This window comes from Pseudomonas sp. Z3-8 (genome assembly GCF_051131975.1).
In the GTDB taxonomy this organism is placed as follows: domain Bacteria; phylum Pseudomonadota; class Gammaproteobacteria; order Pseudomonadales; family Pseudomonadaceae; genus Aquipseudomonas.
Genome location: NZ_CP071643.1, coordinates 2,759,594 through 3,220,966, shown reverse-complemented (window position 1 = coordinate 3,220,966; position 461,373 = coordinate 2,759,594). Strand labels below are relative to the sequence as shown.

Annotated in this window: 385 protein-coding genes and 6 pseudogenes (2 of these 391 only partly in view); 197 read left to right on the top strand and 194 right to left on the bottom strand. The window is 61.2% G+C overall.

All coding sequences use genetic code 11. The features are described from left to right. On the bottom strand, positions 1-345 hold the 5' end (the start) of the coding sequence (locus tag J3P94_RS14730) for a CheR family methyltransferase (protein ID WP_434568532.1). 3,801 nt of this gene lie to the left of the window's left edge; 345 of the gene's 4,146 nt are visible here — the first part of the coding sequence; its start codon is at positions 343-345; the stop codon falls past the left edge of the window. Between the two features lie 155 nt (positions 346-500). Beyond that, positions 501-1,112, bottom strand: a complete 612-nt coding sequence (locus J3P94_RS14725; protein ID WP_434568531.1) for a Yip1 family protein — start codon at positions 1,110-1,112, stop codon at positions 501-503. A 167-nt stretch (positions 1,113-1,279) separates the two neighbouring features. Between J3P94_RS14725 and J3P94_RS14720 the strand changes: the two genes are divergently transcribed. Genes J3P94_RS14720 through J3P94_RS14710 form a run of 3 tightly spaced genes read left to right on the top strand, consistent with a single transcriptional unit; the run spans position 1,280 to position 2,760 of the window. After that, the gene (locus J3P94_RS14720; protein ID WP_434568530.1) at positions 1,280-1,780 is read left to right on the top strand and encodes a CinA family protein; all 501 of its coding nucleotides are present in this window, start codon (positions 1,280-1,282) and stop codon (positions 1,778-1,780) included. 10 nt (positions 1,781-1,790) lie between these two features. Next, the gene (locus J3P94_RS14715; protein WP_434568529.1) at positions 1,791-2,309 is read left to right on the top strand and encodes a hypothetical protein; all 519 of its coding nucleotides are present in this window, start codon (positions 1,791-1,793) and stop codon (positions 2,307-2,309) included. A 7-nt stretch (positions 2,310-2,316) separates the two neighbouring features. Further along, complete coding sequence (locus J3P94_RS14710) at positions 2,317-2,760, top strand: DUF421 domain-containing protein (protein ID WP_434568528.1); 444 nt, start codon at positions 2,317-2,319, stop codon at positions 2,758-2,760. Positions 2,761-2,980: 220 nt separating this feature from the next. Here J3P94_RS14710 and J3P94_RS14705 read toward each other — a convergent pair whose 3' ends face one another. Continuing rightward, positions 2,981-3,838, bottom strand: a complete 858-nt coding sequence (locus J3P94_RS14705) for an SDR family oxidoreductase (protein WP_434568527.1) — start codon at positions 3,836-3,838, stop codon at positions 2,981-2,983. 186 nt (positions 3,839-4,024) lie between these two features. On the opposite strand from J3P94_RS14705, the gene J3P94_RS14700 reads away from it, so the two are divergent. Beyond that, positions 4,025-4,429 carry a VOC family protein gene (locus J3P94_RS14700; RefSeq protein WP_434568526.1) on the top strand — a complete coding sequence of 135 codons (405 nt, stop codon included), beginning with the start codon at positions 4,025-4,027 and terminating at the stop codon, positions 4,427-4,429. A 192-nt stretch (positions 4,430-4,621) separates the two neighbouring features. Here the strand turns inward: J3P94_RS14700 and J3P94_RS14695 are convergent, their stop codons facing one another. After that, positions 4,622-5,770, bottom strand: a complete 1,149-nt coding sequence (locus tag J3P94_RS14695) for a MalY/PatB family protein (RefSeq protein ID WP_434568525.1) — start codon at positions 5,768-5,770, stop codon at positions 4,622-4,624. A gap of 168 nt (positions 5,771-5,938) precedes the next feature. Here J3P94_RS14695 and J3P94_RS14690 point away from each other — a divergent pair, with 168 nt between their 5' ends. Beyond that, on the top strand, positions 5,939-7,459 hold the full coding sequence (locus J3P94_RS14690) for a methyl-accepting chemotaxis protein (protein ID WP_434568524.1): 1,521 nt from the start codon (positions 5,939-5,941) through the stop codon (positions 7,457-7,459). A 164-nt stretch (positions 7,460-7,623) separates the two neighbouring features. Continuing rightward, positions 7,624-7,887, top strand: a complete 264-nt coding sequence (locus J3P94_RS14685; protein WP_434568523.1) for a DUF2790 domain-containing protein — start codon at positions 7,624-7,626, stop codon at positions 7,885-7,887. A 130-nt stretch (positions 7,888-8,017) separates the two neighbouring features. Here J3P94_RS14685 and J3P94_RS14680 read toward each other — a convergent pair whose 3' ends face one another. Both J3P94_RS14680 and J3P94_RS14675 read right to left on the bottom strand, forming a co-directional pair. After that, positions 8,018-10,258: a molybdopterin cofactor-binding domain-containing protein gene (locus J3P94_RS14680; protein WP_434568522.1), complete on the bottom strand. Its 2,241-nt coding sequence runs from the start codon at positions 10,256-10,258 to the stop codon at positions 8,018-8,020. 12 nt (positions 10,259-10,270) lie between these two features. Further along, positions 10,271-10,744 carry a (2Fe-2S)-binding protein gene (locus J3P94_RS14675; protein WP_305494711.1) on the bottom strand — a complete coding sequence of 158 codons (474 nt, stop codon included), beginning with the start codon at positions 10,742-10,744 and terminating at the stop codon, positions 10,271-10,273. 260 nt (positions 10,745-11,004) lie between these two features. Here J3P94_RS14675 and J3P94_RS14670 point away from each other — a divergent pair, with 260 nt between their 5' ends. Next, complete coding sequence (locus J3P94_RS14670; protein ID WP_434568521.1) at positions 11,005-11,940, top strand: MBL fold metallo-hydrolase; 936 nt, start codon at positions 11,005-11,007, stop codon at positions 11,938-11,940. Between the two features lie 982 nt (positions 11,941-12,922). Here J3P94_RS14670 and J3P94_RS14665 read toward each other — a convergent pair. From J3P94_RS14665 to J3P94_RS14655, 3 genes are read right to left on the bottom strand one after another with little or no spacing between them, the layout of a single operon-like run. Further along, the gene (locus J3P94_RS14665; protein ID WP_434568520.1) at positions 12,923-14,287 is read right to left on the bottom strand and encodes a sensor histidine kinase; all 1,365 of its coding nucleotides are present in this window, start codon (positions 14,285-14,287) and stop codon (positions 12,923-12,925) included. Next, complete coding sequence (locus tag J3P94_RS14660; protein ID WP_434568519.1) at positions 14,256-14,942, bottom strand: response regulator transcription factor; 687 nt, start codon at positions 14,940-14,942, stop codon at positions 14,256-14,258. The genes J3P94_RS14665 and J3P94_RS14660 overlap by 32 nt, the downstream gene beginning before the upstream one ends. After that, positions 14,942-15,742: a MipA/OmpV family protein gene (locus tag J3P94_RS14655; RefSeq protein ID WP_434568518.1), complete on the bottom strand. Its 801-nt coding sequence runs from the start codon at positions 15,740-15,742 to the stop codon at positions 14,942-14,944. Before J3P94_RS14655 ends, J3P94_RS14660 begins: the two co-directional genes overlap by 1 nt. A gap of 176 nt (positions 15,743-15,918) precedes the next feature. On the opposite strand from J3P94_RS14655, the gene J3P94_RS14650 reads away from it, so the two are divergent. From J3P94_RS14650 to J3P94_RS14640, 3 genes are all read left to right on the top strand, one after another. Continuing rightward, entirely contained in the window at positions 15,919-17,061 is a 1,143-nt protein-coding gene (locus J3P94_RS14650) for an efflux RND transporter periplasmic adaptor subunit (protein ID WP_434568517.1), read from the top strand. Further along, on the top strand, positions 17,058-20,147 hold the full coding sequence (locus tag J3P94_RS14645; protein ID WP_434568516.1) for an efflux RND transporter permease subunit: 3,090 nt from the start codon (positions 17,058-17,060) through the stop codon (positions 20,145-20,147). The genes J3P94_RS14650 and J3P94_RS14645 overlap by 4 nt, the downstream gene beginning before the upstream one ends. 133 nt (positions 20,148-20,280) lie before the next feature. Further along, positions 20,281-21,378, top strand: a complete 1,098-nt coding sequence (locus tag J3P94_RS14640) for an alpha/beta hydrolase (RefSeq protein WP_434568515.1) — start codon at positions 20,281-20,283, stop codon at positions 21,376-21,378. A gap of 6 nt (positions 21,379-21,384) precedes the next feature. On the opposite strand, the gene J3P94_RS14635 is transcribed toward J3P94_RS14640, so the two are convergent. Further along, complete coding sequence (locus tag J3P94_RS14635) at positions 21,385-22,260, bottom strand: LysR family transcriptional regulator (protein WP_434568514.1); 876 nt, start codon at positions 22,258-22,260, stop codon at positions 21,385-21,387. Positions 22,261-22,359: 99 nt separating this feature from the next. Between J3P94_RS14635 and J3P94_RS14630 the strand changes: the two genes are divergently transcribed. Together J3P94_RS14630 and dctA are read left to right on the top strand one after the other, a co-directional pair. After that, positions 22,360-23,529 (top strand): mandelate racemase/muconate lactonizing enzyme family protein, encoded by a 1,170-nt coding sequence (locus tag J3P94_RS14630; RefSeq protein ID WP_434568513.1) that lies wholly within the window; start codon positions 22,360-22,362, stop codon positions 23,527-23,529. Positions 23,530-23,626: 97 nt separating this feature from the next. Next, on the top strand, positions 23,627-24,934 hold the full coding sequence (gene dctA, locus J3P94_RS14625) for a C4-dicarboxylate transporter DctA (protein WP_434568512.1): 1,308 nt from the start codon (positions 23,627-23,629) through the stop codon (positions 24,932-24,934). Between the two features lie 21 nt (positions 24,935-24,955). Here dctA and J3P94_RS14620 read toward each other — a convergent pair whose 3' ends face one another. From J3P94_RS14620 to tssB, 18 genes are all read right to left on the bottom strand, one after another. Beyond that, the gene (locus J3P94_RS14620; protein WP_434568511.1) at positions 24,956-25,750 is read right to left on the bottom strand and encodes an SDR family NAD(P)-dependent oxidoreductase; all 795 of its coding nucleotides are present in this window, start codon (positions 25,748-25,750) and stop codon (positions 24,956-24,958) included. A 172-nt stretch (positions 25,751-25,922) separates the two neighbouring features. Beyond that, on the bottom strand, positions 25,923-26,723 hold the full coding sequence (locus J3P94_RS14615) for a DUF6708 domain-containing protein (RefSeq protein WP_434568510.1): 801 nt from the start codon (positions 26,721-26,723) through the stop codon (positions 25,923-25,925). A gap of 160 nt (positions 26,724-26,883) precedes the next feature. After that, positions 26,884-27,033 (bottom strand): hypothetical protein, encoded by a 150-nt coding sequence (locus J3P94_RS14610; RefSeq protein WP_434568509.1) that lies wholly within the window; start codon positions 27,031-27,033, stop codon positions 26,884-26,886. Positions 27,034-27,348: 315 nt separating this feature from the next. Next, positions 27,349-28,332, bottom strand: a complete 984-nt coding sequence (locus J3P94_RS14605) for a hypothetical protein (protein ID WP_434568508.1) — start codon at positions 28,330-28,332, stop codon at positions 27,349-27,351. A 3-nt stretch (positions 28,333-28,335) separates the two neighbouring features. Then, the gene (locus tag J3P94_RS14600) at positions 28,336-29,427 is read right to left on the bottom strand and encodes a hypothetical protein (protein WP_434568507.1); all 1,092 of its coding nucleotides are present in this window, start codon (positions 29,425-29,427) and stop codon (positions 28,336-28,338) included. A 3-nt stretch (positions 29,428-29,430) separates the two neighbouring features. After that, positions 29,431-29,787 (bottom strand): DUF4150 domain-containing protein, encoded by a 357-nt coding sequence (locus J3P94_RS14595; protein WP_434568506.1) that lies wholly within the window; start codon positions 29,785-29,787, stop codon positions 29,431-29,433. Position 29,788: 1 nt separating this feature from the next. Further along, a complete protein-coding gene (locus J3P94_RS14590; protein ID WP_434568505.1) occupies positions 29,789-31,138 on the bottom strand; it encodes a DUF2169 family type VI secretion system accessory protein in 1,350 nt (449 codons plus the stop codon). A 9-nt stretch (positions 31,139-31,147) separates the two neighbouring features. After that, on the bottom strand, positions 31,148-33,160 hold the full coding sequence (locus J3P94_RS14585; RefSeq protein WP_434568504.1) for a type VI secretion system Vgr family protein: 2,013 nt from the start codon (positions 33,158-33,160) through the stop codon (positions 31,148-31,150). Positions 33,161-33,187: 27 nt separating this feature from the next. Then, positions 33,188-33,445 (bottom strand): PAAR domain-containing protein, encoded by a 258-nt coding sequence (locus J3P94_RS14580; RefSeq protein ID WP_434568503.1) that lies wholly within the window; start codon positions 33,443-33,445, stop codon positions 33,188-33,190. Between the two features lie 70 nt (positions 33,446-33,515). Further along, the gene (locus J3P94_RS14575; RefSeq protein WP_305494694.1) at positions 33,516-34,028 is read right to left on the bottom strand and encodes an Hcp family type VI secretion system effector; all 513 of its coding nucleotides are present in this window, start codon (positions 34,026-34,028) and stop codon (positions 33,516-33,518) included. 103 nt (positions 34,029-34,131) lie between these two features. Then, positions 34,132-34,977 carry a type IVB secretion system protein IcmH/DotU gene (gene icmH / locus J3P94_RS14570; protein ID WP_434568502.1) on the bottom strand — a complete coding sequence of 282 codons (846 nt, stop codon included), beginning with the start codon at positions 34,975-34,977 and terminating at the stop codon, positions 34,132-34,134. Further along, positions 34,970-36,316 carry a type VI secretion system baseplate subunit TssK gene (gene tssK, locus J3P94_RS14565; RefSeq protein WP_434568501.1) on the bottom strand — a complete coding sequence of 449 codons (1,347 nt, stop codon included), beginning with the start codon at positions 36,314-36,316 and terminating at the stop codon, positions 34,970-34,972. Before tssK ends, icmH begins: the two co-directional genes overlap by 8 nt. Before the next feature lie 37 nt (positions 36,317-36,353). Beyond that, positions 36,354-37,703 carry a type VI secretion system lipoprotein TssJ gene (gene tssJ / locus J3P94_RS14560; protein WP_434568500.1) on the bottom strand — a complete coding sequence of 450 codons (1,350 nt, stop codon included), beginning with the start codon at positions 37,701-37,703 and terminating at the stop codon, positions 36,354-36,356. After that, positions 37,700-38,722 (bottom strand): type VI secretion system baseplate subunit TssG, encoded by a 1,023-nt coding sequence (gene tssG, locus J3P94_RS14555; protein ID WP_434568499.1) that lies wholly within the window; start codon positions 38,720-38,722, stop codon positions 37,700-37,702. Before tssG ends, tssJ begins: the two co-directional genes overlap by 4 nt. Further along, on the bottom strand, positions 38,686-40,452 hold the full coding sequence (tssF, locus tag J3P94_RS14550) for a type VI secretion system baseplate subunit TssF (protein WP_434568498.1): 1,767 nt from the start codon (positions 40,450-40,452) through the stop codon (positions 38,686-38,688). The genes tssG and tssF overlap by 37 nt, the downstream gene beginning before the upstream one ends. A 7-nt stretch (positions 40,453-40,459) precedes the next feature. After that, positions 40,460-40,873 (bottom strand): type VI secretion system baseplate subunit TssE, encoded by a 414-nt coding sequence (gene tssE / locus J3P94_RS14545; protein ID WP_434568497.1) that lies wholly within the window; start codon positions 40,871-40,873, stop codon positions 40,460-40,462. After that, positions 40,874-42,346 carry a type VI secretion system contractile sheath large subunit gene (gene tssC / locus J3P94_RS14540; RefSeq protein ID WP_434574177.1) on the bottom strand — a complete coding sequence of 491 codons (1,473 nt, stop codon included), beginning with the start codon at positions 42,344-42,346 and terminating at the stop codon, positions 40,874-40,876. A gap of 37 nt (positions 42,347-42,383) precedes the next feature. Beyond that, positions 42,384-42,887 (bottom strand): type VI secretion system contractile sheath small subunit, encoded by a 504-nt coding sequence (gene tssB, locus J3P94_RS14535; protein ID WP_434568496.1) that lies wholly within the window; start codon positions 42,885-42,887, stop codon positions 42,384-42,386. A gap of 270 nt (positions 42,888-43,157) precedes the next feature. Between tssB and vasI the strand changes: the two genes are divergently transcribed. The 3 genes from vasI to tssM are packed head-to-tail and all read left to right on the top strand — an operon-like array spanning position 43,158 to position 48,895. Next, on the top strand, positions 43,158-43,820 hold the full coding sequence (gene vasI / locus J3P94_RS14530; protein WP_434568495.1) for a type VI secretion system-associated protein VasI: 663 nt from the start codon (positions 43,158-43,160) through the stop codon (positions 43,818-43,820). Beyond that, positions 43,808-45,244, top strand: a complete 1,437-nt coding sequence (gene tssA / locus J3P94_RS14525) for a type VI secretion system protein TssA (RefSeq protein ID WP_434568494.1) — start codon at positions 43,808-43,810, stop codon at positions 45,242-45,244. The genes vasI and tssA overlap by 13 nt, the downstream gene beginning before the upstream one ends. A 9-nt stretch (positions 45,245-45,253) precedes the next feature. After that, complete coding sequence (tssM, locus tag J3P94_RS14520; RefSeq protein WP_434568493.1) at positions 45,254-48,895, top strand: type VI secretion system membrane subunit TssM; 3,642 nt, start codon at positions 45,254-45,256, stop codon at positions 48,893-48,895. 36 nt (positions 48,896-48,931) lie between these two features. Here tssM and J3P94_RS14515 read toward each other — a convergent pair whose 3' ends face one another. Further along, positions 48,932-49,822, bottom strand: coding sequence for a LysR family transcriptional regulator (locus J3P94_RS14515; protein ID WP_024777250.1), 891 nt, complete (start codon positions 49,820-49,822; stop codon positions 48,932-48,934). Positions 49,823-49,990: 168 nt separating this feature from the next. Here J3P94_RS14515 and J3P94_RS14510 point away from each other — a divergent pair, with 168 nt between their 5' ends. From J3P94_RS14510 to J3P94_RS14495, 4 genes are all read left to right on the top strand, one after another. After that, positions 49,991-51,073, top strand: coding sequence for a 4-oxalomesaconate tautomerase (locus J3P94_RS14510; protein WP_434568492.1), 1,083 nt, complete (start codon positions 49,991-49,993; stop codon positions 51,071-51,073). Positions 51,074-51,129: 56 nt separating this feature from the next. Continuing rightward, positions 51,130-52,434, top strand: coding sequence for a CitMHS family transporter (locus J3P94_RS14505; RefSeq protein ID WP_305494673.1), 1,305 nt, complete (start codon positions 51,130-51,132; stop codon positions 52,432-52,434). A gap of 90 nt (positions 52,435-52,524) precedes the next feature. Further along, a complete protein-coding gene (locus J3P94_RS14500) occupies positions 52,525-53,778 on the top strand; it encodes an OprD family porin (protein ID WP_434568491.1) in 1,254 nt (417 codons plus the stop codon). 148 nt (positions 53,779-53,926) lie between these two features. Next, positions 53,927-54,619 (top strand): type 1 glutamine amidotransferase domain-containing protein, encoded by a 693-nt coding sequence (locus tag J3P94_RS14495; RefSeq protein ID WP_434568490.1) that lies wholly within the window; start codon positions 53,927-53,929, stop codon positions 54,617-54,619. A 223-nt stretch (positions 54,620-54,842) separates the two neighbouring features. Here the strand turns inward: J3P94_RS14495 and J3P94_RS14490 are convergent, their stop codons facing one another. Further along, a complete protein-coding gene (locus tag J3P94_RS14490; protein ID WP_434568489.1) occupies positions 54,843-56,303 on the bottom strand; it encodes an aldehyde dehydrogenase family protein in 1,461 nt (486 codons plus the stop codon). A gap of 318 nt (positions 56,304-56,621) precedes the next feature. Between J3P94_RS14490 and J3P94_RS14485 the strand changes: the two genes are divergently transcribed. The 10 genes from J3P94_RS14485 to J3P94_RS14440 all read left to right on the top strand — a co-directional run bounded on the left by J3P94_RS14485 (position 56,622) and on the right by J3P94_RS14440 (position 69,786). Further along, the gene (locus J3P94_RS14485; RefSeq protein ID WP_434568488.1) at positions 56,622-57,947 is read left to right on the top strand and encodes an NAD(P)/FAD-dependent oxidoreductase; all 1,326 of its coding nucleotides are present in this window, start codon (positions 56,622-56,624) and stop codon (positions 57,945-57,947) included. Between the two features lie 356 nt (positions 57,948-58,303). After that, complete coding sequence (locus tag J3P94_RS14480; protein ID WP_305494668.1) at positions 58,304-58,972, top strand: haloacid dehalogenase type II; 669 nt, start codon at positions 58,304-58,306, stop codon at positions 58,970-58,972. Between the two features lie 36 nt (positions 58,973-59,008). Next, a complete protein-coding gene (locus tag J3P94_RS14475) occupies positions 59,009-60,283 on the top strand; it encodes an NAD(P)/FAD-dependent oxidoreductase (RefSeq protein ID WP_434568487.1) in 1,275 nt (424 codons plus the stop codon). 83 nt (positions 60,284-60,366) lie between these two features. Continuing rightward, positions 60,367-62,013, top strand: coding sequence for an ABC transporter substrate-binding protein (locus J3P94_RS14470; RefSeq protein ID WP_434568486.1), 1,647 nt, complete (start codon positions 60,367-60,369; stop codon positions 62,011-62,013). A 39-nt stretch (positions 62,014-62,052) separates the two neighbouring features. Beyond that, positions 62,053-63,009, top strand: a complete 957-nt coding sequence (locus tag J3P94_RS14465; protein WP_434574175.1) for an ABC transporter permease — start codon at positions 62,053-62,055, stop codon at positions 63,007-63,009. After that, entirely contained in the window at positions 63,006-63,881 is an 876-nt protein-coding gene (locus J3P94_RS14460; protein WP_434568485.1) for an ABC transporter permease, read from the top strand. The genes J3P94_RS14465 and J3P94_RS14460 overlap by 4 nt, the downstream gene beginning before the upstream one ends. Before the next feature lies 1 nt (position 63,882). Further along, the gene (locus J3P94_RS14455) at positions 63,883-65,724 is read left to right on the top strand and encodes an ABC transporter ATP-binding protein (protein WP_434568484.1); all 1,842 of its coding nucleotides are present in this window, start codon (positions 63,883-63,885) and stop codon (positions 65,722-65,724) included. Next, on the top strand, positions 65,721-66,878 hold the full coding sequence (argE, locus tag J3P94_RS14450) for an acetylornithine deacetylase (RefSeq protein WP_434568483.1): 1,158 nt from the start codon (positions 65,721-65,723) through the stop codon (positions 66,876-66,878). The genes J3P94_RS14455 and argE overlap by 4 nt, the downstream gene beginning before the upstream one ends. 337 nt (positions 66,879-67,215) lie before the next feature. Further along, on the top strand, positions 67,216-68,673 hold the full coding sequence (locus J3P94_RS14445) for an NAD-dependent succinate-semialdehyde dehydrogenase (RefSeq protein ID WP_434568482.1): 1,458 nt from the start codon (positions 67,216-67,218) through the stop codon (positions 68,671-68,673). Between the two features lie 33 nt (positions 68,674-68,706). Then, on the top strand, positions 68,707-69,786 hold the full coding sequence (locus tag J3P94_RS14440) for a tartrate dehydrogenase (protein ID WP_434568481.1): 1,080 nt from the start codon (positions 68,707-68,709) through the stop codon (positions 69,784-69,786). A gap of 1,131 nt (positions 69,787-70,917) precedes the next feature. On the opposite strand, the gene J3P94_RS14435 is transcribed toward J3P94_RS14440, so the two are convergent. From J3P94_RS14435 to J3P94_RS14425, 3 genes are all read right to left on the bottom strand, one after another. Then, entirely contained in the window at positions 70,918-71,625 is a 708-nt protein-coding gene (locus tag J3P94_RS14435; protein WP_434568480.1) for a cupin domain-containing protein, read from the bottom strand. Between the two features lie 49 nt (positions 71,626-71,674). Further along, a complete protein-coding gene (locus tag J3P94_RS14430) occupies positions 71,675-72,532 on the bottom strand; it encodes a GNAT family N-acetyltransferase (RefSeq protein ID WP_434568479.1) in 858 nt (285 codons plus the stop codon). A 225-nt stretch (positions 72,533-72,757) separates the two neighbouring features. After that, positions 72,758-73,684, bottom strand: a complete 927-nt coding sequence (locus J3P94_RS14425) for a 2-hydroxyacid dehydrogenase (protein ID WP_434568478.1) — start codon at positions 73,682-73,684, stop codon at positions 72,758-72,760. Between the two features lie 286 nt (positions 73,685-73,970). Here J3P94_RS14425 and gabT point away from each other — a divergent pair, with 286 nt between their 5' ends. The 3 genes from gabT to J3P94_RS14410 all read left to right on the top strand — a co-directional run bounded on the left by gabT (position 73,971) and on the right by J3P94_RS14410 (position 76,542). Then, positions 73,971-75,263: a 4-aminobutyrate--2-oxoglutarate transaminase gene (gene gabT / locus J3P94_RS14420; RefSeq protein ID WP_434568477.1), complete on the top strand. Its 1,293-nt coding sequence runs from the start codon at positions 73,971-73,973 to the stop codon at positions 75,261-75,263. Positions 75,264-75,350: 87 nt separating this feature from the next. Next, entirely contained in the window at positions 75,351-76,007 is a 657-nt protein-coding gene (locus J3P94_RS14415) for an HAD family hydrolase (RefSeq protein WP_434568476.1), read from the top strand. Positions 76,008-76,053: 46 nt separating this feature from the next. Then, the gene (locus J3P94_RS14410) at positions 76,054-76,542 is read left to right on the top strand and encodes an Lrp/AsnC family transcriptional regulator (protein ID WP_008146530.1); all 489 of its coding nucleotides are present in this window, start codon (positions 76,054-76,056) and stop codon (positions 76,540-76,542) included. A gap of 120 nt (positions 76,543-76,662) precedes the next feature. Here J3P94_RS14410 and J3P94_RS14405 read toward each other — a convergent pair whose 3' ends face one another. Next, positions 76,663-77,418: an SDR family NAD(P)-dependent oxidoreductase gene (locus J3P94_RS14405; protein ID WP_434568475.1), complete on the bottom strand. Its 756-nt coding sequence runs from the start codon at positions 77,416-77,418 to the stop codon at positions 76,663-76,665. A 203-nt stretch (positions 77,419-77,621) separates the two neighbouring features. On the opposite strand from J3P94_RS14405, the gene J3P94_RS14400 reads away from it, so the two are divergent. After that, positions 77,622-78,536, top strand: coding sequence for a LysR family transcriptional regulator (locus J3P94_RS14400; RefSeq protein WP_434568474.1), 915 nt, complete (start codon positions 77,622-77,624; stop codon positions 78,534-78,536). Between the two features lie 48 nt (positions 78,537-78,584). Continuing rightward, the gene (locus tag J3P94_RS14395; protein WP_434568473.1) at positions 78,585-79,016 is read left to right on the top strand and encodes a DUF1810 domain-containing protein; all 432 of its coding nucleotides are present in this window, start codon (positions 78,585-78,587) and stop codon (positions 79,014-79,016) included. A 38-nt stretch (positions 79,017-79,054) separates the two neighbouring features. Here J3P94_RS14395 and J3P94_RS14390 read toward each other — a convergent pair whose 3' ends face one another. From J3P94_RS14390 to J3P94_RS14360, 7 genes are all read right to left on the bottom strand, one after another. Next, positions 79,055-80,278, bottom strand: coding sequence for an MFS transporter (locus J3P94_RS14390; RefSeq protein WP_434568472.1), 1,224 nt, complete (start codon positions 80,276-80,278; stop codon positions 79,055-79,057). A 48-nt stretch (positions 80,279-80,326) separates the two neighbouring features. Further along, entirely contained in the window at positions 80,327-80,713 is a 387-nt protein-coding gene (locus J3P94_RS14385) for an ectoine synthase (RefSeq protein WP_305501143.1), read from the bottom strand. 37 nt (positions 80,714-80,750) lie between these two features. Beyond that, the gene (locus J3P94_RS14380; RefSeq protein WP_434568471.1) at positions 80,751-81,932 is read right to left on the bottom strand and encodes a hypothetical protein; all 1,182 of its coding nucleotides are present in this window, start codon (positions 81,930-81,932) and stop codon (positions 80,751-80,753) included. Further along, a complete protein-coding gene (locus J3P94_RS14375) occupies positions 81,925-82,953 on the bottom strand; it encodes a class I SAM-dependent methyltransferase (protein WP_434568470.1) in 1,029 nt (342 codons plus the stop codon). The genes J3P94_RS14380 and J3P94_RS14375 overlap by 8 nt, the downstream gene beginning before the upstream one ends. 16 nt (positions 82,954-82,969) lie before the next feature. Next, positions 82,970-84,511: a class I adenylate-forming enzyme family protein gene (locus tag J3P94_RS14370; protein ID WP_434568469.1), complete on the bottom strand. Its 1,542-nt coding sequence runs from the start codon at positions 84,509-84,511 to the stop codon at positions 82,970-82,972. Between the two features lie 35 nt (positions 84,512-84,546). Next, positions 84,547-85,227 (bottom strand): class I SAM-dependent methyltransferase, encoded by a 681-nt coding sequence (locus J3P94_RS14365; RefSeq protein WP_434568468.1) that lies wholly within the window; start codon positions 85,225-85,227, stop codon positions 84,547-84,549. A 335-nt stretch (positions 85,228-85,562) separates the two neighbouring features. Beyond that, the gene (locus J3P94_RS14360) at positions 85,563-86,177 is read right to left on the bottom strand and encodes a TetR/AcrR family transcriptional regulator (protein WP_434568467.1); all 615 of its coding nucleotides are present in this window, start codon (positions 86,175-86,177) and stop codon (positions 85,563-85,565) included. 111 nt (positions 86,178-86,288) lie between these two features. On the opposite strand from J3P94_RS14360, the gene J3P94_RS14355 reads away from it, so the two are divergent. Then, positions 86,289-87,290, top strand: a complete 1,002-nt coding sequence (locus tag J3P94_RS14355; protein WP_434568466.1) for an NAD(P)-dependent oxidoreductase — start codon at positions 86,289-86,291, stop codon at positions 87,288-87,290. A 28-nt stretch (positions 87,291-87,318) separates the two neighbouring features. Here the strand turns inward: J3P94_RS14355 and J3P94_RS14350 are convergent, their stop codons facing one another. From J3P94_RS14350 to J3P94_RS14315, 8 genes are all read right to left on the bottom strand, one after another. Further along, positions 87,319-88,566: a TIGR02270 family protein gene (locus J3P94_RS14350; protein WP_434568465.1), complete on the bottom strand. Its 1,248-nt coding sequence runs from the start codon at positions 88,564-88,566 to the stop codon at positions 87,319-87,321. 33 nt (positions 88,567-88,599) lie between these two features. Continuing rightward, a complete protein-coding gene (locus J3P94_RS14345) occupies positions 88,600-89,526 on the bottom strand; it encodes a hypothetical protein (protein ID WP_434568464.1) in 927 nt (308 codons plus the stop codon). A gap of 21 nt (positions 89,527-89,547) precedes the next feature. Continuing rightward, positions 89,548-90,738 carry a PAAR-like domain-containing protein gene (locus J3P94_RS14340; protein ID WP_434568463.1) on the bottom strand — a complete coding sequence of 397 codons (1,191 nt, stop codon included), beginning with the start codon at positions 90,736-90,738 and terminating at the stop codon, positions 89,548-89,550. After that, entirely contained in the window at positions 90,738-91,775 is a 1,038-nt protein-coding gene (locus tag J3P94_RS14335) for a hypothetical protein (protein WP_434568462.1), read from the bottom strand. The genes J3P94_RS14340 and J3P94_RS14335 overlap by 1 nt, the downstream gene beginning before the upstream one ends. Continuing rightward, complete coding sequence (locus J3P94_RS14330; RefSeq protein WP_434568461.1) at positions 91,775-92,887, bottom strand: DUF2169 family type VI secretion system accessory protein; 1,113 nt, start codon at positions 92,885-92,887, stop codon at positions 91,775-91,777. The genes J3P94_RS14335 and J3P94_RS14330 overlap by 1 nt, the downstream gene beginning before the upstream one ends. A gap of 15 nt (positions 92,888-92,902) precedes the next feature. Continuing rightward, entirely contained in the window at positions 92,903-93,361 is a 459-nt protein-coding gene (locus tag J3P94_RS14325) for a DUF6484 domain-containing protein (protein ID WP_434568460.1), read from the bottom strand. Between the two features lie 17 nt (positions 93,362-93,378). Then, the gene (locus tag J3P94_RS14320) at positions 93,379-95,556 is read right to left on the bottom strand and encodes a type VI secretion system Vgr family protein (protein WP_434568459.1); all 2,178 of its coding nucleotides are present in this window, start codon (positions 95,554-95,556) and stop codon (positions 93,379-93,381) included. Between the two features lie 367 nt (positions 95,557-95,923). After that, positions 95,924-96,265, bottom strand: coding sequence for a hypothetical protein (locus J3P94_RS14315; RefSeq protein ID WP_434568458.1), 342 nt, complete (start codon positions 96,263-96,265; stop codon positions 95,924-95,926). A gap of 204 nt (positions 96,266-96,469) precedes the next feature. Between J3P94_RS14315 and J3P94_RS14310 the strand changes: the two genes are divergently transcribed. The 3 genes from J3P94_RS14310 to J3P94_RS14300 are packed head-to-tail and all read left to right on the top strand — an operon-like array spanning position 96,470 to position 98,623. Beyond that, complete coding sequence (locus J3P94_RS14310; RefSeq protein ID WP_434568457.1) at positions 96,470-97,102, top strand: TonB C-terminal domain-containing protein; 633 nt, start codon at positions 96,470-96,472, stop codon at positions 97,100-97,102. Further along, positions 97,099-97,644, top strand: a complete 546-nt coding sequence (locus tag J3P94_RS14305) for a sigma-70 family RNA polymerase sigma factor (protein ID WP_434568456.1) — start codon at positions 97,099-97,101, stop codon at positions 97,642-97,644. The genes J3P94_RS14310 and J3P94_RS14305 overlap by 4 nt, the downstream gene beginning before the upstream one ends. A 37-nt stretch (positions 97,645-97,681) precedes the next feature. Further along, the gene (locus J3P94_RS14300; protein WP_434574173.1) at positions 97,682-98,623 is read left to right on the top strand and encodes a FecR family protein; all 942 of its coding nucleotides are present in this window, start codon (positions 97,682-97,684) and stop codon (positions 98,621-98,623) included. Between the two features lie 82 nt (positions 98,624-98,705). Here J3P94_RS14300 and J3P94_RS14295 read toward each other — a convergent pair whose 3' ends face one another. The 3 genes from J3P94_RS14295 to gspH form a co-directional block, all read right to left on the bottom strand. Further along, complete coding sequence (locus tag J3P94_RS14295; RefSeq protein WP_434574332.1) at positions 98,706-98,873, bottom strand: hypothetical protein; 168 nt, start codon at positions 98,871-98,873, stop codon at positions 98,706-98,708. A 266-nt stretch (positions 98,874-99,139) separates the two neighbouring features. After that, the gene (locus J3P94_RS14290; protein ID WP_434568455.1) at positions 99,140-99,751 is read right to left on the bottom strand and encodes a type II secretion system protein GspJ; all 612 of its coding nucleotides are present in this window, start codon (positions 99,749-99,751) and stop codon (positions 99,140-99,142) included. Next, entirely contained in the window at positions 99,748-100,197 is a 450-nt protein-coding gene (gspH, locus tag J3P94_RS14285; protein ID WP_434568454.1) for a type II secretion system minor pseudopilin GspH, read from the bottom strand. Before gspH ends, J3P94_RS14290 begins: the two co-directional genes overlap by 4 nt. Before the next feature lie 120 nt (positions 100,198-100,317). Between gspH and J3P94_RS14280 the strand changes: the two genes are divergently transcribed. After that, on the top strand, positions 100,318-100,746 hold the full coding sequence (locus J3P94_RS14280; protein WP_434568453.1) for a type II secretion system protein N: 429 nt from the start codon (positions 100,318-100,320) through the stop codon (positions 100,744-100,746). Between the two features lie 145 nt (positions 100,747-100,891). Here J3P94_RS14280 and gspI read toward each other — a convergent pair whose 3' ends face one another. Then, the gene (gene gspI, locus J3P94_RS14275) at positions 100,892-101,266 is read right to left on the bottom strand and encodes a type II secretion system minor pseudopilin GspI (protein ID WP_434568452.1); all 375 of its coding nucleotides are present in this window, start codon (positions 101,264-101,266) and stop codon (positions 100,892-100,894) included. Between the two features lie 148 nt (positions 101,267-101,414). Between gspI and gspG the strand changes: the two genes are divergently transcribed. The 20 genes and pseudogenes from gspG to J3P94_RS14175 all read left to right on the top strand — a co-directional run bounded on the left by gspG (position 101,415) and on the right by J3P94_RS14175 (position 136,614). Beyond that, positions 101,415-101,864 (top strand): type II secretion system major pseudopilin GspG, encoded by a 450-nt coding sequence (gene gspG, locus J3P94_RS14270; protein WP_434568451.1) that lies wholly within the window; start codon positions 101,415-101,417, stop codon positions 101,862-101,864. An 8-nt stretch (positions 101,865-101,872) separates the two neighbouring features. Further along, positions 101,873-102,856: a type II secretion system minor pseudopilin GspK gene (gene gspK / locus J3P94_RS14265; RefSeq protein ID WP_434568450.1), complete on the top strand. Its 984-nt coding sequence runs from the start codon at positions 101,873-101,875 to the stop codon at positions 102,854-102,856. Further along, entirely contained in the window at positions 102,853-104,034 is a 1,182-nt protein-coding gene (gene gspL, locus J3P94_RS14260) for a type II secretion system protein GspL (RefSeq protein WP_434568449.1), read from the top strand. Before gspK ends, gspL begins: the two co-directional genes overlap by 4 nt. Continuing rightward, positions 104,027-104,572, top strand: a complete 546-nt coding sequence (gene gspM / locus J3P94_RS14255) for a type II secretion system protein GspM (RefSeq protein WP_434568448.1) — start codon at positions 104,027-104,029, stop codon at positions 104,570-104,572. Before gspL ends, gspM begins: the two co-directional genes overlap by 8 nt. Next, the gene (gene gspD, locus J3P94_RS14250; protein ID WP_434568447.1) at positions 104,569-106,929 is read left to right on the top strand and encodes a type II secretion system secretin GspD; all 2,361 of its coding nucleotides are present in this window, start codon (positions 104,569-104,571) and stop codon (positions 106,927-106,929) included. The genes gspM and gspD overlap by 4 nt, the downstream gene beginning before the upstream one ends. Positions 106,930-107,200: 271 nt before the next feature. After that, a pseudogene (gspE, locus tag J3P94_RS14245) lies at positions 107,201-108,620 on the top strand (type II secretion system ATPase GspE). Further along, a complete protein-coding gene (gene gspF, locus J3P94_RS14240; protein WP_434568446.1) occupies positions 108,620-109,831 on the top strand; it encodes a type II secretion system inner membrane protein GspF in 1,212 nt (403 codons plus the stop codon). The pseudogene gspE and the gene gspF overlap by 1 nt, the downstream one beginning before the upstream one ends. Positions 109,832-110,205: 374 nt before the next feature. Next, the gene (locus tag J3P94_RS14235) at positions 110,206-111,372 is read left to right on the top strand and encodes a substrate-binding domain-containing protein (protein ID WP_434568445.1); all 1,167 of its coding nucleotides are present in this window, start codon (positions 110,206-110,208) and stop codon (positions 111,370-111,372) included. A gap of 213 nt (positions 111,373-111,585) precedes the next feature. Beyond that, positions 111,586-124,206, top strand: coding sequence for a filamentous haemagglutinin family protein (locus J3P94_RS14230; RefSeq protein WP_434568444.1), 12,621 nt, complete (start codon positions 111,586-111,588; stop codon positions 124,204-124,206). Between the two features lie 355 nt (positions 124,207-124,561). Continuing rightward, complete coding sequence (locus tag J3P94_RS14225) at positions 124,562-125,164, top strand: transposase (RefSeq protein WP_370871120.1); 603 nt, start codon at positions 124,562-124,564, stop codon at positions 125,162-125,164. 26 nt (positions 125,165-125,190) lie between these two features. Continuing rightward, positions 125,191-126,795, top strand: coding sequence for a ShlB/FhaC/HecB family hemolysin secretion/activation protein (locus J3P94_RS14220; protein WP_434568443.1), 1,605 nt, complete (start codon positions 125,191-125,193; stop codon positions 126,793-126,795). 17 nt (positions 126,796-126,812) lie between these two features. Beyond that, positions 126,813-128,612: a DUF2341 domain-containing protein gene (locus J3P94_RS14215; protein WP_434568442.1), complete on the top strand. Its 1,800-nt coding sequence runs from the start codon at positions 126,813-126,815 to the stop codon at positions 128,610-128,612. Between the two features lie 11 nt (positions 128,613-128,623). Further along, positions 128,624-129,049: an ExbD/TolR family protein gene (locus J3P94_RS14210; RefSeq protein ID WP_434568441.1), complete on the top strand. Its 426-nt coding sequence runs from the start codon at positions 128,624-128,626 to the stop codon at positions 129,047-129,049. A gap of 2 nt (positions 129,050-129,051) precedes the next feature. Next, positions 129,052-129,756: a TonB family protein gene (locus J3P94_RS14205; RefSeq protein WP_434568440.1), complete on the top strand. Its 705-nt coding sequence runs from the start codon at positions 129,052-129,054 to the stop codon at positions 129,754-129,756. Positions 129,757-129,796: 40 nt separating this feature from the next. Then, entirely contained in the window at positions 129,797-131,488 is a 1,692-nt protein-coding gene (locus J3P94_RS14200; RefSeq protein WP_434568439.1) for a putative porin, read from the top strand. A 15-nt stretch (positions 131,489-131,503) separates the two neighbouring features. Continuing rightward, entirely contained in the window at positions 131,504-132,160 is a 657-nt protein-coding gene (locus J3P94_RS14195) for a DNA repair protein (RefSeq protein ID WP_434568438.1), read from the top strand. A 20-nt stretch (positions 132,161-132,180) separates the two neighbouring features. Further along, positions 132,181-132,660, top strand: a complete 480-nt coding sequence (locus tag J3P94_RS14190; RefSeq protein WP_434568437.1) for a YbjN domain-containing protein — start codon at positions 132,181-132,183, stop codon at positions 132,658-132,660. Further along, a complete protein-coding gene (locus J3P94_RS14185; RefSeq protein WP_434568436.1) occupies positions 132,657-133,601 on the top strand; it encodes a peptidylprolyl isomerase in 945 nt (314 codons plus the stop codon). Before J3P94_RS14190 ends, J3P94_RS14185 begins: the two co-directional genes overlap by 4 nt. A gap of 85 nt (positions 133,602-133,686) precedes the next feature. After that, positions 133,687-134,667, top strand: coding sequence for a LysR substrate-binding domain-containing protein (locus J3P94_RS14180; protein WP_434568435.1), 981 nt, complete (start codon positions 133,687-133,689; stop codon positions 134,665-134,667). 246 nt (positions 134,668-134,913) lie between these two features. Continuing rightward, positions 134,914-136,614, top strand: coding sequence for a diguanylate cyclase (locus J3P94_RS14175; RefSeq protein ID WP_434568434.1), 1,701 nt, complete (start codon positions 134,914-134,916; stop codon positions 136,612-136,614). Between the two features lie 28 nt (positions 136,615-136,642). Here the strand turns inward: J3P94_RS14175 and J3P94_RS14170 are convergent, their stop codons facing one another. Both J3P94_RS14170 and J3P94_RS14165 read right to left on the bottom strand, forming a co-directional pair. Beyond that, on the bottom strand, positions 136,643-138,202 hold the full coding sequence (locus J3P94_RS14170) for a GMC family oxidoreductase (RefSeq protein WP_434568433.1): 1,560 nt from the start codon (positions 138,200-138,202) through the stop codon (positions 136,643-136,645). Positions 138,203-138,259: 57 nt separating this feature from the next. Next, a complete protein-coding gene (locus J3P94_RS14165) occupies positions 138,260-139,021 on the bottom strand; it encodes an alpha/beta hydrolase (protein WP_434568432.1) in 762 nt (253 codons plus the stop codon). A 111-nt stretch (positions 139,022-139,132) separates the two neighbouring features. On the opposite strand from J3P94_RS14165, the gene J3P94_RS14160 reads away from it, so the two are divergent. Then, positions 139,133-140,566: an HD domain-containing phosphohydrolase gene (locus J3P94_RS14160; RefSeq protein WP_434568431.1), complete on the top strand. Its 1,434-nt coding sequence runs from the start codon at positions 139,133-139,135 to the stop codon at positions 140,564-140,566. 13 nt (positions 140,567-140,579) lie between these two features. Here the strand turns inward: J3P94_RS14160 and J3P94_RS14155 are convergent, their stop codons facing one another. Together J3P94_RS14155 and ppk2 are read right to left on the bottom strand one after the other, a co-directional pair. Next, the gene (locus J3P94_RS14155; protein WP_434568430.1) at positions 140,580-141,338 is read right to left on the bottom strand and encodes a hypothetical protein; all 759 of its coding nucleotides are present in this window, start codon (positions 141,336-141,338) and stop codon (positions 140,580-140,582) included. Positions 141,339-141,647: 309 nt separating this feature from the next. Next, entirely contained in the window at positions 141,648-142,565 is a 918-nt protein-coding gene (gene ppk2, locus J3P94_RS14150) for a polyphosphate kinase 2 (RefSeq protein ID WP_434568429.1), read from the bottom strand. Positions 142,566-142,753: 188 nt separating this feature from the next. Here ppk2 and pstS point away from each other — a divergent pair, with 188 nt between their 5' ends. The 6 genes from pstS to J3P94_RS14120 all read left to right on the top strand — a co-directional run bounded on the left by pstS (position 142,754) and on the right by J3P94_RS14120 (position 147,987). Beyond that, positions 142,754-143,785 carry a phosphate ABC transporter substrate-binding protein PstS gene (gene pstS / locus J3P94_RS14145; protein WP_305501067.1) on the top strand — a complete coding sequence of 344 codons (1,032 nt, stop codon included), beginning with the start codon at positions 142,754-142,756 and terminating at the stop codon, positions 143,783-143,785. 74 nt (positions 143,786-143,859) lie between these two features. Next, the gene (gene pstC, locus J3P94_RS14140; protein ID WP_434568428.1) at positions 143,860-144,825 is read left to right on the top strand and encodes a phosphate ABC transporter permease subunit PstC; all 966 of its coding nucleotides are present in this window, start codon (positions 143,860-143,862) and stop codon (positions 144,823-144,825) included. Further along, entirely contained in the window at positions 144,825-145,736 is a 912-nt protein-coding gene (gene pstA / locus J3P94_RS14135) for a phosphate ABC transporter permease PstA (RefSeq protein ID WP_305501065.1), read from the top strand. The genes pstC and pstA overlap by 1 nt, the downstream gene beginning before the upstream one ends. A 75-nt stretch (positions 145,737-145,811) precedes the next feature. Continuing rightward, the gene (pstB, locus tag J3P94_RS14130; protein WP_025214260.1) at positions 145,812-146,573 is read left to right on the top strand and encodes a phosphate ABC transporter ATP-binding protein PstB; all 762 of its coding nucleotides are present in this window, start codon (positions 145,812-145,814) and stop codon (positions 146,571-146,573) included. Positions 146,574-146,668: 95 nt separating this feature from the next. Further along, positions 146,669-147,367: a hypothetical protein gene (locus J3P94_RS14125; RefSeq protein ID WP_305501063.1), complete on the top strand. Its 699-nt coding sequence runs from the start codon at positions 146,669-146,671 to the stop codon at positions 147,365-147,367. Further along, entirely contained in the window at positions 147,367-147,987 is a 621-nt protein-coding gene (locus J3P94_RS14120) for a hypothetical protein (RefSeq protein ID WP_434568427.1), read from the top strand. Before J3P94_RS14125 ends, J3P94_RS14120 begins: the two co-directional genes overlap by 1 nt. 31 nt (positions 147,988-148,018) lie before the next feature. Here J3P94_RS14120 and J3P94_RS14115 read toward each other — a convergent pair whose 3' ends face one another. Together J3P94_RS14115 and J3P94_RS14110 are read right to left on the bottom strand one after the other, a co-directional pair. After that, entirely contained in the window at positions 148,019-148,753 is a 735-nt protein-coding gene (locus J3P94_RS14115) for an NADPH-dependent F420 reductase (RefSeq protein WP_434568426.1), read from the bottom strand. A 37-nt stretch (positions 148,754-148,790) separates the two neighbouring features. Next, complete coding sequence (locus J3P94_RS14110) at positions 148,791-149,549, bottom strand: SDR family oxidoreductase (protein ID WP_434568425.1); 759 nt, start codon at positions 149,547-149,549, stop codon at positions 148,791-148,793. Positions 149,550-149,649: 100 nt separating this feature from the next. Between J3P94_RS14110 and J3P94_RS14105 the strand changes: the two genes are divergently transcribed. Beyond that, complete coding sequence (locus J3P94_RS14105) at positions 149,650-150,240, top strand: TetR/AcrR family transcriptional regulator (RefSeq protein WP_434568424.1); 591 nt, start codon at positions 149,650-149,652, stop codon at positions 150,238-150,240. Positions 150,241-150,378: 138 nt separating this feature from the next. Here J3P94_RS14105 and J3P94_RS14100 read toward each other — a convergent pair whose 3' ends face one another. The 3 genes from J3P94_RS14100 to J3P94_RS14090 form a co-directional block, all read right to left on the bottom strand. Further along, positions 150,379-151,539: an alkene reductase gene (locus tag J3P94_RS14100; protein ID WP_434568423.1), complete on the bottom strand. Its 1,161-nt coding sequence runs from the start codon at positions 151,537-151,539 to the stop codon at positions 150,379-150,381. Positions 151,540-151,613: 74 nt separating this feature from the next. Continuing rightward, complete coding sequence (locus tag J3P94_RS14095; RefSeq protein WP_434568422.1) at positions 151,614-152,297, bottom strand: type 1 glutamine amidotransferase domain-containing protein; 684 nt, start codon at positions 152,295-152,297, stop codon at positions 151,614-151,616. A 269-nt stretch (positions 152,298-152,566) separates the two neighbouring features. Continuing rightward, the gene (locus J3P94_RS14090) at positions 152,567-153,169 is read right to left on the bottom strand and encodes a TetR/AcrR family transcriptional regulator (protein WP_434568421.1); all 603 of its coding nucleotides are present in this window, start codon (positions 153,167-153,169) and stop codon (positions 152,567-152,569) included. A gap of 46 nt (positions 153,170-153,215) precedes the next feature. On the opposite strand from J3P94_RS14090, the pseudogene J3P94_RS14085 reads away from it, so the two are divergent. After that, positions 153,216-153,467, top strand: a pseudogene (locus tag J3P94_RS14085) (MFS transporter); the annotation flags it as partial. Positions 153,468-153,534: 67 nt separating this feature from the next. Here the strand turns inward: J3P94_RS14085 and J3P94_RS14080 are convergent. Together J3P94_RS14080 and feaR are read right to left on the bottom strand one after the other, a co-directional pair. Next, positions 153,535-154,347 (bottom strand): molybdenum cofactor biosynthesis F family protein, encoded by an 813-nt coding sequence (locus tag J3P94_RS14080; protein WP_434568420.1) that lies wholly within the window; start codon positions 154,345-154,347, stop codon positions 153,535-153,537. A 123-nt stretch (positions 154,348-154,470) separates the two neighbouring features. Next, complete coding sequence (gene feaR / locus J3P94_RS14075) at positions 154,471-155,436, bottom strand: transcriptional regulator FeaR (RefSeq protein ID WP_434568419.1); 966 nt, start codon at positions 155,434-155,436, stop codon at positions 154,471-154,473. 225 nt (positions 155,437-155,661) lie between these two features. Between feaR and J3P94_RS14070 the strand changes: the two genes are divergently transcribed. The 3 genes from J3P94_RS14070 (at position 155,662) to J3P94_RS14060 (ending at position 159,840) form a co-directional block, all read left to right on the top strand. Continuing rightward, positions 155,662-157,101 carry an APC family permease gene (locus J3P94_RS14070; RefSeq protein ID WP_434568418.1) on the top strand — a complete coding sequence of 480 codons (1,440 nt, stop codon included), beginning with the start codon at positions 155,662-155,664 and terminating at the stop codon, positions 157,099-157,101. Between the two features lie 43 nt (positions 157,102-157,144). Continuing rightward, positions 157,145-158,446 (top strand): NAD(P)/FAD-dependent oxidoreductase, encoded by a 1,302-nt coding sequence (locus J3P94_RS14065; protein ID WP_434568417.1) that lies wholly within the window; start codon positions 157,145-157,147, stop codon positions 158,444-158,446. Between the two features lie 77 nt (positions 158,447-158,523). Next, positions 158,524-159,840: a hypothetical protein gene (locus J3P94_RS14060; protein WP_434568416.1), complete on the top strand. Its 1,317-nt coding sequence runs from the start codon at positions 158,524-158,526 to the stop codon at positions 159,838-159,840. Positions 159,841-159,861: 21 nt separating this feature from the next. Here J3P94_RS14060 and J3P94_RS14055 read toward each other — a convergent pair whose 3' ends face one another. After that, positions 159,862-161,034, bottom strand: a complete 1,173-nt coding sequence (locus J3P94_RS14055; RefSeq protein WP_434568415.1) for a zinc-dependent alcohol dehydrogenase — start codon at positions 161,032-161,034, stop codon at positions 159,862-159,864. A 309-nt stretch (positions 161,035-161,343) separates the two neighbouring features. Between J3P94_RS14055 and J3P94_RS14050 the strand changes: the two genes are divergently transcribed. Then, positions 161,344-163,350, top strand: a complete 2,007-nt coding sequence (locus J3P94_RS14050) for a M10 family metallopeptidase C-terminal domain-containing protein (protein WP_434568414.1) — start codon at positions 161,344-161,346, stop codon at positions 163,348-163,350. Positions 163,351-163,599: 249 nt separating this feature from the next. Then, positions 163,600-165,453 (top strand): ABC transporter ATP-binding protein, encoded by a 1,854-nt coding sequence (locus tag J3P94_RS14045; RefSeq protein ID WP_434568413.1) that lies wholly within the window; start codon positions 163,600-163,602, stop codon positions 165,451-165,453. Between the two features lie 37 nt (positions 165,454-165,490). Here the strand turns inward: J3P94_RS14045 and J3P94_RS14040 are convergent, their stop codons facing one another. The 7 genes from J3P94_RS14040 to argH form a co-directional block, all read right to left on the bottom strand. After that, positions 165,491-166,663 carry an MFS transporter gene (locus tag J3P94_RS14040; RefSeq protein ID WP_434574170.1) on the bottom strand — a complete coding sequence of 391 codons (1,173 nt, stop codon included), beginning with the start codon at positions 166,661-166,663 and terminating at the stop codon, positions 165,491-165,493. A gap of 16 nt (positions 166,664-166,679) precedes the next feature. After that, entirely contained in the window at positions 166,680-167,573 is an 894-nt protein-coding gene (locus J3P94_RS14035; RefSeq protein WP_434568412.1) for a polysaccharide deacetylase family protein, read from the bottom strand. After that, positions 167,566-168,414, bottom strand: a complete 849-nt coding sequence (locus J3P94_RS14030) for a polysaccharide deacetylase family protein (RefSeq protein WP_434568411.1) — start codon at positions 168,412-168,414, stop codon at positions 167,566-167,568. The genes J3P94_RS14035 and J3P94_RS14030 overlap by 8 nt, the downstream gene beginning before the upstream one ends. Positions 168,415-168,565: 151 nt before the next feature. Continuing rightward, on the bottom strand, positions 168,566-169,390 hold the full coding sequence (locus J3P94_RS14025) for an ABC transporter substrate-binding protein (RefSeq protein ID WP_434568410.1): 825 nt from the start codon (positions 169,388-169,390) through the stop codon (positions 168,566-168,568). Between the two features lie 39 nt (positions 169,391-169,429). Then, positions 169,430-170,194, bottom strand: a complete 765-nt coding sequence (locus J3P94_RS14020) for an amino acid ABC transporter ATP-binding protein (RefSeq protein WP_434568409.1) — start codon at positions 170,192-170,194, stop codon at positions 169,430-169,432. A 10-nt stretch (positions 170,195-170,204) separates the two neighbouring features. Beyond that, positions 170,205-171,083: an amino acid ABC transporter permease gene (locus J3P94_RS14015; protein ID WP_434568408.1), complete on the bottom strand. Its 879-nt coding sequence runs from the start codon at positions 171,081-171,083 to the stop codon at positions 170,205-170,207. Between the two features lie 138 nt (positions 171,084-171,221). Further along, positions 171,222-172,649, bottom strand: coding sequence for an argininosuccinate lyase (gene argH, locus J3P94_RS14010; RefSeq protein WP_434568407.1), 1,428 nt, complete (start codon positions 172,647-172,649; stop codon positions 171,222-171,224). A 293-nt stretch (positions 172,650-172,942) separates the two neighbouring features. Between argH and J3P94_RS14005 the strand changes: the two genes are divergently transcribed. Continuing rightward, positions 172,943-173,908: a LysR family transcriptional regulator gene (locus tag J3P94_RS14005; protein WP_434568406.1), complete on the top strand. Its 966-nt coding sequence runs from the start codon at positions 172,943-172,945 to the stop codon at positions 173,906-173,908. 5 nt (positions 173,909-173,913) lie between these two features. Here the strand turns inward: J3P94_RS14005 and J3P94_RS14000 are convergent, their stop codons facing one another. Next, complete coding sequence (locus J3P94_RS14000; protein ID WP_434568405.1) at positions 173,914-175,164, bottom strand: MFS transporter; 1,251 nt, start codon at positions 175,162-175,164, stop codon at positions 173,914-173,916. 486 nt (positions 175,165-175,650) lie between these two features. On the opposite strand from J3P94_RS14000, the gene J3P94_RS13995 reads away from it, so the two are divergent. Next, positions 175,651-176,454, top strand: a complete 804-nt coding sequence (locus tag J3P94_RS13995; protein ID WP_434568404.1) for a hypothetical protein — start codon at positions 175,651-175,653, stop codon at positions 176,452-176,454. 765 nt (positions 176,455-177,219) lie between these two features. On the opposite strand, the gene J3P94_RS13990 is transcribed toward J3P94_RS13995, so the two are convergent. Beyond that, positions 177,220-178,026 (bottom strand): HNH endonuclease, encoded by an 807-nt coding sequence (locus tag J3P94_RS13990; protein WP_434568403.1) that lies wholly within the window; start codon positions 178,024-178,026, stop codon positions 177,220-177,222. Beyond that, the gene (locus J3P94_RS13985; protein WP_434568402.1) at positions 178,019-180,226 is read right to left on the bottom strand and encodes an AAA family ATPase; all 2,208 of its coding nucleotides are present in this window, start codon (positions 180,224-180,226) and stop codon (positions 178,019-178,021) included. Before J3P94_RS13985 ends, J3P94_RS13990 begins: the two co-directional genes overlap by 8 nt. Positions 180,227-180,501: 275 nt before the next feature. On the opposite strand from J3P94_RS13985, the gene J3P94_RS13980 reads away from it, so the two are divergent. Then, positions 180,502-181,521, top strand: coding sequence for a hypothetical protein (locus J3P94_RS13980; RefSeq protein ID WP_434568401.1), 1,020 nt, complete (start codon positions 180,502-180,504; stop codon positions 181,519-181,521). A gap of 865 nt (positions 181,522-182,386) precedes the next feature. Here the strand turns inward: J3P94_RS13980 and J3P94_RS13975 are convergent. Further along, entirely contained in the window at positions 182,387-186,376 is a 3,990-nt protein-coding gene (locus J3P94_RS13975) for an NACHT domain-containing protein (RefSeq protein WP_434568400.1), read from the bottom strand. A gap of 506 nt (positions 186,377-186,882) precedes the next feature. Between J3P94_RS13975 and J3P94_RS13970 the strand changes: the two genes are divergently transcribed. The 4 genes from J3P94_RS13970 to J3P94_RS13955 are packed head-to-tail and all read left to right on the top strand — an operon-like array spanning position 186,883 to position 192,851. Continuing rightward, on the top strand, positions 186,883-187,938 hold the full coding sequence (locus J3P94_RS13970) for a ComEC/Rec2 family competence protein (RefSeq protein ID WP_434568399.1): 1,056 nt from the start codon (positions 186,883-186,885) through the stop codon (positions 187,936-187,938). Next, positions 187,939-189,225: an ABC-three component system protein gene (locus J3P94_RS13965; RefSeq protein WP_434568398.1), complete on the top strand. Its 1,287-nt coding sequence runs from the start codon at positions 187,939-187,941 to the stop codon at positions 189,223-189,225. It abuts the gene before it with no gap. Further along, positions 189,200-189,748, top strand: a complete 549-nt coding sequence (locus tag J3P94_RS13960; protein WP_330804124.1) for an ABC-three component system middle component 1 — start codon at positions 189,200-189,202, stop codon at positions 189,746-189,748. Before J3P94_RS13965 ends, J3P94_RS13960 begins: the two co-directional genes overlap by 26 nt. Further along, positions 189,729-192,851 carry a hypothetical protein gene (locus J3P94_RS13955; protein WP_434568397.1) on the top strand — a complete coding sequence of 1,041 codons (3,123 nt, stop codon included), beginning with the start codon at positions 189,729-189,731 and terminating at the stop codon, positions 192,849-192,851. The genes J3P94_RS13960 and J3P94_RS13955 overlap by 20 nt, the downstream gene beginning before the upstream one ends. A gap of 758 nt (positions 192,852-193,609) precedes the next feature. On the opposite strand, the gene J3P94_RS13950 is transcribed toward J3P94_RS13955, so the two are convergent. From J3P94_RS13950 to J3P94_RS13935, 4 genes are all read right to left on the bottom strand, one after another. Further along, entirely contained in the window at positions 193,610-194,962 is a 1,353-nt protein-coding gene (locus J3P94_RS13950; RefSeq protein ID WP_434568396.1) for a chemotaxis protein, read from the bottom strand. After that, positions 194,959-196,719: a hypothetical protein gene (locus tag J3P94_RS13945; RefSeq protein ID WP_434568395.1), complete on the bottom strand. Its 1,761-nt coding sequence runs from the start codon at positions 196,717-196,719 to the stop codon at positions 194,959-194,961. Before J3P94_RS13945 ends, J3P94_RS13950 begins: the two co-directional genes overlap by 4 nt. A 687-nt stretch (positions 196,720-197,406) precedes the next feature. After that, positions 197,407-197,613, bottom strand: coding sequence for a hypothetical protein (locus tag J3P94_RS13940; RefSeq protein ID WP_434568394.1), 207 nt, complete (start codon positions 197,611-197,613; stop codon positions 197,407-197,409). Between the two features lie 409 nt (positions 197,614-198,022). Further along, positions 198,023-198,619, bottom strand: coding sequence for a TetR/AcrR family transcriptional regulator (locus tag J3P94_RS13935; RefSeq protein ID WP_434568393.1), 597 nt, complete (start codon positions 198,617-198,619; stop codon positions 198,023-198,025). Between the two features lie 444 nt (positions 198,620-199,063). Between J3P94_RS13935 and J3P94_RS13930 the strand changes: the two genes are divergently transcribed. From J3P94_RS13930 to J3P94_RS13895, 8 genes are all read left to right on the top strand, one after another. Next, positions 199,064-200,080: an SDR family oxidoreductase gene (locus J3P94_RS13930; protein ID WP_434568392.1), complete on the top strand. Its 1,017-nt coding sequence runs from the start codon at positions 199,064-199,066 to the stop codon at positions 200,078-200,080. 67 nt (positions 200,081-200,147) lie between these two features. Further along, entirely contained in the window at positions 200,148-201,653 is a 1,506-nt protein-coding gene (locus J3P94_RS13925; RefSeq protein ID WP_434568391.1) for a class I adenylate-forming enzyme family protein, read from the top strand. Next, entirely contained in the window at positions 201,643-202,254 is a 612-nt protein-coding gene (locus tag J3P94_RS13920) for an HAD-IB family hydrolase (RefSeq protein ID WP_434568390.1), read from the top strand. Before J3P94_RS13925 ends, J3P94_RS13920 begins: the two co-directional genes overlap by 11 nt. Positions 202,255-202,257: 3 nt before the next feature. Continuing rightward, positions 202,258-204,039: an FAD-dependent monooxygenase gene (locus tag J3P94_RS13915; protein WP_434568389.1), complete on the top strand. Its 1,782-nt coding sequence runs from the start codon at positions 202,258-202,260 to the stop codon at positions 204,037-204,039. Between the two features lie 82 nt (positions 204,040-204,121). After that, positions 204,122-204,955, top strand: a complete 834-nt coding sequence (locus J3P94_RS13910; RefSeq protein ID WP_434568388.1) for an acyl carrier protein — start codon at positions 204,122-204,124, stop codon at positions 204,953-204,955. Positions 204,956-205,042: 87 nt separating this feature from the next. Then, the gene (locus J3P94_RS13905; protein ID WP_434568387.1) at positions 205,043-208,456 is read left to right on the top strand and encodes a beta-ketoacyl synthase N-terminal-like domain-containing protein; all 3,414 of its coding nucleotides are present in this window, start codon (positions 205,043-205,045) and stop codon (positions 208,454-208,456) included. Between the two features lie 59 nt (positions 208,457-208,515). Continuing rightward, on the top strand, positions 208,516-208,992 hold the full coding sequence (locus J3P94_RS13900; RefSeq protein WP_434568386.1) for an SRPBCC family protein: 477 nt from the start codon (positions 208,516-208,518) through the stop codon (positions 208,990-208,992). A gap of 71 nt (positions 208,993-209,063) precedes the next feature. Then, positions 209,064-209,762: an outer membrane protein gene (locus tag J3P94_RS13895; protein ID WP_434568385.1), complete on the top strand. Its 699-nt coding sequence runs from the start codon at positions 209,064-209,066 to the stop codon at positions 209,760-209,762. A gap of 52 nt (positions 209,763-209,814) precedes the next feature. Here the strand turns inward: J3P94_RS13895 and J3P94_RS13890 are convergent, their stop codons facing one another. The 6 genes from J3P94_RS13890 to J3P94_RS13865 all read right to left on the bottom strand — a co-directional run bounded on the left by J3P94_RS13890 (position 209,815) and on the right by J3P94_RS13865 (position 216,699). Next, entirely contained in the window at positions 209,815-210,972 is a 1,158-nt protein-coding gene (locus tag J3P94_RS13890; RefSeq protein ID WP_434568384.1) for a TIGR03364 family FAD-dependent oxidoreductase, read from the bottom strand. Between the two features lie 76 nt (positions 210,973-211,048). Next, positions 211,049-212,068: a putative 2-aminoethylphosphonate ABC transporter substrate-binding protein gene (locus J3P94_RS13885; RefSeq protein WP_434568383.1), complete on the bottom strand. Its 1,020-nt coding sequence runs from the start codon at positions 212,066-212,068 to the stop codon at positions 211,049-211,051. Between the two features lie 31 nt (positions 212,069-212,099). Beyond that, the gene (gene phnX, locus J3P94_RS13880; protein WP_434568382.1) at positions 212,100-212,927 is read right to left on the bottom strand and encodes a phosphonoacetaldehyde hydrolase; all 828 of its coding nucleotides are present in this window, start codon (positions 212,925-212,927) and stop codon (positions 212,100-212,102) included. 19 nt (positions 212,928-212,946) lie between these two features. Next, complete coding sequence (locus J3P94_RS13875; protein WP_434568381.1) at positions 212,947-214,662, bottom strand: putative 2-aminoethylphosphonate ABC transporter permease subunit; 1,716 nt, start codon at positions 214,660-214,662, stop codon at positions 212,947-212,949. A gap of 1 nt (position 214,663) precedes the next feature. Then, positions 214,664-215,716, bottom strand: coding sequence for a putative 2-aminoethylphosphonate ABC transporter ATP-binding protein (locus J3P94_RS13870; protein WP_434568380.1), 1,053 nt, complete (start codon positions 215,714-215,716; stop codon positions 214,664-214,666). A 119-nt stretch (positions 215,717-215,835) separates the two neighbouring features. Then, complete coding sequence (locus J3P94_RS13865; protein ID WP_434568379.1) at positions 215,836-216,699, bottom strand: LysR substrate-binding domain-containing protein; 864 nt, start codon at positions 216,697-216,699, stop codon at positions 215,836-215,838. Positions 216,700-217,102: 403 nt separating this feature from the next. Here J3P94_RS13865 and J3P94_RS13860 point away from each other — a divergent pair, with 403 nt between their 5' ends. From J3P94_RS13860 to phnE, 4 genes are read left to right on the top strand one after another with little or no spacing between them, the layout of a single operon-like run. After that, positions 217,103-217,954, top strand: coding sequence for a putative selenate ABC transporter substrate-binding protein (locus J3P94_RS13860; protein WP_434568378.1), 852 nt, complete (start codon positions 217,103-217,105; stop codon positions 217,952-217,954). Then, the gene (locus tag J3P94_RS13855; protein ID WP_434568377.1) at positions 217,951-218,748 is read left to right on the top strand and encodes a phosphonate ABC transporter ATP-binding protein; all 798 of its coding nucleotides are present in this window, start codon (positions 217,951-217,953) and stop codon (positions 218,746-218,748) included. The genes J3P94_RS13860 and J3P94_RS13855 overlap by 4 nt, the downstream gene beginning before the upstream one ends. Beyond that, positions 218,742-219,569, top strand: coding sequence for a PhnE/PtxC family ABC transporter permease (locus J3P94_RS13850; RefSeq protein ID WP_434568376.1), 828 nt, complete (start codon positions 218,742-218,744; stop codon positions 219,567-219,569). Before J3P94_RS13855 ends, J3P94_RS13850 begins: the two co-directional genes overlap by 7 nt. Further along, positions 219,566-220,333, top strand: coding sequence for a phosphonate ABC transporter, permease protein PhnE (phnE, locus tag J3P94_RS13845; RefSeq protein ID WP_434568375.1), 768 nt, complete (start codon positions 219,566-219,568; stop codon positions 220,331-220,333). The genes J3P94_RS13850 and phnE overlap by 4 nt, the downstream gene beginning before the upstream one ends. An 18-nt stretch (positions 220,334-220,351) precedes the next feature. Here phnE and J3P94_RS13840 read toward each other — a convergent pair whose 3' ends face one another. Then, a complete protein-coding gene (locus J3P94_RS13840; protein ID WP_434568374.1) occupies positions 220,352-221,593 on the bottom strand; it encodes an OprD family porin in 1,242 nt (413 codons plus the stop codon). A 480-nt stretch (positions 221,594-222,073) separates the two neighbouring features. Between J3P94_RS13840 and J3P94_RS13835 the strand changes: the two genes are divergently transcribed. The 7 genes from J3P94_RS13835 to J3P94_RS13805 all read left to right on the top strand — a co-directional run bounded on the left by J3P94_RS13835 (position 222,074) and on the right by J3P94_RS13805 (position 229,190). Continuing rightward, a complete protein-coding gene (locus J3P94_RS13835; protein WP_434568373.1) occupies positions 222,074-222,877 on the top strand; it encodes a putative hydro-lyase in 804 nt (267 codons plus the stop codon). A gap of 24 nt (positions 222,878-222,901) precedes the next feature. Then, positions 222,902-223,450, top strand: a complete 549-nt coding sequence (locus J3P94_RS13830; protein ID WP_434568372.1) for a hypothetical protein — start codon at positions 222,902-222,904, stop codon at positions 223,448-223,450. A 59-nt stretch (positions 223,451-223,509) separates the two neighbouring features. Then, positions 223,510-224,451 carry a LysR family transcriptional regulator gene (locus J3P94_RS13825; RefSeq protein WP_434568371.1) on the top strand — a complete coding sequence of 314 codons (942 nt, stop codon included), beginning with the start codon at positions 223,510-223,512 and terminating at the stop codon, positions 224,449-224,451. An 87-nt stretch (positions 224,452-224,538) separates the two neighbouring features. Further along, positions 224,539-225,915, top strand: a complete 1,377-nt coding sequence (locus J3P94_RS13820) for a UDP-glucose dehydrogenase family protein (protein WP_434568370.1) — start codon at positions 224,539-224,541, stop codon at positions 225,913-225,915. A 172-nt stretch (positions 225,916-226,087) separates the two neighbouring features. Then, the gene (locus J3P94_RS13815; protein ID WP_434568369.1) at positions 226,088-226,795 is read left to right on the top strand and encodes an HPP family protein; all 708 of its coding nucleotides are present in this window, start codon (positions 226,088-226,090) and stop codon (positions 226,793-226,795) included. 134 nt (positions 226,796-226,929) lie between these two features. Further along, a complete protein-coding gene (locus J3P94_RS13810; RefSeq protein ID WP_434568368.1) occupies positions 226,930-228,036 on the top strand; it encodes an enoyl-CoA hydratase/isomerase family protein in 1,107 nt (368 codons plus the stop codon). A gap of 2 nt (positions 228,037-228,038) precedes the next feature. Beyond that, complete coding sequence (locus J3P94_RS13805) at positions 228,039-229,190, top strand: acyl-CoA dehydrogenase family protein (protein ID WP_434568367.1); 1,152 nt, start codon at positions 228,039-228,041, stop codon at positions 229,188-229,190. Positions 229,191-229,313: 123 nt separating this feature from the next. Here the strand turns inward: J3P94_RS13805 and J3P94_RS13800 are convergent, their stop codons facing one another. The 7 genes from J3P94_RS13800 to pssA form a co-directional block, all read right to left on the bottom strand. After that, positions 229,314-230,087: an enoyl-CoA hydratase gene (locus J3P94_RS13800; protein WP_434568366.1), complete on the bottom strand. Its 774-nt coding sequence runs from the start codon at positions 230,085-230,087 to the stop codon at positions 229,314-229,316. A 13-nt stretch (positions 230,088-230,100) separates the two neighbouring features. Further along, positions 230,101-231,228: an acyl-CoA dehydrogenase gene (locus tag J3P94_RS13795; RefSeq protein ID WP_434568365.1), complete on the bottom strand. Its 1,128-nt coding sequence runs from the start codon at positions 231,226-231,228 to the stop codon at positions 230,101-230,103. A 9-nt stretch (positions 231,229-231,237) separates the two neighbouring features. After that, positions 231,238-232,425 (bottom strand): acetyl-CoA C-acyltransferase, encoded by a 1,188-nt coding sequence (locus J3P94_RS13790; RefSeq protein ID WP_434568364.1) that lies wholly within the window; start codon positions 232,423-232,425, stop codon positions 231,238-231,240. A gap of 10 nt (positions 232,426-232,435) precedes the next feature. After that, on the bottom strand, positions 232,436-233,197 hold the full coding sequence (locus J3P94_RS13785) for an SDR family NAD(P)-dependent oxidoreductase (protein WP_434568363.1): 762 nt from the start codon (positions 233,195-233,197) through the stop codon (positions 232,436-232,438). Between the two features lie 16 nt (positions 233,198-233,213). Further along, positions 233,214-234,878, bottom strand: coding sequence for an AMP-binding protein (locus tag J3P94_RS13780; RefSeq protein WP_434568362.1), 1,665 nt, complete (start codon positions 234,876-234,878; stop codon positions 233,214-233,216). Between the two features lie 251 nt (positions 234,879-235,129). Beyond that, positions 235,130-236,146 (bottom strand): AraC family transcriptional regulator, encoded by a 1,017-nt coding sequence (locus tag J3P94_RS13775; protein WP_434568361.1) that lies wholly within the window; start codon positions 236,144-236,146, stop codon positions 235,130-235,132. 11 nt (positions 236,147-236,157) lie between these two features. Continuing rightward, entirely contained in the window at positions 236,158-237,501 is a 1,344-nt protein-coding gene (gene pssA / locus J3P94_RS13770; RefSeq protein WP_434568360.1) for a CDP-diacylglycerol--serine O-phosphatidyltransferase, read from the bottom strand. Positions 237,502-237,625: 124 nt separating this feature from the next. On the opposite strand from pssA, the gene J3P94_RS13765 reads away from it, so the two are divergent. Together J3P94_RS13765 and J3P94_RS13760 are read left to right on the top strand one after the other, a co-directional pair. Then, on the top strand, positions 237,626-238,192 hold the full coding sequence (locus tag J3P94_RS13765; protein WP_434568359.1) for a TetR/AcrR family transcriptional regulator: 567 nt from the start codon (positions 237,626-237,628) through the stop codon (positions 238,190-238,192). Positions 238,193-238,284: 92 nt separating this feature from the next. Continuing rightward, on the top strand, positions 238,285-238,764 hold the full coding sequence (locus J3P94_RS13760) for a DUF1348 family protein (RefSeq protein WP_434568358.1): 480 nt from the start codon (positions 238,285-238,287) through the stop codon (positions 238,762-238,764). 100 nt (positions 238,765-238,864) lie between these two features. Here J3P94_RS13760 and J3P94_RS13755 read toward each other — a convergent pair whose 3' ends face one another. Then, positions 238,865-239,935 carry a M42 family metallopeptidase gene (locus J3P94_RS13755; protein WP_434568357.1) on the bottom strand — a complete coding sequence of 357 codons (1,071 nt, stop codon included), beginning with the start codon at positions 239,933-239,935 and terminating at the stop codon, positions 238,865-238,867. 248 nt (positions 239,936-240,183) lie between these two features. Here J3P94_RS13755 and J3P94_RS13750 point away from each other — a divergent pair, with 248 nt between their 5' ends. Further along, positions 240,184-240,585: a hypothetical protein gene (locus J3P94_RS13750; RefSeq protein WP_434568356.1), complete on the top strand. Its 402-nt coding sequence runs from the start codon at positions 240,184-240,186 to the stop codon at positions 240,583-240,585. 227 nt (positions 240,586-240,812) lie between these two features. Here J3P94_RS13750 and J3P94_RS13745 read toward each other — a convergent pair whose 3' ends face one another. The 4 genes from J3P94_RS13745 to J3P94_RS13730 form a co-directional block, all read right to left on the bottom strand. Next, positions 240,813-243,236: a TonB-dependent siderophore receptor gene (locus J3P94_RS13745; RefSeq protein WP_434568355.1), complete on the bottom strand. Its 2,424-nt coding sequence runs from the start codon at positions 243,234-243,236 to the stop codon at positions 240,813-240,815. Positions 243,237-243,303: 67 nt separating this feature from the next. Further along, positions 243,304-244,245, bottom strand: a complete 942-nt coding sequence (locus J3P94_RS13740) for a FecR domain-containing protein (protein WP_434568354.1) — start codon at positions 244,243-244,245, stop codon at positions 243,304-243,306. Beyond that, a complete protein-coding gene (locus tag J3P94_RS13735; RefSeq protein ID WP_434568353.1) occupies positions 244,245-244,754 on the bottom strand; it encodes a sigma-70 family RNA polymerase sigma factor in 510 nt (169 codons plus the stop codon). Before J3P94_RS13735 ends, J3P94_RS13740 begins: the two co-directional genes overlap by 1 nt. A 150-nt stretch (positions 244,755-244,904) precedes the next feature. Then, a complete protein-coding gene (locus J3P94_RS13730) occupies positions 244,905-245,426 on the bottom strand; it encodes an SgcJ/EcaC family oxidoreductase (RefSeq protein ID WP_434568352.1) in 522 nt (173 codons plus the stop codon). A 175-nt stretch (positions 245,427-245,601) separates the two neighbouring features. On the opposite strand from J3P94_RS13730, the gene J3P94_RS13725 reads away from it, so the two are divergent. Genes J3P94_RS13725 through J3P94_RS13710 form a run of 4 tightly spaced genes read left to right on the top strand, consistent with a single transcriptional unit; the run spans position 245,602 to position 250,239 of the window. After that, entirely contained in the window at positions 245,602-246,786 is a 1,185-nt protein-coding gene (locus J3P94_RS13725) for a sensor histidine kinase (RefSeq protein ID WP_434568351.1), read from the top strand. Continuing rightward, complete coding sequence (locus J3P94_RS13720) at positions 246,783-247,451, top strand: response regulator (protein WP_434568350.1); 669 nt, start codon at positions 246,783-246,785, stop codon at positions 247,449-247,451. The genes J3P94_RS13725 and J3P94_RS13720 overlap by 4 nt, the downstream gene beginning before the upstream one ends. Continuing rightward, positions 247,448-249,760, top strand: a complete 2,313-nt coding sequence (locus J3P94_RS13715) for an ATP-binding protein (protein WP_434568349.1) — start codon at positions 247,448-247,450, stop codon at positions 249,758-249,760. Before J3P94_RS13720 ends, J3P94_RS13715 begins: the two co-directional genes overlap by 4 nt. Beyond that, complete coding sequence (locus J3P94_RS13710) at positions 249,757-250,239, top strand: response regulator (RefSeq protein ID WP_434568348.1); 483 nt, start codon at positions 249,757-249,759, stop codon at positions 250,237-250,239. The genes J3P94_RS13715 and J3P94_RS13710 overlap by 4 nt, the downstream gene beginning before the upstream one ends. Positions 250,240-250,379: 140 nt before the next feature. On the opposite strand, the gene J3P94_RS13705 is transcribed toward J3P94_RS13710, so the two are convergent. The 3 genes from J3P94_RS13705 to nirB form a co-directional block, all read right to left on the bottom strand. Continuing rightward, a complete protein-coding gene (locus tag J3P94_RS13705; RefSeq protein ID WP_434568347.1) occupies positions 250,380-250,820 on the bottom strand; it encodes a CBS domain-containing protein in 441 nt (146 codons plus the stop codon). A 191-nt stretch (positions 250,821-251,011) separates the two neighbouring features. Beyond that, the gene (gene nirD / locus J3P94_RS13700; RefSeq protein WP_434568346.1) at positions 251,012-251,383 is read right to left on the bottom strand and encodes a nitrite reductase small subunit NirD; all 372 of its coding nucleotides are present in this window, start codon (positions 251,381-251,383) and stop codon (positions 251,012-251,014) included. Continuing rightward, positions 251,383-253,944, bottom strand: coding sequence for a nitrite reductase large subunit NirB (gene nirB, locus J3P94_RS13695; protein WP_434568345.1), 2,562 nt, complete (start codon positions 253,942-253,944; stop codon positions 251,383-251,385). Before nirB ends, nirD begins: the two co-directional genes overlap by 1 nt. Before the next feature lie 560 nt (positions 253,945-254,504). On the opposite strand from nirB, the gene J3P94_RS13690 reads away from it, so the two are divergent. Both J3P94_RS13690 and J3P94_RS13685 read left to right on the top strand, forming a co-directional pair. Further along, the gene (locus tag J3P94_RS13690; protein ID WP_434568344.1) at positions 254,505-254,918 is read left to right on the top strand and encodes a CBS domain-containing protein; all 414 of its coding nucleotides are present in this window, start codon (positions 254,505-254,507) and stop codon (positions 254,916-254,918) included. A gap of 29 nt (positions 254,919-254,947) precedes the next feature. Beyond that, entirely contained in the window at positions 254,948-255,931 is a 984-nt protein-coding gene (locus J3P94_RS13685) for an SDR family oxidoreductase (RefSeq protein WP_434568343.1), read from the top strand. Here the strand turns inward: J3P94_RS13685 and J3P94_RS13680 are convergent. The 3 genes from J3P94_RS13680 to J3P94_RS13670 form a co-directional block, all read right to left on the bottom strand. After that, entirely contained in the window at positions 255,920-257,527 is a 1,608-nt protein-coding gene (locus tag J3P94_RS13680) for an alpha-amylase family protein (RefSeq protein WP_434568342.1), read from the bottom strand. The two genes, J3P94_RS13685 and J3P94_RS13680, sit on opposite strands and share 12 nt — an antisense overlap. Before the next feature lie 10 nt (positions 257,528-257,537). Further along, complete coding sequence (locus J3P94_RS13675; RefSeq protein WP_434568341.1) at positions 257,538-259,064, bottom strand: alpha-amylase family glycosyl hydrolase; 1,527 nt, start codon at positions 259,062-259,064, stop codon at positions 257,538-257,540. 455 nt (positions 259,065-259,519) lie between these two features. Next, complete coding sequence (locus tag J3P94_RS13670; protein ID WP_434568340.1) at positions 259,520-260,149, bottom strand: TetR/AcrR family transcriptional regulator; 630 nt, start codon at positions 260,147-260,149, stop codon at positions 259,520-259,522. A gap of 86 nt (positions 260,150-260,235) precedes the next feature. Between J3P94_RS13670 and J3P94_RS13665 the strand changes: the two genes are divergently transcribed. Next, positions 260,236-260,868, top strand: a complete 633-nt coding sequence (locus J3P94_RS13665; RefSeq protein WP_434568339.1) for an NAD(P)H-dependent oxidoreductase — start codon at positions 260,236-260,238, stop codon at positions 260,866-260,868. On the opposite strand, the gene J3P94_RS13660 is transcribed toward J3P94_RS13665, so the two are convergent. Next, positions 260,869-262,431 (bottom strand): L,D-transpeptidase family protein, encoded by a 1,563-nt coding sequence (locus tag J3P94_RS13660; protein ID WP_434568338.1) that lies wholly within the window; start codon positions 262,429-262,431, stop codon positions 260,869-260,871. Between the two features lie 162 nt (positions 262,432-262,593). Here J3P94_RS13660 and J3P94_RS13655 point away from each other — a divergent pair, with 162 nt between their 5' ends. The 3 genes from J3P94_RS13655 to J3P94_RS13645 all read left to right on the top strand — a co-directional run bounded on the left by J3P94_RS13655 (position 262,594) and on the right by J3P94_RS13645 (position 264,431). Continuing rightward, entirely contained in the window at positions 262,594-263,274 is a 681-nt protein-coding gene (locus tag J3P94_RS13655) for a murein L,D-transpeptidase catalytic domain family protein (RefSeq protein ID WP_434574169.1), read from the top strand. Between the two features lie 70 nt (positions 263,275-263,344). Next, positions 263,345-264,298, top strand: a complete 954-nt coding sequence (locus J3P94_RS13650) for a class I SAM-dependent methyltransferase (protein ID WP_434568337.1) — start codon at positions 263,345-263,347, stop codon at positions 264,296-264,298. A 7-nt stretch (positions 264,299-264,305) separates the two neighbouring features. Then, positions 264,306-264,431, top strand: a complete 126-nt coding sequence (locus J3P94_RS13645) for a hypothetical protein (protein WP_434568336.1) — start codon at positions 264,306-264,308, stop codon at positions 264,429-264,431. A gap of 24 nt (positions 264,432-264,455) precedes the next feature. On the opposite strand, the gene J3P94_RS13640 is transcribed toward J3P94_RS13645, so the two are convergent. From J3P94_RS13640 to J3P94_RS13600, 9 genes are all read right to left on the bottom strand, one after another. Then, positions 264,456-264,782 carry a four-helix bundle copper-binding protein gene (locus J3P94_RS13640; protein ID WP_181288801.1) on the bottom strand — a complete coding sequence of 109 codons (327 nt, stop codon included), beginning with the start codon at positions 264,780-264,782 and terminating at the stop codon, positions 264,456-264,458. 154 nt (positions 264,783-264,936) lie between these two features. Next, positions 264,937-265,536: a LysE family translocator gene (locus J3P94_RS13635; protein ID WP_434568335.1), complete on the bottom strand. Its 600-nt coding sequence runs from the start codon at positions 265,534-265,536 to the stop codon at positions 264,937-264,939. Positions 265,537-265,589: 53 nt separating this feature from the next. Next, positions 265,590-266,426 (bottom strand): AraC family transcriptional regulator, encoded by an 837-nt coding sequence (locus tag J3P94_RS13630; RefSeq protein WP_434568334.1) that lies wholly within the window; start codon positions 266,424-266,426, stop codon positions 265,590-265,592. Positions 266,427-266,746: 320 nt separating this feature from the next. Next, complete coding sequence (locus J3P94_RS13625; RefSeq protein ID WP_434568333.1) at positions 266,747-267,172, bottom strand: GlcG/HbpS family heme-binding protein; 426 nt, start codon at positions 267,170-267,172, stop codon at positions 266,747-266,749. 67 nt (positions 267,173-267,239) lie between these two features. After that, positions 267,240-268,022: an ABC transporter substrate-binding protein gene (locus J3P94_RS13620; RefSeq protein ID WP_434568332.1), complete on the bottom strand. Its 783-nt coding sequence runs from the start codon at positions 268,020-268,022 to the stop codon at positions 267,240-267,242. A gap of 141 nt (positions 268,023-268,163) precedes the next feature. Further along, positions 268,164-268,514 carry a RidA family protein gene (locus J3P94_RS13615; protein ID WP_434568331.1) on the bottom strand — a complete coding sequence of 117 codons (351 nt, stop codon included), beginning with the start codon at positions 268,512-268,514 and terminating at the stop codon, positions 268,164-268,166. Further along, positions 268,511-269,884, bottom strand: coding sequence for an FAD-dependent oxidoreductase (locus J3P94_RS13610; protein WP_434568330.1), 1,374 nt, complete (start codon positions 269,882-269,884; stop codon positions 268,511-268,513). Before J3P94_RS13610 ends, J3P94_RS13615 begins: the two co-directional genes overlap by 4 nt. Further along, positions 269,877-270,206: a (2Fe-2S)-binding protein gene (locus J3P94_RS13605; RefSeq protein ID WP_434568329.1), complete on the bottom strand. Its 330-nt coding sequence runs from the start codon at positions 270,204-270,206 to the stop codon at positions 269,877-269,879. The genes J3P94_RS13610 and J3P94_RS13605 overlap by 8 nt, the downstream gene beginning before the upstream one ends. Then, a complete protein-coding gene (locus J3P94_RS13600) occupies positions 270,196-271,320 on the bottom strand; it encodes an NAD(P)/FAD-dependent oxidoreductase (protein WP_434568328.1) in 1,125 nt (374 codons plus the stop codon). Before J3P94_RS13600 ends, J3P94_RS13605 begins: the two co-directional genes overlap by 11 nt. Positions 271,321-271,476: 156 nt before the next feature. On the opposite strand from J3P94_RS13600, the gene J3P94_RS13595 reads away from it, so the two are divergent. The 3 genes from J3P94_RS13595 (at position 271,477) to J3P94_RS13585 (ending at position 274,542) form a co-directional block, all read left to right on the top strand. Continuing rightward, on the top strand, positions 271,477-272,382 hold the full coding sequence (locus tag J3P94_RS13595; protein ID WP_434568327.1) for a LysR substrate-binding domain-containing protein: 906 nt from the start codon (positions 271,477-271,479) through the stop codon (positions 272,380-272,382). A 127-nt stretch (positions 272,383-272,509) separates the two neighbouring features. Then, positions 272,510-273,595, top strand: a complete 1,086-nt coding sequence (locus tag J3P94_RS13590) for a Rieske 2Fe-2S domain-containing protein (protein WP_434568326.1) — start codon at positions 272,510-272,512, stop codon at positions 273,593-273,595. Next, the gene (locus tag J3P94_RS13585; protein WP_434568325.1) at positions 273,592-274,542 is read left to right on the top strand and encodes a PDR/VanB family oxidoreductase; all 951 of its coding nucleotides are present in this window, start codon (positions 273,592-273,594) and stop codon (positions 274,540-274,542) included. The genes J3P94_RS13590 and J3P94_RS13585 overlap by 4 nt, the downstream gene beginning before the upstream one ends. A gap of 139 nt (positions 274,543-274,681) precedes the next feature. On the opposite strand, the gene J3P94_RS13580 is transcribed toward J3P94_RS13585, so the two are convergent. The 4 genes from J3P94_RS13580 to J3P94_RS13565 form a co-directional block, all read right to left on the bottom strand. Next, positions 274,682-275,395, bottom strand: coding sequence for a GntR family transcriptional regulator (locus J3P94_RS13580; RefSeq protein ID WP_434568324.1), 714 nt, complete (start codon positions 275,393-275,395; stop codon positions 274,682-274,684). 149 nt (positions 275,396-275,544) lie between these two features. After that, positions 275,545-277,416 carry a feruloyl-CoA synthase gene (locus tag J3P94_RS13575; protein WP_434574064.1) on the bottom strand — a complete coding sequence of 624 codons (1,872 nt, stop codon included), beginning with the start codon at positions 277,414-277,416 and terminating at the stop codon, positions 275,545-275,547. Positions 277,417-277,560: 144 nt separating this feature from the next. Next, complete coding sequence (locus tag J3P94_RS13570) at positions 277,561-279,009, bottom strand: aldehyde dehydrogenase (protein ID WP_434574062.1); 1,449 nt, start codon at positions 279,007-279,009, stop codon at positions 277,561-277,563. Positions 279,010-279,114: 105 nt separating this feature from the next. Then, positions 279,115-279,945 carry a p-hydroxycinnamoyl CoA hydratase/lyase gene (locus J3P94_RS13565; RefSeq protein WP_305500902.1) on the bottom strand — a complete coding sequence of 277 codons (831 nt, stop codon included), beginning with the start codon at positions 279,943-279,945 and terminating at the stop codon, positions 279,115-279,117. Between the two features lie 214 nt (positions 279,946-280,159). Here J3P94_RS13565 and J3P94_RS13560 point away from each other — a divergent pair, with 214 nt between their 5' ends. Then, the gene (locus tag J3P94_RS13560; protein WP_434574059.1) at positions 280,160-280,648 is read left to right on the top strand and encodes a MarR family winged helix-turn-helix transcriptional regulator; all 489 of its coding nucleotides are present in this window, start codon (positions 280,160-280,162) and stop codon (positions 280,646-280,648) included. A gap of 177 nt (positions 280,649-280,825) precedes the next feature. On the opposite strand, the gene J3P94_RS13555 is transcribed toward J3P94_RS13560, so the two are convergent. Beyond that, on the bottom strand, positions 280,826-282,133 hold the full coding sequence (locus J3P94_RS13555; RefSeq protein ID WP_434574058.1) for an OprD family porin: 1,308 nt from the start codon (positions 282,131-282,133) through the stop codon (positions 280,826-280,828). A 311-nt stretch (positions 282,134-282,444) separates the two neighbouring features. On the opposite strand from J3P94_RS13555, the gene mhpT reads away from it, so the two are divergent. Further along, on the top strand, positions 282,445-283,671 hold the full coding sequence (gene mhpT / locus J3P94_RS13550) for a 3-(3-hydroxy-phenyl)propionate transporter MhpT (RefSeq protein ID WP_434574056.1): 1,227 nt from the start codon (positions 282,445-282,447) through the stop codon (positions 283,669-283,671). Positions 283,672-283,836: 165 nt separating this feature from the next. On the opposite strand, the gene J3P94_RS13545 is transcribed toward mhpT, so the two are convergent. From J3P94_RS13545 to J3P94_RS13520, 6 genes are all read right to left on the bottom strand, one after another. Next, positions 283,837-286,257, bottom strand: coding sequence for an efflux RND transporter permease subunit (locus tag J3P94_RS13545; protein WP_434574054.1), 2,421 nt, complete (start codon positions 286,255-286,257; stop codon positions 283,837-283,839). Between the two features lie 52 nt (positions 286,258-286,309). After that, complete coding sequence (locus J3P94_RS13540) at positions 286,310-287,413, bottom strand: WD40/YVTN/BNR-like repeat-containing protein (protein ID WP_434574052.1); 1,104 nt, start codon at positions 287,411-287,413, stop codon at positions 286,310-286,312. 66 nt (positions 287,414-287,479) lie between these two features. Then, the gene (locus J3P94_RS13535) at positions 287,480-288,841 is read right to left on the bottom strand and encodes a DUF1329 domain-containing protein (protein ID WP_434574051.1); all 1,362 of its coding nucleotides are present in this window, start codon (positions 288,839-288,841) and stop codon (positions 287,480-287,482) included. A gap of 15 nt (positions 288,842-288,856) precedes the next feature. Continuing rightward, a complete protein-coding gene (locus J3P94_RS13530; RefSeq protein WP_434574050.1) occupies positions 288,857-290,506 on the bottom strand; it encodes a DUF1302 domain-containing protein in 1,650 nt (549 codons plus the stop codon). Between the two features lie 70 nt (positions 290,507-290,576). Continuing rightward, positions 290,577-291,344 carry a coniferyl-alcohol dehydrogenase gene (locus tag J3P94_RS13525; RefSeq protein WP_434574049.1) on the bottom strand — a complete coding sequence of 256 codons (768 nt, stop codon included), beginning with the start codon at positions 291,342-291,344 and terminating at the stop codon, positions 290,577-290,579. Positions 291,345-291,390: 46 nt separating this feature from the next. Further along, the gene (locus J3P94_RS13520) at positions 291,391-292,863 is read right to left on the bottom strand and encodes a benzaldehyde dehydrogenase (protein ID WP_434574047.1); all 1,473 of its coding nucleotides are present in this window, start codon (positions 292,861-292,863) and stop codon (positions 291,391-291,393) included. Between the two features lie 283 nt (positions 292,864-293,146). Here J3P94_RS13520 and J3P94_RS13515 point away from each other — a divergent pair, with 283 nt between their 5' ends. Next, complete coding sequence (locus tag J3P94_RS13515) at positions 293,147-294,919, top strand: sigma 54-interacting transcriptional regulator (RefSeq protein ID WP_434574046.1); 1,773 nt, start codon at positions 293,147-293,149, stop codon at positions 294,917-294,919. A 188-nt stretch (positions 294,920-295,107) separates the two neighbouring features. On the opposite strand, the gene J3P94_RS13510 is transcribed toward J3P94_RS13515, so the two are convergent. From J3P94_RS13510 to J3P94_RS13500, 3 genes are all read right to left on the bottom strand, one after another. Continuing rightward, on the bottom strand, positions 295,108-295,743 hold the full coding sequence (locus J3P94_RS13510) for a hypothetical protein (protein ID WP_434574044.1): 636 nt from the start codon (positions 295,741-295,743) through the stop codon (positions 295,108-295,110). A gap of 10 nt (positions 295,744-295,753) precedes the next feature. Then, complete coding sequence (locus J3P94_RS13505; protein ID WP_434574043.1) at positions 295,754-296,980, bottom strand: RtcB family protein; 1,227 nt, start codon at positions 296,978-296,980, stop codon at positions 295,754-295,756. A 75-nt stretch (positions 296,981-297,055) separates the two neighbouring features. Beyond that, positions 297,056-297,997 (bottom strand): AraC family transcriptional regulator, encoded by a 942-nt coding sequence (locus tag J3P94_RS13500; RefSeq protein ID WP_434574041.1) that lies wholly within the window; start codon positions 297,995-297,997, stop codon positions 297,056-297,058. A 396-nt stretch (positions 297,998-298,393) separates the two neighbouring features. Here J3P94_RS13500 and J3P94_RS13495 point away from each other — a divergent pair, with 396 nt between their 5' ends. Further along, complete coding sequence (locus tag J3P94_RS13495; protein ID WP_434574039.1) at positions 298,394-299,167, top strand: L-iditol 2-dehydrogenase; 774 nt, start codon at positions 298,394-298,396, stop codon at positions 299,165-299,167. Positions 299,168-299,361: 194 nt separating this feature from the next. Further along, the gene (locus J3P94_RS13490) at positions 299,362-300,213 is read left to right on the top strand and encodes a CAP domain-containing protein (RefSeq protein ID WP_305500875.1); all 852 of its coding nucleotides are present in this window, start codon (positions 299,362-299,364) and stop codon (positions 300,211-300,213) included. 131 nt (positions 300,214-300,344) lie between these two features. Here J3P94_RS13490 and J3P94_RS13485 read toward each other — a convergent pair whose 3' ends face one another. Then, positions 300,345-301,235 carry a LysR family transcriptional regulator gene (locus J3P94_RS13485; RefSeq protein WP_434574037.1) on the bottom strand — a complete coding sequence of 297 codons (891 nt, stop codon included), beginning with the start codon at positions 301,233-301,235 and terminating at the stop codon, positions 300,345-300,347. Between the two features lie 101 nt (positions 301,236-301,336). Between J3P94_RS13485 and J3P94_RS13480 the strand changes: the two genes are divergently transcribed. From J3P94_RS13480 to J3P94_RS13470, 3 genes are read left to right on the top strand one after another with little or no spacing between them, the layout of a single operon-like run. Then, entirely contained in the window at positions 301,337-302,686 is a 1,350-nt protein-coding gene (locus J3P94_RS13480; RefSeq protein WP_434574035.1) for an acyclic terpene utilization AtuA family protein, read from the top strand. Beyond that, complete coding sequence (locus J3P94_RS13475; RefSeq protein WP_434574033.1) at positions 302,686-303,009, top strand: AtuA-related protein; 324 nt, start codon at positions 302,686-302,688, stop codon at positions 303,007-303,009. The genes J3P94_RS13480 and J3P94_RS13475 overlap by 1 nt, the downstream gene beginning before the upstream one ends. Positions 303,010-303,062: 53 nt before the next feature. Next, a complete protein-coding gene (locus tag J3P94_RS13470; protein WP_434574031.1) occupies positions 303,063-304,370 on the top strand; it encodes a CitMHS family transporter in 1,308 nt (435 codons plus the stop codon). A 3-nt stretch (positions 304,371-304,373) separates the two neighbouring features. Here J3P94_RS13470 and J3P94_RS13465 read toward each other — a convergent pair whose 3' ends face one another. Further along, complete coding sequence (locus J3P94_RS13465; protein ID WP_434574029.1) at positions 304,374-305,273, bottom strand: NAD(P)/FAD-dependent oxidoreductase; 900 nt, start codon at positions 305,271-305,273, stop codon at positions 304,374-304,376. A gap of 144 nt (positions 305,274-305,417) precedes the next feature. Here J3P94_RS13465 and J3P94_RS13460 point away from each other — a divergent pair, with 144 nt between their 5' ends. Beyond that, entirely contained in the window at positions 305,418-305,867 is a 450-nt protein-coding gene (locus J3P94_RS13460; RefSeq protein WP_434574027.1) for an Rrf2 family transcriptional regulator, read from the top strand. A gap of 164 nt (positions 305,868-306,031) precedes the next feature. Here J3P94_RS13460 and mqo read toward each other — a convergent pair whose 3' ends face one another. The 11 genes from mqo to pedF all read right to left on the bottom strand — a co-directional run bounded on the left by mqo (position 306,032) and on the right by pedF (position 319,362). After that, positions 306,032-307,675 (bottom strand): malate dehydrogenase (quinone), encoded by a 1,644-nt coding sequence (mqo, locus tag J3P94_RS13455; protein ID WP_434574026.1) that lies wholly within the window; start codon positions 307,673-307,675, stop codon positions 306,032-306,034. A gap of 378 nt (positions 307,676-308,053) precedes the next feature. Then, positions 308,054-309,259 carry a DUF1624 domain-containing protein gene (locus tag J3P94_RS13450; protein ID WP_434574024.1) on the bottom strand — a complete coding sequence of 402 codons (1,206 nt, stop codon included), beginning with the start codon at positions 309,257-309,259 and terminating at the stop codon, positions 308,054-308,056. A 212-nt stretch (positions 309,260-309,471) separates the two neighbouring features. Continuing rightward, positions 309,472-310,842: an ATP-binding response regulator gene (locus J3P94_RS13445; protein ID WP_434574022.1), complete on the bottom strand. Its 1,371-nt coding sequence runs from the start codon at positions 310,840-310,842 to the stop codon at positions 309,472-309,474. Next, positions 310,826-311,983 (bottom strand): alcohol dehydrogenase-like regulatory protein ErcA, encoded by a 1,158-nt coding sequence (gene ercA / locus J3P94_RS13440; protein WP_434574167.1) that lies wholly within the window; start codon positions 311,981-311,983, stop codon positions 310,826-310,828. The genes J3P94_RS13445 and ercA overlap by 17 nt, the downstream gene beginning before the upstream one ends. Positions 311,984-312,112: 129 nt before the next feature. Next, positions 312,113-312,184 (bottom strand): pyrroloquinoline quinone precursor peptide PqqA, encoded by a 72-nt coding sequence (gene pqqA / locus J3P94_RS13435; RefSeq protein WP_003243383.1) that lies wholly within the window; start codon positions 312,182-312,184, stop codon positions 312,113-312,115. A 278-nt stretch (positions 312,185-312,462) separates the two neighbouring features. After that, complete coding sequence (exaC, locus tag J3P94_RS13430) at positions 312,463-313,983, bottom strand: acetaldehyde dehydrogenase ExaC (RefSeq protein WP_434574020.1); 1,521 nt, start codon at positions 313,981-313,983, stop codon at positions 312,463-312,465. A gap of 273 nt (positions 313,984-314,256) precedes the next feature. Then, positions 314,257-316,032 carry a PQQ-dependent methanol/ethanol family dehydrogenase gene (locus tag J3P94_RS13425; RefSeq protein WP_434574018.1) on the bottom strand — a complete coding sequence of 592 codons (1,776 nt, stop codon included), beginning with the start codon at positions 316,030-316,032 and terminating at the stop codon, positions 314,257-314,259. Positions 316,033-316,298: 266 nt separating this feature from the next. Further along, positions 316,299-317,237, bottom strand: a complete 939-nt coding sequence (locus tag J3P94_RS13420; RefSeq protein ID WP_434574017.1) for a quinoprotein relay system zinc metallohydrolase 1 — start codon at positions 317,235-317,237, stop codon at positions 316,299-316,301. A 16-nt stretch (positions 317,238-317,253) separates the two neighbouring features. After that, positions 317,254-318,009, bottom strand: a complete 756-nt coding sequence (locus tag J3P94_RS13415) for a quinoprotein dehydrogenase-associated SoxYZ-like carrier (protein WP_434574015.1) — start codon at positions 318,007-318,009, stop codon at positions 317,254-317,256. Between the two features lie 10 nt (positions 318,010-318,019). Further along, positions 318,020-318,895, bottom strand: a complete 876-nt coding sequence (locus J3P94_RS13410; RefSeq protein WP_434574014.1) for a substrate-binding periplasmic protein — start codon at positions 318,893-318,895, stop codon at positions 318,020-318,022. A 5-nt stretch (positions 318,896-318,900) separates the two neighbouring features. After that, on the bottom strand, positions 318,901-319,362 hold the full coding sequence (gene pedF / locus J3P94_RS13405; RefSeq protein WP_434574013.1) for a cytochrome c-550 PedF: 462 nt from the start codon (positions 319,360-319,362) through the stop codon (positions 318,901-318,903). A gap of 252 nt (positions 319,363-319,614) precedes the next feature. Here pedF and exaA point away from each other — a divergent pair, with 252 nt between their 5' ends. Further along, complete coding sequence (gene exaA, locus J3P94_RS13400; RefSeq protein WP_434574012.1) at positions 319,615-321,471, top strand: quinoprotein ethanol dehydrogenase; 1,857 nt, start codon at positions 319,615-319,617, stop codon at positions 321,469-321,471. Positions 321,472-321,616: 145 nt separating this feature from the next. Further along, positions 321,617-322,255, top strand: a complete 639-nt coding sequence (locus J3P94_RS13395; RefSeq protein ID WP_434574011.1) for a pentapeptide repeat-containing protein — start codon at positions 321,617-321,619, stop codon at positions 322,253-322,255. 147 nt (positions 322,256-322,402) lie between these two features. Here J3P94_RS13395 and J3P94_RS13390 read toward each other — a convergent pair whose 3' ends face one another. Then, positions 322,403-323,041, bottom strand: coding sequence for a response regulator (locus tag J3P94_RS13390; protein ID WP_434574010.1), 639 nt, complete (start codon positions 323,039-323,041; stop codon positions 322,403-322,405). Next, complete coding sequence (locus J3P94_RS13385) at positions 323,038-324,294, bottom strand: histidine kinase (RefSeq protein WP_434574009.1); 1,257 nt, start codon at positions 324,292-324,294, stop codon at positions 323,038-323,040. Before J3P94_RS13385 ends, J3P94_RS13390 begins: the two co-directional genes overlap by 4 nt. 398 nt (positions 324,295-324,692) lie before the next feature. Between J3P94_RS13385 and J3P94_RS13380 the strand changes: the two genes are divergently transcribed. From J3P94_RS13380 to J3P94_RS13365, 4 genes are read left to right on the top strand one after another with little or no spacing between them, the layout of a single operon-like run. Then, positions 324,693-325,859, top strand: coding sequence for an ABC transporter substrate-binding protein (locus J3P94_RS13380; RefSeq protein WP_434574008.1), 1,167 nt, complete (start codon positions 324,693-324,695; stop codon positions 325,857-325,859). Positions 325,860-325,885: 26 nt separating this feature from the next. Further along, positions 325,886-326,860, top strand: a complete 975-nt coding sequence (locus J3P94_RS13375; protein ID WP_434574007.1) for a YVTN family beta-propeller repeat protein — start codon at positions 325,886-325,888, stop codon at positions 326,858-326,860. Continuing rightward, entirely contained in the window at positions 326,857-327,588 is a 732-nt protein-coding gene (locus J3P94_RS13370; protein WP_434574006.1) for an ABC transporter ATP-binding protein, read from the top strand. Before J3P94_RS13375 ends, J3P94_RS13370 begins: the two co-directional genes overlap by 4 nt. Beyond that, entirely contained in the window at positions 327,585-328,376 is a 792-nt protein-coding gene (locus J3P94_RS13365; protein ID WP_434574004.1) for an ABC transporter permease, read from the top strand. The genes J3P94_RS13370 and J3P94_RS13365 overlap by 4 nt, the downstream gene beginning before the upstream one ends. A 51-nt stretch (positions 328,377-328,427) precedes the next feature. Here the strand turns inward: J3P94_RS13365 and J3P94_RS13360 are convergent, their stop codons facing one another. Beyond that, positions 328,428-329,375 (bottom strand): IS110 family transposase, encoded by a 948-nt coding sequence (locus tag J3P94_RS13360; RefSeq protein WP_434568586.1) that lies wholly within the window; start codon positions 329,373-329,375, stop codon positions 328,428-328,430. Between the two features lie 413 nt (positions 329,376-329,788). Here J3P94_RS13360 and J3P94_RS13355 point away from each other — a divergent pair, with 413 nt between their 5' ends. Beyond that, positions 329,789-330,322: a PQQ-dependent catabolism-associated CXXCW motif protein gene (locus tag J3P94_RS13355; RefSeq protein WP_434574002.1), complete on the top strand. Its 534-nt coding sequence runs from the start codon at positions 329,789-329,791 to the stop codon at positions 330,320-330,322. Positions 330,323-330,375: 53 nt separating this feature from the next. Further along, positions 330,376-331,041 (top strand): response regulator transcription factor, encoded by a 666-nt coding sequence (locus J3P94_RS13350; RefSeq protein WP_305500841.1) that lies wholly within the window; start codon positions 330,376-330,378, stop codon positions 331,039-331,041. A 169-nt stretch (positions 331,042-331,210) separates the two neighbouring features. On the opposite strand, the gene nahK is transcribed toward J3P94_RS13350, so the two are convergent. From nahK to J3P94_RS13325, 5 genes are all read right to left on the bottom strand, one after another. Further along, the gene (gene nahK / locus J3P94_RS13345) at positions 331,211-333,853 is read right to left on the bottom strand and encodes a hybrid sensor histidine kinase/response regulator NahK/ErcS' (RefSeq protein ID WP_434574000.1); all 2,643 of its coding nucleotides are present in this window, start codon (positions 333,851-333,853) and stop codon (positions 331,211-331,213) included. Beyond that, a complete protein-coding gene (nosP, locus tag J3P94_RS13340; protein ID WP_434573998.1) occupies positions 333,783-334,946 on the bottom strand; it encodes a nitric oxide-sensing protein NosP in 1,164 nt (387 codons plus the stop codon). Before nosP ends, nahK begins: the two co-directional genes overlap by 71 nt. A 262-nt stretch (positions 334,947-335,208) precedes the next feature. Further along, positions 335,209-336,393: a porin gene (locus tag J3P94_RS13335; RefSeq protein ID WP_305500837.1), complete on the bottom strand. Its 1,185-nt coding sequence runs from the start codon at positions 336,391-336,393 to the stop codon at positions 335,209-335,211. Between the two features lie 364 nt (positions 336,394-336,757). Next, entirely contained in the window at positions 336,758-338,032 is a 1,275-nt protein-coding gene (locus J3P94_RS13330; RefSeq protein ID WP_434573996.1) for a glucarate dehydratase family protein, read from the bottom strand. Then, positions 338,029-339,336 carry an MFS transporter gene (locus tag J3P94_RS13325; RefSeq protein WP_434574164.1) on the bottom strand — a complete coding sequence of 436 codons (1,308 nt, stop codon included), beginning with the start codon at positions 339,334-339,336 and terminating at the stop codon, positions 338,029-338,031. The genes J3P94_RS13330 and J3P94_RS13325 overlap by 4 nt, the downstream gene beginning before the upstream one ends. 202 nt (positions 339,337-339,538) lie before the next feature. On the opposite strand from J3P94_RS13325, the gene J3P94_RS13320 reads away from it, so the two are divergent. After that, positions 339,539-340,435: a LysR substrate-binding domain-containing protein gene (locus J3P94_RS13320; RefSeq protein WP_434573994.1), complete on the top strand. Its 897-nt coding sequence runs from the start codon at positions 339,539-339,541 to the stop codon at positions 340,433-340,435. A gap of 110 nt (positions 340,436-340,545) precedes the next feature. Next, positions 340,546-340,977, top strand: coding sequence for a nuclear transport factor 2 family protein (locus J3P94_RS13315; protein WP_305500832.1), 432 nt, complete (start codon positions 340,546-340,548; stop codon positions 340,975-340,977). Between the two features lie 170 nt (positions 340,978-341,147). Here J3P94_RS13315 and J3P94_RS13310 read toward each other — a convergent pair whose 3' ends face one another. Next, on the bottom strand, positions 341,148-342,071 hold the full coding sequence (locus J3P94_RS13310; RefSeq protein WP_434573993.1) for a LysR family transcriptional regulator: 924 nt from the start codon (positions 342,069-342,071) through the stop codon (positions 341,148-341,150). Positions 342,072-342,196: 125 nt separating this feature from the next. On the opposite strand from J3P94_RS13310, the gene J3P94_RS13305 reads away from it, so the two are divergent. Together J3P94_RS13305 and J3P94_RS13300 are read left to right on the top strand one after the other, a co-directional pair. After that, positions 342,197-342,403, top strand: a complete 207-nt coding sequence (locus tag J3P94_RS13305) for a tautomerase family protein (RefSeq protein ID WP_434573991.1) — start codon at positions 342,197-342,199, stop codon at positions 342,401-342,403. Positions 342,404-342,713: 310 nt separating this feature from the next. Continuing rightward, entirely contained in the window at positions 342,714-343,448 is a 735-nt protein-coding gene (locus tag J3P94_RS13300; RefSeq protein WP_434573990.1) for an SDR family NAD(P)-dependent oxidoreductase, read from the top strand. A gap of 49 nt (positions 343,449-343,497) precedes the next feature. Here the strand turns inward: J3P94_RS13300 and J3P94_RS13295 are convergent, their stop codons facing one another. Continuing rightward, positions 343,498-345,639 (bottom strand): TonB-dependent siderophore receptor, encoded by a 2,142-nt coding sequence (locus J3P94_RS13295; protein ID WP_434573989.1) that lies wholly within the window; start codon positions 345,637-345,639, stop codon positions 343,498-343,500. A 77-nt stretch (positions 345,640-345,716) separates the two neighbouring features. Beyond that, positions 345,717-347,129, bottom strand: a complete 1,413-nt coding sequence (locus J3P94_RS13290; protein WP_434573987.1) for a PLP-dependent aminotransferase family protein — start codon at positions 347,127-347,129, stop codon at positions 345,717-345,719. Positions 347,130-347,261: 132 nt separating this feature from the next. Here J3P94_RS13290 and J3P94_RS13285 point away from each other — a divergent pair, with 132 nt between their 5' ends. The 7 genes from J3P94_RS13285 (at position 347,262) to J3P94_RS13255 (ending at position 353,329) form a co-directional block, all read left to right on the top strand. Continuing rightward, the gene (locus tag J3P94_RS13285; protein ID WP_434573986.1) at positions 347,262-348,428 is read left to right on the top strand and encodes an MFS transporter; all 1,167 of its coding nucleotides are present in this window, start codon (positions 347,262-347,264) and stop codon (positions 348,426-348,428) included. An 80-nt stretch (positions 348,429-348,508) separates the two neighbouring features. Further along, positions 348,509-349,180 (top strand): GntR family transcriptional regulator, encoded by a 672-nt coding sequence (locus J3P94_RS13280; RefSeq protein ID WP_305500821.1) that lies wholly within the window; start codon positions 348,509-348,511, stop codon positions 349,178-349,180. A gap of 109 nt (positions 349,181-349,289) precedes the next feature. After that, positions 349,290-350,222 (top strand): 4-hydroxyproline epimerase, encoded by a 933-nt coding sequence (locus tag J3P94_RS13275; RefSeq protein WP_434573983.1) that lies wholly within the window; start codon positions 349,290-349,292, stop codon positions 350,220-350,222. Next, positions 350,219-351,334 carry an NAD(P)/FAD-dependent oxidoreductase gene (locus J3P94_RS13270; protein WP_434573981.1) on the top strand — a complete coding sequence of 372 codons (1,116 nt, stop codon included), beginning with the start codon at positions 350,219-350,221 and terminating at the stop codon, positions 351,332-351,334. The genes J3P94_RS13275 and J3P94_RS13270 overlap by 4 nt, the downstream gene beginning before the upstream one ends. 193 nt (positions 351,335-351,527) lie before the next feature. Beyond that, positions 351,528-351,764 carry a 2Fe-2S iron-sulfur cluster-binding protein gene (locus tag J3P94_RS13265; RefSeq protein ID WP_434573980.1) on the top strand — a complete coding sequence of 79 codons (237 nt, stop codon included), beginning with the start codon at positions 351,528-351,530 and terminating at the stop codon, positions 351,762-351,764. After that, positions 351,761-353,017 (top strand): FAD-dependent oxidoreductase, encoded by a 1,257-nt coding sequence (locus tag J3P94_RS13260; protein ID WP_434573978.1) that lies wholly within the window; start codon positions 351,761-351,763, stop codon positions 353,015-353,017. Before J3P94_RS13265 ends, J3P94_RS13260 begins: the two co-directional genes overlap by 4 nt. An 81-nt stretch (positions 353,018-353,098) precedes the next feature. Next, positions 353,099-353,329 (top strand): hypothetical protein, encoded by a 231-nt coding sequence (locus J3P94_RS13255; protein WP_305500811.1) that lies wholly within the window; start codon positions 353,099-353,101, stop codon positions 353,327-353,329. A gap of 67 nt (positions 353,330-353,396) precedes the next feature. On the opposite strand, the gene J3P94_RS13250 is transcribed toward J3P94_RS13255, so the two are convergent. From J3P94_RS13250 to J3P94_RS13240, 3 genes are all read right to left on the bottom strand, one after another. After that, positions 353,397-355,331 (bottom strand): PAS domain S-box protein, encoded by a 1,935-nt coding sequence (locus J3P94_RS13250; RefSeq protein ID WP_434573976.1) that lies wholly within the window; start codon positions 355,329-355,331, stop codon positions 353,397-353,399. 126 nt (positions 355,332-355,457) lie between these two features. Then, positions 355,458-357,785 carry a helicase C-terminal domain-containing protein gene (locus tag J3P94_RS13245; protein WP_434574163.1) on the bottom strand — a complete coding sequence of 776 codons (2,328 nt, stop codon included), beginning with the start codon at positions 357,783-357,785 and terminating at the stop codon, positions 355,458-355,460. A gap of 5 nt (positions 357,786-357,790) precedes the next feature. Next, the gene (locus J3P94_RS13240) at positions 357,791-359,443 is read right to left on the bottom strand and encodes a VRR-NUC domain-containing protein (RefSeq protein ID WP_434573975.1); all 1,653 of its coding nucleotides are present in this window, start codon (positions 359,441-359,443) and stop codon (positions 357,791-357,793) included. 220 nt (positions 359,444-359,663) lie between these two features. Here J3P94_RS13240 and J3P94_RS13235 point away from each other — a divergent pair, with 220 nt between their 5' ends. Beyond that, entirely contained in the window at positions 359,664-359,888 is a 225-nt protein-coding gene (locus tag J3P94_RS13235) for a YgdI/YgdR family lipoprotein (RefSeq protein WP_434573973.1), read from the top strand. 16 nt (positions 359,889-359,904) lie between these two features. On the opposite strand, the gene J3P94_RS13230 is transcribed toward J3P94_RS13235, so the two are convergent. Beyond that, positions 359,905-360,825: a LysR family transcriptional regulator gene (locus J3P94_RS13230; protein WP_434573971.1), complete on the bottom strand. Its 921-nt coding sequence runs from the start codon at positions 360,823-360,825 to the stop codon at positions 359,905-359,907. A gap of 129 nt (positions 360,826-360,954) precedes the next feature. On the opposite strand from J3P94_RS13230, the gene J3P94_RS13225 reads away from it, so the two are divergent. Together J3P94_RS13225 and J3P94_RS13220 are read left to right on the top strand one after the other, a co-directional pair. Then, the gene (locus tag J3P94_RS13225) at positions 360,955-362,397 is read left to right on the top strand and encodes an MFS transporter (protein ID WP_434573969.1); all 1,443 of its coding nucleotides are present in this window, start codon (positions 360,955-360,957) and stop codon (positions 362,395-362,397) included. A gap of 209 nt (positions 362,398-362,606) precedes the next feature. Then, positions 362,607-362,885 carry a DUF1652 domain-containing protein gene (locus tag J3P94_RS13220; protein WP_003201764.1) on the top strand — a complete coding sequence of 93 codons (279 nt, stop codon included), beginning with the start codon at positions 362,607-362,609 and terminating at the stop codon, positions 362,883-362,885. A gap of 216 nt (positions 362,886-363,101) precedes the next feature. On the opposite strand, the gene J3P94_RS13215 is transcribed toward J3P94_RS13220, so the two are convergent. From J3P94_RS13215 to J3P94_RS13195, 5 genes are all read right to left on the bottom strand, one after another. Continuing rightward, a complete protein-coding gene (locus tag J3P94_RS13215; RefSeq protein ID WP_434573967.1) occupies positions 363,102-365,570 on the bottom strand; it encodes a UvrD-helicase domain-containing protein in 2,469 nt (822 codons plus the stop codon). A 220-nt stretch (positions 365,571-365,790) separates the two neighbouring features. Then, positions 365,791-367,437, bottom strand: a complete 1,647-nt coding sequence (gene pgm, locus J3P94_RS13210; RefSeq protein ID WP_434573965.1) for a phosphoglucomutase (alpha-D-glucose-1,6-bisphosphate-dependent) — start codon at positions 367,435-367,437, stop codon at positions 365,791-365,793. Positions 367,438-367,529: 92 nt separating this feature from the next. Next, on the bottom strand, positions 367,530-368,927 hold the full coding sequence (locus tag J3P94_RS13205) for a PLP-dependent aminotransferase family protein (RefSeq protein WP_434573964.1): 1,398 nt from the start codon (positions 368,925-368,927) through the stop codon (positions 367,530-367,532). A gap of 75 nt (positions 368,928-369,002) precedes the next feature. Beyond that, positions 369,003-370,487 (bottom strand): hypothetical protein, encoded by a 1,485-nt coding sequence (locus J3P94_RS13200; RefSeq protein ID WP_434573962.1) that lies wholly within the window; start codon positions 370,485-370,487, stop codon positions 369,003-369,005. A gap of 675 nt (positions 370,488-371,162) precedes the next feature. Then, positions 371,163-372,188 (bottom strand): zinc-dependent alcohol dehydrogenase family protein, encoded by a 1,026-nt coding sequence (locus tag J3P94_RS13195; RefSeq protein WP_305500796.1) that lies wholly within the window; start codon positions 372,186-372,188, stop codon positions 371,163-371,165. 257 nt (positions 372,189-372,445) lie between these two features. Between J3P94_RS13195 and J3P94_RS13190 the strand changes: the two genes are divergently transcribed. Next, the gene (locus J3P94_RS13190; RefSeq protein ID WP_305500794.1) at positions 372,446-373,360 is read left to right on the top strand and encodes a LysR family transcriptional regulator; all 915 of its coding nucleotides are present in this window, start codon (positions 372,446-372,448) and stop codon (positions 373,358-373,360) included. 12 nt (positions 373,361-373,372) lie between these two features. Here J3P94_RS13190 and J3P94_RS13185 read toward each other — a convergent pair whose 3' ends face one another. The 6 genes and pseudogenes from J3P94_RS13185 to J3P94_RS13160 all read right to left on the bottom strand — a co-directional run bounded on the left by J3P94_RS13185 (position 373,373) and on the right by J3P94_RS13160 (position 378,059). Then, positions 373,373-373,927, bottom strand: coding sequence for a hypothetical protein (locus tag J3P94_RS13185; RefSeq protein ID WP_434573959.1), 555 nt, complete (start codon positions 373,925-373,927; stop codon positions 373,373-373,375). A gap of 103 nt (positions 373,928-374,030) precedes the next feature. Beyond that, positions 374,031-374,212 (bottom strand): annotated as a pseudogene (locus J3P94_RS13180) (Arm DNA-binding domain-containing protein); the annotation flags it as partial. 108 nt (positions 374,213-374,320) lie between these two features. After that, positions 374,321-375,394 carry a polyamine ABC transporter substrate-binding protein gene (locus tag J3P94_RS13175; RefSeq protein WP_434573958.1) on the bottom strand — a complete coding sequence of 358 codons (1,074 nt, stop codon included), beginning with the start codon at positions 375,392-375,394 and terminating at the stop codon, positions 374,321-374,323. A gap of 44 nt (positions 375,395-375,438) precedes the next feature. After that, positions 375,439-375,780: a cupin domain-containing protein gene (locus tag J3P94_RS13170; protein ID WP_434573956.1), complete on the bottom strand. Its 342-nt coding sequence runs from the start codon at positions 375,778-375,780 to the stop codon at positions 375,439-375,441. Next, a complete protein-coding gene (locus tag J3P94_RS13165; RefSeq protein WP_434573955.1) occupies positions 375,777-377,201 on the bottom strand; it encodes an NAD(P)/FAD-dependent oxidoreductase in 1,425 nt (474 codons plus the stop codon). The genes J3P94_RS13170 and J3P94_RS13165 overlap by 4 nt, the downstream gene beginning before the upstream one ends. Positions 377,202-377,258: 57 nt before the next feature. Further along, positions 377,259-378,059, bottom strand: a complete 801-nt coding sequence (locus J3P94_RS13160; protein WP_434573954.1) for a helix-turn-helix domain-containing protein — start codon at positions 378,057-378,059, stop codon at positions 377,259-377,261. A gap of 349 nt (positions 378,060-378,408) precedes the next feature. Between J3P94_RS13160 and paoA the strand changes: the two genes are divergently transcribed. From paoA to J3P94_RS13140, 4 genes are read left to right on the top strand one after another with little or no spacing between them, the layout of a single operon-like run. Then, the gene (paoA, locus tag J3P94_RS13155; RefSeq protein ID WP_434573953.1) at positions 378,409-379,077 is read left to right on the top strand and encodes an aldehyde dehydrogenase iron-sulfur subunit PaoA; all 669 of its coding nucleotides are present in this window, start codon (positions 378,409-378,411) and stop codon (positions 379,075-379,077) included. Then, on the top strand, positions 379,074-380,024 hold the full coding sequence (locus tag J3P94_RS13150; protein WP_434573951.1) for an FAD binding domain-containing protein: 951 nt from the start codon (positions 379,074-379,076) through the stop codon (positions 380,022-380,024). Before paoA ends, J3P94_RS13150 begins: the two co-directional genes overlap by 4 nt. A gap of 52 nt (positions 380,025-380,076) precedes the next feature. Beyond that, on the top strand, positions 380,077-382,287 hold the full coding sequence (gene paoC / locus J3P94_RS13145; RefSeq protein WP_434573949.1) for an aldehyde oxidoreductase molybdenum-binding subunit PaoC: 2,211 nt from the start codon (positions 380,077-380,079) through the stop codon (positions 382,285-382,287). 29 nt (positions 382,288-382,316) lie between these two features. Next, entirely contained in the window at positions 382,317-383,231 is a 915-nt protein-coding gene (locus J3P94_RS13140) for a LysR family transcriptional regulator (protein WP_434573948.1), read from the top strand. Between the two features lie 4 nt (positions 383,232-383,235). Here the strand turns inward: J3P94_RS13140 and J3P94_RS13135 are convergent. The 3 genes and pseudogenes from J3P94_RS13135 to J3P94_RS13125 form a co-directional block, all read right to left on the bottom strand. Continuing rightward, positions 383,236-384,023 (bottom strand): annotated as a pseudogene (locus J3P94_RS13135) (carboxymuconolactone decarboxylase family protein). Next, positions 384,020-384,508 (bottom strand): (R)-mandelonitrile lyase, encoded by a 489-nt coding sequence (locus tag J3P94_RS13130; protein WP_434573946.1) that lies wholly within the window; start codon positions 384,506-384,508, stop codon positions 384,020-384,022. The pseudogene J3P94_RS13135 and the gene J3P94_RS13130 overlap by 4 nt, the downstream one beginning before the upstream one ends. Before the next feature lie 293 nt (positions 384,509-384,801). Further along, complete coding sequence (locus J3P94_RS13125) at positions 384,802-385,833, bottom strand: amidohydrolase family protein (protein ID WP_434573944.1); 1,032 nt, start codon at positions 385,831-385,833, stop codon at positions 384,802-384,804. A gap of 299 nt (positions 385,834-386,132) precedes the next feature. Between J3P94_RS13125 and J3P94_RS13120 the strand changes: the two genes are divergently transcribed. After that, entirely contained in the window at positions 386,133-386,873 is a 741-nt protein-coding gene (locus tag J3P94_RS13120; RefSeq protein WP_434573942.1) for an SDR family oxidoreductase, read from the top strand. A gap of 111 nt (positions 386,874-386,984) precedes the next feature. Here J3P94_RS13120 and J3P94_RS13115 read toward each other — a convergent pair whose 3' ends face one another. The 3 genes and pseudogenes from J3P94_RS13115 to J3P94_RS13105 form a co-directional block, all read right to left on the bottom strand. Beyond that, positions 386,985-387,674 carry a type 1 glutamine amidotransferase domain-containing protein gene (locus J3P94_RS13115; RefSeq protein WP_434573940.1) on the bottom strand — a complete coding sequence of 230 codons (690 nt, stop codon included), beginning with the start codon at positions 387,672-387,674 and terminating at the stop codon, positions 386,985-386,987. Positions 387,675-387,685: 11 nt separating this feature from the next. Then, positions 387,686-387,835, bottom strand: a pseudogene (locus J3P94_RS13110) (NAD(P)-dependent alcohol dehydrogenase); the annotation flags it as partial. 64 nt (positions 387,836-387,899) lie between these two features. Then, positions 387,900-388,199, bottom strand: a complete 300-nt coding sequence (locus J3P94_RS13105) for a superoxide dismutase (RefSeq protein ID WP_434573938.1) — start codon at positions 388,197-388,199, stop codon at positions 387,900-387,902. Positions 388,200-388,505: 306 nt separating this feature from the next. Here J3P94_RS13105 and J3P94_RS13100 point away from each other — a divergent pair, with 306 nt between their 5' ends. From J3P94_RS13100 to J3P94_RS13085, 4 genes are all read left to right on the top strand, one after another. Beyond that, on the top strand, positions 388,506-389,390 hold the full coding sequence (locus J3P94_RS13100; protein WP_434573936.1) for a LysR family transcriptional regulator: 885 nt from the start codon (positions 388,506-388,508) through the stop codon (positions 389,388-389,390). Positions 389,391-389,462: 72 nt separating this feature from the next. Continuing rightward, on the top strand, positions 389,463-389,876 hold the full coding sequence (locus tag J3P94_RS13095) for a putative quinol monooxygenase (RefSeq protein ID WP_434573934.1): 414 nt from the start codon (positions 389,463-389,465) through the stop codon (positions 389,874-389,876). Positions 389,877-389,915: 39 nt separating this feature from the next. Then, the gene (locus tag J3P94_RS13090; RefSeq protein WP_434573932.1) at positions 389,916-390,326 is read left to right on the top strand and encodes a DUF1330 domain-containing protein; all 411 of its coding nucleotides are present in this window, start codon (positions 389,916-389,918) and stop codon (positions 390,324-390,326) included. A 76-nt stretch (positions 390,327-390,402) separates the two neighbouring features. Next, entirely contained in the window at positions 390,403-390,705 is a 303-nt protein-coding gene (locus J3P94_RS13085; RefSeq protein ID WP_434573930.1) for a putative quinol monooxygenase, read from the top strand. On the opposite strand, the pseudogene J3P94_RS13080 reads toward J3P94_RS13085, so the two are convergent. Further along, positions 390,698-390,817 (bottom strand): annotated as a pseudogene (locus J3P94_RS13080) (LysR family transcriptional regulator); the annotation flags it as partial. The gene J3P94_RS13085 and the pseudogene J3P94_RS13080 overlap by 8 nt on opposite strands. Before the next feature lie 340 nt (positions 390,818-391,157). Between J3P94_RS13080 and J3P94_RS13075 the strand changes: the two are divergent. The 3 genes from J3P94_RS13075 (at position 391,158) to J3P94_RS13065 (ending at position 393,175) form a co-directional block, all read left to right on the top strand. Further along, positions 391,158-392,090, top strand: a complete 933-nt coding sequence (locus J3P94_RS13075; RefSeq protein ID WP_434573928.1) for an NAD(P)-dependent alcohol dehydrogenase — start codon at positions 391,158-391,160, stop codon at positions 392,088-392,090. Positions 392,091-392,092: 2 nt separating this feature from the next. Next, on the top strand, positions 392,093-392,797 hold the full coding sequence (locus tag J3P94_RS13070) for a helix-turn-helix transcriptional regulator (RefSeq protein ID WP_434573926.1): 705 nt from the start codon (positions 392,093-392,095) through the stop codon (positions 392,795-392,797). Between the two features lie 171 nt (positions 392,798-392,968). Next, positions 392,969-393,175: a hypothetical protein gene (locus J3P94_RS13065; protein WP_434573925.1), complete on the top strand. Its 207-nt coding sequence runs from the start codon at positions 392,969-392,971 to the stop codon at positions 393,173-393,175. On the opposite strand, the gene J3P94_RS13060 is transcribed toward J3P94_RS13065, so the two are convergent. Then, positions 393,106-394,074 carry a helix-turn-helix domain-containing protein gene (locus J3P94_RS13060; protein WP_434573923.1) on the bottom strand — a complete coding sequence of 323 codons (969 nt, stop codon included), beginning with the start codon at positions 394,072-394,074 and terminating at the stop codon, positions 393,106-393,108. The genes J3P94_RS13065 and J3P94_RS13060 overlap by 70 nt on opposite strands. 216 nt (positions 394,075-394,290) lie before the next feature. Here J3P94_RS13060 and J3P94_RS13055 point away from each other — a divergent pair, with 216 nt between their 5' ends. The 3 genes from J3P94_RS13055 to J3P94_RS13045 all read left to right on the top strand — a co-directional run bounded on the left by J3P94_RS13055 (position 394,291) and on the right by J3P94_RS13045 (position 397,805). After that, entirely contained in the window at positions 394,291-395,664 is a 1,374-nt protein-coding gene (locus tag J3P94_RS13055; protein WP_434573921.1) for an aspartate aminotransferase family protein, read from the top strand. A 31-nt stretch (positions 395,665-395,695) separates the two neighbouring features. Continuing rightward, positions 395,696-397,150 (top strand): aldehyde dehydrogenase family protein, encoded by a 1,455-nt coding sequence (locus J3P94_RS13050; protein WP_434573919.1) that lies wholly within the window; start codon positions 395,696-395,698, stop codon positions 397,148-397,150. Positions 397,151-397,241: 91 nt separating this feature from the next. After that, positions 397,242-397,805: a cytochrome b gene (locus J3P94_RS13045; protein ID WP_434573917.1), complete on the top strand. Its 564-nt coding sequence runs from the start codon at positions 397,242-397,244 to the stop codon at positions 397,803-397,805. Positions 397,806-397,845: 40 nt separating this feature from the next. Here J3P94_RS13045 and acuI read toward each other — a convergent pair whose 3' ends face one another. Continuing rightward, on the bottom strand, positions 397,846-398,832 hold the full coding sequence (gene acuI / locus J3P94_RS13040) for an acrylyl-CoA reductase (NADPH) (protein ID WP_434573915.1): 987 nt from the start codon (positions 398,830-398,832) through the stop codon (positions 397,846-397,848). A 72-nt stretch (positions 398,833-398,904) separates the two neighbouring features. Continuing rightward, positions 398,905-399,717 carry an oxidoreductase gene (locus tag J3P94_RS13035; RefSeq protein WP_434573913.1) on the bottom strand — a complete coding sequence of 271 codons (813 nt, stop codon included), beginning with the start codon at positions 399,715-399,717 and terminating at the stop codon, positions 398,905-398,907. A gap of 331 nt (positions 399,718-400,048) precedes the next feature. Here J3P94_RS13035 and J3P94_RS13030 point away from each other — a divergent pair, with 331 nt between their 5' ends. The 7 genes from J3P94_RS13030 to J3P94_RS13000 all read left to right on the top strand — a co-directional run bounded on the left by J3P94_RS13030 (position 400,049) and on the right by J3P94_RS13000 (position 411,671). After that, a complete protein-coding gene (locus tag J3P94_RS13030; protein WP_434573912.1) occupies positions 400,049-400,813 on the top strand; it encodes a substrate-binding periplasmic protein in 765 nt (254 codons plus the stop codon). A gap of 162 nt (positions 400,814-400,975) precedes the next feature. Then, positions 400,976-402,229, top strand: coding sequence for a multidrug efflux RND transporter periplasmic adaptor subunit MexE (mexE, locus tag J3P94_RS13025; protein WP_305500743.1), 1,254 nt, complete (start codon positions 400,976-400,978; stop codon positions 402,227-402,229). 15 nt (positions 402,230-402,244) lie between these two features. Next, complete coding sequence (locus J3P94_RS13020) at positions 402,245-405,424, top strand: efflux RND transporter permease subunit (protein ID WP_305500741.1); 3,180 nt, start codon at positions 402,245-402,247, stop codon at positions 405,422-405,424. Further along, positions 405,421-406,845: an efflux transporter outer membrane subunit gene (locus J3P94_RS13015; protein ID WP_434573910.1), complete on the top strand. Its 1,425-nt coding sequence runs from the start codon at positions 405,421-405,423 to the stop codon at positions 406,843-406,845. Before J3P94_RS13020 ends, J3P94_RS13015 begins: the two co-directional genes overlap by 4 nt. Positions 406,846-407,292: 447 nt before the next feature. Beyond that, positions 407,293-408,348 carry a hypothetical protein gene (locus J3P94_RS13010; protein WP_434573908.1) on the top strand — a complete coding sequence of 352 codons (1,056 nt, stop codon included), beginning with the start codon at positions 407,293-407,295 and terminating at the stop codon, positions 408,346-408,348. A gap of 138 nt (positions 408,349-408,486) precedes the next feature. Then, complete coding sequence (locus J3P94_RS13005; protein ID WP_434573906.1) at positions 408,487-410,004, top strand: ATPase domain-containing protein; 1,518 nt, start codon at positions 408,487-408,489, stop codon at positions 410,002-410,004. After that, entirely contained in the window at positions 410,001-411,671 is a 1,671-nt protein-coding gene (locus J3P94_RS13000; protein WP_434573904.1) for a response regulator, read from the top strand. The genes J3P94_RS13005 and J3P94_RS13000 overlap by 4 nt, the downstream gene beginning before the upstream one ends. A 1,406-nt stretch (positions 411,672-413,077) precedes the next feature. Here J3P94_RS13000 and J3P94_RS12995 read toward each other — a convergent pair. From J3P94_RS12995 to J3P94_RS12975, 5 genes are read right to left on the bottom strand one after another with little or no spacing between them, the layout of a single operon-like run. Continuing rightward, entirely contained in the window at positions 413,078-413,455 is a 378-nt protein-coding gene (locus J3P94_RS12995) for a response regulator (RefSeq protein ID WP_434573902.1), read from the bottom strand. Continuing rightward, positions 413,448-414,713, bottom strand: coding sequence for a hybrid sensor histidine kinase/response regulator (locus tag J3P94_RS12990; RefSeq protein ID WP_434573900.1), 1,266 nt, complete (start codon positions 414,711-414,713; stop codon positions 413,448-413,450). Before J3P94_RS12990 ends, J3P94_RS12995 begins: the two co-directional genes overlap by 8 nt. A gap of 5 nt (positions 414,714-414,718) precedes the next feature. Continuing rightward, the gene (locus tag J3P94_RS12985; protein WP_434573898.1) at positions 414,719-415,306 is read right to left on the bottom strand and encodes a chemotaxis protein CheB; all 588 of its coding nucleotides are present in this window, start codon (positions 415,304-415,306) and stop codon (positions 414,719-414,721) included. After that, on the bottom strand, positions 415,303-416,118 hold the full coding sequence (locus J3P94_RS12980) for a CheR family methyltransferase (protein ID WP_434573896.1): 816 nt from the start codon (positions 416,116-416,118) through the stop codon (positions 415,303-415,305). Before J3P94_RS12980 ends, J3P94_RS12985 begins: the two co-directional genes overlap by 4 nt. Beyond that, positions 416,118-419,588 (bottom strand): response regulator, encoded by a 3,471-nt coding sequence (locus tag J3P94_RS12975; RefSeq protein ID WP_434573894.1) that lies wholly within the window; start codon positions 419,586-419,588, stop codon positions 416,118-416,120. Before J3P94_RS12975 ends, J3P94_RS12980 begins: the two co-directional genes overlap by 1 nt. A 257-nt stretch (positions 419,589-419,845) precedes the next feature. On the opposite strand from J3P94_RS12975, the gene J3P94_RS12970 reads away from it, so the two are divergent. The 10 genes from J3P94_RS12970 (at position 419,846) to J3P94_RS12925 (ending at position 431,303) form a co-directional block, all read left to right on the top strand. Next, positions 419,846-420,217 (top strand): response regulator, encoded by a 372-nt coding sequence (locus tag J3P94_RS12970; protein WP_434573892.1) that lies wholly within the window; start codon positions 419,846-419,848, stop codon positions 420,215-420,217. A 75-nt stretch (positions 420,218-420,292) separates the two neighbouring features. Next, the gene (locus J3P94_RS12965; protein WP_434573889.1) at positions 420,293-421,585 is read left to right on the top strand and encodes a glycosyltransferase; all 1,293 of its coding nucleotides are present in this window, start codon (positions 420,293-420,295) and stop codon (positions 421,583-421,585) included. 80 nt (positions 421,586-421,665) lie between these two features. Beyond that, positions 421,666-422,571: an AraC family transcriptional regulator gene (locus J3P94_RS12960; protein ID WP_434573887.1), complete on the top strand. Its 906-nt coding sequence runs from the start codon at positions 421,666-421,668 to the stop codon at positions 422,569-422,571. Between the two features lie 196 nt (positions 422,572-422,767). Beyond that, a complete protein-coding gene (locus J3P94_RS12955) occupies positions 422,768-424,078 on the top strand; it encodes an ABC transporter substrate-binding protein (RefSeq protein WP_434573885.1) in 1,311 nt (436 codons plus the stop codon). 163 nt (positions 424,079-424,241) lie between these two features. Continuing rightward, positions 424,242-425,177: a carbohydrate ABC transporter permease gene (locus J3P94_RS12950; protein ID WP_434573883.1), complete on the top strand. Its 936-nt coding sequence runs from the start codon at positions 424,242-424,244 to the stop codon at positions 425,175-425,177. Positions 425,178-425,187: 10 nt separating this feature from the next. Then, positions 425,188-426,018 (top strand): carbohydrate ABC transporter permease, encoded by an 831-nt coding sequence (locus J3P94_RS12945; RefSeq protein WP_014338173.1) that lies wholly within the window; start codon positions 425,188-425,190, stop codon positions 426,016-426,018. Between the two features lie 39 nt (positions 426,019-426,057). Beyond that, positions 426,058-427,161 (top strand): ABC transporter ATP-binding protein, encoded by a 1,104-nt coding sequence (locus J3P94_RS12940; RefSeq protein WP_434573882.1) that lies wholly within the window; start codon positions 426,058-426,060, stop codon positions 427,159-427,161. 15 nt (positions 427,162-427,176) lie between these two features. Continuing rightward, positions 427,177-428,658 (top strand): mannitol dehydrogenase family protein, encoded by a 1,482-nt coding sequence (locus tag J3P94_RS12935; protein ID WP_434573880.1) that lies wholly within the window; start codon positions 427,177-427,179, stop codon positions 428,656-428,658. Between the two features lie 206 nt (positions 428,659-428,864). Continuing rightward, on the top strand, positions 428,865-430,352 hold the full coding sequence (gene xylB / locus J3P94_RS12930; RefSeq protein WP_434573878.1) for a xylulokinase: 1,488 nt from the start codon (positions 428,865-428,867) through the stop codon (positions 430,350-430,352). A gap of 12 nt (positions 430,353-430,364) precedes the next feature. Then, positions 430,365-431,303, top strand: a complete 939-nt coding sequence (locus tag J3P94_RS12925) for a carbohydrate kinase family protein (RefSeq protein WP_434573877.1) — start codon at positions 430,365-430,367, stop codon at positions 431,301-431,303. A gap of 74 nt (positions 431,304-431,377) precedes the next feature. Here J3P94_RS12925 and J3P94_RS12920 read toward each other — a convergent pair whose 3' ends face one another. The 4 genes from J3P94_RS12920 to J3P94_RS12905 all read right to left on the bottom strand — a co-directional run bounded on the left by J3P94_RS12920 (position 431,378) and on the right by J3P94_RS12905 (position 434,951). Further along, entirely contained in the window at positions 431,378-431,662 is a 285-nt protein-coding gene (locus J3P94_RS12920) for a DUF1652 domain-containing protein (protein ID WP_434574161.1), read from the bottom strand. Between the two features lie 377 nt (positions 431,663-432,039). Further along, on the bottom strand, positions 432,040-433,047 hold the full coding sequence (gene ilvA / locus J3P94_RS12915) for a threonine ammonia-lyase, biosynthetic (protein WP_434573875.1): 1,008 nt from the start codon (positions 433,045-433,047) through the stop codon (positions 432,040-432,042). 370 nt (positions 433,048-433,417) lie between these two features. Continuing rightward, on the bottom strand, positions 433,418-434,569 hold the full coding sequence (locus J3P94_RS12910) for a PQQ-dependent sugar dehydrogenase (RefSeq protein WP_434573873.1): 1,152 nt from the start codon (positions 434,567-434,569) through the stop codon (positions 433,418-433,420). Between the two features lie 40 nt (positions 434,570-434,609). Beyond that, entirely contained in the window at positions 434,610-434,951 is a 342-nt protein-coding gene (locus tag J3P94_RS12905) for a hypothetical protein (protein ID WP_434573871.1), read from the bottom strand. Positions 434,952-435,175: 224 nt separating this feature from the next. On the opposite strand from J3P94_RS12905, the gene J3P94_RS12900 reads away from it, so the two are divergent. Beyond that, on the top strand, positions 435,176-436,066 hold the full coding sequence (locus J3P94_RS12900; RefSeq protein ID WP_434573869.1) for a Ku protein: 891 nt from the start codon (positions 435,176-435,178) through the stop codon (positions 436,064-436,066). 33 nt (positions 436,067-436,099) lie between these two features. Then, complete coding sequence (ligD, locus tag J3P94_RS12895; RefSeq protein ID WP_434573867.1) at positions 436,100-438,088, top strand: DNA ligase D; 1,989 nt, start codon at positions 436,100-436,102, stop codon at positions 438,086-438,088. A 5-nt stretch (positions 438,089-438,093) separates the two neighbouring features. On the opposite strand, the gene lpxO is transcribed toward ligD, so the two are convergent. Further along, positions 438,094-438,993 (bottom strand): lipid A hydroxylase LpxO, encoded by a 900-nt coding sequence (lpxO, locus tag J3P94_RS12890; protein ID WP_434573865.1) that lies wholly within the window; start codon positions 438,991-438,993, stop codon positions 438,094-438,096. 407 nt (positions 438,994-439,400) lie between these two features. Here lpxO and J3P94_RS12885 point away from each other — a divergent pair, with 407 nt between their 5' ends. Together J3P94_RS12885 and J3P94_RS12880 are read left to right on the top strand one after the other, a co-directional pair. Then, the gene (locus J3P94_RS12885; RefSeq protein ID WP_215005954.1) at positions 439,401-440,990 is read left to right on the top strand and encodes an ABC-F family ATPase; all 1,590 of its coding nucleotides are present in this window, start codon (positions 439,401-439,403) and stop codon (positions 440,988-440,990) included. 307 nt (positions 440,991-441,297) lie between these two features. Beyond that, positions 441,298-442,491, top strand: coding sequence for an MFS transporter (locus J3P94_RS12880; protein WP_434573863.1), 1,194 nt, complete (start codon positions 441,298-441,300; stop codon positions 442,489-442,491). Here the strand turns inward: J3P94_RS12880 and J3P94_RS12875 are convergent. After that, entirely contained in the window at positions 442,485-443,522 is a 1,038-nt protein-coding gene (locus tag J3P94_RS12875; RefSeq protein WP_434573861.1) for an alpha/beta hydrolase family protein, read from the bottom strand. The two genes, J3P94_RS12880 and J3P94_RS12875, sit on opposite strands and share 7 nt — an antisense overlap. 183 nt (positions 443,523-443,705) lie before the next feature. Next, positions 443,706-444,314, bottom strand: coding sequence for an FMN-dependent NADH-azoreductase (locus J3P94_RS12870; protein ID WP_434573860.1), 609 nt, complete (start codon positions 444,312-444,314; stop codon positions 443,706-443,708). 128 nt (positions 444,315-444,442) lie between these two features. Between J3P94_RS12870 and J3P94_RS12865 the strand changes: the two genes are divergently transcribed. After that, positions 444,443-445,351, top strand: a complete 909-nt coding sequence (locus tag J3P94_RS12865; protein WP_434573858.1) for a LysR substrate-binding domain-containing protein — start codon at positions 444,443-444,445, stop codon at positions 445,349-445,351. Further along, the gene (locus tag J3P94_RS12860; protein ID WP_434573856.1) at positions 445,348-445,698 is read left to right on the top strand and encodes an MmcQ/YjbR family DNA-binding protein; all 351 of its coding nucleotides are present in this window, start codon (positions 445,348-445,350) and stop codon (positions 445,696-445,698) included. Before J3P94_RS12865 ends, J3P94_RS12860 begins: the two co-directional genes overlap by 4 nt. Before the next feature lie 138 nt (positions 445,699-445,836). Here the strand turns inward: J3P94_RS12860 and J3P94_RS12855 are convergent, their stop codons facing one another. Both J3P94_RS12855 and J3P94_RS12850 read right to left on the bottom strand, forming a co-directional pair. Then, positions 445,837-446,259: a DUF1294 domain-containing protein gene (locus tag J3P94_RS12855; protein ID WP_434573854.1), complete on the bottom strand. Its 423-nt coding sequence runs from the start codon at positions 446,257-446,259 to the stop codon at positions 445,837-445,839. After that, positions 446,256-447,086 (bottom strand): undecaprenyl-diphosphate phosphatase, encoded by an 831-nt coding sequence (locus tag J3P94_RS12850; RefSeq protein WP_305500687.1) that lies wholly within the window; start codon positions 447,084-447,086, stop codon positions 446,256-446,258. Before J3P94_RS12850 ends, J3P94_RS12855 begins: the two co-directional genes overlap by 4 nt. Positions 447,087-447,355: 269 nt before the next feature. On the opposite strand from J3P94_RS12850, the gene J3P94_RS12845 reads away from it, so the two are divergent. From J3P94_RS12845 to J3P94_RS12805, 9 genes are all read left to right on the top strand, one after another. Then, positions 447,356-448,990: a methyl-accepting chemotaxis protein gene (locus J3P94_RS12845; RefSeq protein ID WP_434573853.1), complete on the top strand. Its 1,635-nt coding sequence runs from the start codon at positions 447,356-447,358 to the stop codon at positions 448,988-448,990. Between the two features lie 448 nt (positions 448,991-449,438). Then, entirely contained in the window at positions 449,439-450,002 is a 564-nt protein-coding gene (pnuC, locus tag J3P94_RS12840) for a nicotinamide riboside transporter PnuC (protein WP_434573851.1), read from the top strand. Beyond that, positions 449,999-450,526 (top strand): AAA family ATPase, encoded by a 528-nt coding sequence (locus J3P94_RS12835; protein WP_434573849.1) that lies wholly within the window; start codon positions 449,999-450,001, stop codon positions 450,524-450,526. Before pnuC ends, J3P94_RS12835 begins: the two co-directional genes overlap by 4 nt. Before the next feature lie 306 nt (positions 450,527-450,832). Continuing rightward, positions 450,833-451,279 (top strand): hypothetical protein, encoded by a 447-nt coding sequence (locus J3P94_RS12830; RefSeq protein WP_434573847.1) that lies wholly within the window; start codon positions 450,833-450,835, stop codon positions 451,277-451,279. 1 nt (position 451,280) lies between these two features. Further along, positions 451,281-451,859, top strand: a complete 579-nt coding sequence (locus J3P94_RS12825) for an adhesin (RefSeq protein WP_434573846.1) — start codon at positions 451,281-451,283, stop codon at positions 451,857-451,859. 60 nt (positions 451,860-451,919) lie between these two features. Next, complete coding sequence (locus J3P94_RS12820) at positions 451,920-452,891, top strand: heme utilization protein (RefSeq protein WP_305500678.1); 972 nt, start codon at positions 451,920-451,922, stop codon at positions 452,889-452,891. A gap of 137 nt (positions 452,892-453,028) precedes the next feature. Next, a complete protein-coding gene (locus tag J3P94_RS12815) occupies positions 453,029-453,709 on the top strand; it encodes a C39 family peptidase (RefSeq protein ID WP_434573844.1) in 681 nt (226 codons plus the stop codon). Positions 453,710-453,766: 57 nt separating this feature from the next. Continuing rightward, on the top strand, positions 453,767-454,513 hold the full coding sequence (locus J3P94_RS12810; RefSeq protein ID WP_434573843.1) for a hypothetical protein: 747 nt from the start codon (positions 453,767-453,769) through the stop codon (positions 454,511-454,513). A 47-nt stretch (positions 454,514-454,560) separates the two neighbouring features. After that, positions 454,561-455,844, top strand: coding sequence for a hypothetical protein (locus tag J3P94_RS12805; RefSeq protein WP_434573842.1), 1,284 nt, complete (start codon positions 454,561-454,563; stop codon positions 455,842-455,844). A gap of 121 nt (positions 455,845-455,965) precedes the next feature. Here J3P94_RS12805 and J3P94_RS12800 read toward each other — a convergent pair whose 3' ends face one another. Then, a complete protein-coding gene (locus J3P94_RS12800; RefSeq protein ID WP_434573840.1) occupies positions 455,966-457,291 on the bottom strand; it encodes a sigma 54-interacting transcriptional regulator in 1,326 nt (441 codons plus the stop codon). Positions 457,292-457,636: 345 nt separating this feature from the next. On the opposite strand from J3P94_RS12800, the gene J3P94_RS12795 reads away from it, so the two are divergent. The 3 genes from J3P94_RS12795 to nhaB all read left to right on the top strand — a co-directional run bounded on the left by J3P94_RS12795 (position 457,637) and on the right by nhaB (position 460,978). Continuing rightward, a complete protein-coding gene (locus J3P94_RS12795) occupies positions 457,637-457,903 on the top strand; it encodes a hypothetical protein (protein WP_030142711.1) in 267 nt (88 codons plus the stop codon). 188 nt (positions 457,904-458,091) lie between these two features. Continuing rightward, positions 458,092-459,381: a hypothetical protein gene (locus J3P94_RS12790; protein WP_434573838.1), complete on the top strand. Its 1,290-nt coding sequence runs from the start codon at positions 458,092-458,094 to the stop codon at positions 459,379-459,381. Positions 459,382-459,475: 94 nt separating this feature from the next. Next, a complete protein-coding gene (nhaB, locus tag J3P94_RS12785; RefSeq protein WP_434573836.1) occupies positions 459,476-460,978 on the top strand; it encodes a sodium/proton antiporter NhaB in 1,503 nt (500 codons plus the stop codon). 149 nt (positions 460,979-461,127) lie between these two features. Here the strand turns inward: nhaB and J3P94_RS12780 are convergent, their stop codons facing one another. Then, positions 461,128-461,373, bottom strand: the 3' portion of a protein-coding gene (locus J3P94_RS12780) for an HAD family hydrolase (protein WP_434573835.1). The gene runs 576 nt beyond the window's last position; only the last 246 of its 822 coding nucleotides appear in the window; its start codon lies beyond the right edge, outside the window; it ends in the stop codon at positions 461,128-461,130.

Genomic DNA, 461,373 nt, shown 5'->3' with positions numbered 1-461,373 from the left:
GGCCGGCTTGACCTTCAGATATCCGTCGTTCATCGACAAATGGTGGGCGGGGGAAATGACATAGACATGGTTTTTCTGGATAGCGACCGTCTCGCTCACCTGGAGCACCGGCATCTTGGTCGATTCCTGGATGATCTTGTCGGCGATGCTTTGATGGTCTGGAGCCAGGTGCAGGACGATCACGAACGCCATGCCATTGTCCTTGGGCATGTGTTCAAAAAACTGCTTGATGGCCTGCAGCCCGCCCGCGGAGGCGCCGATTCCTACTACCGGAAACTCGAGGCTGCTGGGGCTCAGCTCTCGTCGCTGTGGCACGTTGGGAGAGCGTTTGCTTGGTGAAGACATATGACATTGGCCTTAGGAAGGGCGGCGGAGCGGTCCAGCGCTGCCGCCTCGATGTTCAGGGTGCAAAAACTCGCAGGATAGTCGGGTTAGGCGAAGATTGCGAAGTGGATGTTCGCCTGACCGCGGCTTCCGTCATTGTGCGCCTCGACGCGGGCTCAGCCCACCGGCACGCGAAGGTATTCCGGTTGCAGGTAGTTGAACCACAGCAGGATCATTTCCACCAGGATCGTGACCAGCACCAGTAAACCGACGCCCCAGACGCTCGCTGAATACAATAGCCCTTGTTCTTTCTTCAGGCCCATGAACTTGGGTAGACCGACGAACAGCAGGAATGTCGAGTAGACCGAGGCGAGCAACAGGACCACCACCGCCAGCCAGCGGCTGGGGTACAGCCCGAAGATGCCGGCCAGGAAGTACGGGGTTGCGGTGTAGGCGGCAAAACCGATGCACTGGTTGACCGTGGGCCGAGCCTCGAAGGTGCGCGACATCCAGCGGATGAACAGCCCCATCAGCGAGACGCCGATCACGATGGTCAGGTAGAGCAGGGCGCACAGTTGCAAGGCGCTGGCCTGACTCAACCTCACGGTCTCGTTTTCGGCCAGGCTCCAGCCGGTCCAGGTGGTACCGATGAACAGGCACACCGCCGGAATCAGCGCCAGCAACAGCAGATGGGCCAGGTAATGGTGAGGGTGAGCCTGCTCCTGCTCGCGAATGTCCCCCCAGGCAAATTCCGGATGGGTGAACAGCTTGACGAAAAGCACAGACATGACGACCTCCTGATCAGGACAGCCTCTGCATGAGGCTCATACCGTTATGAGGTACAGGATCGGCCAGGGGTTTCATTTATTTGGCATGTCCGGGCGACGGCGCGATAAAGGGAATGATTCGAAACCGCGGGGGTCAACCCATCAGCATCCATGAAGGACTGAATGCCATGACTGTTGCCCAATCCCTGGTTGATTATCTGCAAGACCATGAACTGCGCCTGACCACCGCCGAATCCTGTACCGCCGGGCTGATCGTCACCCTGTTGGCCGAAGTGCCGGGCAGTGGATCGCTGATCGAAAGCGGCTATGTGGTGTATTCCCCCGAAGCCAAGCAGCGCTTGCTCGGCGTCAAGCCGCGCACCATCGATACCTTCAATCTCACCAGCCGCGAAGTCGCCGAGGAAATGGCCCTGGGCGCGCTGCGCGACGCCGACGCCAACGTCGCGGTCGCTACCACCGGCCTGCTCGGGCCGGACGACAAGGACGGCATACCTGCTGGCACGGTCTGTTTTGCCTGGGCGTTCGAGGTAAACGGCCAGCGTGCGCTGTTCAGCCGCCAGGAGCGGTTCTTTGGCGACCGGCGCCAGGTGCAGTTGCTCTCCAGCGAGTACGCCTTGCGGCAATTGCCCGGCTATCACCAGCGCGCTTTGGCCGGTGAACTTCGATAGGAGGGGCCCCATGATCGATCAGCGTGAACAGGACGACCACCGCAGCCGCCAGTTCCCGGTGGAAGAGGACATGGCATTCCAGCACAAGGTCTGGCGCTTCGAGCGGGTCGGCTGGTACGTATTGGTGCTGTTGGTGATCCTGACCCTGCTCGGGCTGTTTTCCCGTGGTCCGCTGAGCAGCCGCGAAGCGCAAAGCGCGGACGGCAGCATTGGCGTCGAATACGAGATGTTCCATCGCAACGGCTCGGTCAATCCGCTGGTCGTCCGTCTGCAAGGCGCGTCCAACGCGGTGCTGGAGGTGGAGCTCGGCGGCGATTGGCTGGAGGGGTTCGATGTGCAGAGCGTGCAACCGCAGCCAGTGCGTTCGGCCGCCGCGGGGCAGGGTATGAAGGTCTGGGTCCAGGCCGACGGGCAGGGGCGGGCCAACCTGCACCTGTCACTGCTCGGTGAAGGCCTCGGTAACTATAAAAGCCGCATCGCAACGCCCAATGGCGCCGAGGTCAGGTTCAATCAATTCATCTTTCCGTAGGTGACGTATGGATTCGGTATTGCGAGCCGCCGCGATGTACGCGGTATTGTTGGTGTTGTTCAAGATCGCCGGGCGACGTTCGCTGGCGGAGATCACCACCTTCGATTTCGTCCTGTTGATGATCATTGGCGAGGCTACCCAGCAGGCATTGTTGGGGGACGATTTCTCGATGACCAATTCGTTCATGGTCATCGTCACGCTGATTGCCATCGATGTCGGGTTTTCGCTGCTCAAGCTGCGCTCCGACTGGGTTTCGCGGCTGATCGATGGTGGTCCGACCATCATCGTCGAGGATGGGCGTATCTTGCAGGGGCGCATGCGTCACGCCCGGCTGATAGAGGCAGACATCATGGAAGCGGCGCGCTCGAGCCAGGGCATCGAGACCCTGGATCAGATCAAGTTCGCGATCATCGAACGCAACGGGAAGATTTCGGTGATTGCCAAGGAGTGATCCTTGGTAGTGGCGGGGAGTGATCTTCAGCAGTGGCGGAAGTGCTGTTGTGGCGAGGGAGCTTGCTCCCGCTCGGTTGCGTAGCGACCGCAAGATTTCAGGGCCGCTTCGCAGCCCAGCGGGAGCAAGCTCCCTCGCCACAGAGTCAAAAGCACAGAGCCCGGAGCCCATAGCCGAGGGGGAGCATAGGGTCCATAGGTCCGCGGGATTGCGACGAGCTTTAAAGGATCGGCTTGCCCCCGGTCACCGCATACCGCGAGCCGGAAATGTAGCTGGACTCATCCGAGGCCAGCAGCACGAAGATCGGCGCCACTTCCACGGGCTGGCCGGGGCGCCCCAGTGGTGTCTGCGAACCGAAGTTCTGCACTTCTTCCTCGGGCATGGTGGCAACGATCAGCGGTGTCCAGATCGGCCCTGGCGCGACGCTGTTCACCCGGATGCCCTTGGGCCCGAGCATCTGCGCCAGGCCGCCGGTGAAGTTGGCGATGGCGCCTTTGGTCGTGGCATAGGCCAGCAACGTCGGCTTGGGCATGTCCGAGTTGACCGAGGTGGTGTTGATGATCGATCCGCCGGCCTTCATGTGCGGTACCGCGGCCTGGCAGATCCTGAACATTGCGGTGATGTTGATATCGAACGTGCGCACCCATTCTTCGTCCGGAATCTCTTCCAGGGTTTCGTGAGTCATCTGGAACGCGGCGTTGTTGACGAGGACGTCGATGCGGCCGAAGCGCGCCACGGTTTCATCGACGACCTTGCGGCATTGGGCCTTGTCCGCCAGGTCGCCGGGCAGCAACAGGCATTGCCGGCCGGCCTGTTCGACCCAGCGAGCGGTCTCCTTGGCATCCTCGTGCTCGTTCAGGTAGGAAATGGCCACGTCAGCGCCTTCGCGGGCGAAGGCAATGGCTACCGCGCGCCCGATGCCGCTGTCGGCGCCGGTGATCAGGGCAATCTTGTTCGCCAGGCGACCGGAACCCTTGTAGCTTTGTTCACCGCAGTCCGGATACGGGTCCATTTTCTGCTGGCTGCCGGGGACGGGCTGGCTTTGTTTGGGGAAGGGTGGGGTTGGGTAATCGGCCATTTTCGTTCTCCATGGCAGGTGGTTGCGATGGAGGGTGGACTGTGGCGTTTCAGGCAGAGTTCGGTCGGATTTTCCCATCGGTCGATGAGCGTGACCGCTAGCGTTTCGTCGAGCGGGCCCAAGGTCGGCTGAACGGCGACGCGGGCGTACTCTCCAATGCAAACAACGCTTCATAAGGAGAAGGGCATGTTCAGTCACATTCAGATTGGTGCGCGGGATCTACCGAAAATGGTCGCGTTCTACGATGCCGTCCTGGGGTGCCTGGGGTTGGTGCGCATGGACAGCGAAGACGACTCGGGCCCGCCCGGGGAAGGCTGGCATCAACCCGGCAGGCATTGGCCGCAGGTGTTCGTCCAGGTGCCGATCAATGGCCTGCCCGCAACCTGGGGCAATGGCATGCAAGTGAGCTTCGCCGCCGATTCGCCGCAGACCGTGCGAGCCGCCTGGGACATGGCCCTGGCGATGGGCGGTTTCGACGAAGGCGCGCCGGGCCCGAGGCCCCAGTATTCTAAGGATTACTTCGGGGCCTATTGCCGGGACCCGGAGGGCAATAAGTTGTGCTTTGTGCATACGCCGGATATGTATGATTGACCCGATCTTGAGGTGATCTGCTCCTGGGGTGATCCGCTCGTGAGGTCATCCGCTCTTGAGATGATCCGCTGTTGTGGCGAGGGAGCTTGCTCCCGCTGGGCCGGTCCGACGCTTCGGGCGTAGCAGCCCCAAAATCTTGCGGTCGCTACGCAACCGAGCGGGAGCAAGCTCCCTCGCCACGGGGGGGTCTGCTCAGCCTCGGGCCTTCAGGCTCCGCTCCATCCGCGCAAGACCTTCCTCCAGCAACGCCCTCGGGCAACCGAAGTTCAGCCGCACGAATTGCCCGGCATCATCGCCAAAATCCATCCCTGCGCTCAAGCCGACCTTGGCTTCCTTCAGGAAAAACGCTTGCGGATCGTCCAGCCCCAGCGCGGAGCAATCCAGCCAAGCCAGGTAGGTCCCCTGGGGCACGGTCATGGTCACGCCCGGCAAGCGGTTCTTCACCGCGTCGACCAGGTAATCCCGGTTGGCTTGCAGGTAGGCCTTCAATGCCTCAAGCCACGGACCCGCTTCGCTGTAGGCGGCACGAGTCGCCTCCAGGCCCAGGGCATTGACGCTGTCGACCATGCCCGCCCTGGCGCTGTTGACCCGCTCGCGCAGCCTGGCGTTCTGGATGATCGCAAAGGAGGTTTTCAGCCCCGCGATGTTGTAGGCCTTGCTGGCCGACATCAGCGTGATGGTGCGCTCGGCAATCTCCGCGCCGAGGCTGGCGGTGGGGATGTGCACGCGGCCATCGAAGCACAGTTCGGCATGGATCTCGTCGGAAATGATCCAGGCGTCCTGCTCGATACAAATGTCCGCCACGGCCTTGAGTTCATCGCGCCCGAACACCTTGCCCAGCGGGTTGTGTGGATTGCTCAGCAGCAGCGCGCCGCCGCCCTGCAAGGCGTCGCGCAATGCGCCCAGGGGCGTGTGGAACTCTCCGTCGAGCGGGGTGAAGGGCAGCTCCACCTTGTTCAGGTTCCAATGGCCCGGCGCATGACGCAGCGGCGGGTAGTTGGGCACCTGCACCACAACGTTCTGCTGCGGCTCGACCAACGCATGCAAAGCCATGTTGAAACCTGGCTCGACCCCCGGCAGGAACAGGATCTGCTGGGGCTCGACGCGCCAGCCATACTTGCTCCAGAGATCGGCGACGATGGCGGCGCGCAGGCTGTCCTGGGCCACGCTGTAGCCCAGCATCGGATGCTCCAGGCGCTTGTGCAGCGCATCGATCACCATTGGCGGGGCGGCAAAATCCATGTCGGCCACCCACATCGGCAGTACCTCGGCCGGGTAACGGCTCCATTTGGTGCTGCCGGTGCCTTGGCGTTCGAACACCTGGTCGAAATCGAAAGTCATGGTGGTTCCATCAGTCAGGGATACAGAATCGGGCCATCATAAAGCAAAGAGGCTGTACAAAAAGATTGGTAGCTAATTGCCATTAATTTGTTGCAATGCGCTACAGTTTCGTTCCGAGACGTCGATACGCCGCCGACGGACGCCCCGTTCATGACAAGGACAGCCCAGATGAAATCGCCCCTGCGCTTTAACGATCACTACCGCAAAGCCGATCGCATCATGCTCGGGCTGCTCTGGCTCACGCTCCTTTATTCGCTGGGCCTGGCATTTCTTCATTCGACCTTCACTCAGGCGCTGCTGATCGGCGCACCAACGTGCCTGCTGGCTACGCTGCTCTACCGGGGCATCGGCGGCACCCGTGCGATGCGCTGCATCATCGCCATGGCGCTGATGGTCATGGCCGCGCTGCACATCAACCAGACCCGAGGCGTGATCGAGTTCCACTTCGGCATCTTCGTGCTGCTGGCGGTGTTGACGTTCTATCGCGACTGGCTGCCGATCGTCGTGGCCGCCGGTACCATCGCCGTTCACCACGTCGGGTTTCATTGGCTCCAGCATCAGGGCTACCCGGTGTTCGTGATGGATGCCCACGGCGGGTGGACGATGATTTTTGTGCATGCCTTTTATGTTGTCGTCGAAAGCGTGATTCTGATCTACCTGGCGAACCAGAGCCTGGCTGATGCAACGGACAACCAGGACGTGCTCGACAAGGTGCTGGCCGCCGCCGCGCAGTTGAGTCGTGACACCGACACACAACGCAGCCAGGGCGTGAAAGTCTCATCCGGCGAGCGTTTCGACCATTTCCTCCTGCAAGTGACCAACCTGGTGGACGGTGTGGTGCGCGACACCCGTGACCTGTCGGACCTCGGCCAAGACCTGTCCCAAGTCGGCCAGACCCTGGAAAACGGTGCCCGGCACCAGTTGGACGAAGTGGCGCAGATGAGCGGCGCGATCGGCCAGCTGATGCAGGCCATGGAGAGTATTACCGGCCACGTCGGCCAGACGCTGCAACGCGCCGGGCAGGCCAACGAGCAAGTCAACCGGGGGCGCACCACGGTTGACCAGACCCGGGAAGAAATTCTCGAACTGGCGGGACGGATCAACCTGACCAATGAAACCGTGCAACTGCTGGCCGAGCAGGCGCAGCAGATCGGCCAGGTACTGGACGTGATCAACAGCATCGCCGAACAGACCAACCTGCTGGCCCTCAATGCGGCCATCGAGGCGGCCCGGGCCGGCGAGCAGGGGCGTGGGTTCGCCGTGGTGGCCGACGAGGTCCGGACGCTGTCCCAACGGACCTCGACTTCCACCACGGAAATCCAGCAGATTATCGCCAAGCTGCAACAGGGCAGCCGTCAGGCTGCGATCGCCATGCAAGACAGCCGTGAAGGGGTCGAGCGTTGCGTGTCCGCCAGCCAGCAGGCCTCGCAACTGTTGCATGCCGTCGTCGAAGACATCGCCGTGATCAACCATTTCAACGACCTGATCGCCAGCACGACCCAGCAACAGTGCGCGGCGTCGATGGGTATCAATGAGCGCTTGCAAACGGTCCAGGCCGTGGCCGAGCGCAACGCCGACAACATCGGCGTGCTGACCCGCAGCAGCCAATGCCTGCCGCCTTTGGCGGAGCGGCTGGCGGCGCTGGGGCAGGCGTTTCATGGGACCGACCGGCAGCTTCAGCGAAAATAGCCTCGATACAAATGTATCGCTGTGTATCCAGCCCCGCCGTCGATACGAACTGATTCCTTCAAGCCCGTTGCTGACACACCCGGGATACCTCGCCGGCGTCAAATGAGCCCATCGAGACAGCACAAGCCGTCTCAGGACCTCACTCAAACGCCGGAGACATCGCCATGTACCTGAAGAACCTCAGCCTCGCTTCACTGTTTGCCGTCCTCAGCCTCGGCGCCCTGACCGCCAACGCCCAGGACAGCGTCAAGCCACACACCTACATGTATGGCGATCACCTGGACATCGCCAAGGTGCTGTCGGTCAAGCAAGGGGCGGGCTCGGGCTGCGGCGTCGTCGAATCGCGCATGACCTATCTGGACTCCACCGGGACGATCCGGGCGCTGGACTACAGCGCTCTGGCCCAGGGGTGCGACCAGGATAATTGATCGCCGATCACCGCTAACTGTGGCGAGGGAGCTTGCTCCCGCTCGGTTGCGCAGCGACCGCAAAACTTGGGGCCGCTACGCAGCCCAGCGGGAGCAAGCTCCCTCGCCACGGGCTGTCACTTGCTGGCGGTTACGCCAGGTTGAACGGCAACTGCCGCAGCGGTTTGCCCGTCAGGCTGGCAATTGCATTGGCAAACGCCGGGGCGAGGGCGGGCAGGCCGGGTTCGCCCATGCCGGTTGGCGGTTCGGCGCTGGGAACGATGTGCACGGCGATCTGTGGCATGTCGGTGATGCGCGGCACGCTGAAGTCGGCGAAGTTGCTCTGCTGCACGACACCGTCTTTCAGCGTGACGGCACCGCCCGGCAGGCACATCGACAGGCCCATCAGGGCCGCGCCTTGAACCTGGGCTTCGACGCTCCGCGGATTGACCACCAGGTTGCAATGGACCCCGGCGGTCACGTTGTGCAGCACCGCACGCCCATCCTGCACCGAGGCCTCCACCACATAAGCCACCACCGAACTGAACGACTCGTGGACCGCCACGCCCCAGGCCTGGCCGGCGGGCAGTTGACGCTTGCCGTATTCGCTCTTGTCCACCGCCAGTTGCAGCGCGGCGCGATGGCGTGGGCTTTGATCGCCGAACAGGTTCATGCGATACGCCACCGGGTCCTGTTTCGTCGCGCGGGCGATTTCGTCGATCAGCGTTTCCATCACAAAGGCCGTATGGGTGGAACCCACGCTGCGCCACCACAACACCGGCACGTTGAGCTTGGGATGATGCACGGACAATCGCATCGGCAGCGGGTAGGGATCGCGCATGCCTTCGGTCGCGGTGGGGTCGATGCCATTTTTCATCTGCCCACCGAACAGCGTGCCGGTGAGGATGGATTGCCCGACCAGAGCGTGGTCCCAGGCCAGGACTTTGCCGCTGTCGTCAAAACCGATGCGCGCACGGTGCAGGTGCATCGGGCGGTAGTAGCCACCCTTGATGTCATCTTCTCGACTCCACAGCGTGCGCACCGGCGCATCGATGCCGGCAGCACGGGCGGCCTTGGCCACTTCACAAGCCTGCACGACGAAATCGTTGCTGGGCACACCACGCCGGCCGAAGCCGCCGCCCGCCGTCTGTACATTGACCTGGACTTGCTCGGGCTTGAGATTCAGCACCTTGGCCGCCGCCGCACCATCGCCGCCGGGGAATTGCGTGCCGACCCACAACTGGGCGCGACCTTCGGACAACTGGACGGTGCAGTTCAGCGGTTCCATGGGCGCGTGGGCCAGGTAAGGGAAAATGAACTCGGCCTCCAGCTGATGCGGCGCCGTGGCGAGTGGTTTCATGTCGGCATCAAAGTGGACCAGGCCGGGCTTGCCGGCCAGTTCCCGGTACTGAGCCAGCTGTTTTTCCGTGTCCACTTTCTCGACTTTGGCCACCTCCCACTCGACTTTAAGCGCATCGCGCCCCAGCTTCGCCGGCCAGTAACCGTCGGCAACCACCGCAACGCCTTCGGCGCCGCCGTCCAGCGGCACGCGCAAAACCGCTTTCACGCCTTTGGTCGCCCGTGCGGCGCTGTCGTCCAGGGACGCGATCCGGGCACCGAACACCGGTGGCCGGGCGACCACGGCGGTCAGTTGCCCCGGTAGATTCACATCAATGCCGAAATCCTGCTGGCCGCTGCTCTTGGCCTTCGCATCGAGGCGGGTGGTGGCCTGGCCGATGATGCGAAAATCCTTCGGATCCTTGAGCGTGACCTTCTCCGGAACGGGCAATGCCATGGCCGCTTCGGCGAGCTCGCCGTAACTGGCCTTGCGGCCGCCAGGCCCCAACACCGTGCCGTTTTGCGTGGTCAGGCTCGCCGCATCGACGTTCCAGCGCGCGGCGGCAGCGCTGAGCAGCATGGCGCGGGCGCGGGCGCCCAGTTCGCGGTATTGCGTGTAGCTGTTCTTGATCGAATTGGAGCCACCGGTGAGGTGAATGCCAAACGCCGGGTCCATGTAGGCCGAGTCGTTGCTGCCGTTACGCGTGCGCACCAGGCTCCAGTCGGCGTCGAGCTCTTCGGCGAGGATCATCGGCAGGCCGGTCTGGACACCCTGGCCGAACTCCAGGCGGTTGATCGTTACGGTGACTTCGCCATTCGGCGCGATCTGCACGAAGGCCGAAGGTTGTTGAGTCGGCTTGAGCGCGCCGTCGCCAGCGCCGTTGGCCTGTTGCCCCAAGGCCAGGTGAGGAAACGCGCCCAAGGCCAGGCCGCCGATACCGACGATCTTGAGAAAGCTGCGCCGGGGCAGGGTGGCGGGGCCGTCGTTGTCGTCGCGTTCAAGCAGGTGCTGCAAGGCGCGCGGAAGCTCGTTGGGAAAAATCTCGTTCAGCATGGCGAGCTCCTGTCAGGCGAGGGTCTTGGCGGCATCGGCCACCGCGGCGCGAATGCGGGCGTAGGTGCCGCAGCGGCAGATATTGCCGGCCATGGCCGAGTCGATCTCGGCTGGCGTGGGTTGCTTGCCCTTTGGCTGCGCCTTGAGGAACGCCGTGGCGCTCATGATCTGGCCGCTCTGGCAGTAACCGCATTGCGCCACGTCATGTTTGACCCAGGCGTCATGCACGGCACTGCCCACCGGGTCGCTGCCGTCGGTGGCCGCCTCGATGGTGGTGATCTTCTTGCCAAGCGCCGCGGCCACCGGGGTCACGCAGGAGCGAATGGCCTGGCCGTCCAGGTGGACGGTACAGGCGCCACACAGGGCTGCGCCGCAGCCGAACTTGGTGCCGGTCATGCCCAGCGTGTCGCGCAGGGCCCAGAGAATCGGGGTGCCGGGATCTACGTCAACCGTGTGTTCACGGCCATTGATATTGAGGGCGCTCATAGTCGGACCAGCTCCAGATGGTTTGGCACCGATTACTATAGAAAGCATCGGCGGGGAAAGCTTGCACGATCCGGTCCGATGATTGCCCAATCTTGCAAATCCACCGTCCTTTCGTTTGAAACGCCCACGCCAAGATGTATGCCGGCCATACCCCCGTATGGTATCGAGCGCGCTGCGCCGCGATGCACACTCGTTCTCCAGGTGATCAGCTGTTTCGTATTGAACAGCGCGATCGCCTCATCGAAAACAGGAGAGCGAGCATGACTATGGTTCTGCAACAGACTGCGCAGAAAGACCCGACAAACCTGAGCAGGTCAGCGACCGAGGAACTGGTGCCTTCGCGCTATGCGCTCAAGGTCGGCGACATCGATGTGCTGGTGGTCAGCGATGGCGTGCTGCCGCTGCCGACCTCGACCATGTCGACCAATGCCGACCCTGCCGCCCGTGCCACCTGGTTCAAGGATATGTACCTCGGCCCGGATGCGTTCGATTGGGCGTTGAACGTGCTGGTGGTGCGCAGCGGCGAGCAGACGTTGCTGGTCGATGCCGGACTGGGCGGGCAGTTCCCCGGTTTCCCGCGTGCCGGGCAGTTCCCCCGGCGATTGGAGGCTGCCGGGATCGAGCTGTCGTCCATCACCGATGTGGTGATCACCCACATGCACATGGACCACATCGGCGGACTGCTTGTCGAGGATGTGAAAAACCGCTTGAGTCCCGACGTGCGGATCCACGTCTGCGCGACCGAAGTCGCGTTCTGGGCGGCGCCGGATTTCTCGCGCACCGACATGCCCGCGCCGGTCCCGGACGTGCTGCGGACAACCGCCCGGCAGTTCATGGACGTCTACCGCGACAGATTGCAGACCTTTGAACAGGCGCACGAAGTCGCGCCGGGCGTCGTGGTCAAGCGCACTGGTGGGCATACCCCGGGGCACAGCGTGGTTTACGTGACATCCGGCAACGAAAAGCTGACGTTTGCCGGCGATGCCCTGTTTCCGGTGGCCTTCGACCATCCCGACTGGCAAAACGGCTTCGAGCACGATCCGGAAGAGGCCGTGCGCGTTCGCGTACGTTTGCTGCGAGAGGCTGCCGCGAGTGGCGAATGGTTCGTCGCGACCCACCTGTCGTTTCCCTCCGTGGGGCGCGTGGCGGTGGACGGGGACGCGTTTCGTTGGGTGGCGGGCTCCTGGGATTATTGATCGGCGGCTATCCCGGCATTCGACAGCCGCAGATTTCAGGGTTCACATGGAACCCTGTGGGAGCGAGCTTGCTCGCGAAGGGGCCCGTCCATTCAGCCTCTTCATCGGCAGACACACCGCCATCGCGAGCAAGCTCGCTCCCACACTAGATCCTCGACAGTCGCAGATTTCAGGACTCACATGGAACCCTGTGGGAGCGAGCCTGCTCGCGAAGAGGCCAGTAAATTCAACATTCTCATCGACTGATATACCGCCTTCGCGAGCAGGCTCGCTCCCACACTGGATCCTCGACAGCCGCAGATTTCAGGATTCACCTAGAGCCCCTGTGGGAGCGAGCCTGCTCGCGAAGAGGCTAGTAATTCAACATTCTCATCGACTGATATACCGCCTTCGCGAGCAGGCTCGCTCCCACACTGGATCCTCGACAGCCGCAGATTTCAGGATTCACATGGAGCCCCTGTGGGAGCGAGCTTGCTCGCGAAGAGGCCAGTAAATTCAACATTTTCATCGACTGATATACCGCCTTCGCGAGCAGGCTCGCTCCCACACTGGATCCTCGACAGCCGCAGATTTCACGGCACATAAAGACCCCTTGTGGGAGCGAGCCTGCTCGCGAAGGGGCCAGTCCATTCAACCTTTTCATCGGCAGACACACCGCCTTCGCGAGCAGGCTCGCTCCCACACTGGACCCCCGACAGCCGCAGATTTCAGGATTCACATGGAACCCTGTGGGAGCGAGCTTGCTCGCGAAGAGGCCAGTAAATTCAACATTTTCATCGACTGATATACCGCCTTCGCGAGCAGGCTCGCTCCCACATTGGATCCCCGATAGCCGAAGATTTCAGGACTCACATGGAACCCTGTGGGAGCGAGCTTGCTCGCGAAGGGGCCAGTAAATTCAACATTTTCATCGACTGATATACCGCTATCGCGAGCAGGCTCGCTCCCACACTGGACCCTCGGCAGCCGCAGATTTCACGGTTCAGCGAGACAAAAAAAACGACAACCCGGGCTCCGCTCTTTGTGCAATCAAGCTCCACCCGTGGGCCCGGGCAATTTCCTGGCAGATCGTCAGGCCCAGCCCGGCGCCATGATCGCGGCGATGAGCTCCGCGCCAGAAACGGGTGAATATCTGCACCATTTGCTCCTGCGTCACGCCAGGGCCCCAGTCGCGCACAGTCAGCGCATCGCCGCTGAGCTCCAACAATACTTGCGTACCACGAGGCGCGTGCTGAATGGCATTTTCCAGGAGGTTTTTCAGCAGGGTAAACAAGGCGCTGCGGTCGGCCTGCCAGGGCGCCGCCACAGCCGTCGGGCCAGCCAGGACGAGGCGCACATCGGCCGCGTCGGCCATGCGTTGCAGATAACCTGCCGCTTGCCGCGCAACCTCCATGACATCCACGGCGGCGAAGCTGTAGTTATGCGCCTCGCTGGTCTCGGCCAGCAGCAACAGTTGCTGGACCTGCCGCGTCATGTGCTCGGCATCGTTGAGCAGCGAGTCGCGGCCCTTGTCTGGCGCCATCAGTTCGAGCTGTGCGCGGATCAGCGCCAGCGGCGTCTTCAGTTCGTGCGCGGCGGTTGCGAGAAATTCCTGCTGGACCCGGTAGCCGTGTTCCAGGCGCTCAAGCGCGCTGTTGAAGCTGGTCACCAGCGGCGCTACCTCGGACGGCACGGTTTTGACATCCAGCCGTGAGTGCAGGGAGCGAGGGGAGATGGCGGCCGCCGACTCCGAGACCTCGCGCAGCGGTTTGAGCGTGTAGCCCAGCGTGAAATAGGCGCAGGTGCCAAAGACGAAGAGCAGCACCAGGCTGAACAGGACGATCCCGGCGCCCATGAAAGGCCAGGCAAAGCCCTTGTGCAGCAGGTCCATCAGGCGTTCGCTGACCGCGAATTGCAGGTACAAGGTGTGGTCGACCTGCTCCACCGGAGCGGTCGCGGCGTACATCGTGATGCCTTTGCGCTCGAACTTGAAGCGCCCCTGTTCCGCGGGGCGAACCGTTGCGGCCGAAGCCCAGAAAGCCTCGTCAGTGGAAGCCAGGAGGACGTTTGCCTCTGAATCCAGCACCCGATAGCCGATTTCCTCGCCCAGGCTGTTGAAGGTCCAGACGCGATCGCCCTCGCTGTTGTCGAACCCGGTGGGTCGGCCCGCCGCGTCGAACTGCAGCTTGCCGGCCAGCTCATGGGTGCGCTCGGCGACGTCGGTGGTCAGCAGGATATCGCTCTTGGACGTGATGAGCGCGAACGCGCCCAGTGCAATCAGAAGGATGCTCAAGCCCACGCCCGCGACGTAGGCGACCAGTACCTTGAAGCTTATGCTATTGCGCCAGATCGTCTTGCCGAAGGGCATAACCCAGGCCTCTGAGGTTGACTATCCGTTGGTGGGAACCGATCGCCAGCAGCTTGCGGCGAATCCGATGCAGGGCCACGTCCAGGGCGTTCGGCGTCACGGCTTCACTCAGGCCCCATGCCGCCGCCTCGATGGCGCTGCGCCGGACGATTTCGCCAGGTTTGCGCAGCAGCAACAGCATGATCTGCATCTCCGCCGGCGCTAGCGGAATGCTACCTTCGACGCTGCACATGAGGCCTGTGTCGGGCTGCACACTGAGGTCGCCATGGGAAGGCGCCAACGAACGCCGCTCTGCGGGGCGACGCAGCAGGGCTCGCACGCGCGCGACCATCTCGTCCATGGCGAACGGCTTGGGCAGGTAATCATCCGCCCCGGCGTCGAGGCCTTCGATCCGGTCATGCAGCGCGTCACGCGCGGTCAGGACCAGGCACGGCAGGCCCAGCCCGGCGTTACGCAAACGCGCCAGCAACAACAGCCCATCGCCATCCGGCAGGCCGCGATCAAGCACCAGCGCCTGGTAAGGCACTTGCTGGATTGCCGCCCACGCCGCGTCGATGCGGCTGATCACATCGACGGCGATGCCGGCGCTCGCCAGGCCTTTGCACACCAGTTGCGCGAGGCGTTCGTGGTCCTCGACCAGCAGGATGCGGCTCATCAGAAACGGTACAGGTAGCCGAACAGCACGCTGTTCTCGCTGGACTGGTCGACCAGCGGGCTGTCCTTGATTTCATTGGCAAGGCTCGTCGCCTTGAGGTCCAGGAACACGGAGTGATGGTCATCGAACATATAGTTTCCACGTACGCCAAATTCGGTGTTGATGCCGGACTTGCCATCATAGGCCGCCCGATCGATGCGAGCTTCATTTTCCCGAACGCCAAAGTAGTAATCGATGTATTTTTCGTCCTGCCAGATGGCCGCCAGCCGTGGCGTCAGCATGATGTGTTCGCCGATCCGCCAGGATCGCTCCAGGCCCAGGGTGAAACGCTGGCCCTTGCTGTTGCCCGAAACGTCGCCCAGCCACTCGGCGCTGACATCGGCCAGGTCATTGCGCCATTCAACCTTGGCACCCGCCCAGAATCCGCCTTTGCGATCGCTCATGCCCTCCAGGATTCGTGCGTCGTCGTCATCGTAGCCACTGAAATCGTATTCGCCGACGAGGCTGAAATCGATCTGCTGGGTGTCGCTGATCTCCAGGCCCGGCAGCTTGATTTCGGCGGTGGGGCCGAAGACACGAAGGTATTCATTCTCGAAATAGATCAGCGGCAGGACCTCGCTGTCACGGTCGATGCCTTCGTACGGCTGTTGGCTGCTGACCGCACCCACGCCGAGCCCCCAGGCGGAGCCTTCAGGCTGGTCGGCACTGGCCGCCATCGACGCGCACACGCCCAGCACGAACGCCGTGCCGGCGGTGGTCAACCGGATCGCAATTGCAGTTTTCGAAATGGACAGGGGCATGGAAGTCTCCGGATCAATGGGATGAAAGCGTCCCTATCGTTGAGAACTTCTTCTTACTGAACACTTACGGTTCGGCCTGGGTAAGCGCCTTTTTGCCGGTAAGACTTGCGCAAGGTTTCCTGGCGGATAGTTGCCGCCTCAAGCAAAGCGGCTTCTTGCGCAGGAGTACGAACCCTATGAAAAGAAAAACACGGCATGTCGTGCTGTTTGTCGTGACCATGGCCTGCGCCATCGCCGTCGGGATGATTGCTGTTTCGCCCGGCCCTCGCCAGGCCGAGGTCGAGGTGCCCGCCAGGCCGGCATTGACGGTGGCCGTCACCCGACTGCAATCGTCCATGTTGCCGATCCGTATCCAGGCGAACGGCAACATTGTCGCCTGGCAGGAAGCCAGTGTCGGCACCGAGGCCGATGGCCTGCGGTTGGCCGAGGTCATGGTCAACGTGGGCGATGTCGTCCGGCGCGGCCAGGTACTTGCCACGTTCAGCGCCGAGACGATGGCCGCTGAACTCGCCCAGCGTCGCGCCGCCACCGCCGAAGCGCAAGCGACGCTTGCCGAGGCGCGAGCCAATGCGCAGCGCGCCCGTCAATTGCAGTCGAGCGGGGCGCTGTCGAAGCAGGAGGTTCATCAACAGCTGACGGCCGAACGCACGGCTCAGGCGCGGCTGGAGGCGGGCAGGGCGCTCGAGCGTATCCAGCACCTGCGTCTGGCCCAGACCCAGGTCCTGGCCCCCGACGACGGGGTGATTTCGGCGCGCAGTGCCACGGTGGGCGCGGTACTGCCCGCTGGCCAGGAGCTGTTTCGCTTGATTCGCAACGGACGGCTCGAATGGCGCGCCGAAGTCGCGGCCCCCGACCTTGTCAGATTCAGCCCCAGCCAGCTCGCGCAGGTAACTCCGGTCAATGGCGGGACGATAGAGGGCCGGGTGCGCAGGGTTGCGCCGACGGTCGACCTGCAGACTCGCAACGGCCTGGTCTATGTCGATTTGCCCGCGGGCACGGCGGCGCGTGCCGGGATGTTTGCCCGTGGCGAGTTCGAAGTGGCCGCCGAGCGGATGAAGACGCTGCCCCAGAGCGCGGTGCTGCAGCGTGACGGCTTCGATTACGTGCTGCAGGTAGGACCGCACTTGAAGGTGAGCCAGGTCAAGGTGACGGTCGGCCGCCGCGTTGGCGACCGTATCGAGATAACCGCGGGTATCGACGCTGGCGCCGCAGTGGTCGAAACCGGAGGCGGTTTTCTTGCTGAGGGTGACCTCGTCCGGGTTGTCCAGGCGCGCACCGACCCAATGAACAACCCCCCAGCACGCGGGAGCGCGCAATGAGCCTCAACTTGTCGTCCTGGTCGATCCGCAATCCGACGCCTTCGGTCCTGTTGTTCATCCTGCTGACCTTCGCTGGCTTGATGGGCTTCTGGAAGATGAAGGTGCAGAACTTCCCTGACGTCGATCTGCCTATGGTCAGCGTGTCGGCCGAGCTGCCCGGGGCTTCGCCCGCGCAACTGGAAAATGACGTGGCCCGCAAGCTCGAGGACTCGCTCGCAACCGTGCAAGGCGTCAAGCATATCCAGAGCATCCTGACCGACGGAAACGCCGCTATCTCGATCGAGTTCCACCTCGACAAGCCCACGCAGGAAGCGCTTGATGACGTGCGTGATGCGGTCTCCCGGGTCCGGGCCGACCTGCCCGCCGACTTGCGCGACCCGGTGGTCCGCAAGATCGAACTCGCCGGTTCGCCGATCCTGACCTACACGGTTTCGGCCAAGCGGATGGACGACGAAGCGCTGTCCTGGTTTGTCGATAATAACGTCAGCAAGGCCTTGCTGGCGGTGCCTGGCGTGGGGGCCGTCACTCGGGTCGGTGGGGTGGCCCGGGAAATCCGCATCGACCTCGATCCCGCGCGTCTGTTGGCGCTGAACACCTCGGCCCTGGACGTCTCCCGCCAGCTGCGCCTGATCCAGCAAGAGGCATCGGGCGGACGTGTGGACCTTGGCGGCGCCGAGCAGACGGTGCGCACCCTCGCCACGGTGCAGTCGGCCGCGGAAATCGCCTTGCTTGACGTGACCTTGAGCGACGGCCGGCGTGTCCGGCTCGACCAGCTGGCCACGGTCTCCGATACCGTCGGCGAACCCCGCTCGGCGGCGTTCCTCGACGGTAAGCCAGTGGTCGGCTTTGAAATCACCCGGGCCAGAGGGGCCGGGGAAATCGAGGTGGATGAAGGCGTACGCGCCGCCCTGGAGTCGCTCAAGACCCGTCATCCCGAAATCACCGTCACCCAGGCTTTCAACTTCGTCGACCCAGTGATCGAGAATTACCGGGGCTCCATGCACCTGCTTTATGAAGGCGCGGCGCTCGCGGTGCTGGTGGTATTCCTGTTTCTGCCGGATTGGCGCGCGACCTTCGTTTCGGCCGTCGCGTTGCCGCTGTCGGCGATACCGACGTTCGCCGTGATGCACTGGATGGGGTTCACCCTCAACACCGTGACGTTATTATCGCTGTCACTGGTCATCGGCGTGCTGGTGGACGACGCCATCGTCGAGGTCGAAAACATCGGGCGCCATTTGCAGATGGGCAAGAAACCTTATCAAGCCGCCATGGATGCTTCCGATGAAATCGGCCTGGCGGTGGTCGCCACGGCATTCACGCTGGTCGCGGTGTTCCTGCCCACGGCTTTCATGAGCGGTACGGTTGGTAAGTTCTTCGTTCAGTTTGGCTGGACGGCCGCAACCGCAGTGTTTTTCTCCCTCGTCGTCGCCCGCTTGCTGACGCCCATGATGGCGGCCTACCTGATGCGCGCGCCGAAAAGGCCGGCCCGGGATGCCCCAGGGTGGATAAACCGCTACCTGTCCTGGGCGCGCTGGTGCCTGCGCCATCGCGTGGTGACCACCCTCGGCGCGGTGGCTTTTTTCGCCGGGGGGCTGATGCTCGCCACCGTTTTGCCGGGCACCTTCATCCCGCCGGATGACGACTGGCAGACCCAGGTCACCCTCACGCTTGCGCCAGGCAGCAAACTGGGCGACACGTTGGCGTTGGCTGAGCAAGCGCGACAGATAGTCACGCAAAATCAGCACGTCAGAAAGGTCTACACCGCGGTGGGGGATGGCAGCGCCGGCGCGGACCTGATCGAACCGGCCGGCAGTGATGTCGCGAATGTCCGCACGGCGGTGCTGACGCTTAACCTGACGCACCGCAACGAGCGTCCCGGACTGACCCGGCAGCAGCTCGAAAACCAGCTGCGCGAAGCGCTCGCCGTGTTGCCTGGCGCGCGTATCAAGGTCGGTATGGGAGAGTCGGAAAGCTACGTGCTGGTGCTCGCGGGTGAGGACGCTAGCTTGCTCACTCGGCATGCGCAGCAGGTGGAACGAGAGCTGCGTAGCGTGCCAGGCGTGGGGGCGGTGATCTCGACCGCCAGCCTGATGCGCCCCGAACTGGTGGTTCGGCCGGATTTCGCCAGGGCCGCCGACATGGGCGTGACCGCGAGCGCGATTGCCGACACGCTCCGCGTGGCCACCCTGGGAGATTACGACCAGGAGCTTGCCAAGCTCAATTTCAGCGACCGCCAGGTGCCTATCGTTGTGCGGCTGAGCGACACCGCCCGCGCGGACTTCGAGACGCTGAAACGTCTGCCGGTGCCCGGTGCGCGTGGTCCGGTAGCGCTGGAAAACCTGGCGACGCTGGAGATCACCAGTGGCCCGGCGCAAATCGAACGGTTCGACCGGATGCGCAATGTCAACATCGAGATCGAGACGAACGGCCAACCGCTGGGCGACATCGAGCAGGCTGTTCTGGCCTTGCCAGGCTTGCAGAATCTGCCGCCAGGCCTGGTGCGAACATCGGTAGGCGATGCCGAGGCCATGGGCGAACTGGCTTCCGGATTCGGCGTGGCGATGTTGACCGGAGTGTTATGCATCTACATGGTCCTGGTGCTGTTGCTCAAGGATTTCCTGCAACCGCTGACGATCCTCGCCGCCCTGGTGCTCTCGGTGCCTGGGGCCTTCGTGGCGCTGTTCGTGACGGGCTCGACATTGTCCATGCCCTCGATGATCGGCCTGATCATGCTGATGGGCATCGCGACGAAAAATTCGATCCTGCTGGTCGACTACATCATCCTCGCGCGTCGACGCGACGGCCTGAGCCGCCAGGAAGCGATCCTCGACGCCTGCGGCAAACGCGCTCGGCCGATTGTCATGACGACAATCGCGATGGGCGCAGGCATGATGCCAATCGCCCTGGGTCTGGGGGCCGACCCGAGCTTTCGCGCACCGATGGCCATCGTCCTGATTGGCGGGCTTGTCACGTCAACGCTGTTGAGCCTGCTGGTCATACCCGTGGTGTTTTCCTATGTGGACGATGGGGCGCAGTGGTTGTACAAACGCACCGGTAACGTTTCTCGCAGCGAAGCGCTGGAGTGATCAATTGATGATGTCAGCAAAAATCAGGAATGTGCCGTCGCCTTGGCGCCGGCTCATGCTGGGAGTCGTCGCGACCTTGGCATGCCTTGTAACGGCGGCAGGCTGCGCGCGGCAACCCAGCGCGGCCGATGCCATGACCGAAGCTGAAAATTTCCAGGCGTATGCCCAGGCATCTCGGGCCTGGATCGAGGAAAAGCGCCTGTTCCAGACCGAGAATCACGCCGATGAGCTGGCTTGGAACGCACCTTATGAAGTGCGCCCCGATGTTCCTTCCACCAAGGCCATTCTCTTGCTCCATGGCTTGGGGGACTCACCCTGGTCCTTCGTCGATATCGCCCGGGATCTGGCCGCGCAAGGCTACGTGGTGCGCGTCGCATTGCTGCCCGGGCATGGCACCAAGCCGGCCGACCTGATCGATGTGCAACTGGAACAGTGGCAACAGTTGGTCGAGCAGCAGGTTGCGTTGCTGCACAAGGAGTTCGCGAACGTCTACCTGGGCGGTTTCTCGACCGGCGCCAATCTGGCGCTGGCCTATGCCGCCGGGGACCCGGACATCAAGGGCCTGGTGCTGTTTTCCCCGGCCTTTCGCTCGAGCGAGTCCTACGACTGGGCCACGCCCTGGCTGGCGCATTTCAAGACCTGGATCCTTGCGCCCGACAATTCCCGGCCGCAGCAGTCGCCCGTGCGCTATCACAACGTACCCACCAACGGCTTTGCCCAGTTCTACCGCAGCAGCGTAGCGGTTCGCCGGCTCATCGAGCAGCAAGACTTCGATCGGCCGGTGGTTATCGTGCTGACCGAGCAGGATTCAGTCGTCGACGTGCGCTACGTGCGGGAGCTGTTCCAACGGCGCTTCACCCATGCCGCGAGCCGATTGATCTGGTATGGCCAGGCGCAGCCGACCGGTGACAAGGGCGCTGCGCAGGAGCGGCGCATCCTGACGCGCAGCGACCGCATCGCCGATGAACGCATCAGCCAGTTTTCCCACATGGGCATCCTCTTCTCGCCAGCCAACCCGCTCTACGGTCGTTCGGGCACCTTGCGGTTCTGCCGCAACAGCCGCAATGCCGACGAAGTGGCCCGGTGCGAAGCGGGGGAAGAGGTCTGGTATTCGGACTGGGGGTACAGCGAGCCGGGGAAGATCCACGCACGGCTGACCTACAATCCTTATTTCGAATGGCAGTCCGGGGTGATTCGTGGGGTTTTACAAGTGGCAGAGCAGGGCAGTTGAATCGCCCTAACCCTTCAGCCTGTTCCAGAACTCCTCTGCCGCTGCGCTGATCGGCGCGGTTGGGCGGGTGAGATGGATTTCCAATGGAATATCCCAGCTCTCATCCAGGGCCCGGACCAGGCGCCCGTCGGCCATTTCCTGTTCTGTCAGGCTCTTGGGCAGCCAGGCGACGCCTTTGCTTTCCAGTGCCATGGACATCAGCACCGCGGCGAGATGGCTGCTGAAAAGCGGCTTGAGGTGCAGGTATTCCTCCTTGCCGTGGAGTCGGTGAGCGACGATACGCCCGAGTCCCGATTCCTGGGTGTAGGCCAGGTAGGGCAACGTCGCCGGTGACGTACCGAAATTGGCCGAGGCACTCGCCAAGGGTATGAGGACGTCCTCGCCGACTTTTTTCCCGCTGAATTGATCAGGCGCCAACAGTGGCGGTACGTCGGGGTGCCGATGGCAGAGCAGGAACTGCACCTGGCCGTGAATCAGCATCTGTTCGCACACCGCCATGCTGTCGGAGTGCAGGCGCACGGCATCTATCGGCGCGCCATGCTCGGCGCTTCTCAGCCAGCGCGGAAAAAACGTGAACGACAGCGAATGCGTGGCTGCAAATTGCAGCGTCTTGGCGGCCACTCCGGCGACTTCCTGGGCCTCGGTGCGCAGCCTGTAGAGGCGCCTCGCAGCCTCCTGGGCGCCAGGCAGAATCTGCCTTCCAGCCTCGGTCAGCGTCGCGCCTTGAGGCGTGCGCACAAACAGATCCACGCCCATCCAGTTTTCCAGCGAACGGACCCTGCGACTGAAAGCCGGCTGCGTAACGTGGCGCGCTTCGGCGGCGCGAACGAAGCTGCCGTACTCTGCAAGCGCTGAAAAATCTTCTAGCCAGACGAGTTCCAAGGGCAATGCCTCCTGTGCATAGGGCGCGGCATTAATAGCATTGGGCGGGTTTCGTCGCAAAGCATAACGTGGGGTCAACCACAACAAGAGGAACCCCTCATGCGTATCGTCGACATCCGCGAAAAAACCGTTTCCATCGCCTCTCCGATTGCCAATGCCTATATCGATTTTTCGAAAATGACCTGCTCGGTCGTGGCGGTTGTCACCGATGTGATTCGCGATGGCAAACCGGTGATTGGTTACGGTTTCAACTCCAACGGTCGCTACGGCCAGGGCGCGCTGATGCGTGATCGATTCCTGGCGCGAGTCACCGAGGCCGACCCGGAAACGCTGATCGACAAGGAACACGCCAACCTGGATCCGTTCGCCATCTGGAAAACCCTGATGACCAACGAGAAACCGGGTGGCCACGGTGAGCGTTCAGTGGCCGTCGGCACCATCGACATGGCCGTGTGGGACGCTGTCGCCAAGATCGAAGGCAAGCCGCTGTACCGCCTGTTGGCCGACCGTTATCGCGGTGGCGTGGCGGATGACAAGGTCTGGGTCTATGCGGCGGGTGGTTATTACTATCCCGGCAAGGACCAGAGCAAGCTCAAGGCAGAAATGCAGGGTTATCTGGATCGTGGTTATGACGTGGTCAAGATGAAGATCGGCGCGGTGCCACTGGACGAAGATATCCGGCGCATCGAAGCGGTACTTGAAGTGGTAGGGGACGGGGGGCGACTGGCGGTTGATGCCAACGGCCGCTTCGATCTGGAGACCGGTATCGCCTACGCCGAAGCCATCAAGCAGTACAACCTCTTCTGGTACGAGGAAGTCGGCGATCCGTTGGACTACGCGCTCCAGGCCGAGCTCGCCAATCACTATGAACTGCCGATGGCGACCGGTGAGAACCTGTTCTCCCACCAGGACGCGCGCAACCTGCTGCGGCACGGCGGCATGCGTCCGGATCGCGATTACCTGCAGTTCGATTGCGCCCTGTCCTACGGGCTCGTGGAGTACATGCGCACCCTGAAAGTCATGGAAGAGATGGGTTGGTCTTCGCGCCGCGTGGTGCCCCATGGGGGCCATCAGATGTCCCTGAACATCGCCGCCGGTTTGCACCTGGGCGGCAACGAATCGTACCCCGATGTGTTCCAGCCGTTCGGTGGTTTTGCCGACGGCATCCGCGTGGAAAACAGCTACGTCGGCCTGCCGGATATTCCTGGCGTCGGTTTCGAAGCCAAGTCCGCCCTGTACGCGGTCATGCGCGAGCTGGGCGAGGGCTGATCGTCCTCATCGCCGCGGCCTCCAACGAGGCTGCGGCATCGGGCGTCGCGCAGACGCCTGCCACATGCCCATCACAACAATAAAATGAGGTGCTCTCGTGGAAATCTCCAAGTCTCGCTGGTATAGCCAGTTGTACGTGCAAGTGCTGATCGGCATCGTGATCGGCGCAGCGATCGGTTACTTCATCCCGAATGTCGGGGCCAAGCTCCAGCCCTTCGCCGATGGCTTTATCAAACTCATCAAGATGCTGTTGGCGCCGATCATCTTCGGCACGGTGGTCGTGGGTATCGCCAAGATGGGCAGCATCAAGGAGGTCGGAAGGATTGGTGTGAAGGCGTTGATCTACTTCGAGATCCTTTCGACCATTGCGCTGGTCGTCGGCCTGGTCGTGGTGAACGTCGTGAAGCCTGGCGTCGGGATGAACATCAATGCCAACTCCCTGGATGGCAGCTCCATCAGCAAGTACAGCCAGGTGGCGAGTGAGCAGGGCGGTACCGTCGAGTTCTTTCTCAACATCATCCCGCAGACGTTTGTCGGCGCGTTCTCCAATGGCGTCATGCTCCAGGTGATTCTGCTGTCGGTGCTGATGGGTGTCGCCCTGGTGCAAATGGGCGAAACCAGCAAGCCGCTGATCAACACCATCGATCTGTTCCTGCAGGGGCTGTTCAGGATAGTCGCAATGGTCATGCGCCTGGCGCCAATCGGCGCGGGCGCCGGCATGGCGTTTACCATCGGCAAATACGGCATCGGCACTTTGCTGTCGCTGGGCCAGTTGCTGGTCGCTCTGTATGTCACGACGCTGATTTTCATCGTCGTCGTGCTGGGCGCGGTCGCCCGATGGTCGGGGATGCCGCTGATGCAGTTCCTTCGTTATTTCAAGGACGAGATCCTCATCACGCTGGGGACCTGCTCGACCGAAGCGGTGCTTCCGCGAATGATGGTCAAGCTTGAAAAACTCGGCTGCAGAAAGTCAGTCGTGGGCATGGTCTTGCCCACCGGGTACACCTTCAATGCCGATGGCACCTGCATCTACCTGACGATGGCGGCGATCTTCATCGCCCAGGCCACCAATACGCCGCTGACGTTCATAGACCAGATGATCCTGCTGGGTGTGTTCCTGCTCACATCAAAAGGTTCGGCGGGTGTCGCCGGTGCCGGTTTCGTGACCCTCGCCGCGACACTCACCACGATTCATTCCATCCCCTTGGTCGGGCTGGTGTTGCTGCTCGGCATCGACCGATTCCTCAATGAAGCACGGGCCGTTACCAACCTGATCGGCAATGGCATCGGCACCATCGCCATCGCCAAGTGGGACAATTCCTTCGACGTGCAAGCCTGCGAGCGTGAGATCGCGGCGATGAAACAAGAGAAGGCCGATCGAAAGACGCTGTTGGCGCCTAAATGACGACGCCGACCGGTCATGCGGTCAGTCCAGTGACCGGTCCGGCGCCTTGTTCTCGACCAGGCAGTTGCCGCCGTCCACAACCATTACTTCCCCGGTGATGTAGCTCGCCTCGGCAGAGGCGAGGAAGGCGACCAGCGCGGCGACTTCCTCCGGGCGACCGGCCCGGCGCATCGGTGTATAGCGTGCGGCATTGGCTTCCTCGGCGGTGGTCGAGCCGGTGGCGATCCAGCCGGGTGCGACGCAGTTCACCGTGACTCCCTGCCGGGCCACTTCCAGCGCCAGGCCCATGCTCATGCCCACCATGGCGGCCTTCGCGGCGCTGTAGGCCGCCTCGCCAGGATTGCTGCACCGGGTGCCAGTGGTGGAACTGATATTGACGATGCGCCCGTAATTGCGCGACTGCATGCCGGGCAGGACGGCGCGGGTCAGCAGGAAAGCCGTGGTCACATTTCGCGCCAGCGACAGGTTCCACAGCGCCAGGTCCATGGTTGCCACCTCGGAGAAAGACTCCGGACTGCCTTGCATGGCCATGCCGGCGTTGTTCACCAGGATGTCGATCCGGCCCCAGACGGACTCCGCCCACGACCCAAACTCGCGTACCTGTTTTTCATCGGTGAGGTCGAGGGGCCGTCCCGCGACTTCAAACCCTTCGGCGCGCAGTTCCTCGATGCGCGCTTCGATGCGCGCGCTGCTGGCGGTAACGATCAGCCTGGCGCCGGCGGCACCGAGCCTGCGGGCGATCGCCATGCCGATGCCCGTCTCGCTGCCAACGCCACTGACGAGCGCCACTGGGTTAAGTCCGATTGCGTTTGGCATGGCAGTCTTCCAAGAGTGGTGGTTGGTCAGTATGGCATCGATTTACCGGGGCAAAGAGCGCTCTACTGCGGCCACTGCTCCAGCAGGATTGAGACGAACTCCTATACGGGAGGCAGCAGAGGTGGCGAAGGGCAAGTGTCGTATATGAGCTGCTTCGGTTGATGACTTGTATTCAGGGCGCGGTGCGTGACTCCAGGTCTATTTCCGTTGGCCATCGCACCTTGGGTGCCAAGCGGCGCGCGAGGTTTAAGGTCACGTCTTCGTTGTTCCAGTCGCGAGGTGGGCGGGAGAAGGTCGGCAGGGCTTGCGGGCCTTGCTGCATGAAGAGTTGGGCCATGGCCCAGTACATTTCGCCTTGTTGGATCTCGTGGGCGAAATGAAAGCGATCGATCACGTGGTGGGTGCCAGGTTTCACCACGGCAAGAGTGACAGTTTCGATGAGGCCGCCACTGCCCATGGGGCCGTATACGCTGCAAGCTTCGGCGCGCAGATCATCCCAGTCATAGACTTCGGTCCGTACGCCCCAGGCGCAGCGGCTGAAGGGCCTGAGGCCGTCGTGGTGGAAGCGGTAGACATAGACTTTGCGCCGCAAGCGGTTGAAGCGGATGGGTTCGTCGCGGGGGGCGGCGGTGTCCATTCTCCAGAAATAGATACCTGCCCACAGGGCAACAATAAAACCCAAGAGTAAAAAAAAGCTAGGAATGAAAGGGGGCGTACCCTCCTTCAATATGTATGCGATCAAAGTGAAGGGGGCGATCTGAGAAAGCAAGAACATAAAAGGAGTTAACCAAACACCAACCCCACGCATTCTCATCGTGGCGCGTGCCAGTTCGAGATACGCGTTGCTAACATGGTTGGGTGGATTCGAGAGTACTGAAGGGTACGGTTCAATAGAGGGCGACTCGTTTGGTCCCGGCAGATCGTGCTTCCAGCCAGGAGCAGGTTTGTCGAGAAGAGGTGCTGTGAATAACATGATGGAGAGTTCCAGTTCGGGGTGAGAGCTGTTTGTGATTTTTGGCTTGTCGAGCGGGCAGCAGGTAACCAGTAGGTGGACTCACTGTTGGTGACGAGCAGCGATGGTTGCCATAAAAAAGTTGACGAATGAGTACGCCAGTTGCGCCATCGGCTGTGGTTTACAAACTGTCCATCAAGATGAGCTCTGCATAGGCATCGTGAATGTCGCGATCGGGCCAATAGGTCACAGACAAGGTGGCCGCTTCAATGTTGTGCCGACGGCTGTCGGGCAACAGCACCACGGCGCCTTTGATGTCCTTGACCTGCAAGGTACGGGCGTCGGCCAGCGAGACGGTGCGTACTTCCTGTTGGGGTAGGGTGCTGTCGGCTTGGTAAGCCGGCTTTATCTAAAGATTTTAAGTATAGCTTTGTGACTCCTTTTAAAATTCAACGATCATTTTCAGTCTCAGCATTTTTTTGAGTTTAACGTTCGTTTTTTCTTCTCCGTCCCATCTTTGTCCAGGCGGCGGAGACTTCCAGTTCTGCGCTACCACCCATAACGAGTTCGAGCTCCGAGCCGTGCATTTCATCGAGGCTCTAGTGGGCCTTTATGGGTACGGTTTTGGCTATTTTTTTGTGCGAGGTTAGTTATCGATATGTTTGAACTCTTCCCAGATACTGCCATCGAAGCGTATTAATTTGTATGCCGAGAGAGCCCAGAGCACGCCGTCGGTTGAATCTACTGAGGAAACATGTTGGGCTGTTATCGGTTCTTTTTCAATGTTTAGGTTTGTCATTCTATAAATGCCATCGCTGGCACCGATATAGAAACTGCCATTGAACTCGGTAATTGCATGGAAATCCACATCAAGCGTTTTTCTTGTTATTGCTCTAAATCCTATGATGTGGTTGCCGGATAATATGGTTCCTCGGCTCCCGACTATCCATGACATATTGTTTTTGTCTATGTATATGGCGTGCAGGTCGGCCGCAGTGATTTGTTTTAGTTTATTCCACATTCCTCCGTTGTAATGAGCAATGAACCCGGTGGTTCCTACGGTATATATGTTGTCTTTGCTGCTTCCGGTTATATCAGAAAGACTGGTGACGTGATTTATGTACAGATTGAATTTATCTTCTATAGTAAGATTTTCGGCTTCGGTCGGCGATGGAGTGACTTGGAGAATATCATGGTCGATATGCTCCCAATTGGTGAAGGTTTTTCTATAAATTTGGCACTGGTGTCCACAAACATAAAGAGCACCATCTATGTATTTTATCTTGTTGACGTATCCGTAAAGCATGCTTGTTGGCAGAAGCCCGGCGTCTTTGATTTTGTCTATTGTTGTTTTTGCCCTACTCAATATCTCCACGTCTCCTTCTTCGCTTAATGCATATACCATCCGTGGCTTATCGTTAGTTTCGGGTTGAAAGCAGGTTGAAACCACTCGCCATTCGGGTCTGTCATGGTAGAACCATTTGTCCTTGGTTTTATGCTGGTAAAAAAAGAGTCTTGAGTATGACTCGTCTATGGAAAAGTCACTAAAGGAGCAGGACATGTAGTACATGTCTTTGTTTATTGCACAGCCTGTGGTCATTATAATGTCGTTTTTTGAATGTTTTTTCATGATTTAAAACTCACCATTTGAGAGCTTTCCCAGTGAACCTGGAGGCGATTTGCGTGCTAGATTTCCATTTTTGTCAGCGCGCACTTTGAAGCTGTGGTCCAGCTCTTGAAGTTCGTGGTATGCACGAAGTTGAGCTTGAAGCAAGCCCTTATTGCATCCTGTGAATTTTGAGGCCGCTCCCGAACCCAATATTTCAAGTTCCAACAGACTTGCAGTGCCTTGGGGGGTTTTTGAAAGACCAAGAACTGTTTCAGCCTTGTCGTAAAAACTGTGAATTTTGTTGTGCTGAGTTGGGTTCACGCAAATAACCAGACCTTCTGCTTCAGAGAGTCCGCCGGGTATTTGATTTCGTATTTTCTTTTCGCGCCCTCCCAATCTGAATGCACGATCAGGTACAACGTGGTGTCCTGCTAATCCTTTGGCACATTTGTTTGGTCGATATGGGCGTAGTAGGCATTTTTCATTACCGAAAACTTTCCCTCCGTTCGTATCTTTTTTTGCGGTGCCTGCGACGTTGATTTTTTGTGCGGGCACGCCTGTTTTTTTTCCCGCCTTTGCTATTAGCAAACTTCCTTTTATTGCATCTCCGGCAAAGGGTATAGCTGCTGTCGCAGACAGGCCTGCATTGATCGCATCACCCTCAGCCGCATAGATCCCGGCGTTGATCAGATCCGGGATAACCCCCACTCCAGGCACGAAGCCCAACACATCGAAGCCGCCGTGAACCCACGGGCTTGCGCTATTCCACCAGCCTTTTTCTGTATCCGTTTCGGCCTTTATCGGCGGATTGGCCTGCGAGGCGGGGACCGTAGCGGGTGCTGTCTCTCCTACTACTCGGCCGATGGTATTGCCGTTTGCGTTCGTCCCACCGGGAGTTCTATTCAGGCGTGGGTCAGGGTAGTCTGGCAGCGGAACAGGCAGTGCTTCTTTCTGCAACGCCACATACTCGGCATAGGTCATTTCCTGCTGGGTCAGAAGCGTCTCTCCTTCATAGACCTGAACAGTCACGCCCCAGCCGTTCTCAAAACTAGCGAAGACCTTTCCGCCATAAGGCACGAAGGATTTGTTGATGCTGATGTTTAGTGGCTCGGTCATGGACTAGCTCCCGTTCATCCAGAACATGTCGCCATGACGCACCAACAATTTGCCTTCGGCGCGGACGCTGCTGCTCTTCGCCAACGGGTAGCACTTGCCGCCCACGGTGTTGCTCTTGATGCCTTTAGCGGCGCCAGCACCATCGCCGTTGGTGCTGGGCACCAGGCTTTTGTTGAACACCACCAGCGGTTTACCGTTGGCCCTTACCGACTTGGCCACGCCGGTGGCAGTTTTCAGTTCGGCAGTCACCGGGTAAGGCACGGGCGGGATGGCGCTGCCCATCGGGGTTTTGCATACATCCGGGACGATGCTGATGACCTTCCATTTGTCCTGCTGGCGGGCGATCACGTTATCGGCCATGTCAGAGCACCTCCTTGGCTGTGCGCTTGATCAGCGGTGCGCTCGGATCGGTCTCGAAGCGCGCTTCAAGGACGCGGATGCCCAGGTGGTTGGGCAGGCTGATGCGGTGGGTCAGCGCCAAGGTCATGGCTTCGGTGTCGATGCGTAGGGTGTCGGTGAGCATGGGCAGCGGCAGCATGGCGCCGTTGCGTAGGCGCAACAGTACAAAGGGGCGGTGGCCGGGCAGTTCGACGCACAACGTGCCGTCGGGCGTTAGCGTCGGATCAGTCAGGTTGGACAGTTCCAGGCGAAACACAGGCGGCGGGAATTCGATCTGTTGGTCGATCGGCGCGCCGTTCCAGTAGGCAAAGTCGAAATCCCGTGGCAAGCCCGGCCAGCGTTCGCGCTGCCAGGTTTCGTCATAGCACCCGGCCAAGGGCAGGCGCGGAGCCCAGGTACGGCCCACCACGCCAAATCCGGCGGGCTGATTTTTGTAGCTGGCCGCGACCTGCGCCATGCCGTTGGCGTCGAGTTCGCCCTCGGGATGTTTGGCCCGCTCGAGGCGCCACACCGGTTGGTCGATGAGTTCGATCTGCGGCGCAGGCAATTCGCGTAGTGGTTTGTCCAGTTGATAGCCCAGATCTTCCTGGCGCTTTTCGATCCAGCCCCGGCCCAGCGGGTTGCTGTAGCACACCTCGTTGAGCAGGTAGGGTGGCGTGTTTTCATCAACCGCATGTTCGGGGTTGATGACTACGCTGCTGCCCCCGAAGGCATATTCCCAGCGCAGAGACACCAAGGTGGCCGGTTGCGGTTCGGTCAGTTGCCAGCCACCAAACAGGCTGTGGTTGAACTGCCGAGGGCCAGTGAATTTCAGGTACTTGTCCAACAAGTTATGGCGTGTCGGCGCTTCGGCCCGGCGCTTAAAAGCTTCTTGCCGGGCGGTTTGCCACGCGGCCAGTTGATACTCGGTTAACCGTTCGCCGGGGCTCAGCGGCGTCGGCAGCGGCACGTCCACATGGGGCAGTGGTGGCACTGGCGCACTGATGCGCAGGCCAGCAGTCCAGCGTGCGGTCGGTTGGCCTTGGGGCGCATAGGCATTGCCGACCACGATCACATCACAACGAGGTTTGAACGGCGCCAGGTCGCTTTCCTCGCAGACGCTGCTTGACCCTTCCTCGCCGTAGTAGCGATCAGCGGTGCACAGCGCCAGTGGATCCTCATCCATCACTTCGGCGCGAAATTGCCCCGGTTGCCCGTCTATAGGCAACAACCGATAGCCCACTTTCATGACCAGCACCGGGTACTCTTGATCGTCCATGCCCAGCGCGCTAAAGCACAACGCATCGAAGGGCGTCAGATTACGAAACTCCATGTCCGCCCCTCAGTTGATATCGACGTCTTTGCCGTTGATCTGCACGGCGCCGCTGGCGCTGAAATCGAAGGTACGGCCGTTGATCAGCACGGTGCCGTCGGACTTCATCACCAGCGTGGATTTGCCCACCGTGACCTTGAATTCATCCCCGGCGTCGATGGTGAATGTCTTGCCCACCGCCACTGATTTGTGGATGCCGATCTGCTCGCTCTGGCTCAGGCCCACGGTGGTGTTCATGGCGGCGCCGACGCTGGTCTGGTACGCCGCGCCAATGGTCAGCGCCTTGGCCAAACCAATGGTTTCTGCTTTAGCCAGCTTGATGGTCTCGGCCTTGTTGCCGCCGATGGTCACGCTGCGATTGGCACCGATGCTGATGGTTTCGTTCTGGCCGACGTCCTCGGTGCGGTGGTCGCCGATGGACACGGTTTCGTTGTGCTCAACCCGTTCCTTACGGTCGTTGCCGACGAAGATGCCGTTGTTGTTTTTGATGTGGACGTTCTTGTCTTTCTCGGCGTGGATGAACACTTCCTGGTGGCCCAGCTCATCCTCAAAACGCAGCTCATTGAAGCCAGAACCCTTATGGGTGCGGCTTTTGATGGTCATCCGCGTTTTGTGTTTGGGCAGCTCGTACGGCGGTAAATTGGTTTGGCGGTAGGTCCGTCCCGTGGCGATCGGTTGGTCAGGATCGCCATCCAAAAAGCTGATGATCAGTTCCTGATTTATCCGAGGCACGGCCATGGCACCCCAGGTCGCACCGGCCCAGCCTTGGGCCACTCGAATCCAGCACGAACTCTGGTCGTTGTTTTTATCCGAACGATCCCACGGGAACTGCACCTTGACCCGGCCCCATTCATCGCAATAAATCTCTTCTCCCGGCGGCCCGACCACTGTGGCGATCTGCGGGCCGTCGATGCAGGGTTTGTCGCGCAGCGGTGCTTTCCAATCCGAGGTCCAGCGGATGGCGCTGGCCTTCAACGTGTAAGAGGTACCGAGGCCGCTCCCAAACGATTCGTCCTGCAAGCTGGTGTGCTGTTTGCCTTCATGCTTGATGGCAATGGTGCGCCAGCGATCATTGAAGTCCTCACGGGGATGATCGTTGAGGTCGAACGCCAATCCCGGTTGCAGGCGTTCATCGTCGCCTTCCACATGGGCCAGCTTGGCGTCGTTGCGCAGCGCCGCCAGGCGGGTCTTGGTGAAGGGCTTGCCGGCGATGTCGCGCTTATAGCGCCCGGGGTAGTCGTAGCGTTCGTAGTCTTTGTGCTGGTTGTTCAGGTCCTGGTTGCCGGTGGCGGTGTGCTGCTGGTTGTAGCGCGGGTGGGTGAAGGTGTAGTCGCGCTGTACCTGCACGGCAGTGCGTACTTGTTCGGTGTAGTGGAAGCGGGTCAGTGCCGGTTCCAGGGCGTCGCCGCCACTCATCGATTGGTAAGTCACTGGGCAATCGGTGTGAGTACCGATGGTGCCGAGGCCGCCGACGCGGTCGGTGAGCCACAGCGTATGGCCGTCGGCCCGGTGTTCGAAGGTGTAGACCAAGCCTTCTTCGGCGGCGAGGCGGGTGATGAAATCGAGGTCTGTTTCGCCGGCCTGTACGCAGTATTCGCGGGGTTGGTGCTCGAAGCAGATTTCAGTGCGGATGTCGGTCAGCTTTTGCTCCGCCAGCACGCTGGTGATGATGTCGGGCACCGTCTGGCCCTGAAAAATACGCCAGTTGGAACGCAGATTGAAACGCGCCAATGTCGGTTCGACTACGGCGCTGTAGCGGGTGCGGCGAAAGCCGGTGTCGCCCTGTTGGAACAGGCTGACCAAACCGTGGACGTAGCGCACCGGGGTGTCGTTGCGCCAAATGGTAAATAACGCGGCCAGATCGAGCATGCGGAAGAAGTCGATAGCCGGGTGGTGGCTGACCAGTTCCAGTTCCAGTTTGAACGGCTGGGAGAGGCCTTCTTCAAGGGTGAAAGAAACCACTTCGAAGGGATCGCCCCGCAGCGGTTCGAAGGTGTAGCGAAGGTCGCTTTGACGGGGCATGGGGCCTCCTTGTCGAGAGTGTAAATGTCAGTCGATCAACCAGCTGATATCACCGTTTTCCAATTTTCCATCGTGATCGGTGGTATCGCCGACACGGGCTACTGGCTGCCCATTGACGGTCATCAAGGGCGAGCCGCTGGTGATCACGGCGCCGCAGCTGAGCGTGTCGCCAACACGGGCGATGGCTCGCCCATTGACTTTGAAATTCTCCGATCCACTTTCCACAGTGGTGGGTCCACACAATGGGCAATCATGGTCGTGACCGACCAGAACGACGGCAGGCATAGGGCCTCCTCATAAATATTGATTCAGTGAACACTCCGCCGCCTGTGCGGCGAAACGTGTCGGTTGGCGCTTAAGCCGGCTTGCGCCAGTCATCCGAAGCTTCGGTACCGGCCACCACATGGCTCCAACTGACCTTGCGATAAGCCAGGCTGGTCTTGATCAGTTGGGTGTAGTTGGCGTTGTCGCTGTCCTGCGCATGGGGCAGCACGGTGTGGATTTCGACGACAGTGGCGTCTTCGAGCTTGGTGGTGAAGAAGTGCTCCTGCTTGCCGTCGCCCGAGGTGCGGAACCACTTCACTTCAACGGTTGGCAGCATTTCGCCGGTGGCCAGTGCCTGGTAGAGCATGGGCGAGGCTTTGCTCAGGGCGCTGGTAAAAATCAGCGGTTTATGCACGCGCTGGCCGGCAGGCTGACCGCTTTGCGGGTCGGTAGGCGTGGTGATCTGATGGTCGATTTCCTGGGCTAGGATTTCGTCTTCGTGGCCTTCCACATAGACGTTGCCCACCGAGTCGGCGGTGAACGCACCCTTGGTGATGTGGCCCTGACTCTGGCCGTGGATGCTGATGTACGCAGGTGTTGGCATGACAAACTCCTTGTCGCGATCAATGAACGACCCCATGAGGTCGCGGGTTATGGCCAACCGGCCATGGCTTTGCAGGCGCTCGGATGAGCGCGCTGAAAATCGGTTACAGGTTGAGAATCCGTTCCAGGGAGGCGAGCACTTCCTGGGTGATGCGGTTCAGGCGCATGGAATAGATCGTGTAGGCGCAAGTCAGCACGACAGCGGCCAATGCCCATGGCATCCACAACGGCCAGGCGCGCTTGATCCGGTAGTTGCGAGGGGCGACGTTTTTCAGCGGGTCGGTCAGGCGCTTGGGTGTTTCGCCGCGCAAGGGGCGCAACAGGCCGTGCAGTTGGGTAATGATCTTCTGTATTTCTTCATCGCCCTTGGTATGGGCGCCGTATTTGCCCTTGAGACCGGAGACCAGGCACTGGTACATGAACTCCAGCACATGCTGATACCGGGGCGCTTCGAGGATCATGTTGTTCATCACGGTGAAAAATCTTTCGCCGCCTTGGGTTTCGCCGTGGAACTGGCTGAGCAACGAGCGTGCGCTCCAGCTGGAGAGCCTGCCCCAGGTGGTGCGCATGACCACCTCGTCAATCAATAGGCACAGGCTGTAGGAGTAGGCCTTGAGCATGCCGGCGTCGTAGTCGAGCTGACTGACTTCTTCCATGATCGTGGTGATCTGGTTGCTGACGCTTTTGTACAGCGCGGGCACGTCGTCGTGCTGGTCCAGACGGCGTAGGCGGATGACCAGGCCGATCAGCGGCGTGGCGGCATCGCACAACGGGTTCCAGGCCGCGCCGCGGATGTCGAATTCAGGGTCGGCGAGCAGCACGGGTGGCTTTGGCTTGGCCTGCTCTTCAACGGGTTCAGGTTCTTTGCTGCCGGTCGCCTGTTGCAAATAACCCAAGAGCTGATTGGTATTCGCAGGTGGCGTGGTTTCGGTGGACGTTGCTTCATTCATTTCTCTCACTCCTGATCGCCCAGAACTGCAACTCCAGCTCCGGGAATTCGCCGGCGATATGAAAACCAAACCCGCTGCCGCTGCTCAGGCTTTGCCAGGCGGAATGGTGGCGGTCGAGTTCGAAATAGCTGAAGCCGGCATGGAACGGCAGGTGCCGCGGCGCCACCGGCAGCGGCCGTAGTGGAATACCCGATAGTTGCAGGCTGACCAGTTGCTCCAGCCCTTCGGTGGAGGTGATCTTGATCTGCTTGGGCAGTTGCTGACACAGGGTCTCCGCCGGCAGTTCGGCGCGCACGGCAAGGATGAATTCGGCGTTGTCCAGCAGGCACTTGTCGTTCAACGCAGCGGTGCGTACGCCGTACTGTTGAACGACAATCGGCAGCGAAACCGCGCGCGGTTGCAGCACGGTGCCCAGGGCACGGCGCAGGGTGTGTTCCAGAAGCTGGAAGGATTCGCGCAGGTTGTCGTGCTGGTAGGCCGGGTATTCCTGGGGCAGGTGACCTTCATCGGTGAAGGTCACCAGTTCGCCGCAGGCCTGGGCCAGTGCGATGTAAAGCCGTTCCGGGTGAACCTGACGTTGGCGGGCCAGGTGCTGGAACAACGGGAACAAGCGATTGAGGGTTTGCAGCAGGTTGAAGTCGCTGACGTCAGCCACCCCCGACTGACCCGGTGAACCGATACGCTGGGCCAGATTTTTAGCTCGCTCGCGCATCAACCCGGCCACCTCACCGAGATAGCCATGCAGCGCCGGCACCGCTTGCAGGGACAGGCTGGTGGGGTAGAAATGCTCGTCCATCACCAGGCTGCCATCCGGGCGCTTGTCTTTGATCTTGCCCAGGGCGACGCCGGTGAAGGCACTGCGGTCGCTGCGTTCGAGCATCAATTGCAGGTTGGGCACGGCCAGGTCCATGCCGACCTGATCGCCGTCATCGCTGTGGGTATCACGAACTTCTTCCCGGCGGGCGATGTAGCGGCTGTTGCCGTACTGGTCGGGCCAGCGCACTTCGAGTGCGCCGCTGGAGCGCAGCGGCAGGGCCAGGTAGACGATTTGGCCGACGGCGCTGCCGTCAGCGATCTCCAGCGGGGAGGGCGGTGCCAGGTCGTGGGGAATGTCGAAGACACTGCCGTCAGGCATGATCCCGCGTGCCCGGGTAATGGCGATTTTGCCGAAGCTCAGGTACTCGTCGTTCAACGCCAGCTCGCTGAAGCCATGGAGGGCGTCGTTCAGGCTGTGCAAGCGCTGGTGCACGGCGGCTTCGGCGGCGCGGGCCTGTTGCTGGAAGTGCTGGGGCTTGACGAACAGACCTTCATGCCAGATGACGGGGTTGCGTGAACTCATCGGTAATTACTCTGGGCAATAGCGGCTGGAAAGGGCGTCATCGGGTTTCTCCCTTGAGGCTGACCTGGGCGGCATCCAACTGCACCAGCACGGCGTACTGGCGGCCCTTGGGCTCGACGCGAAGACGCTGTTTCCACTGGCCGACCTCGCTGCTGTGGTAGTTGGCGATCACCGCGATAAAGCGGGTGTCTTCATCCAGGGCGCGCAGATCGACGAACTTGAATTGTCCGGGCTGGAGCAGGTAGTCGTCGGCGCGGATGTAGGTGCTGCCCAAGGTCTTTTTCAGGTCCTCGGCCATGGCTTGGGGGCTTGCGTTGACCAGCAGCGAATCGTCGGTCAACTGTAAAACCTTGAAGGCGATCGGCGTGGCGACGTGCTGCATGGCCGGGTTGCCCCAGGGGGTGGTCAGGCGCACGTCTTGGGCGTCGTAGTCGCCCAGCAGCGTGTCTTCTACGGGCGACATCGGCACGAGGGGCGTTAGTTCTTCGCTCAGTGGCGACTGGGCCGGCACGTTTTCGTAGAGGTGATTGAGCAGGGTTTGCACCTTGTCCGTCAGCGCTTGGGGGCTGGTGGCTTGCACGTGGAGGGTGTAAGGCGAACGGCTCGCGCCTTCATCCGGTGCAGTGCCGGTGCTGGTCAGGCGTGGGTTGACGTCGTCGCTGGCGTGCAGGCTCAGGGAGTAGCGACTGGGCAGGTCGTCGGGGCCGCCGACTGGGATCGACGGCGTCCAGATCACCTGGCCGATTTTGCCGAGCATGGTGCAGCCGCCGAGGGTCATGCAGGCGAGCAACAGGGTGCCCAGGCGCAGGGTGCTGAACAGGCTGACGGTGCGCTTGGGTGCAGGCGCGCAACGGTCAGCCAGCGGTTCGGGTGGCGGCGTTTCATTCATCGCTCGCAGCGGGTCGCCTTGCTCGGATAAATCCACGGCTTGGCAAAGGCGCTCGAATTCTGAGCAAGTGGCTGGTCGTCTATCCGTCGGCGGCCGACTCGGCAGGTCTTCCTGGCGCCACACGTACATGCCCTCGGGGTGGCCGCCGAGAAGCTCATCGAGCGAATGCTGTCCTGGGGTGTGCTCACCCAGCTGAACCGCGACCTTATACGCACCGATCTGCAACCGATCACCGTCGTTGAGGCTTATTGCAACATGACGCTCAAGCGGCAGGTCGTGACCGTTGACGTAGGTTCTGCCGCTGCGGTCGATCACGCAGAACCGTCCTTCGATGACACGGATGTCGCAGTGGTTGGGCCGCACGCTGTTGTGGCGATCTTCCAGGCGCCAATCCACCGCGGCACTGCCGATGCTGCCGCCCTGTGGGCCAAATTGATGAGCGGGCAGATAGCCGTGCAACAGCTGTGCAGGATTGCTGATAACCAGGCTCAGCTTCATGCGCGCCCCCGAATCCGCACCACGGCGGGAAGACGTTGTTCCTGGTGTTGGATGAAGCTGGTCCAGCCCAAGTGACTGCCGCTGTCGCGGAGCAGGTTGAAGGGCGGGACATCTTCTTCGCGCAACCCCAGTTCCAGGTCGTAGGCGGTGGCATCGCGCAGCAGAAAATCTATCAACTGGCGCAACCGCCCGAACTGCTCGCCGCTGGGCAAAAACTGCCGAAAGCACGCCTGAGTCAGATTCGGAATTACCAGGGTGAACTTGCTGGCGCGGGTCTTGCTGCGGTCACCCACCACAAAGTCGTTGCCCAAGGTGCCGTTGGCCTTGCCCAACGCCATACGCTGACGCTGCGGCAAGCTCACCGAACGCGCCTCGAATTCACGGATGTACACACCATGCAGGTCGAAGCAATGTTCAACAATGCCGGACACCACCGAGGGTGAGCGGCTGCGGCTGGCGATCAGGCCGGCAAAACTCAGCAGACGGCCCCAAGGCAGTGGTGTGGCGCCGCGTAGGTCGTTGTCGTTCAACCCGATCAGGGAAAATACATAACGCGAAAACCGGTCGCTGGCCTCGGCCTGAAAGCGAATGTAGTAGCGGTACTTGCGCCAGCTGCTGTGCAGGAGGGTCAGCAAACGGTGATTGAAGAAATCCATAAACGCTGGGCGAATCCCGCGCTCCTGGGCCTGTTCGTAGGCCAGGCGATCCAGGTAATAACCGGGCAGCGGCGAGTCGGTGCCGTGCAGGCCGAAGAAACTGGTCTGCAAGCGGTAGCGCACTTCTTCGCCATCCTCTTCCACCCGCGCGGCCAATACCACGTCGGAAGCCGGAAAGCCCAACCCCGCATGGCTTTGCAGGCGTACCCGACGGTGCGCCGCAGCACTCAAGGGCTGCGCCTCCAAGTCATCACCATGCAAAGCGTGCAAATGCTCCAGCAGACGGTGAAACGAGTAGTTTCGCGCGTCGGCCAGCAGCACATCGGCTAGATCACGGGTTGTCTGCCGGTCAACAGTGGCCATTCATAACGCTCGTTGTTGGTGGTATTGATCACTTCCAGGCGATGGAAGGAATTGATGCTCGCGTACAGGGCGAAGAAGTGCGAAAGCACGCTGGCGAACAGGTACAGCTCGCCCTCGCAGAGAAAAGCGTTCTGGTCCAGTTGCAAGCGGGTCTGCACACCGCGCACCGGCTGGCCTTTCATCAGCCAGTCGATGGGGGTGGTCACCGCATCCTGGATGCCATTGAGGCGCTTGCGGGTGGCACGGGCCTGTTGCAGATCGTGCAGGGCGGCAAAGTCATAGGCGCGGATCACCGCCTTCAGCGGCTCGGCCGACAGCAGCGACAGGTAGTTCAGCGACAGGTTGGAAATCAGCGTCCAGTGCAGGCTGCTGTCCAGCACGGGCCGATAGCTGCGAGTCGGTGCGATCAGGTTGGTGTAGGTGGCAAACGACGGCGTGACTTCGGTGGACAGTGATACATCCCCCACGCCCAGAAGTTGGGGCAGATCGCGATTGGTGCAGGTCAGTTCGATGGACGCTGTTTCATGTTCGCCGATGTACAAGCTTTCATCGCCGCGCACGAAGGCGATGCGATGACGCAAGCCCTCGCGGCCATGGGATTCTTCGATATGCGTGCGAAAGTACAGCGCGGTGCGGCCCCGTGCATGTTCGATTTCATGCTGGAACGACTCGAACGGGGTAAAGCGCCGCAACGGATCGCCCTTGCGCTCCTTGTCGGCGGCATCCCAGCCGGCCACGTCGTCGACGCTGAAAATTTCATAGGCCTGCGGGTGATTGCCGCTGGGGCTGATCCGCTGTTCCGGGCTGCGGCCGTCCAGGGCTATCGGGTTGGCATCGTGACGGAACAGGTTGACCGCCGGCGCACAGAACAAGTGAAGGTCTGTTGTGCGCAGGTGCGTATTGGCCGGCATCGGTCGGGAGAAATGAAATTCGAAGCGAATCTGTCCAGCACTGACGGCCGGCCAGACCTTGGCAAGCCGGGTCAGGCTGAAAAAGTGGAATCGCTGTGGGAACACAAAGTATTCCTGCAGGATCCGATAGCCATCGAACACGTTGCGCGGGTAGGGCAGCAGTGCCTCGTCGGGGGTGAAACCGGGAAAGCCCAGCTCGTCGGGGTTCAGGCGATAAGGCGTGTTGTCGACGTACAGCGTGAAGCTTTTGAGGTAGTGGGCCAGCCACAGGTACAGCGTCAGTGCGGTGGCATTGTCGCCGCCGAGGTGAAAATCCAACTGATCGCACTCAAGGCTGTCGAGTGGTTGTTGGGTCAATACGTTGAGGTCGATGCGCAGCGTCGAGGCTTCGCGGCTGTGGGCATCGCTGACGGCCTGCAACGCCAACGGGTACAGATTAACGTCGGTGCAGGTGCGAAACTCGCAGGAGATACCATCCACCGGTTTTGCAAACAACGGCGTGCCCTTGGGAATTGTCTGGCGTTGGCTGATCGCATCGGGCAGTGGTGCAAAGCGAATGATGGTCGCGCTGGGCAGGGGCCGCAGGTAGTTGGGCCAAAGCATCTGCAACAGCGGACGGGTCAGCTCCGGCAAATCGTCGTCGATCTTCATGCCGAGTTTGGCGGTGAGGAAGGCAAAACCCTCCAGCAGCCGCTCCACATCCGGATCGCCGGCCTGATCGCCGAGAAACTGCGCCAGCTGCGGGTTGTCCTCGGCGAACTCGCGGCCGAGTTCGCGCAGGTAGCGCAGCTCCTCGGCAAAGCGTTGTTTCAAGTCCATCGCATCCTCATCTCACTCGGGTGTAGCCGTCGTGGCCATGCATGGCCACCTCGATCTGCACCTGTTCTTCCTTGTGGTTGACCCGCACCTGGCAATCGAGGCGAAAGTTCAGCTCCAGCGGCACGTCCGGATCGGGCTGATAGCGCACGCCCGTGACCTTGATGCGCGGTTCAAACGCCGCCACCGAGCGCCGGATATCGGCGCTGATGGCCACCACCAGATCACTGCTGGCCTGGGTGACGCCGTTGAAATCGCGCAGGCCCAGTTCAGGGCTGCTTTGCGAGCAGCCCTGACGTGAGTTGAGCACCTGTTCCAAGTGTCGTTTGATCGCCTCGACGCGCTGGCGCGCCTGCTCATCCGCGCGGCCAGGGTGGTGGCGCGGTGCATCGGGTTCCAGGCGTTCGAACAGGCTGCCGCCCACTTATTGAGTCTCCAGCCGACCGACCAGCGAGATCTCGAAGTTGGCGCCCATGTACTTGAAGTGCGGGCGCACCGCCAACGACACCTGGTACCAGCCCGGGTCGCCGGCCACGTCCTGCACGACGATTTGTGCGGCCCGCAAAGGGCGACGGCTGCGTACATCGGAGGAAGGGTTTTCCTGATCGGCGATGTACTGCTTGAGCCAGGTGTTGAGTTCGCGCTCCAGGTCCTGGCGTTCCTTCCAACTGCCGATCTGTTCGCGTTGCAGCACCTTGATGTAGTGGGCCAGGCGGTTGACGATGAACAGGTACGGCAACTGGGTGCCGAGCTTGTAGTTGGTCTGCGCTTCCTGGCCTTCGCGGGTCTTGGGGAAGTTCTTCGGTTTTTGCACCGAGTTGGCGGAGAAGAACGCCGCGTTGTCGCTGTCCTTGCGCATGGTCAGCGGGATGAAGCCGGCTTCGGCCAGCTCGAATTCCTTGCGGTCGGAAATCAGCACTTCGGTGGGGATCTTGGCCTGCAGTTGGCCGAGGGATTCGTACAGGTGCACCGGCAGGTCGTCCACCGCGCCGCCGGATTGTGGGCCGATGATGTTCGGGCACCAGCGGTAGCGGGCGAAACTGTCGGTGATGCGTGAGGCCATCAGGAACGCGGTGTTGCCCCATAGGTAGTTATCGTGGTTGCCATCGACGGCTTCGTTGTAGCCGAAGCTGCGAATCGGGTTCTCCAGCCCGTCGTACGGCGAGCGCAGCAAAAAGCGCGGCAGCGTTGCGGCAATGTATTTGGAGTCTTCCATCTCGCGCAGGCTGCGCCATTTGGTGTGGCCGGGGCCTTCAAAGATATCGCTGACTTCCTTGAGCGACGGCAGATCCTGATAGCTCTTGAGGTTGAAGAACTCAGGGCCGGCAGCCATCACGAACGGTGCATGGGCCATGGCCCCCACGGAGGCGACGTAGCTCAACAGCTTCATGTCCGGGGACGACGGGCCGAAGGTGTAATTGCCAATCATCGCCGCGATCGGCTCACCACCGAACTGGCCGTAGCCGGCGGTGTAGGCGTGCTTGTACAAGCCGCTGCGGGTGATGTCACCGGCGTTGTCGAAGTCGTCAAGCAGTTCTTCCTTGGTGACGTGCAACACCTCCAGCTTGATGTTCTCGCGAAAATCGGTGCGATCCACCAGCAGCTTCAGCCCACGCCACGCCGACTCCAGTTGCTGGAACTGCGGCTGGTGCAGGATTAAATCCATTTGCTTGCTCAAGGCGCGGTCGATTTCGGCAATCATCTGGTCAACCCGGTGCTTGTTCACCGGTTGCTGGTGATCACCGCTTTGCAGAATCTCGCAGATGAACGCGGCCACGCCTTGGCGGGCGACCGCGTAGCCTTCCTGCGAGGGCCGGATAGTGGTGTTGGCCAGCAGTTGGTCGAGCAATGACGGGGTTTCGTCAGCCACCAATACTTGGGCGGCGGCGCTTTCCATGGGCATGGGAAATACTCCGTTGAGAAGGGCGTTCAAATCAGTTGTTGGGCGCGTCGAGCACCAGGTTCAGCTCGCTGGCCAGACGCTGACGGGCGGTTTCATCGGTCAGCAGACTTTGCAGGTGTTTGCGGAAGGCCGGGACATTGCCCATCGGGCCTTTGAGTGCAATCAGGGCCTCGCGTAATTCCAACAACTTATTCAATTCCGGTACTTGGCGGGCGACGGCGTCGGGGCCGAAGTCGTTGATGTTTTTGAATCGCAGCTGCACATTTAAATCGGTGTCATGGTCGTTGTTCAAAACAGACGGAACTGTCATGTCTACGGATACTTCTGCTTTGCTCAGCACGTCATTAAAAGTGTCTTTGTCAATTCGGGTGGATTGCCGATCCTCAAGGGCGGTCAGTTCGCCATGACCTCTGAAGTCTCCGGTAATCAATAACTTCAGCGGTAGTTCCACTTCCGCTGTCTGGTCGCCTGTGGCCGGGACATATTTGATATTGATGCGCTCTTTGGGCGCGACAGAACCCTGAGTTTTCGACATGGGAAAGTCCTTTTCGTGAAATTCTCTTATTAAAAGCACCTATTTAAAGGTTTGTCATGTAGGAAAAAGTCTATAAGCCGTGGATGTAGGAAAAGTCGCAGTTTCTACGTGGGTTTATTTCCCGGCATACTATTTGGCTTGCGTCTGACGGACGGCTCTTTAAATTGTAATTTGGAAGGAAAGTCGGTCGCCTTTACTTGCCTATCAATTAGAACTTGGGTGACGCTTGTAAGGTTGGAGAATGCAACTTTCGGGTATCAGGAGATATGGATGCGCAACAAGCGGTTGGGATGGAAGTCAGGGTTCTGCTTGACGATTGTTGTGTTCATGGACTTGCAGGCAGCGACTCAAGATTGCCCGGCCATCGTCTCGCCCTTGAAGCGGCTGGAGTGTTTTGATTTGGCCGCTGGTACGCCCATTCATCACGCACCAGCGGCACCACGTGCCCTGGGCCGGGTGCTGCCGATTGTCGATCTGGTCCAACGCAATGAAGTCAAGCGTCCACCCGATGATCAGCGTTTCCTGCTGTCGTCATTCCCGGAGCCGGACAACGACCAACAACCCCGCTTGGTGATTTCCGCCCCGGCCCTGGGCGCGTTGCCGCCTCGGCCCTATCTGGCCATCAGTTGCGAGTCGAAGATCTCCCGCCTGCAGCTGGTGCTGGATGAGCCGGCGAAGCCCAACAAGATTCGCATTCAGTTGTTCAAGGATGAGCGCCCGGTCTCCGCAGCCTATCAGTGGCAGGTCCTGGACGACGCGGGCCTAGTGGTCGACGCCGGGCGCGGGCTGCAGGCGATTTCCCTGTTGCGCAACATGGGCGGCGGCCAACGCCTGAGACTTGAAAGCGACTATCCCAGGCTGCACGGCCTGGTATTCGACGCTCAAGGGCTGGGCGAACTGATCGAGCAGGAGCGCCAAGTATGTCGCTGGTGATCGACGTGCCGGCGGACACCGTCAAGCTGCTGTTGACGCCCATCGATCCCGAGCAAGCCGCCGGCCATTTTGATGTCGAGGATGAAACCTACCAGGCCATCGACCAGGAAATGGTCAAGCTCGGTGGCCTGCGCGAAGGCGATATCGATTGGGCGTATATCGACGAAGCCTCCCGCCAATATCTGGCGACCCAGTGCAAGCATTGGCGCATCGTTGCCCATCTGCAAGTGGTCTGGCTGCGAACTCGCCAATGGGCGCATTGGGCCGATGCCCTGGGTTTGGTCACCGGCATGGTTGAACAGTATTGGGGCAGTGCCCACCCCAAGCCCGGCCCTACCGGCTATCTGAACAAGCGCAAGCAGGTGCAGCGCCTGCTGAGCGACCTTGGGCAGGTGTTGCCGACCCTGGAGCGCAGCAGTTTTGCGCCTGCCTATCAAGCCGCGGCTGGATTGGCCCTGGCCAAGCTGCAACGCTGTGTCGAAAGCGCCAAGCTCGATCCGGCGCCGCTGGATGCGTTGCAACGTCAGCTGGACAAATACAGCGAGCCGGTTGTAGCTACCGCGCCTGCTCGTACGGCCACCTCAGGCAGCGTGCTGGAGTCAGCTTTTCCCCCCAGCCCCAAACCGCAAGCGCCCAGCAACGAGCGTGAACAACGCCGCGCCGTATTGAACATGGCCGAGCAGATCAATCAGCAGGACCTCTACGACCCTACCGGCTACCAATTACGACGCTACGGCCTGTGGTCGCATTTGCGCACTGCACCTCCCATCACTCGCGACCGTCGTACCGAATTGACGGCCGTGCCCAAGGATATCGTCGATGGTTACCAAGATGCGCTGAACCATAACGCTCTGGACCCGAACCTGCTGCTGCGCCTCGAAAAAAGCGTCTGCGCTTCACCGTACTGGCTGCGCGGCAGCTACCTGGCCGCCCACGTCGCCTCGCGCCTGGCGATGGAGCAAGTGGCCGACGCCATCCGCCAGACCTGCGAGCGGTTTGTCTGTCGCCTGCCGGCCCTGCTGGAGCTGTGCTTCAGCGACGGCACGCCGTTTGTGGATGCGCAGACCCGGGCCTGGATCAGCGGCGCCGATCAGGCGCAAACCACCGGTAGCCCGGTGCAGGATTACGCCAGCCTGCGCGACGAACTGGCCGCCCAACTCAACACTGAAGGCGTTGAGCGGGTGCTGCTGCGTCTGCAGGAACTGCATGCCACCCCTGACGCCCCGCGCCAGCGTAGCTACGCCACGGTGATTGCCGCCGACCTGCTGGCATCGCGAGGGTTGTCATGGCTGGCGGACGATCTCTACGCCAGCGTTGCGCGGCTGATGCGCGATACCACGGCGCAGCGCTGGGAGCCGGAGTTGTACCGGAAAGTGGCGCAACCCATCGACGACAGTCATTTGATCAAAGCGGTTAAGGAGTAGGAGCGATTTATGGGGATGATCTGGGGTTACCTCAAACGCTGGGGCCTGCCGGTGCTGCGTCAGTTCAACCAGGCGGTGCCAGTATTGGTGCTGCTGGGCGTGGCGTTGTTGTTGATCGCCATCTGGCGGCTGGGACCCCAGTGGACCTGGCGTGAGCACCAGCCGCTGGTTGAGTTAGCGATGCGGGTCTCGGCCAGTGTGGTGGTGATCGTAGCGCCGCTGCTGGTCTGGGCGTGGCGGGTGCGCAATCGTTACCAGCGTTTGCAGCTCGAACGCCAACATGAGGTTGCCCTACAAGCCGACCCCTGCCTGCCTTATGTAGAAGCGCAGGAGCGTGCGCTGGACTGCAGCCTGGGCAACCTGCTGAACAATATGGAGCGCCGCCGTTCGCTCTATCAACTGCCGTGGTACCTGGTGCTGGGCGAGAAAAATGCCGGCAAGACCAGCCTGATCACGCGTTCTAACCAGAGCTTTGCGTTATCCCATGTGACCAAGGCCGGAGTGAGGGCTCATCAGGAAGAGCAACTGGCCTATCCGGTGGATTGGTGGATCGGTGACGAGGCAGTGTTGATTGACCCTCCGGGTGAGTTCCTCAGTCATCCGGACTCACCGGCTGAAAACGTCGAGCAACAGGGCAAGGTCAAACCGGTATTGCCCGCCGGCACCCACCCGCGCCTTTGGTCGCACCTGCTCGACTGGCTGGCGCGCAATCGCAGCCGTCGGGCACTCAACGGGGTTGTGTTGGTGATCGATGTGCAGGCTTTATTGGCGCAACGTCCCGAGCAGCGCAAGGCTCACGCCAACCTGCTGCGCACCCGGCTGTTTGAGCTGACCCGGCAATTGGGCACGCGCTTGCCGGTGTACGTGACGCTGAGCAAGTTCGACCTGCTGGAAGGCTTTGAAGAATTCTTCGCCCGGTTGTCACGCAGCGGGCGTGAAGACCTGCTGGGCTTCACCTTCAGCTTGGACGCGGTGGATGATTTTGATGCCTGGCTGGCCGAACTGACGCGCCATTACCAAACCTTTGTCGTCTGCCTGAGCGAACAGGTTTTCAATAGCACCAGGGAGTCGCGCACATTGGATGAGCGTGATCGCTTGCAGGCGCTGATGCATCAGATGGCGGGCTTGCGTCCGGCCCTGTTCGGCTTCCTCAGTGAGATGCTCGGCAGTGATCGTTTCACTACACCGGCGCTGGTGCGCGGGCTGTATTTCTCTTCCGTGTTGCAGCAGGGCACCCTGAGCAATGCCTTCGTCAAAGAAGCAGGGCAAGCCTATCAACTGCCGCCACCGCCACCCGAAGTCAAACCAGCCGGTGGCACAGCCATCTACTTTGCTCAGCAACTGTTCCAGCGGGTGATCTACCCCGAAGCGGGCCTGGCGGGTGACAACATCAAGGTGGCCCGCAGCAAGCGGCGGTTGCTGATCGCCGGATTCAGCGTCGCATCCTTGGGCTGTCTGGTTGTCATCGGCACTTGGCAGTTGTACTTCAACATCAACCGCGACAAGGCTGCCAGCGTCTTGGCCAAGAGCCAGGACTTCAGTGGACGAGACATTGACGCCAGGGTCGACCCCACCGGTCGCAATCTGCTGGTCCCGCTGGACCTGATCCGCGATGCGGTGCAGGTGTATGGCGATTACCGTGAGGCGTGGCCGTTGCTGTCGGATATGGGGCTGTATCAGGGGCGGGCGATTGGCCCGACGGTGGATGAGGCCTATCTGAATCTGCTGTCCAAACGCTTCCTGCCGGCGATTGCCAGCGGTGTGCTGGATACCATCAACGCCGCGCCCTCCGGCAGCAATCAGCAACTGGCGGCCTTGCGCGTCTATCGCATGCTCGAAGAGCGGCAAAACCGCCGTCCGGCCATCGTAGAAGAATGGGTCGCCAAGCAATGGCAGCGCGCCTATCCGGGCCAGGGTCAGTTGCAGACCGACTTGATGGGTCACCTGGGCTACGCGCTGAAATATGCCGATGCCGATCTGCCGCAATACCGTGAGCGCATTGCCCAGGTGCAGCAGCAATTGCGCCAGTTGCCCATGGCCGAACGGGTCTACATGAGCCTGAAACAGGACGCCCTGGAGCGTTTGCATCACCCGCTGGACCTACGCAATGAGGTCGGCCCCGCGTTCGATATCGTCTACCGTCCACTGAACACCGATCAAGAGGGCAGCGGCCTGCAATTGCCGCCGATGCTCACCGCCAAGGGCTTCAAGGACTACTTCGAGCCTGGCACCGAAGGCATCATCGAGCTGGCCATGATCGACCAGTGGGTGCTCGGAGAACGCCAACGCCTGGACTACTCCGATGAAGACCGCAAAGTGCTGACCCAACGTATCCGGGCTCTCTACAGCGCCGATTATGTGGACAGCTGGCGGCGGGCGTTGAACCAGTTCGCGGTGACTGACTTCGATGACCTCAGCCACGGCGTGGCCGTGTTGGAACAGGTGACCGGCCCGGCTGCACCACTGCGACGCTTGCTGGAAACCTTGCGCGACAACAGCGTTATCTACCCGTCGGTGCCCTTGGTCGAAGGGCAAGCACCGCTCTCGCTGGACAAGGTGTCGGACGGCCAGCAACAAGCCGCCGGCATCCGGCGCGCGTTCTCCAGCCTGGCGGAACAGATCACTGCGCGAGGTGAGCAGCCGTCCTATTACGAAGAAACCCTGCGCTCGGTCAGCGCCGTCTACGACTACGCCAAAACCGTACACGACAACCCTGATCCCGGTAAGGCGGCGCTGAAAACCGTACTCAACCGCTTCTCCCTGGACGGTGCTGACCCGATTGCCAACCTGCAACGCGTCGCCGTGGGCCTGCCCGAACCGCTGAACCAGCACGTCAAGAAACTCGCCGACCAGACCTCACAGGTACTGGTGATTGCCGCCTTGCGTGAGCTGGAAAAACGCTGGGACAGTGAAATCTACAGCTTCTACCGCGACCGCCTGGCAGGCCGCTACCCGTTCAAGGCCAGTGGCGAGGACGCCTCGCTGGAAGACTTCGAAGCCTTCTTCGGCCCGCAGGGGCGCCTGCAGCAGTTCCACAACCAATACCTGAACGTGTTCCTCAATGACAACCTCGACGCCCTGTACTCCGACAGCCTCGGCGGCTACCTGGTGCGCAACGACGTGATGGAACAGCTCAAGAAGGTCGAACGCATCCGCGACACCTTCTTCAACCACCGCGGCCTCCTGGCGGTGCAACTCACCATCGAACCGCTGGCCCTGAGCGCGACCCGCCTGAGCAGCATGCTCAGCGTCGACGGTCAATTGATCCCTTACCAGCACGGCGCACCACAACGTACCGGGCTGGTATGGCCCAACAGCCTGGGCAATACAAATGGCAGCCAGTTGACCCTGGTGCACAGCACCGGCAACACGGCCAGTCTGAGCTATCGCGGGCCGTGGTCACTGTTTCGACTGCTCAGCCGCGGCCACCTCAATGGAAGAACCGATACCAGCGTGGACCTGACTTTTGCTGTCGCCGATGGGTTGATGCGTTATCGGATTGGAGCGGAGAAGGCCAACAACCCGATTACCCAGCGCAGTTTTGAAGGGTTTGTATTGCCGCGGACGTTGCTGGAGGAGCATCGATCAAAGAAAGTCGTAAGCGAAGTTGAAGATATCGCCGCAACAGCGCTCAACGATGAGCGCCTATAAATCAGCTGCCAATTAAATGCCGGCGCAAAGAGCGCTCTACTGCGGCCACTGCTCCAGCAGGATCGAGACGAACTTCTCCGCGGCAGGCGATAGCGAAGCGCCTCGTCGATAAACCAGGCCCAGGGATCGGTTCACCACGGGTTCAATCAGCGGCACGCTGACCAGCGTCGGATGGTCCCCGGCAGGCATTGCCAGGCTGGGCATCGCCGACACCCCGAGGCCGGCCTCGACCAGGCCGAGGGAGGTGGACAGGTGTTGCACTTCATAGAACCACTGCGGACGCCAGCTCAGGCCGGACAAGGCGTGATCGAGCAACATGCGGTTGCCGCTCAGGCGCCCGACGCCGATCAACCGATAGTCGCTGAGTTCCGACCAGGTCACGGCGCTGCGTCCTGCCAGTTCATGGTCGCGCCGACAGGCCAATACAAAGGGTTCGTTGACCAGCGGCACGAATTCGATGTCCGGGTGCTGGCCGCTCATCATGTTGATGCCGAAATCGGCTTCGCCGCGCAGTACCGCCTCCAGTCCTTCGTTTGCGCTGAGGTCCAGCAGGCGGATGCGGATTTTCGGGTAGCGCTCGTTGTAGAGCCGGATCACCGAAGGCAGGAAGTAGAACGCCGCCGTCGGGATGCAGGCCAGGGTCACTCGGCCGATTTGTCGTTCCGCCAACTCGCGGATGTTGAGGATCGAGTCGTCGAAATCATCCAGCAGGCGTCGCGCCTTGGGCAGGAAATCCCGCCCGACGCTGGTCAGGCTGACCTTGCGCGTGGTGCGATCAAGCAGGGCCGTTCCCAGGCCTTCCTCTAGTTTTTTCATGCGCCGGCTCAGGGCTGGCTGGGACAGATGCAGCGCATCGGCAGCCTCATGAAAACTCCCCAGTTCGGCGATTTTCACGAAAGATCGGATGTCCTGCAGTTCATATTCCATGTTTTATCTCGCTGGGAAGGGGCTGTGGACACGCCCCGGATCGTAGAATAATTCTTTTGTGAAACGCAATAATGGCTCCGATCTTTGCATTGGAATCACTTTTTAAACCCTGCCACTCTTGTGTCCAGAACATCAATTATCCAGATTGATCAACAAGAGTTAGTGGTCATGCAACGAATTCCTTGTGTACTCATGCGTGGCGGCACGTCCAAAGGTCCGGTTTTTCTCGCCTGGGATTTGCCTGCGGTGATCGCCGAACGAGACGAGTTGCTGCTCAACCTGATGGGTTCCGGTCACGAGCTGGAAATCGATGGCATCGGCGGTGGCAGCCCGCAAACCAGCAAAGTGGCGATCGTCAGTCCTTCACTGCATCCGGAGGCCGATGTGGATTACCTGTTTGTGCAGGTCATGGTGTCCCAGCGGCGGGTCGATACCGCACCCAACTGCGGCAACATGCTCTGCGCCGTCGGCCCGTTCGCCATCGAGCAGGGCCTGGTCAAGGCGACAGGCGAGCTGACCCGGGTGCGTATCCGCAACCTCAACACCGGCACCTTCGTCAACGCCGAGGTGCAGACTCCGCAAGGCAAGGTCAGCTATGAGGGCGACACCGCCATCGATGGCGTGCCCGGCACGGCGGCGCCAGTGCAACTGACCTTCCTTGACGCCGCGGGTAGCAAGACCGGCAAACTTTTCCCGACCGGGAAAGCCCTTGACCTGATCGACGGCGTCCCGGTGACTTGTATCGACATGGCCATGCCGATGCTGATCATCGAGGCCAGCCTACTGGGCAAGCGTGGCGACGAGAGTCCGGCCGAACTGGACGCCGACAAGGCTTTCCTGCAACGCCTGGAGTCGTTGCGACTGAAAGCCGGGCTCGCGATGGGCCTGGGCGACGTCAGCGACAAGGTGATTCCCAAGCCGGTGCTGGTTTCCGCGGCCAAGAGCGGCGGGACGATTCAAGTGCGCTACTTCATGCCGCACAACTGCCACCGCGCGCTGGCGATTACCGGCTCGATCGGCCTGGCGACGGCGTGCGTGACCGACGGCAGCGTCGCCGCCAACCTGCTTGGCGGCGCCAGCGAGCCGCGCTTGCAGCGGGTTCGCATCGAGCACCCCAGCGGCGGCATCGACGTGGTGTTGTCCTACACCGGCGAAAAGGGTGAGACCATCCGTGCGTCGGTGGTCCGCACCGCCCGCCGGCTCTTCTCGGGTTTCGTCTACGCCACGGTTTCCCGGCGCCTGGCCGGATAGTCCAGGCCGTTTTTGTCATTGCATCAGCGACTCAATAACAACAAGAGATCTGACATATGCTCGCTTTACTTGGCTTGGCCATGGTGGTGGTCTTTACCTTCCTGATAATGACCAAACGGCTGTCGCCGATCGTCGCCCTGACAATCGTGCCGATCGTCTTCGCAATACTGGGCGGGTTTGGCGGAACCACCGGCAAGATGATGCTGGACGGCCTGAAGATGGTCGCGCCGTCGGCGGCGCTGCTGCTGTTCGCGATCCTGTTTTTCGGCCTGATGATCGACGCCGGCCTGTTCGACCCGCTGATCCGCAAGATTCTCAAACGCGTCAATGGCGACCCGATGAAGATCGCCGTGGGCACCGCACTGTTGTCGCTGCTGGTGGCGCTGGACGGTGACGGCACGACGACCTACATGATCACCTGCGCCGCGATGCTGCCGCTGTACAAGCGCATCGGCATGAATCCGATGATCCTGGCGACCGTCTCGATGCTGTCGCTGAGCATCATGAGCGGCATGACGCCCTGGGGTGGGCCGGCGACCCGCGCCATCGCGGCGTTGGGCCTGGATGCCGGCGAGTATTTCGTGCCGCTGCTGCCGACCATGATCGGCGGTGCCGCCTGGGTGGTGTTCACCGCGTACCTGCTGGGCCGCGCCGAGCGCAAGCGCATTGGCAATATCCAGCTGCAAAGCGGTGGCGGCGACTGCTACATCAAGGCGATCCTTGAAGACACGCCGCACAAGCGTCCGAAGCTGGCCTACGTCAACCTGCTGCTGGTGATTGCGGTGATGGTCGCGCTGGTGATGGGGCTCATGCATTCGGCGATCCTGTTCCTGATCGGTTTTGTCCTGGCGCTGGTGATCAACTATCCGCAGCTGGATATCCAGAAGGAGCGCATCCTCGCTCATTCGGGCAACGCCATGACCGTGGTCTTGCTGGTGTTCGCGGCGGGCATTTTTGCCGGGATCTTCTCCGGGACCAAAATGGTCGATGCCCTGGCGCAGACCCTGGTCGACTGGATCCCGCCATCCTGGGGCCATCTGTTCCCGCTGGTGGTGGCGATTACCAGCATGCCGCTGACCTTCGTGCTGTCCAACGATGCCTACTACTTCGGTGTGGTGCCGATCCTCGCCAACGCCGCTGCCGCCTACGGCATTCATCCGGTGGAAATCGCTCGGGCGTCGATTCTAGGCCAGCCGGTGCACCTGATGAGTCCGCTGGTGGCCTCGACCCTGTTGCTGGTGGGCATGGTTGACCGCGACCTCGGCGACTTCCAGAAAGCCACCCTCAAATGGGCGGTGCTCACCTCCCTGGTGATTACCGCGTTGGCCCTGCTGACCGGGGCGCTGACGCTGTTCTCCTGAGTCACCCGACAACCTTGTTGCTTGCCTGACGCTCCCCACTCGGGGGGTGCGCTGGCCTGCGCGCCAAATAACAACAATGAGAAATCCGACATGAGCAATTACCTGACCCGAGCGGCCTGGTTTCCGATCCTCGGCCTGTTGCCGCTGTCCACGGCCAGCGCCGAAGGTTTCATCGACGACAGCAAGTTGAAGTTGCAACTGCGCAACGTCTACTTCAACGAGAACTTTCGCGACGAACATGGCATGAGCGCGCGGGCCGCGAGGACCGCCAAGAGCGAGCGAACCGAATGGGCCCAGGGTTTCCTGTTGGATTACCAGTCAGGTTATACCCCGGGTACCGTCGGCTTCGGCGTCGATGCCCTGGGCCTGCTGGGGGTCAAGCTTGATTCCGGGCGCGGGCGCAGCGGCACGGGCCTGCTATCGGTGCATGACGACGGGCGCGCCGCCGACGAGTTTGCCAGCGCCGGCATGACCGCCAAGGCCCGGGTGGCCAAGACCACCCTCAAGCACGGCACCCTGTTGCCGAAGAACCCGTTGCTGATCTACAACGACGCGCGCCTGTTGCCGCAGACCTACCAGGGGACCCAGATCAACAGCAGCGACATCGACAATCTCAGCCTGACTGGCGGGCATCTGCAGCGTTTCAAACTGCGCGATTCAAGCGACAGCATGCCGATCGTGCCCGACGGTTATGGTGGCGATCAGTCAGGCGACTTCAGCTACGCGGGCGCCGACTACAAGCTGGGCAAGACCCTGCGCCTGAGCTACTTCTATGGCGAGCTGGAGAACTTCTATCGACAGAGCTTCGCTGGCATCCAGCACGACCTGCCGCTTGGCCCCGGGGTTCTCACCAGCGATTTGCGCTATTTCAACAGCGCCGATTCCGGCTCGGCCTATGGCGGGAACATCGATAACGACATGCTCAGCGGGATGCTGTCCTATGCCGTCGTCGGCCACACCTTCAGCGCCGGCTACCAGAAACTCAGCGGGGAAGGGGGTTTGCCTTATATCAGCGGGGCGACGGTCTATTCCTTCAGCAATGCCGGGATCGGCAAATTCATCGAGGAAGACGAGAAGACCTGGATGCTCGGTTACGGCTACGACTTCGCGCGCCTTGGCATTCCCGGCCTGACGTTTTCCAGTCGTTATCTCAGCGGTGACGATGGCAAGTCCAACAGCGCGGTGAAGGAATGGGAGCGTGATGCAGAAGTGGCCTATGTCGTGCAGCAGGGCTCTTTCAAAGGGCTGGGTGTGAAACTGCGCAACTATGTCTATCGCTCGGATTTTGCGAGGGGCCGTGACAGTAATCGTCTTTACCTGACCTACGATGTTGCGCTTTGGTAGTGGCTTGGCCTGCGCCGCGGGCGGAAATGGGACATGACGAAATCATGGCGTTCCCTACACCCACTTGAACGTCTCCCTCAACGCAGCCTCTGACACTATTACAGGGCGCACCCACGTCGCCCATTCACCGCGCGGAGGATAGGTTCACATGAAGATTCTAATGGTCCTTACATCTCACGATCAGTTGGGCGACACCGGCAAAAAAACCGGCTTCTGGCTGGAAGAATTTGCCGCTCCCTATTACGTGTTCGTCGATGCCAAGGCCACGGTCACGCTTGCGTCGCCGAAGGGCGGGCAACCACCGCTGGACCCCAAGAGCGATGAAGAGGACGCCCAGACTGATGCAACCCGTCGCTTCGGCGCCGACACCCAGGCCCAAGCGGCGTTGGCCAACACCGTGCCGCTGGGCGAGGTCGATCCCTATGACTTCGATGCGGTGTTTTATCCCGGCGGTCATGGCCCCCTTTGGGATCTCGCCGAGGACACCGACTCCAAGACCCTCATCGAAGCGTTTTACGCAGCGAATAAACCCATCGCGGCCGTCTGCCACGCGCCCGGAATATTCAAGAACGTCAACGCCCCGGACGGCCAGCCCGTGGTCAAGGGGAAAAAAGTCACCGGTTTCACCAACTCCGAGGAAGAGGCGGTGGGGCTGACCCAAGTGGTCCCGTTCCTGGTCGAGGACATGCTCAAGGCCAAGGGCGGCGAGTATTCCAAAGGGGCGGACTGGGGCAGCCATGTGGTCGAGGACGGGCATCTGATCACCGGGCAGAATCCCGCCTCATCCGAAGCGGCCGCCAAGGCGTTGCTCAAGCGGTTGGAGGCGGAACAGGCGGGTTGACGGCCGCCTGTGAGGCAATCGACAAACCCGTGGCGAGGGAGCTTGCTCCCGCTCGGCTGCGCAGCAGTCGTGAATCGGTGGTCAAGGTGATTCCGATATTCCGCATTCGGCAGGGTTTGGGGCCGCTTCGCGACCCAGCGGGAGCAAGCTCCCTCGCCACGGGGCCTGCTTTTCTTGAATTCAACCGTCGTACTGAATCATTCGGGGCGACGGCATAGGGCAATCAGCCGAACCCGACGATCGCCTTGGTTTCCAGGTATTCCTCAAGCCCGAAGACGCCGTACTCACGCCCATTTCCCGATCGCTTGTAACCACCGAAGGGCGCCATGGGATTCCAGGCGGGGTAATTCAGGAGCACTTGCCCGGCGCGGATTCGAGAAGCCACCGCGCGCGCCAGGTCAAGGTCCTGTGACTGGACGTGGGCGCCCAGCCCGTAGACCGTATCGTTCGCAATAGCCACCGCCTCGTCGATCGTTTCATAGGCAATGATGCACAACACCGGCCCGAAGATTTCCTCCTGGGCGATGCGCATGGCGTTATCCACCTCGGAGAACACTGTCGGGCGGGTGAAGTAGCCCTTTTCAAAACCGGGCACGCGTCCAAGTCCGCCGCAAAGCAGCTTTGCGCCTTCGTGCAGGCCGTTCTCGATCATCGCCTGCACGCGATTGAACTGGGCTTGATTGGCAATCGGGCCGAGTACCGTTTCCGGCGATTGCGGATCACCAACGATGATCGCGTTGGCGGTTGCGGCCGCCAGCGCTTCGACTTCAGCCAGTCGGTCCTTCGGAACGATCATGCGGGTCGGGGCGCTGCAGGATTGTCCGACGTTGCGCAGCGCCGCCAGCACGCCGGCCGGGACGGCTTTGGTAAAGTCCGCATCGGGAAGCAATATATTCGGCGATTTGCCGCCCAGTTCCTGGCCGACCCGCTTCGCCGTCGGGGCGGCCGCCTGTGCCACCAGCGTGCCTGCGCGGTTTGAGCCGGTGATCGAAATCATGTCGATATCAGCGTGTGCGGCCATCGCCGCGCCGACTATATGGCCGCTGCCGTTCACCAGGTTGAAGACCCCCGGTGGCAGGCCCGCGTCATGCACCACCTGTGCAAACAGCAGGGCGCTAAGCGGTGACAGCTCACTGGGCTTGAGCACCACCGTGCATCCGGCCGCCAGTGCCGGGGCGACTTTTGCTGTGATCTGGTAAAGCGGCCAGTTCCAGGGCGTGATCAGACCGCAGACGCCTATGGGTTCGCGTCGGATTGCGGTCGTGCCCTCGAGCGTCTGGAAATCATAGGTGGACAGCAGATCGCGCGCGACCCGAACGTGTTCGGCCGCCAGGGGCACCTGCATTGCACGTGCGGCAGCGATGGCCGAGCCCATTTCCAGGGAGATCGCCTGGGCAAACGCTTCTTTTCGCTCAAGGATAAGCTCATGGATCTTGTCCAGCAGCAGCGCGCGTGACGCCGTGGAGGTGGCAGACCAACCGGCAAACGCGGCGCGCGCCGCCGCTACCGCACGATCGATATCCTCGGCAGAGCCGCTGGCGACCTGGGCGATCACTTCTTCGGTCGCCGGGTTGACCACCGCCAGGCTGGCCGGGCTAGCCGGCGCAGACCAACCGCCGTTGATATAAAACCGCTGAGCCGATTGCGGATCAACACTGTAGCGATTCGAAGATTGAATAGTCATCCAAGGCGTTCCTTTAGAGCGGCATGTCGAGTCTGCTCAATAAGCTAACAAAGCGGCCCGGACAAAATATGCCGTTGTTCAAGTGCCCAAAGGAGAATCTGCCGTATCTGCCAGGCTAACTTCCCATTAACCATGGCCTGCCAGGCTCTGACGCTTCCGACCGCAACGCCCGGGTTCGGAGCGTCCCGCAAAGTCTGCTGAACAGGTCGCGCAAAACGGTGCTTTGTACCAGGCGGCCTATACTTTTAGCCGTTTATGCACGGTTTCATGGTGTTGTAATAACGCCACCGCTCACCGCCCTTCAATGGACATCCCAAAATGCCTGCACCGTTAACTTCCGTAGAGACGAATTCTGAACTGCCGACGCACGCTGACGTTGTCGTGATCGGCGGCGGCATTATCGGAACCTTCACGGCCTATTACCTGGCCAAGCGCGGCCTGAAGGTCGCACTGGTGGAGAAGGGGCGCGTGGGGGCGGAGCAGTCGAGTCGAAACTGGGGCTGGTGCCGTCAGCAGAATCGGGACGCTCGTGAGCTGCCGCTTTCGACCAAGAGCCTGGAGCTGTGGGAACAGTTCGCCGCGGAGACCGGCGAGGACACCGGATTCAGAAGGTGTGGCTTGCTCTATCTGAGCAACAACGAGAAAGAACTGGCGGGTTGGGCAAAGTGGGGTGAGTTTGCCCGTACCGTCAATGTCACAACGCACATGCTGACGGCGGAACAGGCTGCAGAACATGGCCGAGTGACTGGCAAGTCCTGGAAAGGCGGGGTCTTCTCGCCGACCGACGGTACGGCGGACCCGTCCCGTGCCGCTCCGGCGGTTGCGCGGGCAATCATCAAGCTGGGCGGCACGGTACATCAGGGCTGCGCTGCCCGTGGCGTCGAGACCGAAGGCGGCCGGCTATCGGCGGTCGTTACCGAAAAGGGCACCATTCGAACCAAACTCGCGGTGCTGGCCGGTGGCGCATGGGCGTCCTCGTTCTGCCGTCAGTACGGCATCCGGTTTCCCCAGGCGTCCATTCGCCAGACGATACTGTCGGTCTCCAAGGGCGCCGAAGAGATACCGGACGCACTCCACACGGATGAGGTCTCCATGACCCGTCGCTCTGATGGCGGTTTCACGCTGGCCATCAGTGGCAGAGGGCGCGTTGACCCGACCCCGCAGCTGTTGCGGTTCGCTCCGCAGTTCCTGCCGATGTTCCAGCGCCGCTGGCGCAAGCTGGCGCCCGGTGGTCTGCAAGGCTTCCAGTCGGGGCATGAAGGCCTGGGCCGCTGGCGGTTGGACCAGCCAACCCCGATGGAGCGGATGCGCATCCTCGATCCTGCAGCCGATGCATCGGTTGTCGAGCTGACTTACAAGCGTGCGGTCGACCTGATCCCGATGCTGAAAAACTCGTCAGTCACCGCTGCCTGGGCAGGTTATGTGGACAGCACGCCTGATGGCGTCCCGGGCATTGGCGAAATAGCGAGCCTGCCTGGCCTGGTGCTGGCGGCGGGGTTCAGCGGCCATGGCTTCGGCATCGGCCCTGGCGCGGGCCACTTGATCGCCGACATTGTCAGCGACATGCCTCCCCTGGTTGACCCGCGTCCCTATCACCCGGATCGATTCCAGTCTTCAGCCTGGGGCAAAGTCGCGGAGTTCTGAGGCCAGTACAAAGCTCACCGGCAACACAAGCAACGGGCGCATCCTCAGGGAATGCGCCCGTTCTCGTTGGCGGGGTGGATTCTGCCGCTGGCGGCGGTTCGACTGGTTTTTTGCGCACCATAAATGGCCGCGAACACCCTGAAAAAGGTGCAGATGCACGGGCTTGGCGCATCCCGCACAGTCTGCTGAGCGGGCCCCGAAAAACGGTGGTTTGTGCCAAGCGGCCTATACTTTTAACCGTTTATGCGCGGTCTCATGATGCTGTAATAAAACCGTGATGCAGCGTTGCAGCCAGGCTTCAAGAACGAGCAACCGCTTGCCCCTCATGACCTCAACCATCACTCAGGACCGCACTCATGAGCTTCCTTCGCCCCAAGTTCATTACCTTTGACTGCTATGGCACGTTGACCAACTTTCAGATGGGGACCATGACGCGCGAGCTGTTCGCCGATCGGGTCCCAGCCGAGCAGATGGATCAGTTCGTCAAGGATTTCTCGGCCTACCGGCTGGACCAGGTGATGGGCGACTGGCGGCCCTATGATGAAATTCTCAAGACTGCCCTGGCCCGGGTCTGCAAGCGTTGGGGTGTCGAATACAAAGGCGAAGGCCAGCTCTATTACGATGCCGTACCGACCTGGGGCCCACATGCCGACGTACCGGCAGGCCTGTCGAAAATCGCCGACAAGATTCCCCTGGTGATTTTCTCCAATGCGATGGACGAGCAGATCATGTCCAACGTCGACAAGCTCGGCGCACCTTTTCATAAAGTCTTCACGGCTCAACAGGCCCAAGCCTACAAGCCACGTCTGGCGGCCTTCGAGTACATGCTCGATAACCTCGGCTGCGGGCCGGAGGATGTCCTGCATGTGTCTTCGAGCTTCCGCTACGACCTGATGTCGGCCCACGACATGAAGATCAAGCACAAAGCCTTCGTGGCCCGGGGTCATGAGCAACCGGCGAACGCGGCCTTTGGTTACCACCAGATCCCGGACATCGGCGGGTTGGCCGGTCTGGTCGGTCTCTGAGTCTCATTGCACGCTTCAAGGCATAAGGGGTTAGACATGGGCAGTGAGTCTTATTGGCTCGATACCGCACCGGCATTTACCGGTGCCCAGCTCGGTGCGTTACCCGGGCAGGTCGATGTGGCCATCGTCGGTGGCGGTTTCACTGGCCTGGCCGCCGCCCGGTCCCTGGCCTTGAAGGGCGCCAATGTGGTGGTGCTGGAAGGCGGGCGGGTCATTGGCGAGGCTTCGGGGCGCAATGGCGGCCAGTGCAACACCGGCGTCGCCCAGGACTACGCGTCATTGAGTGCCAGCCTCGGCGCCGACAAGGCGCGCGCCTATTACCAGGCCTATGAAAGCGCCGTGCAGAGTGTCGTCTCGCTGGTGGAGCAAGAGCAGATTGCCTGCGACTTCAAGCGTAATGGCAAGCTCAAACTGGCGGCCAAGCCGCTGCACTACGAAGGGTTGGCACGTACTTGCGAATTGATCCGGCGCGAGGTCGATGCCGAGGTCGAGTTGCTGTCTGCGCAAGAAACCCGGGCTGAAGTGAACTCGGCCCAGTTCCATGGCGGCTTGCTGCAGCGTAACGGCGTGCAGATGCATGTCGGACGCTTCGGAGTAGGGTTGGCCGAAGCCGCCGCCCGTCACGGCGCGCTGATTTTCCAAGGCGTATCCGTAACCGACTGGAAAACCAGCGCCGGTGGCTATCGGGTCAATACCACCAAGGGTTCGCTACAGGCCACGCAAATCCTGCTGGCCACCGGCACCTGCCAGCAGGGTGGGTTGGGTTGGTATCGGCGGCGGATCGTGCCGGTGGGCAGTTTCGTGATCGCCACCGAGGTGTTGCCGCAGGCCTTGATCGACAGCTTGCTGCCGGCACACCGCTCCTATGTCACCAGCCGGATGATCGGCAACTACTTTCGGATCACGCCGGACAACCGCTTGCTGTTTGGCGGGCGGGCGCGGTTCGCCATGTCCGACAGTGTGTCCGATGCCAAGAGCGGCAAAGTCCTGCACGCGGCGATGATGCAGATGTTTCCGCAGCTGGCCCACGTCAAGGTCGAGTATTGCTGGGGCGGATTGGTCGACATGACCTCCGATCGGCTGCCCCGGGCCGGCCAGCACGGCGGCGTTTATCACTCCATGGGCTACAGCGGCCATGGCGTGCAGATGTCGGTGCACATGGGCCAGGTCATGGCCGACGTCATGGCCGGCAAGGTCGAGGCCAACCCTTGGCGCGAACTCGACTGGCCGGCGATCCCCGGACATTTTGGCAAGCCCTGGTTCCTGCCGCTGGTAGGTGCGTATTACCGCCTTCAAGACTATTTGCACTGAGTGGCGAGGGACGCTTCAGGTTTCATCACATTGCGTATAGCGCGAGCAATCGAGCCTTATCATTTGCGAAAGGTAGAACCGACATGACTGACAAAAAAAACAGTATCGATACCCAGCTGATAACAGGTACGGAAAGTCTGCGCGTTTTCGAAGGGCTCAATCGCGGCATGTCACGCCGCAATGCATTGCAGATGCTCGGGTTGGCCGGGGTGGCCGTGGCGGGCGCCGGCAGCCTGTTCGGCGCCGCCGGCAAGCTGTTCGCCGATGAGGAGGCCGCCAGCCCAGGCAAAGGCAAGCCTGGCGGGCGGATCCGCGTCGCCGGCTCGACCAGTTCCACCGCCGACACCCTGGACCCGGCCAAAGGTTCGTCGTCCACCGACTACGTACGCCATTACATGTTCTACAACGGGCTGACGCGTTTTGACAGCCACATGGTGCCGCAACTGGAACTGGCCGAGCGTATCGAGACCACGGACGCCACGCTCTGGGTGATCAGCCTGCGCAAGGAAGTGACCTTCCATAACGGCAAGGCATTGACCGCCGCCGACGTGGTGTTTTCGCTGTTGCGGCACAAGGACCCGATCACCGGCTCCAAGGTCCTGCCGCTGGCGTCGCAGTTCGCCGAAGTCAAAGCCGTTGGCACCCATGAAGTGCAGATTCAGTTGAGCGGCCCCAACGCTGAACTGCCGTCGGTCCTTGCCGTCTCGCACATGTTGATCGTACCGGAAGGCACCAGCGATTTCAGCCAGGGCATCGGTACCGGTCCGTTCAAGGTCAAGGAGTTCAAGCCCGGGGTGCGCTCCGTCGGCGTGCGCAACAGCAATTACTGGAAGCCCGGCCTGCCGTACCTGGACGAGATCGAATTCATCGGCATTGCCGACGAATCGTCACGGATCAACGCCCTGCTGTCAGGGGACGTGCACATCGTCAACGAGGTCAATCCACGCTCGACCACCCGCATCAAGGACAGCGCCCGGCATCGGGTCATCGACTCGCCGTCGGGCAACTACACTGACCTGATCATCCGTCAGGACCAGATGCCCGGCAAAAGCCCGGAGTTCACCCAGGCGATGAAGTTGCTGCTGGACCGGGAACAGATCAAGTCGGCGATCTTCCGTGGCTATGCGCGGGTCGGCAACGACCATCCGATCGCGCCCGGGGCACGCTTCTTCAACGCCGATTTGCCGCAACGGGCTTACGATCCTGAACAGGCCAGGTCGTTGTTGAAGAAGGCCGGCATGGAAAGCATCAGCATGCCGCTGATGTGCTCGCCCGCGGCGACCGGTTCGGTGGACATCGCGGTGCTGCTGCAGCAGTCCGCCAAGGAGGCCGGACTCAAGCTCAACGTCAACCGCCTGCCGAGCGATGGCTACTGGTCCAACCACTGGGCCAAGCACCCGCTGAGCTTTGGCAACATCAATCCGCGACCGAATGCCGACATGCTGTTCTCGCAGTTCTTCCAGTCGAGCGCGCCCTGGAACGAATCAGGCTGGAAAAACGAGCAGTTCGACCAATTGTTGATACAGGCCCGCGGTGAAACCGACGAGGCCAAGCGCGGCAAGATGTACGCCGACATGCAAGTGCTGGTGCATGAGCACGGAGGCATCGGCGTACCGGTGTTCATCAGCAACATCGACGGTGCCGACCAGCGTGTAAAAGGCTACGGCGCCAATCCCCTGGGCGGTTTCATGGGCTACATGTTTGCCGAGCAGATCTGGCTGGATGCCTGATGAAGGTCGGTTTGGGCCACATTGCACGAGGGTCGGATGATGAATAGCAACACACTGTGGTTGATCGGCCGCCGTCTGGGGGCGGCGATCGTGACCTTGTTGATTGTCTCCATGGTGGTGTTCGCCATCACGGCGGTGCTGCCGGGGGACGCGGCGCAGCAGGCGCTGGGACAGTTCGCCACGCCGGAACAGGTGGCGGCTCTGCGGACCAAAATGGGCCTGGACCAGCCCGGTGTGTTGCGTTACCTGCATTGGCTGACGAGCCTGCTCAGCGGTGACCTGGGGATGTCGATGTCCAACGCCACGCCGGTGATCGAGCTGATGGCCGGCCGGGTTCCCAACACCTTGATGCTCGCCGCTGCCACGGCCCTGGTGTCGGTGCCCGTGGCGTTGACCCTGGGCATCGGCTCGGCCATGGGCCGAGGCGGGCGCCTCGACAGCTTCCTGAGTTTTTTCACCTTGACCATGGTGGCCGTGCCGGAGTTTCTGGTCGCCACCTTGGCGGTGCTGATATTCGCCGTGAACCTGGGTTGGTTATCGGCGCTGTCCTACGCCAGTGACATCACGTCCCCCTGGCAATTCATGCGCACCTACGCATTGCCGGTGATGACGCTGTGCTGCGTGATTGTCGCGCAAATGTCACGCATGACCCGCGCAGCCGTGATCGATCAGCTCGACAGCCCTTACGTGGAAATGGCCCGGCTCAAGGGCGTGAGCAATATCCGTATCGTGCTCCGGCATGCCTTGCCCAATGCCATCGGCCCCATTGCCAATGCCATCGCCCTGAGCTTGTCCTACCTGTTGGGCGGGGTGGTGATCGTCGAAACGATCTTCAACTATCCCGGCATTGCCAGCCTGATGGTCGATGCCGTGACCAACCGCGACATGGCCCTGGTTCAAGCCTGCACCATGTTGTTCTGTACGGCGTACCTGGCGTTGGTGTTGATCGCCGACCTGTGCGCGATTCTTTCCAATCCGAGGCTGAGAAACCAATGAACAACCTCATTGTGAAATCGCCGACGGCAGCCGCTGCGCTGGGGTTGGGCAAAGATGCCCACGCAAAGTCCTGGCTTGGCCTGGCCGGCGCCGCGATGTGTGTGATCTGGTTGCTGGTGGCGATTTTCGGCCCGTGGCTGGCGCCGCATCCGGTGGGCGAAGTGGTCTCCGACAACGTCTTCGACAGCCTCAGCGCGACGTACCCGTTCGGCACCGATTACCTGGGCCGCGACATGCTCAGCCGGGTTCTTGTCGGCGCGCGTTTCACCGTCGGCCTGGCGTTGGTGGCCGCGGTGCTGTCGAGCACCCTGGGAACCAGTCTGGCGCTGTTGTCGGTGGTTTCGCCAAAGTGGCTGGATGAGCTGATCAGTCGCCTGATGGACGCGTTCATTTCGATCCCGAGCAAGATGCTGGCGCTGATCATGGTCTCGGCCTTCGGCTCCTCGGTCACCTTGCTGATCTGCACGGCGGTGTTGAGCTACACCCCCGGTGCCTTCCGCATCGCCCGCAGCATGGCGGTGAATATCGAAGCGCTGGAGTACGTGCAAGTGGCCCGTACCCGGGGCGAGCGCCGACTGTACATCGCCTGCGTGGAAATCCTGCCGAACATCCTCAATCCGGTGCTGGCGGACCTGGGCCTGCGTTTTGGTTTCATCGTGCTGCTGCTCAGTGGCATGAGTTTCCTCGGGCTGGGCGTGCAACCGCCGGATGCCGACCTTGGCTCGCTGGTGCGCGAGAACATCGGCGGCCTCAATCAGGGGGCGCCGGCGATCGTGATTCCTGCCCTGGCCATCGGCACCCTGACCATCGGCGTGAATCTGTTCATCGACCGGTTGTCGTCGCGACGTAGCCGACGTACGGGAGGTCATTGAAATGAGCGAATTGATTCGGGTACAGGACCTGCGCGTGGTCGCCTGCGGCGAGCGCGAGGAGGTGGACATCGTCAAGGGGGTCAGCTTCTCCCTGCAAAAAGGCGAAGTATTGGCGTTGATCGGTGAGTCCGGTTCCGGCAAGACCACCATTGCCCTGGCATTGCTCGGTTATGCCCGACGCGGTTGCCGGCTGGCGGGCGGCGTGGTGAAAATCGGCGAGGATGACATGCTGGCGTTGAGCGAGAGCCAGTTGCAGAAGTTGCGTGGCAACCGCGTGTCCTATATCGCCCAGAGCGCCGCAGCTGCGTTCAACCCGGCGAAAAAACTCATCGACCAGGTAGTGGAAGGCGCGCTGATTCATGGCCTGGGTAGCCGGGCGGTGCTTGAGGCGAAGGCCATCGAGCTGTTCCGTGACCTGGCCCTGCCAGACCCGGAGCGCATCGGCCAACGCTATCCTCATCAGGTGTCCGGCGGGCAGCTGCAACGGGTGATGGCGGCCATGGCGCTGATCAGCGATCCATTGCTGGTGGTGCTCGACGAGCCGACCACGGCCCTCGATGTGACGACCCAGATCGATGTGCTGCGGGCCTTCAAACGGGTAGTCCGCGAGCGTGGGGCCACGGCCGTCTATGTGTCCCACGACCTGGCGGTCGTGGCGCAGATGGCTGATCAGATCGTGGTGCTCAATGGCGGCGAGATCTTCGAACACAGCGCCACGGCACCTTTGCTCAAGGGCCCGGCCCACGAATACACCCGCAGCCTGTTGGCGGCGGCGCGGCCGGACACGACGATCCGTCCGCCCGGCGACATCGCGCAAGACACCCCTTTGCTGACCATCCAGGGGCTGACCGCCGGCTACGGCAACAAGAATGCCCAGGGCATGCCAGCGATTCGCGTGCTGGAAGGCATCGACCTGACGGTTCGCCGAGGCCAGGCCATCGGCGTCATCGGTGAGTCGGGGTCGGGCAAATCGACCCTTGCACGGGTGGTGGCCGGGTTGTTGCAGCCAGCCCTTGGCGGGTTGTGCTTCGATGGTCAACCCCTGGGCGGCAGCCTGTCGTCGCGTACCCAGGAGCAGTTCCGACGCATACAGATGGTCTTCCAGAATGCCGACACCGCACTCAATCCGATGCACAGCGTCAGCACGATCCTGAGCCGCCCGCTGAAGATGTATTTCGGCCTCAAGGGCGCGGCGTTGCGCGAGCGTATCGGCGAGCTGCTGGACCTGGTGCGTTTGCCCCGGACGATGGCGGACCGGCGTCCGAACGAACTGTCCGGCGGGCAGAAGCAACGGATCAACCTGGCCCGGGCCTTGGCGGCCAAGCCAGACCTGATTCTCTGTGACGAGGTGACCTCGGCGCTGGATACCGTGGTCGGTGCGGCAATTCTCGAATTGCTGCGCGATTTGCGCCAGGAGCTGGGAGTGTCCTATCTGTTCATCAGCCACGACATCTCCACCGTGCGCGCCTTGTGTGACGACATCGTGGTGATGTACAGCGGGCACAAGGTCCAGGCCGGTACGCGTCAATCCTATGCCGAGGCTCCGTTCCACCCGTATACCGATCTGTTGATCCACTCCGTACCGGAACTGCGCCAGGGCTGGCTGGAAAGCTGCGGGGCAACGACCTGCCAGACGCTGCCGCCGATTGGCCCGAAAGCCGCTGTGCCAGGGCTGTGCACCTTCCTGAGTCGCTGCCCGGTGCGGGTCGACGGGCTGTGCAACCGCGTCGCGCCGGACCGACGGATGTTAGTCGGTGGCAGCGAAATCCTTTGCCACCACGACAGCGCCGAACTGATGAAAACCCAGCAACCGAACACTCCGACCGTGGCGGCGTACGCATGAAATCCCGTGTATTGGAGATTCTCAAACGGCTGATGGCCTTCGACACCGTCTCTTCGGAATCGAATATGGCCTTGATCGAATACGTGCGCGATCTGCTCATGACCAAGGGCATCGAGTCCTTGATCGTGCGGGACGACAGCGGCAACAAAGCCAACCTGTTTGCCAGTACCGGTCCAAGGGATGTGCCAGGGATCCTGCTGTCGGGTCATACCGACGTGGTGCCGGCGGCGGGGCAGGCCTGGACCTTCCCGGCATTTGCGGCGACGGTGCGGGACGGACGGATTTATGGCCGCGGCAGTTGCGATATGAAGGGCTTTATCGCCCTGGCAATCGACGCCATGCTCGATGCCGCCGGGCAGCCATTGAGCAGGCCGCTGCAGCTGGCGCTGTCCCATGACGAGGAGATCGGCTGCGTGGGGGTACGGCGTTTGCTGGATGTGTTGCACCTGGCACCGGTCCGGCCGTTTCTGTGCGTCATCGGCGAGCCGACCCATATGCAGTTCGTTCTCGGGCACAAGGGCAAGGGTTCCTACCGTACGTACTGTCGTGGGCTGGAGGCGCACTCATCATTGGCGCCACGCTCGGTTAATGCGATTCATGTGGCCTGCGATTTCATCGCCGCGCTGCGCCTGAGCCAACAGCAGTTGCAAGAGCAGGGTGCCCGGGATACCGATTACGATGTGCCCTACAGCACGGTGCATGTCGGGCAGATTGTCGGCGGCAAGGCGCTGAACATCGTGCCCAACCTGTGCACCCTTGATTTCGAAGTGCGTAACTTGCCGGCGGACAACCTGGACGGCTTCCTCGAGCAGATGCGCGAACGGGCCGAACTGATCGTGCGTGAGGCGCAAAAGCTCTCCAGCGTGGCTGCGATTGAAATCGAGACCCTGAACGTCTACCCGGGTCTCGACACCCACCCGAGCGTCGAAGCGGTACGGTTCCTGAAAAACTTTGCCGCCCCGGACATTGGCACCGCGAAAGTCTCGTTCGGCACCGAGGGCGGGTTATTCAAGCAACGCCTGGATGTGCCAGTGGTGGTTTGCGGCCCGGGTTCGATCGAACAGGCGCACAAGCCTGACGAGTACATCGAGATCAGCCAGATGGAGGCGGGTGAGTGCTTTCTGCAAGGGTTGCTGGGCTCGATGCGCATTTGATCGTGCAACAGTAAAGCCTGCCGTCGAAGGTAATGCTGTTCACTTAACAAAATGACGTACCCGTGGCGAGGGAGCTTGCTCCCGCTCGGCTGCGAAGCAGTCGTAAACCGGCGGATGCGGTGTGTCTGATACTAAGTGTTTGGCAGGTTTTGGGGCCGCTTCGCGGCCCAGCGGGAGCAAGCTCCCTCGCCACGGGTTCCCCGATTGCCTTAATGAACAGCATTATGCCGTCGAAGGCTGATTTTCAGCATTCGTGGCTGTAGGGCCGGCGTTTTCAGCATCCTCGTTCAGGGCGACTCAATAGACTGAAGGCTGTCTCAGAACAGGACCCGACGTCATGCTCAAGAATCGCCTGAAAGACCCCAGCCTGCTGGTAGAACTCGCTTACATCGACGGCCAGTGGGTCGGCGCCGACAACGCCGCCACCCTGGACGTGATCAACCCGGCCACCGGCGAGGTGCTTGCCCGGGTACCGGCGATACACGGCAATGAAACCCGGCGCGCCATCGAAGCTGCCGACCGTGCCTGGCCGGCCTGGCGTGCACGTCCGGCGGCGGAACGGGCGGCGCTGCTCGATCGCTGGTACCAGGCGATGATCGACAACCTCGACGACCTGGCGCTGATCCTCACCCTTGAGCAGGGCAAGCCGCTGGCGGAAGCCAAGGGCGAGATCCGCTACGGTGCCAGCTTCGTCAAATGGTTTGCCGAAGAAGCTCGACGGATCTACGGCGAAACCATCCCGGCCCCCAGCGGTGATCGACGCTTGATGACCCTCAAACAGCCGGTGGGCGTTTGCGCCGCGATCACGCCGTGGAATTTCCCCAATGCGATGATCACCCGCAAGTGCGCACCGGCCCTGGCCGCGGGCTGCACGATCGTGGTCAAGCCGTCGGACCTGACCCCGCTGTCGGCCCTGGCCCTGGCGGTGCTGGCCGAGCGGATCGGGATTCCGGCCGGGGTGTTCAACGTCGTGACCGGCATGCCCGCCGGCATTGGTGAGGAACTGACCGGCAACCCGACGGTGCGCAAGCTTTCCTTCACCGGCTCCACCGCTGTCGGACGCCTGCTGATGCGCCAGAGCTCGGAACACATCAAGCGCCTGAGCCTGGAGCTGGGCGGTAACGCTCCGTTCATCGTGTTTGACGACGCGGACCTGGAGCAAGCCGTGACCGGCATCATGCTCAGTAAATTCCGCAACGCCGGGCAGACCTGCGTCTGCGCCAACCGCATTCTGGTGCAGGATGGGATCTACGAGCGCTTCGCCCAGCGCTTGGTGGAGGCGGTGGGCAAACTCAAGGTTGGCGACGGCCTCGAGGCCGAGGTGAACATCGGTCCGCTGATCAACGCGGCGGCGGTCAGCAAGGTCGCTCGACACATCGACGAGGCGTTGAGCCAGGGCGCTCGCCTGCTTTGTGGCGAAATCCCCGCGGGCGACAGCCGGTTCGTCCAGCCGACGGTGCTCGGGGAGACGCATGCCGGGATGCTGCTGGCCAACGAAGAAACCTTCGGTCCGGTTGCTCCCCTGATGCGCTTCAGCACGGAAGAAGAGGCGCTGGCCTTGGCCAACGCTACGCCCTATGGCTTGGCGGCATATTTTTTCACCCAGGATCTGCGCCGCTCATGGCGGTTCGGCGAGGCCCTGGAGTTCGGCATGGTTGGCCTCAATACCGGGCTCATTTCCATGGACGTCGCGCCCTTCGGCGGCATCAAGCAATCGGGCCTTGGGCGTGAAGGCAGCAAGTATGGCCTGGATGAATTCCTTGAAGTCAAAGCCTTCCACGTCGGCGGGTTGTGATGCGGTCAGCGATTTGAAGAGGAGGCATGGTTGATGAGCAAACCATTCAGAATCGCCGCGATTGCTGGCGACGGTATCGGTAAGGAAGTCTTGCCGGAGGGGCTGCGGGTACTGGAACAGGCGGCGAAGAAATGGCAATTGGATCTGAGCATCGAAGTGCTCGACTGGGCCCACTGCGATTACTACCTGGAACACGGGCAGATGATGCCCGCCGACTGGTTCGAACAGCTCAAGGGCTTCGATGCGATCTACTTTGGCGCCGTGGGCTGGCCGGACAAGGTACCGGATCACATTTCCCTGTGGGGTTCGCTGCTGAAGTTTCGCCGGGACTTCGATCAGTACGTGAACATCCGTCCGGTGCGGCTGTTTCCTGGCGTGCCGTGTCCGTTGGCCGGACGCGAAGCCGGGGACATCGACTTCGTGGTGATCCGCGAAAACACCGAGGGCGAGTATTCCTCGGTCGGCGGCAAGATGTTCGAAGGCACCGAGCACGAGTTCGTGCTGCAGGAGTCGGTATTCACCCGACGCGGTGTGGACCGGATTCTCAAGTTCGCCTTCGACCTGGCCCAGACCCGGCCGCGCAAACGCCTGACGGCGGCGACCAAGTCCAACGGCATTTCCATCAGCATGCCGTACTGGGACGAACGCACGGCGCTCATGGCGCAGCAGTACCCGGACGTCACCTGGGACAAGCAACACGTCGATATCCTGTGTGCGCGCTTTGTGCTTCAGCCAGACCGTTTCGATGTGGTCGTGGCGTCGAATCTGTTCGGTGACATCCTGTCCGACCTTGGACCTGCCTGCGCCGGCACCATCGGCATCGCCCCTTCGGCCAACCTTGATCCACAGCGACGATTTCCCTCGTTGTTCGAACCGGTCCATGGCTCGGCGCCAGATATCTATGGACGGAATATCGCCAACCCGATTGCGATGATCTGGTCCGGTGCCTTGATGCTCGACTTCCTGGGTAATGGCGATGAACGCTATCGCGCGGCCCATGACGGGATTCTCAGGGCCATCGAGCGGGTTATTGCAGCGGGGCCGATTACGCCTGATCTTGGGGGGCAGGCGTCGACTCAGGAGGTTGGTCTGGCTATTGCGGGGGCGCTCTGAGCCGCTGATCCAATGTGGGAGCGAGCTTGCTCGCGATGGCGGTGTATCAGCCAATGAAGATATTGGATGTGCTGGCCCTTTCGCGAGCAGGCTCGCTCCCACAGGGTTCCTCGGTATGCCGTGAGACCTGCATCTGCCGACGATCCAGTGTGGGAGCGAGCTTGCTCGCGAAGGCGGTGTGTCAGTCAATGAAGATATTGGATGTTCTGGCGCTTTCGCGAGCAGGCTCGCTCCCACAGGCTTCTCGGTATGCCATGAAATCTGCGTCTGCCGGATGATCCAATGTGGGAGCGAGCCTGCTCGCGAAGGCGGTGTATCAGTCAATGAAGATATTGGATGTTCTGGCGCTTTCGCGAGCAGGCTCGCTCCCACAGGGGGGCTCGGTATGCCATGAAATCTGCGTCTGCCGGATGATCCAATGTGGGAGCGAGCTTGCTCGCGATGGCGGTGTGTCAGTGATGAAGATATTGGATGTGCCGGCCTTTCGCGAGCAAGCTCGCTCCCACAGGGTTCCTCGGTATGCCGTGAAACCTGCGTTTGCCGCCGATCCAATGTGGGAGCGAGCTTGCTCGCGATGGCGGTGTATCAGCCAATGAAGATATTGGATGTGCTGGCCCTTTCGCGAGCAGGCTCGCTCCCACAGGGTTCGATGTCAGCCAGGTATCTTGCGGCAAACCCAAAACCAATGTGGGAGCGAGCTTGCTCGCGATGGCGGTGGGTCAGCCAATGAAGATATTGGATGTGCTGGCCCTTTCGCGAGCAGGCTCGCTCCCACAGGGGGGCTCGGTATGCCATGAAATCTGCGTCTGCCGGTGATCCAATGTGGGAGCGAGCCTGCTCGCGATGGCGGTGTATCAGCCAATGAAGATATTGGATGTGCTGGCCCTTTCGCGAGCAGGCTCGCTCCCACAGGATTCGATGTCAGCCAGGTATCTTGCGGCAAACCCAAAACCAATGTGGGAGCGAGCTTGCTCGCGAAGGCGGTGGGTCAGTCAATTATCTTTCAACTGATCTGACGCCTTCGCGAGCAAGCTCGCTCCCACAGGGTTCCTCGGTATGCCGTGAAACCTGCGTCTGCCTCCGATCCAATGTGGGAGCGAGCCTGCTCGCGAAGGCGGTGTGCCAGTCAATTTACTTACAGACGTAAAACTTGCGCACATAGACGCTGCTCTTCCAGGCGCAAGGAGCCCCCTTGGGCACAAACACCGTATCGCCAGTATTCACCGCCAGCGCCGTCCCATCGCCGAGCTGGAGAATGATGCTGCCCTCGATCAGGTGCATCAGTTCGTGCATCGTGTGCGGCCTTGCCCTGCGGTTATAGGGCGTCGAATCCCAGACGCCGATGCGCAGGTTTGTCGTGTCCTCGACGAACAGATTGTTCGAGCGACATTGCGGGGTGGGGCTCAGCAGGAATTCTTCACTCGGTGGCGTCGAGGGCGCTAGGAGGGTGTGCCGGGGGAGTGCGGTCACGCCGACGATGCCCGCTTCAACAGGCTGGGTATCGGCGCAGAATGCCCAGAGCGAACCAGGTTGCGCGTCGATCCGAATCGATGTGCCGCAGGCAATTACCGCGCTGTCACCCGGATCGAGTTGCAGCGAGTGTTCCTCGCTTTGCAGAATGACTTGTCCGGCGTGGACCACGATCGTTTCACTGTAGGGATATGCATCGACGCTGAACTGTCCACTCGCCTGGACGATACCGGCAGCAATGTCTTGGGTCCCGAGATAGGCAATCTGCCTGTCGAACGGATCGTTGGCTCCCAATGAGCCGCCGGTGAATGCGGTTGAGGCGGGAGTGCCGTCGGCGTGGGCCAACAGCACGGCAGTGGGCTCTAGCATGAGGGTGTTTCTCCGGGAAAGTAGGGGATGTAGCGGTGATGCAGGGGCGTCAGCCGATGGCCTGGCTCACCAGCGCAAACTGCTTTATGCCGCCCCTGGCCTGGGGCGGGGAACCACGGACCATCTGGGCGACGGTGTCGACCTGCTTCAGCCCGGCTTCTTCCAGCCAGGGACCCAGGCCGCTGTCGGACGGTACATCCATGCGGACGAAAGCATCCGGCACTTGAGCCAACAGCACCGCGATCAAGTGCTTGGCCTGCTGTGGGTTTTCTGCAACGACCGGGCCGATGTAACGACCACGACCGAATGGACGCAGGATGGCGAACCCACGCAGTTGCCCATCGCGCTCGATGCCCACGATGTCTTCGACACTGTCGAACAGATCATTGAGCACGGCATGCCTGTCCAGGTCGCTGCCGGCGTTGGCGAGTTCGATCACGTTGTTTCGATCCGCTTCGGTCAGGCGGCGCAGGCGCTCACCGGATGGCAGGTCCTTGGGGGCCGGAGGCGATACGTTCCCCTGATGTTGTTGGATATGACCAAAGTCAACGAATCCCTGGCTGGCATAAAGAGGCGCGCCGGCCAGCGTCGCGTTGAGCATGGCGGTCTGCGTTCCACACGCTTGGAGTGCCTGTTCCATCAGTTTGCGACCGATGCCCTGGCCCTGGTATTCGTCACTGACAATCACCAGGCCGATCGTGGCGTAGTCACCCTGCGGACAGGTGAACGCGGTGCCGATCAGGCGGCCGTGGTCCTCGGCGACAAAACCCTGCGAGACGCGCTGCAGCATGGCCCAGTCCTCCAGGCGATGGGGCCACTTCAACTGCACGGACAAGGCATGGGCCGCTGCCACATCGGCAGCGGTCATGGGGCGATAGGCATACGCCGGGCGTTGCGAACTGGACATGAACATCTCCGTATTCAAGGGAGCGTGACCGGGCGGATTTCTCCGCCGAAAGGACTGATATCTCACCTGCCGCCAGACCTGACAAGAGGCGCAGATTGATTCGGTAGATTGCATCAGTTGCGGCTTCACGCACCGCAGTTATTGCTCAAATCGACAGCAGGCTCAGCAGCAAATATCAGCGGATTTTTCGCCGGTGCTTTTTGTAGCTGCGTGAGCACGCACCGCTCAATAACATCGCTGGCGGTCAATCTGGCCGAGCATCGGTTCACCGTGCTGATGCCGACGGATGTTGTCCAGCAACACGCCGAAGGCACTTTCGGGTTGAGTCATCGCCGCGATATGCGGCGTCAGCAGTATCTGCGGATGCTGCCAGAACGGGTGATCCGGCGCTGCCGGCTCCTGTTGCAGGACGTCAAGCACCGCCGCGCTGAGTTGGCCGCTGGCCAGGGCCTCGAGCAGATCCTCTTCTATCAGGTGGCCACCACGGCCCATGTTGACCAGGGCAGCACCCTCGGGCAGATGTCTGAATAACTGACGGCTGAGAATCCCTTGGGTCTGCTCGGTCAATGGCAGGACGCACAGCACGATGTCGCATTGGCCGAGGAAGGCCGGGAGCTGTTCGTCACCGGCAAAGCAATTCACCCCGGCGATGTGATGCTCGCTGCGTGCCCAACCTGACAAGGCGAAGCCAAAGGTCTGCAAGGTGGCCAGAATCTGCCGGGCCTGCATGCCGAGCCCCATGACCCCGACCCGACGCTGGGCCGCCGGTTGCAGCAAGTGCGCCTGCCAGCACCGGGCAATCTGTTGCTGGCGATAACGGAGCATATCCCGGTGCAGGCTGAGCACGGCGAAGCTGGCGTACTCGCACATGCCCCGGGTAATGCCGGGATCGAGGAGACGGACCACCGGCAGGGAGGTGGGCAAGCGATTAAGATCAAGCTGATCGACCCCGGCCGACAAAGCGAACAGCACTTGCAGGTTCGGCAAGAGTGTTTCGAGGTCATCCGGCGCCTGCCAGGCGGCGAGGAAGTGAATGTCCCTCGGGTCGCCGATGTCCGGCCAGGCGCGCCATTCGATGTCCGGAGCGTGCTCGGCGAATAGACGCTTCCATTGTTCACCGCGTACCGGGTCGGCTTTATACAACAGGGCCATGGGTCACTTCTCGTACAAGATAGGGAACACCCAGCATGCCCGAGTGGCAAAGCAGGATGTATCGAAACAGCCTGCGTAATCGCCGGACACTGCTTTGTACAGGGTGTCTGCCGGCAGATTCCATGGGGCTGGAGTCGGCTGAAGGATTCTGCTGTTTGCCGGGGTGAAAACAGTCGATCCGAATTTCCCAGAGGCCAAGTTCGGCTTAGACAATTGTGTCGAACGCTTAACCTGTGGAACACATCGCAGCCGTTTCCCGGTTGCCTGGTTCACTGTGGGAGATGCCATGAACAGTAAAGTCGAAGAAACCCCGAGCCTGCTCCTCCAACGCGATCAATTCGTGCCACGAGGGTTGGTCACCGCGCATCCGCTGGTCATCGACCGGGCCCAGGGGGCAGAGGTGTGGGACGTGGATGGGGCGCGTTATCTGGACTTCGTCGGCGGCATCGGCGTGTTGAACATCGGTCATAATCACCCGAAGGTGATCGCGGCGGTGCAGGCTCAATTGCAGAAGGTCAGCCACGCGTGTTTCCAAGTGGTGGCCTACAAACCGTATATCGATCTGGTCAAGCGCCTGTGTGCCTTGGTGGGCGGGCAGCAAGCCTGCAAGGCGGCGCTGTTCACTTCCGGCGCGGAAGCAGTGGAGAACGCGGTGAAGATCGCCCGCGCGCATACCAATCGTCCCGCCGTCATTGCCTTCCGGGGCGGTTTCCATGGGCGTACTTTACTGGGTACGACGCTGACGGGCATGAGCCAGCCCTACAAACAGAACTTCGGACCTCTGGCGCCGGAGGTCTTCCATACGCCATATCCGAATGCCTATCGCGGTTTCAGCAGTGATATGGCGTTGCAGGCACTCAACGAATTGCTGGCGACCCAAGTCGCTCCGGATCGGGTCGCGGCGATTATCATCGAGCCGGTGCAGGGCGATGGAGGCTTCCTCAGCGCGCCACCAGAATTTCTCCAGGCGCTGCGAGCGCTGACCGAGCAGCACGGCATCGTGCTCATCCTCGATGAAATCCAGACCGGCTTCGGTCGTACCGGCAAATGGTTCGGTTTCCAGCACGCCGGCATCCAGCCGGACCTGGTCACCGTCGCCAAAAGCCTTGCCGGAGGCCTGCCCATCTCGGGCGTGGTGGGGCGCGCGCACATCATGGACGCGCCATTGCCCGGTGGCCTTGGCGGCACCTACGGCGGTAACGCCCTGGCGTGTGCCGCGGCATTGGCGGTGATCGAGGCTTATGAGCAGGAGCATCTGCTGGAGCGTGGCCTGGTTCTGGGTGAGCGGCTGCGTCAGGGCCTGCTGCGCTTGCAGGCCCGCCACCCGCGCATCGGTGATGTGCGCGGCACCGGCTTCATGCTGGCAATCGAATTGATCAAGGATGATCAGGCCCGCAGCCCGGATGCCGAGCTCACCCAGCGCCTGATCGATCAGGCAAGGATTGGCGGGCTGCTGGTGATCAAATGCGGGGTGTACCGAAATGTCCTGCGCTTCCTCGCTCCCCTGGTCACCGAAGAAAGTCAGATCGACGAAGCACTGGCCATTCTTGAAGCCGCATTGCAGCGGGTAATGGATTAGTCTCAGGTCTCGGTCGGCAAGTTGGCGATTTTGTCGACCGAGGCAGCCAGGCATAAGGATTGATAAACGCACCATGGGAGGCGACACATGCACCTGACTGATTATCGTGCGCTGCTGATCGATTGCGACGAAGTCCTGGTCGATCGGGATTCCGGTGTCTGGACGGCCCTGCAACCGTTGCTCGAAAACCGTCCGGGCATGCCGGGCAAGGAACAGGTATTGGCGGAATTCGACGAGGCGGTACGCGGGCTCTATCCACGTTTTTCCGATCTCGGCTTCAGCGGCTTGTTGTGTTTTGCCCATCGCCAGTTGGCGGAGCGCCTGGGGCTCAAGGTCAGCTGGGAAGAGGGCATGAGCTTTGCCCGTTCGGCCTGCAACTGGTCGCTGTTCGAAGACGCACCGGGTGCCATGTTGTATTTGCGCAAATTCTACCGGTTATTGGTTTACTGCGATCGTGATGCCGAGGATCGCGACCAGCTCTGCGAGCGCTTGGGAATTCCACCCGAGGACCTGCATTCGCGAGCCAGCAATCCACTGGAGGATGAGGCATGGTTGCTGCAGAACCAACTCGAGCCTGCAACGATCATGCAAGTGTCCAGACCGCCTGCACAACCGCCAAAATCGGCTGGCCTGTGCCTGATCCGCCGTGGCCATGAGCCTGAAAATCAAGAATATTCCGCCGATTTCTACATCACCAGCATGGCCGACCTCGTCGCTCAGCATCAGCTATCTTTGCGCCGTTGAATTTGCTAAAACCACTGTCAGCCTGAAGACGACCGAGGGGTACCCGATGGAAGGTTTAATTAAACTAGACCGAATTGATATCAGTATCCTTGTTGAACTTCAAAAGGACGGTCGGATGACCAATGTCAGCCTCGCCGATGCCGTGGGACTGTCGTCCAGCCCTTGTTTGCAGCGGGTCAAGCGCCTCGAATCAGCCGGTTATATCTCCGGGTACAGGGCGCATCTGAACCTCGCAAAGATTACCGACTCGGTTACGGTATTTACCGAAATCACCCTCAGCGACCATAAACGGGAAGACTTCGCCAAGTTTGAATCGAATATTCGTCTGGTCGATGAAGTACTTGAGTGCCACTTGATCAGCGGCGGTTACGATTATCTGGTGCGCTTCATGACGTGCAGCATCCAGCATTATCAGGAAGTGATCGAAGGGTTGCTGGACAAGAACATCGGTATCTCCAAATACTTCAGTTACATCGTCATCAAATCGCCGGTGCTCAAGGATGGAGTGCCGTTGCGCCGACTACTGCGCCATTGAGCCCACCGCTGACCCGTGGGAGCGAGCCTGCTCGCGAAGAGGCCGGTTCATTCAACGATTTCATAACCGTGATAACCCTATCGCGAGCAGGCTCGCTCCCACACTGGGTTTTCTACAAAGTCAGATTGTCTGCCCGCCGGAAACTTCGATGCGCTGCCCGGTAACCCAGCGGTTGTCCTCCGCCAGCAGGCTCGCAACCATTGGCCCGATGTCGTCCGGGACGCCCACCCGGCCAAGGGCAGTCATGCCAGCAAATTGCGCATTCAGATCCGGCATGTCGCGCACTGCGCCGCCCAGGAAGTCCGTCGCAATCGCGCCAGGGGCCACTGTATTTACCGTGACTCCACGGCCGCCCAGCTCTCTGGCCATATAGACCGTGAGGGTTTCGATCGCGCCTTTAGCGGCGGCATACGCCGAGAAACCGGGAAAGGAAACACGCGTCAGCCCGGATGAATAGTTGACGATGCGACCACCATCGATGATCAGTGGCAAGAGCGCCTGCGTCAGGAAAAAAACACCTTTGACGTGCACATTGAAGAGCTCATCGAATTGCTCTTCGGTGGTCTCGGCAAACGCCGCCATCGCGCCGTGACCCGCGTTGTTGAGGAGGAAGTCGAAGTCGGCTCGACCCCAGCCTCGCTGGAGGGCGCCGGAAAGCGTAGCGACGAATGTGCCGAAGCTGGAGACGTCACTCACATCGAGTTTCAACGCAACGGCTTTGCGCCCGAGCCGTTCGATTTCCCCGACCACGTCCCGGGCCTGGGCCTCGCCGTTACGATAAGTGAGGATGACGTCGTTGCCCTTTTCAGCGATGGCAATAGAGGCATTGCGGCCCAGGCCACGGTTGGCGCCGGTAATGAGCGCAATCTTGTTCATTGGAAAGACCTCTTGGTGAGTTGGAATAACCTACGATTTCGCGAGCGGCTTTTTTGTCGATAGCCAATAAGCATGGCAAAGCACGGCGATGAGTTTGCCCCGCGCTAAGGAATTCTGTTATCAGTCGGGCAGACTGTAGGCAAACCGCAGCTGCTTTAAAAAGACTTTGTATGCTCGAACCCATGCCTTAGAGGTATCGCTTGATGGAGCTGCGTCACCTTCGTTACTTCGTTGCCGTTGCCGAAGAGGGCAACCTGACCTCTGCCGCGACCCGACGACTTCATACCGCGCAACCATCCCTTAGCCGCCAGCTGCGCGATCTGGAGTTGGAGGTTGGCGCGCAGCTGTTTGTCCGCAAGGCCAGGGGCATCGAACTGACGCCGGCCGGAATAGCGTTCCTGGATCAGGCCAGGCTTGCGCTCAGTCATGCTGAAGAAGCCGTGGCGGCGGCTCGGCGAGCGGCAAGGCCGGCGAAGAAGGTGTTCTCGGTAGGTTTCCTGACGGGGCAGGAGGTGGACTGGCTGCCCAGCGTGACGCGTTTGCTTCGGCATGAGCTGCCCAACATCGAATTCAAGGTCGTCAGCTTGCAATCGCCCTCGCTGGCCGACGCTATTCAACGCGGCGACGTCGACCTTGGCTTTCTGCGCGTTGAGCCACGGCCGGATGTCAGTTACGCGGTTGTCGCGAAAGAGCCATTGCTGGTGATCATGCCCAACGACCATCGCCTGGCCTCGATGGGTGATATCGATCCGGCCGAGTTGGCCTGCGAGACGTTCATCGGCTGTTCGGAGATTCCCCATGTACTACGCGATGTCATCGCGCAGTATTTCGCCAGTTGCAACGTGCAGGTCAACGCATCCTACTGGCTGGACGACTACGGCACCGGGATCTCCCTGATCAGCTCCACGCGGGGCGTTGCCATCCTGCCAGCCTACGTGGAGCCGCTGCTGCCGTGGACGATCGTCAGCAGGCCGCTCAAGGGAACACGACCTACCATTGATCTGGCGGTGGGTTATCGGACCGACAATCCGTCACCTATCCTGAAAATGTTCCTTGAGAACATCGATCAGATAAAAGACGCAGGGCCGCTGGGCAATCGGCGCAGGACGGACAACTAGCGGCGAAGCCCGGAGTGCCCAGGTGCTTACGGTTGAAGAGAGGGGATCATGCAAGACATCTACCACCTGTCTCGCTTCGTCGAGGCCCAGAACCCGGTGTTCGATCGAGTCATGGACGAGCTGCGCGCAGGCCGCAAGACGAGCCACTGGATGTGGTTCATCTTTCCCCAGTTGCAGGGCCTCGGGCGTTCCGAAATGGCCGCGCGCTTCGCCATCTCCGGCATTGCCGAGGCCCGTGCTTACGTTCAGCACGACGTGCTCGGCCCGCGACTGGAGGGTTGTGTGGAAACAGTTCTGCTGCATCACGGGGAGAGTGCCGGGCAGATCTTTGGCTCGCCCGACGACATCAAGTTTCGTTCCTGCCTGACCTTGTTCAGGAGCGTCCAACCGGGATCTTCCCTATACCAACAGGCGCTTGACCGGTTTTATCCGGGCGAGCCGGATCGCAAGACACTGCTACTGCTTGAGCAACCGAGTTGACGTGGCGAGACGACCCGCCGCCGGCTGGCCAGCCATTTTCACTTGCCGACTTCCTGCTCCGCCAGAGTCGATGCGGTGAGGGGGCTTCGCGTCTTTGCAAACCACCACCACGCCGCGGCTCCCAGGAGCGTCGCCAGCACGGCCAAAATCAGGATCACCGGTTGCGTGCCCAAGGGCGCCGCCAGCACCGCTACCAACAAGCCGGCCAACGGCTGCGAAAGGTTGTTGAGCAATGTGATCACGCCCACCGTCTTGCCGAAATCCTTGGGCGGAATCACCTGTTGCCGGATCGTGCGCATGTAGACGTTGAACATCTTGTCGAAGCCGACGATCAACAGGAAGCCCACGACGTAGCCGACCAGGTTCGGGCTCAGGGCGCTGATGAAGCCTCCCGCGGCGATCATCGAATAGCCGACGCCTCCCGAGACGCGCAGAGGCAGGGCGACCCGGGCGAGAAAGAACAGGATCACGATCGTTGTCACCGCGCCAGCCGCCTGCAGGCCCGCGTAGTCGTCCTTGCCGGCGCTGTACTCGCCAAGCACCATGGCCGCCGAGGTGGCCAAGGTGACACCCACGACCAGGTTGACGCCTACCGCCAGGGTGATGATTTTTTTCAGCTCCGCCAGGTTACGGATATGCCCGAAGGCAATCCGCAGCGGCTGCAACCAGATGTCCTGATGCTGCTCGAAAACCTCAAGCGTGATACGGCTGAGGCGTTGCCAGACCAGCATGCTCAGATCGGCCAGCAGGAACAACCCGGCGATCCACAGCACCACCCAATGCCAGGCCCACACTTCCAGCATCAGGGCCGCCACCAATGGCCCGAGCACCAGCCCGGTCTGGTCGGCGATCTGCGAGTAAGACAAGGTCTTGGTGTAGCTGTAGTGCTGGAAGATGTGCGGCATCAGCACTTCACGCGCCATGATGCCTTGCGTTGTCAGCACCCCGCACACCGCTGACAGCACGACGACCCAGGCGATGCCACCAAAGACCCCATGCAGCGCCATCGCCAGGACACACAGCAGGGCCCGGTAGACCTGGCTGATGTGCAGGATCCTGATGGGCGAATACTTGTCGCACAGGGCGCCACACAACGGAAACGCCAGGAATCGCGGCAGCGACTCGACAAAAAACGCCAGCCCGGCCCAGGCCGCGCTGTTGGTCGTCTGGAACACTACCAGCGGTACGATGAACAGCAGGATCTGATCCGCCAGCCGCGACAAAAACAACGACACGAAAAAAGCGAGGTAATCCTTACGCATGGAAACCTCCTGCAGATAAGTAACGGGGCGTGACGGCGCAGAAAATCATCAGTAGGCCGACCCTGAACTGTCGTTGAGGTTGTGTCGTTCGTCCCCGCGCAGTGGCGGATTGAAGACGCTGACCAGGATCAGGTCCTGGTCCTTGCCACCGCGCAGGAAATGCCGGTCATGCTGATCGAGCACGTAGACATCGCCAGGCCGGATCGCAAAGACATTGCCGTGCATGTCTTCGACTTCACCTTCTCCGGCAATGCAATAACAGGCCTCCAGATGATTGCGGTATTGCAACAGCGACTCTGTACCTGCACGCACGACGGTATGGCACAGCGTAAAGCCCATGGCGTCACGTTCAGTGAGCAGGCGATGACTCGTGCCGGCACCCCACTCGACGAAGTAAGGGGTTTTCTCGACCTCGGATATGTTGCGAATGAACATCGGGGACCTCTTTTTGAAGTAGTCGATTGGAAACAAATCAGTTCTTTGCAGTGCCGGCGGCGACGGGCCGCAGCAGCGCATCGCCGCTGGCCAGCATCGCCTCGTTCCAGGCAACGTCCCGATGCGCGGCCATGGCCTGGATATCACGCCAGTGGCGCTGGAGCGGGTTGCCGGCGACCAGGGACGACGCACCGAGCCTTTCTACCAGACGGCGCACGGCCTGCACGCACTGGCCCGCCAGATAGGCGCGGTCGCGCTTGAGTTGAAGCAGTTGTCGCGTGTCTGGCGGCCGGTCATTCATACCGGCGTCATGCAGTCGGGTGATCAGCGAGTCATACAACAACCCGGCGCTGTACAGCTGTGCTGCCGAGTGCGCGGCCTGCTCGGCGATCCGCGGATCGCTCACCGCCAACGAACCGTTGAGCCCAGTGACAAAAGCGCCAAGAGCACCCTCGGCGCACCCGAGCAGCGGACCGATGATCGACGTGGTGAGGTAAGGCACCAGGGGCATACGGTCGATGTAGTCGGCCGCCGGTGCATGCGTGGCCTGCGCAAACACTTCATGCAGCGCGAATACGCGAGCATGCGGCACCAGCAATTGGCGGGTCAGTACGTCATGGGAGCCGGTCGCCGCCATACCACAGCTGTCCCAGCTGTCGAGTCTTTCGACTTCATCGGCGGCGACCAGCACCAGGAAACGTGAGGTGTGAGCCGCGTCCGGGTGGTTGGGGCAGGGGGCGTTGAGCATCAGCCAGGTCGCGTTCTCGATCCCTGAACCGAAGCGCCAGCGCCCATCGATCCGTACCCCGGCGGAGTCGAAGGTCAGCCGGCTATCGGCACTGATGGAGGCTGAGGCGAAGAGCTGTCGTGGGCCATCGGTGTAGAGCTGGTCCGTGCAGGCAGGCGGCAGTCGTCGGGCGATGGCGCCGTGGCCGCCCACCAGCGCGAGCATCCAGCCCGTGGAGGCGCACGCCCGCGCGGCGATCCGCGCGCTTTCCACCAGTGTGGGCCAGTGTCCGCTGCTCGTCACCGGCGCGCGCGGCGTCAACAGATCCAGCCAGCCGCCGGCAAACAATTCGTCGAAGGTGCTGTTGCTCAGCCGTCGATTCGCTTCAGCCGTGGCGGCCCGCTCGCGCCAGCCGGGCAAGTGCTCGACGGCCCGCTGACACAGCGAGGGTTGTGCGGCCGGATGGAACGCCTGCTCGGCAAGCTCAAGCATCGTCTTGCCCCCCGGCACTGCGCAGCGTCGCCACGGCGCCCAGACGCGAGCCTTCGAAACAGAAATCCGCAGGTTGCGCCACCGGGCCCAACAGCCGAACCAATCGCTCGATTTGCTGTGGATCGTCGGAGGCGACGAACTCACAGAAATTGCTGCTGTTCCACAACAGATGGACGCACTTGAACCGGGCGCACAGGGCGCCTGCCAATTCTTCGAAGGTGACTTGGCCATTCTGCATTTGCTCAAGCATCTGCTGGCGTTTCCAGTGGATTTCTTCCTCGCTGAAGTAGCGGGTCTTGAATTGCTCATCCTTGACCCGTTCCCTGCGCAGGTATTCCTCCGGGTCCGGGTGGTTAAGCTTTTCAAGGAAAAACACCAGGCCGCCAGGCTTGAGAAATTGCTGGATATGGGCGATCTGCCGGTCACGGTCGCGGCTGTAGAACTGGAACGCGGCCATCTCGTAAATGAAGTCGAAGCCCTGGCTGAAAAGCCTGTATTCGGGTTGCTGCAGCAGGTCCGGTGTCACCTTGAACACCGACTGCGGATAGAACCGCGACAGCGCCGGGTCGGCATACCGGTCGAAGGCAACCTGGTTGGCCCGATTCGGCGATGAGGTGAAACTGCGGATCAGTCCATTGGAATGGCCAGCAACGGCGCGGCCGTTACTGCCATCAAAGGCATCCACTTCGAAGAGACTGAAGGTCTGGCCTGTTTCTGGGGTATTGGCCTCAGCCAGGCGCGTCAGGGCTGCGCCGATCCTGGACAACTCCTCGAGAATGTACGGCACGCTGGCGAGAAAGTGGGAGAACAACGGTCCTGCCCCTTCGATCAGGCGATCGTGGCAATCGAGAACCAGCGGATCCTGGATCTCGGCGCGCAAGTGGCTGCCAAGAGACTGCATGGGCACCTGGCTGGCGCCTGTCGCCAGACTGTGGAAATGCCCGGCGAGCTTGAGCATGGCGCTTTTTTGCAGGTCCCTGTCGAGGTCGGTGTCATCCATGGATTGCGGGGAAGTTTTCATGACATGGCTCCTGCTGTCAGATCAGTCCTTTGGTGGTGAACTTGCCCGAATCGGTTTTCGGCAAGGCCTTGAGGAATGCCCACTGGGCCGGGACCATGTGCCAGTCCAGATTCGCCTTGCAGTGATCGAGCAATGCCTGTTCGCTGGTCTGGCCATGATCGGCATCAAGCACGATGCAAGCCTTGGGCACGTGCCCGGCCGACTCGTCGGCAACCGGCACCACGAGCACCTCGGCGACCGCTGGATGCGCGGCTAGGCACTGCTCGATTTCTCGCGGATTGACGTTCCAGATGTTGCGAGCGAAGACGTCGTCCTTGCGGGCGACGTAATAGAGGTAGCCTTCGGCGTCCTGCTTGAACAGGTCCCCGGTGCGATACAGGCGTGAATGGCCGAAGGCATCATGGACGAAGGCGCGGGCATTGGCTTCGGGCATGTTCCAGTACTCGAGCATCAGGTAGTCGCTGGTCACCAGCAACTCGCCTATTTGTCCAGGCTGCTCGATACGCTGGCCCTGTTGGTCTACCAGGTACACGCTGACTCCCGGCAAAGGCTTACCCACCGAGGTCGGTCGTTGGTCGATTTCTTCGGGCGGCAGGTAGCTCACGCGTTTGCACTCGGTGAGCCCGTAGTTGGAAAAAATCCGCACCGCGGGCAGGGCTTCGCGGATCCGCTGGATATGACGACTGTAGAGGGCCTGCCCGCTGCTGGAGATGTAGCGCAAGCCAGGCACGCGCGCCTGCCAGTGCGGGCCCGTATTGGCCAGCAGGAAGAACACCGGGGGGAATACATGCATTGCCGTGGCCCCCTCGCGTTCGACCACCGCGAGCACCTCCTCGGCGCTGCTGGCCGGCCGGCTTTCGATGACACTGGTGGCCCCGGCATACAGCGGCATCATCACGTTGTACACCCCGTAGTCGGATGCCAGCGTGGAATAGCTGAGGACACGATCATCGGGGCTGATTTGCAGATACGCAATAACCCGGCTACTGGCCGCCAACATGATGCGGTGATTGACGAGCACGCCTTTCGGATTAAAGGATGACCCTGAGGTATAAAAGATCGAGGTGGGATGTTCAGGGTCAGCGGGCAACGGAGAGGAGGGCGCGGACTTCTTTCCTCCGAGCGCAGCGACGGCATCGGCAAGCTGCATGACCTTGGGCACCGCAACCTCGGCTGGAACGGTAAGCAGGACCAGTTCCAGGCCAGCCTCGTCAATCAGGCCAAGCAAGTCATCCGTGCAGTCGGTGATCAGTACCCGGGCGCCCGAGTGCTTGAGCTGGTGGATCAGCTTGGTACGACTCAAGGTGTGATGCGTCGCTGCGCTGATCACTCCAGCCTGCAGCAGGCCCAGGTAACCTGCGATCAAATCGACGGAAATGGGCGCGTACAGGCCCACCCGGTCACCGGGAGCAATGCCGAGCAGGGGGAGCACCGAGGCAATGTCATCCGCGCGCTGCTGCAGTTGCTGATAGGAAGTCGCTCGCCCGTCGAGGACGATGGCTGGCTTGGACGGGTATTTTCTTGCATTGCTGGCGATAACCTGATGGAACAGCTGCATGGCTCAATATCCTTTTCAAGCTGAATGTCGCAAAGTCATTTACGTTTTCGCGCACACACCGAGACGTAGGTGCCTTGCCAGGTATAGGGAGCTATTGGCAAGTTTGCCGAATCGCTTAATGGCCAACTTTGCTTATCAAAGAAATGCCGCGACGCATAAATGTCGAAATCACCCAGCCAGGCATCAAATAGCCCTTCGCTGTCCTGGACAGACAAGCCCGCTTCCTTGTCCCAGATGAAGGGTTCTCCGCTCGCTTGAAAGTACCGCGACAGATCCGATAAAAGATCAAGGAAAATATATCCGCCAGGCTTTACCGCACCGATAATCTTGGCCATTACCGTCTGAAGTTCATCTTGATTGAAGAAATGCAGCACTTCGGAACAGACAAGTACGTCGTAACCTTCACGCAACGGCTCGTACGTCAGAATGTCAGCCTGCTGGAAATTCAGATCCTTTAGCCAGGGATTGAGCTGGCGACTCTGTACCGTGCTGTCGACCATGTCCACGCCATTCAGGCTATAGCCCTTGCGCGCCAGGGCGGTAAGGTTGCGACCGTCTCCGCAGCCGAGCTCAAGGGCATCGCCGGGGCCGTCAGGCAGGGTGGATAAAAACTGTTTGAACTCTTCGCGTAGTTCACCAAATAAAGCACCGTTATTACAGGCGCTGTATTCGCTGTCGTACCATTCCTTCAGAACCGAACTGTCTACTATTTTCATGGTTATCCTCTGCCGACGACGGTGGGCGTTGCACAACAGTCCCTTCAGCGCCAAGGCGCCAAATAGAGTGATTAGTTGGGAAACGAGGAACTGAAGGAGAGTGACGGGATAACCGATGGAACTGTACTGAGGAAAACCATCATGAACTCCATTTGATTATTGTTATGGCATCCGCGCCAATGATGATTGAAGTTGAACCGTAGCGGAGGGAAATATTTCATCGGCTCCATTAGCCTGTCAAGGCGATTCCAGGAATTGGATCCAAGAATTTTGTCACCGTCGAGTGACATAGCTGATTATCTGTAGGCAATTGCTTATGGCTGGAACATGAACACTTATTCAGGCGGACTCAACACGCCGCGAATCAACGCGGCGAACGCTTCAATCACTTCATCCTGGGCATGTCGCCCCCGCACCAGGGCGCCGGCAAGTGCTTCCCCCGCACCGACCAAACCGGTGCAGCAGCGCTCAAGTTCTGCGCTTGGCAACGTCGCGTGAGGCTCAAGTACGCTCACGAACATCCGTACGCAGTTGTCGAGCAGCTCCTGGAAAACCGCCGCCTTCTCTTCACTGCCGGCCAGGGCCGCGCCGACCGCATGGAATTCATCGGTGTTGTCTGCTGCGCACTGAATATAGGCGCTGGCCAGGACCTGAGCGGTTTCCTCCGGGCTTCGCGCAGTCCTGCTCATGGCCTCGCGAAAAGCGCGGACCCGCTCGGTATCAATCCATTTGTACAGCTCGATCAACAGCGCCGAGCGGGTGGAGAAATGATCGTATACCACCGGTTTGGACACGCCCGCGCGGACGGCCAGGCGGCCCAGGGTCAAGCTGTCGGCGTTTTCCTCGCGCACGATCAATAACGCAGTGTCCAACAGCTGCCGGCGCCGTTCGGCTTTCGAGAGTCGGCGGGAAGGGGAGTTGCCTGTAGCGGTTTTAATGGGTTTCTGCACGGTGGCGCATCCAGATCAATAAAACCTACCAATGGTAGGTGACAAGGCGTGTGAGCGTGATAGTTTACCTACCAACAGTAGGTTTTAGTCCAGAAACGAGGAGAACTCACGATGTCACTTGATCCTATCTTGTTCATGGGTGGTTCCGGCGCCATTGGTCACCAGACTGCCCGAGCGCTGCGCGCCGCTCATCCCGACGTACCGCTGTTGATCGGCGGCCGTGACCTTGCCAAGGCTCGGCAGGCCGCTGAGGAAATTGGCGGGGCGCAGGGCGTGGTGATCGATTCCACTGCGGACGACCTGGGACTTGGCGCTCGCCCGGTCAGCGGGGTTGTGGTCTTTTATATGGACCACGCGATGGCCGGATTGCGCTTTGCACAAAAGCGTGGGGTGCCGCACCTCAGCATTTCTTCCGGAATTTTCGAGATCGCGCCGGAAATCGCCACGTACATGCACATGCCCGATGCTTCGCCCATAGTCCTGGGCTACGAATGGATGGCAGGCGCGACGACGGTGGCTACATTGAGCTGTGCCCAGGCGTTCAGCCGAGTCCAGGAGATCAGCATCAACGCGCTGGTCGATGAACAGGACACCGGCGGGCCGACCGTCGCCAGCGACTTTGAACACCTGAACAAAATGTTGCCCGCCGCGCTGACACGACGCGACGGGGTGTTCGTCTGGCGCGAAGGCGAGGACTCCAAGGCCAGCTTCCACGCTGTGGATGGTACGCAGATCGAGGCCTCAGGCTTTTCGTCGATTGATGTCGCCGGCCTGGCCACCGCTACAGGTGCGCCTGATGTTCAATTCAACATTGGCATCGGGGTCAGCTCAACCCGACGTCAAGGCAGGCCGATGTCCACCGAGATCATCATCGAGCTCGCTGGCGAAGACCTCAACGGCAAACCGCTGCGCACCCGTCATGCCGTCGTTCACCCAGCGGGCACTGCACCGCTGACCGGGCTAAGTGTGGCAATGCTCCTGGAGCGTCTGCTCGGTCTGGACGGCCAACCATCGACGCCGCCAGGGCTTTATTTCCCTTATCAACTGCTGGACGCCAGCGCGTATCTGCGGCGCCTGGAGCAGGAGGGGGGTGAGCTTCGTCAGCTGCAATGAGGTGGCTTGATCAGCATGCCTCCCGGGGTCACGGGGTAATTTTCAAGAGTCTTTGTTGCCGCAACACCGGTGCACTGGTTGGAAAGAGCGCTTCATCCGGTCGAAAGCGGGCGAGGCCGCAGGCAGCGGCTACGCGCTGGCGTTGCTGGCCCCGGACCAGTGCTTGCTCAAAGCTGCGTTCGCTGTGGGCCAGCCCCAGCATGTAACGAGCCCCCACCTGGAATTGTCCGCCATTGGCCTGCCACCAAGCCTCGATTGCCGACGGGTCGGGCCAGGGCAGGTTCTCATCGGGGTCCATGGCGACATTCGAGTCCTCAGCGTCATCGTTCGGCCCTGCGGCGAAGTCCGGTGAGCTGCGCAACTCCAGGTCGAGCTGCGCCAGGTCGGCGCCGGTGATCAGGCTGAAAGCTTCGCCAGCGACCCGGGCGTAAGGCAGGTCGTTCATCTGCTGGATCAACCACGGGATGCTGACCGGATCGCCCAGCAGTCCCAGGGCCTGGATGCCCAAGCGCCTATCCCTGGGATCCTGCACGCACTGGCGTATCCAGGCGATGCTGGGTTCGCGGTCCTGCCAGGCCAACAATACGCAAAGCGCGCGATACTGAAACTCGCCCGGTTGCTCGGCAAATTGACGCAGAGGCTCAAGGGCCTGCTGGTCGCCCATCTGGGCGGTGGCCCAATTGGCCCAGAAGCGCGTGGCCGCGTCCTCATGCAGCCGGTGGACGCGAATTTCCGGCAGCAGGTCCCGACGTCGCAGCTCGCCAGCCGTGCGCACGGCACGCGCCAGCACGCTTGGCTCAGCCTCGGACAGTCCGGCAAGCAGGGCCGGGCCAGGATCGCGGCGATGCATGCCGCAGGCGGCCAGGCCGAGACGACGGAACAGCGGCTCCGGAGCGGCGAGCATGCGCTCGATCCAGGGCGATAGCTGTTGCCAGTCCAGCCACCCCAGGGCCATCAGATAACCACGCTCGGTTTCCACCGCACTGCGCAGATGCTCGCTGAGCCGCGACAGAACCTTGGCCTCGGCCGCCTCGAAGGCCAGCACCACGCTGGCGAACATCTCGCCGACAGCGTCGGGACCGAGCTGGGCCAGCAGGATTTCCAGGCCGGTTGGTCCGGCGATCCGCAAGCCATCGAGGTGAGCCTCGATGCGCTCCTCCAGTTTGCCCAGGTCGTCGAGGTCATAGTGGGGGGCGCGTAATGCGTAGTCGCGCAGGATCGCGAGGAACGCGGCTTCCTCGACGTGCAGGTCAAGGACGACGGGCAATGTCTTCATCGTGCGTCGCCGCCGAGGCTTGGGCGGGTCGGGTCAGTCAATTTGCAGGCACCGTTTCCAGTTTGTACCGTCGAACTCCATCACGTCCTTGGGCCCGATGGACCACATGATCCCGTCGGCTGCACTCAGGTGATAACAGGTGCGCGGTGCGTCATCGCCGAAATCGACGGGGATGAGCTGGCCATCTTCCAGGCGATAGACGAAATGGGTGGAGGACACGTACAGATGGCCGTCGAAATACTCCATCCCCCAGAGGTCTTCCCGGGTGCTTTCGTGGTCGATCACTTCCCATTGGTCATTGCGCCCGCGCAGCAAGGTCCCGAGTTGGCCGCAGGCATAGGCAAAACCGTCCGACGCGCAGCGAACCTTGTAGAGGGCCAGGTTGGTCGGGCTGTTCTGCTGGGTAAAGACGGAGCCGCCGTATTTCCAGATTTCGCCTTCCCAACCGACGGTATAGATTTCCTGCTCGCTGAACCCGTCGATGGATTCGAAGCTGGTGTCGGTGATGGGCGTGTCGCCCACCTGGGCGCTCTGGTCGATGCAACGCCACTGGTCTTCGCCGTCGCGAACGTAGGCTTGGCGGCAGGTGCCTACGGCGTAGGCGCGGCCTTTGGCGATGCCACGGATTTCGCGCAGAGGGCCGCGTTTTTTTGGGTCGACGCCGCAGCTTGCGATGGGGGCCTCTTCTTTGATGGATCCTCCGCCACTGGCTCGTACAGAGCCATCGTTGCCCAGTACCAGATAACGTTCGGCCGGCACATGGCAGACCGTTCCGGAGCAGGCAAGCCATGGGACCGTGCCGGCGCCCCAGGTTCCCCGATCCAGGCCAAAAAGTATCGACCCCGTATGACCTTCGCTGATGGAGAGATCGTTCGTGGTGATCAAATAGCTGAGGTCCGAATAACGCACAACTCCAGTGCCGATACTCAGTCCGCTGAATCGCGGGTCTCTCGGGTCCATGTTCATCTCCTGAAGGATTGATTAACGGCTTGGTTCGTCGGCGTACATCTCGGCTACCGCCTTGTCGCGCTCGTGTTGGTCGCTGGTCATGGAAACGCTCGCGTTGATCGGTTTCTCCGCGCCACCGTCCTTGGCTTTGTCGTGATAAGCGTTCAACTGGCCTTCCAGGCACTCCTGAGAGCATTCGGAATCCGGGAATGTCTTCCTGGCCGCTTTCGCCCCAGTTGTCGTGGCCTTGGCCCTAGACCATTCACCCTTGGAATCTGCCTCGCGCAAAGCCACCACGCCACGGCGGGTGTGCATCTGGCCGTGGGTGGCAGTGGTCTGGTTGGGGCCCTCGACGCACATTACCGGGGCCTTGTCGGTCTTGTAGTTGCTCCAGCCATCTTTTGTCGGGTGCTGGTTCCTGGGCTGCCCGACGGACGCCGGCCCGTTGGTAAAGGAGGCGGAATCGATAAGGTGGTCGCCGGTCTGCCCCGGGCAGCATCTGTTGGGCTTGTACGGGGCCAGGAAACAGCGCAACGCCTTTTGGCAATCGTTGGCATTGATCGACGTCGCCAAGGACGAATATTCACCTTGGACTCCCGTGTGTGCCGCCAGATAGGCTGGGTCGGTTTTAAAGCTGTCGCCGGCGGTTTTTTTCGCATCGCTGCGGGCCTTGATGGCGTTTTTCAGCTTGTCCGTATCCGGGCAGCTCGTTTCCTTGTTGGTGCCCTTGCAAGCCTCGTTTGCTCGCGCTCTTTCACTTTCGCATTGCCCCAGCTCCTCGGCCAATGCCATTCGGTCAGCATAAGGCCAAGGCACCGTATTCCCGGGCTGAGAAGCATGGTTATGAGTAGTCAGATCCATGTGCCGAACAACATTCTTGCCTTCATATTTCACATCCATCGACCAGGAGGTGAAATAGACCTTGCCCTTGTTCCGGCTGGTGACGATGCCTTTTTTGGGCGCGTTCCCAGCCTCGTCGCCATAACTGGTCTTGAAAAAGCTCTTGTCCTTGAGCATCACTTCCTTGCCGCTGATCCTGACCGTTCGACTGCCCTTGGTTGTGTCCTTGGCCATGCCGGTGTTGGGGTAGGGGATGGGCACGCCGAGCGGGGTGGGCGGGGCCTGCGGAGGGGTGAAGCAGACATCCGGGAAACAGGCGATCGACTTGCCGTCGGCCGCCTTGCAGGAAACTTCCATGTTGTTGGCAAAGACTTCGTTGGCCATCAGGCAGCCCTCACAATCCGGTAGCTGAACAGTGCGGCCGCGCGCTCGCCGGCGTCGTTGCCCAGGTGGCAGAAAATATTCGGCCCTTCGCCGTAGCCCTTGCGACTGGCAGCGAGGGCCACGGCGAGCATTGCCGGGCCGATGGCCGCACCGACTTCGCCGATGCAATCCGCCGGATGCCAGAGATGGAAGAACTCCTTGCGTACCCGCAGGCTGCGACTCAAGGCCAGGGAAGCCTCCTTGAAGTAGTACTGTTCGCCGGAAATATCCGTCAGGCGGTAATCCATCTGCTCCAGGCCGCAGCCCGCTTCGTTCAGCGCTGCGCGTACAGCCTGGGTCAGGCCTTCGGCGCGCAGCGGCAGGTCTTCGGATTCCACCGTGGCCTGTTCCAGGCCGAAACCCAGGCCGATGGAGGTTAACTGCGGCGTTTCGCTGGCGACCGGGGCGGCCAGCACCACGGCAGCGGCGCCTTCGCCGGGAATGAAACCGTTGGAGTTCTGGCTGGTGAGCAGGCGCTCGCGCGCTTCGAAGGCGGTCAACGTCGCTCCTGCCAGAAAGGAATCGACGCCGGCAACCAGTACGTGGCGACGACCGCCCTGGTAGATCAGCGTGCGCGCATCGAGCAGGGCCACGGCAGCACTGACCCGTCCCCGGGCAATGACGCTGGAGTCAGGATGAAAGCGCAGCCCCAGCTCCGTTTCGATGGCCTGCAACAACCCCTTATCCAGGCCGCTCAGGCGTCCGGGACGCTCGGCTTCCGCCACGCACAGCAACAGCGGCGTCTTTTCCGGATCGACGCCGGGAATGCTCTGCAATGCTTCGCCAATGGCATCGGCAGCCATCTTGATCAGCTTGGTGCGGCCGCGCCAGGGCTGTTCCAAAGGTACGCTGGCGCCAATGATCCATTCGCCGCCGCGGTCGATGAAGCGGGTTTCCTGGAAGTTGTCGATGGCGCAGCGGATCGCCGCGCAGCTGGCCGGTGCGCTGAGGCCAACAGCGCTGACCATCCCCGAACCGATGACGCACAGAGCACTCATCAATCGGTTTCCTCAGGAGCACGTTTGGCCTTGACCAGGGCGCCCAGCGACGGGTAGTACTCCTTGCCCAATTCACGCGCACGCCACCAAGCCGTGGACATCGTCCCGACCAGCACCTGGGCAATCTCGAAAATGTTGCGCCGTAGCGGCCGGGAGATCCGCCAGGTCAATTGCACCTGGCGGGCGTCAGTGTCGATCAGCAAGGTGTCGATCACCGCCGAGACCGTTTCATGGCCGCCTTTTTTCATAAAAAAAGTCACCGGCACAGACATTTCCGGAATGCGAAAGCCTGCCCGCTCCTGGGAAGTTAGGTTAAGCAACAACACCTCTTCGCCGCCGCGCAGGTAATCGGTTTGCTGGTCTTCAGGCGCGGCCTGGAAATAGCGGTTGTCGAAATCCCCAGGCAGAAACGGAAAACAATCGGCCAGCCAGGCATCGTCGTAAGTCCCGGCGAAGCGTGCGCGTTGCGGCCAACTGCGCCCAATTGGCCCGAGGGCCATGGGGCGGAAATCGCCCGATGGGCTGTCGATCGGCTTGCCCGGTTGTTCGGTATTCGGCATCGGCCGACCGACGATGTCAGCCTCATCGCAACTGTCTGGGTACCAGCCGCAACCGCTCGGGTTGTCCTGGTAGCAGTGACGCACGTCGGGAATGTTCTCCATGGGATGAGAGCCGCCGAAAGCCTGGGCATAGGAGATAGCCTGCGCGGTGAAAGGCAGCGGTGAGCCGGCATGAATACCCGAGATTCCCGGTTGCCACTGCCGGGGACCGAACACTGAAAAAGCCTTGCTCACCCGACCGACACGAATACCGGCAGTCAACTGCGTCACCGGCCGACCACCCGGTGCATAACCTTTGCCCGATACCAGCACGTCGCAGAATGGCTTGATCGGGGCGAAGTCCATTTCCTCTCGTGGCGCGCTGAGGCCCGGCTCGCCGAAGAAGGTGTCGGCCATCAGCAGCGGTTGCTGGATGTCTGCGAGGGTCGCGGCACGCCCGTCCAGCGGCAAATCGAAGGTGCCCTTGGCCACGACGACCAGGGATTCGCGGCCGTCGCTCGCCATGCCCAGGGTATAGGCAGCCTGCAGTTTGCTGGCGTTGAGCAGTTCCATGAGGCGACTTACCTGTCAGTTGATTTGCACCGAGCCGCCCTTGATGCGGTTGACCCCGCTGGAGCGGCTGGAGAGGTAGGTGCCCCGGATGATCACCTTGCCCGCGCGGGTGAGGGTGATGCTGGCCTTGCCGCAACGCAGGACGATCTCCTGTTTCGCGCTGAACTCCAGCCGCTCGCCATCGAGGTGGGCGACCGTTGGCGTTGCGCTTGCCGGCAGGCGCTGGATGCGGCCGATCACCAGCGGCCGGGCCGGGTCACCGGCCTCGAACATCAGCGCGACCTGGGCGCCGATGTCGTCACGACAGAGCGCGGTGGTGGTGCGCGCGGCGAGGCCGGTTTCGCCGGGACAGCCGGGGAAGGCCACGACCGGAGCGTCCGGCGTGGGTACGTCCAGCAGCACCCCGATCACGACGCCATCCACGCGCGTCGGCGTGGCGGTGGAAGACACGGGGAGATCATATTCAACGGTCATGACGCCTGCTCCGTGGCTCAGTTCTGCAGAATTTTCTGGCCTTTGACGACCACATTCTTGTTGGCCTTGATGTTGATGGCGCCAGAGCCATCGATGGTGATGTTCTTGCCCTTGATGACGATGCTGCCGTCCTTCTTCATGGTGATGCTGGCGGCGCCGGTAGTCAGGCTGATCGAGTCGCCGGCGTTGAGCACGAAATGCTTGCCCACATCCAGGCTGTCGTTCTGTTTGATCCCCGTGCTGCGGTTCTGGGCAACGTCGCGGGATTCGTTCTGGCCGATCCGGGTGCTCTGGTTGCCGTTGATCTCGACCCCTTCGTTGCCCTGCACCGTTTCATTACGGTTGCCCGCGATGTCGATGGTCTCGTTGCCGCCGACGTCCTCGGTGCGGTTGCTGGCGATGCTGATTTTTTCGTTCGCGCCGACCTTTTCCGTGCGGTCCGCGCCGATGATGATGGTTTCGTTGCTACCGACCCGTTCGGTGCGATTCGCGCCGATGTTGATCTTTTCATTGCTGCCGACATCCTCGGTGCGGTCGACGCCGATGGAAATGGTTTCGTTATTGCCTACCGTCTCAGTACGGTCGTGTTTGACCTGCACGGTTTCATCGTTGTCGACGGTCTTGCTGCGATCATGGCCGACCCAATGGGTTTCGTCGTTCTCGACCTCGATGTCCTGGTTCTTCTCGGCGTGAATGAACAGCTGCTCCGCACCTTTTTTGTCTTCCATGCGGATTTCATTGAAGTTGGCCTGCGTGCCGTCCTTGCTCGATCGGCTTTTCACGCCGCTCTGAGTGGCGTTGGCCGGCAGTTGGTAAGGCACGGTCTGTTCAGCGTTGTAGACGCGGCCAGTGATGATCGGCCGGTCCGGGTCGCCTTCGAGGAAGCTGACGATGACTTCTTGGCCGATTCGAGGAATCTGCACCGAGCCCCAGTTCTTGCCGGCCCAGGCTTGTGAGACGCGAATCCAGCAGGAGCTGTTTTCGTTGGACTGATCATGGCGATCCCAATGGAAATGCACCTTGACCCGACCATACTGGTCGGTCCATATCTCCTCGCCACTGGGACCCACCACCACCGCGGTCTGTGGACCGCGGACAATCGGCATGGCCGTGACGGGGAGGGGGCGAAACGCCTGGCTGGCATCCATGCAGTCCAACTCGCTGACGAACTGTTCAGCCTGTTCCTGCTGCCCGCTTTCGTAGGCTTCCTGGCGGATCTGGTAGCGTGCGACGACGATCAGGTATTCGCGGTTCTGGTCCGCGCGGTCATAACCGGTCAGCGTGAACAAATGGCCGGAACCCAGCCCGCGAGCGCGGCCACGTAGCTGCACGCGCTCGAACTGGCTATGGATGGCTTCGATGCGGGTTCGCGCATAGTGATCGCCATCGTTGCTCTGGACGTACTCACCGGGGTAGTCGAAGAGCGGGTATTCGCCATTGCTGTGGTTGCGCGGCACACTGGAGCGCACCTCAAGGCTGGCGCGCGGCCGCAGGAAGTCATAGTCGTTCAGCGCCAGCGAGCCGGGTTGCACTTCACGGGCCATCTGCCAATCGTAGAAATGGTCGCGCTCGCGCATCTGCCGATCGGGCGGATAGAAGGGCACCGACGCGTAGTCCGCCGCCGTGGAATGAGCGCCGTAGGCATCGGCCAGCACCAGTACATGGCGGGACTTCTCATGGCGGAAGTAGTAATAGATGCCTTCCTGCTCCATCAGCCGACTGACGAAATCGAAGCTGGTCTCGCGGTACTGCACGCAATATTCCCACTCGCGGTAGCTGCCGCTCAGGCTGTCTTCGAAGTCGGAGAAGCCGAGGTCGCGAAATACCTGCTTGATGATGTCCGGCACGGTCTTGTTCTGGAAGATCCGGCAATCCGAGGTGCGGGTGAGCAGCCAGAACCAGGGCCGCAGGCTGACGCGATACCCGGCGAACTGCCCGTGCCCGGTCAGCTGTCGACAGGTGCTGACAATACCGTGGAAATAACGTTTGCCTCCGTCATAGAGCTCGAGGGTCAGGCCCATCGGCTTGCCCAGCAACTGGTCGAACTTGATCGCCCGGTCTTCGGAGGTGAGGTCCAGCTCGTAATGGAACAACCGCCCCAGCTCTTCGCTGCCGTCCATGCTTTGCAGCAGCAGGACATCGCCGCCGAGGGGACTGTCGACCTGCACCAACCGGTTGTTTTGCGTGATTGCCATTACGGCGTCCCCTGGCTCACGTGCGAGCGGCAGTCAGCCGGTCAGGAGACTGGGCAGCGTCCTCAGCCAGGCAGGCAGAATCAAGGGGTGTGGCGCTTTGCTCAGATAGTTGTACATACACCACAGGGGATCTCCATATCGGCCTTGAATCTATCCAGCCAAAGCGAACGCGCAATGGATCCTTTTACGCGAATCATCCAAACCTCCACCGCATCGATAAGTGGAAGGCTATCCATTTAGTCTTATTGGTTATAGCAGCCATTCTGAATAACGCACATAGGACAGCTGTTCTATGCGTATGGCGACTCGTGGCGTCGCGGCCACTGCGCAAGCGAGCGCAGGCAAACTGTCGCTTCAGAAAAAGCGTCTATCTGGGCAGCGGCGAATCAGGTACGGGAGCAGGCGGTCGCTGGGGCTTGACCGACGTGCCAAAAGTGTTGCCCATGCGTACGCCGGTGGCTGCCGGCGTCGCGAGGCCGACACTGTTCGGTGCGCGTTTGTCGACCGGCACATCCAGCCTGTCCTGCGCGTGTTGCGCAGCGGCGGCGGCCTCGGGGTCGTTGCCCATCTGGCGGCTCAGGCAGTTGTAATCCGGGGTCTTGTAGCCGCCGACAGTCACCTCGATACAGGCCGGGGCTTCTTCGCCCTGGACCCCGGGCAAAGTCATCAGCAAGCCGATTCCGGCTGTCATGCTCATCCACTGTTTCATCGTTGACCTCCTGGCCCGCCACGGTGGTGGCTCATCGTTTCGACACCAGTCTAGTGCCGCGCGCGGGATTTGTGTCGGGTGTCATACGACATTCATAAACACCCATCAGGATGACGTTTTTCAACGGATACGTCAGTCGTGCAGCAGGGCATAACCGGGGGCGGACGCAGGCGTGGATTGGCCAGGGCGCCCTTGGGGTGGCTGATGGTGACGTGGTGTCTGCTAGCCGGGCCGGCCCAGGCAGTCGGCATGGTGGACCTGGACATTGCGCCTCAGGAACTGGCCCCGGCACTGGAGCAATTCAGTCGGGCCACAGGCATGGCGGTGCTGGTGGATCACGCCTTGTCGAACCGGCGCCAGACGATGGGCGTCCAGGGGCTGTTCACGCCTGCCCAAGGGCTGACTGTTCTGCTCAGTGGTACCGGGCTGGCGGCGCAGTATGCCCGTGCGGATGCATTCACCTTGCAACCGGTACAGGTTCGCGAGGTGCCATTACCGCCGGGCGCCACAGCAGGATTGAGCGACAGCAACTATGCGGCAACGATCCAGGCGGTCATCCAGCGCAACCTGTGCCGTTCGCCATTGACCCGACCGGGCAGTTTTCGCGCGTTGTTGCAAGTGTGGATCGGACGCGACGGCGTGGTGCAAAACAGTCGGCTGGTCAGTTCCACGGGTGATGTGTTGCGTGACAAAGCCTTGGTCAACAGTTTGCAGAACCTCAGGATCGACCGTCCGGCGCCCAGTTCGCTGCGCCAGCCGGTGACCCTGCTTTTGTTACCCGATTCATCAGGAAAAAGCATGGAATGCACAGCAGGGGAAGAGGTATTCGGGCAATGAAAGACGCTGGCCGCAGCCCGATGGTCAAGCTGTTCCTCACCTCCTACGAGGATTTCAAGGTGCGCCTGCGCAGGCGCCTGGGTTCCGAGGAACTGGCCAACGATGTGCTGCATGAAACCTACCTGCGGGTCGACCGCATGGGCGACACGCCGGAGATCGTCCAGCCTAACGCCTACCTCTATCGCATGGCCCTGAACATTGCCGCCGACCGTCGGCAGTCCGATGCTCGTCTGCTCACCGGCAGCGAACTCGAAGAGCTGCTGCAAATCTCCGACGAAGCGCTGGACCCGGCTCGGGTGGTGGGTGGCCAGAAAGAGTTGCAGACCCTGCTTAAGGCCTTGTACGAGTTGCCGGCGCGGCGCCGCAGGATTTTCATTGCCGCGCGCCTGGAAGAGGCCCCGCACCTGGAGATCTCCCAGCGTTTCGGTATTTCCACGCGCATGGTGGAAAAGGAAATCAAGGCTGCGTTGGGGCATTGCGCCCTGCGCCTGGAAAGAAAAGTCATTCAGCGGTTCGGTCCCGGCGCGGGAAAACCGTCTTGAGAGTAGAGACCCGACCCATTCATGAGTGTGTGTGCGCTTGAACATCTTCAGCATCGCGTCCCCTGACGATACGCCCGAGGCCAGACTGGCCGGCGAGGCCCGTGACTGGTTGATCCTGCTGACGTCGGGACGCGCCACCGTCGCCGATGCCCGCGCCTTGCGCCAATGGTGCGGACAGAGCGCCGAACATGCGCAGGCGTTCGAGCAGGCCAAGGCGCTGTGGCATGGGCTACGACCGGCCGCCGAAGCGGTGCAGGGGCCTCGGCATTTTGGCCGTCGGGCGTTGCTCGGTGGCGCGCTGGCCGCCTCCGTGGGCTTCTTGCTGATCCGCGCCACGGTGCCGGGTGGCGTTTCCGGGCTCGCTGCGGACTACGTCACCGAGGTGGGCGAACAGCGCCGGGTCGAGCTGGGCGATGGCGTGAGCCTGGAACTCAATACCCAGACTCGCCTCAGCCGCCTGGCGCTGGCCGAGGGCGGGCAGGGCCTGGAATTGCTCGCCGGCGAAGTCGAAGTGTCCGGCGGCAGCACCGCGACGATCAACGTCCAGGCCGGCGCCGGCTGGATCAGCGCCGCGCGGGCCCGGTTCAATCTTCGCTACATCGATCAGAGCGTCTGCGCAACCTGTCTGGAGGGCGTCGTGCAGGTCCAGGTGCAGGGCCGGCTGTTTCGCCTCGATCCGGGCATGCAATTGACGTACGACACCCGCCAGGTCAGCAGCCCACAGGCCGCCGATGTATCCGCAGCCGTTGCCTGGCGCGAGCAGGTGCTGGTGTTCAACGATGCGACCCTGGCCAGCGTCATCGACGAGATCAACCGTTATCGGCCGGGCATGTTGCTGTTACTCAATCGCGAGCTGGGCTTGCGCAAGGTCCAGGCCCGTTTCCGCCTCGATCAACTGGCTGGGGTGGCGCTGCTGATTCGCGACGCCTATGGCGCCAAGTGCACCGAGTTGCCGGGTGGGGTGGTGGTGTTGAGTTAGTTCAGCGGCGCCTGGGCCGGCCTCTTCGCGAGCAGGCTCGCTCCCACAGTCAGATCGGGGTAAAGCTGAAGAGGCAGGCTGCCTACCAGACCGCCTCGCTCTTGATCTTGATCTTGATCTTAATCCTGATCTTGATCTTGATCTTGATCTTGATCTTGATCTGAGACGCCCCGTTAACCACGCTGGCCGAACGCAGGCATTGCGCAGTGGGCATCCCGGCATGGATGCCGGGATAGCCGCGCTGGGCCATGGATGGCCCTTCGCGGCGGGCCCACGGAGCAATGCCGGAGTGAGGGCACACCGAGCCTTGGCGAGGTGCCGAGTGGTGGGGCAAAGCCTTTTGGGTTACTTTTTTGGCGTCTGAAAAAAGTGACCCGCCGTAAGGGCGGAACCCCAAGCAGCCGTTACCGCAGCAACGGATATGTACCCAGTCAGACTCTCAGGCCGCCATCGCGAGCAAGCTCGCTCCCACAGGGAAACGCGAGCAGGCTCGCTCCCATAGTCTCGAAGGGCGGGCTACTCCAACGGCCCCAGCACCTGTCGATACTTCTCCGGCCCCTGCGGTGTCTGCCGGGTCAGGCTGATCTCGATGCCCGGCGGATCCTCCTGCCGGTTGCCGCTGAGTTTGCGCCAGCCCTTTTCCCTGTCCCAGAATCGCAGCCCCGCATCGCTGACCTCACTCAACACCGCCACGCCCGCACCCGGCGCCGGTAGAGGGTAGCGGCTGCGGGCCTGGCCCTGGGCGCGATAAAGTGTGTCGCCCTTGAGCCACCAGCGTACCCGTTGCAAGCCACCGCCCTGATCGGCGGCCTCACGGATAACATCAAGGCGAAAACCCTGGCCTTCGGTGCTGCGCAGGGTGAGGGCGGGCGGGGCGGTCGAGGGCTCGTTGTCGATCCCTGGCTTGAGCGGTTCGCTCAACTCGACGCCGGCCCGCAGGGCCACGTCGCGCTCCAGTTGATTAAGCACCCGGAGCAAGGCTTCGGTCTGCTCGGTGCTGGCCTGCAAGTGGCTGTCGGCTCGGGTCACGCTGTCCAGCCCGCGCCACGCGATCAGGCTGATCACCGCCATCAGCAGGATCGCCACCATGACTTCAAGCAAGGTGAAGCCTGTCTCCCGGCCGCTCATTGAACCCATACCCGACCGGCGGCGCTGCGCTGCACAGTGAAACTGTTCTGGCCGTCGGACAAGCGGATCTGTAGCGGCACGCCGATCCATTCGGCATTGAGCACCACGCGTTGCCGGGGTTCCACACGTACCTCCATGGACGGGCTTTGCCACCGTCGCGGGCGCAGCTGCGGGTCTTCCTTGAAGCGGTCCAGTCCTGCGCCCTGGTCCGGGCGGCGGCTGAAGCCGAAGCCCTTGGCGTCCCAGCGCCAGGTGATCGGTCGCCCGTCGGCGCGGGCTTCCGTCTGGGCGAGCTGCAGCAGCTGGGCCAGCCGTTCGGCATCCTGGCGCAGCAGCTTCGCCGGGTCCGGCTTGATGCTCAGGCTCACGGCCGCGCTGGCGATGCCGACGATCACCAGCACCACCATCAATTCGATCAGGGTAAAACCGCGTTGCTTGCCGTGCATCCGGGCGCGCTCCTTTGCGTGGGTGATCATCGTGCACGCTGAAGATGATAAGGATGTGAAATAAAACGGAGAGAATTGACGCGTACGCTGGACTCAGGAATCAAACAAGGAGATCAGGTCATGACGTTCACGGAACGAGTCTCCCCGGCGCATATCGTCCAGGCGCTGGGACTGGTGGCAGCGTTGGCCGGAGTGGCGACCTGGTCTTCTCTGCTGCTGACATCCGCCGAGTCGCGCACCCCGGACGTGGCCCCGCAACGCCTGGCCGAGCGTTCCGACAGTCCTGCATTGCAGTGGTTTTCCAACCAACCGGCGGCGGTGGATATCAAGGTCAGCGGGGTCATGGCCGGTGCCCGCGGCGCGGTGGCGATCCTGAGTCTCAACGACGGGCCGCCGCGCAGTTTCCTGGCCGGCGAGCGGGTAGCCCAAGGGGTAAGGCTGGTAGCGATCGAGGCGCAGGCCGTGGTGATCGAACGCGGCGGCGAACAGACCCGGCTGGAACTTGCGCGGCTGCCGGATTCAGTGAGTTTGCCGTCGCTGCTCCGCTGAACTTTGTGGCGAGGGGATTTATCCCCGCTGGGCTGCGCAGCAGCCCCAAAATTGAATATCCACTCGGTTATCGGCCTGAAAAGGGGCTGCTACGCAGCCCGACGGGGATAAATCCCCTCGCCACAGAAAGATCGTGTGCATCCGGTTATTTTTCCCGACTGAGCAAGGTCTCCAGCCGAGCCAAGGGCGGCGCCTCGCGGCTGCGGTCGGATACGCTCAGCTCGACCCGCAGCATCCGCCCGTTTTCCGCCGGGCGCAGGTTCTGCTCGCAACGCAGCAGCAAGCGACCCTGATCGCACTCAAAAACTTTCATCCCCGGCGTCGCGTGTCCTTCCAGGCGCAACTGAGCCAATTGGCTGCGTGCCGTCATCAAGGCGATGGACTTGTCTCGCAGCAAGCCGTTGCTCTGGGTCATCACCGCCGCCACGCGCACCGCGGCCGACATCGCCACGGCAATGATCGCCAGGGCCACCAGCACTTCAATCAGGGTGAAACCGGCTTGTGGGGCTGGGCGTGACATCGGTCGGCTCGAAGGGGCGAAAGCAGTACCCAAGCCTGAGCAATGTTCTTTACAGATTGACGACGCAAGCTCCTGAGCAATTTCAATATCGCTGACATATTTTCTTGCAACACTGCGCCTCGAATCGAATCCAGGAAGGACCGTCGAGATGCACATCGCCCCTTGTTACGCCCGTTCCCGAGGCCCACGCGGGCAGCGGGGCTTCACCCTGATCGAGATCATGGTCGTGGTGGTCATCCTCGGCATTCTCGCGGCGATGGTAGTGCCCAAGGTTCTTGATCGACCTGACCAGGCCCGTGCCACGGCGGCGAAGCAGGACATCGGCGGGCTGATGCAGGCCCTGAAGCTTTATCGCCTCGATCACGGCAGCTATCCCAGCATGAACCAGGGCCTCAAGGTATTGGTGGAGCGGCCGGCCGATGCCAAGAACAGCACCTGGCGTTCCTACCTGGACCGCTTGCCCAATGATCCGTGGGGCCGCCCCTACAACTACCTCAATCCTGGCGCGAACGGCGAGGTCGATATCTTTTCCCTCGGTGCCGACGGCCAGCCTGACGGCGACGGTGTGAACGCCGACATCGGCTCCTGGCAGTTATAAGGGCCGTGATGCGCACGAATTCGCCGACAGCGGCGAAGCAGCGCGGCATGGCGGTGATCAGTGCCTTGCTGATCGCTGCGGTGGTGGCCGTCATTGCCGGCGGCATGCTCACCCGCCAGACCCTGTTCACCCGCAGCCTGGAAGCCGAGCAACTGCGCATCCAGGGCGCGGCGCGGTTACAGGGCGGCCTGCAGGTGAGTCGCCAGTTGCTCTGGGATGTTCGCCAGCGCGATCCCTTGACACGCTTCGGCCAGCCTTGGGCGAAACCTATTCTGATGCCGGGCTCCGGGCAGGTCGACACGCCATTCGAAGGGCAACTGGAGGATGAACAGGGCAAGTTCAACCTGCGCAATCTGGTGGTCGTTGACCAGGTGGACCAGGAACAACTGCGCGCCTTCGAGCGGCTGTGCGAGCAGTTGGGTGTCGCCGCCACGGTACGGGCGCGTATCGTCGAGCGGGTGATTGCTGGCTACCCGCGTCTGTTGAATCCGCCGCGGGCGGGCCAGGTGTCTACGAGTAGCACGTTCGACAGCGGCCGCAGCACCTCACCGGACGCCTCCGACACGCTGGCGCCGACCCGGCCGATGCTGCGCACTTTACAGGACCTGCTCAGCGTCAAGGGCGTCACCCCGGCACTGCTGGAGACGCTGGCCCCCTACGTCACGATCCTGCCAGCCAATACCTGGCTCAACGGCAACACCGCCAGCGCCGCGGTGCTCGCCGCCTACGTGCCGGGATTGTCGCTGCAACGCGCCCAGGCGCTGATCAATGAACGCGACGGCGGCCACTGGTTCATCAATCGTGGGGATTTCGTCAACCGCTTGCGCATGCCCGAACTGGACGTGAGCACCGTCAAGGTCGGCATCGCCAGCGACTGGTTCCGCCTGCGGGGCCAGGTGCGCAGCGGCCAACGGCGGGTCGAGCTGGATGCCTTGCTTCAATGCAGCCAGGACCGCTTGCCTCAGGTGATCTGGTCGCGGGTGGGTGTATGAGCCGTTTGCGCATTGCCCTGGCGCCGCTGGATCGCCTTGGCCTCGACAGCCCGGTGGCATTTGCCTGGCTGGATCGCCAAGGGCAGGTGCGTGAGGCCGGTCTCAGCACACTCCGGGCGCTTGGCGAGGGCACGAAGAAGCAGGCGGTCGATTGCTTCCTGCATCCGCGTGACAGCTTGCTGACGCGCCTGGAGCTGCCGCCGTTGTCCGCGGCGAAGGCCACCGCCGCCGTGACCTGCGCGGCCCAGGCGCTAATGCTCGGTGCCACTGAACAGATGCAAGTGGCCCACGGCCCGCGCGACGCGGACGGGCAGGTAGCAGTCGCCTGGTTGGACCGTGCGTCGCTGAATATATTGGGTCAGATCCTGCTGCAGGCCGGCCTCAAATTGCGCGGCCTGTATCCGGCCGCCTACGCCTTGCCGGCGTTGTCGGGGCCAGTAGCGTGTATCGAAGACGGGCACTTGCTGGTGCGCCATGGCTTGCAGCACGCGGTGGTCCAGCCGTTGCTGGAAGATGCGCTGGACGAGTGGCTTGTTGAAATGGGCAGCGGCCTGCATTGGGTGGGCGAGTCGCCGCCGCAAGTGACGACTGACAGTTTGCCCATCACCCAGCGCTGGACGGGTGTCGCGCCGGGCTGGGGCCTGCATGCCGGGTTGACGCAGGGGCGTGCCGGGCGCGGCGGCTGGGGGCGGGCGGCGGGCATCTGCGCGCTGGCGGTGGCGGTGTGGGTGGTCGGGCTCAATCTGTATGCCAGCCGTGAAGCGGCCCAGGGGCAGCGGCTCAAGGCGCAGATGAGCCAACGGGTGAAGCAGGCGTTCCCTCAACTGCCGGTGATTCTCAATCCTTTGCAGCAGGCCCGTCAGCAAATCGCCGCGCGCCAGAGCGGTTCGCTGACGGAGCCTGGGCAGCGCTTCGCCAGCCTGGTAAGGCAGGCGGGCAGCGCCATGCCGTTCATGAGCGGCAATGTGCAGGAACTGGTGTTCGAAGACGCTGAGTTGCGCCTCAAGCTCGTCGCCGAAGCGCAGAAAGTCGCGGCGGGCGACGACTGGAAAATGCCCCTGGCCCAGGCCGGCATCGAGGTCGCGGCCATTGACCTGGGGTGGACGTTGCGCGTGGCTCCCGCCGGACAGGAAGCGCAAGACAGCCCCGACGAAAACCAGGAAGCGAACGATGAATAAGCTGACCGCGGCACAGCTGAAGGCGCGTTGGCAAAACCTTCGCACGGCCTGGCAGGGCCTGGCCGCCCGCGAGCAACGTGCCGTGGCCCTGGCGGCGTTGGTGCTCGGTAGCGGCCTGGTCTGGCTGGCGTTGATCGAGCCGGCGTTGAAAACCATCGCTTACTGGCAGGCCGAAACCCCGAAGCTGCGCTCACAGACCGAAGCCCTCGAAGTGCTGCTGCGCGACGTTGGCGGACCTGCCCGGGGCCAATCCCTTGAAGTCGCCCTGCGCCAGACCCTGGATGCCAGCGGCCTGGGCGAGCGCTACCAGTTACAACCGCCGGGCACCGCGGCGCCGGACGCGTGGCAACTCACTTTCACCGACGCGCCGGCGGACGGGGTGATCGATTGGCTGCTGGGCAGTCCACCACAATTTTCCCTGGAAGTGATCGAGGCCCGCTTGCAGCGCACGGCCCCGGCCAGTTCCGACCCAACCCCCGGCACTCTGTCCGGAACCGTTCGCATGAACCACGCGTCAAGCGCTAAGGAAGCTTCATGAAGGGGTCCAGATACCCGCGACATTGGCGCAAGGCCGCGCCGCTGCTGTTGCTTGCTTTGGGCGCGTGCACCAGCACGCCGCCGACCTCGCAGCCACCGTTGCTGGTGGACAGCGAACTGGGCATCCCGCTGGGCAGTACCCAGCGCAGCGGTGACGCGCTGCTGGACCGGCAACGGGCCCAGGCGTCCCGCGAGCAGAAACCCTCGGTGCGCCATCAGGTCGACCTGACGGCCCGCGCCCGCGCACCGCGCAACGATGCCCCTGCGAGCAATCCGTTGGGTGATCAACCGGTGACGCTGAATTTTGTCGAGGCCGATATCCAGGCGGTGGTGCGCGCCTTGTCGCGTTCCACCGGTCAACAGTTCCTGGTCGACCCGCGAGTCAAAGGCAACCTGACCCTGGTCTCCGAAGGCCAGGTGCCGGCCCGCCAGGCCTATGAAATGCTGCTCGCGGCCTTGCGCATGCAGGGCTTCAGCGTGGTCGATGTCGGCGGTGTCGCCCAAGTGGTCCCGGAAGCCGATGCCAAGTTGCTGGGTGGGCCGATCTACAATGCTGACAAACCGGCCGGCAACGGCATGCTGACCCGCACCTTTCGCCTGCAATACGAGAACGCGGTGAACCTGATCCCGGTGCTGCGCCCGATCGTCTCACCGAACAATCCGATCAACGCGTACCCCGGCAACAACACCATTGTGGTGACCGATTACGCCGAGAACCTCTCGCGCGTCGCCCAGCTCATCGAGGGCATCGACACCCCGAGTGCCATCGACACCGATGTGGTGCCGGTCCAGAACGGCATCGCCGTGGACATCGCCCAGATGGTTTCCGACCTGCTGGAGACCCAGGGCGGCGACCAGACGCAGAAGATCAATGTGATCGGCGACCCGCGCTCCAACTCCATCATCATCCGCGCCGGCAGCCCGGAGCGGACCGAGCTGGCGCGCAACCTGATCTACAAGCTCGACAACGCGCAGAACAACCCGAGCAACCTGCACGTGGTGTACCTGCGCAACGCCCAGGCCGCCAAACTCGCCCAGGCCCTGCGCGGCTTGCTCACCGGGGAAAGCGAAGGCGAGGGTAACGACAATTCGCGCTCGGTGCTCAGCAGCATGGGCGCCAGCACCAACGGCCAGAGCGGGCAGGGCAACGAAAGCGCAGCCAGCCCCGTGAGTAGCACCACCTCGGGCAGCGGCAGCGGCTATGGCCAAGGCCAAGGCAGCAGCGGGCAAACCTCCAGCACGACGCAGAGCGAGCAGAACACTGCCTTCAGCGCCGGTGGCGTGACCATCCAGGCCGATGCCACCACCAACACCTTGCTGATTTCCGCGCCGGACCCGCTGTATCGCAACCTGCGCGAGGTCATCGACCTGCTCGACCAGCGCCGCGCCCAGGTGGTGATCGAGAGCCTGATCGTCGAAGTCGGCGAGGACGATGCCAGCGAGTTCGGCGTGCAATGGCAGACCGGCAACCTCGGCGGCAGCGGCGTGATTGGCGGGGTCAACCTCGGTGGCACCGGGCTCAACCTCAACGGCAAGACCAGCATCGACGTGTTGCCCCAGGGCCTGAACCTGGGCCTGGTCAACGGCACCGTGGACATTCCCGGCATCGGCAAGATCCTCGATCTCAAGGTGCTGGCGCGGGCCTTGAAGAGCAAGGGCGGCACCAACGTCTTGTCGACGCCGAACCTGCTGACCCTGGACAACGAAGCGGCGAGCATCTTCGTCGGCCAGACCATCCCGTTCGTCAGCGGCAGCTACGTCACCGGTGGCGGCGGCACCAGCAACAACCCGTTCCAGACCGTGACTCGTGAGGAGGTCGGCCTGAAGCTCAACGTCCGACCGCAGATTTCCGAGGGCGGTACGGTCAAGCTCGACATTTACCAGGAGGTCAGCAGTGTCGACAACCGCGCCTCCAGCACCACCGGGATCGTCACCAACAAACGTGCGATCGACACCAGCATCCTGCTGGACGACGGGCAGATCATGGTCCTCGGCGGCCTGCTGCAGGACGGTTACAGCCAGAGCAATGATGCGGTGCCGTGGCTGTCGACGATCCCCGGCATTGGCGCGCTGTTTCGCAACGAGCGGCGCCAGGTCACCAAGACCAACCTGATGGTCTTCCTGCGGCCCTACATCATCCGCGACACGGCGGCGGGTCGCGGCATCACCCTGAACCGCTACGACTTCATGCGCCGCGCCCAAGGCCTGCTGCAACCGGAGCGCAGTTGGGCGCTGCCGGACGTGCAGGCGCCGCAACTGCCGGCCTCGGCCCGGGCGATTCCAGGCGCCACGCCCGCCGGGTTGCAAACGCCGAGGGCGGTGATCAAGGCGGTGCCGGTCGAAGGAGGCGCTCGCTGATGAACACCAACCCTGTGGGAGCGAGCCTGCTCGCGATGACGGCGACCCGATCGACATCCATACAAACTGACCCACCGCTATCGCGAGCAAGCTCGCTCCCACAAGGGAGTTGCGGTGAGAGCAATGTTGAGTTCACCCCAAGCCACTGTGGGAGCGAGCTTGCTCGCGATGACGGCGGTCTGGGCGATATCAATGCAGCTGTCCCACCGCCTTCGCGAGCAGGCTCGCTCCCACAGGGTGCCCAGACGACTCATGAACCCGAGGTGTCGGCATGAACACCCTCCCATACGCCTGGGCCAAGGCCCAGCGCCTGGTATTGCGCCAGGCCGGGGAAGAGGCGGTGCTGATGGTGTGCCCGTCGACGCCGGGCTGGTCGATCAGCGAAGTGCGTCGCCAGTTCGGCGAGGTCCGCCTGGAGCGGGTGCGTGACGAGGAGCTCGACGGCCTGCTCAATACCGCCTACGCCGACACCGGCAGTGCTGCCGCCGTGGTCGGCGCGGCGGAAAACGAGGTGGACCTCGACCGGTTGATGCAGGACATTCCCGAAATAACCGACCTGCTGGACACCCAGGACGGCGCGCCGGTGATCCGCATGATCAACGCGCTGCTGACCCAGGCCGCCCGGGACGAGGCCAGCGACATCCACATCGAACCCTACGAGAGCCATTCGGTGGTGCGCTATCGGGTCGACGGCACGCTGCGTGACGTGGTCTCGCCGCGCAAGGCCTTGCACGGCGCGCTGGTGTCGCGGATCAAGATCATGGCCCAGCTCGACATCGCCGAAAAAACGCCTGCCCCAGGACGGCCGCATCGCCTTGCGTGTCGCCGGGCGGCCGATCGACATCCGCGTCTCCACCGTGCCCACTGGCCACGGCGAACGGGTGGTGATGCGCCTGCTGGACAAACAGGCCGGACGCTTGCAACTGGAAACTTTGGGGATGGACCCGGACGTGCTCGGCAAGCTCGACCACCTGATCCGCCAGCCCCACGGCATTGTGTTGGTCACCGGCCCTACGGGCAGCGGCAAAACCACCAGCCTCTACGCCGCCCTGGCGCGGCTGGACGCCAGCGTGCACAACATCCTTACCGTCGAAGACCCGGTGGAGTACGACCTGCCGGGCATCAGCCAGATCCAGGTCAATGCGAAAATCGACATGACCTTCGCCCTGGCCCTGCGGGCGATACTGCGCCAAGACCCGGACATCATCATGATCGGTGAAATCCGCGACCTGGAGACGGCGCAAATTGCCGTGCAGGCCTCGCTCACCGGTCACCTGGTGTTGGCAACGTTGCACACCAACGACGCGGTGTCGGCGATCAACCGTCTGATCGACATGGGCGTCGAACCCTTCCTGCTGGCCTCGTCGATGCTCGGCGTGCTGGCCCAGCGGCTGGTGCGCAGGCTCTGTCCGCACTGCAAGCAACCCGAACCGGCCACCCCCGGCACCTGGCGCCCGGTGGGTTGCCCGAGTTGCAACCAGACCGGCTACAGCGGCCGCACCGGCATTCATGAACTGTTCTGCATCGACGACGACATTCGCACGCTGATCCATCAAGGGGCAGGGGAGCAGGCGCTGCGCGCCGCGGCCCGCCAGGCCGGCATGTTCAGCATGCGCGAAGACGGCGAACGCTGGGTGCGCAGTGGCGCCACCGCGCCTGAAGAAATCCTCCGCGTAACACGGGACGCCTGATGAATCGCTACCGTTTCGAAGCCGCCGACGCCCAGGGCAAGATCGAATCCGGGCACTTGGAAGCCGACAGCCAGGGCGCTGCATTCAGCCTGCTGCGCAGTCGCGGGCTGACGGCGTTGCAAGTGCAACTCGAGCGCAACACGGCGCAGGCCAACGGCGGCGGTCTGTTCGGTGCCAAACTCTCGGACAACGACCTGGCCTGGGCCACCCGGCAACTGGCGAGCCTGCTGGGCGCCAGCCTGCCGCTGGAGGCCGCGCTGAGTGCGACGGTGGAGCAGGCGGAGCGCAAGCACATCGCCCAGACCCTCAGCGCCGTGCGCGCCGATGTGCGCAGTGGCATGCGCCTGGCCGAAGCCTTGGCGGCGCGGCCACGGGACTTTCCGGAAATCTACCGGGCGCTGATTGCCGCCGGCGAAGAGTCCGGCGACCTGGCCCAGGTGATGGAGCGGTTGGCGGACTACATCGAGGAGCGCAACAACCTGCGGGGCAAGATCCTCACGGCGTTCATCTATCCCGGCGTGGTGGGACTGGTGTCGGTCGCCATCGTGATTTTCCTGCTCAGCTACGTGGTGCCCCAGGTGGTCAGCGCGTTCTCCCAGGCCCGCCAGGACTTGCCCGGGCTGACCTTGGCGATGCTCACCGCCAGCGACTTCATCCGGGCCTGGGGCTGGCTGTGTTTTTGCGTCCTGGCCGGGGGGTTCTGGAGTTGGCGTCTGTACCTGCGCCAGCCGGCGGCGCGGTTGAACTGGCACGCGCGGGTGCTGCGCCTGCCGCTGATCGGGCGATTTGTGCTGGGCCTCAACACCGCGCGTTTCGCCTCGACCCTGGCGATCCTCGGTGGCGCCGGAGTGCCCTTGCTGCGAGCGCTGGAGGCCGCGCGCCAGACCCTCTCCAACGACCGCCTGAGCCTGAGCGTCAGCGATGCCACGGCCAAGGTTCGCGAAGGGGTCAACCTGGCAGCGGCGTTGCGGGTGGAAAAAGTCTTTCCGCCGGTGCTGATCCACCTGATCGCCAGCGGCGAAAAGACCGGCTGCCTGCCACCCATGCTCGAACGTGCCGCGCAAACGCTGTCCCGCGACATCGAACGCCGCGCCATGGGCATGACGGCGCTGCTGGAGCCATTGATGATCGTGGTCATGGGCGGGGTGGTGCTGGTGATCGTCATGGCGGTGCTGCTGCCGATCATCGAGATCAATCAGTTGGTGCAGTAGCAAGACGCGCCACAAAAGCTGCGAATATTTTTGCACTGCCACAACACCTCCCGTGTCATGCCCGCGCCAAACTCGGGTTCCTCGTTCTGTCATGTTTCTCCGCCGCACGACCGCCTGCCGCCGACTTCGCTGGCAACCCTTGCCATACCCCCGCAAAACCAGCCCGGACCCTCAACCCAGAGCCCTCGAACACCCGAGGAAAAAACCCGAAAAACAGCCCTCAGCTCCCGAGGTTTTTTCCTTTATCTGTCACCGGAAGCTGCGAATTTCTAACCCATGGCCTCACCCCATCGCCACCGGCACAGGACCGAGCGCCATGACGGCAAGCACGCGTCACCCAACCTACGTACGAACACGATGAAAGGAGATTCTTCATGTTTAAGCGCAACGTTCTCGCGGTATCCCTGACCCTCGCCGGCCTCTGCGCCGCTCAGGCCGCCATGGCTGATGTCAATGGCGGTGGTGCTACCTTGCCTCAGCCGCTGTACCAGACCTCCGGCGTACTGACTGCCGGTTTCGCCCCTTACATCGGCGTGGGCAGCGGTGCTGGCAAGGCCGCTTTCCTGACCAATGACTACACCAAGTTCGTGCCTGGCACCACCAACAAGAACGTGCACTGGGCCGGCAGCGACTCCAAGCTCAGCGCCACCGAACTGAGCACCTACGTCAGCGCCCACGGTGCCGCCTGGGGTCCATTGATCCAGGTGCCTTCGGTTGCCACTTCGGTTGCCATTCCGTTCAACAAGACCGGCACTGCCAACGTTGACCTGAGCGTCAACCAGTTGTGCGGTGTGTTCTCCGGCCGTTTGACCGACTGGAGCCAGATCACCGGTTCGGGCCGTACCGGCGCGATCACCGTGGTCTACCGTGCCGAGAGCAGCGGCACCACCGAGCTGTTCACCCGCTTCCTGAACGCCAAGTGCGCTGAAACCGGCACCTTCGCGGTCACCACCAACTTCGCCTCCAGCTACAGCGGCGGCCTGCCAGCCGGTGCTGTTTCCGCCACTGGTAGCCAGGCTGTGATGACTGCGTTGAATGCTGCCCAAGGTCGCATTACCTACATGAGCCCGGATTACGCTGCTACCACCCTGGACGGCCTGGGTGATGCCACCAAGGTTGCTCGCGTTGCCGGTGTTTCCCCAGCGCCAGCCAACGTTTCGGCCGCTATCGCTGCTGTTCCGGTACCAGCCCTCGCCAACCGCGCCAACCCGAACGCCTGGGTGCCAGTGTTCGCTGCCGCTGCCAACCCTAACGACCCAAGCGTCGTGGCCTACCCAACCACTGGCTACCCGATCCTGGGCTTCACCAACGTGATCTTCAGCCAGTGCTACGCCGATGCAACCCAGACCACTCAGGTTCGCAACTTCTTCAGCCGCCACTACGGTTCGTTGGTCAACAACGATTCGGCCATCACCTCCAACCGTTTCGTGCCACTGCCTTCGGCCTGGAAAACCGCCATTCGTGAATCCTTCGTCACCGCTTCCAACGGTCTGAGCATCGGCAACACCAACACCTGCAACGCCATCGGTCGTCCGTTGTAAGCCCACGCTTGAACGACCCGCAATACCCGATCAGCAACGGCGCAAGCCGTTGCTGATTTTTGCGTCATAGACGTACGAACACAGCTATATGAAATTTTCATGACAAGCGTTCGGTCCCGAGCGGTTGTAACCGCCTAACCCCTATAACCAACGCTGGCAGCTTGATAGCACTGCGTTGCGCCCCTTTAGAGCGAACCCGAAAGGATGAGTAGGATGCTGCGCTGCAAACCCCAGACGAACCTGAATGCTCCACGTCGCGATGGCGAATTGTCGATGTTGCGGCTCAAGCCGCTGGCCCAGGCCATTGCGCTGCTGATGGTGGCCGGCAATGCCCACGCAGCGACGGCGTTCAGTTCGGCCTGGTTTGCCGCCAAGGGCGCGCCTCAGGCCGGCGGTGCGGGGCGTCCTGCAACGGCGCAGCCAGGCATGCCGCCACCCTTGGCGCAGCAGCAACGGGCCAATGCGCAGTTGCAGCGTTCGCTGACCAACTTGAATAACACTGTGGCCGCCATTGCGGCCCAGCAGGCTGCCCAGGCAGCGGGACGGCAAGCCGCACTCGGCCAAGTTCAGGTGGTGCCTGACGGTTTGGGCGAGGGCGGACTCAAGGTCGATAACAGCCTGACCCAGGGCTGGCTCAACGCCAAGGGACCGCAGCAGGCCCAGGCCGGTGGCAAGACCACGGTGAAGATCGAGCAGACCGCCGACAAGGCGATTCTCAACTGGGAGACCTTCAACGTCGGCCGTAACACCACGGTGGATTTCCAGCAGCAGTCGGACTGGGCCGTGCTCAACCGGGTCAATGACCCCCAGGCGCGAGCGAGCCAGATCCAGGGCCAGATCAAGGGCAACGGCACGGTAATGCTGGTCAACCGCAACGGCATCATTTTCAGCGGCAGCAGCCAGGTCAACGTGCGCAACCTGGCGGCGGTGGCGGCGAACATCAGCGATGAGCAATTCAGCCAGCGCGGCTTGTACGTCGATGCCAGCGGCAGCCAGCCGACCTTCACCGACGCAGCCGGCAAGGTCCAAGTGCAACAGGGCGCGCTGATCGAAACCCACCGCGCAGCCACTTCCACCGCCGGGGGCGGGTATGCCTTGCTGTTGGGCTCGGAAGTGGAAAACGCCGGTTCGATCATCACCGCCAAGGGCCAGACCACCCTGGCGGCAGGCGACAGCTTCTACATCCGGCGTGGCCAGGGCACCAGCGGCAACCTGCGTTCCACGACCCGTGGGAACGAGGTGGCAACAGCCGTCAAATCGGGCAGTAGCGCCGGCACGGTGATCAACAGCGGCCTGATCCAGGCCAGCACCGGCGACATCACCCTCACCGGACACCAGGTTGAGCAGAACGGCGTGGCCGTTGCCAGCAGTTCGGTGGACACCCGCGGCACCGTGCATCTGCTCAACGCCGCGAGTGACAGCAGCGGCAGCGTGACCCTGGGGCAGGGCAGCGCGACCGCAGTGCTGCTCGACGCCGCAGGCGGCAGCGCCCTGGACAGCCAGCGCAACGCCGGGCCCGCGGGTCTGGACGGCACGCCGAACAACCTGATCAGCGGCCAGTTCACCAACCTCAGCAGCGTGGTTGACCGCACCGACCAGTCGCGGGTCGAGATCGTCAGTGGTGGTAGCGTCGACTTCCAGAACGGTTCCATCACCCTGGCTACCGGCGGCCAGGTCGCGGTCAGCGCGGCCGGGCGCAGTCTGGTGCGCGACGGAGCCGTGATCGACGTGTCCGGCGCCATTGGTGTCAAGGTGGCGATGGAGTCCAACTCCATCAAGGTCAACGTGCAGGGCAATGAACAGCGCGACGCCCCGGTCAACCGCGAGGGCGGCAAGTTGACCAGCAACGACGTGTGGGTGGACGTGCGGGATTTGGTCTACGTCCCGGCTGGCACCAACGGTTACTCCACCGACCGCTGGTACACGGCGGGTGGTTTGTTGGAAGTCGGCGGCTATCTGGGGACCCGAGGCCACAGCGCCGGTGAATGGGCAGCGCAAGGCGGCACCCTGACGTTCACCGGTAACGACGTGGTGACTCAGCAGGCGGCGCAGTTGAACCTGTCCGGCGGTACCCTGGATGTGCAGAGTGGTTATCTGCGCCAGTCCTGGCTCAAGGGCCCCAACGGGCGTTTGTATGACTTGTCCAAGGCGCCGGGGGACATCCTCTACACCGGCATCTACAAGGGCTACCAAGACCACAGCCAACGCTGGGGCCAGACTGATTACTACTACAACCCGCTGATCGCCCCGCGCGAGCGCTTTGAAACCGGCTACACCGTCGGCCGCGATGCCGGCAAGCTGTTGGTGTCGACCCGCAACGCGGTGCTGGAAGGCCAGATCGTTGGCGAGGTCTACCAGGGCGAACGCCAGACCCAGATACCGAACCTCAACCTCGACGGCTACCAGCAATCGCAAAACGCCGTGGCCCGTCGGGCGCAGTTGTGGGTGGGCAGCTACACGCCGATCTACGACGATACCAGCGGCGTGATCAACAGTGGCCTGAGCCCCACTTTCGATCAGGTCACCGTCGGCAAGGTGGCCGACAAGATTGCTGCGGGCCTGGATCTGACCTCGGTGGTCGGTAGCGATCGGCAAGGGAAGCTGGCGCTGGACAACGAACTGCTCAATGGCTTCCAGCTCGGCGCGGTCAAGGTTGCGGCTACTGAGGGCATCAAAGTCGATGGCACGCTCAACGTGGCCGACGGCGGCGATATCACGCTTTACGCGCCGCAGGTCGAAGTGAACGCCGACCTGACGGCCCGCAGCGGTCGCATTGCCTTGGGTAACGTGCTTAAACAGGTCAGGACCGATAATTTCAAGATTGAGGACGTTACACTTTCGCCGGTCGCCGGTCAGCGGGCAAAGGTCACATTGGCCGAAGGCGTGACGCTGAATACCGCCGGCCGGTGGAGCAACCTGCTGGTGGATGGCGGCGATCGCCAGGAACTGCCGTTCATCAACGGCGGCAGCGTGTCCGTACGCAGCGGCGGCGACATTGACTTGGGCCAGGGCAGCCTCATCGATGTCAGCTCCGGTGCCGCCGTCATGGCCGATGGCAAGACGCGCGGCGGCAAGGGCGGCGATTTGACCTTGACCGCCGGGCTCAGCGCATTGTCCGACAACGGCGCCTTGAACCTGGACGGAGAACTGCGCGGCACCGGCGTGACGGGCGGCGGGACCTTGAAGCTGGCGGCCAACAAGGTGCTGATCGGCAACAGTGGTTCGTCATTGGAACCGGGAACCTTGCAACTGGGCGGCGATTTCTTCGACAAGGGTTTCTCCGCCTATGACATCACCGGCAACCATGGCTTGACGGTGGCCGACGGAACCCGGGTCGATGTGGCGATGCCGGTGTACCGCTTCGGCGAGCAGGCGTTGAGCACCGGTAGCGATGCAGAGCCGGTCGATGCGTTGCAGCGCTGGACGCCGGAGCTGTACCAGGAAGATGCGATCAAAGGCGTTCTCACGCAGCGGCGGGGCGCGAGCCTGAGCCTCAATGCCGGCACCGCGAACTCCAGCGCTGCTGATATGGCCAGCACGGTGTTGAACCTGGGCAAGGGCAGCGTGATCAGCGTCGACCCGGGCCAAGGCATCGATGTGCGCAGCATCGGTCAACTGACTGTCAACGGTACGCTCAACGCCTGGGGCGGGCGGGTCAGCCTCAGCGGATTGAGCGTCAATGATGGAAACGGCGAACGTGTCAATGCCCAGGGCCATGGTCGTTCCATCTGGCTGGGTGAGCAGGCGCTGATCGACGTTTCCAGTCGGGCCGTGACCGCCCAGGATATGCGCGGTCAGACCTATGGCCTGGTACGTGACGGCGGGCAGATTGTCATTGGTGGTCAGATCGATGCCGCGAAAGGTTCGGCTACAGCATCCGAACTGTTTGTCGTGGTGCGCGAGGGCGCGCGTCTGCAAGCGGATGGCAGCCAGGCCGTGTTGAATATTCACGGCCAGGGGCGTACGTCGGTGGCGAGCAATGGCGGCAGTATTTCCCTGGCGTCGGCGAATGGTTTGTACCTGGACGGCGAATTCAGCGCTCGTTCGGGTGGCAAAGGGGCGGCTGGGGGCAGCTTATCGGTAGCCCTGGAAACGCCGTATTACCTCAATAATGCCCTCAATGAGCGGGTCATGCAGGCGCGTGAGCTGGTGCTGGGGCAGAATGCCCAGGCGAGCCTGTTGGGCGACACGGCCGAGGCCTCGGCGGATTCACTTGTCTACGGTCACGCCCGCTTGGGCGTGGATCAGGTCCAGGCGGGTGGCTTCGACAACCTGGCGTTGTTGAGCAATGGGCTGTTAAGCATCGAGGGTGACGTGTCGCTGTCTCTTGATCAAAGCCTGAGCCTGTACGCCCGCGGCTTTGTAACGAGCGCATCCGCGCCAGCCAACACCCGCGTCCAGCTCAATGCTTCCCATGTGCTGTTATCGGGTCCGGCGGCCGCTCTTCTGAACAAGGAGCAATACACCCGGCCGCTGATCGAGGGTGGTGTTTCGCTCCTGGCGAACAAGGCAGTGTTTTTAATCGACGCGGACCTGCTGGATGTTCAGGGCAGTGTGATGTTCAGTAGCAAAGGCACTGTGCGCCAGGCTGACGGGAGCACCGTCGCGCTGGAGCGCGCCGGTTTCGACCGTGTTCAGTTAAGCAGCCAGGGTGATTTGCGATTCCTGGCTGGGTTCTCAAGCGATGGACTGCCTGCAGGCTTTACCACCCAACTGGTGACTCCATCGGACATGCTGCTGCAAGCGGCGCAGCTATATCCCACGACTGGCGTTGGGGCGCGCGTCCTGGCGGGTTGGAGCATCGCCGAAGGGGGAATTCCACGCTACGATTCTCTACGCAGCCTGGTCATCGGGCGGACCGGCCAAGCCTCGCCCCAAGTGCCTTACTCGGCATTCGGGCGTCTGCAACTGGGCAGTGCCAGGATCGAGCAGGGCGGGGTAGTGCGGGCACCGCTAGGGTTGATTGAGATCGGTACCAATGGTGGCCCCGGGGAAGCCATTACTGATCGGATAAACCTGTTGCCGGGCAGCCTGACCTCAGTGAGTGGCGCGGGTTTGGTGATGCCATATGGCGGCACCGTCGATGGTCAAAGTTATGCGTACGCTGGCAAGAAGGTCGTACTGCTGGGACAAGGCGCGGTGCCTTCCGAGAACGGCGACCTCAACATTGGCGTGATTCTCGGCGGCAAGTCCGTGGCGGGCCAGGAAGGCGCGGTGCTTGACCTTTCCGGTGGTGGCGACTTGCTCGGCGCGGGTTTCATCTCCGGCCGTGGCGGTTCCACCGATGCGCGTTTCAACCCGCTGGTGCAAATCGGCGCCAACGGCGGTTTCACCTTGCCGGGCCTGTCCAGCAACCCGGTCTATGCCATCGTGCCGGGCAATCGGAGCCAGTACGCTCCGGTCGCTGCCGAAGGCGGCGCGGTGGACCCAAGGGTAGGGCAGCAAATCACCATTGGCGCTGGTGTTCCAGGGCTTGCCGCGGGTACCTATACGCTGATGCCGTCCACCTATGCTTTGCTGCCGGGAGCGTTCCGGGTCGAGGTCAACGGTTTGGCGGGGCCAGCCTCCGCTACGGGGGCGCAACAGATGCGCAACGGTTCGTGGACCACCGCCGGGGTCTTGTCAGTGGCCAATACCGGGCAACGCAACAGCTTGTCCAGCCAACTCATCCTGACCTCCGGCGATGTGCTGCGTCGCTACTCGCAATACAACGAAACCACCTACGCCCAGTTCGCCGTCGCCGACGCTGCACGTTTGGGCGTTCCCAGGGCGTTGTTGCCGGTAGATGCCAAGACGTTGAAGCTGAATCTGGCAAAGGGCACCGCAGACCAGGCCTTCTCCTTCAAGGGGATCGGCAAGTTCGCGCCTCAGACCGGAGGATACGGCGGCACCGTCGCGGTGGTCGCCAGCAACGGTACCGCGCTTGAGGTCGTCGCCCAAGGACGAGGGGCGACGGCCGGTTTCGACGGCGTGACCCTCAACGCCGAGAGCCTCAATGCTCTGAATGCCACACGCCAAGTGATCGGCGGCCAGTTTTCGGTGCTTTATGGCCAGGGTGGTAACTACATCACGCCGCAACGGGTGTCTCGCAGTGTCGCCCTGCGTGAAGGTGCGACCCTCTCGGCGCCTGAGGTATTCCTCCTGGCCGATGGTGGTGAGCTGTTGGTGGAACAAGGCGCCGCCATCAATACCATCGGGCGGGGCAAGGCCGCCTACGATGCGCGCGACGGCTTTATCTATAACTTCAATGTGCGCAACCAGAACTACAGCTCGCTTGCTGCCTCCAATGGCTTGCTCAATGTGTTGGCCCCTGTGTCCGGAACCACGGGCACGGTCAACATCGGCGGATGTAGCCTGACGCCTTGCGGTGGCGTGACTCGGATCCACTCCGAAGGCAGCATCGTTGCCGCCTCCGGCAGCAGCCTGGAGTTGGGCGATGAGGTGCGCTATGGCACCCGCCATTTGACCCTGGCCCTGAGCAACATCAACGTCGGCACCGCCCAGGCACTGGGCGACGCGGCGACGCGCCAGGTCCTGCCAGCCGGTCTGACCCTGAGCCAGACCGTGCTCGATCGCCTGCTGCGCGGGGACACCGAATACGGCGCCCCGGCCCTGGAAACCCTCGAACTGTCAGCCAGTCAGGCACTGAACTTCTATGGCACCGTCAGCCTCGACACCTATGACGCCACAACAGGCAAGTCACGCCTGAACAACCTGATGCTCAGCACCCCGGCCATCTACGGCGCTGGTAACGCCAATGACGTAGCGACCATCCGCACCGCCAACCTGATCTGGAACGGCGCTGTCGGCGCGCCGGGTTCGGTGATTGCCGGCGGCGCCGGCACCGGTGCCGGTCGCCTGGACATCCAGGCCCAGCGCATCGAATTCGGCTATGGCCAGTTCGCCCAACCGAGCTCGATCACTACCCTGGATCGCCTGGCGCTGGGCTTCGCCAACGTCAACCTCAGCGCCAGCGAACGCCTGACCGCCAACCACAAGGGCAGCCTGGCGGTGTATCAGAGCCAAGGGGCCTATGACGCAAAAACAGGTTACGCCTACAGCGGTGGCGACCTGAATATCCTCACCCCGTTGCTCACCGGTGAAGCCGGATCGGTCAACCGCATCACGGCGGGCGGGGCTATCAATGTGACGGGCACGACCGCGAAGCCGGGCGCTGTCTCCGGGCTCGGTGGCGAGCTGTCGTTCAAGGGCGCGAGCCTCAACCTGGCCAGTGCGGTGGTGCTGCCCAGCGGCAAACTGACCCTGAGCGCGACGGATGACCTGACATTGGCGGATCAGGCGCTGATAGACGTGGCGGGTCGCACGGTCACCTTCAACGACGTCACCCGCTACAGCGCCGGTGGCGAAGTCATCCTGAAAAGCCAGAACGGCAACATCCGCCAGGCGGTTGGCTCAAGCATCGATCTCTCGGCCCGCCACAACCAGGCTGGACGGCTCAGCGCCGTGGCCTTGGGCAGCGCGGCGGGGGTCGTTGACCTGCAAGGACGAATCCTCGCCAGCAGCACCGGCGAATACGATGCCGGTGGCACGGCCATGCCGTACCTTGCCGGTGGCGTGGAAATCCAGGCTCAGCGTCTGGGCGGCAGTGGCAGCCTCAGCGAGCAGTTCGCCGCGTTGAACCAACGTTTGAACGACGGACAAGTGTTCGGCTCCCGCAGCTTCCAGCTCAAGCAGGGCGACCTGGTGATCGGCAACGAACTCAAGGCTTCGACCATCGGCGTTTCCCTGGATAACGGCAATCTCCTGGTCGCCGGCAAGGTCGACGCCAGCGGTGAGCGGGTCGGCAGCATCCGGCTCGCCGCCGGTGGATCGCTGACCCTTGGCGGTAACGCGATGCTCGACGCCCATGGCAATCGCCTGCGGGTGGACAGCTACGCAAAGATCATCGACTCACCGAACCGCGCCACGGTCGACCTGACCTCGCGGGGCGGTGTGTTGACTTTGGCCGACGGCGCGCGCATCGATCTGCGCCATGGCACCGCGGCGCGGGCCGGACAATATGACGGTCGCGCCCGGGGCACGCTGGAACTCAACGCCCGCCGCAGCGGACCGGACGCCACCCACGGTGACATCGCTATCGACGCCAGCGGAAACCTGGATATCCAGGGCGCTCGGTCAATTACCGTCAACGGTATGTGGCAGTACAGCGATGCCGAGTATGGCAGCGACCCGGCCGCCAGCGGGCGTCCTTATCAGGTCATCGACCAGGCGTACCTGGATCGCAAACATGAGGACAGCACGACCTTCATCAAAGCCGCGCATGGCAACAGCGACCTGATGCAACGCAAGCTCGCCGGCTTGAACAACACACGTTATGCCGATGCGTTCCACCTGCGGCCCGGCGTCGAGATCGTCAGCGCAACGGCCGACGGCGACCTGGTGGTGCAGGGTGACCTGGACCTGTCCGGATATCGCTACGCCAGTGTGAACCCGCACACGCAGAAAACCGCCGTGTACGGTTCCGGCGAGGCGGGAGCGCTGACCCTGCGCGCCGGTGGCGACCTGAGCATCTACGGCAGCATCAATGACGGTTTCGCGCCGCCGCCCCCTACCCGGGACGATACAGGCTGGGTGTTGCTGCCCGGCATCGACTTCACGGGTGGCGACATCGTTGTCCCCGGTGCCGGCGTGACCCTGGCCGACGGTACGGCGTTCCCGGCGGGGGCCACGTTGAACTATGACCTGCCGATCAAAAACGTGACCCTGGCGGCCGGCACCCGGTTGCCGGTGGCCGTGGTCCTCGATCAACCGTTGAACTTGCCGGCCGGCACGGTATTGGCGGCCGCGGTTCACGATGCGGCTGGCAACCTGTTGTTCCCGGCGGGCACCCTGTTGAGTCAGGCCCAGACGCTCGACGCCGGCTCACGTCTGGGTGCCGGCAGCGTGCTGAACGATGCCGCGACGCTGCGCGGTTTTACCTGGCCCAAGGGTGTGGCGCTGCCCAATGTGGCAAACGCCAGCAATGCGCAAACCAACATCCTGAAGCTCGAGAATAGCCTGGTCCTGAACCGTGGTTCACTGATCCCGTCCGGCACCGATGTGAAGTTGCCCAATGGCGTTGAATCGGTGCAGTTGCGTCCGGATGTTGCCGGCAGCGATGGGCGCCTGTGGGCCATCGCGCCGATGCTCGCCGAGGGTTCGCAGTCCTGGTCGCTGAGATTGGTGGCCGGCGCCGATACGGCGGCGGCAGACAGCCGGATCGTCCAGCCTGAGCCGGTGCAAGGTGACTTGCGTCTTGCCGATAGCCACTACGGCATGTTCGGCAAGCCGGTGCCGGCCAAGGGCACCTATCAGTGGACTCAACTGGGCGTGGATGAACTGGCGGCTGCGGGGATCACGGTGGAGCTTGGCCAAGCGGTCGGTCTGGAAATCATAAGCAACTTTGGTTATGACTCGATTGACGCCTTTTGTGCGGATTTCGCCGGTATCTGTGCCCTTCAGGCTTCTTACAAATGGACCAAGGCCGCAGAGGATGAGTTGGCAGGCTCTGGCTTTGAGGTCAAGGCCGGCGAGGTCATCAGTCAGGCGGCTGCGCAGTTTTTCCAGTTTGATTCGGTTCAGTCACTCTGCGACGCGGCGCCGAGCGTCTGTGCCCCCGCAAATGTGGATTATGAGGCGGTTGCCGGCAGCACCCGTCCAAGCGTCATTCGCACCGGCACCGGCGACCTGGAACTGCTGAGCGGCGGCAGCCTGCGCATGGATTCGTTGTTCGGCATCTATACCGCCGGCACCTCGTCAGCGCCTACGTTCCCGGGCGATCCCTACAATCAGCCCAAGGCCCTGGGCACCAACGGCAAGGTGCTCAACGATGAGGATGGCGGTAACGAAAAACTGGTCGATGGCGGCACCGAAAGTCTCTACCGCGCCTGGTACCCGGATGCGGGCGGTGACTTGTTGCTCAAGGTTGGCGCAAACCTCAGCGGCAACCTGACCGCGCCTGCTGCAACCCCCGTCGGCCGACCGAATCCCGCCGACATCGGCCAGGATTCGGCCAATGTGGGCAATTGGCTCTGGCGCCAGGGCAATGGTGATTCAGCGAACAGCCAGCCGACCGCCTGGTGGATCAACTTCGGCAGTTATACTGCCTCGACGGAGGCGGGGGGCGCTGATCAAATGGCCGCTTTCACCGGGTTCGGGACCCTGGGCGGTGGTGATCTGGATGTACAGGTGAAGGGTGACGCGGGGGTGCTGAACCGACTCGCCGGTAGCGACTTCAACTCAAACATCAACCCTCGTAGCCAGGGGCTGTTGCTGGCGGTGGGCAGCACCGGGCGTGTGGGCGCTGATGGCAGCCTGCAGCTGACCGGTGGTGGCGATCTCAATCTGCGTGTGAGTGGGGCGTTGAATCCCGAGAGCTTATTCAGGACCGGCCATCTCAACGGTGCGGTCATCAATTTGCGGGGCAACGCCCATATAGAGAGCGGCACCATCGGTAGTATCGATCTGCGCTACGGTAATCAAGTCGCCGACCAGACCCCCGGGGAGACCCGGGCCTATGATTCGTATCGAGCCACACGTGGGCAGGCAACAGGCGGATTGAGCCTGGTGCCGGGCGACGCAACGTTCAATCTCTCGACCTCGGGCGACCTTGTAGTGCAAGACATTTCCGACCCGGGGCGAGCATCGATGATGAGTGTTTCGCCTTTCAAGAATGGCGAGACCAACGGATCAGGTGTGAGCTGGTTCACGTTGTGGACGGCCAATACGGCGATTGACCTGTGGTCGTCGGGGGGCAATCTGACGCCTTTGGTGTCAGGGGTCGAGACGGACCTGGCGGTGCTGTACCCCTCCATCCTGCGCGCCGTAGCGGCCAGTGGCAGTCTCTACTACGGTGAGGCAAAAAACATTGGCATTGGCGGCTACGATGGTAGTTATCGTTCAGCCTTGCTGCTTGCACCTGGGATCAATAGCCAGCTTCAGTTCCTGGCCGGAGACTCCATCTACGGCGGCGACCTGACGGTCAGTCGCTCCGGTGCCTCGTCCGCAGCGATGGCTACACCATTACGACCAGCGTTTATGGGACTCACCGATGACAATGTGGTGGTCAGTAATCTCTCCGCCGACGGAAACCGTGCGCCCTCCACGGCTATCCTGCCGCTGTTCGCTTTTGATAGCAGTAGCGCCTCCAGCGAATGGGTAGGCAATAGCGATCCAGCACGTTTCTATGCGCTCAGAGGCGACTTGCTGGCGGTCAATAGCGGGCGGGTGGTGACGTTTACCACTTCAAACGATAGTCGACTCGGGCGGAGCTACTACGAAGGTAACGGGGCCGTGTGGATGATGGCCGGGCGAGACATAGTCAGCAGCGGTACACCACTAAGCGGCGGGCGCGGTGGGAACGCTGACAACGGAGGGGCATACACCAGCGCCGGCAACCTCTTCATCCACAACAACCCTACCGACATCTCCATCGTTTCAGCCGGGCGCGACATCCTCTACAGCAACTTCAACGTCGCCGGCCCCGGCCTGTTGGAGATCACTGCCGGGCGCAACATCCTGATGGACGACAAAGTCAGCATCACCAGCATTGGCGCCGTGGTGCCGGGGGATTCGCGCCCTGGGGCAAGCCTGGTGCTGCAGGCCGGCGCGGGCCTCGATGGTGCGGATTACCAGCGCTTCGTCAGGGCGTACCTGGACCCGGCGAACCAAGCCCTGGCCGGTGTGCCCCTGGCGGACCAGGATGGCAAGGTCGCCAAGACCTACGAAGCGGAGCTGGTGAAGTGGCTCAAGGAGCGCTTCGGCTTCAGCGGCGACACCGAGCAGGCCCGCAGTTTCTTCGCCGCGTTGCCGGCCGAGCAGCAACGGATGTTCGCCCGCGACGTGTACTTTGCCGAGCTCAAGGCCGGTGGCCGCGAGTACAACGAAGTCGGCGGCGTGCGCCAGGGCAGTTACCTGCGCGGACGAGAGGCGATCGAGTTGTTGTTCCCGAGCAAGGATGTGGCGGGCAATGCGATCACCTACAAGGGCGATATCACCCTGTTTGGCGGGGCAGGGGTGCACACCGATTTCGGCGGCAGCATCCAGATGCTCACCCCAGGCGGCGGGCAGACGTTCGGCATCGAAGGCAACGCGCCGCCGTCCACCGCCGGGGTCATTACCCAGGGCGAGGGCGATATCCAGTTGTACGCCAAGAACAGCATCCTGCTAGGGCAGAGCCGGATCATGACCACTTTTGGTGGCTCGATCCTCGGCTGGTCAGCACAAGGCGACATCAACGCCGGTCGTGGTTCGAAGACTACCGTGGTGTACACGCCGCCCAAGCGCCTGTACGACACCTGGGGCAACGTGACCCTGTCGCCGTCGGTGCCGAGCACCGGGGCGGGTATTGCCACTCTCAACCCGATTCCAGAGGTAGCGCCGGGGGATATCGACCTGATCGCGCCGCTGGGCACCATCGATGCGGGCGAGGCGGGGATCCGCGTGTCAGGTAACGTCAACATTGCGGCGTTGACCGTGGTCAACGCGGCCAACATCCAGACCCAGGGCAAATCCACCGGCGTGCCGCTGGCGGCTTCGGTGAACACCGGGGCGATCACCTCGGCCAGTTCGGCGGCGTCCTCGGCCACGCAAGCGGCGGAAGACGTGGCGCGCCAGCAGCAGAACGCGGCGCGGCAGAACCAGGCCTCGGTGTTTACCGTGCAGGTGGTGAGTTTCGGCTCCGAGCAACTGGCGCCTTCGCGTGATGGCGCCAGCCGTGAAGCACCACGCACCTATGATCCGGCCAGTCCGGTGCAGGTGCTGGGTGCCGGGCCGTTGGACGAGCAGGCGCGGCAGCGGTTGACCGAGGAGGAGCGGGGGCGGTTGAGCTTGTAAACCGAGTTGCCGCCTTCGCGAGCAGGCTCGCTCCCACAGGGGTTGTTGTGCCTGGGCATCCTCGGGCACCCATTACCCGTGGCGAGGGAGCTTGCTCCCGCTGGGCTGCGAAGCGGCCCCAATCCAGTCACCGCGGTGCGTCAGGCTGATCTCCAGCGGCCTTCTCAGGGCTGCTGCGCACCCCAGCGGGAGCAAGCTCCCTCGCCACAGCTGCGGCGCTCTCTCAAATGAAGCTTTCATGACAAAAGTTCGGTAGCACATCGCCATTCCCGTCATGCCTGTGTGACGTGTTCGAGGGGACCTCTCAGGTCGTTTGGAGCCGGGGCGCGAAGCCGGGAGTGAGGCAATGGGGACTATGGAACGTTATTCGAAAGTGGGCATGCAGGAGCTGGACCAGCGGCTATCGAAGATCGTCGAGGCGGCGCGCAAGCAGCCGGTCTCGGTGTATCGCTACGGTGCGCCGTGGGTCTGGATCGTTTCCCAGGATGACTGGCAGGGCGCGCTCAAGGAAGTGTCCAGCTACATCCCCCAGGGTCATTCCCTGGTGCTGTTACGGCCACAGATCGACGACCTGCTGGCCGAACACCGCGACGTGCTGCAGGGCCTCAACGCCGATGCCGGCATGCTCATCGCGCCGCAGACGGCCATGCACATCCTGCTGCTGCAATTGCTCTATTCGGTGCCCAGTGAGCAGCAACTCTACGAACAACTCAATTACAACCTGCTGTTCCGTTGGTTCGTCGGCCTGGACCTGAACCAGAAGGTCTGGAGCTTCAACGTGCTGAGCAAGGACCTCGCCACGCTGCTGGGCGATGCGCGGGCCGTGCGGCTTATCCAGAAAATCATCGGTGAAGTGTTCTGTGGCGCCTTGCTGCAAATGCCCGAGTTCTCCTTGAACTTCGCGCTGCTGCACACCTGGCTGGCCCGGCATGCCACGACATCGACCGCAAGCAATTGAGCCGTACTTTGAATTCAGGGGGTGGTGTGGAGCATTTTTTCAAATCGCGGCCGGCGCTGTGGGGCTGGCTGCTGTTGGCGGTCGGGGGGCCGTCGGCATTCGCAGCAGAAGGAGCACCGGAAGCCGAAGCGGCGCCGGCTCGCCTGGTGGACGTCAACGAGTACTTCGTGCGCGGCAACACTGTGCTGGATGCCCGCGCGATCGAGGAAGCGGTGTATCCGTTCCTTGGCCCGCAAAAGACTTTGAACGACATTGAAGGCGCCCGCGAGGCGCTGCAAAAGGTCTATCAGGCTCGCGGTTACCAATCGGTGTTCGTCGAGTTGCCGGAGCAGAAAGTCGAAGACGGCATCGTCTACCTGCAAGTCAGCGAGACCAAGATCGGCCGCGTGCGGGTCGTTGGTGCCAAGCACTATTCGCCGGTGGAAATCCGCGAAGATGTGCCGGCGCTCAAGGAAGGCGAGGTGCCGGATTTCGCCCAGGTCCAGACCGAACTGGCGCAGTTGAACAAGACCCCGGGGCGCCAGGTCATGCCGCTGGTACGCGAAGGCCAGCGGCCGGGCACCATGGACGTAGACTTGCAGGTAGAAGACCAGGATCCCTGGCAGGCCAGCCTCGGTCTGAACAACGACTACAGCGCCGACACCGAGAAGCTGCGCACGGTCGCCAGCCTCGGCTACAACAACCTCTGGCAACTGGGTCACAGTATTTCGCTGACCTTCTTCACCGCGCCCCAGGACACCGAAAACGCCAAGGTCTGGTCGGGTTCCTACACCGCGCCACTGAGCGAACGCTGGAGCGTGCAGTTCTCCGGTTACCAGTCCGACAGCAACGTGGCGACCGTCGGCGGCAGCAACGTGTTGGGCAAGGGCCACTCCTACGGTGTGTCGGCGATCTACAGCCTGCCGTCCAGTGGCGCATGGGCCAACAGCTTTTCGGTCGGAGTGGATTTCAAGGACTTCGACGAAGAACTCAACCTGGGCGGCGCCAGCGACAAGGCACCGCTCAAGTACGCGCCGTTCACCTTCGCCTACAACGGTTTCCGCTACACCGAAACCAGCCAATTGGGCCTCGGCCTGAGCCTGGTGGCAGGCACCCGTAGCCTGCTGGGTTATGGCAGCGACGACGAGGAGTTCGACTACAAGCGCTACCGCGCCAGCCCAAGCTTTGCGGTGCTCAAGGGCGACGGCAATTACACCTTCACCTTCGGCAACGACTGGCAGACCGCCTCCAAAGCCGCCTTCCAGCTGGCCTCAGGGCCGCTGGTCTCCAATGAACAGTTCTCCGCCGGCGGTGCCACGTCGGTACGCGGCTACCTGGCCGCCGAGCGCACCGCTGACGACGGCTACCTGTTGTCCCAGGAGCTGCGCACGCCGTCGCTGGCCAGGTTTCTCGGCAGCTATGTCCAGGAGTGGCGCTTCTATGCCTTCGCCGAGGGTGCGCAGCTGTACCTGCGTGACGAACTGCCCGACCAGGATCCCGATTACAGCCTCGCCAGCGTCGGCCTCGGCACCCGTGCGAGCCTGAGCAAATGGCTGTCCGGGAGCCTCGACTGGGGCTTTCCGCTGCTCGACGGGCCGAACACCACGAAACAGGAATCGCGCCTGCACTTCAACCTGCAAGCGACGTTTTGAACCCAGGAGTCATGTCCATGCAACGCTTATTAATACCGCTGTTGATCTGCCTGGGGCTGCTGCTTCCGGCGACCGCCAACGCCTGGTGGCAGGACGGTTGGCACTACCGCAAACAGATTTCGGTGGACACCACGCCGCAAGGCGCGGCCATCGCCCAGGCCTTGGGCCGCACGGCGTTGCTGGTGCGCCTGCACACCGGCAACTTCACCTTCGACGGCGTCAAGGAGGATGGTTCGGACCTGCGCTTCGTCAGTGCCGACGACAAGACCGTGCTCAATCACCAGATCGAAAGCTTCGACCCGTTGATGGGCATGGCCCTGATCTGGGTCGATATGCCGAACGTCGAGGGTGGCCAGCGCCAGGATCTGTGGATGTACTACGGCAACCAGAAAGCCCCGGCCACCGCCAGCGGCCAACTGGCCTTCGATCCGGACTACACCGCGCTGTACCACTTCGATGGCGCCACCGGCATACCACCACGGGACACCACGGCTTACGGCAACAACGCCCAGGGCGCGGCTGGCGTGAGCATCGACGGCGTGATCGGGCGGGCCCTGCAGTTCAACGGCCAGCCACTGTTGCTGCCGGCCAGCCCGTCGCTGCAACACACCGCCGGCGCCGCGTTCACCTTCAGCACCTGGCTGCGCCAGGACCAGGCCAGCGGTGAGCAAATCGTCCTGGCCCGTCGCGAAGCTGCCGCCAGTCTGTTGGTGGGGGTCAACCAAGGGGTGCCGTTCGTAGCGATCAATGATCAGCGTGCGGCCTCGACCCAGCCGCTGAACCCCGGCCAATGGCAGCACCTGGCACTGACCGCCTCGGGTGATCGAGTCGTGCTGTACGTCAACGGCCGCGAAGCCGCGAGCCTGGCGCTGGCAATGCCGGCGTTCAATTCGCCGATCGCCTTGGGGGCAGACGTTACCGCCGGCGCCTACGCGCCGTTCAGCGGGGCCATGGACGAGGCGCGCCTGTCCAAGGTCGCCCGGCCCGCGCCGCTGCTCCTGGCCGATGCCAACGCCCAGGGCGCCGAATCGAAACTGGTGGCCTACGGTGTTGATGAAGAACAGTCCGGCTTCGGTTTCGGCAGCCTCGGTTTCCTGCTCAATGCCGTGCCGCTGGACGCCTGGGTGATCATTGCCGTGCTGGTGCTGATGATGTTCCAGTCGTGGGTCATCATGATCCGCAAGAACCGCATGGTCAGTCGTCTCAGCGCTGCCAACGAAGCGTTCCGCGAGCAGTTCGCCCGGATCGGCACGCGCCTGGAAATGTTCGCCGACGACCAGGAACTTGCCCAGCGCCTGCAACACTCGTCGCTGTGGCGCTTGTACCTGGTGGCGGTCAAGGAGATCCGCACCCGCCGCGATCAGGGCGCCGACACCTCGACCGTTTCGGCCGCCACCATCGAGGCGATCCGCTGCTCCATGGATGGCGTACGCACCCGCGAAAACCAGGCGCTGAGCTCGAAACTCTCGACCCTGTCCAACGCCATCGCCGGCGGCCCGTACATCGGCCTGCTCGGCACCGTGCTGGGGATCATGGTGGTGTTCCTCGGCACGGCCATGGCCGGTGACGTCAACATCAACGCCATCGCCCCAGGCATGGCCGCCGCGTTGCTGGCCACCGCCATGGGCCTGTTCGTCGCGATCCCGGCGCTGTTTGGCTACAACCGCCTGATCACCCGCAACAAGGAAGTCAGCGCCGACATGCGGGTGTTCGTCGACGAGTTCATCACGCGCCTGGCGGAGATGCACGGCGAAGGCCAGTCCGGCGAAGCGGCTCATCGCCGTGACCATCACGTCCAATCGTCCGTACCGGCCTGAGGAGCATCGCCATGGCTAGCGTAAATACGTCACACGATGACGACGATGATGCAGCGGTCGACAGCATCAACGTCACGCCGCTGGTGGATGTGCTCATGGTAGTGCTGGTGATGTTCATCCTCACCGCCACGGCGCAGGTCTCGGGCATTCAGATCAACCTGCCCAAGGCCAGCGCCTCGGTGTCGTTGTCGGAGGCCAAGACCAAGGCGATTTCGGTGAATGACGGCGGCCAGGTATTCCTCGATGCCTACCCGGTGACCCTGGCCGAGCTGGAGGAGCGCCTGCGCATCGAGAAAGCGCAGAGCCCGGACTTTCCGGTGATCGTGCGCGGCGACGCCACCGTGCAGTACCAGAAAGTCATCGAAGTGCTGGACCTGTTGCGGCGCCTGGAACTGTCCCAAGTCGGTCTGGTGACCGGCAAACCGAGCCAGGGCTGATCATGACCGCCAGACTTCCCGTCAACCCGCCCCCCGTGAAGCGCTCGCCGCTGCGCCTGCTCAAGTGGGCCGCCGGCCTGGCGCTGGCTGGCCTGGCAGCGTGGCTGCTGTGGCAATGGGCCAACGACATGAGCGGCGTGCGCCGTGAAGCACCGAAGGTGCCGACGATTATCCCGCTGCCGCCACCACCGCCGCCGCCCCCGGAAAAACCCAAGGAGCCGGAACCCAAGGTCGAGGAAAAAGTGCCCGAGCCCGAGCCGACCCCGGAACCCGAAGCGGTCAAGCCTGAGGAAGAAGCGCCGCCGTCGCCGGTGGATGACCTGGCCAATCCGATGCAGATGGACGGTGACGCCCAGGCCGGCAACGACGCCTTCAACATTGGCGCGGGCAAGGGTGGCGGCATGGCCGGGGCAGGGGGCGGCCGCCTCGGCAACGGCACCTACAGCCAGTTTCTGGCGTTCACCTTCCAGCGCTTGCTGCGGGAAAACCCGGACTTGCGCAGCCTGGCGTTTTCGCTGCAGGCCGACGTCTGGCTCAGCGCGGTCGGGGAGATCACCCGTGTCGAGCTGGTCAAGTCCAGCGGCAACCCGCAGGTGGATGAGCAAGTGATCGCCGCCCTGCGTGCCGCGCCGCATCTGAGTGAACGGCCTCCGGCTTCCCTGACCTTGCCCGTGCGCCTGTCCTTGCAGGGACGGCGTCCGGGCTAACCCGAATTCTTCAAAGTTTGCCAACAGGAGTTGTGTGCAGATGATTGCCAATGTGAATCGATTGTCGTGGGCGGTCGGCCTGGTTGTCTTGAGCCTGGCCGGGCACGCGTCGGCAGCCCCGGCGCCTTCGGAAAACGCCACGATCAATCTGATCCGCCTGCTGGTGCAGCAGGGCGTGCTGAAGCAGGACCAGGCCGATGGCCTGATCGCCCAGGCCGAGCGCGAAGCCGTGCAGGCCCGTCAGGCTGCCACTGCCGTTGCCGCCGCACCCGCCGGTGCGCCCGGGGATGTGCGGGTGCAGTACGTGCCGAACATCGTGCGTGAGCAGATCCGCGACCAGGTCAAGGCCGAAGTCATGGCCACGGCCAAACAGGAAAACTGGGCGCAACCCAACACCTTTCCGGATTGGGTCTCGCGCATCAGTTTTGATGGCGATATCCGTCTGCGGGACGAATCGCGCTACTACTCGGGCACCAACAGCAACCAGATCGTCGACTTCGCTCGCCTCAACGACCGCGGCCCCTATGATGTCAACCCCAACAGCAGCTCGAACCTGCCGCCCTTGCTCAATACCCGTGAGGACCGTGAAAACCTCTTCCGCCTTCGGGCGCGCCTGGGCATGAAGGCGGTGATCGCGCCCGAGTGGACCGCGGGCATCCGTATCGGCACCGGCTCGGACAACAATCCGGTTTCCACCACCCAGACCCTGGGTGGCGGCTTCGGCAAGAAAGACATCTGGCTCGACCAGGGTTACCTGACCTGGAAGCCCTCGGATGAGTTGACCCTGACCGGCGGGCGTATCGCCAACCCGTTTTATTCCACCGACCTGCTGTACTCCGGCGACCTGAACTTCGATGGCGTGGCGGCGATTTTCAACCGCAAGCTCAGCCAGGACTTCGGCCTGTTCGGCACCGTCGGTGCGTTCCCGGTGGAGTACACCAACGACACCAGCACCAGCAACGGCACGGACAAGGAAGAGAGCGACAACAAGTGGCTGTACGGCGCGCAACTGGGCGCCAACTGGGCAATAAACGACGGCAACCGCGTCAAGGGTGCGCTGGCCTATTACCGCTTCGACGACATCGAAGGCCAGCGCTCGTCGCCGTGCGAGCCCTGGGCCGGTGACCCGGGCTGCGACACCGACGGCTCGCGCGTGGCGTTCATGCAGAAGGGCAACACCGTGTTCCTGCTGCGCGACATCACGCCCAACCCGCTCAATCCGTCTGCCACGCCCCAGCCGCAATACGTCGGCCTGGCCTCGGAGTTCAACCTGCTGGACCTGAACCTGGCGTGGGACACCGATCTGCCGGAAGACCTGAAGCTGCGTAGCCAGGCGCATTACGTGCACAACCTCGGTTATGACGAAGGTGACATGCGCAAACGTTCGGAAGGGCAGTTCGCCAACAACCTCGATGAGAACGGCGAGGTGGAGAGCGGCGCCAACGCCTGGATGCTCCAGTTCACTCTGGGTAACTCCCTGGAGCTCAAGCGCCAGGGCGACTGGAACATGTTCGCTGGCTACAAGTACATCCAGCCGGACGCCTTGCCGGACGGCTTCAACGATTCCTCGTTCCACTTGGGCGGCACCAACGCCAAGGGCTATTTTCTGGGCGGCAACTACGGCCTGGCGAGCAACGTCTTCGCCACCGGGCGCTGGCTGAGTTCCGAAGCGGTGTACGGCGCGCCGTACGACATCGATGTCTTGCAGCTTGAAATCAACACGCGCTTCTAAGCGCCGGGAGGCCTCATGAAAAGGCGAGCCATCAACCCTTGTCCTGCCGCGTTGCTGCTGGGCCTGTTGCTCAGTCCGTTATTGATCGGCAGCGCCTACGGCGAAGGCCTGGAAGAACGCCTGCGCACGCAACTGCGCAGCACCACCGCCCAGTTGCAGACGTTGCAAAGCGAACAGGCCCAGGCCAGTGTCGCCCGCCAGGCGGCGGAAAACCGCGCCAAGGAAGCCGAGGCTCAGGTCAAGCGCCTGACCGCCGAGCTGGCCAAGGCGCAAGGCCTGGCCGAACAACTGGCCGGGCGCCAGGAAAGTCTGCAAAGCCAGGCCCAGGCGCAGGTCGCGGCCAGCCATGAGCAGATCGGCAAGTTCAAGAAGGCCTATGACGAGCTACTGGTAATGGCCCGGGGCAAGGAAGCCGAACGGGCCCGTCTCGAAGCCCGGTTGCATGAACGTGACACACAAGTGCAGCAATGTTCGGTCAAGAATCAGCAGATGTACGACGTCGCCAAGGAACTGCTGCACGCCTACGAAAACATCGACGTGACCGACGTCATGAAGATCCGCCAGCCGTTCGCCGGCAAGGCCCGGGTACGTTTCGAAGAGTTGGCCCAGGGTTTTGGCGATGATCTCTACAAGAACCGTTTCGATGCGCCCCAGGCCTCGATCACCCATTGATAGCGCAAGGAAGAACCAACATGACTTCATTGATTGAACACGTCACGCCCGCGTCCCTCACCGAGGTGTTGCAAGCCGCCGGTTATCGGGTCAACGAAACGGAGCAGAACGGTATCGTGCAACTGCTCAGCGCCAGCCAAGGCATCGGTTATGCCGTGCGCTTCGGCAATCCGACACCGACGCCGGGCCAATACCTGGACTTCACCTTCAGCTGTGCCTTGCGCGTACAGGGTGAATTGCCGGCCGGGCTGGCGGAGCTGTGGAATGCCTCGCGACGCTTTGCCCGGTTGTCGGTGCAGGGCGAATTCCTGGTGATGGAAATGGACGTGGTGGTGGCGGCCGGCGTCAGCGCCGAGCACCTGCGCAGCAACCTGGAACTGTGGGACCGGTTGCTTCAGGAATTCATCGTCTACCTGCGCGAGTTCAGCCAGAACGCCGCCCGCCTGCACACCGGCGCCGAGCCTGCTGAGGCCGCGCCGGAGGAGGCCGCCGCACTGTGAAAAAGCCAACGTTTGTCATCAGCGCTGCGGCGCTGGGCCTGGTTGCCGTGGCTGTTGTCCTCGGCTTGCGTCCCGGCAACGATCCGGTGGCGGCAGTGCAATCGGTCAGCGTGGCGGCAAACGAGTCGCCGAGCCTGGCGCGGTTGGGCAGCCAGCAGGTCAGCCCGGAAGAACTCAAGGCGCTGCTAGCGGCGCTTGCCCCCGAGGTTCGCCAGCAGATGCGCGGCAACCGCGCCGCACTGGAGGGCTGGATCCGCGCAAGACTGGCGGAAAAAGCCGTGCTCGAGCAGGCCGATGCCCAAGGCTGGCGTCAGCGCCCGGAGGTGGAGCGCCAGATGCGCGCTGCGACCGAGCAGATTGTCTTTCGGGATTATCTGCAGTCGGTCAGCCAGGTGCCGGCCGGGTATCCCAGCGAGGATGAGCTGAAACAGGCCTACGAAGCGGGAAAAGCCAACTGGACCGCACCTGCGCTGTACCGGGTGAGCCAGATTTTCCTCGCCGCGACCGAGCCACAGACCGTCGAGGCGGTGCGCCGCCAAGCCGTGGAATTGAGCAAGAAGGCCCAGGCCGCGCCGGCTGAATTCGCCGCCCTGGCCAGCCGTTATTCCCAGGACCGCGCCAGTGCCGAGCGCGGTGGCGACAGTGGCTTCCAACCGTTGCAGCAACTGGTGCCGACGGTGCGCGAGGCAGTGGTGCGGTTGAAGGTGGGCACGGTATCGGACCCGGTGCAGAGCGCTGCGGGCTTTCACGTGATCAAGCTCACCGAGCAGCAACCGGCGCGGGAAGCGACCCTGGATGAAGTCCGCGAGCGCCTGACCCAGGCGTTGCGTGCCCAGCGCCAGGAGCAGATCGCCAAGGCCTACCTGGACGGCATGCTCGACACCGCGACGTTGAGCATTGATGGCGCGCAGTTGAGCAAGGTGCTGGAGGAGGTTCGGTAGCTGGTTTATAGGGACTGCTGCGCAGTCCAGCGGGAGCAAGCTCCCTCGCCACGCTTAATCGTTTTCTAATGACAGGGAGTCACTCATGTCTTTCATAGAGCCCGCAGGACGCCAGGCTGTCACCGCATACCGCGCGCCCTTGCGCGCACCTGAGCCCTGGTTGGCCTTGGCCGCCAGCATCGAGCCCCAGGTGGCGCAGTGTTTTCTGGTCAGCGCCCGTTGCGGCTGTTTCATGCAGGCGTCCCGCAGCCTGAACGTCAAGGCCACCTGGCTGCGCAAGCAGTTGGCCCAACTGGAAGCTCGCTTGCAGCGATCACTGTTCAGCTTCCAGGGCAGCACCCTGGCGCTTACCCGCGAAGGACGGCAATTGCAGGCGCGCTTGCTCGCTCTGGGCGAGGACGATCCGCCAGCGCTGGCCGACCAACCGTTGATTCGCCTTGCAGTGGCCGAGTCGATCCTGCACGACCTTCTGGGTCGTGACCTGATTTCATTGCTGCGCCGCAACGCCAGCGTGCGCTTGCAAATCATCACGCTGGACAGCGAACTGGCGCTGCAGGCGGTCAGTGCCGACCTGGTGCTGTGGCTGAGTGACGGGCAGGAATCAACGCCGGCGCCGAGCGTTGCGACACAGCCGCCGGAGCAGCTGGCGCGGCTGGACTATCTGCCGCACATCGCCAAGCGTTATTCCCGCCCGGCCAGCCGTCCGCGCCGGTTGGAAGAGCTGGACGACTACATGTTGGTGCAATGGCAGGCCGACAGCCAGGTGGGCAGTTTCACGCCGTGGAATAACCTCGTTGAGCAACGCCGCGCCGGCGTGGTGCAGGTGCAATCCTATGAGTTGATGCTGGAAATGATCCGCTGCTGCGCCTGCATTGGCCTGTTGCCGCAGTACATGAGCCATTTCGATCGCGGCCTGGTCGCCTTGCCGGGGTTGTTTGGGCAGCCGATGCAGCGCCACCTGTGGATGGCGGTGAGCACCGAGGCCCGGCCAGTGCCGCAGGTGCAGATGCTCATCGAACTGATCCGCCACACGCTGGATGAGCGCAGGGAATGGTTCCGGGCTTGATCCACTTGGATTCGCGCCAAAGCAGCTTCAAGCCGTGATCGGCAAATCGGTGAGATTGGGACGGCCCGAGCGAATACCATCCTCGACCGCCCCGGCGCTTTCGCTGATATCGGTATGTCAGCTAAAACTGGCGATACGACTTGCCTGCCCTATGGCGTAATGCGATAAACCGTTTTTCGGTTCTGTTTCGTTACATATTTTCTTCATCAGGCCGACATCGTTTGATAGCCAAGAGCGCAATCGTCAATGCCTGATCGTAAAGCCAGCCTTCTTTTTGCCGCCGCCACCGCGACTGCCGTCATGGCCGTCACCGCGGCGGTGGGGCCGATCACGTTGTTCTGGACCAATGAGACGCGCCTGGAGCGCAACGTGGTCGAGTCGCAGATCGACCGAATCCGTAACGTCCAGGGGTTGCTGGTCGACGCGGAGACCGGCGAGCGTGGCTACGCCTTGACGGAAAAGGACGACTTTCTACAGCCGTACTATGTCGCCGTGTCTCACTTGCCTCCTGCCATCAAGAGCCTGCGAATTGCCTATCAAGGGGATCCGGCCGAAGAGATTGCGCGTGTCGAAGCATTCATCCGGCACGCCGAGCTGAAGATGGTCCACCTGGACAGGGTCGTGAAGCTGGTCAGCCATAGCGGCAATGATGCGGCAGAGGCCGAGATCGCCGCGGGTGGCGGCAAGGAACTGATGGACACCGTGCGCTCCTTGACTGCGGAGCTCATTGCTGACGAAACAGAGGAGCTTGTGGCGCTCGAACGCCAGCTTTTGAGCAACATTCGTTGGGCGGTCGCGATTTCAATCCTCAGTTTCATCGTTACCCTGGGTTTGGGGCGTTTCATCTACCTGTCCATGCGCAGCAGCGTCCGCCGTCAATCGGAGTCTGCCGTGGCGGCCAACCTGGCCAGCGATCAACTGAGCCTGAGCCTGGCGCGTTTGAAACGCCGAAATGGCGAGATTGGGCTTCTCGCGGAAATGGCCAGGCTGATGCAGACGGAGTTGTCCCAGAAGGAAACGCTTCAGCTGGCCAGTACTTACTGCCAAAAGTTGATACCTGCAAGCGAGGGGGAGTTCTTCCTCTATCGCAACTCGGCTGATGTCCTGCAACACGCCGCAGCGTGGGGACAACCCGAGGAAAAGGCCGCCGATGCGATACTCAACCCCAAGGATTGCTGGGCGATCAGGCGTGGACGCTGGCATTTGTCGGCGCACAACCACGATCTTCGCTGCCCTCATTACCCTGTAGCGTCTGGTACTGACCCAGTGACTGATTGCTGTCTTCCGTTGATGGCTTACGGTGAAATCCTCGGCCTGTTGCATATCCGTCAAGTCGGCTTGCGCGACCTGTCCGAGGAGGGTCTGCAGATCGCTGAAGCCGTAGCGGAACAAACGGCGCTGGCGTTGGCGAATGGCCGCATGCGCCAGGTGTTGGAAACCCAGTCCATAAAGGACCCGCTGACCGGGCTGTACAACCGCCGCTTCATGGACGAGACGCTCAACCGCGAGCTGGTACGCGCCGAGCGCAACGGGGCGTGCCTGAGTGTCGTGATGATCGACCTCGATAACTTCAAGCAGTTGAATGACTCTTACGGCCATTCGGCAGGCGACGCCGTGCTGCGTGCGGCTTCCGCCTTGATCGTGCAATCGCTGAGATCCTCCGACATTGCCTGCCGATTTGGCGGGGAGGAGCTGATTATCATCCTTCCGGACTGTCCGCCCGAAGGTGCTGTGGCCCGAGCCGAATCCATACGGGTCTCTCTGGAAGAGATGAGTCTGGTTGATCACGGCCAGACGCTCACTGCGACTGCTTCTTTCGGAGTGTCCTCCACACAAACCTGCGGGGCCAATCAGAATGCACTGTTGAAAGCCGCTGACTCGGCGCTTTACGCGGCCAAGCGTTCTGGAAAGAACCGGGTTGAATCCTGGCCCTTGTCAAAAAGGTGAGCCGCAAAGCTAGCGCCAGCGTCGATGCTTATAGCTCGTAGGTGGCGCGGATAGCTTCCACGGCCCGCTCGCCGATCACGACGCAGGGCGCCATCGTATTCCCGCTCGTGACATGGGGCAGGATGGACGCATCGGCAATGCGCAGGCCCTGGACTCCGTAGACGCGTAATTGACCGTCCACCACGGACATCGCGTCCCGGCCCATCTTTGCCGTACCGCACTGGTGCCAATAGGTCACTGCAGCGTTGCGAGCATAGTGTTCCAACGCTTGGGTGTGCAGTTTTCCAGGCAGGCTTTCGCCCTTTACCAAGCCCTTGAACGGCGTCTGGGTGCCCAGCTCCTGGACGAAACGAATGTTTTCCAGGGCGTTGCGCCGATCGGTCGGGTGCGACAGGGTGTTGGGTTGAATGATCGGGGCATCGCTCACGTCCGGGCCGCTGAGCGTGATCCGCCCGCGACTTTGCGGGTGGGCAAGGCCAGCGAACATCGTCCAGCCATGGGCGGGAACACCGAGTGCGGCGGTCTCTGCGCTGGGCACTGGAAATTCAACCTGGCAGTGGAACATGTCCGGAAGATGCAAGGCGCTTTCGCTGCTCCAGTAGAGCGTCGCCTCCGAGCCGCCGTAACCCACCGGTTGTGGCCTCGCGTATTCGAAGATAACCGCAAAGGACACGTGGTCCTGATGGTTGGCGCCGACGCCGGGCAGGTGCTGGACGAGCGCAATGCCATGGCGCTGCAGTTCATCCTCCGGCCCCACGCCGGATTGCATCAGGACCTTGGGCGTATTGACCGCGCCCAGGGAAAGAATGACTTCGTGATCGGCGTAGAAGCACTCGGCCTGGCCATTGCTGATGGTCTGCACGCCGATGGCGCGTTGCTCGCTGAAGAGCACCCGGCTGACAAGCGTATCGGTCAGGACGGTGAGGTTGGGCTGGCCACAGCGTGGAGCGACGTAGGCGCGGTAGATCGAATGACGCCGGCCATCCTTGACGATGAGATCGTTCAAGGCCGCACCTCCGCGGCCCTCCATCATGGCGCCGTTGGGGTTTTCAAAGGTGGGGATACCCATTGCGCCAGCTGCACTGAGCATGGCGTTGGCAATCGGTTGCGCGTCCCGGACAGGCGCAACATGGACCGGTCCGCCGCTGCCGCGACGCAGCGGATCGGCGATGCCCCGATAGTCTTCCACGCGTTGATAGATCTTCAGGACCGAGGCGTAGCCCCAAGCAGGATCGCCGCTGTCGACGGCGAAGTCTTCCCAGTCGTTCTTGTGACCTCGGGCCCACAGCATGACATTGACGCTGGACCCGCCGCCCAACCCGCGTCCCATGTTCAAGGGCATCTTCCTGTCGTTGAGGTGAGGGTTGGCTGCACCAACGAAGTTCCAATCGCGCTCGCTGCCCAGGTTCAACGGCCAATGCTGCGGTTCCAGCACATGTGGATGCTCATCGCCACCGCCGGCCTCGATGAGCAATACCTGGACCTCGGGATTCTCGGCCAGCCGTCCGGCAACGACGGAGCCGGCAGTCCCCGCCCCGCAGACAATAAAGTCGTAATGGTGCTTCTTCAGGGCGGGATTCACGGGCATGAGCGGGCTTCCTTTGCAGGGTTCCTGTTATGGAGTTCAGCGCAGCAGCGGCCTGGGTTACTGGCTCTTCTGTACGGCCTGCATGATGACTTTTGCGACGTCTGCCGGGCGTGATTGCTGTGGCACGTGGCTGGCTTCGATTTCGCTGACCTTGGCACCGATCTTCTTGGCGAAAGCCCTTTGCAGATCCGGCTGGATCATCCGGTCTTCCTTGGCCACGATGTACCAGCTTGGCTTGCCTTTCCAGGCAGCGGCGCTGGTCTTGTCATCGAAGGCCGAGGCGCGGATCGGCCCTTGCGTCGCGGCCATTACCGCGGTTTGTGCTGGGGGAAGGTCCTGGGCAAAACCGCGAGCCATGCCCTCGGTGGTCATGTAGAGGAAGCCGTTCTTGTCGGCGGCGATGTCTTTCACGCCGGATGGAGCCGGGTATTCCTTGCCCAGGTCCTTGACGGCTTGACCGGCATCCGGAGCAAACGCGGCGACGTACACCAGGCTGCGGACTTTCTTGTCGGTGCCGGCCTCGCTGATGACGGTGCCGCCCCAGGAATGGCCGACCAACACGACGTCGCTCTCCTGGTTGTTCAGTACACGCTGCGTGGCGGCGACATCGTCAGCCAGCGAAGTCAGCGGGTTTTGTACGACAGTGACCTTGATGCCTTCCGCCTGCAGCAGTGGGACGACCTTGCCCCAGTCGGAGCCGTCGGCGAAAGCGCCATGGACGATCACGACTGAAGGCTGTTGCGGCGCGGCATGGACGGCGCCGCCGAACAATGAACCGGTCATGGCGATTGTGAGGGCAAGGGCCTTGGGTTTGAACATGATGCGATCTCCTGTTTGGGGTGAGCGCAGTTTCGGCGATACTCGGCGGCCCGGGTATCGGTCGTTTATCCGAGGCCATCAACATTCAATCGGATACGCGGAGGAAACGAGATGACGACAGCTGACTGTATCGCAGTGGAAGACGCCATCCTGGCGTTGTCCATGGTCGGCGACCTGAGCATGGGCCAGCCGTTCGATCAGTCGCGTCGCACTGCCCGTTTGGTGCAGATGCTCGCGCAGGCGTGCAACGGTGCTGGCGAGCACACCGAGACCGGACGCCAGGTGGCCTTGCTGCGCTGGTCAGGCTGCACCGCCAATGCCGAGGGCTTCACCCGGCTGCTGGGCGATGACGTCGAGGGCCGCAACGCAATGCTGACGCATACCCTCAGCGAGGCGGGGCAGCGGGCGATGCGCCGGTCGACGCCGCTGGCCCAGATTCATTGCGAAGTGTCCGGTGATATCGCTCACACATTGGGTTTGAAGACCGAAGTCGAACAGGGTCTGCGCCATGTGTTCGAGCAATACGACGGTGAGGGAAGGCCATCCGGCCTGCGACATCCGCACGTGCCGGAGGTGGTTTATCAGGTGTTGCTGGCGGGGGATCTGGAGATTCTGTCCCGTACGCATGGGCTGGAGAGCGCATTGCAATGGATTGCCAGCAAGCGCGATCGCCGGTATCCGGCAGCGCTTGCCGCTGAAATGCTGCAAAACGCCGAAGACTGGCTGGATCAGCTGCGCACGCCACAGTCAGTTGATTCGCAGGTCGCCACGGCACAAGTGCCGTTGAGCCTGGTTGCTGATGTGATCGATCTCAAGCTGCCGTGGCTGGCGGGGTACTCGCGACGTGCCTCGGAGCTGGTTCGAGAGGGCGCCAGGCTTTCCGGGCTGTCGGCGCCGGCCATCGACCATCTCGGCCAAGCGGCGCTGATCCATGGCATCGGCCGCGCGGCGGTGCCCAATCGCCTCTGGAACACTCCGGGAGCCTTGCTCGACGGGGATCTTGAGCAAGTGCGGTTGGTGCCCTACTGGACATCGCGAGCCTGTGGCCAGATACCCGCCCTGGCGGTGCCGGGCCAGCTGGCAGCGCATGCCTATGAGCGCCTGGATGGCAGCGGTTATTTCCGCAGCCTGGGCGGCGACACATTGCAAACCGAACATCGTTTGCTCGCCGCGGCCCTGGCTTGGCAGGCGATGCTCAGCGAGCGGCCGTGGCGGCCGGCCTTGAGTCACGACGAAGCGAGTTGCCTGTTATTGGCCGAGGCGGATCAGGGACGGTTCGATCATCGGGCCTGCCAGGCGGTAATGGCGGCGTCACGCGGGGACGCCACGATGACAGCCGGCAAGCCGGGCGGTGGACTGCTCTCGGAGCGTGAAACCGAGATTCTTCGGCGCATCAGTACCGGGGGAAGCAACAAGGAGGTGGCGCGCCAACTGGGTATCAGCCCGAGCACGGTGCGCACCCATGTCGAAAGCGTGTTCCGCAAGCTTCAATGCACCACCCGGGCGGCGGCGACGCTGAAGGCCCTGACACTGGGTTTGATTTGAAGCCGGCAGTGACTTAACGTCCGCCGCTTCTTTCGAGCAACCGGCTTCTGAGCGGCAAATCGCTGGTGCGGTTGGCCGAGGCTTTGCCGATTGCATTGCACAAGGCCCGGACGACGGGTACGTAGCTCACTTGGCTGGGCTGGCAGGCCTGGAGCACACCCGTAGGGTTGATCAGGTGTACCGCGATGTGCCCTGGCAACCAGGAGACGAGTGGCCAGCGGGGCCGCTGGGCGAGGGTCGGGCACAGATCAGCGGCCGTCGCGCCAAATTCAGCAGAGGCCACGAACGCGACGCCCATCAGGCACGCGCCTTCCAACTGAGCGCGCAGGCGGCCGGGGTTTTCTACAGCGCCCAGGTCCGCGACAAACACCGTGTCATGCACAATCAGGCGACCTTCGTCGCTCAGCTCGACATCAAGTACCGCGGCCATATAGCTCTGCGCATCGTAGTGGGCGGCGATGCCCTGCGTTCGGCGATCCCCTGAAGGCTTGCCCCAATGGCTTTTCGCGGCCGCCTCGGTGATGACATTACGCATCCGCTGGGCGTCGAAGCCTGAACGTTGCTCAGCGCCGTGGTTCAGTGTCGAGGCCGAATCGATCAGCGAAAGCAAGTAGTCACGTTGATCGCGCCTGCACACAGGGTCCTGTGCGGCCATGAGTCGCTGTTCAGCGCCCAGGCGAAGCAACAGGTTTCTGCGGTCCAGAATGCCACCTGGCGTCAACGGCCAGACGAAGTGGTCAAGTGCGCTGTCGTGCCCGTCAGGGTGGTTCATTGCGTGTCTCCTTCCGGCTGATGACAAGAGCTCCAGCAAAAAAACAACGGCGGATTCAAATCCTTGCTCAAGCCAGGACCCCGTGGGAGCGAGCCCGCTCGCGAAAGCGCCGGTCCAGCTTGCATCGCTATGGGATGTGCTGACGTCTTCGCGAGCAGGCTCGCTCCCACAGGTTGGCGCTGGCGCCGCAGGAACAATCCTGGCGTTACTTTAGGCGGGACGATCTGACGTCAGGGTGACGGGAGGCTGACAGGAACATGTCAGGCGATAGAAGGGGGCGCCCGGCGCAGGGCGCCCCATCCGGTTATCTCAATAAACCTGAGGAACGACGATTTCCGGCGGCGTCGGACTGCGGAAGTAGTCTTCCTGCCTGACGCGTTCCGGTAGTTCGATCACCGGGAGCTCGACTTCTTCATAGGGCATCTGGCCGAGCAGGTGGTGGATGCAGTTGAGTCGCGCTTTTTTCTTGTCGTCGGCTTGTACCACCCACCACGGCGCCTCGGCGATATGGGTGCGTTCAAGCATGATCTCCTTGGCCTTTGTATACGCCTCCCAGCGCCGCCGGGACTCCAGGTCCATGGGGCTGAGTTTCCATTGCTTGAGCGGGTCGTGGATACGGCTGAGGAAGCGCAGGTGCTGTTCCTGGTCGGAAATGGAGAACCAGTACTTGATCAGCTGGATGCCTGAGCGGGCCAGCATGCGCTCGAACTCGGGCACGGTCCGGAAGAATTCTTCGTACTGATCGTCGTTGCAAAAACCCATGACTTGCTCGACGCCTGCGCGGTTGTACCAGCTGCGATCGAACAGGACGATTTCACCGGCGGCCGGCAAATGTGAAACGTAGCGCTGGAAATACCATTGGGTGCGTTCGCGGTCGTTCGGGGCGGGCAGGGCGGCCACCCGGCAGACCCGAGGGTTGAGCCGCTGAGTGATACGTTTGATGACTCCGCCTTTGCCGGCCGCGTCGCGCCCTTCGAAGAGGATCACCACCTTGTGGCCCGTCTTGACCACCCAGCTTTGCAGCTTCACCAGTTCGCCTTGCAGGCGGAACAGTTCGCTGAAATAGATTCTCCGGGCTTCTTTTTCTGATCCTTCTGGAGCCTGTCCATCGAACAGGGCATCCAGGTCGTGTCCGTCTTCGGCCAGCTCCAACTCCAGTTCTTCATCGCTGTGATCGAGCAGTTCCCGGTGGATGCGCTGTATCAAGGTGTCGTCTATCGAGGACATGGGCGTGGGCTCGCGTTGTAGGAGATGGCGAAGTGTTAGTCGCAATTTGTTACGGGGCGATTACAACCGCCGCCATGGTGTAGGCGATATCTGACGGACATAAGTGCACTTTGCCACCGCGTATTCATAAAACCGTAACAAGAATGTTGCAGAGTTCCCCGGCCCGTCATCACAAGGAATTTCTTTTAATGAAAAGTTTGATGAAGTCTGCTGCGCTCGCCGTTACGGTTTCTCTTTGTGCCACCTCGGCGTCCTTCGCTGCAGAGAATGTCCGTCTGACGGGGTCTGGGGCGAGTTTTCCAGCTCCGATCTACCTGACCTGGTTCAAGGATTTCAGCAAGAAATCCGACGGTGTCACCGTGGATTACCAATCCAAGGGCAGCGGTGCGGGCGTACAGGACTTCCTGAACAAGACCGTTGATTTCGCCGCCAGTGACTCGGCGATGAAAGAAGAAGACATCGCCAAGGTTGCCGAAGGCGTGCAGTTGTTGCCGATGACCGCCGGTGAAATCGTGCTGGCCTACAACCTGCCGGGCAATCCCAAGGGCCTCAAGCTGCCACGCGATGTGTACTCGAACATCTTCCTGGGCAAGATCACCAAATGGAACGATCCGCAGATCGCCGCCGCCAACCCGGACCTGAAACTCACCGATACGCCGATCACTGTCGTTGTACGTGCGGACTCCAGCGGTACCACCGCGGTGTTCACCAAGCACCTGGCAACCATCAATCCAGACTTCAAGCAGGCGCTGGGCGAGGGCAACACCGTTAACTGGCCGGCCAGTGACAAGTTCATCAAGTCGCCGAAAAACGACGGTGTGACCGCTACCGTGCGTCAGACCCCGGGCGCGATTGGCTATATCGAATACGGCTTCGCCAAGCTCGCCAAGGTCGACTTCGCCCAACTGCAGAACAAGGCCGGCAAGTACGTCGTGCCGAACGCGGAGAGCGGTGCAGAGGCGCTGGCGGCGGTGAAGATGCCGGAAAACCTGGTGGCCTGGCTGCCGGATCCGGACGGCGCCAAGTCCTACCCGATCACGTCCTACACCTGGATGATCTTCCGCAAGGACAACGGCAACCCGGCCAAGGCCAAGGCCATGCGTGAAATGGTCGAATACAGCCTGACCGAGGGGCAGAAGATCGCCGATTCGATGGGTTACATCCCATTGCCGGCGTCGGTCGTCGAACAGGTTCGCAAGGCATCCGCCAACATTCAGTAACACCGTGAGGTCTCTCTCGGTGTGTGCCTCTGCGCCGCGCCGGGAGAGTTTTCCCCCTGTTCCGGACTTAGCCCATGAACAAACCTTTTGTCGTACCGGTTAATCCGGACTCTGCCTGCCAGCCACCCTCGACGAAGGATTTCCTGGTTGATCGCACTTTCCGTGCGCTTGCGCGCATCGGCGTGGTGCTGATTCTGGCGCTGGTATTTGCGCTGGTGTTCGAGGTGGGCCGCAAGGCAATTCCCGGCATGGAAAAACACGGTTTCGACGTGCTCCTGGGCAGCGTCTGGGACGTCAACCAGGGCAAATACGGCATCCTGCCGGCTATCTGGGGCACGCTCTACAGCGCCTTGATCGCGCTGTTGATCGCCGGACTTTTTGGCGTCAGCATGGCAATTTTCCTGACCCAGGATTTCCTGCCGCCCAAGCTCGCCGCGATTTTCCGCACCATCGTTGAACTGCTCGCGGCCATCCCCAGCGTGGTCTATGGCCTGTGGGGGATCTACGTGGTGATCCCGGCGATCCGGCCGCTGACAACCTGGCTGAACAGCGAACTCGGCTGGATACCCTTTTTCGGCACGTCCCTGAGCGGGCCCGGGCTGCTACCGGCGGCGCTGGTGCTTGCGATCATGATTCTGCCAACCATCGCCGCGGTTTCGCAGGATGCGCTCACCGGCGTACCGATGAAAACCAAGCAGGCCGCCTACGGCATGGGGACGACGCACTGGGAAGCGATTCTCAAGGTGATGGTGCCTTCTGCCGCCACCGGCATCTTCGGCTCCCTGGTGCTGGGCCTCGGGCGCGCCCTGGGCGAGACGATGGCGCTGGCCATGCTGGTCGGCAATGCCAACAACATTTCCCTCTCGCTGTTTGCTCCGGCCAACACGCTTGCTGCCCTGCTGGCGTTGAACTTCCCCGAGGCCGGGCCGAACGAGATCGAGGTGTTGATGTATGCCGCCCTGGTATTGATGTTGATTACGCTGATCGTGAACATTTTTGGTTCGATGATCATGATGTATGCCCAACGGGGTAACAAGTGATGACAGACCTCACTGCCGCAACAGACTTGACCGCGCCAGCGGGCGCGATGCCCAGCCTGCAGCGCAAGTTCGAAGGCCGCGCACTGCGCAGCCTGATCCTGACCACCCTGGTCTGGGCCGGCGCGCTGCTCGCCAGCGTGCCGCTGATTTCCGTGCTCTACATGCTGATCACCCGTGGTGGCGCGCGCCTGAACCTGGAAGTCTTTACCGAACTGCCACCGACCGGCTTCGAGATGGGTGGCGGCTTCGGCAACGCTATGGCCGGTACCTTCGTGATGGTCGGTATCGCGGCAGCCATCGCGGTGCCGATCGGCATCATGGCCGCCGTCTTCCTGGCTGAGCTGGGGCCGGACAGCAAGTTGGGGAACGCCGCGCGGTTTGCCGCGAAGATGCTCACCGGCCTGCCGTCGATCCTGGCCGGGGTATTTGCCTACGCCCTGGTGGTGATGACCACCGGTACGTATTCGGCGCCGGCGGGCGGCGTGGCGCTGGCCGTGCTGATGCTGCCGATCGTCGTGCTGACGGCGGAAGAGTCGATGCGCATGGTGCCCAAGATCATGAAGGATGCCGCCTATGGCATGGGCTGCACCCGCTCCCAGGTGATCTGGAAAATCGTCTTGCCAACCGGCATGCCGGCCATCCTCACCGGCGTCATGCTGGCCGTGGCACGTGCCGCGGGCGAGACCGCGCCGCTGCTGTTTACCGCGCTGTTCAGCAACTACTGGATTTACCACCAGGGCAATCTCGAGGTCATGAACCCGACGGCCTCGCTGGCGGTGCTGATCTACAACTTCTCCGGGATGCCTTTCGACAACCAGCTCGAGCTCGCATGGGCGGCCTCACTGGTGCTGGTGATGATCGTGCTGTTCGTGAACATCATCAGCCGTATTTTCGGCAAGCCCAAGTATTAAGAACGGGAGCATCTGATCTTGAACGTATCCACTGCGCAAATAGCCGCTCCGTTTGTCACCCAGGCACCTGTAGTCATGGACTGCAAACTGGACAAGATTTTTTATGGCAACTTCATGGCGGTCCGTGACAGTCATGTGCCGATCGAGAAAAACAAGATCACCGGGTTCATCGGTCCTTCCGGCTGCGGCAAGAGCACCGTGTTGCGCAGCCTCAACCGGATGAACGACCTGGTGAAAGGGTTCCGTTTCGAAGGCCACGTGCATTTCCTCGGACAGGACGTCTACGGCAAGGGCGTTGATCCGGTGGTCGTGCGCCGTTACATCGGCATGGTATTCCAGCAGCCGAACCCGTTTTCGATGAGCATTTTCGACAACGTCGCGTTTGGCCTGCGCCTCAACCGCTACAAGGGCGACATCGGTGACCGGGTCAAGCATGCGCTGCAAGGCGCCGCGCTGTGGGACGAAGTCAAGGACAAGCTCAAGGTCAGCGGCCTGTCGCTCTCCGGCGGCCAGCAACAGCGCCTGTGCATTGCCCGCGCCATCGCCACCGAGCCGGAAGTGTTGCTGTTGGATGAACCGTGTTCGGCACTCGACCCGATCGCTACCCGGCGGGTCGAGGAGCTGATGGTCGAGTTGAAGAAGGACTACACCATCGCCCTGGTGACCCACAACATGCAGCAGGCCATCCGCGTGGCTGACACCACGGCGTTTTTCTCGGTGGATATTTCCCAGGGCACGCGCACCGGTTATCTGGTCGAGATGGGCCCGACGACGCAGATTTTCGACAACCCGCGTGAACAGATGACCGGCGATTACATCAGCGGCAAGTTCAGCTAAGCCACCCATCAGGTCAAGGCCGCATCCCTGCAGAAGCCAAATGGATTTGGCGGGCATCCGGTAGACATTTACCAAGCGTTTTCCAAGGAGCACCAATGCCTGCTACGCATCGCCTTGATTTGCCAGCGATTGAACGCGCACTACGGGAAGTGCAGGACCGCTTCGCCCAGCTCAGCCGGCACTTCACCGAGCCGCGTGACCCGTTGACCGATGAAGTGCTGCAGAATGTGCTTGAAGGTTATGCGTTGGTTGACGAATATGTTGCCCGCGGCGTCGACCTGTTCGATCTGCAGCAACTGAACCTGATGCTGGAGATCAACGCCACGGTGCTCTGTGGCCGGGATCCGGCGCGCCGGTTGGAATACGCCCATCACCTGGCAGCGACCGAGGCGCATTTCTTCAACAATGTTGAAGGAGGCATCAAGGATTTGTACAACTGGTATTGCGCCTATCGCAGCGAGTCGGTGTGGAAGCGCGCGGCAGGCGTCTATGTACGGATTCTCAGCAAGCCGCAGTTGTTCATCGAAGGTAACAACCGCAGTGGGTCGCTTATTGTCAGCTATCTGCTGATGCGCGCGGGCTTGCCGCCGTTTGTGCTGACACTGGAAAATGCCGAAGGCTATTTCAACCCATCCTCGGTGATACGCAACTCTGCCAAGCATGGCGTCAAGGCGTTGTACGAATTGCCCAAGATCAAGAAAAAATACGCAGCGTTTTTAGAAGAACAGGCACCCGATCCAATGAAGTTTTTTCTCAAAGGCGAGTCTTTGCCGCTTTCCCAAGGTGGCCATTGATGGACGTCAAATGCAGAACATTCAGCGGCCGGGTAGGGCAGGCCATCCGCGGCGCATTGCCGACGCAGCTGTTCAAGCGCCAGCGCATACGGATTTCGTTTGATATCGATGACACGCTCGCCTGCCAACTCCACCACTGCGAAGTCGAGCAAAGCCGGCTGCCGGCCTGCATTCACCGTTGGCTGGGTGAGCCGCTGCGCAGGGGCACCCGCTCGCTGATCCGGGAACTGCGTCGCCAGGATTGCAGCATCTGGGTCTACACCTCGTCAGGCCGCACGCCGTCCTATATCCGCCGTTGGCTGCTGCTGTACGGCATCCGCGTCGACGGTGTGGTCAACAGCGTCCTGCACAACCGAGCCCTGACGGTGCATGGGCTGGAAAACTCACCCTCCAAATACCCGCCGGCGTTCGATATCGACTTGCACGTCGATGATTCGGAAGGCGTGCAACTCGAAGGCGATGACCACGGCTTTCGCGTCGTCGTGGTGCATCCGGAGGATGAGGGCTGGGCGCAGAAAGTGCTGGAGGCGGTCGCTGTTGTCCAGGCGCAGCTTGAGTGGCAGCAGATGTTCAGGCCCAAAGGAGCCGCGCAGCAACGCGCGGAAGCTTCTTTGTCTTGATGCGGAACCAGGATCGCGCCGGATGCTCCACTCAGGCTGTCATGGCGCGATTCAAGGCAACGATTTGCTCATGCGAAAACTGACTACCGGGCGCCATGAACCGGGCGATCAACGCGTCGCGGTTTTGCGCCGCCCGAGTCTTGTCAGCCGCGTCCAGCGCCAACTTCAACGCAGGCAACGTCAACTCGGTGCAATAAGCCGGTGTGCCTGGCTGCTGACGCCAAGAGTCTTCAAGGCTGCCAGCGACAAAGGCGCTAAAGCCGGTGTCTTCGACAAGATCCTGCGCAACCGCCAAAGCGGCGGGATCGCTCCCTGCCACAGGTAACGCTATGCGTGTTGAGGACCCGGCTGGCTGGCCTTTGTCGGCGAGCGTGGCGGCGAGCAGGGCATTCCAGGCCTTGATGACCGGGCGGCCAAGCTGTTCACTGACCCAGATGCTCTCGGGCTTGCCGTCATCGACGTCCTTGATCGCCCCGTCACGGCCTGGATAGTAATTGGAGGTGTCGATGACGACGGTCTTTTCAGGGACGTTACTGAATGCCTGCCTGAGTTCGGGGTATTTTGCGAATGGGATCGAGAGGATAACCGCGTCCACCCCAGACACAGCCTCTTCCCTGGTCACTGCCTTTACACCGATTTCGCTGGCGAGTTTCTGTAGGCTTTCAGGGCCCTTCGAGTTCGCCAGCTTGATTTCATGGCCGCACGCAGCGAGCTTGCGGGCAAGGGTGGCTCCAATGTTGCCCGCGCCGATAATTCCGATCTTCATTTCGATGGCCTCGCATAAAAAGCTTTCAAATTTTTCATCATTCAGCTGGCGCTTTGTATCCCGCCAGCATTTTCAGAACCTCGTCATGCGTGCCGTTCGCTTCAGCAAACCGTAATGGCTTGGCACGTTCGACGACAAGTTCCTGTGGCGTTGGAGTGATGGCGAGGAGTTCGAAGATTTCATCCAGGAACTGTTCCAGAGGCATGGCGTGTTCGTCGTTTTCCTGCCCAAGCAAAGTGGTACGCACACCCGGCGGCGCAAGCTCGATGACTTCGACCGAGGACGCCTCCAGCTGTACTCGAAGACTTTGAGTGAAGGAGTGCACGGCCGCTTTGGTTGCGCTGTAGGTCGGCGTCGCCGGCAGCGGGACGAATGCCAGGGCGGAGCTGACATTCACAATCGTTGCGCTGGACTGTTTGATCAGATGCGGCGTAAACGCGTACACCATGCGAATCGTGCCGAGCAGGTTGGTGGTCACGATATCTTCGGCGGTGCTCAGATTGTCCGGCGCAGTCAGGTCCTCCCATTGCATGATGCCTGCGTTGTTGATCAGGACGTTCAGGTTCGGATGGCTGATCGCAAGGGTTTCGCTGGCATGCAGGACAGATTGTGGATCGCAGACATCCAGCAATATCGATTCGATACCCGGATGTTCCGACACCACTTTGTCGAGCAGCGCCTTGCGACGTCCCGCGATAATCACCTTGTTTCCCGCCTCGTGAAGCCTGAGCGCAAGGCCAAGGCCTATGCCTGAAGTGCCGCCAGTGACCAGGATCGTGTTGCCAGTGCGGTTCATAGTAAACTCCGGTGATGAAATTCAAGCGGACAGCTGTCCACTTACGCAACGTACCGGACAGCTGTCCGCTTAGCAATGCATTCAAGGAAAATTTTTGCTCATGCCTGACGAACTGGTGATGCGTGCTGACGCCAAGAAAAACCGTGAACGGATACTGGAGGTCGCCGTGACAGAGCTGACCCTCGATCCCGCGGTCCCGCTGAGCACGATCGCGAAGAAGGCCGGGGTAGGACAGGGCACGTTCTATCGCCACTTCGCCACCCGCGAAAAATTGGTATTCGAGGTCTATCAATTCGAAATGCTGCAGGTGGCTTCGTTGGCGGAACAACTGCTCGCCACGAAACCACCGAAGGAAGCCCTCCGGGAATGGATGGACCGCCTCGCCGAATATGCGATGACCAAGGCTGGACTTGCGAGCGCAATACGCCAGGCCGCTTCTGCCTATGAGTTTCCCGGGAAGTCGGGATACGCGCCGATGCTGGCAGCGGCAGAATTGCTTTTGAGAGCGAATGAAAAGGCTGGCACGATTCGTAGCGGAGTGACCAGCGACGACTTTTTCCTGGCCACTGCCGGAATCTGGCAAATGGATTGCCAGAGCGAATGGCATCCACGTTTCTCCAGGTTGATGGACCTGGTCATGGATGGCCTTTGTGCGGGCAGCCCTGAAAGCCTGAAGAGGGACAAGGATTAGTTCTCGGATCTCAAGGCATCGGCAAACCCGCGGGGAGGGAGGGGCTGGCGTTCCAATGTGCGGCGCTCATCTTAAAGGGCCGCTACGCAGCCCAGCGGGAGCAAGCTCCCTCGCCACGGGGGGCTTGAATCAGTAGAGTCAGAACGCCGGGGCCGCTTCCTCACGTTCAACTGTGGATGGGTAATACCGCGGGTAATCGGTGAATCCCTGTTCATTGCCGCCGTACAGTCCGGTGGCATCAAGAGCGTTGAGCGGCCAACCATTGGCGATACGCTGGGGCAGGTCGGGGTTGGCGATGAACGGCCGGCCGAATGCGACCAGATCGGCCAGGCCCGACTCGATCAGGCGCGCCCCGCGGTCAGCGGTGTACAGCCCGGCATAGATGATGCGGCCGCTGAAGGTGCTTCGCACCTCGCGCCGAAACGCCTCGGGCAGGTCCGGCGCATTCGGCCAGTCGGCTTCGGCGATCGATAGATAGGCGATGCCTGCCTGCTCAAGCACCTTGATGGCTTCGATGTAGGTCTGGTGCGGATCGTCCTCGACGAAGCCGATGTACACGCGGTCTTCTTCGGTGCTGGTGAACAGCGGCGTGAAGCGCACGCCCACGCGGTCGGGCCCGGCCACGGCGCTGACGGCCCGGACCACTTCGCGCAGGAAACGCAGGCGATTGTGCAGCGAGCCGCCGTAGTCATCGGTGCGCTGGTTGGCATGGGCGGAAATGAACTGATTGACCAGATAACCGTTGGCGGCGTGGATCTCGATGCCATCGAAACCGGCCGCCAGGGCGTTGCGTGCGGCCTGGGCATAGAGTTCGACCAGCGCCTTGATCTCTGCGACGCTCAGCTCGCGCGGAGTGGAGGGTTCGACCAGTGTGCCGATGCCGGGACCGGTTTCGATAAAGGCTTTGACCTTTTTCGCCTGGATCGCCGACGGTGCGACAGGGGCGGCGTTGTCCGGTTGCAGTGCGCTGTGTGACACGCGACCGACATGCCAGAGCTGGGCAAAAATCACCCCGCCCTCAGCGTGAACCGCCTCGGTGACGGTGCGCCAGCCATCGATCTGCGCCTGGCTGTAAATGCCCGGCGTCCAGGCATAACCCTTGCCACGGGGTTCGATTTGGGTGCCTTCGCTGATAATCAGGCCGGCGCTCGCGCGCTGTTGGTAATAGCGGGCCATGAGTGCTGTGGGCACGTCACCGGGCTGGCCGCTGCGTTGACGGGTCAGGGGCGGCATGACGATGCGATTTTTCAGCGTCAGTGGGCCTAACGAGGTGTGTTCGAACAGCGAGCTGTATTTCATAACAGTATCCCTTGGTGGCGAGCTATCGGCGCGATAAGGGCGGGAGACCTGCGACGTCTCCCGCGGCAACAGGCTCAAGCCTCGTTCAGCAGATCGATAAGGACCTGCGCGGCTTCGCTTGACGAACCCGGGTTCTGACCGGTGATCAGCAGACCGTCACGCACCACGTAGGAGGACCAGTCGGCGCCTTTCGAATACAGGCCGCCGTTGGCCTTGAGCATGTCCTCGACCAGGAACGGCACGACGTCGGTCAGGCCTACCGCCGCTTCTTCGGTATTGGTGAAGCCGGCAACTTTTTTGCCCTGGACCAGCGGAGTACCGTCAGGCTTTTTCACGTGACGCAGCACGCCAGGCGCGTGGCACACCAAGGCGACAGGCTTGCCGGCGGCCTGGAAAGACTCGATCAAGCGGATCGAGACCGGGTCTTCGGCCAGGTCCCACAGTGGGCCGTGGCCGCCTGGGTAGAAAACTGCATCGAAATCGTCTGGCGAGACGCTGTCCAGGCGCACGGTGTTGGCAAGCAAGGCGGTCGCTTCAGGGTCGGCTTCGAAACGCCGGGTCAGGTCAGTCTGAAAGGACGGCTCGTTACTCTTCGGATCAAGCGGTGGCTGCCCACCCTCAGGCGACGCCAGAACGATCTCGGCCTTGGCGTCGAGGAAGGCGTAGTAGGGCGCCGCCAGCTCTTCGAGCCAGAAGCCGGTCTTGCGGCCGGTGTTGCCGAGGGTGTCGTGCGAAGTCAGTACCATGAGAACTTTCATTTCGGTTGTCCTGTTTGAGAGTGTGCTGCATTAGTTTGAATAGACCAGTCGTCTAGCGCCTGAGCAAAAAAATCAAGCTGCAAAAGGCATCGCCCAAACCTCTGGGTGGGTGGCTTTCTCGAGCTGCTGCCTGGCGATGCGTAGAACGTGTGGCTACCTTAATTTCAAATTAGACCAGTCGTCTAGTAATATTTTTGTTTTTTCGCATCACGGTTTTTTTGGAGGGGGGCAGGATAGGCAGATTTTGATGAAGGAGGCGGCGGTACCGATCAGGTAAGGCTGAGAATCTGGCGAGTCGTCGTCATCGCCGTCTCGAAAGGCTGGACACTCTTGGTGATCTTGACCATCACACTGGCGCCGACCCACAGCTGATAGAGGCTTTGCGCGACCGCATGAGGCTCGGCAACGGACTCCAGGGAGCCTTCGGCGATTCCGCTCTCGATCGCCACGGCCAGGCGATCGGTGATACCCGCTGTGCCGCGCTTGAGCACTGCGCGCATCGCCTCTGAAAGGTCGGCGACTTCCACGCCCAGCTTCACCGCCAGGCATTTGCCCTGGCAATCCTGGAACGATTGAGTCTGTTGCCAGATGTCCCAGTACTTCATCAGACGCTGAGCCATCGTCAGGCCAGGCAGGGCGAGAACCTCGTCCAGTTCCGCCAGATAGCTCGCGAAATAGCTTTCAAGCAATGCCTCGCCGAAGGCGTCTTTTGAGCCGAAGTAGTGGTAGAAGGATCCTTTTGGCACACCCGCAGTGGCCAGGATTTCATTCAGGCCCACGGCGGAATAGCCTTTGGCGGCCATGATTCGTTGGCCTACATCAAGGATTTCCTGGCGGACGTCGGAGGTTTCGCGGGTCTTTGGGCTGCTCATGGGGGCGATCTTATTCTCTACTAGACGATCAGTCTACTATCCTCAGCGAGCGGCCTTGGCCGACGCAGCAGGCGAGGGCGCCGACGTTGCGCTGTCGATGAACGTGGTGGTGTGGAACAGCGCAATCGCCGGCGGCGGGTTATTGGGCGGGGTGTTGCTTGGCCAATGGGGCGTCAGCACTTTTCCCTGGGTGCTGTTGGTGTTGCTGCTCGCCAGCCTGGCGCTCGCGCTCCGAGCGCGGGTGCATGGCTTCCCGCAGGGCGAAAGATATGCCGGTCATGGCGCAGCCCCGCATTGATTGGAATGAACTCGATAGAGTCGAATAAAAAAACCACTCGATGAGTGGTTTTTTTACATCCCTACGTTCAAAAGGCGACGGGATAAGACGTTTCGTTCAGCACAGTCGCTTTTGATCCAAAGGTGAGGTGAATCAGTTTCCTTGGCTTCGGGTCCCAACAGAAGAACCGACCCACGGAGCGCATCTGCGCAAGGTCCACGACGATAACCGATTCCACAGGCATGACCGTTTCGGTCCAGAACAACACGTAGAGGTCATCGGCGACATCGAAATAAGCGCACCGCTCGACGTCGGCCAGACCTTTCTCAGCCCCGTTCACGCAGTGCCAGGCCATGGTTTGCGCGCCGAAGTAGACGTGCTCATACCAATCGTCCGCGCTGTAGCGGTACAGCACGCGCTTACCGACCAGGCCGGCCCCTTGAACGATGGGCGCGCCCCCAGGCTCGCCATCGACCACGGCACTCACGAAATCTGTACGCGTACGTTTTTCGCCTCCTCTGTCATAAAAAAGGGAGACAGCCGCCAGTACATCACCGGTTTCGTATTTCCAGACCAGGGTCGCCGACTCCTGGTGTTCGGGCTTGAGGAAGTCGATGAAAAAGATACCGGGGCGAACCTCCACCGCTTCGTAGGTTTCTGTTTCGGATTCACCGGCGCCTTCGCCCTCCAGGATGGTCCAGGTCAACGTATTCCCATCAACAAAATGGTGCTCGATCAGCCAACCGTTGGCAAAGCGAAGGTTGGCTTTTTTTCCTGCCAGAAATAGGGACGGAGCGTATTTGTACTCATTAAAACCGTCGGCCATTTCCTCAAGCGTCGGCCATTGCTCTTCAGGCACGAATGGTTGGTTCTTCAGTTCTTGTTCGATCTGATAGCTCACGATGTCTCCTCGTTTACGGCCGGTTCCGATTGAGGTTTCATCCTAGGAGCGGGCGCAATCAATGTCTTGGCGCCGAGTGCCATCGCTTGTGCTGGAGTGACACATTTCCAACAAGCCGGAGGGTCAATTGCATTCGGTTGAAAACTGATGGCGATAATCGCGGGGAGAAATGCCGAATCGCAGCTTGAACGCCTTGGAAAAATGGCTCACATCATTGAAGCCCCAGGCGTAGGCGATGGCGGTGATTTTTTCATGGGCGGCTGCCTGGCTGATGGTCTCGGCACAGCGTTGCAGTCGCTGTTCCAATATGTGCCGGCCGATGGTGGTGCCTTGCTGGGCGAAGAGCCGATGCAGGTTTCTGACCGATGTACCGATGGCTTCCGCCAGACGCTCGGCACACAACTCGCTATCGCAAAGATGCCGTTCGATCAGGATTTTTGCCTTGATCAGTTTCTGCGCCTGGCCGCTGGAGTCTGCGCCCTCGATTGCACTGCTCACCCCAGGGCGCAACAGCATCAGCAATGCGTCGAACAATGCCGCACTCTCTTGCGGTAGCAGGTTCGAAGAATCGAATAGCCGTTGGGTCATCAGGCCGGCCATGCCCCCCAAAGCGCTGCTGGCAACCAAGGGACGGTTGAATATCAATTGCCTCTGCCCCAAGCGTTGGTGCAGCGCTTGGCGGGGAATGATCAGCGACATCTGGTCGCTCGGGGCATCGAAGTAAAAATCGCAAGGCTGCGTGATGTCCAGCAACACTAGGTCGCCCTTGTCCAGGCGGGCGCGATTGTCAGCCTGGCACATCAATGCGCTACCACCGACTTGCAGCACCAGGTAGAAAAAATCTTTGTCATCGGCCCGAATATCGCTGCGGTCGCGGTGCAAGTGCTGGCAATTGCTGATGATGCGCGAGCCATCCAACGCGGAATCTGTGCCCGTCAGATTTTTCATCGCGCCGGTAAAGCTCGCGAGGCCGGGCCCGGAAGGCGGCTCGGCGTGAAAGGTTCCGCATTTCTGACCGAGGTCGTGTTGCCAGGCCTCGAAGCCCTGGGCGCCCGTATAGAGCGGTTCTGTTTGCCAAGTGTTGTACATCGTTACCTCGGCTGCCGGCTGCACGCCGGTTTTGTTTTTATATTGGATCGGCCGTCGACACGTTTCCGACACCGGCAGTATTTAGTAGCACGCATGTTGAAAAGACAAGTATCTCCCTATCGATGGCAGTGACAGACATGTGCACGACATTCTCAACCATGTTCCTGGCCAGCCAGGGAGGCGTCTAATGGGATTGTGCTTCTTACCCGGCTGGAGTCTGTTCCCGTGGATACAACCAATAACAATACCTGTGCCTCGGCTTCGCATCTGCAGAAAACCTTGCGCTGGAGCGATGCATTCGCACTGTCAATGGCGGTGTCAGGCTCGATCTTCGCTTCTTTCGGCTTCGCCCTCGGTGCACTCGGTCCGGTAGCCGCGCTAATGCTCTGGGTGGGCTCGGCAGCCATCGGGGCCTGTCAGAACTGGATTTTCCTGGAAGTCAGCGCAATGTTTCCGGATAAACCTGGCGGCATCGCAATGATCGCGGCCGAAGGATGGCGCAAACGCTGTACCTGGGTCGGTCCCTTGGCCGCCTTTGGTTACTGGCTTGGCTGGTCGGCGGTGTTGTCGATCATTGGCGTGAGCGCCGGAGCGTTGATTCAGGCGCAGTGGTTTCCCTCGCAAACCTGGAGCTTCGATACAGGTCTGGCCAACATTGGCCTGGCCCAGATGATCGGAGCGGGTTTGATCGTGCTTTTCTGGCAATTCAATCGTCGCGGCATCCATCTAGCCGCATCGGTCTCCAAATACATGGGGGCGCTGCTGCTGGTGCCGATCCTGGTGTTGGCAGTGGCGCCTTTGCTGGCTCATGGCTGGAGCATGGAGCGCTTCGCATCGGCCTGGCAGGCGCGCGAGGCGTTCGGTTGGGAGTCGTTGCGCACCGCGTTGGTCTGGATGTTCCTGGTCAGCTGGAGCGCCTATGGCACCGAAATGTGCGCAGCCTTCGGGCCCGAATATCGCAGCGAGCGGGACATGCGCCTGGCGTTGATGAGTTCAGGTGGCTACACCGTGCTGGTGTTTGCCGCAGTAGCTTTCGGCCTGGGCGGCTTGGTGGATCCGCAAGCGGCCCTGGAGAACCCCAGCGGTTTCTACATTGCGGCCTTCAACGCGGTGCTGGGCACGGGCTGGAGCAGCTTTTTCGTGATTGCGTTGTTGGTGGGGCTGTTCATGGGGTTGAACGCGGCATTGGCCGATGGCTCGCGGGCGTTGTACGGCACGGCGCTGGAAGGACTGACCATCAAACAACTGGGTGTGCTCAACAAACACCAGGTACCCGGACGTTGCATGAGCGTGGCGGTGGCGGTGAACCTGGCGATGATCTTTTTCCTGTCATCGCCCCTGGCAATTCTGGTGACGGCCAATATTGGTTATCTGACCGCCATCTTCTTCGCGCTTTCAGGCTTTATCCTGCTGCGCAAGGACGCACCGTTGCACCCGCGCCCGGTGCGTCTGGGACGCGGCTGGCTGCCGGTGGCCTGGCTGCTGAGCGTGTTCACTGGCGTGGTGGTCGTGGTCGGGGCCGCATCTGCCGAGCTGGCCGGTTATGGCGGTGCGAAGGAGGTGCTGATCGCCTTGGGCATCCTGATGTTTTCACTGATGCTGTATGCCTATCGACGACTCGTGCAAGATCGCGCCCCGGCCTTGCCATCGGTCTCCCCACACTGAGCTGCATTTACAACAACAAGAAAACTGACCAAGAGGTGCAGGCATGCTGTCCGTTGAAACACCAACGACCTATTACACCGCCACTCGCAAATATGACTTGAAGTTCAATGACCTGGAGCACGATGTCGAGGCCGAAGTCGTCGTTATCGGAGGTGGATTTTCCGGTATCAATACTGCGTTGGAACTCGCCGAGCGCGGATTCACCGACGTGGTCGTGCTGGAAGCCCGTTACCTGGGTTTCGGCGGCTCGGGGCGCAATGGCGGTCATGTGATGGCCGGGATCGGACACGATCTGGAGAAGATTCGCAAAAGCGTCGGCGAGGAGGGGCTCAAAGCGATTTTCGAGATCAGCGACCTGGGCGCCTCGATTATCCAGAACCGCATCCAGCGTTATCAAATTGATGCGGATTTCTGCCACGGCTACGGCTATCTCGGTTTCAACAAGCGCCAGGGTCGGCTGCTACAAGCATGGGAAAAAGAATACAAACAGCTCAATCCGGATCACGAAATTGCCTATCTGGAGGGCGCCGAGGTCCAAAGCATCGTCGGCTCGGACGTATACAGCTGCGCCTTGAAGCACATGGGCAACGGTCATATCCATTCGTTGAACATGCTCCTGGGGTCGGCCAAGGCCTTGGTGGGCCTGGGTGGACGTATTTATGAAAATACCCCCGTGCTGGAGGTGACCTATGGCGACACCATTACCTTGCGTACGGCGAAAGGTTCGGTTCGGGCGAAGAAGATCCTCTGGTCCTGCGGCGCGTTTCTGGACCGGCTTGAGCCGGAATTGCACAAGACGATGGTGAGCACTTACGCCTTCCAATTGGTGACGGAGCCGCTTCCCCCTGCGCTGATCGAACAGATCAGTCCGATACGAGGTGCCTTCAGCGATATTCGTCCGGTGATCGAGTACTACCGGGTGACTAATGAAAACCGTCTGCTCTTCGGTTCGGCGACGCGCCTGCTCGAGTACATTCCCAACGATCTGAAGGCGTGGAACCGAAATCTGATGCTCCAGGTTTTCCCCTACCTCGATCACGTGAAAATCGACCTGGCTTGGGGCGGGCCGATGGAGTGCAGCGCTAATCTGTTCCCACAGATCGGTACCTTGCCCGGGCGCGACAACGCCTATTTCGTCCAGGGTTACTCGGGCTTCGGCGTGACGCCGAGTCATGTGGTCAGCCGTGTCATTGCCGATGGCATGACCGGCGGTTCACGGCATTGGGATGTGATGAGTGCGATCCCGCGTACGCGGATTCCCGGCAAGGATCATTGGCGCAACCTGATCTGCACCCTTGGAAAGGCCAGCCACCAGCTGGCGGGCTACCGCAACGGTCGCCGCTGATATCGCCTTACCCATGACCTGACTGGCGCTGACTGACGGCGCCACTGCTTCTCCTTTCGCATATCGGAGTACGGCCCATGCTCGCCTGTAAAAAAACAATAATCGCGCTCTCGTTCGCCTGCGTCTGTGTTCCAGCAGCAGCGCAGCCGCTTTACAAGGATGAAGCCACGGAAGTCGATGCGCGCTTGCTCGCGTTGGCTGGCGCTTTCCATAGCCGGGAAAACTACTCGCAATCGGGAACACGTAGAGAGGGGGCCAGCCGGTGGCAAGAGGCGGTCCTGCAATACGGTTTCGACCTGCGCCATAGTCTCGACGCCGGGTCGCAACTGTACGGTTCACTGAATTGGGTAAGCTCCGCCACCTTTGGCGATGGCGACCCGGCCGGCTGGTCTTCAGGTGATGAGCGCACCACGAAAATCGAGGACGCTTTCGTGGGTTGGCGCTCCGGCACACGGTTCGATGTCATGGGCGAGAACGGCGTGGACATATCGTTCGGGCGGCAAAACATCGTGATCGGCGACGGCTTTCTCGTCAGTGGCGATGCCTTGAATCTCGGCCAGGAGTTTGTCGACGGCAAAGCCAATCGGGGCGGGGGATACTACCTGACCGGTCGCAAGGCTTTTGATCGCACGGCCGTACTGCGCCTGGGTGCCCAGCAAGGCTGGCGGGGTGATCTTATGTGGCTCAAGTCCGACAACCCGGCCCAGGCCAGGCCGGAATTGGCACTGGGTACGCTGGAGCATGTCAGCGAGCAGGGCACCCTGGGCCTGACTTATCTGAAAGTCACCGATACCGACAAGGCAATGGCGGACCTGTTGTTTCCCGAGCGCAAGGATATGCAGCTCTACAGCGTTCGCGGACAGGGTAATGCAGGGGTTTCCGGGCTGTTCCTGGCCGGTGAGTACGCTTGGGAGCAGAAAGATAACGCCAGGGAAAACGCCTGGTATCTTGAAGCCGGTTGGACGTTTGATGATGTTCCCGGCACGCCTTCGATCAACTACCGATACAGTCGTTTCTCCGAAGGCTACGACCCGCTTTTCTATGGCAATGGCCGCGCGCTCGGTACCTGGTTCCAAGGTGAAGTCGCTGCCAACTATGCGGGCCCGTTCAACAGCAACGCCACTGTGCAGCATGTAGGATTGAAACTCGCTCCCGCCGAGGATCTCAAGCTAGGCATCTTGCTTTACACCTTCCGCACCCTCGACGCGAGCCGTAACCAACTGGATGCCGACGAGGCGGACCTCTACGCCGAATGGTCGATTGACCCGCATTGGACCCTCATGCCCTTGGTGGGCCTCTACAAGCCGAAGCAAAGTGCCGCAAATGGCGGGACGCAAGTCGGCAACAGCGCCACCAATCTCTACGGGCAGGTTTTGGTGGCGTGGTCGTTCTAGGTCGGAGGCGGTTCCCGAAGGTCAAGGCTTCAGCACCACCTTCACGCAGCCATCTTTTTTGTCCCGGAAGGTCTTGTACATGTCCGGGCCGTCTTGAAGACTCACGGTGTGAGTGATGACGAAACTTGGGTCGATCTGCCCTTCCTGGATGCGCTGGAGCAGATCATCGGTCCAGCGGTTCACATGGGTCTGGCCCATCTTGAAGGTCAGGCCCTTGTTCATGGCGGCGCCGAACGGAATCTTGTCGATCAAGCCGCCATAGACGCCGGGGATCGACAACGTGCCAGCGGGGCGGCAGACGTACATCATTTCCCGCAGCACGTGGGGGCGGTCGGACTCCAGCATCACTGCTTGCTTGACCCGATCATAGATGGAGTCGAACGAGCGGGTTGCGTGGGACTCCATGCCTACCGCGTCGATGCACTTCTCCGGCCCCTTGCCTCCCGTCAGCTCGGCCAGGCGGTCCAGCACGCTTTCTTCATCAAAATTGATGGTGATGGCGCCGCCGGCCTTGGCCATGGCCAGGCGCTCGGGCACGTTGTCGATGCATACCACCTGCCTGGCCCCGAGGATCACCGCGCTGCGCACCGTGAACTGGCCTACCGGGCCGGCGCCCCAGATAGCCACGGTGTCGGTTGGCTGGATATCGCATTGCACGGCGGCCTGCCAACCGGTGGGAAAGATGTCGCCAAGAAACAGCACTTGCTCGTCGGTAAGGCCATCCGGGATGACCACCGGGGTGAAGTCCGCGTAAGGCACACGCACGTATTCGGCCTGGCCACCGGGGTAGCCCCCGGTAAGGTGGGTGTAGCCAAACAAGCCCGCCGTGGTGTGACCGAAGGCCTTGTCGGCCAGGTCCTTGTTGCGGTTGCTGCGCTCGCACACTGAAAAATTACCCCGCCGGCATTGATCGCACTCACCGCAGCAAATGGTGAAGGGGACCACCACGCGATCGCCGACCTTCAACTTCTTGTTGGCCGAACCGACTTCCACCACTTCGCCCATGAACTCGTGGCCCATGATATCGCCATGCTTCATGCCGGGCATGAAACCGTCATACAAGTGCAGGTCCGAACCGCAAATGGCGCACGAAGTGACTTTGATAATCGCGTCTCGCGGATGTTCTATCGTCGGGTCGGGGAGATGGTCATCACAGCGGATATCTTTTTTTCCATGCCAGCGTAACGCTTTCATTTGATATACCTCCGAGGGTGAATCGGTACGCTAGCCATCAGGTAATTCCGACGCGCACCTGTTGATGTTTTCGGTCGAAGGAGAACCACACAAGTTCAAATCTTGTTTGCACGGATCAACAAGAACGCGATAAACGGCGAGGCACGCCGGGGTAAATGAGCGGCTCGAGAACCACAAGCGAGCCAAGGCGTCAGATACGCAGAGACGGCTGCCTGGGGGTTGAATCCAGGCTGGCGGATTTGAAGTAAACGGCTACGTTGTAGAAGGCAAAATTCTCGGGGTATCCCATCGACACTGTGAGGCTCAAGCATGACCAGCTCAAACATCAGCGTTGGCGCGGCGCTACGTGCCGGTACCGGCAAAACCTTCGTCGACCTGGACGGTTATAACGACACCGCCAAGATAGCCGTGGGGCCGGACGGCAAAATCTGGCTTGCCGGGATGACCTGGGTGGAAACCGGCCAGTGGGAGTACGAAGGCTACAGGACTTCTTTGGTTCGTCTTAACGCTGACGGCACGCTCGACAGCACTTTCAGCGACGATGGTAAAACCCTGCTGCCTCGCGACATCTACCCGGGCGAAGGCTATAGCGCAGCCGTACAGGCCGACGGCAAGTACCTGATCGTCTATCCACATTTTTCTGCGCCGAGCATCGTCATGATCCGCCTGAACACCGACGGTTCGGTGGATCAAAGCTTCGGCGTCAATGGAACGGCCACCGCTCCGGCAGCGTGGGGTGATTCCACCAGCGCGACCGTACAGCCTGACGGCAAGATCCTCGTGGCGAATCATGACTCTTATGACCAGATTTTTTCCGTTAATCGTTTCAACCCCGACGGTACGGTCGATTCCAGTTTCAACGGCGGCAGTGCCGTGGAGTTCACTGTTCCGGGCATCAGCACACTGGAGGGCTTTGGCCTGACGCTGCAGGCCGATGGAAAAATCCTCGTGCCCGGCTACAACGGCGCGTTTGTGGTCGCGCGGTTGAATCCTGACGGGTCCCTCGACACAGGTTTTGGCACGGACGGCACGGCGGACATTGAAGTAGCTGGCATGGCGAAATCGATTACCGTGCAGGCCGACGGCAAGATACTGGTAGCGGGTTACAACGAGGAGGAGGGAACCGGATTCGACGTCAAGATCATCAGGCTGAACCAGGACGGAACCTTCGACGCAGGTTTTGGCAACAATGGCATCGCTGTACTCGATCTGACCGGTGGCAGGGATACGGCCCGGGACATCACCGTGCTTGCGGACGGCAAGATCCTGGTAGCCGGGCAGAGCAACTATTTTGGTAACGATGACTTCAGCATCATCAGGCTGAATCCTGATGGAACCTTGGACACCACCTTCGGCGCGCTGGCCGGTGTGTTGCCGCAAATTGAAGGAAGCGCGGGCGCCGATGTTCTTTATGGCTCCTACGTCCCGGAATTGCTCACCGGACATGACGGCAACGACCTGCTCGACGGAGGAGGGCAGCGCGATGTTCTTCATGGCGGCGCCGGCGCCGATGTGTTCCGAATCAACTCCATCGGTGACAGCTATCGCACCGACTCTCAGGCCGTCAGTGATCGCATCGTTGATTTCGACCCCGGCCAGGACCTTATCGACCTGTCCTCCTTGGGCTTCAGCGGACTGGGCAACGGGCTCGACGGTACCCTGGCGGTCTCTGTCAATGACAGCGGAACCCGCACCTATCTGAAAAGCTTTGAAGCGGACGGACAAGGCCATCGTTTCGAACTGGCACTCAACGGCGATCTCTCTCAGGTTCTCAACGAAACCAACGTGGTGTTGTCCCGCAGCCTGATCCAGGGAACAGAGTCGGCCGATCAGCTGAAGGGCTCGGCGGCGGGCGACGTGCTCATCGCCGGCGGCGGCGACGATGTCGTCTCGGGCGGCTTTGGGCACGATGTCCTTGATGGAGGATCGGGGCGAGACGTGCTGACAGGGGGTGAGGGGGCCGATGTGTTCCGCTATGGATCCCTGGAGGACAGCTTCCGTACCGCGGATGGAAATTTCCAGGACCGGATTGTCGACTTCGACCCGGATACCGACAAGATAGACGTCTCTGCGTTAGGCTTCACCGAGCTAGGGAATGGCTACAACGCGACGCTGACGGCCGTGCTGAGTGAGGATGGCCAGCGAACCTTTCTGAAAAGCTACAGCGCCGACGAACAGGGCCGTCGGTTCGAAATCACGTTGCAAGGCGATGTGGTGGCGCAGCTTGGAGACGATGATTTTATCTTCGCTTCGGGTGATGAGCCTTTTACCGAGCTACAGCTTCTTGGGGTCGCTGCGCCTGAGCAGTTTGGGTGATCCTCCCTCGACAGTCTGAACCACCTCCGTTGAACTTTCCCTGAAAACAAAACCGGCCCCTGCCACGGGGCCGGAACCGCTCTTGCCGATATCCAGATGAACCAACGCAAGGAACAGCGCTCAATGGATTGCATCATCCGAAAGGCAACGAGTGCCGACGCCACGGCAGATAATCCTGCCCTCATCAAAAAAACCTCAAAGCAATCTTAAATGCCAGAATCTCCTGGTTAGATCGTTCTGGAGATCACCATGCTTCACGCATTCGAACAACGGCTCGACCCTTTTCCGCCTGACGAAGTCCCACCGCCACCAGACGGCCTGGCGCGTTTTTTGTGGGCCTGCACGCGGGGCGCCCGCGGTTATATCCTTGCCTTCGCGCTGCTCAGTGCCGCCGTGTCGATCTACGAAGCCTGGCTGTTTTCGTTTCTCGGACAGGTCGTCGACCTGCTCTCGACCTGGCAGGCCGGCGGCGATGCGGCGGGGCAGGAGAGTCGGGTGCTGTGGGGCATCGGCATCATGTTGGTGACCAGCATCGGCCTGGTCGCGTTGCGCACGATGGTGCAGCACCAGGTATTGGCGATCAACCTGCCGTTGCGGCTGCGCTGGGATTTTCATCGGCTGATGCTGCGGCAGAGTCTTTCGTTCTTCTCGGATGAATTCTCCGGCCGGGTCACCACCAAGGTGATGCAAACGGCGCTGTCGGTGCGCGAGGTGCTGTTCACCCTCATCGAGATCGTCCCCGGGATCGGCGTGTATTTCATCGCGATCATCGCCCTGGCCGGCGGCTTTGACCTGAAGCTGATGCTGCCTTTCATTGCCTGGGTGGCGTTGTTTGGCCTGGCCATGCGCTACTTCGTGCCGCGCCTGGAGAAAGTGGGGCAGGAGCAAGCCAACGCGCGGTCGTCAATGACCGGGCGGGTCTCGGACGCCTACACCAACATCACCACCGTGAAGCTGTTCTCCCACTCCAAACGCGAAGCACACTTCGCCCGCGCGGCCATGGAAGACTTCAAGCAAACCGGCTTTCGCCAGATGCGCCTGGTCAGCCAGTTCGAAATCGTCAATCAGGCACTGGTGGTTGCGCTGATCATCGGGGCCGGCGGTTACGCCCTGTGGTTATGGCATCAAGGCGAAGTAGGCACCGGCGCCGTGGCGGCGATCACCGCCATGGCGTTGCGTATCAACGGGATGTCGCACTGGATCATGTGGCAAATGACCTCGCTGTTCGAAAACATCGGCACGCTGCAGGACGGCATGGAAACCTTGACGCGCGGGCCCAAGGTTCAGGATGCGCCGGACGCCGGCGTGCTGGTTACTACCGGTGGTGCGGTGACCTTCGACAATGTCAGCTTCAATTACAACGGCGAACGCCAGGTGCTCGATGGCCTGAGCCTGAACATCCGGCCGGGAGAAAAAATCGGCCTGGTAGGTCGCTCCGGTGCCGGCAAATCCACGCTGATCAACCTGCTGCTGCGCTTCTATGACGTGGACAGCGGTGATATTCGAATCGACGGGCAGAACATCGCGCATGTCACGCAAGACAGCCTGCGCAGCGCCATCGGCATGGTTACCCAGGACACGTCCCTGTTGCACCGGTCGATCCGCGACAACATTGCCTACGGTCGCCCCGACGCCACCGATGAGGAAATACGCAGTGCCGCAGCCAGCGCCCAGGCCGATGGGTTCATCAATCAACTCAGCGACAAGCAAGGCCATAGCGGTTACGACACCCTGGTGGGTGAGCGCGGCATCAAGCTTTCGGGCGGCCAGCGTCAACGCATCGCCATTGCCCGGGTCATGCTCAAGAACGCCCCGATCCTATTACTGGACGAGGCCACCAGCGCACTCGATTCGGAAGTCGAAGTGGCCATCCAGGAAAGCCTCGATGAAATGATGCAGGGCAAGACCGTGATCGCCATCGCCCATCGGCTGTCCACGATCGCGGCGATGGACAGGCTCATCGTCATGGATGAAGGGCGGATCATCGAGCAAGGCACCCACGCCGAATTGCTCGGGAAGAACGGCACCTACGCGCGATTGTGGCATCACCAGAGCGGCGGCTTTCTGGGGGAGGATCAGGGCGTGGTCGAGGCGGTGGAGTAGGCGAGGGCGATGGCTGTTCACTGGAACAGCCGACACATCACTTCTGCACGCCAGCCACCCGACGACCGCTCATGAAACACAAGAAACCACCCATGGCGGTCAGTGCGCTCAAGGCATAGAACATCGTCGGTGCCGGAGTGTGCAGCAGCAGGTACCCGCAGATCACCGGACTCAGGGCGCCGCCGAGGGCTGCCAGGTTTTGCGCGCCGTAATAGCTGCCGCGCAGTTCTTCCGGGGCCAGGGTATCGACGAAGAGGAATTCGGCCGGATAGATGATCATTTCCCCAAGGGTGAATATGAACATCGCCACGCACCAGCTCAGCATGTCGTCCGCCAGGCTGAAGCCGATCAGGCCGACAATGAACAGGCTGGTGCCTGCGGCAATCCAGTAGCGCAGCTTTTCGCGATCCAGGAACCGGCCGATCTGGTACTGCAGCAGGATCACGGTGATCGCGTTGCAGGCGAGCAGGGCGGCCATGATTTCCAGCGCGCGTCTGGAGTCATGGGTCACCAGCAGGTATTGCGACAGGTAAAGCGTGAAACGTCCGTGCACCACCGTGCTCAAGAGGCAGCCGCACGTGAACATGATCAGGGTGCGGTCGTTTTTCAGGGTGATCAGGGTCTTGAGAAAGCTTGGCGCTGGGCCAATGGCCGGTGTCGCTGCCCTGGGGATGCCGGTCATCAGGAAGATGCTGAAAAACGCGATGCCTCCAGCAATGAGGAATGGGGCGATCGGGTAGACACCGGCAATCACCACGCCGAGCATCGGGCCGGTGGCGTAGCCGATATTGGTCAGCGTGTAGCGCAGGGAAAAAGCCTTGGCGCGCTGGCCGATAGGCAGGTTCTCGCTGAGAATCGCCTTGGAACCGATCAGGAACAGCGCTGACGCTGTCTCGGTGATGACCACGGTTAGCGTGGTCAGGTAGAGGTTTTCGGCAAAGGTCAGCAGTACGAAACCGACGGCGCTGGAAAGCATCGCCAGGATCAGCAGTCGGCGCTTCTCCAGGCGGTCGATGACATAGCCGCCATAGAGGGCCAGCAAGGTGGCGATGAAGACCGCGATGCCGAGCAGCAAACCGACGTCCTGTTGGTTGAGGCCCAGCTTGTTGCTCAAGAATAGCGTGAGCAACGGGCTGGTAATGGCGCGACTGACCACGATGGTCAGGGAAACCATCATCAGGCGCCGAATAACGAGTGAGTAAGTGGCCACGGTGGTGCAAATATCCTTATTCAGATCGAACGTGATCCCGATAATGCCGTTCATAAACCGCCGCGGGATGATCCTCGGCGACTGGCCCCGCGGTGTCTGACCACCATTGCGCGACCTCGGCGCCGGTGGCGATCCATACGTCATTGTGCCGTTGGATGCCCTCGATCAGTTCGCGCAACACGCCAATCCGTCCCGGCGTAGCGATGATTTCCGGGTGCAGGCGCAGCACGTAGCAGAGGCCGAACCGATGAAAGCCGGCGAAGTCCATCTGCAGGTTGCCCAAGGTGTGGCTATAGGACGCGATCCGCGATTGTGCGGGTGGCACTGCCGGGCTCAAGTTGAAGGCGAAGTAAGGCTCGTCCTCCAGCTCATAGTGCAGCGGTACTTCAATGACACTGGGTGCGGTCGGGTGAGCGAATGGCAGGTCATCGCCGCGCCACGACGACGACCAGCGAATGCCCTGATCCCTCAAGGCTTCGATGAACCCCGGTGCACCGTTGCCCGCCGGGATTCGAAAGCCGGTCGGGCGCTGGCCGGTCAGCCGGGCCAGGGTCTCGCAGCCTTTGGCGATATCGTCGCTTTGGGCGGCCAGGTCCAGTCTGTCGTAGTCCTGATGGCGATAGCCGGCGCAGGCAATTTCATGGCCGTCGGCCTGGATCGCCTGGATGTGCGCGGGGTTTTCCTCGGCAACGATACCGGGGACAAACCAGCTGGCGGACACCCCGAACTGCTTGAACAGGCCGAGCAATCGCTCGACGCCACGTTGGGTGCCGTAGCGCCACACCGACAGGGTCTTGTCGCGCCCGGCGACCTCCGGGGCCTGGGTGAGGATGCCGTGGATGTCGTTGTAGTCGACAGTCAGTACCACCGCGCAGCGATAGCCTTTCGGCCAGATAGGGGAGTCAGCCATGGTGATACTCCTTCAGCCACCACTGGGCAACGTCGCGGCAGGTAGCGAACCACACGTCGTCGCGCGTGCGCATGTGCTCGAAGAGTTTTTCCAGTAGCAGGATGCGTCCCGGCTTACCGGTAATCTTGGGGTGGAAGAGGGTGGTCAAGCATAATCCCTCGTTCATTGCGCCGTGGTATTCGCGGCACCAGTTATCCAGGGTCAGCGCGTAGCTGGCCGTGCGGTCCAGCCCGGAAGGGAAGTTCGGCGCGCGGGTGTACGCGAGGGAGGCGTAGTCGTCCATTTCCCAGCGACCGGGAATTTCCACCAGCGGCGTGTCGAACCCCGGCACGTTCACCAGGTATGGCCGGTCATCGCCGCGCATGCTGCTGGAATAGCGCACGCCGGCTTCCACCAGCATCGCCGGGGTTTCGGCGCGCCAGTCGCCGGACGGCGTACGAAAGCCTTCGGCGCGGATGTTCAGATGCTTCCAGAACACCTCGCGGCAGATATTCATCACGTCCTTTTGCTGATCCAGCGTCAGGGCATAAAAGGACTCGTGCCTGTAGCCGTGATAAGCCACCTCATGCCCGCGCTCGACGATCGCCTGGCACTGTCTCGGCCAGTTCTCCACGACCCAGGCCGGGACGAAGAATGTCGTCGGAATCTTGAACTCGTCGAGCATGTCGAGCAGCCGCGGTAGCGCCCGATAAGGGCCATAGCCGCCGAAACCGAAGTACTCGGGCTTGCGCCAGATCGAGCCGTTGAGCATGGCATCACCGGTCGGACCATCGAGGTCGAAGGCCAGGGCCAGACAAGCCTTGTGCGGGCCGGGCCAGGTGGGTTGGTGTGAGGAGGACATCTGTAGTGCTCCGATAATTTCAAATACACACCCGATCCCCTGTGGGAGCGAGCTTGCTCGCGATGAGGCCGGCACATTCAGCATGTTCGGTGAATGAAACACCGCTATCGCGAGCAAGCTCGCTCCCACATTGGATTGTGGATCAGCTCCGTTACTTCCCGGCGTTGATAGTCACAGTCTTGATCGCACCCAGTTCCAGGTCCCACTTCTTGAGGATCGCCTGGTAGCTGCCGTCATCGACCATGCTCTGCAACGCAACCTTCACCGCTTCACTGAGCTCAGGTTTTTTCTTGCTCACGCCCATACCGGTGAATTGCTCGGAGATCGGCAGGCCCACGGTCTTGTACATGTCCTTTTCCTGGGTCTTGAGGTAGGGCAGGGTTTCGCTGCCCTGCATGGCCGCATCGATGCGGCTCTGGCGCAGTTGCGCCCGGGCATCGGCCGAACCCTCGGTGCCGACCACGTTGATCGCAGGCTTGCCGGCGGCTTCACAGTTGGCTTTGCTCCACTCGGCGATCTCCGCCGGGAACGTGGTGCGGCGGCTGGTGCCGACCTTCTTGCCACACAGGTCGATGATCGCGTTGGTGTCCTTGTTTTTCTGCAGGGTGTAGAACTGCGGCCCGCTGGTGAAATAGTCGACGAAGGTCACGCTGGCCTGACGTTCGGCGGTGTCGGTCATGCCCGATAGCACCATGTCCACACGGTCGGTGGTCAACGCATTGATCATTTGCTCGAAGCCGGTCTCCTGCCATTTTATCTTCACGCCCAGGCGTTCGGCCAGGGCATTGCCCAGGTCGTAGTCAAAGCCGGTGAGGGTGTTGGTGGCCGGGTCCTTGAAATCCATCGGCGGGTAGTTCGGCATGATCGCTACGACGATTTCGCCCTTGGCCTTGATGCTGGCCGGCAATTGGGCGGCGAAGGAAAAACCGGATGCCATAACGCCTGCGAGTACTGCTGGAATAACGAAGTTCTTCATGGTCGTTCTCTTATGAGTGTTGTGAGCGCCAACGGGCGCCTAGGTTCGAACGGCAGAAATGAAGCTCTGGGTGCGAGGGTTTTGCGGACTTATTAGTATTTCTTCGGGGCTTCCAGCCTCCACGATCTGCCCGCCGTCCATGAACACCATGCGGTTGGAAACCTCGCGGGCGAAGCCCAGTTCATGGGTGACGACGATCATGGTCATGCCGGTCTGCGCCAGATCGCGCATCACCGACAGCACCTCACCGACCAGTTCCGGGTCGAGTGCCGAAGTGGGTTCATCGAACAGCATCAGCTTGGGGCGCATGGCCAACGCACGCGCAATGGCGACACGTTGCTGCTGACCACCGGAAAGCTCGATCGGGTAGCTGTGGTGCTTGTCGGCCAGGCCGACGCGGGCAAGCAATTCCAGGGCTTCTTCATGGGCCTCCTTGGGGGAACGCTTGAGCACCTGGCACGGGCCTTCGATGATGTTTTGCAACACGGTCATGTGCGGGAACAGGTTGAACCGTTGGAACACCATGCCGGTGGCCAGACGCTGGCGGGCGATCTGCGTTTCGTTGAGTTCGTGCAGCTTGTTGCCAACGATTCGGTAACCCACCAGCTCGCCATCGACCCACAGGCCGCCCTTATCGATTTTTTCCAGCTGGTTGACGCAGCGCAGCAAGGTGCTCTTGCCCGAGCCGGACGGGCCGATAATGCACAGCACTTCGCCTTGCTCGACCTCGATGTTGATGTCCTTCAGGGCGTGGAACTGGTCGTAGTATTTGTTCAGGCTCACGGCCTTGACGATGCTTCTCATGTGCGGCTCCTCAAGAACGCTTGCCGGCGCCGCGAGCGAAACGACGCTCCAGCCGGCTTTGGCCAAAGGACAGGACGGTGACCGTGGCCAGGTACCAGATCCCGGCGACGATCAGCAGCTCCATCACGCGGGCGTTGGCGTAGTAGATGTTCTGGGCGTTATAGAGCAGTTCCGAGTACTGGATCACGCTCGCCAGCGAGGTCATCTTCACCATGCCGATGAACTCGTTGCCCACCGGTGGAATGATGATGCGCATGGCCTGGGGAAGGATGATCCGGCGCAGCGCTTGCAGGCGCGGCATGCCGATCGACTTGGCGGCTTCATACTGCCCGGTGTCCACCGAGAGCAGGCCGGCACGGACCACTTCGGCAGTGTAGGCGCCCTGGTTGATGCTCAGGCCAAACAACGCCGCCACGAACGGAGTCATCAGGCTCACGGTGTCCATTTCGAACACGCCGGGAATGCCGATGGTGGGGAAGATCAGCGCCAGGTTGAACCACAACAGCAGCTGCAGAATCAGCGGCGTACCGCGAAACAGCCAGGTGTAGGTCAGTGCCACGTAGCGCAGGATCGGGTTGGCCGACATGCGCATGATCGCGGTGATCACGCCGAACACGATACCCAGCGCCATCGCCAGCACCGCCATGACGATGGTGTTGAGCAGCCCCCACATGATCGCCTCGGAGGTGAGGAACTGGCCGATGTACGACCATTCGATCTTGCCTTCGGCGAAGGCGCGCACCAGGCCGATGAGTGCGATAACGATCACCGTGGCGAAGAAGATCCGCCCGTAATAACGCCGGGGCACATGATCGTACTGGGTGATGTCGAACTGGTTTTCCGCCAGCTTGCGCTCCGCCTGGAGTCGTTCTGCCTGTGTCTGGCTCATGTTGGTTCTCCGTACTCGTTTTCTTTGCTATCTCTGTGGGAGCGAGCTTGCTCGCGATAGCGGTGGGTCAGTTCACATTGATGTTGAAGGTGAAACCGTAATCGCGAGCAAGCTCGCTCCCACAGGTTTGGCCGCGACTCAAAGGCGAAAGCCCTGATAGTCCTTGGTCCAGCGCCGCTGAGCGGCGAGGGCGCTTTTCAGCCGGCCGAGCTGTTCACGCACCTGTTCTGGCGCGGTGCCGCCCCAGCCATTGCGGGCGGCGATGGCAGCTTCCAGGGTCAGGCTTTCGCGTACTTCGGGGGTGAGACGCGGGTCGATTTCCGCCAGCAGTGCCGGGGAGGCTTCCCACAGTTCGATAGCGTGTTTCTCGCAAGCCTGGACCAGCGCACCGGTAATCTCGTGAGCCTCCTTGAACGGCACGCCGCGCACCGCCAGCCAGTCGGCGACTTCGGTGGCAAGGGTAAAACCCAGCGGTGCCTGGCGACGCAACTCTTCGACGTCGACCTTCATCGTCGCCACCATTCCAGCCATGGCCGGCAGCACCAGCAGCAAGGTGTCGACGCTGTCGAGCACGCCGTGCTTGTCTTCGCTCAGGTCGCGGTTGTAGGACAGTGGCAAGGATTTGAGCGTGGACAGCAGCCCGGTCAGGTTGCCGATCAGGCGACCCGCCTTGCCCCGTGCCAGTTCGGCGATGTCAGGATTCTTTTTCTGCGGCATGATCGAGCTGCCGGTGGCGTAGGCATCGTCCAGCGCGATCCAGCGAAATTGCCGCGACGACCACAGGCAGAATTCTTCGGCGAGGCGAGAAATGTTGATGCCGAGCATGCTGGCGATGAACAGGAACTCGGCGACGTGATCGCGGCTGGCAACGGCATCGATGGAGTTCTCGCATACGCCGCTGTACCCCATCTCCCTAGCCGATTGCTGAGGTAAACGAGCGATCGCCGAACCGGCCATGGCCGCCGCACCGAGTGGCGACAGCGAAGTGCGCGCGTCCCAATCCACCAGGCGCTGCACGTCGCGCAGCATCGATTGGGCGTGGGCCAGCAGGTGATGGGCAAACACGATCGGCTGTGCCTGCTGCAGGTGAGTAAATCCGGGGCAGATGCTCTCGATGTGCTGCTCGGCCTGGTTCACCAGCGCTTGCTGCAAGCCCAGCACTTCAACGGCCAGGGTACGTACGTGGTCCCGCAGGAACAGCCGCAGGTCGTTGGCCGTCTGGTCGTTGCGCGATCGCCCGGCCCGCAGCTTGCCACCGAGTGCACCGAGGCGCTCGGTCAGCAGCCGCTCGATGAACGTGTGGACGTCTTCATCGTCCAGGGTCGGGGCGATGATGCCGGCGCGGTAGTCCGTGCCGATGCGCTCCAACGCGTCGAGCATGGTCAGGGTTTCTTGCTCGTTCAGCAGTCCGGCACGCTGTAATTCCCGGGCATGGGCCTTAGAGCCGGCAAGGTCGTACGGGGTGAGCCGAAAGTAGCGTTCAGGGCAACGGGAGAGGGCCGCCAAGGCTTCGGAAGGGCCGCTTTTGAAACGCGCCCCCCAGAGACGGTCGGTGGGTTGGGACATTGTTGTTTTCCTCGTCGGTAACGCGAACTGAAACGGGTACTCCAGGCCGCAACATCGCCACAAAACAAGCGAACAAAGTCAGGCCAGAGCAGTTTTCAAGAGGGCAGTTGCATCGGTGCGAGTGCTGATCGAAGTGTCAGCTTTTAATGTTTTGCGATCAGCGCCTTGGCACTGATGTTCTGGATTTATTGGCGGTTGCCAAGCCTGGTTTTCTGTGTTCATGATTATTAGGCCAGCGTGTTTTTGTTGTGGGCACAGGTTGTTGAATTGGGCGTCAGAGGTAAATAAGCATTATGGAAACCCCACTTTCCAATTCCGGAAACCCGCCGCCGAAAATGCCGCAACGGGCACCGCTAGCCCTCAGCGGGCTGGACTTCAAACTGCTCAAAGTGTTCAAGGCCGTGGTCGAGGCAGGGGGCTTCAGTGCAGCGCAAAATGAGCTGAATGTGGGATTGGCTGCCATCAGCAAGCAGATTTCCGACCTGGAAATCCGCATCGGCATGCGCCTCTGCACACGCGGTCGCGAGGGCTTTCACCTGACGGAAGAGGGGCGCCTGGTGTATCAGGCGTCAATCGATTTATTTGCCTCGGTCGACAACTTTCGCGATCGCCTTAGTTCAGCGCAAAACGAACTTGTCGGTGACCTGGGCGTGGGCGTTATTGATAATACGATCTCTGACGAAAACTCCCCGTTAGTTGCCGCGCTCAGGCGCATGAACGAACAATCGCCGAAGGTCAGGTTTCAACTTCAGGCCAGCCAACTCGACGAGGTTGAAAGAGGCGTTGTCGAGGGGCGGCTGGTGGCGGGAATCGTGCCGATCTATCAAAAACGCGAGGAGTTCGACTACTACGAGCTGTACGAAGAACGCTCGGAAGTCTATTGCGCCCTCGGCCACCCGTTATTCAGCATGGCAGAGGCGGACATGGGCGAGGATGTGCTCAAGGCCCACGAGTGCATCAACCATCGTTACGCGATTCATCGCGACAAACTGAAGTTTGCTCACTACGACAGTTTTTCCGCCTCGGCCACCCAGGTGGAGGCCGTTGCGCTGCTGATCAAAACGGGGCGTTTTTTGGGATTCCTGCCCCAGCATTACGCCGCGCCGATGGTGGCGCGAGGCGAGTTTCGCGCGGTACGGCCGGATCTGATCAACATCGTCACCCCGTTCAGTCTGATCCTGCGTCACAACACGGTGCGCAGCCCGCTGGTCAAGGCGTTTGCCCAAGCGCTGGGCGTGGATTTGAAGGCTCCGGTCTGACTGCTCTAGGCGCCTGGGCTGATCTCGACTCGATGAACTTTGATGCCTTCAGAACGCTGCATGGTTTCCGGAACCCCAACCCATAACAGCAAAAATGCCGCTCCGGCGACCCCGGCAAGTGTCAGGAATGCCGCATCGTATCCCGCCGCTTCAACCACAAATCCCGCCAGACCGTTGCTCAACGCCGCACCGAGGCCAAACACCGTTGTGAGTGCGCCGAGGCTGATATTGAAATGGCCGGAACCGAGGGTGAGGTCCTTGACCATAACCGGGAACAACGCGCCGAAAAGACCGGCGCCGACACCGTCGAGCAGCTGTACCGCCACCAGCCAGTACGGATCATCCGCCAAGGTATAGAGCAGACCACGCAACGGTAGGATCAGAAAACCCGCCAACAGCAGCGGCTTGCGCCCCCACTGATCGGCTTTGGCGCCAGCCAACAGCGCCATCGGCACCATGACCAGCTGCGCCGCGACGATGCAGGCGGAAGTGAGCGGGGTGGCCATATGCAGATTGGCTTGCGCAAGTTTCTGGCTCACCAGCGGCAGCATGGCGGCATTCGCGAGGTGGAACAGCGCGCAGCAAACCGCAAACATCAACAACGGCCGGTGGCTGAGCAACACGGTAAACCCGGAGGGCTGAGGGTGATCGGTGCCACGAGGTTCGAGACCGCGAGCCAGATCATGGTCGATGGCTTCAGCCGAGACGAACGCCACGGCACACACGCTTGCCAGCGCCATGACCGCCATCAGGTAAAACACCGCCACCGGACCGAACAGGTAAGCAGACAAACCGGCCAGCAACGCCGCGCAAGCGTTGCCGGCATGGTTGAAGGTCTCGTTGCGCCCGGTTCGCCGAGTGAAAGCGCGAGGACCGGTGATGCCCAGGGTAATCGCCGAAATGGCCGGGGCAAAAATCGATGCTGCTACCGCACTCAAGGCCTGCGTAAGCGCCACCAGGCTGAATGACGAGACGAAGGGCAACACCAGGCAACTGGCGGTCACGACCAGCGCGGCCATCACAATCAGCGCGCGCTTGGCACGGCTGCTGTCGACCAGCGCTCCAGCGGGAGTTTGCGTGATCAGGGCCGCGACGCCAGCAATCGTCATCACCACGCCGATGCTCGCCGGGTCCCATTGATGCACCGCCAGCAGGTAGATCGCCAGATACGGCCCGAGACCGTCGCGCACGTCGGCGAGAAAGAAGTTGAGGCTGTCGAGCGATAGGTTGTTGCGGCGATCCAGGTGGGCTGTCACGGGTGAGTCTTGTCGATGTGAGGTTCGGCGAAATTGACTCAACCTCGGCGAGGTTAGAGACCGGTGCGGTGGGGATTAGTTGCAGGGGGGGGCGGAACCGGATCCTGAACGTATGCTGCAAACAAGTGGGCGACGTCAAATATTCATAAGCCGCTCTTAATCCCGCCGTACTTGGCTCAGTACGCTCAGAACGAATGCGTTTATTCATCGATTTATGTTCCTCAACGGGGTTTCCCGCTCGTCTGGCCGAATCCGACCTTTGGCGACTAGAGCACGGAGTGGCATCGGGGGATTGATGCGGGACGACGGTGACATCCGACATACTGAGATAGATTTTTTGAAAAAAAATTTATATAGAAATGAGAAAGCGACCTGGAGGAGGATATGCTGTACTAAGTCCTGCAATGCATTTGATAACGTCGCTTGACTATCGCTTTTTTATAGCGCACCCGCGCAGTAAAAAACTTATAAAATGAGGTTTTTGTCATGGTCTCTCAAGTGAGAATTTTTTTGATAAAAATATTAATAGCCGCCAGTTTATTTTTTGTGAACAATGTTCATGCGGCCGACGTTAAAAAAGAAAGCAATTGTTACGAGGAACTGGCAGGACTTGACGAATGGCCGCTCAAATCCGGACTAAGCATTAGAAAGGATGCCCTTGGAAATTTGCATGCTGCTTTCGGTCGAGATAAAGGTAAGTGTTACTTGCAATATTTAGAAGGAGCGATCGTGTGGGATGGAGAGAAAGCATATCCAAATGGCCTCAAGGTGAGTATAAGGCCAGAAGAACCTAGTTATTTTACAGTGCAACTTGCGTTTGGAGATGATAAGGGGTGCAGCGACTTGACGACTTGCTTGAAGAAGTCAGCCCGAAGCGAGCCGCAAGCGTATAGAAACAGTGTAATTGTAAATCTTAACAATTATCCAGGATTTAGTTTTCATTTAAATCAGCCCCCTCCTAGCGCATCGAATCGCGACGCTTTGCATATCCTTGAGTATGAGGAAAAGACAACGAATGGCACGGCGCAAAGAATATTTGAATGCCACGGTTTAAGGTCAAAAAGCGTCAGTCGACCCAGTGAGACAAAAATTGATCAGATGAGCGAAATGAATTTTTCCGAACTAAGCAACATTGATTTTTCAAATAATAGAAGTTATTGCGTGCTAGAATTTCCCTCTTTCCGTTTCCGTGCTGGGGGAGGGCGGCTGACATTGAATATTTATAAGTTAAACGAAGCTGCACAAGCAATGCCACACATAGAAAACTATCTTTCTAACGCAATAAAATAGGCGTTCATATGAGTTACGTATTTTCTGAGTTTGAGAAGAATAGAACTTTAAAGGCTGTGTCAGTGAGTTCGGGACTGCTTTTTCAAGCATGGAGATCTGTACGCTATACAGCTGTTCAGGAAAATCCTGAAGCGGACTGTGCCGATATATATTAAGTTATCTACGACTTCAGGAGTCGTACACTGATTGGGTGCGCGCAGCGAAGTCCACTCGTGAAGCTTAGAGCGGTGAGCGATCAGAAACATGAGATGGTGATGTAAGAATGATTGAGATCGTGAAGGGATTTTGGTTTTTAAGTTTGAAGGATTGGTGGCCTGGAGCAGTGGGAAGCTCGAAAGCTTAGGAGGTAGGGCGCGCAGGTCATTGATTTAATTGGATTCTAGTAATCCGTGGCAAATTCGAATTTTAGGATGCAAGCACCAATCCTGAACGTCCGTCATAAATACATCGTTTAACTTATGGGCCATTTCATATTTTCATAAGTCGCTCAAGGGCCAGAGATTGCTGACTCAATGGTCTTTAAATTAGCGCGACTGTTCGTCGACTGATGTTCATAGACCTAGTTTTCCCCGCCTTCCTTAGCCTCGTCGCCCCGACCTCTGACGGTCCCAGTCCAGAGGGTGATGGATGCTGATTTTCGAAAACCATGCTTTGGGATCTGGTTGGAAATCGGGTAGTCCCTGGCAGACTCAAGTTTGAGCAATGTGGCTTGTCCCCTGAGCTGGTTGCTCATGGCCTCTCCTGCCGCCAATGAGCCGCTTTACGCTAACGGGGCAGCGCTCCATTTTTTATTAACTGGGAAGTGGACTTCGCAAGTGCCTGGTGAAAGGCCTCCAATTCAGGCGCCAAGGCGCCTTCATTTGACGATGCATGGGCGTTGATCACCTCCAAGGCTCCTTTCAACGCTGGATTGCTGTTGAGCACAATCTCACGTGCCGACAGGTCTTTGAGCAGATTAAGACAAAGATGCCGACCCCTGTCGCTTACACCGCGATAGATCGAAACGAGGTGGTCATTGGTCTGTACGCGGATAAAGCGTACATGCTCAGCAAAACGATGAAATCTTGGGTGATACATTTCAGTGAACGCAGCAGGTGCCGGGTACTCCTCAAGGCCCCGTTTATCGAAGCTGGCCCAGACACGGTCGAGCTTTATTTGGTTGCAATCGAAACAGGCAATCGCCATGTTCCAGAAGTGAAATGTGTACTGGACGAACGTCGCACGCGGAAGAATGTGCTCGATGGGTTTGGCATAGGCAATATTCACCAGTGGGCGCTGGCAGTAACAGCATAGCCCGTTCTGCTCCCGCTCCAGGAAACCTCGCAAGGCTTTGCGAATTAACGGGCCGGTTACACCGGATTTGAAATCTTTTCTGTGCTTTGTCAGCTTGCTCCATAGATCTTGTTTCGAGGCGGGCAGTCCTTTTTGGCGTCGCTTGAATTCGGCAATGGCAGCGGCATTCTGGGTCGACAGATGTTCCAGTGTCTTCTTGCGATGAATCTCACGCTCGTGGCAATCACCTTCATACCGGACACGTGCGGCGTCCATCGCTTCCTGGGTGAGATCAACCATGGCGAGGCTCGCTTTCTTCACGCAACATCATGATCGCAGCCAGGGTTTTTTCGATCAAATCAAGATCGGTGGCCTGTCGTTCATCATCTTCACCTTGGCCGTTTTTTTGGATGGTCGTCTTGAAGGTTTTGAGCTTCTGGATCGCCGTTTCAGATCTGATGGCCGCGTTGGGTGTGTTCGCATCCGAGATAAGAGAGGCAACCAGCTTTGCACACTGCTCATGAACTTCACGGTTGTGCGGCGTATAGGTTTCGAAACCATCCATTAGCAGCGTCTCCACGGAGTGTCGCTCAATGACAGGGATCTCATCCAGGATGCCGATGCTGGACACGTAGCAAATATCGTCATCCGCTGCGTTGGCAATGAGGATCGGTGAATGAGTAGCTATCACGAAGGAAACATTCAAGCGATCACTCAAGAGATTGAAGATGCGGGGAAGCCGTTGTTGCCAACTAACGTGCAGGCTGATCTCAGGCTCGTCGATCAGAAACGTCGGGCGATCGGCGTCCGAGGCAATGATCTTGATAAGCAGGCCAATGATGCTTTGCTCCCCGGAACTGAGATTGTCGAACGAAATAGTACGGTGCCCCTCGCGAATGAAGTTGACCTCGTACTCGCAGGTCGAACTTCTGTCACGGTTGAAGTAGCGCATATCGTCAGCATTTGAAAGATCAAGCGTTTCTCGACGTGGGACGCCGAAGCGGTCGTGGCTGAGCTCGGACTTCAGGATCAGATAAATCAGGGACCGGAAGCCGACAAGCCCCAGGCACTCCCTAAGCAATTCGACTTTGCCTGGTGCGGATGAAATGGCACTCACCTCCTTGGTAATCTGGGTCCTGCGAGCACCTTTGTATTCGAAAAGATGCTTGATAGTGCCGTCGTCGACGGGGAAACGGTCAGCATGGGACAAGGGAAGGCCTACGCAGCGTTTTCCGGCTTCCACCAGTAGGTAGGCGATGTCGGTGAGCAGGAAACTCTTTCCTTCGCCATTGTTGCCAATGATATAGACGCAACACGGCCTGCCACGGCGTTCCAGCACATCCGCTATCAATTTGCTGTTATCCGATCGGGTTCGCCGCGAAGATTCGCCAGACGCGGCCTTGAGCAACAGTCTCTTGGTTAGGACGGTCCTCAAAACATTGCCGGGTCGCCTCTCAATTGCATTGCAGAGCCGCGAAATTGGCCTGAAGCCAGCGCTGAAATAGCTATTGAGAAAACGCCTTACATCACTGGAAAGATACTCGAAGTGACTGTGGGCGACGCGGCCTTGCCAAAGGTTGTAGATACAGCCAGCGAGGAGCATCCGCTCGATACCATCCAACGGTGGCAGCGATTTGTTTGATAGGGAAACATCGATATAAAGCGTTTCTCGCTGAATCGGAGCAGTATTGATAATAATCGCCGTACAGTAATCTGAAACGGTAGGCAGGCTGCTGAAGGCGATGACCGCTTCCACTTGGGCACGGTTCTCGATCAACGCATACAAGCGCGACCACGTATCACCCATATTGGCGCGGGTCCAGTTATGAATGAGCACCAGCCGACCTTGTACCTCATCGTCCAGCATGTTTTGCAGCCCATACAGCATTCGGGTCGGGTCAGGGTAGGGCGCGTCCAGAAGGACCGTCGATTGAGCTGGTCGACGATGATTCTTGAACGCGATGAAATTAGGCCTGATATCCATTGCTGCCAAGCGGATGCTGATCAGATCCCATTGGTGCTGGGTAACGTCGTCGGACATCGGAAAAGAGTCTTGCGGATAGTCACCGAGCAACCCCAGCGACAGTTCGGCTGTACTCGGGATTGCTTCAAACAGGGGGGTCGACAAGGTCGATTGAATGGTTCCGACCAATGCGGCGACCAGTTTCGGATGGCGGTAATCAATACCTAATGCCAACGAAACCGCTTTCGCGGCCAGATGAGTGATTAAAAAGTCTGCGTCTTCGCCAGGCTCGATAAGATTCTCTGCTTCATGCAGCAGACTGCTGAACTCACTGAGCTTGATCGAAGCAAGCACCGGGGGCTCCATCAGCTTTTGGGAGAGCGTGTACAGAATGTTGGACGGCTTGCCGATCCTGGCGACGATCACTAGCATCAGCAAGAGCCGTGCGTCCTCATGGAGACTGGTGAGCCTCTTTACCTGGGCTTCAAGCGTTTCGATCAATTTGTCGGCGTTGATTTCACGATCATCATGGTACATGTTAGTCGTAATCCAGAACTGTCAAGAGGCTTCCGTGGCGATGACTGGCAAGTGGCCATTCAGCGACTATTGAAAAGCTTTGGTGCCGTGAATTCAATAGGGGCTGGAAAGTGGGCGCTTGAAGACGGGTGCTTGCATTAGCACTCGCCGCGCCACGTCTAACGCTGCCCACATTCGTTCCTTCCACTCGCATGAAGTGGCGAAACGCTTAAATCGAGCTAGCATCTACCCGAATGCTGGCACTTTGGAGCAGCGACATGGTACGGAGCCTAGTTATGAAATCAACGTCACTAATAAGTTTCTTTGGACCTTTGTTACTTCTTCATGGATGTGCTAGTTTGCCCGATGCCAAGATAGGATATTATGCTGCTTGGACTACGGTGAAAGTAACCGCCACCAGAACGGTGGCGTGTAGCGCTCAAGACGACATTCATATTGCTACTGACGTTAGCCCTTCCACTTCTCAGGCAGCATCAAACAGCCCAAATGATTACCATGAGCTCGATCTTAAAAAGTTGGGAGGAGTTTTTTCTGATGCAAGCGTGAAGATCGAGCGCACCGAAGATGGGCGATTGAAAAGCTGGAACTCCTCTACAACGGGCCGGGGCGAAGAAATAGTGAAATCGGTGCTGAGCTTAACTTCTGTGCTGAGTGGAGGAGTTATCAAATCTTCTGGAACGCACCCAGATATATGCAACCTAATCACCCAGTATGGAAAAAATGGCACCCTGAGTCTAACCTACTCAGTCATTCTCGATCCTGACCAAAAAGAGCTACAGGCTTTGAAGGCCGATCCAACCAGTAATCCTTACACTGATGACTTGGCTAACTCCCTTCCACCACTAGCAGCTCAAGTCTTAAGAAAGTTAAAATCGGACATTCCGATTGTCAATGAAAATACTGCTGGCAAGATTCCGGTACTGCATGCTCGCCAGCCTGGACGATTAAATTTTAAAGTTATAGATCCGAATAGCAACATGAATGCCTCATATTGGTCAGGCTCAGTATTAGTCGCTCAGCTCGGTGAACCATATGAGATTCCAATTCCGACGCCGAGAGTATTCGGCAAGCTTACGTTGTCGACGTCTTTTAGCGAGTCAGGCTCACTCAACTCTCTGGAATATATCGAAACTAATGGTTCAGCTTCATTTTTTAACTCACTGTCGGCGCTTTCGAAGTCAACCGCTAGCGATACAACGGCCGAAAACCTTGCGCAGGCAAAAAATGAGGCCGACCTGATAGTGCAACAGCAAAGATTGGTCTTATGTAAATCTTCACCGTCGACTTGTAAGTGATTACGTGCTTACACACTCACTTCGGCGGAGAGTACCGCGACCTATGGTAACAAATAAGACGCCACCGCCGCCGACTACTGAGTGTCACCGACGCTCCGAGGAGCCACCGCTCAACCGAAAGGATCAGCCTGGCCGGCGTGACAGAGGCTATGGGGCAGGGGGCGAGCCTACGCAAATTCTCGTGCCCGCAACCTCCTTAAAACTCCCCAAACGCGCCAGGCGGGGGCTTGATTCACGACAGCTGTGCTCGAAGAGCGACGGCCATTGCTACTTTAATCCCCCAATATCGACTCATGATCGGACACAGCACCTTGTGATGCCATTCTTAAATTTCTCGAATCAGTGGCTTAAGCTGCTCATGAACATATCTGACATAGCACCTGATTTAACTTATGGGCGATGTCAGATGTTCATAAGTCGCTCGCAGGTCTACCAGTTTTGGCTTAATGCTCCTGAAATGAATGTGATTGTTCATCGTTTTATGTACATCTGAGCCGTTGTCCGCGCGCTTTTGCGCCACAGCCCGATCTCTGACGGTCCATATCTTGGGGATGAGGGATGCTGATCTTCAGAAAACGCGTTTTGGGAGCTGGATTGAAAATGGATGGCAAAGGATAACTGAACGCAGTGGGCCCACGAACAAATCGATCGGTTGGCTGGTCGCGGACCTCTTAATGATGCCTGCGATGCAAGGCGTCCCAGCCTCCGGTAGCGTCTTGAGGCGCTGAGCGTTAATGAGCACACGTACCATCTGGATTTTGTGCATCCAGAATATTAACGACAGTAGGTATCGGAGGCGCGGATCGCAGCATGACATCAGCGGAATCCGTGGCAATTTTGCTGACGTAAGAGTGTGCGAGAGGGCTCAAACTCCCTCAGTATTATGAGCGAGATTCAGCACGATGATTTTCACACGCCCTTGCGTCGCTGCCTGACTGCGCGCTTCAAGCATTCTCGCCATCTGTTCTGGAGATGAAGGCGCATCAGCACCTCTACCTGGGCCCTTCAGCTTGGCGTTCTTGCCAAACCATAGAACAAGATAGATACCCAAACGCTGGGCCTGGTGATCGGTTGTGTAGAGCCTGTCGAGCTGTAGATCCGCTGCATCCCAGACATCTTTATGCCATTGCCCTTTGATCTCGATAGGGATGCTAGCGCTCACGGTCGAGCACCAGATGTCTACTTCCTTGTCAGCCGCCATATGCTTTTCGGGATAGTAGACAACGCCCTCGGGGCCTTGTCGGAGAAGGGCCAGAAGATGATCCCGGCAACGCTCTTCCTTCTGGTGGCTGATCTGGTCATCACAATAAAAACCTCTCCACGAATCGATATCGTCACTCCGTATTTTGGCCTGTATGGTATCGATTTCCTCCATTATCCAGGCTTGCAGATCAGCAGCGCTGCGCGGTGGCTCGTCTCTCGTGATGGCAACCAGATCCTTCAGTGTTGGAGGGGTGAAGATCGATTCTTGGCAAAGGCGCAGTTGCCTGAACTTGGCGTCGAGTAACAGCGCTGTGTAGGAGTCGCGTGGGGCGTTGCTGAGCCTGTTCAAAGCGGCGATCGCTTCGGAGGTTGTAAGGCTGCCCAGATTATCAATTAGCTGGGCAAGCCCCCCGTCATTGATCCCGAACAGTGCCGGTTCGATGATTTCGCCAACAGGGTTCTCCGTGTGCGGCCACGACGTGCGGAAATTGGAAATCATCCACTCGACCAGCGCGATATCAGGTTTGATCGTGTGCCCATCGATGCCGGGGTAATGCCCGATCACCAGGTAACGGAGGTATTCCAGTAAGTCCATGTGCAGCGGAGCGCTGGCCAATCGGTCAGCTGTCATTTCGAAGTCGATTGCCAGGTCGACAGCATCCCAGATCAACATGTGCTCCGAAGAATATAAGCGACGCCGTTGGCCTAATGATTCCAGCAGATGATGCTCATCGGCGTCCAAAAGGATTTTTACAAGAATTTTCTCGCGGCTGTACGGTATCGACGGCAAAGTGTGCAGCCACTCTGCTGCCAAGCTCGCAGCCACTTCGTTAGCCTTGTCGTAATGCAAAAGCTCGTCCAGTGAGTCGCTGCCAGCGTCCGTCTGGACCAGGGGTTCATACGCCAACCTCAGCGCTTCCCGCCACAACCCTCTCGCTTGCAGCTCGACATTGAGTAGCGGGCGTACCGGCTGTGGGTCATGGGATACCCAAAGACGAAACGCTAGCGAAGCCGTCAGTAACTGAAGATCTGTGAGATCACTGAAGCCCCGTTTCACTCGATGGCGTTCAGTGATCGCTGCGATGATGATCAGCGGCGAAATGCCTTCTGGGCCGCCGGTTTCAGGCGGATCGAAGTACCAATCCTGTGTTGAGTAGAACCTGCTCACTTCTGGGCCTGAAAGTACGCAAGGAAGACGTTGCAGGTAGGTCTCGAATCCGATCAGCGCGTCCTGTGCCAACGCCTTGTCCAGCCATTCAGCCAGGCATTCGTCAGCGACAGCATCGGACCTGTAACCCCGATCAAGGCCCAGATAGATCATTGCCGGCTGTACCAGGTGCTCGAAGTGTCCAGCCCGAAGGGCCCAGGCATTGCGCTGATACCGTTGCAAGCGCAGGGTCTGATCTCGCTGACGTCCCTGTTCGTTGAAACGGCTTAATGTGCTTGACTGCTCAGCGATTGCCTCTTGCGACGGAGCCAGTGGTAGTTGCTCGAGCCATTGCAGCCGCTCAGGACAGTTCGATGCGAAGGCACGAGCCGCCACGCGCATGTCTGAACCCTCATCGTCACTGTGCGGTGTCAGTGAAACCACCGACCGCCAACGCTCATCGGCCAGGTCATCGGGGTCAAGGGCATCGAGCAGTGAAACGGCATCTGCTTCTGAGCACCAAAGGGCAGGGGATATGCAGCTTAGGCCGTAATGCCGATTACTCATGGTGGTTTCGCCATCTTTGCTCAGCAAAACGTATTGTTGCAGAGCGCGCCGTAGTCTGTGATCGTATTCGAGGCGGTCGTGAACATCGCTGGGTGGAAATTGAAACGCCCCATGAGAAGCAGCGAACTGTAGCCAACGCAACAGGTCGCTTGCGACGATGGTCGGGTTGCGGAGATAACAGGAGGTTAAACTCGTCGTCAGATTTGCTAGCTCAGGCCTCTGCTGTGACTCGACAGGCAACTCCATCGCGATCGCGGTTTCTGTAAGGCAGTCAAGAAACCGGCTGATCCGCTGCTCGGGAAGATGCTCAATCAACACATCATATTTATTGTCAGCTTCGCCTCTTCGATAATCCTGGTGCGCGCAGGCGATCACCCATTTCACAAGGTCGCTATCATCGAACAGGGCGTAACCTTTCAAACCTGCCAAATCCAGCGCCAGTCGTGCGCCGTCGTCGGTGGCCTGTGACGTAAGTAACTGAATCAGTTCGTAAGACTGTTCCACCGACAGCGATGGGTGTAACGCCTCAAGTGCAGCACCTCTAGAGGCAAAAAACTCTGTACCGTCGCGTACCATCGTCAGAAGCGTTGGGGCCAGCGTGTCGGCAATGCCAGCGTCCTTGACCGATTGAAGCACTCTCATCCGAAGCTCGAACGATCGCTGCGGCTGTACCAGCAGCGTCACCACTTCGCTTTCCATTCCTGGCCGGATCACGCCTCTGAGTGAAAGCCTGTGGGCGTAAGTCATGAATCCCGGATTACACAATGCCAATTGGCCGAGCGCCAGTAAAAGGGCACGCGCCTGACGTAGTGTCAAGCGTTCGGGGTCACCGTACTCGATGATGCCAAGGGGATCAGTAGCGATAACCTCTAATGCGAAAGCGGGGTAGAGCGCTATCCATCCATGCACGCCGCGTAAGCTTGCTGGGACGAGTCCGGATCCATGAAACAAAGCGAATAACCGGCGGCGCTTGCGAGGTGAGTCAGCATGACTTGAAAGCCAGCGAGCGGCCAGGTATTCGCCCAGACTTCTGTGGGTGTAGTTGAAATTATCCGCTCCAACCGAATCGAACAAACGTGTTCCGAGCACCCGAATCAAGCAACCGCCACCGGGCAACTCGCTCGCCTCTTTCGACGACAGTGCACGACCGCCACCAGAGGCGTGACTGATGGAATCAAAGTCGCCCAGTATAAGTGCGGTGCAGGCGGCTCCAGCAGCGTCGAGTGCATCTTGTTCGGTAGGTGCTGCAGCCCATTTGCTGGGCTTGTGCTCACTGACCAACTGCAAGATCGCCATCTCGAACAATCCGGCGCGATCCTTTGGTAAAGGTAATCCCGTCGCGGCCGCATCAATTATCAAACCCAACGTGTGGGGGTTTCCAAGCCAGTCGATGAGCCTACGGGCCTCAAGGTGTGCAATGAGATTGTATGCACCAGGTTCGCCCAGCCGCTTGCATAGAATCTGTCGAACCTGTTCGTCAGTGAGTGCCTTCAGATGCAGTTCAATATGAGATTTATCGTAGAGCGCTAGACTTTCAAAAAGCTCGGAGCACTCAGCAGTTCGCCAGTCGGATGCCCTGCACGACAGAACGAACCGCGGATAACCGAGTTGGGCCAGAGACGTAAGCGTCTTTAGCAACGCATCTGTTGAGGAGGACGCCGTCAGCTCATCAAGTGCGTCGATCACCAGCACTTGGGTCGTGTCCAACGGCTGCGCTGGCGGAAGAGGAAGGCTCAACTGTCGGGTTGTGACGAAACGATAACCATGGGTGGTCGCGAACCACTTGAGCAAAGTGGTTTTCCCCATCCCGGCTTCACCCAGAATGATCAGTGGTCGATGATTCTTGCGGACCAGAGCGTCGAGTTCTGAGTGCTCAAGCTCGGCGAATTCGTCATTGTCGTGGTGCCATAGGGTTCTGGGGAGAAAATTTGCTTCCATTCAATGCTTGACCATAACAGACGATACGAGGCTTTCTGAAAAGCCTATCAGTATTTGCTTTGCTCCAGTCGCGAAATATCGGGGCGCTGTAGGAACGCCTGGTCGGGCGGTTGCTGTATTGCACGAGGCGAAAGCTCTCGCTGACTGATACCGGGTTGCTTGCTTTACGATGGACTTGGATACCAGGCAGCCTTCTTCACCAGTAGTGCTTTGCTCCTTGCCGCTACAGCATTGACTTTTTGGCTGTGCGCAACGAAGGCTTGAGGTAACGGTTGACAACTAAAGCGGCAGTGCGCTGGCTCGCCAAGTCTAGATTTCTCTGATTCCTACAGGGTACATTTGTACTCCGCTTCACACAGATGTCCGCGCGCCGCTCTCAGCTCTACACAAGGATCAGCTCAGGGCATGAGCTGCAGTGAGAGGGCTCAGATCAAAGGACGAATTTCGCTCTCGAAGGAATTATGATTGGTGGCATAATGCCGCAGTCAGTAGCTAAGGGAGCTAGCATGAGCACCACCATCCAATTCCTCCACGCCTCACATGGTGACTGCATATTCCTACGTCATGAGCAGGAAGGAAAAATTTTCAACCTTCTGATCGATGGCGGGCCAGGTGAGACATTCGGTCAATTAAACGGATATGCAAAGCCCCTTCGCTTACTCCTTGAAGAGCTCAAGGCAAATGGAGAAGTTATTGATTTGGCTGTGATTACCCATGTCGACGACGATCATATTGGGGGCGTGCTCGCAGCCATGTCATACAATGACTATTTACCTTCTCTAGTCAAGGAATTTTGGTTTAATTCTTACGGACTTATCTGCTCAGCGATTGAACAAGCTGATGATAAAAAAAATGAAGTGGCAGGAGTCGCGGGAACTGAAACCAAGACAAGTATCACCCAAGGTGTCACTCTGGAGGGAAAACTTAGAAAACTCAATTGGTTTGATCAGGCAATTCACAATGAACTAACCCCAATTACCAGGTTAGGATTGGAGTTTACGATTTTATCACCCTCAATAAATTCGCTTCGTAGACTAGGCAAGGCTTGGGAGCGTGAGTACCCACCTTCAAATAAAAAAACAGCCAAAGCTGAGAGTGATCATAAATTTCCATTCTCCCATTTTTTGACCGGGGATAGGTTCAAACCGGATCGTTCCATACCAAATGGAAGCTCTATAGCTTTCATATTGAAGGTTGGTGATTTAAAGCTTTTACTACTGGCCGACTCGTATGCAGGCACGGTTGAGCGAAAGCTCAAATCATTGGGCTACAGTCCGACCAACCCTCTCGAATGCAGCATCGTAAAAATTTCGCATCACGGTAGCAAGGGCAATACAAGCCAGAAACTGCTTTCACTAATCGCATCAAAAAAATATGTCATTTCGACCGATGGTTCTATATTTGGACATCCGGATAAGCGAACCATTGCGCGAATTATTAATGCGCATCAAGATAACCATGTGTATTTTAACTACAAATCTGTTCTCAAGGGCATCATGCTGCCTGAAGATGCTGCTTATTCTGAAAGGCTACACGTTTGCCAAGAAAAAATGGTGTTCTAAATGTCCATTCACGAATTTATCAGAGAGCATGCTGTTAAAGTTAATGATGGGAGCGGGGTATTAGTTCACTGCCTCTCTGAAGACTACTCTTACGTGCTCACTGCTAAACATGCACTGAAGGCTCAGAATGCAGTTGAGACTTGGGATGGTCGCCCAATTACCGTCCTAGAAGTGTATCCTCATAAGGATGACTGTGCGTTATTGAAAGTCTCGTTCATACCGAACTTGCAATCAGTTAGATATAAAAATAATAAATTCGACTACAAGAGTGAGGCGATATTTGCAGGGTTTCCCGAGTATCGAGAAAATGAAGACACTCCCGAGCAAAGATTTAAGTCTTACGAAGGGAAAGTTAAACAGTTTGATAAAGGTTTCTATTTGACATTAGAGGGGCTGCCGCCCAGGGGTCATATCAAGGGTGCGTCTGGTGGAGGGGTTTACCTTCTTGTAGGTGGAAAACCGTACTTGATTGGTGTCGAGATTGAAATGGCTGGCCCTCAACCTCAAGAGGCTGGTGAGGTGCTATGTTTTGACATGGGAAGATTTGATGAGCTTGTAAAAGCCAATGATCTATCCCCGATTCTTCCCTCATTTCTGTTTTGCTTCACCAAGATAAGGCCAAGCACTTTTAACTACACGCTAAGTAGTTCGAGGGTTCTCCAGATTCTACAGCATCAACTTTATAGGAAAGCTGATAGCTTGGTTCGTGCGGGGATACCTAAGCCCTATGAGCTGTTAGCGCTGTATGACAAAGGCTTGATTGTTAACGGGCAGGCTGATGAAGCCATATTCGACATCGAGCTCTGGTCAGCATTTACTGAATTCTTGATTCTTCATTCACTATTAAATGATGTGGATGTGATGGATCTTAACTATTTGAAAGGAATAGAGCGGACCAGTAGGTTTGTTTACTCGAGAAGCAAAGACGCTTGGCTGCAAGATTTGAACAATATTTTAGCTTCGGCCAGAAAATTGCTTGATAATGGCGGGCTTTTAGTAGTTTCCAGTGGCGATGTTGGTAGTCCGCCGATTGCAAATAAAGATTTCATAAGATATTTAGTAGAAGATATCGGCACCCCGGCTGCTGAGTATGATGGTGACGACGGCGCACGCATCGACATGGGGCTGGAGGGCGGTGATGTACCTTTCAGCTTTGCGCTTCTGGGTAGTCTCCATCGTGAGTGTATAACAAGAAATGAGCAAGACTTTCTGGGACTAAATTCGGCTAAGTCCATGGAGCTTTTTAAGGAAAAATACTCCGATGAATTTAACAAGTGCAAGCAATGATCAGATCCTGGAGGTGCAACAAAGCTTTCCAGATTTTTCATTCAATTTCTTTACTGCTGGAAACTCCGGTTTTGTGAGTTGCATCGCGTGCTGGGCGGAAACCTCTGAAAGTCTTGAGGATAAATGGAATGCAATTCAGAATGTGCTGGCATTGCGCTACAAGGCGGAGAAGAAGGTAGCTAGGTGGAATGTTTATATAGCATTTTTTTGTAGGGAATCAGTAAGTCGGCCCCTGAGGCTGTTGATTGAGAATAATAAATTTACAGCTAGAAAGCTAATTTTTGATTCCTGTACGGATGATCAGCTTTGGCTAAAAGAAGAGTTCGCGCTCCAGCGCTTGAATCATGAAATCTTTGAAGTAGATCTCTCAACGGGCAAGAATTTTGGAGTTAAGTTTGTATATAAGCCATCATCTCTTGTGTCTTCCCTGACAGGCTATTTAGAGGCGACGTCTATCGAAAGGTTAGAGATGATCGAAAAGCTGATAGCGGAGCGTGATACTCATGAAAATAAAGAAAGTTGAGATTCAGGCTTTTCGAGCTTATCTTGAGAAAGCCAACGGCACGTTTGACTTTATGGTACACGGCCAGGATGGAGTTGAAGTCCCGGCTAATTTTGTATCGCTGTATGCTCCAAATGGTTTTGGGAAGAGCTCATTTTATGACGCGGTAGAATGGGCTATGACTAATGGCTCAGAGCGCTTTACAGGTAGCATCTATGAAGCCGTTGCACGTGGTTCTAAACTGGAGGATGAAGCCCTTCGTATTCTACGAAATACCGAAGCGCCTGATGATTTAGAAACGAAGGTTTCAGTATTAACCACTGTTAAGGAATTTGTCCGCAATCCGGGAGTTGTACGGAAAGACAGTATCGATGTCGATTTTAAGGACAAAAAACTCGCCGAGGGGGCTGATTTCTATCGAACAATCTTCCTATCCCAAGACGCGATCGATCGATTTATCCGCGGAGTTAACCCCGAGACTCGTTACCAAGAGTTTGCCGAAGAATATGGTGAGGAAACTGAGTCACTCCGTCGGGCGGTACAGGCGGCGTATCTGGGAGTGGGCGAACAAATTGAAAACTGCAAAGTCACTGAGAAAAAGTTATCAAATGAGCTGCAATCTCCAATTGATAATCGCCTAGTAGAGGCCTTCGTTGCTGTTGCTGAAGAACTAAGAGAAACAGGTACTCCTCTTGCTTCCTTGCCAGAGGCTGTTGGCGATACGGATCCAGATGAGCTTACCGAGGAAATTGTAACATCACTCTCGAAAGCTCAGCATGAAATAGACCTTCTGACTACTAGAGAGTTGGCACTAAACGAGCTCGCAGAAGGTCTAGCTTACAATATTACTGACTCCGACGAACTGTCTGGGCTGATTGCTGCAGAGCAGAAGCTTATAGGTGCTCAAGGCACTCTAGGTAAAAAAGATTCTTTATTGCAAACGCAAGCAGAGTGCGCACGCAAATTAAATAGCATAACCGAAGCTCTTCGGCGACATGAGTCGATAGTAGCGATCAGTGAAAAATATCGTGGACTGCGTAAGGCAAAGTTGGAATTTGATAAGGCGGTGAACGCTGAGGGCTTACTCCTTAAAACATTTGAATTGAAGCTGGAGCAGTTAATCTCACAGAGAGGAGAGTTGCAGGGTAGACTTAAAGATCTTCAGGAGCGCAAGGCCACTTGGGATGTTTTGCGCTCTGGTTCTGACGGCATTTTTGAAAAAATAGCGAAATCGGAAGATGATCAGTTAGTTCTCGCCGGAGAGCTGAAAGATGCTTCGACAAAACTAGATTTCATTTCCTCTAAGCTGACCGAGCAGGCGAGGCTGCTATCAGTTGTAGATCAAATGCCCGGAGATGTTTTTGAATTGGTCGTTCAGGATTTTGCGATTCTGGATATCAAGGCTGATCGCTTCTCTGAGCTTCGAGCGGCAAGAGCAGAAACAGTCCTCATCGAAAGCAGGCTCGTTAATATCAATTTCCTTATTCAGGATCTTGAGACCCAATCTAATGCTTTTGGAAAGCTTGCGGCAATTGCTGGAGAGATTTTAGCGAAAGACCCTGGGCCTAACTGCCCACTATGCCAAAAGAATCATGGCTCATTCCGTGAACTCAAAGATGCAATAGATAGCAATGGACTGTTGCAAGGATTCCTCAAGGAAAAATCAGATCAACGTGCTCTTGAGATAGATAACCTGGCTAGGTCTAAAAGAGTATTGTCAGATATGATTTCTGAAATCAATACTCTAAAAGCAAGAAAGATTGAACAGCTTGCAACTGATGTCCGAAGAATAACTAATGATGAGGCGCTGGCTCAGCGTGATAAGGCTCTAATTGAATCGAAGACTGCTTCCGCAAAGCAAGATTTGATATCGAATAAAGCCATAGTTCTCAACTTGGATCGTGAGCAGCTTTCAGCAAAAATAATTCAAGAGTTACAGGGATTTACGACTAAAATTGAGATTGGTCAGGCTGATTTGGCTGCTATAAATAAAGAAATTGACTCAATCGGCCCGCTGCAGTCCTCATCCATTTCAATAGTTTCTGAAGCTAAGGCAGGACTGGCAAAAATTGAAGCGGATGTGGATTTTGTAAAAGTACATGTTTATCTTCTGGAGAATAATCTTGAGCTCTCTGGGGATGTTGGAGAGCTTGAGGATTTTGCAGAAAAATTCAATGGTGAGGCTAAAGAGCTTAGGGGGTTATTGGAGGCGACAGAAAAATCTTTAGTTAACATTGCAGAAGAGTTGGAGAGTGCCGGGCTTCCTACAGAGATTGGGCTGATCAAAAGCGATGTTGAAATAGTCGCCTCTCGGATCTCTGAATTACGTGCGAGAATAGAGTTATATGGTTCAAGATTTGTCACGACTGTAGAGGTTTCATTTGCAGGTGACGCAGCTGATGAAGAGCGTTTGCGTATCGCAACTGAAGATACTATTAAACGTAAGAAATCGTTAGATGCAGCTCGTGAAAAGTTTGGCAAGCTACAAGCGTTGCTGGATTCCATAAGACCTGTTATCAGTAGAGAGCTTGCCAGGAAAGAGTTGGATGCCACCGTTAATCGACGTGCTGGGTATGAGTCGCTGAGAGAGAGGATTGCAGCTGAGCTCCAGGACATCAATGCGACGCTAGCGCGCCAGCTTGACAGTATGTTTCAAACAGACTTAATCAATGAAATTTACAGAAAAATTGATCCACATCCAAATTTTAGCGAGGTGAAGTTCGCTTGCGGTTTCCGGCTAAAAACTAAGCCAACGCTCAATGTGATGGTGAAGGATAAGGAGTCTGAAAAAGAAATCTCGCCTCTACTATATTTTAGCGCAGCTCAATTGAATATATTGAGCTTGAGCATCTTCTTGGCTAGAGCGCTGAACGCTAAGTCACCCTCAGGTCAGCCGCTTGACCTAATTCTGATTGACGACCCGATTCACTCGATGGATTCCATCAACGTGTTGTCAACAATTGATCTGCTCCGAGGCATCGCGCTCAATCATGATAAGCAAATTGTCATATCGACGCATGACGAAAACTTTTATGAGTTGTTAAAGCGAAAGGTTCCTGCAGGTCTGTGTGGGTCTAAATTCCTTAAGTTGAAGAGCTTTGGTCGTGTGGAGGTGGATGAGTAAATAACCTCATGGTGCTAGGCTGCAGGCTATGATGACATTCAGAGCTTGGAGCCTATGAATCATATGCCAGCTCTTGCCGCACGTCTTTCTGGTTTCGATGAGGCAAGGGGTTACGTCTCTGACAGTAATCCTTCCGCGGTGCCATATGGCCGATTCCATCTGGGACTAATCACGGCAGATGGATGCAGGCCATGCATACTGAATCGAACCTAATCTACTAGACACCTCCAAGCCACATAATGGGATCAAAATACTAGGCGCAATAAGTCGCCAGCTCCTTACAATTACGAATAATCGACCGCTGATGGCGTCATCGACTCAAAAAGCCAGGTCGACAGTGTCCCCGACCTATACGCATCAACAGTCACCTTGTTTAGCGTGAGACAGGGTATATACGTATCCTCCTCGGCGATAGGGTCAGGATGCGACACAAGGGACAACCAAAGCTGCGGCGGAAGCGGCAGCCGACTGTGACGGCATGCCATCACCAATATTGGCCAATGTGCAAGCTGGATAGCAGAGAGGCGAGTGTAGTCACCGCCCTCGAGACATTCCTTATTCAGTGTCACTCGGGCTGCTTTTCCGTCTGCAGTGATAGGGATGTCACACAGCGCCAGCCCATGCGGTGTTTTGCCCAGATAAAGCTGACTCTCGGTGTCCGGCCCAGGCATCCAAAGCTGCTGGTTGCAGTAGCGCATTTCATTTCGTACGAACTCGGAAAACTCCGCGTTGGACGACGTTTCGCCTCGTTGCGTTGCTCAGAGCATGGCCGTGGGTATGAGCACGCTCCCCTTCGTGTGCTGTGTTCGATATTCAGCAGTACTCGCCATGGGATGCCTGATCAGATCCTGGTAGTTGGCGTGGATAGAGGGGTACTGATGGTGCTTCATGAAATTGAAGTGGTAGTGGTTCAGAAGCTCGCAGCAATATTTTTGCGCAAAATCTCGCGACTCACTCATCATCGACAAGAACATCAGGGCGCAGCTGATTTCGATGATTTGCTCATCTGCCACTGGCGAGAACAAGACGCGATTGTTTTTGATGAGCTGGGCAGTGTGACGTCCAAGCATTGATGCTTGAACAGGCGTCTCATCGGGCTCCAGAACACGCAATCTGTCTCCGCCCTGATGAGGCCAGAGGATCCACAACCCCCTAACTGCAATGCGGCCCAGGGTCTCAAACACCTTCAAGTTGATGTCGACAGCACAATGGGAATTGACTGATGAGGCCACTGCATCGCGATTTGGTGTCAACGGCAGGATTTTTTCCTCTATCAGCTCGCCGCAAATCGTCTTGTGCAGCTCCACTAGCTCCTCGAAGGTCAACCCGATACGCTTGTGCCCTACAGACGCCGCTTCTATGTCGCCTTTGACCAACTCCCAGGCTCGCAAGATGACTACCTCACTTGCGCGGTAAGGTGCCTCCAAATTCTGTTGATCACGCGCCCAGACAAACAGCACGGATAGGCAAATGTACATCTGTCGCAGGGTGGCTAACCGTTGCGCGGGGAGCTGATTTTCAGCTTTAACAAGCCCTTCCACGAGTGCTGTGAAATGCTGAATCGAAACGTCAGGCTCGTCGAGCATCGCGATGGATTTCTGGAACCTCGATTGAAGGGCTTTGCTCACATGTTGATGCTGTAGCACTCCCTCTGCGAGCAAGCCTGCCATGTAATCACCGTTCCACTCCTGAAATGAAATCCGATCATTACTTTCTCTGGTAATGAGGCCCGTGAGGTTGTCCCGTACAGCCTCCTTAACGATCCCTCCAAAGCAAAGGCAGATGACGATTTTCAATGAATCGTACTGACCGGGGATTCGCTTGGGAATGTAACCGTCAATGATGTCGTTGATTGAGCAGCGTACACCTTGGGGCACTGCGTCCCACTCAGCTCTCGTCAAATCGCCCTGTTTGATTGAGAACAGATAGAGCTTCTGTTCACCTTTCACTGCAGGACTAACGGCGGCGACGTCGACACCGAACTGGCGAGGCCCTGTGGACGGGCGCGAAATCACGTTGTAGCCCAGCTCGCTTAGCAGGTCAGGCAGAACGACATCAAGTTCATCGCGCTCACGCAGGGAGGCGAGGTACTCTCGGAATACAAGTTTCATTGCGAGCGCGGCTCAAGTAGGAAGGTGAAGATCGTTAATTCCAGCGTGGTGGGATCTAACACCGACTGACGAGGTAAATGAAAGGTGTGCTGAACGGTAGCAAGGGATTGCTCCATGCGCCGCATAGGCGCGACCTGATCGTTAGCATCATTTTGTGCTTGGGGAAACTCCGCAATCCAACAGGCCATGCCGGTGCCATATAGCAGGACTTTTTCATTGACCAGACTGCTGAAAATGGAGCGTTTTCTCGCTTCCGCCATATCGTTCTGCATTTTTTCGTTACGTAGGTCATGCTCCAGCTGGCGCTGACGCTCCGAAGGCTGTAGCTCCCGAATATGCGCGTCCCCCAGGCCATCCAGGTATCCTCGCAGCGCCGCCATAACTCGTTGAACGGCCTGCGATGCCAGATCTGCGGGATTCTCGGCAATTTCGTTCAGATAGTCTGAGCCCAGGCCAGAGTAGTTAATAAGGATTGGGTCAAATAAAAGGTTCTCTAGCGCTCTCAGGGTAGCTCCGGTGGCACTGCGCATCATGCAGACAACCAGTGAGGCGGCGAAAAGAGGTTTTGCGAGGAAGGTTCCGATCGCTTTACGTGCGATGAAAGGGTAGTCACTTTCCAACAAATCCGGCATGCGAGCGAAATCAAACGCAAACATCCGCTCCTCGCTGCCTTGTAGAAGTCCACTTCTGAGCGATAGGCACAGGGCCAACGAGCCAGACCGCAGCCAGGACACTACCCACTCACTCAGCCGAGAGTCGTCTCCACTCTCAAGTTCATGCACCACTGAGTCAAAATGATCAAAAGGCACGCCGGGGTCAGTGGCAATCAGCCTTTCGACTACGCCACGAGCCAACACGACATCCCCAAATTTGATGAACTGCGACAAGACGATATCCAGCAAATTTACGATTTCATCCTCTGGCTGACCTGAGGCCACGAGGGTAAGGAGATCGTTACGTACTTGGAGGCTGTATGCGTCTGCGCCTGCCAATAGTGCTTGGCCGACTGCTCTTTTTGCCTCCAGACGAATGGGAGCGGCAGCTCGTTCGACCAACTTTAAAACTGAAAGCTGCGAATCAGCTGACGCGTCTTTTAACCAAGCAATTGCCATAGCGAGAAGCGCATCTCGCACAGATGGTTCGGCCTCGCGCTCGATCACGCTGGAAACGGCATTGCTGAGGTCAACGTTTGTGCCCAGCGTTCCAGATGACAAATTGCAAAAAGCTCTGGCGGCTTGGGCCCGCTCCTGGGCATCACCGATTTGAAGGAATTCAATGCCTTTTGTAGTGAACAGCGTTGGATCGACCGAAAGACCAGCGGATATGCATACTTGCAAACAGTGGAATCTGCGAGCAAGAGGAGCGCCCGACTCGATGAGGTGCAGCAGCTCTACGGGGCGATGAAATTCCGCTTGGCACCATTTCATCGACTCCGTGAACACCAGGTGGTTGAGCATCGGATCCTCCTGATGGACCGCCCCAGCCATGAGCTCAAGCAAGTCCTCACAGTTGAGCGCAATGGCGCCCAATGCTGGCACCAGGATTCCCAAACCTAGATACAGCTCATGGTTCGAGTAGGCGGGCGCCTCAGGAAGAGGGAGGAGTGCGCGTAGATTAATCTCCTTCGCTTGGTGGGCGCTGATCAACACTTGTGAATAGGCATCGGTATCATGCCGCCATCTGTCCTTGAATATTATATCTAGCAGTCGGCCTTCCGCGGCTGCGATTGCGATCTCTTCCTGCGTTGGGATGGTCATCTCAGCTCCTTCTTAGAAAACCGTATTCAGAAGTCGCCTAGCCCATAGACGCTCCCGATGTTACGACCTCTGATGCTCCGAGGCGAGTGGCCATCATGCATCAAACCGGTATCATGCGCTGGGCTTTCAGGAGGCAGTTGGTATAAGTTTGGCCGCTAAAGTCCACGACTAGCGACAGGATTTACTGGGTGGTTTTTAGGATCCCCAAAACTTGACGAGTCGCTGTAGCTTGGCGCCGCCGCTCCCCCCACCGACATCTAGGACGTTTATGAATCGATCCATCGCACTGCGAACTTATTGGGGCGATTGGATGAAGATTTCGATGAACGAGACCCAGCTCGTCAAGCTCAAGGTACATCTCCAAGCGGACTCAACCGAACCCATTGCCTTGGGCGGATACGTCTTTCGGCCTCAGGGAGACGTTCTCTATTTTGCAAATAGCGGAATACCCTCCAAATACTATTTTGAGATGTCGCCGTTGCAAGTCATCGCTGTCATCGATGAGGCGTTGAATGCAAGGTATTAGCTATCCATGCGATGGGTGCATGGGGAAGGTCAGCATCTTAAGCCCGATCCGAAAAGGAATTTAACGATGGCCATTCCTGTCGATTTCAATGCAGCACGATGGTTCACCCTGAATACCGTCGGAGGCTCGCGCCTATGATGTATAGATCTACGCCTTACGACTCATTCACTGCACACAATATCCATATCATCCAACAAGGCGAGAATCGCCTCAAAGTGACAGGCCAAGATGGCCTCATCGATATCCAGATCTCGGGTTTTGGCATAGGTGTAGAAAGCCTGGATCGCACGCAGGTGCGCTGCGGCGGTGTTGTATGCACGATGCCTGAGCTTGAGCTGGACGTAGATGAATGGGACTAGCTTGGGCAATGGCGCCGCCTGACCATCCTGCACAAGCAGCGGTACACGCTGACCAGAAGCGTAACGGCACTGAATCAGATTTATCGGCGGCCACCTCACTCAAGGACTCGCCATGAACACGAAGGATATGGCCCGTTGAGAGAGTGGACGTCAGAAGCGGGTTTGTCGAATCAGTACCTTATGAATCCCATGAACATTTCTGACATAGCATCTCGTTTAACATAATATACATTATGCGTAACAAGATGTTTCGCCTTGACGGCCATGCCGGGCTCCTTTTCAGTACTCACGGCAACTCTGGCTTTCCCCGGAACCTGATCCCGGACCGTCTGGCTCAAGACGCTCCGCAAAGACGGCCTGCCAACTCTTCGTGCGGTAGCTTCACGCTGATCGCCGACTGCCTGACCAGCTTGCATTCCTACAATGGCTCCGCCGTTTCGATGAGCGAATTGAGCACCAGCTTGATTTCCGCCGCCGGATCTTTATGTCCTTGCAATATCAAACCCTCCGACAGCGCCGTGAAAGTCTTCGCGAGTGCTGCGTACGCCAACGGAGGTTTCTTGCCGGCATGGTTGAAAATGATAGTGATCAGCTTGCCCAGCGCCTCGCTGTTTTCTTCATGCAGATCGTAGTAGTGCTTTGCGAACGCTTCATCGCGTAACGCGATCAGTTGCATTTCGGCATCGAGGATGGCGCAGTTCGTATTGTTTTTAAGTGTATCGATGTAGGCGTTCAATCCGTGCGCGAGTTGCTCTGCGGTATAACCCGCAGCCAACGTATCGCCCAAGCGGTCTATTTCAACCCGCTTGAAACGCTGGGTCAGTTGCAGAAGCAGTTCCGACTTGCTTGAGAAGTTGGAAAAGAACGCACCTTTCGAATAACCTGCCTCTTCAGAGATAATATTGACACTGGCGGCGTGGAAGCCTTTTTTGATCATGAGGTCAGTGGCGGTATCAAATAACTTGTCTCGTGTTATTTGCTGGCTTTCCTCGCGACCTAATCTTTTTCTAATCACGCCCTCGGCTCCTTTGGCCCAATATGTTTGTTTGTAACTAGATGAAACAGTTCAGTGAATCAGCTGTTTGCACCTTACCATCCGTACCCGTCCTTTGCATTTAAAGTTTTAAATCTGGCATGTAATCGCCACCTATTTTTGGCAGGATCGGACGACAGCGAGGTGACGGTTTTCATCAAAATGCAACGGATTCAGAGCGACCACTGCCCTGCCCCCTTTGGGGAAAAAACCGCTTACATGCCGGAAAAATGGCGTCATCAGCCTGGCGAATTCGTTGAGACATTGCGTCTCAGGCCCGTACCAGACACCTCGGCTTTCACTCGATAGTGAAATACCGCTTGATTTCCAGATACCGAATGGTTTTTACTGGCGCCGTTGGGTCATCCAACGCCTGTTCAGCGACGAAGCTGCACGAGCAGGCTACCTCACAGGAGCTGGATTTTAATGGAATATGCCTTTGTTACAGGTGCTACAGGCCTGCTTGGGAACAATGTCGTCCATGCACTTTTAAAACGAGACATCAAAGTAAGGGCGCTGGTACGTTCCATTGAAAAAGCGAAGAAGCAATTCGACGGTTTGCCCGTCGAACTTGTCCAGGGCGATATGCTTGATGTTGATGCATTCAGCCATGCCCTTGAAGGCTGTGATGCCTTGTTTCATACAGCGGCCTATTTTCGCGACAGCTATAAAGGCGGAAAGCATTGGCAAAAGCTCTACGATACCAATGTAACCGGCACCGAGCGGTTGTTGCAGGCCGCCTATGCTGCGGGCATTCGCCGTGCGGTCCACACTTCCTCCATCGCGGTCCTGAAGGGAAACCGCGATCAGGTAATCGACGAGACCATGTCGCGCGACGAGTCCGAGGCAGACGATTACTACCTGAGCAAGATCCTGTCTGAACAGAAGGTTCAGGAGTTCTTGTCGCTGCATCCGGACATGTTCGTCGCGATGGTTTTACCCGGTTGGATGTTTGGCCCAGGCGACATCGGTCCTACCTCGTCAGGTCAGTTCCTGCTGGATTTCGTAGGACAAAAATTGCCGGGGGTTCTTCCCGGGAGTTTTTCAGTCGTGGACGCCCGTGACGTGGCGGAACATCAAATCGCGGCGATAACACGTGGCCGATCGGGAGAGCGTTATCTGGCTGCCGGCAATCATATGGACATGAAGACTATCTTTCGGGCATTGGCCAACGTCAGCGGGATAAAGGCACCGGAACGGCCTGTTCCGTTGTTCATGCTGCGTCTTATCGCTTTCGCCTATGAAATTTATTACCGGGTTACTAAAAAGCCGGTGCTTATCAGTACTTCCACGGTCAAGCTCATTGAGCAGGAACAAGGGAGGACCCATTTCAGCCACAGCAAAAGTTCAAGTGAACTGAAATGCGCGTTCCGCCCGGTTACTGAAACCCTGACCGATACGCTGGACTGGTATCGGAACAATAACTACATAAAGCTCAACTGAAAAATTAGCCTGCCTCTGCAGTACTTATTTATCTGGCCATGACTTCAAGGATTGAGAGGTTGGTGGAATGAAAAGCCTTACCTGTAAAGAAGGTTTCCTGCATCGCTTTGTCGGTTTTTCGGATTTGCACCCCGACGCCATCGCTATCAGGAATCTTGATGCGGAAGAAACCTTCACGTACCGCGACTTGCTGAACAAGGCCGAAGCGTGCAACGGTTTGCTCCATGCCCTTGGGGTGTCGTCCGCAGAGAAAGTTGCGCTTGTCTTGCCCAATGGGGTGGATTTCATCGCCTATTATCTGGCGATCATTGGCCATGGTGCTATCCCCGTCATCCTTAACCACAAGCTGACGACGTACGAACTGAGCAACGTGCTGGGCCTCGCCGGGCCCGCATTGACCGTCACGACCGATTCGTTGTTCGAGCAACACCGCGAAGTCTTTCAGTCGGTCCGTTGCCTCGTCGTCCGCACCGCCGATGAGCAACCGTTGTCGTTGCCCGAACACGCAACGGCCGCCTCTGATCTTTCGCATCAGCTCTGGCCCTTGTCGCTGCCTGAAGGCAACCCGGTCGTTTCGGTACAGTTCACGTATCGGGGCGTTGGCATGCCGCTGGCTGTTTCTCATCGTTATCTGGACCTGACGCAGTCAAGCGACGGCTTGCACGAGCAGTTTCACCCTCAAGGCCTTGGGTCGGTCCACTTGGTGACCCTGCCGCTGTACGCGATCTTCGGCCTGTCCGTGATGATGGTTTTCCCGCTCAGCATCGGCGCTACGCTGCTGATGACCAACAGCCTGCTCAACAGGGACCTGGCGCAAGTCTTGTCCGAGCATCAGGTGTCCTTTGCCTGCCTGGTGCCGGATGTCATCCGCTACTTCAATACCCGACTGGCCAAACGCAAGGGCCCACGGCTGCCGCTGCATCCACAACTGATGATTTATTCCGGCGGCAGCCATCTGCCGGCGGATGAAGCGCAAAAGCTTGGCGATTTGCTGGGGTGTGGCCCTGTATTGCAAGGCTACGGACTGACGGAAAGCATGCCGGTGATTGTCCAGAGTTCGGTCGGCGAGGTGCATCGCGGTGCGATGGGCCAACCGATCGGTGGTGTCGAGTTGCGAATTGTCGATGGTCAGGGCCGCGACGTGGCCGTGGGGCGTATCGGCGAGCTGCTGGTACGCGGCCCGATGGTTATCCCAGGTTATGACGATGCGCCGCAGATAAATGCCCGGTTTTTCCGTGACGGCTGGTTCCACACCGGCGACCTGGTCTGGCAGGACAACGATGGGCACGTATTTTTCTGCTGCCAGCGCCTGCGCATCTCGAAAATCAAAGCGCAGATGATCGACCTGGAAGAAATCGAGTCCATTGCCCTCAAGCACCCCGGTTCAGTGCGGGCAAAGGCCTACATCGTCCCGGACCATAAAGCCATCAACGTACTGCACTTGTCTGTGGAAGGTAGCGCAGAGCTTAGCCAGGACAGCGTATCCACCCTGCTCGCCCGTTACCTTTCCGCCTTCAAACTCCCCAGGAACATACAGATTGTCCCTCTCAAGGAAGAGATCCATGCACGCTGATCACACGCGACCGGTGCTGGCCGTTTTCGATTTCGACGGCACATTGACCGACAGGCATACCTTCTGGCGCTACATGCGTTTTATCGTCGGAACCCGGCCCTTCTGGCTCAGGATCATCCCCCTGCTGCCAAAAATGCTCAGCGTGATCCTGGGAATCACACCGCTGATGCAGGCGCGACTGGCGTTTATCGCCTGCTATCTGGGAGGTCTGAGCGTCGAGCAGGAGCGCGAACATGCCAGGTACTTCATCAGCGAACAGTTGCCGCTCTGGCTCAGGCCCGAAGCGCTGCGTCGGCTGAAATGGCATCAATCCATGGGACACGTCACAGCACTGGTCAGCAATTCGCCGGAGAACTACCTGATCCCGTGGGGGCAGGCAGTTGGTTTCGACTACGTGTGCGGCACGCGCCTGGCGACGGCCCGGAACAAGCTGACCGGGGGCATATCGGGGGCCAACTGTGTCGATGGGGAGAAAGTCAGGCGCCTCAAAGGCTGCGTCGGCAACCTTGAAGATTTCTACATCTACGCCTATGGCGACTCGTCAGGCGACGAGGCCCTGCTCAGCGTTGCCAACTCTCCCTTCTATAGAAACTGGTACTGACAGATGAATACTCTGAGCACTTTCGTCCCCGCGCATTACAAACAACCGGGCAAGGCGCCGGCGGTAATGATCGTAGGCGCCGGCCCTATCGGCTTGTCGCTGGCGATCATGTTGCAGGAATGGGGCGTCGCTTTTCGTATCATCGAGAAAAACGCCGGTCCCTCCACTGCGACCAAGGCGATGGCGATCCATTCCAGGACCCTGGAAATTTTCCGCGACCTCGGCGTCGCCGACCAGGCCATCAACGATGGTTTTACCATCAATCAGTTTTCGGTGCAGTCCAACGCCCGACGGGTACTGAATTACAACTTTTCCTGCCTGGATGCTACCTATCCCCTGCTCCTCAGCCTGCCGCAGCCGCAAACGGAAAAGATCCTGCTGGAACGATTGACTGAGCTGGGCGTGGAAGTCGAATGGAACACCGAGCTGGTGGACATCGAGAACCAGCCCGAGTCCGTACGGGTCACGCTGCGTCATGGCGACGGTCGCGAGGAATCCTGCACCAGCCGCTGGGCGGTGGCCTGTGACGGTGCTCGCAGCAACATCCGAAAACGCCTGGAGATGACTTTCGAGGGATCGTCCTACGATCGCTTTTTCATGCTCGCCGACGCTGACATCGAGTGGTCCGGCAGCAAGGACGAAGGCGCTTTTTTTCTTGGCGCGCAGGATGGGTACGTGGCGGTAGCGCCGATCAGCGCACAATCGCGTTATCGGCTGTTCATCGAGATGCCCTACGACTTGCCACCGGAAGGCGAGCGCCCCTCCTTGAGCCTGGAGAACTTCCAGCGGTTGTGCGAGGGACGTGGGCAGAACATGACCCTGTCGAACATCTCCTCCACCACCATTGCCTCTTTCCAGCATCGCCGGGTGCAGTCATTGCAGCAGGGCTCGGTGTTCCTGGTCGGCGATTCTGCGCATATCGGCAGCCCGATCGGCGGCCAATGGATGAACCTGGGAATCTCCGAGGCCTACAACCTGGCGTGGAAGATCGCCTATGTCGATCAAGGCCTGGCGGATCCGTCACTGCTCGACAGCTACAACGAGGAACGTTATCCGGTGGCCCTGGAAGTCGAGAAGACCGCGCATCGGTTGACCGGGTTGATCACCGTAAGGCAACGGGCCCTGGTGTGGCTGCGAGATAACGTCCTGCCACTGCTGAGCAGCAGGCCCAAAATCCAGCGCAAACTGCCCTCGATGATCTCCGGCCATCAGTACCACTACGCCAAAAGTGACTGCATCCAGGAGGCGCTGACGAAAAAGCAGCGCCGCAACTGGACCAGGAAAGGAGCCCGGACGGCGTTCCAGCCGCCGGTGCCTCGCGCGGGGCAGCTGGCACCCGATGTCGAGCTTTGGCAACAGCAAGGGGCGCTGCCGGCGCGCTTGATCGACCTGTTCCACGGGACGTACACGTTGTTGATCTTCACCGCGGCGGATCAATTTTCTCCCGTCTTGCCAGGCCACTATGCACTGGCCGAGTCAGTAGAAAAAGATTATCCAGGCATCAAGGCCTACTGCGTGGTCGACGCCCTCAGCAGCGCGGAACTGCCGGCATGGCACTCGACATTGCTGGACCCCGACTGGAGGCTGCACAAGCGTTATCACGCCAGCGAAGGCACGCTGATGCTGGTTCGTCCTGACGGGTACATCGCGTTCCAGGGCGCCGACGCGATGACACTCGTGACGTACCTGAGCGTAAGGTCCGGATTGCTCAAGGCCTCGAGGAAAACCGCTTCCCCGACAAGCGAGGCAGTGCAAATCCAGCGGCCCGTCGCAACCGCTCACTGATTGCTTGACGGCGCCCTGCCCGGGCCCACGACTTTCGATGCTCGTCTAAAACACCTACCGATTTACGGTTAAGGAGAACCTCATGCGCTTGCAACTCAATGAAGTTGTGCAGGAATTCATCGTGTCCAACGGGAAAATAGCCCATAGCTATTTCTCCCTCTCGGAAAAAATCATCGATTCACTCTGCGAATCCAACATGGCGAAGGAATCGATCCTGATGCGCCTGCTGGAACAGGCTGAATCGGTCACCGCCCATTATTTCAATGCCCACCAGCAGGTGCTGGAAGGCGTCTATGCCCATGGCATCGAGGCGGCTGCTGGTAGAAGCGTCGCAACGCTGGGGCCCGTGCCTGCACACTCGACCGTGTTGGCCGCGGCACCGTCGTCGGAGCAACCTGTCGCCCTCAGCTATGAGCAATGGTTGCGCGCCGAGATCAGTTCGGTCACCGGCTTCAAGAACGAGCAAATCGACTTCGAACGAAGTTTCGAAAGCCTGGGCATCGACTCGCTAGGGCTGGTTGATATTTTCGAGTCGTTGGCCCAGCACTTCCCGGACAAGAAAGAACAGACCTCGGAACTCTTCGATGCCCTGACCCCTACGGTACTGCTGGCCAGGCTTGCAACCGATCCGAAGCCGTCTGCCGCACCTTCCGAGGCGCCGATGCCTGGCTCCGCCGATGCGCAGACGCAGCTCGGCGCGGTGCTGTTCAACGCTCTCTCACCGCTGGTTTCGGACGCACCGCAGCCACTGGACGTCAATACGACTTTTACCGATTTGGGACTCAACGGTTTCGACCGGCAAGCCCTTTGCCAATCAATGGCGCAAGAGTGCCCCGTCAGTGAGTTTGCTGGTGAGGCACTGATGTCGCGTCGTACCCCGGAAGACGCATTGGCGCTTCTGGCAAGAATGGGCTGAGGTCCGACGGCACACGCTTCCCGCAGATGGAATGGACACCGGGTGATCGCCAGGTCACCCCGCTTTTTGGCAATCAGGAGACAGGGTATGAGTGGCGCGGTAACGACAGCGGGCGAGTTGTGCTTCAGCGCAATGGCCGGCGAATTTCCAGGGGCTTCGTCCACCGACGCACTTTGGCACTTGCTCTCGCAGGGCGGCATAGCGCCTATCCAGGCAATGCCGGCGCGCTGGGAGTTGCAGAAGGCGTCGATATTTTCGAGCAAGGCCGGCGAAAAGGATCGTGTCTACCTGGACAGCGCATTCTGCCTTTCAGATGACCCATCGATGCCTTCCCGTCATGAAGGCCGGCAGGTCGCGATCGGCAAGAACGTGCTCCGGACGCTTTTTGCCGAACTCGCGGCGCAAGGCACGGTATTGAATACCGAGCGAACCGCATTGGTGGTCGCGACGTCCTGGAGCGATGAAAGTTATTTCGCCACGGCAGTGCCCGGCGGTACCGACACGCCATCCGGTTTCACGCCCGGTGAACAGGTGGCCGGGCTGGCGCGTGCTTTTGCCTTGGGCGGCCCGGCCTTATCGGTGGACACCGCTTGCAGTTCGTTCCCCTATGCCATCGACATGGCCAAGGCTCTGCTCAACAGTGGCCAGGCGGACAAGGCGATCATCATGGCGCTCAACACCGTTCTGCCCCCGGCATTGTTCCTCGGTTTCTCCCAACTGACGGCTTTTTCCGCCCGGGCCAGCATGCAGGCGTTCGGCGAGGATGCCGACGGTATTGTGCCGGGCGAATGCGCCACGGCTTTTCTGGTCGAGCCCGTGGCCGATGCCCTGAACGCCCGACGCCGGCCGCTGGGCGTGCTGAGAGGGTTGGGGCTTTCTGCCGATGGTGCCGAAGGATCGGTGTTTGCACCGGGCAGGCAGGCCCAGTATCGCGCCTATCAGCGGGCTTACATGGACCTTGATCCAGGCCGCGTGGATTACATCGAAACCCACGGCACCGGCACCCCGTTAGGGGATGCGACCGAACTGGCCTCGCTGAACAGCTTCTTCGCTGCCCATCGCAGCGCCGAGGAGAAAATCGCCATCGGTTCGATCAAGTCCGTTATCGGCCATCCCTTGGCTGCGGCGGGAGGCGCTTCGCTGGCCAAGGCGTTGATGATCCTGCGCCACAAGGGCATCCCACCCCAGCCGGACTACCGTCCCAGTCTGAAAGTCGACGACACCTGCCTGCGCCTGGCGACACAGCGAGTCCAGCCACTGGAGGATCGTCAATCGCCGATCCGCATAGGCATTTCCAGCTTCGGCTTCGGTGGCGCCAACGCCCATCTGGTGGTGGATGAATATGTGCCCGATGGCCTCCCTGCCCCCACGCCGGTGGCTTCAGGCGTGCAGATCCTGGACCTGGCGATAGTCGAGGCGGAAGCCGCACTGGGCGGTTGCGATTCACTGCACTCGTTCAAACGGCGGCTTGAGCAACCGGCTAGCCCACCGGTCGCTTTCCCTTACGGGCGTTTCGTCGATTGCAAGGGGGCCTCGGCCGGGCCGTTGTCGGGGAGATTCCTGAACCAGGACCGCGTCATCGATATCGACGGTTTTGGCATGGGGCCAAAGCCCCTGGCCCACGTCGACCCCTTCAAATTGTTGATCACCGACCGCGTCAATCACCTGTTGCGGCGCCTGCCAGGCGTTGCCGGATCGGCCGGTACGGCAATGGTCATGTGCTGCAACATGGGCGGGGAGCGGTTCAGCAATGCCTACAGCAGTGCCGAGCAATTCTATTCACGGGCCCAAGGCAGCCCGCCGGGCGTGGAAGTGACCGACGTGGCAACCATGTTGCCGAACATGTTGTCCGGCTACCCGGCGCAGATTTTCGATTTCAAGGGTTTCCATCAGACCCTGGCCGGCTCACCAGGACTGTTCTGGCAGACCCTGCTGGCGTCCCGGCAATGGTTCGACGACGGCATCACGACGCTGCTGCTCGGAGCCGGCCGCTTCATCAGCGGCGAGATCGAGGTCGACCGTGCTCGCCGCAGCGCTACGCCGCAAGGTGAAGGGCTCGGGCTGCTTGCGCTGCGCCCTTATCGAGCGGGTTCAACGGACACGCCGCTGCTGGTGATTCGCGCAGCGGTCCTCGCCCATGCCGCGGCTTCGCTGGACGAAGCGTGCCGATTGGTCGGCAAGGAGCGCGCCCAGTACCCGGTGGTGGAGGTTTGTGAGTTGCAGCCTGATAACACCCCTGTTGACGGGTCGTTGCAGGAGATGACCGGTTTTCTGGCTGAAGCCTGCGGCATCGAAACGCTCTTGTCGGTGACGATGAGCTCAGCGGCTCACACGGTGATCGAGGTGCGTGAGGCCGGCAAGGTTGTGATGTGGCTGTTCACTGAAAAACTGCGGGAATGGAACCCCGCGACGGCGAGCCCCGCCCCTGCGATCAAACACCCGTTCACGTTGCGCTTTGCCCACGAGCCCCATGAGCTGCAGCAGGTCATCACGCCGGTGCATGCCGGCGAAATCGTCCGCGAGCCACAACACGACGGTGTCGATGTGTTGCAACTCAGCGACATGCTGACCAGCACGGTTCTGGCCGGGTTGCGGGTGCGAGTCCGGGCCATGGAGGGGCTGTTCGCCCTGCACCGGGGGGCTCGTACCCAGCGCCCGGCGCCCTGGCAGCGTCGAGCGGAACACGTGGTGATTTCCCACCTCCAGCGCGAGCCGCGTGCGCTGCGGGCACGGCTGGTGGTAGACGAAGGTCACCCGTATTTCTTCGACCATCCGCTGGATCACATCCCCGGCATCCTGTTGCTCGAAGGGGTGATGCAACTGATCGAACTGGCCATGCCCCCGCTGAATGGTCGCGTCGCCTACGTGAAGACGCTCAGCATCAAGTTCCAGCAATACGTCCAGAAGGAGGACGTGATCGACCTGCGCCTGGAGCAAGGCCACGATGGCCAGGAATTTCAGGCAACCGTCATGCAGGCTGGAAAAGTCATGTGCACCTGCGTTCTGGGCATGGCCTACAGCTCGGCCTTCGAGACCTCGCCGGCGGCTGAGTTCGCGGCCGCGCGCTGTGTCGACAAGGCCCTGCTGCACAAGGCCCGGGAGGAAAATGTCATCGTCAGCGCCATGAGCAGCCTCGCCCAGGGGCTGAGCGTGGATACGGTCAGTCTGCCGGATGGGCATTTTTTCCACGAGGGCGATCCCGAGCATTTCTCGATGGTGTATTTCCTTGAGGTTGCCCGCCAGTGCTACATGCAGATTGCCCACGGTCATCTGCGTATTCCGCTCAAGACCCCGATGAACCTGCTGGCCCTGAGTTTCACCCTGGACCGGCCAATTCCGAGGAACAGCCCGTTGTCACTCGCTCCGCAAGCGAGCCTCGGGACGCAGCTTCAATCATTCAAGACCAACCGTATCCATATCGACCTGTTCAACCGGGGCGAAAAGATCGGCCAAGCCAATATCACCGCTCAAGTATTGAGCCAGGCCGCGCCTGCTGCCTGAGGCCGGGCGTTGATCAAACTCAGGGGCACAAGTGTGCCCGCAACAGACAGGGTGTCGCCGTGAACGATGTCAAGGTTCAACTCATAGTCAAATCACCACCGTCGGAAATCTGGAAGATCTGGAGCAATTTCCAGGAAGCCCCGCTCTGGGATACCGACGTAAGCCATTGTCAACTCGAGGGCCCGTTCCAGGCGGGAACCGCGGGTCAGTGTGTGCTCAGCAATGGCTTGAAAATGCCATTGAGGCTGCTGGCCGTGGAACCGCAGGAAAGCTATCGCAACAGCGCGAGACTGCTTTGGATACGGCTCGAATTCGACCACCGGATGCGCAGGCTGTCTCCGGACGAAACCCAGGTCATCCATAGCGCCAGGATCTCCGGCCCGTTGAGCTTCGTGTACCGCGGCCTGCTGCGCAAAATGCTGACGACGGCAATGACCACGGCGCTGGGCAATCTCAGAGCCCTTGCCGAACAACGCGCCAACGCTGTCGACGCCCCGGAGCGCGACAAAGCGCAAGCACATCTGCACCTCGTATGACCTGTTCGCGACGTCAGCGCCGCGCGCCGGCTCTCGCAATCTTTTGAATAACGGCACACTTCGGACCGAGCATGAACTTACTGAAAAACACTCAATACCTGGTGATGGGCATCATCGGCGTGGGCGCTGTCGCCCCGGCGTCCACCTTCGCCGACACGCTGGGCCCCTACGCCAGCCTCATGGGCGGCCTGAACTGGGTATCGGCGCAGGACCTCAACCAGAACAACCTGGATTTCGTCGAGATGGAATTCAACCAGCCGCTCCATTCCGGCTACGCCACCGGCCTGGCGTTAGGCTGGCGCTTCCCGGTCGGGCTGCGCCCGGAGGTGGAGCTCGGTTATCGCGAAAATACCCTGACCCAGTTCAACAACCGGGTCTATGAGGGCGGCGGGAGCATCGATGGCGAAGGCGAAGAGAAAGCCGCCAGCCTGATGGTCAACCTCTGGTACGACGTCTTGAACCTGCCCGCGCCTTTCAACCGGTTTACCCCTTACCTGGGCGGCGGCCTGGGTTACGCCACCCTCACGGTCAGCGGCCTGGAAGCCGGTGGCGTGGAGTTCGGCGGTACTCACCGCGACACCGTCTCGGCTTACCAACTGGGTGCCGGGGTGGGTTACGAGCTGAACGAAAACTGGTCGATGTCCTTGGATTACCGCTGCCTGAAAACGCGCGAGGCGCACTTCGGCGACATCGAACGGCTGCCCCAAGGCGATGTCAGCACCGAATATGAAGCCCAATCGGTGATGCTGGGCCTGCGTTACTGGCTCTGAATCGGCAGCCAGACCGGCGCCTTGCCTCGACGAGGCGCCCTCCTCGGCGACGTCAAGCCGCCGAGCTTTGCCACGGCCCCTCCCCCAGCGCTGCGGCAATTGTACGTTCGCCCAGCGCCAGTCCCACGCTCATGCCCAAGCCGGTATGCATCAGCACCGCAGTGACGCCCTGCGCAGCCGAAATCACGCTGAACGGTCCCGGCCCCCGCGCGCCATATACACCCTGCCAGCGTTCCAGTACATCAATCTCGCCGCCCAGGGTGTGCTGCGCCAGGTCAATCAGGATGCGGTCCACCTGCTCGGCGTTGAACGGTGAAATGTCGCTGCCGTAGACGTGGGAGTCGCCGATGATCAGGTCACCGGAGGGGGTTGGACTGATGAGCAGATGGATGCCATGGGCTTCGAGCTCTGGCTGGTGCGTGCGGATCTGCGTGCGGATGGCCTGCGCTTCAGGCAGGTCGGCAAAGGCGCCGTAGTGCACGCAGCTCAGTCCCGTGAGCAACGCGTGGCGTAACGCCAGGGGCTGGCGCGGCCGTACGCGGAGCATTTGCAAGCCGCACACTTGCGGGTTGAGCCCGGCGATGTGCTCGGCCAGCAGCGTCTGATAGTCATGACCCGAGCACACCACAATGTGCCGCGCGGTAAAGCGTCCGGCGCTGGTGAGCGCGCGGTGGGGTTCGACATCGCGGACCAGCGTCGAAAAATGGAATTCGACGCCCAATGCCAGGGCCAGGTAATCGACGATCTGCGGCAGTGCCTCGCGGGAATACAACTGTTGATCGTCGAGGCCGAGCAATGCCGCGCGGTGATGGGCAAAACGGCCATCGTAAAGCGCCGCCAACGCGTCGCCACGCAACAGCTCGGTGCGATAACCCAATGCTGCGCCCCGCCCGTTCACGAACGCTTTGAGCAGCGCTTCTTCGGCTTCCGTGCGGGCGAACAGCAGCGAGCCTTGCTGATGCATGTGCAGCCCGGCGGCCTGGCCCAGCGTTTTCCACAAACCGTTCGCCTGGCGTGCCAGGTCGAGCATGACACCCGGCGCCTGGCCGCCGACCAGGGCCTGGCCAAAGTTGCGTACCGAGGCGCCCAGGGGCGTATGGCTACGCTCGAACACCTTGACCTTGAGGCCGCGCCTGGCGCCAGCCCAGGCGTGGGCCAGGCCGAGAATGCCGGCGCCTACAATCAGCAGGTCACAGTCGTGCTCAGACATGGAAACTCCTTGAAAACCATCAACGGATAAGGCCCGGCTCGACACAGCCGGGCCTGTGAACAGTACAGAACAGAGCTTATTTGGCGACCGGCTCGGACTTGCCGTCGTAACGCTTGCGCCACTCGGCCAGCACCTTGTCGCGGTTCTCCGACGCCCAGGCGAAATCATTGCGGATCAAGCGTTGTTCATAGTCCGTCGGCAGCTCCGGCAGGCGTTCGGCGATGCCCGGTTGCGCCAGGACCGCGAAGTTCGCCTTGTATAACTGCATCGCCTCGGAGCTGGCGGAGAAGTCCGCGAGTTTTCTGGCAGCCGCTAGCTTCGGCGTGCCTTTGATGATGGCGGTGGCTTCGATTTCCCAGCCCAGGCCTTCGGCAGGCAGGACGATGTCCAGCGGCGCGCCTTTGCGCTTGAGCTGGATGGCCGGGTATTCGAACGAAATGCCGATGGGGAACTCGCCGGCGGCGGCCAGCTTGCAGGGCTTGGAGCCGGAATGCGTGTACTGGCCGATGTTCGCGTGCAGCTTGTCCATGTAGGCCCAGCCCTTGGTCTCGCCGAAGGTTTGCAGCCAGGCACTGACGTCCAGGTAACCGGTGCCGGACGACGCCGGATTGGGCATGACGATCTTGCCTTGGTACACGGGGTTGGCAAGGTCTTCCCAGCGGGTGGGCTTGGGCAGGCCGAGCTTTTGCGCTTCCACCGTATTGAAGCAGATGGCGGCGGCCCAGACGTCCATGCCGACCCAGGTGGGCGGCGTGTCGGCGTCGCGGTATTGGGCGGAAATCTGGCCGAGGTTCGCCGGGCTGTAGGCGTCCAGCAGGCCCTGCTGCTTGAGAATCGCCAGGCTCGAGCCTGCCAGGCCCCAGACCGCATCGGCCTGGGGGCGATCCTTTTCCGCCAGCAGCTTGGCGGTGACGATGCCGGTGGAATCGCGCACCCACTTGATCTCGATGTCCGGGTTTTGCTGCTCGAAGGCCTGTTTGTAGGCCTTGAGCTGCTCGACTTCGAGGGCCGTGTAGACGGTCAGTTCGGTATTGGCATGGGCCTGCAGCACACAGGCGGCAAGCAGGCCGGCGGCCCAGGCAGTGCGTTTGGACATGGTACGGCTCCGTGTCAGTCAGTGAAGTTTTTCAGGCATGGGACGGCAATACGCCGCGGGCCAGTTGTGTGTTGATGTGGTCAATCACGGCGGGCAGTTCGGCGATCGTGTCGATCAGGTAATGCGGACGGCTTGCGGCAAACAAGCCGTCGATGCGCTCGCGTTCGGCCGCCAGTTGCTGCGCCGACAGAGCCTGGAACTGCTCCCAGTCGAGGCCGAGAAAGTTGCCGGAAAACCTCAGTGCCACGGTCCACATCCCTGCCCTGCGGCCTTCGAGGATGCCGGGCTCGGTGTCATCGACTTTCACGCAGGCGGCGACATCGTCCAGGCCCAGGGCGATCACGTTGGCCAAGGCCTGCGCCGGGCCTGGCCGGCCCTTGGGCACGTCGTCGGTGGCGACCACATGGTCGGGGCTGTAACCCTTGGCGGCGGCCAGTTCGACGACCTTGTCCATCACCTGCCGCGGATAGCCGGAGCAACTGCCGATCCTGAGGCCGCGCTGGCGCAGGGCGGCGATGCTCTCCAGTGCGCCGGGAATCAGGTCCGAGTGGTCGGCGACCCTGGCGATCTGCAGCGGCATGAAGCGCTCATAGATAGCAGTCACGTCGTCATCGCTCGGTGCGCGCCCGAACCGGCGCGTAAACCGTTTCGCCACGGCCGGTTGGTTGCACAAGGTGCGGATGTGGTCCCATTTGCCCATGCCCATCGGGCCACGGGCTTCCTCCAGGCTGATCTCGATGTCGAAGCTGGCAAAGGCTTCGACGAAGATCCGTGTCGGCGCGAACGAACCGAAGTCCACCACGGTCCCGGCCCAATCGAGAATCGCTGCCTGCAGGCGAGTTGGTGTTTGGTAGTGCATCAGAGTCTCCAGGAGTTGTTCAAAGGCCCGGCGCCGGCTGGCGCCAGGCCTGGGAGCGGCGCAGCAGGCGGCGCGACAGCATTGCCAGCAGCAGCGATACGCTGGCCGAGGTCAGCAGGATCAGCGTCGCCATCGCGGCGGCCCCGCCGACGTTGCCGGCGTCGTCCATGTTCAGCACGGCCACCGCAGCCAGAACGCTGTCAGGGCTGTAGAGAAAAATCGCCGCTGAGACCGTGGTCATCGCCGACACGAACAGGTAACGAACGATGTCGAGCAACGCCGGCAGGCAAATGGGCAGCGTCACCCGCAGGAAGTGGCGAACCAGCGGGACTTTCAGCGCCAGGGCGGCGGCCTCGAACTCATCGTCGAGTTGGCGCAAGGCGGTGCTGGCCGTCATATGCGCCGTTGTCAGGAAGTGCGCGACCGTACAGACCACCAGCAAGGCCAGGCTGCCGTAGAGGCTGCCGAGCGGATTGCCCGGCAGATTGAAAAAGAACACGTAGCCCAGGCCCAGCACCAGCCCGGGCACGGCCATCGGGACGAAGCTGAGCAGCCGCAGGGTGCGCGTCAATGCGCTCTGCCGAGTCTTCTCGATCAGGTAGGCACCGGTGAAGATCGCCAGGCTGCCGAACGCCGCGCTGCACACCGCCAGCAGCAGGCTATTGCGATAGGCCAGCCAACCGCCGGGCAGTTCGGAGAAGGCATAGTTGTCAAGGGACAAGGACAGGTCGTACGGCCAGAACTGCACGAGCGATGCGTAGACTGCCATGCCGAACACGCCGAGCAGAACGCCGCCGATCAGTGCCGTTATGCTCAGGAACGCTGCATCCCGCCCCCGCGACGGTTGCGGGTGATACACCTGGGCGCGGCCGCCCATGGCTTCGCGTTGAGTACGGCGCAGCCACATGTCCACGGCGAAACTGAGCAATGCGGGCAGCAGCAGAATCATGCCGATCAGCGCGCCGCGACCAAACTGCTGCTGGCCAACGACAGACTTGTAGGCTTCCAGCGCCAGCACCTGATAGTCGCCTCCGACCGTGACCGGCACGCCGAAATCGGTGATGCACAAGGTGAACACCAGGCAGAAAGCCGCGAACACCCCTTGCCGGCTGCCGGGCCAGGTGATGGTGCAAAACGTCCGCCATGGCGAGGCGCCCATGCTTGAGGCCGCGTCGAACAGCCGTGCGTCCGCCAGCGCCAGCGCCGACATCAGCACCATCATGGCATGGGGAAAGGTGTAGATCGCCTGCCCCAGGACAATGCCCCAGAAACCATAGATGTTGCCGGAGCTGAAATCGCGCAGCAGCCCCTGGTTGCCGAACAGATAGATCAGCGCAATGCCGGGCAGCATCGAGGGAGCCAGCAGCGGCAGCAGCGAAAGGCCCCGCCACACCGGCTTTGCGACGATGCAGGTGCGCTGCAATGCGTAGGCGAACGCATAGGCCAGCGGCACGACGATAAGCGCGACGGTCATTGAAACCGTCAGGCTGTTGCCCAGCAGCCAGCGGAAATTGGCACTGGCCAGCAGCGTCAACGCCGCTTGCAGGCCGCCACCCTGGCTGGCATCGCCGCTGAAGGCGCGCCACAGCATGGCGAGTAAGGGCAGCAATACCGCCAGCACCAGCAACACCAGCAGCAGCCACTGACCGCCGCGTATGAACAATCGGTCTGCGAGGTCACCGGGCACCTGAGGTGCCTGCACTGCGGTCGGCTTGAGGATCATCGTGTTTTGCATATCAATTGAACACCTGCAGGCTATGGGCCGGCAGCGCAATTTTCAGCCGCGCCTGGGGCAACCCGGGCATGGCCTGCGGCTCCAGCTCGGCGAGCAGGGTGTGGCCCGGCAACGCGTCCAGCTCGAAGCTCAGCCGGCAGCGGTTGCCGAGGAACGTCAGCTCGCGCAGTTGCGCATCGAACAGGTTGGCTTCGGGCGTCAACGGGTTGATCCGGATGGCTTCCGGACGGCAGAAAAGTCGACCGCTGCGCCCCACGTCAGCGGCCTCCACGCTGAGGCTGAGCCCGCCGACGCGAACCTGTCCGTCGTGCCCGCGCTCGAAAGGCAGCCAGTTGCCCTGGCCGACGAAATCAGCCACAAAGGCGCTCGCCGGCGCGCGGTAGATCTGTTGCGCACTGGCGAACTGTTCGACGCGGCCCTGATTGATCACCGCGATGCGATCGGCCATCAGCATCGCCTCGTCCTGGTTGTGGGTGACCATCAACGTGGTAATGCCCAGGCGTTTCTGCAACTGACGCAACTCGCCGCACAGGTGCTCGCGCACCCGGGCATCGAGGGCCGACATCGGTTCATCGAGCAGCAACAGCGAGGGCGCCGGAGCCAGGGCGCGGGCCAACGCCACCCGCTGCTGCTGGCCACCGGAAAGCTGGCCGGGATATTTTTTCTCGCTGCCACACAGCCCGACCAGTTCCAGCATCTCACCGACCCGGCTGCGGATCGTCTCGCGGTGGTTGCCCGCCAATCCGTAGCCGATGTTCTGCTCCACGGTCAGGTTGGGAAACAGCGCATAGGACTGGAACAGAATGCCGTAGTCGCGAGCCTGCGGTGCCAGGGCGGAGACATCCCGCGCGCCGATCATGATCGTGCCGCGGTCTTGCCGTTCCAGGCCCGCTATGCAGCGCAACAAGGTGGTCTTGCCGCAGCCGGAAGGCCCCAGCAGGCACACCAGCTCACCGGCGGCGATTTCCAGCGATACCCCGTCCAACGCCTTGAAGGCGCCGAAGCCTTTATGGATGTCGCGTATCTGCAGGTCTACGGAAGGTGTTCTTGTCATGACATAACCTCGATGAGCTGTCAGCTCGACGAGGGTCATGGTAGGCAGGCAGTACGAAGGCTTGATTGCAGTTGGCTAAAAGCTGCCGATAGTGACATCAGCGGATTTGTGTAGCGAATTCAGGATGCGCTGGTCTCTCGTGCCAGGCCGAGGAATGCCGACGGCAGTCGGGCCTGGCGGCGCTCCTTGAGGCAGTACAGATATTCGGCGATCAGCGGCGCGCCTTCCAGCTCAACCACCTTGAGCTGTGGATTCTCCGGCACTTCGTGACGGGCAATGATGCTGATGCCGATGTTGCGCAGGACCGCTTCGCGAATCGACTCGCGACTGCCGATCTCCAGCAGCGGCCCGGTCGCCACCCCAGCCTCGCGCAGCAGCGTTGTGGTGAGCGCGCGGGTGGTGGAGCCGGTTTCGCGCATCAGCAGGCAATGCCCGGCCAGGGCGCTCGGCGCGACCCGGTCGTGGCTGGCCAATGGGTGCTCGCGATGTACCGCCAGCACCAGTGGATCGTGCCCCAGCACCAGCCGGGTCAGGCGCGCATCCTCGACCAGTTGCGAGGACGCGGCCAGGTCCACGCGATACTCCTCCAGCGCCTCGATGACCTGCAGTGAGTTGCCGATTTCCAGGGTCACTTCGCACAGCGCAAACTGCTCGCGAAAAGCCTTGATGATATCCAGCACGTAATACGGCGCGGTGGCACCGATGCGCAACGTGCCTTGCACCTGGCCGCTGTTGCGCAGGAAAAACTCGATGTCGGCCTCCTGCTGCAACAGTTTCTGCACCATCGGCAACAGCTGCGCGCCCTGGTCACTGAGTGTCAGGCGGCGCCCGCCGCGATAGAACAGTTCGACGCCGTACTGGGCTTCCAGGCTGCGGATCTGCGTGGTCACCGTCGGCTGGCTGAGCCCGAGTTTCTTGGCCGCCTGGGTGACGCTGGCCAGGCGAGCGACCATGTGGAAAGACTTCAGCTCGGCGCTGAGCATGTCGTGACGCTCCAGAAAAGTGACGGGACAATCTACTTGAGAAAAATGATCTATTTGTGGCGACGGAGCTTGCTCCCGCTCGGCTGCGAAGCAGTCGTAAAGCGCCGGGTGCGGTGTGTCTGATACTCCGATCTGGCAGGTTTTGGGGCCGAATCTCGGCCCAACGGGAGCAAGCTCCCTCGCCACGGGTTTGTCGATTGTCTTGGTTGAACAGCATTACGCTTGCATCGTGGCTTTGACCTTGTAGCATCCCCGCATCGAAACGGGCCAGGATTTACCTGGTCGGCAGAAACGATCAAGATTGCACCTGTTCGTCTACCCTCACAATGCGCCAGGCCAACGCGGCTCCTCAAAGCGTGCCTGGCGCTTGAACACTCACGCCCCACATGCACCGGAGATTTACATGCTCAAGCGTACCCTGGCACTGGCCGTCGGTTTGACCCTGTCCCTGAGCTCCCTTCTGACGCAGGCGGCCGATACCTTGAAGGTCAGCGCGATTCCCGATGAAGCGCCGACCGAACTGCTGCGCAAGTTCAAGCCGCTGGGGGCGTACCTGGAGCAAAAAATCGGCATGAAAGTCGAGTTCGTACCGGTGAGCGATTACCCCGCCGTGGTCGAGGCGCTGGCAACCGACCGGATCGACCTGGCCTGGCTGGGCGGTTTCACCTTCGTGCAGGCTCGCCTGAAGACGGGGAACGCCATTCCGCTGGTGCAGCGCGAACAGGATGCCCAGTTCACCAGTAAATTCATCAGCGCCGACCCTGCGGTCAAATCCCTGGCCGACCTCAAGGGCAAAAGCTTTGCCTTCGGTTCGATCTCTTCCACCTCCGGCAGCCTGATGCCGCGTTATTTCATGCTCAAGGACGGCATCAAGCCGGAAACCTATTTCAGCCGCGTCGGCTACTCGGGCGCCCATGATGCGACGGCCGCCTGGGTCCAGGCGGGCAAGGTCGATGCCGGCGTGCTCAACGCCAGCGTCTGGGACAAACTGGTGGCGGCCGGCAAGGTCGACACCAGCAAGGTCAAGGTGTTCGCGACTACCCCGGCCTACTTCGATTACAACTGGACCGTGCGCGGCACGCTCGACCCGGCACTGGCTGCCAAGATCAAGGCGGCGTTCCTGGACCTCGATCCGGCGAACCCGAAGGACAAGGAAATCCTTGATCTGCAAGCCGCCAGCCGCTTCATCGAGACCAAGCCCGAGAACTACAAAGGCATCGAAGAAGCCGCACGCGCCGCCGAACTGCTGAAATGACATTACGTCTGACCCGAGCCAGCGTCATCCACACCAACGGTGCGCAGGCGCTGCGTGGCGTGGATCTGCACATTGGCGCGGGGGAACAGGTCGCCATCATCGGCCCGTCCGGCGCGGGCAAGTCGAGCCTGCTCAACGTGCTCGCAACCGCCCTGCGGCCGGGCGCTGGCGAGGTGCAGGTACTGGGCGAGCCAGTCTGGCAATTGTCCGCGCGCCGGCGTCAGCGTCTGCGCGCGCGCATCGGCCTGGTCCACCAGGCGCCTCCCCTGCCGCCGCGCCAACGGGTGGTCACCGCAGTGCTGGCCGGCAAGCTCGGCCAGTGGGGCCTGGGCAAGAGCCTGCTGAACCTGCTGCACCCGCTGGACATTCCCGGGGCTCGGGCGGCGTTGGCCCGGCTGGACCTGGGCGACAAGCTGTTCGCGCAATGCCAGCAGTTGTCCGGCGGGCAGTTGCAACGTGTCGGCATTGCCCGCGTGTTGTACCAGGCGCCCGAGGTATTGCTTGCGGACGAGCCGGTATCGGCGATGGACCCGGTGTTGGCCGAGCACACACTTGCGGTGCTCTGCCAGCATGCCCGGGAGCACCGCGTGACCCTGGTCACCAGCCTGCACGCGGTGGAGCTGGCGCTGGCGCATTTTTCCCGGATCATCGGTCTGCGTGACGGACAGATTCTGTTCGACTTGCCGACCGAAGCGGTCGACCGCCAACTGCTCGACACGCTTTATGCCAACGAGCAATTGGAGTCCATGTCGAGCCCTCCACTCCCTACGAGCGTGCAGATTCCGCGATGCTGAAGCGTGACGCCCGGGACCCTGCCACCCGCCCTCGCCTGCTCCTGACCCTGTTGGCCCTGGCCCTGCTGTGGCCGGGTATTCGGTTCAGCGAGGTCGACCTCGGCGTGCTGCTGGCCAGCGACAGCCAGAGTGAGATGGGCCGGTTCGTCGCGGCGTTCTGGCCACCGGCCCATGACGAGACGTTTGTCGACCTGCTGCTGCAAGCCACCCTGCAGACACTGGCGATTGCCACCGCCGGCATGGCCCTGGCGCTGCTGGTGGCGGTCCCCGCGAGCCTGCTGGCCAGCCGCGCATTGTCCTTGTCGGCCGCCTACCGCTCCGGCAGGCCTGGCAATCTCGGCCAATGGTTGCGTTGGCCGATACGCAGCCTGTTGATCTTCCTGCGCAGCGTGCCGGAAATCGTCTGGGCCTTGCTCTTCGTGCGCGCTGTCGGCCTGGGTCCGACGGCCGGGGTGCTGGCGATCGCCATCACGTACAGCGGCATGCTGGGCAAGGTCTATGCGGAAATCTTCGAATCGGTCGACCAGCGCCCGGCACACGCATTGATGCAGGCCGGCAGCGGCCGGCTCGCGGCGTTCTGCTACGGGATCCTGCCCAACGTCGCCGCCGAGCTGCTGTCGTACACCGTGTACCGCTGGGAATGCGCCATCCGCGCGTCAGTGGTGATGGGTTTTGTCGGCGCGGGTGGCCTGGGCCAGCAGATGGACCTGTCGTTGCGCATGTTCGCCGGCGGTGAAGTGGCCAGCCTGCTGCTGACCTTCCTGGTGCTGGTGATGTTCGCCGATCAGCTCAGCCGCCTGCTGCGCTGGAGACTGGCATGAATCGGCTGTTCAACGTGCTGTTGCTGCTGGGCATTTGTGCGGCGGTCGTCGCTTCGTTCGGCTATCTGGGCATCGACCTGGGCGCGTTGGGTGACAGCGCGAGCCTCAAGCAGATGGCCGCTTATGCGCAACGCTTCCTCAGTCCGGACCTGAGCCCGGCGTACCTCAAGGCGATCGGCCACGGCGCGCTGGAAACCATCGCCATGTCCGCCATCGGCACATTGCTCGCGGCGGTGCTGGGGCTGGCACTAGCACTGCCGGCCGCCGGGCGCCTTGGCTGGCCGTTGCAAAGCGTCTCGCGCCTGGTGTTGAACGCGTTGCGCGCGGTTCCGGAACTGGTGTGGGCGGCGCTGATGGTGTTTGCCGCCGGGCTCGGCCCCAATGCCGGTACGCTGGCGCTGACCCTGCACACCATCGGCGTGCTCGGCCGGCTGTTCGCCGAGGCGCTGGAAAACACCCCGTCGCAGCCCGCCGATGCGATCCGTTTGCAAGGTGGCAGCGCGCTCGCGGCTTTCTGCTACGGCACCCTGCCCAACCTGATGCCGCAGCTGCTCGCCTACACCCTCTACCGCTGGGAGAACAACATTCGTATGGCCAGTGTGCTGGGCTTCGTCGGCGCCGGCGGCCTGGGCCAGATGCTCTATGTCAGCCTCAGCCTGTTCCAGGAAGCCCAAGGCAGCACGGTGATCCTGGCCATGCTGTTGCTGGTCTTCATAGTCGATACCCTGAGCAGTTGGAGCCGCCAGCGCTGGGTCAAGGCCTGACGGCCGCCCGGCGCGCCGTCACCACAGCGCCATCGAGTAACTGACGATCAGGCGATTTTCGTCCAGGTCATTGCCGAAGTTCGAGCGCACCGAGGCATTGCGCCATTTGAGCCCCAGCCCCTTCAACGTGCCGTCCTGGATCACATAGGCGATATCGCTGTTGCGCTCCCATTCCTTGCCTTCACCCGGCGCGCTGCGTTGCACGTTGTCGCCACTGATGTAGCGGGTCATGAACGTCAGTCCCGGCACGCCGAGGCCGGCAAAGTTGTAGTCGTAACGGGCCTGCCAGGAGCGCTCGTCGACATTGGCGAAATCACCGATCTGGACGAAGTTGACCAGATACGGATCGCTGCGCGAGATGTAGGGAAATGGGTCGTCGCCGCTCATGCGCTGGTAACCCAGGCCCAGCGCGTGCCCATCGAGGCTATAGGTGAACATCGCGCCGAACGCCTGGTTGTCGATAGCGCGGAAGCTGCCGTCCTCGGTGCTGCGGGAATAACGCACGTCGCTTTTCAATGATTGGCCCGCGCCCAGGTCCAGGCTATGGACCAAGCCCAGGTAGTTCTGCTGATAGATGTCCTCCAGTTTGCCGTAGCGGTATTGCGCCGTTAGATTCGGCAGGAACTGGTAGTCCGCTCCGGCGAACTGGAAGCGGTCGCTGATGCCTCCAATGCGGTTGGCCGTCATGTCCTGATAGTCGGTGGAGTCGACGAAGTTGATTTGTGTAAGCTGCCCGGCAGTCAGCTTCAGACGGTCGATTTCCTGCACGCTCAAAAGCCCGCCCTTGAAGGTCCCGGGGAGCAGGCGCGTATCGTTGGAATTGACCACCGGGTCCTTGATTTGCAGGGTGCCCACTTTCAGGGTGCTGTTGGACAAGCGTGCCTTCGCGGTCAGGCCAAGTTCGCCGTAGCGGTCCTGGGACCCCCCGGACGAGTCCGCCGGCAACAGATTGGTGCCTGCCGTGCCGCCGCCCGAATCCAGTTTGAAACCGGCCATGGCCAACGCGTCCAGCCCGAAACCCAAGGTCCCGGCGGTGTAGCCCGACTCGATGCGCAACAGAAAGCCTTGCGCCCACTCCTCGGCCTTGTCCCGCGCGCCCTCCTGCCGAAAATCGCGGTTGAAGTAGAAGTTGCGGGCTTCCAGGCTGGCCTTGCTGTCGCTGATGAAATCGGCGTGAGCACTCGACGCGCTCATCAGACCGAGGCCAAGCAAGGTGCCCACGGGTTTACGGTTGAAGTGATTAGCGATGAAACGGTGCATGGCGTGCTCCTTTTTTATGGGCGCGAGTGTTCCCGTCGGGGACGGCTGGCGCGCCTCGCTTATTGTTTGGGGCAGTGTCTTGAACGTCGCCCATGGAGGCGGCGTGACGTTCTCGCAAGAGAGACGATGAACCCGTGGCGAGGGAGCTTGCTCCCGCTGGGCTGCGCAGCAGACCCATTTTATGAACGCTTCGCGCTCAAGCGGGAGCAAGCTCCCTCGCCACGGGATATCAATCGTTCAAGCGAACAACATTGACGTCGGGGCAGATTCTTCCCACCGGCGCCGGACAGCGTCAAACGGGAAAAAAGCCGGCTCGGGCATAAGAAAATCTGATGCATGCCGGGTCGCAGCTGGTCTGACTTCGCTGCCTCGAGCGTCGGATAACTTTTTGTTGTCAGGGGGTACCAGTTTTCCTTGTTGGACGCCGTCGTCCGGGGCTTCTACAAAGGAGCTCTAACAAAAAACCAATGGAGATCCCAGATGCCGCCGTCCGCCCTGACATTCGAACAACTGCAGCAGTGTTCACCCCAGGCCTTGCGCCAGAACATCGCGGCCGGCCGCTACCATGGCCATACCAGCGGCCTGGGCCAGGGCCGGGTGCAAGCCAACATCGTGATCCTGCCGGGAGACTGGGCCGACGAGTTCCTGCGCTACTGCACGCTCAACCGTCAGGCGTGTCCGGTCCTGGACGTGAGCGAACCGGGGGATCCGTTCCTGCGCAACCTCGGCGCGCCCATCGATATCCGCCACGAAGTGCCGCGCTATCGGGTCTTTCGTCACGGCGAGTTGAGCGAAGAGCCGATGGACATCGAACACCTGTGGCAGGACGACATGGTGACCTTCGCTCTCGGCTGCTCGTTCTCGTTCGAGCAACCCCTGCTGGAGGCCGGTATACGCCTGAGACACATCGACCTGGGGCGCAACGTTGCCATGTTCCGCACCAACATCGACACGCGCCCCACCGCGCGCCTGTCTGGCAAAATGGTCGTGAGCATGCGCCCGATGAAGGCCGCCGCGGCGATCCAGGCGATCCAGATCACCGGACGCATGCCCAGCGTCCATGGCGCCCCGGTCCACATCGGTGATCCGTCGTTGATCGGCATTCATTCTTTGGACACGCCGGACTATGGCGACGCGGTGCCGGTGCAAGCCGACGAGATCCCGGTGTTCTGGGCCTGTGGCGTGACGCCGCAATCGGTGGTGCAGGCTTCGCGACCGCCGCTGTGCATCACTCACGCGCCGGGTTGTATGCTGGTGACCGACGTCTTGAACAGCGCGTTGTGATACCCGACCTGAAATGGAGATCTGATGAACAGCCCGCAGCGATCAATCGAACATTACATCCGCGCCAAGGACGGCAACCGCCCTCACCTGCTGGATCAGGCCTTCATCCAGGACGCAGTCCTGGACATGGTGGTCCGCACCGGCTCCATCGCCTTCCCGGAGCATGTCGCAGGTCGTGGCGCGATCGGTGACGTGCTGGTAAGCCGGTTCAACCAGGCGTTCGAAAACGTCTACACGTTCTGCCTGGGCAACCCTCCTCATGCCAACGTCCGCACCTACGAGTGCAAATGGTTGGTCGCGATGTCGGATAAACACAGCGGTGAGGTCAGGGTCGGTTGTGGCCGCTACGACTGGCGATTCAGCTCCGAGTACGGGCTGTCCGAGGGGCTCACGATAACCATCGAACACATGAAGACCCTGCCGGCAGCCGAGCTTACGGAAGTCATGGCCTGGGTGTCGGGTCTGGAATATCCGTGGTGCGACGCCGCTGCGGTCCTCGGCGAGGTGCCGGATTCAAGGGCGCTTGAAGACGTGGTCCAATACCTCTCGTCCAGGGATTGCAGGACCGGTTGATCACCAGCGCTCCCGGACAATCCAACACCTTGCCCCGCCCGTTTCAGGAGCCGCCGCCCATGAATATCAAGTTTCTGGAAACCTTCGTCTGGGTCGCCCGCCTGAAGAGCTTTCGCCTCACGGCGGAAAAGCTGTTCACCACCCAGGCGTCGATTTCCAGCCGGATTGCAGCCCTGGAAGACGAGTTGGGCGTGCGTCTGTTCGTGCGTGATTCCAAGGGCGTGTCATTGACTTCCGAAGGCCAGCGGGTGCTGGAGTACGCCGAGCGCATCATGGACACCATGCACAGCATGAAAGCCGTGATCAAGGACCCGCGCCAGGTACGCGGGCGGATTCGCATCGGCGCGATGGACACGGTGATCCATACCTGGCTCAGCCCGTTGGTCACGCGCCTGATGGAGTGTTACCCGGCGCTGGAAATCGAACTGTCGGCCGACACCGCGAGCAACCTGTGCACGCAACTGGAGAAAGGCTACCAGGACATCATTTTCCAGACCGACATCCTGCGCCTCGACAGCGTACGCAATGCGCTCCTGACGCGTTACCCGATGCACTGGGTGGTACGCACCGGCTCATCCTATGACCGCCACTATGCATCGCTGGACGAACTGTCCCAGGAGCGCATCGTGACCTTCTCGCGCAACTCCCGGCCCCACCAGGATCTCCTGAACATGCTGCACTCGGCCAACATCGTCTCGCCGCGGATCAATTGCGTGAACTCCGCCTCGGCGATCACCCGCCTGGTTCGTGACGGCTTTGGTATCGGCGCCATGCCGGCGGCGCTGGTGGTAGGCGAATTGAACCAGGGCAGCTTGACGCTGGTGGACGGCGTGCCGCTGCCGTCGGTGATGGACATCGTCGCCAGTTGGCGGACCGGCGCGGGCATGGAGCGGGTCGAAGACATCGTCAGCCTGACGCGGGAGGTGGTGGACGACTACGTGGGGCAACTGCCGGCGCCGTACCGGTTGGTGGTAAGCGAGGCCCCGTTTAACTGTCAGTGAACTGCAACATCCCGGACTTATTCTCGGATGAGCACGCCGCGGCGAACCGCTGCCGGCGCCCGCTCGGGATGGTCCAGGGAGTCCGCCATGAAAATCAGTGTGTTCGGCAGTGGTTACGTTGGATTGGTGCAAGCCGTCGTGTTGGCCGAGGTCGGTCATGACGTGGTGTGCATGGACATCGATGAGCAGAAGATCGAGCTCTTGCGTCAGGGCCAGGTGAGCATTTTCGAACCGGGCCTGGCGACGTTGGTGCGCGAGGGGCTGGAAGCCGGGCGTTTGCGCTTTACCTGTGATGAACAGGTTGCGGTGCAGCATGGGCAGGTCCTGTTTATTGCCGTGGGAACACCCTCCAGGGAGGACGGCTCGGCGGATCTGCGCCAAGTCCTCGCCGTTGGTGAGGCGGTCGCCCGCCATCGCGAACAGCCAATTGTTGTCGTGGAGAAGTCCACCGTGCCGGTGGGCACCGGCGACATCCTGCGGGCGCACATCGATCGATGCCTGCTCAAGGCAGGGCGCTTGCTGCAGTTCGATATTGTCTCCAACCCCGAGTTTCTCAAGGAAGGCTCGGCGGTCGCCGATTGCCGCCGCCCGGATCGCATCGTGATCGGCTGCGAGCGTGAGGAGGTACGCGAAACCATGCGCGACCTGTATGCGCCGTTCAACCGCAACCACGACCGTATCCTGTTCATGGACGTGCGCAGCGCTGAGCTGACCAAATACGCCGCCAACGGCATGCTGGCGACCAAGATCAGCTTCATCAACCAGATCGCCGAACTGGCCGAACACCTCGGCGCCGATATCGAGTCGGTGCGCCAGGGTATCGGCGCCGACTCGCGCATCGGCTATCACTTCATCTACCCAGGCTGCGGCTACGGCGGTTCATGTTTCCCCAAGGACATGCGCGCCTTGATCCACACGGCCGAGCAGGCGCGTTGCTCCAGCGATCTGCTGCAAGCGGTGGAAACCATCAACCAGCGGCAGAAACACAAGTTGTTCGAACGCATCCAGGCCTTCTACCAGGGTGACCTGCGGGGCAAGACCTTTGCACTGTGGGGCCTGGCCTTCAAGCCCAACACCGACGACATGCGCGACGCGCCCAGTCGCACCCTGTTGGAAGCGCTGTGGTCCGCCGGGGCCAGCGTCCGGGCGTTTGATCCGGAGGCCATGCAACAGACCCAGCTGCTCTATCCCAATGAAGCGAAACTGATGCTCATGGGCACACCGGAATCGGTGCTGGCCGGGGCCGACGCGTTGATCATCTGCACCGAATGGCAGTCGTTCAAGGCGCCGGACTTCCAGTTGATCCAGCAACGCCTCAAGGCGCCGGTGATTTTTGACGGGCGCAACCTCTACGACCCGGATCGCATGGCCGACAAAGGCTTCAGCTATTTCCCGATGGGCCGGGGGCAATCCTGCGAATTACCCATCGCGCAGCCGTCGTGGCCGCGAGCCAGAAGTGCTTGAAGGCATAGCTTCAAAATAAATGCACTCAACCAGCATTAATATGAATTTGTAAGCGGGGTTGGCGAGCGGCACACTGTGCATCGTTCCTCCCCCAATTGTTGGAACACTTAAAGGGCTTTCAGGGATTCTCCCGTAAGCCCCTTTTTTTGTTCGTTTTTTGGATGTTCGCTTGATGCTTGCTCGCTGGTTCCCCGCTGCTATCAATACCCGCCCCACCGAATGGAGTCGCGCCGCCATCGGCATGGCCCTTGGAACAATGTTCAGTGTCTGGCTCTGTGGCCAGGTATTCGGTCTTGAAGTGGCGCAACACCTGATCGGCCCGCTCGGCGCCTCGGCCGTGCTGTTGTTTGCGGTGTCATCGGGTGCCCTGGCCCAACCCTGGTCGATCTTCGGTGGTTATCTGTGCGCATCGGTCGTGGCGTTGCTGGTCGCCCATGTGCTCGGCCGCACGCTGGGTAGCGCATGCCTGGCGGCCGGCATGGCGCTGGTGTTGATGTGCTGGTTGCGTTGCCTGCATCCACCGGCCGGCGCCCTGGCGGCAACGCTGGTGCTGGCGGACGCAACCATCGTCGCCCTCGACTGGCAGGCGCTTGGCGCCGCCATGCTGGCCGGCTCCGGCCTGCTCGTCTTCGCGCTGGCCTACAACAACCTCACGCGGGTGCGCTATCCCAAGCGTGCCAGCGAGCCGGTAGCGGTGATTCCCGCCGACCATCCCCCCGTCGATCGCCAGGCGATCACCGCCGAAGACTTGAAACTTGCGCTTGAGGAAATGGAAGCATTCTTCGACGTAACCCCCGAAGATCTCGAACAATTGATCCACGCCAGCGAGCGGCATGCCAAGCGTCGCAGCATCACCGAGGTGCTGTCGGGTCGCGGCTGAGCCTGTGGCTGCTATAAATATGCAGACAGGACCTGCACGTATCCCGGTTGTGCAATGCAAATTTGCGCTGTTACGATCCCGACCGGGTACGCGCTTAAAAATTTATAAAGAACAATAAAAGCAGGGAGTTAGCGATGACAGTTCAGGTTTCATCCCAAGCTGCGGGCAGCATCGAAACCGCGCCTTACGAGGTGTTGGTCGAGGTCCGCAACCACATCGGCCACCTGACCCTGAACCGCCCCGCCGGCCTGAACGCCCTGACCCTGGGCATGGTGCGCAGCTTGCAGCAGCAACTCGATAGCTGGGCCACCGATTCGCAGATCCGCGCCGTTGTCTTGCGCGGTGCCGGTGACAAGGCGTTTTGTGCGGGCGGTGATATCCGCTCGCTGTACGACAGCCACAAGCAGGGCGACACCCTGCACGAAGATTTCTTCGTCGAGGAATACGCCCTCGACCTGACTATCCACCATTACCGCAAACCGATCCTCGCCTTGATGGACGGCTTCGTGCTGGGCGGCGGCATGGGTCTGGTGCAAGGCGCCGACCTGCGGGTGGTGACCGAGCGCAGCCGACTGGGCATGCCGGAAGTCGGCATTGGTTATTTCCCGGATGTCGGTGGCAGCTATTTCCTGCCGCGCATTCCCGGTGAACTGGGTATCTACCTGGGCGTCAGCGGGGTGCAGATCCGCGCCGCCGACGCTTTGTACTGCGGGCTGGCCGACTGGTATCTCGACAGCCAGAAAATCACCCAGCTCGATGAACGTCTCGACCGCCTGGACTGGCGCGATTCACCGCTCAAGGACCTGCAAAGCCTGCTGGCGAAAATGGCGGTCCAACAGTTGCCTGCCCCGCCCCTGGCCGAATTGCGGCCGGCCATCGATCATTTCTTCGCCCTGCCGGATGTACCGAGCATGGTCGAGCAGTTGCGCCAGGTCACGGTCGCCAACAGCCACGAGTGGGCACTGAAGACCGCCGAGCTGCTGGAAACCCGCTCGCCCCTGGCGATGGCGGTGACCCTCGAAATGCTGCGACGCGGCCGGCACCTGAGCCTGGAAGACTGTTTTGCCCTGGAGCTGCACCTGGACCGGCAATGGTTCGCGCGCGGCGACCTGATCGAAGGCGTACGTGCCCTGCTGATCGATAAAGACAAGAACCCGCGCTGGAACCCACCGACCCTGGAGGCGCTGGACGCCGACCATGTGGCGAGTTTCTTCGACGGCTTCGACTACCACGGGAATTGAACATGCACGACCTTGAGCTGACCGAAGAACAAGTGATGATCCGCGACATGGCCCGTGATTTCGCCCGCGGTGAAATCGCGCCCCACGCCCAGGCCTGGGAAAAAGCCGGCTGGATCGACGATGGGCTGGTGGCAAAAATGGGCGAACTGGGCCTGCTGGGCATGGTGGTGCCCGAGGAATGGGGCGGTACCTATGTCGACTACGTGGCCTACGCCCTGGCGGTGGAGGAAATCTCGGCAGGTGACGGTGCTACTGGAGCACTGATGAGCATCCACAACTCCGTGGGTTGCGGGCCGGTACTCAATTTCGGCAGCGATGAGCAGAAACAGACCTGGCTGGCGGATCTCGCCAGCGGCCAGACCATCGGCTGCTTCTGCCTGACCGAACCACAGGCCGGCTCCGAGGCACACAACCTGCGTACGCGGGCGGAACTGAAAGATGGTCAATGGGTTATCAATGGCGCGAAGCAGTTCGTCAGCAATGGCAAGCGCGCCAAGCTGGCGATCGTGTTTGCCGTGACGGATGCGGACCTTGGCAAAAAAGGCATTTCGGCGTTCCTGGTGCCCACCGACACGCCCGGTTTCATCGTTGACCGCACCGAACACAAGATGGGTATTCGAGCCTCGGATACCTGTGCCGTCACGCTGAGCAACTGCACCATTCCCGAAGCCAACCTGCTGGGCGCACGGGGCAAAGGCCTGGCCATCGCCCTGTCCAACCTCGAAGGCGGGCGCATCGGCATCGCCGCCCAGGCCCTGGGCATCGCCCGCGCGGCATTCGAAGCGGCCCTGGCCTATTCCCGGGATCGGGTGCAGTTCGACAAACCGATCATCGAACACCAGAGCATCGCCAATCTGCTGGCCGACATGCACACCCGCCTGAACGCCGCCCGCCTGCTGATCCTGCATGCCGCGCGGCTGCGCAGCGCCGGCAAGCCATGCCTGTCGGAGGCGTCGCAAGCCAAGCTGTTCGCCTCGGAAATGGCCGAGAAGGTCTGCTCCTCGGCGATTCAGATCCATGGCGGGTATGGCTATCTTGAGGATTACCCGGTGGAGCGCTACTACCGCGACGCGCGGATCACCCAGATCTACGAAGGGTCGAGCGAGATTCAGCGGATGGTGATTGCTCGGGAGCTCAGGCACTACCTGGTGTAACGCCAGAAGCTTCGCGAGCAAGCTCGCTCCCACAGTGGATCGGCGGGGTACGCAACATCTGTGTACGCCGCCAAACCCTGTGGGAGCGAGCTTGCTCGCGATGGCGTCAGTGGTGACGTCGCATTACTTGTCCTGAAACTCCGCCGCGCGTTTGGCCACGAACGCCGCCATGCCTTCTTTCTGATCCAGCGTGGCGAACGCCGCGTGGAATACCCGGCGCTCAAAACGCACGCCCTCGGACAGGCTGACTTCGAAGGCGCGGTTGACGCTCTCCTTGACCATCATGCTGATGGGCACCGATTTGGAGGCGATCAAGGCCGCGGTTTTCAGGGCCTCTTCCAGCAACTCGTCAGCCGGAACGATGCGCGCCACGATGCCGCAACGCTCGGCTTCCACCGCGTCGATGAAGCGCCCGGTCAGGCACATTTCCATGGCCTTGGCCTTGCCCACCGCACGGGTCAGGCGTTGGGTGCCGCCCATGCCCGGCAGCACGCCGAGATTGATTTCCGGCTGACCGAACCTGGCGTTGTCACCGGCCAGGATGAAGTCGCACATCAGGGCCAGTTCGCAGCCGCCGCCCAAGGCAAAACCGTTCACCGCCGCGATGATCGGCTTGCGGCGATTGGCAACCCGGTCGCTGTCGCTGAACAGATCGTCCAGGTAGATCTGCGGATAGGTCAGTTCGGCCATCTCCTTGATATCGGCGCCAGCGGCAAAGGCTTTTTTCGAGCCGGTCAGGACGATGCAGCCGATCTTCGGATCCGCCTCCAGGCGGTCCAGTGCCTGGTTGAGCTCGCTGACGATCTGCACATTCAGGGCGTTCAGCGCCTGGGGACGGTTGAGAGTGATCAGGCCAACACGGTCCTTGATCTCCAATAAAATCGTTTCGTAGCTCATGCGGGACTCCTGTTCAAAGGTTGCGCGAAATGACCATGCGCTGAATGTCGCTGGTGCCTTCGTAGATCTGACAGACCCGCACGTCGCGGTAGATGCGCTCCAGCGGGAAATCGTTGAGGTAACCGTAGCCACCGAGGGTTTGCAAGGCCATGGAGCAGACCTTCTCGGCCATTTCCGAGGCGAACAGCTTGGCCATGGACGCTTCGACCAGCGCCGGCTGGCCGGCATCGCGCAGCGCGGCGGCGTAGTGCACCATCTGCCGCGCCACGGCGATCTGGGTCGCCATGTCGGCAAGGCGGAACGCCACGGCCTGATGCTCAATGATCGGCTTGCCAAAGCTCTGGCGCTCACGGGCATAGTCGCGAGCGGCTTCGAACGCCGCGCGGGCCATGCCCACCGACTGCGCCGCGATGCCGACTCGCCCGCCTTCGAGGTTCGCCAGGGCGATCCTGTAGCCGTCACCCTCCTCCCCGAGACGATTGGCCACCGGCACCTTCACATCCTCGAAAAGGATCTGGCAGGTATCGGAAGCATGCTGGCCGAGTTTGTCCTCGACCCGCGCGACGCTGTAGCCCGGCGAATCGGTGGGCACAATGAACGCACTGATGCCACGCTTGCCGGCGCTCGGGTCGGTGACAGCAAACACGATCACCACCCCGGCGTTCTGCCCGGACGTGATGAACTGTTTGCACCCGTTGAGCACGTAATGATCGCCATCCAGCCGCGCCCGCGTCTTCAGGCTGCTGGCGTCGGAGCCAGCCTGGGGCTCGGTCAGGGCGAAGGCGCCGAGCATCGCGCCACTGGCCAGCGGCGTGAGGAAACGGGTCTTTTGCTCGTCGGTGCCGAACTTGAGGATCGGCACGCAGCCCACCGAGTTGTGCACGCTCATGATCGTCGAGCAGGCACCGTCGCCGGCAGCGATTTCCTCCAGGGTCATCGCATAGGCCAGGTAACCGGTGTCACAGCCGCCCCACTGCTCCGGCACCAGCATGCCGAAGAAGCCCAGTTCGGCCATTTCAGCGATGGCCTCCTTGGGGAAGCGGTGCTCACGGTCCCATTCGGCGGCGAACGGCTTCAAGCGCTCCTGGGCGAATTGCCGGGCCATGTCGCGGATCTGGGTCTGTTCATCAGTGGCAAGCATTGTGATTCCTCAGTACAGGCATTCAACGGCCATGGCCGTGGCTTCGCCGCCGCCGATGCAGATCGCCGCGACACCGCGCTTGAGGCCTTTCTGGCGCAGGGCCGAGAGCAGCGTCACGAGGATCCGCGCGCCGGATGCGCCGATCGGGTGGCCCAGGGCACAGGCGCCGCCGTGGACGTTGACCTTGTCATGGGGGATTTCCAGCTTGTCCATCGTCACCAGGCCGACCACGGCGAAAGCTTCGTTGACTTCGAACAGATCGACGTCGCCCAGCGACCAGCCGGTCTTGCCCATCAGTTTTTTCACCGCACCAATCGGTGCCGTGGGAAACAGGCCCGGGGCGTCGGCGAACGCGGCGTGGCCGTGAATTACCGCAAGCGGTTTCAGACCGCGCTGCTGCGCCTGGCTCTGGCGCATCAGCACCAGGGCGGCGGCGCCATCGGAAATCGAGCTGGCGTTGGCCGCCGTCACCGTACCACCGTCGCGGAACGCCGGCTTGAGCGTGGCGATCTTGTCGATCCGCGCCTTGGGCGGCTGCTCGTCGTGACGGATGGTGACCTGTTCCTTGCCGACCATGACCTGCACCGGCACGATCTCGGCGTCGAAGCTGCCGTCCTTGATCGCCTGCTGGGCACGGGTGGTGGACGCGATGGCGAAGGCATCCTGGGCTTCACGGCTGTAGCCGTTGGTCTCGGCGCAGTCTTCGGCGAAAGTGCCCATCAGGCGGCCCTTGTCGTAGGCGTCTTCGAGGCCGTCGAGGAACATATGGTCGAGCACCTTGCCATGGCCCATGCGCAAGCCGCTGCGGGCACGATCGAGCAGATACGGCGCGTTGGACATGCTTTCCATACCGCCAGCCACCACCACTTCGGCGCTGCCGGCGACGAGCATGTCGTGGGCGAGGATCGCCGCTTCCATGCCTGAACCGCACATCTTGTTGAGGGTGGTGCAGCGGGTCGACTTGTCGAGCCCGGCGCCCAGCGCCGCCTGGCGTGCCGGTGCCTGGCCCTGGCCTGCGGCAAGCACGCAACCGAACAGCACTTCTTCAACCGCCTGCGGCGAAATGCCGGCCCGCTCCACGGCGGCCTTGATGGCGGCAGCACCCAGCTGCGGCGCGCTGAGGCTTTTCAGTTCGCCCTGGAAGCCGCCCATCGGGGTGCGGACGGCGCTGACAATGACAATCGGATCGTTGGACATGATAAATCCTCTATTTGGCGGCCATGCGCAAGGCTCCGTCGAGACGGATCACCTCGCCGTTGAGCATGCTGTTTTCAATGATATGCCGGACCAGCGCGGCGTACTCGGCGGGTTTGCCCAGGCGCGGCGGGAACGGCACGCCGGCGGCCAGGGAGTCACGTACTTCCGGCGTCATGCCGGCCATCATCGGCGTTTCGAAGATCCCTGGCGCGATAGTCATCACGCGGATACCGAAGCGTGCCAGTTCACGGGCGGCTGGCAGCGTCAGGCTGGCAATCGCGCCCTTGGACGCCGCGTAGGCAGCCTGGCCGATCTGACCGTCGAAGGCTGCTACCGAGGCGGTATTGATGATCACGCCGCGTTCGCCGTCGGCGTTGGCCTCGGTTTCGGCAATGGCCGCTGCAGCCAGGCGCAGCAGATTGAAGCTGCCGATCAGGTTGACGTTGATCACCTGACTGAAACTGGCGAGCGCATGAGGGCCGTTCTTGCCGAGGATCTTCTCGCCGCGCACGATGCCGGCGCAATTGACCAGGCCATTCAAGCCACCGAACGCATCCACCGTGGACTTGACTGCTGCTTCGGCTGCCGCTTCGTCGCTGATGTCGGCGACCACGCTCCGGCAACCGAGCTTTTGCGCCTGGGCGGCCACCGCATCGGCGTTGAGGTCGACCAGCATCACCTTGGCGCCGGCCTTGACGAGCATTTCGCCGGTGGCCGCGCCGAGGCCGGAAGCACCGCCGCTGACGAGAAAAATCTTGTTGTCGATCTGCATCATGGTTTCCTTGGATTCAAGCTGAAACGTTCTGCGCCAAGGCCTCTTGAGCCTTGGCGATCTCCTGGTTGCGCAAGATAAAGCGCTGCAACTTACCGCTGGGGGTCTTCGGCAAGTCGCTGACAAATTCAATTTCACGGGGGTACGCATGGGCCGCCAGGCGCTTGCGCACATGCTGGCGCAATTCTTCGGCCAGCTCCGGCGCTGCGCGGTACTGAGCGCTGAGCACCACAAAAGCTTTCACCAGCTCGGTGCGCTCAGGGTCGGGTTTGCCGATGACCGCGGCTTCCACCACGGCCGGGTGCTCGATCAGCGCGCTTTCCACGTCGAACGGGCCAACGCGATAGCCGGACGTGGTGATCACGTCATCGCTGCGGCCGACGAAGCTGATGCTGCCGTCGGGGTTGGATTCGACGGTATCGCCACTCAAGTAATAATCGCCGACAAACGCCTTGGTCGGCCCGCCTTCGTAACCGGCGAACCAGCACATCGGCGACTGGCTGCGATCGACGGCAAGGATGCCTGGCTGCCCTACCCCCAACTCCCGTTGATCTTCATCCAGCACCACGATGCGGTGGCCCGGCGAGGCAAAACCGGCCGCGCCCAAATGCACCGGGTGGTCGAGGCCGTGGTGGTTGCACAGCACCATGCCCAGCTCGGTCTGGCCGTAATGGTCATGGATCACCACGTTCAGGTTGTCGGCAAACCAGCGGATCACTTCCGGATTCAGCGGCTCGCCGGCGCTGCTGACGATGCGCAGCTTGCCCTTGATCGAGCGGGCGAACTGCTCGCCGCCAGCGATCAGCAAACGGTAGGCCGTTGGTGAGCCCGCCAGGTTGCTGATGCCGTATTTGTTGATCACCCGGCAGGTGCTTTCCAACGTGAAGGGACCATCGTAGAAGGTGATCGGATGCCCCAGCGCCAGAGGCCCGGTCACGCCGAAATAGATGCCGTAGGCCCAGCCCGGGTCAGCGACGTTCCAGAACGCGTCTTCGGGACGCAAATCCACGGCGTCACGCATGTAGCTCTGGAACGCGACGATGGCCTTGAGCGGAACCGACAGCGCCTTTGCCGGCCCGGTGGTGCCGGAGGTGAACATCAGCAGGAACGGATCTTCGCCGGTCAGCATCAGCGGTTCGCACTGGTCGGAATGGTTGGCCAGTTCGGCCCAGAAACTGTAGTCGCCGCGGACGATGCCCTGGCCCTTCGCCCCGCCGACCGTAACGATGGTGGGGCACCCGAGCACTTCGTTGAGCTTGGGCCGGTTGCTGGCGTCGGTGACCACCACACGCGCGCCGGAGCTGCCGAGGCGGTGCTCGATGGCCTTGGGTCCGAATGCGGTGAACAGGGGCTGGTAAACCGCGCCGATACGCCAGGTGGCGAGCACCACGATCAGCAGTTCGGCGTTGCGCGGCAGCAGGCCGGCGACCTTGTCACCCTTGCCAACACCTTGGGCGCGCAGGAAGTTGGCGAAACGCGCGGCGTTGTCCTGCAGGTCACGGTAAGTCCACGTCGCATCGCTGCCGTCACGCCCCTCCCAAAACAAGGCAATGCGCCCCGGCAAGGCATGCCGGTCGCAACATTCCACGCAGGCATTAAGCGCCTCGAGCGAACCGTGCAAAGCGGCATTGGCGGTGTGCAGGTAATCGAACTGCGACGTGGCGGACGAATAATTGCGCATGACCAGAATCCCTCTGTACTTTTTATTGGTGGGGGAACCGTGAATAGCAGGGAAATACTCGCGCCGAAGGGGCTGCGGGGCAATGGTCAAAGCTTTCAAGTTGCTTGACTGGTTTGGCCATGGTTCGGGGGGTGTGTTGTCAGTGAGGTCCCTCTTCGCGAGCAGGCTCGCTCCCACATTGAAAATTGACCGTCCCATGTGGGAGCGAGCCTGCTCGCGAAGAGGGCAGCCCAGTCAACCAGGAATCCGGATCAGTCAGCCTCGTTGAGAATCAGGCTGCGATAGTGCCCCGGATTGGACCCGGACCACTTGCGAAACGCCTTGTAGAACGAGCTGGCATCGGCAAAACCCAGCCGCGCGGCGATTTCGACGAAGCTGATGGAGGGCTCGGCCAGCCAGGCGATCGCCAGTTCCTTGCGCACGCTGTCTTTCAGGCCTTGGTAAGTCTGGCCCTCATCCGCCAGGCGGCGGCGCAGGGTCGATGCGGAAACGCAGAGTTGTTGAGCCAGGGCCTCGGTTTCCGGCCATTGCTCGGCGGGCAGCTGGCGCAGATCATGGCGGATACGGCTGGCGAGGCTTTGCGGGTCGCGGTATTTGACCAGGATGTTCGCCGGGGCCTGGGCCAGGAAGCGCTTGAGCTCCTCCGGACTGCGGCGGATGGGCAGGTCCAGGCAGTCGGCGGAGAAGATCATCCGCGTACGGGGCCGGTCGAAGCGCAGGTTCTGCGAGAACATCACGCGATAGTCATCGCAGAAATCCGGCGCCGGGCAACGCAACTCGACGGACAGGATTGGAATGCGCCGCCCGGCGAGCCAGCAGGCCACGCCATGGACGATCATCCAATAGGTGAAATAGGTAAAGGCCCGGCGCGGGTCCTGGTCGTCTTCGAGCAGGACGATTTCCGCCAGGCTTTGCTGGCGAACCCACTGCGCCGGCAGGTGTTCAAGCATCAAGGAGAGGAAACCCAGCCCCGCCGTCAACCCGGTCGCCAACGTCGGCTGGGCCATGGCGCACTGGCACAGGAAGGCCAGGCTGCCGGACTTGAGCTTGCGCGGGTCCATGCCGAAGAACTCGTCATCCAGCCGCCTTGCCAGCAGGCGCCAGAGTCGCGCATAGGCATGGGCCGGCACGCGCGCCTGGGGCTCGTCGAGCCATGCGGGGTCGATACCGACCTTGCTCAGGACTTCTTCGGTGGCGGCTCCAGGGGCGCAGCTTTGCAGCAGCGCCTCGCGCACCAGCTGGATGGAGATGGTGTCTTTTTCCGACATGGCGCGGCGGTTCACAGGATCCGGTAAAGCAGTCGCTCTATTCGCACCCGGCTGACCCGTTTCAGAAACTTGCTCACCGCGGCGGGATAGTCCGGCAGGGTCTCCAGGTCCAGGTAGCGTTCGATCCGCCGGGTGTGTTGATAGATCCGCTCCAGTTCAGCCTGCCGCGGCCCCAGCAACTCCCCTTTGGGATCGTCGAGCAACAGGGCATTTTCCAGATCCAGGCGAAACGCCCGCGGGTTGAGGTTGTTGCCGGTGAGCAAGGTGTAGCGCTCGTCGACCCACATGCCTTTGAGGTGGTAGGTGTTATCACCGTCGCGCCACAAACGCAGGTTCAACTGCCCGCTGTCGATGTAGCGCTGATGCCGCTTGGCAAAGCGGCGCAGGCTGATCTCGTACAGATAGGGCAACGCCGCAATGATCTTGAACGGCTCGCTGGGCGGGATATAAAAATCGTTGGCGGTCTTGTCGCCGACGATGATGTCGATCCGTACCCCGCGCGCCAGGGCACGGTTGATGTCCCGGGTCACGGCCAGCGGCAGGTTGAAATAGGGCGTGCAGATGGTCAGTTGCTGACGGCTGCTGGCGATCAGCTCGCTGATCACCTTGCTCAGCGGATTATTCTTGCCGACGCCCAGCAGCGGGCTCACCGACAGCCCGTCCTTGTCGAGGCTGCCAGCCGTGGTGTCATAGGTTGCATATTTGAGGCGGCTGCGCAGGTCCCCAATGTCCTTGCGCAAGCTGCGGGTGCTGGGCAGGTTCGGCAGGTCAAGGCGATGCACCGCCCTGGATGCGATCAGGCCATGTTGCACCAGATGATGCATCGAATCGGCCAGCGCGCTGTTCTGCAGCAGGTGATATCGGTCGTAGCGGTATTTTTCGAACTTGTGCAGATAGACGTTGTTCAGGCTCGCGCCGCTGTAGAGCACACAATCATCGATCACAAAGCCTTTCAAGTGCAGCACGCCGAACAGCTCGCGAGTCTGCACCGGCACGCCGTAGATCGGCACTTCGCTGTCATGGACGCGGGTCTGCTGCTGGTACCACGCCGAGTTGCCCGGCTGCTTCTTGGCGCCGATCAGGCCGCGCTGGGCCCGTAGCCAGTCCACCACCACGGCGATGTCCAGCTCGGGCCGCGCGGCTTTGGCGGCATGCAAGGCGTCAAGAATTTCCTGGCCAGCCTCGTCCTCTTGCAAGTAGAGCGCGACGATGTAGATGCGCTGGGTCGCCTGGGCAATTTTCTCCAGCAGGCAACGGCGAAACTCGGCGGCGCCGTCGAGGATGGTCACAGCCTCGGCGGTGAGTGGAAAGCTGCGCAGCTTGGGCAGCAGGGAGCGTTTGAAAAGCGACGGCATAGGGCTCGCAAAAGGTCGAATCCGAAGAACGGATGAGCTTACACCATGACGCGCGGGTTTGGGCCTCCCCTTCGCGACGAAAAAACATTTGACCAAGGAGAACGATCGTTCTACTGTTCGATCCATGAACGAAATCACTAGCAATGAAACACGCGACATCATCCTCGATGTCGCCGAAAAGTTGATCTACAAAAGTGGCATCGCCGCCACCGGCATGGATCTCCTGGTGAAAACCGCCGGCGTCTCGAGGAAAAGCATCTACCGCTACTTCGCCAACAAGGAGGACCTGGTTGTCGCCGCCCTCAAGCGCCGCGATGAACGCTGGATGCACTGGTTCAGCAGCGAAGTGGACAAGGCGCCGACGCCGCTCGCGCGGTTGCTGAGCCTGTTTCCGGTGCTCAAGGGCTGGTTTGACAGCGAAGGTTTTCGCGGTTGCGCCTTCATCAATACCAGCGGCGAAACCGGCGACCCGCAGGACCCGGTCCGCCAGGTGGCAAAGATGCACAAGCAGAAGCTGCTCGACTATGTAACCCGCCTGTGCAGCGATCAAGGCATCGAGCAACCGCAAGTGCTGGCGGGGAAGCTGCTTATCCTGATCGATGGGGCCATCACCGTTGCACTGGTCATGGGCGATCACAATGCAGCCGATCAGGCACAGCACGTTCTGAAAACCCTGCTGGCTATCGAATAAGCAACACGCGTATCGCAAGACCGTCGTTGAGACAGACTGCCGTTGAGACAGGCAATAGTGCAATTCATCCTTCATTTATCGGGAGATTAACCATGTCGTCCTCTGCTGAAGTTCGCCCGCCGCTGCCGCCGTTCAGCCGTGAAACAGCGATCGAGAAAGTTCGCCTGGCCGAAGACGGCTGGAACTCTCGCGATCCGCAGAAGGTATCGCTGGCCTACACCCTCGACACCCAGTGGCGTAACCGCGCCGAGTTCGTCCATAGCCGGGAAGAAGCCAAGGCCTTCCTGGCCCGTAAATGGGCCAAGGAGCTGGATTACCGGCTGATCAAGGAACTCTGGGCGTTCACCGACAACCGCATCGCCGTGCGTTACGCCTATGAATGGCACGACGACTCAGGCAACTGGTTCCGCTCCTACGGCAACGAAAACTGGGAGTTCGACGAGAACGGCTTGATGTGCAATCGCTACGCCTGCATCAACGACCTGCCGATCAAGGAAAGCGAGCGTAAATTCCATTGGCCGCTAGGTCGTCGTCCGGATGATCATCCGGGGCTGTCCGAATTGGGGCTGTAACACCCGTTCTTGTGGGAGCGAGCCTGCTCGCGAAGGGGCCATCATCGGCTGTCAAACCGCTTTCGCGAGCAGGCTCGCTCCCACAGGGATTTTTGGCGTGTCAGTTGTGGCCGCGATCCAGCAGGAATTCCAGCAACGTTACCGCGCAGGCCTCGATACTTCCTTCCAGGATCAGCTCGTAACCGTGGGTGTTTTCAGTCGGGATGGCAATGCAGCCACCCTGGGCCGACACGCCGCTGCTCATGATCGCGCTGGCGTCACTGGCAAAATCCACCAGCAGCGCGAACTGAGGCGTCAACCCGCGACGTTTGCCGGCCTGGTACAGCTGGTCGACGATCTCGCGGTTGTAGCAACCGTTTTTATCGCCAGTGTTGATGATCGGATCGACGCTCAGTCGGGTAGCGTATTCGGAAATGATCGGGCCCACTTCAACCGCTACCGTGGCATCCCCCGGCAGATGGCTGGCGGCATAAAGCGCACCGGCATTGGATTCTTCCTCTTGCGTGGTGAAGACGAAATAAACGTCGTTTGCCAGTTCTTCGCGGCGCTCAGCCAATAACCTTGCGGCTTGCAGTGTCGCGACCATCGGCGCGCGGTCGTCGAGGAAATGCGCCGCGATGGCATCGCCGACCCGGAACGGACGTCGCCAATGCTGGCTCAGCACTACCCGGGTACCGGGCCGCACGCCGTGCGCTTGCAGCTGCTCACCGGAGCACCGGGTGATCACATGGACATCGCCCCAATTGACGTTCCCCGACAGCACATCGGCGCCCTGATGGGTTTCACCGGTGCTGTGCATCGACCCGAACGACAGCACGCCGGGAATGAAATCCCGGTCGCCGAGAATGTCCACCGGGCATACCCCGAAATTGATCGGATTGGCGCCGCCCAGGGCCACCACGCGCAACGTGCCGTCCGGCTCGATGCGTTTGACCAGCATGGCGATTTCGTCCAGGTGCGCCATGATCCGGATAGGCTGGTTCGCCTTGCCGCTCGGGCGTGTGCCCTTGATCAGGCCAATGACATTACCGGCCGGGTCGACCCAACTCTCATCGCAATGCGGTTCCAGTTCCCGTCGGCAGATGTCGCGCACTTCATGCTCCTGCCCGCCGGGCCCACGGGCCATCAGCAATTCTTCCAGCAGCGGTAAGGTGGACGGATCGGGTTGCATACGATGGGTTCTCCTTTTTCCGGGAGCGGCCCAGTTGTCGGAGCGAGCCGCGACGTGTTTGTCTTCTTGAGCCCTTCCGGCGCTGAAAAATTTGATCGGATCGCGGCAAAACAGACGAGCGGACCCGATTCAGACGCGGACAAGCGGCCCCCCTGGAGGGTTGACCAGCGCGCCGCGAGGCATCACATTGCCGGGGTCGCCCATACGCCCAAAGGCGGTTTTGTTGTGTCGCAGACCTTGTGGAGCCCATGACCGCGTCGATGCCGATCCGTCCCCCCTGCCCGCCCGGCGTCTGTGATTGCGGGCGTGATGCGTTGCTGCAAACGCCAGGCAGCGATTTGCGCATCCTTTGCCTGAATCGTCAGGAAGAAAAACGCCTGCTTGAGCGACTGGAAAACATCCAGAGCCTGGACGAGCTTGAACGGTTGCAGCAGCGGTTGTATGAAAACCTCGGCGTACGGGTAACCATCGAGCCGGGTTACAACGAAGTGCGGACCATGCGCGGCATCGCTATCGAATTCCAGGAGCAGCCAGGCCTGTGCCGCAAGATCCGCCAGTCGATTCCGGCGGCGATTCGTCGAGGGCTGGAGAAACGGCCTGAAATCGCCTGGCGGCTGCTGGATGCCCACGACCTGTTTCGCGACGGCTGATATCGTTTTTTAAAAATGCCATTGCATTCCCTGTGGGAGCGAGCCTGCTCGCGAAAGCGGTAGCACAGTCAATGAAGATGTTGAACGTACCGGCCTCTTCGCGAGCAGGCTCGCTCCCACAGTTGGACCATCTATTTAATGGCCGCCGGAAATCCCCTGTGGGAGCGAGCTTGCTCGCGATGGCGGCGGGTCATTCAATGAAGATGTTGGATAAACAGCAACTCCAATCAGAAATCGACAGTCGCCGACACCAGGTAAGTGCGCGGCGTCGCCAGGGTCAGCCCCGGCTCGCTGTCGTCCGAAGCCCCGGCCGAGCTCCAATAGCGCTTGTCCGCCACGTTCTCGATATTGGCGCGCAAGGTGATGTGCTTGTCATCGACCTTGAAGGCATACCGCGCACCGACGTCGAACCGCTCCCAGGAATCGATTTCCTTGGTATTGGACGGGTCCAGGTACTGCGAGCTGGAATAGATGCCGCGGCTGGTCAGGGTCAACCCCTGCACAGTCGGCACGTCCCATTCGGCGCCCAGGTTGACGTTGTACTCCGGTGTCGCCGGCGCGCGGTTGCCGTCAAACGCTGGGTTGGTGGTGTCGGTCAGTTCGCTGTCGATGTACATCACGCCACCGAGCAGGCGCAATCCCTTGACCGGTTCACCGAATACGCTGACTTCCGCGCCGGTGTTCTCGCGCTTGCCGTTCGGGCCGAAGACGTTGGTCGTGGCGTCGGTGGCATAGGCCGGTTGCTTGATCCGGAACACGGCGGCGGTAACGGCCAGCGCGCCGGCATCGTACTTGGCGCCAACCTCGACCTGGCGGCTGATGAACGGCGGGAAGATTTCATCGCTGTTGTCCGAGGACGTCGGCGCGATCTTGCCCTGGCTCAGGCCTTCCATGTAGTTGGCGTAGAGGGACAGCTTGTCGGTGGCCTTGAACAGGATGCCGCCCGACGGCGAGACTTTTTCCTCGTCATAGGCGGTGGGACCTTTGATCCCATCGGACCAGTCATCTACTTCCACCCGCTGCCAGCGGGCGCCAAGGGTCAGCAGCAGGCGGTCATCGAAGAAACCCAGGGTGTCGGACAGCGCCACGCCGCTGAAGTGGTTCTCGGTGTAGACCTTCGGGTCCGGCCGTGTGGGGGTGTTCGGCGTCGGTGTCGGCACCGGGTCATAGAGGTTGCTGCGCCCGTTGGCATAACGGGCGCCGCCGTTCTCGAAATCCATGTAGAAATAACTGGCCGCCAGGTTCAGCTCATGGCTCACCGGGCCGGTCTGGAACCAGTTGCGCACCCCGGCATTGGCCGTCCGCACATTCTCGTCCCGGGTAAAGTCGCGGGGCGACACGGTGAAATCGCCGGCCGCATTAGTGACCGACACGTTGTGCCGCAGAAAGTCGTGGTTGCTTTTACGCGCCCCGACACCGCCGTAGAGCATGACCGAATCGCTGACGTCGAATTCGCCGTTCACAGCGCCGAAGGTGTCCTCGGTACGCGCCTTGCTCCAATGCTGCGCGTAATTGCGTCGCACATCGCTGGCGTGCGGCACCGGCGCGGCGGCGCCGACCTGGACGCGCTCCTGCGGTGCGTCGGTGTCACGCTCGGTGTGGCCTATATCGGTAGAAAGACGTAGGCGCTCGCCACGAAAATCCAGGCCCAGCACGGCCATCTGGCGATCCACGCGCTGATGATCCCAGTCGGTGTCGCCGGCCTGCTTGACGCCGTTGAAACGCACGCCAAACTGGTTGTCCTCGCCAAAACGGCGGCCGACATCCACGGCAGCGCCGGGCTGGCTGTCGGAGGCGTAGCTGCCGGTCAGGGACGTGATCGGCGTGTCGGTGGCCCGCTTGGGCACTATGTTGATCCCGCCGCCGACGCTGCCTCGCGGCGAGATCCCATTGATCAGTTGGGTCGGGCCCTTGAGGATGTCGACGCGATCGGCCATCTCCATGTCGATTGTATAAGTCGGCAGCACGCCATAAAGGCCGTTGTAGGCCACGTCACTGTTGAACAGGCTCAAGCCACGAATGGTGAATTGCTCATAACGCCCGCCCGCCGGGTTGGTGGCGCGCACCGAGGGATCGCTGGCGACCAGGTCACCGAGGGTCCGTGCTTGCAGATTCTTGACCGTCTCCCCCGTGTAGGTGGTCATGCTGAACGGCGTTTCCATGAAGTCACGGGAGCCGAGCAAGCCCTGGGATCCACGCCGTGCCACCTGCCCCCCTGCGTAGGGATCGCCTTGCGTCGCGCCGGTGGCGCCGAAAATCGAGGTCGGCGCCAGCTGCAGGCTGCTGCCTTGCGCCGCAGGAGTGAGCATGTAGGCCTGCTCCCCCACTGGCTGCAGCTGCAGGCCAGAACCCTGCAGCAGCCGGGCAAAACCCTCCTCCACGCCAAACTCGCCAGCGAGCCCGGCACTGTTGCGACCGCTCACCAGGGCCGGGTCCACCGAGAGGTTGACGCCAGCCTGGCCGGCGAACCGGGTCAGCGCGGCGCCGAGGCTGCCGGCGGGAACCTGATAGCTGCGCCGGGCGCTTTCCTCGGCCTGGCTGGGCGGGATGAAAAACGCACCGGAGCTCAGGCTCAGCATGAGGCTCAGGTTCAGCAACGGGCGCCAGCCAGCAAGGGCCGGACGAAAACGTAAAGATACTGCTGCGGGCATTGGAGCAACTCTCGTTTTTTGTTCAGTTGCCTTGAATGACAAGCGAGACAAAAAAAGGGGACAGGCTTCAGACGATATTTTTTCGCGGCGTCAAGGTGACCCAATAGCGGGTACGCATGTGCACCTCAAGCGGCAGGCTGGCCGAGAGCAGCGCGAGGATCCGGTCGGTGTTTTCCAGACGGAAGCTGCCGGTGACGCGGAGCGCTTCCAGCCCTTCGTCCCAGCGCAACACGCCGGGGCGATAGCGGTCCAGCTCCCGAAGGAAATCCCCCAGCGGCTGGTTCTGCGCCACGAGCACGCCTTCACGCCAGCCCATCTGCCCGGCGTCGAAGGTGCTGGTCGCAGCCGCGCCAGTGGCACTTAGGTCGACCTGTTGGCCTTCTTCGAGTCTCCGCGCTGGCCCTTGCGCGGGTTGCAGTTGCACCGCGCCGCTGACTACCGAAACCCGGCAGTTGCGTTGATCCAGCCGAATACAGACTTCGCCTCGGCCGACGCTCACCTCACCGTAGGGCAGCTGGACCGCCAAGGGGACGTCGACGACTTTCAGGGCGATCTCGCCGCGCAGCAGCATCAAGCGGCGCGCCTCAAGGTCAAGGTCCACAGCGCTGTCGGTGTTCAACTGCAAAACGTCGCCACCGGCCAGCGTCCACCGACGGCGTTCCCCGGTGGCGGTGTGCAGGTCGGCGCGCCAGGCGTCCAGCGGCAGTTCACGTCCCAGCAACCACGCGGTCGGTACCAGCGCGGCGACACCCAACGCGCGCTTGAGTACGCTGCGACGGGCCAGTGCGGGACGATCCAGGGTGGCCAGGCCCAACGATGACGGCACCTCGGCAAACCGCTGGCGCAGGCGCTGGGCTTTCTGCCAGGCCGCTTCGTGCTCGGCCTTGCTTTCGCGCCAGCGCTGCAGCGCGCCATGATCGAATTCATCGGCGCCTGACTCGATCAGCGCCAGCCAGCGGGCCGCCGCCCGGGCGACTTCACGGGCTTCGGCCGACGGAGCCTGGCGCATCAGAAGTCCACCAACAGGCAATGTTCGTAGGCCTGGGCCATATAACGCTTCACCGTGCGTTCGGAGACTTGCAGGCGCTCGGCGATCTCGCGGTAACCGAGGCCTTCGAGCTGGCTCCACAGGAACGCCCGACGCACCACCGGCGGCAGGCCGTCGAGCAACTCGTCCAGGGCCTGCAGGGTTTCCAGCAGCAGCCACCGCTGCTCTGGAGACGGCACGCATTCGGCGGGGAGGCTGGCCAACGCGTCGAGATAAGCCTGTTCCAGATGGCGGCGCGTGTAGAAATTGCTCAACAAGCGCTTGCCCACCGTCAACAGGTAGGCGCGCGGTTCATGCAGGTCGGCCAGCGACTGGGCGCTGGACAGTACGCGCAGGAACGTATCCTGGCGCAGGTCGGCGGCATCCCAGGCATTGCCCATGCGCCGTCGCAGCCAGCCTTCCAGCCAACCGCCATGATCACGGTATAACGCGTCGAGGGCGTGCTCCGCCGGCTTAGCTGCATCAAGCATGTGAAGTGGCCCTGGGCAAGAATATCTTAAATGAGACTGATTCTAATTAATGTTCCCAGGTGAATCCAAGGCTTTAATTCATCGACGGTCAAAACGTCTGGCGAAGCAGGCGCCCTTGGACACCCAGGGCGCGCCGTATATTGCCTGCCGTCAGTGGCTGGCCTGCAGGGTCTTCGGTACTTCCGGCATGGCCGACGAGTGATGGTTGATGATTTTCCACTGGCCGTCGAGTCGCTCGTAAAGGAAGGTATAGCGCGCCTGCACTTCCCGCTTGGAACCGTCGGTCTGGGTCAGCGTAAAGGTATAGACTCCGCTGTCCATCGCCGCGTCAGGCCCCAGGTGACGGATTTCCCGGTAGTTGATCACCCCGACCGGCTTGGCCGCCAGGAAGTGCACGAAATAGTCCTGGATCTGCGCCGGGGTACTGCGCACCTTGTTGGAGACGGTCGGTTGCAGAATCGCATCCGGGGCGTACAGGCTGGTGACCGCGACGGCGCTGCCGGTCTTCAACGCAGCGTTCCAGCGGTCGAACAGCCCGGCGATTTCACGGTCGTTGGCGTTCTGCGGCTGCTCGGCCACGGTGCTGTAGACAAACGGCGTGGTCTCAAGCGCTTGGGCAAGGGGTGCGCCCAGCAGGAGAAAAGCGGCAATGGCACAGGTTTTCATTTTCATCGTAGCGTTCCTTTGGGTTTCAATGAGCCCACTGTGCCGGCCTTCGCAAGCGTCGCCATCGGCCAACCGGTGCCGATCGCCTATGCCATTCGGCAGATAGGCCGGGTGTCGATCACAGGGTTTAATGAAACCATCACCAACCGCGCCGGTTTCCCCTTCCACGCTGGAGTTCCCCATGCAAAGCCCACCCCATGACCCTGGCAGCGCCTTGGCGATCCGCACCCAGTACCGCCAGTCGCAAAGCCGGGCGGCGCGCCTGGGCCTGTTGTTGGGCACCGGGCACGAACTGACCCGCCTGCCGTTGGCGCAGATGCGCCAACGCGCGGTGGAACGTGCGTGCGCGTTCGTCGCCATGGATCACGGTCTGTTGCTGGAATGGAACGCTGACAGCCAGTTGCAAACCGTCGCCAGCCACGGCAGCGGCGAACGCCTCGAGCTGCTCGCCGAGCTGGCCCAACCGCCCTCGCCTGCTTCGCAGTGGATGGATCGCCCCGGCACGCCGTTGCCGCAGATCCTGCGGATCCCTCTGCGCGGGTCCAACGGCGTTGCGTTCGGCGCGCTGCTATTGGGCAACAGCGTGCCCTTGGGCGCCCCTGACAATGAAGACATCGAATCGCTGCAATTGCTGGCCACGCTGTTGGCGGCGCACCTGGAGAACAGCCGCCTGCTGCAAACGCTCCAGGCCCGCGAGCGGACCATGTCCGAGCTGGTCCATCGGTTGTTCAGCGCCCAGGAGGACGAGCGCAAGCGCGTCGCCTATGACCTGCACGATGGCCTCGCGCAGAACCTCGCCGGCTTGCATCAACGCCTCCAGGGCTTCGCCGGTCGCTGCCCGCCTTTGCCGGCGGCGCTGGCCGATGAACTGCGGGGCATTCTCGAACTGGCCCAGGGCTGCGTCGGCGAAGGTCGGCAACTGATCGGCGGCCTGCGTCCGCATGTGCTCGACGATTTCGGCTTGTACAAAGCCGTCGACAAGGAGGCCGATCGTCTGCGTGACGCCGGGCTCCGGGTCGATTGGGTCGAGCACAGCATCGCGCGCCTGCCGGGTAATACCGAGATTGCGCTGTTTCGCATCGCCCAGGAAGGCATCAACAACATTCTCAAGCACGCCCAGGCCAATCAGGTTTCCCTCGGGCTGGCGGTGCGAGACGGCCAGGCTTGGCTGCGGGTCGAGGATGATGGCTGCGGCTTCGCCTTGGAACAACCCATCGAGACCAATGGCACCCGCCACCTCGGCCTCGCCGCGATGCAGGAGCGCGCGAGCCTGCTGGGTGGCCAGCTGAACTGTCGTAGCGCACCCGACCGCGGCACTCGATTGCTGGCCAGCGTGCCGTTGCCAGCCCACGGAGTACAGCCATGAATCGTCCCTTGCGCCTGCTGTTGGCCGATGATCACGAAGTGACCCGCACCGGGTTCATTTCCATGCTCGCCGGTACCGAAGGGTTCGAAGTCATCGGCCAGGCCTGCGACGGCCAGGAAGCGCTCGACCTGTGCGAACGGCTACAGCCGGATATTGCCATCCTCGACATCCGCATGCCCGTGCTCAACGGCCTCGGCGCGGCGCGCATCCTGCAACAACGCCAGCCGCAGATCAAAGTGATGATCTTCACCATGGACGACAGCCCCGACCACCTCGAAGCGGCCATCGGTGCGGGCGCCGTCGGCTATCTGCTCAAGGATGCCAGCCGCGAGGAAATGCTCCAGGCCCTCAGGCGGGTCGCCCAGGGAGAAGAGGCACTGAACAGTTCGGTCAGCGCCCGCCTGTTGCGCCGCATGGCCGAACGCGGCGCCAACGGTGCGCCGCCCGTCCAGGCCCTGACCGCGCGCGAACGCCAGGTACTCGGGCTGGTGGCCGGTGGGTTCAGTAATCGTGAGATCGGTGAAAAGCTCGGCATCGCCCCCGGCACGGCCAAAGCGCATGTGGAGCGGGTCATCGGCAAGCTCGGCGCCGCCGACCGGACCCAGGCGGCGGTGCGCGGCGTAGCCCTGGGGCTGGTGGCGCAGCCCAGCGGACAATGGCCATGAGGTTTCTGGCCGCCCGGAGATGGGCCGACTTGCCGTTACGGGGCAAGGCGTTGGTGGTGATCTCGCTGCCGTTGGTGGTCCTGCTGCTGTCGCTGGTACTGATCTACATCACCGAACGCCAGACGGCCCGTGCCGAAGAGGATGTGCGCCGGGTGCTGCTGGTCCAGGGCGACATCCAGGCCGTGCACACGTTGCTGGCCGAGGCCGCGGCCAGCGTGCGCGGTTACCTGCTGACCCGGCGGGAAGATTTCCTGCCCGGCTACGAACAGGCCACCCCGAGGATCCAGGCTGCATTGCAACGCCTGGATCACAATATCCGTGACGCGAGGATGCGCGAGCACCTCAAGACCATTACCCCGCTGATTACCGAAAAGCTTGCCGGGTTGCAGGCGTTGCGCACCGGCAGGGCCGACGACACCGCGGCCATCACCGCGATCCTGATCGAAAACAAACAGGTGCTCGACGTGCTGCGCGAGCAGATCAGCGCCATGCGCATCCGCGAGGATGCCCTGCTCGCCGACCGCAGCGCCGCCGCGTCGGCCACGCGCATGCGGCTGCTGTTCGCGACGTTGCTGGCGGCGGTGTGCGGGCTGTTCGGGGCCATTGTCGCGGTGCTGTTCCTGTCCAAGGGCATTGTCGCCCGGGTCCAGCAGGTGCAAGGCAACGCCCAACGCCTGGCGCTGGGCCAGCCATTGTTGCCGCAACCGCCGGAGAAGGACGAAATCGGCCAGTTGGGCACTCGCCTGGTGGAAGCCGGGCAGTTGCTCGCCGAACGCGAGCGCGCCCTGCGCGATAACGAGGAACGCCTGCGGCTGATCATCGATGGCGTCAAGGACTACGGCATTTTTGCCCTCGACGCCAAGGGCCATGTGATCACCTGGAATGCCGGGGCCGAGCGGATCAAGGGCTATACCGAACAGGAGGTACTCGGCCGGCATTTCTCGCTTTTCTATCTGGCCGAAGAGTGCCCGGCCCACCCCGAAATGGCCCTGCGCGAGGCCACCCGCGACGGCCATTACATGGAAGAAGGCTGGCGTTGCCGCAAGGACGGCAGTCGCTTCTGGGCCAGCGTGGTCATCACCACTCAATACGACAGCACCGGCGCGCTGCGTGGTTTTTCCAAGATCACCCGCGACATCACCGACCGGCGCACCGCTGAAATCGCCCTGCGTACCGCCCGTGAGGAAGCGGAAAGCGCGAGCCGGGCCAAGAGCGAATTTCTTTCGCGCATGAGTCATGAGTTGCGCACGCCGCTGAACGCCATCCTCGGCTTCGCGCAATTGCTGGACATGGACTCGGTCGCCGGCCAGCGCCCGCAGGTCAGCCACATCCTGCGCGCCGGCCAGCATTTGCTCGCGTTGATCAACGAAGTGCTCGACATCGCCCGGATCGAAGCCGGCCGGCTGCCCCTGAACATCGAGCCAATCGCCCTGCCGACCGTGCTGCACGAAGCCTTGACGCTGGTGTCGCCGATGGCCGCGGATTCGGGAATTCATCTGGCCGCCCTGCCCGCGCTGCCCGAAGGCAGTGGCGTGCTTGCCGATCGCCAACGCCTGGTGCAGGTGTTGCTCAACCTCCTCTCTAACGCGATCAAGTACAACCGGCCCGGCGGCGAGGTGCGTATCGAAGTGAGTGTCGAGGACCAACAGGTGGGCATTGCCGTCAGCGACACCGGGCACGGCATCGCCCCCGAACAGTTGGACCAGTTGTTCAAGCCGTTCGAACGCCTGGGCGCCGACCCGCAGGTCGAAGGCACAGGCCTGGGACTGTCCCTGAGCAAAAGCCTGCTGGAGATGATGCAGGGTAGCCTTCAGGTACTTAGCGAACCGGGACAAGGCTGCTGCTTCACCTTGCGCTTGCCCGCTGCCCAGGTATCAGGCGCCCAGTTGCCGCCATTGGCGGCGTTGGAAATCACCCGCCCGCGCACCGAGTTCGACGGCAAGGTCCTGTGCATCGAAGACAACCTGTCGAGCCTCGCCTTGATCGAAACCCTGATGCAGCGTCGCCCGGGCATCCAGCTGCTATCGAGCATGCAAGGCCAGTTGGGCCTGGACCTGGCGCGCCAGCACGCGCCGCAGCTGATCCTGCTCGACGTGACATTGCCGGACCTGGAGGGGCTGGAAGTCCTGCGTCGGTTGCGCCAGTCGGCGGCAACTGCGTCCACGCCGGTGCTGATGATCACCGCGGATGCCAGCGACCTCACTCACCGCGCCCTGCGCGAGGCAGGCGCCACGGCGATCCTGACCAAGCCCATTCATATCCAGGCCTTCCTCGGCCACCTTGAACGTTATTTACCGGAGTCCGCATGAATCGCGATCTGCGCATCCTGATTATCGACGATCAGCGCCCCAACCTTCAGCTGATGGAACAACTGTTGGCCCGTGAAGGGCTGCACAACGTGCTGAGCAGCACCGAGCCGTTGCGCACTCTCGACCTGTTCAACAGTTTCGAGCCCGACCTGGTCATCCTCGACCTGCACATGCCGGCCTTCGACGGGTTTGCCGTGCTGGAGCAGCTCAACCGGCGCATCCCGGCCAATGACTATCTGCCGATCCTGGTACTGACCGCCGACGCCACCCGCGACACTCGCCTGCGGGCCCTGGCATTAGGCGCCCGGGATTTCATCAGCAAGCCCCTCGACGCCCTGGAAACCATGCTGCGGGTCTGGAATCTGCTGGAAACCCGAGCCCTGTACAAATCGCTGCGTACATTGATTCCCGCCGAGCAGATCGAATTGTTGCGCCAGCATCGAGGGACGGCTGACCAGCGCATCGAGCCGTCAGCGTAGCGTGGCGAGGGAGCTTGCTCCCGCTGGGCTGCGTAGCGGCCCCAAAAATCTTACGGACGCTGCGCACTGGAGCGCCAGCCCGGCCGAGCGGGAGCAAGCTCCCTCGCCACAAGAGCTGTGCCTCCCTGCAACGGGTGGGTTCAGTGGCCGCGGATGTAATGCTCCAGCTGGCGGATCAGGTCCGCCTGTTCGACCAGCGCTTCCTTCACCAGGTCGCCGATGGACAGCAGGCCGATCAACTGGCCGTCATCCAGCACCGGCAGATGGCGCAGGTGGCTCTCGGTCATGACTTCCATGCAGCGTTCGATGCTCTGCTGGCTGCTGGCGGTGACGACCGGCGCGCTCATGATGGTGCGTACCGTGGTGCCCACTGACGAACGCCCCTTGAGCACCATCTTGCGCGCGTAGTCCCGCTCGCTGAACACGCCGATGACCTGGCCGTTCTCGATCACCGGCAACGCGCCGACGTTTCTATCGGCCATGATCTGCAGCGCTTCGAGCACGGTCTGGTCCGGCGCGATGCTGTGGACCTGCCGGTTCTGCACACTCTTGAGCTTTACCAGTTGAGCGGCGGTTTTCATTTTCCATCCCCACATTCAGCGAAAGGCATGTTTGAACCCAGGCCTGACAGTCAACGAATTACTGTGTGGGAGCGAGCTTGCTCGCGATAGCGTCGGGTCAGCCACATCCATAGTGATTGACGTACCGCTATCGCGAGCAAGCTCGCTCCCACAGGTATTCATGCATTTTTCAACTCATCCACTGGAGTGAGTCAGTCCGCGCCAATCTCCACCAGATCCCCGTTCAACCGCACCGGCCAGACCCGCAGGCGCTGTTCGGGATATTCCAGGCAATGGCCGTCTTCCAGGCGGAAATGCTGTTTGTACATCGGCGAGGCGATCACCAGTTCGCCCTTGATGCTGCCCAGCAGACCACGACCGATGACGTTCGCGCCGGACTTGGGGTCGCGGTTGTCGACGGCGTACAGCGGCTTGTCTGTATGCTCCGGCAGGTAGAGCAGCGCCACTTGGCGGCCGTCATGCCAGGCAACCACGCCGGAATTGGGCACCAGGTCCTCGCGGCTGCACAGGGTGCGCCATTGGACGGGTTCTTGAGCGATACGAACGACGTTTGACTGGCTCATCAGAGCACCTCCTCGGTGACGGGAATCAGGTGAAGTTCGCCGGCATGCACCGGCCGGCGCTGGCCGCGTTCGCGGACGAAGTGGACGTCCGGATCGCCGCGCTTGTCGTTGACGAAGGTCCGGAAGCGCTTGAGTTTTTCCGGATCCTTCAAGGCGTTGGCCCATTCGCACTCGTAGCGGTCGACCACCAGTTGCATCTGTGCTTCGAGCTCGGCGCCCAGGCCCAGGCTGTCGTGGATGATCACGTCCTTGAGGTAGTCCAGACCGCCTTCCAGGCTCTCGCGCCAGACCGAGGTGCGTTGCAACTTGTCCGCGGTGCGGATGTAGAACATCAGGAACCGGTCGATGTAGCGGATCAGCGTGGCGTCATCCAAGTCGGTGGCGAACAGCTCGGCGTGGCGTGGACGCATGCCGCCGTTGCCGGCCACGTAGAGGTTCCAGCCCTTCTCCGTGGCGATCACACCCACGTCCTTGCTCTGCGCCTCGGCGCATTCACGGGTGCAACCGGACACCGCGAACTTGAGCTTGTGCGGCGAGCGCAGGCCCTTGTAGCGGTCCTCGATGGTCAGGGCCATCTGCACGCTGTCCTGCACGCCGTAGCGGCACCAGGTGCTGCCGACGCAGGACTTCACCGTACGCGTCGATTTGCCGTAGGCGTGGCCGGTCTCGAAACCGGCTTCGATCAGCTCGGCCCAGATGTCCGGCAACTGGTGCAACTGCGCGCCGAACAGATCGATGCGCTGGCCGCCGGTGATCTTGGTGTAGAGGTCGTATTTCTTCGCGACGACGCCGATGGCGATCAGTTTGTCGGCGGTGATTTCCCCACCGGCAATGCGCGGTACCACCGAGTAGGTACCGTTCTTCTGCATGTTCGCCATGAAGGTGTCGTTGGTGTCCTGCAACGGCACCAGGTGCGGGTCCATGATCGGCTGGTTCCAGCACGACGCCAGGATCGAACCCACCGCCGGCTTGCACAGGTCGCAACCGGTATGGCCGCGACCGTGTTTGGCCAGCAGCTCTTCGAAACTGATGATCCCTTCCACCCGCACCAGTGCGTAGAGCTCCTGGCGGGTATAGGCGAAGTGTTCGCACAGGCTCTTGTCGACGCTGACGCCACGGGCGATCAGCTCGTGCTCGAATACCTGCTTGACCAGGGCCGCGCAGCCGCCGCAACCGGTACCGGCCTTGGTGTCGCACTTGAGCTGGCCTAGATCACTGCAGCCGCCGTCGATGGCCGCGCAGATCGAGCCCTTGGTGACGTTGTGGCACGAGCAGATGGTCGCCGCTTCGGGCAGTGCGGCCGGGCCCAGTGTCGGTGCGCCCTCGGACGATGGCAGGATCAGGCTGGCGGCGTCCTTGGGCAAGGCGATGCCGTTCTGCATGTATTGCAGCAGGGTGTCGTAATAGCTGTTGTCGCCCACTAGCACCGCGCCGATCACGCGCTTGCCGTCGGCGTCCACTACCAGGCGCCGGTAGCTGGCGCTGGTTTCGTCGATGAATTGGAAGCTGCGCGCACCCGGCGTGTTGCCATGGGCGTCGCCGATGGAACCGACGTCCACGCCCAACAGCTTGAGCTTGGTGGACATGTCTGCGCCGGTGAACGCCTCGCCAGCCTCGCCGCACAGGCGCGCCGCGACATTGCGGGCCATCTGGTAGCCCGGCGCGACCAGGCCGAAGATGCTGCCGTTCCAGGCCGCGCATTCGCCAATGGCGTAGATGTCCGGGTCGCTGCTCTGGCAATGGTCGTCAATCACCACGCCGCCGCGCGGGCCGATCTGCAGGTCGCACTGGCGAGCCAGGGCATCCTGGGCGCGGATACCGGCGGAAAACACGATCAGGTCGGTTTCCAGGAAGTCGTCGGTGGCGAAGTTCATCCGGTAACGGTATTGCTCACCGGCGCTGATGGATTGGGTGCCCTTGGACAGGTGCACGCCGACACCGAGTTTTTCGATGCGCGCCTTGAGGGCCAGGCCGCCCTGCTCGTCCAGTTGCACCGGCATCAGCCGTGGGGCGAATTCCACCACGTGAGCTTCCAGGCCAAGGGTCTTGAGGGCATTGGCCGCTTCCAGGCCCAGCAGGCCACCACCGACGACCACGCCACGCCGGGCATCGTTCGCGGCGGCGCGGATGGCGTCGAGGTCTTCAAGGGTGCGGTAGACCAGGCATGAGTCACCTTCGGCGCCCTGGATCGGCGGCACGAAGGGGTACGAACCGGTGGCGAGCACCAGCTTGTCGTAGCCGAGGCGCTCGGTGGCGGTGACAACCTGGCGCGCCTGGCGATCGATTTCCAGCACCGGCACGCCCAAGTGCAGCGTGACGCCGGGCGTCTGGTACAACGAGGCTTCGCCCAGGGCCAGCGACTCCGCATCGCGGCCCGAGAAATACTCGGACAAATGCACACGGTCGTAGGCACGCATCGGCTCTTCGCTGAACACATGCACGCGGTAATGATTGAGGGCACCGCGCTCGATCAGTTGCTCGACGCAGTGATGGCCGACCATGCCATTGCCGATCACGATCAGCGTTTGCAGCTTGTTCAGGGAAGCAACGTTGGAATTCATAAAAGCACCCGACAAAAGCCCATCACGGTTTTTTGGAAGCAAAAAAAAGACGCCTGAAACCTTGCGGTTCCAGGCGTCTTTGCCTGTTCTGTGCGGTATCGATCCGGCGACTGCGCCCTGACCTACCGTAATATCCCCGGCCTGCTGGCACTCGATCTTCGTTGACCGACGGGGCTGCCCACTCGATTGTGTTCGCGGTGGGCCTGGACAACGTCTTGCAGCGAGCGTGCCAATCCTCATCCGCAGCCGATCTGCCGCCGCATAGCCACCGCTAATCCCCTGTGGGAGCGGGCCTGCCCGCGAACACGCCCGCCCTGCCACCTCAAGCTGACCGGCGCCGGCTACCGTTTCGCTAACATCACCATCTGCCTTGCGATGGTGCGGCAACCCACCTGCGGCTTCATAAAAGTGCACCCCTTCAAACCCGCCGGCAAAAATCCTGAACCATCGTCAGCCCCGATTTTCACAATAAGTGAGGAGCCAGTCCGGTGGCCGCACAAGTGACCCGCGACAGCCGGACAGTGGCTTGCTGTCCAACCCGAAACGAAGGAGATTCAACGATGAAAATCAATGAAATCATGAGTCGGGAAGTCCGCACGATCTCGCCTGATACCCCTCTGCGCGAAGTCGCGCAGATCATGCGCCAGGCCGATATCGGCGCGCTGGTGATCAATCAGAACGACCGCATGGCCGGCATGGTGACCGACCGCGACCTGGTGATCCGGGCCATGGCCGAAGGCATGAACATGGACACCCCGGTCAGCCGGATCATGAGCGATGAGGTGCGCTATTGCTTCGATGACGAGGAAATCGACCACGTCGCCAAGAACATGGCCCAGATCGAAAAACGCCGCCTGCCGGTGGTGAACCGTGACAAGCGCCTGGTGGGCATGGTCTCGCTGGCCAACGTCGCCAGTTGCAACGCCGACAAGGTCAGCGCAAACCTGCTGCGCGGCGTCGCGCAACCCCACTGACCCTTGGTAGGAGCTGCGGAGCAAGCACAATGGATGAGCGAAACCCACCTGTGGTGGTGATCTGTGGTTCCACCGCCGGCGTCGGGCGTGCGACCGCACACCGATTCGCTGTCTCAGGCTATCGGGTCGGGCTGCTGGCCCGGGGCGAACAAGCCTTGGCGGCCACGGAAGAAGAACTCAAGCAACTGGGCGCAACATGCGTGGCGATCAGCGTTGATGTCGCCGACGCCGAAGCGGTGTTTGAAGCGGCACAGCGAATGGAGCGGGAATTGGGGCCGGTCAGCGTGTGGGTCAATTGCGCGATGGTCACGGTGTTTTCGCCGATCCGCCAACTGAGCGCCGAGGAGATCCGTCGGGTAACCGAGGTGACTTACCTGGGCACTGTCCACGGCACGCTCGCGGCGCTGGACATCATGGGCCGGCGCAACCGCGGGGTGATCATCCAGGTGGGGTCGGCACTGGCCTATCGCGCCATTCCGCTGCAGGCGGCGTATTGCGGGGCCAAGTTCGCGGTGCGAGGTTTCACCGATTCCTTGCGCTGCGAACTGCTTCACGAGCACAGCGACATCAAGGTCTGCATGGTGCAATTGCCCGCTATCAATACGCCTCAGTTCGATTGGGCGCGCAACAAGTTGGGCAAGCGCGTGCAACCCGTGCCGCCGATTCATGACCCGGACGTGGCCGCCCGGGCGGTATTCAGCGTGGTCAAGCGCACACCCAGGGAATTGTGGCTGGGCGCGGCCTCGCTCAAGGCCATCGTCGGCACTTGCCTGATGCCGGGGCTGCTCGATCGCTTGATGGCCCGTAGCGCCTATTCAGGACAGCTGACCAACGAGGACGACGACCCTCAGCGTCCGGATAACCTGTTCGAATCGCAGGAGTCCTTGCATCGTACCCGTGGGCGGTTCAGCGGTCGCGCGCGGGACTCCGCCCTGGCCCTGAGTTCGACGCAAGTGTCGGCCCTGTTGTTCGCCGTCGGCGGGTTGCTGGCGGTCGTGCTGCTATTGTTTTGAGTCGACGCGGCGGAACCACCGATAACCGTACCCGTGCAACGTCAGACCCGATTGCGTCGTGGCCGGGTACGGACTGTCGGATAACATTTCTTCGAAACCCTCCAGGTCCATTTCCCGCAATCGCACGGTGACCGTTTCCTTGCCGAGGTTCGCCAGCATGACCGAGGTGGCCTCGCAGGCATGGGCGATGGCGAACACCGCGGGATGATCGACCGTCAGCAGTTGCGCCTTGCCGTCACCGACTTCGTTCAGGTCCGCGCGGGTCAGCAACAAACGACGTGCCCGGTTCAGTAGTGATTCGGAGTCCTTCAGTTGGCCTGCAACGTTCAAATGCGCATAGGCAAACGGCCCTTCATCGATCACCGGTGCGGCCAAACGTTGGGCCGAGGAAAATCCGGCGTTGGCCTGGTCATTCCATTGCATGGGCGTGCGCACCGACAGGCGCTCGGGGCGGGACAGGTCGTCGCCCATGCCGATTTCCTCTCCATAGCGCACGATCGGCGTGCCGGGCAGCGACAGCAACAATGCCTGGGCCAACGCCTGGCGCCGGACATCGCCGTCGAGCATCGGCGCCAAGCGTCGGCGGATACCTCGGCCATACAAGCGCATGTCCGGCTCCGGGGCGAACGCCTGCATCACTTCTTCGCGCTCCTGCTCGCTCAGGCGTTCCAGGTCGAGCTCATCGTGGTTGCGCAGCCACACCGCGTAGTTCGCGCCGTCGGGCGGTGCCGGCCGCCGGGTGATGGCCCGTTGCAGGGGTTCGGCTTCGCCGCGGGCCAAGGCCAGGAACAGGTGGTTGTTCACCCAGAAATCCAGCACCAGGCCCAAGCGCTCGCCCGTGCCGAAATAATGGCTGTAGCGCTCCGGCTCGACATCCACCTCGCCCAACAGCACACCCTCAGGGTTGATGCGGGTCATGCATTTATAGAATCGGTCCAGCACCCAGACGCCTTGCTCTTCATCGCCGCCACCGGCCTGCTCAACCAGGTGCGAAGCGGCATCGAGACGAAAACCGGCGATCCCCAGTTCGAGCCAGTGATCCATGATCCGCTCGATCTCCTCGACGACCCGCGGGTTTGCCAGGTTCAGGTCCGGTTCGTGGCGATAGAACAGATGCCGATAGTATTGGCCTGCCTGCTCATCCCACTGCCAGATACTGTCTTCCACCGAGGGAAAGATCGGCTGGTTGCCGTCGTCAACCGGCGTGTCGGACCACAGGTAGTAATCCCGGTAGACACTGTCCTTGTCCCGTCGCGCCCGAAGGAACCACGGGTGCTGGTCGCTGGTGTGTTGCACCACCAGTTCGAGAATGACGCGCATGCCGCGCTCCCCAGCCTGGACGATCAACTGGCGCAGGTCTTCCTCGCTGCCAAAACGCGGATCCAAGGCCATGAAATCGCTGACGTCATAACCGGCGTCCTTGAAGGGAGACCGGTACAACGGCATCAGCCAGAGCGCACCGACGCCCAACGCTTGCAAGTAGTCGAGTTGCTGGATGACGCCCTTCAAGTCGCCCCGACCGTCGCCGTTGCTGTCCAAGAACAAGGAAGGGTCGATCTGGTAGATCAAGGTGTTTCGGTGCCAGTTGGCTTTCATCAGTCATTCCTCATCGACACAGGATCACGGCTTGCTCGGCGGCCAGTCGGCCGCTGAATGGCCGGCCTTCATCGGCCCTGTCACTGGCGATCTCCACGCGCCAGGGGCCGGCCAGGGGAAACGTGTGCTCATGGTCGGCAAAGTTGACGCAGACCAGGCGCTCATCGCCGTCGCAACGACGTCGATACGCCAACACCTGCGGGTGCGATGGCAGCTCTTCCCAGCCGCCCAGGCGCAGGGCCGGGCTGTTGCGCCGGCAGGCCAGCAAACGTCGGTAGAGCGCCAACACCGAATCATCGGCACGCTCCTGCGCTTGCACCGACAGCAACCCCGCATCGGGTGCGAAAGGCAGCCATGGCACCTGTCCCGACCAGCCGTGAGGCGCTTGTTCGGTCCACGGCAACGGCGCGCGGCTGCCGTCCCGTCCGCCGGGGTCGACGCGGGTCTGGGCGGTCACGTGCGTATCCTCCAGGCCCAGCTCCTCGCCCTGATAGATGAAAGGCGTGCCGCGCAGCGTCAGCAGCATCACCGCCGCGGCCCGTGTCCGGCGCAATGAGCCACCGTAGCGACTGCGATGACGGCTGTTGTCATGGTTGGACAGCACCCAAGTGGGCCAGGCCTGCAAGGGGCCGAGGTCGTTTTCCACCTCACGGATGCACATGCGAAACACCACCGGATCCCAGGGCGCGTCCAGCGGCGGGAAGTTGAAGGACATGTGCAGTTCGTCACTGGCGCCGTAGTAAGCCGCCACCTGCGCCGTGGAGCGGATGTTCACCTCGCCGATCAGCACCCGCTCGCCGGGGTAGCTGTCCACCAGGCGCCGCAGCCCGCGCAGCACTTCGTGGCTGTAGGGCTGATCGTTGATCTTGACCATGGTTTCACCGGCCATGCAGCGCGGGTCATCGGCAAAGCTCTGGTCCTTGCCGACGCAATGCACCACGTCGACGCGAAACCCGTCCACGCCACGCTCCAGCCAGAAGTGCAGCACTTGATGCATAGCCGCGACGACGTGCGGGTTGTGCCAGTTCAGATCCGGTTGCTCGGGCAGGAAGAAGTGCAGGTAGTACTGCTGGCTGGTTTCGTCCCAGGTCCAGGCGCTGCCGCCGTCAATCGAGGCTCGCCAGTTGTTCGGCTGGTCACGCCAGATGTACCAGTCGCGCTTGGGGTTGTCGCGGCTGGAGCGCGACTCGATGAACCAGGGATGCTGGTCGGAGGTGTGGTTGGGCACGAAGTCGAGCAGCACTTTCAAGCCGCGTTCGTGGGCCTTGGCGATCAATGCATCCAGGTCCGCAAGGTTGCCGAACAGCGGATCCACATCGGTGTAGTCGCAGATATCGTAGCCCGCGTCGCACATGGGCGAGCGAAACACTGGCGAGAGCCACAACGCATCGATGCCAAGGCGTTGTAGATGGTCCAGGCGCGCTGTCAAACCGGGAAGATCGCCGATGCCGTCGCCGTTGGCATCGGCAAAGGAGCGAGGGTAAACCTGGTAGATCACGGCGTTCTTCCACCAGGGCGAAGGGAAGGAGTTGGGCATGTCGCCTCCTCTGATCGCAGTGTGTGGTGGGCAAGACCGCAGCCCCGCCTGCTGTCCTTTCATCAAGGGACATCAGTTAAGAACCGGAAAAGGGGCTTGGGGTTCGTTTTTTCTTGATGGAGAGTGAATCAGCGGAAGAGATGTTGGATGTGCCGCCGTCATCGTCGGATCGCCGCCCGGAGCAAGCTCGCTCCCACAGGGGACAGGGTTCACAAAGGTCCACTGTGGGAGCGAGCCTGCTCGCGAAAGCGTCAGCCTGACCAACTCAGAACCCGTGGCGAGGGAGCTTGCTCCCGCTCGGCTGCGCAGCAGTCGCAAACCGGCGGATACAGTCTGCCTGAAAGGTTGCTGGGGCCCGCTTCGCAGGCCAGCGGGAGCAAGCTCCCTCGCCACGCAAACCTGCTCCGAGATCGTGCCACCCCCTGTGGGAGCGAGCCTGCTCGCGAATCGCCCGGTCAGTTGGAGGCGATGCCAGCGGCCCGGTTGACCATCGCCACGATGCTGATGAACAGCTCTTCCTTGGCCTCCTCTGCACTGATTTCACCATTGGCCGCCGCATCGGACAACGCCTCCGCCGCCCCCAGCATCGCCCGCAGGCTCGCCTGGGAAAGTCGCCCGTTCCCGGCGAACGGTTCGAGCACCGACCGGCATTTGTCCAGGAAGATTCCTTCGTATTCCCGCTTGATGAGTTCCAGCTCCGGTGAGCTGCTCAGGGCTGCGCTGACGCCGGGAATTTCCCTACCCTGAAGCAGCACGCACTCGACGAAAGCATCTGCAATCACCTTCGAACGGCTTTCCAGAATCGGCTCGCTCGCCTCGAGCGCCGCATCCATCAGCGCTGTCTGGCGGGCGTCGAAATCCTGATAAAGCGCCGCCAAAAGTCCCGAACGCGTGACGAAATGGTCGTAAACGATGGGCTTGGTCACGCCGGCCTGGTCCGCGAGCCGGGCCAGCGTCAATGCTTCGCTGCCCTCCTCGCGCACCAGCCGCCAGGCGACATCCAACAATTGCCGTTGGCGATCCGCGCGGGCCAGGCGTCGACGGGGCGCCGGGGAAGACGATGAATTTTCTTCGGTGCTTGACATATTAACTTTACCAACCGTAACTTACTGTTCGTAACTTAACCAAGCATACTCGCTTGACGTTGTGTGATGCCAGAAGGAGATTCGCTATGCACGCGCTTATCGTTGTTGCCCACCATGACCCCCGCTCCCTGACCCATGCGCTGGCCCAGGCCATCGGCGACGGGATCGGCCAGGCCAACCGCGCCAATACCTTCGAGATTGCCGACCTGGCCGCCGAAGGCTTCGATCCGCGCTTCGGCTTCGCCGACCATGCCGTCCACCACCGTGAGGCCTTGCCGCCTGCCGACGTGCTGGCCGAGCAGGCCAGGATCGAACGGGCCGACGCCTTGGTGCTGGTCTACCCGATCTACTGGTGGTCGATGCCAGCGTTGCTCAAGGGCTGGATCGATCGGGTGTTCTCCAATGGCTGGGCGTTCGATTACAAGCCCGGAGAGTCGTTTACCCAGAAGCTCCAGCGATTGCGGGTCCATCTTGTAGCGCTTGGAGGGGCCGATGCCGATAGTTTCCAACGTCATGGCTACGATCAGGCGATGGTCACGCAGATCGACCACGGCATCTTCGATTACTGCGGTGCGCGAGTGATGAGTTCCGAACGCTTGCTGGATTCGGAAACCCTTGATCCGAACGTACATCTGCAAACGGCCCGAGCCCTCGGCCAGCGGGTGTTCTCGGCCATCGAGCAGACCACGCCCGTAGAAGCCAACGCCGCGTGTGCATGATCAGAGTGCTCGACGGTCGGCGGCAGACAGGGGCACATCGCGCTGGTAGATATCCGGGATATACACCGCCCGCCCCTGGCTGTCCGCTTGCACTGTCCAGTATCCAAGCAGGATCGGCATGGGCTTGGCCAGCCTGAATTCATGGGTCAACTCGCTTGCCAGCAAGGTGTCGGTGCGCGTGCGTTCGGCCGGGGTCACCAGCAGATCGCGCAGATGCATGACTTGTTCGATGCGTACACAGCCTGAGCTGAACGCCCGCGGGCCTTTGCTGAAAAGTGCCTGGCTGGGCGTGTCGTGCAGGTATACCGAAAACGGATTGGGAAAGCGGACTACCAGTTTGCCCAAGGGATTTTTCGCACCGGCATCCTGGCGCAGCATTAGATTGCCAGGGTGATCCCAGTCGATATTTTCCACCGCCAGGGGCAATCCATCCCGATCGATCACCTTGAGGTTGTGCCGGGTGAGGAACTCCGGGTCGCGGCGGATCTCGGGCAGTTTGTCCTCGCGCATGATCGTCGGCGGAATAGTCCACGTCGGGTTCAGCGTCAGTCGGGTGATACGCGACTTGATCAGCGGTGTCTGGCGTTCGGCGCGGCCAACCTGGGTCCGGGTCTGCCATACCGGGGCGCCAGCCTGGTAGACCGTCAGCTGCGCCGCCGCCACGTTGACCAGCACGCTGTCGGGCTCCAGATCCTGAGCCAGCCAGCGCATGCGCTCCAGGTTGATCCGCAATTGCTCGCGGCGCATGGCCGGGCTGATGTTCAGCTCGGTAACCGTCCACGGCCCCACTACCCCATCGGCTTGCAGTGAATGGTGGAGCTGGAAGCTTTTCATCGCCTCCACGAGGCTCGGACTGTAGTGCTCATCGGCTTCCAGCGGAGGCACGCTCAGGTAGCCTTCGTTGAACAGGCGCCGGGCCAGTGCGGGCACGCGGGCGTCACGTTTGTCGGGTTGCAGCAATGGGCCAGCCGGCACTGACTGCCAGTCAGCCAGCGGTTGTTGCCGTTGCCGGGCGTAGAGTTCGCGCAGGTTGCGATACAGGTCCAAGGGCGGCCGCGCCTGTTCGAACGCCTCGGCGGGGTCGTGCAAGCCGGCGACGGCGAAGTGCAGCACCATGGCCTGACGGTCCGGCAACTGCGGATTGGCCTTCCAGATCGGCTCCAGGCGGTTCTGCGGCAGGTAGCCGAAACGCAGCTCATGCAGCGCTTGCAGGTAGCGCTGGCTGATGGCGATGTCGGTACAGGCCACGTTGACGTAACGGCCATCGCCCGGCAGGTCGTAGCGGGCCGGATCGAGTCCGTCATCGGCCAGTTGCTGTAGCTGGGCTTGCAACGCCTGTAACCGCCCGTCGGCCGCCCAGATCGCCTGGCCTGCGTTTTGCTGGTACAAGGCCTGCAGGCTCATGACCGTCGGAAAGTCGACGCCACCGGCCAATTCGGGGCAATTGACCGACAGTTGCGCCAGTGTGGTTTGCGCCTGAGCCGGATCGCCGTCCTCGGCCGTGGCGACCAATGGCGCAACGAGCAATAAAAGGCTCAGGTAACATGCGGACTTTTTGAACAACTGCTTTACTCCAATCCATGGCCGTCTCGTTGACGGTGAATTTTGCGACAGGTACGACCCGCCATCATGCAGACAAACGAAACCGGACGGGATGCCGCAAACGAACGCCACCGCAAGCTGCCTTCACCTGTATCGGCCTTCTTGCGCCGATTCTGCCTGGTCGTGACTGGCCTTGGCATCCTGTGCAGCCCGGCGCTGGCCGAAAAACTCAACACCCAGCCTCTTTACAACAGCCTCGCCCACGCCGCGCCGGAACTCAATCCCCAAGCGCTGAAAAGTGCCCTGAGTGCGATGCAGTGCGCAGTTGCCAACGGTGCTCGACAGGCTCGCCACCTGGCGGTGATCGATTATTCGCAACCTTCGACGGCCCGGCGCTTGTGGATCTTCGACCTGCGCCAGAAAAAGCTGGTCCTGCGTGATCTCGTGGCCCACGGGCAGAAATCCGGGGAAAACTTCGCCACCCAGTTTTCCAACCGACTGGGCAGCTATCAATCCAGCCTGGGGCTGTTCCGCACCCAGGAGAGCTACCAGGGCACCCACGGCTACTCGCTGCGCATGGACGGCCTGGAACCCGGATTCAATGACCAGGCGCGCGACCGGGCGATCGTCATCCACGCCGCTGATTACGTGAACCCGCTCTGGAGCGCGCGCCAGGGCCGCATCGGCCGCAGCCAGGGCTGCCCGGCTGTGCGCCCGCAAGTAGCGCGCCAGGTGATCGACAAGCTCAAGGGCGGGCAATTCATGTTTTCCTGGTACCCGGACCCGGCGTGGCTCAAGCGCTCGCCCTATCTCAATTGCCAGCCGCAGCAGGTGGCGAGCATCCTCGCGACCAGCGGGGGCTGATAAAGCGGATTGCAGTGCATGGGTTCGTGGTTAAAATGCCGGCCTTTCGAGCTGCTGGCGTTTTTATCTGATGAACCCTCAAGCCCTTCAAACATTGCAGAGCCTTTTGCTGACGGCGCTGGAATCGGCGCCCGACGAAACCCGTCGCCTGTTCCATGGCCGCGGGCGCTGCTGGCCGGGGCTGGAACAGATCACCGTCGACTGGCTGCAAGGCGTGGTGTTGGTCTCGCTGTTCAAGGAACCCGATCCTACACAACTCGATGACCTGTTCGCCATGCTGCGCACCCTCGCCTCCTTGCCCGCCTGGCAACACAGCGGCGCCCACACCCTCGCGGTGCAACATCGATACCTGCCCGACAGCCTGACCCAGTGGTTGGTGGGCGAACCGATCGATGAGTGGACCCTGACCGAAGGCGGCCTGCGCTACCGGATCGACCTCGGCAAGAAGCAGAACAACGGCCTGTTCCTCGACATGCGCTATGGCCGCGACTGGGTGCGCGCTCACGCCCAAGGCAAGCGCGTGCTCAACCTGTTCGCCTATACCTGCGGTTTCTCGGTGGCGGCCATCGCCGGCGGTGCCCGCCACGTGGTCAACCTGGACATGTCCCGCGCAGCCCTGAGCCGTGGTCGTGACAATCATCGCCTGAACGGCCATGACCTGGGCCAAGTGAGCTTTCTGGGGCACGACCTCTTCAAATCCTGGGGCAAGGTGATCAACAGCGGGCCCTATGACCTGGTCATCATCGACCCGCCCACGTTCCAGAAAGGCAGCTTCCTGCTGACCAAGGATTATCAGCGAGTGCTGCGCCGCCTGCCGGAGCTGCTGACCGCCGCTGGCACGGTCCTGGCGTGCAGCAATGACCCGGCGACCGGCCCCGGCTTCCTCATCGAAGGCGTCATGCGCGAGGCGCCTGGCCTGACGTTCGAAGAGCGATTGGCAAACCCTCCGGAGTTTCCAGATGCGGACCCCGCCTGTGGCTTGAAGGCCTTGGTGTTCAGGCGTGACGACTCGGCCATCGGCTGAGAACTTCGTGCCGGGATTACACATTTCCGACCCGCGCCAGCGCTGGCGCGCATTGATCGTCTTGTGCCTGGGCGTGCTGATGGTCGTGCTCGACGGTACGGTGGTGCAACGGCAGTCATCGAGTGATGCCTGACGTTGCTGCCGGTCCGGTTGAGTCTCAGGCGGCCATCCGCTCACAGGCCTCGGCGCAAGACTGGCAGGCCTTGGCGCAATCCTGACAATGACCCGCTTCGTGCTTCGCGCATTCTTCGCCACACGCACGGCAGATGCTCGCGCAGACGATACAAAGATCCGTCGCCACCCGGCTGTCGCGCTGCATCAGCGTTGCCGCGAGACGGCACAAGTCGGCGCAGTCGCGGTCCAGCTCGATGCAACGCGCCATCATCTGGACGTTTTGCTCTTGCAGGCACGCACTGGCGCAGGCCTCGCAGGCCATGGCGCAGGCCAGGCACTCGTCGATGCAGGTTTGATAACGGCTGTTCATGGCACTCTCCTTTTTTGAAGGTCGATCAAAAAATACATACCGCCTGTTCTAGGCAGGTATAAGGGTGCGACTTGGCGCATGAACCGCGGGTTTCAAAAGAAAAATTACATTTTCGTCAGCTGGACCGGCCCTGCCGGTCTTCCTGCATCGTGGATCAGACCACCAGCGTCAACCACGCCGACACCAGTAGCAACACCGCCATGACGCGGTTGAAGCGCCCCATCGCCACGGCGGAACGGCAGAACCTTGCGGCCCCGCGCCCCAGGTAGGCCCAGGCCGTCATGCAAGGAATGGATATCGCAAAAAACGCCAGGGACAGCCAGAGCACGCGCACGGTACGGTCTGCCTCGGCGCCGGCGAATACACTGACCACAGCCAACGCCATCATCCAGGTCTTCGGGTTCACCAGTTGCAACCCGGCGGCGCCCGCCAGGCCCAGCCGGGGGCCTTCCACGGGTTTGTCGGGAATGGCCTCGGCGGGGGCGCTGAAGATCTGCCAGGCCATCCAGCTCAGCCAGGCGATGCCGGCCCAGGACAACACGGTCTGGATTGTCGCGTGTCGGGCCAGCACGTCCCCCAAGCCGGTGCCGACCACCAATACCAGCAACGCGGCGGCGGCACAGGCGCCGAGGATGATTGGCCAGGTGGTCGTCAGGCCAAAGCGAGAACTGTGGCTCAACACCAGGATATTGGTCGGGCCCGGGGTGATGGAGGCGACAAAGGCAAACAAGGCAAACGGCAGCAACTGGTCCATGAGCAACTTCTCGGTGAATGATCGTAGGGTTGATCATCCCGATGCCGGCGTGGTCAGTCTGGAACAATTGAGCAGCGCTTGCGGTAGTCCGCCGGGCTCATGCGATAGGCGCGCTGGAACCAGCGGCCCAAGTGACTCTGGTCGGCGAAGCCAAGCATGGCGGCCACCACCACGGCGCTTTCGCCACGGGCCAGCAACCGCCGCGCGCGAGCCAGGCGCAGCTGGATCAGGTAGGCATGGGGCGCCAGGCCGAACGCGGCCTTGAATGCGCGGCTCAGGCGAAAACGGTCGACACCGGTGGCCCGCGCCAAGTCGTCGAGGCCGACGTCTTCGCTCAAGTGGCTGTGCAGGTAGTCGCGGGCCTGTTGCGCAACTAGCGGCAGGCGCGGGTCGGGATTGATCCGCGCGCGCCAGTGCAAGTGCTGGGTGAGGTTCGCCAGCAGCGCGTCGAGGGCGGTCTGGCGGACGATCAGAATGTCTTGCTCATGCAGGCTCTGGAAAGCCGTGGCGGTGGCGCTCGCCAGACGCGCGTCATCATTCAGGGTGGTGGCAAAGCCCAGCTGGGCATTGTCCGGCGCTTCATCGAACAGGGAGCGCAGCTCGCGCTCGAGCCAATGCGGTTCCAGGTACAACGTGCGGTAGGTGAAACCGTGTTCGTGCGGTGCGTTTCCGTCATGCAATTCACCGGGTTCGAGCAGGAACACTTTGCCCGGCGTGCTGTTGTGTTGCTGCCGACGGCAATGGAACTGTTGCACGCCCTGCTCCGTCACGCCCACCAGGTACGCATCATGCCAATGCGGATCGTAGGCATGCCCTTCGAAATGCGCGCGCACGGTCTCGATGCCGGACGTGGCGTCCTGCTTGAGATCGATCCAGTTGCGCGCTGTCATGGGCTGTCTCGTTTATGTATCGGCTGGCTGAGATTAAACGACTTGGATGGGGTGGTCTGGAAGATTTGTGCAGTTTCACTCCGGCATTGTGTTCCTCCTGTGGGAGCGAGCCTGCTCGCGAAGGCGGTGTATCAGTCGATGAAGATGCCGGATGTACTGGCCTCTTCGCGAGCAGGCTCGCTCCCACAATTGCTAGCGGGCTAACGGAGATCCAATGTGGGAGCGAGCTTGCTCGCGATGCGGTGGATCAGCTTGCATTGATGTCGAGAGTGCCGACGCCATCGCGAGCAAGCTCGCTCCCACAGGGTTCGCGCCAGCCCTCAGGCATCCGGCGTGATCACTGGCAACACCGTCTCCACCGCCAATCGCGCCAGCTCCGCATCTTCCTCGGCCTTGACCCCGGACACGCCGATGGCACCGATGCACTGACCGTCGTGACGGATCGCCACGCCACCTTCGAGCATGCCCTGCAAGTGCGGGGCGCTCAGGAAGGCCAGGCGACCGCCGTTGATCATGTCTTCGAAGGCCTTGCTGTCCCGCCGGCCCATGGCGGCGGTGCGGGCTTTTTCGGTGGCAATGTAGGCTGACAAGGGCGAGGCGCCGTCCAGGCGCAGCAGCCCCAAGGGGTGCCCGCCATCGTCGACCACACAGACCGATACGGCCCATTGACGCTGGTGGGCCAGCTCTTTGGCTGCTACCAGCAACTGGGCAACGTCCTGTTCGGTGAGTACCGCTTTGGTTTTCATGAATCACTCCATGCTGTGCAGCGTGAGGCCCGTCAGCCGAAGCTGCGGGCGATGGACACGGCGACGGTCATTCGCCATAGATATCAAAATCGAAGTACTTCTGGCGAATCCGCTCGTAGGTGCCGTTGGCGCGAAGGGTCGCCAGCGCCTGGTTGAAACGGCCCGCCAGCGGATCATTCTTGCGCACGGCGATCCCAATACCCGTGCCGAAGTATTGTTCTTCGACGAAGTTTGGGCCAACAAATTCGAAATCCTTGCCTTCAGGGCGCTTGAGCAGGCTTTCGTCGATGGCCACCGAACTGGCCATCGTCGCGTCCAGGCGTCCGCCCAGCAGGTCGAGGAAGACTTCGTTTTGCGAGCCATAACGGATCACTTCGGCCCCGGCCGGGGCAAATTTGTCGGTGACGTAACGATCAAAGTTGGTCGCCCGCTGCACGCCGATCCGCTTGCCCTTGAGCTGCGAGGGAATCTCGCTGATGCCGCTGCCCTGGCGAAACACCAGGCGGGCCGGGATGCGGTAGTAACGGTTGGTGAAGTCGACCGATTTCATGCGCTCCGGCGTGATTGACATGGAAGAAATCACCGCGTCGACCTTCTTCACCTTGAGTGCCGGGATCAAGCCGTCGAACTCCTGTTCTATCCAGTCGCAACGAACCTTCATCTCGGCGCAAAGCGCCTGGCCGATGTCATAGTCGAAGCCGACGATGGCGTTGTCCGGGGTTTTCGAGGCGAAGGGTGGGTATGCCGCCTCGATGCCGATGCGCAGCGAGGTTTCGGCGGCGTGCAGATTGGCGCCGAATGCCAGCAGCGAGACGAAGCCCAGCTTGAGTGCAATGCGTTTAACGTTCATTCATTAGCTCCGGATGCGATGTTATTGATTTCGGACGCTCCACGGGAAGTCGTCCGTTATGGCAGCAGCAATCTGAACAAGCGCGGGCGACCACTCTGGCGGTGGTCTTGCCCGATAGCGGCACAGCAGTGTCCGGCGGTCCTACACTGCCGCGGTCACGATCAGTTCCAGCAGGATCTGCGGGTCATCGAACGCCACCTGTGCGGTGGCTCGCGCCGGGGTATGCGCGGCGTCGACCCAGTCGCTCCAGATCGCGTTCATCGCAGCGAAATCGCGGCCCATGTCCTTCATCCAGATCTGCACGCTGAGCAGGCGACGTTTGTCTGTGCCCGACGCGGCGAGCAATTCGTCGATCCGCTGCAGCACCTGGCGGGTCTGGCCCTGGATGTCCTGGTCGCAATCGGCGGCGACAATGCCGCTGAGCCAGGCCACGCCGTTGTGCACGACGCTGCGGCTCAGGCGCGGGTTGCTTTCGATACGTTGAATGGTCATGACGGTTCCTCGACGCAGTGACGTTCGCCGGCCAGTTGGGCCAGCGTGATGGGTTTGAGGGGGGGACGGATGCGGTAGTAACCGACTTCAGCGGGCGACACGCGGCGCTGGGCGGCGATGATCTGGGTGACGCTCAAGCCGCATTGGCGCCCTTGGCACGGGCCCATGCCGCAACGGCTGAAGGCTTTGGTCTGGTTGGGACCCAGGCAGCCGAGGTCGACGTAGCGGCGGATAGCGCCAGCCGTGACTTCTTCGCAGCGACACACGATGACGTCGTCGGGTGGGACGCAACTTTCTGCCGGGGGGCGATACAACGCATCGATCAAGGGCCGCGCAGCACGAGCACGACGCAGGCCTTTCTCAAGGCTGCGTGCTCCCCGAGACACACCGGCAATCGCCATCGCAGCGAGTCGCCCTTCCAGCCGCGCCACCTGCGCACCGCCAATGGCAGCGCCGTCACCGGCGATGAAAATGCCCGGTGCGCTGGTTTCGCCAAAGCCATTACGCCGTGGAACCCAGCACAGCTGCGCCTCGCTCCAGTCATGCTCCAGGCGCAACGACCAACTGATCTGCGTGTGCGGCACCACGCCCTGGTGCAATAAAATCAATTCGGCGGGCAGGCGCACCTGCTGGCCTCCACTGTCGAAGCCCAGTGCATTGGCGCAATCCTCACCCTCGACACGCAGGTTGCCGGCACCGCGATAATGGCGGATGCCGCCACGCTTCAACTCGGCCAGCAGCCCCACGCCCTTGAACAAGTCGCGCCAGCCGCGCAACGCACCGGGAATCAGTCGCCAGGCCCGCAGCAGCTCGCGACGATGGCTGGTATCGACCAGCGCCTCGACGGCGATGCCGGCGCGCAGGTACTGCGCCGCCAGCAAGTACAACAGCGGACCGCAACCCGCCAGGACCACCGGCCCCGCCGGTACCAGCGCCGCGCTCTTGAGCAGGATCTGCCCCGCACCGGCCGTCATGACCCCAGGCAAGGTCCAGCCGGGAATTGGCATCGGCCGTTCGAAGGCGCCCGTGGCGATCAGCAGATGGCGCCCGCGCAAAACCTCTGCGCAGCCGTCGATCAGGTAGTGCACCTCACGCTGGGGGGTGACTTGCCAGATCGCCGCGTTGGGCAGGTAACGAGCCCCGCATCGGAGAAAATCCGCCGCCAGCTGCGCACCGGCGCTGTAGTCTTCGCCGAGCACCGCGCGGCTGCGGGCATCGGCTTGAAGCACCTGGCGATAAATCTGCCCTCCAGGACTGGCCTGCTCATCCAGCACCACAACCGTCAATCCATGGTCCCTGGCCTCGATGGCGGCGCTCATGCCGGCCGGTCCGGCACCGATGATGATCAAGTCGATCACGGCGTTACTCATCGGTCCCCTCCTCGTTCGGCGCCAGGCTGACGGCGCCGCGTTGGCGTTTTACGCGCATGCCCGGGCGCACCGCCACCAGGCACGACTGGACGTTGGCCTGGCCGTCCACTTGCACCAGGCATTCGAAGCACACGCCCATCAGGCAGTACGGCGCAGCGGGCCTGCCGCTGACAGCGCTTTCACGGCTATGCCGAACTCCGCTGGCGAGCAGCGCCGCCGCAAGGCAGACATCACCCGGCACGCTCAAGGGCTTGCCATCGAACTCGATCAGTACCTGGTTCTGCGAGACGGCCAAAGGCCGGAACAGGCTTTCAGCCGACATGACGCACCTCGGTTGGCGAATTGAATCGCTGCAGGCCAAACGGCTTGACGGCTGGGTCATCGAACTCGCCGGCAATCCACGGGGCCAGGCGCAGGGCGTGAACAGCGGCCAATGTCACGCCGCTGTGGCAACTGACCACCGACAGGCCCGGGCAGCCTTGGGGCATTTCGTAAATCGGAAACCCGTCGGCGCTCATCACCCGCAACGCGCCCCAGGCCCGCACCAGGCGTACGTCACCCAGCAGTGGGAAACACTGCACGGCGCGTCGGGCGATCGCGGCCATGACCTGGCTGCCGGTGCTGTCGTCGAAGCCGGCCGACTCATGGGAATCGCCCAGTTGCACGGTGCCCTCATCTGTCTGGCGCACATACGTCGTGGGGTAATGGAGGAACGGCTTGAGTCGTTCGGTCACCAGGATCTGCCCGCGATTGGGTTGCACGGGCACGTCCAATCCGACCCTTTCGCCCAATGCCCGATTGCCCAAGCCCGCGGCCAGGACAACCTGAGCGGCAGACCAGCGCTGATCGGCGGCGCGCAATTGCAAACCCGTGGCGTGCGGTTCGATGGCCTCGACGCGGTGACCATTGATCAACGTCACGCCACGCGCTTTGCAGGCCGCATGCAGCGAACGCAACAGCTTGAGCGGGTTGACGTGACCATCCATGGGCGAGAAACAGCCGCCCACCACGTCGTGGCCGATACCCGGCAGACGGCCGCGCAGTTGTGCTCTGTCCAGCAGCTCATAGGGATAATCACCGTCGAGGGCCTCGCGCAGCCAGGCCAGGCGCGCGGCCTCCTCGGTCATTTCCGCATCGCTCAGGCACAACTGAAAACCGCCCTGCTGGCGCAGATGGATATCGATACCCGTGTCGGCTTGCAGCGCTTCGGCGAAGCGCGGCCATAGCGCCACCGAATCACGGGTCCATTGTGCATACGGGCTCATTCCGTAGCCCTTGCCCTGGACCCAGAGCAAACCGAAGTTGCCACGGGCGGCGCGAATCGCGTCGTCGCCCTCGTCGAGCACGCTCACCTTGCGCCCGAGCAGGGCCAGGCCATAGGCAATGGACATACCCACCAGGCCGCCACCTACGATGATTACATCAGTTTTTTGCATGACTGCTATATCGCTGTTCCAAAGGCCTTGAAGTACGGCGAAGCGCCGATTCATGGCCGGGCGAATTCATGCGATCGATCCTAGGACGCTGCCACGCTCATTAAAAATGCTTTATTTTTGATAGCTCATGTCTTTTTGTTATGGGTGAGCATCCTTATGAACCTCCGCCAGCTGGAAGCGTTTCGCGCGGTGATCCTCGGCCAGACGGTGACCCGCGCCGCCGAAATGCTGCACATCTCGCAACCCGCCGCGACCCGGCTGATTGCCAGCCTGGAAGAAGACATCGGCTTCAGCCTGTTCGACCGTATCAAGGGCCGGCTGCAACCGACCGCCGAGGCCATGACGCTGTATCAGGAGGTGCAGCGCTCGCTGCTGGGGGTGGAGCGGATCGCGCGCACGGCCCAGGACATCCGCAACCTCAAGCGCGGTTCGCTGCACATTGCCTGCGCGCCGGCCATGGGCTTGTCGTTCCTGCCGCGGGCGATTGCCGCGTTCATGGCCGAGCATGAGCAGGTGCAGATCTCGCTGGTGGTGCATTCCTCGCGGGAAGTCGTTGACCTGGTGGTAGGCCAACGCTGTGACCTGGGCCTGATCGTCCTGCCCAATACCTACCCGAGTCCCCGTGCCGAAAAGTTGCTGGCTACGCGCATGCTCTGCGCCCTGCCCGCCGGCCATCGGCTACAGGACCGCACGTCCATCAAGCCGGAAGACCTGCAGGGCGAACGGTTCATTTCCTATCCGCAATCCATCGGCTCCCGACAACACATCGACGCGATTTTCGCCGCTCACGGCGTCGAGCGTGAGCTGCGCCTGGAAACCCAATTGTCCCAGCCGATGTGCACTTTTGTTGAGCAAGGCCTGGGCGTCGCCCTGGTGGACGCCATCAGTGCCGTTGAATACCGCGGCAACGGCATCGTCTTCCGGGCCTTCGAACCGGCAATCGAAATGGACTTCAGCATGCTGCTGCCAATCCATGGACCGCTGTCGAAACTGCAGGCGCGCTTTCTCGAACACATGCAGCGATTCATCGAGGCGCAAGTGCCGGCGGCCTATCGGTTTTAAAGCGAGCAATGGATCCATTGAGAAACACCGATCATCTGCACAACCACCAAAATCGTTGACAAGCAAATTAGTTAAGAGAGTTAATGGATCCACTGATAATAACAAAACCAGCCTGGAGATCCCTCTCATGTACCCCAAGAACGCCTGGTACGTTGCCTGCACCCCGGACGAGATTGCCGACAAGCCGCTGGGTCGGCAGATCTGTGGCGAGAAAATGGTTTTCTACCGCGGGCAAGCCGGCAAAGTCGCCGCCGTCGAGGACTTCTGTCCCCATCGAGGCGCACCGCTCTCGCTCGGTTATGTCGAGAATGGCAACCTGGTGTGTGGCTACCATGGGCTGGTCATGGGCGACGATGGCAAGACTGTCGAGATGCCCGGGCAACGGGTTCGGGGATTTCCTTGCAACAAGACCTTTGCCGTGCAGGAGCGCTACGGGTTTATCTGGGTCTGGCCGGGTGAACAGGCATTGGCCGACCCCTCGCTGATCCATCCTCTGGAATGGGCGGAAAACCAGGAATGGGCGTATGGCGGCGGCCTCTTCCATATCCATTGCGACTATCGCCTGATGATCGACAACCTGATGGATTTGACCCACGAAACCTACGTGCATGCCTCGAGCATCGGCCAGAAGGAAATCGACGAGGCACCGCCAGTGACCACGGTCGAAGGCGATGAGGTGGTCACCGCCCGCCACATGGAAAACATCATGGCTCCGCCCTTCTGGCGCATGGCGTTGCGCGGCAACAACCTGGCCGACGACGTGCCGGTGGATCGCTGGCAGATCTGCCGATTCACCCCGCCCAGCCACGTAATGATCGAAGTCGGCGTGGCCCATGCCGGCCACGGTGGCTATCACGCCGCGCCGCAACACAAGGCGTCGAGCATCGTCGTTGATTTCATCACGCCGGAAACCGAGACCTCCATCTGGTACTTCTGGGGCATGGCACGCCACTTCCAGCCTCAGGACGACGCGCTGACCGCGAGTATTCGCGAGGGCCAGGGCAAGATCTTCAGCGAAGACCTGGAGATGCTCGAACGCCAGCAGCGCAACCTGCTGGACCATCCGCAACGCAATCTGCTCAAGCTCAACATCGATGCCGGCGGCGTGCAGTCGCGTCGGGTACTGGAACGCTGGATCGCCCGCGAGCGTGAGCAACAGGCCGCCCTGATCGCCAGTACCCAGCAGCCGCAACACGCGGAGCAACGGCCATGATCGAAGTCCAGGTCGCGGCACGCACTATTGAAACCCCGGACATCTGCAGCTACGAGCTGACCAGCATCGACGGTCAGCCACTGCCGGCGTTTACCGCTGGCGCCCATATCGACGTGCATTTGCCCGATGGGCTGGTTCGCCAGTACTCGCTGTGCAACCACCCGGAGGAACGGCATCGCTACCTCATCGGCGTGCTCAGGGACCCCTCGTCACGAGGTGGCTCACGCAGCCTGCATGAACAGATCCAGCCGGGCGCGCGGCTGCTGATCAGCGAACCGCGCAACCTGTTTGCCCTGACCCCTGCGGCCCAGGGCAGCCTGCTGTTTGCCGGCGGCATCGGCATCACGCCGATCCTGTGCATGGCCGAGCACCTGGCCCAGAGCGGCGCTGCGTTCGCATTGCACTACTGTGCCCGGTCCCGGGACCGCGCCGCTTTTATTAAACGCCTGGAGCAGTCGCCTTACGCCGACCGGGTATTCCTGCATTTCGATGAAGAACCCGCCACGGCACTGGATGCCGTTCGGGTACTGGCTTCGCCCAGCGCCGACCTGCACCTGTATGTCTGTGGTCCCGGCGGGTTCATGCAGCACATCCTCGACACCGCCAAGGCCCAGGGCTGGCAGGAAGCCAATCTGCACCGGGAATACTTCGCCGCGGCGCCGATCGACACCACGGCCGATGGCCGCTTCTCGGTGAAGCTTGCCAGCAGCGGCCAGGTTTTCGAGGTGCCGGCGGACCGCAGCGTGGTCCAGGTGTTGGAAAGCCATGGCATCGAGGTTCCGATTTCCTGCGAGCAAGGCGTCTGCGGCACCTGCCTGACCCGCGTGCTGGAAGGCGTGCCGGACCATCGGGACATGTTCCTGACCGAAGCAGAGCAAGCCTGCAACGACCAGTTCACGCCGTGCTGTTCGAGGTCGAGGACGCCGTTGTTGGTGCTGGATCTCTGAGTACGAATCCTATGCGGGGGTCTCTAAAACACCCTAATACCCTGTGGGAGCGAGCTTGCTCGCGATAGCGGTGTGTCAGGCAATATTAATGATGCTGAACGACCGCTATCGCGAGCAAGCTCGCTCCCACAGTAGAGGTTCATTCAGTTTTAAGGATCACCTTCATCCGCTCATCCGCCAGCGTCGAGCCAAACACCTCGGCGTAACGCAGGGTCGCGTTGGCGTGCTCGCGCATGATCGCCTCGGCCCGGGCGCCCTGGCGATTGACCAGCGCGTCGAACACCGAATGATGCTGCATGTGGGCATAGTTGAAGCGCCGGTATTCGCCGGCCATGTTCTGGCGATCGACCGCCAGGGCCGTGACCGAGGCGAACGGCAGGTGATCGTTGCGCGCCAGGGCGTCGGCGATGGCCGGGTTGTGGCTGCCCTCGACGATTACCTGGTGAAAACGCATGTTGAGGTCGTGATAGACCTCCAGGTCCTCTTCGGTCACATAACCTTTGGCGAACAGTTCATCGCCATCGACCAGGCACTGCTCAAGCGCCCGGCGAGCCTCCTCGGACAAGCCGCGTTCGGCGGTTTGCCGGGCGGCCAGGCCCTCCAGCACCCCACGCACTTCCACCGCGCCGGCAATCTCCTCGGCGCTGACCGAGCGCACCTGGAAACCCCGCCCGCCAAAACGCACCAGCAGCCCTTCCTGTTCCAGGGTGCGAAACGCCATGCGCACCGGCATCCGCGAGACGCCGAACAGTTGCGCCGTTGGAATTTCCATCAGCCGCTCGCCGGCCGCCAGCTCGCCGGAGGCGATCATCCGACGCAACGCAACCAGCACCGTTTGGCCGGGCTTGCTCATCCAAGTGATTTCCAGAAGAGAGAGAGCCGCCATAGTAATTGCAATCAAATGTGGGAGCGAGCCTGCTCGCGAAAGCGGTGGTTCAGCAATATCCAATTCTCGCTGATACACCGCATTCGCGAGCAGGCTCGCTCCCACAGGGTTTGGTGTTAATTGCCGGCGCGCAGGACCGTTGGGTCTTCTCCCCGATACAGCGCCTCGACCTTCGCCGCGCGCCATTGCAACACGGCGCGCTGGTTGATCGAGCCCTTGTCGGTGATTTCGCCACGGTCGATGGAAGCGGGTTCGTCGAGCAGTGCAATCCACTCCACACGACTGGCGTTGCCGTTGGCTTCGCGGTTCAGGCGCTGCAACCAGTCGGCAAACCACTGGCGCACCGGCGGACTGGCCAGGACCTCGGCGTCGCTGGCGCCCTGCGCCAGGCCCGAGAGGCGCCGGCAGTCATGCAGGCGCGGGAACACCAGCGCGCCCAGGTGCGGGCGGTCCGGCGCCGTCACCACCAGGTCCTGGACGTACGGCGTGCCCTCCAGCACCGCGCGGTTGCGCAACGGCCCGACGCTGACGAACACGCCGGAGGACAATTTGAAATCCTCGGCGATGCGCCCGTCGAACATCAGCCCCAACTGCGGGTTGGCGGGATCGGCCAGCTTGATGGCGTCGCCCGAACAATAGAAACCGGCCTCGTCGAACACCTCGGCGGTCTGCTGCGGCGAACGCCAGTAGCCGGGCATGATGTGCGGCCCGCGAAAGCGCCCTTCGAACTTGCCGTCCACCGGCACCATCCGCACTTCGCAACCTGGCGCCGGCAAGCCGATGTAGCCGGCCATGGACAGCGGCCCGGTGGTGAAGGTGCAGGACGGCGACGCTTCGGTCATGCCCAGGCCGGCCATCATGCGGATGCGCTCGCCGCAATGCTGCTCGGCCACCTTGTCGAGGCGATCCCAGGTGCTCTGCGAAAGCCCCGCCGCAGCGAAGAAGAACAGACTGATGCGCTTGAAGAAGCGCTCGCGCAACTCGGCGTCCTGTTCCAGCGCGCTGACCAATTCTTCCCAGCCCTTGGGTACGGTCAGGTAGGCGGTTGGGGAAATTTCCTTGAGATTGCGCAAAGTTTCGGCGAAGCCCTGAACGGTGGGCTTGCCATCGTCCAGATAGAAGGTGCCGCCGTTGTACAGCACGATGCCGACGTTATGGCTGCCACCAAACGTATGGTTCCAGGGCAGCCAATCCACCAGCACCGGTGGTTCCTCGCCAAACACCGGAAAGGTCTGCAAGAGCATCTGCTGGTTGGCGCAAAGCATGCGTTGGGTGGTGATCACCGCCTTCGGCAGCTTGGTGGAGCCGGAGGTGAACAGGAACTTGGCGATGCTGTCCGGGCCGGTGGCGGTGAAGGCCCGCTCGGCCTCGCTGCCGCCCGGCTGCGCCAGCAGGCTGGCGAAGCTTGTCCTGGCGCGGCCGGGTATTTCTCCGCGCACGCTGACCAGGGGGATATCCATAGGCAATACCGCATTGATCGCGCGCTCGAACGGCGCGGCCTCGCTGACAAATACCAGCCCCGGCTGCAACAGGTCGCAGACGTGCCGCAGCTTGGCGAAATCCTGGGAGAGCAACGAATAGGCCGGCGACACCGGGCAATAGGGAATCCCGGCGTACATCGCGCCCAAGGCCATTTGCAAATGCTCGATGTCGTTACCCGAGAGCAGCGCCAGGGGCTTTTCGGCCGACAGGCCATAACGAAGCAGGCCTTGGGCAATGGCCCGCACGCTGTCGAGCATTTCGGCATAGCTGACGTGACGCCAATCGCCTTGGTTTTCGCGAGCGGCAATGAACGTCTGGTCCGGTCGCACCCGGGCCCAGTGCACCAGGCGATCGAGCAGGCGCGACGGCAACGCCGCCAAGGGCTCCAGGGAGCGCATGTGCAGGATGCCCTGCTCTTCCTTCACTTCAACGGCTGGATGCCCGATCGACACCTGGCGATAGCGCGCAGGTTCGGGCCGGGAGGATGATCTGAACTCGGAACTCACGGTGCATCTCCTCCATCAAGGCACACTCGGGTCGCTTGACGCGAGCGGAGCGTGGCAGCGTCTGGCTGCGGCCTTGTGATTGTCATGTCTGGCGTGCATCGGACGATGGCTCGGGCGGCCCATCGCCGGCGATGCGACGGATTTTCAGATCGGGTAATGCCGTGGGCCGTTCTGCATCGTCACCCAGCGCAACTGGGTGAAATGCTCGATGGCGGCCTTGCCGCCAAAGCTGCCGTAGCCGCTGGACTTGACCCCGCCGAAGGGCATTTGCGCCTCGTCGTGCACGGTCGGGCCATTGATGTGGCAGATGCCGGACTCGATTCGTTGGGCCAGCGCCAGGGCGCGGCTGGTATCGCGGCTGAAGATCGCCGCCGACAGGCCGAACTCGGAATCGTTGGCCAGGCGCAGCAACGCTTCGTCACCGTCGCCGCGCAGCAACACCGCTACCGGTCCGAAGGATTCTTCACGGTACAGGCGCATGTCCGGGGTGACGCCGTCGAGCAAGGTCGGCTGAAGGATGCTGCCGTCCAGCTGGCCGCCGGCGACCAGTGTCGCGCCTTTGGCCAGGGCATCGTCGATCAGGCCTTTGAGGCGCAGTCCGGCGCTGGCGTCCACCAGCGAGCCCAGCACCGAATCACCCGCGGCAGGATCGCCGGCGCGCAGGGTCGCGATCTTCGCGGTCAGTCGGGCGACAAAGGCATCGGCTACGCTCGCGTCTACGATCAGGCGCTCGGTGGACATGCAGATCTGGCCCTGGTTGAAGTAGGCCCCAAACGCCGCCGCCTGCACCGCTGCGTCAAGATCGGCGTCATCGAGCACCAGCAGCGGTGCCTTGCCGCCCAGCTCCAGCAATGCCGGCTTGAGATGACGCGCCGACAGTTCGCCGACGATGCGGCCGACGTGGGTCGAGCCCGTGAAGTTGACCCGCCGTACCGCCGGGTTGGCGATCAGGCGCTCGACAATGGTCGGCGCATCCGCCGGCGCGTTGCAGATGACATTGACCACACCATCGCCCAGGCCGGCGTCCTGCAGCACCTGGCCGATCAGGCGGTGCACGGCCGGGCTGATTTCCGAGGCCTTGAGCACCACAGTGTTGCCGCACGCCAGGGGCATGGCGATTGCGCGGGTGGCGAGAATGACCGGGGCGTTCCACGGCGCGATGCCCAACACCACGCCACAGGGCTGACGCAAGGCCATGGCGAAACTGCCGGGCACGTCCGAAGGGATGACTTCGCCATTGATTTGCGTGGTCATGGAGGCGGCTTCGCGCAGCATGTTTGCCGCCAGATGCACATTGAAGCCGTACCAGTTGGCCATGGCGCCGGTTTCGCCAGCGGCGGCAATGAATTCGCCGCTGCGCGCCTGCAACTGCTCGGCCGCGCGCAACAGGCGGGTGCGACGTTCATTGGGCGCCAGCGCGGCCCAGGCCGGGAAGGCAGCGTGTGCGGCGGCCACGGCGGCGTCGGCATCTTCCAGCGTGGCGGCGGCCACGCGGGACACCACTTCACCGGTCACCGGGTTGCAGCGCTCGAAGGTCCGGCCATCGCGGGCCGGGCACGACTGGCCGCCAATCAACAGGGGCACGTCCAGCATGGTGATTCCTCTTTATTGTCTTTATCGGGAACACGTTCACAGTAGCGCCGAGGGCCTTGGACGAACAACCTGCGGGCCCACGATGGCGCCCGCCGCGCTGTCGTCTCAGCGTTTGTAGGTTTGCAGGCCCGGCTTGATGCTCTTGTCGTCCAGGAACTGCTTCATGCCCTGCTCGCGGCCGCCCTCGGTGTCGAGCAGGCGCGACTGGTCCAGCTTGGCGTAGAGGTAGTCCTCGTTCTGCTCCCAGGTCAGCTCGCGGCAACGCTTGAAACCATGCTTGGCCGCGCGCAGCACCACCGGGTTTTTCTCCAGCAGGTTGCGCGCCAGCTCCACGGTGACTTCACGCAGTTGCGCGAGAGGTACGCTTTCATTGACCAGGCCCATCTCGGCCGCTTTTTTCCCGCCGAAGGTCTTGCCGGTCATGATGTAGTACAGGGATTGACGATGGCCCACGGTATCGGCCATGGCTTTGCTCACGAGGTTGCCGGGCGGGATGCCCCAGTTGATTTCCGAAAGGCCGAAGGTGGCTTCGTCGGCGCAGATCGCCAGGTCGCACGCCACCAGCGGGCTGAAGCCGCCGCCGAAGCACCAGCCGTTGACCATGGCAATGGTCGGCTTGGCGTACATGCGCAGCAGTTTCCATTGCCATTGCGAGGCTTCGCGACGGATTTTTTCCTGGAGGATTTCCGGCCCGGCATCCACTTCGCGGAAATATTCCTTGAGGTCCATGCCGGCGGTCCAGGCCTCCCCCGCACCGGTCAGCACCAGCACGCCAGCGGCGGGATCCTGTTCCAGGGTCTCCAGCACATCGATCATCTCGCGGTTGAGGGTCGGGCTCATGGCGTTGCGTTTTTCCGGGCGATTGAGGGTTACCCAGGCGATGCCTTCCTCGATGTCGACCTTGACCGTTGTCCAGCGACCTTCGTAGTTGCTCATGGCGCGTGCTCTCTTGTTCTTGGCTGAAGATGGAGAAAAACTAACCTTGAATATTAGTTATGTCAATTAACTATTAATCAATTTATCTATATTTTTCTGTCGGCCTGGATGCAACGCCGGAGAACAAAAAATACCAGCGACCGTAGCCACCGAGCGGCAACCCCGGCAAACTGGATAGCCTTGTTAATCACTGACCTTGAGGATGCACCTTTCGATGGCCAAGTCTTCCAAGCTTGCCGAAGCCGCCGCCGCGCCCCTGGCCGACGGTACCGACACGCAGGCGCCGCTGGATTCCGCGCTGGATGACCTGATCGGTTACGCCTTGCGTCGCGCGCAGTTGAAACTGTTCCAGAACCTGATCAGCCGTCTTGCTGTCCACGACCTGCGACCGGCCCAGTTCTCGGCCCTGGCGATCATCGACCAGAACCCCGGCCTGATGCAGGCAGACCTCGCCAAGGCGCTGGCCATCGAGCCGCCGCAAGTGGTGCCCTTGTTGAACAAACTGGAAAGCCGCGCCCTGGCCGTACGGGTGCGCTGCAAGCCGGACAAGCGCTCCTACGGGATTTTCCTGAGCAAGACCGGCGAAACCCTGCTCAAGGAGCTCAAGCAGATCGCCGCCCAGAGCGACCTGGACTCCACCGCCGCCCTCAATGGTGCCGAGCGCGAGGAGCTGCTGCGGTTGCTGAAGAAGGTTTACCAGTAAGGAACCTCACTCCTCCCTGTGGCGAGGGAGCTTGCTCCCGCTGGGTTGCGCAGCGACCCCAACACAGTGGACGCGGTTTGCCTGAAGCGCCGCGGCCAATAGCTTGGGGCTGCTGCGCAGCCCAGCGGGAGCAAGCTCCCTCGCCACGAAAGCTCGTCAATGACGGCTTCACTGGCTTCACCAGATCGGCACGCTGTACGTCACCAGGAACCGGGTCTGGTTTTCATCGCGAAACGCCGCCGTTCCCGGAAAGTCGTTTCGGTAGATCGACTTGCGCGCCAGCAAGCCGACGTTTTTCAGCGGGCCGCTCTGGATCACGTAACCCAACTCCATCTGGAACTCACGCTCCTTGCGATCCTCGGCATTGAGGGCCGCCAGCTCGATATGGTCGCCACGCACGTAACGCAACCGGGTCCGCAAGCCAGGCACGCCAACGGCGGCGAAGTCATAATCGTGGATCGCTTGCCAGGTGCGCTCCTTGGCATTAAGAAAGTCCGAACTCATGGTCATTTCACTCAAACCCATCAGCTCGGTGCCGGACACGTAGGGCGTGGCCGTATCGCCGCTCGAATGCATGTAGCCCAGGCTGACGCGATGCCCGCCCAGGCGATAACCGACCAGCGCCGAGACGTTGCGGTTATCCACCTTGCCAGCCTTGGCGGCGCCCTCCTCGCTGCTGAAAAAACTCCGTAGATCGGTGGTCAGCACGCCATCGCCCAATGGCAGGTTGTGCAGCAATGCGAAGGTATTCTGCTGGTACAGATCGGCAACTTCGGCGTGGTAGATGCGCAGGCCCAGATCCTTGTTGACCTGATAATCGCCTCCCACGTACGCCATGTGAGACGAGGTAGCCGCGCCGTTGAAACGACGATTGGGCGAGGCGATGCTCATGGGCTGGTAATCGGTGGAATCGCGCCGGGCGATGCGATCGATGTAACCGGTGTTCAGCGTCAATCCGTCGATGTCCTTGGAGCTCAGGGTTGTCCCGCGAAAGGTCTGCGGCAATAGCCGCGACGGACTGGCGAAGGCAAACGGCAGGAAAATCGAGACATCGCCGGTCTTTACCGTGGTTTGGCCGAAACGCAACTTGCCGGTCACGCCCAGCCGCGAGTACTCATCCGCCGCGCGCTTGTCGCTGCTCGACACCGGCAACAGTTCGGTGCCGCTGCGGTCCGGCGAGGAGTCGAGCTTGATGCCCAGCAGCCCCCTCACATCCAGGCCAAATCCGAGCGTACCGGGGGTAAAGCCCGACTCGACGTTCATGAACACGCCTTGGGCCCACTCCCGGGCCGCAGTCTTGGCGCCGTCGTCCTTGTAATCGCGATCCATGTAGTAATTTCGCAGGGTCAACGTGCCGTGGCTGTCGTCGATGAAGCCTTCGGCCAGCGCCACGCTGCAAAGAAGACTCAGCCCGGTTCCGGCCAACCAGTGAACGAGCGGTGAAACAGGGATCGCCGCCTGGGCGTCCCGGATGATATCTGGCATGTTCGATGTCCGCTTTTTGTTGTTGTTTTCTATCGAGGCAGCCCCGAGTGGAGGGCTGTGCGGACAGAGAATGGAAACGGTCCGGTACTTCGTCAATCGGCGATGTCCGATAATCGAACGTTAATATGATTAACCAATACGGCGACTGTTTCTCCTATAGATACCAAACTGCTGAATTTCCAAGAGAAACCGAAGATTTCGCGGGTTTGCTCCTCGCGATTCATTTTTTAGTTAGCTTTGTTAATCTTAATCCCGCGCTGCGGGGTTCCCTTCGAGCCGCAGTCCCGACAAAAACAATCAGAGGATTCGCCATGAACCATCCGCCGCGTCGTGCGACGTTGACCATTGCCCTGTGTTTCATCGTCGCGCTGATCGAAGGCTTTGATCTTCAATCGGCCGGCACCGCCGCTGCCGGCTTGCGACAGACCTTCGCCCTGGACCCGAAGATGATGGGCTGGGTCTTCAGCGCGGGGATCATCGGCCTGCTGCCAGGTGCGTTTTTCGGCGGCTGGATTGCTGATCGCATCGGCCGCAAGAAAATCCTGATTGCCGCTGTCCTGCTGTTCGGCGTGTTTTCCCTCGGCACCGCGTTTGTCGAGCAATTCTCCAGCCTGCTGCTGGTGCGCTTCATGACCGGCCTGGGACTGGGCGCCGCCCTGCCCAACCTCATCGCTCTGTGCGCTGAAGCCGTCGGCGAACAACGCCGAGGTACCGCCATCAGTGTCATGTACGCCGGGGTTCCGCTGGGTGGCGCGCTGGCGGCAGTGGTCGCCATGACCTTTGGCGAGCACTGGCAAATGACGTTCTTCATCGGTGGCCTGGCGCCGTTGCTGGTGGTGCCGTTGATGCTGCTGTGGCTGCCGGAGTCCAGTGCTTTCAAGCAGATACGACACGTCGCGGGCGAGGTCCGTGGTTCGACCGGCCAGGCGCTGTTCGGCGAAGGCCGGGGGCTGACAACGTTGGGTCTCTGGTTGAGTTATTTCTTCACCCTGACGGTGATGTACATGCTGCTCAACTGGCTGCCTTCTTTGCTGGTGGAACAAGGTTTCAGCAAACCCCAGGCCGGCCTGGTGCAGATGCTGTTCAACATCGGCGGGGCCTTGGGGTCGTTGATCGGTGGGCTGTTGCTTGACCGTTTCAACGCCGTCAAGGTAGTGCTGTTTGTCTATGCCGGCCTGCTGAGCGCCCTGGCCGGGGTCGGTTTGTCGGTGGGCATCATGCCGATGGGCATCGCCGGGTTTGCCGCCGGGTTGTTCGTCATGGCGGCCCAACTAGTGCTTTATGCCTCGGCGCCGCCCTCCTACCCTACGGCGGTGCGCGCAACCGGCGTCGGTGCAGCCGTTGCCATCGGGCGCCTGGGCTCGGTGGCCGGGCCTTTGGCCGCCGGCCAGATCCTCGCGGCCGGCGGCGGGACCACTGCGGTACTGCTGGCGACTTCCCCTGGATTGGTGGTGGCGACGTTGGCCATCCTCAGCGTGATCCGCCGTTCGGCCGGGCCACGGTTGGGCACGGCAGAGCCGGTGGCGCAGAAATCCTGACAGGGGCTATCGCTTCCACATCGCACTTTCGGCGGTCATGACGAAGGTCTACGCCAGGTTCCTTTGTGGGAGCGAGCCTGCTCGCGAAGGGGCCTGCACACTCAGCCTCTTCATCGACTGACGCTCCGCTTTCGCGAGCAGGCTCGCTCCCACAGGATCACCGCTTCAGCCCCTCACCCAGCGCTCCCGCCGGCTCAGTTCAGGCTTCTTTTCAAACACCTTCCGCGGCAATAGCCACCATGCCAGGGCCGGCAGCAGGATCAGGGCGCCAAGCATGTTTACCAGGAACATGAAGGCCAGCAAAATCCCCATGTCGGCCTGGAACTTGATCGGCGAAAAAGCCCAGGTCGACACCGCCACCGCCAATGTCATGCCCGTCAGCAACACCACTTTGCCGGTGAATAACAGCGCCTGGTAGTACGCCTGGGCCAGGGTGTCGCCGGCACGCATGCGCGCCAGGATCACGCTGAGCACATAGAGCGCGTAATCGACGCCGATGCCCACGCCCAGGGCGATGACCGGCAGCGTCGCGACTTTCACGCCCATGCCCAGCCCCACCATCAGCGCCTCGCACAGAATCGAGGTGAGCATCAGCGGCAGCATCGCGCAGAGGGTGGCGCGCCAGCTGCGGAACGTCAGCAGGCATAACAGGCTGACCGCGCCGTAGACCCAGAAGAGCATCTCGCGCATGGATTTCTTCACGACGATATTGGTCGCCGCTTCAATCCCCGCACTGCCGGCCGCCAGCATGAACTTGACCTCTGGCAGCTGATGTCCGGCGATGAACTGCTCGCTGGCCTCCACCACGCGGTTCAAGGTGTCAGCCTTGTGATCGGCCAGGTAGACGTACAGCGACAGCATCGAGCAGCCCTGGTTGAACAGCTCTCGCGGCGCGCGGGTTTGCACGGCGCCCAGCGCGCCGTCATTGGGGATCAGTTCATACCATTTGAAATTGCCCTCGTTATATCCGGCCGTGGCGATCTTGCTCAGCGCCGCCATCGAGGTGGTCGATTCCACGCCGGGCAATTGCTCCAGTTGCCAGGCCAGCGCGTCGACCGCGGACAGGCTGGCGTAACGGGTGCACTGATCCTCCGGGGTCTTGATCATGACCACGAAGATGTCCGAGCTGGCCGCATAGTTTTGCGTCATGAACAGCGCATCGCGGTTGTAGCGCGAGTCGGCACGCAGCTCCGGAGCGCCGGGGTCCAGGTCGCCGATTTTCAGGTGCAGGCTCACGGCAAAACCAGACGCCGCCAACAGCAAGCCAGCCAGCATGGCGCCAATGGCCCAGCGCCGCTGGGTGAACAGATCGAGCACGCGCCACAGCGGATGTTTGATCTGCGCTTGCTGTTCGATGGTTTCCGCACTCAGGCTGCGTTGCGCCGCTGCCGGGCTGACGCCGATGTAGCTGAGCAGGATCGGCAAGAGGATCAGGTTGGTGAAGATCAGCACCGCCACCCCGAGGCTGGCGGTGACCGCCAGGTCCTGGATCACCCGGATGTTGATCAGCAGCAACACCGCAAAGCCCACCGCATCACAGAGCAAGGCGGTGATGCCAGCGGCGAACAGCCGGCGGAAGGTATAACGCGCGGCAACCACCCGGTGGGTGCCCCGGCCGATGTCCTGCATGATGCCGTTCATCTTCTGCGCGCCGTGGCTCATGCCGATGGCGAACACCAGGAACGGCACCAGTGCCGAGTATGGGTCCAGCTCGTAACCGAGCAGTGCCAGCAGCCCCAGTTGCCAAAGCACGGCGGCCAGCGAACAGGTCACCACCACCAGGGTGCTGCGCGCACAACGGGTGTAGCCAAACAGCACCATCACCGTCACCAGTACCGCCACCACGAAAAACAGCAGGACCTGGGTCATTCCCTCGATCAGGTCGCCGACGATCTTGGTAAAGCCGGTGATATGGATCCGCAGGTCGTCGGTCTGGTATTTGTCTCGCAACGCCTCCAGTTGCCGGGAAAACTCACCATAGTCCAGCGCCTTGCCCGTCTGCGGGTTGATCTCCAGCAGCGGCACGAAGATCACACTGGACTTGTAGTTGCCGGCGATCAACTGGCCGACTTCACCGGAACGGCCCACGTTGGTGCGCACCTGTTCGATGCTGCTGGCCGAGCCGTCGTAATCGTCAGGGATCACCGTGCCGCCATCGAGCCCCTCCTCCGTCACGGCGGTCCAGCGGGTGGTCGGGGTCCATAACGATTTCATATAGGGGCGGTCGACGCCCGGTAGCAGATAGAGCTCATCATTGAGCCTGGCCAGAGTATCGAGATAGTCCTTGGTGAAAATGCTGCCCTGCCTGACCTCCACGGCGATACGCAGCGAATTGCCCAGGCCACTCAACTCACTGCGATTCTCCAGGAAGTTGGCGACGTAGGGATGCCCGGTGGGAATGGTCTTCTCGTAACTGGCATTGATACCGATGCGCGTGGCTTGCCAGCCCAGCACCAGGGTCACCAGCAGGCACAGCAGGATTACCAGCGGTCGATGGTTAAAAATCGCCCGCTCGGCGAAATTGCCCGACGCCCGGTCGAAGTCTTCCTGGCGGCCGATCACGGTTTGGATTCTGTCGTCTTTCAAGTTTGACTCCTGTTGCACGAGCCTTGGCCCGATAGCGCTACACCGTGAAGTTTCAAGGTTTACTGGAGCCTCGCGGATCCTGGTCGGCGGCCACGCCGCTCAAACCGACGCTGGCGAGGCTGCCATCGACCGCCTGTTGCACGGCGGCAACCGTGCCACCGCTGCGGCTCTGACGCTTGTCAAAGCTGCGGCCCTGGTCATGGCTGAATAAAAACTCACCGCCCTGGCTGGCCAACAACAGGCTGCCGTCGCGCAGCTCAAGCGCTGCCGCCAGCGTCGACTCGATAGCGGTTTCAAGGCGTCGCCAACTGTTGCCTCGATCGTCCGACCACCAGGCATTGCCACGCAGACCGTAGGCAATCAAGGCCCCATCGCGGGTGCCGAGCAGGCCAAAAAAACTGCCTTCATAAGGTGACTTCAAGGCGTGGAACGACTGTCCGCCATCGCTCGAACGCAACAGCAGGCCGCGCTCTCCCGCCAGCAGCAGGTCCTTGCCCACGCCGCGGACGCCATACAGGTTCAAGCCCTGCGGGTTGTCGACATGACGCATCCACGGCTGCCAGCTACGCCCACCGTCGTCGGTACGGTAGATCTGGTTGTAGGCCCCCACGACGTAGCCGTGCAGGCGATCGATGAAGTACAGGTCAAGGAACGGTTTATCCGGCCCGTCGGCGAGCATATGCCGAGCCTGCGTCAACTGGCTGGCACCGCCGGGTTCATTGGCATCGCGCTCTGCAACCTGCATCGCGAGGGCGATCGCACGCTCACCGTCGAGTTGCTTTTCCCAGGTTTCGCCGCCGTCCCGGGTGTGCAGCACCACGCCCAGATGTCCGACCGCCCAGCCCTGTTCGGCATCGACAAATTGCACCGCCGTCAGGCTGACGCTGACCGGCACCTTGGCCTGGCGCCAATTCATTCCGGCATCGTCGGAAAGCAGCACGATCCCGCGCTCACCGACCGCCACCAGGCGCTCACCGGCCCGGGCCAGCCCGAGCAATACCGCGCGCGGCGCCTTGGCCGTTGGCAGCGCCGGTTGCTGCAGTACGGCCAAGGTCGTGGCCTGCGCGACCCAAGGCACGCTCGCCCACAGGCAACTCACCAGGGCACAAACTGCCCATAGCGGACCGCGGTTCACGAAGATTTTTTCAACGTTCATATCGTCATCCCGCCTGGAAAATCGTCAGTGGCCGCGCCGAACTCCCTCGTCACGGCCACCACTGGTTCAACGCATGTTTTCGTTGGCCATGGCATCCGGCGTGAAATAGGACGCTGAAGGCTTCGCGACCTTCTGGTATTGGACCGTCAGGTCGTTGCTCGACGAATTGAGGAAGTAGGCCCCGGTATCGAGGTTGTAGCTGCCCCACATGACCTGTGCGGTAAGGGCCGGCAGGTCCGGTGCCAGCAGCGTCAGCGAATACATTTGCCGACCGAGCTTGCCCTGGGCGTCATAACCGTCGGCCATCAGGATCTGCCAGGAGTCTTCGTCGACGTAGTAAGTGCGACGCGGCACGACATGGCGCTTGCCAGACTTGAGCGTGGCCTCGACGACCCAGACCCGATGTTTTTCCCAGCGCACCAGGTCAGGATTGAGGAAGCCGACCTTGACCAACTCGTCGCTCTTGGCCAGCGCGGCGCGGTTATTGTTGTAGGGGACGATCAGTTCTTTTTTGCCCACCAGCTTGAGGTCATAACGATCGGTCGGCCCGAACAGCATGAACGCCTCGTCGAACAGGCCGACGCCGGAGGTGACGAAGTCCGGTGTGTCATAGGCAATGTTCGGTGCACGACGAACCCGGCGTTGACCGACCAGGTACTGCCAGGCCGCACGATTGGCCGGGTCCAGGTCCCAATGGGTCATCAGGCCCTCGCCGGCCTTGGACGAGGGCAATTCGGTGAACAGCTTGCCCAGCAGGTACTTGCCCGAATAGTTTTCCAGGCTCCCGCCTTCGACGTAGTAGGGAAACTGATAAGTGTACTGGGCCCGGGTCGCCTGGACTTTCTTGCCACCGGCGGTCATCAGCCAGGTATCGAACGGCGAGCTGATGGTGTCGCCGCCCTGCCAGGACAACCGATAGTTCCACAGCACCTGCGCACCGTTCTCAGGGATCGGGAACGGGATGCCGCCATAGGCGTTGGAGACTTTTTCGCTGTCCACGTCCAGTGCGGCGCGCGTGGCATTCTTGCTGGTGTTGTCGTACACCCATTGCGGCGCGGCGGCCGAGCGATGGGTCGGGTAAACATCCAGGCGATAGTCCGGATATTTCTTCAGCAGCAGCTGGGTGCCCTCGGCCAGTTGGCCGGCGTACTGCGTCATGTTCGACGCCTTGATCGAGTACAGCGGTTTGTCGCCGGCAAATGGATCAGGGCGCTTGTCACCCGCTTTGTAGCCGGGCGCGACCTGGGTATAACCGCCCTGCCAGGCCGGGATGCTGCCATCGGCGTTGCCGGCGCGCTCACCACCAAAGGGGGTCAGATCGGTTTTCAAGCGCGCGGCCTGCTCAGGCGATACCGCCGCCTGCGCCAGGCTCATGCCGGCCAGGGCAAGGGCGAGGACGCAGGTGTTCAGGAATGCTGGGTTCTGCATGGCGAATCCACCTTGTTAGAATGAGGTTTTCACATAGAGCGAGACGAAGTCGCGGTCGGCCAACGACTGGCCGTAACTGAAATTGCCGTCCTCGCGTAGCCCGGCCTTGGGTGCGCCGAAGAAGTTCACGTAATTGAGGCCGACATCCCAGCGCTGCAGGTAGGTGGCTTTGAGGCCGACGCTCCAGTCGCCGGAATGGGTATTGCCGAAGCCGGATTTGTTCACCGCCGATGAACGTCCATCAAGCACAATCCCCATGCCGATCGGCACGGTGAGGTCGATCCCGTCGACGATCTGGAAGTACGCCGGTTCCATCAATACTCGCAACGCCGTGGCATCCCGGGTGGTATTGGAATCCAGCGCCGCTGCGTTCTCGGTCACGCTCAGGGTGCGGTTCCAGGCCAGCTCGGCCAGGGCCGAGCCGCCATCCCAGAAAGCGGTGGGCGACAACAGGTAGATCGCCGACAGATTGACGTGCGCGGTCTTGCCTCGGGCGAACAGCGCATCGTCGCCACCATCGGCCTGCGTACCGGGGGTCACTACTTGCAGGTTGCTCACCAGCGGCGCGTTCCAGCGCACCGACGATTCACCGGCAAAGTTGAACGGACCGTAAGCGGTAGAAAAGCTGACGCCGGCGGTCTTGATGTCTTCGGCGTAGACCTGGCGATAGGAGCCGAGGATCGGCAGACCGCTGGCCGCAGCCGCCGGACCGTCCAGGTAGGCATACAAGCCGATCGGCGCCTTGTCGTGATACTGGGCCGCGTAGAAACCCAGCTCCAGCTCTGTGCCGGCCGGTTTGAAGCGGATCTGCATACCGCCCTGCCCCGAATTGCGCGGTTTCAGGTCGCCGCCATTCACCGTGTCGTTGCCGAATACCTCACGCAGCGGACCGCTGCCGTAACCGATGGCGTCGGCGTCGCTCAGGTAGCTCCCGGCGCCGGGCAGGTTGGAACGTTCCCACTCGAACTGATAGTAGGCGCCCACCGACAGCTGCGGGTTGATCTGCAACTGCCCGGAAATCTGATTGACCGGCCGCAGGATCTCCTTGAACTGTGTGCCCGGCACGCTAAGCAACTTGACCACATCGGTCGGCCCCTGGGCATTGGCAATGCCGTTGCCGCCGTAGAACAGGCTTTCGCCGTAGATCAGGCTGTGGCGTCCAAGACGCGCCACGCCTTGGGAGTCATCCCCTAGGTCTCCGCGCAGGAACACGAAGGCATCGAGAATCTCAGCGTCGCGTCCATGCAGCTCGCGGGTTTCGCTGAGGAAATGTGGCTGCTCGCTGCTGTCGGTGTCCTGGTTGTAGATATCGTCGTACCAGGCCGCGCCGCTGACCCGCAGCCCGTAGTTTTGCCGGCTGAGGTCCATTTCGGAAAACAGGTCGAGACGGTTGGAGACCAGGCCGCGACTGAAGTTCTTGTCGCCCTGGCTCTGGATCGAGGGGTACAGGCCATTGGCGGTGGGCGCGTTGACCAGACGGCTGTCCTGTCCATGCAGGCGCCAGGCCTGGCTGTACTTGATCGTGTTGTCCCAGCGCAGTTTCCAGTCGGAGTCGCCCAGGTCCATTTGCATGGCCTCGGCCCTCTCGCCCATCACACCGCTGCTGCAAAGCGCCAGGAATAGCGCGCAATGCTTGAAACCAAAGCTGTCTTTGAGGTTGTCCATGGGGTGCTCTCATTATTGTTATTGTTTGGCATGGCTTTGCCGCCACCCGCGCGGGTGGCGGCTTGGGTTCTCAGACGTAGGTGGAGGCCAATCCACCATCGACGGGCAGGTTGACGCCGTTGATCCAGCGCGACTCGTCGGCACACAGGAAGGCGATCACCGCCGCTACCTCATCGGCGTAGGCGGGACGTTTCATGCGATGGGCATCGGCCTGGGTCCGAGCCTCGCCGAGCATGCTCACGAAGTCGTCGAGGATGGGCGTGAAGACCGGCCCCGGCGCGACACAGTTCATGCGCACCGAATGTTCCAGGAACCAGGGTTGGGCCTGCAGGTAGGTCCAGACGATCAAGGCCTCCTTGAAATACTGGTAGCAGGTCTGGTCCGGCACCGGGTGATCAGCCAGCCAGGCTTGCCCGGCGGCAAACCCTTCGCTGCGCGCCAGCGCCTTGTGCTGCTCTACGCGTAGCGGCCATTCGGCGCCAAGGATCGAGGCGATATTGACGATGCTGCCGCCCGCATTGATGCGTGGCAGCAACGCCTGGCTGAAGTGGCGCAACCCGAGGTAGTTGACCCGCGCCAGCAGTTGCGGATTGGCGGTGCCCGGCACCCCGGCAATATTGCACAGGCTATCGAACCGTGCGGGTAGCTGCGGCAGCAGGCGGTCGATGTTCTCGGCGCTGCTCAGGTCACCCTGTACAAAACCGTCCAGGGTCTGGTGCGGCGCCTTGAGGTCCACGCCGATTACCTCGGCGCCGTGGGCACGCAGCAGGCTCGCCGTGGCGGCACCGATGCCCGACGAGACGCCGGTCACCAGTACAATCTTGTTGTCGAGTTTCATGTTGAGTCCTCTTGTTATTTTTATCTGCCCCGTTGAAACCGACCGGTCAGAACGGATAGGCAGGCGCCTTGTCCTTGACCGTGACCCACTGCCACTGGGTGTACTCGTCCCAGTCCGCCGGGCCGCCAACGCTGCCGCCATTGCCCGAAGCGCCGCGCCCACCGAACGGGTTGATGCACTCGTCGGCGACAGTCTGGTCGTTGATGTGCAGCATGCCGCACTGCAATCGCTCGCCAATGGCCATGGCCCGGCCCACCGAAGGTGAAATGACCGCCGCCGACAGGCCGTACTCGCTGCGATTGGCCAGTTCGATGGCTTCCTCGTCGCTGGCGAAACTGACCACGCTCGCCACCGGACCGAAGACTTCATCCTCGAAGGCACGCATGCCCGGCTTCACGCCGCTGAGCACGGTCGGTTGATAAAACAAACGGTCGTAGTTACCGCCGGTTTCCAGCCTCGCCCCGGCGCGCACGCTGTCATTGACGATGTCATGCACGCGCTGCAACTGGCGTTGGTTGATCAACGGCCCCAGCGCGGCTTCCTCGCGGGCGGCGTTGCCGATGGTCAACGCCTGGGCTTTGTCCACCAGTTTCTGAATGAGGGCCTGAGCAATCGACTCATGGGCGAGGATCAACCCGGTGGCCATGCAGATCTGCCCCTGATGCAACCAGGCGCCCCAGGCCGCGTTGCGGGCGGCGAGGTCCAGGTCGGCGTCTTCGAGGACGATCAAGGGGTTTTTGCCGCCCAGCTCCAGCGCGACTTTCTTGAGGTTGCGCCCGGCCACTTCGGCCACCTTGCGACCGGCGCCGGTGGAACCGGTGAAGGCGATCATCTTGACGTTGGGATCACGGCACAGCGCTTCCCCGGCGTCGGCCGCACCAGGCAATACCTGCAACAAGCCCTTGGGCAGGCCCGCGGCTTCGAAGAGACGGGCAATCAGAAAGCCGCCACTGACCGGCGTCTGCGGATCCGGCTTGAGCACCACCGCATTGCCCGCCGCCAGGGCCGGCGCCACGGAGCGCATCGACAATACCAGGGGAAAGTTGAACGGCGAGATCACTCCGATCACACCATGGGGCAAGCGCCGCGCATAAGACAGGCGCCCTGCCTCGCTGGGCAGCACCACGCCATGGGCCTGAGACAGCATGCCGGCGGCCTGATGCAACAGCACGATCGCCTCGCGCACCTCGTGCTGGCCCTTGAACAAGGCCGCGCCGGTTTCCCGTGCGACGTACAGCGCCAGTTCCGCGAAGGAGCGCTCGGCGACGTCAGCCGCCTTGCGAAAGATCGCAGCCCGTTCCCGTGGACCGAGGGCGGCCCAGGCCGGTTGCGCCAGGGCCGCATCGCGACTGGCCTTGGCGATATCGGCAGCATCGGCCGAAGCACTGCGCATCAGCGCCTCGCCGGTCGCCGGCTCGATGATAGTCAGCAACGGGCCCGAGGCAGGCACCCAATTCCCGTTGAAGACACATTCGGACGCGATCACCTGGGCTAGCAGGTGGTTTTCGGATGCAGACATTTAAAGCTCCCGGCTCTTTGTTGTTGTCATCGTTTGCCACGCCTTGCCGACGCTGGCGCAAACGCCGTAGGAGTGGCTGAGCAAGCCGTGTGCCGAATTCACCCGCGGTACTGCACAAACTTGGCGCAAGGCTCTGGATCAAGGCTCCCCGGCTGGCAAAGGGCAACGTGGCTGGCGTCGAACCAGCCGCTGGCCGATCGCCACTTGTTCATTTGATAAAGTTATGCTTAATAACTATCTGGCCAGGTGTTCATTTCGACTACCACCATCAGGGGCAATAACAATGAATAATCCCCACTGTCCGCTGCCGGAGCGGATCGCTGCCGAGCCTTTTCGTCCACGCGGCGATAGCAAGGAACTGAGCGACAGCAGCTCGCCAACCCCGGCAGAACTGACCAACTGCCTGTTTTTCTCCCCCGACGACGGGCGTATCTGGCTCAACGACCAACGCATGTTGTTGCTGCACAGTTCATCCTTCGGCGCGTTGCGTCGGGAAATCATCGAGCGCCAGGGGCTGGAGCAGGCCCGGGGCATGCTCACCCGCACCGGCTATTGCTCCGGCGCCCGCGACGCCCGGCTGATTCGTGAACGCTGGCCCCACGCCGACGCGGCCGCGGTGTTTCGCGCAGGCACGCACCTGCATACCCTCGAAGGCATGACCAAGGTCGAGCCGCTGCATTTCAAGTTCGATGCGGAATCGGGGTTTTACGAGGGGGAGTTTCTCTGGCATCACTCCTGCGAAGCCGACGAACATATCGCCGCCTATGGCACCGGGCAGGATCCGGTGTGCTGGACAGAGCTGGGTTACGCGATCGGCTTCGTCAGCGGGTTGTTCGGGCAACTGGTGGTCTTTCGCGAAGTGGAATGCCGGGGCATGGGGCATGAGCGCTGTCGTGTCGTCGGCAAGACCGCCGAGCAATGGGGCGATATCGAGCGCGACCTGAGCTACCTCAATGCCTCGCAACCGGCTGCGCCTTTACCGTCCGGCGCCAGGCCCGATCCCATGACTGCCAGCGACCCGCTGCCTGACAGCGAACAACCGCTGATTGGCGCCAGTGCGGCGTTCAACGCGGCGACGCTGGCTCTGCAGCGGGTCGCCCTGACACCGGCCACTGTGCTGGTCACCGGCGAGTCTGGCGTGGGCAAGGAAATGTTCGCCCGTCAGTTGCACCAACTGAGCCGGCGCCGCCAAGGGCCGTTCATCGCCCTCAACTGCGCGGCAATACCGGACAACCTGATCGAAGCCGAACTGTTCGGCGTAGAGCGTGGTGCCTATACCGGCGCCACCCATTCACGCCCCGGCCGTTTCGAGCGGGCCGATGGCGGTACGTTGTTCCTCGATGAAATCACCTGCCTGAGCCTGGCCGGCCAAGGCAAGCTATTGCGCGCGTTGCAGGAGCGGGAAATCGAACGGGTCGGTGGCGGCCATGCCATCAAGGTCGACGTGCGAGTGGTCGCGGCGACCAACCTCGACCTGCGCAAAGCCGTGGCCCAAGGCGAGTTTCGCGAAGACCTGTTCTATCGGCTCAATGTCTACCCCATCGCCCTCCCGCCCCTGCGCGATCGCCGCGATGACATACCGTTGCTGATCAATGCCTTCCTCAAGCGCTTCTGCCGGGAATACGGCCGTACACCGGTGGGCCTGACCATGCGCGCCTTGAAGATGCTGCTGCGCTACGACTTCCCTGGCAACGTGCGGGAACTGCAGAACCTCATCGAACGCGGCTTGATTGCCAGCGAAGAAGGCCAGGCCATTGACCTGGTGCATCTGTTTCGCGACGAGCGATTGCCGGCGGATGCGTATTCGGTGGACGGCAATGGCGGGCTCACGTCATTGCCGCCGGCCGCGAGCGACGCTACGGCGAAGGCGCCGTTGTTGCCGTCCCTCAGTCAATGGGACGCGGACTTCTCCATCGACGGCCTGGAGTCGCGCCTGATCAACGAAGCCCTGCAACTGAACAGCGGCAACCTGGCGGCGGCAGCCAGGTCGCTGGGCTTGAGCCGGGCGCAGTTCGCCTATCGGTTGAAGAAACACCAACGCAATATCGATGAATAAACACAGGCTCAGTGGGAGCGAGCCTGCTCGCGAAAACATCGGCCACCACAAACCCCGTGGCGAGGGAGCTTGCTCCCGCTGGCCTGCGCAGCAGACCCCTGCATTTCTTCAGGCAGACCGCAGTAGCCTCTTTGCGACTGCTGCGCAGCCGAGCGGGAGCAAGTTCCCTCGCCACGAGCTGCGTCCGCTCAATCCGTCGTGCTCGCCGCCAGCACACCCAGGGTCCGGCGCTCGGGATTCCAGATATTCAGGCACCACACCCCCCACCACTCCAGGCCATCATCGAAATAGTCGCTCCAGGGATCCCGGGCGGGATCGGGCTCGTCGCTGGCCAATCCGTTGAAGTTGAAGTTTTCGACCCAGTCCAGCACCACCACGCCGCTATCCGGCACAAGCCCCAGCAAATCGAGCCACTCTTTGAACAACGCCTGGGGCGTGTCGTTGATGAAGCGGGTGCTGTAGGGCGGCTCGCAAAACGCGTCGTACAAGGCATAGGATTGCGGGTTGCGTTCAGTCTTTCCCGTGCGCATGAGCCGAATGACCTGGTCCTGACCCAGCGCCTTGGGAACGGCCTTGCTCAGGTCCCAGCGCATGCTCGGTGGGGCGATATCGGCATAGCGCGGATCAAGGCGCAGTTGGCGATCACGCTCAAGCCATTGCGCCTCGATGTACTGGAACAGCCGGTCCACGGCCTGGCAGTGCAACGACTGATCAACGATTTCATCCGCCTCGGGAGCAAGCACCAGGAATTCGAAGGCGCAACCGGCCGCCTCCATTCGCTGGCGCAACGCTTCACTGGCTGCCTGCTCGACAATGCTCAACATGCTCGCTCCGCTAACCTTTCACGCAGACGACCTGGCGCAGCGTATGCAGCACTTCGACAAGTTCACGTTGTGCATGCATTACCTTGTCTATGTTTTTGTATGCCATCGGAATTTCATCAATCACCGCAGCGTCTTTCCGGCATTCCACATGGGCGGTGGCGCGGACCTGATCCTCGACGCTGAAACGCCTTTTCGCCTCGGTCCGGCTCATGACCCGGCCGGCACCGTGGCTACACGAACAAAACGATTGCTCGTTGCCCAGGCCACGCACGATAAAACTCCTGGCGCCCATCGAACCGGGGATGATACCCAACTCGCCTTTCCTGGCCGACACCGCGCCCTTGCGCGTCACCAGTACGTCGTGTCCGAAGTGTCGCTCTTTCTGCACATAGTTGTGATGACAATTCACCGCTTCCAGCGCCACTTCGAACGGTTTGCCGATGACCTGCCGGGCGGCGCGTATCACCGCGTCCATCATCAAAGCCCGATTCTGCCGGGCGAAATCCTGGGCCCAGCCCACCGCTTCGACATAATCGTCGAAATGCCGGCTGCCCTCCTCGAAGTAGGCCAGGTCACGGTCCGGCAGATTGGCGAGGTGCTGGCGCATGTCGGCCTGGGCCAACTGGATGAACAGATTGCCGATGGCATTGCCCACGCCCCGGGAGCCGCTGTGCAACATGAACCAGACCCGGTTGGCCTCATCCAGGCACACTTCAATGAAATGATTACCGCTGCCCAGCGTACCCAGATGCTGCCGGTTGTTGGTCCGGGCCAGCTTCGGGTATTTGTCGGTAATCGCCTTGAAGCGCGCGGCCAGCGCGACCCACGCCTGGTCAGCCTCGCGTGGGACATTGCTCCAGGCGCCCTTGTCGCGTCCGCCATGGCTGAGGCTGCGCCCATGGGGCACGGCTTTTTCGATAGCGCTGCGCAGGGCCTGGAGGCTGTCCGGCAAATCGGCGGCATCGAGCGAAGTGCGCGCGGCGATCATGCCGCAACCAATATCCACCCCCACCGCCGCCGGAATGATCGCGCCTACGGTGGGGATGACACTGCCGATGGTCGAGCCCTTGCCCAGGTGCACATCGGGCATCACCGCCAGGTGTTTGAAAATGAATGGCATTTTTGCCGTGTTCAGCAATTGCTGGCGAGCTTCGGCCTCCACCGGCACGCCCTGGGTCCAGAGTTTGATGGGCTTGCCGTTGGCGACTTCCAGCAGTTCGTAGGTTTTCTCGTGCATGGTCGCGGTTCTGTTCAATGACGAGCCGCGCTTGATTGCCGGCTCACAATTTCGACACTGGGCATCAACGCAGATTCAGCGAGGATTTGTCGAACGCGGTTGCGTGTCTGGATGTGGCGAGCCGGAAATAACGCCCCGGCGATAGTCGCTGGGCGTCTGGTTCATTTCGATGCGGAAATGCCGATTGAAGTTGGACAGGTTGTTGTAGCCCACTTCAAAACAGATGTCGGTCACCGCCATTTCGCTCTGCGACAGCAACCGGCAGGCGCGCTGGACCCGGAGCTTGCGCATCAGGTCGATGAATCCGTGGCCGGTGATGCGCTTGAAGAACCGCGAAAAACCGGGTTCGCTCATGCCCAGTTGCCGGGCGATCACCGACAGGCGCACGTCGCCGGTCAGTTCGGCTTGCAGGTATTCGAAGGCTTTCTGAATGCGCGCCGAGCTGCGCTCATCGAGCGTCGGCGCGTAGCAAGGGCTGGCCAGGCACAGGACATCGCTCTCGCGGGCGCGACCAAGGGTGTCGAGCAATTCGAAAAACAGCGCCAGCCGCGCCAGGCCCTGGGCCGGACCGATCATTTCGAGCAGGTGCGCCGCGCACCGCGCCGTGCCGCCGCTAAAGGCCAGGCCACGGCGTGCCTGTTCGAACAGGCGTTGCAGGTTTCCCAGTTCCGGCAGTGTCTGACGCAGGGCCAAGAGGGTGGATCCGTCAAACTGCAACACCACGTCGCGCCCAGCCAGATGCTCGCCAGGCGCCAGGTCGCCCATCCAGTCGTGGGGCAGGTCCGGACCGATCATCGCCACATGGCCGGGCCCGAACGGGCCGATGTAGTCACCCGCCAGCAACCTGCCGCTGCCCCGACGGATCAAGTGGATTTCAAACTCCGGATGGTGATTCCAGCGCGCCATGGGATAAGGATAGTCATGCTCGTACCAGCGAAAGCTGTGCTCGGGCTCCGGCAGGATGACTTCCAGCTCGGGCGGCCGCTGGTCGTAAAGGAGCGTTCGGTGATCAGGCATGTCGCGCCTCTCTTATCGTTATGGACCGCACCTTACGCCGGGTGCCCAGCGGTCCGCCAGCTTCGCCCTGACGCGCCACTGATACTTTTTTAACTGCCATGTTGGTCAGTTAAAAAAGTATCACGCAGGGATCCTCTGCGTGTTTGTCGACCCTCAATGGCACTGCTGTAATCCCTATCGACAACGACGGCCCAAGCAAAGACGGTTCATCCAATACCCGTGGCGAGGGAGCTTGCTCCCGCTCGGCTGCGCAGCAGTCGTAAACCGGTGCCTGAGGTTTACCTGACGAAATGCATTGGCTGCTTTTGGGGTTGCTGCGCAACCCAGCGGGAGCAAGCTCCCTCGCCACAAGAGCCACCGACTTTCATTTTTGTTACCAGAACAGGACCATCCCCCATGAAACGACTGCAAGGAAAAAGCGCACTGATAACCGGTGCCGCCCGTGGCATCGGCAGGACATTCGCCCAGGCCTATATCGACGAAGGCGCGACCGTGGCGATTGCCGATATCGATCTGGACCGGGCCCAGGCCACCGCCAGCGAACTGGGCGACAACGCCTATGCGATAAAAATGGATGTGACGGACCAGGTTTCGATCGATCAGGCGATCGAGGCAGTCGTCGCCCGGGCGGGCAAGCTGGACATCCTGATCAACAACGCGGCGCTGTTCGATCTGGCGCCCATCGTCGAAATCACCCGGCAAAGCTACGAACGGCTGTTCTCCATCAACGTGGCCGGCGCGCTGTTCACGCTGCAAGCCGCCGCCCGGCAGATGATCCGCCAGGGCCACGGCGGCAGGATCATCAACATGGCGAGCCAGGCCGGCCGGCGTGGCGAGGCCCTGGTGGCGGTCTATTGCGCCTCCAAGGCGGCGGTGATCAGCCTGACCCAGTCCGCCGGGCTGGACTTGATCAAGCATCGGATAAACGTCAACGCCATCGCCCCTGGCGTGGTGGATGGCGAGCACTGGGACGGCGTCGACGCGCTGTTCGCGCGCTACGAGAACCTGCCCCTGGGGGAAAAGAAGCGTCAGGTCGCTCGGCAGGTTCCCTATGGCCGCATGGGCACTGCCCAGGACCTCGTCGGCATGGCGGTTTTCCTGGCCTCGGCTGACAGCGAATACGTGGTGGCACAGACCTATAACGTCGACGGCGGTAACTGGATGAGCTGACGCATCGCAGGTTTTACGGCCTTGAGACGATGAAAATGGACCTATTCGCCTGAAAATTGATCCCACTACTTGAGGAGCGTCCCGAACGGTACCAAACGGTGCCGTCCCTGGGATTTCAAAAGAGCGTGAATACCGTTGCCCCAGCGGGGCAAAAATTGCGCATCATAGGCGCCGTCCGCTCAAGGGAGATTTACATGCGTGCGATTTTTTCCGTCATGCGTCTTGCCGCGCTGTCGCTGGGGCTGACGTTCGCCGTCAGTGCGGTAGCCACCGAAGAGACAAAACTGGTCGAGTCCATCAACCTCTACCGCAGCCAGTCCCAGAGCTGCGCCGGCCAGGCGTCCCTGGAGCTGCCGCCGCTGGCGATGGATTCGCGGTTGATCCTGTCGGCCAATGGCATCGGCGATCTGCAACAGGCGTTGGCCCGGGCGGCCTATCCGATGGTCAACGTGCAAGCGATCAGCCTGTCCGGGCCGCGCGACGCGCAAGCGGCGATGAAGGCCGTGCAGGAAAGTTTCTGCCAGGTCGTGCTGGACCCGCAGTTCATTGACGTCGGTGTCAGCCGACTGGACCGCGAATGGCGCATCGTCCTGGCTCGCCCGCTGTTGTCGGCGCGACTGGGCGATTGGCAAGCCGAGGGCCAGAAACTGCTCAAACTCATCAACAGCGCCCGCGCGCAACCGCGCCGCTGCGGCACCGAGGCCTACACCGCGACCACTCCGCTGGCCTGGAACGCCACCCTGGCCCTGGCGGCGGTGAATCACACGCGCGCCATGGCCAACAACAACTTCTTCGACCACAAGGACCGCGATGGCCGCACGCCCGGCGACCGCGCCGAACTGGCCGGCTACCTGGGCCAGGCCATCGGCGAAAACATCGCCGCCGGGCAAGACACGGCTTTGAAAGTGGTGGACGGCTGGCTGGCCAGCCCCGGGCATTGTGCCAACCTGATGAACCCGCAATTTCGCGAACTGGGAGCCGGGTATGCGGTGGACCCGAAAAGTGATGCGGGGATCTACTGGACGGCGATGTTCGGTACTCAATGACCGGTGCTGAGCGGGCTTGGCCTTCGCGAGCAGGCTCGCTCCCACGAAGGGTCCGGGTGAACGAAGAATCCGCGTGCGCCGCAATCAATGTGGGAGCGAGCCTGCTCGCGAAGGCGGCAGACGGCCCCACATCAAGCGCCCGCCTCACCCCCCCGCAAAACCCGCCGCACATGTCCCATGAACTGGCTCAACGACGGCGATTGTGCCACCGGCTTGCGCTGCAACAGCCCGATCGAGCGCTTGGCCGGCTGATCGATCGGGGTTACAGCGCACTGTTCGCCGATGTTGAACACCGCCGTGCAACTGGCCGGCAACAAAGAGAATCCCAGCCCCTCACGTACCAGCGCCGTGGCCGTGCTCATATGCGCCACCTCCCAGGCTGGGATTGCATCCACGTTCAAATAGCGCAGCGCCGCGTCAGCCAAAGGCCGGATGCTCGTGTCAGGCGTCAGGGCAATGTAGGGCTGGTGCGTCCACTCATCCTGGCCGTCACCCTGCGAGCGCTTGTGGCTCAGCAGTACCAGATTGTCATCCAACAGGCGCTCGAAGCTCAGCCCAGACATGTCGTCAGGCAGCGAACTGATGCCGGCGTCTACCTCGCCGCGCTGTACCCAGCCGAGGATCTCTCCGGCGCGGCCATCCAGCAGGCTCACCGTCACACCGGGGTTTTCACGCTGGAAAGCAGCCATGGCGATCGGCAGAAACGACGCGGCAGCCGTGGGCAAGGCCGCGAGCCGAAGCGTGCCGCGACTCAGGCTCAAGGTGTCGCGAGCATCGCGCACGGCATCGTCCATGTCCCGCAGCATGCGCCTGGCCTGGGGCAGGAAATGCTCGCCGGCTGGCGTCAACTCGACGCTGCGGGTATTACGCGCAAGCAACTGCAACCCCATGCTCTCCTCCAGTTTGCGGATGCTGTAGCTCAGCGCCGGTTGTGACAGATGCAGCTGTTCCGCGGTGCGGGTGAAGCTTGAAGTCTCGGCGATGAGGATGAAGGCTCGAAGCTGTCGGAAAGAAACGTTCATGGCCGGCTCATAAAATTACTGGATCAATTGATTCTATCTTTAAAATTCACAGATTAATTCTGTCTCTCCACTATGGGGCCACCCTTCAGTGGAACACGAACATGACAAAAACAATTCTCGTCGGGTGTGGCGCAGGTTTTGCCAATGATCGGCCCGACGCCGCGCTACGCCTGGCCCAGGACCTGGCGCAACGCAGCGGCCAGCGCTACATCATGCTGGAGCTGCTGGCTGAACGGACCCTCGCCGAGGCGCAATTGCGCAAGCGCCTCGATCCACGGTCGGGCTACTCCGCGCGCCTCTTCGACTTCCTCGAACCCATGCTGGACATTTGCATCGAAGCCGGCATTGCGATCATCACCAACGGCGGCGCAGCCAACCCCAGGGCCGCCGCGCAACGGTTGCGCGACGAATTGGCCGGCCGTTTCCCGGCGCTGAAAATCGCCTGCGTACTGGGCGACGACCTGCTCGAAGAAACGCCTCCGCGCTATGAACAATGGCTGTCGTCGAGTACCGATGAACAGCCTGTTTCGGTGAACGTCTATACCGGGGCCGACGGCATCGCCTTGGCACTGGCCGAGGGCGCTGGCATCGTGCTGTGCGGCCGGGTTGCGGATCCGTCCCTGGCGGTAGGCGCGATCCGCCATGGGTTGGGTTGGAAGGCTGACGATTGGCAAAAAATGGCCGTCGCGACCGCCGCCGGACACCTGCTGGAATGCTGCGCCCAGGTCACTGGCGGCTATTTCGCCCATCCCGGAATGAAAGACATCCCGGATCCGGCGAACCTCGGCTGCCCGATCGCCGAAATTCACCAGGACGGCCGCTTGATCATCGGCAAGACGCGCAACAGCGGCGGACGAGTCAGCGAGCAGACCGTCAAGGAGCAATTGCTTTACGAAGTCCATGACCCGCGACGTTATCTGACGCCGGACGTCGTGCTGGATCTGGGCGCCGCCCACGTACAGGACCTGGGGAACGACCGGGTGGAAGTCACTGGCGTGATCGGCCATCCGCGCCCCGACACCCTCAAGGGCCTGGCGGGTATGCGCGGACTCTGGTTCGGCGAGGCCGAGATTTCCTATGCAGGCCCCGGTGCCGTGGCGCGTGCCGCCCTGGCGCGCGACATCCTGCTGCAGCGTTTCGATCGTCTGGCGCCAGGTGTACAGCCCTGGATCGACCTGTCGGGAGTCGCCAGCCTGTTCAACGACCAGGGTGGCCGTTATCTGCAAAAACACCTGGCCGAGGTGCCTTTGCTGGAGGACGTGCGGGTGCGTATCGGCCTGACCCACACTGACCGATCGCTGCTCGAAACCCTCCTGGCAGAGGTCGAGTCGCTCTACACCAACGGACCGGCTGGCGGCGGTGGCGTCCGGCGCCACCTCGCAGAAACCGTTACCACCCGCAGCTTCCTGCTGCCGCGTGATGAAATCCATACAGCCCTGGAGTGGTACTGATGAGCCTGGTGACCCTCGCCGACTTCGCCCACGCCCGTGCCGGCGACAAAGGCAACATCCTCAGCATCGCGGTATTTCCCCACGACCCGGCCCATTATCCCTGGCTGCTTCGGGTGCTGACCTGCGAGCTCGTCGCCGAGCAGTTCGCCACGCGCCAGCCCTCCAGGGTGCATCGCTATGAACTGCCGAACCTGAAGGCCTTGAACTTTGTGCTCGAGGACGCCCTGGAAGGCGGCGTGAATCGAAGCTGCGGTCTCGACCGCCATGGAAAAAGCCTGAGCTACCTGCTCCTGGCCGTGCGCCTGCCGGGACCGGAAGACTGAGCTACTCGCCGCCTGCAACACCATCCGACAACAATAAAAAGAGAGGCTGCAACATGATTACAACCCTGGGTTTCCTGATGATGCTTGCCATTATCGGGCTGATATTGCTGCGCCGGATCAGTCCGGTGGTGGCGTTCACCACCCTTCCCGTGGTCGTCTGCCTGCTCGCCGGCTTCAACCTCGCGCAGATCGGCGAGTTCATCAAGGCCGGCCTGGTCACCGTCGCGCCGACCGCCGCGCTGTTTCTGTTTGCCATCCTGTTCTTCGGCATCATGCGCGACCGTGGGTTGTTCGATCCGCTGGTCAACCTGTTGATCCGCAGCACGGGCGGCAAGCCCCTGGCGGTGGCGCTGGTTACCGTTCTGGTGACTTCAGTGGTGCATCTGGACGGCGTCGGCGCCGCGACGTTCCTGTTGACGATCCCGGCACTGCTGCCCTTGTACAAGCGCCTGAACATGAGCCCGACGATGCTGTTGTGCCTGGTGGGTACCACGGCCGGGGTCATCAACATGGTGCCCTGGGGCGGGACGACTGCGCGGGCCGCTGCCGTGTCGGGGCTCGATGCCACCGAGCTGTGGCTGGGGTTGCTGCCGGTGCAGATGGTGGGCCTGGTGTGCATGCTCGGGGTGGCGACGATACTGGGGTCGCGCGCCCAGCGGCGCCAACCGATGTCGCTGGGCGCGGCCGCGACGCGTGACATGGACGACCTGCAAATGCAAAGCCGCGAATTCAGTCTGTCTCCCCGGCAGCTGCGCTACTGGCTGAATGTGGCCCTGACCGGCGGCATTCTGCTGTGCCTGTTCACCGGTATCTTTCCGCTGTACGCCTGTTTCATGGTCGGATTGGGCATCGCCCTGCCCTTGAACTTCCCGTCCCTCGACGCCCAGGCCGAACGCCTCAAGGCCCATGCGTCCGACGCGTTGCAGATGGTTCTGGTGATGATGGCCGCCGCCGTGCTGCTGGGTGTGCTCTCCGGAGCGAAGATGTCAGACGGCATGGCCTTGGCGCTGATCGACATCCTGCCCGCCGGTGCTGCCCAATACCTGCATGTGATTGTCGGGTTCTTCGGCGTCCCCCTTGGAATGATCTTCTCGCCGGACGCCTACTATTTCGCCCTGCTGCCAGTGATCAAGGACGTCGCCATCGCCGCTGGCGTTCCTCTCGAAGCGGTGGCCCGGGCCATGCTGATCGGTGAGAACACCGGCTTCTCCATCAGCCCGGTGGTACCCAGCGTGTATCTGGCCCTGGCACTGTCCGGCGTAGAATTACGCAAGCACATGGCCTACACGTTTTTCTGGGCCTGGGGCGTCAGCCTGGTAATGCTCGCCTTTGCCGTGGCAACCGGGGCTGTTCAAGTGTGAAACTCAAGGGTGGGCTTGAAAGATCAGCGACCGATGTACCCCCGAGCCCGCCCTCACGCCATCGCCAACGGCCAGCGCGACCGAGCCGAACGGCATGGCCGCATCGCCGCAGGCAAATATGCCCGGAACGCTGGTTTCCCGGGTCATCGGGTCACTCTGGATGAATGCGCCAAGCGGACCCTCTTCAAACGCGCAGCCCAGGGCTGCCGCGAATGGACTGGCAACCCGCGTACGCGGCAAGACGAACAGGCCGTCGATGGCGACCACCCGACCGTTGGCCAGTACCACGTCGGCCCGCTCGCCTTCGATACGCGCCACTCGCTCGGTCACCACGGTGACGCCACGCTGATCGAGGCTCGCTTGTTGCTCCGGATCAAGCTCCAGCACGCCATTGGTGAAGAACGTCGTCGGCCCCCAGTCGGGCAGCATCTGGGCGTGGTGCAGTGACATCGGCGAGGTTGCGAGAACGCCGATCGGCCCTTGGTCCAACTCGTAGCCGTGGCAATACGGGCAATGGAAGACGCTTTTGCCCCAGCGCTCAGTCAGCCCGTGCACGTCGGGCAAGTCATCAATCACGCCTGTGGCCAGCAACAGCCGGCGAGAACGGTAACGCAGGCCGTTTGCGGTCTCGACAATAAAAGCTTCGGCATCCCTGCTGGCTTGGGTCGCGGTGTCGCGAACCCATTCAACCGTCGGGTACGCCATGAGCTGAACATGGGCGTCGCCAGCTATATCGTCTGGAGCACGACCGTCCTGCCCGAGAAAACCATGGGATGTCGCGGCGAAGCGGTTGCGACGCTCATCCGCGTCGATCACCAGCACCTTGCGCCGGGCGCGGGCCAGTTGCAGACCCGCGGACATACCGGCATAGCTGCCGCCTGCAATGATGACGTCGTATTCCATGAGCGATCTCCAAGAGTGGTTTCGATGGCACGGCAAGTCTCGACACATCGTAAGTTTCTTGAAAAGCCGCTGTCAACAGTCTCGTAACTTTTGCGATTACGGGTAATACTCCCACCTGCCCCAGTCATGGAATCTGTCAGCCCGATGAGAAACGACACACGCCTGTCCCGCATGCTCCATGTATTGATCCACATGGACCGCCACCAGCAATCCGCCACCTCCGACACCCTCGCGCAGATGCTCGGCACCAACCCGGTGGTCGTGCGCCGGACCATGGCATTGCTCAAGGAACAGGGTTACGTCACATCGGAAAAGGGCCATCGCGGGGGTTGGGCCCTGGCCAAGCCGCTCTCGGAGATGACGCTGCTGGATATTCATCAAGCGTTGGGCAGCACATCGATCTTTGCGCTTGGCCTGTCGACCGACCACCCGCAATGCCTGGTGGAACAAGCGGTGAATGCGGCGCTGACGGACGCCTTCGACGAGGCCCAGGCGTTGCTGCTCAAGCGTCTGGGCAGCATTACCCTGGCGCAGTTGGCCGAGGATTTTGATGCGCGGTTTCGGGGCGCCCACGAGGTCGAGCCTCACCACTGATCCCTGTGGGAGCGAGCCTGCTCGCGAAGACGGCAGCACATTCGACATTTAAGCAAACTGACACAACGCTTTCGCGAGCAGGCGCTCCCACAGGGGGGCGAGCCTGCAAATGAAAACGCCGCTCAATGAGCGGCGTTTTTGTACCTCACCAGACAGCGTCCGGTTTACAGCGCCATGTCGGCCGCTGGGTTGGCCTCGCGAGGAGCAGCCGGTTGGGCCGGTGCTACCGCGGTGCCTGGCTTGCCGATAGCCGGTGGCGGGTCCAGTTGCAGGACTTCGCTGGTGTAGGCCCATTCCTGTGCGACGCGCTCAGGATTGTCGTTCAGCTTGGTGCCGTAGCTCGGTACGATCTGGCGCAGTTTTTCCTGCCAGGCCGGGGTGGCTACCTTGTCCTTGAACACCTTCTCAAGCACGCTCAGCATGATCGGTGCAGCGGTCGAGGCGCCTGGCGAGGCACCCAGCAGACCGGCGATGCTGCCGTCCTGGGAAGCGACGACTTCGGTACCGAGTTTCAGCACGCCGCCCTTCTCTTCGTCACGCTTGATGATCTGCACGCGCTGGCCGGCTTGCCACAGGCGCCAGTCTTCCTGCTTGGCGTCCGGGAAGTATTCCTTCAGCGCGTTGAAGCGGTCCTCATCCGACAGCATCAGCTGGCCGGCAAGGTATTCAACCAGTGGGTACTGTTCGATACCGACCTTGGTCATCGGCCACACGTTGTGGGTCGTGGTGCTGGTCAGCAGGTCGAAGTACGAACCGTTCTTCAGGAACTTGGTGGAGAACGTGGCGAATGGGCCAAACAGGATCACGCGCTTGCCGTCGAGCACACGGGTGTCCAGGTGCGGAACCGACATCGGTGGCGCGCCAACCGAAGCCTTGCCGTACGCCTTGGCCAGGTGCATCTGGGCGACGGTCGGGTTTTCGGTTACCAGGAACGAACCGCCCACCGGGAAACCGGCGTATTCACGGGCTTCCGGAATGTCCGACATCTGCAGCAGGTGCAGCGCGCCGCCACCGGCACCGATGAACACGAACTTGGCGTCGGTCTCGGTTTCGGTACCGTCTTTCAGGTTCTTGTACGAAACGCGCCAGGAGCCATCCTCGTTGCGAGTGATGTTTTCCACTTCGCTGGACAGCTTGAGCGAGAAGTTCGGCTTGGTTTGCAGGTGGGCAGCGAACTGGCGGGTGATTTCGCCGAAGTTCACGTCAGTACCCAGCGGGCTCCAGGTGGCCGCGACTTTCTGGCTCGGGTCACGCCCTTGCATCATCAGCGGAACCCACTTGCTGATCTGCGCAGGGTCTTCGGAGTACTGCATGCCGGCGAACAGCGGGCTGGCCTGGAGAGCGTCGTAGCGCTTCTTCAGGAAGGCGATGTTCTCGTCACCCCACAGGAAACTCATGTGCGGGGTGGAGTTGATGAACGAGCGCGGGTTCTTCAGCACGCCGTTCTTGACCTGCCAGGACCAGAACTGACGGGAAATCTGGAAGGCTTCGTTGATTTCGATAGCCTTGGAGATGTCGACCTTGCCGTTCTTGTCTTCCGGCGTGTAGTTCAACTCGGCCAGGGCGGAGTGCCCGGTACCGGCGTTGTTCCAGCCATTGGAGCTCTCTTCGGCAACACCGTCCAGGCGCTCGACCATTTCCATGGTCCAGCCCGGCTCCAGCTCATTGAGCCAGACGCCGAGGGTCGAACTCATGATGCCGCCGCCAATGAGCAAGACATCCACTTTTTTCGGCTCGGCGGCGTGCGTGGTCGCAAGACCCATCGCCATCGCCAGGCCCAGCAGCGCCGTATGTGTTTTCTTCAACATGTGTGTATCCCTAGGGTGGAACGCCATTCCGTCCCCCAATCCTGTTCGAGCAGGGTCCGCACCCATGCCGGCATGGCCAGCGGGCGGGGATCGATGGACTGGAGGAAGGACCTACAGGGGCCGAGCAATATCGGCCTCACATTTATGTCTCTCCGGCGCTGACTTCTTGTAGGTCTTGGCTTCAGCTGGGTGAGGGACACTGCAAAACGGTCTGGATCGGGCCTGCCAAGGCCGTGCCCGATTGTCGCAGCGGGGGGAGTTTACAGAAGGAAATAAGCAGACCGAAGCGCATTTTTGCATTCGAGGTAAAAACGCCGACCAAATGACGGCGTTTTAATGGCTCGGTTGCGCGCCGTGGATACGCGCTCCGCCCCGAAATCAGAGGTACTTGAGGATCGCGATGTCGCGCCGACGTTGTTTCAACGCTGCGAACCAACGCGTTGGAAAAAACAGGACGACGCTCAACAACACGCTCCACAACCAGACCATCGGCAAGTGATCGAAGCCAAAATAAGCGCCCTGATTGGTGCCCCAGATAAACACTGCCACCAGATACATGGCCTTCAGCACGTACAGGTGCAGCAGGTAGAAGAACATCGGCGCGCCGCCATAAATGGCCAGAATCGCGATGCTGCCCTTCTCCTGGGCTTTTTCGAAAAGCGCCAGCAGGATCAGGCCCACCGCCAGCGTCGGCATCAGGAACATCAGCGACGGCGGGTACTTCGTCGCGCTCATGAAACTCATGAAGGTGCGCAGTGCATCCCCGGTCTGGACCCAGGGTTTGTCACCGTAGACGTTGAGATAACGGATAAACACGAACGCCACCAGCAGGCCGATGCCGACCTTGAGCAGGCGCCGCACTCGCGTGGCCGCTTCGATGTCCTTGCCGAACCATGGCCCGATCGCCCAACCCAGCAGGATCACGCCGATCCATGGCAACACCGGGTAGGTGGTGCGTGCCCGGGTGAACTCGGTGATCTCGATGAACGACCGCTGATGAAGAATCGACCACGGCACAAAAAACGGCGAGTCCGGCCCCAGCACCACACCATCCAGCAGGTTATGCCCGGCAACGATGGCCACGCCCAGCACGATCAGCCAGCTGCGTTTGAAGTGCAGCAACGCCGCCAGGGCGATCATGCAGATGCCGATGCACCAGATGACCTGCAGCCACAGAGTCTTCGGCGGAAACTCGGCGTTCCAGGCGAAACAGACGAAGGTGAGCTCCAGGAATACCAGGAACAGACCGCGCTTGAGCAGGAACACCGAAGTCTCGCTGGGGGTGTGTTTCTGGCTGTAGAGCCAGGCCGACAAACCGGTAAGGAAGATGAACACTGGCGCACAGAGCGTGCTGAGCAAACGACTGAAAAACAGGTCCGGGGTCACGCTCAATGCATCGATCGGGTCAGTGACCTGGCGGTGCAGCAGGAACGTTTCGCGGACGTGGTCGACCAGCATCAGCAACATGACAAAACCCCGCAGGGCATCGATGGCGAGCAGGCGCGTCGCGGTTGTTGCAGTACTGGAGGCGAGGGTTGGAGCGATGACAGCGGACGGGCTTGTCGCGCTTGGGGATAGGCTCATGGCGATACTCAGGAGTCGGGGGCTTTGCAGGATCAGGAATGAGAATTCCTGCCAAAAGAAAGAGGATAACATAACGAAAAGTATTGTTATCCATTCCGATGCCTTTGTGGGAGCGAGCTTGCTCGCGATGGCGGTGGGTCAACCGGAACATGTTTGCCTGACACTCCGCTATCGCGAGCAAGCTCGCTCCCACAGGTTTAATTGAAGACCGGCTACCCCAACAACTGGCTCAACACCGCACGCAACTTGCCCGGCTTGACCGGTTTGTTGAGCAGCGGCGCATTCAGCTTGCGCAAGGCACGGCGGCACTGGTCGCTGCGGTCGGCGGTGATGATCACAGCGGGGATCGCTTGCTGGAAATGTTCGCGCAGGTGCTTGACCACCTCGCAGCCGACCACCCCATGGTCGAGGTGAAAATCCGCCAGGATCAGCTCCGGTGCGCGGCCTTGCAGCACATCGAAGGCGCCCGCTTCGTCGGTGGCGGTCAGGACTTCGCACCCCCACTGCCCGAGCAGTGCCGCCATGCTCTGCAAAATGCTCAGCTCATTGTCGATGACCAGTAACCGGCGCCCGGGCAACGGGTTTCCGGCGACGGCCTGAGCAGGCGCGTGGGTCAGGGGCATTGGCTTTTCGGCAGACAATGGCACCTCGATGCTGAACACCGAGCCGCGTCCCGGCCGCGAACGCACCCGCACCCGGTAGCCGAGGATATGAGCGATACGCTCGACGATCGCCAGCCCCAGGCCAACGCCCTTGCGGTCCGCCGCGCGGCCGACATCCAGTTGGTTGAACTCGAGGAAAATCGATTCCAGGCAATCGTCGGCAATGCCCCTGCCCGTGTCCCAGACCTCCAGGCTCAAGCGCCCTTCCCGTCGCCGCGCCGCCAGGAGGATGCCGCCCTGGTCGGTGTAGCGACAGGCGTTGCTGAGCAGATTGCGCAGGATGCGGGTCATCAAACGCAGGTCGGTCAGCACCGCCTCATCGGCGAATCGCACGCGCAATTCCAGGCCCGCGGCGCCGGCCACCGATTGGAATTCCGACACCAGCGGCGCGAGCAGCTCATCCAGCCGATACGGCGCCGGGTCGGGTTTGACGGCGGCCTGGTCGAGCCGGGAAATATCCAGCAGGTCGGTGAGCAGGTCCTCGGCGCCTTCGAGCGCCTGGTGCGTGCGTTCCACCAGCAGATGCTCGGCGGCAGGCATCTGGCGTTCACGCAATGTAGCAATCAGCAACCGCGCGGCGTTGAGCGGTTGCAGCAGATCGTGGCTGGCGGCGGCCAGGTATTTGTCCTTGCTGCGGTTCGCGGCCTGGGCGGCGTCCCGGGCATCGCGCAGCTGTTGCTCGACCAACTCGCGCTGGGCGATCTGCTGTTGCAGGTTGTGGTTGGCCTCCAGCAACGCATCGGTGCGCTCCGCCACCCGTTGCTCCAATTGGTCGTTGAGTTGCTGCAGATGCTGGCGGGCCTGTTCCAGTTCGGCGAGACGCGCCGCCAGCTCCGGGTAATGGCTCTTGCGCGTCGAATGATTGCCCAATCCCAGCAGCCCGGCGAGAGCCTTTTGCTGTCCGTCAGAGGGCTTCGCCATAGACGACCTCGACATCCCGCTGGCTCGACTCCCGTGGATTGGTAAGGATGCACGGGTCATGCATGGCGTGTTGCGACAGGAACGGGATATCCGAGGTACTCACCCCATGCAAGCCGAGGGTTTCGTGGAAACCGATGGTGTGCTTGAGGGCAATCAGGTGTCCCACCAGCCGCGTGCGGATCTGTCGATGGTTGAGCCCGCGACAATCGATGCCCAGGGTTTCGGCAATCACCTTGAAACGCTCCGGCGCCGAGCTGTAGTTGAACGCCACCACATGCTCCACCAGCACCGCGTTGCACAAGCCATGTGGCAGGTCGAGGAAGCCACCGAGGCTGTGGGACATGGCATGCACCGCGCCGAGGATCGCGTTGGAAAACGCCAGCCCGGCCTGCATGCTGCCGAGCATGATTTTCTCGCGCAAGGCGACGTCGGCCGGGTTGGCGATCATCTGCACCAGATGGGTGTTGATCAGGCGCATCGCCTCCAGCGCGTGAGGATCGGTCAACGGCCCATGGCCGGTGGAGACGAACGCCTCGATGGCATGCACCAGCGCGTCGATACCGGTACAGGCCGAAAGGAACGGGTCCATGCTCAGGGTCGTCTCCGGGTCGATCAACGACACATCCGGCACCGCCGCCTTGCTGACGATGGAAAACTTCATGCGCTCCTGCTGGTTCGAGATGATGACGAACTGCGACACATCGGCCGAGGTGCCGGCCGTGGTCGGGATCAGGATCAGCGGCGGGCTGGGTACCTGCAGGGTGTCGACGCCTTCGAATTCGAGGATGCTGCGACCGTGGGCGACGACGATGCCGATCGCCTTGCCGCAGTCCATCGGGCTGCCACCACCGACCGCGACGATCACGTCGCAGTGGTTTTCACGGTACGTCTCGGCGCCGAGCATGACTTCCTCGACCCGTGGGTTGGGCGAAACGTCGCTGTAGATGCAGTAATCGATGCCCAGGGCTTGCAGGCTGGTTTCGACATCACCGACCCAACCGGCGGCGATGACCCCGGGGTCAGTGACCACCAGCACCTTGCGGGCGCCGAAGGTCTTGGCGTAGTTGCCGACATTGTGCCGGCAGCCGGCACCGAACATGATTTCAGGAGAAACGAACTTGCGCAGCGGGCTGAGGCTCATTTTTTCAGGGGGGCTCATCGGTAAGCCTGTTGTTATTGTCGTGGGATACCTTGAGCCTAAAGCATCGCGCCGTGAATGCAATCCGACCAATGGGTAGCCCGGCCCGAACGCGTCAGGCCGGGCCGGCACTCATCGGTTGGCGAAGTACATCGTCACTTCAAAGCCGATACGCAGGTCGGTATACGCGGGTTTAGTCCACATGGGTCTTTCCTCTTCTTGTACCGGGCGATTCCGGCAGGTTCATTAATGCACGGGGCAGCCTGGGGCCGAATGCTACTTTCGAAGGAGTGCACGGGGTGCGTTGGTATTAGCAACAGCGATTACCGTGGCGAGGGAGCTTGCTCCCGCTGGGCTGCGCAGCAGCCCCAAAAATAGCCGCTACACAGTCAATGCTTTGCCTTGAAGAAGGGGGCCGCTTCCGCGGCCCAGCGGGAGCAAGCTCCCTCGCCACAGGGCTCAGTCAATTGATGCGGCGAGGATCAGAAGAACCCCAACGGATTGACGTCATAGCTCACCAGCAGGTTCTTGGTCTGCTGATAATGGTCGAGCATCATCTTGTGCGTCTCACGCCCGACGCCGGACTTCTTGTAGCCACCAAACGCGGCATGCGCCGGGTACAGGTGGTAGCAGTTGGTCCAGACGCGTCCGGCCTTGATTGCCCGGCCCATGCGGTAGGCGCGGTTGATGTCGCGGGTCCAGAGGCCGGCGCCGAGGCCGAACTCGGTGTCGTTGGCGATGGCCAGGGCTTCGGCTTCGTCCTTGAAGGTGGTCACGCCCACCACCGGCCCGAAGATTTCTTCCTGGAATACGCGCATCTTGTTGTGGCCCTTGAGCAGGGTCGGCTGGATGTAATAGCCGCTCGACAGGTCGCCTTCAAGGCGTTCCGCCGCGCCGCCGGTGAGCAATTCGGCGCCCTCTTCCCGGGCGATGTCCAGGTACGAAAGAATCTTGTCGTACTGCTGTTCGGACGCCTGGGCGCCGACCATGGTTTCGGTGTCCAGCGGGTTGCCGCGCTTGATCTGCTGGATCTTCTTCAGCACCACTTGCATGAATTCGTCGTAGATCGACTCCTGGACCAGCGCCCGGGATGGGCAGGTGCAGACTTCACCCTGGTTGAAGAATGCCAGCACCAGGCCTTCGGCAGCTTTTTCGATGAACGCCGGTTCGGCCTGCATGATGTCTTCGAAGAAGATGTTCGGCGACTTGCCTCCCAGTTCCACGGTGGACGGGATGATGTTTTCGGCGGCGCATTTCATGATGTGCGAGCCGACCGGGGTGGAACCGGTGAAGGCGATCTTGGCGATGCGTTTGCTGGTGGCCAGGGCTTCACCGGCTTCGCGGCCGAAGCCATGGACGATGTTCAGGACGCCGGCTGGTAGCAGGTCGGCGATCAGTTCGGCGAACACGGTGATCGACAGCGGCGTCTGCTCCGCCGGCTTGAGCACGATGCAGTTGCCGGCGGCCAGGGCCGGGGCGAGTTTCCAGGCGGCCATCAACAACGGGAAGTTCCACGGGATGATCTGCCCGACCACGCCCAGCGGTTCATGGAAATGGTAGGCCGTGGTCAGTTCGTTGATTTCGGCGGCCCCACCCTCCTGGGCGCGGATGCAGCCAGCGAAATAACGGAAATGATCAGCCGCGAGCGGTACGTCGGCATTGAGGGTTTCGCGCACGGCCTTGCCGTTGTCCCAGGTCTCGCTGACCGCGAGGAGTTCCAGGTTCTGCTCGATACGGTCGGCGATTTTCAACAGCACCAGGGAGCGATCCTGGACCGAGGTTTTGCCCCAGGCGTCGGCAGCGGCATGGGCGGCGTCGAGGGCCTTGTCGATGTCGGCGGCGCTGGAGCGCGGAAATTCGCCGATGACTTCGCCGTTGACCGGCGACGTGTTGGTGAAGTACTCAGCGTGGACCGGCGGAACGAATTCGCCGCCGATGAAATTGCCATAGCGCGGTTTGAAGGAAACGACGGCGCCTGGGGTTCCGGGTTGTGCGTAAATCATGATGGGCCTCTGCCTGGTCGATGCCTGTCGCGGGACAGGCGATAGGCCGATGGTAGAGAGCCCCGCGCGATGGACGAATGCGTCATTGGCAGGGGGCGCTCTCGTTATTTGGTCGTAGTAATGCCGCGACTTACCGATGGATGGTGTTTTGTGTGGGAGCGAGCTTGCTCGCGATGAGGCCGGCACATTCAGCATTGATGTTGACTGATCGGCCGCCATCGCGAGCAAGCTCGCTCCCACAGGTTTTGCATTTACAGGGGATAAAAATTCAGCTCAGCGCTTGGCCACCAATTCTTTCGGCAACTTGAACGTCCAGAGCATGCCGCCCTGGTTGAAGTCCTTCACGCGCTTGGCCACCTCGCCGCCCCACAGCGGTACCGCGCCGCCCCAGCCGGAGACCACCGAGACGTACTGCTCGCCGTCCATCTCCCAGGTAATCGGCGAACCGAGCACGCCGGAACCGGTCTGGAATTCCCAGACTTTCTCCCCGGTCTTCGCGTTGAAGGCTTGCAGGAAACCCTCAGGCGTACCGGTGAATACCAGGTTGCCCTTGGTGGTCAGCACCCCGCCCCACAGCGGCGCGAAGTTCTTGTGGCGCCAGACTTCCTTGCCGGTCTTCGGGTCGATGGCCCGCAGCACGCCGATGTAATCCTCGTTCAGTGGCTTGATGGTGAACCCGGCCCCGAGGAACGCCGCACCTTTCTTGTAGGCGATGCCCTCGTTCCAGATGTCCATGCCCCACTCGTTGGACGGCACGTAGAACAGACCGGTGTCCTGGTTATAGGCCATCGGCATCCAGTTCTTCGCGCCGAGGAACGCCGGGGCGACGAACACCGAACTCCCCTTGGCTTCGCTACCCGGTGCGCCCGGACGGCTCGACTCCACGTAGATCGGGCGCCCGTCCTTGTCCAAGCCGGAGGCCCAGGTGATCTTGTCGACGAACGGGAAACCACGGATGAACTTGCCATTGGTGCGGTCGAGCACGTAGAAGAAACCGTTACGGTCGGCCGTCGCCGCCGCCTTGATGTCCTTGCCACCGTCCTTGTAGTTGAACGAGATCAGTTCATTGACGCCGTCGTAGTCCCAACCGTCGTGTGGCGTGCTCTGGAAGTGCCACTTGATGGTGCCGTCGTCCGGGTTCAGCGCCAGGCGCGACGAGGAATAGAGGTTGTCGCCAGGGCGCAGGTGGGAGTTCCACGGTGCCGGGTTGCCGGTACCGAACAATAGGAGGTTGGTTTCCGGATCGTAGTAACCGCCCAGCCAAGGCGCGGCACCGCCGGTTTTCCACAGATCGCCGGGCCAGGTCTTGCCGGCCTCGCCGCCGGAGATACCATTCTCCACGGCCTTGCCGTCCTTGTAGACGTAGCCCATGTGGCCTTCCACGGTCGGCCGCGTCCAGAGCAGTTCGCCGTTTTTCGGGTCGAAGGCGCTGATCTGCCCGACCACGCCAAACTCGCCGCCCGCCACGCCGGTGATGAGCTTGCCATTGACGACCATGGGCGCGGCGCTGATGGAATAACCTTCCTTGTGGTCAGCGACTTTTTTGCTCCACACCACCTTGCCGGTGTCCTTGTTCAAGGCCACCAGCTTGGCGTCCAGCGTGCCGAAGAACACCAGGTCGCCATACAGCGCCACGCCACGGTTGATCACGTCGCAGCAGGGACGGATGTCGTCGGGCAGGCGCGCATCGTATTGCCAGAGTTTCTTGCCGGTACGTGCGTCCACCGCGAACACCCGCGAATAGGAGCCGGTGAGGTACATCACCCCGTCCTTGATCATCGGCTGGGCTTGCTGGCCGCGCTGTTTTTCGCCGCCGAAGGAAAACGCCCAGACCGGCCGCAGGTCCTTGACGTTGTTCACGTTGAGGGTGTCGAGCGGGCTATAGCGCTGGCCCTGCACACCGAGGCCGTTGGTCACGATTTGCTGCGGGTTTTTCGGGTCCTGGAGAATTTCCTGGTCGGTCACGGCGGCCAAGGCCGAGCCGGACAGCAGCATGGCACTGAGCAGCAGGCTCACGGCGAAGGATTGGCGACGTGCGGGATGAGTCATGACGGCTACCTCTGCGGTTATTGTTATACCCGGGAAATTTTCCCGGTCTGCCACAGATTCTTGGGCTCGGCGCCGTCGCCAACAATTGCCCGCAATGTTGAGTTTTCTAGTTCCTTGGTACATGTCCCCCGTGGCGAGGGAGCTTGCTCCCGCTGGGGCGCGCAGCGGCCCTAAGATAGCCGGTCAACATTGATAACCAGGGTGACAACAGAAGGGCTGCTGCGCAGCCCAGCGGGAGCAAGCTCCCTCGCCACGGGGATGAGTGATCAGTCAGGGTTTTGGGTGTCCACCCGCCTCATCCCCGCCCGCTCATAACGCGGGTAAAGATGGCTGACGCTGCGAATCAATTCATAACGGCTCAGGCTGATCGCGGCGAAGCGCTCGGGGATGGGGCTACGGATCATCTCGGCCATGTCGTCGCCCCGGGCCGCGCCGTCGCGCATCAGTTGGTCGAGCCAGCCGAGGTAGTCGCGCATCTGCGCGAATGGCCGGGCATCCGCCGCCAGCGGACCATGACCCGGCACGATCTGCTTCCATGGCAGGCCCTGCAAGGTGTCCAGATCCTTGAGCCATACCTCAAGGCCGGGGCTGTTCGGGGTGGTCAGCGCTCGCTCATAAAACACCAGGTCGCCGGCGAACAGCACGCCCGTGGTTTCATCAAGGATCGCCAGGTCCGCCCCGGTATGCCCGGCCAGCGCCAGCAAGCGCAACGAATGCTCACCCACCTGCAGCGTGCCGGGGCTCAACGCCTGCGTCGGCAGCACCACCTCGGTGCCGCGCATCCAGTCGCCCACCAGCCGGTACATGTTTTCCGCCATCGCGTCGCCCTGCTGTCGCAGCAGATCGGTGGTGCCGGGCAGCGCCCCGATGGGCACATCGCTGAAGGCCTGGTTGCCCAATACATGGTCAGGGTGATGATGAGTCAGCAGCACCTGAGCCACCGGCTTGTCAGTCGTTGCGGCGATGGCCTGGCGCAGCGCCTCGCCGTAGCGCTTCGACGGTCCGGTGTCGATGACCACCACGCCGGCCTCGGTGACGATGAACGCGGTATTGACGATATTGCCGCCGTTGGCCTTGGCAAAATTATCCGTGCTGCCTTCCAGCAGCCATGTGCCCTCGGCGATCTGCCGTGGCTTGAGCGAATATTCGGTGGCGGACCAGGCCGGCAGGCACAGCCCAAGACAGATCAGCATCAACCAGCGCATGGCGTGCTCCTTGTGGTCAGGGAATGGCTGCGTCGAACTCGTTGCCGCTGGTGTCGCGCAGCAACAGGCGGGTCTGTCCCGGACCCTGGATGTCGAAGCCCAGGGAGGGGTTTTCGCTGACCGCCGGAAACAGCTCCAGGCGCGCCAATAGCTTGCCGTCGGCCTCCAGCAGCCGAGCCTGGTTGATGAAAAACTCCGGGATGCCGCTGACCAGGCCGTTGTCCATGGGGTGGGCAACCTGCAGACGCAGGCGACTCGAATCGCCCCGCGGGTAGCGACCGCCCAGCACTTCGCCTAAGTGCTCCTCCCAGCCCGGTTGGGTGCGCACGACGCTGGGCGCGGTGCAGCCGCCACCCGCCGCGTCGATCAGCGTCGAACCGACGTGCCACAGCCCGTCGCGGGTCTGCACCGCCGCACGCAATGGAGTGGCTAGCTCGATGCGAATACGGATCGACAGCCAGGGCAGCACCCGTTCCGTGGGCTGGAAGTCGACAATCTTCGGCAGCGGGTTCAGTTCGGCCCAGGCCAATATACGCACGACGTCACCGGTAAAGGCGCGGGCATCGATTTCCAGCGGCACTTGGCGCGCGTCTTCGGCAAACGGTGGCGCCAGCAGCCGGACTCGCTGGTCGAACACGAACGGCGCGTCTGCCAGTAGCTGCTTGTGATAAAAAGCCCACATCACGGAAGGCACCGGGTCCTTTCCCGGCTCGATCGCGCTCGCCATCAACGGCAGGCAACACCACAGCAGGCCCCACGCTCGCCAGTTCATCGCTGCGCTCCTATTGATACATGTCCGGCACTTCGTAGCGCAGGCCATAGCGGGCATACACGGCCTTGAGGCTGCCGTCGCGGATCAACGCTTCCAAGGCTTCCTCCACCGCATAGGCCAGTTGCCGGTTGCTTTCGTGCACGGCCATGCCGATTTCCCAGCGCTGCTTGCCCATGTTCGGATAAGCGTTCTCTGCCAGGGCCAATTGCGGATCAGCCGTCCGGTGCACTTGCCAGTCGATTTCCCCGCGCATCGCCATGACGGCATCGACCTCCCCGGCCTGCATGGCGCCGAAGGCCTTGGCAACGCTGGGGTAATGGCGGGTCTGGGCACTGAGCATGCCGTTGAACACGGACGTCAGGTAGAACGACGGCACGCTGTCGACTTCAACGCCAATGGGGTGTTGCTGGAACACCGCAACGCTGCCCACCGAGTCCAGTCGACGCCGGTCGTACGCCACTTGCCAGCATTCCTGCTGATACGGACCGAACATCACGACCTGGGCGTTCTCCAGCTCGCCAACGTCGTTGCGCCTTTGCACATAGTCATGGTCATAAGGCACTCGCATCATCAGATCGGCCAGTTGTCGATCGTGCAGCGGACTGCTGCGCCAGATGTAGTCGCGCAAGTCGTCGTCGAGCTTCTCGCCGGGCGGTGCCCAGAGCAATTTCAGCCGTACCCCCAGGGCCTTGGCCAGGGCCTGCGCCAGCTCCACGTCAACGCCCCGCGGCTGGCCCTGGTCTTCAAAGCTGTAGGGGGCAAAATCCTTGTAGACCGCGACCTTCAACTCACCGGCGGCGATCATCTGGTCATAGCTGCGCACCTGCGCCTGCACCGCCTGGCCACACAGCAGCAGGCTGCACATCACCCACGCGAACAGGCGCATGACGATCACTCCTCGACGTGCACGCTGTCCAGGTAGGTACGCACCGCCCACAGCGCTTCCTGGCTCAGGTAATCGGCCATTTTGGGCATATACACCCGGCCATCGCGCACCGCGCCATGGCGCACGCGTTCGACAAACCATTCATCGCCAGCCTCGGCGGCGTCGAGCATGCGCAAGTCCGGGGCGATACCGCCGGACTTGGCCTCAAGGCCATGGCAGGCCGCGCAGTTCTGGTTGTAGGCCGAGGCGCCGATTTCCACGGCTTTTTCGCGTTCGGGAGAATTGCGATAGGGGTTTTGTGCCGCCCAGCCGTCGGCATCCAACGGCAGGTTGGTGTCCTTGATCGGCGTCAGCCCTTGGGTTTCCACTGCCTGGGGCACTACGTTGCCATGGGCCCATGCCGAGCCTGCGCCAGTCAGCCCTATCAGCAATGCGCTAGCGATGATGGCGTTGCGTTTTGTTGTCATTGTTATGCCCTCGAAATTGCACGCAAGACCTCTTCGCAGAGGCCGTGCCGTCATCTTAGGAAGCGCCCGCCGCCGGCCGAATGCTGCTTTGGTGGCCGGGATCTAGTTCCTTGGTAGCGGGCCATCCGACGCAAGTCGCAAAGACAGGCGGTTTGGGAAATCTTCCCGGCAAGGGCGGGACTTTTTCCGTATCCGACACGGGTGCAGGCACCTGACCCTAGTCAGGCCAAAACCTCACTGGGAAATCCCACCATGACAATAAAAACGCTACCTGCCCTCTCCTCCCTGAGCGTTGCCTTGCTGCTCGCCGGCGGCCTGTCCCTGGGTCCGCAGGCGCACGCCGCCGTCACCTGGGAAGACATCGCCAACGATCACCTGACGACGAAGGACGTGCTGCAATACGGCATGGGCACCAACGCCCAGCGCTGGAGCCCGCTGGCCCAGGTCAACGACAAGAACGTGTTCAAGCTCACCCCTGCCTGGTCCTACTCGTTCGGCGACGAAAAACAACGCGGCCAGGAATCCCAGGCGATCGTCAGTGACGGCGTGGTGTATGTCACCGGATCCTACTCGCGGGTGTTCGCCCTCGACGCCCGGACCGGCAAACGCCTGTGGACCTACAACCACCGCCTGCCGGACAACATCCGGCCGTGCTGCGATGTGGTGAACCGTGGCGCGGCCATTTATGGCGACAAGATCTACTTCGGGACTCTGGACGCACGGGTGGTTGCCCTGGACAAGAACACCGGCAAGGTGGTCTGGAACAAGAAGTTCGGCGACCACGCCGGCGGCTACACCATGACCGGCGCCCCGGTGCTGATCAAGGACCAGGCCAGCGGCAAGGTCCTGCTGATCCACGGCAGCTCCGGCGACGAGTTCGGTGTCGTCGGGCAATTGTTCGCCCGCGACCCGGACACCGGTGAAGAAGTCTGGATGCGGCCGTTTGTCGAAGGCCACATGGGCCGCCTCAACGGCAAGGACAGCACGCCGACCGGCGACGTCAAGGCGCCCTCCTGGCCTGACGACAAAACCACCGAGACCGGTAAGGTCGAGGCCTGGAGCCACGGTGGCGGCGCGCCTTGGCAGAGCGCCAGTTTCGACCCCGAGACCAATACCATCATCGTCGGCGCGGGCAACCCCGGTCCCTGGAACACCTGGGCGCGCACCGCCAAGGACGGCAACCCGCATGACTACGACAGCCTCTACACCTCGGGCCAGGTGGGAGTCGATCCAAGCACTGGCGAAGTGAAGTGGTTCTACCAGCACACGCCCAATGACGCCTGGGATTTCTCCGGCAACAACGAGCTGGTGCTGTTCGACTACAAGGACAAGGACGGCAAACAGGTGAAGGCCACCGCCCACGCCGACCGCAACGGTTTTTTCTACGTGGTGGATCGCAACAACGGCAAGCTGCAGAACGCGTTCCCCTTCGTCGACAACATCACCTGGGCCAGCCACATCGACCTGAAGACCGGGCGTCCCGTGGAGAACCCCGGCCAGCGTCCGGCCAAGCCGTTGCCAGGCGAAACCAAGGGTAAACCGGTGGAGGTTTCGCCGCCGTTCCTGGGTGGCAAGAACTGGAACCCCATGGCGTACAGCCAGGACACCGGGCTGTTCTATGTGCCAGGCAACCAGTGGAAGGAGGAGTACTGGACCGAGGAGGTCAGCTACAAAAAAGGCTCGGCCTACCTGGGCATGGGTTTTCGCATCAAGCGCATGTACGACGATCACGTCGGCAGCCTGCGGGCGATGAACCCCACCACCGGCAAGGTGGTGTGGGAGCACAAGGAGCCGCTGCCGTTGTGGGCCGGTGTGCTGGCAACCAAGGGCAACCTGGTGTTCACCGGCACCGGTGACGGCTTCTTCAAGGCCTTCGACGCGAAAACCGGCGAGGAGCTATGGAAGTTCCAGACCGGCAGCGGCATCGTCTCCCCGCCCATCACCTGGGAACAGGACGGCGAGCAGTACATCGGCGTGACCGTCGGTTATGGCGGCGCCGTGCCGTTGTGGGGCGGCGACATGGCCGAACTGACCAAACCGGTGGCCCAGGGCGGGTCGTTCTGGGTGTTCAAGATTCCGAGTTGGGATAAAGCGACGGCGCAGAAATAACCCTGACCCAACCTGAGCCCTGCCCCCACCACAACCCCTGTGGGAGCGAGCTTGCTCGCGATGGCGGTCGTTCAGTCGATATTTATGTTGACTGACACTGCGCTATCGCGAGCAAGCTCGCTCCCACACTTGCCGAGTGTAGGCCATGAAACCACTGCCCTTGCTGCTTCTGCTCCTCGCCGCCGGTGCCAACGCCGACGACACCCCTCTGACCATCAACGGCTGCCTCATCGCCGAATCCAGTCAATGCCCTGGCGCTAACCTGCGGGGCGCCAACCTGGCGAGCCAGGACCTGCGCAAGATGAATCTCGCCGGTGCCGACTTGCGCGATGCCGACCTGCGTCATGCGCGGCTGGACCTGGCCAACCTTGAAAAGGCGCAGCTCCAGGGCGCCAACCTTAACCGTGCCAGCCTGCAACAGAGCAACCTGCGCCTGGCGGATTTCAGCGGCGCCACGCTCAAGGCAATCCAGGGATGGGGGCTGTTCGCCCAGGGCGCACAGTTCCAGCGGGCCGACCTGAGCGGTGCCTACCTACAGTTCGCCCGTTTGTCCGGGGCTCGCTTGCACGAGGCCAACCTGCAAGCCGCCGACCTGGAGATGGCCTGGCTGAGCAAGGCCGACCTCAAGGGCGCCGACCTGCGCGATGCCAACCTGCAAGAGGTCAAGCTCGCTGAAAGCAACCTGGAACAGGCCAACCTGAGTGGCTCGCGCCAGCATTACGGGAATTTCCAGGATGCGAATATGCAGGACTGCATCGGTTGCCCCACAAGTTGGGATCACTGAGACCGTGGCGAGGGAGCTTGCTCCCGCTGGGGTGCGAAGCGCCCCCAAAACCAGACACCTCGGAATGTCAGGTTCATTGAATCGAGCTTGTTGGGGCTGCTTCGCAGCCCAGCGGGAGCAAGCTCCCTCGCCACGGGGATCAGCATTTCACCCAGCCACCCGCACCACGCCCATATCGATTCCCAGGTGGACCAGTTCGGCATGGGAACTGACCTGCAGCTTGCTCTTGAGCAGCGTCAGATGGTTGGACACGGTCTTGGCGCTGATGCACAGCTGTTCGGCGATGGTCCGCGCCGGGGTGCCCCTGGCGAGCATGACGAAGATCTCCAGTTCGCGCTGGGTCATCGATTGCAGACGCGGATCCGCATCGGGCCGGCTGCTGGCGCAGGCCAGTTGGGTCGCCAGCGCCTGCTCGATATAGGCATGGCCGGCCAGCACCCGGCGCACCGCCTCCAACAATATTTGCGGTGCCGAATTTTTGGTCAGGTAACCCGCTGCGCCGGCGTCCAGCGCCTGGCGCACCAATGGCAGTTCGTCGTGCATGCTGAAAAACAGCACGCGCAGTTGCGGCAAGCGTTGACGCAGGCGGCGGGTGGTTTCCAGGCCGCTGATGCCCGGCAGGCCGAAGTCCATGATCACCAGGTTCGGCACCTGTTCCTGCACCTGGCTCAACGCTTCTTCGCCCGAGGCCGCTTCGCGCACCAGCAGTTCCGGCATCAACGCTCGCAACAGGCTGGCGTAACCTTGCCGAACCACAGCGTGATCGTCCACCAACAAGATGTTCATGAAGCCTCCAGGGGAATGTTCAAGGCCAGCGCCCACCCGGCGCCGGGCTGGCTGATGATGCGCAGCTCACCACCAAGGCTGCGGGCCCGTTCGGCCATCGAATGCAGGCCGACACCCGCCCGGGCCGGTTGCTGCGCGCCACGTCCGTTATCGCGCACCAGCAGGCGCAGGCGGCCGCTGCGGTGCTGCAAGCGAATCCGTACCTGACTGGCGTTGGCGTGCCGGGCGATGTTGGTCAGTGCTTCCTGCAACAGCCGATAGAGGTGGGCCTTGTCAGGCCCGGTTATCGAAGGCGACGCTCCATCGACTCGCACCTGACAGGCGATCCCGTGTCTGTCCTGCCACTGCCTCGCGAGCAGCCCGATGGCCTCGCACAACGGCAGGTGCTGCAGCACCACCGGATACAAGTCGTGGACCAACGCGCGAAAGCCTTGTTGCAGGTGATCGCAGTGTTCTTCCAGTTCGTTTGCCGTCTGCTCCAAGGCTGGCGGCTGATGGATGAGCAGGCGCAGCAGACAGGCCCGTGCGCGAATACCGGCCACGTATTGGCCGAGGTCATCGTGCAGCGTCTGCGCCAGGCGCGTGCGCTCCTGCTCCTGCACTGCCAGCAGTGCCCGGGTCAGCCGGGTGTTGTCCGCGCGGGTCTGGGCCAGCGCGGCGGTCATCCGATTGAAATGCTCCGCCAACTGCTGGGCTTCCGAAACGCCTTCGGTGCGCAGGCTGACCTGCAAGTCCCCGGCGGATACCTGGCGCATTGCGTGGAGCAATTCATCCAGCAAACGCACGCCCCGGCGCACCGCCCAGCGAATCACCAGCAAACTGACGAGGAGTGCCATCAGGCAGACGCCGAACAGTTGCGCCAGGGAATCGAGGATCTCGTCGATTTCATCCCGTGGGTCGACAGCAATCCAGGCCCGACGGCCATCCTGCAGGACCACCATCTGCGCAGCCGGGCCTTCGGCCAACAGTTGGCGACCCAGCCAGGCCTGCAACCCGGGATCGTTCGCCGGGGCGTTCTCCCCAGGCGCCAGCCAATGCACCCGCACGTGACGCAGGCTGCCGGTGAGCCGCGATTGAAGGCTGGTCGGGTCGCGCTCGGCGGTTTCGCGCAGGTAATGCACCACCGACTCGGCCGATTGCAGTTCGCGCTGCACATCGGCGGTGGCCTGGTGCAGCAGCAGCGTTGCGCAGGCCACGGCGACCAGGGCAAAGAACACCGTGACCCAGAGGTTGATTCGCCAGAGGGCAGACATGGCTAGCGCCCCGATCCCTGGTCTGAACCGGCCCCGTGTGGGACACCGACCCTCTGTGGGACACCGACATCCTGTGGGAGCGAGCTTGCTCGCGATGACGGCGGCACATCCAACATCAAGGTCGGCTGAACCACCGCTATCGCGAGCAAGCTCGCTCCCACAGGGATGGTCTTATGCCTGTCAACCCCGATCAGGCTCAGGATCAGCAACAACGGCAACAGCAGCGTCTTGAGTATCCGCACAATCCGTCCGCTCCCTGATGAATGACGTTATCGCCATCCTAAAACCCCGACGCCCGCGCCGAGCTACTACCTTGGTACTGCCCCGGCGGTACTTTCTGCATATTTCCCCGCGCTCCTGGCCTTCCTATGCTGGCGCTACCTGCAATGGAGGATGTCATGCGCCGGCTCGCACGTTTTGCCCTGGTTTATCTGCTGGCTACGACCACCGCTCAGGCCGGCGATGCCGTGGCGTTGCAAGTGCGCATCGGCTACCTGGGTTATCGCCCCGATCCCGGCCCGCTGCTGTCCAATGTGATTGCCGAACCCACCGATGCCGGGTTGCGCGGCGCCGAGCTCGCGATTGTCGACAGCAACAGCACCGGACGTTTTCTCAAGCACGACTACCGCCTCGAAAGCGCCAGCGTAGACAGCCCCGAAGCGCTGCTCCAGGCCGCCCGCGCCCAGCACGATCGGGGCCTGCGGCTGTTCGTGGTGAATGCACCCGCTACCAGCCTGCGCCAGCTCAGCGCCGCCCTGCCCGACAGCCTGCTGTTCAACGCCGGCAGCCCCGACGACAGCCTGCGCACCAGCGACTGCCTGGGCAACGTGCTGCACACCCTGCCTGATCGGGCGACACTCGCCGATGCGCTGATCCAGTTCAGCGTTGTGCGCAAATGGCAGCGCGCCTTGCTGATCGTCGGCCAGACACCCGCAGACCAGGCCTACGCCGCCGCACTGCGCCGGGCCATGAAGCGTTTCGGCATGAAGATCGTCGCCGAGAAACCCTGGCAGTTCGACAACGACCAGCGCCGCAGTGCCCAGGCCGACATGCCGTTGTTCACCCAGACCGCCGAATACGACGTGGTGCTGGTGGCCGACGAGCGCGGCGATTTTGGCGAGTACGTGCCCTACCAGACGTGGTACCCGCGTCCCGTGGCCGGCACCCAGGGACTGACCCCGACCGGCTGGCACAAGACGGTCGAGACCTACGGTGCGGCGCAGTTGCAAAAACGCTTCGAAGCCTTGGCCGGGCGCTGGATGAACGACCGCGACTTCGCCGCCTGGATCGCCGTGCGCAGCATCGCCGCCGCCGTCGGCAAACTGCGTCAGGATGACCCTTTCGCCATCCGCCAACTGGCCCTCGGCGACCAACTGCCGCTCGACGGTTTCAAGGGCCGCAAGCTCAGCTATCGCCCCTGGAACGGCCAATTGCGCCAACCGATTGCGCTGGTCCAGCCACGCGCCCTGGTCAGTACCTCGCCCCAGGACGGGTTCCTGCACCCCAGCAACGAAATGGACAGCCTGGGCTACGACCAGCCCGAAGTCAGCTGCCGCTACCCCTGATCAATAACAACAACAAGGAAAACGCCATGCGCCGCTCCCTGCTTTGCCAGATCCTCGCCTTCGGCGCTGCGTTGATCGCGGCGGGCCCTGCCGTCGCCGCCATCGCCTGGGTCTCCAACGAGAAAGACAACAGCCTGAGCCTGATCGATATGCAGAGCCTGGAAGTCGTCGACACCCTGCCGGTGGGCCAGCGCCCTCGGGGTCTGCTGCTGTCCCATGACAATCGCCTGCTGTACATCTGCGCCAGCGATTCGGATCGCGTCCAGGTGATGGACGTTGCCACCCGCAAGATCATCAAGGAGTTGCCCTCCGGCAAGGACCCCGAACAGTTCGCCCTGCATCCCAACGATCGCTGGCTCTATGTCTCCAACGAAGACGATGCCCTGGTCACGGTGATCGACACCGAAACCTCCGAAGTACTCGGCCAGATCGCTGTGGGCGTCGAGCCCGAAGGCATGGCCGTCAGTCCCGATGGCAAGTGGGCGGTCAATACCAGCGAGACCACCAACATGCTGCACTGGATCGACACCAGCACCCAGACATTGGCCGACAACACCCTGGTGGACCAGCGGCCGCGCTTCGTCGAATTCAACCGCGACGGTACGCAGCTCTGGGCCTCGGCCGAGATCGGCGGCACCTTGAGCATTCTCGACGTCGCCACCCGCCAGGTACTCAAGACCCTGACCTTCCAGATCAAGGGCGTGCACCCGGACAAGGTCCAACCGGTGGGCATCAAGCTCAGCGCCGACGGCAAGCTGGCATTCGTCGCCCTGGGCCCGGCCAACCATGTCGCGGTGATCGACGCGCAAACCTTCGAAGTGCTGGATTACCTGCTGGTGGGTCGACGGGTCTGGCAGTTGGCATTCACCCCGGACCAGAAGCAACTGCTGGCAACCAATGGCGTCAGCGGCGATGTCTCGGTGATCGATGTGCAGAGCCGCAAGGTGCTCAAGTCGGTGAAAGTCGGACGTTATCCGTGGGGCGTGGTGGTCACGCCATGAACGCCTTGGAGGTCAGCGACCTGAGCTTTGCCTACGGCGCGCGCGAAGCCCTGCGCCAGATCAGCTTCAGCCTGCCCGCCGGACGCTTCGCCGCGCTGCTCGGGCCCAACGGTGCCGGCAAGTCGACGCTGATTGCCTTGCTGACGCGCCTGTACGACGTGCAACGCGGCGAGATCCGGGTCGGCGGCCACTCGTTGCAGGGCGCGCCACGCCAGGCCTTGCGCCAGTTGGGGGTGGTGTTCCAGCAAAGCACCCTGGACCTGGACCTGAGCGTCGAACAGAACCTGCGTTATCACCTCGCGCTGCACGGCTTTGCCCGGCGCAAGGCTGACGTCCGGATTGAGCTCGAACTGGCTCGCCAGCACCTGACCGAACGGCGTCACGAGCGGGTGCGCAACCTCAACGGCGGGCATCGGCGCCGGGTGGAAATTGCCCGCGCGCTGCTGCATGAGCCGCGCCTGTTATTGCTCGATGAGCCGAGTGTCGGCCTCGATCCGGCCAGCCGTCACGCCCTTGGAGAGCATATCCGCCAACTGTGCCGCGAACAGGGCATCAGCGTGCTCTGGACTACGCACCTGCTGGACGAAGTGCAGCCTCGCGATGACTTGCTGATCGTGCATCAGGGGCGGCTGGTCGCCAGCGGTCGCGCCGAGGCGGTGAGCCTGGAACATGGCGGCAGCCTCGGCTCGGCCTTCCATCGATTGACCACCCCGGGAGTGGCCGCATGAATGCATATTGGCAATGTTTCAGCGGCATCGTGATGCGCGAATGGCTGCGCTTCGTGTTGCAACGCACGCGGTTGCTCAGTGCTCTGGTACGGCCGTTGTTATGGCTGCTGGTGTTCGCCGCCGGCTTCCGGGCCGCCCTGGGCATTGCGATCATCGCGCCCTACGACACCTACATTCCTTATGAGGTGTACATCGTGCCGGGGCTGGCCTGCATGATCCTGCTGTTCAACGGCATGCAGGGCTCACTGTCGATGGTCTATGACCGGGAAATGGGCAGCATGCGCGTACTGCTCACCAGCCCCCTGCCCCGGGCCTTCCTGTTGGCGAGCAAGTTGCTCGCGACTTCGCTGATCTCGCTGCTGCAGGTCTATGCCTTTCTCGCCATCGCCTGGTTGTATGGCGTCCAGCCTCCAGCCACGGGCTTGCTGCTGGCGCTTCCGGCGTTGCTGCTGGTGGCCTTGATGCTCAGTGCCCTCGGCTTGTTGCTGTCCAATGCGATCCGCCAGTTGGAGAACTTCGCCGGGGTGATGAACTTCGTCATCTTCCCGATGTTTTTCCTGTCTTCGGCGCTGTACCCGCTGTGGAAAATGCTCGAGGCCAGTCCGTGGTTGTACTGGCTGTGCGCGGTGAACCCGTTCACCCACGGCGTGGAGCTGGTGCGCTTCGCCCTGTATGGGCAATTCAACCTGCTGGCGATGGCCATGTGCGTGGGTCTGAGCCTGGTGTTTGCGTTGCTGGCGGTGTGGACGTTCAATCCGCAGCATGCGGCATTGCGCAAGGCGAATTAAAGCTACCTGGCAAATATCCCTGTGGGAGATTCTATGGTGCAGGACTAGCCCCTAAATGCCTTTTGGTAAGTATTCGCTCTGGTTCTTCAACAGAGCGAATACCACTCGGGCAAGCTTGCGGGCCAGCGCTACCAATGCCTCGGTTGTGCTGAGCCCTCGGGACCTCAAACCCTCGTAAAATCCCTTCCACGCCGCCGTGCGACTCGCCGACATCGCGGCGTTGTGCATCAATCGGCGTGCCTCCGGATCACCTCGCTTAGACAGGCAGCGGCGTCCCTTCTTTTTTCCCGAGTCCGATATGCGCAGGTCCAGACCCAGAAAAGCGATGAAGGCATCGGCATTTCTGAAATCTCCACGCTGGAACGACGTGAGCAAACGGGCACCGCTTAACAGACCGATGCCTTCGACTTTCATGCAGCGCTTGAGCTGACTGCCCAAACCGGCTGCATCCAACTGCGTCTGGATTGTTTTCTCAAGCAAAATTTCGAGTCTTTGCATGGCCTTTATCTGGTTCTCAAAGGCCGTTTTGAGCAACGGTTCGTTTGACCAGCTTTGCTTGAGGCTGACACGCGCCTGAACCAAGGCTGCCCGCCGCCGGAAAAGGCTTATAAGCCTGCAATACAGGGGCGATGGCGGGGACCAAGGGTGCAACTGGTGGCCTTCGTTGTTCAAGTAGCGAGCCAACAACCGAGCATCCAGCGCATCGGTTTTAGCGCGCATTTTCACACCTTTGCGGTAATGACTGAGTTCGTAACCGCCGATCATATAAATCACACAGCCATGCGCATAAGCCAGATCGGCGAAGTCCTGGTGATAGATATTCGTGGCTTCGATGGCGACATCCATTGGCGCAGGTAATGCCTTGAGCCACTTCTTGATATCAGCTTTGGTGTTGGGGATCGTTTCGAGTCGATCGGATTGGGCGTGATAAATCACCAACTCATCTTTGGCGACATCCACACCTACGATCGGCTGGGCGGTGGCGACGGGCATTGCCATTGAAAATCCTCCGGGCTAAGGTTTGAACACTTGAAGGGTTCACCCAGAGGCGCAGGCTTGTTCCTATCGTCGGTCTAGGCCAGATGCATTCTTTATCGGCGCTTGGGTGAAAGGAGGAGGGGTGAAATCTCCCACGGTCTGTACTGCGGCTAACAGTCAGAATCGAGCCTAGTCCCTCCTCCTCCCTTCAAGTCCTACCATACAAGCGAGCCTGCTCGCGAAGGCGGTGGATCAGATACATCAATGGCGGCTGGATGACCGCTTTCGCGAGCAGGCTCGCTCCCACAAGGGATTGGTGTGTACGTCCATAATTGGGAAATTACTACTTTAGTACCGGTTTTCCTGTCTATGGTCGCATTCACAAGACCTCGACCGTGACATGTAATGGGCGCATAACAAGAAGGATAGAACCTATGCCCCGTTTGCTCGCGATCGTCTTGCTGGGCCTGTCGCTGAATGTCGCGCAGGCCGACAGCTCGCTGTTTTCCCCGCAGGGCTTTCGCATCACTCAATACCGCAGCCCGACGCCCGCCTCCGCAGACAGCGCGCAAACCGTCGACACCGAAGCCTTGCAGCGCCTGCTAAAGCAAACGCCCGCGCCAGTGCTGATCGACGTCTACCGCCGGCCCTGGGTCCAGGGCCGGTTCATCGACACCGAACCCCATGCCAACCTGCCCGGCAGCTTGTGGCTGGCCAACACCGGCGACGGCGAACTGGACGCGACCTGGCAGGACTACTTCACGTTTTACCTGCGCAAAGCCACCGCCGGCCAGGCCGATCAACCGCTGGTCTTTTACTGCCGCTCCGATTGCTGGTTGAGCTGGAACGCGGTAAAACGCGCCGCCGCCTTGGGCTATAAACATCTGTATTGGTACCGCGACGGCCTGGATGCCTGGGAGGCGGCCAACCTGCCCCTGCAAGCGGCCCGCCCCGAACCCTTGCCCTGAATGGCCGAGAGCCGTGCAACTGCCCCAACACGACAATAACGAGGTGAATGGCCATGTATAAAATCCTGATAGCCGACGATCACCCACTGTTTCGCGAAGCCATCCACAACGTCATCAGCGACGGTTTCGCCGGGAGCGAGGTGATGGAAACCGCTGACCTGGACAGCGCCCTGGCGCTGACTCGCGAACACGATGACCTCGACCTGATCCTGCTCGACCTGAACATGCCCGGCATGCACGGCCTCAATGGCCTGATCAACTTGCGCAACGAGGCACCGACCATCCCGGTGGTGATCGTGTCCGCCGAGCAGGACAAGCAGATCGTCCTGCAGGCCATCACCTATGGCGCGGTGGGTTTCATCACCAAGTCGTCGCCGCGCGCGCAGATGACCGACGCCATCGAGCAGATCCTCAATGGCAACGTGTACCTGCCGCCAGACATCATCCGCACCCAGAAGAGCCCGACGGGCCGGCGCCTGAACGAGACCCCGGCGTTCCCGCCGGAACTGCTCCAGGCCCTGACCCGCAAGCAACTGCTGGTGCTCGAACGCATGACCAAAGGCGAGTCGAACAAGCAGATCGCCTACACGCTGGACATCGCCGAAACCACGGTCAAGGCCCACGTCTCGGCGATCCTGCGCAAGCTCAACGTGCATAACCGGGTGCAGGCGATTCTCAGTGCGGGGGATATCGATTTCGGGGCTTACCTGCGGCGTTGAACCGCGGCCTGGAGAAGATCGCCCGTGGCGAGGGAGCTTGCTCCCGCTGGGCAGCGCAGCGGCCCCAAACCCAGGGAACGCGGTGTGTCAGTCTGGTTGAGTTGAATGGATGGGGGCTGCTGCGCAGCCCAGCGGGAGCAAGCTCCCTCGCCACAAAAAGCGGTTCTTCTCAACGGCTGGTTGCCTGGCCCAACAAATGACTCATCGCAATCTTCAGCTTCATCGGCCGCACCGGCTTATGCATCAGCGTGTGCCCGCGCTCGCGGATCTGCTGCTTGAGTTCGTTGCTGTAGTTGGCCGTGATCATCATGGCCGGGATCGGTGAGGTGCGGCAGGCGTTGATCCGGGCCACCGCGTCCATGCCATTCTGATCGTGGTCCAGGTGATAGTCGGCAATCAGCAAATCCGCCTCGGCGCGGTAATTGTCCACCTGGCGTGCCAGGTCCTGTTCCGACAGTGCAGTCACCACGCGGCAGCCCCAACCTTCGAGCAAGGTGCGCATGCCGGCACAGATCGCCGCGTCGTTATCCAGCACCCACACCCGCGCGCCACGCAGGCGTTCGAGCATCGGCTCGCTCATATCCAGGCACGCCAGCGGCTTGGGCGCGGTGGCGCTAAGTGGAACCTCAATGGCGAACACCGAGCCCTGGCCCGGCCAGGAGCGGACCTTGATCGGATGCCCGAGAATCCCGGCGATCTTCTCGACAATCGCCAACCCCAGACCGAGTCCGCGATCCTGGTCCGGGCGCTGGACGTCCCCACGCTTGAACTCCTGGAAGATTTCCTCCAGCCGATCCTGGGCAATGCCGATGCCGGAATCCCAGACTTCGATCGAGACACGGTTACCGTGACGTCGGCAACCCAGGACCACCCGCCCGTTGGGGGTGTAGCGAATGGCGTTGCTCAACAGGTTGCGCAGGATCCGCGCCAGCAACTGGATGTCGCTGCGCACCAGCACCGAACAAGGCACGAAGCGCAACGCCAGGCACTCGCTACGGGCGACCTGAAGGTATTCGGCGGCCAGGGTGTCGAGCAGCTCACTGAGGGCGAACGGCGCCACATCGGCCTTGATCACCCCGGCATCCAGCTTGGAAATATCGACCAGGGTGCCCAACAGGTTTTCCACGTCCTGCAGCGAATTGCTGACGTTGCGCACCAGTTGGGCGTTCGCCACCGGTTCGCGGCGTTCGAGCAAGGCGCTGGTGAACAGCCGCGCCGCGTTCAACGGTTGCAGCAGGTCATGGCTGACCGCCGCGAGGAATTTGGTTTTCGACAGGTTGGCCCGCTCGGCCTCGCGCTTGGCTTCGCGCAGGCGCAGCTCGACCCGGCTGCGCTCGTCGATCTCGCGTAGCAACTGGTCGTTGAGCGTGGTCAGCTCGACCGTGCGCTCCTGCACGCGCTGCTCCAGGTTCTGGTAGGCCTGGTGCAGGGCCTCGGCGGTGCGGCGACGTTCGGTGATGTCGCGGATCAGCACGAAGATGCCCACCACCTCGCCATTGGCCAGCCGATTGGGCACGTAGGAGCGCAGCATGTAGCGCTCCTGGTTGTTGATGTTGGTCTCGGCGAATTCGAAGGTCACGCTCTCCCCGGCCAACGCTCGGGCCACGTAGGCTTCCAGGCGCTGGTAATGCTGCTCGCTGTGGGCTTCGCGCAGGCTTTGGCCGAGCATCACCCCCCGCGGCCAGCAGTACCACTGCTCATAGACCTTGTTGGTGAATTCGTAGACCAGGTCGGCGTTGAGGTAGGCGATCAGTGCCGGTACGTGATCCGTGATCAAGCGGATCCAGCGCTCGCTTTCGCTCAGTGCCTCGGCATGCTGGTAGCGCTCGGTAATGTCAGTGAAGGTATTGACGTAGCCGCCGGTCGGCAGCGGATGAGTCCGGATCTCCAGGACCCGGCCATCGGACAGGCGCTGTTCGCACTCCTGGATCAACCGCCCATTGCCGTCGCGACTGGCCGGCGTCAGCAGTTGCAGCTCACTGTCGGCGATCACCTCGTTGAATGGCCGATGAGCCGCCACCGGCGCCAGGCCGCTGAGCTCCAGGAAGCGCCGGTTCCACAATTCCAGTACGCCCTGGGCATTGACCATCGCTACGCCCTGGGACAGGTTGTCCACCGCGCGCTGCAGCAAGTGGGATTTCTGCGCGATGGCTTGCTCACGGCGTACGGTTTCGCTGAGTTTGACGTCAGTGATATCGGTAAACAGGAACACCCGCCCGCCCTCCTGGGTCGGCCGTTCGCTGACCTGCAGCCAGCGGCCGTTCTGTAATCGGTACAGCACCGGCTCATCGGGCTGGCCGCGGGTTTCTTCGCTGAACAGGCCATTGGCGGTCATCAGGCGCTTGACCTCGCCCAGGCGCATCCCCGCGATGATCCGCACCCGGCTGTGGGCCCAGAACGCCTTGAAACGGCTGTTGAAGAGGACAATGCGTTGCTGTTCGTCGAACAGCACGAACGCATCGGAAATGCTCTCGATCGCATCGATCAGATGGCGATGGGCGGTTTCCGCCCGCAGCCGGGCTTCGCCCAGCAGATGGTTGCCGGCCTTGAGCTCGGCCATCGCCTGGTTCAAGGCGTCGGTGCGCTCGCGGACCTGTTCGGCCAGCACCACCGAATGCTGGAACGCTGCGTACGGGTCGCTGCCTCGGGTCACGCCGGATTCGACCCGCTCGATCAGCGCCGCGTTGATGCGCCGCAGCTTATGGTTGTCGTGTTGCAGGGCGGCGATCTGTGCCTGCAGTTCAGCGATGACCGGGGACGCGATGACGGGCAATGGCAACTCCGGTGAAGGTCTGGTTGATGTGCATGCCATTGAACTGTTCTCCATAGGTGTTGAACCCCATCACCCGTTGTTCGCGCAGGAACTGGCCGATCTGCTCCAGGCCAGCGCTGTCTTCCAGCTCAAGGCGCCTGAGGAAGCAGTCGCAGCCGATGGTCAACAACAGGTCCCCCAGGCGCTCCTGCAAGCCATCAAACAGCGCTTGCAGGTTTTGCAGCAGAGGCCCCGGGCGCATGGCCGTGAGCACGATGCCGTTCTCTACCGCGCAATAAAAACTCAGGCTCAGGTCCGAGTGGACTTGCTGGATCGCCCGCACGTAGTACTGATCGTTGATGCGCACGGCCAGTGGGTGGGCGGCAAATATCCGGTAATCCAGCGCGCTGACCGGCACACCGATATGCCGGGCGTATTCTTCGGCGGCGGGTTCGGCATTGAGCTCGTAGACCCGCCGCGAGGCGCTGTCGGCGCCGGTCACCACCAGCTTCTCCTGGCGAGGCAGGATGTGATGGGTGGTGAACACCTCGAACGCCAGCCAGGTATTGATCAGCACCACCACGGCGGCGCCGCTGTGGAACTGGCCTTCAAAGTAGACGTGGGTGTGGGTCAGGTAATTGTCATCGCCGGCCGAGCCACCGAAATGCGGGATGTCGCCCAAGGCTGCGCTCAACGCGGCCAGTACCATTTCCTCGCGACTGGACAGGCCGTCGAGCAAGGTCAAGGCAAAACTGTGGCCCTTGATCGGCGCCAGGACGTTGCTGCGACAGCCACCGGCCAGTCGCTCGACCATCTGCTGGGCGTCGATCAGGCTGAAGTGCTCCATCTCGCCGATCAGCTCGGCGGCAATGGAAAAATGCCGATGATCGAACCCCACCGCCGTCACGCAGTTACGACCGTAGCCCTGCGGGGTGATTTCCCCGGCGCTGGTGCAACCGACCAGGCGAATCCCGCCGAAACTGCGAGACAGCGCCTGGCCCAGGGCCGGCAAGTTGTATTCGGCGGAACAGAAAAACAGCACGAAACCCAGGTACGGGTGCAACAGCTGTCGCGCCAGTTCCTGGGCCACTTGCTCGACGTCCGTTGCCTGGGACATGGCGCTGACCACACCTTCGCTCTGGGCCTGCTGCATCTGCGCCTCCGACGGTGCGTGATAGAGCCCTGAGTGTACGAACCCGCGCCCGGCGGACGAATGCTACTTGGGTAGCGGGTGGACACTTCCATGGGAGGAGAACCGAGGGTTTGTTCGCAACGTGGCGAGGGAGCTTGCTCCCGCTGGGCTGCGCAGCAGCCCCTTGAACTGGCATTGAGGTATATCAGGCTCATTCAGTCAGATTTTTGGGGCTGCTTCGCACCCCAGCGGGAGCAAACTCCCTCACCACGCCGGTGCGGCCTTACCAGGTCAGCACGGCCCCCACCGCGAAGGTGTCGGTGTCTTCGTTCTGTGCGCTGGTGTCGTGGCCGTTGATTTCGAACTGGTTGTATTCGGCGACGAGCTTGAGGTTGTCGTTGATGTCATGAAACAGCGCGACACCGCGAGTCTCGTAGTCGGCGCCACTGCCGACCACTCCGTTGCCGTCGTCCTCGGTCTTGCCGTAGGACAGCGCCAGGCGATTCTTGCCGAGCTTGTAGGAACCCTGCAGCAGATATCCCTTGCTGTCGACGTTGCGCAGCGTGGCCTCGCCGGCGTTGTTGGTGAAGAACGGGTTGATGCCCTTGGCCTGGAACCCGGAGCCGGTGAGCGAGAGCCCGCCCATCTTCGCTTGCACGCCATAACCCAGGCCTTTGGAGGTGACCGATTCGACATTGGTATCGGTGTTATCCGAGGTCTGGTAGCTGCCGTTCAGCCAGCTGTAGATCTTCGCGCCGCCGAGATCGAACTGGTAGGTGACCTCGCTCTCGGTACGCGGGTTTTCCTGGTAGGCCTTGCCGGTGGCGCTGCTGTCGTTGGTGTCCACCGGGTCCATGATGCCTACCGCCACACGCAACCCGTCCATCACCGGAGTGCGATAGGTAATCTGCGAAGTCGGGAACGGGTATGGGTAACCACTGCCGATATTGCCGAACGACACCCCGCCGCCATCCACCAGGCCGAGGGTGTCGCTGACCTGGCCGTAACCGGCCAGCAACTCATCAAGCAGGATGTTGGAACGGGCAAACAGGCCGAAGTCCTTGCCGATCAGCACCTCGCCCCACTCCGGATTGGCGACGGTGCCGTAGAACTGCCGCACGTCGATGGCGGTGTCGGTGCCGTTGGTTTCGCTGTCATTGATGGTCACCCAGAACGAGGCGCGGGCGCCGAGCTTGAGGTCATCGACCTGCTTGCCCATGTTGAAGCCCAGGTAGTTGGGCAAAAAGCCCATCTTGACCCGCGACTGGCGCCGGTCGAACTGCTCCCCCGCCCGGTCAACGTCGCTGTTGACGTAGAAGGCGTTGATGTAGCCATCGGTGGAGAAAGTGGTCTGGTCCTTGTCGTACAGCATGATTTCGGCTTGCGCCCAGGGCGTCAGGCCCAGGCTCGACAGGCCGGCGATGACCGCAGGCAAAAAACGCAGGCAGGTATTCTTATTGTTGTGCATGGCGCGCTCCGCAACAGGGGACGGGATGTCGGAGGCGATTATCGAAAGGCAACCGGGCGGGTCATACGCTGCCTTGGAGGGGATTACCGGCTGCTTTGGCAGCGCCGGCCCGGCGCGGCAGTTTGGGTGTAAGACGGCGAGGCTGGCGGGCGCGGTACTTTGGGTGGGGGCCAGCGGTATTGCCCGCAACAGCAGGCCCTGTGGGAGCGAGCTTGCTCGCGATGGCGCCGGATCATCAACATAGATGTCGATTGATACACCGCTATCGCGAGCAAGCTCGCTCCCACAGGTTTCTCACCATGTTGCTCTTGTGGCGAGGGAGCTTGCTCCCGCTGGCCTGCGCAGCAGGCCCATGGGCTTCGGATCAGAAACGCGGTTTGACCGTGGTCCAGTCCGGCCGATAACGCCGCATCTGCCGCACATCGTCGCGCTGGCGAATGCCGCAACTGAGGAACTGCTCATGCAGCTTGCCCAGTTGATCGCGGTCCAGCTCCAGGCCAAGGCCCGGCGCCCGGGTGATCTTCACGCAGCCGTCGACAAACGCCAGCTTGCCGCCCTTGATCACTTCTTCATCCGGTTCCTGCCAGGGGTAATGGGTATCGCAGGCGTAATCCAGGTTCGGCACCGAAGCCGCCACGTGGGCCATGGCCATGAGGCTGATGCCCAGGTGCGAGTTGGAGTGCATCGACACGCCCAGACCAAAGGTCTCGCACATCTTCGCGAGCATCTGGGTATCGCGCAGCCCGCCCCAGTAATGGTGGTCGGCCAGGACAATCTGCACGCTGTCCTGCGCCACGCTGCGGCGGAACTCGTCGAAGTCGGTGACCACCATATTCGTCGCCAGCGGCAATCCCGTGCGCTTGTGCAGCGCGGCCATCCCTTCGAGCCCGGGCGTGGGGTCCTCGTAATATTGCAGGTCATCACCGAGCAGCTCGGCCATGCGGATAGAGGTCTCCAGCGACCAGTTGCCATTGGGATCGATGCGCAGCGGCAATCCCGGAAAAGCCTGTTTCAAGGCCTTGATGCAGGCCACTTCATGCTCCGGCTCCAATGCCCCGGCCTTGAGCTTGATGCTCTTGAAACCGTACTCCTCGATCATCCGTCGGGCCTGGGCGACGATCTGCTGCTCATTCAGCGCTTCGCCCCAACTGTCTGCGGGATACGGTGAGTCGATATGCTCGGCGTACTTGAAAAACAGGTAGGCGCTGAACGGCACTTCGTCGCGGATCGCACCGCCCAGCAAATCCACCAGCGGCACATTCAGGTAATGCGCCTGCAAGTCCAGGCAAGCGACTTCGAAAGCGGAATAGGCATTGCTCACTGCCTTGCTCGCATGGGAGCCCGGCGCCAGTTCCGCCCCGGCGACGCTCGCCGGTTTGTGGGCAGCCACGGTGGCCTGGACGATAGCGCGCAACTGGTTGAGATTGAACGGATCGAGGCCGATCAACTGGCTCTGTACCTGCTGCTGGATCGCCAGGGCCGGCGCATCACCGTAGCTCTCGCCGAGGCCGATGTAACCGTTGTCGCTTTCGATCTCGATGATCGAGCGCAGCGCGAACGGCTCATGAATGCCGCTGGCGTTGAGCAGAGGTGGATCGCGAAAAGCGATGGGGGTCACGGTAACGCGTTTGATCTTCATGCAGCGGCTCCCGATGGGCCAGGTTTCAGGGCTTGAGAATTGTTCAGCAGGTCAGCTTCGACCGGGTTTTCAGGCTGGCCGGACAGCGCGCCAGGTTTGCCGCGCCCCGGTTGGGTCCGGGCGAAAAAGATCACCACGGCGGCAACCAGCGAGGTGATCGCCAACCCATACAGGCCGCCTTCGATGGAACCGGTGGTCTGCTCCAGGAATCCGAAGGCCGTCGGGGCGACGAAGCCGCCGAGGTTGCCGATGGAATTGATCAAGGCAATCACGGCCGCCGCGATGCGGGCGTCGAGATAGCCTTGGGGGATCGGCCAGAAGAGCGCCGAGGCGGCTTTGAAGCCGATGGCCGCGAAACAGATGGCGACGAAGGCAAAGATCGGCCCGCCGGTGGTGGACATGAACATGCCGAACGCGGCGATCACCAGCGTCACCGCGACCCAGGCCTGCTGGAACTTCCACTTGCCGGCCAGGGCGGCAAAGCCATACATCGCGACGATGGAGATGATCCACGGAATCGAGTTGAGCAAGCCGACCTGGAAATCCCCCAGGTTGCCCATCTTCTTGATCATGCTCGGCAGCCAGAACGTGGCGCCATAAATGGTCAGGGCAATGGAAAAATAGATGAAGCAGAACAGCGCGATCTGCCGGTCGGCGAGCAATTTGAACATTGAAGGCTTGATGACCTGGGCGGCTTCCCGCGCCCGCTGCTCTTCGGCGATGGCGGCGATCAACACGGTTTTTTCTTCAGCCGTCAGCCATTTGGCCTGGCTGGGGTGCGATTGCAGCCAGAACCAGACAAACCCGCACAGCACGATGGACGCGCCGCCTTCGATCAGGAACATCCATTGCCAGCCATGCAGGCCCAGCCCGCTGATGTGCAGCAAGGCGCCGGATACCGGCCCGGAAATCACCGAGGCGATCGCCGAACCGCTGAGGAAGATCGCCATCGCCTTGCCGCGCTCGTTGGCCGGCAACCATTGGGTGAAGTAATAGATGATGCCGGGAAAGAACCCCGCCTCCGCCGCTCCGAGGATGAAGCGCAACACATAGAAACTGGTTTCGCCACGCACGAACGCCATGGCCATGGCCGCCGCGCCCCAGGTGAACATGATGCGCGTCAGCCAGGCCCGGGCGCCGTAGCGCTGCAAGAGCATGTTGGACGGCACCTCGAACAGCGCGTAGCCGATGAAGAACAGCCCGGCACCGAGGCCATAGGCTGCAGCGCCAATGCCCAGGTCGGTTTCCAGGTGGCTGCGGACGAAGCCGATGTTGACGCGGTCGATGTAGTTGACGATGAACATCACCACCACCAACGGCAGGACGTGACGTTTGACCTTGGCCGCGGCGGTGGCCAGGGTCGAGTCCGATGCGTGATTCAAGGGTGCCTCCCAATCTTGTTTTTGTGGGGCTTTCTGCTTTTGCTAGGAGCGGATTGATGATGGACGCGAGGGATTGTTCCCGTCTAATCTAACTTGGCACTTGATTGATACCGGAATTGAATCAATGTTTGAACTGGCCCAACTGCGCTGCTTCACCACAGTGGCAACTGAACTGAATTTCCGCCGGGCCGCAGAACGCTTGAACATGACCCAGCCGCCCTTGAGTCGACAGATCCAGTTGCTGGAGCATCACCTCGGCGTCGAGTTGTTTACCCGCAGCACCCGCAGCGTCGCCCTCACCGCAGCCGGCCGGGCATTTTTCATCGAAGCGCAGAACCTGCTGCAACAGGCGCAACAAGCCGCCGAGGCCGCCAAGCGTTTTGCCCAGGGCGATATCGGCTCGGTCACCATCAGCTTCGTCGGAAGCGCGGTGTATGAATTCCTGCCCAGAGTCATTGCCGAGGCGCGGCTCAAGCAGCCACAGGTCAAGATCGTTCTCGCGGAGATGAACACCTACCAACAGCACGAAGCCTTGCGCGCCCGGCGCATCGACCTCGGCATCGTTCGTTCGCCGTTGCTGGAAACCGGCTACGCGACCGAATGCCTGGTACGCGAGCCGTTCGTCCTGGCCGTGCCGGCCGGCCATCCGCTGGCCAGCGCCGAGTCTGTCAGCGTGCAGGATCTGGACGGACAACCGTTCCTCATGTACTCCCACTCCGCCTACCCACCCTTCAACGAACTGCTCACCGGCATGCTGCGCTCGGCCCGAGTCGCCCCACAGTTCGTGCAATGGCTCGGTTCATCGCTGACCATCCTGGCACTGGTCAACGCCGGCATGGGCGTGGCGCTGGTGCCCCGGTGCGCGACCAGCGTGGTGTTCAAGCAGGTGGTGTTTCGCGAGATCGACCTGGGCGAAGGCGTGCAGAGCGAACTGCATCTGGTGTGGCGGGAGGATAACGACAATCCGGCGTTCACGATGCTGTTGGAGGGGATTCGCGGGGCGGTTCGGGAGGGGTTGTGAGCATATTCGCGGGATCACGTGGCTATTCCAGTCTTTCCTGACAAGTTGTACGATGACCGACGAGAGCTCACGCCTCGTTCCTGCATACCTACAACAACAAGGAAATTCTCATGAAAAAAGCGCTATCGGTCATCGGCTTCCTGTGCCTGTTCAGCGGCTACGCCGCAGCCGCCCCCGCCTCAGCTGAAAAAGAGGTTGCCGAAGCGGTCGACCACCTGACCCAGGCCATGCTGCACAAGGACATTCCCCAGCTTCAGGCGCTCGCCGCCGAGAACCTGACCTACGGCCATTCCAGCGGCAACATCCAGGACAAGAAAGCCTTCATCGCCGACATCGAAACCGGCAAAAGCGCGTTCAAGACCCTGGAGATGAAGAATCAGAAAATCACCCTGTCAGGCGATGTGGCCCTGGTGCGCAATCATTTTTCCGCGCAAGCACTCAAGGGCACCGAAGTGATCCCGACGGAAATCGAGAACTTCCAGATCTGGCAGAAGCAGAATGGGAAGTGGCTGCTGATCGGGCGTCAGGCGTTTCGGTTTTGATCGCGGGTAGCGTTATTTGAGGTAATGGTGATCCCGTGGCGAGGGAGCTTGCTCCCGCTCGGTTGCAAAGCAACCGCAAAAAAGGGGCCGCTGCGCCCGAAGCGTCGGACCGGCCCAGCGGGAGCAAGCTCCCTCGCCACGGGGGATCCAGCCAGGCCGGGGGGGTGCTTTCAACCCTCGGCCCATTGCTGCCGATACCCCAACAGAAAATCCACAAACGCCCGCACTCGCTGCGGCACGTAACGGCCGTGGGGGTACAGCAAGGTGAACGGGCGCGAGCGTCCCGCGAACGGCGCCAGCACTTCCACCAGTTGCCCGTCCGCCAATTCCTTTTCCACGATAAATCTGTAGGTCTGGAACAATCCCGCGCCATGCCTGGCCAGCGTTACGCCGCCCAGCACATCATCGGAACAGCAATACCCGCCCTGCCCGAACACCTCCTTCTCCTTGCCCTCGACATTGAACAGCCAGGAGATACGCCGCCCGCTGCTGGGCAATTCGAACTGGATGCATTCGTGTAAGTCGAGGTCTTCCAGGGTGAGCGGCGTGCCGACCCGTTTCAGGTACTCCGGGGACGCAACCACCACCAGCCCGGCGTCCTCCAGCAACCGGGCGATCATCGAAGAATCCGGCTGGGCGCGTACCCGTATCGCCAGGTCATAACCCTCGGCAACGAAGTCGATGTTGCGGTTGCTCAGATGAACATCCACGCTGACCTGCGGGTACAACGCGCGGAATGCCGGCAGCAGCGGCAGAATGCGATGATGACCATAAGTCGTGGGCACGCTGATGCGCAGTTGCCCGGACGGCACCGTTTGCGCGCCCATCACTTCCTGTTGCGCCTCGACCAGTTGCGTCAACGCCTGGCGGCATTGCTCAAAAAAGGTCCGGCCGGCATCGGTCAGCCGGATGCTTCGAGTGGTACGCACGAACAGCCGCGAACCCAGGCGCTCCTCCAGGCGAAAGATCGAACGGCTCACCGCCGCCGGAGTCACCCCGGCCACCTGGGCGGCCGCCGTGAAGCTGCCCGCCTCGGCCGCCAGGCAGAACAATTCGATGCTGCCCAACTGCAAATCTTCGAAATGCCGCTTCATGATTCATTACACCGCGTATCAACAGAAGATTCCCGATGCCTGTTTATCAGCCCGTGGCGTATAAATACAGTGGCCTCGATTGCGTGGGGCTCTTCCTGCGTACATTTGTTCAATTGGAGTGCAGCATGCCTTTCGTCAACGTTCGTATCACCCGCGACGGCGTTACCCGCGAGCAGAAAGCCCAGGTCATCAGCGAAATCACCGAGACCCTGCAGCGCGTGCTGGGCAAGGACCCGCACCTGACCCATATCGTGATCGAGGAAGTCGACACGGATAACTGGGGTTACGCGGGCGTGACGACAACCGAGTATCGAAGCAAGCCCAAGGAATGACGCTTCATCCCTGACGAGCCCGGTCCGAATGACCGGGCTTTTTTCTGCCCGCCATCCCGCGACCTCTGTGGGAGCGAGCTTGCTCGCGATGGCGGCGGGTCAGACAGCTCAAATGTGACTGATGGGCCGCTATCGCGAGCAAGCTCGCTCCCACAGGAGTTGGGTGAATTTCTGCAGGATTGATTACACCAAGTATCAACTCAAGTACCAGAACCCCCATTTATCAAATTCGAGCGCATCAATAACCTGATCTCAACCCCGCCAACCCAGGCGCAGCGGTTCTAACCCAACGGGATCAGGAGTCAACATCATGAGCAATCGGAAAACCATCATCATCACCGGCGCGTCCAGCGGCATCGGCCTTGGCCTGGTCAAGGCGTTCCTCGCTCGCGGCTATAACGTGGTGGGCAATGCCCGCTCGCAATCGGGCCTGGATGACGCGGCCGGCCAGCTCGGTCACCCGGCGAGCTTCATCGGCGTGGCCGGTGACATTGCCGCCCCGGCAACCTCTACCGCCCTCGTCGGCAAAGCCATCGAAGTCTTCGGCGCGGTGGACGGGCTGGTGAACAACGCCGGGTTCTTCCTGCCAAAACCCTTCATCGAATACAGCCCCCAAGACCTCGAATCGCTGTTGGACACCAACCTCAAGGGGCTCGTCTACGCCAGCCAGGCTGCTGCCGCACACATGATCAGTCGCCGCCAGGGTTTCATCATCAACATCTCCGCCTCGGTGGCCCTGCAACCGAACATCCAGGTGCCGGCAGCGCTGCCGGTGCTGATCAAGGGCGGTGTCAACCAGATGACCCGTGCCCTGGCGCTCGAACTGTCGCCGCACAACATCAAGGTCAACGCGGTAGCGCCCGGCATCATCGACACGCCGATGCATGACCCGGCCAATCGTGACTTCCTCAACAACCTGGCCCCGGCCGGTCGGGTAGGCACCATCGACGAGATTGCCGAAGCGGTCCTGTACCTGGCGGGTGCCGATTTCACCACCGGCGCGATCCTGCCGGTGGACGGTGGGATGAGCACCGGCAAGTGGTAAAAAAAAACCCGAAGGCAAAACCTTCGGGTTTTTCGTCAGGCCTTTTTGTTTACATCGTGTAGGAAATACCTGCCTGCACGGTGCGCGGCGCGCCCGGATAGGCGTACACACCACCAAACGCGCCCTCCTCGTAATCCGCATCGAACAGGTTCTTGAGGTCGAGGTTGAGGCGAATGCGCTCGTTGACCTTGTAGTAGCCGAGCAGGTCAACCACCGTGTAATCGTCCATGGTGAAGGTGGTGGCCGCGGTGTTGCCAGCCCGCTCATCGACGTACCTGGCGCCCAGGCCAAGGCCCAGTCCCTTGAGGCCGCCGTCCTGGAACTCGTAGACGTTCAACAGGCTGACGGAGTTCTTCGGCACGTTGAGCAAGCGCGTCCCCGTCGGGATGCTGACGTCCTTGGTCACTTCGGCATCCACATAGGCGTAGCCGCCAATCACGCGCCACTCCGGCGTCAGGTTGCCCGCCACGTTCAGGTCGAAACCACGGCTGCGCACCTCGCCGGCCGCCACGTTGAAGGTCGAATCCAGCGGATCGGGTGTCAGCACGTTGCGTTTTTCGATCTGGTATATCGCCGCATCGACGCTCAACTGACGATCCAGCGCCTCCCATTTGATGCCCATTTCGTAAGACTTGCCTTCCTCCGGCTTGAACCCGCCCCCTTCGCGGCTGGCGCCGTTGTTGGGTTTGAACGAACGGGCGGTGTTGGCATAGACGGCGACCGTGTCGGTCAGGTCATAGATCACGCCCAGGCGTGGGGTGACGGCGTTGTCGGTGACGTCCCAGTTGCGGCTGCCGGGACGCGCCTGGGGAACGAAGGTTTCGTACTCATGCTCGAACCGCTCGAAACGCGCACCGGCCAGCACCTTGAGACGCTCGGTCAACGCCACTTGGTCCTGGATGAAAAAGCCGAAGGTCTTGAGGTTTTCCTGGTCATTGGTGGGCGTACGGGTCAACGCCGGGCGCGGCTGCCCATACACCGGATCGAAGATGTCGATCGGATACGCACCGGCACCGGCAGCAGAGCGCTGGATGATCGACTTATAGTCGTAGTCTTCATACTCGACGCCGGTCAACAGCGTGTGCTCGAACCCGCCGGTGGAGAAATGCCCGGTGAGATTGAGCTGGGTATCGCGGTCGGTCCATTCCAGTTTGCGATAGTTGAAGTTGCGCCCCAGGGTCCGCCCGTCGGCGCCGATGCCGTTGGCTTCGACGGCGTTGCCCTGCAACGTGCCGTCGAGCCACTGAGTGCCGCCGGCGAGGGTCCAGTCGTCGTTGAGCATGTGCTCGAAACGCACCTGCAGCATGCTGTTGTCGTTGTGCAGCTTGCCGGCGTCTTTTTCACCGAAGAAGGTATCGCGGGACGCCGCGCCGCGCTGGCCAGGATAGTGAGTCAAGCCCCGGTCCAGCGGATGGTTGTTGCGCATGAAATCGCCTTCGAACGTCAGGCGCGTGGTGTCGTTGACCTGCCAGGTGACCACCGGGGCGATGCCATAACGCTCGGTCTCGACGTGGTCGCGAAACGTATCGCCGCCCTCGCCGATCACGTTCAGGCGATAAGCCAGGCGCCCTTCTTCATCCAGCGGCCCCGACGCATCCAGGGTGCCGCGACGCATGCCCTGGTCAGTGACCTGGCTGCCCAGGGTCACCGTGCGCTCGGCCAGCGGTTGCTTGGATACGATATTGAACGTGCCACCCGGGTCGCCACGGCCATAGAGCATCGTCGCCGGGCCGCGCAGTACCTCCAGCCGCTCGATGGTGTTGGCATCCGGCATGTTCGGATAGCCGCGGTTGATCGGAAAACCGTTACGGTAGAACTCGCCCGTGGTAAAGCCGCGCACCGTAAAGGTGGTCAGGCCCTGGCCGCCGAAGTTGTTGGCCCTGCCGACGCCACCGGCATAATCAAGGGCATCCTGCAGACGCATGGCGCTGAGGTCCTCCACCACATCGCGGGATACGACGGAGATCGATTGTGGGGTTTCATGAATCGCGGTGTCGGTACGCGTGGCACTGGCCGAACGGGTCGCGTGGTAGCCCTTCACCGGCCCCTGCGCGGTCTCGAAGTCCGAGGTGCCGACGATATCGGTGGCTTGCAGCTCCAAAGGCGCCCTGTCCGTCGTGCCGGGTTCTTCTGCCCGGGTGGAAATGGAATAAGCCTGGAGCACACACAGAGAAACGAGTATCCGACGCATCGACACACAATCCTAACGAAAGAACGCCAGCCTGGAGGCCGGCAGGAATAGGTCGCGAAAGATACAGCAACTCATTCCTATTTGACATCTATTCCCATTAGCACTGACGTCCCAACAGTCGACTCCCGCTCAATCTCGCGGAAAAAAGCCTGGGCACGAGCATCCTGGGTATACGCCACGTTCAGGCGCAACCAGTCACTGCCCTCCCCGTTCGGCAGGAACGTCGACCCCTGGGACAACTGCACTTGCAATTGCTCGGCGATCCTTTGCACGCGCCCCGCCGGCACATGCCGAGGTCGCGCCCAGATGAACAGGCCACCCGAGGGCTCGGCAAACACCTCCCAAAGGGCCGGTTCAAGCTGGCGCAACGTGCCTGCCATCTGCTTGTTCAAACGCAGGCGCAAGCGTTGGATCAACTTGCGATAAGCGCCGTTGGCCAACAGCGTCGCCACGACGTTTTCCGCCAGCAATGAACAGCCGATGCCGGTCACCATCTTGATTTCAGCCAGGCGGTTGATGATTTCCGGCTGGGCCACTACGTAGCCGACGCGTAATGAACTGGACAAGGTCTTGGAAAAACTCGCCAGGTAGATCACCCGGTCCAGGGCATCGAGGGAAGCCAGGCGTGAGGTCGGACCGTTCTGGAAGTCGGCGTAGATGTCGTCCTCGATGATGCGAAAGTCATGCAGCGTCGCCAGTTGCAGCAGGCGATAAGCAACGCTCGGCGCCAGGCTGGTGCCGGTGGGGTTCTGGTACATGCTGTTGACGAAGAAGTACTTCGGCTCATGCGCGCCGAGCAAGCGCTCCAGGCTCGCGACGTCCGGGCCCTGCGCGGTCCTCGGCACCGCCAACGTCTTGACCCCGTGCAGCTTCAGCAGGTTGAACAGGTTGTAGTAACCGGGGCTTTCCACCAGTACCAGGTCGCCGGGTTTGAGCAACGTGCGCACCAGCAGGTCGAGGCCATGACTGGCGCCCTGGGTCGTGATGATCTGCGCCTGATCGACGTGAATATCGATCAGGCCCAGGCGCTTCTGGATCTGCAGGCGCAGAGGAGCGGAGCCCAGCGGGGTGCTGTAGTTGAACAACGCGTGACTGTCGCAGCGCACCACTTGGCGGATCGCCTGGCCCAGGTCGCTGTCGTCGCGCCAGGCGTCCGGCAGCCAGCCGCACCCCAGCTTGAGTTGGGTCGATGGGTTATCGAACAGTTTCCAGGCGCCAGCCTCCTCGGCTTCCGGGGCCAACGCCTCGGGGCGGCGTTGCGCCACGAAAAACCCTGCCCCATGCCGGGATTCCAACACACCGCTGGCGACCAGTTGGTCGTAGGCCTTGATCACGCTCGACAGGCTCAAGCCATTTTCCGTCGCCAGTTGGCGGATCGAAGGCATGCGGGCGCCAGGGCGAATGCCGTGGGCGTTTATCCAGTCGCTGACGCTGGCGACGAGTTGCCGAACCAGGGACCCCGTAGCGTTGCGATTGATGTTCAGGTCCATGACACGGGCTCTCTCCAAGTGTTCTTGAATTTCGCGCAAACAGTTAAACATAAAAGGCGTCCGTCTGTTCCTTGTTTGCCTGCGGGACGGCCGCGATAGTTCGCCGAGACTCCGCACTCTCAAGGAACGCTCTTGAACGCATCGCAACGACACTCATGGGGCCTGGCATTCGGACTGTGCCTGATCACCCTGGCGGTCAATCTCCAGGCGCCGCTGTACACCACCTATGCGCAGCTTTCCGGCTACGGAGCCGGCGCCACGGCGGTGGCGTTCTCCGGTTATGTGCTGGGGGTGTTGCCGGTGCTGCTGGCCTTCGGCGGTTTGGCCGACCGGGTGGGTCGCAAACCGTTGATTCTCACTGCACTTGTCCTGTCGATGCTGGCGACGCTGGTCACCGTGCTCTGGCCCAACCTGATCGCCCTGGGTGTGGCGCGCCTGATGATGGGGGTCGGGACCGGGCTGGCCTCGGCGACCGCGACCGCCTACATGACGGAACTGCTGGCAACTGCCGACAGCCGCTCACCGGCCAACCGGGTCACGGCGAGCACCTCCCTGGGTTTTGGCCTGGGCGCGGCGCTGACCAGCCTGTTTCTTTTCGCCTGCCCCAGCGTTACCCCTGGCAGTTTCTGGCTGCAGTTGGTGCTGGCTGGCCTGGCGCTGATCGTGGTCTGGCGGCTGCCCGACCCCGCGGTGCGAATCGAGCAGGCGCCGCTGCTGCGCCAGCCGCTGTTTCCCGCCGGGAGCCTGCCCTACAGCTTTTCCATGCTGCTGGCCTGGGCCACTTCCGGGCTGGTGATCGCGATCCTGCCGTCGGTGCTGGCCAGCCACGATTTGCAGCGTTGGTCGGGATTGTCAACGTTTACTGTCATCAGCTGCGGCCTGCTCTTCCAGCCCTGGGTGCGACGCATGCAACCGGCCAGAGCTACCGGCTTGGGCTTGTTGGTCTTGCCGTTGAGCTATGCATTGCTCGCCTGGGGCGCGAGCATCGGCTCCCTGGCCGCGGTGCTGTTCGGGGCCCTGGGCGCCAGCAGTGCGTGCTATGGATTTTTGTATCTCGGCGGGTTGTCGGCAGTGACCGCCATGGCCGGTGCGCAGAAAGCCCGGGTCAGCGCCGGTTTTTTCCTGTTCGCCTACGTCGGGTTCAGCATCCCGGTGGTGGTGACCGGGTTGCTGGCCGATCGTTTCGGCGCTGACATGGCGCTGCTGGTGTTCGGCCTGGCACTGCTGGCGGGCGCAGCGGTCACCGGTTTGCTGATCGTTCGCAGCGAAGCTTTCATCGCCCAGCCATCCCATGGCTGACCTCGCCACACCAGCGCTCGACATCGCCGCAGGCAAAGTCGTATACCATATCCCCAACTCAGCCCGAACGACTCGCCGCCGTGACATTATCCAAGTTCAACCTGCCCGACCTGGGCAATACCCCTTCCACCTCGGAAATCATCACCCGTCACCTGCGCGATGCCATTGTGGCCGGGCACTTTGCCGAAGACGAGCCGATCCGCCAGGACGACATCGCCCGGCAGTTCAATGTCAGCAAGATCCCCGTGCGCGAGGCGCTCAAGCGCCTGGAGGCCGAAGGCCTGGTGATGTTCCAGCGCAACCGCGGGGCGATGGTCACGCGGATTTCCGAAGCGGAACTGGCGCAGATGTTCGAGGTGCGGATGCTGCTCGAGGACAAGGTCCTGCGCCTGGCCATTCCCAACATGACCGAAGCGACCTTCGCCCGCGCCGACAGCATCTGTCGCGAGTTCATCGGCGAAGATGACGTCGGCCGCTGGGCCGAGCTCAACTGGCAACTGCACGCATGCCTTTACGAACCGGCGCAACGGCCGTTCATGGTCGGGCTGATCCGCTCGGTCCACGACAAGCTTGAACGTTACCTGCGCATGCAGATGAGCCTGTCGGCGGGCAAGGAGCGCGCCGACCACGAGCACCGGGAAATACTCGACGCCTGCCGGGCCGGTGATGTCGAACGCGCGGTGAAGCTGCTGGACGAACACATCGCCGGAGTCTGCCAGACACTTTTCGAATTCCTGCCGTCGAGCCGATGATGCCTTCGCACTGTGCCGATTTCGTCACGAGCGACAGATAAAACCCTCAAGCCGCCAACCCTCGGCACGGGCCACGCTTGCGTTCACTCACCTGAACGGACGTGGCGCCATGAAACGCATCACTGTGATCGACTCCCACACCGGCGGCGAACCGACCCGATTGGTCACCGCCGGTTTCCCTGAACTGGGCCAGGGCAGCATGGCCGAGCGCAGGCAGCGCCTGGCCGAACAGCACGATGCCTGGCGCACCGCGTGCGTGCTGGAACCCAGGGGCAGCGATGTGCTGGTGGGCGCCCTGCTGTGTGAACCGGTGGACCCGACGGCCTGTGCCGGAGTGATCTTTTTCAACAACAGCGGTTACCTGGGCATGTGCGGCCACGGCACTATCGGCCTGGTGGCGTCATTGGCGCACCTGGGCCGGATCGGCCCCGGCGTGCATAACATCGAGACGCCGGTGGGCACGGTGCAGGCCACTCTGCACGAGGATCGTTCTGTCAGCGTGCGCAACGTGCCGGCCTACCGTTATCGCCAGGCGTTGCGCCTGGAAGTGCCCGGCATCGGTCCGGTGGTGGGCGACGTGGCCTGGGGCGGCAATTGGTTTTTCCTGATCGCCGACCATGGCCAGCGGGTGGCGGGCGACAATCTCGATGCCTTGACCGCCTACACGTTCGCGGTCCAGCAGGCTCTGGAACAGCAGGGCTTTCGGGGCGAGGACGGCGGGCTGATCGATCACATCGAACTGTTCGCCGATGATCCCGATGCCGACAGTCGCAACTTCGTGCTCTGCCCCGGCAAGGCCTATGACCGCTCCCCTTGCGGCACCGGCACTAGCGCCAAACTGGCGTGCCTGGCCGCCGACGGCAAGTTGCAACCGGGACAGATCTGGCGTCAGGCCAGTGTCATCGGCAGTGAATTCGAAGGCTCGTACGAGCGTTCAGGCGAGCGCATCGTCCCGACCATCCGCGGCCGCGCCTACATCAGCGCCGAAACTACGTTGATCATCGATCCGGACGACCCGTTCGCCTGGGGCATTCGTCCGTGAGCGAGGGTCCTGTCGCCGATGTCATCGTCATTGGCGCCGGCATCATCGGCGCGGCCTGCGCCCGGACCTTGGCCCTGCGTGGCTTGCGGGTGCTGGTGCTGGACGCCGGCTGGCACGGCGCCACGGCGGCCGGCATGGGGCATCTGCTGGTGCTCGACGACAACCCGGCGGAGCTGGCCCTGAGCCAATATTCCCTGCGGCGATGGCGCGAGTTGGCCCCCGCCTTGCCTGAGGGCTGCGCCTGGCGCAATAACGGCACACTGTGGCTGGCCGCCAACGCCGAAGAGATGGCCGTGGCCCACGACAAGTACCTGAATCTGATGGCCCACGGCGAAGCCTGCGAACTGCTTGGCCGGGCCGCTTTGCAGCAGCGCGAACCGGAACTGCGGACGGGACTGGAAGGCGGGCTGCTGATCAAGGGCGACGGCATTCTCTATGCGCCCGCCGCCGCCCGCTGGATGCTCGATCACGACAACATTCGCCAGCAACGTGCCGAGGTCAGCGAAGTGGACGGCCTCCGCGTACGACTCAGTGACGGTCATTGGCTGAGTGCCGAAGCGGTGGTGCTCGCCAACGGCATCCAGGCCACCGACTTGTGTCCGGAGCTGCCGATCGAACCCAAGAAAGGCCACCTGTTGATCACCGATCGCTACCCCGCCACTGTCACCCACACCCTGGTCGAACTGGGTTATGTCACCAGCGCCCACAACGCCAGCGGGCCATCGGTGGCCTGTAACATCCAGCCGCGCCCTACCGGACAACTGTTCATTGGCGCCTCTCGGCAATTTGGCAACATCGATCCGCAGGTCGAGGGCTGGATGCTGGCGAAAATGCTCAAGCGCGCCGTCGACTACATGCCTGGCCTGGCGCATCTCAACGGCATCCGCGCCTGGACCGGTTTTCGCGCGGCGAGCCCCGACGGCCTGCCGCTGGTGGGCCAGCATCCGCAACGCAAGGGCCTGTGGCTGGCGGTGGGTCACGAAGGACTCGGCGTCACCACCGCGCCGGCGACGGCCGACCTGCTGGTCGCGCAACTGTTCAACGAAACCGCGCCGCTGGCCCCACAACCTTATCTGCCGCAACGTTTCCTGGGAGAACCTGCCCATGCCTGAAGCCCTGAACCTCTCTCCCGTGGCGAGGGAGCTTGCTCCTGCTGGACTGCGCAGCGGTCCCAATACATTGCTAGCAGGTTACCCAGGCACACCGCGTGTACTGGTTTTGCGGCGGCTGCGCCACCGAGCGGGAGCAAGCTCCCTCGCCACGGTGGGTTGCTCCAGGCTCTATCTGGCTGAAGGGTAAGAGACCATGCCTGAACTCTTCATTGATGGACGTAAATTCTCGATCGCTGAAGGCACCACCGTCGCCGCGGCTTTGGCCCTGGGCTCCGACGGCTGCAGCCGAACCTCGGTGACCGGCCAGCGACGCGCGCCCTTGTGCGGCATGGGCATCTGCCAGGAGTGCCGGGTGCTGATCGACAGCCGCCGGCGCCTGGCCTGCCAGACGCTGTGCCGTGATGGCATGCAAGTGGACACCCGGGCATGAATCAATCCACTGACATTCTGATCATCGGTGCCGGCCCTGCCGGAATGGCGGCGGCGCTGGCGGCGTCCAGCAGCGGCGCGCGCATTGTGCTGCTCGACGACAACCCGGTCCCCGGCGGACAGATCTGGCGCGACGGCCCCCAGGCCAACCTGCCCAAGCAGGCACGGCGCTTGCGGGAACGGGTGCGCGCTTGCACCAATGTGTCCTGGCGCATGGGCGCCCGAGTGATCGCCAGCGCCGCCGATAAAACCTTGCTGGTAGAAGACGCCGAGCAGGGTTGGCTGATCGCCTATGACCGCTTGATCCTGTGCACCGGAGCCCGTGAACTGCTGCTGCCCTTCCCTGGCTGGACGCTGCCCGGTGTCACCGGCGCCGGCGGCTTGCAGGCGTTGATCAAGGGCGGCCTGCCGGTGCGTGGCGAACGTTTGGTGATCGCCGGCAGCGGGCCGCTGTTACTTGCCAGTGCGGCCACGGCGAAACATCACGGGGCGCAACTGCTGCGAATCGCCGAGCAAGCCAACCGCGCCGCCGTGGCGGGTTTCGCCGCGAGTCTGCCGCGCTGGCCGGGCAAATTGTTGCAGGCGTTCAGCCTGTTCGATTCTCACTACCGCACCGACGCCTACGTGCTGGAGGCCTTGGGAACGGACAAGCTCGAAGGTGTGCGTCTGCTGCAACACGGCAAAACCGTTGAACTGGCCTGCGACCGGTTGGCCTGTGGCTTCGGCCTTATTCCCAATACCCAGCTGGGCCAGGCTTTAGGCTGTGGCCTTGATGGACAAGCGCTTGCGGTCGATGCCCGGCAAGCCACGACTCGCGTTGATCATTACGCCGCAGGTGAATGCACCGGTTTCGGCGGCAGCGAACTGGCCTTGGTGGAGGGCGCCATCGCTGGCCACGCCGCTGTCGGCGAGACCCTGGCCGCCGAGCGTCTGTGGCCTGGTCGTGCACGCTGGCAAGGTTTTGCCCGGGCCTTGAACTCTGCGTTTGCGCTTGATGCCCATTTGAAGAACCTGCCCCAACGCGACACCTTGGTCTGCCGTTGTGAAGACGTGGCCTATGGTGAGCTGAGCGATTTTGAGAACTGGCGTGAGGCGAAACTGGCGAGTCGTTGCGGCATGGGGGCGTGTCAGGGCCGGGTCTGTGGTGCGGCGCTGGAGCATCTGCTTGGCTGGACGCCGCCTGCTCCTCGCCCGCCTTTCAGTCCGGCGCGGATAGAAACGTTGCTGAGGTTGGAAGATATCCCGTTCAATTGAGAACGGCCCTGTGCTTGAAAAAAAAGAATTCCACGCCCGTGCCAAGGTCTGTAGAGCATCAACGGCAAGAGGAAGAAATGCGTGGATTATCTGGGATGGGTCCAATGGCCCGCGATGGCGGTAACGGTATTGGCCGCGTGGCTGATCGGCTCACGCCAACCCCGCCGGCGGGTCGCTGGGTTCAGTTGTTTTATCGTCAGTAACATTCTCTGGGTCGTGTGGGGTCTGCACACCGATGCCTATGCGCTGATCGTCCTGCAGTTCTGCCTGTGTGCGATGAACCTGCGCGGCTTCAAGAAAAATACCCAGTAGCTGCGCAAGTCGCTTTGGTGGCGAGGGAGCTTGCTCGCGATGGGTTGCGCAGCGACCCCAAGACGGTTTATTTCATCGTCTGCCCAATCACCTGCACCAGATCAATCTGCTTGAACGGCTTGGTCAGCCGTGGCAACTGCGTGGCGAAGCCTTCCAGGCGCTCGGCGTAGCCAGTCGCCAGGATGATCGGCAGCGTCGGCTGACGGTCGCGCAGCAGTTTCGCCAACTGCGCACCGTCCATCTGGGGCATGGCCATGTCGGTGATCACCAGGTCGATATCCGGGTTGCGCTCATACAACTCCAGCGCCTGGGGGCCCGACAGCGCGCAAAGCACCCGGTGGCCAAGGTCTTCGATCAGCAAGCGGGTGCTGGTCATCACCAGGCTGTCATCGTCGACCACCAATACCAGTAGCGCGTGGACAGGTGGCGTAGCCGTGTCCACGACCGGCGGCTTGTCCGTGGTCGACTCATCAGCCACCGGCAACCACAGCTCGGCGGTGGTACCGACGCCTTTTTCGCTCTTGAGGATTAGCCGTCCGCCCAGTTGCTCGGCCAGACCATGCACCATGGACAGTCCCAGCCCGGTGCCCTTGCCCACGCCCTTGGTAGTGAAAAAAGGATCCACGGCCGAGGCCAGCGTCATTTCGTCCATGCCATCACCTTCGTCGGTGAGCGACAGGCAAATGTATCGCTCGTTGCCTAACGGCCTACCTGGACCACCGGCCTGGCTACCCAGCCGCTCCTGCGCCTCGATCAATATCCTGCCGCCCTGGGGCATGGCATCCCGGGCATTGGTCGCCAGGTTGAGGATCGCCAGTTCGAGCTGGTTGACGTCGGCCAGTACCGGCGACAACGCCTCGGCAAATCGGGTCTGGATATGAATCGACGGGCCCATCGAACTTTGCAGCAGGCCGCTGATGCCTTGCACCAGCGTCGCCAGCTCCACTGGTTCGGAGCTGAGCTTCTGCCGACGGGCGAACGCCAGCATGCGCTGGGTCAGGGAAACACCGCGAAGCGCCCCCTGCACGGCGTTGTCCAGCAGTTGGGTGAGTTTTGGTTCGCTGGGCATGCGCTTGCGCATGATTTCCAGGTTGCCGAGGATCACTGTCAGCAGATTGTTGAAATCGTGGGCGATGCCGCCGGTAAGCTGGCCGATCGCTTGCAGTTTCTGCGCTTGAAACAGTGCCTCGCGAGCCTGCTCCAAGGCCTGTTGCGCCTGCGTGGCATCGGTAATGTCGCGGGTGATCTTGGCAAATCCCAGGAGTGTGCCGGTATCGCTGCGAATCGCATCGATAACCACATGAGCCATGAAGCGCGTGCCATCCTTGCGCACGCGCCACCCCTTCTTTTCAAAACGGCCGACGCTGGCGGCGATGCTCAGGGCCCGCTGCGGCTCCCCGGCCTCCCGGTCTTCGGGGGTGTAGAACATCGAGAAGTGCTGGCCGATCGCTTGGGCCGGCAGGTAGCCCTTGATCCGCTGCGCACCCTGGTTCCAGTTGGTCACCTGCCCGTCCGGGTCAAGCATATAGATGGCGTAGTCGGTGACGCTTTGCACCAGCAGGCGGAACTGTTGCTCGCTCTGCTTGAGGGTTTCCTCGGCCATCTTGCGATCGGTCAGGTCCCGGGTGATCTTGGCGAAACCGAGCAGTTCGCCGCTCTGGCTGTCGATGATCGGGTCGATGACCACATGGGACCAGAACAGCGTGCCGTCCTTGCGCACCCGCCAGCCTTCGCCTTCGAAACGCCCCTCGCGCACGGCCGTATCGAGGGCCGATTGCGGCAACCCGGCGGCACGGTCCTGATCGGTGTAGAACCGGGAAAAGTGCTGGCCGAGGATCTCGGATTCCTCATACCCCTTGAAGCGTCGAGCGCCAGAGTTCCAGCTGGTGATGATGCCGGACGGGTCGGTCATGTAAATGGCGTAGTCGACCACGGCATCGATAAGCAGCCGGAAGCGCTGTTCTTCGTTGATGCGGGTAGTCTTTGGGTTGTTCTCAAGCATGTTGGCCGAGGGATCAGGGGATTTATGCGGAGTATGGAACAACTGCAGCCCGAGTAAAAACCTGATTTATGTGGGGCTATAGAATACTTGTGGGAGCGAGCTTGCTCGCGATCGCGGTGGATCAGTCTATGAAGATGCAACCTGTTCCGACGCCATCGCGAGCAAGCTCGCTCCCACATTGGATTGGGGTTGCTCCTGCCTGACGGTCCACCACTGCGGCAATAATCGCTGCACCTTGGCCTCGCCAAAGCGGTCGTCGATCAGCATCACCACTCCGCGATCCTGCTGGGTGCGGATGACCCGGCCAGCGGCCTGCACGACTTTTTGCAGGCCGGGATACAGGTAGGTGTAGTCATAGCCGTCGCCAAAGATCGTCGCCATGCGCTGCTTGATCTGTTCATTGACCGGGTTGAACTGCGCCAGCCCGAGGGTGGCGATGAACGCTCCGATCAGCCGCGAGCCCGGCAGGTCGATGCCCTCGCCGAACGCGCCGCCCAGCACCGCGAAGCCAATGCCCTGGCTGTGCTCCATGAAGCGTTCGAGGAACGCCTGCCGCGGCGCCTCGCCCATTCCGCGCGATTGCGTCCAGGTCGCAATGTGCGGATGTCGCTCGGCCAACAACCCGGCCACCTGTTGCAAGTAATCGAAGCTGCTGAAGAACGCCAGGTAGTTGCCGGGACGCTCGGAGAACTGGCGAGCCATCAGCGCGACGATCGGCTCAAGGGAGCCCTGGCGATGGGCGAAGCGGGTGGAGATCCGGCTGACCACCCGGACATCCAACTGTTCGGCCTGGAACGGTGATTCGACATCGATCCATACCGTGTCCGCGGGTGTCCCCAGCAAATCGGCGTAATAGCGCCGCGGGCTCAGGGTCGCGGAGAACAGTACGCTGCTGCGCGACGCCGTGAACCTGGGTCGCAGGAAACCGGCCGGCACCACGTTGCGCAGGCACAGCGTCGACAGGCTGCGCTGGCGGCCGGATTCGCGCTTGTGAATATCGAACAGGAAATGCTCATCAAATGCCTCCGCCACGCGAGCGAACTGCAACGCATCGAAATAAAACGCTTGCAGCTGACTGTCCAGCCCTTGGGGATGGTCATTGAGGTAATCGCCGATGGCGCTGGTGCACGTTCCCAATGCCTGAAGCAGTTTCTCCGGTGGTTTTTCATACGCCTGGTAGGCGGCAATTTGCGGCTCGTGCAAGGCGCTCCACTGACGGCTGACCTTGCGCAACGATTTCTTCAAAGGCTCCGGCGCCGTTTTCAGCACCGTCGCCAGCGCAAGCTGGTCCAGGCTCGCGCTGTACATCTGGCGCCCTCGCTCCACCAGGTTGTGGGCTTCGTCCACCAGGGTCGCGACCGTCCAGCCATTGGCCTGGGCGAGGCCGAAGAGCAAGGCGCTGAAATCGAAGTAGTAGTTGTAGTCAGCCACCACCACGTCGGCCCAACGGGCCATTTCCTGGCTCAGGTAGTACGGACAGACTTCATGGCTCAAGGCGATATCGCGCAACGCCGCCTGGTCGAGCAGCGTGACCTGGCTCGCCGCTGCCCGGGCCAGCGGCAGGCGATCATAAAACCCCCGGGCCAGCGGGCATGATTCGCCGTGGCAGGCTTTGTCCGGATGCTCGCAGGCCTTGTCCCGCGCGATCATTTCCAATACCCGCAGCGGCATCGCCGGGGCGTTGTTGGTGATCAGCTGGGCCGCATCCAGGGCCAGCCTGCGTCCGGGGGTTTTTGCCGTGAGAAACAACACCTTGTCCAGACGCTGCGGCGCCATGGCCTTGAACATGGGGAACAAGGTGCCGACGGTCTTGCCGATGCCAGTGGGCGCCTGGGCCATCAGGCAGCGCCCGGTGCTGACCGCCTTGAACACCGATTCAGCCAGGTGACGTTGCCCCGGCCGAAAGCCGGCGTGGGGAAACGTCAGCGCCTGGGCGCCCAGGTTACGCGCCTGGCGATGGCGCATTTCCTGTTCGGCCCACGCCAGGAACCGAGCACACTGCTGCTCGAAGAACGCCTGGAGCTGCGAGGCTTCGCAGCTTTGGGTCAGGCAGGTCTCCTTTTCACTGACGATGTCGAAATAGACCAAGGCAACCTCAATGCGCGGCAACTGCAACTTTTCGCACAGCAGCCAGCCATAAATTTTCGCCTGGGCCCAATGCAACTGGCGGTGGTTGTCCGGTTGCTTGCTCAGGTCGCCCCGATAGGTCTTCACTTCCTCCAGACGATTGCGGGCCGGGTCGTAGCCGTCGGCCCGCCCCTTGACCTTCAAGGTCTGGTAGACGCCTTCCAGGCTGACTTCGGCCTGGTAGCCCTCCTGGCGCCGTGATGCCACGGTACGGTGGCCGACGATACCTTCCAGGGCGGTGGGTGACGGCGTGAAACGCAAGTCGAGATCGCCGACCTTCGCGGTGAACTCGCATAACGCCCGCACGGCAATGCTGTAGCCCGGCATCTCGGTCACGCGCCCTGCTCCGCCCATTGCACATAACAGACGGCGACGGGCATCCGGTGTTCGTGGCAGAACTCCAGCCAGCGCAGTTGGTTATCCTGCAGGCGATCGCCGGGGCCTTTGACTTCGATCATGCGGTAGGTCTTGTGCTGCGGCCAGAACTGGATCAGGTCGGGCATGCCGGCGCGGTTGGCCTTGATGTCCAGCAGCAGACGGCCGAACCAGTGCTTGAGGTGTTCGGCCGGCAGACAGTCAAGCGCCTGGTCCAGCAGGTCTTCGGACAGTGCGCCCCAGAACACGAACGGTGACTGCACGCCCCATTTTTCCGCGTAACGTCGACGGATGGTCTGCCGATAGCGCCCGTCGTCCAGCTCGGCGAAACAGGCCGCGAACAGTTCGGCGCGACGGTCATGGAAATCTTCGTTCAGCAGGTCCACCGGCCCGCGCTGGAACGGGTGGAAAAAAGCCCCCGGCAGCGGCGCGAAAATCGCCGGCCAGCACAACAGGCCGAACAGCGAATTGACCAGGCTGTTCTCGACGTAGTGCACCGGGGCGGCTTCGTCATGCAGATGAGCCTGTACGTAATATTCCACCGACAACGTCGGGTCGACACGCGGCAGATGCAAGTCCAGTCGTTCGACCTCCCTGGCCACGGCGCGGGCCACCGGCGGGCCGCCGAGTTTGCGCCGCAGTCGGGGCACGATCCGGAGCAAGGCCTGGCGCTCGGCAGCGCTTTGGGGCGCCTGGGCCGCGGCCTCACCCAGTTCGAGGGCCAGGGCATATTCGCCGATGCGCTCCAGCACGCGGATCATTCGCAGTCGCGCGCCGGGGTAAGTACAGCCGCGATAAAGACTCAGGGCCTGGGCAAAATCACCGATGCGTTCGCAATGCTGGCCGATCTGGAACAATAGCTTGCCCCGGCGCCGCTCAAGCCAGGGATTGTCCAGCTCCAGGGCATTGACCCGGGCGATGATCGGTTCGAGCGGTTCGCCGGCGTCGAAGCGTTGCTGGCATTCATGCAGGAAGACGCAGGCATCGATGTCCTCGCGGCTGCGCAGCCCCCGGGAATCGGCGCTGAACTCAACGGCTTCATAGACAAAGATACCCAGGTCCGCCAGCACGAACTCCGACCAGTCCTGATAGAGATTGCCGAAGAACATCAACCGCAAACGGTCGCACAGCCCCATCACCGTGAGGCTGTACAGCCGCTCTTCGAGTTGCGGGCACCAGGCGCGAAACGGCTGCGGCTGGCCGTCCTGATCACTCAGGGTGTGCAGCCATTCGGATTTGCGTGCCTTGGGTTGCTCGATCAGATGCCCCAGGCACAGAAGTATTTCCGGCTTGAGCAGCATATCGAACAGTTCGACAAGGCTCAGGCACGCCTGCTCTTCGACCCAGCCCAGCGCCAACAACGGCGCCACGGCGTCGGCGATGTCGCCAATTTCCGCATAGCGCAGCTTGGTGTGACGAAAGTGCAGGCCCTTGCGCATCACCATCCGCACCAGCAAGCCTTGGGCCGGACGCGGCAAAGCGATGAAATCATCGATAAACCGATGCTCTTCGACACTCAATACGTCGGCATAGCGTTGCGTCAACCAGGCGAGGACCCGCTGGAAGTTGTTCAGGTAATAAAAGGGGTCGTCAAGGGGATTGGCTGTCACGGAAAAAAGCGCCACGCATGCTGAAACACTGGTTATGCGTACAGATATCAGCTACTCGCCGCCCAGGCAACTGCAAAAGATGAGCGGTCGCCTATATTTAAAGGAGAAATCCTTCCCTGTGCGATGAACTTTCCTACAACAAGCGAGACCAATGGCGGTTAACTCAGTGATGGCCCGGTCGAATCAGCCGGGCTGCGTCCTTTCGAAAGAGGTTATGGATATGAACATCAGGTTTCTGGGCCTGCCCTTGGTCGTCACCGCGCTGCTGGCGCTGGCCGGCTGCGCCTCTCCGACCGTGGTGACCTTGCAGAACGGTACCCAGTATTTGACCGAGGACACGCCGAACACCCGCACCGCCGATGGCTTCTACGAATTCGAAGACATTTCTGGCCGCAAAGTCCGGGTCCGCGCCGATGAAGTGGCGACGATTCGCAAGGAAGACTGAACCGTTTCCTCCAGGCTTATTGCCCCCCAGGTTTTTTGCGCGCGTATTGATCCGCGCAAACCTCTCTCATGCAATCTCTTAACCAGCGATGCACCGGATCGGCATCCATACGCGGGTGCCAGAGCATCGCGATAGTGAACCCGGGCAGCGCAAACGGCAGCGCGAAACTGTGCATGCCGGTGCGCAAACGGGTGGTGTAGCGCTCCGGCACGCTGGCGATGAGGTCGCTGGACCGGGCGAGCCCCAGCGCAGCGGAAAAGCCCGGGACGCTGGTGATGATTTCACGGGACAGACCCAATGCCCCCAATGCCTGATCCATCGGTCCATGATCGAGGTCGTGCAGGGACACGCCGATGTGCGCGCCCATCCCATAGTCGGCAGCGCTCACCTCGATCTGGCTCAGCGGATGCCCCGGGCGAACCACGCCGATGAGGCGGTCTCGAAACAACGCCTGCGTGCGCAACTCCGGACGGGTGCGCTCATCCACCACGGCGGTTTCCAGATCCACACTGCCCTCGCGCAGCGCGGTGCTGTCCTTATCGGCCTTGTCGACGAAACACAGCCGAACCCCTGGCGCCTGTTCGCTGACTCGGGCAATCAGCTCCAGCGCGAAATTCTCCACGAAGCCTTGGCGGGTACGCAGCGTGAAGGTTCGGTTCACTCGACGCAGATCCGGCGCCTGCTCCGGGCGCAGCGCGGCCTGGGCGTCCTGGACCAGTTGACTGACCTGCTCGCGCAACGCCAGCGCGCGCGGAGTTGGCACCAGACCCCGCCCGGCCCGCACCAGCAACGGGTCGCCAGTGGCCTGGCGCAACCGCGCCAATGCCCGGCTCATGGCCGAAGGACTGAGGCGCAGCCGGCGCGCCGCACCAGCCACGCTGCCTTCGGACAGCAGCACATCCAGGGTGAGGAGCAAATTCAAATCGGGTGCGGACATTGATGGGACTCGATCACAGGTGGCGTTGTGTGCAGCTGTAACATGCAACTGCTGCGTCTTCCGCCATGTTATGCCTCGGCGTACCGTTCTGACAGCTGCGCCGAAGGAGCCGCAGACAGAGAGGACACGATGAAACCCGTTACTGCAGATCACCTGTCAACAAATGCCGACAATCCACCGCAGCGCAAGGCACATGGAGCCCTGGCCAGCCTTGCACTGGCAACGCTGCTCGCATCCCTGGGCGCCAGCGTCGCCAGCGTCGGCTTGCCGGTGCTGGCCCAGGCATTCGATGCGTCCTTCCAACTGGTCCAGTGGGTGGTCCTCGCCTATCTGCTGGCGATCACCACGCTGATCGTCAGCCTCGGACGCTTGGGCGACCTGATCGGGCGCCGCAAGCTGCTGCTGGCGGGCATCGCGCTGTTCACGCTGGCTTCGGCCCTGTGTGGCCTGGCGCCGTCGTTGTGGCTGCTGATCGCTGCCAGGGCCCTGCAAGGCGTGGGCGCGGCCATCATGATGACGTTGACCCTGGCCCTCGTCGGCGAAACGGTCGACAAAGCCAGGACCGGCAGCGCCATGGGTCTGCTCGCCACGCTGTCAGCGGTCGGCACCGCCCTCGGGCCGTCCCTTGGCGGCATATTGATCAGCGGGTTCGGCTGGCAGGCGTTGTTTCTGATCAACGTTCCTCTCGGGTTACTGACGCTGTTGCTGGCCTGGCGCTTTTTGCCTGCCGGATACCCGGCGCAAAAGACCGGGCGCGTGGGTTTCGATGGCCTGGGCACGCTCCTGCTGGCTTTCACACTGGGCGCTTATGCCCTGGCCATGACACTCGGACGTGGGAGCTTTGGCGCATTGAATATCGGCCTGTTGCTGGCGGCGGTCCTGAGCGGCGGATGGTTCGTCCGGACGCAGAAACGACTCGCGTCGCCGCTGATCCCGCTGCCGATGTTTCGCGACCGCCTGCTCGTCTCGGGCCTGGCTACAAGCGCGCTGGTCGCCGCGATCATGATGGCGACCCTGCTGGTCGGCCCGTTCTATCTCGCCATCGCCCTCGGGTTGCCTCCGACAACGGTGGGCCTGGTGTTGGCGGCAGGGCCGTGTGTCGCCGCCCTCGCCGGCATGCCCGCCGGGCGGCTGACGGACCGTTTCGGCGTGCGCCTCATGCGTCTCGTCGGGCTGACGACCCTGATGTTCGGCTGTCTGCTGCTGTCGCTGGTTCCTCCCGCCTTGGGCATAGCCGGTTATGCCGCGGCCATTGTAGTCACGACACTTGGCTATGCGATGTTCCAGACGGCCAACAATACATCGGTCATGGCCGAGCTCCCCGCCCATCAGCGGGGGGCCATTGCCGGCTTGCTCAACTTGTCGCGCAACCTGGGATTCCTTACTGGCGCATCAGTGCTAGGTGCAGTCTTCGCCAGCGCTTTGCCGACGAACGGTATCGGCGCTACAACACCCGAAACTGCGGCCCACGGCTTGCACGTCACCTTCGCCATTGCCCTCGCAATGGCGGGCCTGGCACTGCTGATTGGGCTGAAATACCGCGATCCAGAGCCGTCGTCCCAACGGCAATAAACCTCATGCAAACGATGGTGGCATTCTGAACATTCCCGATTAAGTCATGATCCAGATCAAAAAAACTGAACCAATCGCCAAACGGACTGAAAAAATCCACATCAGCTTCATTTTCCGGTGCTATTTTAATTCTCACTGGTAGGGCCATGATGGCTCTTCCTTCCTGACATGAGCAAACGGAAGCGCTTGATGAAGAAGGCGGGCTACAGATGAATAAAGGATCTTTCAGCAAGGTTACATTCCCCAACGCCTGCCAATTGATGCGCTGGCATTTCCATCCCATGGGCTTCGAGGCCAGCATGGATGCGCCGGGCAGCATGGTGGCCCGGTTGTTCGACCGTGCCAGCGGCGAAACCATGATCGCGATTGCAGGCATCCCCTGCGCCACCGTGATGAACGCGCCTGATGTGGAGCGAATCATCGAAGCGGTGGAAGCCGAGCTTGAAGCCTTCGTACCGCCGGTTGGCTTGCGACGATTCGCTTCCTGAACAAAAAAGCCCACATTCACTGATGCGGTTCATTCAAGGCAATCGACAAACCCGTGGCGAGGGAGCTTGCTCCCGCTGGGCTGCATAGCGGCCCCAAAACCTGCCAATGCGGAGTATCAGGCACACCGCACCCGTAGGTTTACGACTGCTCCGCAGCCGAGCGGGAGCAAGCTCCCTCGCCACGGGCTTTTTTGTGATTATCGACTGTGACATGTATCAGCCGCGCGCACGGCGATGATCGACAAAGAATGGCTTGCCCGCCGCGACACGGTCCGAGGCTCTGGGCGCGTTGGCGGCTTGACTGTCCTGGCCGTCCACATACCAGTAGCAATGTTGCACCGCCCGCGTGATCCCCACGTATGCCAGGCGCAGAATCTCATCTTTTTGCGCCGTGTCGTACGGTTCGGTGTCGCCGTCCTGGCCCAGCCCGGCCATCCGGTAGACCTGGTTCTTGTACGGCGAACTGGTCAGATGCTGGCAGTCACCCAGAAGGAATACCGCATCCGCCTCAAGGCCTTTCGCGCTGTGATAAGTCATTTGCCTGAAGCGTCTCATTGGCATCGGCAAGCTAGAATCAACATTAACTATTGGCTGAATATGCTTTTCTAACAATGACTTGTCGCTACTTCTTCGATACAGCATCAAGATCGAATCACCCTTCCGGTAATGCTCATCAAGTCGCCGCGCCAACCCTTCGTCATCTCGATCCAGCACATTGACCGGACTTGGCGTTCGTGACACGCCGCTGGCCTTGGCTTTTTTGCCAGGCATGGCCTCCGCCGCGCGCACGACATGCTCGGCGGCGTCGATGATGTATTGATGGCTGCGGTAGTTTTCGGTGAGCATCACCCGCGTGCTGGCCGGGGACGGGAATTGCTTGTTGAAGGCCATGAAGAAACTCGGCGAACTGCCCCGCCAGCCATAGATCGATTGCCAGTCGTCACCCACGCACAACAGCGAAGAACGCTGGGCGGCGCGCCCCACGTGCAGGGCGGTACCGCGCCTGCGCACTTCGCGCAGGCTCGCTCGGATCCAGGAGACGATCTGCGGCGAAACATCCTGGAACTCGTCGATCATCAAGTGGGCCATCGGCCGCAACAGCGCGTCATCGAGCAGCTTGAAGTTTTCCTCTGAATGCTCGCTGAACAGCGCAAACATGCGGTTGTAGGTCATGACCGGCGGCGACTGGTCGAGCAGATGATCCTCGAAAGCGCGCCAGAAGCGGCTCAACGCTTCGAAGAAATACCGATCGGGATCGTCATGGGAGAAACTCATCTGGCCCACGGCATCAGGGACATCCAGGCCGAGATTCTCGATGAACCCTGCCGCCGCGACAAAACAGTCCAGCAAAGGGGCGGAGCCCAGCTCTCCCTTGACCTTGTAATCGAACCCCGGCCCGGCACTGGCATCCCCGGCCAACGAGGCCAATACGCGCCTGGATTCCTCATAACTGTCGAGCCATATCAATGGCTTACGACAGAAAGCTTGAAACAGGGTCCGCTTTACAGCCCATTCCGCGCGCAGGCTCAGCTTGGCGCCGGGCCGGCTGAGCTGAGAATCTTCACGTGGATCGAAACCCAGCATTACCCAGGCGTCCAGCGAAGGAACGTAACCGTGGCAATGAAACCTGGAACCATTGACTTCGAAGGCCTGGCGTTTCGGCTCGATCCCCTTGATTGGCCAGGCGCCCGCCTTCAACCAGAGATCCTCGATCGCGTCGCACAGTGCTTCGTCGCGCTGGGCCGCCAGTTCAGTCACGGCTATCCGCTTCTGCACATCCGGGTGATCGCGCTCCAGCGTCTTGAGCTGCAAGGCGTGCCGGGAAAGCGGCTTGATCAGCTCGCGGAAACGCTCGTCACGCTTGTAGAGGCTGTGATAACAGGCGTTGAGGTGCTGGCGCTGGACCTCGTTGATGCGCAAGTCGAATGGGCTCGCCAAGGCGCCATCGTCATTTGGCCCGGCGCGAAGGCTCAGCGCCTCGAAGGCCTGGAGCCGTTCGAATCCAGGCAGGCTGCGCACCATGGGCAGGATTCGTGAGTGGAACGTGCGCACCAGCTCGCGTGCCTGCGCCAGGCTGATCGTACGCCCCCAAAGCGCAAACATGTCGATGAGCTTCTGCATGAAGTCCTTGCGCGATTCGCGAGTAAACGTGACCACGGTCATCGAATCCAGCTCGAACCCCAAGTAATGACAGAGAAGCACGATGCGCAGTACCAGCGTTGTGGACTTGCCTGCGCCTGCCCCCGCGACGACCGACGTCGCCGGGGTGTCGCTGAAAATCATCTTCCACTGCGCGCTGCTGGGTTGCGCATGCGCCGGTAGCAGGCGCGCGACGTCGGCCTTGATGCGCTTCTTCAGTTCGGCGGTAAGCGGCAGGCGCCAGTCATCGAACAACAGATCGTCGACTTTGGGCCCCGGATGCTCGGTGCTGCGCCAATCCCTGATCAGCAGGACCTGACGCCCCTCTTCCAGGCCTTCGGCCTTGCCTTCCTTGAAACCATAATCAAAACCCGCGGTGTGCCCGCTACGAAAGCCATCGGCCTGGCCATGCAGCCAGGACGCCCGGTGCTGCGCGCGCAGGCGCGTCAGGCCATGACCAAAAAATCGCGCAGCCAGGCGCTTGAGCCAGGGCATCTGGGCCAGTGGCAGGAGTTCGGGAGGAAGATCGGGAGTGTGTTGCGACACGCTGAAGGACTCCGGTGTTCAGAACCATGAGGGCTATGGTGTCTGGATTTGCAGCCGGATTCCAGCCAAAAGCTTTGCTGTCAGCTATTTAGACGATGAAATGAAAGTGATATGGCAGGTTGGCATTGCGCTATTTCAGGGGACTAGGCCCTTCGCGAGCAGGCTCGCTCCCACAGTCAGATTACCTGTGGGAGCGAGCCTGCTCGCGAAAAGGACGCGATCACTGCCCGGAAATCGCGCCATCCACGAGCGCCTGGGCCTCGACCACCAGCTGTTTCAGGTGCTCGTCGCCAATAAAGCTTTCGGCGTAGATCTTGTAGATGTCCTCGGTGCCGGACGGACGCGCGGCAAACCAGCCATTTTCGGTCATGACTTTCAGGCCGCCGATGGCCTGGTCGTTACCCGGGGCGTGGCTGAGGATGCTCTGGATCGTTTCGCCCGCCAGTTCAGTGGACTGGACCTGATCCGGCGACAGCTTGCTCAGCAGCGCTTTCTGCTGCGGGCTGGCCTTGGCATCGACACGTACCGAGAACGGCTCGCCCAGCTCGTCCGTCAGGGCGCGATAGGCCTGGCTTGGGTCGCGACCGGTGCGAGCCGTCATTTCAGCGGCCAACAAGGCCGGGATCAGCCCATCCTTGTCGGTGCTCCATACGCCGCCATCCTTGCGCAGGAACGAGGCACCGGCGCTTTCTTCACCGCCAAAGCCAAGGGAACCATCGAACAGGCCGTCGGCGAACCACTTGAAGCCCACCGGCACCTCATAGAGGCGGCGGCCCAGGCGCTTGGCCACGCGGTCGATCAGGCCGCTGCTGACCACGGTCTTGCCGACCGCCGCATCGGCACGCCATTGCGGCCGATTCTGGAACAGATAATCGATGGAGACCGCCAGGTAATTGTTCGGCGCCAGCAAGCCGCCACTCGGCGTCACGATGCCGTGGCGGTCATGGTCCGGGTCGCAGGCGAAGGCCACGTCGAAGCGCTCCTTCAAACCGATCAAACCTTGCATGGCGTGGCTGGAGGACGGGTCCATGCGGATCTGCCCGTCCCAATCGACCGTCATGAAGCGGAAGGTGGAATCCACCTGGGTGTTGACCACTTCCAGGTCCAGTCGATAGTGTTCGGCGATGGCGGGCCAGTAGCGCACGCCAGCGCCGCCCAGCGGGTCTACGCCCAGGCGCAGCCCTGCACCACGGATCGCGTCGAAATCGATGACGTTGCCGAGGTCTGCCACGTAGGTATTGAGATAATCGTGACGGTGAGTGGTTTCGGCCTTGAGCGCCTGTTCGTAGCTGATGCGCTTGACGCCGGCCAACTGGTTGGCCAACAGCTCGTTGGCCTTGGCTTCAATCCATTTGGTGATATGGGTATCGGCCGGACCGCCATTGGTGGGGTTGTATTTGTAGCCGCCACTTTGTGGCGGATTGTGCGACGGCGTAATGACGATGCCGTCAGCCAGCCCAGTGGTCCGGCCACGGTTGTAGCACAGGATGGCGTGGGAAATCGCTGGCGTCGGGGTGTACTCGTCACCCTCGGCGATCATCACGGTCACGCCATTGGCGGCCAGCACTTCCAACGCGCTGGCTCCCGCCGGAGTCGACAGTGCATGAGTGTCGATACCGACAAACAGCGGTCCGTCGATGCCCTGGGCTTCACGGTACAGGCAGATCGCCTGACTGATGGCCAGTACGTGCCATTCGTTAAACCCCAGATCGAACGAACTGCCACGATGCCCGGAAGTGCCGAACGCGACGCGCTGGGTCGCAATCGAGGCGTCGGGCCGGCCGGTGTAATACGCCGTCACCAGTCGCGGGATATCGATCAACAACTCTGCCGGCGCCGGCTTGCCCGCAAATGGACTGACTGTCATGCAAAACCTCGGAATGGAGTGGCTCGGAAAAATGAAGGCAGTTTACTGACAGTTCGACCATCACGCGACGGGTTCGATCCATCGCCCCGCGATCAGGATTGTTCGAGCCTCAAGGCCTCGGCCAGTGCGCAGAAGGCCGCTTCCCGGCCGCCCACGCCGTCGAGAGCATGAGCCAACCGAAAATGCTGGTCATATCGTCCTTGGGTGCTGAACAGCTCTCCCGGCGCGATGACGATTCGCCGGGCGAGCAGCCGTTGGAAAACCCGCCGCAGATCGACCTGGCGTGAAGAGCGTACCCAGATTGTTGCGCCGCCCTCGGGCTCCTCCCATTCCAGGCAGTTTCCGACTCGCTCGCGCAACAGTTGCGTCGCCGACGCGGCGCTTTCGCGTAGCAGGCGTCGCAATACCAGTAGATGCTGGTCGATCCGGCCATTGTTGTATAAACGCGCAATCGCTTTCTGGCGAATCGGCGAAAGACGAAATGCGCGCAACAGGAAATGACGCTGCAACATCAGCGTCAGCTGACGCGACAGCACATAACCGTAGGGCGCCTCGGGCCCTATGGTTGTCTCGAAAGTGGAATACACGATCAGCCGGTCCGGGTCGAGCCACTCTCGAAAAGGCAACGCGCCGGGCTCGAATACCAACTCCGTATGGCTGTCGTTCTCCAGTACCCACGTGCCGTACTGTTCCAGCAGACGCGCCAGTGCTCGCCGGTCGGCTGCACTTTTCAACCTCCCCCTGGGCATGCTCAACACCGAAGACACCACCATCAGGCATACCGTTTCATTCGCCAGCAACCGCTCCAACTGTTCAATATCGATTTCCCCCTCGGCCAGCAAGGGCAGCTCGATGACGCGGATATCGGCCGCTTGCAACAAACGCAGGACGGTCCATTCGCAGGGCGACTCCACGAGCACCGTGTTGCCCTTGAGTGCCAGCACTGCAATCAGGATTTCCAGAACGCCGCGCAAGTCAGCGCCGATATAGACGTCATCGGCACTCCAGCATCGCGACGGTGAAGAGGTGTAGCGTGCCGCCAGTGCGGTACGCAACTCCTGCTCTCCCCAGGGCTGCAGCGGATGTTGTGAAGCGCGCGGGTACTGGCGCAGGAGCTCGCGTTCAAGCAACAGAAGCGGACTGTCGAGCGGCTGCAACGAAGCCGGTTCATCACCGCTGAGCACCAGCATGCCTGGGCGACGCGCGTTGACGTACAGGGTCTCCAGCAAATCATCGCCATCGCCAAGAGTGGACACGCTGACCATCGGCAATGCGTAGTATCCGGACTTGGCAATCGAATAGACCCGCCCTTCCTTTTCCAGCAGGGAATAAGCGTACTGGATGGTGGATATGGAGACATTGAGGCGCTCGGCCAACTGCCGCAATGACGGCAGACGCACCCGAGCATCAGCGCCCAGCTCATTGATCAGGTTCGTCAGGTACCGATAAACCGCCTGGTAGGTGAAGTCTGTTTCACGATGGCCCTTCATGAGACTGGGCCGCCGAACCGAACCTTCACCAACCGGGCCCGGGCGATCGCGACAAAATACGTCAAACCCCGTCCCTCAGCGCCGCGCTGCACGTTCGCCGGGATCATCGGCGCCCTGCCCGCCCTGATCCGTATCAGCGCGCTCCATGGCCGTTTGCGGGTCCGCCCGGATGATCTCCGGCTCCGGCGTGGTGATTCGGGCCCGGTACAACTTACACAGCATCGCAACGGGCAGGCCACTGACATCGACCATCCAATGCGCCACCTGATCCGTGACCGGGCCGCCCCGCAACGCCCTGTGCAGATCGGGCATGCCCACCAGCATGCCGGGATGACAGCACCGCAGGAAATGCTCCAGGCCGGCGCCCTTTTCAACGAAGGGCGCAAACAGCATGCACACCAGTTGCGTTTCGTTCAGATTCAGATTTTTTTCCGTTTCCAGGGCGATCACGGTTCGACGCTCGGGAATCTCCGACGATGAACCCAACAGCCCCTGGACCTGCTGGCAGACGGGCTCCGGCATACGCTTGCGGTGCATGACCATGATCATGCGTTGCACGTAATCGGTGTAGCCAGCCGCATAGCCGCGTTCCTGCTGATGACAGGCCTGCAAGCCACATAGGTGGGCCGAGAGGTACGGGCTCAGGTATTCATGCTCAAGCGATGGCGCAACCAGCTCATCGGAGCTGACGCCGAGGAATTCGCTGAACAACGCCCAGTTGCTTTCCTCCAGCCGCTCGGTGATCAGATCATCAATACGGATGTGCCCCACTTGCCGGCAGGCCTCCAGCCGCCCTTCGGGTTGCCAGACACCCAGGTGCTCCTGGCCATAAAAACGCCGGAACAGGTCACTGCCCAGGAAATCGAGTTGGGCAAACAGGCCGTCGAATCCACCCACGGGCTCAAACACCAGACCGATCTTGCGGGTCGCCCGGCGCAACCCGGACAGGAACTGCTTTTGCTGGCGTGGCGTGTCGCAACTGACCCATGAATCCACGCCCGCATCCCAGCGAGCCATGTTCTTGTAGAACTCCGCCATCGCCAGGTAGCCTTCGTCGCCCACGCCCAGGAGGCTGTCGGAGGAACGCAGGTGCCCAAGCATCAGCATGTCAGTGCGATTGGCCTCGCGCCCTTGCGCCGATAACGGCTTGGAGCGATCAAACGGCACCACCTCTCGATTGTCCGCCATCAGTAGCTCTACCCGTGGGTCGTCGTAGAGAAACAGAGCGCTGTAGCAACAGTGGATATTCTCCAGGGTGGCCTGGGTCATCTCGCCCAGGCGTGGCGTGGCGACGCGCAGGTCGAAAGTCGTCGGATGCCGGCCAGCAATGCTCAACTGCGCGGCGCGCAGGGCCGTCAGCGCATAGAACCCCTCCCGACTGCCATTCTGGGCCACCAGCACCCGATAGGTGCCAATTCGTTCAATACCGCCAGCGGCGACGATCAATCGCTGGACCAGAAGCTGCAGTGCGGTCCGTTCCGCACGGGAATAAATTTCCAACAAGCGTTGCAATACCTGTTGATATACGTAAGTCATTGCCTGCTGATGAATTGCACTCATAACTTTTACCTAAAATCCGTTTATCGACGTCGCACCCACACCACGTTGATTGCTCGACGCGCCAGTCGGGTGAATGCCTTTGCCATTTATTAAGAGTATTGACGATACACTTTGCTTTCGCGCGATGTAATTAATCCACACATGTATGGGTCGTGCCCCCTGCTTTTCTCTTTTCGCCAAAAGCACCCGTATTCATTGGCCTTCGCCCACCTCCCAAACCGTCCTAGGAGATTTCTTACAGCGTCCCACAGACAATGGAGACAGAAAACAAGGAATATGCCGAGCGACGCTTTACCTCTTGCCAATAATCTTCTTCAAGGCAGCAGGCGACCCAGGGCAAACAACACCCCGGACACTTTAAATAGGAACAAGAAACAGCAGACGGCCGCGCAAACGAGTGCTGCGCAGCAATTCCTCCTTGAGTTCGAAAGTCAGTATTCAATTATCAAGACTTGAGTAATGATTAAAAGATACAGATTGGCGGCAAAAACCAGTTCAGTTGCTTTTTGCAAGATGCCGCCTTTCGACAGACGAGAGTAAACAGGGTCGTTGATTCGTGCGCAGTTATGCGCAGGCCTGCTGAAGGACAGACACACAGAACGGTCAAGAAGACTGGCCAGGGCGGCCGAAAACAGCGCAAGAGTCGAAACGATGACTCTTGCGCAAGAGAGGAAATCAGGCGGGGTCGACTACCTGGAGGGCAACGCGTTCACGGCAAGGGCATTCGCCCATGTACCGATGGGCCTCGACGAACTCGGAGAACGGAAACACCCGAGTCTTGAGGGGCAACAGGACACGGTCGGCGGTCAATTGGTTGATATCACGCAACGCCCGTTGCAACGCGACCTGGTCCTGGAGAATGCCCAGCTCCGGCTTGCCGGTGAAATTGCCGATGCAGTGGACAAAGAACTGGATGTTCTTCTGGAACGCCGCGCAGGCTGGAAACGGTGTCTGGTTGCCGCCCTGCAAGCCATACAGCACCAGGCTGCCACGGGGCGCCAGGACATCGCCGAGCAGCGACATCTGCGGCCCGCCCAAGCCGTCGAACACCACATCGACGCCACGGCTGTCGGTGAGTTTGTTGATTTGCATCAACAAGTCCTGCTCTTCGGTGACGATGACTTTTTCGGCGCCCAGCGACAGCAGGTATTCACGCTCTTCAGCCGTCTTGGTGGCGGCGATCACCCGCACGCCCAACGCCTTGCCAAGTTGCACGAAGGAAGGACCGGCGCAATGGCTGGCATCGGTCACCAGCGCAAATTGCCCGGGCTTGACCCTTGCCAAGTCCATGTAGGCGAAATAGGCGATCAGCAGCGGCGTGTAATGAACCGCGGCTTCGATCGGGCTGAGCACGTCAGGATAGCGGGTCAAAGCGGTGCGCGGCAGGACGATGACCTCACCGTACACCGGATAATCGTTCGGGCTCTCGGCGGGGAAGCTGGCGACTTTGTCGCCCACGGCCAAGTCATCGACCCCGTCGCCGACGGCTGTCACCACGCCGGCCATTTCATGGCCCAGGCCTGAAGGCAGGCGCGCCTGGGACGATGCCAGGTTCTGGCGCCACAGGGTGTCGTACCAACTGATGCCGATCGCTTCGACGCGGACCTGCACTTCTCCTGGCGCAGGAAGAGCCGCCGCATGCTCTTCGCATTTGAGCACCTCGGCACCACCAAACTTGTGAAAACGGATCGTGCGGGACATCGCAAACCTCGTCAAAGTAACCTCTAATGCCATGAACTCTATCCGGGCTTTGTAGCCAAGACCATCAGTGGCTATTAATAGTCGACATGCCTGTCATTGATTCCGCAGCAAGAAAACTGAACCGGCCCTGTAGGACCCCGCCCTGAAAAATGCAATTAGCCGGTGCAGAGTACCAGCCTTTCCCCGTAAGATTCATGCCGGCCATTGTTCCCATATGGCCGCCCACGTCAAGCTTGCCGAATCTGCCAGGACCCCAGATGAATCGTAATGACCTGCGTCGTGTCGACCTGAACCTGTTGATCGTGTTCGAAACATTGATGCATGAGCGCAGTGTGACCCGCGCCGCCGAGAAATTGTTCCTCGGCCAACCGGCCATCAGCGCCGCGCTGTCGCGCCTGCGCAGCCTGTTCGACGATCCGCTGTTCGTGCGTACCGGGCGCAGCATGGAGCCCACCGCGCGGGCGGTGGAAATCTTCGCCCTGCTCTCTCCGGCCCTGGATTCGATTTCCACGGCGGTCAGCCGGGCGGCGGAATTCGATCCGGCCACCAGCACCTCGGTCTTTCGCATCGGCCTGTCGGATGACGCCGAGTTCGCCCTGCTGCCGATGCTGCTCAAGCGCCTGCGGGCCGAAGCGCCAGGCATCGTGCTGGTGGTGCGCCGGGTCAATTACATCCTGATGCCGGGCTTGCTGGCCTCTGGCGAAATCTCCATCGGAGTCAGCTACACCGACGACCTGCCGGCCAACGCCAAGCGCAAGGTCTTGCGGCGCAGCTCGCCGAAAGTGCTGCGCGCCGACACCGCACCGGGACGTCTGACGCTGGACGAATTCTGCGCCCGCCCCCATGCATTGGTGTCCTTTGCCGGCGACTTGAGCGGGTTCATTGATGAAGAACTGGAAAAACTCGACCGCAAGCGCCATGTGGTATTGGCCGTACCGCAGTTCAACGGCCTGAGCACGCTGCTGTCGGGCACCGACATCATCGCCACCGTGCCCGACTACACCGCCGAAGCACTGACCGCCGCCGGCGGCGTGCGCGCTGAAGACCCACCGATCCCGGTGCGCAGCTTCGAACTGCACATGGCCTGGCGCGGCTCCCAGGACAACGACCCGGGCGAACGCTGGTTGAGATCGCGGATTCAGATGTTCTTCGGGGATCCCGATAGCCTGTAATGGAATTCCACTTTAATCGCCCAGAATGTTCTTCAACGCAGCGGTATGGCCGGCCGGGTCGTTTACGCTGGACATCACTTCGATGATGGTGATCTTCTGATCGTTCATCGTCATCAACGAGGCCATTAGTAGTTTCAGGCCGTTGAAATCGTCGGTGCCGTCCAGGCGGTACATCTTCAGGCCGTTCACCTGAATGGTCTTCTCGCCAGTCATGCGAAAGTTGGGTGATGCGGCCTGCTGCGTTTCCTTCACAGTATCCACGGCGAGGAGAAACGCAGCGTCCGGGGTGGTGCCCGCAGTCGGCGCCGGACCTTCGGTAACGATGATGGCCCGCTCGCTTTTCGGATCGAAGTACATCGTGCCGCCGTTGTCGCTGTTCAAGGTACGGGCCTCGACGCCGTTCAGCACGAACTTCAGCTTGCCGCCTGCCAGGGACACCGCTTGCGTATCCGATGCCGTCGTAGCGGTTTTTTCAGGCGAGGCAGCAACTGCCATGGTGGCCGCGCCGCTCAAGGCAGCAAGCACGCACAAAAAACGGGTCCAGCCCAACAGCAAATTTTTCGACATTGATAATGCCTTTGTTTTCAGGCCGTCGAATACCGACGGCCTGTTGTGCGAGCAGCCTAGCTTACTTGCCTGCTCATTTGCCCAGAATGTTGTTCACAGCCGCAGCGTGTCGCTTACATTTGCGGTCAGCATGGGGATTGATCCCTTCGCGAGGAGCGCCCGGGCTTCATCACGCAAGGTGCATGCTTCATGCAGATCAATCTCAGGATAGGTGCCCAAGGAGATGCGCTTTTGCCAACTCCAGCAACAGCCCGGAACCGGCGCCCCGTACTCCTTGGCCTCAATTCTGGCCTCAAAAACGCTGGCTGTCGGTGGATTTGCATGGCGTTTGCTGTAACGAAAAAAGGACCTGCCGCCGATGATCCGGGCTGCCCACATCATCGGCGATTGACTTTATTGTCCGTTTTTAATCCGGCTCCAGACACGCGTGCGCAGTCGGTCGGTCTCTAGCGGTATCGCTTCCAGCACAAAGAGTTTCTTCATCACGCTTTCAGGCGGGTACACCATCGGGTCGTTGAGAATGGCCTTGTCGACCATGCCCTCAGCGGCAGCATTGCCGTTGGCATAGTGCACATGGTTGCTGATGTCAGCCATGACGCTGGGGTCCAGCAGGTAGTTCAGAAACGCGTAACCGGCCGCTTCATTCGGAGCATCGGCGGGCATGGCGACCATGTCGAACCACATGGGTGAGCCTTCCTTGGGGATGGCATAAGCAATCTGCTGGCCGTTCCCGGCCTCATTGGCTCTTGCGGCCGCCTGCATCACGTCGCCAGAAAACCCCACGACCAGACACACATCACCCGTTGCAAGATCGCTGGTGTATTTGGAGTTGTGGAAGTAACTCACATAGGGGCGCACTTTGAGTAGCAGGGCCTGGGCCTTCTCGTAGTCGGCCTTGTCCTTGCTGTGATGCGCAAGCCCCAGGTAGTTCAAGGCAATGGGAAGGATCTCGGGGCCATTGTCGAGCATGGCTACGCCGCATCGGGCAAGTTTTTTCATGTTCTCCGGCTTGAAGACGATGTCCCATGAGTCTATCGGTACATCGCCCAGGACGGCCTTGACCTTGGCTACGTTGTAGCCAATGCCGGTGCTGCCCCACAGGTAGGGAAAACCGTATCGGTTGCCCGGATCGTTGGCCTCCAGAACTTTCATCAGCGTCGGGTTGAGGTTCTGCCAGTTCGGCAGTTTGCTGCGGTCCAGCGGTTTCAGCGCACCGGCCTTGATCTGCCGGGCCATGAAGTGGTTAGAGGGAAACACCACGTCATACCCGGAACGGCCGGCCATCAGTTTGGCGTCGAGGACCTCGTTGCTGTCGTACACGTCATACTGAGTCGGGTGCCCAGTATGAGTGGTAAAGTTTTGCAGGGTATCGGGGGCGATGTAGCTGCTCCAGTTGTAGATCCTGACGGTGTCTGCCGCCTGAGCGGTAGACGCGATCAACAGTAGCGGAACGATCGATTTCAACATACGAGACCTCAACCTTTGTTCTAAGCGTTATGGATGAAGGCAGTTCAGAAAATCAGCACGTAGCTTTTGCGAACGGTTTCTTGTATGTCCCAGACTCCCGTCGTGTTCGCAGGCAACATCAACGCATCACCGGCCTGGATGTGGAGGGCCTCACCGCCGTCCGGGGTGAAGGTGCAACGCCCCTGAACGAAATGGCAGAACTCCTGTTGCACAATCTGGCGCCGCCAGCGTCCGGGGGTGCATTCCCACACGCCAGCCTCGACGCCGTCATCGCGCTCAACGCTTGTCGTGGCGACCTGTGAAATCGGCTCGCCCAGCGGCATGCCGACAGCGCCCGATTCCCCGAGAGACAAACGTGGGGTGTCGCGAAAATGATCTATCTTCATGCGAACGGCTCCTTGGACTTCATCAGACGTTCCATGCAACCAGCCAAGCCCTCAGCCATCCGGCGACGCCAGCGCGGTACATGGAGGTTGGCCAATATCCGATCTTCATGAACAAAGCTCTGGATAATGGCGTTGTAACCCAGCCAGCGCAGGGGCTCTGGCTCCCAGCGTGGCAGCGAGGCCAGCGGACGGTCGCCCAACACCCAAGGCTGGCGGGTCAGTTCGTTGTCCTGACCGAGAATCAGCGCCGCCACCGTGCGGCCCCCCAGGTTGCTGGCGCCTACGCCTTCGCCGCCATAGCCACCGGCGAGTGCGATTTTCTGCCGGCGGTCAGCCAGCATGTGCGGATGAAAATGCCGGGCGACACCCAGGTTGCCGCCCCAGGCGTGAGTCAGGCGAACATTGCGCAAAACCGGGAATAGTTCGCTAAACAGGTACTGACGCAACTCACGTTCGGCCTGACTGAGGTTGAAGTCACTGCGCAGGCGACCTCCAAAGCGATAGCCACCGCGGGCACCAAATACCAGGCGGTCATCGCGGCTGCGCTGACCGTAGGTGACTTGTCGACTGTTTTCGCTGAAAGCCTGGCCACGGCTGAGTCCGATTTCGGCCCATATATCGGTCGGGAGCGGCTCAGTCGCAACGATCAGGCTCTGCGCGGCCAGTTGATATTTGTTCAACGGGGGCAAGGCACTGGCATACCCCTCGACTGCCGGAACAACCCAATCGGCGCTCACCCGACCGTGCTCGGTTCGAACTTGGCCTGCCGTCCAGTCGAGCACAGCGCTTTGCTCGAAAATGCGCACACCCATGCGTTCCACGACTTCAGCTAGCCCCCGTACCAACCGGGCAGGTTGAAGGGTCGCGCAGTGAGGTGAATACAGGGCGCCGTACGCCTGGGCCACATTCAATTGTTCGCGCAAGGCCTGAGGGCTCAGCCAGCGATAATCGTCTTCACCCAGGCCTTGCGCACGGGCGGCAGCGAGTTGTTCGCGCAGGCGCCGTTCTTGCTCGGGATACCGCGCCGCGCAGTACAGCACTCCGCCTTTACGCAGTTCGCAGTCGATGCTTTCGACGTGGCACACCCGCGCCACTTCATCGGGAATTCCGTGCAGCAGTTGATATCCTGCATGACGCTGCGCGGCAGGCAAGGGCCCCAGGAGTCGGTCTTCGCCGAGCAGATTACCCATCAACCAGCCGCCATTGCGACCGGAGGCGCCGAAACCGGCAATCTGTGCTTCAACTATGACGATGTCCAGGTGCGGTGCTTGCTGCTTGAGGTAATAGGCCGTCCAAAGACCGCTGTAGCCGGCACCGATGATCACCACATCGGCTTGCAGATCCTGATGCAACGCCGGACGCGGCGTCAGCGCCTCGTCGATTTGCTCCATCCACAAACTCACACCACCCCAACCAGCCATCACCTGCTCCGTCGTTTGATTGCCGACAAAGCTTAAAGCGCCGTGAAGGGGCCTGTGTTATCTGCGGGTACGCGCGCAATTGGCCTTTAACCAGGCTTTAGGTGTGCAGCCGGTATGGCTACGGAAAGCCTTGTAGAACGCCGAGATGGAATTGAATCCAGCGGCCACCGCGAGGGTATCGATGGGGGCGTTTTCGTCGTAACTGGCAAGGCGTTCAAGGAGGTAGACCAATCGAGCCTGAGTCACGTAGCGATAGAAGCTTTGCCCCAGCACTTGATTCAATAGGTAAGACAACTGATTTCGGCTGTACCCGGTGGCGCTGGCGATCCGTGCAAGATCCAGGTCAGGGTCCAAGAATGGCTGCTGGCGGGTAAAGTAATCGGCCAAGTCTCTCGCCATGAAACTCAACTGGCGCGCCGAGAGCCCCAGCTTACTGATGGCAGGGGCGCGACGCCCGGCGTGCGGCTCGCCGTCGCGCACGAGTGACGCGTATTCATTGACACGCAGGATCCGACCCTCACATACGGTGATCGCTTCGCTGGTTCGGAAAACCACCTGCTCGCCACTGCCCTTCAGGGCGGTCTGGTACTGGATGAATGCCGTGCAGCCGTCAGCGCGAATGCGATCATTGTGCTCAAGATATTCATCGGGATGGCGCGGCAATGTGCCGGTGATGTAGGCGCGCAGCTCGGTCAGGCCCATGCTGCGATTCTGGAAAAAATCGTTGTACTGCACTTGCGGGTGATAGAGCGCGAGTATCGCCTCCAGGTCGCGGTGCTTCCAGGCCATGTGATAGCGCAGCACCACCTCGAGGGTGAGCTTTGTCTGTTCGGCGGTATCTGGCGGGACGAGGAGCATGGGTTGACGGGCCTTATGACTGGGCAGCACCAGTCTAGTCCTTGAGTGGTTGAGCGAACAAATTCAGGCACGCCCAGGCGCACACCGCTAGTGATAAATAAGCCATACGCCATCCGATATGCTCAATGATCAGCGGCAATGACAATGCACCGACGATAGCCCCGATCATGATCGCGACCTGGATTAATGCTGTGGGCAATATTCGTCCACTCCGGGCCCGTGGCGTGGATTACTGAGCTCTGCTCACGGATTCATTCTGAAAACGCCAGTTATCAGCTGCAACCTAGTGCCATAGGCTCCCACACTGAACATCCGCCTTCAGCCACACCTACTGCGAATGGAGACGTTTATGAACACTAGAACCCCCACCGCAACCGGAGCTGGAATAGAACTCTCCCGACGACAAGTGCTGATAGGTACCGCAGGTACTGCGGTCACGGCCGTATTGGCGCAGGTCGATGATGCCCAAGCGACTGCCAACACGAAATCAGCAGCGCAGAGCCCGCCAGGCAGTCATGTAACGTTCACCCTCAACGGGCGGCGAGTTGCCTTGGATGTCGACAACCGCAGCACGCTCCTGGACGTCCTTCGAGAAAGGCTGCATTTAACCGGCACCAAGAAGGGTTGTGACCACGGCCAGTGCGGTGCTTGTACGGTGATCGTAGAAGGTCGACGAATAAACGCATGCCTCACGCTTGCGGTCATGCATGAAGGTGACAGCATCACCACCATTGAAGGGCTCGGTACGCCGGACAACCTGCACCCTCTGCAAGCGGCATTCATCAAGCACGACGGCTACCAATGCGGTTACTGCACGCCTGGACAGATTTGCTCGGCAGTCGCGATGCTTGAAGAGATAAAGGTCGGCATACCCAGCCACGTCAGCAGCGATTTGAGCGCCAGGAGCACCGTCACAGCCGCTGAGATTCGCGAGCGCATGAGTGGAAACATCTGCCGTTGCGGGGCGTACTCCAACATCGTCGATGCCATTCAAGAGATAGCCGGAGGTGAGGCATGAAATCCTTTACTTACGAACGAGCCACCTCTTTGCAGCAAGCGGTTAATGCCGCTGCCAATAACCCGGGCGCCCGATTCATCGCCGGTGGTACCAATTTGCTCGACCTGATGAAACTGGAGATAGAAGCCCCGCAGCACCTGATTGATGTAAACGGACTGGCGCTCGATGAAATCACCCCGACCGAGGACGGCGGGCTAAGGATCGGCGCCATGGTGCGTAACACCGACCTGGCCGCTGCGCCTCAGGTACGTCGAGACTACGCCGTACTCTCCAAAGCGCTGCTCGCGGGAGCGTCAGGACAACTGCGCAACAAAGCCACAACGGCGGGCAATCTATTGCAACGCACCCGGTGTGCTTACTTTTACGATACTAATCAGCCCTGTAATAAGCGCCGCCCGGGCGCCGGCTGCTCGGCGATTGGTGGCGCCAGCAGGCAACAAGCGATTATCGGTGTCAGCGATGCCTGCATTGCCAGCCACCCCAGCGACATGGCCGTGGCGATGCGAGCATTGGGCGCAAGGGTAGAAACGCTCAACTCGGACGGCCAAGTTAGAACGATTGATCTCGCCGACCTTTACAGCGCACCGGGGACCACCCCACATATCGAGAACATCCTGGACAACGGCGAACTGATTACTGCCGTGACGCTGCCTAAACCTTTAGGGGGCGAGCATATCTACTACAAGGTTCGTGACCGCGCCTCCTACGCGTTTGCGCTGGTGTCTGTCGCGGCGATCGTGCTGCCAGACCGGACGGGGCGCCTCGCCCTGGGCGGCGTGGCGTACAAGCCTTGGCGAAGTGAAGAGGCCGAAGCTTATCTGCCTGATGGCGCGAAGGCCGTAGCCACACATTTGCTGGCTGCCGCTAATCCTACCGCGCAGAACGCCTTCAAGATCAAACTGGCGGAACGGACAATTGGCCTTGCGCTTTCCACCGCATTTTCCTAAGCGACATCACCGACATTGCGCGGCTGCGGTCGATTGACCAGGAGTAAGCCTCATGAAGTTTGATACGCCTGCGAGCACCAATCCCATTGATCAAATGAAGGTGGTTGGTCAACCCAAAGATCGAGTTGAAGGCAAACTGAAAACAACCGGCACGGCGACCTATGCTTACGAGCAACAGGCCGCTGTCAGTCCCCCCGCCTACGGCTATGTCGTCGGTTCAGCAATCGGCAAAGGCCGAATTTCCTCAATTGATTCGAGCGAAGCACGCCAAGCCAGCGGCGTGATTACAATCGTCACCTATGAAAATGCGGGTCCACTGGACAGGGGCGAATTTTACGTTGATCGCGCACTTGCCGGTCCAAAGATCGATCACTATCACCAGGCCGTAGCAATCGTCGTCGCACAGACGTTTGAACAAGCCAGGGCTGCTTCGGCTCTGCTTCGGGTCTACTACGTAAGAGAGCCTGGGGCCTACGACCTCGCCGCACAGAGAGCGTCAGCCAAGACACCCGCGCCGGGTGCGTTCGGCCCTCCTCCGCACACCGCGATCGGGGATTTCGAAGGCGCGTTCAAGCAGGCAGCGGTCACCCTCGACGGCCATTACACCACCCCTGACCACGCCCACGCGATGATGGAACCCCACGCCACCATCGCTCAGTGGCAGGGAGATAAACTGACGCTATGGACGTCCATTCAGCAGATGAACTGGGGTGTCAGAGACCTGGCTAGAACGCTAGGCATCTCCAAAGACAACATTCACCTGATCTCGCCCTACATCGGCGGCGGCTTTGGTGGAAAAGGCACCATCCTGTGCGACGCCGTATTGGCGTCTCTTGCCGCTAGAGCGGCCGGGCGCCCGGTGAAAGTAGCACTCCCCCGCCCGCTCATGTTTAACAACCTGACCCATAGACCCGCGACGATTCAAAGAATCCGGCTCGGTGCAAATCCGGACGGCACACTCACTGCCGTCGGCCACGAGAGCTGGTCGGGCAATCTGCGCGGTGGTCGCACTGAAGCGGCCACCGCATCGACCCGAACGTTGTATGCGGGTGCAAACCGCATGACTCGCTTGTATCTCGCCGAACTCGACCTTGCCGAAGGTAGCGCCATGCGCGCGCCCGGTGAAGCACCAGGCATGATGGCATTGGAAATTGCCATGGACGAAATGGCTGAGAAACTGGGAATGGATCCTGTGCAGTTTCGCGTCATCAACGACACCCAGGTAGACCCGGAGCAGCCTGATCGCCAGTTCTCTCAGCGCCAGTTAGTCGAATGCCTGCATACGGGAGCCGATCATTTTGGCTGGGCTCGGCGTAGTACCCAACCGGCTAAAGAACTGCATGACGGTTGGTGGATCGGGTTGGGGATGGCTTCCGCGATTCGAGGCGCACCCACGACGAAGTCAGCTGCTCGCGTACGGCTTGATCGCAAGGGCATGGTCACCGTCGAAACCGACATGACTGATATTGGCACCGGCTCTTACACAATCATTGCTCAAACGGCTGCGGAAATGATGGGCGTGGACATGGACAAGGTAAACGTCTACCTGGGCGACTCAAGATTTCCGGAATCATCGGGTTCAGGCGGCCAATGGGGCGCAGCCTCATCCACGGCGGGCGTCTATGCAGCTTGTGTGAAACTTAGAGAAGCCGTCGCAACCAAGTTGGGCCTCGATCCGACAAAAACCGAATTTATCGATGGCCACGTCCGTGAAGGGTCAAAAAACCTGCCATTGGCACGAGCGACAAAAGACGGCGACTTGCAGGCCGAAGACGTCATGGAGTTTGGCGACTTGGCTAAGCAGTATGCCCAACAAACCTTTGGCGCTCACTTCGTAGAGGTGGGTGTAAACGCGGCCACCGGAGAAATTCGCATTCGCCGCCAGCTGGCAGTGTGCGCAGCAGGCAGAATACTCAACCCCAAAACGGCACGCAGTCAGATCATCGGGGGAATGACCATGGGCGCAGGTGCAGCGCTGATGGAGGAAATGATTGTAGATCATCGCTTGGGCTATTTTGTTAATCATGATCTGGCTGGCTACGAAGTGCCGGTGCATGCCGACATCCCCTATCAGGAGGTTATTTTCCTGGATGAAGTTGACGCCTATGCGACTCCGCTGAAGGCTAAAGGTGTCGGCGAACTCGGTATTTCAGGAGCGGCAGCGGCGATTGCCAACGCTGTTTATAACGCCACCGGCATTAGGGTTCGTGATTACCCCATTACGCTCGACAAGTTGATTGACCACTTGCCCGCTGTGGGCTGACCTTACCGCTTTTTGCTTCGGAGTCATCAATGCAACTGAGCCGCACGAACCTGGCAGATATTGTTTATTTCCTCGCCATCGCTCGGCATCAAAGCTTCAGAAAGGCGGGTCTGGACGTGGGCATCAGCGCGTCTGCTCTGAGCCACGCCATGAAAGGGCTGGAGACACGGCTTGGTGTTCGACTGCTCAATCGCACCACCCGAAGCGTGACACTCACAGCAGCTGGTGAGGAGCTGCAAAGCCTCATCAGCACCCCGGTCAATGATATCGGACAGGCGCTGGAGACCCTGAACCGGCTACGCGATGAGCCAGCCGGGCGTATCCGCCTGAACGTGTTGAGCGATGGCGCAAAACTGCTGCTCGGCCCCGTTCTTCCGGTTTTCATTGATCGCTATCCGGACATCGAGGTTGACCTCACCGTGACTAACCGAATGGTCGATATTATCGGCGACGGCCACGATGCAGGGATTCGTTTCGGCGGGACGGTGCCCGAAGACATGATCGCTCAACGACTCTCTCCCGATGTGGCCTGGGCCGTCGTTGGCGCGCCTGACTACCTTGAGCGATTCGGCACCCCGCTACATCCGGAAGAGCTGTACCAACATCGTTGTTTACGCGTGCGTCTGGGGAATGCACGCATTTACCACTGGCAATTCTCGAAGGAGGATCAACAGATGGAGATAGACGCGCCGGGCGCTATCACTATCGATGAGACCCGCGTTGGTGTGGCGATGGCAATGCGCGGCGCCGGCTTGATGTATGTTCCTGCGAAGGTCGTCGAACGACAGATCGCGGAAGGCTCCCTGCGGCGAGTCCTTGAGGACTGGACTCACCATGACCCAGGCTTTCACATCTACTACTCAAGCTTCAGACAAGTTCCCGTAGGCATTCGCCTACTGATTGACCTCATCCGCGAACTCGAACCCATGGGGCCACTCCCCTAGCGACTCAGCTCGCCTGGCGCTTGGTGAACACATCGCTGAATACGGGCACGGCTGAGAAGGCGTTAGGCCATCCAGCATAGAACGCCAGATGTGAAAGCAATTCGGAGGCCTCGGTCTGCGTCAGGCCATTGTCCATCGCACGATTAAGGTGGTAACCGATCTGCGCAACCTGACCGTTTGCAACTAACGTCGTAACAGTAATCAGACTACGGTCTCTGGGCACAAGACCCGGACGCAGCCAGAGATCGTTGAATAACGCACTGGTGGTGAATTTCACTAACCCTGGCGAAACCGGGCCAACAGATTTGTCGACAGCTGCAACGCGTGCGTCTTCGGCAGCCTGATCGATAGGCAATAGCACGGGCGACACCGGCGCCAGTTGGTCAGAGGCTATGCCATGCTTGCTAAACACCTCTTTGGCAATGGCGCTGCTCCAGCGGCGTTACCCCAACCCGAATAAAACGCGAGATGGTTGATAGTTTCGGACAACTCTAAAGGCGTCACCCCGTTCTTCAACGCCAGATCCAGGTGTGCCGCCAGCTCAGCTGTCTGACCTCGCGCAATCAGGACGGCAACCGTTGCCAGGCTCCGGTCACGGGGAGACAACTCTGGGCGTTTCCAGACCTCACCGAGCAGTAATGTGTCAGCGTTGTGAGCCATTACCGGTGATGCGGCGTGTATATCGGCTGAATTTGACATGTGCGAAATTTCCTTAGTCCGCGCCCCCTCGGGGGTGGCGCATGCAGACAAGCACAGCGCTAAGCCTGCTGCTGCAAATGTTCGAATAATCATAATGAAGCGCCGTACCGGGCTTCGGTAACTGGCTCAAGCCACTCGACATTTTTGCCGTCAAGCGTCTCTTGAATGGCCATGTGAGTCACGCCGGTCGTGCTCGTTGCGCCATGCCAATGCTTGACGCCAGGCGGCGTCCATATCACGTCTCCAGGCTTGATGACCTGTTTATCAGCGCCCTCTTGTTGAACCCATCCGGTGCCCATAGTGACCACCAACATTTGTCCCAACGGGTGGGTATGCCACATCGATCGCGCACCCGGTTGAAAGGTCACATACCCTGCCGAGACTTTCGACGGTGCCCGTGGGGCGAAGAGAGGGTCAATTCGTGCATGCCCCACAAAATTAGCTGGCGGCCCGATTAGGGATGCCTGCTCACCATTTCTCACGATCGTCATCGATTGCTCGGAGGGGGCATCAGCAGCGCAGGCGTTAAATGCGATGACCAACAGGGCGACTGCAGGCATGGCTGCTCTTGGGCGCATCGGTAGCTCCTTGCTCAATGAATAGAGTTGCGAACAACCTAATTGATGTCGCTACGTCCAACTACCGGCTGTTTGGTTTATGCACCGATGAGCAGCGCTCAACAATAGGCCGGTGTGCGCTCAGCGCTGGGGGCATGCGCAAACGTCGTGCTGGCGCGAGCGATGGTGCGAGACCTTCCGCTCTCGCGGGGTCGCCCAGGGACCGCTTCCATACTCCCACCATTTTCCTGAAGGCGGTGGCCGATGCATTCAAGCGTTCCCGGCCCGCGTATTTTGCAGCCCAGTTGTTCGCTTCAAAGACGCAGCAGACGTTCAGCATTACCGTGAGCGATGAGTGCTTTCTCCGCATCGCTAATTGGGAGCGCGTCGATGAAGGCTCGCGCGCCATCCAGGCTTTGGTAGGGATAGTCGATGGAGTGCAGGATGCGCTCAGACCCCATCAACGAATGAATAAACTGAAAGTGCGGCAGCGTCAGCATGCCACTGGGGGTGACGTACACATGCTCACGATAAGTCTGCACGATGGGTCGTTTCAGGCCAGAGGCCTCCTGCGGAATGGAGTCTTCCAAACGCTGCAGGTAGAACGGCACCATTTCCCCCCAGTGTCCGCTGATGACCTGCAGATTTGGATAACGGTCAAACACACCTGCAAGCAATAAACGCACGACGTGAATACCGGCTTCGTTGTGCCAACCCCAAGCGAACATCGACAGGCGAGCGGTTAGTTCGCGATCAAATCCACCGTAGTAAGGGGCCTGCACCGCCGGCAGCGGCAGGCCGGGATGGACGAACAGCGGCACCTGCATTTCATCGAGCGCTGCCAGGATCGGTGCATAGCGCGGATCGTCCAGAAACGTTTCGCCAGGACGGCCGTTGATAAGTGCTCCTTTGAGGCCCAGCTCCTTTACTGCCCGCTCCAACTCCCGTGCAGCTGCTTCCGGCGCCTGCCACGGTAGGCTTGCAAAGCCGGCGAAACGTTCTGGATGGGCTTGGGCAGCCTCGGCCAGCCTGTCGTTGGCAGCTCGATTCAGTTCGACGGCTTCTTGCGCAGGCAACAGCTGGGGGAACCCTCCATAGGAAAGCACCTGCATGCCAATTCCCGCCGCGTCCATGTCCGCCAAACGTGCGGCGCCCATCTCCAGTGCCTTTCTTGCCGACTCGCCGGCCGCAACCACATGCGGACGACTGTCATCCGTGACATCGCAACCGTCGGTTACGCGACTACCCCAATCAGGAAGATAAGGGGCCTGCGCCAGTGTGCGCATTTGCGTAGCTTTACCAATGGCAGGATCGAGTACATGTTCTTCGACGCAGATCAGTTTCATGATGACTTCCTGGGTTCCGAAAAGTGATCGCCCTTCACGAGCGCTCTCTGTCGCCTTCAAAGCGTGCCCGTTGCCAACGTTGGCAATGGTTGTGAACGGCCAATCAAACCGATAAAGTCCTAACCGTCGAAAGAGTGCTGGCCGGATGGTAGCCCGGTCGCCGTTCCACGGAACGGCAACTCCTCCCCTCGGGGTATCCGCGACACCTAGCCCGGCTTGCCGGTTGCGAAGGTGTGCCCGCGGATAACCTCATTAATCGTCGGCGCGCCTTCTCTATCAATACGGAAGGAAAGACGACGATGAAACTTATAGACAACACCATTCTAATCACTGGCGGCGCGACAGGCATCGGCTTGGCGCTGGCGAAACGCTTTTCCAGCGAAGGCAATAAGGTCATCATCTGCGGCCGTAGCGAGACCGCCTTGCGGCAGGCCAAGGACTCGGTGCCGGCCCTGGTTACGCACGTCTGCGACGTGGCCGATGCGGTCAGTCGCTGTGCGTTGGTACAGTGGTTGAAGACCCACCATCCGACCCTGAACGTCCTTATCAACAATGCCGGCATCCAGGCACATCGCGACTTCACCACCGATCCCGCAACGGACAGCCTGGATCAAGAAGTGGCGATCAACTTCACTGCGCCCATCCACTTGATTGCTGACTTGTTGCCTACGCTCAGGCTGCAAGCCCAAGCCTATGTGATTAACGTCAGTTCGGGCTTGGCCTTCTCGCCAATGGCTGACGTGCCGGTCTACTGCGCGACCAAGGCCGCGATTCACTCCTTCACGCTCAGTCTGCGGCATCAACTCAAGACGACCGGCATCCGAGTGATCGAGATCGCCCCGCCGATCGTCGATACCGGACTGGGTGGCGGCGCCCGCAGCGAAGGCACCGTCAACCACATGATGGTCACCCCCGACGACTTCGCCAAGGAGACGCTTGAGCAACTTGCCGACGGCAAGGATGAAGTGTTGATCGGTGTTTCGACCAAGACACGCGAGCTTGGAGAAGCCATGTTCGAAAGAATGAACAGCCTCGGCTGATTCGAACCCAAGCGGGCCTTGAATGATCGTGGCTGCATGCTTGCCTCCATATCGGAGCCAGAATCGTGCCAGCCCCGATGACAAAATCGGCAGACGAACCACTTCCGTCCGTCAGGTCGTCGCCTTCAACTGGGCGACGACCGCTTCGCCCACGCCACGCGCTGAGGCTGGGTTTTGGCCGGTCACCAGGTGCCCATCGGTTACCACTTGCTCTGACCAGTTAGGGGCTGGCTGATGCAGCGCGCCGCGCGCCTTTAACGTGCTCGCCAGCAGATACGGCACAACCGTGGTGTACTGGACCTCGGCCTCTTCCTCATCCGTGAAGGATGCGAGCTTCTTGCCGGCGACGAGATAGTTGCCGTCCGACAATGTCGCATTCACCAGTGCGGCCGGGCCGTGGCAAACGGCCGAGACAATGCCGCCGGCCTCCCATATCTCGCGAATGACCTTCTGCACAGCCTCGCTGTCCGCAAAGTCCCACATCGTGCCATGGCCGCCGGCGAAGAAGACCGCCGAGTAGCGCGAGGGGTCGAGATCGCTGAGCACCAGGGAATGAGCCAGTGCGTCTCGGAAGCCCTTGTCCTTCCAGTAGTGGTCGTTGGTTGAATCGGACAAGTCGAAGAAGTCGATCGGCGGATGACCGCCTCGGATGGAAGCGATCTCCACCGCAATCCCAGCCGCCTCGAAGACTGCCAGCGGATGGGTCAGCTCAACCATGGCGAAACCAGTCGGTTCGCCACTGTCGCCGCGGATCGGATGGCTGGTGACCACGCACAGTATGGGTTTGATTGTGCTTGTCATGTTTTACTTCCTCAGGACTTTATCGTGGCCATATCGATGACGAAGCGGTACTTCACATCGCTTTTCAACATGCGCTCGTAGGCTTCGTTAATCTTCTGGATGGGAATGATCTCGACGTCCGAGACAATGCCGTGCTTTCCACAGAGATCCAGTATCTCCTGTCCGAATCCGGCCGCTCCACTTGCGCAGCGCGGCCGATCCCATCGGCGCCTCCTGTTGTTGGTCTCAGGCATTGCCAGCAGCGAACAGCGCTTCCCAGTTGGTGAAGGGACCAAGCGGGATGACCTCCCAACCAATGAGGCCTGCCTTGGCGAGCGGGAACTCGGCCAATGCTGCCTTGGCGACTTCGACAGATTCGGCTTCGGCGATGATCGCGACACCCGGACGATCCTGCCGGAAATAGATATCCCGGATAATGTCACCCTTGTACATCTGCCAGGTGTGGCGGACTTCGTCTGCCATGTATGGTGCATATTTTTCCATCGTGGCGCCGGGCTGCGGGACATCGAGGCAAAGCAATTTCATGGTCTTGCTCCTGGATTCGATTGAGGCGAAATGGCTTATACAGAATTGAAGCGGCGGGCAGTCTGGGCGACCCGTTTACCTGAGATCAACTTCATACAACTCCCCTGTTCTTTGGCGAATACGCAAGATCCATAGGCAGGTAGTTCTTCTGGTGTGAACCACACGTTGCAAAAGCACAAAGACACGTGTGCTGCTGTGCTACTTTAAAGTAGAATTTTGTTAAGCATTGGAGGCAATAATTCTCACCAATGCATCCTTTAATTCTACAATCACAGAGAGCCAGCCGTGCGAGATAGATTCGATGGTGTGCAGCTGTTCGTCGAAGTCGTCGACGCCGGTGGTTTTGCGAAAGCCGGTGAACGGGTTTCCTTGACGCGCTCGGCGGTCGGCAAGGCGATTGCACGTCTAGAGGAGCGACTTGGCGTTCAGCTGTTTCAGCGGACCACGAGAACTCAGTGTCTGACCGAGGACGGCCAGCAGTACTATGAGCGCTGCCTACGTGCGATCGATGAGTTGCGCGCGGGTGAGACCATGCTGGAGAACGGCCGGCGGGAGGTCGTCGGCAAGTTGCGAGTCACGCTTCCTGTTTTGTTCGGGCGCTATCGCGTCGCGCCCATCTTGCGCGCCTATGCGCGCCAACATCCCAACCTCGAGCTGGAGTTGAATTTCAGCGATCGCCAGGTTGACTTGATCGCCGAGGGTTTTGACCTCGCAGTACGCAACGGTCGGCTAGGCAATGGCTCGACCCTGCGTGCGCGCCAGTTAGTCAGTCAACGAAAGGTGCTGTGCGCCTCCCAGGCTTATCTCGAAAGACGGGGCGAGCCACACACGTTAGCCGATCTGACTGACCATGACCTACTCCCATACTGGCGCAACGATCACGGTTTGGCGTGGAAGCTTCCCGACACAAAAGGTGCGCTCGTTGACGTTCTTGTCACCTCACGCCTGCGCTTCGACGACTTGGAGGTGATTGCGGATGCCGCCGCCGAGGGCATGGGCCTGGCTTGGCTTCCTTACTGGCTGATCCGGGATCGGATGCAGCAGGGCTCGCTCGTAGAGATATGGGGAGATCGGCCTAAAGCAGCGATGGAGTGCTATGTGGTCTGGCCTGCTGCCCAATATCAGCCGCTTCGATCTCGACTTGCGATCGACGTGCTTGTATGCGAGTTGGAGAAATACCCGCAAGATTGAAAGCACCCTCGATGATTGAAAGGTAAGTCATGCGCCGCTGCATCAGTGCCCATTGACCCAAGGAGATATCACATGACAAAGAGCAGAAACCGACTCCTGCCGGCAGTATTTTTCGCTGGGATGGCATGTAGCCTCGGAGCAGGTACGGTGCAGGCACAGGAGCCAACCACGACCGTTGTACGCATTGCCGAATTGGTGATCGATCCGGCGCAGCTTGAAGCCTACAAGGTGGCCGTCAGGGAAGAAATGGAAGAATCCATCCGTGTTGAACCTGGCGTGCTCGCTATCTATTCAGTCGCGGAAAAGGGAAAGCCCAACAGTCTTCGTTTTTTCGAGATTTACGCTAGCGAGGAAGCCTATCGAGCACACATCGAATCCCCGCACTTCAAGAAATATGTAGCGATCACACAGCCCATGATCTTGTCGCGCAAGCTGATTGAAACACAACCCGTCCAACTCAGCGCCAAAGCGCTACAGCCTGACTGATGACCAACGCCACCTCAATCTTGCGAAGGAGCATGACCAATGAAGCTGAATAACACCGCATTTTATATGGCCGTCGCGACTGTAATCTTGACCCTTGGCGCGCCCATTGCCCAAGCTCAGACACCGCCTCCCCCGGCTCAACAGGCTAAACGAAGCGCCCCCGCCTACTACATTGCCGAATTCGAACTGACCGACCCGGAGGGAATCAAGCCATACCGGGAGCAGGTGGATGCCACGTTTGAGCGCTACAGCGGACGATACATAGTGCGTTCGCCCGGAGTCAGCCCGCTCGAAGGCACTCCACCGGGTCATCGGTTGATCATCATCGAGTTCGATAGCCTTGAGCAGGCTCGTGCCTGGTACAACTCACCTGAGTACGCCAAGATCCGGCCCTTCCGGCAGCGATCAGGCCATACCAATGCCTATATCGTCGAGGGCGAGCCGAGGTAGAAAGGGGATCACCATGAGCGTGTTGATCAGAGGGGCGTGGAAGACCTGCCTTGATCATGTTGATAGCGAGTAAACCATGGCCATCGAAAATGATGCTCCAATCCTGCGAATCTTCGAGTTCGTGCTCGATCCACACGACCTACCACCGTCCCTTGAGGCAGGCAGGATAAATATTGAGGCCTCGTTACGGAACGAGCCGGGCGTTCTCTCAGTGTATTGCGCCGTCGATACAGACGACCCGACCAGGCTCTATGGGGTGGAGGTTTATCGGGATCAGGCGGCTTATCAGGCACACGTGGAATCTGCACATTTCAAAACGTTCCTTCGAGCAAGCGAGGGCAAGGTCATTTCGCGACAGATCATACAAACCATTCGATGATATCGGCCGGGCTGGGCAGTGCCAGGTCCTGCAACGCCAAGTCAAAGCTGATATGGGCCGGGCTGGTTTGCGGCTGCAGAATCCACGGCCAGTCACGTACCAGTTCCGCCAGCGATCGCGCCGGCCTGCTCGACCCCGACTCCCCCGCCATGCTTGCCTAAATGAGCTTGATACACCGGTAACTTGCTGCGCTGGTGATGTCGGGTTAATTGGCGCTTGGCTTTCGAGGATTTTGGGAAGCTCGAAGTGCGAGCACGTCGTTTGCCAGCCTTGGCAAAACCATCGGCTTCAACCACATCAACGAACAATTACACACCATCGAAATCGGCAATAGTTCAGCACAGGCGAACTAAGTGGAAAACTGATCGAATGGTGACAAAAACTGACCACCTTGCTCTGTAGATTCCACTCGGTGACAACCCCAGTCGTATGCCGGAGTTTGGAGACGCATCATGAAACGCATTCAGTACAGCAGATATGGCGGGCCAGAGGTTATGCAGGTTCAAGACTTTGAGCTTCCTACCCCAGGCGAAGGTGAAGTCGGTGTCAGCGTCAAGTTTTCAGCGATCAATCCAATTGACTGGAAGCTGCGGACTGGGCAAATGAAGATCATTACCGGTAGGAAATTCCCTCGCGCGATGGGTATGGATTTCTCTGGCAGGGTTATATCGATAGGCACCGGCGTCACGCGATTCCAGGTCGGGGACCCGGTGTTTGGACTTGCTCGATTTAAAGAAAGCGGAGCGTTTGGCCATGCTGTTATCACAAAAGAGGCGTTTTTAGCCCATAAGCCGGAGGATGTATCATTCGAGCATGCCGCCTGCCTGGGCACCCCAGGTATAACTGCCTGGAACGGGCTTATAGACAAGGCCAAGCTGCGAGCCGGCCAGCATGTCTTCGTCAATGGATGTGCCGGAGCCGTAGGCGAAGCCGCTGTACAAATAGCTTTGATGCAGGGGGCCGTCGTCTCGGGCAGCTGCAGCGACAGGGACATGCAGCGAGCAAAGTCGCTGGGTGTGCAGAATGTTTATGATTATCGGAACATGCAGCTATCGAGTGTTGCCAATCGATTCGACGTAGTTTACGACACTGCGGCAACGCTGCCGGTATCTAAAGGCGTTGCGACGCTAAAATCAGGAGGCGTATTTCTTGATCTGAACCCCGGCCCAGGCAAGTTTGTCCGCGCTGTTTTTGATCGCAGACTCAAAATGATCATAGGCTCACCTCGCGCCGAGATACTGGATCAGCTTGCCAAGGCTGCCAGTGAGAGGAGCTACAACGTCCGAGTAGCGGAAACCGTTTCGATGTCCGAGGCGATTCGGCTTATCACTGAGCTTGAGAAAGGCCGTAAGCTCGGCGGTAAAGGTGTCATCGCGATGGAGTAGACATGGCCAGGAGTCACCGTTTGTTTGAGCTAATGCAAGTGCTGCGCCGACATCGTAGAACGGTGTCGGGTCAGACACTTGCGCTGGAATTGGGCGTTTCATTACGCACAATACGTCGCGATGTGGTGACCTTGCAGGGGATGGGCGCCGACATCGAGGGTGAGCCGGGCTTAGGTTATATTTTGAAACCTGGCTTTCTGTTACCCCCGCTTGCATTTACAGAAGAAGAAATTCAGGCGCTTGTAGTCGGTGCCCAGTGGGTCAGTCGTCAGACAGACGATAAATTTGCCCTCGCGGTAAAGAACGCGTTGGCCAAAATTAATGCTGTGTTACCTCTGGATACGCGTCACACCTTTGACGACGAAACGTTCTATGTGGGCGCCCACTCGCACCTTTCCACTTCAATCGACCTGAGTGAAGTCCGATTCGCATTGCGTGACCAGCGCAAAATGCTTATCACCTTGTCGATATCCCGCGCACCTGCAGATAAACAAATTATCTGGCCGATCATGCTGGGCTTTATAGATGCAAAGCGCTTCCTGTCGGCGTGGTGTGAAGCGGACAACCGGTTCCGTGTGATAGCTATGGATGACATCGCAAAACTGGAAGTGCTTGCCGAGCGCTATAGTCGTAACCGACGTCAGCTTATCAAGGAATGGCGAGCTCATGAGGTCTTGCCTTGTAACGGCTCTGGCAAGGTGTGCTGATCGGAGGAATAAAAGACGTCGGATGCTTGGATGACGGTCACCGATACGCCACACAGGCCGCATACAGCGCAGTTGCTAGCTTGAGAATGCTATCCAGCATGCCCCGCGAGGCACTGAAGTCCATGTAGCGCTTGATGAGAACCCCTGACTGTACGTGATTGGGGCGCTGGTGTGAGGTCAGAGCAGCTATCGCAGGTATTTGCTCGTTTCTGGCGCGGCACTCATCGACGCGACCATGGCGCCGGATTAGGCCTGGCTATCCGCCAAGAGATCGCGCGGGCGCACCGCCGATTGCGCCAGGAGAACCTTCAGGCATGGGCGCAATCAGGAATGGCGGCGCGGGCAGTATGGGAGGGCAATTCCGCGAACAGCTCCTGATACTCCGCGGCAAAATGGCTGAGGTGATAAAAACCCCATTGGGCGGCGGCGTCGCCGATCGACAAATGGGACGCCCGGGTAGACATCAAGGTCCGGCGCACACCGTTGAGCCTGACGGAGCGCAGATAGTTGAGCGGCGTGGTCTCGGCAACCGAGCGGAAGCTGTTCTGTACGGTACGCCGGCTCACCTGGAGGCGCTGGCAGAGGTCGTCCACGCTGGGCACGTTGTTCAGTTCCGCGGTCGCCAGGCGGTGGCATTTTTCGACAATATAACTGCGCGTCGAGCTTGGCGTGCGCTGCTGCTTGTCGCAGGCCGGATCGGTCATCAGTTGCAGCAACTCGCCGAGCATGGCCTGTTCCAGCGCCAGCTCGCGATCGTGCGTCAGGTCGAGCTCTTCGCTTGAGAGGGCCAGGGAGAATGCCGCCAGCATGCGACGGCGGGCGTCGGCATAACGTTGAGTGGGCAGCCTGATGACCGGCTGACGCAACAATTGACCGATTTCCTTTGCCGAGGTGGTTTGTGCCAGCGCCTGCTCGAACCATTCGCGCTCGAAGGTAATGGCCAGCAGCTCCATGCCCATCGGCATATGGAACATGAACTCCTCGCCCCCGTGCAGGAAGAACAGGCTGCTGTCGTCGACCTCCCGCCCTTGCATCCGGATCGAACCCGGAACCGTGATGGGCACGGCGAAACACATCTTGCCCCGGGGCGCGACGCCGTGCTGCACGACACGCTGGTTGATCTTCTCGCGAAATACGTGGCAGCGCGCGGTGCTCAGCTGTATGAGCGAGCTCTCGGCCGAGCCGGCGGTCAGTTGGTTGTAATCCTGATTCCACTCCTGGACGGTAGCGGCGTGGACATGAATATCGCGGAAATGGCTGATGTTGTGGTTTTTCATGATGACAAAAGCCTCTGCCGATATTCTTGTTATTGGGATCGTCTTTGTGCGCAATATTCTCACGATAGGAGAATTCTGCAAATTTATTTGGTTAGCTTTCAGCACTCCTGCCGGAACGCTTCGGGATGGCCGGCCAATGTGCCGATTCGGGCTACCGGCCGCGCACGGGCGACGGGGATGATCGGGACACTGAAACCGACATCCTGAGAGACCGTCATGAGTGAAGCCAAGCTTGAATCCCTGCATTTTGCGGATGCCCCGCGGATCACCTCCGCCATTCCCGGCCCCAAGACCATCGAGGCCCTGGCGTTATCGGCGCGTACCGAGTCGATGGCGCGCGGTGGCGGACGCATGCCCGTGGCCATGGACCGGGCTTTTGGCGCGACCTTCAAGGACCCCGATGGCAACACCTATATCGACCTGTCCGCCGGCGTGGGCGTCAGCAGCGTAGGCCGCTGCCATCCGAAGGTGGTGCAAGCGATCCGTGAACAGTCCGAAGTGCTGATGCACGCCCTGGAAGTGAACAGTACCCGGCGCACCGAACTGGCGGCGAAGATTGCCGAAATCGCCCCCGACGGCTTGCGCGGCGATTGCATAACATTCTTCACCCAAAGCGGCAGCGACGCGCTGGAAGCCGCGGTCAAGTTCGCCAAGCGCATTACCGGGCGGCATCAGATCATCGCTTTCCACGGTGGCTATCACGGCGTCTGGAACGCCTCGGGCGCGCTGACCACTGGCACCGCCTACCGCAAGGGCTACGGTGCCCAGATGGGCGGAGTCATTCATGCGCCCTACCCTTACGCCTATCGTTTTCCCTTCGACACCACGCACAAAAGCGCGGAGCAGATCGCCGGCGAATACGTGGATTACTTGCTGAACACCCCTTACACAGCGGCCGATGACGTGGCCGCGGTGATCGTCGAACCGGTCCAGGGCGAAGGCGGCTACGTGCCCCCGTCGCCAGAGTTCCTGCAATTGTTGCGCAAGGCCTGCGACCGCAGTGGCGCGTTGCTGATCGTCGATGAAGTGCAGTCCGGCGCGGGACGCACCGGCAAGATGTGGGCGGTCGAGCATTCAGGCGTGAAGCCCGACATGCTCACCTTCGGCAAGGGCATCGGCAGCGACCTGCCGATGGCGGGCCTGATCATGCGCTCGGACCTGGCGGCGGCGATTCCTGATGGCTCGGTGCCCAATACCTTTGCCGCCAACTCACTCTCGGCGGCCGTGGCGCTGACCAATATCAGCATCCTCCAGGACCCCGAGCTCGACCTGCTCAACCGCGCCCACACGCTCGGGCTGGAAGCACAGGAACGCATCCGCGGTTTCGACAGCCCGTTCATCGGCGAGGTACGCGGTCGCGGCCTGATGATCGGCATCGAGCTGGTCGAGGACCCGGTCACCAAAACGCCGCTGGCGCCGGCCAGGATCGGCCAACTGATGGGCTACCTGCTGAACCACGGCGTACTGATGATTCCCTGCGGTCGCTACAGCAACGTGATGCGGGTGATGCCTTCGCTGACGATCCCACGCTCGATGTTCTTCAAGGCTCTGGACATCTTTGGCGACGCCCTGGCCACCCTCAAGGCATGACCGTCCACTTCACTTTATTACGGACTGCAAAATGACCCAGCACTTCAAACACTTCATCGAAGGCGCGGCCGTCGAAGCCTCCGACGGTCGCCGCATCCCCCTCGTCGACCCAGTGACGGAACAGGCCTACGGCAGCTCCGCACGCGGCACCGCCGAGGACGTCGACCGTGCGGTGAACGCTGCACTCGAGCAACTTGAGCGTGGCGCCTGGAGTCGGCTCGACGGCGCCCAGCGCGCGCGACTGCTGTCGAAACTGGCTGACCTGGTCGAGCGCGACACCGAACAGCTCGCCGACCTCGACGCCAATGCCATCGGCCGCTCCCCCCTCGAACCCCGCCGGATGGACATCCCAAACGCCGTTGCGAATCTGCGCGCCGCCGCCGGCTGGGCCAATCAGCTGGAGGGCCGGACCATCCCCTCCGGCGGCTATTTCGGCACCAGGACCCTGTCGTATACGGTGCGCGAGCCGGTGGGCGTGGTCGGCGCCATCATCCCCTGGAACTCGCCGCTGATGATCACCGTCTGGAAGCTCGCCGCGTTACTCGCGGCAGGCTGCACGGTGGTCATCAAGCCTTCGGAAGAAACCCCGCAATCGGCCCTGCACCTGGCGGCGCTGGCCCAGGAAGCGGGCTTCCCAGACGGGGTGATCAACGTGGTGACCGGTTACGGCGATGAAGTCGGCCGTGCCCTGTGCGAACATCCCCACGTCGCCAAGATCAGCTTCACCGGCAGCCCCGAAGCGGGTCGCGAGATCCAGCGCACCGCCGGTGTGCTGTTCAAGCGCGTCGCCCTGGAGCTGGGCGGCAAGAGTCCGCAGATTGTCTTCGATGACGCACCCTTCGACCATGCGCTGCATGGCTGCTCGCTCGGCCTGTTCGTCAACCAGGGACAGATCTGCGCGGCCGGCTCGCGCATCCTGGTCCAGCGCGGCATCGCCGAGCGCTTCGCCGCAGCGCTTGCCGATGCCGCACGGGCGGTCAAGGTCGGTGATCCTCGGCAAGCCGACGTACAGATGGGCCCCGTGGCCAAAAAAGCCCAGTTCGAGCGCGTCAACCGGTACATCCAACTGGGTATCGAGCAAGGTGCCACGCTGTTGGCTGGCGGCGTATCGACGCCCGAAAGGGGCTGGTTTGTCCAACCGACCATCTTTGCCAATGCACGCAATGACATGGCGATCGCCCGGGACGAGATCTTCGGCCCGGTCGGCACCGTGATCACTTTCGACAGCGAAGACGAGGCTCTAGCCTTGGCCAACGATTCGGCTTACGGCCTCGCGGCGACGGTCTGGACCAATGACCTGGCAAAGGCGCATCGCGTGGCTGGCGCGGTGAAGGCCGGCGCCGTGGGCGTCAACTGCTGGAGCCCGCTGGATGCCAACCTGCCGTGGGGCGGGGTGAAAGCCAGCGGCATTGGCCGTGAGGGCGGATTTGCTGGCGCGTTGGCCTACACCGAAGAGAAAGTCATCACCGTATTACTGCCCACCTGACAGCCATCCCTGCACTGACCAAGCGACCCTCGATGCGCTGATTAGCCGAGGGTCGCTCAGGTGCATTTTTGTTACCGATGGAGAGACCGCGATGCATCCGGCAAGTCAAACACCTGTTGATCGGTATCCTACGTCCCTGCGACTCCTGCATTGGGCGCGCGCCGTGCTCATCGCAGGCCTGCTCTGGGCAGGCTGGCACATGACCGGGCTGGATGACGAGGTGGCGAGCAAATACGAGCTTTATTATCCGTGGCACAAATCGTTCGGGGTGTTGGCATTCTTGCTGGTCCTGGTCCAGATCGTCTTGCGCATGCGAACCCCCAGGCTGCCGCAGCCGCCGGAATCATTGGCGCGCTATGAACGGGTTTCGTCAAGACTCGCCCACCGTACCTTGTATGCGCTGCTGGTGATCGTGCCTTTGATGGGCTATTCGATGTCGAGCACCTACACGATGAGCGACGGGGTGTTCTTCTTTGGCGTGAACCTCCCGGAGCTGCTTGGCAAAAATGACGATTGGTTCGTCGTCTTCCAGTGGCTGCACAAGGTGCTTGCCTACACGCTGCTCGGCCTGATCCTGCTGCACGTTGCCGGCGCGCTCAAGCACCGGTTCCTCGACCGCGATCCCCGAAGCGACGTGCTGCGCCGCATGCTCTGACGGCTTTGCAAACCCTCGTCGGACACCGCGGGAGCCTTGATTATGCGTTCACATCCACGACCGTACGCCCACGCACCTGTCCTTCCAGCACCTGAGCGGCGACCTGCGGAACCTGCGCCAGGCCGACGACCTGGGTGGTCCGGGCGAGCTTGTTCACGTCGAGATCCCGGGCCAGTCGCGCCCATGCCTGCAGGCGAACATCTTGCGGAGCGTTCACCGAATCGATACCGGCAAGGGTCACGTTGCGCAGGATGAAGGGCAGCACCGAGCCGGGCAGATCCGCGCCCTGGGCCAGCCCGAAAGCGGCGACAACGCCACGATATCGAGTCTGTGCCAAGGCATTGACCAGGGTATGGCTACCGACGGAATCGATGACGCCGGCCCAACGCTCCTTGGCAACCGGAGCGCCCGGCTCGGACAAGGTATGGCGATCGATGATCTCGCAGGCACCTAGATCGCGCAGATAATCGGCTTCTTCCTGACGGCCGGTCGAGGCAATCACCCGATAGCCCAGGCCGGACAACAGTGCGATTGCAACCGAGCCCGCGCCGCCGTTGGCGCCGGTCACCAGAACGTCGCCACGCTCAGGCGTCAGGCCGCCATGCTCCAGGGCCAACACACTGAGCATCGCGGTGTAGCCGGCGGTGCCGATGGCCATGGCCTGGCGGGTCGAAAAAACCTCCGGAACCTTCACCAGCCAGTCGCCGCTCACGCGCGCCTTCTGGGCAAAGCCGCCGTGGTGGGTCTGGCTCAGCCCCCAGCCGTTGAGCAGCACCCGATCGCCAGCCTGGAAACCGGCATGACTGGAGCTTTCGACAACGCCGGCAAAGTCGATGCCGGGAATCAGCGGAAATTGGCGGATCACGGGTGTGCGACCGCTGAGCGCCAAGGCGTCCTTGTAATTGACGGTGGAATACTCGATCGCGACGGTGACGTCGCCGGCCATCAGGTCCTCATCCTTGAAGTCGACCAGGCTGGTGGAAATCACGTCAGCGGTTTTGGTGCAAAGCAGCGCTTTGAAGGTCATTGTTGGTTTCCTCTTCATTCTGAGCGGGTCGGGGCCAACGCAGCGAATGCGGGCGCTGGCCCGGCTGGCAATTCACGCGAGCTGCAGGGCCTTGCGGATGCCCGTGTCCAGCACGCCAGCCGGCGCGAAGCGACGCATGAACTGCAGCTGCGCGGCTGTCTTGCCGGCGGTGTAACGCAGCTTCGGCCGCTCGGCGCGAGCAGCCTTGAGCACCACGTCAGCCACCACGTCGGGGCCCTCGGCGGTCGCCATCGCCTGGTTGACGACCTTCGTTACCTTAACCCGAATGTCCTCATACACGTCCAGCTTGGCGTCAGCCTGCAGGCTGTTGCTTTCGAAGGCCGTGCGCGTATAGCCGGGCTCGATGACGACCACCCGGATGCCATGGGTACGCAACTCGTGATCCAGCGCTTGGGAATAGCCATCCACCGCATGTTTGCTGGCCACGTAGAGCGCCACATAAGGTACGGATACGACACCAAGAATGGAGCCGATGTTAATGATTCGACCGCTGCCCTGACGTCGCATGTGGGGCACAACGGCGCGGGTCATACGCACGACACCGAGGAAATTGGTATCGAAGACAGCCTTGGCCTGCTCGATCGAGCTTTCTTCCGCCGCGGCCGGAGCAAGCCCGAAGCCGGCATTGTTGACCAGCAAATCGATGCGCCCTTCCCGGCGCAGCAGCTCGGCGACGGCGGCTTCGACGCTGGCGTCGTCGGTCACGTCCAGCGCCAGCATCGCATAGGGCTGATGCTCACCGCGGGTTCCGCGGCGACTGGTGCCATAGACGGTGTAGCCTGCGGATGCCAGCTTGTTGGCGATGGCCTCACCGATGCCGGACGAAGCGCCAGTCACCAACGCTACGGGTTTAGTGGTGGTCATGAAGTTTTCCTCGGCTGCCTGGTTGGCCCGGCATCGGTGCGTGTCGGGCGAACCTATGATGATGACCATAATCATAGACGTCAAGATTTTTGATTTTGATCGACATCAAAATAGACTAACCTGTTTGCGTCCCCCATGAACCCACCGTTACCGGCAGGATGATCTATACCTACAGGAACACGCGCCCAGGCCAGACGACAATAAGAGACGCCCGGGCAAGACGATTGACCAGTCAGGGAAACGTGGCCTCCGTGCATTGGCCTGCGACATGTTCCCGGCGCCGGACAGGTAGGATGGCGCCCCCCCCTTTTTAATGCCTGAAGTATCGATCATGAGCCGGATCCCGCGCGTATTGAATGGCCGTCCCAAAGTGTTTGCCCGGCTCTGCCTGTTACTGCTGGCATGGGTTATCCAACCAGCGCACGGTGAGCCACAAGTCATCGAGCTGCACATCCCGGACGCACCTCCGCTGACGTTCATCAACGACCCCAGGGGGTACGGCATCGTCGGTGACGTCGCGGTGCAGGCGGTTACCCGGGCCGGCTATACGCCAAAGATCCACCTGCTGCCTTGGGCAAGGGCACAAAAACATGTCAGCGAAGAACACGACTACCTGATAGCTCCCTTGTCGCGCATTCCTGTGCGCGAGGATCGCTTCACCTGGATCGCTTCGATCATGCCCATGGAGCGCGCCTTCTTCAGCCTCGACCGGCAGGTCACCAGTTTCGCCCAGGCGAAAGCAACCTACCGCAAGATCGGCGTCGGCCTGGGCAGTGCACAAGAGGACATCCTGCGCGCCGAAGGCTTCAGCGACGAACAGATCTATCCGCTGGCCATCGGTGACAACCCTGCCCAGATGCTGTTGATGGGACGTATCGATGCCTGGTTCAACGGTGTTCCGGAGAGTCGCTACATCTGGCCGAAGGTGTCCAGGCGCAAACTGCTGATGAGCCCGGTTGGCAGCAGCGCCGACCTCTATCTGGCGTGTTCCAGGCGCTGTTCCGAAAAAATCGTCGAAGACTTGCGTGGGGCCGTCGAGGCGCTGCGCAAGGACGGCACGATCAAGCGGATACGTGGGGTATACCTGCCTGACTAAGTAGCCGGCTGGCACCGATCCACTGCACCGTTGCCGTATGCCATGGCTCATCAATGGCTTATATCATTCCGAATGATAGTTACCTTTGCTTCATTCGATTCGTTCCTTTCAGCCTTGCCACGCATCATCCGCCCATCTCAATACACTTGGCGGATGCTATCCATGGAACATTCACTTTCTAAATTGCGCTTTCCCCTGGCACTGTTGGCAGTGCTGGTGATCAGCGCGTGCGGCAAGACCCCCGACACGGCAGCTTCGATGCCGGCGGCCAAAGTCAGTGTGGCCAAGGTACTGGAGCAACCCGTCAACGAATGGGACGAGTTCACCGGGCGCCTCGAAGCGCCGGAAACCGTCGAGATCCGCCCGCGCGTTTCCGGGCAGATCGATGAAGTGGCCTTCACCGAAGGCGCGCTGGTCAAGAAAGGCGACCTGCTGTTCCAGATCGACCCGCGCCCGTTCCAGGCTGAAGTGCGTCGTCTCGAAGCCCAACTGGCCCAGGCTCGTGCCACCGCGACCCGCAGCGAGAACGAGGCCCAGCGCGGCGAACGCCTGCGCTTGAGCAATGCGATTTCCGCTGAACTGGCGGATTCGCGCACCACCGCAGCCCAGGAAGCCCGCGCCGCCGTGGCAGGCATCCAGGCGCAACTGGACCTGGCCAAGCTGAACCTGAGCTTCACCCGGGTCACCTCGCCCATCAACGGCCGTGTCAGCCGGGCGGAAATCACCGCCGGCAACCTGGTGACCGCCGACGTCACGCCGCTGACCAGCGTGGTCTCCACCGACAAGGTCTACGCCTACTTCGACGCCGACGAGCGCGTCTTCCTCAAGTACACCCAACTCGCCCGCCAGGGCCAGCGCGGCCAGGCCACGCCGGTCTACATGGGCCTGTCCAACGAGGAAGGCAACCCGCACCTGGGCCAGATGAACTTCGTCGACAACCAGGTCAACCCGCAGACCGGCACCATCCGTGGCCGCGCGGTGTTCGACAACAAGGACGGCGCCTACACCCCTGGCCTGTACGCCCGACTGAAACTGGTGGGCAGCGGCACCTACTCCGCCGTGCTGATCAACGACGAAGCCGTCGGCACCGACCTGGGCAAGAAATTCGTGCTGGTGATGGACGCCGACAACAAGCCGGCGTACCGCGCCGTCGAGCTGGGGCCGAAAATCGAAGGCCTGCGTATCGTGCGCAACGGCCTGAGCAAGGACGACACCATTATCGTCAAGGGACTGCAGCGGGCCCGTCCGGGTTCGCCGGTCACGCCTGAAACCGTGCCGATGGCCAGCGAGCAAACCCTCGCCGCCCTGGCACAACAACGTAAAGCGCTCGAAGCCAGCAACCTGCCCCAGGTCGCGCCCAACAAGGCAGCGTCCGGCTCGGCAGGCAAACTGGCCTCTGCGTCCCCACGCGGCTAAGGGACTGAACCCAAGATGAAATTTTCCCAGTTCTTCATTTCGCGGCCGATCTTCGCAGCGGTGCTCTCGCTGCTGATCCTGATCGCCGGCGCGATCTCGCTGTTCCAGTTGCCGATCAGCGAATACCCTGAAGTCGTGCCGCCGACCGTGGTCGTGCGCGCCAACTTCCCCGGTGCCAACCCCAAGGTCATCGGTGAAACCGTAGCCGCGCCTCTGGAACAAGCCATTACCGGTGTCGAGAACATGCTCTACATGTCCTCGCAGTCCACCGCCGACGGCAAGATCACCCTGACCATCACCTTCGCCCTGGGCACTGACCTGGACAACGCCCAGGTGCAGGTGCAGAACCGCGTCACCCGCACCGAGCCCAAGTTGCCGGAGGAAGTGACCCGGATCGGCATCACGGTGGACAAGGCGTCGCCCGACCTGACGATGGTCGTGCACTTGACCTCGCCGGACAAACGCTACGACATGCTTTATCTGTCCAACTACGCCTTGCTCAACATCAAGGATGAGCTGGCGCGCCTCGGCGGCGTCGGTGATGTGCAGTTGTTCGGCATGGGTGATTATTCGCTGCGGGTCTGGCTGGATCCGAACAAGACCGCGTCGCGCAACCTGACCGCTACCGACGTTGTCACGGCGATCCGCGAGCAGAACCGCCAGGTTGCCGCCGGTGCCCTGGGCGCACCTCCAGCGCCGAATGCCCAGGCGTTCCAACTCTCGGTCAACACCCAGGGTCGCCTGGTCAGCGAAGAAGAGTTCGAGAACATCATCATCCGTTCCGGCGCCAATGGTGAAATCACTCGCCTGAAAGACATCGCCCGGGTGGAGCTGGGTTCCAGCCAATACGCCCTGCGCTCGTTGCTCGACAACCAGCCGGCGGTGGCGATCCCGATCTTCCAGCGCCCAGGCTCCAACGCCATCCAGATTTCCAACGATGTGCGCGAGAAAATGGAGGAGCTGAAGAAAGGCTTCCCGGCCGGCATGGACTACAGCATCGTCTACGACCCGACGATCTTTGTGCGCGGCTCCATCGAAGCGGTAGTGCATACCCTGTTCGAAGCGCTGATCCTCGTGGTGCTCGTGGTGATCCTGTTCCTGCAGACCTGGCGCGCCTCGATCATCCCGCTGGTGGCGGTGCCGGTATCACTGATCGGTACATTCGCGGTCATGCACCTGTTCGGCTTCTCGCTCAACGCGCTGTCGCTGTTCGGGCTGGTACTGGCCATCGGTATCGTCGTGGACGATGCCATCGTGGTGGTGGAGAACGTCGAGCGGAACATCGGCCTTGGGCTCACGCCGGTGGAAGCCACCAAGCGCGCCATGGGTGAAGTGACCGGGCCGATCATCGCAACGGCGCTGGTACTCTGCGCGGTGTTCGTTCCCGCCGCCTTCATCAGCGGCTTGACCGGGCAATTCTACAAACAGTTTGCCTTGACCATTGCCATCTCGACGGTGATCTCGGCGTTCAACTCGCTGACCCTGTCGCCAGCCCTGGCCGCGGTATTGCTCAAGAGCCATGACGCGCCCAAGGACCGTTTCTCGCGGTTCCTCGACAAGATTTTCGGCGGCTGGCTGTTCCGACCGTTCAACCGCTTCTTCGACCGTGCCAGCCACAGCTATGTAGGCGCCGTCGGCCGCGTGATCCGCAGCAGCGGCATTGCCCTGATCCTTTACGCAGGCTTGATGGTACTGACCTTCTTTGGTTTTTCCAGCACGCCGACCGGTTTCGTACCTGGCCAGGACAAGCAATACCTGGTGGCCTTCGCGCAACTGCCGGACGCCGCGAGCCTGGACCGCACCGAGGATGTGATCAAGCGCATGTCCGAGATGGCCCTCAAGCAGCCGGGCGTTGAAAGCGCGGTGGCCTTCCCGGGTCTGTCGATCAACGGCTTCACCAACAGCCCGAACGCCGGCATCGTCTTCGTCACCCTCAAGCCCTTCGATGAGCGCAAGGACCCGAGCATGTCGGCCGGTGCAATCGCCGGTGCGTTGAACGGCCAGTATTCGGAAATCCAGGAAGCCTACATGGCGATCTTCCCGCCGCCGCCGGTACAGGGCCTGGGTACGATCGGTGGTTTCCGCCTGCAAATCGAAGACCGGGGCAACCTGGGTTACGACGAGCTGTACAAAGAAACCATGAACATCATCACCAAGAGCCACAACGTGCCGGAACTGGCCGGGTTGTTCACCAGCTACACGGTGAACGTGCCTCAGGTCGATGCCGCCATCGACCGTGAAAAAGCCAAGACCCACGGCGTAGCCGTCAGCGACATCTTCGACACCCTGCAGATCTATCTGGGCTCGCTGTATGCCAACGACTTCAACCGCTTCGGCCGTACCTACCAGGTCAACGTCCAGGCCGAGCAGCAGTTCCGCCTCGAGTCGGACCAGATTGGCCAGCTCAAGGTGCGCAACAACCGTGGCGAGATGATCCCGCTGGCGACCTTCATCAAGGTCAGCGACACCTCGGGGCCGGACCGCGTGATGCACTACAACGGCTTCATCACCGCTGAAATCAACGGTGCCGCCGCCCCGGGCTACAGCTCCGGCCAGGCTGAAAAAGCCATCGAGAAACTGCTCAAGGACGAATTGCCCAACGGCATGACCTACGAGTGGACCGACCTGACGTACCAGCAGATTCTTTCGGGCAACACCGCACTGTTCGTGTTCCCGCTCTGCGTACTGCTGGCGTTCCTGGTGCTCGCCGCTCAATACGAAAGCTGGAGCCTGCCGCTGGCGGTGATCCTGATCGTACCGATGACGCTGCTGTCGGCGATTACCGGGGTGATTCTCTCCGGTGGCGACAACAACATCTTCACCCAGATCGGCTTGATCGTACTGGTGGGGCTGGCCTGTAAGAACGCGATTCTGATCGTCGAGTTCGCCAAGGATAAACAGCTCGAAGGCATGACTCCGCTGGCTGCGGTACTGGAAGCCTGCCGTCTGCGTCTGCGGCCGATCCTGATGACCTCCTTCGCCTTCATCATGGGCGTGGTGCCCCTGGTGTTCTCCAGCGGCGCCGGTGCGGAAATGCGCCACGCCATGGGTGTCGCGGTGTTCTCGGGCATGCTTGGGGTGACCTTCTTCGGCTTGCTGCTGACCCCGGTGTTCTACGTATTGATCCGTAACTTCGTCGAGCGCAGCGAGGCCCGCAAAGCGGCCCGGGCCTTGAAACTGGAGGCGCAACAATGAGTTTGAAAGCGTTCGTGCCGAGCCTGCTGGTCCTGGCGTTAAGCGCCTGCGCCGTGGGCCCGGACTACCAGGCACCGAAAACGGAGGCGGCGAATATCACCACCGCCACCGACGGCGCCGCCGGCCAGAAGAACTTCGACCGCGCCCGGTTCGAAGGTATCTGGTGGCAGCAGTTCGACGACCCGACCCTCAACGCGTTGGTGACTCGCTCCCTGGAAGGCAACCGCGAGTTGCGCGTGGCCTTCGCCCGCCTGCGGGCCGCCCGGGCGATTCGCGACGACGCCAGCAATGACGCCATGCCGACCATCACCAGCCGCGCCAGTAGCGAGCTGGGCAAAGGCCAGAACCCGATGGGGCAGACCGACGACCGGGTCAACTCCGAGCGTTATGACCTGGGCCTGGACATGGCCTGGGAACTGGACCTGTTCGGCCGCATCCAGCGCAACCTGGAAGCGACCGATGCCGACCAGCAGGCCGCCGAGGCCGATCTCTATCAGTTGCAGGTGAGCATGATCGCCGAACTGGTGGACGCCTACGGCCAGCTGCGCGGCGCCCAACTGCGTGAAAAAATCGCCCTGGCCAACCTGCAGAACCAGCAGGAGTCGCGCAAGATCACCGAAAGCCTGCGTGATGCCGGCGTCGGCGATCAGCTCGACGTGGTGCGTGCCGATGCGCGCCTGGCCGCGGTGGAAGCCAGCGTGCCGCAACTGCAAGCCGAACAGGCGCGCCAACGCAACCGCATCGCGACATTGCTGGGCGAGCGTCCGGACAAGCTGAGCGTGGACCTGAGCCCTAAACAGCTGCCGGCGATTGCCAAGGCACTGCCGATTGGCGACCCCGGACAACTGCTGCAACGCCGTCCAGATGTCCTGAGTGCCGAACGTCAACTGGCGGCTGCCACGGCGCGCATCGGCGTGGCCAAGGCCGACCTGTTCCCAAGGGTCAGCCTCAGCGGTTTCCTCGGCTTCACCGCCGGACGCGGTTCGCAAATCGGTTCCTCGGCGGCCGATGCCTGGGCGCTGGGCCCAAGCATTACCTGGGCCGCGTTCGACCTGGGCAGTGTGCGAGCGCGCTTGCGCGGTGCCAGCGCCGAGGCTGATGGCGCCCTGGCGAACTATGAACAGCAAGTGCTGCTGGCCCTGGAAGAATCGGAAAACGCCTTCAGCGATTACGGCAAACGCCAACAGCGGCTGATCTCGCTGATCCGCCAGAGCGAATCGAGCCGCGCGGCCGCCGACCTGGCCGAGATTCGCTACCGCGAAGGCACCGAGGACTTCCTCGTGCTGCTCGACGCCCAGCGTGAACGCCTCGCCGCCGAGGACAGCCAGGCCCAGGCCGAAGTGGACCTCTATCGCGGCATCGTCGCGATCTACAAGGCCCTGGGCGGCGGCTGGCAACCGGAAACCGTCGCCAGCAACTGAGCCCTCCCCAACCGAGCTCCTTTGGTTGGCCGCAACCAACCAATCCCTTTGCCCCGCGTCTCATTCGGTCGCGGGGCTTTTTTGTTTATCGACCAGCGCTCTTGGAAAAGCCTGTTGTGGGAGCGAGCCTGCTCGCAATGAGGCCAGCCCAGATACCCCGTGGCGAGGGAGCTCGCTCCCGCTCGGCTGCGCAGCAGTCGCAAAACCGGCTGACGCGGTCTGCCTGAAGACAGCCAGGGCCGGCTTTGCCGGCCAGCGGGAGCAAGCTCCCTCGCCACAGGGTTGTCTGATATATCGGGTTCCTGGCGATGAAATGTCATTGCCTGCCCCACCGCCATCGCGAGCAGGCTCGCTCCCACAGGTCCTTCACCGCCATTCAGGTTTGACTCAAGCCCGGACCTGACCGAAGCTTGCGACACTTCACGCTTCTGGTTATGGATTACCTGAATGTCCTCGTCTCGCCGCTATCTGCTCCTCAGCCTCGCCATCGTCCTGGTCATCGGTCTCGTCGCGATATGGCTACGCAGCACCACGCCGCAAATCCCCGAAGCAATCAAGCGTGGTTACAGTGAGGCCCTGGACAACGCCCGCAACGGGCAGCCCGGCGCGGCGCGGATGCTTTACCAGCAACTGGGACGCCCGGACCTCTCACCCAAGCGCCGCGTACGCTTGCACGCCGAGCTGCCCAACTACCCGAGCCCCCAGGCCCTGAAACTGGCGCAAGCGGACTTGCACAGCGAATCGCCGCAGGTGCGCCGCGCGGCCATCGACAGCATCGTCGGGCTGGTACCGAACGCCCAGCGCAGCCTGCTGCTCGGCCCGCTCCTGGAGGACAACGAGCCGGACGTCCGGTTTGCCGCCGTGAATGCCCTGCTGGGTCTTTCGCCAGATGAATTGGGCCTGTATTTCGGCGCGATGCAGATCGCCGCCGACACCTGGAAGCAGGTACTCAACGACGCTCCGCCCACCACCGAGTCGCTCTATCAGCTCGCCCGGCTGTACCTGCATAACGCTGATCTGAAAAAAGCCCAGCAGGCGCTGGAGCAGGCCCTGCGCCTGCAGTCGGACAACCTGCCGGCGCTGGTCATGCAGGTCGATGTGCTGGACCGACAAGGCCAGGCCGAAGCTGCACGCCAACTACTCGCCCGGCAGTTGCAAACCCAGCCGGCATCGGCTTATCTGCAACATGCGCTGGGCATGTGGCTGCTCCAGCACGGGCAGACCGAATACGCCGTGCTTGGCCTGGCCAAAGCGGTGGAGCTTGAGCCTGAGAACCGGCACTACCGCTATGACCTGGCGACCACTTTGCACGCCGAGCAGGAGGTGGAAGCCGCGCAGAAGCAGCTACAGGAAATCGTCCAGCGCTACCCCGCCGATCGCAAGGCGCGGGTATTGCTGATCAATTATTGGAAGGAGACCGGTCAGTTGCAGCATGTCCAGGTTTTATTGGCCCAACTGGAACAACTGAACCCCGACGACCCGGCGATACAACAAGGCCTGTAGGCCCATTTGCGCGGGTGGAAAGTTGTGCAGCAGTGCGCGTTTTGTCAAAGGAAGCGGAACCGCCATCACTGCCAAAGGTCAAGTGTTCAGGCAGTTCATTTTCAGGCGATACCCCGCCTGCTGCCCACTTCCCTAGTCATGAGAGGGTTATTTTTGATTACATCTAACGAGTCGATCAGCGCAAAAGCCGCCACCGGGATCGAAGGGCTGGACGATGTCCTTTCCGGTGGTTTGTCCCGGGGTCACGTGTTTCTCCTAGAGGGAGAGCCGGGTACCGGTAAAACCACGGTCGCGTTGCATTTCCTGATGGCCGGCGCCAAGGCCGGCGAACGCTCGTTGTATATCACGCTGTCGGAAACCGAGCGTGAATTGCGTCAGGGCGCGGCCTCCCATGGATGGACGCTCGATGAGAGCATCCACATCTTCGAGCTGACCCCGCCCGAGAGCCTGCTCAACGCCGATCAGCAACAGAGCCTGCTGTATTCCTCCGACCTGGAACTGGGGGAAGCGACCCGGCAGATCTTCGAAGTGGTGGAGCGCATCAAGCCGACCCGGGTCGTGCTGGACAGCCTTTCGGAGATCCGGCTGCTGGCGCAGAGCTCTCTGCGCTATCGTCGGCAGATCCTCGCGATCAAACACTACTTCGTGCGTTATGACGCCACGGTCCTGCTCCTGGATGACCTGACCACTGAATCCCTGGACAAGACCGTGCACAGCGTGGCTCACGGCGTCATTCGCCTCGAGGAACTGACCCCCAACTACGGTGCCGAACGGCGCCGGCTGCGGGTGGTCAAGTATCGCGGGCAGAAATACCGTGGCGGCTACCACGATTTCACCATCATGAGCGACGGCCTGCACGTCTTCCCTCGCCTGGTGGCCGCCGAGCATCGTGGCCAGTACTTGCGTCAACAGCTGTCCAGCGGCATCGCCGAAATGGACGCCCTGTTGGGCGGTGGCATCGAGACCGGCTCCAGCACGCTGATTCTCGGTCCGGCCGGTACCGGCAAATCGCTCATCGCATTGATCTTCGCTGCTGCCGCCGTGCTGCGCGGAGAAAAAGCCGCGCTGTTCATCTTCGACGAAGAGCTGGGGCTGCTGTTCGAGCGCATGAAAAACATCGGCATCGATCTGCACGAATTGCAAAAAACCGGCAACCTGCTGATCGAGCAGGTCGACGCCGCGGAGCTGTCTCCGGGTGAGTTTTCCCATCGTGTGCGGCGTTGTGTCAGTGACGGCAACATCAAAACCGTGGTGATCGACAGCATCAACGGCTACCAGGCCGCCATGCCGGAAGAAAACGCCCTGGTCTTGCATATGCATGAGCTGTTGCTCTACCTCAACCGCAAAGGCGCGGCGACCTTCATGACCGTCGCGCAACACGGGCTGGTGGGCGACATGCAGGCGCCAGTGGACATTACCTACCTCGCCGACACCGTCATCCTGCTGCGTTACTTCGAAGCGCTGGGCAAGGTTCGCCGGGCGGTTTCCGTTATCAAGAAGCGCACCGGCGCCCATGAGTCGACTATCCGTGAATATCGCATCAGCACGCAGGGCATGACCATCGGCCAACCGCTGGAAGCATTCCAGGGCGTGTTGCGCGGCGTACCGACCTATATGGGCGCGGACAACCCGTTGCTTGAGGATGAGACTCCGTGACGTCGGCCGAGCCACTGTCCGAGCGGGCGTTGATTCTCGCGCCGCTCGGACGGGACAGCCAGATTGCCCTGATGATTCTCAAGGAAGCCGGTTTCAACGGCCTCGTTTGCAGTCATCTGGGCCATTTATGCGAAGAATTGGGGCAAGGCGCAGGCCTTTTGGTGATTTCATCGGAAGCCCTGGTCGGACCGGATCTGGAAACCCTGTTCCAGCACATCGAACAGCAGCCGGCCTGGTCCGACTTGCCAATTGTCCTGCTGACTCATCACGGTGGCCCGGAGCAGAACCCGGTGGCACGCATCGGCGTGCAGCTGGGCAACGTGACGTTCCTGGAGCGTCCGTTCCATCCGGTGACGCTCGTCAGCCTGGTGACCACCGCGTTGCGCGGACGCCGCAGGCAATACGAAGCGCGGGACCGGCTGATCGACCTGAGCAACAGCGAGCTGCGCCTGCAAACGACCCTCGAAACCTTGGAACAACAGGTGGAGGAGCGCACCGCCCAGCTGCGTCATAACGAAGAAGCCCTGCGCCAGTCGCAGAAAATGGAAGCAGTCGGCCAATTGACCGGCGGCATCGCCCATGACTTCAACAACATGCTCACCGGCATCATCGGCAGCCTCGAATTGCTGCGCCGACGCCTGGCCCGCGGCCGCACCGAAGACCTGGACAGCCTGATCGACCTGGGCGTGACCTCGGCCAACCGGGCGGCAGGACTGACGCATCGGCTGCTGGCCTTTTCCCGGCGGCAATCGCTGGACTCCAAGGCTGTGCAAATGAACACGCTCGTATTGTCCATGGGCGAGCTGCTGCAGCGCAGCCTCAACGAGAGCATCCGCCTGGAAATGCAACTGGACGAGCAACTCTGGATCGCCGAAGCCGACCCCAATCAACTTGAAAGCGCCCTGCTCAACCTGGTACTCAACGCTCGCGATGCGATGCCCGGTGGCGGCAAACTGCTGGTGCAGACGTTCAATCGTTACCTGGACACCGGCTTCACCGACGCCTACACCAACCTTGAGCCCGGGGACTACGTGGTGTTAAGCGTGCAGGATAGCGGATGCGGCATGCCGGAATCGGTGATGCATCGTGCGTTCGATCCTTTCTTCACGACCAAGCCGATCGGCCAGGGCACCGGCCTGGGTCTTTCGATGATCTATGGCTTCAGCAAGCAGTCCCGTGGCCACGTGACCATCGACAGCGAGGTCGACAAAGGCACCACCGTGAACCTTTATCTGCCGCGCTTTGTGGGCGAGGAGATACACGAACCGGCCGTCGCCACCCAGCAGGCGCCTTATGCGCAGGATGGCGAAACCGTGCTCATCGTCGAAGATGATGCGGCGGTGCGAGTGTTGGTCAGCGCAGTGCTGAGCGAGTTGGGCTACGCCTTCGTCGAGGCCGGCGACGCAAACGCGGCGATGCCGATCCTGCAATCGAACCAGCGCATCGACCTGTTGATCAGCGATGTGGGCCTGCCCGGCATGAATGGGCGGCAACTGGCCGAAATCGGCCGGCAGATCCGCCCCGATCTGAAAGTGCTGTTCATTACCGGTTACGCCGAGCACGCGGCGGTGCGCGGTGGTTTCCTCGACCCTGGCATGCAGATGATCACCAAGCCGTTCACGTTTGATCTGTTGACGGCGAAGGTGCGGGAGATGATCAAGGTTTGACCCCTTCGCGAGCAAGCTCGCTCCCACAGGGATTGCTGTGTGCCGTGAGGCCTGTGTCTGCCCATAATCCAATGTGGGAGCGAGCCTGCTCGCGATAGCGGTGGGTCAGCCAATGATGATGTTGGATGGACTGGCCCCTTCGCGAGCAAGCTCGCTCCCACAGGGATTGCTGTGTGCCGTGAGGCCTGTGTCTGCCGAAATCCAATGTGGGAGCGAGCCTGCTCGCGAAGACTGAGTGCCAGTCAATACAGATGTTGGCTGGACTGGCCCCTTCGCGAGCAGGCTCGCTCCCACAGGGATTGCTGTGTGCAGTGAGGCCTGTGTCTACCCAAAATCCAATGTGGGAGCGAGCCTGCTCGCGAAGACTGAGTGTCATTCAATGCAGATATTGGATGGACTGGCCCCTTCGCGAGCAAGCTCGCTCCCACAGGGATTGCTGTGTGCCGTGAGGCCTGTGTCTGCCGAAATCCAATGTGGGAGCGAGCCTGCTCGCGAAGGCTGAGTGTCAGTCAATGATGATGTTGGATGGACTGGCCCCTTCGCGAGCAGGCTCGCTCCCACAGGGATTGCTGTGTGCCGTGAGGCCTGTGTCTGCTCAAAATCCAATGTGGGAGCGAGCCTGCTCGCGATAGCGGTGGGTCAGTCAATGATGATGTTGGATGGACTGGCCCCTTCGCGAGCAGGCTCGCTCCCACAGGGATTGCTGTGTGCCGTGAGGCCTGTGTCTGCTCAAAATCCAATGTGGGAGCGAGCCTGCTCGCGATAGCGGTGGGTCAGTCAATGATGATGTTGGATGGACTGGCCCTTTCGCGAGCAGGCTCGCTCCCACAGGGATTGCTGTGTGCCGTGAGGCCTGTGTCTGTCCAAAATCCAATGTGGGAGCGAGCCTGCTCGCGAAGACTGAGTGTCATTCAATACAGATGTTGGCTGGACTGGACCCTTCGCGAGCAGGCTCGCTCCCACAAGGGATTCCTGTGGCCGTGAAATCTGGGCCTGTCGAAAATCCAATGTGGGAGCGAGCTTGCTCGCGATAGCGGTGGGTCAGCTACGCAAATGCTTGCATGTACCCGCTGTTGCTCTTGCTCTTGCTCTTGCTGTGCTTTTGATGTTGATCTCAGCGCCCCGTTAACCACGCTGGCCGAACGCAGGTATTGTGGAGTGGGCATCCCGGCATGGATGCCGGGATAGCCGCGCTGGGCCAGGGACGGCCCTTCGCGGCGGGCCCACGGAGCAATGCCGGAGTGAGGGCATGCCGAGCCTTGGCGAGGCACCGAGTGGTGGGGCAAAGCCTTTTTGGTTACTTTTTTGGCGTCTGAAAAAAGTGACCCGCCGTAAGGGCGGAACCCTAAGTAGCCGTTACCGAAGAAACGGATATACACCCATTGAAGCCCAAACAACCGGCTGAATTACGACAACATCCCCTGCATGATCTTCTGCAACACATCCAGATCAAACGGCTTGTCCAGAATCGGCGCCTTACGCGTGATGGGGCTATCGGTCTCGCGCACTTCCTGAGCATACCCACTGATAAAGATGACCTTCAGGTCCGGACGCAACCTCACCGCAGGCTCGGCGATCTGCACCCCGGAAATCCCCCCCGGCAGACGGAAGTCGGTAATCATCATGTCCAGGTGAGGCTTGCTCGCCAGAATCTCGAACGCCTGCTCGCCGTTTTCAGCCTGGAGCACCCGGTATCCTTCGCCAGACAGGTAGGCCGACAGCACCATCAGGATCGACGGATCATCCTCGACAATCAGTACAACGTCTTGCGCATCTTCACTCATGAGAAGCCTTTGTTGGATCAATAGCTGCTGATACGACCTTGGGGCCACTCAGAGGTTGCGTCCGTTCGCCAGTTTTCTGAAAAGGCAGACAAACGCGAAACAACGCCCCTTCGTTGAGGCGGCTATTGACCGTGATGATACCGCCATGGGCAGTGACAATCTGCTCGGAGATGAACAAGCCAAGCCCCAGGCCAGCGGTGGCGGCCTTGGACGATACCCGCTCGAACTGCTGGAAGATGCGTTTCTGGTTCTCTTCGCTGATTCCGATACCGTGATCCTGCACTTCGATGCAGGCGTGGTCGGGCGTCTGGTAGACGCGCACCTCGATCGAACTCTTGCTGCCATAACGCAACGCGTTGGTCAGCAGGTTCGAGACTACCTGCTCGATGCGAAACTCATCCCAGTGCCCTTCCACCATAGGCTCGGCGGTACAACTCACGGAGCATTCGGCGGCAGCGATCTGCGGCTGGAAGTTGCGCAGCAGGTTCTCCACCAGCGCCGTCAGGTTGAAGCGGGTCGGACGGATGGACAACTTCCCGGTGCGAATCCGGGACACGTCCAGCATGTCCTCGATCAAGCGGATCAGGCTCTTGATCTGGCGCTCATCACGTTCAACCATCGCCTTGATCTTTTCCAGGGTGAACGCCGAGGCGTTGTCGCGCGCCAAGTGCATCTTGCGCAACTGCGTTTCCAGGATCAGGCCGTTAAGCGGCGTACGAACCTCATGGGCGACGATGGACATGAAATCGTCCCGCATACGCACCGCCTGCTCGAGCTCGCCACGGGTGGCTTGCAACTGCTGGAGTAATTGCTCCTGCTCCCGGCGACTCTGCTCGAGAGCTAGCACCTGTTCCTTCATCGCCTTGCGCTGGCGATAGAGCTCGACGAACACGCTGACCTTGCTTTTGACCGCGTGGGTGTCCAGCGGCTTGTGCAGGAAATCCACCGCGCCGCTTTCATAGCCGGTGAATGCATAGTTGCGCTCGCGGCCGGCGGCGCTGACAAAAATGATCGGGATGCTGCGGGTCTTTTCCGTGCCGCGCATCAGCTCGGCCAATTCGAATCCGTTCATGCCCGGCATCTGCACATCAATGATCGCCAGGGCAAAGTCGTGTTGCAACAGCAGCGACAGCGCTTCATCCGCCGACAAGGCCTTGAAGACCTCGCGGTCCTCGCGCTTGATCAGCGCTTCCAGGGCCAACAGATTCTCAGGCAGATCGTCGACGATCAGCAGTTTGGCTTGAATATCTCTTGGCATGTGGTTCATTCCAGCCCGGCCAGCAACTGGCCGATGCCCTGTAAAGTTAGGATATGGTCGGGCTCATGCAACGTAATCGCCGCTTCGGGCATGGTGGAAACCTGTGCCTCCTTCGGATCCTGTACGACGGTGATGCCGCCCAGCTCTTTCACCCTGGCCAACCCCCTGGCGCCGTCATTGTTGGCACCGGTCAGGACCACTGCCAGCAGACGAGGACCATAGACATCGGCGGCTGACTCGAACAACACGTCGATCGATGGCCGCGAATGGTGCACCGGCGCTTCTAGGCTCAGTGACAGGCTGCGATCAGCCTCGATCGACAGGTGATAACCGGGCGTTGCGACATACAACGTGCCCGGGCGTATGTCCTGCTTGTCCCGGGCTTCTTCGACGGGTATTGCCAGGCGATGACGAAACACCTGGGCCAACTGGCTGTTACGTTCGTCGGGCAAATGCAGCACCACGAGGACAGGCAGGCTGAAGCCCTTGCGCAGCGGCGTGAAGATGTTGAGCAGCGCCTCGACGCCTCCGGCGGAAGCGCCGACTACGATGGCCTCGATCAGGGGCCTGGATCTGTCCGTCATTGGGCTCATAACTTGCGATAGATCCGTTCCTGTTTGACCAACGGCTCGAACTGCTTGCCGAAAGCCGAAAAATCCAGTGTTTCCTTACTGCCCAACACCAGGAAACCACGATGGCAGAGGGACTCATGAAACAGTCCAAATGCGCGATCTTGCAGCTTTTTATTAAAATAAATCAATACGTTACGACATGAAATCAACTGAGTTTCGGAAAACACGCTGTCCGTCGCAAGGCTGTGATCGGCAAAGGTCACATTCTGACGCAGGGTTTTGTCGAACATGGCGTAATCGTAGGCGGCCGTGTAGTAGTCGGCAAACGAACGCCGGCCTCCGGCGAGCTGGTAATTCTGGGTGTAGGCCCGCACATTCTCCAAGGAAAAAATGCCTTGCTTGGCTTTCTCCAGTGAACGCGGATTGATGTCCGTGGCGTAGATCAGGGTGCGGTCCAACAGCCCTTCTTCGTGCAGCAGGATCGCCATCGAGTAGACCTCTTCACCGGTGCTGCAGCCGGCGATCCAGATCTTGATCGAGGGATACGTCTTGAGCAGCGGCACCACTTCCTCGCGAATGGCCAGGAAGTGCGCAGGGTCGCGAAACATCTCGCTGACCGGAATCGTCAGCAGTTGGAGCAATTGCATGAACGCGCTCGGGTCGTGCAGTACGCGCTCTTGCAAGGCCGAGATGGTCTTGCATTCGAACTGATTCAACGCATGCAGGACCCGGCGCTTGATGGAGGCGCCGGAATAGTCACGAAAGTCGTAGCTGTACTTCAGATAGATCGCTTCGATCAACAAACGAAGTTCGATGTCAGTGTTTCGTTCCACTAGATTCTTTCCATATTCGGCAACCACACGCGAATCAGTGAGAACAGGCGATCCAGGTCGATCGGCTTGGCCAGGTAATCGTTGGAGCCCGCCGCCAGGCAACGCTCCTGGTCATCCTTCATGGCCTTGGCGGTCACGGCGATGATCGGCAACTTGCGCCAGCGCGGGTCCTTGCGGATCAGCGCGGTGGCTTCAAAGCCGTCCATCTCGGGCATCATCACGTCCATCAGCACCAGATCGATATCCTCGACTTCGTTCAGCCGTTCGATCGCTTCGTAACCGTTACGGCCGATGACCACGACGGCGCCTTTCGCCTCCAGGGCGCTGGTCAGTGCAAAAATGTTGCGCACGTCGTCGTCCACCAGCAGCACCTTGCGGCCTTCGAAAACCTTGTCGCGGCTGCGGGCGGTCTGCAGCATCCGCTGTCGTTCATGGGACAACCGCGATTCGACTTTGTGCAGAAAGAGTGTGACTTCGTCCAGCAAGCGTTCCGGCGAGCGCGCGCCCTTGATGATGATCGAGCGCGAGTATTTGCGCAGTTCGGCTTCTTCATCACGGGTCAGGTTGCGCCCGGTGTAGACGATCACCGGCGGAAACGAGCAGATCTCTTCGCTGGACATGCGTTTGAGCAAGTCATTGCCGAGCATATCCGGCAGCTTGAGGTCGATGATCATGCAGTCATAGACATGCGTGCGCAGCAGGTCCAGGGCCTGCTGGGCCAGGCCGACCGCGGTGATCTCGATATCATCGTCGCCGATCAGCCGGGTAATGCTGTCGCGCTGCAAGTCATCGTCTTCCACCAGCAGCACGCGCTTGACCTTCTGGGTCAGCTTGGCTTCCAGGCGCGCGAAAACGTCCTTGAGCTCTTCTCGGGTCGTCGGTTTGACGGCATAACCGATCGCGCCCATGTGCATCGCCGCTTCGACGCGGTCCTCGACGGAAATGACGTGCACCGGGATGTGCCGGGTCTGGGCCTGCTCCTTGAGCCGCTGCAACACGGTCAGCCCGGAATGGTCCGGCAAACGCATGTCCAGCAGGATCGCGTCCGGGCTCAGTTGCAAGGCCAGGTCAAAGCCTTCGTCAGCGCCATGGGCGACCAGGCACTGATAGCCCAGTTCATGGGCCAGATCGAACAGGATCCGGGCAAACTTTGGTTCGTCTTCGATAACCAGAATGCAACGGGTAGCGAAAGGCGCCTTGTCCCGGTCATCGGCAAATTGCGGCACAGGGGTTTCCACCTCGGCGACCAGTGTCGGAGCCGGCAAATGGGCCGGGGCAGTGGTCGTCAGGGTGAACGCCATCGGTTTGACAGGCGCCTCCCCTGGCTCGACATAACGCCCAGGCATCACCAGCGTGAACACACTGCCCTGCCCCGGCTCGCTGGAGACCGAGATCGAGCCGCCGAGCAACGTCGCCAGGTCGCGGGAAATCGACAGCCCCAGGCCGGTGCCGCCGTAACGCCGATTGGTGGTGCCGTCGGCCTGGCGGAACGCCTCGAAAATACTCTGCTGCTGGTCGGCGGCGATGCCGATCCCCGAGTCGCGCACCATGAACGCGATACCCGAGCCGGGCTGGCCGGTGATGGTCAGGCAGACGGAGCCCTGCTCGGTGAACTTCACCGCGTTGGACAAAAGGTTCTTGAGCACCTGCTCAAGGCGCTGGCGATCGGTATACAGCATCGACGGCGCGTCAGGCTGCAACTGCACCTCGAAACTCAGGCCCTTGTCCGCCGCCAGCGGCTTGAACATGTCCCGCAGCCCTTCGACCAGGCGAGGCACGCTGGTGTTTTCCGGGCGCACCTCGAGTTTTCCGGCCTCGACCTTGGAAATGTCCAGGATGTCGTTGATCAGGTTCAGCAAGTCATTGCCGGCGGAGTAGATCGATTCGGCAAACTTGACCTGTTCGTCGCTGAGGTTCCTCTGCGGGTTTTCCGCCAGCAGCTTGGACAGGATCAACGAACTGTTGAGCGGCGTGCGCAGCTCATGGGACATGTTGGCGAGAAACTCGGACTTGTACTTGCTCGAACGCTGCAGCTCTTCGGCGCGCTCCTGCAACTGGATCTGGGCCAGGTTCAACTCGCTGTTCTTCTGGTCCATGGCGTCGCGCTGCTCGGCCAACTGCTCGTTGGTCTGCTCCAGTTCCTGCTGCTGGGCTTCCAGGTGGGCCTGGGATTCCTTGAGGATGCGCGACTGTTCCTCGAGCTCTTCGTTGGCCGTCTTGAGTTCTTCCTGCTGCACCTGCAACTCTTCGTTGAGTTGCTGGGTTTCGGCCAATACTTCCTGCAGACGCTGACGGTAACGGGCCGCTTCGATGGAGGTGCCGATATTGCCGGCCACCAGTTCCAGCAACTCGATGTCCCGCCCGGTCAGGGGACGCAGGAAGCCCAGCTCGATGACACCATTGATGCGGTCGTCGTCACGGGTCGGCACCACCATCACGCAGTTGGGCAGCCCTTGGCCGAGCCCTGAGCTGACCTTGAGGTAATCACTTGGCACGTCATCCAGACGGATGAGCCGCCCTTGGCGCACGGCCTGCCCGACGATGCCTTCGCCGTCCATGACCATCTGGTGCTGTTCGTCGTCTTCCCGGGACATGCCATAGGTGGCGATGCGCTTGAGCACGCCGTTTTCCTCCCGCGCATACAGTGCGGCAACGACGCTGCCCAGGTACTGGGCGCAGAACTGCAGAATGTTGCGCCCCAAAAGATTCAGCGTCAGTTGGCCGAGCACCTGCTCGGCCAGTTGAGTCTGGCCGTTGCGCAACCACGCCTGCTTTTCCAGATGCAGGGCGCTTTCTTGCTGGACTTTCAGGCTCGCGCTGTAGTTGCTCGACAGGGCCAACAGATCGCGCCGCCCCACGTAGGCCAGCAACCCGCTGATGGCCGCGACGAAGAGCAAATACAGGGCAATGCTCCAGAGCGTCGTGGTGCGCACCTGCTCGTTGCGCTCGGCGCGCAACTGCTGCTCGGTTTCGACGATGTCTTCGAAGGTCGTGCGGATCTCGTCCGTCAACCGTTTGCCACGCCCCTTCTTCACCGCGCCGCGGTAATCACCGCTGCTGCGCTGCAGGTCGATCATGCTCTGGGCATAGTTGGCCCATTCTGTCTGCAGTGCCTGGACCTTACGCAGGCGATCGGTCTGGACGGGATTGTCGGCTGTCAGTTCCAACAATGTATCCAGGGCCACGGCGATGCGCGGCTTGGCCACCTCGTAAGGGTCGAGGAAATGCTCGTCGCCGCTCAGCAGGTACCCGCGCATGCCGGTTTCCAGATCGACGCTCAGCTTCAGCGCTTCATTGGCATTGTTGATGACGCGATCGGTGTGCCCGACCCACTGGATCACCGACAGCAGATAAGTGATCAACACGATGAAAAACACCGCGCTGAGTGCACCCATGCCCAGCGGCAGGCTGATATTGCGGCTCAGGAGCTTGCGAAAACTTTGTTCGTCGACCGAAGACGAAGGAGTCATGGAAAAGGCCTTGGTGGACAGTTGAAGACGATGGAGTTTGCCCAAAAATACGGGTTGGATCCATACATCTGACAAGGCAATGCCACAATTTCCTGACGGTACGACCGGGTCATAAGGATGCGACTATCCTTGTCAGCTCTTGTACTATAGATCCTTTCTTGTACAACCTCGGGAACTTGTACCGCTTCGCGACTTACTCATGCATACGGCTATTTTTTGCCGCGCCCCTACCGATTCCATCTTCCGAGAAGTCTATTATGTCCGTCCCCGCTTCTGACACCCCCTCCACCATCCTGGTAGTCGAAGACGACAACATCGTGCGCATGTTGATTGTCGATGTGCTGGAAGAACTGGAATACAAGGTTTTGGAAGCTGACGGCTGCGAGCAGGCACTTGAGTTTCTGAACGATGACGCTCAGCCCATCGCCCTGATGATGACGGACGTCGGCCTGCCGGTCATGGACGGCCGCGAGCTGGCGAAACGGGCCCAACTGGCCAGGCCCGGGCTGCCGATCCTGTTTGCCAGCGGTTATGCCGAAAGCATCGATGTGCCCGAAGGCATGAACGTGATCGGCAAACCCTTCTCCATCGACCAACTACGCGACAAGGTCAAAAAGATTCTTTCTTGAGCCCAGGCGCATTCTTGGTCACTATCGGCGCCCCGCGCGCCGACCGCGCCTGACCCGCCTCAAGGAATGTCCCTCATGTCTCATCCCACCGCCACCAAGGTCCTGGTGATCGGCTATGTCTGGCCCGAGCCACGCTCATCGGCGGCCGGTGGGCATGTCATGCAGTTATTGGAGGCTTTTCTCGGGCAAGGCTGGGACATCACTTTCAGCAGCCCCGCCAGGCCCGGGGAAAACCGCGCCGACCTGATCGCCCTGGGCATCCGCGAGGTACCGATCGAGCTCAATAACAGCAGTTTTGACGCATTCATCAGCGAACTCGCCCCCGATGTCGTCCTGTTCGACCAGTACATGATGGAAGAACAGTTTGGCTGGCGAGTCGAGAAGCACTGCCCCGACGCCCTGCGCGTACTGGAAACCTCCGACCTGCAAAGCCTGCGGCACGCGCGGCATCAGCGCTTGAAGGATCGCTTGAAAGCCGATGAAACCTGCGAGGATTTCAGCGACCTGTTCGCCCCCGCCCTGCGCGAAGAATTCGAGCTGATGGCCGACACCGACCTGGCCAAGCGCGAGATTGCCGCCCTGTACCGGTGTGACCTGAACCTGATGGTGTCCGAAGTCGAGATCGAGCTGTTGGTGGAGCACTTCAAGGTGCCCCGTGAGCTGTTGCTCTGGTGCCCATTGATGCTTGACCTGCCTGAGCAAGCCTTCGTGCCGTTCGAAGAACGGGCGCACTTCCTCAGCATCGGCAATTTCCGCCATGCACCGAACTGGGACGCCGTACTCTGGATGAAAAATGCCGTGTGGCCGCTGATTCGCCAGCGACTGCCCGGTGCACAGCTGCATCTGTATGGCGCCTACACCCCACCCAAGGCCGCAGCGCTGCATAACCCGGCCCAAGGCTTTTACATCATGAACTGGGCGGAGGATGCCTTGCAGGTCATGTCCGCGGCGCGCATCTGCCTGGCCCCCCTGCGTTTCGGCGCCGGTATCAAGGGCAAACTGATCGAAGCCATGCTCTGCGGCACGCCCAGCGTCACCACGCCCATCGGTGCCGAAGCCATGCACGCCGGCATGCCCTGGCCCGGTGTCATCGCGCAGAGCGCCGAGGACATCGCCAACGCCGCCGTGCAGTTGTATAGCGATCAGGCACGCTGGGCCGATGCCCAGGACGCCGGGCTGGCTTTGCTGGCGGCGCGCTTTCGCCGGCAGGTGCACGGCCCCGCGCTGACCGACAGCATCAATGCCTGTCGTGCCGATCTGGCGCGCCGACGCCGGGACAACTTCACCGGCAGCATGCTGCGCCATCACCAGCACAAGAGCACCCAGTACATGTCCCAGTGGATCGAAGAGAAGAACCGCAACAGCTGACCGACCTTCGTCCCGGGGCTGGAACCTGCGCGGCGAAGGGGGCATTATCCAGCGGCGATAACAATAAAAGCGCCAGGCCCATGACCCGAACAGCCAGAGTCACCGACCCTTCCTACGAGTTGATGGACGACCACAACGGGCTGTCCATCATCTATCGCCAGCACGGCTTTCCTTGCCCGCTGGTGCGCTGGCATTTCCACAAGGAATACGAGCTGCACCTGATCGTCGCCAGTTCGGGCAAGGTCTTCATCGGCGACTACATCGGCAATTTTTCTCCGCAGTCGCTGTTCCTTACCGGCCCCAACCTGCCCCACAACTGGATCAGCCAGGTGGCTGAGGACGAGGTGGTGCCCAAGCGCGACATGCTGGTGAACTTCACCGATGAGCTGTTTGAAAGCGGCAACCAGGTGTTCGCCGAGCTCAAGTCCCTCGCACCGCTGCTGGAGCGTGCCCAGCACGGCATCGAATTTCGCTGCAAGCGCACCATCCGCCAGGCCATGACGTTGATGCAACGCATCGCCGACGCCCAGGGCATGAGCCGACTGGGTTACTTTTTTATCCTCATGGAGCTGCTGGCGGCCTGCGACGACTTCCAGCTGCTTTCGGGCGCCACCACACCACACGCGGCGGACGAACACAGCATCGACCGCACCAACCGCGCGGTGGATTACATCTTTGCCCATTACGCCCGGGAGTTGCCCCTGGAAGAAGTCGCCGAGCACCTGGGCATGAAACCCACCTATTTCAGCCGGGTTTTCAAGCAAGCCACGGGGCGTTGCTTCATCGAATTCGTCAATCGCCTGCGCATCAGCAAATCTTGCGAGCTACTGGCCGATGGCGACAAACCAGTGACCGATGTGTGCTTCGAGTCGGGCTTCAACAATATTTCCAACTTCAACCGACGCTTCCAGCAACTCAAGGGCATGACCCCGTCGCACTACCGGCGGCTGGCGGTGCAGCGGTTGACCGAGCAGAACCAGGCCTGACCTTTACCCGATTCCCTCGCCACGGGTTTTTTGCAAATCCCATCCAGTGCAAAAAAGTATCAGTAAAAGTGCGACGAATGATTTGTCATGCAATCCATTGAGGGCTGTAATCAGCGCACATTCTTCCTCTCATCCGGAAGACACAAAAACAATAACTGTCCTTCTGCAGCCCGTGGGCGCGGAAAAGGAGTGCGCGATGAAACCTTCGGTAAAAGCTCTGCTTGTCTCCACCTGCATGACCCTCAGCAGCGTCAGTTTCGGCGCACAAACCCTGACCATTGCCACCGTCAACAACAGCGACATGATCCGCATGCAAAAGCTTTCGAAGACTTTCGAGGCCGAGCACCCGGACATCACGCTGAACTGGGTGGTGCTCGAAGAAAACGTCCTGCGCCAGCGCCTGACCACCGACATCGCCACCCAGGGTGGACAGTTCGACGTGCTGACCATTGGCATGTACGAAGCCGCACTGTGGGGAGCCAAGGGCTGGCTGGAGCCGATGAAGGACCTGCCGGCGTCCTACGACCTGGAAGACGTCTTCCCTTCCGTGCGCGATGGCTTGTCGGTCAAGGGCTCGTTGTACGCCCTGCCGTTCTATGCCGAAAGCTCGATCACCTATTACCGCACGGACCTGTTCAAGAACGCCGGGCTGAGCATGCCTGAGCACCCGACCTGGACCCAGATCGGTGAATTCGCGCAAAAGCTCACCGACAAGTCCAAGGAACAGTATGGCCTGTGCCTGCGGGGCAAGGCCGGTTGGGGCGAGAACATGGCGCTGATCACGACCCTGGCCAACGGTTTTGGCGCGCGCTGGTTCGATGAGAAGTGGCAGCCGGAGTTCAATGGGCCTGAGTGGAAGGATGCCCTGAACTTCTACGTCGACAACATGAAGAAATCCGGCCCGCCGGGCGCGTCCAGCAACGGCTTCAACGAGAACCTGGCCCTGTTCAACAGCGGCAAGTGCGCGATGTGGGTCGATGCCAGCGTCGCCGGTTCGTTCGTGACCGACAAGACCCAGAGCAAGGTGGCCGATCACGTCGGGTTCACCTTCGCCCCCCACGAAAAAACCGACAAGGGCACCTCCTGGATGTACTCCTGGTCGCTGGCCATCCCGACCAGTTCCAAAGCCAAGGACGCGGCCAAGGTCTTCACCACTTGGGCAACGTCCAAGGAATACGGCCAACTGGTCGCCAAGACCGACGGCATTGCCAACGTACCGCCAGGCACCCGCGCCTCGACCTACAGCGACGAGTACATGAAGGCCGCGCCGTTTGCCAAGGTGACGCTGGAGTCGTTGAAAGTCGCCGACCCGAAAGCACCGACGCTCAAGCCCGTGCCTTACATCGGCATTCAGTTGGTGACCATTCCCGAGTTCCAGGCCATCGGCACCCAGGTCGGCAAGTTCTTCTCCGGCGCGCTGACCGGCCAGCAGAGCGTGGACCAGGCATTGACCGCCGCGCAGTCCACCACCGAGCGCGAGATGAAACGCGCCGGGTATCCCAAGTAAAGACTTGTAAATATCCATTTGTGGCGAGGGAGCTTGCTCCCGCTGGCGGGCAAAGCCCGCCCTGGCGATCAGAAAGATTGCCTATGGGCATGGGCCCGCTGCGCGGTCCAGCGGGAGCAAGCTCCCTCGCCACAGGGAATGTGTTGCATAAGAGTAAGCGCTCATGAATAGCTCAACGACAACCGCCAAAGCCCCCGTCGAGATTGCTCCGCCGCCAGCCCGCAAGATCCGCCTGGCCAACCCCGGCTGGTTCCTGGTCAGCCCGTCGGTCGCCTTGTTACTGCTGTGGATGATCGTGCCGCTGGGCATGACCGTCTATTTCTCGATGATCCGTTACAACCTGCTCTACCCCGGTGAAAACGAATTCGTCGGGCTGGAGAACTTCACTTACTTCCTGACCGATTCGGGCTTCATGCCCGGTGCCACCAATACCTTGCTGCTGGTGGGCAGCGTGCTGCTGATCAGTATCGTGCTCGGCGTATTGATCAGCGCGTTGCTGGAGGCCAGCGAGTTTTTCGGTCGCGGCATCGTGCGGGTGTTGCTGATCTCGCCGTTTTTCATCATGCCCACCGTCGGCGCGCTGATCTGGAAGAACCTGATCTTCCATCCGGTCTCCGGCATCCTCGCCTCGGTGTGGAAGCTCTTCGGTGCGCAGCCGGTGGACTGGCTGGCGCATTACCCGTTGCTGTCGATCATCATTATCGTGTCGTGGCAATGGCTGCCCTTCGCGATCCTGATCCTGATGACCGCCATGCAGTCCCTCGACCAGGAACAAAAAGAAGCCGCGCGCCTGGACGGTGCCGGACCGATCGCGATTTTCTGGCACCTGACCCTGCCACACCTGGCGCGTCCGATTGCCGTGGTACTGATGATCGAGACGATTTTCCTGCTGTCGGTGTTCGCCGAGATCTTCACCACCACCAACGGTGGCCCTGGCTACGCCTCCACTAACCTCGCCTACCTGATCTACAACCAGGCGCTGGTGCAGTTCGACGTCGGCATGGCGTCAGCCGGTGGCCTGATCGCCGTGGTGATCGCCAACATCGCTGCCATCATCCTGGTCCGGATGATCGGCAAAAACCTCACCGACAAGCATTGAGGCCGTCGCCATGACTCTTCAACAATCCCGTCGCCTGCAAAGCCTGCTGCTGGGCACGTTGGCTTGGGCCATCGCGATCCTGATCTTCTTTCCGATCTTCTGGATGGTGCTGACCAGCTTCAAGACTGAAATCGACGCCTTCGCCACGCCGCCGCAGTTCATCTTCGCGCCGACACTGGAGAACTACCTGCACATCAACGAGCGCAGCAACTACTTCAGCTTCGCCTGGAACTCGGTGGTGATTTCCTTCAGCGCCACCGCCCTGTGCCTGCTGATCGCGGTGCCGGCGGCCTACTCCATGGCGTTCTACGAAACCCAACGCACCAAAGGCACGCTGCTGTGGATGCTCTCCACCAAAATGCTGCCGCCGGTGGGCGTGCTGATGCCGATCTATCTGCTGGCCAAGCAGTTCGGCCTGCTGGACACGCGCCTCGCGCTGATCATCATCTACACCCTGATCAACCTGCCCATCGTGGTCTGGATGATTTACACCTACTTCAAGGACATCCCCCGCGACATCCTCGAAGCCGCGCGCCTGGACGGTGCCACCCTGTGGCAGGAAATGGTCCGCGTGCTGCTGCCGATCGCCAAGGGCGGCCTCGCGTCAACGGTGCTGCTGTCGCTGATCCTGTGCTGGAACGAGGCGTTCTGGTCGCTCAACCTGACCTCATCCAAAGCCGCGCCGCTGACAGCACTGATCGCCTCGTATTCCAGCCCCGAGGGCCTGTTCTGGGCCAAGTTGTCCGCCGTCTCGACCCTGGCCTGCGCGCCGATCCTGATTTTCGGCTGGATCAGCCAGAAACAGCTGGTGCGCGGTTTGTCCTTCGGCGCGGTGAAGTAACGCGCCCTACACAGTCATCAGAAGTGGAGGCCCATCATCATGGCCAACCTGAAAATCAAGAATCTGCAAAAAGGCTTCGAAGGCTTTTCCATCATCAAGGGCATCGACCTTGAAGTGAACGACCGCGAATTCGTGGTTTTCGTCGGCCCCTCGGGCTGCGGCAAGTCCACGCTGCTGCGGCTGATCGCCGGCCTGGAAGAAGTCAGCGACGGCACCATCGAGCTGGACGGCCGTGACATCACCGAAGTCAGCCCGGCCAAGCGCGACCTGGCGATGGTGTTCCAGACCTATGCCCTGTACCCGCACATGAGCGTGCGCAAGAACATGTCCTTCGCCCTCGACCTCGCCGGTGTGCCCAAGGCCGAGGTGGAAAAAAAAGTCAACGAAGCGGCGCGCATCCTCGAACTGGGGCCGATGCTGGAGCGCAAGCCCAAGCAGCTGTCCGGCGGCCAGCGCCAGCGCGTGGCGATCGGCCGGGCCATCGTGCGCAACCCGAAAATCTTCCTCTTCGACGAGCCCTTGTCGAACCTCGACGCCGCCCTGCGCGTGCAGATGCGCCTGGAACTGGCGCGCCTGCATAAAGAGTTGCAGGCAACCATGATCTACGTGACCCACGACCAGGTCGAAGCCATGACCCTGGCCGACAAGGTGGTGGTGCTCAACGGCGGGCGCATCGAGCAGGTCGGCTCGCCGCTGGAGCTTTATCACCAGCCGGCCAACCTGTTCGTCGCCGGGTTCCTCGGCACGCCGAAGATGGGTTTTCTCAAGGGCAAGGTCACCGGCCTGGACGGCCAGGGTTGTGAAGTGCTGCTGGACGCCGGCACCCGCATCAGCCTGCCGCGCAGCGGTGCCAACCTGAGCGTCGGCGGCGCGGTAACCCTGGGGATTCGCCCGGAACACCTGAACCTGGCGCAACCGGGTGATTGCACGCTGCGGGTCACCGCCGATGTCAGCGAACGCCTGGGCAGCGACACCTTCTGCCATGTCGTCACCGCCTCCGGCGAAGCCCTGACCCTGCGCGTGCGGGGTGACCTGGCGAGCCGTTTCGGCGAGCAACTGGAGCTGCACCTGGACGCCGAACACTGCCACTTATTCGATGCCGAAGGCGTTGCGGTTTGCCGCGCGCTGCGCGCTGCCGCCTGATTGCCGAGATTTGCGATGAAACTCAACCGACAGAACCTGCACAACCTCAACGCCGAGGTCGCCCTGCCCGCTTACAACCTGGGCGACCGCCGCCAGGGCATCGCCCACATCGGGGTCGGCGGTTTCCACCGTGCGCACCAGGCGTATTACACCGATGCGTTGATGAACACCGGCGAAGGCCTCGACTGGGCGATCTGCGGCGTCGGCCTGCGGGCCGAAGATCGCCGGGCCCGGGATGATCTGGCTGGCCAGGACTACCTGTTCACCCTGTATGAACTGGGCGATACCGACGACACCGAAGTCCGGGTCATCGGCGCGATCGCCGACATGCTGTTGGCCGAGGATGGCGCCCAGGCGTTGATCGACAAACTGGCCGACCCGCAGATCCGCATCGTCTCGCTGACGATCACCGAGGGTGGTTATTGCATTGACGACAGCAACGGCGAATTCATGGCCCATCTGCCGCAGATCCAGCACGACCTGGCCCATCCGGACGAACCGCACACCGTGTTCGGCTTCCTCTGCGCCGCGCTGGCCAAACGCCGGGCTACGGGGACGCCGGCGTTCACCCTGATGTCCTGCGATAACCTGCCCCACAACGGCGCCGTCACGCGCAAGGCGCTGCTGGCGTTTGCCACATTGCGAGACCCCGGACTGAAACAATGGATCGAGCAGAACGTGAGTTTCCCCAACGCCATGGTCGATCGCATCACCCCGATGACCAGCAGCGCCCACCGCTTGCAGCTGCACGACGAGCATGGCATCGACGACGCTTGGCCAGTGGTGTGCGAACCCTTTGTGCAATGGGTGCTGGAGGACAAGTTCGTCAATGGTCGCCCGGCCTGGGAGAAGGTCGGTGTGCAGTTCACCGATGACGTTTCGCCCTATGAAGAGATGAAGATCAAGCTGCTCAACGGCAGCCATCTCGCGTTGACGTACCTGGGTTTCCTCAAGGGATATCGTTTCGTCCACGAAACCATGAACGACCCGTTGTTCGTGCGCTACATCCGCGCCTACATGGACCTGGACGTGACGCCACAACTGGCGCCCGTGCCGGGCATCGACCTGACGGAATACAAGGACACCCTGGTAGAGCGTTTCTCCAACCAGGCCATCGCCGACCAGTTGGAACGGGTGTGTTCGGATGGCTCGTCGAAATTCCCCAAATTCACCGTGCCGACCATCAACCGCCTGATCGCCGACGGCGGCCAGACCCGCCGCGCGGCGCTGGTAGTGGCGGCCTGGGCTGTTTACCTCAAAGGGGTAGATGAAAATGGCACGACCTATACGATCCCCGATCCACGCGCGGCGTTCTGCCAGGCGCTGGTGGCCGACGACGCGCTGGTGACCCAGAGAATGCTTGCAGTGGAAGAAATTTTTGGCACGGCCATCCCCCGTTCGCCCGAGTTCGTGGCAGCATTCGAATGGTGCTGCAACAGCTTGCGCGAGCAAGGGGTGACACGAACACTAGAGCGGATTCTTGCTGACGCGGACTGAGCGGGCACACTCCGCTTTTGTGGCGAGGGAGCTTGCTCCCGCTGGGTTGCGAAGCGACCCCCTGAGTTTGTCAGGCTCACCGCGCTGCCAGGATTGGGGCTGCTGCGCAGCCCAGCGGGAGCAAGCTCCCTCGCCACAGGTACTCCATGATCCTGACCATATGTCCCTGACCATAACGTAATCAAGCTGCTGACCCGAGGATTTCCATGGCAAACCAACAACTGTTCCTGGGCATCGACTGCGGCACCCAAGGCACCAAGGCGCTGATCCTCGATTCGATCAGCGGCCAGGTACTCGGCCAGGGCGCCGCCGCCCACGACATGATCAGCGGTGCCAACGGCCGCCGGGAACAAGACACCCGGCAATGGCTCGACGCGTTCACCCAGGCCACTCGGCAAGCGCTGGCGGATGCAAAGGTCGATGGCCAGTCGATTCTCGGCATCGGCGTCTCCGGCCAGCAGCACGGCCTGGTATTGCTCGATGAGCAGGGCCAGGTCCTGCGCCCGGCAAAACTGTGGTGCGATACCGAGACGACCGCGGAAAACGATCGTCTCCTGGCGCATCTCGGCGGTGAAGAAGGCAGCCTGGAACGCCTCGGCGTGGTGATTGCGCCGGGCTACACGGTGTCCAAACTGCTCTGGACCCGGGAACAGCACCCGCAGGTATTCGAGCGAACCGCCAGCATCCTGCTGCCCCACGACTTCCTCAACTACTGGCTTACCGGGCGCCATTGCAGCGAGTATGGCGATGCCTCGGGCACCGGTTACTTCAACGTCCGTACCCGCCAATGGGATCGCGCGCTGCTGCGCCATATCGACCCCAGCGGCCGGCTGGAATCGGCCTTGCCCGAGCTGATCGAGGCCCATCAGCCAGTCGGCAGGATCCTGCCCGAGATCGCTGCACTCCTGGGCCTCAATCCCGACGCGGTGGTCGCCAGTGGCGGCGGCGACAACATGATGGGCGCCATCGGCACCGGCAACATCCAGCCCGGCGTGATCACCATGAGCCTCGGTTCCTCCGGCACGGTGTATGCGTATGCCGCCGAGCCCGTGGTCAGCCCGCAAGCATCCGTGGCGACGTTCTGTTCGTCGAGCGGCGGCTGGCTGCCGTTGATCTGCACAATGAACCTGACCAACGCCACCGGAGCGCTGCGCGAGCTGCTGGAACTGGACATCGATACGTTCAATACCCTGATAACCCAGGCACCGATCGGTGCCGAGGGCGTGTGCATGTTGCCGTTCCTCAATGGCGAACGCGTCCCCGCCCTGCCCCATGCCACCGGCAGCTTGCTGGGCCTGACGACCACTAACCTGACCCGGGCCAACCTCTGCCGCGCGGTGGTCGAAGGCACGACCTTCGGCCTGCGTTATGGCCTCGACCTGCTCCGTGCCAACGGGCTCAAGGCCCAGAGCATTCGCCTGATCGGCGGCGGCTCGAAGAGCCCGGTCTGGCGACAGATCGTCGCCGACATCATGGACACTACCGTCATTTGCACCGAACAGAGCGAAGCCGCTGCCCTGGGCGGGGCGATCCAGGCGGCGTGGTGTCATGGCGCCGGGCAAACATCCCTGGCCGACCTGTGCGAGCGCTGCGTCAAACTCGACCCGGCCAGCGAAACCCGGCCCGTCGCCGCGCACGTCGCGGCGTCACAACAAGCCTACGAACGTTACCGGCAACACGTCGCAACCCTTTGAGAGCAGGCAATTATGTATCTGGTATGTGGTGAAGCGCTGTTTGATTTCTTCAGCGCAAACGAAGCGCAGACTCCGGCTTCGCAAGTGAATTTCAAGGCGCTCGCCGGTGGTTCACCGTTCAACGTGGCGGTGGGTTTGCGTCGACTGGGGATCGAGTCGGCGCTGTTCACCGGGCTGTCCACCGACTATCTGGGCCGGCGCTTGAAACAGGTGCTGGTGGACGAAGGCGTCAGCATTCAATTTGCCCAGGACTTCGAGGCCCCTACCACCCTGGCCATGGTCGCTGTCGGCGCCAACGGCTCGCCCCACTACAGCTTCCGTGGCGAAGGCTGCGCAGACCGGCAACTGCGCGTGGAGCATTTGCCGACGCTGGGCCCGCAAGTGCGCGGCCTGCATGTGGGTTCGTTCTCATTGGTGGTGCAACCGGTGGGCGATACGCTGCTGGCACTGGTACAACGCGAAAGCGGCCGACGCCTGATCAGCCTCGACCCGAACGTGCGGCTCAATCCGCAGCCAGACATCGAGTTGTGGCGTTCACGGATCGCGACGCTGGTGGAGTACGCCGACCTGATCAAGGTCAGCGATGAGGACCTGAGCCTGCTCTACCCTGACCGGGACCCACATGAAGTAATTGGGGGCTGGCTGGAGCACCGCTGTCAGTTGGCCTTCCTCACCCGTGGCGGCCAGGGCGCAACGGTGTTCAGCCGTCAGCATGGCGTATGGTCGCTTCCCGCCTGCCCGGTCCAGATCGCCGATACGGTGGGCGCGGGCGACACGTTGCAGGCTGCGCTGATCGCTTGGCTGACCGAGCAGCAGTTGGATGATGTGCAGGGTTTGCATTCGCTGAGCGCGGAGCAGATCGGGGAGATGCTCCATTTCGCCATGCGCGCCGCGGCGCTGACGTGCGGTAAAGTCGGGCCAGACCTGCCCTATCGGCAGCAATTGGTCTAGGAAAAAACGAAAGCTGGACGCCGGGTTCGAAAACATCGGACCCGGTCGTCAGGTTTGCAAAGGTCGGGCGGTGCTTAACGCCCGCTCATCCGGTGTTGCTGGTGGAAATAGTTCCCGTGGCCGTGACCCTGGCCACGGTCGAGTTCGGTACGCAGTTCCGCAATCAGATCGTTAATGGCGCGGCAGCCGGTGAGCTTGGTGGCGTCAATATCACTCTTGACCAACGCCACGCGGTCGGTCTCGTGGTCGTCGTAGATTTTAACGGTCATGGACAGATCAGGTGACAAGGTGCATTGCGAGCGTTTGGGCAGCAGGCTGCTTTCAATGATGTTTCGCATTTCGAGGGCAGATAAAAACATGGCAACTCTCTCCTTTTGAGGCAGCCAATTCATGTTCACGACGGCGGTATTTTCGTCCGATTCTTCCCTGCGGACAGGACTTCGAATGCCGTGCCGTTCGTTCATTTTGGCGTTTTCTGGTGTTGGAGCCCGTCATCGGACTCGGGTATCAACTCGCAAAAAATATGCCCGTAAATCAGTACAGCGACACTGTTACAAATCAATTACTTAGCAGTCAGGTCCAACGCAACGGCCATGCAAAATGCAAGGAAACGGTGTTTTATCCATGCAAACTGCATCGCGCCGCTCAACTTGCCAGGCTGGAGATTAGCCACTATTTCGACTTCACGGGCGGGCACCCGTCGGCTACTTCAAAAAATATGGTGCGCAGGAGCACCTCAAGACGCAGCCATTGCCGCGCGCTCTGCCACGTGGCCCAAGCTGTCGAAGTTGATGTTTGCGCCAGAGTTGATCGCCACCAGTGTCTGGCCCTGCGCTCCGCTGTCCGTCACGTAGCGCTTGATCCCCGCCACCGCCAGGGCGCCGGATGGCTCGGTGATCGAGCGGGTGTCGTCATAGATATCCCGGATCGCGGCGCAGAGCTGGTCGTTGCTGACGGTGATCACTTCATCGACACAGAAACGACAGATATCGAAGCCATGGGCGCCGATCTGCGCGACGGCCACGCCGTCGGCGAACGTGCCGACGCTCGCTAGCGTTACCCGTTCCCCTGCTGCCAGTGCGGCCTGGAGGCATGCGGAGTGTTCCGACTCGACGCCAATGATGCGCACCTCCGGACGCAGGTATTTGACGTAAGCCGCCACCCCGGCAATCAAGCCGCCACCACCGACCGGAACAAAGATCGCATCCAGCTGACCTGGATGCTGGCGCAGGATCTCCATCGCGACGGTTCCCTGCCCGGCGATGACTTGCGGGTCATCGAACGGCGAGACGAATTCCCGCCCGGTCTGCCGAGCCAGGTCCAGGGCGAATTCCAGGGCGAATGGAAAACTCTCACCGTGCAGCAACGCTTCGGCCCCGCGACTGCGCACGCCCAGTACTTTCAGTTGGGGCGTCGTGCGCGGCATGACGATGCACGCCGAGATACCCAACGCTTGAGCCGCCAGCGCCACGCCTTGGGCGTGGTTGCCCGCCGATGCGGTGATCACGCCACGGCTGCGTTGCTCGGGGGTCAGTTGCACGAGCTTGTTATAAGCGCCGCGGATCTTGAACGAGAACGTCGGTTGCAGGTCCTCGCGCTTGAGCAGAATCCGATTGCCCAAGGCCTGGGAGAGCGCCGCAGCCGCTTGCAGCGGCGTGGGCACCGCCAGTTCGTACACCGCAGCGGCAAGGATCTTCTTGACGTAGTGCTCCAGCAGCGTCTGCTCGGGGCTGGTTGGGGTCATGGCGGTCTCCTGGTCGGGTAAAGCCCTGGAGACAGAAAGAAAAAACCCGCCTCTAGGGCGGGTTGGGTGCAGTCGTCGGCTAGCCCGCCAGATAAGGAATGGCGGTAATAATGCTTGGCTGGCTGCGCAGTACGGTGGAAGTCATGGCTCGAAACTAGCCGCGAGGGGCCGGGAAGTCAACGAAAATCCCCGGCCTCCGCGATCCTTTGGCGCTTTTGATCCTGTGGCGAGGGAGCTTGCTCCCGCTGGGTTGCGAAGCAACCCCAAGATCGGACACTCGGTGTGTCAGGCTAATCGCGTTGCCTGCATGGGGCTGCCACGCAGCCCAGCGGGAGCAAGCTCCCTCGCCACGCAAAGCTTCATAACATGCTTATTGCTTCAGCCCGACCTTGTACAGCGCACCGTCATCGTCGTCTGTCAGCACATAGAGGAAACCATCCGGCCCCTGGCGAACGTCGCGGATCCGCTCCTTGAGCTCGCCGAGCAAGCGTTCTTCATGGACAACCTTGTCGCCGTCGAACTCCAGGCGAATCAGGTCCCTGGAAACCAGCGCCCCGACAAACGCGTTGCGTTGCCAGGCCTTGAACCGGTCATTGTCGTAGAACGCCATGCCGCTGAGCCCTGGCGATACCTGCCAGACGTGATGGGGACCGACGGTACCCTTCGCGGTCTTGCCTTGGGCCTCGGGAATCGGCGCGCCGGAATAGTTGTCACCATGAGTCGCCAACGGCCAGCCATAGTTCTTGCCGCGCTCGATGATGTTCAGCTCGTCACCGCCCTTGGGGCCATGCTCATTCTCCCAGAGCGTGCCATTCCAGGGATTGAGCGCGGCGCCTTGGGGATTGCGCAAGCCGTAGGACCAGATCTCGGGACGGACGTTTTTCTGTCCCACGAAAGGGTTGTCGTCCGGCACCTTGCCGTCGGGATAGATCCGCACGATCTTGCCTTGCAGCTTGTCCAGGTCCTGTGCGGTCGGACGGTCGTTGTTTTCGCCCAGGGTGATGAACAGATAGCCGTCCCGGTCGAATACCAGGCGCGAACCGAAATGGTTGCCCGTCGAGAGCTTGGGTTGCTGGCGGAAAATCACGTCGAAGTTGTCCAGGCGCGTCATGTCGCTGGACAACTGGCCACGGCCCACCGCCGTGCCGGCCTTGCCATCCTCGCCCGCCTCGGCATACGACAGGTAGACGGTGCGATCCTGTTTGAAGTCTGGAGAAAGCACAACATCCAGCAAACCACCCTGCCCCTTGGCCCAGACCTCGGGAACACCGCTCAACGGCGCAGACAATTTCCCGTCGGCCTTCACCCATCGCAGGTTACCGGGACGCTCCGTGACAAGCATGCCCTGCTGCTCCGGCAGGAACGCCACGGACCAGGGCCGCTCCAGCCCCCGGGTGACCGTGGTGACTTCGACGGTGCCATCCTCGGCCTTGAATTGCTGGACTGGCGCGGCAGAAGCCGGCGTTGAAAGGGCCAGGGCAGCGCTGGCGCAAAGTGTTGCCAGGAATGTTTTACGCAACATGCACACTTCCTTCTGTGGTGGTGTTGATCGGCACGGTGTCTCAACGATTGCCGTTATTGGTGTGCCGGGGAGGCGTCGGCGCCTCGATGGTGGGGCGTGGCGACCCCGATGGCGGTCCGGAACGCGGGTAGCCGTTGCCGATGCCGCCATTCTCCAGGGTCGGCGGTCGGGGAACCGGAACCGTCGGGTTGTTCCGTATGCCTGGCACGTTGGGCTGGGTGCCCTGCATGCTGTTCGGGTTGGCCCGGCGAATCGGACTGTTGTAGGGATTGTTGTTGCCCGGCAGGTTCTGCGCCACGAGTACTGGATCGGCGCCGGGCGTAGCCGCCTGGGCGGTGGCTGCCGTCAGCAGCACCAGGGTGGCGAGTATCAGCCTGTTCATCGAGACCTTCCTGATTTGATGGGTACGGCACCCGCATTTCGAAAACACGCTACGCCGCAGGTTCGCCGTTGTTAAGCAAAATATCCTCATGAAGATGTAACCAGGCGTCTCCAACTCAGTGCCTCTGGAGGACCCCAACCGCAGCCAGCCGGCGCCCGGTGGAAACTTTTCCAGAGACCCAAGGGTCACCAGAGAGACTATTCACCGGCAAGGAAAACTCCACCATGGCACGGGCTATCTGGAAAGGCGCAATCAGTTTCGGGCTGGTCCACATTCCCGTGGCCCTGGTGTCAGCCACCGCGTCCCAGGGCGTGGATTTCGACTGGCTGGACAAACGCAGCATGGACCCGGTGGGCTACAAGCGGGTCAACAAGGTTACCGGCAAGGAGGTGACCAAGGACGACATCGTCAAAGGCGTGGAATACCAGAAAGGCCAATACGTGCTGATCAGCGAAGAGGAGATTCGCGCCGCCCACCCCAAGTCCACCCAGACCATCGACATCTTTTCCTTCGTCGACAGCGAAAAGATTCCGCTGCAGAACATCGAAAAGCCGTATTTCCTCGCGCCTGACAAACGTGGTGGCAAAGTCTACGCCCTGCTGCGCGAAACCCTGCTCAAGACCAACAAAGTCGCGCTGGCGAATGTGGTGATGCATACCCGCCAGCACCTGGCCGCGCTGATGCCCCTGGAATCGGCGCTGGTGCTGGTGCTGCTGCGCTGGCCCGCCGAAGTCCGCGAACTCGACGTCCTGGAACTGGGCGACGAAGTCACCAACCCGACGCTGGCGAAGGGCGAACTGGACATGGCCAAACGGCTGGTGGAAGACATGAGTGGCGACTGGGACCCCCAGGAGTATCGCGACAGTTTCCAGGAAAAGATCATGGAACTGGTGGAGAAAAAAGCCACCGAAGGCCGGCTCGAAGCGGTGGAAACCGACCCCGGCGAAGAACAGCGCAAAACCGCCGACGTTATCGACCTCACCGAATTGCTCAAGCGCAGCCTCGGCGGCAAGGGCAAGACGGCGGAAAAGCCTGCCGAAAAGCCTGCGGCAAAATCGACCAAGACGCGCAAATCCGCTCCTGCTAAAAAAGCCACCAAGGCCTCCCGGGGCTAACCCCCGGGCGCCTGTAATACAAGGGAATCTGTCATGGCCAAGGCCGAGAGTGAATATGCCCGCCTGTCCGCCGTGGAGGCGGATGAACCAACGACTCGTAGCCGCACCCGCCGGAATGCGCAGACCGACACGGGGCGAATCCCCGAACGTCTGTCGCCGCAGTTGGCGACACCGGTGGAGCAACCGCCGGCCGGTGAGTGGCGCTATGAAGTGCAGTTTCATGGCTACCGGTTGATGGCGCGCATTCAGAACGGCGAGGTCCGGCTGTTCAATCGCCACCATGCGGACTGGACCGATCGCCTCACGCTGCACGCCGAAGCCCTGGCCCAGTTGAATCTGGACGACAGCTGGCTCGACGGCGAGCTGGTGCTGCTCGATGAGACCGGGCATTCCGACTTCCCCGCCCTGCGCCAGGCCTTCGAGATCGGCCGCAGCGTCGACATGCTGTATTTCCTCTTCGACGCACCGTTTCTCAATGGCGTCGACCTGCGCGACAAACCGGTTGAAGAACGCCGCGCAGCCTTGAAAAATGCGCTCAAGAGCAACGCCAGCAAGCGCCTGCGGTTCTCCGAGGCGTTTTCCGCCAGCCAGCATGACATCTTCGAAAGCGCCAGCGCCCTGTCACTGGACAGCGTGGTTGGCAAGCGTCTGGGCAGCCCTTATGCCTCGGGACGGAACGCCGACTGGGTCAAACTCAAATGTCGGCTGCGCCAATGCTTCGTCATCGTCGGGTTCACCCGCCCGCAAGGCACGCGCAACGGCTTCGGCGCACTGTTGCTGGCGGTCAACGGGCCGTCGGGGCTGGTCTATGCCGGCCGGGTCGGTACGGGCTTCAGCCAATCCCAACTCAAACAACTGCATGAACAGCTATGTGCCTTGGAACGTGAAACGTCGCCACTCGACCAGCCGCTCAAAGGCGCACCGGCGCGCGGCGTGCATTGGGTCGAGCCGACGCAGGTCTGCGAAATCGAATTTGCCGAATGGACCCGCGACGGGCTGGTGCGTCAGGCGGTGTTCCTCGATCTGCCCGGCGACCGTCAGGTCAGTCGGGTGACGCGTGAACAACCCATGCCCATCAAAGCCACGCCCGCCAAGCCCAAACGCCGCGGCAAGGCCGACACCGCGAAAGTCGACGGCGTGGTCATCACCCACCCGGACCGCGTCGTCGACAGCGTCAGCGGTGTGCAGAAAGCCGAACTGGCCCAGTATTACCTGGACATCGCCCCCTGGATCCTGCCGCATCTCAAGTTGCGGCCGGTCTCCCTTGTACGGGCGCCGGAAGGGATTGGCGAGGAGCTGTTTTTTCAGAAGCACGCCGATCGCCTGGAAATCCCCCATATCAGGCAACTCGATCCGGCGCTGGACCCGGGCCATGCGGCCTTGATGGAAATCGACAGCATCCATGCCCTGGTCGGCGCGGCGCAGATGGGCACGGTGGAACTGCACACCTGGACGGCGACCCATGACCGGATCGAGACGCCCGATCTGTTTGTGCTGGACCTGGACCCGGATCCGTCGTTGCCCTGGAACGCCATGCTCGACGCGACGCGCATGACCCTGTCAGTACTCGACGAACTGGGTTTGCAGGGGTTTCTCAAGACCAGCGGCGGCAAAGGCATGCACGTCATCGTGCCGCTGGCGCGAAGCGAGGGGTGGGACGTCACCAAGGCCTTTGCCAAGGCCATATCGCAGTTCCTGACCCGGCAGATGCCGCAACGGATCACCGCGACCATGGGCCCGAAAAACCGCGTGGGCAAGGTCTTTATCGACTACCTGCGCAACGCCCGTGGTGCCAGTACCGTCGCCGCTTATTCGGTGCGTGCCCGGCCGGGCCTGCCGGTTTCGGTACCGATCGCCCGGGACGAACTCGCCGGCCTGCGCAACGCGCAGCAATGGGATATCCATACCGCGCTGGAACGGGCCAAGGGCCTGGGCGCCGATCCGTGGGAAGGCTACAGCCATCGCCAACGGATCACGGCGAAGATGTGGGAACAGTTGGAGGCTGAAAAACCGGGCGGCTGAACCATTCAGATCCAGATGAAGATCGCCAGCAGGCCGCCAAAGAACGCCCATTTCTGCAGGTAATACAGCTTGCGATTGCGCTTTTTCAGCGCTTTGCCTTGCAGGCGGATCTTGTACAGCCGGGAAAACGCCCGGTTCAGGCCACCGGTCCGGTCCCCGGCGTCATTCGGCGCGCCAGCAGCGGCCATCACGGAACGGCTGAACCAGCGATTGAAGGCGGTGGCCCAACGAAATCTCATCGGCCGCTCCACGTCGCAGAACAGGATGATACGGTTCTGCGCCGTGGTGTTCTCGGCGTAATGGATGAATGTTTCGTCGAACACCACCGCCTCGCCGTCGCGCCAGTGATAGGCCTCGCCGTCGACATCGATGTAGCAGCCGGCGTCGTTGGGTGTCTGCAGCCCCAGGTGGTAGCGATAAGACCCGGCATACGGATCGCGATGACGCACCAGCTTCGAACCCGGCGGCAGCTCGGCGAACATCGCGGCCTTGATCGAGCCGATGCTCTGCACCAGTTCGGTGGTGCGCGGGCACAGCTTCATCGCCGAGGGATGGCTGTCGCCATACCACTTCAGGTAGAAGCGCTTCCAGCCAGTCTTGAAAAACGAGTTGAAGCCCACGTCGTCATATTGATCGGAGCGCTTGATCTCCCCCGCTTGCAGCAGGCTCTGGCCTTCGGCGCGGATCTCTTCCCAATGGGCCTGCAAGGGACTCAGGTCGGGAAACTGGGCCGGGCTCAGGAAAGGCCTGTTGGGCAGTTTCGAACACAGGTAGAGCAGGCAATTGATCGGCGCAAGGAAGGATGAGTGATCGCTCAACTGGCGCCCGAGTTTATGCCGCACGCGCCCGCGCAGGTGCACATAGCCAATGGAAAGTACGTAGATTGCGACAATAATGAGCTTCACGGATTCGGTCAGGGTCCAGAAGTGAACAGGCTGCTTCTCCGGGGCCAGCCAAGCGGCAAGGGAGATGGCGTCGAGTGAGATGGCATTTTAGCCACAGTTGCCGATTTAAAGTTATCCCTGCGTTGTGAAAAACTGTCTTGCCTGGGTTACACCCTATCGTTAACGCGGCCAGATCAGTACAATCGCCGCCAACTATCAAGCGCCCCCTCTGGCTGACACCGGCAATCCCGGCTTCGGCGCATATCCACTCGGGCCAGGCGCTCCGTATGCAGCTGTCCTCTATATGCCGGATGGACCCTTGCGCCAGTGACCGCCAAGCTGCTTGCGCGGTCGGGACTTGCGCAAACAGGTACTGAACAGGTACTGCCGCACCCTTAGCTACTCTGAATGTTCCGCAGGATAAACCTTTGATCTCTACAGCTAACATCACGATGCAGTTCGGCGCCAAGCCACTGTTCGAAAACGTCTCTGTCAAGTTCGGCGCGGGTAACCGCTACGGCCTGATCGGCGCCAACGGTTGCGGCAAGTCGACCTTCATGAAAATCCTCGGCGGCGACCTCGAGCCGTCCGGCGGCCAGGTGATGCTCGAGCCGAACGTGCGCCTGGGTAAACTTCGCCAGGATCAGTTCGCCTACGAAGAATTCACCGTGATCGACACCGTGATCATGGGTCACGAAGAGCTGTGGAAGGTCAAGGCCGAGCGCGACCGCATCTATTCGCTGCCGGAAATGACCGAAGAAGACGGCATGGCCGTGGCTGAGCTGGAAACCGAATTTGCCGAGATGGACGGCTACACCGCCGAATCTCGCGCCGGTGAACTGCTGTTGGGCCTGGGGATTGGCATCGAGCAGCATTTCGGTCCGATGAGCGAAGTGTCGCCAGGCTGGAAACTGCGTGTGCTGCTGGCCCAGGCGCTGTTCTCCGACCCGGAAGTGCTGCTGCTCGACGAGCCGACCAACCACCTGGATATCAACACCATCCGCTGGCTGGAAAACGTACTGACTCAGCGTTCGAGCCTGATGATCATCATCTCCCACGACCGGCACTTCCTGAACAGTGTCTGCACCCACATGGCGGACCTGGACTACGGCGAGCTGCGCCTGTTCCCGGGCAACTACGACGAGTACATGACCGTGGCGACCCAGTCCCGCGAGCAGCTGCTGTCGGACAACGCCAAGAAGAAAGCACAGATTTCCGAACTGCAGTCGTTCGTCAGCCGTTTCTCGGCCAACGCCTCGAAAGCCAAGCAGGCCACCTCCCGCGCCAAGCAGATCGACAAGATCCAGCTGGCCGAGGTCAAGCCATCGAGCCGCGTCAGTCCGTTTATCCGTTTCGAGCAGACCAAGAAGCTGCACCGCCAGGCGGTCATCGTCGAACGCATGGCCAAGGGCTTCGACGGCAAGCCGCTGTTCAAGGATTTCAGCTTCACCGTCGAAGCCGGCGAGCGCGTGGCGATCATTGGTCCGAACGGCATCGGCAAGACCACCTTGCTGCGCACCCTGGTCAATGAACTGGAACCGGACGCCGGTACCGTGAAATGGACCGACGCCGCGGAACTGGGCTACTACGCCCAGGACCACGCCCATGACTTCGAGGATGACGTCAACCTGTTCGACTGGATGGGCCAGTGGACCCAGGGTGGCGAGCAGCTGGTTCGTGGCACCTTGGGCCGCATGCTGTTTTCCAACGACGAGATCCTCAAGTCGGTCAAGGTCATCTCCGGTGGTGAACAAGGCCGCATGCTGTTCGGCAAGCTAATCCTGCAAAAGCCGAACGTGCTGGTGATGGACGAACCGACCAACCACCTGGACATGGAATCCATCGAAGCGCTGAACCTGGCGCTGGAAAACTATCCGGGCACGTTGATCTTCGTCAGCCACGACCGTGAGTTCGTATCGTCCCTGGCAACCCGCATCATCGAGCTCAGCGCCGACGGCGTGGTCGACTTCAGCGGCACCTATGACGACTACCTGCGCAGCCAGGGTGTGTTGTTCTAAAACAGCTTCAAGCTGAAAGCTGCAAGTAAAAGCCCTGTCCATGTGACGGGGCTTTTTCATGACCGCGACATAAAACCTGTGGGAGCGAGCTTGCTCGCGATGAGGCCCAGCCTGTCAGCATCTAAGTGCCTGACCCACCGCCATCGCGAGCAAGCTCGCTCCCACAATGGCCCTGTTCCCAAATAGAAGTGGGTGACTTCAGCTCACTATGAGGCTATCACTGATGGCGAACCGTTAGCCTGCTTCCTTTTCTCCCCCGCACCCGCCATGATGAAGCACTCTTACCGCTGCCCGCGAACGAGCCGCCATGCCAACGCCCCAGCCCGCCCCCAGTTCCCTGTCGATCACCTTGCAGATCGTCTCCATCGTTTTTTATACCTTCATCGCCTTCCTCTGCATCGGCCTGCCGATTGCCGTGTTGCCTGGGTATGTCCATGAGCAACTGGGCTTCAGCGCGGTGGTGGCCGGGCTGACCATTGGCTCACAGTATCTGGCGACCTTGCTCAGCCGGCCCATGGCCGGGCGACTGTCGGACAATGTCGGCACCAAGCGGGCGATCGTCTACGGCCTGGTGGGCATCCTGCTCAGTGGCGTGCTAACGCTGTTGTCGACGCTGCTGCAAAGCTTTCCGTTGCCCAGCCTGTTGATCCTGATTGCCGGGCGTTTGCTGCTCGGGGTCGCCCAAGGCCTGATCGGCGTCGGTACCATCAGCTGGTGCATGGGACAGGTCGGCGTGGAGCACACCGCCCGTTCGATCTCCTGGAACGGCATCGCTTCCTATGGTGCCATCGCCATCGGCGCACCGCTGGGGGTGGTCATGGTCGGCGGCCTGGGCTTCGCCAGCCTGGGCATCGCCTTGTCGTTATTGGCCGGCGGCGCATTGCTGCTGATTCGCAACAAACCCTCGGTGCCGGTCGTTCGCGGCGAGCGCCTGCCCTTCTGGGCCGTGTTCGGACGCATTGCACCGTTCGGGACAAGCCTGTGCCTGGCCTCGATCGGCTATGGCACCCTGACCACCTTCATCACCCTGTTCTACCTCAGCCGAGGCTGGACCGGCGCCGCCTGGTGCCTGACCGTTTTCGGTATCTGCTTCATCCTGTCACGGTTGCTGTTCATCTCCAGCATTGCCCGTTTCGGTGGCTTCAACTCGGCCATTGTCTGCATGAGCATCGAGACCCTGGGCCTGGTGCTGCTGTGGCTGGCGCCCTCCACCGCATTCGCCTTGGTCGGCGCGGGGCTGGCGGGCTTCGGGTTGTCGCTGGTGTACCCGGCGCTGGGCGTGGAGGCCATCAAGCAGGTGCCCAACAGCAGCCGCGGCGCCGGCTTGAGTGCCTATGCGGTGTTCTTTGACCTGGCACTGGCGATTGCCGGACCGTTGATGGGCGCGGTGGCATTGAACCTTGGCTATTCGTCGATCTTTTTCTTCGCCGCCTTGCTGTCGATCATCGGCCTGGGCCTGACGCTGGTGTTGCGTCGGCGAGCCGAAAGCCCGCATCACTGATCGGCAGTCCGCAGGCCCGCACGGGTCGGCTTTCCCAGTGCCTGGCTGAAGAAGCGACTGGCTTCGGTGATCATGGTGCGGTGGATGTCCTTGCGATCAACGCCGTCGGCATCGGTGCACAGCGCCGGCATCGCCGCGATCTGCTCGTCCGTACAGGGCGCCATGAAAACAAAGTGCCCGGCCCCGGCCAACGTCTTGAAATCCGGCGCGGTAGGCAGCTTGCGCGCCAGGGCAGCGGCGTTCTTGTCGAAAGCCACCAGTTTGTCGCCGTCGCCGCTGTAGAGCAGCACCGGCACATGGACATCGGCCAACGTGTGCCGACCGAACTTCAAACTCAACGGCGCCATGAGCAACAGCGCGCGGACCCTGGGATCGGCCACCGGATACAGGTCATCACGGTCGGCAATCAGCTCACCCTGGGTATTGCAGGCGTCACGGTCATCCGGTCGCTCCTGGCAATAACGGCGCAGGCGATTGAGGTCCGGCGTGGCGCCAGACAGGATCAACGCGGTTTCGCCACCGGCCGAATAGCCGATCACCCCCACCTGCCCGGCGTTGACGAAGGGCGCCAGCATCGGGTCGTTCAGCGTCGCGGTGATGGCTTCGGAGATCTGGATCGGCCGCCCGTACAAGTTACTCAGCGTACCGAGTCGGCTGTGATCCTGGGCGTTATCGCCGGGATGAATCACCGCCACCACGACGAAGCCCTTGCGGGCCAGCGACGTGGCCAGATCGTGCAGGGCCAGCGGCGTGCCGGTATTGCCGTGGGACAGCATCAGCAGCGGAAACCGCCCGATGGCGATCTGTGCATCCGCCGCCGCATCGATCTGATAGCCGCCCAACAGACTGGATTGCTCCTTCGCGGTGGAGGGGTAAAACGCGATGGCATGCATCGGCTGGTGGTCCAGCGGATCAGGAAAATCCAGCTCATGAAAGCCCGCGCTCCAATGCGGATGTGGCGCCGGCGCGGCCTGCACCGAACCGAGACCGCTCACCCAGCAGAACAGCAGCAGCGCACCAAGACGCATCATCGAATAGTCCACCTTCACCCACCCACCAGGAGCCACGTCGCTCGCCGCTCCGGCCATGCACGACCTGCGCCATGTTTCCCAGCGCCAAATGCAGGAAAACCCTGCACCCCAGCCATCCGATGACGACGAGAATACAGGGTTTTCCGGAGGTTGCCCGTAGAGCTTGATGCCTCGATGCAAGCCTTACGCAGCGGCGAACTGCTGGCTGATCTGCAGCTTGGCCTCGCTGATGGCCTTGGTGCGCATGTCGTCACCGTAAGCCAGGCCTTCGGCGCGAACAAATTCGATGTCGGTGATGCCGAGGAAACCGAACATCAACCTCAGGTATTGTTCATGCCCCACGCTGCTCGGTTGACCGGCGTGCAGGCCGCCCGAGGTGGAAACGATGACCAGCTTCTTGTCTCCACACAGGCCTTCCGGGCCGGCTTCGGTGTAGCGGAAGGTCTGGCCGGCCACGGCGATACGGTCGATCCAGGCTTTGAGTTGGGTCGGGATGCTGAAGTTGTACATCGGTGCTGCGATCACCACCGCGTCGGCGGCGAGGAACTCGGCCAGGGTCGACGCGCTGAGGTCAGCTTCGTGCTGTTGAGCGGCATCGCGCAATTCGGTGCTGGTGCCGGCAGCGACCAGGGTCTGCGCGGAAAAGTGGCTGATGGCGTCAGCGGCCAGGTCACGATAGGTGACGTTGATAGCTGGCTCGGCGGCTTTCCAGGCTTGCACCAGTTCACGGCTCAGTTGGCGCGAAGCGGAGTTGTCGCCGAGGATGCTCGAATCGATGTGCAACAGTTTCATGTGAATGCTCTCCAAGTGAGGATCGCAACCAGGCGATCAATTGACAACAATCCTATCGATGAAGCCAATCCGAGATAAGTCTGCAAGAATGTGATGGTTCGTTCCACTGACAGGACAATCGATTCGACATGCAAGACCTTAATGACCTGTATTACTTTGCCAAGGTGGTTGAAGCCGGTGGCTTCGCGGCCGCCGGGCGCTTGCTGGGCATCCCCAAGTCACGCTTGTCACGGCGAATCGCCGAGCTCGAAGAGCGCCTTGACGCCCGACTGCTGCAACGCACCACCCGCCAATTGAAGCTGACCGCCGTGGGTGAACGTTACCTGCGTCATTGCCAGGCCATGTTGCTGGAAGCGGAGATGGCCGACGAAGCGGTGGCGAGCATGTCCAGCGAGCCCCGTGGGCGTTTGCGGGTGTCGAGCCCGGTGGGCCTGGCGCACCAGTTCCTGCCGGTGATCATCGAAAGCTTCCTGGCAAAATACCCGCAGGTGCAGTTGGAGATGATCCTGCTCAACCGGCGCGTGGATCTGATCAGCGAGGGCATCGACGTGGCGTTGCGCGTCCGTGACCTGGGTGACGAAGACCCGCTGCTGATGACCCGGCGCTTGCGCCAGGCCCGCCTGACCTTGGTCGCCAGCCCGGGACTCGTTGAAGGGCGACAGATTGAAACCCCGGACGACCTCAGGCAATTGCCGGTGCTGGGAGCGCTGGAGGCGGACCGTCTGGTGCATGTGCGCTTGCTCAGTACCGCAGGGCAAAGCGTCGAGCTGGCCCTGGAGGCACGCCTGGGCATCGACGACTTTATCGTGCGGCGCGCCTGCACCTTGACGGGCCTGGGCTTTACCCTGTTGCCGAGCATGTATTGCGAAGAAGAACTGCGCGACGGTCGACTGGTGGAGCTGTTGCCTGGATGGTCATCACCGGATGGCTGGCTCCAGGCGGTCTATCCTCACCGGCGCGGCATGCTGCCGGCGGTGCGCGCGTGGATCGATCATCTGGTGGAAGCTTTTGCACAATGTGGAGACAGGACGATATGAGCTTGAGCGAAGAGGACGTCGCGCAATTCTGCCTGGGCTTGCCGGGCGCCCGGGAAGACTATAAATGGGGCGGCGTGCGAGTATTCTCGATCGCCGGCAACAAGATGTTCGCCTTGCAGAACCTGCGGGGGGATTCGTTGGCGTTCAAGGTCGACAAGGACCTGTTTCTCGGCCATTGCGACCGCCCCGGCATTCATCCGGCGCCGTACCTGGCCAGGGCCCAATGGATCATCATGCAAGTGCCCTACCCGCTGGGCGATGAGGAGCTGCGCAGTTTGTTGCGACGTTCCCATCAGTTGGTGGTCAGCAAGTTGCCCAAGCGCACGCAGGTTGGGTTGTTGCTGTAGCGGCTCAGCCGGGTTGCAGCCGCTGCCTACCAATGTGGGAGCGAGCTTGCTCGCGATAGCGGTGCCACAGCCAGTGAAGATGTTGGATGTACCGGCGTCATCGCGAGCAAGCTCGCTCCCACAGGGAACGCATACCGATCAGAACAACGCCAACAGATGGCCGCCCAGGAACAACTGGTCGATCCAGAATCCCTGGTGCAACACCACGATGAACCAGAACACCACTTGAAACGACACTTTGCGGGTCTTGTGGCGAAACATCTGCTGGGCCAGCAATGCGCCTGGCCAGCCACCGGCGAGTTCGACCGCGTGCAGGATGTTCTCCGGCGTGCGCCAGGCATCGGCGCGTGCCTTGCGCTTGTCGCTCCAGTAAAGCAGGAACGCCACGGCACTGACGACTCCGTAAGCCGTCATGGGCACCCACGACTCGCCCCGCAATCCGAGCAGCAGCGAGCCAAAAAGCGGCAACGCGCAAAGAATCGCAAATACCGTCAACTTGAGGCGCAGGTTCTGCACGGCCCCGCCGGTGTTACGTGCGACTCGCCTGGCCGATTCGTTCAAGGCTGGGCAGCCGTCCAGTCGACCCAGCCGAATTGCCAGGTCGCCAGGATCAACAGGCCGAACGCAATCCGGTACCAGGCGAACACCGCATAACTGTGGCTGGCGATGAAGCGCAGCAGGCCCTTGACCGCGATCATGGCGAAGATGAACGCGGTGATGAAACCGATGGCAAACACCGGGAAATCCGCCGGGACAAACAGCTCGCGGTATTTATAACCCGAGTAGACCGCCGCGCCGACCATGGTTGGCATGGCCAGGAAGAACGAGAATTCGGTGGCGGTCTTGCGCGACAGGCCGAACAGCAGGCCGCCAATGATGGTCGCACCGGAGCGAGATGTGCCGGGGATCATCGCGATGCACTGGGCCAGGCCGACTTTCAGCGCATCCTTCCAGGTCATGTCATCCACGGTTTCGGCATGCACCGTGTGCTGGCGCCTCTCGGCCCAGAGCATCACCAGACCACCCAATACCAGTGCGGTGGCGACCGTGATCGGGTTGAACAGGTAATGGTGGATCCAGTCGGCAAGCAGTACGCCCAGTATCACCGCAGGGAAAAACGCGATCAGCAGGTTGGCGGTAAATCGGCGAGCGCCGGGCTGGGTCGGCAGGCCCAGCACCACATCGAAGATCTTGCGCCGAAACTCCCAGACCACCGCCAGGATCGCACCGAGCTGGATGATGATGTTGAACGCCATCGAGCGCTCCCCACCGAATTCGAGCAAGTCGGCGACAACGATCTGGTGCCCCGTACTGGAAATCGGCAGGAACTCCGTCAGCCCTTCTACCACGCCAAGAATCAATGCCGAAAAGGCCGTCCACAAATCCATTCATCCCCCAGAAAAGCCTGTCGTTTCAGGCCTTGTCGCTATTCAAATGTTACGCAGGTGCACGCAGCGGCTGCACGATAACCGCGACGTTGCAAAAAAAACCAATGAAAAATCAGAAGCGACTCAGGTTTTGCGCTGCGGGGCCGAAATCCTATCAGACAAGCCCTGATAACGCTGCCGCGTTATGACCCAGGTCAATCGCGCGTAGACGTCGAGCGTTAAAGTGCCGCCGTCGTTAATGACAAGAATAAAAACCGGAGTGACAGCGTATGAATAGCTTGCGCAGTGTATCGATCAGCCGACGCCTGTGGCTCATCCTGGTCGTGGCCATCGTGATGTTGTTCACGCTGGGCGCGTTCATGCTCAAGCAGATCCACACCGATCTGTATCAGGCCAAGGTTCAGAAAACCCAACATGTCGTGCAGACCGCCAGCGGCGTACTGAGCTATTACCATGGCCTGGAGACTGCCGGCACCCTGACGCGCGAGGCGGCGCAGAAGCAGGCGCTCAGCGCGGTGCGCGGCCTGCGTTATGACCAGAATGACTACTTCTGGATCAATGACCTGGCGCCGGTCATGGTCATGCACCCGACCAACCCGAAACTTGAAGGGCAGAACCTCTCGGCCATTCGCGATCCAAACGGTTTTGCGCTATTCAACGAAATGGTCGCCATTGCGAAGGCCAAGGGTGCGGGCATGGTCGATTACCTTTGGCCCAAGCCCGGCGCCGAGGCACCGGTGGGGAAAACGTCCTATGTGAAACTGTTCGAGCCTTGGGGCTGGATCATCGGTTCGGGCGTGTACGTGGATGATGTACAGGCGGAATTCCAGTCCCAGTTGATCAAGGCTTCCTTGATCGGCTTGGCGATCACCTTGTTCATGGGCCTGCTGTTGACGCTGATCGTACGCAGCATCGTTCGGCCCTTGCAGGAGACAGTCAATGCCATGGCCAACATCGCCAGCGGCGAGAGCGACCTGACCCGCACCCTAGATGCCCATGGCCAGGACGAAGTCACGCAATTGGCCAAGCACTTCAATGCCTTCACCGCCAAGCTGCGCCAGGTGGTGGGTCAGTTGCAGGTCTCAGCCAGTGAGTTGGGGCAATCGTCCAGCGACTTGGGCAACGACGCCGCCCAGGCCCAGCAGCGCAGCCAGCAGCAATCGCAACAGATGGAGCTGGTAGCGACCGCCATCAACGAAGTGACTTATGGCGTGCAGGATGTGGCGAAGAATGCCGAACACGCCGCCAGCGAAATGCGCGACGCCGAATCCCAGGCCCAGCAGGGCCAGGTGAACATCGACGGCAGCCTGCAGCAGATCGACCGGCTCTCCCAGACCATCGACCAGGCCGTGGAAGTGATCCGCACCCTGGCCAGCGAAAGCACCCAGATCGGCAGCGTGCTGGAAGTGATCCGCTCGATTGCCGAGCAGACCAACCTGCTGGCGCTCAACGCCGCCATTGAAGCCGCCCGCGCCGGCGAGCAAGGTCGCGGTTTTGCCGTTGTGGCCGACGAGGTGCGCCTGCTGGCCCAGCGTACGCAGAAGTCCACCGCTGAAATCCAGGCGATGATCGAACGCCTGCAAAATCATTCCGAAGCCGCGGTGAAAGTCATCAGCGACAGCAGCCGTGCCTCGCAACTGACCATCGAGCAGGCCGGACTGGCCGGCGCCAGCCTCAACGCCATCGGCCAGGCCCTGCGCAACCTCAACAGCCTGAACGCCTCCATCGCCAGCGCCACCCTGCAACAGGCGCATGTGGTTGAAGACATCAACCAGAACGTCACCCAGGCCGCTGGGCTGTCCCACAGCACCGCCATGGCCGCGGAACAGTCCAGCGTGGCAAGCGCCCGCCTCAAAGGCCTGAGCGAACAACTGAACGGCCTGCTCAAGCAGTTTCGAGTCTGAGGCTGGTGGTCCCACAGTGGTTTTGTGTTGGCCCCAGATTTGGTGCCCACCACAAAACGCCCTGTGGGAGCGAGCCTGCTCGCGAATGCAGTAGCACATTCAGCACTGATGCAAGCTGACCCGCCGCCTTCGCGAGCAGGCTCGCTCCCACATTGGTTTTTGTGTTGGCCCTGGATTTATTGCCCACCGCAAAACGCCCTGTGGGAGCGAGCCTGCTCGCGAATGCAATAGCACATTCAGCACTGATGCAAGCTGACCCGCCGCCTTCGCGAGCAGGCTCGCTCCCACATTGGTTTTTGTGTTGGCCCTGGATTTAGTGCCCACCGCAAATCCCCTGTGGGAGCGAGCCTGCTCGCGAAGGCGGTAGCACAGCCAGCACCAGGATTGGAGCTCCGCCCGCCATAACGTTTACAATCCCCGCCCTCTTCGTCTTCCCCAAGGAACCGCCATGTCCGGGCTTGAACTGTTTGCCGCAGCCCTCGGCGTTATCGCTGTCTGGTTGACCGTCAAGCAGAATCCCTGGTGCTGGCCGATCGGCCTGGTCATGGTGCTGCTGTACAGCTGGTTCTTCTTCGACGTGAAGTTGTACTCCGACATGCTCTTGCAGATGGTCTACGCCTTCCTGCAACTGTATGGCTGGTGGCAGTGGACCCGCGCCGGACACAATCACCATGGTCGGCAGGTGACGTACCTGGGTACGCCGTCAGTGCTGCTCAGCCTCGCCATCGGTGCGACGGGGAGTCTGCTGCTCGGGGCGGCCATGGCGCATTGGACCGACGCCGCCCAACCCTGGCTCGACGCGGCGCTGACCGGTTTCAGCCTGGTGGCCCAGTGGTGGATGGCGCAAAAGCGTGTGCAGTGCTGGCCGCTGTGGATCGTCCTGGATGTCATTTTTGTCGGCCTGTTCGTCTACAAGGGCCTGTACCTGACCGCCGCGCTTTATGCGCTGTTCACTCTGCTGGCGGTGCAAGGCTGGCGGGAATGGCGCGCCGACCCGGCCCTGCGCACATGAAAGTAGTGGTACTGACCGGCCCGGAATCCAGCGGCAAGAGCTGGCTGGCCGGGCAACTGCAGGCGCATTTCGGTGGTTTGCGGGTGGACGAATACGTGCGCCACTTCATGGAGCAAACCCAGCGTGATACCTGCCTGGCCGACATCACCGATATCGCCACCGGGCAACTCGCCTGGGAAGACGCGGCTCGCGCCCGGCAGCCGGCGCTGCTGATCCTCGATACCCATCTGTTGAGCAATATCCTCTGGAGCCAGACCCTGTTCGATGATTGCCCGGATTGGCTCGAACCCGCCTTGCTGGCGCGCCATTACGATTTGCATCTGCTGCTCAGCCCCGAGCAGGTCGAATGGGTCGGCGATGGCCTGCGCTGCCAGCCAGCGCTGACGGAACGGCTGGCGTTTTTCGAGGCGATCGAGCACTGGCTGATGCGCCATCGGCAAGCGTTCCTCAAAGTCGAGGGCGACTGGGCGCAGCGGCGCGAGCAGGTGTTTGCAGCGGTTTCGCAGCTCCTCCTGGCTCGATGATGTTTCATCCCTGAAACATCACGACTGCTTCAAACCCGGATCCAGGGCCACCTCGCGGCGTTCCGGCCCTGACTGTCAAGTCACTGAAACACCGTGCCCCAGGGCTCAAATCATAGCCAAACGACAGCAGATGGCCCTTTGCAGCCCATGAGGCTGTCTCAACGATGAAACAGGTTTCGCCATGGAAACCTTACCCATCAGCCAAGCCATTGAATCCATTGGTTTTCCAGAATCCGGCACAACACCTGCTCTTTCCCTTCGCAACGCTGACTAGGGCCAGCGTCCAGTGAACAAGGAAATGATGTCATGGGGACTTTCAACAGAAGCTTGACCTGTCTGTTAGTGATTGGCTGCGCCGCCGGTGCGACGCTCAGCTTACCGGTGCAGGCCGAGGGCAACGGCGTCATCGTACTCGACCGTGACGTGCAACCGGTTCATTTCGGGCGTAACGGCGGTAAAGACCCCTACCCGACCACCGTCAATGCCAATCCATCCGACCGAATCAACCAGGCGACTGCCAGCACCGAGCTCAGCGACGGCGAATTTGCCGGTGTCGCCAGCGGCTCGACAATCCGCAACACCATCACTGCGAACACCGGCGTGCAGGGCGTCAATGTCGTGACCAACCCCAACGGCATGCCGGGCATGAGTGCCGGCCACGGTGGCGGCAGCGGTGGCGCCATCTCGGGCACCATCAACCGCTCGCTGAGTTCCGGCCTGGCCCCTCTAGGTCGGTTGGCGGGAGGCCAGTGAGATGAATCCAACCTGGCTCATGGTTGCCCTGCTCGGCAGCTCAACCGTGCTCGCCGCCCCGGGCGTGGCGGTGGTCAACCAGGCCGACCTGGAAAATTCCGGCGGTCGTTACACCGGTAATTTCAACGTCAACCAGGCGGCCGGCGACCAGACGCAGCAGACCAACACCCGCGCCATCGCCATCGGCACCGATGCCCACGCAAGCACCGTCGTGCACCAGCGCCTCGATACGCCGGCCAACCCGTCGATGAACGCGAGCGCGCGTATCGGCGGCAATTCTTTCACCAATGGCAACGGCGTACTGGGCGTCAACCAGTCCGCCGGGGCCAACAACCAGATGGCCAATGTCATGCGAGTGGGCATCAGCGCCCGCCCGCAGAGCATGGACGACAGTGCCCTTTCCCAACAGAACGTGGCGCTGGTACCGAACTCGGGAGCAACTGACACCCCAACCGGCAGTCGCCAGGTCGCCACCAGCGACCAGGCCTTCACCGGCAGCCGAGGGGTGATCCAGGTGAACCAGAGTGCCGGGGTGGGGAACCGCATGGCCAACACCCTGAGCATCCGGGTCGCAGACTGACCCGGCGCAGTGGATAAGAACGTACCGACACTTAACCAACGACACGCAAGGAGAAACACCATGAAACCTACAATGGCGCTCAAACCATTGGTTTTCGCTCTCGCCGCTGTCATGGCAATGGCTGCGCAGGCCGGCGGAAACGGTAACGGCCACGGCAACGGTCATGGCAACCACGGCCCTCAAGGGCCAACGCTGGATCAGTTGCTTTCCATCAGCGCCGGCGCAGGGGCCACGGTGCTGGACGAGCAGAACAGCGATGGCAACGTGGTGACCAACCAGGCCACCCGCAACACCGCTGAAGCCACTGATTCGCTCAACGGCAGCAACGGCAACATGGGCGCCAACATCGCCGCCGGCGACGGCAACCAGCAAGACAATGCCGCCGCCCTGGCCACCGCCGACGAAAGCTTCATCTTCGGCTCGGCTGTCGCAGCGTCCAGCGCCACACAAGTCAATAACAACAACTATGTGAAGAACAACTCGACGCAGAACAACGCCTCGCTCACCAGCGCGGGCAACAACGGCTCCGGCAACATCGGCATCAACGTGACCGCCGGCAACTTCAACCAGCAGAAAAACAACCTGGCCATCGCCGTATCGGGCGGTCGTGTCGCCCAGGCTTCCGCCGCGGCCGACCAGTCGTCCACCGGCCTAGTCGTCGACAACAAAGGCGTGCGGACCTACAAGACCGACACCCTCACCAGCACCTCCGAGGCTTCCGGCACCTTCAAGGCCAAAGGCACCGGTACCGTCGAGGATGACGGCGGCTGGGGCAACAAGGGCGGTTACGGTGGTGGTCACGATGACGACAAGTTCAAGTTCTCCGCCGTGGGCACTTTCGAACTTGCCGGCAGCAATACCCAACAGGTGCTGACTCGCGACGGCTGGAAAAATCCGGTCTACAACAACGCCACCATGACCAACTCCATGAACGGCTTCTCCGGTAACGGCGGCGCCAACGTGTCGGCGGGCGTGGGCAACCAGCAAAGCAACTCGCTGTCGATTGCTGCCGGCTGCAAGGCTTGCATGTAAAAAAGTACCACTGTGGGAGCGAGCCCTGCTCGCGAAGGCATTGGATCAGTGACCTTTGTGTTGCCCGACACACTGCTATCGCGATCAGGCCCGCTCCCACAGGGGCTTTTTCCTGGGTATCACTAGGCGTATCGACCATGCGTGCAACTGCCCTTTGCCTATTGGTTTTGCTTGCCGGCTTGACCGAAGCCGCGCAGATGCCGGTCGCCGCCCTGCCTGGCGGCATGCTGGTCCACAAACCCGTGCAAAGCGTACGCGAGCGCAAGTTCAGCGACATCGTCGAGCAGAAGACCGATTTCAGTTGTGGCGCCGCGGCGCTGGCCACTGTGTTGCGCCAGGCCTATTGGCTGGACGTCGACGAAGAACATGTCATCAAGGGCATGCTGGTCAATGCCGACCAGGATCTGGTCCGCACCCAGGGTTTTTCCATGCTGGACATGAAGCGCTACGTGGAAACCATCGGCATGCGCGCCCGCGGCTATCGGATACCACCGGAAAAACTCGCCGCGGTGACGATCCCGGTCGTGGTCCTGATGGACATTCGTGGCTACAAGCACTTCGTGGTATTGCAGCGGGCGGACAAGCGATGGGTGTATATCGCCGACCCGGTGCTTGGCCACAAACGCTACGCCCATGACGAATTCGTAAAAGGCTGGAACGGCATTGTCTTCGCCATCGTCGGCCCCGGCTATGACAAGACCAACGCCTTGCGCAGCCCTCCGCAACCTCTGACAGCGCGCAACAAGCTGGACGGTTTTAATCCGGTCAAGGACGCGGAACTGATGGATTTCGGCTTCATCCAGAGCGACTTTTTCTAATCGCCGAACAACTGCCAATAAAAATACAAAAGGAGCAGGACGCTCCGGGAGCAACAGATGAAACGCTCATACTGGCTCACGCTGGCCTGCCTGGCCGCAACGACGTCGGGTCTTGCCCACGCCGGTTTCAAACCGATCGAAGTCCAGGACCAGGAGCTCGCCGAGCTGCGCGGTCGCTACGTCATGCCCGGACGAGTCATCAGTTTTGGCATCGTCATGAGCAGCACCTGGCGCAACGCCAGTGGCGACCTGATCGGCGCTTCCAGTTCCATGCAGATCCAGGCTGCAACGGTCAAACCGCAGTTCTACGTCTCCACGATCAAGCAGATCGGCAACGGCAGCGCCCCGGAACAGGGTGGCGGCACGATCACCGGCGGCGCCGGTCTCGGCTCGGGCCAGGGCGTAACCCAGAGCGTGCGCGCCGCGGGCGACAGCAACAGCGCGTACAACAATGTCAGCATCAACGTGAAAGAACGCAGCCAGGTACCTGCCCTGGCGCCCGCCCAAGGCCAATTGCTCGACAAGGGCCAGACCATCAGCGGCAGCAACGCCGCCGGCAGCGTGGCGGTCACCGCCACCGGCAGCGGCGTGCAGATGGCAATCCAGGCCAACCACAACCAGGGGAGCACCCTGCAACAGGTGGCCCAGGGCGGCTTGCTGCAAAACACCCGCCTGCTGGGCAACGGCAACCTGGTCAACAACATGACCCAGCTCAACGTGGTGCTGAACAGCAACGGCCCCAGCGCCGGGGCATTGGACTGCAACCTGACGCAGCTGCGTGGCCTTCGAAACCTCGGATATTGAACTACGCTGATCTCCGATCATTGGGCTAACTAGGGACGGCATATTTCATGTATCGATCCGTATCGTTGCGCGCTGTGATGTGTTTAAGCACGATGTTTCCGGCGACCGTGCTGCAAGCGGCACCCGACGCGGACATCGAGGCCCTGAAGCAAGAACTTCTCGAGCTCAAGCAACGCTACGAGGTCCAGCAAAAAGCCCTGGCGGTACTCGAACAGCGAGTCCGCCAGGTCGAGGATCAACCCGCCGCCCCGCCGCCCAAGCGCCTGGCCAAATCTCCCGCCGACATGAAAGGCAACCAAGGCGTGGCCGGCAGCGGCGCGGCAACGGCGGGTGGCAGCGGCTACGGGCAGTCCCTGGCCGACGACTCGCAACCGGCCCAGAGCGTCTCCAACCTGTATGACGAAGCCAGCGGCTTTTTCGGCGGCGGCAAATTCAGCTTCGAAACCGGCGTGACCTACTCGCGCTACGACACCCGGCAACTGATCCTCAACGGCTTCCTGGCCCTGGATTCGATTTTCCTTGGCAACATCAACCTGGACCGGATCAAGGCGGACACCTGGACCCTGGACCTTACCGGTCGCTACAACTTCGACAATCGCTGGCAGTTCGACCTCAACGTGCCGGTGATCTACCGCGAGTCCACCTACCAGTCCGGTGGCGCCAACCAGGGCGCGGCCGGCGTCACCAGCGAAGAAACGGTGACCCGCGACCCCACCATCGGCGACGTCAATTTCGGCATTGCGTACAAATTCATGGATGAATCGGTCAACAGCCCGGACGCAGTGGTGACCCTGCGCGTCAAGGCACCCACCGGCAAGGATCCGTTCGGCATCAAGCTGCGCCAGTCCCAGGCCAACACCAACCTGTTCGTGCCGGAAGATCTGCCCACCGGTAACGGCGTGTGGTCGATCACGCCCGGGATATCCCTGGTCAAGACCTTCGACCCGGCAGTACTGTTCGGCAGCCTGTCCTACACCCACAACTTCGAAGAGTCGTTCGACGACATCAGTTCCACCGTCAACCAGGAAGTGCCAGGCAAGGTGCGCATCGGCGACAGCTTCCAGATCGGCGCGGGCATCGCCTTTGCCTTGAACGAGAAGATGAGCATGTCGTTCTCGGTCTCGGACCTGATCCAGAAGAAGAGCAAGCTCAAGCAGGACGGCGGGGACTGGGAATCGGTGGTCTCCAGCGACGCCAACGCCGGATACTTCAACATCGGCATGACGGTGGCCGCCAGCGACAACCTGACCATCGTGCCCAACCTGTCCATCGGGCTGACCGACGATGCGCCGGACTTCACCTTCAGCCTGAAATTGCCGTATTACTTCTAAGGCAGGTCCCATGTGGGAGCGAGCTTGCTCGCGATGAAGCCCTCTCAGCCAGCATTGATGTTGACTGGAGGACCGCTATCGCGAGCAAGCTCGCTCCCACTGGTTTTGCGCAGGCGCGGCTCTAACGAATCTGATGCTTGTGCAACAGCCGATAGAACGTCGGCCGCGACACGCCCAGCACACGGGCCGCCACGCTGAGGTTATCGCTGTGGCGGTTGAGCACATCGCTCAACGCCTGGCGCTCGGCGCGGGTCTTGTAGTCTTCCAGGGTACCCATCGGTGCGGCGACGCCCTGCTGGCCGACAAGGCCAAGGTCGCGGGCCTCGATCTGCCGCCCTTCGGCCAGCACCAGGCCGCGACGGACGCGGTTGGCCAGCTCCCGCACATTGCCGGGCCAGTCGTGCATGCCCATCGCTACTAGCGCGTCCTCGCTGAAACTGCGCGGCCGGCGACCGGTTTCGTGGCTGTAGAAATGGGCAAAGTGGCTGGCCAGCATCGACAGGTCGCCATGGCGTTCGCGCAGCGGTGCCATGACCACCTGCAAGACGTTGAGGCGGTAATACAGGTCCTCACGAAAACGCCGATGCTCGATGGCCGCCTCCAGGTCGACATGCGTCGCCGCCAGCACCCTCACATCGACGGCAATCGGTTGGCTGCCGCCTACACGCTCGATGTGCTTTTCCTGCAAAAAGCGCAGCAGGTTGGCCTGCAGCTCCAACGGCAGATCGCCGATCTCATCGAGAAACAACGTGCCGCCATGAGCGGCTTCGATCCGTCCGATCTTGCGTTGATGAGCGCCGGTGAAAGCACCCTTCTCGTGGCCGAACAGCTCGGACTGGATCAGATGCTCGGGGATCGCGCCACAATTTATGGCAATGAACGGCTTGTTACGCCGGTGCGATTGGCAATGCAGGGTGCGCGCGACCAGCTCCTTGCCCGTGCCGCTTTCACCACGAATCAATACCGGCGACTCGGCGGGGGCCAGCTTGCCCAATAATTTGCGCAGTTCGCGAATCGGCTTGCTGTCGCCCAGCAGCTCATGTTCAGGCTGATTGATGTGAACCGCGCCCCGCCCCCTCAACCGCGCCATGCCGAACGCCCGGCCCAATGTCACCTGGACGCGGGAGACATCGAACGGCAAGGTATGGAAGTCAAAAAACCATTCACAGACAAAATCGCCGACGTTTTGCAGGCGCAGCACTTCCTGGCTGAGGACGGCGATCCACTCGGCGCCGCTGCGGCGAATCAATTCCTTGACGGCCTCGGGACGCTCCAGGTGAAAAGGCTGCAGGCGCAACAAGCCGACGTCACACGTCCTGTCGCTGGCGTGTTCCAGGGAGCAGCTGTCGACGTCCCAACCGATTTCGCGCAGGCCCGGTAACAGGCGATAGCAATCATCGCAAGGATCGACCACGAGCAGACGACGCAACGCACTGGTTTCAATCACGACTGATCCTTGGCGCCAAAATAAGGAAATATGATTAGAAACAGGCGTTTGGCGAACCTGCATGTAACAGTAGCAAGAACTTGACACTTGCTTGTATCGATTAGTTATCAGGACATCAGAGAACCGGTTATAAGCGGGCGTTTCGTTAGTTAGTTAATCTCGCGGCGAATCTTTCATCCCCCTTTCAAACAAAAGTCCGAAAGCCTGGTCTGAAAGAAAATCGAAATTTATTCATCGATTGTGTGACCTGCTCCCGGGTTCGGGACATCAGTACAAGTAACCAGCCGCACGGTACGCCCAACCGACGGCAGATCATTTGATTGGGCACTATTGAGAGATAACGCCATGAACGCCCCGCTCCGTATCAACGAAGCTCTTTTGATTGCCGACCGCGCATTCCGTCCTTTCCAATGCGTGGCCTGGGCCCCACAAGACGGTAACGGCGAACTGAGCCTGACCGTCATCGACCGCACCAACACCCACATCGGCCGGACCCAGATCCCCAGCAGTGCCTATACGGACCCGGCGCAACTTGCCGACCTGTTGAAGCAGGCCCGTGCCGAGTTGAGCCAGGAAGGTTACAAGCTGCAATCGTGGTCCATGCCTGAATAATGCCCTGACAAGCCGGTTGTTTATTTGCCGGCTTGGCATTGGATTGCAAAGCCATTGTTCAGGCACGAATAGTCTTCGTGCCTGCAGGACCTGACAGTTGTGCACTGTCTGTTTCATGGATTGAATGTTGCTCTCATGCTAACACCGCCTCTTTATCCAGGCCGGTCGATGCGCAAGGAGAGCCACGCATGCCCGTTCAATCCGCATTTGCACTCCCGATACCCCGGGCTCAGGCCGGGTGCCTCGATACAGGCTTTGCCGACGGTGGTAAAGCCTGGGTTCGTTTTCCAGGAAATACCTCGACACTCACCACCGGATTGGCCGTTGACCATGCCGGCCGAATTTTATTGGCGGCGCGGGTCATGACCGCCCAAGGCAGTCGTTTCGGTCTTGCCCGGCTTACCCCGAACGGCATGATCGACAGGGACTTTGGCATCAACGGCTACGTGATCGACGCGTTTGCACCGGGCTGCGTAGCCACCGCGGGCAAGGTCACCGAGCTGCGCGACGGTAATATCCTGTTATCCGGCCTGCACTACGAAAGCGCCGACAATACCCTCCCTGCCCTGGCGCTGTTCGATCCCCACGGTCATGCCGTCCATGGTTTTGGCGATGCCGGGCGACAAGTCGTGCGACTTTGCGGCAACCTTTCCCAGGGCATGCGCGATCCTTGGCTACCGCCCGGCGTGTCTGGGGTCGAAGCCTGTGACATGCGCGTACAGGCCGATGGCAGGATATTCATCCTGGCCAACCATCACTTCCGGACGTCCGATCACGTTGGCGTGTTGATTCGATTATTGCCGGACGGCTCATTGGATGACTCGTTCAACCATCGTGGTTTCGTGATGGTTCGGCGATTGTTGAAAAACAGCTGGCTGAGGTGCCTGGCCCTGCAGGCCGACGGCCACATCGTCGTAGGCGGTGCCATCGATTGGCCCCAGCGCGGCCTGATGGCTCGCTACGACGCCTGCGGCCAACTCGACGAGCACTTCGGCGACGGCGGTTTCCTGTCCTTCACGGCCCAGGGACGCAGCGTGATGGTCAGCCAGGTCGTTGAAAACGCCAACGGCGATCTACATGCTTTTGGCGGCAGTCGCGACCCCAAGCATTGTCTGTCGGTGTGCATTCCCAGGGACGGCCAACCGACGCCGGACAACGCCGAAAACCAATGCCGCCTCCTGGCAATCGGCAACCATGCCAGCCAGTGGACGGCCGCCCAGCTGCAGGCAGATGGAAAAGTCGTGACGGCCGGCGCAACCATCGGCGGCATCGACGCCGACTTCATCCTGGCTCGACACCTGCCGGACGGCAATCTTGATCCGGCGTTCGGCCAGGGCCAGGGTTGGCTGCGCACCCGACTGGGTTACAGCCTCGATACCGCGACGGCCGTGGCGGTGCAGGCCGACGAAAAAATACTGGTGGGTGGGCATTCATTACAGGGCACCTCCAGGGCCGTGTTGACGCGGTACAGCGCCTGATTTCCGACCTTTCGGCTAGCGGTAACAAGTCCTACGCTTGATATTCCTCATGGCTTACGGCAAGTTGCGCGCTTCTAAATAAAAGGAGCAGCCAATGTCCGGTCAAATGGCTCAAGCTTTTGCGCACAACTTCCTGGGGCATTCTCCACGCTGGTACAAAGCGTGCATCATCATTTTCCTGATTCTCAATGCGTTGGCGTTCTTTACGCTGGGCCCGGTCGTCGCCGGTTGGATGTTGGTCCTGGAGTTCATTTTCACGCTGGCCATGGCCTTGAAATGCTACCCGCTGATGCCTGGCGGGCTGTTGGTCCTGCAAGCCGTGGCGCTGGGCATGACCACGCCAAAAGCGCTATACGACGAACTGGTCCACAACTTCCCGGTCATCCTGTTGTTGATGTTCATGGTGGCCGGTATCTACTTCATGAAGGACCTGCTGCTGTTCCTGTTCTCGCGCCTGCTGTTGGGTGTGCGGTCCAAGGCGGTATTGGCCTTGATGTTCTGCTTCCTCTCGGCGTTCCTGTCGGCATTCCTCGATGCGCTGACCGTGACGGCGGTGATTATCAGCGCCGCGGTGGGTTTCTATGCGGTGTACCATCGCGTGGCCTCGGGCAATGACCCGCGCCAGGACAGCAGCGTAGATGAGGACCATGACCTGCCGTCACTGCACCATCAGGACCTGGAACAGTTCCGGGCCTTCCTGCGCAGCCTGCTGATGCATGGCGCCGTGGGCACCGCGTTGGGCGGCGTATGCACCTTGGTGGGCGAGCCGCAGAACCTGCTGATCGGCCATGAAATGGGCTGGCACTTCGTCGAATTCTTCATCAAGGTCGCGCCAGTGTCGCTACCGGTGCTCGTGGCCGGGCTGGCGACTTGCGTGGCGCTGGAGAAACTGCGCTGGTTCGGCTATGGCACGCTGCTGCCAGATAATGTCCGGGCGGTATTGGCCGATTATGCCGAGGAAGACAACCGTGAGCGCACCGCACGCCAGCGTGCTGCCCTCATCGTCCAGGGCCTCGCGGCGCTGCTCCTGATCGTCGCCCTGGCCCTGCACATTGCCGAGGTCGGCCTGATCGGCCTGGCAGTGATCGTCCTGATCACCGCCTTTACCGGAATCACTGACGAGCACCGACTCGGCAGCTCATTCAAGGACGCCATGCCGTTCACTGCGCTGCTGGTGGTGTTCTTTGCGGTGGTCGCGGTCATTCATGACCAGCAGCTGTTTACACCGCTGATCCAATGGGTCCTGGCCCTGCCGGCCGATCAGCAGCCCGGCATGCTGTTCATCGCCAATGGCCTGTTGTCGGCCATCAGCGACAACGTCTTCGTCGCCACCATCTATATCACCGAAGTGAAACAGGCCTTTGTTGCCGGCCACATGAGCCGCGAGCAGTTCGAGACCCTGGCGGTCGCCATCAACACCGGCACCAACCTGCCCAGCGTCGCCACGCCCAACGGCCAGGCGGCGTTCCTGTTCCTGCTGACGTCGGCCATTGCCCCGCTGGTTCGCCTGTCCTATGGCCGCATGGTCTGGATGGCGCTGCCTTATACCGTGGTGATGGGTAGCCTGGGCTGGTATGCGGTGACTTACTGGCTGTAACGCCATTACTGAATGGATATGGCTTCGTGGCGAGGGAGCTTGCTCCCGCTGGGCCGCTCCGACGCCTCGGGTGCAGCGGCCCCCCTTTTTTGCGGTCGCTTCGCAACCGAGCGGGAGCAAGCTCCCTCGCCACAACGGTGCAGGATCATCTAGCGCGACAGGATGTACCGCTCGATCGCCAATGCCGCACCGTCCTCGGTGTTGGCTGCGGTAACGACATCCGCCTGACGCTTGATCGCCTCTTCCGCCTGCCCCATGGCAATCGACAGCCCCGCGCGATGGAACATCGCCGGGTCGTTGCCACCGTCCCCCATGGCGGCGGTCTGTTCCAGCGGCACGCCCAGAAAATCCGCCAGGGTCGACAGTGCCTCGCCCTTGTTCGCCTTCATCGCCGT

Excerpts from the sequence above, each read along its gene's own strand:
- J3P94_RS14725 (WP_434568531.1), bottom strand. The coding sequence starts at position 1,112 with ATGTCTGTGCTTTTCGTCAAGCTGTTCACCCATCCGGAATTTGCCTGG.
- J3P94_RS14720 (WP_434568530.1), top strand. The coding sequence starts at position 1,280 with ATGACTGTTGCCCAATCCCTGGTTGATTATCTGCAAGACCATGAACTG.
- J3P94_RS14715 (WP_434568529.1), top strand. The coding sequence starts at position 1,791 with ATGATCGATCAGCGTGAACAGGACGACCACCGCAGCCGCCAGTTCCCG.
- J3P94_RS14710 (WP_434568528.1), top strand. The coding sequence starts at position 2,317 with ATGGATTCGGTATTGCGAGCCGCCGCGATGTACGCGGTATTGTTGGTG.
- J3P94_RS14705 (WP_434568527.1), bottom strand. The coding sequence starts at position 3,838 with ATGGCCGATTACCCAACCCCACCCTTCCCCAAACAAAGCCAGCCCGTC.
- J3P94_RS14700 (WP_434568526.1), top strand. The coding sequence starts at position 4,025 with ATGTTCAGTCACATTCAGATTGGTGCGCGGGATCTACCGAAAATGGTC.
- J3P94_RS14695 (WP_434568525.1), bottom strand. The coding sequence starts at position 5,770 with ATGACTTTCGATTTCGACCAGGTGTTCGAACGCCAAGGCACCGGCAGC.
- J3P94_RS14690 (WP_434568524.1), top strand. The coding sequence starts at position 5,939 with ATGAAATCGCCCCTGCGCTTTAACGATCACTACCGCAAAGCCGATCGC.
- J3P94_RS14685 (WP_434568523.1), top strand. The coding sequence starts at position 7,624 with ATGTACCTGAAGAACCTCAGCCTCGCTTCACTGTTTGCCGTCCTCAGC.
- J3P94_RS14680 (WP_434568522.1), bottom strand. The coding sequence starts at position 10,258 with ATGCTGAACGAGATTTTTCCCAACGAGCTTCCGCGCGCCTTGCAGCAC.
- J3P94_RS14675 (WP_305494711.1), bottom strand. The coding sequence starts at position 10,744 with ATGAGCGCCCTCAATATCAATGGCCGTGAACACACGGTTGACGTAGAT.
- J3P94_RS14670 (WP_434568521.1), top strand. The coding sequence starts at position 11,005 with ATGACTATGGTTCTGCAACAGACTGCGCAGAAAGACCCGACAAACCTG.
- J3P94_RS14665 (WP_434568520.1), bottom strand. The coding sequence starts at position 14,287 with ATGCCCTTCGGCAAGACGATCTGGCGCAATAGCATAAGCTTCAAGGTA.
- J3P94_RS14660 (WP_434568519.1), bottom strand. The coding sequence starts at position 14,942 with ATGAGCCGCATCCTGCTGGTCGAGGACCACGAACGCCTCGCGCAACTG.
- J3P94_RS14655 (WP_434568518.1), bottom strand. The coding sequence starts at position 15,742 with ATGCCCCTGTCCATTTCGAAAACTGCAATTGCGATCCGGTTGACCACC.
- J3P94_RS14650 (WP_434568517.1), top strand. The coding sequence starts at position 15,919 with ATGAAAAGAAAAACACGGCATGTCGTGCTGTTTGTCGTGACCATGGCC.
- J3P94_RS14645 (WP_434568516.1), top strand. The coding sequence starts at position 17,058 with ATGAGCCTCAACTTGTCGTCCTGGTCGATCCGCAATCCGACGCCTTCG.
- J3P94_RS14640 (WP_434568515.1), top strand. The coding sequence starts at position 20,281 with ATGACCGAAGCTGAAAATTTCCAGGCGTATGCCCAGGCATCTCGGGCC.
- J3P94_RS14630 (WP_434568513.1), top strand. The coding sequence starts at position 22,360 with ATGCGTATCGTCGACATCCGCGAAAAAACCGTTTCCATCGCCTCTCCG.
- J3P94_RS14620 (WP_434568511.1), bottom strand. The coding sequence starts at position 25,750 with ATGCCAAACGCAATCGGACTTAACCCAGTGGCGCTCGTCAGTGGCGTT.
- J3P94_RS14615 (WP_434568510.1), bottom strand. The coding sequence starts at position 26,723 with ATGTTATTCACAGCACCTCTTCTCGACAAACCTGCTCCTGGCTGGAAG.
- J3P94_RS14605 (WP_434568508.1), bottom strand. The coding sequence starts at position 28,332 with ATGAAAAAACATTCAAAAAACGACATTATAATGACCACAGGCTGTGCA.
- J3P94_RS14600 (WP_434568507.1), bottom strand. The coding sequence starts at position 29,427 with ATGACCGAGCCACTAAACATCAGCATCAACAAATCCTTCGTGCCTTAT.
- J3P94_RS14595 (WP_434568506.1), bottom strand. The coding sequence starts at position 29,787 with ATGGCCGATAACGTGATCGCCCGCCAGCAGGACAAATGGAAGGTCATC.
- J3P94_RS14590 (WP_434568505.1), bottom strand. The coding sequence starts at position 31,138 with ATGGAGTTTCGTAATCTGACGCCCTTCGATGCGTTGTGCTTTAGCGCG.
- J3P94_RS14585 (WP_434568504.1), bottom strand. The coding sequence starts at position 33,160 with ATGCCCCGTCAAAGCGACCTTCGCTACACCTTCGAACCGCTGCGGGGC.
- J3P94_RS14580 (WP_434568503.1), bottom strand. The coding sequence starts at position 33,445 with ATGCCTGCCGTCGTTCTGGTCGGTCACGACCATGATTGCCCATTGTGT.
- J3P94_RS14575 (WP_305494694.1), bottom strand. The coding sequence starts at position 34,028 with ATGCCAACACCTGCGTACATCAGCATCCACGGCCAGAGTCAGGGCCAC.
- icmH (WP_434568502.1), bottom strand. The coding sequence starts at position 34,977 with ATGAATGAAGCAACGTCCACCGAAACCACGCCACCTGCGAATACCAAT.
- tssK (WP_434568501.1), bottom strand. The coding sequence starts at position 36,316 with ATGAGTTCACGCAACCCCGTCATCTGGCATGAAGGTCTGTTCGTCAAG.
- tssJ (WP_434568500.1), bottom strand. The coding sequence starts at position 37,703 with ATGAAGCTGAGCCTGGTTATCAGCAATCCTGCACAGCTGTTGCACGGC.
- tssG (WP_434568499.1), bottom strand. The coding sequence starts at position 38,722 with ATGGCCACTGTTGACCGGCAGACAACCCGTGATCTAGCCGATGTGCTG.
- tssF (WP_434568498.1), bottom strand. The coding sequence starts at position 40,452 with ATGGACTTGAAACAACGCTTTGCCGAGGAGCTGCGCTACCTGCGCGAA.
- tssC (WP_434574177.1), bottom strand. The coding sequence starts at position 42,346 with ATGGAAAGCGCCGCCGCCCAAGTATTGGTGGCTGACGAAACCCCGTCA.
- tssB (WP_434568496.1), bottom strand. The coding sequence starts at position 42,887 with ATGTCGAAAACTCAGGGTTCTGTCGCGCCCAAAGAGCGCATCAATATC.
- vasI (WP_434568495.1), top strand. The coding sequence starts at position 43,158 with ATGCGCAACAAGCGGTTGGGATGGAAGTCAGGGTTCTGCTTGACGATT.
- tssA (WP_434568494.1), top strand. The coding sequence starts at position 43,808 with ATGTCGCTGGTGATCGACGTGCCGGCGGACACCGTCAAGCTGCTGTTG.
- tssM (WP_434568493.1), top strand. The coding sequence starts at position 45,254 with ATGGGGATGATCTGGGGTTACCTCAAACGCTGGGGCCTGCCGGTGCTG.
- J3P94_RS14515 (WP_024777250.1), bottom strand. The coding sequence starts at position 49,822 with ATGGAATATGAACTGCAGGACATCCGATCTTTCGTGAAAATCGCCGAA.
- J3P94_RS14510 (WP_434568492.1), top strand. The coding sequence starts at position 49,991 with ATGCAACGAATTCCTTGTGTACTCATGCGTGGCGGCACGTCCAAAGGT.
- J3P94_RS14505 (WP_305494673.1), top strand. The coding sequence starts at position 51,130 with ATGCTCGCTTTACTTGGCTTGGCCATGGTGGTGGTCTTTACCTTCCTG.
- J3P94_RS14500 (WP_434568491.1), top strand. The coding sequence starts at position 52,525 with ATGAGCAATTACCTGACCCGAGCGGCCTGGTTTCCGATCCTCGGCCTG.
- J3P94_RS14495 (WP_434568490.1), top strand. The coding sequence starts at position 53,927 with ATGAAGATTCTAATGGTCCTTACATCTCACGATCAGTTGGGCGACACC.
- J3P94_RS14490 (WP_434568489.1), bottom strand. The coding sequence starts at position 56,303 with ATGACTATTCAATCTTCGAATCGCTACAGTGTTGATCCGCAATCGGCT.
- J3P94_RS14485 (WP_434568488.1), top strand. The coding sequence starts at position 56,622 with ATGCCTGCACCGTTAACTTCCGTAGAGACGAATTCTGAACTGCCGACG.
- J3P94_RS14480 (WP_305494668.1), top strand. The coding sequence starts at position 58,304 with ATGAGCTTCCTTCGCCCCAAGTTCATTACCTTTGACTGCTATGGCACG.
- J3P94_RS14475 (WP_434568487.1), top strand. The coding sequence starts at position 59,009 with ATGGGCAGTGAGTCTTATTGGCTCGATACCGCACCGGCATTTACCGGT.
- J3P94_RS14470 (WP_434568486.1), top strand. The coding sequence starts at position 60,367 with ATGACTGACAAAAAAAACAGTATCGATACCCAGCTGATAACAGGTACG.
- J3P94_RS14465 (WP_434574175.1), top strand. The coding sequence starts at position 62,053 with ATGAATAGCAACACACTGTGGTTGATCGGCCGCCGTCTGGGGGCGGCG.
- J3P94_RS14460 (WP_434568485.1), top strand. The coding sequence starts at position 63,006 with ATGAACAACCTCATTGTGAAATCGCCGACGGCAGCCGCTGCGCTGGGG.
- J3P94_RS14455 (WP_434568484.1), top strand. The coding sequence starts at position 63,883 with ATGAGCGAATTGATTCGGGTACAGGACCTGCGCGTGGTCGCCTGCGGC.
- argE (WP_434568483.1), top strand. The coding sequence starts at position 65,721 with ATGAAATCCCGTGTATTGGAGATTCTCAAACGGCTGATGGCCTTCGAC.
- J3P94_RS14445 (WP_434568482.1), top strand. The coding sequence starts at position 67,216 with ATGCTCAAGAATCGCCTGAAAGACCCCAGCCTGCTGGTAGAACTCGCT.
- J3P94_RS14440 (WP_434568481.1), top strand. The coding sequence starts at position 68,707 with ATGAGCAAACCATTCAGAATCGCCGCGATTGCTGGCGACGGTATCGGT.
- J3P94_RS14435 (WP_434568480.1), bottom strand. The coding sequence starts at position 71,625 with ATGCTAGAGCCCACTGCCGTGCTGTTGGCCCACGCCGACGGCACTCCC.
- J3P94_RS14430 (WP_434568479.1), bottom strand. The coding sequence starts at position 72,532 with ATGTCCAGTTCGCAACGCCCGGCGTATGCCTATCGCCCCATGACCGCT.
- J3P94_RS14425 (WP_434568478.1), bottom strand. The coding sequence starts at position 73,684 with ATGGCCCTGTTGTATAAAGCCGACCCGGTACGCGGTGAACAATGGAAG.
- gabT (WP_434568477.1), top strand. The coding sequence starts at position 73,971 with ATGAACAGTAAAGTCGAAGAAACCCCGAGCCTGCTCCTCCAACGCGAT.
- J3P94_RS14415 (WP_434568476.1), top strand. The coding sequence starts at position 75,351 with ATGCACCTGACTGATTATCGTGCGCTGCTGATCGATTGCGACGAAGTC.
- J3P94_RS14410 (WP_008146530.1), top strand. The coding sequence starts at position 76,054 with ATGGAAGGTTTAATTAAACTAGACCGAATTGATATCAGTATCCTTGTT.
- J3P94_RS14405 (WP_434568475.1), bottom strand. The coding sequence starts at position 77,418 with ATGAACAAGATTGCGCTCATTACCGGCGCCAACCGTGGCCTGGGCCGC.
- J3P94_RS14400 (WP_434568474.1), top strand. The coding sequence starts at position 77,622 with ATGGAGCTGCGTCACCTTCGTTACTTCGTTGCCGTTGCCGAAGAGGGC.
- J3P94_RS14395 (WP_434568473.1), top strand. The coding sequence starts at position 78,585 with ATGCAAGACATCTACCACCTGTCTCGCTTCGTCGAGGCCCAGAACCCG.
- J3P94_RS14390 (WP_434568472.1), bottom strand. The coding sequence starts at position 80,278 with ATGCGTAAGGATTACCTCGCTTTTTTCGTGTCGTTGTTTTTGTCGCGG.
- J3P94_RS14385 (WP_305501143.1), bottom strand. The coding sequence starts at position 80,713 with ATGTTCATTCGCAACATATCCGAGGTCGAGAAAACCCCTTACTTCGTC.
- J3P94_RS14380 (WP_434568471.1), bottom strand. The coding sequence starts at position 81,932 with ATGCTTGAGCTTGCCGAGCAGGCGTTCCATCCGGCCGCACAACCCTCG.
- J3P94_RS14375 (WP_434568470.1), bottom strand. The coding sequence starts at position 82,953 with ATGAAAACTTCCCCGCAATCCATGGATGACACCGACCTCGACAGGGAC.
- J3P94_RS14370 (WP_434568469.1), bottom strand. The coding sequence starts at position 84,511 with ATGCAGCTGTTCCATCAGGTTATCGCCAGCAATGCAAGAAAATACCCG.
- J3P94_RS14365 (WP_434568468.1), bottom strand. The coding sequence starts at position 85,227 with ATGAAAATAGTAGACAGTTCGGTTCTGAAGGAATGGTACGACAGCGAA.
- J3P94_RS14355 (WP_434568466.1), top strand. The coding sequence starts at position 86,289 with ATGTCACTTGATCCTATCTTGTTCATGGGTGGTTCCGGCGCCATTGGT.
- J3P94_RS14350 (WP_434568465.1), bottom strand. The coding sequence starts at position 88,566 with ATGAAGACATTGCCCGTCGTCCTTGACCTGCACGTCGAGGAAGCCGCG.
- J3P94_RS14345 (WP_434568464.1), bottom strand. The coding sequence starts at position 89,526 with ATGGACCCGAGAGACCCGCGATTCAGCGGACTGAGTATCGGCACTGGA.
- J3P94_RS14340 (WP_434568463.1), bottom strand. The coding sequence starts at position 90,738 with ATGGCCAACGAAGTCTTTGCCAACAACATGGAAGTTTCCTGCAAGGCG.
- J3P94_RS14335 (WP_434568462.1), bottom strand. The coding sequence starts at position 91,775 with ATGAGTGCTCTGTGCGTCATCGGTTCGGGGATGGTCAGCGCTGTTGGC.
- J3P94_RS14330 (WP_434568461.1), bottom strand. The coding sequence starts at position 92,887 with ATGGAACTGCTCAACGCCAGCAAACTGCAGGCTGCCTATACCCTGGGC.
- J3P94_RS14325 (WP_434568460.1), bottom strand. The coding sequence starts at position 93,361 with ATGACCGTTGAATATGATCTCCCCGTGTCTTCCACCGCCACGCCGACG.
- J3P94_RS14320 (WP_434568459.1), bottom strand. The coding sequence starts at position 95,556 with ATGGCAATCACGCAAAACAACCGGTTGGTGCAGGTCGACAGTCCCCTC.
- J3P94_RS14315 (WP_434568458.1), bottom strand. The coding sequence starts at position 96,265 with ATGAAACAGTGGATGAGCATGACAGCCGGAATCGGCTTGCTGATGACT.
- J3P94_RS14310 (WP_434568457.1), top strand. The coding sequence starts at position 96,470 with ATGGTGACGTGGTGTCTGCTAGCCGGGCCGGCCCAGGCAGTCGGCATG.
- J3P94_RS14305 (WP_434568456.1), top strand. The coding sequence starts at position 97,099 with ATGAAAGACGCTGGCCGCAGCCCGATGGTCAAGCTGTTCCTCACCTCC.
- J3P94_RS14295 (WP_434574332.1), bottom strand. The coding sequence starts at position 98,873 with ATGGCCCAGCGCGGCTATCCCGGCATCCATGCCGGGATGCCCACTGCG.
- J3P94_RS14290 (WP_434568455.1), bottom strand. The coding sequence starts at position 99,751 with ATGAGCGGCCGGGAGACAGGCTTCACCTTGCTTGAAGTCATGGTGGCG.
- gspH (WP_434568454.1), bottom strand. The coding sequence starts at position 100,197 with ATGCACGGCAAGCAACGCGGTTTTACCCTGATCGAATTGATGGTGGTG.
- J3P94_RS14280 (WP_434568453.1), top strand. The coding sequence starts at position 100,318 with ATGACGTTCACGGAACGAGTCTCCCCGGCGCATATCGTCCAGGCGCTG.
- gspI (WP_434568452.1), bottom strand. The coding sequence starts at position 101,266 with ATGTCACGCCCAGCCCCACAAGCCGGTTTCACCCTGATTGAAGTGCTG.
- gspG (WP_434568451.1), top strand. The coding sequence starts at position 101,415 with ATGCACATCGCCCCTTGTTACGCCCGTTCCCGAGGCCCACGCGGGCAG.
- gspK (WP_434568450.1), top strand. The coding sequence starts at position 101,873 with ATGCGCACGAATTCGCCGACAGCGGCGAAGCAGCGCGGCATGGCGGTG.
- gspL (WP_434568449.1), top strand. The coding sequence starts at position 102,853 with ATGAGCCGTTTGCGCATTGCCCTGGCGCCGCTGGATCGCCTTGGCCTC.
- gspM (WP_434568448.1), top strand. The coding sequence starts at position 104,027 with ATGAATAAGCTGACCGCGGCACAGCTGAAGGCGCGTTGGCAAAACCTT.
- gspD (WP_434568447.1), top strand. The coding sequence starts at position 104,569 with ATGAAGGGGTCCAGATACCCGCGACATTGGCGCAAGGCCGCGCCGCTG.
- gspF (WP_434568446.1), top strand. The coding sequence starts at position 108,620 with ATGAATCGCTACCGTTTCGAAGCCGCCGACGCCCAGGGCAAGATCGAA.
- J3P94_RS14235 (WP_434568445.1), top strand. The coding sequence starts at position 110,206 with ATGTTTAAGCGCAACGTTCTCGCGGTATCCCTGACCCTCGCCGGCCTC.
- J3P94_RS14230 (WP_434568444.1), top strand. The coding sequence starts at position 111,586 with ATGCTGCGCTGCAAACCCCAGACGAACCTGAATGCTCCACGTCGCGAT.
- J3P94_RS14225 (WP_370871120.1), top strand. The coding sequence starts at position 124,562 with ATGGAACGTTATTCGAAAGTGGGCATGCAGGAGCTGGACCAGCGGCTA.
- J3P94_RS14215 (WP_434568442.1), top strand. The coding sequence starts at position 126,813 with ATGCAACGCTTATTAATACCGCTGTTGATCTGCCTGGGGCTGCTGCTT.
- J3P94_RS14210 (WP_434568441.1), top strand. The coding sequence starts at position 128,624 with ATGGCTAGCGTAAATACGTCACACGATGACGACGATGATGCAGCGGTC.
- J3P94_RS14205 (WP_434568440.1), top strand. The coding sequence starts at position 129,052 with ATGACCGCCAGACTTCCCGTCAACCCGCCCCCCGTGAAGCGCTCGCCG.
- J3P94_RS14200 (WP_434568439.1), top strand. The coding sequence starts at position 129,797 with ATGATTGCCAATGTGAATCGATTGTCGTGGGCGGTCGGCCTGGTTGTC.
- J3P94_RS14195 (WP_434568438.1), top strand. The coding sequence starts at position 131,504 with ATGAAAAGGCGAGCCATCAACCCTTGTCCTGCCGCGTTGCTGCTGGGC.
- J3P94_RS14190 (WP_434568437.1), top strand. The coding sequence starts at position 132,181 with ATGACTTCATTGATTGAACACGTCACGCCCGCGTCCCTCACCGAGGTG.
- J3P94_RS14180 (WP_434568435.1), top strand. The coding sequence starts at position 133,687 with ATGTCTTTCATAGAGCCCGCAGGACGCCAGGCTGTCACCGCATACCGC.
- J3P94_RS14175 (WP_434568434.1), top strand. The coding sequence starts at position 134,914 with ATGCCTGATCGTAAAGCCAGCCTTCTTTTTGCCGCCGCCACCGCGACT.
- J3P94_RS14170 (WP_434568433.1), bottom strand. The coding sequence starts at position 138,202 with ATGCCCGTGAATCCCGCCCTGAAGAAGCACCATTACGACTTTATTGTC.
- J3P94_RS14165 (WP_434568432.1), bottom strand. The coding sequence starts at position 139,021 with ATGTTCAAACCCAAGGCCCTTGCCCTCACAATCGCCATGACCGGTTCA.
- J3P94_RS14160 (WP_434568431.1), top strand. The coding sequence starts at position 139,133 with ATGACGACAGCTGACTGTATCGCAGTGGAAGACGCCATCCTGGCGTTG.
- J3P94_RS14155 (WP_434568430.1), bottom strand. The coding sequence starts at position 141,338 with ATGAACCACCCTGACGGGCACGACAGCGCACTTGACCACTTCGTCTGG.
- ppk2 (WP_434568429.1), bottom strand. The coding sequence starts at position 142,565 with ATGTCCTCGATAGACGACACCTTGATACAGCGCATCCACCGGGAACTG.
- pstS (WP_305501067.1), top strand. The coding sequence starts at position 142,754 with ATGAAAAGTTTGATGAAGTCTGCTGCGCTCGCCGTTACGGTTTCTCTT.
- pstC (WP_434568428.1), top strand. The coding sequence starts at position 143,860 with ATGAACAAACCTTTTGTCGTACCGGTTAATCCGGACTCTGCCTGCCAG.
- pstA (WP_305501065.1), top strand. The coding sequence starts at position 144,825 with ATGACAGACCTCACTGCCGCAACAGACTTGACCGCGCCAGCGGGCGCG.
- pstB (WP_025214260.1), top strand. The coding sequence starts at position 145,812 with ATGGACTGCAAACTGGACAAGATTTTTTATGGCAACTTCATGGCGGTC.
- J3P94_RS14125 (WP_305501063.1), top strand. The coding sequence starts at position 146,669 with ATGCCTGCTACGCATCGCCTTGATTTGCCAGCGATTGAACGCGCACTA.
- J3P94_RS14120 (WP_434568427.1), top strand. The coding sequence starts at position 147,367 with ATGGACGTCAAATGCAGAACATTCAGCGGCCGGGTAGGGCAGGCCATC.
- J3P94_RS14115 (WP_434568426.1), bottom strand. The coding sequence starts at position 148,753 with ATGAAGATCGGAATTATCGGCGCGGGCAACATTGGAGCCACCCTTGCC.
- J3P94_RS14110 (WP_434568425.1), bottom strand. The coding sequence starts at position 149,549 with ATGAACCGCACTGGCAACACGATCCTGGTCACTGGCGGCACTTCAGGC.
- J3P94_RS14105 (WP_434568424.1), top strand. The coding sequence starts at position 149,650 with ATGCCTGACGAACTGGTGATGCGTGCTGACGCCAAGAAAAACCGTGAA.
- J3P94_RS14100 (WP_434568423.1), bottom strand. The coding sequence starts at position 151,539 with ATGAAATACAGCTCGCTGTTCGAACACACCTCGTTAGGCCCACTGACG.
- J3P94_RS14095 (WP_434568422.1), bottom strand. The coding sequence starts at position 152,297 with ATGAAAGTTCTCATGGTACTGACTTCGCACGACACCCTCGGCAACACC.
- J3P94_RS14090 (WP_434568421.1), bottom strand. The coding sequence starts at position 153,169 with ATGAGCAGCCCAAAGACCCGCGAAACCTCCGACGTCCGCCAGGAAATC.
- feaR (WP_434568419.1), bottom strand. The coding sequence starts at position 155,436 with ATGTACAACACTTGGCAAACAGAACCGCTCTATACGGGCGCCCAGGGC.
- J3P94_RS14065 (WP_434568417.1), top strand. The coding sequence starts at position 157,145 with ATGCTGTCCGTTGAAACACCAACGACCTATTACACCGCCACTCGCAAA.
- J3P94_RS14060 (WP_434568416.1), top strand. The coding sequence starts at position 158,524 with ATGCTCGCCTGTAAAAAAACAATAATCGCGCTCTCGTTCGCCTGCGTC.
- J3P94_RS14055 (WP_434568415.1), bottom strand. The coding sequence starts at position 161,034 with ATGAAAGCGTTACGCTGGCATGGAAAAAAAGATATCCGCTGTGATGAC.
- J3P94_RS14050 (WP_434568414.1), top strand. The coding sequence starts at position 161,344 with ATGACCAGCTCAAACATCAGCGTTGGCGCGGCGCTACGTGCCGGTACC.
- J3P94_RS14045 (WP_434568413.1), top strand. The coding sequence starts at position 163,600 with ATGCTTCACGCATTCGAACAACGGCTCGACCCTTTTCCGCCTGACGAA.
- J3P94_RS14035 (WP_434568412.1), bottom strand. The coding sequence starts at position 167,573 with ATGGCTGACTCCCCTATCTGGCCGAAAGGCTATCGCTGCGCGGTGGTA.
- J3P94_RS14030 (WP_434568411.1), bottom strand. The coding sequence starts at position 168,414 with ATGTCCTCCTCACACCAACCCACCTGGCCCGGCCCGCACAAGGCTTGT.
- J3P94_RS14025 (WP_434568410.1), bottom strand. The coding sequence starts at position 169,390 with ATGAAGAACTTCGTTATTCCAGCAGTACTCGCAGGCGTTATGGCATCC.
- J3P94_RS14020 (WP_434568409.1), bottom strand. The coding sequence starts at position 170,194 with ATGAGAAGCATCGTCAAGGCCGTGAGCCTGAACAAATACTACGACCAG.
- J3P94_RS14015 (WP_434568408.1), bottom strand. The coding sequence starts at position 171,083 with ATGAGCCAGACACAGGCAGAACGACTCCAGGCGGAGCGCAAGCTGGCG.
- argH (WP_434568407.1), bottom strand. The coding sequence starts at position 172,649 with ATGTCCCAACCCACCGACCGTCTCTGGGGGGCGCGTTTCAAAAGCGGC.
- J3P94_RS14005 (WP_434568406.1), top strand. The coding sequence starts at position 172,943 with ATGGAAACCCCACTTTCCAATTCCGGAAACCCGCCGCCGAAAATGCCG.
- J3P94_RS13995 (WP_434568404.1), top strand. The coding sequence starts at position 175,651 with ATGGTCTCTCAAGTGAGAATTTTTTTGATAAAAATATTAATAGCCGCC.
- J3P94_RS13990 (WP_434568403.1), bottom strand. The coding sequence starts at position 178,026 with ATGGTTGATCTCACCCAGGAAGCGATGGACGCCGCACGTGTCCGGTAT.
- J3P94_RS13985 (WP_434568402.1), bottom strand. The coding sequence starts at position 180,226 with ATGTACCATGATGATCGTGAAATCAACGCCGACAAATTGATCGAAACG.
- J3P94_RS13980 (WP_434568401.1), top strand. The coding sequence starts at position 180,502 with ATGAAATCAACGTCACTAATAAGTTTCTTTGGACCTTTGTTACTTCTT.
- J3P94_RS13975 (WP_434568400.1), bottom strand. The coding sequence starts at position 186,376 with ATGGAAGCAAATTTTCTCCCCAGAACCCTATGGCACCACGACAATGAC.
- J3P94_RS13970 (WP_434568399.1), top strand. The coding sequence starts at position 186,883 with ATGAGCACCACCATCCAATTCCTCCACGCCTCACATGGTGACTGCATA.
- J3P94_RS13965 (WP_434568398.1), top strand. The coding sequence starts at position 187,939 with ATGTCCATTCACGAATTTATCAGAGAGCATGCTGTTAAAGTTAATGAT.
- J3P94_RS13960 (WP_330804124.1), top strand. The coding sequence starts at position 189,200 with ATGAATTTAACAAGTGCAAGCAATGATCAGATCCTGGAGGTGCAACAA.
- J3P94_RS13955 (WP_434568397.1), top strand. The coding sequence starts at position 189,729 with ATGAAAATAAAGAAAGTTGAGATTCAGGCTTTTCGAGCTTATCTTGAG.
- J3P94_RS13950 (WP_434568396.1), bottom strand. The coding sequence starts at position 194,962 with ATGAAACTTGTATTCCGAGAGTACCTCGCCTCCCTGCGTGAGCGCGAT.
- J3P94_RS13945 (WP_434568395.1), bottom strand. The coding sequence starts at position 196,719 with ATGACCATCCCAACGCAGGAAGAGATCGCAATCGCAGCCGCGGAAGGC.
- J3P94_RS13930 (WP_434568392.1), top strand. The coding sequence starts at position 199,064 with ATGGAATATGCCTTTGTTACAGGTGCTACAGGCCTGCTTGGGAACAAT.
- J3P94_RS13925 (WP_434568391.1), top strand. The coding sequence starts at position 200,148 with ATGAAAAGCCTTACCTGTAAAGAAGGTTTCCTGCATCGCTTTGTCGGT.
- J3P94_RS13920 (WP_434568390.1), top strand. The coding sequence starts at position 201,643 with ATGCACGCTGATCACACGCGACCGGTGCTGGCCGTTTTCGATTTCGAC.
- J3P94_RS13915 (WP_434568389.1), top strand. The coding sequence starts at position 202,258 with ATGAATACTCTGAGCACTTTCGTCCCCGCGCATTACAAACAACCGGGC.
- J3P94_RS13910 (WP_434568388.1), top strand. The coding sequence starts at position 204,122 with ATGCGCTTGCAACTCAATGAAGTTGTGCAGGAATTCATCGTGTCCAAC.
- J3P94_RS13905 (WP_434568387.1), top strand. The coding sequence starts at position 205,043 with ATGAGTGGCGCGGTAACGACAGCGGGCGAGTTGTGCTTCAGCGCAATG.
- J3P94_RS13895 (WP_434568385.1), top strand. The coding sequence starts at position 209,064 with ATGAACTTACTGAAAAACACTCAATACCTGGTGATGGGCATCATCGGC.
- J3P94_RS13890 (WP_434568384.1), bottom strand. The coding sequence starts at position 210,972 with ATGTCTGAGCACGACTGTGACCTGCTGATTGTAGGCGCCGGCATTCTC.
- J3P94_RS13885 (WP_434568383.1), bottom strand. The coding sequence starts at position 212,068 with ATGTCCAAACGCACTGCCTGGGCCGCCGGCCTGCTTGCCGCCTGTGTG.
- phnX (WP_434568382.1), bottom strand. The coding sequence starts at position 212,927 with ATGCACTACCAAACACCAACTCGCCTGCAGGCAGCGATTCTCGATTGG.
- J3P94_RS13875 (WP_434568381.1), bottom strand. The coding sequence starts at position 214,662 with ATGCAAAACACGATGATCCTCAAGCCGACCGCAGTGCAGGCACCTCAG.
- J3P94_RS13870 (WP_434568380.1), bottom strand. The coding sequence starts at position 215,716 with ATGACAAGAACACCTTCCGTAGACCTGCAGATACGCGACATCCATAAA.
- J3P94_RS13865 (WP_434568379.1), bottom strand. The coding sequence starts at position 216,699 with ATGCTCAGCGCCGAGCTGAAGTCTTTCCACATGGTCGCTCGCCTGGCC.
- J3P94_RS13860 (WP_434568378.1), top strand. The coding sequence starts at position 217,103 with ATGCTCAAGCGTACCCTGGCACTGGCCGTCGGTTTGACCCTGTCCCTG.
- J3P94_RS13855 (WP_434568377.1), top strand. The coding sequence starts at position 217,951 with ATGACATTACGTCTGACCCGAGCCAGCGTCATCCACACCAACGGTGCG.
- J3P94_RS13850 (WP_434568376.1), top strand. The coding sequence starts at position 218,742 with ATGCTGAAGCGTGACGCCCGGGACCCTGCCACCCGCCCTCGCCTGCTC.
- phnE (WP_434568375.1), top strand. The coding sequence starts at position 219,566 with ATGAATCGGCTGTTCAACGTGCTGTTGCTGCTGGGCATTTGTGCGGCG.
- J3P94_RS13840 (WP_434568374.1), bottom strand. The coding sequence starts at position 221,593 with ATGCACCGTTTCATCGCTAATCACTTCAACCGTAAACCCGTGGGCACC.
- J3P94_RS13835 (WP_434568373.1), top strand. The coding sequence starts at position 222,074 with ATGCCGCCGTCCGCCCTGACATTCGAACAACTGCAGCAGTGTTCACCC.
- J3P94_RS13830 (WP_434568372.1), top strand. The coding sequence starts at position 222,902 with ATGAACAGCCCGCAGCGATCAATCGAACATTACATCCGCGCCAAGGAC.
- J3P94_RS13825 (WP_434568371.1), top strand. The coding sequence starts at position 223,510 with ATGAATATCAAGTTTCTGGAAACCTTCGTCTGGGTCGCCCGCCTGAAG.
- J3P94_RS13820 (WP_434568370.1), top strand. The coding sequence starts at position 224,539 with ATGAAAATCAGTGTGTTCGGCAGTGGTTACGTTGGATTGGTGCAAGCC.
- J3P94_RS13815 (WP_434568369.1), top strand. The coding sequence starts at position 226,088 with ATGCTTGCTCGCTGGTTCCCCGCTGCTATCAATACCCGCCCCACCGAA.
- J3P94_RS13810 (WP_434568368.1), top strand. The coding sequence starts at position 226,930 with ATGACAGTTCAGGTTTCATCCCAAGCTGCGGGCAGCATCGAAACCGCG.
- J3P94_RS13805 (WP_434568367.1), top strand. The coding sequence starts at position 228,039 with ATGCACGACCTTGAGCTGACCGAAGAACAAGTGATGATCCGCGACATG.
- J3P94_RS13800 (WP_434568366.1), bottom strand. The coding sequence starts at position 230,087 with ATGAGCTACGAAACGATTTTATTGGAGATCAAGGACCGTGTTGGCCTG.
- J3P94_RS13795 (WP_434568365.1), bottom strand. The coding sequence starts at position 231,228 with ATGCTTGCCACTGATGAACAGACCCAGATCCGCGACATGGCCCGGCAA.
- J3P94_RS13790 (WP_434568364.1), bottom strand. The coding sequence starts at position 232,425 with ATGTCCAACGATCCGATTGTCATTGTCAGCGCCGTCCGCACCCCGATG.
- J3P94_RS13785 (WP_434568363.1), bottom strand. The coding sequence starts at position 233,197 with ATGCAGATCGACAACAAGATTTTTCTCGTCAGCGGCGGTGCTTCCGGC.
- J3P94_RS13780 (WP_434568362.1), bottom strand. The coding sequence starts at position 234,878 with ATGCGCAATTATTCGTCCGCCACGTCGCAGTTCGATTACCTGCACACC.
- J3P94_RS13775 (WP_434568361.1), bottom strand. The coding sequence starts at position 236,146 with ATGTCGGAAAAAGACACCATCTCCATCCAGCTGGTGCGCGAGGCGCTG.
- pssA (WP_434568360.1), bottom strand. The coding sequence starts at position 237,501 with ATGCCGTCGCTTTTCAAACGCTCCCTGCTGCCCAAGCTGCGCAGCTTT.
- J3P94_RS13765 (WP_434568359.1), top strand. The coding sequence starts at position 237,626 with ATGAACGAAATCACTAGCAATGAAACACGCGACATCATCCTCGATGTC.
- J3P94_RS13760 (WP_434568358.1), top strand. The coding sequence starts at position 238,285 with ATGTCGTCCTCTGCTGAAGTTCGCCCGCCGCTGCCGCCGTTCAGCCGT.
- J3P94_RS13755 (WP_434568357.1), bottom strand. The coding sequence starts at position 239,935 with ATGCAACCCGATCCGTCCACCTTACCGCTGCTGGAAGAATTGCTGATG.
- J3P94_RS13750 (WP_434568356.1), top strand. The coding sequence starts at position 240,184 with ATGACCGCGTCGATGCCGATCCGTCCCCCCTGCCCGCCCGGCGTCTGT.
- J3P94_RS13745 (WP_434568355.1), bottom strand. The coding sequence starts at position 243,236 with ATGCCCGCAGCAGTATCTTTACGTTTTCGTCCGGCCCTTGCTGGCTGG.
- J3P94_RS13740 (WP_434568354.1), bottom strand. The coding sequence starts at position 244,245 with ATGCGCCAGGCTCCGTCGGCCGAAGCCCGTGAAGTCGCCCGGGCGGCG.
- J3P94_RS13735 (WP_434568353.1), bottom strand. The coding sequence starts at position 244,754 with ATGCTTGATGCAGCTAAGCCGGCGGAGCACGCCCTCGACGCGTTATAC.
- J3P94_RS13730 (WP_434568352.1), bottom strand. The coding sequence starts at position 245,426 with ATGAAAATGAAAACCTGTGCCATTGCCGCTTTTCTCCTGCTGGGCGCA.
- J3P94_RS13725 (WP_434568351.1), top strand. The coding sequence starts at position 245,602 with ATGCAAAGCCCACCCCATGACCCTGGCAGCGCCTTGGCGATCCGCACC.
- J3P94_RS13720 (WP_434568350.1), top strand. The coding sequence starts at position 246,783 with ATGAATCGTCCCTTGCGCCTGCTGTTGGCCGATGATCACGAAGTGACC.
- J3P94_RS13715 (WP_434568349.1), top strand. The coding sequence starts at position 247,448 with ATGAGGTTTCTGGCCGCCCGGAGATGGGCCGACTTGCCGTTACGGGGC.
- J3P94_RS13710 (WP_434568348.1), top strand. The coding sequence starts at position 249,757 with ATGAATCGCGATCTGCGCATCCTGATTATCGACGATCAGCGCCCCAAC.
- J3P94_RS13705 (WP_434568347.1), bottom strand. The coding sequence starts at position 250,820 with ATGAAAACCGCCGCTCAACTGGTAAAGCTCAAGAGTGTGCAGAACCGG.
- nirD (WP_434568346.1), bottom strand. The coding sequence starts at position 251,383 with ATGAGCCAGTCAAACGTCGTTCGTATCGCTCAAGAACCCGTCCAATGG.
- nirB (WP_434568345.1), bottom strand. The coding sequence starts at position 253,944 with ATGAATTCCAACGTTGCTTCCCTGAACAAGCTGCAAACGCTGATCGTG.
- J3P94_RS13690 (WP_434568344.1), top strand. The coding sequence starts at position 254,505 with ATGAAAATCAATGAAATCATGAGTCGGGAAGTCCGCACGATCTCGCCT.
- J3P94_RS13685 (WP_434568343.1), top strand. The coding sequence starts at position 254,948 with ATGGATGAGCGAAACCCACCTGTGGTGGTGATCTGTGGTTCCACCGCC.
- J3P94_RS13680 (WP_434568342.1), bottom strand. The coding sequence starts at position 257,527 with ATGAAAGCCAACTGGCACCGAAACACCTTGATCTACCAGATCGACCCT.
- J3P94_RS13675 (WP_434568341.1), bottom strand. The coding sequence starts at position 259,064 with ATGCCCAACTCCTTCCCTTCGCCCTGGTGGAAGAACGCCGTGATCTAC.
- J3P94_RS13670 (WP_434568340.1), bottom strand. The coding sequence starts at position 260,149 with ATGTCAAGCACCGAAGAAAATTCATCGTCTTCCCCGGCGCCCCGTCGA.
- J3P94_RS13665 (WP_434568339.1), top strand. The coding sequence starts at position 260,236 with ATGCACGCGCTTATCGTTGTTGCCCACCATGACCCCCGCTCCCTGACC.
- J3P94_RS13650 (WP_434568337.1), top strand. The coding sequence starts at position 263,345 with ATGAACCCTCAAGCCCTTCAAACATTGCAGAGCCTTTTGCTGACGGCG.
- J3P94_RS13640 (WP_181288801.1), bottom strand. The coding sequence starts at position 264,782 with ATGAACAGCCGTTATCAAACCTGCATCGACGAGTGCCTGGCCTGCGCC.
- J3P94_RS13635 (WP_434568335.1), bottom strand. The coding sequence starts at position 265,536 with ATGGACCAGTTGCTGCCGTTTGCCTTGTTTGCCTTTGTCGCCTCCATC.
- J3P94_RS13630 (WP_434568334.1), bottom strand. The coding sequence starts at position 266,426 with ATGACAGCGCGCAACTGGATCGATCTCAAGCAGGACGCCACGTCCGGC.
- J3P94_RS13625 (WP_434568333.1), bottom strand. The coding sequence starts at position 267,172 with ATGAAAACCAAAGCGGTACTCACCGAACAGGACGTTGCCCAGTTGCTG.
- J3P94_RS13620 (WP_434568332.1), bottom strand. The coding sequence starts at position 268,022 with ATGAACGTTAAACGCATTGCACTCAAGCTGGGCTTCGTCTCGCTGCTG.
- J3P94_RS13615 (WP_434568331.1), bottom strand. The coding sequence starts at position 268,514 with ATGACCATTCAACGTATCGAAAGCAACCCGCGCCTGAGCCGCAGCGTC.
- J3P94_RS13610 (WP_434568330.1), bottom strand. The coding sequence starts at position 269,884 with ATGAGTAACGCCGTGATCGACTTGATCATCATCGGTGCCGGACCGGCC.
- J3P94_RS13605 (WP_434568329.1), bottom strand. The coding sequence starts at position 270,206 with ATGTCGGCTGAAAGCCTGTTCCGGCCTTTGGCCGTCTCGCAGAACCAG.
- J3P94_RS13600 (WP_434568328.1), bottom strand. The coding sequence starts at position 271,320 with ATGCAAAAAACTGATGTAATCATCGTAGGTGGCGGCCTGGTGGGTATG.
- J3P94_RS13595 (WP_434568327.1), top strand. The coding sequence starts at position 271,477 with ATGAACCTCCGCCAGCTGGAAGCGTTTCGCGCGGTGATCCTCGGCCAG.
- J3P94_RS13590 (WP_434568326.1), top strand. The coding sequence starts at position 272,510 with ATGTACCCCAAGAACGCCTGGTACGTTGCCTGCACCCCGGACGAGATT.
- J3P94_RS13585 (WP_434568325.1), top strand. The coding sequence starts at position 273,592 with ATGATCGAAGTCCAGGTCGCGGCACGCACTATTGAAACCCCGGACATC.
- J3P94_RS13580 (WP_434568324.1), bottom strand. The coding sequence starts at position 275,395 with ATGAGCAAGCCCGGCCAAACGGTGCTGGTTGCGTTGCGTCGGATGATC.
- J3P94_RS13570 (WP_434574062.1), bottom strand. The coding sequence starts at position 279,009 with ATGCTGGACGTGCCCCTGTTGATTGGCGGCCAGTCGTGCCCGGCCCGC.
- J3P94_RS13565 (WP_305500902.1), bottom strand. The coding sequence starts at position 279,945 with ATGAGCAACTACGAAGGTCGCTGGACAACGGTCAAGGTCGACATCGAG.
- J3P94_RS13560 (WP_434574059.1), top strand. The coding sequence starts at position 280,160 with ATGGCCAAGTCTTCCAAGCTTGCCGAAGCCGCCGCCGCGCCCCTGGCC.
- J3P94_RS13555 (WP_434574058.1), bottom strand. The coding sequence starts at position 282,133 with ATGCCAGATATCATCCGGGACGCCCAGGCGGCGATCCCTGTTTCACCG.
- mhpT (WP_434574056.1), top strand. The coding sequence starts at position 282,445 with ATGAACCATCCGCCGCGTCGTGCGACGTTGACCATTGCCCTGTGTTTC.
- J3P94_RS13540 (WP_434574052.1), bottom strand. The coding sequence starts at position 287,413 with ATGAACGTTGAAAAAATCTTCGTGAACCGCGGTCCGCTATGGGCAGTT.
- J3P94_RS13535 (WP_434574051.1), bottom strand. The coding sequence starts at position 288,841 with ATGCAGAACCCAGCATTCCTGAACACCTGCGTCCTCGCCCTTGCCCTG.
- J3P94_RS13530 (WP_434574050.1), bottom strand. The coding sequence starts at position 290,506 with ATGGACAACCTCAAAGACAGCTTTGGTTTCAAGCATTGCGCGCTATTC.
- J3P94_RS13525 (WP_434574049.1), bottom strand. The coding sequence starts at position 291,344 with ATGAAACTCGACAACAAGATTGTACTGGTGACCGGCGTCTCGTCGGGC.
- J3P94_RS13520 (WP_434574047.1), bottom strand. The coding sequence starts at position 292,863 with ATGTCTGCATCCGAAAACCACCTGCTAGCCCAGGTGATCGCGTCCGAA.
- J3P94_RS13515 (WP_434574046.1), top strand. The coding sequence starts at position 293,147 with ATGAATAATCCCCACTGTCCGCTGCCGGAGCGGATCGCTGCCGAGCCT.
- J3P94_RS13510 (WP_434574044.1), bottom strand. The coding sequence starts at position 295,743 with ATGTTGAGCATTGTCGAGCAGGCAGCCAGTGAAGCGTTGCGCCAGCGA.
- J3P94_RS13505 (WP_434574043.1), bottom strand. The coding sequence starts at position 296,980 with ATGCACGAGAAAACCTACGAACTGCTGGAAGTCGCCAACGGCAAGCCC.
- J3P94_RS13500 (WP_434574041.1), bottom strand. The coding sequence starts at position 297,997 with ATGCCTGATCACCGAACGCTCCTTTACGACCAGCGGCCGCCCGAGCTG.
- J3P94_RS13495 (WP_434574039.1), top strand. The coding sequence starts at position 298,394 with ATGAAACGACTGCAAGGAAAAAGCGCACTGATAACCGGTGCCGCCCGT.
- J3P94_RS13490 (WP_305500875.1), top strand. The coding sequence starts at position 299,362 with ATGCGTGCGATTTTTTCCGTCATGCGTCTTGCCGCGCTGTCGCTGGGG.
- J3P94_RS13485 (WP_434574037.1), bottom strand. The coding sequence starts at position 301,235 with ATGAACGTTTCTTTCCGACAGCTTCGAGCCTTCATCCTCATCGCCGAG.
- J3P94_RS13480 (WP_434574035.1), top strand. The coding sequence starts at position 301,337 with ATGACAAAAACAATTCTCGTCGGGTGTGGCGCAGGTTTTGCCAATGAT.
- J3P94_RS13475 (WP_434574033.1), top strand. The coding sequence starts at position 302,686 with ATGAGCCTGGTGACCCTCGCCGACTTCGCCCACGCCCGTGCCGGCGAC.
- J3P94_RS13470 (WP_434574031.1), top strand. The coding sequence starts at position 303,063 with ATGATTACAACCCTGGGTTTCCTGATGATGCTTGCCATTATCGGGCTG.
- J3P94_RS13465 (WP_434574029.1), bottom strand. The coding sequence starts at position 305,273 with ATGGAATACGACGTCATCATTGCAGGCGGCAGCTATGCCGGTATGTCC.
- J3P94_RS13460 (WP_434574027.1), top strand. The coding sequence starts at position 305,418 with ATGAGAAACGACACACGCCTGTCCCGCATGCTCCATGTATTGATCCAC.
- mqo (WP_434574026.1), bottom strand. The coding sequence starts at position 307,675 with ATGTTGAAGAAAACACATACGGCGCTGCTGGGCCTGGCGATGGCGATG.
- J3P94_RS13450 (WP_434574024.1), bottom strand. The coding sequence starts at position 309,259 with ATGAGCCTATCCCCAAGCGCGACAAGCCCGTCCGCTGTCATCGCTCCA.
- J3P94_RS13445 (WP_434574022.1), bottom strand. The coding sequence starts at position 310,842 with ATGGCGAAGCCCTCTGACGGACAGCAAAAGGCTCTCGCCGGGCTGCTG.
- ercA (WP_434574167.1), bottom strand. The coding sequence starts at position 311,983 with ATGAGCCTCAGCCCGCTGCGCAAGTTCGTTTCTCCTGAAATCATGTTC.
- exaC (WP_434574020.1), bottom strand. The coding sequence starts at position 313,983 with ATGATTTACGCACAACCCGGAACCCCAGGCGCCGTCGTTTCCTTCAAA.
- J3P94_RS13425 (WP_434574018.1), bottom strand. The coding sequence starts at position 316,032 with ATGACTCATCCCGCACGTCGCCAATCCTTCGCCGTGAGCCTGCTGCTC.
- J3P94_RS13420 (WP_434574017.1), bottom strand. The coding sequence starts at position 317,237 with ATGCGCTGGTTGATGCTGATCTGTCTTGGGCTGTGCCTGCCGGCCTGG.
- J3P94_RS13415 (WP_434574015.1), bottom strand. The coding sequence starts at position 318,009 with ATGAACTGGCGAGCGTGGGGCCTGCTGTGGTGTTGCCTGCCGTTGATG.
- J3P94_RS13410 (WP_434574014.1), bottom strand. The coding sequence starts at position 318,895 with ATGCGCCTGTTCGCGTGGGTGATGTGCAGCCTGCTGCTGTGTGGCCAG.
- pedF (WP_434574013.1), bottom strand. The coding sequence starts at position 319,362 with ATGACAACAAAACGCAACGCCATCATCGCTAGCGCATTGCTGATAGGG.
- exaA (WP_434574012.1), top strand. The coding sequence starts at position 319,615 with ATGACAATAAAAACGCTACCTGCCCTCTCCTCCCTGAGCGTTGCCTTG.
- J3P94_RS13395 (WP_434574011.1), top strand. The coding sequence starts at position 321,617 with ATGAAACCACTGCCCTTGCTGCTTCTGCTCCTCGCCGCCGGTGCCAAC.
- J3P94_RS13390 (WP_434574010.1), bottom strand. The coding sequence starts at position 323,041 with ATGAACATCTTGTTGGTGGACGATCACGCTGTGGTTCGGCAAGGTTAC.
- J3P94_RS13385 (WP_434574009.1), bottom strand. The coding sequence starts at position 324,294 with ATGTCTGCCCTCTGGCGAATCAACCTCTGGGTCACGGTGTTCTTTGCC.
- J3P94_RS13380 (WP_434574008.1), top strand. The coding sequence starts at position 324,693 with ATGCGCCGGCTCGCACGTTTTGCCCTGGTTTATCTGCTGGCTACGACC.
- J3P94_RS13375 (WP_434574007.1), top strand. The coding sequence starts at position 325,886 with ATGCGCCGCTCCCTGCTTTGCCAGATCCTCGCCTTCGGCGCTGCGTTG.
- J3P94_RS13370 (WP_434574006.1), top strand. The coding sequence starts at position 326,857 with ATGAACGCCTTGGAGGTCAGCGACCTGAGCTTTGCCTACGGCGCGCGC.
- J3P94_RS13365 (WP_434574004.1), top strand. The coding sequence starts at position 327,585 with ATGAATGCATATTGGCAATGTTTCAGCGGCATCGTGATGCGCGAATGG.
- J3P94_RS13360 (WP_434568586.1), bottom strand. The coding sequence starts at position 329,375 with ATGGCAATGCCCGTCGCCACCGCCCAGCCGATCGTAGGTGTGGATGTC.
- J3P94_RS13355 (WP_434574002.1), top strand. The coding sequence starts at position 329,789 with ATGCCCCGTTTGCTCGCGATCGTCTTGCTGGGCCTGTCGCTGAATGTC.
- J3P94_RS13350 (WP_305500841.1), top strand. The coding sequence starts at position 330,376 with ATGTATAAAATCCTGATAGCCGACGATCACCCACTGTTTCGCGAAGCC.
- nahK (WP_434574000.1), bottom strand. The coding sequence starts at position 333,853 with ATGGCATGCACATCAACCAGACCTTCACCGGAGTTGCCATTGCCCGTC.
- nosP (WP_434573998.1), bottom strand. The coding sequence starts at position 334,946 with ATGCAGCAGGCCCAGAGCGAAGGTGTGGTCAGCGCCATGTCCCAGGCA.
- J3P94_RS13335 (WP_305500837.1), bottom strand. The coding sequence starts at position 336,393 with ATGCACAACAATAAGAATACCTGCCTGCGTTTTTTGCCTGCGGTCATC.
- J3P94_RS13330 (WP_434573996.1), bottom strand. The coding sequence starts at position 338,032 with ATGAAGATCAAACGCGTTACCGTGACCCCCATCGCTTTTCGCGATCCA.
- J3P94_RS13325 (WP_434574164.1), bottom strand. The coding sequence starts at position 339,336 with ATGTTCATCGTCAACTACATCGACCGCGTCAACATCGGCTTCGTCCGC.
- J3P94_RS13320 (WP_434573994.1), top strand. The coding sequence starts at position 339,539 with ATGTTTGAACTGGCCCAACTGCGCTGCTTCACCACAGTGGCAACTGAA.
- J3P94_RS13315 (WP_305500832.1), top strand. The coding sequence starts at position 340,546 with ATGAAAAAAGCGCTATCGGTCATCGGCTTCCTGTGCCTGTTCAGCGGC.
- J3P94_RS13310 (WP_434573993.1), bottom strand. The coding sequence starts at position 342,071 with ATGAAGCGGCATTTCGAAGATTTGCAGTTGGGCAGCATCGAATTGTTC.
- J3P94_RS13305 (WP_434573991.1), top strand. The coding sequence starts at position 342,197 with ATGCCTTTCGTCAACGTTCGTATCACCCGCGACGGCGTTACCCGCGAG.
- J3P94_RS13300 (WP_434573990.1), top strand. The coding sequence starts at position 342,714 with ATGAGCAATCGGAAAACCATCATCATCACCGGCGCGTCCAGCGGCATC.
- J3P94_RS13295 (WP_434573989.1), bottom strand. The coding sequence starts at position 345,639 with ATGCGTCGGATACTCGTTTCTCTGTGTGTGCTCCAGGCTTATTCCATT.
- J3P94_RS13290 (WP_434573987.1), bottom strand. The coding sequence starts at position 347,129 with ATGGACCTGAACATCAATCGCAACGCTACGGGGTCCCTGGTTCGGCAA.
- J3P94_RS13275 (WP_434573983.1), top strand. The coding sequence starts at position 349,290 with ATGAAACGCATCACTGTGATCGACTCCCACACCGGCGGCGAACCGACC.
- J3P94_RS13265 (WP_434573980.1), top strand. The coding sequence starts at position 351,528 with ATGCCTGAACTCTTCATTGATGGACGTAAATTCTCGATCGCTGAAGGC.
- J3P94_RS13260 (WP_434573978.1), top strand. The coding sequence starts at position 351,761 with ATGAATCAATCCACTGACATTCTGATCATCGGTGCCGGCCCTGCCGGA.
- J3P94_RS13250 (WP_434573976.1), bottom strand. The coding sequence starts at position 355,331 with ATGCTTGAGAACAACCCAAAGACTACCCGCATCAACGAAGAACAGCGC.
- J3P94_RS13245 (WP_434574163.1), bottom strand. The coding sequence starts at position 357,785 with ATGCCGGGCTACAGCATTGCCGTGCGGGCGTTATGCGAGTTCACCGCG.
- J3P94_RS13235 (WP_434573973.1), top strand. The coding sequence starts at position 359,664 with ATGAACATCAGGTTTCTGGGCCTGCCCTTGGTCGTCACCGCGCTGCTG.
- J3P94_RS13230 (WP_434573971.1), bottom strand. The coding sequence starts at position 360,825 with ATGTCCGCACCCGATTTGAATTTGCTCCTCACCCTGGATGTGCTGCTG.
- J3P94_RS13225 (WP_434573969.1), top strand. The coding sequence starts at position 360,955 with ATGAAACCCGTTACTGCAGATCACCTGTCAACAAATGCCGACAATCCA.
- J3P94_RS13220 (WP_003201764.1), top strand. The coding sequence starts at position 362,607 with ATGAATAAAGGATCTTTCAGCAAGGTTACATTCCCCAACGCCTGCCAA.
- pgm (WP_434573965.1), bottom strand. The coding sequence starts at position 367,437 with ATGACAGTCAGTCCATTTGCGGGCAAGCCGGCGCCGGCAGAGTTGTTG.
- J3P94_RS13205 (WP_434573964.1), bottom strand. The coding sequence starts at position 368,927 with ATGAAGGGCCATCGTGAAACAGACTTCACCTACCAGGCGGTTTATCGG.
- J3P94_RS13200 (WP_434573962.1), bottom strand. The coding sequence starts at position 370,487 with ATGAGTGCAATTCATCAGCAGGCAATGACTTACGTATATCAACAGGTA.
- J3P94_RS13195 (WP_305500796.1), bottom strand. The coding sequence starts at position 372,188 with ATGTCCCGCACGATCCGTTTTCACAAGTTTGGTGGTGCCGAGGTGCTC.
- J3P94_RS13190 (WP_305500794.1), top strand. The coding sequence starts at position 372,446 with ATGAATCGTAATGACCTGCGTCGTGTCGACCTGAACCTGTTGATCGTG.
- J3P94_RS13185 (WP_434573959.1), bottom strand. The coding sequence starts at position 373,927 with ATGTCGAAAAATTTGCTGTTGGGCTGGACCCGTTTTTTGTGCGTGCTT.
- J3P94_RS13175 (WP_434573958.1), bottom strand. The coding sequence starts at position 375,394 with ATGTTGAAATCGATCGTTCCGCTACTGTTGATCGCGTCTACCGCTCAG.
- J3P94_RS13170 (WP_434573956.1), bottom strand. The coding sequence starts at position 375,780 with ATGAAGATAGATCATTTTCGCGACACCCCACGTTTGTCTCTCGGGGAA.
- J3P94_RS13165 (WP_434573955.1), bottom strand. The coding sequence starts at position 377,201 with ATGGCTGGTTGGGGTGGTGTGAGTTTGTGGATGGAGCAAATCGACGAG.
- J3P94_RS13160 (WP_434573954.1), bottom strand. The coding sequence starts at position 378,059 with ATGCTCCTCGTCCCGCCAGATACCGCCGAACAGACAAAGCTCACCCTC.
- paoA (WP_434573953.1), top strand. The coding sequence starts at position 378,409 with ATGAACACTAGAACCCCCACCGCAACCGGAGCTGGAATAGAACTCTCC.
- J3P94_RS13150 (WP_434573951.1), top strand. The coding sequence starts at position 379,074 with ATGAAATCCTTTACTTACGAACGAGCCACCTCTTTGCAGCAAGCGGTT.
- paoC (WP_434573949.1), top strand. The coding sequence starts at position 380,077 with ATGAAGTTTGATACGCCTGCGAGCACCAATCCCATTGATCAAATGAAG.
- J3P94_RS13140 (WP_434573948.1), top strand. The coding sequence starts at position 382,317 with ATGCAACTGAGCCGCACGAACCTGGCAGATATTGTTTATTTCCTCGCC.
- J3P94_RS13130 (WP_434573946.1), bottom strand. The coding sequence starts at position 384,508 with ATGCGCCCAAGAGCAGCCATGCCTGCAGTCGCCCTGTTGGTCATCGCA.
- J3P94_RS13125 (WP_434573944.1), bottom strand. The coding sequence starts at position 385,833 with ATGAAACTGATCTGCGTCGAAGAACATGTACTCGATCCTGCCATTGGT.
- J3P94_RS13120 (WP_434573942.1), top strand. The coding sequence starts at position 386,133 with ATGAAACTTATAGACAACACCATTCTAATCACTGGCGGCGCGACAGGC.
- J3P94_RS13115 (WP_434573940.1), bottom strand. The coding sequence starts at position 387,674 with ATGACAAGCACAATCAAACCCATACTGTGCGTGGTCACCAGCCATCCG.
- J3P94_RS13105 (WP_434573938.1), bottom strand. The coding sequence starts at position 388,199 with ATGAAATTGCTTTGCCTCGATGTCCCGCAGCCCGGCGCCACGATGGAA.
- J3P94_RS13095 (WP_434573934.1), top strand. The coding sequence starts at position 389,463 with ATGACAAAGAGCAGAAACCGACTCCTGCCGGCAGTATTTTTCGCTGGG.
- J3P94_RS13090 (WP_434573932.1), top strand. The coding sequence starts at position 389,916 with ATGAAGCTGAATAACACCGCATTTTATATGGCCGTCGCGACTGTAATC.
- J3P94_RS13085 (WP_434573930.1), top strand. The coding sequence starts at position 390,403 with ATGGCCATCGAAAATGATGCTCCAATCCTGCGAATCTTCGAGTTCGTG.
- J3P94_RS13075 (WP_434573928.1), top strand. The coding sequence starts at position 391,158 with ATGAAACGCATTCAGTACAGCAGATATGGCGGGCCAGAGGTTATGCAG.
- J3P94_RS13070 (WP_434573926.1), top strand. The coding sequence starts at position 392,093 with ATGGCCAGGAGTCACCGTTTGTTTGAGCTAATGCAAGTGCTGCGCCGA.
- J3P94_RS13060 (WP_434573923.1), bottom strand. The coding sequence starts at position 394,074 with ATGAAAAACCACAACATCAGCCATTTCCGCGATATTCATGTCCACGCC.
- J3P94_RS13055 (WP_434573921.1), top strand. The coding sequence starts at position 394,291 with ATGAGTGAAGCCAAGCTTGAATCCCTGCATTTTGCGGATGCCCCGCGG.
- J3P94_RS13050 (WP_434573919.1), top strand. The coding sequence starts at position 395,696 with ATGACCCAGCACTTCAAACACTTCATCGAAGGCGCGGCCGTCGAAGCC.
- J3P94_RS13045 (WP_434573917.1), top strand. The coding sequence starts at position 397,242 with ATGCATCCGGCAAGTCAAACACCTGTTGATCGGTATCCTACGTCCCTG.
- acuI (WP_434573915.1), bottom strand. The coding sequence starts at position 398,832 with ATGACCTTCAAAGCGCTGCTTTGCACCAAAACCGCTGACGTGATTTCC.
- J3P94_RS13035 (WP_434573913.1), bottom strand. The coding sequence starts at position 399,717 with ATGACCACCACTAAACCCGTAGCGTTGGTGACTGGCGCTTCGTCCGGC.
- J3P94_RS13030 (WP_434573912.1), top strand. The coding sequence starts at position 400,049 with ATGAGCCGGATCCCGCGCGTATTGAATGGCCGTCCCAAAGTGTTTGCC.
- mexE (WP_305500743.1), top strand. The coding sequence starts at position 400,976 with ATGGAACATTCACTTTCTAAATTGCGCTTTCCCCTGGCACTGTTGGCA.
- J3P94_RS13020 (WP_305500741.1), top strand. The coding sequence starts at position 402,245 with ATGAAATTTTCCCAGTTCTTCATTTCGCGGCCGATCTTCGCAGCGGTG.
- J3P94_RS13015 (WP_434573910.1), top strand. The coding sequence starts at position 405,421 with ATGAGTTTGAAAGCGTTCGTGCCGAGCCTGCTGGTCCTGGCGTTAAGC.
- J3P94_RS13010 (WP_434573908.1), top strand. The coding sequence starts at position 407,293 with ATGTCCTCGTCTCGCCGCTATCTGCTCCTCAGCCTCGCCATCGTCCTG.
- J3P94_RS13005 (WP_434573906.1), top strand. The coding sequence starts at position 408,487 with ATGAGAGGGTTATTTTTGATTACATCTAACGAGTCGATCAGCGCAAAA.
- J3P94_RS12995 (WP_434573902.1), bottom strand. The coding sequence starts at position 413,455 with ATGAGTGAAGATGCGCAAGACGTTGTACTGATTGTCGAGGATGATCCG.
- J3P94_RS12990 (WP_434573900.1), bottom strand. The coding sequence starts at position 414,713 with ATGCCAAGAGATATTCAAGCCAAACTGCTGATCGTCGACGATCTGCCT.
- J3P94_RS12985 (WP_434573898.1), bottom strand. The coding sequence starts at position 415,306 with ATGAGCCCAATGACGGACAGATCCAGGCCCCTGATCGAGGCCATCGTA.
- J3P94_RS12975 (WP_434573894.1), bottom strand. The coding sequence starts at position 419,588 with ATGACTCCTTCGTCTTCGGTCGACGAACAAAGTTTTCGCAAGCTCCTG.
- J3P94_RS12970 (WP_434573892.1), top strand. The coding sequence starts at position 419,846 with ATGTCCGTCCCCGCTTCTGACACCCCCTCCACCATCCTGGTAGTCGAA.
- J3P94_RS12965 (WP_434573889.1), top strand. The coding sequence starts at position 420,293 with ATGTCTCATCCCACCGCCACCAAGGTCCTGGTGATCGGCTATGTCTGG.
- J3P94_RS12960 (WP_434573887.1), top strand. The coding sequence starts at position 421,666 with ATGACCCGAACAGCCAGAGTCACCGACCCTTCCTACGAGTTGATGGAC.
- J3P94_RS12955 (WP_434573885.1), top strand. The coding sequence starts at position 422,768 with ATGAAACCTTCGGTAAAAGCTCTGCTTGTCTCCACCTGCATGACCCTC.
- J3P94_RS12950 (WP_434573883.1), top strand. The coding sequence starts at position 424,242 with ATGAATAGCTCAACGACAACCGCCAAAGCCCCCGTCGAGATTGCTCCG.
- J3P94_RS12945 (WP_014338173.1), top strand. The coding sequence starts at position 425,188 with ATGACTCTTCAACAATCCCGTCGCCTGCAAAGCCTGCTGCTGGGCACG.
- J3P94_RS12940 (WP_434573882.1), top strand. The coding sequence starts at position 426,058 with ATGGCCAACCTGAAAATCAAGAATCTGCAAAAAGGCTTCGAAGGCTTT.
- J3P94_RS12935 (WP_434573880.1), top strand. The coding sequence starts at position 427,177 with ATGAAACTCAACCGACAGAACCTGCACAACCTCAACGCCGAGGTCGCC.
- xylB (WP_434573878.1), top strand. The coding sequence starts at position 428,865 with ATGGCAAACCAACAACTGTTCCTGGGCATCGACTGCGGCACCCAAGGC.
- J3P94_RS12925 (WP_434573877.1), top strand. The coding sequence starts at position 430,365 with ATGTATCTGGTATGTGGTGAAGCGCTGTTTGATTTCTTCAGCGCAAAC.
- J3P94_RS12920 (WP_434574161.1), bottom strand. The coding sequence starts at position 431,662 with ATGTTTTTATCTGCCCTCGAAATGCGAAACATCATTGAAAGCAGCCTG.
- ilvA (WP_434573875.1), bottom strand. The coding sequence starts at position 433,047 with ATGACCCCAACCAGCCCCGAGCAGACGCTGCTGGAGCACTACGTCAAG.
- J3P94_RS12910 (WP_434573873.1), bottom strand. The coding sequence starts at position 434,569 with ATGTTGCGTAAAACATTCCTGGCAACACTTTGCGCCAGCGCTGCCCTG.
- J3P94_RS12905 (WP_434573871.1), bottom strand. The coding sequence starts at position 434,951 with ATGAACAGGCTGATACTCGCCACCCTGGTGCTGCTGACGGCAGCCACC.
- J3P94_RS12900 (WP_434573869.1), top strand. The coding sequence starts at position 435,176 with ATGGCACGGGCTATCTGGAAAGGCGCAATCAGTTTCGGGCTGGTCCAC.
- ligD (WP_434573867.1), top strand. The coding sequence starts at position 436,100 with ATGGCCAAGGCCGAGAGTGAATATGCCCGCCTGTCCGCCGTGGAGGCG.
- J3P94_RS12880 (WP_434573863.1), top strand. The coding sequence starts at position 441,298 with ATGCCAACGCCCCAGCCCGCCCCCAGTTCCCTGTCGATCACCTTGCAG.
- J3P94_RS12875 (WP_434573861.1), bottom strand. The coding sequence starts at position 443,522 with ATGATGCGTCTTGGTGCGCTGCTGCTGTTCTGCTGGGTGAGCGGTCTC.
- J3P94_RS12870 (WP_434573860.1), bottom strand. The coding sequence starts at position 444,314 with ATGAAACTGTTGCACATCGATTCGAGCATCCTCGGCGACAACTCCGCT.
- J3P94_RS12865 (WP_434573858.1), top strand. The coding sequence starts at position 444,443 with ATGCAAGACCTTAATGACCTGTATTACTTTGCCAAGGTGGTTGAAGCC.
- J3P94_RS12860 (WP_434573856.1), top strand. The coding sequence starts at position 445,348 with ATGAGCTTGAGCGAAGAGGACGTCGCGCAATTCTGCCTGGGCTTGCCG.
- J3P94_RS12850 (WP_305500687.1), bottom strand. The coding sequence starts at position 447,086 with ATGGATTTGTGGACGGCCTTTTCGGCATTGATTCTTGGCGTGGTAGAA.
- J3P94_RS12845 (WP_434573853.1), top strand. The coding sequence starts at position 447,356 with ATGAATAGCTTGCGCAGTGTATCGATCAGCCGACGCCTGTGGCTCATC.
- pnuC (WP_434573851.1), top strand. The coding sequence starts at position 449,439 with ATGTCCGGGCTTGAACTGTTTGCCGCAGCCCTCGGCGTTATCGCTGTC.
- J3P94_RS12835 (WP_434573849.1), top strand. The coding sequence starts at position 449,999 with ATGAAAGTAGTGGTACTGACCGGCCCGGAATCCAGCGGCAAGAGCTGG.
- J3P94_RS12830 (WP_434573847.1), top strand. The coding sequence starts at position 450,833 with ATGGGGACTTTCAACAGAAGCTTGACCTGTCTGTTAGTGATTGGCTGC.
- J3P94_RS12825 (WP_434573846.1), top strand. The coding sequence starts at position 451,281 with ATGAATCCAACCTGGCTCATGGTTGCCCTGCTCGGCAGCTCAACCGTG.
- J3P94_RS12820 (WP_305500678.1), top strand. The coding sequence starts at position 451,920 with ATGAAACCTACAATGGCGCTCAAACCATTGGTTTTCGCTCTCGCCGCT.
- J3P94_RS12815 (WP_434573844.1), top strand. The coding sequence starts at position 453,029 with ATGCGTGCAACTGCCCTTTGCCTATTGGTTTTGCTTGCCGGCTTGACC.
- J3P94_RS12810 (WP_434573843.1), top strand. The coding sequence starts at position 453,767 with ATGAAACGCTCATACTGGCTCACGCTGGCCTGCCTGGCCGCAACGACG.
- J3P94_RS12805 (WP_434573842.1), top strand. The coding sequence starts at position 454,561 with ATGTATCGATCCGTATCGTTGCGCGCTGTGATGTGTTTAAGCACGATG.
- J3P94_RS12795 (WP_030142711.1), top strand. The coding sequence starts at position 457,637 with ATGAACGCCCCGCTCCGTATCAACGAAGCTCTTTTGATTGCCGACCGC.
- J3P94_RS12790 (WP_434573838.1), top strand. The coding sequence starts at position 458,092 with ATGCCCGTTCAATCCGCATTTGCACTCCCGATACCCCGGGCTCAGGCC.
- nhaB (WP_434573836.1), top strand. The coding sequence starts at position 459,476 with ATGTCCGGTCAAATGGCTCAAGCTTTTGCGCACAACTTCCTGGGGCAT.